The sequence below is a fragment of the Fischerella sp. JS2 genome, assembly GCF_032393985.1.
In the GTDB taxonomy this organism is placed as follows: Bacteria; Cyanobacteriota; Cyanobacteriia; order Cyanobacteriales; family Nostocaceae; genus Fischerella.
Genome location: NZ_CP135918.1, coordinates 980,416 through 1,441,788, shown reverse-complemented (window position 1 = coordinate 1,441,788; position 461,373 = coordinate 980,416). Strand labels below are relative to the sequence as shown.

General features: G+C 40.5%; 384 protein-coding genes, 2 tRNA genes and 13 pseudogenes (1 of these 399 only partly in view). 218 read left to right on the top strand and 181 right to left on the bottom strand.

The genetic code is table 11. The annotated features are described in order from the left end of the window. A protein-coding gene (locus RS893_RS06075) for a DUF3120 domain-containing protein (RefSeq protein ID WP_315791884.1) crosses the window boundary here: on the top strand, nucleotides 1-49 show its 3' portion. It extends 599 nt beyond the left edge of the window; the window shows 49 of its 648 coding nt (coding positions 600-648); the start codon falls outside the window, past its left edge; the stop codon is at nucleotides 47-49. Nucleotides 50-112: 63 nt separating this feature from the next. Here RS893_RS06075 and RS893_RS06070 read toward each other — a convergent pair whose 3' ends face one another. After that, a complete protein-coding gene (locus RS893_RS06070) occupies nucleotides 113-958 on the bottom strand; it encodes a prephenate/arogenate dehydrogenase (protein ID WP_315790329.1) in 846 nt (281 codons plus the stop codon). 84 nt (nucleotides 959-1,042) lie between these two features. Here RS893_RS06070 and RS893_RS06065 point away from each other — a divergent pair, with 84 nt between their 5' ends. The 3 genes from RS893_RS06065 (at nucleotide 1,043) to RS893_RS06055 (ending at nucleotide 4,276) form a co-directional block, all read left to right on the top strand. Continuing rightward, nucleotides 1,043-2,605, top strand: a complete 1,563-nt coding sequence (locus tag RS893_RS06065) for a pentapeptide repeat-containing protein (protein ID WP_315790328.1) — start codon at nucleotides 1,043-1,045, stop codon at nucleotides 2,603-2,605. A gap of 105 nt (nucleotides 2,606-2,710) precedes the next feature. Beyond that, nucleotides 2,711-3,304 (top strand): DUF1517 domain-containing protein, encoded by a 594-nt coding sequence (locus tag RS893_RS06060; RefSeq protein WP_315790327.1) that lies wholly within the window; start codon nucleotides 2,711-2,713, stop codon nucleotides 3,302-3,304. A gap of 99 nt (nucleotides 3,305-3,403) precedes the next feature. Beyond that, a complete protein-coding gene (locus RS893_RS06055; protein ID WP_315790326.1) occupies nucleotides 3,404-4,276 on the top strand; it encodes a hypothetical protein in 873 nt (290 codons plus the stop codon). A gap of 123 nt (nucleotides 4,277-4,399) precedes the next feature. Here the strand turns inward: RS893_RS06055 and aroF are convergent, their stop codons facing one another. The 3 genes from aroF to rpsO form a co-directional block, all read right to left on the bottom strand. Continuing rightward, a complete protein-coding gene (gene aroF / locus RS893_RS06050; RefSeq protein WP_315790325.1) occupies nucleotides 4,400-5,458 on the bottom strand; it encodes a 3-deoxy-7-phosphoheptulonate synthase in 1,059 nt (352 codons plus the stop codon). Between the two features lie 514 nt (nucleotides 5,459-5,972). Next, a complete protein-coding gene (locus RS893_RS06045) occupies nucleotides 5,973-6,437 on the bottom strand; it encodes a PAM68 family protein (protein WP_315790324.1) in 465 nt (154 codons plus the stop codon). Nucleotides 6,438-6,448: 11 nt separating this feature from the next. Then, the gene (rpsO, locus tag RS893_RS06040; protein ID WP_016865286.1) at nucleotides 6,449-6,718 is read right to left on the bottom strand and encodes a 30S ribosomal protein S15; all 270 of its coding nucleotides are present in this window, start codon (nucleotides 6,716-6,718) and stop codon (nucleotides 6,449-6,451) included. 283 nt (nucleotides 6,719-7,001) lie between these two features. Here rpsO and RS893_RS06035 point away from each other — a divergent pair, with 283 nt between their 5' ends. Then, the gene (locus RS893_RS06035; RefSeq protein ID WP_315790323.1) at nucleotides 7,002-7,544 is read left to right on the top strand and encodes a phosphate-starvation-inducible PsiE family protein; all 543 of its coding nucleotides are present in this window, start codon (nucleotides 7,002-7,004) and stop codon (nucleotides 7,542-7,544) included. 256 nt (nucleotides 7,545-7,800) lie between these two features. Next, complete coding sequence (locus tag RS893_RS06030) at nucleotides 7,801-8,043, top strand: hypothetical protein (protein ID WP_315790322.1); 243 nt, start codon at nucleotides 7,801-7,803, stop codon at nucleotides 8,041-8,043. 557 nt (nucleotides 8,044-8,600) lie between these two features. Here the strand turns inward: RS893_RS06030 and RS893_RS06025 are convergent. Further along, on the bottom strand, nucleotides 8,601-9,143 hold the full coding sequence (locus RS893_RS06025) for an IS630 family transposase (protein WP_315791883.1): 543 nt from the start codon (nucleotides 9,141-9,143) through the stop codon (nucleotides 8,601-8,603). Nucleotides 9,144-9,162: 19 nt separating this feature from the next. Between RS893_RS06025 and RS893_RS06020 the strand changes: the two genes are divergently transcribed. Continuing rightward, a protein-coding gene (locus RS893_RS06020) for an IS1 family transposase (protein ID WP_315784082.1) occupies nucleotides 9,163-9,854 on the top strand; the annotation gives its coding sequence in 2 pieces (ribosomal slippage) (nucleotides 9,163-9,487 and nucleotides 9,487-9,854; 693 coding nt in all). Nucleotides 9,855-9,930: 76 nt separating this feature from the next. Here the strand turns inward: RS893_RS06020 and RS893_RS06015 are convergent. The 4 genes from RS893_RS06015 to ndhC all read right to left on the bottom strand — a co-directional run bounded on the left by RS893_RS06015 (nucleotide 9,931) and on the right by ndhC (nucleotide 12,318). Beyond that, a complete protein-coding gene (locus RS893_RS06015) occupies nucleotides 9,931-10,437 on the bottom strand; it encodes a helix-turn-helix domain-containing protein (protein WP_315785251.1) in 507 nt (168 codons plus the stop codon). Between the two features lie 261 nt (nucleotides 10,438-10,698). Continuing rightward, entirely contained in the window at nucleotides 10,699-11,226 is a 528-nt protein-coding gene (locus RS893_RS06010; RefSeq protein WP_315790321.1) for an NAD(P)H-quinone oxidoreductase subunit J, read from the bottom strand. Further along, nucleotides 11,219-11,965: an NADH dehydrogenase subunit K gene (locus RS893_RS06005; RefSeq protein ID WP_315790320.1), complete on the bottom strand. Its 747-nt coding sequence runs from the start codon at nucleotides 11,963-11,965 to the stop codon at nucleotides 11,219-11,221. Before RS893_RS06005 ends, RS893_RS06010 begins: the two co-directional genes overlap by 8 nt. Beyond that, nucleotides 11,956-12,318 (bottom strand): photosynthetic/respiratory NAD(P)H-quinone oxidoreductase subunit C, encoded by a 363-nt coding sequence (ndhC, locus tag RS893_RS06000; protein WP_009460047.1) that lies wholly within the window; start codon nucleotides 12,316-12,318, stop codon nucleotides 11,956-11,958. Before ndhC ends, RS893_RS06005 begins: the two co-directional genes overlap by 10 nt. Nucleotides 12,319-12,511: 193 nt before the next feature. Here ndhC and RS893_RS05995 point away from each other — a divergent pair, with 193 nt between their 5' ends. From RS893_RS05995 to RS893_RS05960, 7 genes are all read left to right on the top strand, one after another. Continuing rightward, nucleotides 12,512-12,847 carry a rubredoxin gene (locus RS893_RS05995; RefSeq protein ID WP_016867051.1) on the top strand — a complete coding sequence of 112 codons (336 nt, stop codon included), beginning with the start codon at nucleotides 12,512-12,514 and terminating at the stop codon, nucleotides 12,845-12,847. 136 nt (nucleotides 12,848-12,983) lie between these two features. After that, nucleotides 12,984-13,994: a photosynthesis system II assembly factor Ycf48 gene (locus tag RS893_RS05990; RefSeq protein WP_315790319.1), complete on the top strand. Its 1,011-nt coding sequence runs from the start codon at nucleotides 12,984-12,986 to the stop codon at nucleotides 13,992-13,994. Between the two features lie 242 nt (nucleotides 13,995-14,236). Beyond that, entirely contained in the window at nucleotides 14,237-14,485 is a 249-nt protein-coding gene (psbE, locus tag RS893_RS05985) for a cytochrome b559 subunit alpha (protein WP_016867049.1), read from the top strand. A gap of 9 nt (nucleotides 14,486-14,494) precedes the next feature. Beyond that, nucleotides 14,495-14,626, top strand: a complete 132-nt coding sequence (gene psbF / locus RS893_RS05980) for a cytochrome b559 subunit beta (protein ID WP_009460051.1) — start codon at nucleotides 14,495-14,497, stop codon at nucleotides 14,624-14,626. Between the two features lie 9 nt (nucleotides 14,627-14,635). Beyond that, on the top strand, nucleotides 14,636-14,755 hold the full coding sequence (locus RS893_RS05975; RefSeq protein ID WP_015209609.1) for a photosystem II reaction center protein L: 120 nt from the start codon (nucleotides 14,636-14,638) through the stop codon (nucleotides 14,753-14,755). A 114-nt stretch (nucleotides 14,756-14,869) separates the two neighbouring features. After that, nucleotides 14,870-14,989, top strand: coding sequence for a photosystem II reaction center protein J (locus RS893_RS05970; protein WP_016861092.1), 120 nt, complete (start codon nucleotides 14,870-14,872; stop codon nucleotides 14,987-14,989). A 532-nt stretch (nucleotides 14,990-15,521) separates the two neighbouring features. Beyond that, complete coding sequence (locus RS893_RS05960) at nucleotides 15,522-16,265, top strand: DUF561 domain-containing protein (protein ID WP_315790317.1); 744 nt, start codon at nucleotides 15,522-15,524, stop codon at nucleotides 16,263-16,265. A 90-nt stretch (nucleotides 16,266-16,355) separates the two neighbouring features. On the opposite strand, the gene RS893_RS05955 is transcribed toward RS893_RS05960, so the two are convergent. After that, nucleotides 16,356-17,480 carry a DegT/DnrJ/EryC1/StrS family aminotransferase gene (locus RS893_RS05955; RefSeq protein WP_315790316.1) on the bottom strand — a complete coding sequence of 375 codons (1,125 nt, stop codon included), beginning with the start codon at nucleotides 17,478-17,480 and terminating at the stop codon, nucleotides 16,356-16,358. Nucleotides 17,481-17,891: 411 nt separating this feature from the next. Here RS893_RS05955 and RS893_RS05950 point away from each other — a divergent pair, with 411 nt between their 5' ends. The 5 genes from RS893_RS05950 to RS893_RS30225 all read left to right on the top strand — a co-directional run bounded on the left by RS893_RS05950 (nucleotide 17,892) and on the right by RS893_RS30225 (nucleotide 20,729). After that, entirely contained in the window at nucleotides 17,892-18,668 is a 777-nt protein-coding gene (locus tag RS893_RS05950) for an ABC transporter permease (protein WP_315790315.1), read from the top strand. 136 nt (nucleotides 18,669-18,804) lie between these two features. Next, nucleotides 18,805-19,929 (top strand): HEAT repeat domain-containing protein, encoded by a 1,125-nt coding sequence (locus RS893_RS05945; RefSeq protein WP_315790314.1) that lies wholly within the window; start codon nucleotides 18,805-18,807, stop codon nucleotides 19,927-19,929. Between the two features lie 21 nt (nucleotides 19,930-19,950). After that, nucleotides 19,951-20,142, top strand: coding sequence for a hypothetical protein (locus tag RS893_RS05940; protein WP_315790313.1), 192 nt, complete (start codon nucleotides 19,951-19,953; stop codon nucleotides 20,140-20,142). Beyond that, nucleotides 20,143-20,565: a hypothetical protein gene (locus RS893_RS05935; protein ID WP_315790312.1), complete on the top strand. Its 423-nt coding sequence runs from the start codon at nucleotides 20,143-20,145 to the stop codon at nucleotides 20,563-20,565. After that, nucleotides 20,565-20,729 (top strand): hypothetical protein, encoded by a 165-nt coding sequence (locus RS893_RS30225; RefSeq protein WP_425475840.1) that lies wholly within the window; start codon nucleotides 20,565-20,567, stop codon nucleotides 20,727-20,729. The genes RS893_RS05935 and RS893_RS30225 overlap by 1 nt, the downstream gene beginning before the upstream one ends. 46 nt (nucleotides 20,730-20,775) lie before the next feature. Here the strand turns inward: RS893_RS30225 and RS893_RS05930 are convergent, their stop codons facing one another. Further along, complete coding sequence (locus RS893_RS05930; RefSeq protein WP_315791882.1) at nucleotides 20,776-22,557, bottom strand: hypothetical protein; 1,782 nt, start codon at nucleotides 22,555-22,557, stop codon at nucleotides 20,776-20,778. A gap of 895 nt (nucleotides 22,558-23,452) precedes the next feature. On the opposite strand from RS893_RS05930, the gene RS893_RS05925 reads away from it, so the two are divergent. The 3 genes from RS893_RS05925 to RS893_RS05915 all read left to right on the top strand — a co-directional run bounded on the left by RS893_RS05925 (nucleotide 23,453) and on the right by RS893_RS05915 (nucleotide 26,975). Continuing rightward, entirely contained in the window at nucleotides 23,453-24,685 is a 1,233-nt protein-coding gene (locus RS893_RS05925) for a succinate--CoA ligase subunit beta (RefSeq protein ID WP_315790311.1), read from the top strand. A gap of 282 nt (nucleotides 24,686-24,967) precedes the next feature. Next, nucleotides 24,968-25,849, top strand: a complete 882-nt coding sequence (locus RS893_RS05920) for a CoA-binding protein (protein WP_315790310.1) — start codon at nucleotides 24,968-24,970, stop codon at nucleotides 25,847-25,849. Between the two features lie 490 nt (nucleotides 25,850-26,339). Further along, nucleotides 26,340-26,975, top strand: coding sequence for a hypothetical protein (locus tag RS893_RS05915; protein ID WP_315790309.1), 636 nt, complete (start codon nucleotides 26,340-26,342; stop codon nucleotides 26,973-26,975). 125 nt (nucleotides 26,976-27,100) lie between these two features. On the opposite strand, the pseudogene RS893_RS05910 reads toward RS893_RS05915, so the two are convergent. After that, nucleotides 27,101-28,398 (bottom strand): annotated as a pseudogene (locus RS893_RS05910) (RNA-guided endonuclease InsQ/TnpB family protein). A gap of 571 nt (nucleotides 28,399-28,969) precedes the next feature. Between RS893_RS05910 and RS893_RS05905 the strand changes: the two are divergent. Next, the gene (locus RS893_RS05905; RefSeq protein ID WP_315790308.1) at nucleotides 28,970-29,512 is read left to right on the top strand and encodes a hypothetical protein; all 543 of its coding nucleotides are present in this window, start codon (nucleotides 28,970-28,972) and stop codon (nucleotides 29,510-29,512) included. A 183-nt stretch (nucleotides 29,513-29,695) separates the two neighbouring features. Here RS893_RS05905 and RS893_RS05900 read toward each other — a convergent pair whose 3' ends face one another. Beyond that, entirely contained in the window at nucleotides 29,696-30,190 is a 495-nt protein-coding gene (locus RS893_RS05900) for a nuclear transport factor 2 family protein (protein ID WP_315790307.1), read from the bottom strand. A gap of 141 nt (nucleotides 30,191-30,331) precedes the next feature. Between RS893_RS05900 and psb34 (RS893_RS05895) the strand changes: the two genes are divergently transcribed. Next, nucleotides 30,332-30,502 carry a photosystem II assembly protein Psb34 gene (gene psb34, locus RS893_RS05895; RefSeq protein ID WP_315788288.1) on the top strand — a complete coding sequence of 57 codons (171 nt, stop codon included), beginning with the start codon at nucleotides 30,332-30,334 and terminating at the stop codon, nucleotides 30,500-30,502. A 12-nt stretch (nucleotides 30,503-30,514) separates the two neighbouring features. On the opposite strand, the gene RS893_RS05890 is transcribed toward psb34 (RS893_RS05895), so the two are convergent. From RS893_RS05890 to tnpA, 5 genes are all read right to left on the bottom strand, one after another. Next, nucleotides 30,515-30,766, bottom strand: a complete 252-nt coding sequence (locus RS893_RS05890) for a hypothetical protein (RefSeq protein WP_315790306.1) — start codon at nucleotides 30,764-30,766, stop codon at nucleotides 30,515-30,517. A gap of 254 nt (nucleotides 30,767-31,020) precedes the next feature. Then, on the bottom strand, nucleotides 31,021-32,145 hold the full coding sequence (locus RS893_RS05885; RefSeq protein ID WP_315790305.1) for a hypothetical protein: 1,125 nt from the start codon (nucleotides 32,143-32,145) through the stop codon (nucleotides 31,021-31,023). A 282-nt stretch (nucleotides 32,146-32,427) separates the two neighbouring features. Further along, complete coding sequence (locus RS893_RS05880; protein ID WP_315790304.1) at nucleotides 32,428-32,868, bottom strand: Rho termination factor N-terminal domain-containing protein; 441 nt, start codon at nucleotides 32,866-32,868, stop codon at nucleotides 32,428-32,430. Between the two features lie 613 nt (nucleotides 32,869-33,481). Next, nucleotides 33,482-34,156 carry an MFS transporter gene (locus RS893_RS05875; RefSeq protein WP_315791881.1) on the bottom strand — a complete coding sequence of 225 codons (675 nt, stop codon included), beginning with the start codon at nucleotides 34,154-34,156 and terminating at the stop codon, nucleotides 33,482-33,484. Nucleotides 34,157-34,231: 75 nt separating this feature from the next. Continuing rightward, nucleotides 34,232-34,657 carry an IS200/IS605 family transposase gene (gene tnpA / locus RS893_RS05870; RefSeq protein ID WP_315791880.1) on the bottom strand — a complete coding sequence of 142 codons (426 nt, stop codon included), beginning with the start codon at nucleotides 34,655-34,657 and terminating at the stop codon, nucleotides 34,232-34,234. A gap of 136 nt (nucleotides 34,658-34,793) precedes the next feature. On the opposite strand from tnpA, the gene RS893_RS05865 reads away from it, so the two are divergent. Next, entirely contained in the window at nucleotides 34,794-36,227 is a 1,434-nt protein-coding gene (locus RS893_RS05865) for an IS200/IS605 family accessory protein TnpB-related protein (RefSeq protein ID WP_315790303.1), read from the top strand. Here RS893_RS05865 and RS893_RS05860 read toward each other — a convergent pair. The 6 genes from RS893_RS05860 to RS893_RS05835 all read right to left on the bottom strand — a co-directional run bounded on the left by RS893_RS05860 (nucleotide 36,224) and on the right by RS893_RS05835 (nucleotide 43,798). Beyond that, nucleotides 36,224-37,204 (bottom strand): MFS transporter, encoded by a 981-nt coding sequence (locus RS893_RS05860; protein WP_315790302.1) that lies wholly within the window; start codon nucleotides 37,202-37,204, stop codon nucleotides 36,224-36,226. The two genes, RS893_RS05865 and RS893_RS05860, sit on opposite strands and share 4 nt — an antisense overlap. Nucleotides 37,205-37,247: 43 nt before the next feature. Continuing rightward, complete coding sequence (locus RS893_RS05855) at nucleotides 37,248-37,427, bottom strand: hypothetical protein (protein WP_315790301.1); 180 nt, start codon at nucleotides 37,425-37,427, stop codon at nucleotides 37,248-37,250. A 197-nt stretch (nucleotides 37,428-37,624) separates the two neighbouring features. After that, nucleotides 37,625-39,319 (bottom strand): hypothetical protein, encoded by a 1,695-nt coding sequence (locus RS893_RS05850; RefSeq protein WP_315790300.1) that lies wholly within the window; start codon nucleotides 39,317-39,319, stop codon nucleotides 37,625-37,627. A 91-nt stretch (nucleotides 39,320-39,410) separates the two neighbouring features. Beyond that, a complete protein-coding gene (locus RS893_RS05845; protein ID WP_315790299.1) occupies nucleotides 39,411-41,327 on the bottom strand; it encodes an ABC transporter permease subunit in 1,917 nt (638 codons plus the stop codon). A gap of 128 nt (nucleotides 41,328-41,455) precedes the next feature. After that, a complete protein-coding gene (locus RS893_RS05840) occupies nucleotides 41,456-42,406 on the bottom strand; it encodes an ABC transporter ATP-binding protein (RefSeq protein ID WP_315790298.1) in 951 nt (316 codons plus the stop codon). 267 nt (nucleotides 42,407-42,673) lie between these two features. Then, nucleotides 42,674-43,798: a helix-turn-helix transcriptional regulator gene (locus tag RS893_RS05835; RefSeq protein ID WP_315790297.1), complete on the bottom strand. Its 1,125-nt coding sequence runs from the start codon at nucleotides 43,796-43,798 to the stop codon at nucleotides 42,674-42,676. Nucleotides 43,799-44,056: 258 nt separating this feature from the next. Here RS893_RS05835 and RS893_RS05830 point away from each other — a divergent pair, with 258 nt between their 5' ends. The 3 genes from RS893_RS05830 to RS893_RS05820 all read left to right on the top strand — a co-directional run bounded on the left by RS893_RS05830 (nucleotide 44,057) and on the right by RS893_RS05820 (nucleotide 45,686). Next, complete coding sequence (locus RS893_RS05830) at nucleotides 44,057-44,485, top strand: hypothetical protein (protein ID WP_315790296.1); 429 nt, start codon at nucleotides 44,057-44,059, stop codon at nucleotides 44,483-44,485. A 316-nt stretch (nucleotides 44,486-44,801) separates the two neighbouring features. Then, entirely contained in the window at nucleotides 44,802-45,137 is a 336-nt protein-coding gene (locus RS893_RS05825) for a hypothetical protein (RefSeq protein WP_315790295.1), read from the top strand. A gap of 180 nt (nucleotides 45,138-45,317) precedes the next feature. Next, nucleotides 45,318-45,686 (top strand): hypothetical protein, encoded by a 369-nt coding sequence (locus RS893_RS05820; protein WP_315790294.1) that lies wholly within the window; start codon nucleotides 45,318-45,320, stop codon nucleotides 45,684-45,686. 142 nt (nucleotides 45,687-45,828) lie between these two features. On the opposite strand, the gene RS893_RS05815 is transcribed toward RS893_RS05820, so the two are convergent. Beyond that, entirely contained in the window at nucleotides 45,829-46,374 is a 546-nt protein-coding gene (locus RS893_RS05815) for a GNAT family N-acetyltransferase (protein ID WP_315790293.1), read from the bottom strand. 60 nt (nucleotides 46,375-46,434) lie between these two features. On the opposite strand from RS893_RS05815, the gene RS893_RS05810 reads away from it, so the two are divergent. The 6 genes from RS893_RS05810 (at nucleotide 46,435) to accD (ending at nucleotide 52,322) form a co-directional block, all read left to right on the top strand. Next, a complete protein-coding gene (locus tag RS893_RS05810) occupies nucleotides 46,435-47,631 on the top strand; it encodes a sigma-70 family RNA polymerase sigma factor (RefSeq protein WP_315790292.1) in 1,197 nt (398 codons plus the stop codon). Next, complete coding sequence (locus RS893_RS05805) at nucleotides 47,571-48,269, top strand: ankyrin repeat domain-containing protein (RefSeq protein ID WP_315790291.1); 699 nt, start codon at nucleotides 47,571-47,573, stop codon at nucleotides 48,267-48,269. The genes RS893_RS05810 and RS893_RS05805 overlap by 61 nt, the downstream gene beginning before the upstream one ends. A 99-nt stretch (nucleotides 48,270-48,368) precedes the next feature. After that, the gene (gene leuB / locus RS893_RS05800; RefSeq protein WP_315790290.1) at nucleotides 48,369-49,454 is read left to right on the top strand and encodes a 3-isopropylmalate dehydrogenase; all 1,086 of its coding nucleotides are present in this window, start codon (nucleotides 48,369-48,371) and stop codon (nucleotides 49,452-49,454) included. A 93-nt stretch (nucleotides 49,455-49,547) separates the two neighbouring features. Beyond that, complete coding sequence (locus RS893_RS05795) at nucleotides 49,548-49,808, top strand: hypothetical protein (protein WP_102152085.1); 261 nt, start codon at nucleotides 49,548-49,550, stop codon at nucleotides 49,806-49,808. Between the two features lie 70 nt (nucleotides 49,809-49,878). Beyond that, complete coding sequence (locus tag RS893_RS05790; RefSeq protein WP_315790289.1) at nucleotides 49,879-50,700, top strand: A24 family peptidase; 822 nt, start codon at nucleotides 49,879-49,881, stop codon at nucleotides 50,698-50,700. Nucleotides 50,701-51,362: 662 nt separating this feature from the next. Then, nucleotides 51,363-52,322 (top strand): acetyl-CoA carboxylase, carboxyltransferase subunit beta, encoded by a 960-nt coding sequence (accD, locus tag RS893_RS05785; protein ID WP_315790288.1) that lies wholly within the window; start codon nucleotides 51,363-51,365, stop codon nucleotides 52,320-52,322. Nucleotides 52,323-52,449: 127 nt separating this feature from the next. Here the strand turns inward: accD and RS893_RS05780 are convergent, their stop codons facing one another. Continuing rightward, complete coding sequence (locus RS893_RS05780) at nucleotides 52,450-53,925, bottom strand: MFS transporter (protein ID WP_315790287.1); 1,476 nt, start codon at nucleotides 53,923-53,925, stop codon at nucleotides 52,450-52,452. Nucleotides 53,926-54,236: 311 nt separating this feature from the next. Here RS893_RS05780 and RS893_RS05775 point away from each other — a divergent pair, with 311 nt between their 5' ends. Next, on the top strand, nucleotides 54,237-55,478 hold the full coding sequence (locus tag RS893_RS05775; RefSeq protein ID WP_315791879.1) for an ABC transporter substrate-binding protein: 1,242 nt from the start codon (nucleotides 54,237-54,239) through the stop codon (nucleotides 55,476-55,478). Between the two features lie 126 nt (nucleotides 55,479-55,604). On the opposite strand, the gene RS893_RS05770 is transcribed toward RS893_RS05775, so the two are convergent. Next, nucleotides 55,605-56,048 carry an alpha/beta hydrolase family protein gene (locus RS893_RS05770; protein ID WP_315791878.1) on the bottom strand — a complete coding sequence of 148 codons (444 nt, stop codon included), beginning with the start codon at nucleotides 56,046-56,048 and terminating at the stop codon, nucleotides 55,605-55,607. Further along, nucleotides 55,969-57,999: a S9 family peptidase gene (locus tag RS893_RS05765; protein WP_315790286.1), complete on the bottom strand. Its 2,031-nt coding sequence runs from the start codon at nucleotides 57,997-57,999 to the stop codon at nucleotides 55,969-55,971. The genes RS893_RS05770 and RS893_RS05765 overlap by 80 nt, the downstream gene beginning before the upstream one ends. Nucleotides 58,000-58,048: 49 nt before the next feature. On the opposite strand from RS893_RS05765, the gene RS893_RS05760 reads away from it, so the two are divergent. The 4 genes from RS893_RS05760 (at nucleotide 58,049) to RS893_RS05745 (ending at nucleotide 61,134) form a co-directional block, all read left to right on the top strand. Continuing rightward, nucleotides 58,049-58,465 (top strand): DUF952 domain-containing protein, encoded by a 417-nt coding sequence (locus RS893_RS05760; RefSeq protein WP_315790285.1) that lies wholly within the window; start codon nucleotides 58,049-58,051, stop codon nucleotides 58,463-58,465. Then, nucleotides 58,437-58,625: a DUF4089 domain-containing protein gene (locus tag RS893_RS05755; protein WP_315790284.1), complete on the top strand. Its 189-nt coding sequence runs from the start codon at nucleotides 58,437-58,439 to the stop codon at nucleotides 58,623-58,625. Before RS893_RS05760 ends, RS893_RS05755 begins: the two co-directional genes overlap by 29 nt. Continuing rightward, nucleotides 58,622-60,010 (top strand): AtzE family amidohydrolase, encoded by a 1,389-nt coding sequence (locus RS893_RS05750; protein ID WP_315790283.1) that lies wholly within the window; start codon nucleotides 58,622-58,624, stop codon nucleotides 60,008-60,010. The genes RS893_RS05755 and RS893_RS05750 overlap by 4 nt, the downstream gene beginning before the upstream one ends. A 380-nt stretch (nucleotides 60,011-60,390) precedes the next feature. Next, nucleotides 60,391-61,134 carry a PEP-CTERM sorting domain-containing protein gene (locus RS893_RS05745; protein ID WP_315790282.1) on the top strand — a complete coding sequence of 248 codons (744 nt, stop codon included), beginning with the start codon at nucleotides 60,391-60,393 and terminating at the stop codon, nucleotides 61,132-61,134. Nucleotides 61,135-61,362: 228 nt separating this feature from the next. On the opposite strand, the gene RS893_RS05740 is transcribed toward RS893_RS05745, so the two are convergent. Next, a complete protein-coding gene (locus RS893_RS05740) occupies nucleotides 61,363-62,673 on the bottom strand; it encodes a HEAT repeat domain-containing protein (protein WP_315790281.1) in 1,311 nt (436 codons plus the stop codon). A gap of 420 nt (nucleotides 62,674-63,093) precedes the next feature. Then, nucleotides 63,094-64,164 carry a galactokinase gene (gene galK, locus RS893_RS05735; RefSeq protein WP_315791877.1) on the bottom strand — a complete coding sequence of 357 codons (1,071 nt, stop codon included), beginning with the start codon at nucleotides 64,162-64,164 and terminating at the stop codon, nucleotides 63,094-63,096. A 173-nt stretch (nucleotides 64,165-64,337) separates the two neighbouring features. On the opposite strand from galK, the gene RS893_RS05730 reads away from it, so the two are divergent. The 19 genes from RS893_RS05730 to RS893_RS05640 all read left to right on the top strand — a co-directional run bounded on the left by RS893_RS05730 (nucleotide 64,338) and on the right by RS893_RS05640 (nucleotide 85,641). After that, nucleotides 64,338-64,577: a hypothetical protein gene (locus RS893_RS05730; RefSeq protein ID WP_315790280.1), complete on the top strand. Its 240-nt coding sequence runs from the start codon at nucleotides 64,338-64,340 to the stop codon at nucleotides 64,575-64,577. A gap of 106 nt (nucleotides 64,578-64,683) precedes the next feature. After that, nucleotides 64,684-65,358, top strand: a complete 675-nt coding sequence (locus tag RS893_RS05725) for an HAD family hydrolase (protein ID WP_315790279.1) — start codon at nucleotides 64,684-64,686, stop codon at nucleotides 65,356-65,358. Between the two features lie 228 nt (nucleotides 65,359-65,586). Then, nucleotides 65,587-65,766, top strand: a complete 180-nt coding sequence (locus RS893_RS05720; RefSeq protein ID WP_315790278.1) for a hypothetical protein — start codon at nucleotides 65,587-65,589, stop codon at nucleotides 65,764-65,766. Between the two features lie 481 nt (nucleotides 65,767-66,247). Continuing rightward, nucleotides 66,248-66,511 (top strand): hypothetical protein, encoded by a 264-nt coding sequence (locus RS893_RS05715; RefSeq protein WP_315790277.1) that lies wholly within the window; start codon nucleotides 66,248-66,250, stop codon nucleotides 66,509-66,511. Nucleotides 66,512-66,897: 386 nt separating this feature from the next. Then, nucleotides 66,898-67,335: a DUF6918 family protein gene (locus RS893_RS05710; RefSeq protein ID WP_315790276.1), complete on the top strand. Its 438-nt coding sequence runs from the start codon at nucleotides 66,898-66,900 to the stop codon at nucleotides 67,333-67,335. Nucleotides 67,336-67,457: 122 nt separating this feature from the next. Next, nucleotides 67,458-69,221 (top strand): Rieske (2Fe-2S) protein, encoded by a 1,764-nt coding sequence (locus tag RS893_RS05705; RefSeq protein WP_315790275.1) that lies wholly within the window; start codon nucleotides 67,458-67,460, stop codon nucleotides 69,219-69,221. A gap of 175 nt (nucleotides 69,222-69,396) precedes the next feature. Continuing rightward, nucleotides 69,397-70,728: a Rieske 2Fe-2S domain-containing protein gene (locus RS893_RS05700; RefSeq protein ID WP_315790274.1), complete on the top strand. Its 1,332-nt coding sequence runs from the start codon at nucleotides 69,397-69,399 to the stop codon at nucleotides 70,726-70,728. Nucleotides 70,729-70,743: 15 nt separating this feature from the next. Next, the gene (locus RS893_RS05695) at nucleotides 70,744-70,989 is read left to right on the top strand and encodes a hypothetical protein (protein WP_315790273.1); all 246 of its coding nucleotides are present in this window, start codon (nucleotides 70,744-70,746) and stop codon (nucleotides 70,987-70,989) included. Nucleotides 70,990-70,993: 4 nt separating this feature from the next. Further along, nucleotides 70,994-72,397, top strand: a complete 1,404-nt coding sequence (locus RS893_RS05690) for a tyrosine phenol-lyase (protein ID WP_315790272.1) — start codon at nucleotides 70,994-70,996, stop codon at nucleotides 72,395-72,397. Between the two features lie 207 nt (nucleotides 72,398-72,604). Next, nucleotides 72,605-73,447 carry a hypothetical protein gene (locus tag RS893_RS05685; protein WP_315790271.1) on the top strand — a complete coding sequence of 281 codons (843 nt, stop codon included), beginning with the start codon at nucleotides 72,605-72,607 and terminating at the stop codon, nucleotides 73,445-73,447. 207 nt (nucleotides 73,448-73,654) lie between these two features. Continuing rightward, nucleotides 73,655-74,293 carry a hypothetical protein gene (locus RS893_RS05680; protein WP_315790270.1) on the top strand — a complete coding sequence of 213 codons (639 nt, stop codon included), beginning with the start codon at nucleotides 73,655-73,657 and terminating at the stop codon, nucleotides 74,291-74,293. A 718-nt stretch (nucleotides 74,294-75,011) separates the two neighbouring features. Further along, nucleotides 75,012-76,328: an efflux RND transporter periplasmic adaptor subunit gene (locus RS893_RS05675; RefSeq protein WP_315790269.1), complete on the top strand. Its 1,317-nt coding sequence runs from the start codon at nucleotides 75,012-75,014 to the stop codon at nucleotides 76,326-76,328. A 168-nt stretch (nucleotides 76,329-76,496) separates the two neighbouring features. Then, entirely contained in the window at nucleotides 76,497-79,670 is a 3,174-nt protein-coding gene (locus RS893_RS05670; protein WP_315790268.1) for an efflux RND transporter permease subunit, read from the top strand. A gap of 164 nt (nucleotides 79,671-79,834) precedes the next feature. After that, complete coding sequence (locus RS893_RS05665; RefSeq protein WP_315790267.1) at nucleotides 79,835-81,208, top strand: cation:proton antiporter; 1,374 nt, start codon at nucleotides 79,835-79,837, stop codon at nucleotides 81,206-81,208. Between the two features lie 120 nt (nucleotides 81,209-81,328). Continuing rightward, complete coding sequence (locus RS893_RS05660) at nucleotides 81,329-81,970, top strand: antibiotic biosynthesis monooxygenase (RefSeq protein WP_315790266.1); 642 nt, start codon at nucleotides 81,329-81,331, stop codon at nucleotides 81,968-81,970. 329 nt (nucleotides 81,971-82,299) lie between these two features. Beyond that, complete coding sequence (locus RS893_RS05655; protein WP_315790265.1) at nucleotides 82,300-82,533, top strand: Nif11-like leader peptide family natural product precursor; 234 nt, start codon at nucleotides 82,300-82,302, stop codon at nucleotides 82,531-82,533. Nucleotides 82,534-83,049: 516 nt separating this feature from the next. Beyond that, the gene (locus tag RS893_RS05650; RefSeq protein ID WP_315790264.1) at nucleotides 83,050-83,445 is read left to right on the top strand and encodes a VOC family protein; all 396 of its coding nucleotides are present in this window, start codon (nucleotides 83,050-83,052) and stop codon (nucleotides 83,443-83,445) included. Nucleotides 83,446-83,675: 230 nt separating this feature from the next. Further along, nucleotides 83,676-85,340 carry an FAD-dependent oxidoreductase gene (locus tag RS893_RS05645; RefSeq protein WP_315790263.1) on the top strand — a complete coding sequence of 555 codons (1,665 nt, stop codon included), beginning with the start codon at nucleotides 83,676-83,678 and terminating at the stop codon, nucleotides 85,338-85,340. Between the two features lie 43 nt (nucleotides 85,341-85,383). Further along, on the top strand, nucleotides 85,384-85,641 hold the full coding sequence (locus RS893_RS05640; RefSeq protein WP_315790262.1) for a hypothetical protein: 258 nt from the start codon (nucleotides 85,384-85,386) through the stop codon (nucleotides 85,639-85,641). Nucleotides 85,642-85,784: 143 nt separating this feature from the next. Here the strand turns inward: RS893_RS05640 and RS893_RS05635 are convergent, their stop codons facing one another. Both RS893_RS05635 and cysC read right to left on the bottom strand, forming a co-directional pair. Further along, the gene (locus RS893_RS05635) at nucleotides 85,785-86,564 is read right to left on the bottom strand and encodes a tetratricopeptide repeat protein (RefSeq protein ID WP_315790261.1); all 780 of its coding nucleotides are present in this window, start codon (nucleotides 86,562-86,564) and stop codon (nucleotides 85,785-85,787) included. Then, nucleotides 86,521-87,126 carry an adenylyl-sulfate kinase gene (cysC, locus tag RS893_RS05630; RefSeq protein ID WP_315790260.1) on the bottom strand — a complete coding sequence of 202 codons (606 nt, stop codon included), beginning with the start codon at nucleotides 87,124-87,126 and terminating at the stop codon, nucleotides 86,521-86,523. The genes RS893_RS05635 and cysC overlap by 44 nt, the downstream gene beginning before the upstream one ends. A gap of 797 nt (nucleotides 87,127-87,923) precedes the next feature. Between cysC and RS893_RS05625 the strand changes: the two genes are divergently transcribed. The 8 genes and pseudogenes from RS893_RS05625 to RS893_RS05585 all read left to right on the top strand — a co-directional run bounded on the left by RS893_RS05625 (nucleotide 87,924) and on the right by RS893_RS05585 (nucleotide 108,497). Continuing rightward, nucleotides 87,924-94,184 (top strand): polyketide synthase, encoded by a 6,261-nt coding sequence (locus RS893_RS05625; RefSeq protein WP_315790259.1) that lies wholly within the window; start codon nucleotides 87,924-87,926, stop codon nucleotides 94,182-94,184. Continuing rightward, nucleotides 94,184-96,634 (top strand): SDR family NAD(P)-dependent oxidoreductase, encoded by a 2,451-nt coding sequence (locus RS893_RS05620; protein ID WP_315790258.1) that lies wholly within the window; start codon nucleotides 94,184-94,186, stop codon nucleotides 96,632-96,634. The genes RS893_RS05625 and RS893_RS05620 overlap by 1 nt, the downstream gene beginning before the upstream one ends. Beyond that, nucleotides 96,631-101,681, top strand: a pseudogene (locus RS893_RS05615) (beta-ketoacyl synthase N-terminal-like domain-containing protein). Before RS893_RS05620 ends, RS893_RS05615 begins: the two are co-directional and overlap by 4 nt. A 97-nt stretch (nucleotides 101,682-101,778) precedes the next feature. After that, nucleotides 101,779-102,066 carry an acyl carrier protein gene (locus tag RS893_RS05605; RefSeq protein ID WP_315790255.1) on the top strand — a complete coding sequence of 96 codons (288 nt, stop codon included), beginning with the start codon at nucleotides 101,779-101,781 and terminating at the stop codon, nucleotides 102,064-102,066. Next, nucleotides 102,066-103,664 carry an alkaline phosphatase family protein gene (locus tag RS893_RS05600; RefSeq protein ID WP_315790254.1) on the top strand — a complete coding sequence of 533 codons (1,599 nt, stop codon included), beginning with the start codon at nucleotides 102,066-102,068 and terminating at the stop codon, nucleotides 103,662-103,664. The genes RS893_RS05605 and RS893_RS05600 overlap by 1 nt, the downstream gene beginning before the upstream one ends. A 231-nt stretch (nucleotides 103,665-103,895) precedes the next feature. Beyond that, complete coding sequence (locus RS893_RS05595) at nucleotides 103,896-106,541, top strand: HlyD family secretion protein (RefSeq protein WP_315790253.1); 2,646 nt, start codon at nucleotides 103,896-103,898, stop codon at nucleotides 106,539-106,541. A 59-nt stretch (nucleotides 106,542-106,600) separates the two neighbouring features. Beyond that, nucleotides 106,601-107,131, top strand: a complete 531-nt coding sequence (locus RS893_RS05590) for a hypothetical protein (RefSeq protein WP_315790252.1) — start codon at nucleotides 106,601-106,603, stop codon at nucleotides 107,129-107,131. 211 nt (nucleotides 107,132-107,342) lie between these two features. Beyond that, nucleotides 107,343-108,497 carry a hypothetical protein gene (locus RS893_RS05585; protein WP_315790251.1) on the top strand — a complete coding sequence of 385 codons (1,155 nt, stop codon included), beginning with the start codon at nucleotides 107,343-107,345 and terminating at the stop codon, nucleotides 108,495-108,497. Nucleotides 108,498-108,652: 155 nt separating this feature from the next. On the opposite strand, the gene RS893_RS05580 is transcribed toward RS893_RS05585, so the two are convergent. The 7 genes from RS893_RS05580 to RS893_RS05550 form a co-directional block, all read right to left on the bottom strand. After that, complete coding sequence (locus RS893_RS05580) at nucleotides 108,653-109,228, bottom strand: IS630 family transposase (protein ID WP_315785248.1); 576 nt, start codon at nucleotides 109,226-109,228, stop codon at nucleotides 108,653-108,655. Between the two features lie 4 nt (nucleotides 109,229-109,232). Further along, on the bottom strand, nucleotides 109,233-109,724 hold the full coding sequence (locus RS893_RS05575; RefSeq protein WP_315790250.1) for a helix-turn-helix domain-containing protein: 492 nt from the start codon (nucleotides 109,722-109,724) through the stop codon (nucleotides 109,233-109,235). Between the two features lie 118 nt (nucleotides 109,725-109,842). Then, nucleotides 109,843-110,748 (bottom strand): sulfotransferase, encoded by a 906-nt coding sequence (locus tag RS893_RS05570; protein WP_315790249.1) that lies wholly within the window; start codon nucleotides 110,746-110,748, stop codon nucleotides 109,843-109,845. A 199-nt stretch (nucleotides 110,749-110,947) separates the two neighbouring features. Then, nucleotides 110,948-111,638, bottom strand: a protein-coding gene (locus tag RS893_RS05565; protein ID WP_315790248.1) for an IS1 family transposase whose coding sequence is annotated in 2 segments (ribosomal slippage) — nucleotides 110,948-111,308 and nucleotides 111,307-111,638 — 693 coding nt in all. Because the reading frame shifts where the segments join, the coding sequence is not laid out codon by codon here. A gap of 12 nt (nucleotides 111,639-111,650) precedes the next feature. Beyond that, nucleotides 111,651-112,739 (bottom strand): hypothetical protein, encoded by a 1,089-nt coding sequence (locus RS893_RS05560; RefSeq protein WP_315790247.1) that lies wholly within the window; start codon nucleotides 112,737-112,739, stop codon nucleotides 111,651-111,653. After that, entirely contained in the window at nucleotides 112,696-113,145 is a 450-nt protein-coding gene (locus tag RS893_RS05555) for a hypothetical protein (protein ID WP_315790246.1), read from the bottom strand. Before RS893_RS05555 ends, RS893_RS05560 begins: the two co-directional genes overlap by 44 nt. Nucleotides 113,146-113,814: 669 nt before the next feature. Next, nucleotides 113,815-113,958 carry a hypothetical protein gene (locus RS893_RS05550; protein ID WP_315790245.1) on the bottom strand — a complete coding sequence of 48 codons (144 nt, stop codon included), beginning with the start codon at nucleotides 113,956-113,958 and terminating at the stop codon, nucleotides 113,815-113,817. An 88-nt stretch (nucleotides 113,959-114,046) separates the two neighbouring features. Between RS893_RS05550 and RS893_RS05545 the strand changes: the two genes are divergently transcribed. Next, the gene (locus RS893_RS05545) at nucleotides 114,047-114,535 is read left to right on the top strand and encodes a TIGR00725 family protein (protein WP_315791876.1); all 489 of its coding nucleotides are present in this window, start codon (nucleotides 114,047-114,049) and stop codon (nucleotides 114,533-114,535) included. Between the two features lie 35 nt (nucleotides 114,536-114,570). On the opposite strand, the gene RS893_RS05540 is transcribed toward RS893_RS05545, so the two are convergent. The 5 genes from RS893_RS05540 to RS893_RS30455 form a co-directional block, all read right to left on the bottom strand. Beyond that, nucleotides 114,571-115,398, bottom strand: coding sequence for a hypothetical protein (locus tag RS893_RS05540; protein ID WP_315790244.1), 828 nt, complete (start codon nucleotides 115,396-115,398; stop codon nucleotides 114,571-114,573). A gap of 125 nt (nucleotides 115,399-115,523) precedes the next feature. After that, the gene (gene nuoB / locus RS893_RS05535; protein ID WP_315790243.1) at nucleotides 115,524-116,216 is read right to left on the bottom strand and encodes an NADH-quinone oxidoreductase subunit NuoB; all 693 of its coding nucleotides are present in this window, start codon (nucleotides 116,214-116,216) and stop codon (nucleotides 115,524-115,526) included. Between the two features lie 404 nt (nucleotides 116,217-116,620). Then, nucleotides 116,621-117,913, bottom strand: coding sequence for a protein kinase domain-containing protein (locus RS893_RS05530; protein WP_425475835.1), 1,293 nt, complete (start codon nucleotides 117,911-117,913; stop codon nucleotides 116,621-116,623). Nucleotides 117,914-118,032: 119 nt separating this feature from the next. Further along, the gene (locus RS893_RS30460; protein ID WP_425475834.1) at nucleotides 118,033-118,161 is read right to left on the bottom strand and encodes a hypothetical protein; all 129 of its coding nucleotides are present in this window, start codon (nucleotides 118,159-118,161) and stop codon (nucleotides 118,033-118,035) included. 35 nt (nucleotides 118,162-118,196) lie between these two features. Next, nucleotides 118,197-118,310 (bottom strand): 4-Cys prefix domain-containing protein, encoded by a 114-nt coding sequence (locus RS893_RS30455; RefSeq protein ID WP_425475833.1) that lies wholly within the window; start codon nucleotides 118,308-118,310, stop codon nucleotides 118,197-118,199. Between the two features lie 258 nt (nucleotides 118,311-118,568). Here RS893_RS30455 and RS893_RS05525 point away from each other — a divergent pair, with 258 nt between their 5' ends. After that, nucleotides 118,569-118,823, top strand: a complete 255-nt coding sequence (locus RS893_RS05525; RefSeq protein ID WP_315790242.1) for a hypothetical protein — start codon at nucleotides 118,569-118,571, stop codon at nucleotides 118,821-118,823. Between the two features lie 9 nt (nucleotides 118,824-118,832). Further along, on the top strand, nucleotides 118,833-119,189 hold the full coding sequence (locus tag RS893_RS05520) for an HNH endonuclease (protein WP_396336432.1): 357 nt from the start codon (nucleotides 118,833-118,835) through the stop codon (nucleotides 119,187-119,189). Between the two features lie 102 nt (nucleotides 119,190-119,291). Here RS893_RS05520 and RS893_RS05515 read toward each other — a convergent pair whose 3' ends face one another. The 3 genes from RS893_RS05515 to RS893_RS05505 form a co-directional block, all read right to left on the bottom strand. Beyond that, on the bottom strand, nucleotides 119,292-122,081 hold the full coding sequence (locus RS893_RS05515) for a zinc-dependent metalloprotease (RefSeq protein WP_315790241.1): 2,790 nt from the start codon (nucleotides 122,079-122,081) through the stop codon (nucleotides 119,292-119,294). A 465-nt stretch (nucleotides 122,082-122,546) separates the two neighbouring features. Next, nucleotides 122,547-122,744, bottom strand: a complete 198-nt coding sequence (gene pgr5 / locus RS893_RS05510) for a cyclic electron transport protein PGR5 (protein WP_102151319.1) — start codon at nucleotides 122,742-122,744, stop codon at nucleotides 122,547-122,549. A 153-nt stretch (nucleotides 122,745-122,897) separates the two neighbouring features. After that, complete coding sequence (locus RS893_RS05505; RefSeq protein ID WP_102151318.1) at nucleotides 122,898-123,464, bottom strand: TetR/AcrR family transcriptional regulator; 567 nt, start codon at nucleotides 123,462-123,464, stop codon at nucleotides 122,898-122,900. A 163-nt stretch (nucleotides 123,465-123,627) separates the two neighbouring features. On the opposite strand from RS893_RS05505, the gene RS893_RS05500 reads away from it, so the two are divergent. Further along, on the top strand, nucleotides 123,628-124,167 hold the full coding sequence (locus RS893_RS05500) for a carboxymuconolactone decarboxylase family protein (RefSeq protein ID WP_315790240.1): 540 nt from the start codon (nucleotides 123,628-123,630) through the stop codon (nucleotides 124,165-124,167). A 237-nt stretch (nucleotides 124,168-124,404) separates the two neighbouring features. Here RS893_RS05500 and RS893_RS05495 read toward each other — a convergent pair whose 3' ends face one another. After that, a complete protein-coding gene (locus tag RS893_RS05495; RefSeq protein WP_315790239.1) occupies nucleotides 124,405-124,917 on the bottom strand; it encodes an Hsp20/alpha crystallin family protein in 513 nt (170 codons plus the stop codon). 558 nt (nucleotides 124,918-125,475) lie between these two features. Between RS893_RS05495 and ftsH the strand changes: the two genes are divergently transcribed. The 5 genes from ftsH to RS893_RS05470 all read left to right on the top strand — a co-directional run bounded on the left by ftsH (nucleotide 125,476) and on the right by RS893_RS05470 (nucleotide 134,905). After that, nucleotides 125,476-127,464 (top strand): ATP-dependent zinc metalloprotease FtsH, encoded by a 1,989-nt coding sequence (gene ftsH / locus RS893_RS05490; protein ID WP_315790238.1) that lies wholly within the window; start codon nucleotides 125,476-125,478, stop codon nucleotides 127,462-127,464. Nucleotides 127,465-127,568: 104 nt separating this feature from the next. Then, on the top strand, nucleotides 127,569-127,814 hold the full coding sequence (locus tag RS893_RS05485; protein ID WP_102151315.1) for a hypothetical protein: 246 nt from the start codon (nucleotides 127,569-127,571) through the stop codon (nucleotides 127,812-127,814). Nucleotides 127,815-127,952: 138 nt separating this feature from the next. After that, the gene (locus RS893_RS05480; protein WP_102151314.1) at nucleotides 127,953-128,390 is read left to right on the top strand and encodes an Hsp20/alpha crystallin family protein; all 438 of its coding nucleotides are present in this window, start codon (nucleotides 127,953-127,955) and stop codon (nucleotides 128,388-128,390) included. Nucleotides 128,391-128,807: 417 nt separating this feature from the next. Then, nucleotides 128,808-130,682, top strand: coding sequence for a molecular chaperone DnaK (gene dnaK / locus RS893_RS05475; protein WP_102151313.1), 1,875 nt, complete (start codon nucleotides 128,808-128,810; stop codon nucleotides 130,680-130,682). 425 nt (nucleotides 130,683-131,107) lie between these two features. Continuing rightward, on the top strand, nucleotides 131,108-134,905 hold the full coding sequence (locus tag RS893_RS05470; protein WP_315790237.1) for an NB-ARC domain-containing protein: 3,798 nt from the start codon (nucleotides 131,108-131,110) through the stop codon (nucleotides 134,903-134,905). Nucleotides 134,906-135,345: 440 nt separating this feature from the next. Here RS893_RS05470 and RS893_RS05465 read toward each other — a convergent pair whose 3' ends face one another. After that, nucleotides 135,346-136,962 (bottom strand): hypothetical protein, encoded by a 1,617-nt coding sequence (locus RS893_RS05465; RefSeq protein ID WP_315790236.1) that lies wholly within the window; start codon nucleotides 136,960-136,962, stop codon nucleotides 135,346-135,348. A gap of 468 nt (nucleotides 136,963-137,430) precedes the next feature. On the opposite strand from RS893_RS05465, the gene RS893_RS05460 reads away from it, so the two are divergent. Beyond that, nucleotides 137,431-138,372, top strand: coding sequence for an N-acetylmuramoyl-L-alanine amidase (locus tag RS893_RS05460; protein ID WP_315790235.1), 942 nt, complete (start codon nucleotides 137,431-137,433; stop codon nucleotides 138,370-138,372). Between the two features lie 115 nt (nucleotides 138,373-138,487). Then, nucleotides 138,488-139,567 (top strand): peptidoglycan-binding protein, encoded by a 1,080-nt coding sequence (locus RS893_RS05455; protein ID WP_315790234.1) that lies wholly within the window; start codon nucleotides 138,488-138,490, stop codon nucleotides 139,565-139,567. Between the two features lie 311 nt (nucleotides 139,568-139,878). Here RS893_RS05455 and RS893_RS05450 read toward each other — a convergent pair whose 3' ends face one another. Further along, complete coding sequence (locus RS893_RS05450) at nucleotides 139,879-140,721, bottom strand: cyanophycinase (RefSeq protein WP_315790233.1); 843 nt, start codon at nucleotides 140,719-140,721, stop codon at nucleotides 139,879-139,881. A 206-nt stretch (nucleotides 140,722-140,927) separates the two neighbouring features. Further along, the gene (locus RS893_RS05445; RefSeq protein ID WP_315790232.1) at nucleotides 140,928-141,131 is read right to left on the bottom strand and encodes a hypothetical protein; all 204 of its coding nucleotides are present in this window, start codon (nucleotides 141,129-141,131) and stop codon (nucleotides 140,928-140,930) included. Between the two features lie 510 nt (nucleotides 141,132-141,641). Between RS893_RS05445 and RS893_RS05440 the strand changes: the two genes are divergently transcribed. The 3 genes from RS893_RS05440 to RS893_RS05430 all read left to right on the top strand — a co-directional run bounded on the left by RS893_RS05440 (nucleotide 141,642) and on the right by RS893_RS05430 (nucleotide 145,179). Then, nucleotides 141,642-143,552 carry an acetate--CoA ligase family protein gene (locus RS893_RS05440; RefSeq protein ID WP_315790231.1) on the top strand — a complete coding sequence of 637 codons (1,911 nt, stop codon included), beginning with the start codon at nucleotides 141,642-141,644 and terminating at the stop codon, nucleotides 143,550-143,552. 335 nt (nucleotides 143,553-143,887) lie between these two features. Then, nucleotides 143,888-144,382, top strand: a complete 495-nt coding sequence (locus RS893_RS05435; protein ID WP_315790230.1) for a PepSY domain-containing protein — start codon at nucleotides 143,888-143,890, stop codon at nucleotides 144,380-144,382. Nucleotides 144,383-144,420: 38 nt separating this feature from the next. After that, nucleotides 144,421-145,179, top strand: a complete 759-nt coding sequence (locus RS893_RS05430; RefSeq protein ID WP_315790229.1) for a hypothetical protein — start codon at nucleotides 144,421-144,423, stop codon at nucleotides 145,177-145,179. Here the strand turns inward: RS893_RS05430 and RS893_RS05425 are convergent, their stop codons facing one another. Continuing rightward, nucleotides 145,180-145,314, bottom strand: coding sequence for a hypothetical protein (locus RS893_RS05425; protein ID WP_315790228.1), 135 nt, complete (start codon nucleotides 145,312-145,314; stop codon nucleotides 145,180-145,182). A gap of 36 nt (nucleotides 145,315-145,350) precedes the next feature. Between RS893_RS05425 and RS893_RS30220 the strand changes: the two genes are divergently transcribed. From RS893_RS30220 to RS893_RS30215, 3 genes and pseudogenes are all read left to right on the top strand, one after another. Continuing rightward, nucleotides 145,351-145,512, top strand: a complete 162-nt coding sequence (locus tag RS893_RS30220; RefSeq protein WP_396336453.1) for a hypothetical protein — start codon at nucleotides 145,351-145,353, stop codon at nucleotides 145,510-145,512. Nucleotides 145,513-145,518: 6 nt separating this feature from the next. Beyond that, nucleotides 145,519-145,893 (top strand): hypothetical protein, encoded by a 375-nt coding sequence (locus RS893_RS05420; RefSeq protein ID WP_315791875.1) that lies wholly within the window; start codon nucleotides 145,519-145,521, stop codon nucleotides 145,891-145,893. Nucleotides 145,894-145,905: 12 nt separating this feature from the next. Continuing rightward, nucleotides 145,906-146,049, top strand: a pseudogene (locus tag RS893_RS30215) (hypothetical protein); the annotation flags it as partial. Between the two features lie 144 nt (nucleotides 146,050-146,193). Here RS893_RS30215 and RS893_RS05415 read toward each other — a convergent pair. Then, nucleotides 146,194-147,441: a sensor histidine kinase gene (locus RS893_RS05415; protein ID WP_315790227.1), complete on the bottom strand. Its 1,248-nt coding sequence runs from the start codon at nucleotides 147,439-147,441 to the stop codon at nucleotides 146,194-146,196. Nucleotides 147,442-147,456: 15 nt separating this feature from the next. Further along, on the bottom strand, nucleotides 147,457-148,131 hold the full coding sequence (locus RS893_RS05410; protein ID WP_315790226.1) for a response regulator transcription factor: 675 nt from the start codon (nucleotides 148,129-148,131) through the stop codon (nucleotides 147,457-147,459). A 265-nt stretch (nucleotides 148,132-148,396) separates the two neighbouring features. On the opposite strand from RS893_RS05410, the gene RS893_RS05405 reads away from it, so the two are divergent. Further along, on the top strand, nucleotides 148,397-150,499 hold the full coding sequence (locus RS893_RS05405) for a CHAT domain-containing protein (RefSeq protein WP_315790225.1): 2,103 nt from the start codon (nucleotides 148,397-148,399) through the stop codon (nucleotides 150,497-150,499). Between the two features lie 570 nt (nucleotides 150,500-151,069). Beyond that, complete coding sequence (locus RS893_RS05400) at nucleotides 151,070-152,539, top strand: amidohydrolase (RefSeq protein ID WP_315790224.1); 1,470 nt, start codon at nucleotides 151,070-151,072, stop codon at nucleotides 152,537-152,539. Nucleotides 152,540-152,628: 89 nt separating this feature from the next. Here RS893_RS05400 and RS893_RS30450 read toward each other — a convergent pair. Continuing rightward, a pseudogene (locus RS893_RS30450) lies at nucleotides 152,629-152,746 on the bottom strand (IS982 family transposase); the annotation flags it as partial. A 180-nt stretch (nucleotides 152,747-152,926) separates the two neighbouring features. Here RS893_RS30450 and pstS point away from each other — a divergent pair. From pstS to RS893_RS05370, 6 genes are all read left to right on the top strand, one after another. Continuing rightward, on the top strand, nucleotides 152,927-153,967 hold the full coding sequence (pstS, locus tag RS893_RS05395; RefSeq protein ID WP_315790223.1) for a phosphate ABC transporter substrate-binding protein PstS: 1,041 nt from the start codon (nucleotides 152,927-152,929) through the stop codon (nucleotides 153,965-153,967). Nucleotides 153,968-154,181: 214 nt separating this feature from the next. Then, the gene (pstC, locus tag RS893_RS05390) at nucleotides 154,182-155,183 is read left to right on the top strand and encodes a phosphate ABC transporter permease subunit PstC (protein ID WP_315790222.1); all 1,002 of its coding nucleotides are present in this window, start codon (nucleotides 154,182-154,184) and stop codon (nucleotides 155,181-155,183) included. 210 nt (nucleotides 155,184-155,393) lie between these two features. Further along, nucleotides 155,394-156,266, top strand: coding sequence for a phosphate ABC transporter permease PstA (gene pstA, locus RS893_RS05385; RefSeq protein ID WP_315790221.1), 873 nt, complete (start codon nucleotides 155,394-155,396; stop codon nucleotides 156,264-156,266). Nucleotides 156,267-156,322: 56 nt separating this feature from the next. Then, nucleotides 156,323-157,102, top strand: a complete 780-nt coding sequence (gene pstB, locus RS893_RS05380) for a phosphate ABC transporter ATP-binding protein PstB (RefSeq protein WP_315790220.1) — start codon at nucleotides 156,323-156,325, stop codon at nucleotides 157,100-157,102. Nucleotides 157,103-157,173: 71 nt separating this feature from the next. Further along, complete coding sequence (locus RS893_RS05375; RefSeq protein ID WP_315790219.1) at nucleotides 157,174-157,779, top strand: YdcF family protein; 606 nt, start codon at nucleotides 157,174-157,176, stop codon at nucleotides 157,777-157,779. Nucleotides 157,780-158,122: 343 nt separating this feature from the next. Beyond that, nucleotides 158,123-159,553: a hypothetical protein gene (locus RS893_RS05370; protein ID WP_315790218.1), complete on the top strand. Its 1,431-nt coding sequence runs from the start codon at nucleotides 158,123-158,125 to the stop codon at nucleotides 159,551-159,553. A gap of 219 nt (nucleotides 159,554-159,772) precedes the next feature. On the opposite strand, the gene RS893_RS05365 is transcribed toward RS893_RS05370, so the two are convergent. Continuing rightward, nucleotides 159,773-160,615 (bottom strand): tetratricopeptide repeat protein, encoded by an 843-nt coding sequence (locus RS893_RS05365; RefSeq protein ID WP_315790217.1) that lies wholly within the window; start codon nucleotides 160,613-160,615, stop codon nucleotides 159,773-159,775. Between the two features lie 207 nt (nucleotides 160,616-160,822). On the opposite strand from RS893_RS05365, the gene RS893_RS05360 reads away from it, so the two are divergent. Further along, complete coding sequence (locus tag RS893_RS05360; RefSeq protein ID WP_315790216.1) at nucleotides 160,823-161,839, top strand: HEAT repeat domain-containing protein; 1,017 nt, start codon at nucleotides 160,823-160,825, stop codon at nucleotides 161,837-161,839. 144 nt (nucleotides 161,840-161,983) lie between these two features. On the opposite strand, the gene RS893_RS05355 is transcribed toward RS893_RS05360, so the two are convergent. After that, a complete protein-coding gene (locus tag RS893_RS05355) occupies nucleotides 161,984-162,829 on the bottom strand; it encodes a lysophospholipid acyltransferase family protein (protein ID WP_315790215.1) in 846 nt (281 codons plus the stop codon). 939 nt (nucleotides 162,830-163,768) lie between these two features. Between RS893_RS05355 and RS893_RS05350 the strand changes: the two genes are divergently transcribed. Further along, nucleotides 163,769-164,662, top strand: coding sequence for a TauD/TfdA family dioxygenase (locus tag RS893_RS05350; RefSeq protein WP_315790214.1), 894 nt, complete (start codon nucleotides 163,769-163,771; stop codon nucleotides 164,660-164,662). A gap of 126 nt (nucleotides 164,663-164,788) precedes the next feature. Continuing rightward, nucleotides 164,789-165,571: a sulfite exporter TauE/SafE family protein gene (locus RS893_RS05345; RefSeq protein WP_315790213.1), complete on the top strand. Its 783-nt coding sequence runs from the start codon at nucleotides 164,789-164,791 to the stop codon at nucleotides 165,569-165,571. A 96-nt stretch (nucleotides 165,572-165,667) separates the two neighbouring features. Here the strand turns inward: RS893_RS05345 and RS893_RS05340 are convergent, their stop codons facing one another. Together RS893_RS05340 and RS893_RS05335 are read right to left on the bottom strand one after the other, a co-directional pair. Next, a complete protein-coding gene (locus tag RS893_RS05340) occupies nucleotides 165,668-167,284 on the bottom strand; it encodes an iron uptake porin (protein ID WP_315790212.1) in 1,617 nt (538 codons plus the stop codon). Nucleotides 167,285-167,429: 145 nt separating this feature from the next. Further along, nucleotides 167,430-168,356, bottom strand: a complete 927-nt coding sequence (locus RS893_RS05335) for a PstS family phosphate ABC transporter substrate-binding protein (protein WP_315790211.1) — start codon at nucleotides 168,354-168,356, stop codon at nucleotides 167,430-167,432. Between the two features lie 664 nt (nucleotides 168,357-169,020). Here RS893_RS05335 and RS893_RS05330 point away from each other — a divergent pair. The 11 genes from RS893_RS05330 (at nucleotide 169,021) to metK (ending at nucleotide 187,601) form a co-directional block, all read left to right on the top strand. Continuing rightward, nucleotides 169,021-170,487 carry a methyl-accepting chemotaxis protein gene (locus RS893_RS05330; protein ID WP_315790210.1) on the top strand — a complete coding sequence of 489 codons (1,467 nt, stop codon included), beginning with the start codon at nucleotides 169,021-169,023 and terminating at the stop codon, nucleotides 170,485-170,487. Nucleotides 170,488-171,281: 794 nt separating this feature from the next. After that, nucleotides 171,282-173,192, top strand: a complete 1,911-nt coding sequence (locus RS893_RS05325; protein ID WP_315790209.1) for a methyl-accepting chemotaxis protein — start codon at nucleotides 171,282-171,284, stop codon at nucleotides 173,190-173,192. A gap of 188 nt (nucleotides 173,193-173,380) precedes the next feature. Further along, nucleotides 173,381-176,158, top strand: coding sequence for a hybrid sensor histidine kinase/response regulator (locus tag RS893_RS05320; RefSeq protein WP_315790208.1), 2,778 nt, complete (start codon nucleotides 173,381-173,383; stop codon nucleotides 176,156-176,158). A 215-nt stretch (nucleotides 176,159-176,373) separates the two neighbouring features. After that, on the top strand, nucleotides 176,374-177,441 hold the full coding sequence (cheB, locus tag RS893_RS05315; protein ID WP_315790207.1) for a chemotaxis-specific protein-glutamate methyltransferase CheB: 1,068 nt from the start codon (nucleotides 176,374-176,376) through the stop codon (nucleotides 177,439-177,441). Between the two features lie 21 nt (nucleotides 177,442-177,462). Next, complete coding sequence (locus tag RS893_RS05310) at nucleotides 177,463-178,314, top strand: protein-glutamate O-methyltransferase CheR (protein WP_315790206.1); 852 nt, start codon at nucleotides 177,463-177,465, stop codon at nucleotides 178,312-178,314. 4 nt (nucleotides 178,315-178,318) lie between these two features. Then, complete coding sequence (locus tag RS893_RS05305; protein ID WP_315790205.1) at nucleotides 178,319-179,413, top strand: chemotaxis protein CheW; 1,095 nt, start codon at nucleotides 178,319-178,321, stop codon at nucleotides 179,411-179,413. Nucleotides 179,414-179,835: 422 nt separating this feature from the next. Next, on the top strand, nucleotides 179,836-181,239 hold the full coding sequence (locus RS893_RS05300) for a hypothetical protein (protein WP_315790204.1): 1,404 nt from the start codon (nucleotides 179,836-179,838) through the stop codon (nucleotides 181,237-181,239). A 307-nt stretch (nucleotides 181,240-181,546) separates the two neighbouring features. Then, complete coding sequence (locus RS893_RS05295) at nucleotides 181,547-181,951, top strand: hypothetical protein (protein WP_315791874.1); 405 nt, start codon at nucleotides 181,547-181,549, stop codon at nucleotides 181,949-181,951. A 562-nt stretch (nucleotides 181,952-182,513) separates the two neighbouring features. Next, complete coding sequence (locus tag RS893_RS05290) at nucleotides 182,514-183,047, top strand: DUF5132 domain-containing protein (protein ID WP_315790203.1); 534 nt, start codon at nucleotides 182,514-182,516, stop codon at nucleotides 183,045-183,047. Between the two features lie 196 nt (nucleotides 183,048-183,243). After that, nucleotides 183,244-186,285: an HAD-IC family P-type ATPase gene (locus RS893_RS05285; RefSeq protein ID WP_315790202.1), complete on the top strand. Its 3,042-nt coding sequence runs from the start codon at nucleotides 183,244-183,246 to the stop codon at nucleotides 186,283-186,285. Between the two features lie 131 nt (nucleotides 186,286-186,416). After that, nucleotides 186,417-187,601, top strand: coding sequence for a methionine adenosyltransferase (metK, locus tag RS893_RS05280; RefSeq protein ID WP_315790201.1), 1,185 nt, complete (start codon nucleotides 186,417-186,419; stop codon nucleotides 187,599-187,601). Between the two features lie 79 nt (nucleotides 187,602-187,680). Here metK and RS893_RS05275 read toward each other — a convergent pair whose 3' ends face one another. Both RS893_RS05275 and moaA read right to left on the bottom strand, forming a co-directional pair. Continuing rightward, nucleotides 187,681-188,106 (bottom strand): hypothetical protein, encoded by a 426-nt coding sequence (locus tag RS893_RS05275; protein WP_315790200.1) that lies wholly within the window; start codon nucleotides 188,104-188,106, stop codon nucleotides 187,681-187,683. A 548-nt stretch (nucleotides 188,107-188,654) separates the two neighbouring features. Continuing rightward, entirely contained in the window at nucleotides 188,655-189,641 is a 987-nt protein-coding gene (gene moaA / locus RS893_RS05270; RefSeq protein WP_315790199.1) for a GTP 3',8-cyclase MoaA, read from the bottom strand. 342 nt (nucleotides 189,642-189,983) lie between these two features. On the opposite strand from moaA, the gene RS893_RS05265 reads away from it, so the two are divergent. Then, the gene (locus RS893_RS05265) at nucleotides 189,984-191,162 is read left to right on the top strand and encodes a phosphoserine transaminase (RefSeq protein ID WP_315790198.1); all 1,179 of its coding nucleotides are present in this window, start codon (nucleotides 189,984-189,986) and stop codon (nucleotides 191,160-191,162) included. Between the two features lie 188 nt (nucleotides 191,163-191,350). After that, a complete protein-coding gene (locus RS893_RS05260) occupies nucleotides 191,351-192,382 on the top strand; it encodes a hypothetical protein (RefSeq protein ID WP_315791873.1) in 1,032 nt (343 codons plus the stop codon). A gap of 329 nt (nucleotides 192,383-192,711) precedes the next feature. Here the strand turns inward: RS893_RS05260 and RS893_RS05255 are convergent, their stop codons facing one another. The 7 genes from RS893_RS05255 to RS893_RS05225 all read right to left on the bottom strand — a co-directional run bounded on the left by RS893_RS05255 (nucleotide 192,712) and on the right by RS893_RS05225 (nucleotide 202,204). Then, entirely contained in the window at nucleotides 192,712-193,074 is a 363-nt protein-coding gene (locus RS893_RS05255; RefSeq protein WP_026086021.1) for a DUF2237 family protein, read from the bottom strand. Nucleotides 193,075-193,250: 176 nt separating this feature from the next. Next, nucleotides 193,251-194,114 (bottom strand): tetratricopeptide repeat protein, encoded by an 864-nt coding sequence (locus RS893_RS05250; RefSeq protein WP_315790197.1) that lies wholly within the window; start codon nucleotides 194,112-194,114, stop codon nucleotides 193,251-193,253. A 179-nt stretch (nucleotides 194,115-194,293) separates the two neighbouring features. Beyond that, entirely contained in the window at nucleotides 194,294-195,058 is a 765-nt protein-coding gene (locus RS893_RS05245; RefSeq protein WP_315790196.1) for a PRC-barrel domain-containing protein, read from the bottom strand. A 133-nt stretch (nucleotides 195,059-195,191) separates the two neighbouring features. Continuing rightward, nucleotides 195,192-195,716 carry a phosphate-starvation-inducible PsiE family protein gene (locus RS893_RS05240; protein WP_315790195.1) on the bottom strand — a complete coding sequence of 175 codons (525 nt, stop codon included), beginning with the start codon at nucleotides 195,714-195,716 and terminating at the stop codon, nucleotides 195,192-195,194. Between the two features lie 85 nt (nucleotides 195,717-195,801). Beyond that, nucleotides 195,802-196,107, bottom strand: coding sequence for a hypothetical protein (locus tag RS893_RS05235; RefSeq protein ID WP_315790194.1), 306 nt, complete (start codon nucleotides 196,105-196,107; stop codon nucleotides 195,802-195,804). Between the two features lie 541 nt (nucleotides 196,108-196,648). Continuing rightward, nucleotides 196,649-199,618, bottom strand: a complete 2,970-nt coding sequence (gene pgmB / locus RS893_RS05230) for a beta-phosphoglucomutase (RefSeq protein WP_315790193.1) — start codon at nucleotides 199,616-199,618, stop codon at nucleotides 196,649-196,651. Between the two features lie 171 nt (nucleotides 199,619-199,789). Next, on the bottom strand, nucleotides 199,790-202,204 hold the full coding sequence (locus RS893_RS05225) for a sucrose synthase (RefSeq protein WP_315790192.1): 2,415 nt from the start codon (nucleotides 202,202-202,204) through the stop codon (nucleotides 199,790-199,792). Nucleotides 202,205-202,733: 529 nt separating this feature from the next. On the opposite strand from RS893_RS05225, the gene RS893_RS05220 reads away from it, so the two are divergent. Further along, nucleotides 202,734-203,108 (top strand): hypothetical protein, encoded by a 375-nt coding sequence (locus RS893_RS05220; RefSeq protein ID WP_315790191.1) that lies wholly within the window; start codon nucleotides 202,734-202,736, stop codon nucleotides 203,106-203,108. Between the two features lie 871 nt (nucleotides 203,109-203,979). Here the strand turns inward: RS893_RS05220 and RS893_RS05215 are convergent. From RS893_RS05215 to RS893_RS05155, 13 genes are all read right to left on the bottom strand, one after another. Continuing rightward, nucleotides 203,980-205,167 carry a glycosyltransferase family 61 protein gene (locus RS893_RS05215; protein ID WP_315790190.1) on the bottom strand — a complete coding sequence of 396 codons (1,188 nt, stop codon included), beginning with the start codon at nucleotides 205,165-205,167 and terminating at the stop codon, nucleotides 203,980-203,982. A gap of 548 nt (nucleotides 205,168-205,715) precedes the next feature. Further along, entirely contained in the window at nucleotides 205,716-207,143 is a 1,428-nt protein-coding gene (locus RS893_RS05210) for a sugar transferase (RefSeq protein WP_315790189.1), read from the bottom strand. 226 nt (nucleotides 207,144-207,369) lie between these two features. Next, nucleotides 207,370-208,623, bottom strand: a complete 1,254-nt coding sequence (locus tag RS893_RS05205; protein WP_315790188.1) for a glycosyltransferase family 4 protein — start codon at nucleotides 208,621-208,623, stop codon at nucleotides 207,370-207,372. 232 nt (nucleotides 208,624-208,855) lie between these two features. Then, entirely contained in the window at nucleotides 208,856-209,770 is a 915-nt protein-coding gene (locus RS893_RS05200; protein WP_315790187.1) for a glycosyltransferase family 2 protein, read from the bottom strand. An 86-nt stretch (nucleotides 209,771-209,856) separates the two neighbouring features. Further along, nucleotides 209,857-211,035 carry an endo-1,4-beta-xylanase gene (locus RS893_RS05195; RefSeq protein ID WP_315790186.1) on the bottom strand — a complete coding sequence of 393 codons (1,179 nt, stop codon included), beginning with the start codon at nucleotides 211,033-211,035 and terminating at the stop codon, nucleotides 209,857-209,859. Nucleotides 211,036-211,041: 6 nt separating this feature from the next. Continuing rightward, on the bottom strand, nucleotides 211,042-211,848 hold the full coding sequence (locus tag RS893_RS05190) for a WecB/TagA/CpsF family glycosyltransferase (RefSeq protein WP_315790185.1): 807 nt from the start codon (nucleotides 211,846-211,848) through the stop codon (nucleotides 211,042-211,044). A 3-nt stretch (nucleotides 211,849-211,851) separates the two neighbouring features. After that, nucleotides 211,852-212,913, bottom strand: coding sequence for an NAD-dependent epimerase/dehydratase family protein (locus tag RS893_RS05185; protein ID WP_315790184.1), 1,062 nt, complete (start codon nucleotides 212,911-212,913; stop codon nucleotides 211,852-211,854). A 151-nt stretch (nucleotides 212,914-213,064) separates the two neighbouring features. Further along, complete coding sequence (locus RS893_RS05180; RefSeq protein WP_315790183.1) at nucleotides 213,065-214,246, bottom strand: glycosyltransferase family 4 protein; 1,182 nt, start codon at nucleotides 214,244-214,246, stop codon at nucleotides 213,065-213,067. Between the two features lie 245 nt (nucleotides 214,247-214,491). Beyond that, a complete protein-coding gene (locus tag RS893_RS05175) occupies nucleotides 214,492-215,412 on the bottom strand; it encodes a glycosyltransferase family 2 protein (RefSeq protein ID WP_315790182.1) in 921 nt (306 codons plus the stop codon). Between the two features lie 66 nt (nucleotides 215,413-215,478). Continuing rightward, a complete protein-coding gene (locus RS893_RS05170) occupies nucleotides 215,479-216,723 on the bottom strand; it encodes an O-antigen ligase family protein (RefSeq protein ID WP_315790181.1) in 1,245 nt (414 codons plus the stop codon). 46 nt (nucleotides 216,724-216,769) lie between these two features. After that, on the bottom strand, nucleotides 216,770-218,119 hold the full coding sequence (locus tag RS893_RS05165; RefSeq protein WP_315790180.1) for a flippase: 1,350 nt from the start codon (nucleotides 218,117-218,119) through the stop codon (nucleotides 216,770-216,772). A 76-nt stretch (nucleotides 218,120-218,195) separates the two neighbouring features. Further along, nucleotides 218,196-220,394: a polysaccharide biosynthesis tyrosine autokinase gene (locus RS893_RS05160; RefSeq protein WP_315790179.1), complete on the bottom strand. Its 2,199-nt coding sequence runs from the start codon at nucleotides 220,392-220,394 to the stop codon at nucleotides 218,196-218,198. Between the two features lie 136 nt (nucleotides 220,395-220,530). After that, a complete protein-coding gene (locus RS893_RS05155) occupies nucleotides 220,531-220,956 on the bottom strand; it encodes a hypothetical protein (RefSeq protein ID WP_315790178.1) in 426 nt (141 codons plus the stop codon). A 2,051-nt stretch (nucleotides 220,957-223,007) separates the two neighbouring features. Between RS893_RS05155 and RS893_RS05150 the strand changes: the two genes are divergently transcribed. Then, nucleotides 223,008-224,909, top strand: a complete 1,902-nt coding sequence (locus tag RS893_RS05150; RefSeq protein ID WP_315790177.1) for a right-handed parallel beta-helix repeat-containing protein — start codon at nucleotides 223,008-223,010, stop codon at nucleotides 224,907-224,909. 478 nt (nucleotides 224,910-225,387) lie between these two features. Here the strand turns inward: RS893_RS05150 and aspS are convergent, their stop codons facing one another. The 3 genes from aspS to RS893_RS05135 all read right to left on the bottom strand — a co-directional run bounded on the left by aspS (nucleotide 225,388) and on the right by RS893_RS05135 (nucleotide 228,823). Next, entirely contained in the window at nucleotides 225,388-227,175 is a 1,788-nt protein-coding gene (gene aspS, locus RS893_RS05145) for an aspartate--tRNA ligase (RefSeq protein WP_315790176.1), read from the bottom strand. 271 nt (nucleotides 227,176-227,446) lie between these two features. Further along, nucleotides 227,447-227,845 carry a hypothetical protein gene (locus tag RS893_RS05140; RefSeq protein ID WP_315790175.1) on the bottom strand — a complete coding sequence of 133 codons (399 nt, stop codon included), beginning with the start codon at nucleotides 227,843-227,845 and terminating at the stop codon, nucleotides 227,447-227,449. Between the two features lie 102 nt (nucleotides 227,846-227,947). Beyond that, entirely contained in the window at nucleotides 227,948-228,823 is an 876-nt protein-coding gene (locus RS893_RS05135; RefSeq protein WP_315790174.1) for a zinc metalloprotease HtpX, read from the bottom strand. A gap of 589 nt (nucleotides 228,824-229,412) precedes the next feature. Between RS893_RS05135 and RS893_RS05130 the strand changes: the two genes are divergently transcribed. After that, nucleotides 229,413-230,267: a hypothetical protein gene (locus RS893_RS05130; protein ID WP_315790173.1), complete on the top strand. Its 855-nt coding sequence runs from the start codon at nucleotides 229,413-229,415 to the stop codon at nucleotides 230,265-230,267. Here RS893_RS05130 and RS893_RS05125 read toward each other — a convergent pair. Together RS893_RS05125 and psb34 (RS893_RS05120) are read right to left on the bottom strand one after the other, a co-directional pair. Beyond that, nucleotides 230,259-230,477 (bottom strand): hypothetical protein, encoded by a 219-nt coding sequence (locus tag RS893_RS05125; RefSeq protein WP_315790172.1) that lies wholly within the window; start codon nucleotides 230,475-230,477, stop codon nucleotides 230,259-230,261. The two genes, RS893_RS05130 and RS893_RS05125, sit on opposite strands and share 9 nt — an antisense overlap. A 297-nt stretch (nucleotides 230,478-230,774) precedes the next feature. Beyond that, a pseudogene (psb34, locus tag RS893_RS05120) lies at nucleotides 230,775-230,945 on the bottom strand (photosystem II assembly protein Psb34). Between the two features lie 281 nt (nucleotides 230,946-231,226). Between psb34 (RS893_RS05120) and bchH the strand changes: the two are divergent. From bchH to RS893_RS05095, 5 genes and pseudogenes are all read left to right on the top strand, one after another. Next, the gene (gene bchH, locus RS893_RS05115; protein WP_315790171.1) at nucleotides 231,227-234,952 is read left to right on the top strand and encodes a magnesium chelatase subunit H; all 3,726 of its coding nucleotides are present in this window, start codon (nucleotides 231,227-231,229) and stop codon (nucleotides 234,950-234,952) included. 333 nt (nucleotides 234,953-235,285) lie between these two features. Then, entirely contained in the window at nucleotides 235,286-236,116 is an 831-nt protein-coding gene (locus RS893_RS05110) for an RNA methyltransferase (protein ID WP_315790170.1), read from the top strand. Between the two features lie 467 nt (nucleotides 236,117-236,583). Continuing rightward, the gene (locus tag RS893_RS05105) at nucleotides 236,584-238,185 is read left to right on the top strand and encodes a serine hydrolase (protein WP_315790169.1); all 1,602 of its coding nucleotides are present in this window, start codon (nucleotides 236,584-236,586) and stop codon (nucleotides 238,183-238,185) included. Between the two features lie 6 nt (nucleotides 238,186-238,191). Beyond that, the gene (gene psb28, locus RS893_RS05100) at nucleotides 238,192-238,557 is read left to right on the top strand and encodes a photosystem II reaction center protein Psb28 (protein ID WP_315790168.1); all 366 of its coding nucleotides are present in this window, start codon (nucleotides 238,192-238,194) and stop codon (nucleotides 238,555-238,557) included. An 82-nt stretch (nucleotides 238,558-238,639) separates the two neighbouring features. Further along, a pseudogene (locus RS893_RS05095) lies at nucleotides 238,640-239,423 on the top strand (Uma2 family endonuclease). Nucleotides 239,424-239,433: 10 nt separating this feature from the next. Here RS893_RS05095 and RS893_RS05090 read toward each other — a convergent pair. After that, nucleotides 239,434-240,333 (bottom strand): alpha/beta hydrolase, encoded by a 900-nt coding sequence (locus RS893_RS05090; protein ID WP_315791872.1) that lies wholly within the window; start codon nucleotides 240,331-240,333, stop codon nucleotides 239,434-239,436. A 176-nt stretch (nucleotides 240,334-240,509) separates the two neighbouring features. Between RS893_RS05090 and RS893_RS05085 the strand changes: the two genes are divergently transcribed. The 3 genes from RS893_RS05085 (at nucleotide 240,510) to RS893_RS05075 (ending at nucleotide 243,849) form a co-directional block, all read left to right on the top strand. Further along, complete coding sequence (locus tag RS893_RS05085) at nucleotides 240,510-241,817, top strand: protein kinase domain-containing protein (protein ID WP_315790167.1); 1,308 nt, start codon at nucleotides 240,510-240,512, stop codon at nucleotides 241,815-241,817. Nucleotides 241,818-242,066: 249 nt separating this feature from the next. Next, complete coding sequence (locus RS893_RS05080) at nucleotides 242,067-242,336, top strand: Ycf66 family protein (RefSeq protein WP_315790166.1); 270 nt, start codon at nucleotides 242,067-242,069, stop codon at nucleotides 242,334-242,336. A gap of 10 nt (nucleotides 242,337-242,346) precedes the next feature. Then, the gene (locus RS893_RS05075) at nucleotides 242,347-243,849 is read left to right on the top strand and encodes a CIA30 family protein (RefSeq protein ID WP_315790165.1); all 1,503 of its coding nucleotides are present in this window, start codon (nucleotides 242,347-242,349) and stop codon (nucleotides 243,847-243,849) included. A gap of 54 nt (nucleotides 243,850-243,903) precedes the next feature. Here RS893_RS05075 and pyrR read toward each other — a convergent pair whose 3' ends face one another. The 3 genes from pyrR to RS893_RS05060 all read right to left on the bottom strand — a co-directional run bounded on the left by pyrR (nucleotide 243,904) and on the right by RS893_RS05060 (nucleotide 246,157). Next, nucleotides 243,904-244,461: a bifunctional pyr operon transcriptional regulator/uracil phosphoribosyltransferase PyrR gene (gene pyrR, locus RS893_RS05070; RefSeq protein ID WP_315790164.1), complete on the bottom strand. Its 558-nt coding sequence runs from the start codon at nucleotides 244,459-244,461 to the stop codon at nucleotides 243,904-243,906. A gap of 189 nt (nucleotides 244,462-244,650) precedes the next feature. Then, the gene (cbiB, locus tag RS893_RS05065) at nucleotides 244,651-245,607 is read right to left on the bottom strand and encodes an adenosylcobinamide-phosphate synthase CbiB (RefSeq protein WP_396336452.1); all 957 of its coding nucleotides are present in this window, start codon (nucleotides 245,605-245,607) and stop codon (nucleotides 244,651-244,653) included. Between the two features lie 106 nt (nucleotides 245,608-245,713). After that, entirely contained in the window at nucleotides 245,714-246,157 is a 444-nt protein-coding gene (locus RS893_RS05060) for an Rrf2 family transcriptional regulator (protein WP_315790163.1), read from the bottom strand. 423 nt (nucleotides 246,158-246,580) lie between these two features. On the opposite strand from RS893_RS05060, the gene RS893_RS05055 reads away from it, so the two are divergent. After that, nucleotides 246,581-246,994, top strand: a complete 414-nt coding sequence (locus RS893_RS05055; protein ID WP_009457795.1) for an AbrB family transcriptional regulator — start codon at nucleotides 246,581-246,583, stop codon at nucleotides 246,992-246,994. Between the two features lie 96 nt (nucleotides 246,995-247,090). Here the strand turns inward: RS893_RS05055 and RS893_RS05050 are convergent, their stop codons facing one another. After that, complete coding sequence (locus RS893_RS05050) at nucleotides 247,091-248,995, bottom strand: chloride channel protein (RefSeq protein WP_315790162.1); 1,905 nt, start codon at nucleotides 248,993-248,995, stop codon at nucleotides 247,091-247,093. Between the two features lie 378 nt (nucleotides 248,996-249,373). Here RS893_RS05050 and RS893_RS05045 point away from each other — a divergent pair, with 378 nt between their 5' ends. After that, a complete protein-coding gene (locus RS893_RS05045; RefSeq protein ID WP_315790161.1) occupies nucleotides 249,374-249,748 on the top strand; it encodes a hypothetical protein in 375 nt (124 codons plus the stop codon). Between the two features lie 164 nt (nucleotides 249,749-249,912). On the opposite strand, the gene RS893_RS05040 is transcribed toward RS893_RS05045, so the two are convergent. Beyond that, nucleotides 249,913-251,535, bottom strand: a complete 1,623-nt coding sequence (locus RS893_RS05040) for a glycosyltransferase family 39 protein (RefSeq protein ID WP_315791870.1) — start codon at nucleotides 251,533-251,535, stop codon at nucleotides 249,913-249,915. Between the two features lie 264 nt (nucleotides 251,536-251,799). On the opposite strand from RS893_RS05040, the gene RS893_RS05035 reads away from it, so the two are divergent. Both RS893_RS05035 and RS893_RS05030 read left to right on the top strand, forming a co-directional pair. Next, nucleotides 251,800-253,365, top strand: coding sequence for a hypothetical protein (locus RS893_RS05035; RefSeq protein WP_315790160.1), 1,566 nt, complete (start codon nucleotides 251,800-251,802; stop codon nucleotides 253,363-253,365). Between the two features lie 227 nt (nucleotides 253,366-253,592). Then, nucleotides 253,593-255,086 carry an ArnT family glycosyltransferase gene (locus RS893_RS05030; protein WP_315790159.1) on the top strand — a complete coding sequence of 498 codons (1,494 nt, stop codon included), beginning with the start codon at nucleotides 253,593-253,595 and terminating at the stop codon, nucleotides 255,084-255,086. Between the two features lie 116 nt (nucleotides 255,087-255,202). On the opposite strand, the gene RS893_RS05025 is transcribed toward RS893_RS05030, so the two are convergent. Next, nucleotides 255,203-257,209, bottom strand: a complete 2,007-nt coding sequence (locus RS893_RS05025) for a glycosyltransferase family 39 protein (RefSeq protein ID WP_315790158.1) — start codon at nucleotides 257,207-257,209, stop codon at nucleotides 255,203-255,205. Nucleotides 257,210-257,469: 260 nt separating this feature from the next. On the opposite strand from RS893_RS05025, the gene RS893_RS05020 reads away from it, so the two are divergent. Continuing rightward, nucleotides 257,470-257,997 carry a hypothetical protein gene (locus tag RS893_RS05020; RefSeq protein WP_315790157.1) on the top strand — a complete coding sequence of 176 codons (528 nt, stop codon included), beginning with the start codon at nucleotides 257,470-257,472 and terminating at the stop codon, nucleotides 257,995-257,997. Between the two features lie 365 nt (nucleotides 257,998-258,362). Here the strand turns inward: RS893_RS05020 and gloA2 are convergent, their stop codons facing one another. Both gloA2 and RS893_RS05010 read right to left on the bottom strand, forming a co-directional pair. Next, entirely contained in the window at nucleotides 258,363-258,749 is a 387-nt protein-coding gene (gene gloA2, locus RS893_RS05015; protein WP_315790156.1) for an SMU1112c/YaeR family gloxylase I-like metalloprotein, read from the bottom strand. Nucleotides 258,750-258,831: 82 nt separating this feature from the next. Beyond that, a complete protein-coding gene (locus RS893_RS05010) occupies nucleotides 258,832-260,076 on the bottom strand; it encodes a VWA domain-containing protein (protein WP_315790155.1) in 1,245 nt (414 codons plus the stop codon). A gap of 258 nt (nucleotides 260,077-260,334) precedes the next feature. Here RS893_RS05010 and RS893_RS05005 point away from each other — a divergent pair, with 258 nt between their 5' ends. The 3 genes from RS893_RS05005 to RS893_RS04995 all read left to right on the top strand — a co-directional run bounded on the left by RS893_RS05005 (nucleotide 260,335) and on the right by RS893_RS04995 (nucleotide 263,023). Then, nucleotides 260,335-261,012 (top strand): ATP-dependent Clp protease proteolytic subunit, encoded by a 678-nt coding sequence (locus RS893_RS05005; protein ID WP_315790154.1) that lies wholly within the window; start codon nucleotides 260,335-260,337, stop codon nucleotides 261,010-261,012. A gap of 95 nt (nucleotides 261,013-261,107) precedes the next feature. Beyond that, on the top strand, nucleotides 261,108-261,710 hold the full coding sequence (locus RS893_RS05000) for an ATP-dependent Clp protease proteolytic subunit (protein ID WP_315790153.1): 603 nt from the start codon (nucleotides 261,108-261,110) through the stop codon (nucleotides 261,708-261,710). A gap of 440 nt (nucleotides 261,711-262,150) precedes the next feature. After that, nucleotides 262,151-263,023: a 6-carboxytetrahydropterin synthase gene (locus RS893_RS04995; RefSeq protein ID WP_315790152.1), complete on the top strand. Its 873-nt coding sequence runs from the start codon at nucleotides 262,151-262,153 to the stop codon at nucleotides 263,021-263,023. Nucleotides 263,024-263,049: 26 nt separating this feature from the next. On the opposite strand, the gene RS893_RS04990 is transcribed toward RS893_RS04995, so the two are convergent. The 9 genes from RS893_RS04990 to RS893_RS04950 all read right to left on the bottom strand — a co-directional run bounded on the left by RS893_RS04990 (nucleotide 263,050) and on the right by RS893_RS04950 (nucleotide 272,464). Then, complete coding sequence (locus RS893_RS04990; protein WP_315790151.1) at nucleotides 263,050-264,021, bottom strand: PrsW family intramembrane metalloprotease; 972 nt, start codon at nucleotides 264,019-264,021, stop codon at nucleotides 263,050-263,052. A 50-nt stretch (nucleotides 264,022-264,071) separates the two neighbouring features. Continuing rightward, complete coding sequence (locus RS893_RS04985; protein WP_315790150.1) at nucleotides 264,072-264,698, bottom strand: Uma2 family endonuclease; 627 nt, start codon at nucleotides 264,696-264,698, stop codon at nucleotides 264,072-264,074. A 192-nt stretch (nucleotides 264,699-264,890) separates the two neighbouring features. After that, entirely contained in the window at nucleotides 264,891-265,814 is a 924-nt protein-coding gene (locus RS893_RS04980; RefSeq protein ID WP_315790149.1) for a class I SAM-dependent methyltransferase, read from the bottom strand. A gap of 400 nt (nucleotides 265,815-266,214) precedes the next feature. Beyond that, on the bottom strand, nucleotides 266,215-266,715 hold the full coding sequence (locus RS893_RS04975; RefSeq protein WP_315790148.1) for a hypothetical protein: 501 nt from the start codon (nucleotides 266,713-266,715) through the stop codon (nucleotides 266,215-266,217). A gap of 210 nt (nucleotides 266,716-266,925) precedes the next feature. Next, complete coding sequence (locus RS893_RS04970; protein WP_315790147.1) at nucleotides 266,926-267,894, bottom strand: serine/threonine-protein kinase; 969 nt, start codon at nucleotides 267,892-267,894, stop codon at nucleotides 266,926-266,928. Next, nucleotides 267,866-268,258, bottom strand: coding sequence for a serine/threonine protein kinase (locus RS893_RS04965; RefSeq protein ID WP_315790146.1), 393 nt, complete (start codon nucleotides 268,256-268,258; stop codon nucleotides 267,866-267,868). Before RS893_RS04965 ends, RS893_RS04970 begins: the two co-directional genes overlap by 29 nt. Nucleotides 268,259-268,774: 516 nt before the next feature. Then, nucleotides 268,775-269,821: an RNA 3'-terminal phosphate cyclase gene (rtcA, locus tag RS893_RS04960; protein ID WP_315790145.1), complete on the bottom strand. Its 1,047-nt coding sequence runs from the start codon at nucleotides 269,819-269,821 to the stop codon at nucleotides 268,775-268,777. A gap of 197 nt (nucleotides 269,822-270,018) precedes the next feature. Beyond that, nucleotides 270,019-271,368, bottom strand: coding sequence for an FAD-binding oxidoreductase (locus RS893_RS04955; RefSeq protein WP_315790144.1), 1,350 nt, complete (start codon nucleotides 271,366-271,368; stop codon nucleotides 270,019-270,021). A gap of 625 nt (nucleotides 271,369-271,993) precedes the next feature. Beyond that, complete coding sequence (locus tag RS893_RS04950) at nucleotides 271,994-272,464, bottom strand: tetratricopeptide repeat protein (protein WP_315790143.1); 471 nt, start codon at nucleotides 272,462-272,464, stop codon at nucleotides 271,994-271,996. A gap of 265 nt (nucleotides 272,465-272,729) precedes the next feature. Between RS893_RS04950 and RS893_RS04945 the strand changes: the two genes are divergently transcribed. The 4 genes from RS893_RS04945 to RS893_RS04930 all read left to right on the top strand — a co-directional run bounded on the left by RS893_RS04945 (nucleotide 272,730) and on the right by RS893_RS04930 (nucleotide 277,478). After that, nucleotides 272,730-273,989 carry a GTP cyclohydrolase II gene (locus tag RS893_RS04945; RefSeq protein ID WP_315791869.1) on the top strand — a complete coding sequence of 420 codons (1,260 nt, stop codon included), beginning with the start codon at nucleotides 272,730-272,732 and terminating at the stop codon, nucleotides 273,987-273,989. Between the two features lie 114 nt (nucleotides 273,990-274,103). Further along, complete coding sequence (locus RS893_RS04940) at nucleotides 274,104-275,354, top strand: URC4/urg3 family protein (RefSeq protein ID WP_315790142.1); 1,251 nt, start codon at nucleotides 274,104-274,106, stop codon at nucleotides 275,352-275,354. A 304-nt stretch (nucleotides 275,355-275,658) separates the two neighbouring features. Beyond that, nucleotides 275,659-276,294, top strand: coding sequence for a uracil phosphoribosyltransferase (gene upp, locus RS893_RS04935; RefSeq protein ID WP_315791868.1), 636 nt, complete (start codon nucleotides 275,659-275,661; stop codon nucleotides 276,292-276,294). Nucleotides 276,295-277,067: 773 nt separating this feature from the next. Further along, nucleotides 277,068-277,478, top strand: a complete 411-nt coding sequence (locus tag RS893_RS04930) for a DUF2294 domain-containing protein (RefSeq protein WP_315790141.1) — start codon at nucleotides 277,068-277,070, stop codon at nucleotides 277,476-277,478. 333 nt (nucleotides 277,479-277,811) lie between these two features. On the opposite strand, the gene RS893_RS04925 is transcribed toward RS893_RS04930, so the two are convergent. From RS893_RS04925 to RS893_RS04910, 4 genes are all read right to left on the bottom strand, one after another. After that, on the bottom strand, nucleotides 277,812-278,201 hold the full coding sequence (locus RS893_RS04925) for a response regulator (RefSeq protein ID WP_315790140.1): 390 nt from the start codon (nucleotides 278,199-278,201) through the stop codon (nucleotides 277,812-277,814). 267 nt (nucleotides 278,202-278,468) lie between these two features. Then, on the bottom strand, nucleotides 278,469-278,687 hold the full coding sequence (locus RS893_RS04920; RefSeq protein ID WP_315790139.1) for a hypothetical protein: 219 nt from the start codon (nucleotides 278,685-278,687) through the stop codon (nucleotides 278,469-278,471). A gap of 21 nt (nucleotides 278,688-278,708) precedes the next feature. Next, nucleotides 278,709-278,915 carry a hypothetical protein gene (locus tag RS893_RS04915; RefSeq protein ID WP_315790138.1) on the bottom strand — a complete coding sequence of 69 codons (207 nt, stop codon included), beginning with the start codon at nucleotides 278,913-278,915 and terminating at the stop codon, nucleotides 278,709-278,711. A gap of 178 nt (nucleotides 278,916-279,093) precedes the next feature. Next, a complete protein-coding gene (locus tag RS893_RS04910) occupies nucleotides 279,094-279,696 on the bottom strand; it encodes a superoxide dismutase (protein ID WP_315790137.1) in 603 nt (200 codons plus the stop codon). 892 nt (nucleotides 279,697-280,588) lie between these two features. Here RS893_RS04910 and RS893_RS04905 point away from each other — a divergent pair. The 8 genes and pseudogenes from RS893_RS04905 (at nucleotide 280,589) to RS893_RS04870 (ending at nucleotide 287,942) form a co-directional block, all read left to right on the top strand. Then, nucleotides 280,589-281,083 (top strand): ureidoglycolate lyase, encoded by a 495-nt coding sequence (locus RS893_RS04905; RefSeq protein ID WP_315790136.1) that lies wholly within the window; start codon nucleotides 280,589-280,591, stop codon nucleotides 281,081-281,083. Between the two features lie 738 nt (nucleotides 281,084-281,821). Then, nucleotides 281,822-284,851 (top strand): SMC family ATPase, encoded by a 3,030-nt coding sequence (locus RS893_RS04900; protein WP_315790135.1) that lies wholly within the window; start codon nucleotides 281,822-281,824, stop codon nucleotides 284,849-284,851. 57 nt (nucleotides 284,852-284,908) lie between these two features. Further along, entirely contained in the window at nucleotides 284,909-285,127 is a 219-nt protein-coding gene (locus RS893_RS04895; protein WP_315790134.1) for a hypothetical protein, read from the top strand. Beyond that, a complete protein-coding gene (locus RS893_RS04890) occupies nucleotides 285,124-285,396 on the top strand; it encodes a hypothetical protein (RefSeq protein ID WP_315790133.1) in 273 nt (90 codons plus the stop codon). Before RS893_RS04895 ends, RS893_RS04890 begins: the two co-directional genes overlap by 4 nt. 117 nt (nucleotides 285,397-285,513) lie before the next feature. Then, nucleotides 285,514-285,739: pseudogene (locus RS893_RS04885) on the top strand (type II toxin-antitoxin system HicA family toxin). Next, nucleotides 285,732-285,950, top strand: a complete 219-nt coding sequence (locus RS893_RS04880) for a type II toxin-antitoxin system HicB family antitoxin (protein WP_315790132.1) — start codon at nucleotides 285,732-285,734, stop codon at nucleotides 285,948-285,950. The pseudogene RS893_RS04885 and the gene RS893_RS04880 overlap by 8 nt, the downstream one beginning before the upstream one ends. A 302-nt stretch (nucleotides 285,951-286,252) precedes the next feature. Continuing rightward, entirely contained in the window at nucleotides 286,253-287,629 is a 1,377-nt protein-coding gene (locus RS893_RS04875; RefSeq protein WP_315790131.1) for an FAD-dependent oxidoreductase, read from the top strand. A 163-nt stretch (nucleotides 287,630-287,792) separates the two neighbouring features. Then, nucleotides 287,793-287,942, top strand: a complete 150-nt coding sequence (locus tag RS893_RS04870) for a hypothetical protein (protein ID WP_315790130.1) — start codon at nucleotides 287,793-287,795, stop codon at nucleotides 287,940-287,942. 26 nt (nucleotides 287,943-287,968) lie between these two features. On the opposite strand, the gene RS893_RS04865 is transcribed toward RS893_RS04870, so the two are convergent. Beyond that, entirely contained in the window at nucleotides 287,969-288,400 is a 432-nt protein-coding gene (locus RS893_RS04865; protein WP_315790129.1) for a hypothetical protein, read from the bottom strand. A 316-nt stretch (nucleotides 288,401-288,716) separates the two neighbouring features. Between RS893_RS04865 and psbQ the strand changes: the two genes are divergently transcribed. From psbQ to RS893_RS04830, 7 genes are all read left to right on the top strand, one after another. Then, complete coding sequence (gene psbQ / locus RS893_RS04860; protein WP_315790128.1) at nucleotides 288,717-289,184, top strand: photosystem II protein PsbQ; 468 nt, start codon at nucleotides 288,717-288,719, stop codon at nucleotides 289,182-289,184. Between the two features lie 98 nt (nucleotides 289,185-289,282). After that, a complete protein-coding gene (locus RS893_RS04855; protein WP_315790127.1) occupies nucleotides 289,283-290,404 on the top strand; it encodes an FAD-dependent oxidoreductase in 1,122 nt (373 codons plus the stop codon). Between the two features lie 106 nt (nucleotides 290,405-290,510). Further along, the gene (locus RS893_RS04850) at nucleotides 290,511-291,362 is read left to right on the top strand and encodes an alpha/beta fold hydrolase (protein WP_315790126.1); all 852 of its coding nucleotides are present in this window, start codon (nucleotides 290,511-290,513) and stop codon (nucleotides 291,360-291,362) included. A gap of 1,131 nt (nucleotides 291,363-292,493) precedes the next feature. Next, nucleotides 292,494-293,594 (top strand): GAF domain-containing protein, encoded by a 1,101-nt coding sequence (locus RS893_RS04845; protein WP_315790125.1) that lies wholly within the window; start codon nucleotides 292,494-292,496, stop codon nucleotides 293,592-293,594. Between the two features lie 356 nt (nucleotides 293,595-293,950). Beyond that, the gene (gene hemJ / locus RS893_RS04840; protein ID WP_315790124.1) at nucleotides 293,951-294,535 is read left to right on the top strand and encodes a protoporphyrinogen oxidase HemJ; all 585 of its coding nucleotides are present in this window, start codon (nucleotides 293,951-293,953) and stop codon (nucleotides 294,533-294,535) included. 69 nt (nucleotides 294,536-294,604) lie between these two features. Then, entirely contained in the window at nucleotides 294,605-295,087 is a 483-nt protein-coding gene (locus RS893_RS04835) for a hypothetical protein (protein WP_315790123.1), read from the top strand. A gap of 206 nt (nucleotides 295,088-295,293) precedes the next feature. Beyond that, nucleotides 295,294-296,157 (top strand): DUF6671 family protein, encoded by an 864-nt coding sequence (locus tag RS893_RS04830; protein WP_315790122.1) that lies wholly within the window; start codon nucleotides 295,294-295,296, stop codon nucleotides 296,155-296,157. 595 nt (nucleotides 296,158-296,752) lie between these two features. On the opposite strand, the gene RS893_RS04825 is transcribed toward RS893_RS04830, so the two are convergent. Next, nucleotides 296,753-296,917, bottom strand: coding sequence for a hypothetical protein (locus RS893_RS04825; RefSeq protein WP_315790121.1), 165 nt, complete (start codon nucleotides 296,915-296,917; stop codon nucleotides 296,753-296,755). Between the two features lie 26 nt (nucleotides 296,918-296,943). Between RS893_RS04825 and RS893_RS04820 the strand changes: the two genes are divergently transcribed. Then, a complete protein-coding gene (locus RS893_RS04820; protein ID WP_315790120.1) occupies nucleotides 296,944-297,597 on the top strand; it encodes a transposase in 654 nt (217 codons plus the stop codon). A gap of 134 nt (nucleotides 297,598-297,731) precedes the next feature. Here RS893_RS04820 and RS893_RS04815 read toward each other — a convergent pair whose 3' ends face one another. Further along, a complete protein-coding gene (locus RS893_RS04815; RefSeq protein WP_315790119.1) occupies nucleotides 297,732-298,343 on the bottom strand; it encodes a nitroreductase family protein in 612 nt (203 codons plus the stop codon). A gap of 115 nt (nucleotides 298,344-298,458) precedes the next feature. On the opposite strand from RS893_RS04815, the gene RS893_RS04810 reads away from it, so the two are divergent. After that, nucleotides 298,459-301,200 (top strand): S-layer family protein, encoded by a 2,742-nt coding sequence (locus RS893_RS04810; protein WP_315790118.1) that lies wholly within the window; start codon nucleotides 298,459-298,461, stop codon nucleotides 301,198-301,200. Between the two features lie 225 nt (nucleotides 301,201-301,425). Then, entirely contained in the window at nucleotides 301,426-302,232 is an 807-nt protein-coding gene (locus tag RS893_RS04805) for an aldo/keto reductase (protein WP_315790117.1), read from the top strand. A 4-nt stretch (nucleotides 302,233-302,236) separates the two neighbouring features. Here the strand turns inward: RS893_RS04805 and RS893_RS04800 are convergent, their stop codons facing one another. After that, nucleotides 302,237-302,653, bottom strand: coding sequence for a hypothetical protein (locus RS893_RS04800; protein ID WP_315790116.1), 417 nt, complete (start codon nucleotides 302,651-302,653; stop codon nucleotides 302,237-302,239). Nucleotides 302,654-302,796: 143 nt separating this feature from the next. On the opposite strand from RS893_RS04800, the gene RS893_RS04795 reads away from it, so the two are divergent. Next, on the top strand, nucleotides 302,797-303,288 hold the full coding sequence (locus RS893_RS04795) for a hypothetical protein (protein WP_315790115.1): 492 nt from the start codon (nucleotides 302,797-302,799) through the stop codon (nucleotides 303,286-303,288). A gap of 198 nt (nucleotides 303,289-303,486) precedes the next feature. Here RS893_RS04795 and RS893_RS04790 read toward each other — a convergent pair whose 3' ends face one another. Further along, nucleotides 303,487-303,756, bottom strand: a complete 270-nt coding sequence (locus tag RS893_RS04790; RefSeq protein ID WP_315790114.1) for a hypothetical protein — start codon at nucleotides 303,754-303,756, stop codon at nucleotides 303,487-303,489. Between the two features lie 746 nt (nucleotides 303,757-304,502). Between RS893_RS04790 and RS893_RS04785 the strand changes: the two genes are divergently transcribed. The 5 genes from RS893_RS04785 (at nucleotide 304,503) to RS893_RS04765 (ending at nucleotide 310,315) form a co-directional block, all read left to right on the top strand. Further along, complete coding sequence (locus tag RS893_RS04785) at nucleotides 304,503-304,775, top strand: GlsB/YeaQ/YmgE family stress response membrane protein (RefSeq protein WP_315790113.1); 273 nt, start codon at nucleotides 304,503-304,505, stop codon at nucleotides 304,773-304,775. Between the two features lie 416 nt (nucleotides 304,776-305,191). Then, a complete protein-coding gene (locus RS893_RS04780) occupies nucleotides 305,192-306,835 on the top strand; it encodes an AarF/ABC1/UbiB kinase family protein (RefSeq protein ID WP_315790112.1) in 1,644 nt (547 codons plus the stop codon). A gap of 178 nt (nucleotides 306,836-307,013) precedes the next feature. Further along, nucleotides 307,014-308,000, top strand: coding sequence for an ATP-binding cassette domain-containing protein (locus RS893_RS04775; protein WP_315790111.1), 987 nt, complete (start codon nucleotides 307,014-307,016; stop codon nucleotides 307,998-308,000). A 75-nt stretch (nucleotides 308,001-308,075) separates the two neighbouring features. Continuing rightward, nucleotides 308,076-308,864: an ABC transporter permease gene (locus tag RS893_RS04770; protein WP_315790110.1), complete on the top strand. Its 789-nt coding sequence runs from the start codon at nucleotides 308,076-308,078 to the stop codon at nucleotides 308,862-308,864. Nucleotides 308,865-309,274: 410 nt separating this feature from the next. Continuing rightward, a complete protein-coding gene (locus RS893_RS04765) occupies nucleotides 309,275-310,315 on the top strand; it encodes an HlyD family secretion protein (RefSeq protein ID WP_315790109.1) in 1,041 nt (346 codons plus the stop codon). 177 nt (nucleotides 310,316-310,492) lie between these two features. Here the strand turns inward: RS893_RS04765 and RS893_RS04760 are convergent, their stop codons facing one another. Together RS893_RS04760 and RS893_RS04755 are read right to left on the bottom strand one after the other, a co-directional pair. Further along, nucleotides 310,493-312,646, bottom strand: a complete 2,154-nt coding sequence (locus tag RS893_RS04760) for a polyribonucleotide nucleotidyltransferase (protein ID WP_315790108.1) — start codon at nucleotides 312,644-312,646, stop codon at nucleotides 310,493-310,495. Nucleotides 312,647-312,860: 214 nt separating this feature from the next. Then, complete coding sequence (locus tag RS893_RS04755) at nucleotides 312,861-313,454, bottom strand: N-acetyltransferase (protein ID WP_315790107.1); 594 nt, start codon at nucleotides 313,452-313,454, stop codon at nucleotides 312,861-312,863. Nucleotides 313,455-313,609: 155 nt separating this feature from the next. Between RS893_RS04755 and RS893_RS04750 the strand changes: the two genes are divergently transcribed. Further along, the gene (locus RS893_RS04750; protein ID WP_315790106.1) at nucleotides 313,610-316,873 is read left to right on the top strand and encodes a DEAD/DEAH box helicase; all 3,264 of its coding nucleotides are present in this window, start codon (nucleotides 313,610-313,612) and stop codon (nucleotides 316,871-316,873) included. A 141-nt stretch (nucleotides 316,874-317,014) separates the two neighbouring features. Continuing rightward, the gene (locus RS893_RS04745; protein WP_315790105.1) at nucleotides 317,015-317,851 is read left to right on the top strand and encodes an SWIM zinc finger family protein; all 837 of its coding nucleotides are present in this window, start codon (nucleotides 317,015-317,017) and stop codon (nucleotides 317,849-317,851) included. 97 nt (nucleotides 317,852-317,948) lie between these two features. Here the strand turns inward: RS893_RS04745 and RS893_RS04740 are convergent, their stop codons facing one another. Together RS893_RS04740 and RS893_RS04735 are read right to left on the bottom strand one after the other, a co-directional pair. Continuing rightward, nucleotides 317,949-318,713, bottom strand: a complete 765-nt coding sequence (locus tag RS893_RS04740; protein ID WP_315790104.1) for a sporulation protein — start codon at nucleotides 318,711-318,713, stop codon at nucleotides 317,949-317,951. Between the two features lie 139 nt (nucleotides 318,714-318,852). After that, entirely contained in the window at nucleotides 318,853-319,443 is a 591-nt protein-coding gene (locus RS893_RS04735; RefSeq protein ID WP_315790103.1) for a glyoxalase-like domain protein, read from the bottom strand. Nucleotides 319,444-319,643: 200 nt separating this feature from the next. Between RS893_RS04735 and RS893_RS04730 the strand changes: the two genes are divergently transcribed. Beyond that, nucleotides 319,644-320,282 carry a sigma-70 family RNA polymerase sigma factor gene (locus RS893_RS04730; protein WP_315790102.1) on the top strand — a complete coding sequence of 213 codons (639 nt, stop codon included), beginning with the start codon at nucleotides 319,644-319,646 and terminating at the stop codon, nucleotides 320,280-320,282. 87 nt (nucleotides 320,283-320,369) lie between these two features. After that, nucleotides 320,370-321,518 (top strand): tetratricopeptide repeat protein, encoded by a 1,149-nt coding sequence (locus tag RS893_RS04725; RefSeq protein WP_315790101.1) that lies wholly within the window; start codon nucleotides 320,370-320,372, stop codon nucleotides 321,516-321,518. Between the two features lie 435 nt (nucleotides 321,519-321,953). Here the strand turns inward: RS893_RS04725 and RS893_RS04720 are convergent, their stop codons facing one another. Then, nucleotides 321,954-322,985: a PleD family two-component system response regulator gene (locus tag RS893_RS04720; RefSeq protein ID WP_315790100.1), complete on the bottom strand. Its 1,032-nt coding sequence runs from the start codon at nucleotides 322,983-322,985 to the stop codon at nucleotides 321,954-321,956. Between the two features lie 701 nt (nucleotides 322,986-323,686). Between RS893_RS04720 and RS893_RS04715 the strand changes: the two genes are divergently transcribed. Continuing rightward, on the top strand, nucleotides 323,687-323,947 hold the full coding sequence (locus tag RS893_RS04715) for a chlororespiratory reduction protein 7 (protein ID WP_315790099.1): 261 nt from the start codon (nucleotides 323,687-323,689) through the stop codon (nucleotides 323,945-323,947). 54 nt (nucleotides 323,948-324,001) lie between these two features. Here RS893_RS04715 and RS893_RS04710 read toward each other — a convergent pair whose 3' ends face one another. Then, nucleotides 324,002-324,550 carry a DUF2854 domain-containing protein gene (locus RS893_RS04710; protein WP_315790098.1) on the bottom strand — a complete coding sequence of 183 codons (549 nt, stop codon included), beginning with the start codon at nucleotides 324,548-324,550 and terminating at the stop codon, nucleotides 324,002-324,004. Between the two features lie 118 nt (nucleotides 324,551-324,668). On the opposite strand from RS893_RS04710, the pseudogene RS893_RS04705 reads away from it, so the two are divergent. Beyond that, nucleotides 324,669-324,878, top strand: a pseudogene (locus RS893_RS04705) (hypothetical protein); the annotation flags it as partial. Nucleotides 324,879-324,996: 118 nt separating this feature from the next. Here RS893_RS04705 and RS893_RS04700 read toward each other — a convergent pair. The 9 genes from RS893_RS04700 to rpsT all read right to left on the bottom strand — a co-directional run bounded on the left by RS893_RS04700 (nucleotide 324,997) and on the right by rpsT (nucleotide 342,811). Then, nucleotides 324,997-325,413 (bottom strand): response regulator transcription factor, encoded by a 417-nt coding sequence (locus tag RS893_RS04700; protein WP_315790096.1) that lies wholly within the window; start codon nucleotides 325,411-325,413, stop codon nucleotides 324,997-324,999. Nucleotides 325,414-325,569: 156 nt separating this feature from the next. Beyond that, nucleotides 325,570-327,786 (bottom strand): polyphosphate kinase 1, encoded by a 2,217-nt coding sequence (ppk1, locus tag RS893_RS04695; protein ID WP_315790095.1) that lies wholly within the window; start codon nucleotides 327,784-327,786, stop codon nucleotides 325,570-325,572. Between the two features lie 602 nt (nucleotides 327,787-328,388). Next, a complete protein-coding gene (locus RS893_RS04690; RefSeq protein ID WP_315790094.1) occupies nucleotides 328,389-328,814 on the bottom strand; it encodes a universal stress protein in 426 nt (141 codons plus the stop codon). Between the two features lie 212 nt (nucleotides 328,815-329,026). Further along, nucleotides 329,027-330,331: a histidinol dehydrogenase gene (gene hisD, locus RS893_RS04685; protein WP_315790093.1), complete on the bottom strand. Its 1,305-nt coding sequence runs from the start codon at nucleotides 330,329-330,331 to the stop codon at nucleotides 329,027-329,029. 1,123 nt (nucleotides 330,332-331,454) lie between these two features. Continuing rightward, complete coding sequence (locus tag RS893_RS04680) at nucleotides 331,455-335,504, bottom strand: DNA-directed RNA polymerase subunit beta'' (RefSeq protein ID WP_315790092.1); 4,050 nt, start codon at nucleotides 335,502-335,504, stop codon at nucleotides 331,455-331,457. A gap of 120 nt (nucleotides 335,505-335,624) precedes the next feature. Beyond that, complete coding sequence (locus RS893_RS04675) at nucleotides 335,625-337,502, bottom strand: DNA-directed RNA polymerase subunit gamma (protein ID WP_315790091.1); 1,878 nt, start codon at nucleotides 337,500-337,502, stop codon at nucleotides 335,625-335,627. A 154-nt stretch (nucleotides 337,503-337,656) separates the two neighbouring features. Continuing rightward, nucleotides 337,657-340,980 carry a DNA-directed RNA polymerase subunit beta gene (gene rpoB / locus RS893_RS04670; RefSeq protein WP_315790090.1) on the bottom strand — a complete coding sequence of 1,108 codons (3,324 nt, stop codon included), beginning with the start codon at nucleotides 340,978-340,980 and terminating at the stop codon, nucleotides 337,657-337,659. 665 nt (nucleotides 340,981-341,645) lie between these two features. Continuing rightward, a complete protein-coding gene (locus RS893_RS04665; protein WP_315791867.1) occupies nucleotides 341,646-342,431 on the bottom strand; it encodes a TatD family hydrolase in 786 nt (261 codons plus the stop codon). Between the two features lie 77 nt (nucleotides 342,432-342,508). Further along, nucleotides 342,509-342,811 carry a 30S ribosomal protein S20 gene (gene rpsT, locus RS893_RS04660; protein ID WP_315790089.1) on the bottom strand — a complete coding sequence of 101 codons (303 nt, stop codon included), beginning with the start codon at nucleotides 342,809-342,811 and terminating at the stop codon, nucleotides 342,509-342,511. A 321-nt stretch (nucleotides 342,812-343,132) separates the two neighbouring features. On the opposite strand from rpsT, the gene RS893_RS04655 reads away from it, so the two are divergent. The 7 genes from RS893_RS04655 to RS893_RS04625 all read left to right on the top strand — a co-directional run bounded on the left by RS893_RS04655 (nucleotide 343,133) and on the right by RS893_RS04625 (nucleotide 357,362). Beyond that, a complete protein-coding gene (locus RS893_RS04655) occupies nucleotides 343,133-343,465 on the top strand; it encodes a hypothetical protein (RefSeq protein WP_315790088.1) in 333 nt (110 codons plus the stop codon). A 173-nt stretch (nucleotides 343,466-343,638) separates the two neighbouring features. Then, on the top strand, nucleotides 343,639-344,181 hold the full coding sequence (locus RS893_RS04650; RefSeq protein WP_315790087.1) for a GIY-YIG nuclease family protein: 543 nt from the start codon (nucleotides 343,639-343,641) through the stop codon (nucleotides 344,179-344,181). Nucleotides 344,182-344,308: 127 nt separating this feature from the next. After that, a complete protein-coding gene (locus tag RS893_RS04645; protein ID WP_315790086.1) occupies nucleotides 344,309-346,726 on the top strand; it encodes a GH116 family glycosyl hydrolase in 2,418 nt (805 codons plus the stop codon). 1,082 nt (nucleotides 346,727-347,808) lie between these two features. Continuing rightward, a complete protein-coding gene (locus RS893_RS04640; protein ID WP_315790085.1) occupies nucleotides 347,809-350,979 on the top strand; it encodes a cysteine peptidase family C39 domain-containing protein in 3,171 nt (1,056 codons plus the stop codon). A 964-nt stretch (nucleotides 350,980-351,943) separates the two neighbouring features. Next, nucleotides 351,944-353,185: an HlyD family secretion protein gene (locus RS893_RS04635; RefSeq protein ID WP_315790084.1), complete on the top strand. Its 1,242-nt coding sequence runs from the start codon at nucleotides 351,944-351,946 to the stop codon at nucleotides 353,183-353,185. A gap of 69 nt (nucleotides 353,186-353,254) precedes the next feature. Next, nucleotides 353,255-353,725 carry a HetP family heterocyst commitment protein gene (locus tag RS893_RS04630; RefSeq protein WP_315790083.1) on the top strand — a complete coding sequence of 157 codons (471 nt, stop codon included), beginning with the start codon at nucleotides 353,255-353,257 and terminating at the stop codon, nucleotides 353,723-353,725. A 1,858-nt stretch (nucleotides 353,726-355,583) separates the two neighbouring features. Continuing rightward, on the top strand, nucleotides 355,584-357,362 hold the full coding sequence (locus RS893_RS04625; RefSeq protein WP_315790082.1) for a DUF1565 domain-containing protein: 1,779 nt from the start codon (nucleotides 355,584-355,586) through the stop codon (nucleotides 357,360-357,362). Between the two features lie 126 nt (nucleotides 357,363-357,488). On the opposite strand, the gene RS893_RS04620 is transcribed toward RS893_RS04625, so the two are convergent. Further along, nucleotides 357,489-357,767: a DUF3493 domain-containing protein gene (locus RS893_RS04620; protein ID WP_315790081.1), complete on the bottom strand. Its 279-nt coding sequence runs from the start codon at nucleotides 357,765-357,767 to the stop codon at nucleotides 357,489-357,491. Between the two features lie 34 nt (nucleotides 357,768-357,801). Here RS893_RS04620 and RS893_RS04615 point away from each other — a divergent pair. Next, nucleotides 357,802-357,873: transfer RNA gene (locus RS893_RS04615), tRNA-Thr, on the top strand. A gap of 33 nt (nucleotides 357,874-357,906) precedes the next feature. On the opposite strand, the gene csaB is transcribed toward RS893_RS04615, so the two are convergent. Beyond that, the gene (gene csaB, locus RS893_RS04610; RefSeq protein WP_315790080.1) at nucleotides 357,907-358,947 is read right to left on the bottom strand and encodes a polysaccharide pyruvyl transferase CsaB; all 1,041 of its coding nucleotides are present in this window, start codon (nucleotides 358,945-358,947) and stop codon (nucleotides 357,907-357,909) included. Between the two features lie 100 nt (nucleotides 358,948-359,047). Continuing rightward, a complete protein-coding gene (locus tag RS893_RS04605) occupies nucleotides 359,048-359,824 on the bottom strand; it encodes an HAD family hydrolase (protein ID WP_315790079.1) in 777 nt (258 codons plus the stop codon). Between the two features lie 167 nt (nucleotides 359,825-359,991). Between RS893_RS04605 and RS893_RS04600 the strand changes: the two genes are divergently transcribed. Then, on the top strand, nucleotides 359,992-360,777 hold the full coding sequence (locus RS893_RS04600) for a hypothetical protein (protein WP_315790078.1): 786 nt from the start codon (nucleotides 359,992-359,994) through the stop codon (nucleotides 360,775-360,777). Nucleotides 360,778-360,932: 155 nt separating this feature from the next. Next, nucleotides 360,933-361,949, top strand: coding sequence for an NAD(P)-dependent alcohol dehydrogenase (locus RS893_RS04595; protein WP_315790077.1), 1,017 nt, complete (start codon nucleotides 360,933-360,935; stop codon nucleotides 361,947-361,949). A 77-nt stretch (nucleotides 361,950-362,026) separates the two neighbouring features. Here RS893_RS04595 and RS893_RS04590 read toward each other — a convergent pair whose 3' ends face one another. Further along, nucleotides 362,027-362,416 carry a hypothetical protein gene (locus RS893_RS04590; protein ID WP_315790076.1) on the bottom strand — a complete coding sequence of 130 codons (390 nt, stop codon included), beginning with the start codon at nucleotides 362,414-362,416 and terminating at the stop codon, nucleotides 362,027-362,029. A gap of 76 nt (nucleotides 362,417-362,492) precedes the next feature. Next, on the bottom strand, nucleotides 362,493-362,678 hold the full coding sequence (locus RS893_RS04585) for a competence protein ComE (RefSeq protein ID WP_315790075.1): 186 nt from the start codon (nucleotides 362,676-362,678) through the stop codon (nucleotides 362,493-362,495). Nucleotides 362,679-362,971: 293 nt separating this feature from the next. Here RS893_RS04585 and RS893_RS04580 point away from each other — a divergent pair, with 293 nt between their 5' ends. Beyond that, the gene (locus RS893_RS04580; protein WP_315790074.1) at nucleotides 362,972-363,145 is read left to right on the top strand and encodes a hypothetical protein; all 174 of its coding nucleotides are present in this window, start codon (nucleotides 362,972-362,974) and stop codon (nucleotides 363,143-363,145) included. Between the two features lie 121 nt (nucleotides 363,146-363,266). On the opposite strand, the gene RS893_RS04575 is transcribed toward RS893_RS04580, so the two are convergent. From RS893_RS04575 to RS893_RS04565, 3 genes are all read right to left on the bottom strand, one after another. Beyond that, nucleotides 363,267-363,551, bottom strand: coding sequence for a hypothetical protein (locus RS893_RS04575; protein WP_315790073.1), 285 nt, complete (start codon nucleotides 363,549-363,551; stop codon nucleotides 363,267-363,269). A gap of 6 nt (nucleotides 363,552-363,557) precedes the next feature. Then, entirely contained in the window at nucleotides 363,558-363,809 is a 252-nt protein-coding gene (locus RS893_RS04570; RefSeq protein WP_315785074.1) for a hypothetical protein, read from the bottom strand. Nucleotides 363,810-364,012: 203 nt separating this feature from the next. Further along, nucleotides 364,013-364,621, bottom strand: coding sequence for a metal-binding protein (locus RS893_RS04565; RefSeq protein WP_315790072.1), 609 nt, complete (start codon nucleotides 364,619-364,621; stop codon nucleotides 364,013-364,015). A gap of 94 nt (nucleotides 364,622-364,715) precedes the next feature. Between RS893_RS04565 and RS893_RS04560 the strand changes: the two genes are divergently transcribed. Together RS893_RS04560 and RS893_RS30210 are read left to right on the top strand one after the other, a co-directional pair. After that, nucleotides 364,716-364,788, top strand: a tRNA-Val gene (locus RS893_RS04560). 292 nt (nucleotides 364,789-365,080) lie between these two features. Further along, a pseudogene (locus tag RS893_RS30210) lies at nucleotides 365,081-365,207 on the top strand (ISAs1 family transposase); the annotation flags it as partial. Between the two features lie 520 nt (nucleotides 365,208-365,727). Here the strand turns inward: RS893_RS30210 and RS893_RS04550 are convergent. From RS893_RS04550 to RS893_RS04535, 4 genes are all read right to left on the bottom strand, one after another. Further along, nucleotides 365,728-366,795: an ATP-binding protein gene (locus RS893_RS04550; protein WP_315790070.1), complete on the bottom strand. Its 1,068-nt coding sequence runs from the start codon at nucleotides 366,793-366,795 to the stop codon at nucleotides 365,728-365,730. Between the two features lie 245 nt (nucleotides 366,796-367,040). Continuing rightward, entirely contained in the window at nucleotides 367,041-367,616 is a 576-nt protein-coding gene (locus RS893_RS04545) for a nitrate transporter (RefSeq protein WP_315790069.1), read from the bottom strand. Between the two features lie 3 nt (nucleotides 367,617-367,619). Then, on the bottom strand, nucleotides 367,620-368,360 hold the full coding sequence (locus tag RS893_RS04540; protein WP_315790068.1) for a prolipoprotein diacylglyceryl transferase: 741 nt from the start codon (nucleotides 368,358-368,360) through the stop codon (nucleotides 367,620-367,622). A gap of 172 nt (nucleotides 368,361-368,532) precedes the next feature. Beyond that, nucleotides 368,533-369,135, bottom strand: a complete 603-nt coding sequence (locus RS893_RS04535) for a TIGR04376 family protein (protein ID WP_315791866.1) — start codon at nucleotides 369,133-369,135, stop codon at nucleotides 368,533-368,535. A gap of 404 nt (nucleotides 369,136-369,539) precedes the next feature. Here RS893_RS04535 and RS893_RS04530 point away from each other — a divergent pair, with 404 nt between their 5' ends. Further along, nucleotides 369,540-370,052 carry a hypothetical protein gene (locus RS893_RS04530; RefSeq protein ID WP_315790067.1) on the top strand — a complete coding sequence of 171 codons (513 nt, stop codon included), beginning with the start codon at nucleotides 369,540-369,542 and terminating at the stop codon, nucleotides 370,050-370,052. A 300-nt stretch (nucleotides 370,053-370,352) separates the two neighbouring features. Here the strand turns inward: RS893_RS04530 and RS893_RS04525 are convergent, their stop codons facing one another. Next, nucleotides 370,353-371,480 carry a glycosyltransferase family 4 protein gene (locus tag RS893_RS04525; RefSeq protein ID WP_315790066.1) on the bottom strand — a complete coding sequence of 376 codons (1,128 nt, stop codon included), beginning with the start codon at nucleotides 371,478-371,480 and terminating at the stop codon, nucleotides 370,353-370,355. Between the two features lie 1,548 nt (nucleotides 371,481-373,028). Here RS893_RS04525 and RS893_RS04520 point away from each other — a divergent pair. Next, nucleotides 373,029-374,591 (top strand): mercuric reductase, encoded by a 1,563-nt coding sequence (locus RS893_RS04520; RefSeq protein WP_315790065.1) that lies wholly within the window; start codon nucleotides 373,029-373,031, stop codon nucleotides 374,589-374,591. 265 nt (nucleotides 374,592-374,856) lie between these two features. After that, nucleotides 374,857-375,406 (top strand): annotated as a pseudogene (locus tag RS893_RS04515) (DUF2887 domain-containing protein). A gap of 91 nt (nucleotides 375,407-375,497) precedes the next feature. Here the strand turns inward: RS893_RS04515 and RS893_RS04510 are convergent. After that, entirely contained in the window at nucleotides 375,498-375,902 is a 405-nt protein-coding gene (locus RS893_RS04510; RefSeq protein WP_315790064.1) for a biopolymer transporter ExbD, read from the bottom strand. After that, nucleotides 375,886-376,551, bottom strand: a complete 666-nt coding sequence (locus RS893_RS04505) for a MotA/TolQ/ExbB proton channel family protein (RefSeq protein ID WP_315790063.1) — start codon at nucleotides 376,549-376,551, stop codon at nucleotides 375,886-375,888. Before RS893_RS04505 ends, RS893_RS04510 begins: the two co-directional genes overlap by 17 nt. Nucleotides 376,552-376,839: 288 nt before the next feature. Between RS893_RS04505 and RS893_RS04500 the strand changes: the two genes are divergently transcribed. Continuing rightward, nucleotides 376,840-378,459, top strand: coding sequence for a TonB family protein (locus RS893_RS04500; RefSeq protein ID WP_315790062.1), 1,620 nt, complete (start codon nucleotides 376,840-376,842; stop codon nucleotides 378,457-378,459). 397 nt (nucleotides 378,460-378,856) lie between these two features. Here the strand turns inward: RS893_RS04500 and RS893_RS04495 are convergent, their stop codons facing one another. The 5 genes from RS893_RS04495 to RS893_RS04475 form a co-directional block, all read right to left on the bottom strand. Then, nucleotides 378,857-379,309, bottom strand: a complete 453-nt coding sequence (locus RS893_RS04495; RefSeq protein ID WP_315790061.1) for a hypothetical protein — start codon at nucleotides 379,307-379,309, stop codon at nucleotides 378,857-378,859. Between the two features lie 108 nt (nucleotides 379,310-379,417). Then, complete coding sequence (locus RS893_RS04490) at nucleotides 379,418-379,666, bottom strand: hypothetical protein (RefSeq protein ID WP_315790060.1); 249 nt, start codon at nucleotides 379,664-379,666, stop codon at nucleotides 379,418-379,420. Nucleotides 379,667-379,675: 9 nt separating this feature from the next. Next, a complete protein-coding gene (locus RS893_RS04485; protein WP_315790059.1) occupies nucleotides 379,676-380,470 on the bottom strand; it encodes an FHA domain-containing protein in 795 nt (264 codons plus the stop codon). Between the two features lie 153 nt (nucleotides 380,471-380,623). Beyond that, nucleotides 380,624-381,883, bottom strand: coding sequence for a DNA double-strand break repair nuclease NurA (locus tag RS893_RS04480; RefSeq protein ID WP_315790058.1), 1,260 nt, complete (start codon nucleotides 381,881-381,883; stop codon nucleotides 380,624-380,626). A gap of 109 nt (nucleotides 381,884-381,992) precedes the next feature. Next, nucleotides 381,993-383,873, bottom strand: coding sequence for an ABC transporter ATP-binding protein (locus RS893_RS04475; protein ID WP_315790057.1), 1,881 nt, complete (start codon nucleotides 383,871-383,873; stop codon nucleotides 381,993-381,995). 78 nt (nucleotides 383,874-383,951) lie between these two features. Here RS893_RS04475 and RS893_RS04470 point away from each other — a divergent pair, with 78 nt between their 5' ends. From RS893_RS04470 to RS893_RS04440, 7 genes and pseudogenes are all read left to right on the top strand, one after another. Further along, nucleotides 383,952-384,503 (top strand): GNAT family N-acetyltransferase, encoded by a 552-nt coding sequence (locus RS893_RS04470; RefSeq protein WP_315790056.1) that lies wholly within the window; start codon nucleotides 383,952-383,954, stop codon nucleotides 384,501-384,503. Then, nucleotides 384,503-385,018 carry a GNAT family N-acetyltransferase gene (locus tag RS893_RS04465; protein WP_315790055.1) on the top strand — a complete coding sequence of 172 codons (516 nt, stop codon included), beginning with the start codon at nucleotides 384,503-384,505 and terminating at the stop codon, nucleotides 385,016-385,018. Before RS893_RS04470 ends, RS893_RS04465 begins: the two co-directional genes overlap by 1 nt. 116 nt (nucleotides 385,019-385,134) lie before the next feature. Continuing rightward, nucleotides 385,135-385,329 carry a DUF3303 domain-containing protein gene (locus RS893_RS04460; protein WP_315790054.1) on the top strand — a complete coding sequence of 65 codons (195 nt, stop codon included), beginning with the start codon at nucleotides 385,135-385,137 and terminating at the stop codon, nucleotides 385,327-385,329. Nucleotides 385,330-385,565: 236 nt separating this feature from the next. Then, a pseudogene (locus tag RS893_RS04455) lies at nucleotides 385,566-386,138 on the top strand (Uma2 family endonuclease). A 116-nt stretch (nucleotides 386,139-386,254) separates the two neighbouring features. Continuing rightward, on the top strand, nucleotides 386,255-386,986 hold the full coding sequence (locus RS893_RS04450) for a hypothetical protein (RefSeq protein WP_315790053.1): 732 nt from the start codon (nucleotides 386,255-386,257) through the stop codon (nucleotides 386,984-386,986). A gap of 1 nt (nucleotide 386,987) precedes the next feature. Then, nucleotides 386,988-389,882 (top strand): CAAX protease, encoded by a 2,895-nt coding sequence (locus tag RS893_RS04445; protein WP_315790052.1) that lies wholly within the window; start codon nucleotides 386,988-386,990, stop codon nucleotides 389,880-389,882. Nucleotides 389,883-390,035: 153 nt separating this feature from the next. Further along, a complete protein-coding gene (locus tag RS893_RS04440) occupies nucleotides 390,036-390,632 on the top strand; it encodes a DUF3611 family protein (RefSeq protein WP_315790051.1) in 597 nt (198 codons plus the stop codon). 80 nt (nucleotides 390,633-390,712) lie between these two features. Here RS893_RS04440 and RS893_RS04435 read toward each other — a convergent pair whose 3' ends face one another. The 3 genes from RS893_RS04435 to ureE are packed head-to-tail and all read right to left on the bottom strand — an operon-like array spanning nucleotide 390,713 to nucleotide 392,452. Next, nucleotides 390,713-391,324, bottom strand: coding sequence for an HD domain-containing protein (locus RS893_RS04435; RefSeq protein WP_315790050.1), 612 nt, complete (start codon nucleotides 391,322-391,324; stop codon nucleotides 390,713-390,715). 17 nt (nucleotides 391,325-391,341) lie between these two features. Beyond that, nucleotides 391,342-392,031: an urease accessory protein UreF gene (locus RS893_RS04430; protein WP_315790049.1), complete on the bottom strand. Its 690-nt coding sequence runs from the start codon at nucleotides 392,029-392,031 to the stop codon at nucleotides 391,342-391,344. Then, complete coding sequence (gene ureE, locus RS893_RS04425; protein ID WP_315790048.1) at nucleotides 392,009-392,452, bottom strand: urease accessory protein UreE; 444 nt, start codon at nucleotides 392,450-392,452, stop codon at nucleotides 392,009-392,011. The genes RS893_RS04430 and ureE overlap by 23 nt, the downstream gene beginning before the upstream one ends. Before the next feature lie 898 nt (nucleotides 392,453-393,350). On the opposite strand from ureE, the gene RS893_RS04420 reads away from it, so the two are divergent. Beyond that, the gene (locus RS893_RS04420; RefSeq protein WP_315790047.1) at nucleotides 393,351-393,881 is read left to right on the top strand and encodes a hypothetical protein; all 531 of its coding nucleotides are present in this window, start codon (nucleotides 393,351-393,353) and stop codon (nucleotides 393,879-393,881) included. A gap of 80 nt (nucleotides 393,882-393,961) precedes the next feature. On the opposite strand, the gene RS893_RS04415 is transcribed toward RS893_RS04420, so the two are convergent. Together RS893_RS04415 and RS893_RS04410 are read right to left on the bottom strand one after the other, a co-directional pair. Beyond that, complete coding sequence (locus RS893_RS04415; RefSeq protein WP_315790046.1) at nucleotides 393,962-394,594, bottom strand: Vat family streptogramin A O-acetyltransferase; 633 nt, start codon at nucleotides 394,592-394,594, stop codon at nucleotides 393,962-393,964. A gap of 150 nt (nucleotides 394,595-394,744) precedes the next feature. Beyond that, nucleotides 394,745-395,131, bottom strand: a complete 387-nt coding sequence (locus tag RS893_RS04410) for a DUF4440 domain-containing protein (protein WP_315790045.1) — start codon at nucleotides 395,129-395,131, stop codon at nucleotides 394,745-394,747. A gap of 358 nt (nucleotides 395,132-395,489) precedes the next feature. Here RS893_RS04410 and RS893_RS04405 point away from each other — a divergent pair, with 358 nt between their 5' ends. Next, nucleotides 395,490-398,615 carry a plasmid replication protein, CyRepA1 family gene (locus RS893_RS04405; protein ID WP_315790044.1) on the top strand — a complete coding sequence of 1,042 codons (3,126 nt, stop codon included), beginning with the start codon at nucleotides 395,490-395,492 and terminating at the stop codon, nucleotides 398,613-398,615. 416 nt (nucleotides 398,616-399,031) lie between these two features. Beyond that, complete coding sequence (locus RS893_RS04400; protein WP_315790043.1) at nucleotides 399,032-399,790, top strand: metallophosphoesterase family protein; 759 nt, start codon at nucleotides 399,032-399,034, stop codon at nucleotides 399,788-399,790. A 109-nt stretch (nucleotides 399,791-399,899) separates the two neighbouring features. Here RS893_RS04400 and RS893_RS04395 read toward each other — a convergent pair whose 3' ends face one another. Next, nucleotides 399,900-400,760, bottom strand: a complete 861-nt coding sequence (locus tag RS893_RS04395) for a M48 family metallopeptidase (protein ID WP_315790042.1) — start codon at nucleotides 400,758-400,760, stop codon at nucleotides 399,900-399,902. Nucleotides 400,761-401,184: 424 nt separating this feature from the next. Here RS893_RS04395 and RS893_RS04390 point away from each other — a divergent pair, with 424 nt between their 5' ends. Further along, nucleotides 401,185-401,721, top strand: a complete 537-nt coding sequence (locus RS893_RS04390; protein WP_315790041.1) for a DUF4330 domain-containing protein — start codon at nucleotides 401,185-401,187, stop codon at nucleotides 401,719-401,721. Nucleotides 401,722-401,859: 138 nt separating this feature from the next. On the opposite strand, the gene RS893_RS04385 is transcribed toward RS893_RS04390, so the two are convergent. Continuing rightward, a complete protein-coding gene (locus RS893_RS04385; RefSeq protein ID WP_315790040.1) occupies nucleotides 401,860-402,780 on the bottom strand; it encodes an alpha/beta hydrolase in 921 nt (306 codons plus the stop codon). Nucleotides 402,781-403,504: 724 nt separating this feature from the next. Between RS893_RS04385 and RS893_RS04380 the strand changes: the two genes are divergently transcribed. Both RS893_RS04380 and RS893_RS04375 read left to right on the top strand, forming a co-directional pair. Further along, nucleotides 403,505-404,122 (top strand): hypothetical protein, encoded by a 618-nt coding sequence (locus RS893_RS04380; RefSeq protein ID WP_315790039.1) that lies wholly within the window; start codon nucleotides 403,505-403,507, stop codon nucleotides 404,120-404,122. Nucleotides 404,123-404,302: 180 nt separating this feature from the next. Further along, a complete protein-coding gene (locus RS893_RS04375; RefSeq protein ID WP_315790038.1) occupies nucleotides 404,303-405,070 on the top strand; it encodes an armadillo-type fold-containing protein in 768 nt (255 codons plus the stop codon). A 63-nt stretch (nucleotides 405,071-405,133) separates the two neighbouring features. On the opposite strand, the gene ftsE is transcribed toward RS893_RS04375, so the two are convergent. Beyond that, complete coding sequence (gene ftsE / locus RS893_RS04370; protein ID WP_315790037.1) at nucleotides 405,134-405,883, bottom strand: cell division ATP-binding protein FtsE; 750 nt, start codon at nucleotides 405,881-405,883, stop codon at nucleotides 405,134-405,136. 382 nt (nucleotides 405,884-406,265) lie between these two features. Continuing rightward, nucleotides 406,266-407,024 (bottom strand): WecB/TagA/CpsF family glycosyltransferase, encoded by a 759-nt coding sequence (locus RS893_RS04365; protein ID WP_315790036.1) that lies wholly within the window; start codon nucleotides 407,022-407,024, stop codon nucleotides 406,266-406,268. A gap of 499 nt (nucleotides 407,025-407,523) precedes the next feature. On the opposite strand from RS893_RS04365, the gene RS893_RS04360 reads away from it, so the two are divergent. The 4 genes from RS893_RS04360 to RS893_RS04345 all read left to right on the top strand — a co-directional run bounded on the left by RS893_RS04360 (nucleotide 407,524) and on the right by RS893_RS04345 (nucleotide 411,371). Beyond that, the gene (locus RS893_RS04360; RefSeq protein ID WP_315790035.1) at nucleotides 407,524-408,243 is read left to right on the top strand and encodes a response regulator transcription factor; all 720 of its coding nucleotides are present in this window, start codon (nucleotides 407,524-407,526) and stop codon (nucleotides 408,241-408,243) included. A gap of 201 nt (nucleotides 408,244-408,444) precedes the next feature. Continuing rightward, nucleotides 408,445-410,115: a SpoIIE family protein phosphatase gene (locus tag RS893_RS04355; protein WP_315790034.1), complete on the top strand. Its 1,671-nt coding sequence runs from the start codon at nucleotides 408,445-408,447 to the stop codon at nucleotides 410,113-410,115. 3 nt (nucleotides 410,116-410,118) lie between these two features. Next, nucleotides 410,119-410,541 (top strand): ATP-binding protein, encoded by a 423-nt coding sequence (locus tag RS893_RS04350; RefSeq protein WP_016865833.1) that lies wholly within the window; start codon nucleotides 410,119-410,121, stop codon nucleotides 410,539-410,541. 389 nt (nucleotides 410,542-410,930) lie between these two features. Further along, a complete protein-coding gene (locus RS893_RS04345; RefSeq protein WP_315791865.1) occupies nucleotides 410,931-411,371 on the top strand; it encodes a hypothetical protein in 441 nt (146 codons plus the stop codon). Between the two features lie 41 nt (nucleotides 411,372-411,412). On the opposite strand, the gene RS893_RS04340 is transcribed toward RS893_RS04345, so the two are convergent. Together RS893_RS04340 and RS893_RS04335 are read right to left on the bottom strand one after the other, a co-directional pair. Continuing rightward, nucleotides 411,413-411,832: a nuclear transport factor 2 family protein gene (locus RS893_RS04340; RefSeq protein WP_315790033.1), complete on the bottom strand. Its 420-nt coding sequence runs from the start codon at nucleotides 411,830-411,832 to the stop codon at nucleotides 411,413-411,415. Between the two features lie 352 nt (nucleotides 411,833-412,184). Then, nucleotides 412,185-412,706 (bottom strand): orange carotenoid protein N-terminal domain-containing protein, encoded by a 522-nt coding sequence (locus RS893_RS04335; protein WP_315791864.1) that lies wholly within the window; start codon nucleotides 412,704-412,706, stop codon nucleotides 412,185-412,187. A gap of 201 nt (nucleotides 412,707-412,907) precedes the next feature. Here RS893_RS04335 and queG point away from each other — a divergent pair, with 201 nt between their 5' ends. Then, the gene (gene queG / locus RS893_RS04330; RefSeq protein WP_315790032.1) at nucleotides 412,908-413,861 is read left to right on the top strand and encodes a tRNA epoxyqueuosine(34) reductase QueG; all 954 of its coding nucleotides are present in this window, start codon (nucleotides 412,908-412,910) and stop codon (nucleotides 413,859-413,861) included. After that, complete coding sequence (locus tag RS893_RS04325) at nucleotides 413,858-414,493, top strand: HAD-IA family hydrolase (protein ID WP_315790031.1); 636 nt, start codon at nucleotides 413,858-413,860, stop codon at nucleotides 414,491-414,493. The genes queG and RS893_RS04325 overlap by 4 nt, the downstream gene beginning before the upstream one ends. Nucleotides 414,494-414,635: 142 nt before the next feature. Here RS893_RS04325 and RS893_RS04320 read toward each other — a convergent pair whose 3' ends face one another. Beyond that, nucleotides 414,636-415,004: a hypothetical protein gene (locus tag RS893_RS04320; protein ID WP_315790030.1), complete on the bottom strand. Its 369-nt coding sequence runs from the start codon at nucleotides 415,002-415,004 to the stop codon at nucleotides 414,636-414,638. 216 nt (nucleotides 415,005-415,220) lie between these two features. Here RS893_RS04320 and RS893_RS04315 point away from each other — a divergent pair, with 216 nt between their 5' ends. After that, nucleotides 415,221-415,751 (top strand): orange carotenoid protein N-terminal domain-containing protein, encoded by a 531-nt coding sequence (locus tag RS893_RS04315; RefSeq protein ID WP_315790029.1) that lies wholly within the window; start codon nucleotides 415,221-415,223, stop codon nucleotides 415,749-415,751. Between the two features lie 167 nt (nucleotides 415,752-415,918). On the opposite strand, the gene RS893_RS04310 is transcribed toward RS893_RS04315, so the two are convergent. Next, a complete protein-coding gene (locus RS893_RS04310) occupies nucleotides 415,919-416,320 on the bottom strand; it encodes a GNAT family N-acetyltransferase (protein ID WP_315790028.1) in 402 nt (133 codons plus the stop codon). A gap of 57 nt (nucleotides 416,321-416,377) precedes the next feature. Beyond that, nucleotides 416,378-417,103: an ABC transporter ATP-binding protein gene (locus RS893_RS04305; protein ID WP_315790027.1), complete on the bottom strand. Its 726-nt coding sequence runs from the start codon at nucleotides 417,101-417,103 to the stop codon at nucleotides 416,378-416,380. 272 nt (nucleotides 417,104-417,375) lie between these two features. Here RS893_RS04305 and RS893_RS04300 point away from each other — a divergent pair, with 272 nt between their 5' ends. The 5 genes from RS893_RS04300 to RS893_RS04280 all read left to right on the top strand — a co-directional run bounded on the left by RS893_RS04300 (nucleotide 417,376) and on the right by RS893_RS04280 (nucleotide 418,441). Further along, nucleotides 417,376-417,603, top strand: coding sequence for a hypothetical protein (locus RS893_RS04300; protein ID WP_315790026.1), 228 nt, complete (start codon nucleotides 417,376-417,378; stop codon nucleotides 417,601-417,603). Then, entirely contained in the window at nucleotides 417,593-417,826 is a 234-nt protein-coding gene (locus RS893_RS04295) for a hypothetical protein (protein WP_315790025.1), read from the top strand. The genes RS893_RS04300 and RS893_RS04295 overlap by 11 nt, the downstream gene beginning before the upstream one ends. 33 nt (nucleotides 417,827-417,859) lie before the next feature. Then, nucleotides 417,860-418,036, top strand: a complete 177-nt coding sequence (locus RS893_RS04290) for a hypothetical protein (protein ID WP_315790024.1) — start codon at nucleotides 417,860-417,862, stop codon at nucleotides 418,034-418,036. 5 nt (nucleotides 418,037-418,041) lie between these two features. Beyond that, nucleotides 418,042-418,185: a hypothetical protein gene (locus tag RS893_RS04285; RefSeq protein ID WP_315790023.1), complete on the top strand. Its 144-nt coding sequence runs from the start codon at nucleotides 418,042-418,044 to the stop codon at nucleotides 418,183-418,185. Nucleotides 418,186-418,267: 82 nt separating this feature from the next. Continuing rightward, complete coding sequence (locus tag RS893_RS04280) at nucleotides 418,268-418,441, top strand: hypothetical protein (RefSeq protein ID WP_315790022.1); 174 nt, start codon at nucleotides 418,268-418,270, stop codon at nucleotides 418,439-418,441. 432 nt (nucleotides 418,442-418,873) lie between these two features. On the opposite strand, the gene RS893_RS04275 is transcribed toward RS893_RS04280, so the two are convergent. The 4 genes from RS893_RS04275 to RS893_RS04260 all read right to left on the bottom strand — a co-directional run bounded on the left by RS893_RS04275 (nucleotide 418,874) and on the right by RS893_RS04260 (nucleotide 423,506). Beyond that, nucleotides 418,874-419,683: an Rpn family recombination-promoting nuclease/putative transposase gene (locus RS893_RS04275; RefSeq protein ID WP_315790021.1), complete on the bottom strand. Its 810-nt coding sequence runs from the start codon at nucleotides 419,681-419,683 to the stop codon at nucleotides 418,874-418,876. 144 nt (nucleotides 419,684-419,827) lie between these two features. Further along, nucleotides 419,828-421,045, bottom strand: a complete 1,218-nt coding sequence (locus RS893_RS04270) for an ABC transporter permease (RefSeq protein ID WP_315790020.1) — start codon at nucleotides 421,043-421,045, stop codon at nucleotides 419,828-419,830. Next, the gene (locus RS893_RS04265) at nucleotides 421,042-422,511 is read right to left on the bottom strand and encodes an efflux RND transporter periplasmic adaptor subunit (protein ID WP_315790019.1); all 1,470 of its coding nucleotides are present in this window, start codon (nucleotides 422,509-422,511) and stop codon (nucleotides 421,042-421,044) included. The genes RS893_RS04270 and RS893_RS04265 overlap by 4 nt, the downstream gene beginning before the upstream one ends. A 332-nt stretch (nucleotides 422,512-422,843) precedes the next feature. Next, on the bottom strand, nucleotides 422,844-423,506 hold the full coding sequence (locus tag RS893_RS04260) for an ABC transporter ATP-binding protein (RefSeq protein WP_102204762.1): 663 nt from the start codon (nucleotides 423,504-423,506) through the stop codon (nucleotides 422,844-422,846). A gap of 212 nt (nucleotides 423,507-423,718) precedes the next feature. Between RS893_RS04260 and RS893_RS04255 the strand changes: the two genes are divergently transcribed. The 6 genes and pseudogenes from RS893_RS04255 (at nucleotide 423,719) to RS893_RS04230 (ending at nucleotide 430,199) form a co-directional block, all read left to right on the top strand. Beyond that, nucleotides 423,719-424,003, top strand: coding sequence for a hypothetical protein (locus tag RS893_RS04255; RefSeq protein ID WP_315790018.1), 285 nt, complete (start codon nucleotides 423,719-423,721; stop codon nucleotides 424,001-424,003). A gap of 184 nt (nucleotides 424,004-424,187) precedes the next feature. Further along, nucleotides 424,188-425,564, top strand: coding sequence for an HlyD family secretion protein (locus tag RS893_RS04250; RefSeq protein ID WP_315790017.1), 1,377 nt, complete (start codon nucleotides 424,188-424,190; stop codon nucleotides 425,562-425,564). Between the two features lie 3 nt (nucleotides 425,565-425,567). After that, nucleotides 425,568-427,580 carry an ATP-binding cassette domain-containing protein gene (locus RS893_RS04245; protein ID WP_315790016.1) on the top strand — a complete coding sequence of 671 codons (2,013 nt, stop codon included), beginning with the start codon at nucleotides 425,568-425,570 and terminating at the stop codon, nucleotides 427,578-427,580. A gap of 73 nt (nucleotides 427,581-427,653) precedes the next feature. Next, the gene (locus RS893_RS04240; RefSeq protein ID WP_315791863.1) at nucleotides 427,654-428,760 is read left to right on the top strand and encodes an ABC transporter permease; all 1,107 of its coding nucleotides are present in this window, start codon (nucleotides 427,654-427,656) and stop codon (nucleotides 428,758-428,760) included. 35 nt (nucleotides 428,761-428,795) lie between these two features. Next, nucleotides 428,796-428,918, top strand: a pseudogene (locus RS893_RS04235) (Uma2 family endonuclease); the annotation flags it as partial. A gap of 159 nt (nucleotides 428,919-429,077) precedes the next feature. After that, the gene (locus RS893_RS04230) at nucleotides 429,078-430,199 is read left to right on the top strand and encodes an ABC transporter permease (RefSeq protein WP_315790015.1); all 1,122 of its coding nucleotides are present in this window, start codon (nucleotides 429,078-429,080) and stop codon (nucleotides 430,197-430,199) included. 198 nt (nucleotides 430,200-430,397) lie between these two features. Here RS893_RS04230 and RS893_RS04225 read toward each other — a convergent pair whose 3' ends face one another. Both RS893_RS04225 and RS893_RS04220 read right to left on the bottom strand, forming a co-directional pair. After that, nucleotides 430,398-431,606 carry an ABC transporter permease gene (locus RS893_RS04225; RefSeq protein WP_396336425.1) on the bottom strand — a complete coding sequence of 403 codons (1,209 nt, stop codon included), beginning with the start codon at nucleotides 431,604-431,606 and terminating at the stop codon, nucleotides 430,398-430,400. A gap of 287 nt (nucleotides 431,607-431,893) precedes the next feature. Next, nucleotides 431,894-433,429, bottom strand: a complete 1,536-nt coding sequence (locus RS893_RS04220; protein WP_315790013.1) for an efflux RND transporter periplasmic adaptor subunit — start codon at nucleotides 433,427-433,429, stop codon at nucleotides 431,894-431,896. Nucleotides 433,430-433,957: 528 nt separating this feature from the next. Between RS893_RS04220 and RS893_RS04215 the strand changes: the two genes are divergently transcribed. Then, on the top strand, nucleotides 433,958-434,845 hold the full coding sequence (locus RS893_RS04215; protein WP_315790012.1) for a tetratricopeptide repeat protein: 888 nt from the start codon (nucleotides 433,958-433,960) through the stop codon (nucleotides 434,843-434,845). 209 nt (nucleotides 434,846-435,054) lie between these two features. Here RS893_RS04215 and RS893_RS04210 read toward each other — a convergent pair whose 3' ends face one another. Both RS893_RS04210 and RS893_RS04205 read right to left on the bottom strand, forming a co-directional pair. Next, nucleotides 435,055-435,456: a response regulator gene (locus tag RS893_RS04210; protein WP_315790011.1), complete on the bottom strand. Its 402-nt coding sequence runs from the start codon at nucleotides 435,454-435,456 to the stop codon at nucleotides 435,055-435,057. Nucleotides 435,457-435,495: 39 nt separating this feature from the next. Continuing rightward, nucleotides 435,496-435,621 carry a hypothetical protein gene (locus RS893_RS04205; RefSeq protein WP_315790010.1) on the bottom strand — a complete coding sequence of 42 codons (126 nt, stop codon included), beginning with the start codon at nucleotides 435,619-435,621 and terminating at the stop codon, nucleotides 435,496-435,498. A 427-nt stretch (nucleotides 435,622-436,048) separates the two neighbouring features. On the opposite strand from RS893_RS04205, the gene gyrA reads away from it, so the two are divergent. After that, nucleotides 436,049-438,568, top strand: a complete 2,520-nt coding sequence (gyrA, locus tag RS893_RS04200; RefSeq protein WP_315790009.1) for a DNA gyrase subunit A — start codon at nucleotides 436,049-436,051, stop codon at nucleotides 438,566-438,568. Nucleotides 438,569-438,578: 10 nt separating this feature from the next. Here the strand turns inward: gyrA and RS893_RS04195 are convergent, their stop codons facing one another. Continuing rightward, nucleotides 438,579-438,719, bottom strand: a complete 141-nt coding sequence (locus RS893_RS04195) for a hypothetical protein (RefSeq protein ID WP_315790008.1) — start codon at nucleotides 438,717-438,719, stop codon at nucleotides 438,579-438,581. A 123-nt stretch (nucleotides 438,720-438,842) separates the two neighbouring features. Next, complete coding sequence (locus tag RS893_RS04190) at nucleotides 438,843-439,544, bottom strand: hypothetical protein (protein ID WP_315790007.1); 702 nt, start codon at nucleotides 439,542-439,544, stop codon at nucleotides 438,843-438,845. A 757-nt stretch (nucleotides 439,545-440,301) separates the two neighbouring features. Here RS893_RS04190 and RS893_RS04185 point away from each other — a divergent pair. After that, nucleotides 440,302-440,481 (top strand): chlorophyll a/b-binding protein, encoded by a 180-nt coding sequence (locus RS893_RS04185; RefSeq protein ID WP_315790006.1) that lies wholly within the window; start codon nucleotides 440,302-440,304, stop codon nucleotides 440,479-440,481. Nucleotides 440,482-440,649: 168 nt separating this feature from the next. Here the strand turns inward: RS893_RS04185 and rpoD are convergent, their stop codons facing one another. Together rpoD and gyrB are read right to left on the bottom strand one after the other, a co-directional pair. After that, nucleotides 440,650-441,831, bottom strand: a complete 1,182-nt coding sequence (gene rpoD, locus RS893_RS04180) for an RNA polymerase sigma factor RpoD (RefSeq protein ID WP_102151437.1) — start codon at nucleotides 441,829-441,831, stop codon at nucleotides 440,650-440,652. Between the two features lie 1,861 nt (nucleotides 441,832-443,692). Next, nucleotides 443,693-445,630: a DNA topoisomerase (ATP-hydrolyzing) subunit B gene (gyrB, locus tag RS893_RS04175; RefSeq protein WP_315790005.1), complete on the bottom strand. Its 1,938-nt coding sequence runs from the start codon at nucleotides 445,628-445,630 to the stop codon at nucleotides 443,693-443,695. 364 nt (nucleotides 445,631-445,994) lie between these two features. Here gyrB and miaA point away from each other — a divergent pair, with 364 nt between their 5' ends. Continuing rightward, a complete protein-coding gene (gene miaA, locus RS893_RS04170; RefSeq protein WP_315790004.1) occupies nucleotides 445,995-447,173 on the top strand; it encodes a tRNA (adenosine(37)-N6)-dimethylallyltransferase MiaA in 1,179 nt (392 codons plus the stop codon). A gap of 86 nt (nucleotides 447,174-447,259) precedes the next feature. After that, nucleotides 447,260-447,997, top strand: coding sequence for a GDSL-type esterase/lipase family protein (locus RS893_RS04165; protein ID WP_315790003.1), 738 nt, complete (start codon nucleotides 447,260-447,262; stop codon nucleotides 447,995-447,997). A gap of 67 nt (nucleotides 447,998-448,064) precedes the next feature. Here RS893_RS04165 and RS893_RS04160 read toward each other — a convergent pair whose 3' ends face one another. The 7 genes and pseudogenes from RS893_RS04160 to RS893_RS04130 form a co-directional block, all read right to left on the bottom strand. Beyond that, entirely contained in the window at nucleotides 448,065-448,775 is a 711-nt protein-coding gene (locus tag RS893_RS04160; protein ID WP_315791862.1) for a DevA family ABC transporter ATP-binding protein, read from the bottom strand. Between the two features lie 64 nt (nucleotides 448,776-448,839). After that, entirely contained in the window at nucleotides 448,840-450,003 is a 1,164-nt protein-coding gene (gene devC, locus RS893_RS04155; protein WP_315790002.1) for an ABC transporter permease DevC, read from the bottom strand. 286 nt (nucleotides 450,004-450,289) lie between these two features. Then, entirely contained in the window at nucleotides 450,290-450,892 is a 603-nt protein-coding gene (locus RS893_RS04150) for a DUF6463 family protein (protein ID WP_315790001.1), read from the bottom strand. A 34-nt stretch (nucleotides 450,893-450,926) separates the two neighbouring features. Continuing rightward, nucleotides 450,927-451,274 (bottom strand): annotated as a pseudogene (locus RS893_RS04145) (DUF2834 domain-containing protein). Between the two features lie 68 nt (nucleotides 451,275-451,342). Continuing rightward, nucleotides 451,343-452,626 carry an ABC exporter membrane fusion protein gene (locus RS893_RS04140; protein WP_315790000.1) on the bottom strand — a complete coding sequence of 428 codons (1,284 nt, stop codon included), beginning with the start codon at nucleotides 452,624-452,626 and terminating at the stop codon, nucleotides 451,343-451,345. A 2-nt stretch (nucleotides 452,627-452,628) separates the two neighbouring features. Then, on the bottom strand, nucleotides 452,629-453,231 hold the full coding sequence (locus RS893_RS04135; protein WP_315789999.1) for a TetR/AcrR family transcriptional regulator: 603 nt from the start codon (nucleotides 453,229-453,231) through the stop codon (nucleotides 452,629-452,631). 123 nt (nucleotides 453,232-453,354) lie between these two features. Beyond that, nucleotides 453,355-454,011: a Uma2 family endonuclease gene (locus RS893_RS04130; RefSeq protein ID WP_315789998.1), complete on the bottom strand. Its 657-nt coding sequence runs from the start codon at nucleotides 454,009-454,011 to the stop codon at nucleotides 453,355-453,357. Nucleotides 454,012-454,125: 114 nt separating this feature from the next. On the opposite strand from RS893_RS04130, the gene glcD reads away from it, so the two are divergent. From glcD to RS893_RS04105, 5 genes are all read left to right on the top strand, one after another. After that, complete coding sequence (gene glcD, locus RS893_RS04125; RefSeq protein ID WP_315789997.1) at nucleotides 454,126-455,613, top strand: glycolate oxidase subunit GlcD; 1,488 nt, start codon at nucleotides 454,126-454,128, stop codon at nucleotides 455,611-455,613. Nucleotides 455,614-456,127: 514 nt separating this feature from the next. Beyond that, on the top strand, nucleotides 456,128-457,954 hold the full coding sequence (locus tag RS893_RS04120; protein WP_315789996.1) for a GAF domain-containing sensor histidine kinase: 1,827 nt from the start codon (nucleotides 456,128-456,130) through the stop codon (nucleotides 457,952-457,954). Between the two features lie 277 nt (nucleotides 457,955-458,231). Then, the gene (locus RS893_RS04115; RefSeq protein ID WP_315789995.1) at nucleotides 458,232-459,500 is read left to right on the top strand and encodes a peptidoglycan-binding protein; all 1,269 of its coding nucleotides are present in this window, start codon (nucleotides 458,232-458,234) and stop codon (nucleotides 459,498-459,500) included. A 154-nt stretch (nucleotides 459,501-459,654) separates the two neighbouring features. Continuing rightward, nucleotides 459,655-460,194: a DUF1349 domain-containing protein gene (locus tag RS893_RS04110; RefSeq protein ID WP_315789994.1), complete on the top strand. Its 540-nt coding sequence runs from the start codon at nucleotides 459,655-459,657 to the stop codon at nucleotides 460,192-460,194. 235 nt (nucleotides 460,195-460,429) lie between these two features. Next, complete coding sequence (locus RS893_RS04105; RefSeq protein WP_315789993.1) at nucleotides 460,430-461,302, top strand: S-methyl-5'-thioadenosine phosphorylase; 873 nt, start codon at nucleotides 460,430-460,432, stop codon at nucleotides 461,300-461,302. Nucleotides 461,303-461,373 lie beyond the last annotated feature (71 nt).

Genomic DNA, 461,373 nt, shown 5'->3' with positions numbered 1-461,373 from the left:
TACAATTTTGGTAGATAGTTTATTTTTGCTAGCTGCCGTTTTAGCATGAGAAGATAGAAGCCTTCTACTTAGTTGTTTGTGTTTTGAACGACTATCTACTATCCACGCACCATTAACAATCTTCAATAAATTTAGGACGATTTGATTGAGCCAATTTGAAAAGTTCTTCTAACTCTGTCCACTTTTGTTGCTCAATCAGGTGAATTAATTCATCGAGATTATGGCGATATTGTCGGAGCGATCGCAATAATTCTTGTTGGTTATATTGTGCCATCATCATCCCTAATTCTGGATTGCCGCCGCCGATGCGACTAGTGTCTCGAAAGCCAGAACTAGCGAGATTTTGTGCTAATTGCAATACCTGGGCATCGCTTTCACTCAAGCAAGCAGCAATTAAAGCAGCGCTAACCATGACTGGCAAATGAGAAATCCAACTTACTGCCCGGTCATGATTTTCTGGAGGACAATGGTAAACTCTACACCCCAGTTGATTGACTATTTTCTCTACACAAGATAATGCATCTGTTGGTGTTGTCGCTGTTGGTGTTAACACATAAGGTCGACCAATAAATAAATGCTTTTGTGCAGCCTCAATACCACTTTCGGCTGTACCCGCCATTGGGTGTCCCCCGATAAAATTTGTCCACAGGGGAGAAATTGCTGTGACTATCGGTGTTTTAACTGAACCGACATCAGTAATCACAACATTAGCAGGTAGATGAGCGATTAACTGCTCGATTGTGGGAATAATAAGTCCAATCGGTGTACAAATAAATACAACCTCTGCGGCAGTGAGCAAGCTCATGTTAACAGATGCTTCATCTACACTACCAAGGGCGATCGCCTTGGTACAAGTTAATTCCTTACGACTAACTCCAAACACATAATGTCCATGCGATCGCAAATCTAAACCCAAAGAGCCACCAATTAGTCCGAGTCCTAAAATACCAATTTTCATTGTGATTTTGATCGAAATTCAATTACGAGTTAAGATACACAACTTTACCCACTATTTGAGTTGGCATCCGGTGAGGTAACTCCAATGACTTTAGAGGAATTGCTAGCAAAATACGAAGCAGGAGAGAGAGATTTTAGCGGTGTTGATCTTTCTGAAGCTAACCTCAGTGGTGTCAAGCTCAATGAAGCAAATTTTAGTCATGCTAATTTGAGTATTGTTAATCTCAGTGGTTCCCATCTGTGTGGTACTGATTTCAGTCATGCCCAGATCAATGTAGCGAGATTAAGTGGTGCTTATCTTCACCAAGCCAACCTCAACCACGCTAGTCTCAATGTTGCCAATTTGATTAGAGCGGATTTGAGTCGCGCCCAACTCCAGTCAGCCTCCCTCATCCGTGCAGAGTTAATTCGTGCTGATCTGAGTCGTGCTGATCTGTTTGCAGCCAATCTCAGTTGTGCGGATCTTAGAGAAGCTGCACTTCGCCACGCTATACTGCGCTACGCTAATTTGAGCGAGGCGAATTTGAGGGATAGTTTGTTAACAGAAGCAAATTTAGAGGGCGCTAACTTAAATAACACCGACTTGAGCCGTACCGATTTCAGTGGTGCTAATTGCCGAAATGCAGAAATGAGACAAGCCAATCTTAGCCATAGTAATTTGAGTGGGGCTAATTTGAGTGGAGCTAATTTGCGTTGGGCAGATTTAAATGGGGCAAATCTGAGTTGGGCAGATTTAAGTGAAGCAAAATTGAGTGGTGCGAATCTGATTGGGGCAGATTTAAGCAATGCCAACTTAACCAATGCTAGTTTGGTTCATGCTGATCTAACTCAGGCTAAATTAATAAAAGCCGAATGGGTAGGTGCAGATTTATCAGGGGCAACTTTAACAGGCGCGAAACTTTATTCGACCTCCAGATTTGGTTTAAAAACTGAGGGCATGATTTGTGAGTGGGTTGATCTTAGTCCTAGTGGCGATCGCTCTATCATTCAAAAATTCAACACTGAAGAATCACGGGAATTTTTTAACGAAACTCCACCGACAATTCGGATTGTGATCGATAAACCCTTGGATCATGAAGCGAATTTTGCCATTGCTGGTGCTTATCACCAGATAGCTCAACAATATCGCGAATTCAAACAACCTCCCAGCATGGAAATTGGGCGTCGGCGTACAGTTTTTACATTTTGTGTAGATAGTGATCTGAATTTATTACCCATAGCTTACATGGCAATTCTTCCCTTCCAAGATTCTACAACTACCCAAAACAATATTCGTACACTATTGGCAATCATCAAGAGTGAAAAAGTTTCTCATATTACTTCATTGACTCCTCAGCACTTTCAGCAATTGACTACATTGGTCGAACAAGTTATAGAAAATACTGGTGTAATCAAAAAACTAATAAATATACTTAAAATTACAACAAAAATCAAATTTTTCCAAGCACCAACCCAGACAATTTTAACTAATTCTAGTGCCGAAAGTTTGATTATCCATGACCATCCTCACTTTGGTAGATTTATTGATAATTCTGACATTAATGCATCTACAAATGATGGCAACTCTCTAGGCACTACCAAAGTTATTACACCTTCTGCAAGTATGGTTATTGATTTTATCAAAGGATTTCATTACATAAGCTCATAGATAGTAGTTAGTGGTAAATCAAAAACTATAAACTACTAACTGCTAATGTACAGACGCGATTAATCGCATCTCCACCCACTAACAACTAAAATATGAGGAGGAAAAATGCGCGATTCCTTTAATAGAATGATGGGTAAGACTCGCTATGTAGTTTGTCGTATTATGTTACATTTAGCGGGATCTGAAGTTGCACCAATTTTAGGAGTATTAAATCGTGGTGCGCGGGAAGCAATGGATTCTGAAGGTGATCTCAATGTTTTAGGAGAAGGATTAGTAGAACTTTGCGAAACTCTACTGCAATATGATGAATATTGGCTTTCTGCTGCTAATGAAGGCGAAGTATTTTGGAATGAAGGCGAAGCAGGGGATTATATCAATGAATTATTTACAGACTCTGCCCAACGTTATAAAAGTGAGCCAGATTTCAGTTCTGAGTCTGATTATAATGACTCTTTTTCTATTCCTGTAACCCGCAATGTTGTGGTGATGATTACAGTTGCTTATACAGGAGAAGTACCAGAATTAGAAACTGATCTGGCCAATCTTTACGCTCTCAAAGAAGGCTTAAAAGCCTTAATAAACTTGCATTATAACCATAAACTCCAAGCAATCCAGGTACATTTTTCACCTGCTCAATTAGGTGATGAACTTACTAACGATCAGCTTTTGCAATACTACCCAGAGTTGATACCTTTGTAATTGTTAGAGAATGGGAGTTTTCACCCATTCGTAATTAGTAATTACCAATTACCAGTTTGATGGAGAAATTGTTAAGCTCGAGGATGAGAAAATAATCAAATGCTGATGAAAATTTTGCGTCAATTCACAGTAATTTTTTTAACATTAAGTTTGTGTTTAACCACAGTTGCCTGCGGCGGTGGAGCAAATCAAAATCAGCCGCAAGCCAACAATGCTAGCCAAACAACAAACATAAATAAGTTGGGTGATGGTCAGTATCCAGTACAACAAGCTACTTATGATGATGCTGACGGACTGTATACTCTGTTTTTACTCAACGCTACGCCCCCAACTGTCAGAACCGAAAATTTGCAAATGGCACGGCTGACCGATGACGAAATTAAACAGGGTAAGAAAACTTACCTCAAAGTAGAAAACGGACAGCCAGTGATGTACTTAACAGAAGACTTTAAAATTGAGTACGTCCACAACGTTACCCAAACTCAGACAAATCCTCAAACCGGACAACAGGAGACAGTAGTTGTTCGTCGAGAAAGCGGCTTCTGGTCTCCTTTTGCTGGGGCATTAGCTGGCCAAGCTTTGGGTAGTCTCCTGTTCAGACCCCAATACTATGTACCACCTGTGTATCAGCCAGGAGTGGTGTTAACTGGCTATGGTGGTTATGGCAGAACTTATAATGATGCGGTGACAAGCTATCAGCGTCGTTACAATCAGCCACCAGCAGTAGTTAGAAATCGTACAGCTTTCCGTACTACAGGGAATCTACGGAGAAATCCCAATAGTTCTACTGTACGACGCACAACACCACGTACCACTACTGGTAATCGCCCGACTGGTTCTGGTTATGGTAGCAGTACCCTCAGACCATCTGGTAACTCTAGTTCTACGAGACGTAATACTGGCAGTCGTTTTGGTAGCGGACGTAGTTCTCCAACTCGTCGTACTACTGGCTTTGGTAGCAGAAGACGCTAGTTTGAAAAGACAGAAGATGTAACAGCGTTGTCAATAAGGTAAAAATAGACGCGGTGACTTGGAGAATATATAGAAACTCCTAATATCACCGCGTCTCTTTTTTCCGCGTCTTTCTTGCTGTCTTTAAGCTAAAGCCACAGCTGGTTGTGGCCAACGTCCTACAGCTTTACCAATAACTGCTAGTTCTTGCATTAACTGGTCGAAAGCTTCTGGTGTCAGGGATTGAGGCCCATCTGACAAAGCCTTCTTCGGGTTAGGATGAACTTCAATCATTAAGGAATCACAGCCAGCAGCAATAGATGCCATTGCCATCGAAGGTACATAAGCAGCCCAACCAGTACCGTGACTTGGATCAATCATGATCGGCAGGTGAGTTAAGTTTCGCAAAACAGGTATTGCTGATATATCTAAAGCATTGCGAGTGTATTGGCGATCAAAGGTGCGAATTCCTCGCTCGCATAAAATCACATTTGGATTTCCTGCCGCCAGAATATATTCAGCAGCCATTAACCATTCTTCAATAGTTGCCGACATCCCCCGCTTGAGCAGCACTGGTTTCGGTTGTGCCCCTACTTTCTTAAGTAGAGAGAAATTTTGCATATTTCTTGCCCCTACCTGGACAACATCAGCAATTTCTACGATTTTATCCAGGTCGGCGGCGTCCATAACTTCAGTAATGATACCCAGCCCGCTAGCTTCCCGCGCTGCTGCCAGTAATTCTAAAGCACTTTCACCATGACCTTGGAAAGCATAAGGCGACGTTCGGGGTTTGTATGCACCTCCACGCAGAAATCTAGCTCCCGCAGCTTTCACGCGCCGCGCCGTCTCAACAATCATTTCTTCATTTTCGACGGAGCAGGGCCCAGCCACAACTATTAAGGGATGATGTTCACCAAAGGTAACATGCCCATCAGGTGTGTTTGCTACTACCTCAGACGCTTCGCCGTGGCGGTATTGACGGCTAGCCCGTTTGTAAGGCTGTTCTACCCGCAATACTTGCTCAATCCAAGGACTAACTTCCTGAATTTGCAGGGGATCTAAGTCGGCTGTTTCGCCAACTAGACCAATTACAACCTTATGTTTACCAACAATTTTTTCTGGTGTCAGCCCCCAAGTGGTGAGTTCCTCACTAACGCGGTTGATTTCCGCTTCAGGGGAACCAATTTTCATGACTACAATCATGTTAGTTGCTAATTGCTAGTTGCTATTAATTATTATCTAATATCTAAGTAATTTAGTTAATGTTTGTAGTTGCTAGTTTGTTCTTTACGCTTTAGCACAAGTTATCTCTGAATTGTTACAAATTTATAGTAATACTTTCATAAATCACATATATTTAAAAAATATTAACTTTAGAAAGCGTTATCGAAGTTTGGATTTTGCGAAAACAGGACTTATGTTAAGAATTGACAAAAAGCTTAGTTTATTGAACCGCCAAGACGCCAAGTTTCCTCCGCTAGTGTAAGCTACTCGCGCTAGCGAGTACCCTGTAAAGAAGTTATTAGTCATAAGAAAAATAAAAAATAGAGCGCTCAGTAGTTTTGCTACTGCTGTATTGGGTAAAAAATATAAATTTTTTATTAATTTTTTAATGTTGAAGTTGTTAAACTTCAACACTTTTCTCAAATTTACCCAATAGGCTGGAAAGATACTTATTTCCATACCAGCAATCATTTAAATATCTGAGCGCTAACAATTATGTATTCTTTTTCTGCCGAGATTGGCGCCAAGCTGATACCATCCGTCCCACGTTGACAGTGAAGTCACTCCAACCTAAGAGAGTTCCGGTTCTATCTTCATCCCAAGAAGCAGAAAGAACACCATAAGATATCCCCAATACACCTAAACCAAAAAATCCCATATTCACCAATAAAACGGCAACAGGAGGTAGTTTGATATCGGTGTTGACTAAAAGCAAATAGCTGACAACCAAGGTCATGATGCCTAAAGAAGTTGGCACTCCAGCAAAACCAGCCACTCGACGCATCATTCGTTGGCTGACTACTTGAGGGATTGCAACTTCTTCTTTGTTATAACGTGGCTTTTTCGTTTCCTTTTTTACAGACTCTTGCTTGACAATCGGGGGTTTGCTTTCTGTTTTGCTAGGTTTTTGGCGCTTTTTATTCGGTTCAAACGGCAAGCGGTCAGATTCAGCAGGCATAAAAAGGGTTCCTATCCACGAATACCGAGACGGCCAATCAAAGCTTGATAATGTTCTCGGTTTTCTTTCTGTATATAGGATAAAAGACGTTTACGCTGACCGATCAACTTTAACAACCCTCGACGGGAAGAAAAGTCTTTTTTATTGGCTTGCAGATGTTCACTGAGACGATTAATACGCTCCGTCAGCATGGCAACTTGAACATCGGCTGAGCCTGTGTCGGTTTCGTGTACTTGGTATTGTGAGATGATCTCTTGTTTGCGCTGTTGCGTCAGAGCCATGATTCAGTTAATTTTCTATTTCTAAATTTATGCAGCAGTCTCCCATATTATCACAAAGCTTTATTAATCTTTGAGGGTATAAGGGTGGAGGTGGGGTGATGAGGAGTGTGTAGACGCGCAAGCGACTTCCCGCAGGGTGGAGTGGGGGGAGTGTGAGGAGTGTAATATTTTCCGTGTCTTTTGTACCTCCTTGTCCTCTTAATCTTTAGTTCTGCCAAAATAAAAGTATTGGGTGGACTGGCTGGTGTGTCAACAGTTGTCCCAATACCAAAATAGAAATTTCATGAGAAAGCGCCCCAAAAGTCAATTTTTGTTTTGCGATCGCTGGTTTGATCGACACTGGATAGTCCGTAATATGGAAGCTTTCCAAGATTTGATTGTGGTTATCTTGTGTTTAAGCTTGTTTGGCGTCATGCTGATGCAACTATGGTCGATATTTGTTGCTCTTACACAACAACTCGAATATAGACAAGTGACAGCCAAAATTTTATTCATCTTGATTTTGGTGGAATTATTTCGATTGTTGATGATTTACTTACAGGAACATAGTATTGCTGTAGGCGTGGCAGTTGAAGTCACAATTGTCTCAGTACTCCGAGAAGTAGTTGTACATGGAGCGTTGGAAATTTCTTGGATTCAAGGTGCCTCAATTTGTGCGTTATTGTTAATTCTTGGCGGATTACTAATAGTGTGTGCCAAAACACCACATATGGATTGCATGAGTGCTAACACAAAATCTTGTCCAATTGTCTACTTTGAGGATAATCAACAACTGCAAAAAGAGTGTGAATTTGAGCGACCCGCGTCGATGCAAAAAAGGAGATAAGGACAACGGGGAGACGGGGGACAAGGGAGACAAAAAGGACAAGGGAGACAAGGAAAATATTACACTCCTCACACTCCCCTCACTCCACCCTGCGGGAAGTCGCTTGCGCGTCTACACACTCCTCACATTTCTCCACTTTCCCCCATTTCCCCCATTTCCCCATCTCCCCACCTCCCCTTATACCCTTCTGGACAGATGAACACCTCTTTGAGGGCAAGTAGAAGTGAATATAGAAAGCCTAAAGGAGGGTGAATCAATGACTCAAACTAGAGAAAGACAATCTCAAAATCCTATTAGCGATCTAGAGTACGATTTTTTGACCGTTTTGCACAATAAAGGCGAAGCGATCAAGGCTTACGACACCTATATCCAAGATGCACAACAAGCTGGTTCTCAGCCTTGTGTAGAATTGTTCCAAAAACTACGTCAGTCTGACATCGAACAAGCACAGGAGATTCGCCGCCATCTTCAAGAAATAATGCAAAAAGGTAAGATGTAGGTTTGGTGAGGTGAAGCGATCGCTATCTAATTTGTAGAGAATCTAATTTGTAGAGAAACAAGCGATCGCTTCACTCTTTGTTAGATTGATTACCTGCTGCTAGTCAACTTGAGTGGACTTTCGCTATTAGCCAAGAAATTTATTTCTTGGCGGCATATATACTGAGTGTGAGAATTTCACTTGAATATAAATGTGGGGTGATTTTTAGAAATGGGTGTACACCGTAGTCCAAAGATGAGGAACGAGACTGAAAACAAGAAATTTCTCACTTGAAACAAGAACATTCTCACTCAAAACAAGAATATTTTCACTTAAAACGAGAAACTTCCTACTTGAAACAAGAACATTCTCACCTCAAACAAAAAACTTCCCACTTGAAACGAGAACATCCGAGTTTAAAACTTCATCCTTGAGATTGAGAACTTGAACTTTCCTGTATTAAGACAATCATCAACTAATTGCTCTAACTCTGCAAGCGTCTCCTCACCATAATCAACTTTGCTATTTATCCATTTCCTTCTGTTCCATCAGTGGAAACAGTTCCAAATTATACCAATTCAAAAAATGTTTGCGACAGATAAGGCATTGAGGATGAAGTCATAACCAGTCAAAGAAGCAGCAATTTGAGGAGTGAGGAGAGCTAGGAGTTGAGCAACCTTGGTTTGCAGATGCTCCAGGTGATCAAATAGCTCCCATTTCAAGTCTTGCTTGAGATATTCCCAAACGCGCTCTATGGGATTCAGTTCAGGAGAATGAGCAGGCTGGAACAAAAGAACAATATTCTCTGGAATTTGTAAACGTTTAGCTTTATGAAATAAGCCGTTATCAACTTGGAGAATGTTAAGTGATTTGGGATAACAGGCAGCGAACTCGTTCAAAAATTGTTGGTAGCATTCGGTATCAACATGAGAAAACTGCCAAAATAAACTTTCCCCAGTAAGTGGTTCAACTGCTCCATATAGCCAGAACGCTTTAAATTGCCACTGCCAATCACCAATAGGCTTAACTCCGGGAAGAGTAATTTTACGTCCTTCAATGGTTTTGAGTCCAAATCGACTCTCATCTTGTACAAAATAACGGGCGTTGCATAATAGCGGTATGAATTGAGGTCAATTAATCATGGAATGTCCACGCTGTGGATCTTGTCATAACCGTAAGAATGGAAAGAAAAGAGGTAAACAGAATCACATTTGCTGTGATTGTGGTCGTCAATTCATTGATGTCTATAAACCACCCAGGGGCTACTCGGATGAAATCAAACAAGAATGCCTAAAAATGTACGTCAATGGTATGGGATTTCGTGGAATTGAAAGGGTGAAAAACGTTCATCATACTACCATTATTCATTGGGTTAAACGAGTGGGTACACAATTGGCGGATACACCAAATTCAAAGGAAATTCCGCAGGTGGGAGAACTAGATGAATTAGAAACATTTATTGGTTCAAAAAAAATAAAATCTGGTTGTGGACGGCGGTAAATCACTTTACTCAAGGTATTCTTGCTTGGGTTTTAGGTGATCGTAGTTCGACTACTTTCCAACAGTTATGGAACATTGTCCAGTGTTGGCAGAGTTATTTTTACGTCACAGATGGATACCCTGTTTACCCTTGTTTTGTTCCTGATGGTGACCAAATTGTGAGTAAGACCTACATGACACGAGTCGAAAATGAAAACACAAGGCTTAGACATTATTTGGCTCGTCTTCATCGTAAAACTTTATGTTATTCCAAAACCGAGGAAATGCTGAGATACTCTGTTCGATTGTTATTGCACTACCTCAAATATCGTTCTGTTCCCTTACCTGCCTAAAACATACCTTTATTCAGCAACGCCAAATAACGAATATTTTCGTACTGGGGCAAGATAATGGCACTGTATTGAGCAATTAATTGCAAGTCATCACCGAGTTTTTTTTAAAAGACTCTAGTTTTTCTTCGTCCTGTTTTCGGTTACGCGGACGTGGGACTTTCAGCTTGGCTTTGAGCCTGTAACGTGCCAGATGATGTACAGTTGCGTACTCAGCTTGCACACCCAAGGTTTTTTCTAACCAATGTTGTATTTGTGTGTACCGTTGAAACCCACCTTCTGGTTGTTCGAGTTGTTTTTTCAAACTCGATACAGCCCAATCTGGTATTGCTCTTTTTCGACCTGAACTCGTTCCAAATTCAACAACCGCCTCAATTCCTCCTTCTCGATAATCTGCCAACCATCGATGTACTGTAGCTCGATGTTTTCCCAAGATTTTAGCAATCTCACTTACACTCATTTCTTGCCCTTTAATCAGATATAGGGCTTGTATACGTTCTTTGCTCCGAGACTGTTTTTGATGTCTGAGCAACTTCTCTAGTTCCTCGACACTATCAACTATCTCGATCTGTGTTACCCCTACCATCACATACCCTGAATGCTACTTCTGTCTATTTTTACCATCTGTCGCATTCTTTTTTCAAATTGGTATTACCGTATGCATTCTGAAACAAACTCAATCATTCTTCCGACATTACACCTTAACTAATATTTGAACATTCTCATCATCACGTATCTTACACTCCGCGTACCTCCGCGCTTTCCTCCGCGCCCTTTGCGTTACAAAAAACCACCCCCCTCTCCACGTACGGAGAAGGGGGTCAACAGCATGAGATGCTATTCACTACTAGTAAGCGTCTTGCAACTCGTAAAAATCAGGCGAAACATAATCCTTACGCAAGGGCCAACCTACCCAATCTTCCGGCATTAAAATTCGCTTCAAATTCGGGTGTCCTTCATAAACAATCCCGAACATATCGTAAGACTCGCGCTCTTGCCAGTCAGCTGTCTTCCAAATCCAGTAAACTGAAGGTACTCTCGGATTTTCTCGTGGCAAGAAAACTTTGATACGTACTTCCTCTGGCTTATCAGCATTATCACTTACTTTAATCAAGTGATAGGCGCTGACCAATTCCTGTCCAGGACCTAAATCAATCCCGCCTTGAAACTGGAGATAATTAAACCCGTAGGCATACAAAGCAGTGCAAGTTGGCAGCAGGAAATCTGCCTCTACCTTGATAATTTCTACACCGCTGACATCAGGTTGCAAAGGCTCGTTAGCAAAGCCGTTTTCTGTTAACCACTGGGAAACATTACCTGCTGCTACAACTGGAGATTGTTCCTGCGCTGGTACTGGTTTTGATTCTTCAGCCACGGTTTACCTCCTCCTTCTTCTCTGTTAACAAAGCAGGTGGTACAGGCATACCGATCGCTTCGCTCAATTCCTTCGGTGGTGCAACACGAGTATCAGAGAGCAAATACTCACCAGTGTGGATTTGTGAGACTGATTTCATGCTGTGAGCCGTACTGTAGTAGCGGTGGGTTTGCTTAATTACGCCTCGCTCTTGCATGGAATCATTAGCGATTTTCTTCCGTAACTTAATAATTGCATCGATAATCGCTTCTGGGCGTGGTGGACAACCAGGTAAGTACACATCCACCGGAATCAGTTTATCAACTCCACGTACTGCTGTGGGAGAATCGACGCTGAACATCCCGCCAGTAATTGTACAAGCTCCCATCGCAATCACGTACTTTGGTTCTGGCATTTGTTCATACAGACGCACCAGTTGGGGTGCCATTTTCATCGTGATTGTTCCGGCTGTAATGATCAAATCAGCTTGCCGGGGACTAGAACGAGGGATAAGTCCAAAGCGATCAAAGTCAAAGCGAGAACCAATCAATGCTGCAAATTCAATAAAGCAGCAAGCTGTACCAAACAACAAAGGCCAAAGGCTAGAAAGACGCGCCCAGTTATAGAGGTCATCAACCGTAGTCAAGATCACGTTTTCCGACAGTTCTTGAGTCACTGTCGCACGCCCAATGGGGTTGAGAATACGCTCTTTTTGCTGCTGTTCCAAATCTTTGGCTGTTAAGTTAGCATCTAAGACCATTCCAAGGCTCCTTTACGCCATGCGTAAACTAAAGCAACTACAAGAATTGCAATGAAGATAAGCGCTTCTATAAATGCCAGTAGACCAAGACGGTGGAAAGCAACTGCCCAAGGATATAAGAACACCGTCTCTACGTCAAATACTACAAACACTAGCGCAAACATGTAATAGCGAATATTGAACTGAATCCAGGCTCCACCAATTGGTTCCATGCCGGATTCGTAAGTGGTGCGCCGTTCTGGATTGCGCCCACTGGGTCGCAGTAACTTAGATGCCGCCAGAGCTAATGCAGGCACTAAGCTACAGATAATTAAGAAGCCTAGAAGGTACTCGTAACCGCTGAGGACAAACACAATGAATATCTACCGTTGTACGTGGAAATAACCTGTTACTTTCTTTTACATTATATATTTTTAGTATTTCTGAGTTTTGCAAAACAGACTGAGAGTTTATTTGATTCGTTTTTGCTTGTTATAGAAAAACCTAACAGTTATGTCATAATTTTTAACGTATATTTAAGCTTTGACCCTCACCCATGCCACAGCCATGAGCGAACAAGCTGTTGAAAATCCGCTTTTAGACCGCTATGAGTGTCGTGCCTGCGGTTATGTTTACGAACCTACCAAAGGGGACGAAAAACATGACATTGCCCCAGGCACACCTTTTGCAGAACTGCCGCTAACTTGGCGTTGTCCGGTTTGTAGTGCCAAGAAGAACGCTTTTACCAATGTCGGCCCTGCGGGTAAAGCTTCTGGATTTCAAGAAAATCTCGGTTATGGTTTCGGTGTCAATAACTTGACCCCCACTCAAAAAAGTATTCTGATTTTTGGTGGTTTAGCTCTTGCTGTCTTGTTTTTCCTCAGTCTTTATGGCTTAAAATAGGACGCGTTTTTAAGATGGGGGCAATGCCTAAAGGTAGACCCTCACCTTTTTGTAGGGGAAACACTTGCTGTCTCCCCTCACTCAGTAAACATAAACTAAATTTACAAAAAACTAATAAATACAAATGCGTTCAAGAATGAAAATTTGGCACAAACTAATTGCCCTATTTGCAGTTGTTCTAATATGTGTCGGTTGTAGTAAGGTTCCTTCTACAAGTTACAACCCTTGGGAGGTAATTTCTGTAGACACAGATGCCAAATTGTTGGACATTGCTTTTACTGGGAATCCCCGGCATGGTTTCTTGGTAGGTAGTGACGCTACTCTTTTGGAAACTAAAGATGGTGGTCAAACTTGGCAACCTATCAAACTGCAATTAGATGAGGGCAAATACCGCTTTAACTCTGTCAGTTTTAAAGGGCAAGAAGGCTGGATTGTTGGTGAACCTGCTTTGTTGCTGCATAGTACTGATGAGGGTAAATCGTGGTTGCGAATTCCTTTGAGTGAAAAGTTACCTGGGAACCCGATTAGTATTATTGCCCAAGGAGGAAATTCCGCAGAAATGGCAACCGATGTCGGGGCAATATACAAAACTACAGACGGTGGTCAAAATTGGAAGGCCCAGGTAGAAGAAGCAGTCGGTGTGGTTCGCAATCTGGAACGTTCTGCCGACGGTAAATATGTTGCTGTTTCCGCCAAAGGAAATTTCTACTCGACTTGGCAACCTGGGCAAAATGCATGGGTTCCTCATAACCGCAATAGTTCTCGACGGGTAGAGAATATGGGCTTTGGTGAAAATGGCCAGTTGTGGATGCTAGCGCGAGGAGGTCAGATACAGTTTAGCGAAACTGCTGATGCCGAGAAATGGCTAGAGGCACAAAATCCAGAACTAGCTACTAGTTGGGGCTTGCTTGATTTGGCCTATCGCACACCAGATGAAATTTGGGTTAGTGGTGGTAGCGGTAATTTGTTACGCAGTCCTGATGGTGGTAAAACCTGGGAAAAAGACCGCGATGTAGAAGGAATTCCTGCTAATTTTTATAAGATTGTTTTCTTTTCACCTGAGCAGGGATTTGTAATAGGCGATCGCGGTTATTTACTAAAGTATCAACCAGATATTGCCACTGCTACTAAATCTGATGCTGCTTAGTGTAATAAAACTTTACGAATTCATTGCTTAATTTCTGAGAAAGAAGTTGCAAGATGTAACTCTTTCTTAACTTTATAGGATAATGAATTCATGTAAAAAATCTAAATAGACACGAACCCAATCGGGCGAGTGTGTAGTAGTCCCGTCTGGGGGCAAACATCCAGAATCAGATGTAGTGTACTTAGGTAAGACTAAGAAGTCTACGCGTTAAAACATCTTTGAAAAGACAGGTAGGAATCTAAATGTCAGGAAGTACTGGAGAACGTCCGTTTTCGGATATTATTACCAGCGTTCGCTATTGGGTAATTCATAGTATTACCATTCCAGCATTATTTATTGCAGGTTGGTTATTCGTCAGCACTGGTTTGGCATACGATGTGTTTGGCACACCTCGCCCCAACGAGTATTATCCACAACCACGGCAAGAATTGCCGATTGTGAATAACCGTTATGAAGCAAAACAACAAGTTGAAGAATTTACTGGCAAGTAGTTTGAAATTATGAATACAACTGATAATCAACCGATACAATACCCAATTTTTACCGTCAGATGGCTGGCAGTTCATACCCTAGCTGTGCCTACTGTTTTCTTTTTGGGCGCGATCGCCGCAATGCAGTTTATTCAACGCTAGGAGAAAATCATGGAAAGAAGCCCCAACCCCAACAATCAACCGGTTGAACTGAACCGGACTTCACTTTACCTGGGACTCCTACTGGTTTTTGTTCTAGGGATTCTGTTTTCCAGTTATTTCTTTAACTAACTGGAACAGCTGCTATTTAATCAGTGAATAGTTATCTAAAGATATAAAAGTGATAACTGATAACTGATAACTGAATTAATCTGTGTTGATTTTGTGTTTAGGGAGGAGAAAACAGTGTCTGGAAGTGGGAGAATTCCTCTGTGGATTGTTGCTACAATCGCAGGATTAGGTGTTATTACTGTTGTAGGTATTTTCTTCTATGGAGCCTACGCTGGACTAGGTTCTTCTGTCTAAATTTGACATGAGCCTAGTACTAAAAGCCGGACTTTTCTAGCAATTTGTTTAGGAATCAGCATTCAAAAACCGCCCATCTTCAATAGATAGGCGGTATTAATTTTGTTAGTAGTTAGTGGTTAATTGTTTACTATTAACCAATAACCAATAACCAATAACTAATTTACGCAATATCCTCGCGCTCAATGTAGATCAGCATCAAGGAGAATACGACAATTGGTACAATCCAACCAATACTGTAGACGAGAATAGGAGACAAGAATGAAGCAGGGTATGAAGCCAAAAGTGAAGCCATAGTAAAGATTCCTCTAAAATGCACACTACAATTCAAAATGAGCTTACTGCAATTCTTCGCTTAAACTTGTAAATTCTAAAGATTTTTAACACAGAAAAGCTAATTGTAAATATATATTGACTACCCTACTGGTGAACTTCTAAAAACCTGCCCTTGAAGGCGATCGCTAATCCTAGATTCCTAAAGACACTAAAGAATGTCAAAATATTCCTACTTTGATTATTTGCGAGAGAAACCATGACGATGCATCCAACTCTCCAACGTGCATTTGCTAACCGTTGCGCCCTCAAAGTTATCAGTGGTTTAAATAATTTTGATGCTGACCGTGTGGCGGCGACTGTGAGAGCAGCACACTACGGTGGTGCTACTTTTATTGATATCGCTGCTGATCCTAATTTAGTAAAATTAGCTAAAAGCTTGACTGATTTACCTATTTGTGTATCTGCGGTAGATCCAGAAAAGTTCTTGTTAGCTGTAGCTGCTGGTGCGGATTTAATTGAAATTGGAAATTTTGATGCTTTCTACGCTCAAGGTCGTAGATTTGAGGCTGAGGAAGTTTTGGCACTCACTTGCCAAACCCGCGCCTTGCTACCAGAAATTACGCTTTCTGTAACAGTTCCTCACATTCTGACACTGGACTTACAGGTACAACTGGCTGAGGAATTGGTGAAAGCTGGTGCTAATATCATCCAAACCGAAGGTGGTACTAGCAGCAACCCTACTCATGCTGGTACATTGGGTTTGATTGAAAAAGCCGCTCCTACATTGGCAGCAGCTTACGAAATTGCTCGTGTGGTATCTATACCAGTACTGTGTGCTTCCGGAATTTCTAACGTTACTGTACCCTTAGCGATCGCTGCTGGTGCTGCTGGCGTTGGTGTCGGTTCTGCCATCAACCAACTCAACAGTGAAGTTGCCATGATTGCGGCTATACGTGGTTTAGTTGAGGCTTTGGGAACGAGTGTAGAGGTGAGAGGGTAGGAATTGGGGTGATGGGGGTGTGAGGAGGGTGGGAAGTGGAGATGTTCTCCCTTGTCCCCCTTGTCCCCCTTGTCCCCGATCCCCTATCACCTACCCCAAACAATCCTTAAGGCTATAAATCACCTGATCTTGTTGTTCCTCGGCAAGTTCTGGGAACATGGGTAAGGATAAAACCTCTTGCGATGCTTGTTCGGATACTGGCAACTGCCCTGGTTGATAGTTCAAACTTTCGTAAACTGGTTGTAAATGTAGAGGACGGGGATAGTAAATCATTGTATTTACGCCCCGTTCTTGCAGTTGGTTACGTACCCGGTCTCTTTGTTTGTTAAGTACGCGAATGGTGTATTGGTTCCAAACTCCTTTGCCACCATTTAATTCTTGTGGTGGAATTATACCGGGAACTTGATTGAGAAATTGTTGATAACGAGATGCGATCGCCTGCCTTTTTCGATTCCAAGTATCCAAATAACGCAGCTTGATTTGTAAAATAGCCGCTTGGATGGCATCCAAACGGCTGTTCACACCTATCTCTTCGTGGATGTAGCGATGTTTTTGACCATGCTCTTTTAATACCCTTAATTTAGCAGCAATTTCTGGATCATTTGTCGTTATCGCTCCGCCATCACCGCAACCACCGAGATTTTTGGTAGGGTAGAAGCTAAAACAGCCGATATGTCCTATACTTCCTACTCTTTGGTTATTCCAAGTTGCGCCTGTAGATTGGGCGCAATCTTCAATGACTATAAGATTGTGAGTATTGGCAATACTCATCAATGCAGTCATATCTACAGGTTGTCCAAATAAGTGAACTGGGATAATGGCTTTAGTTTTTGGTGTGATAGCTGCTGCTAGTTGCTCTAAATCTAAATTAAAAGTGGTTGCATCGATATCAACAAACACTGGTTTTGCCCCTACAGCATTGATCACCTCAGATGTGGCAATAAAAGTGAAAGGTGTTGTAATTACCTCATCGTCTGCACCAATATTAAAAGCCCTAAGTGCTAAATAAAGTGCATCTGTACCAGAATTACAGCCTACACATTCATTCACACCATTATAGGCAGCAAACTGTCGCTCGAAGCTTTCAACCACTGGCCCACCAATATAACGACCAGATGTTAAAACCTCTAAAACCGCAGTACTCACTTCTGCTGCAATGGAGGCATATTGCTGTTTGATATCAAATGCAGGGATGGAATTTTGACTTTGAACCATGAGTTTATAATTGATGTCAATATAGATGCCGTCACTAAATTTTTATCCAGAGAACTTATGAATTAATTATTACTATTAATATGTTCTCTATAATACGTTGTATTCAAGAGTTTTTACTGTAATTATTGCCGTGTCGTAGAACTTGCCAATAAAATGTATAACTCTTGAAACATTTGCCGTTACTTGCTCAACCCTGAATTGAGTTTTGCATTTGGAATGTAAAATTGTTGAAGGCATCAATTTGTTAGGGTAAAAGGTAATATACACCAACACAAGAGCCAATACATGTAATGAAAGTTCCCGTGGGTTGTTGGTGGATAGTGGTTAGTGGTTAGTGGTTGATGATTAATAACAATTACCAGTTACCCATTACCTACTAACTACTAACTACTAACTACTAACTACATAACTATGCAAGAACTGGTGAAATTAGATTTGGTTGATTTGGCTAGTGCTACAGCATTGATAGCTGTAGTCATTGGTTTATCTGTTTGGGAAAATCTCGGACTAGAACTCAACTTAGTTCTGGCGACTGGGAGAACCATCCTACAACTAGTGGTATTAGGATACGTTTTAGATTTCATCTTTGCTTTTGACAATGCTTGGGCAGTTGTGGCGTTTTTAGCATTATTGCTGACAATTACGGCGATTGTCGCAAGAAATCGCATCACTCAAAAAATACCGCAAGTTCTGCCTCTGGTGTGGGGTTCTATTTTATTTAGTACAACTGTGGTTATACTTTATACTAATTTTGTAATTATTCAGCCAAATAGATGGTACGAACCACAGTACGTAATTCCTCTGGCGGGAATAATATTGGGTAATGCGATGAATGCAGCTGCGATCGCTGGAGAACGTCTTGTCAATACCATCAATAATAGTCACATCGAAATCGAAACTCATTTAAGTTTAGGTGCAACTCCCCAGCAAGCGATCGCTCAGTATCGCAAAGACGCCATTCGTGCTGGTTTAATTCCTACTGTTAACCAAATGATGATTATTGGTTTAGTGACAATACCAGGATTTGTTGCTGGACAGCTATTGAGCGGTGTCAATGCCCTTGATGCTGCTTCCTACCAAATTGTAATTATGTTTATGACTGTCTTTGCCAACTTGTTGACAATCATTTTGTTAACTAGGGGGTTGAGTCGGCTGTTTTTTAACTCCGCCGCGCAGTTGGTTAGGTGAGGGGATGGAGAGTGTGGGGAACTCGGGGTCCCTGGTGGGGATTAGGGGCAATGGGGGGTGTGAGGAGAACTAACAATCAACAACCAACACTACGAGTAAAATAAGTAAATTTTTCTTAATTGGAGATGTTAATCGGGTGATTTGCACCGATTCACTAACCAAGCAAGCCAGCAAAACACCTTTGGTAGCGCTCAAGCTGGCTGTATTGTGTCTGATGTTACTGTTATTGTGGACTAGTAACAGTTGGGCGCAAATTCCGACTGACATAAAGATTGCTCCCATTATTGAAAAGTTAATCGATAATAATGCCCGCGTCCGTTTAGAGGCACATGATGCCTTGGTAAGTATTGGTTCACTAGCAGTACCAGCACTAATAGAGGTTTTGAAAAATCCCGATTGCAATATTCCCTGGCGTGCAGCTTGGGTGTTGGGTGATATGGCTTCGGAAGCTAATGCTGCGGTGGATGCTTTAGCTGAAGCTTTACAGGATGAAGATGCCCAAGTGCGAATGTATGCGGCTTTGGCTTTAGGTGAAATTGGTAAAGCAGCTAAACCCGCAGTTCCTCCCTTAATGGCAGCTTTGCAAGATCGGGAAGAATATGTCCGAATTTATACGGCTTCGGCGTTGAGACGATTGGGAACAGAAGCAAAAGTTGCTGTTCCTTCCCTAATTAATGCCTTAAAAGATAAAAATCCCAGAGTCCGCAAAAATGCAGCCCTTGCTTTGGGTGTAATAGGGAGTGAAGCGACATCTGCGGTTGGGGATGTAATTTCTCTGTTGCAAGATAATGAATATTACGTCAGATATGGAGCAGTTAAAGGGTTAGCTGGTATAATCGGCGGCTACCAGGATATAGCTGATAATTTGCCCAGCACCAAATTAACCAAAGTTATCTCTGACTTTGAAAAAGTTCTGAAAATTCTCGAAGATAACCAAGATAAATTTACTGAGTTAGATACTGCTAAGATTCGTCGTCCCCTAGAAGCACTAAAAGCAGAAAAAGAAACTCGCTTATTTGATAGGGTCGTGGAATGGTTACTCAAGCATAAACTGCGGTTGGGAATTGCAGCTTATATCAGCTTGCTGCCTTCTCTGTGGCTGATTTTGCTGCGAGTAGCGCCTTTGTGGCTGTTGAAACTCAATAATGCCCTCAAACCTTACACAGATTTTTCTCTACCTTTTATTAGCATTAATGTACCTTTGCGCTATGTGCTATTTGTCGGGTGGTTTCATTATCATCCCAGAGTCTTGGATGCCTGAGTGGGGAAGTACATTAATTCAGTGCGAGAGCAATTTCCGAAAAAAGATACTGTCAATTCTCGTGCTACCTATGTGCCAATTCCTGTAATTTTGGATGGAAATACGGTTCCTCAACTTACTGGGGAGAACCTACACCCAACTTTTGCAAAAAAGCGTAGTTGCTTAGTCATTTGTGGCGAAGGGGGTGTTGGCAAAACTAGTTTAGCTTGTTAGATGGCGCGGTGGGCGATCGCAGAAACTAAAGATCAACGTCTATGTGAACATTTGATGTTACCCGTGTTGCTAGAAGAAGAGTTTCGGGTAGTAGAAGGTAAATCTTCGCTATTGGAAGCAATTCAGGGACAGTTGCAAGCTTTTATTGATGAGCAAGAAGCCGTTTGTGTAGAATTACTGTCACGACTGTTAAGAAAACAACGCATACTCGTTATTGTTGATCGCTTCTGTGAGTTAAATACTACTACTCGTGAAGCCATTGTGCCAGATTCACCAGAGTTTCCTGTCAATGCTTTAGTGATTACTTCCCGAATTGAGGAAAAATTAGGACGGGTCAATAAAACAATAATCAAACCCCTCCGCATTGAAGCCAATAAACTTAGAAATGGCGATCGCAATTCTTCCGCAAAGCTGACGATTTAATTAAAACAGGCAAACAAGATGCGATCAAAGGTTTTCTGTTGGCAGTATATGAATGTTACTTAACTCAGATTGAAAACGCCAAAAACTCGGATTTTGTTCCGCAGAGGTTAAGCAAACTCACAGGTGTTAATACTACCGTAAATTCACTAAAATTTTTAGTATAATTATTTTCCTCATACTCCTCACACTTCCTTAGTCTCTTCCTAATTTTTAATTGTTTTCATCCCCCGGCACATGTCCATGAATTTGACTACCCTGGGCATCAAACACAATCACAGCCAAGTTAGCATTATCACTAATGATATCTAGGGCTTGCTGTAAACTTTGTAAATGATTAGTAATATTAGCTACACTACTCTGATTGCCCTGATTCAAGTTACTGTTGAGTACTTGTTCATATTCAAGAGTAATCCGAACGATTATTTCTCGATCAGTAATGGTAAAATTACAAACCCGAATTGTTCCAGAACAAGTGTTTTCTAGGTCAGCGTGGGTTTGTTGTAAAGAGTTAGCAATTTGGAGTTTTGCTTCTGCTTGTTTGAGGGATGTCGAATAAGGTTGGATCAAAGTTTGAGCCTGGGTGTAGTACAAGCTATCTTGTTTGACCTGCTTGGCGGTGCTTAAAGCTTGGTTCCAGTATGTTACCGCAGCTTGCCATTGGTTTTGTTTTTCGTAACGTTTAGCTTGTTCTGCGTTTTCAATGGCTTGTTTGTAGGTTTTGGCTGCTAGTAGTTGTTGAGTAACGCGATCGCGTGCAGCTACGAGTTTAGGTTTATAGTCTATCAGGAGATTTTGTGCTTCTGGATACACAGAGCTAGTTTTGGGAATAATACTTAAGGCATTAATTGCTACTTGCCAAGTAGATTGGACTTTTTGTAATTCTGATAAGGTTTTAGCTATAGTTTCTTGTTTAGTGGCGGCATTTGCCACATTTTTAGCTGCTGTTATTTTTTTCAACCATTTGTCTTCTAGTTGCAATTGCTGATTTACAGTCCGCAAATTGGCACGATATATTCCTAATCTTGGCTGTACCAATCCATAAAGTTCACTATTGGCACTGATGGTTTCTAATGGTGCGATCGCTTGTCGCCACAATTGTTGCCTAGCTTTTAGTTCTTCTAAGCTATTTGCCAGAGTTTGACTTTTTTGTGTCGCTAATGAAGCTGCACCAAAGGCTTTGACGACTTTGTTAATAGCTTCTGAACGCCCAGATAGATTAGTCGCCAGTGTTTCAGCTTCTTGGTGACGTGGTGAATAACCAGGAATAGCTTTTAGCGCCACGGTTGCTTCTACAAGTTGCTGTTGCACTTTGGTTAATTCTGATTCAGACTTGGCAGTCTGTATGAGTCGTTGCCATGATTTTTGTAAATCCTCAGCTGTTTGGATTGCTTTACATTCAAACATCACACAAGGACGAGTTAACAAGTAAGCAGTAGCGCCTAAAACTAACATTGCTGTTACAACTACACCCAATACAATTGGTTTTATAGGATGCCTTGACTTGATTGTTGTATAAAAAGACAAATCCGGCGCATCTGCCATTGGGTCAAATAGCTGATCCTCTGGTTGATTTGGGGTATTTGTAGAGGACTGGTCATCGGTAAACGTATCGGAAGCGGTAAAGGGGGAAGAATGATCTATCTTCTCCTCTTCCCCTACTCCTGTTGCTGCTTGGCTTACCTTCGCTTCCGAAGCTTGCAAAATTAGAGAATATTTAGCATAAGGCAATTTCACCCCTGCGATTCTGAGAAAGATTTCCACTTGCTGTCCGTGGTGGTTAAGTAGCAATTGTAGTGCTTCCTCAAGCACTGCAAAAATGTTGTCAGTATCAGCACTCACACCTTGTGGATGTTGAGTTAAAATCATCAACTGATCATTTTTAACAGCACACTTTACCTGGAAGAATTCACCCGAGGGAATTTCGGCCCGTAACTGTTCTTGCAAAATTTGCGCTATAAACTGTAAATCTTCTTCTATGACTGCTACTTGCATAGAGCCATCCTGCTGCTTTATATAGTCTGAATTATTTTCAAGCATGTTAAAAGAACTTATTTTATTTTTGGAACGTAGATACACAGTTTCATGACCCCCAGCTTTGCAATGTGAGAGACCATTTTTTTAGCACAAATTTTCTGCTTTCATCAAAAGTTAAGGTTTAGGTGAAAATATCAACTAGGGATTAGAGACTAAGTACAAGAAAGTAGATATTTTCACGAGGAATTATTTCTGCTCACCAATAATTCCGAGCGGGTATGAGCCATCAAACTGCTCTATGGAATAAATCGAAAATCTAACATTGTTTGACGGCTATAAAAATCAACACTAGTATTAATTAAGAGTCAAAGTTATGCAAAATAAAAACTTAGATTTTTTCGTTTTTTTATCTATTATGATGTACTAAAGTTATAATTTTTCTGAATTTTAATTATTGTTTATACACATACTTGTATTCAGTAATAATTAAGATTAATAACTACTATGAAATTGACAAATAAAAACGATGCGTCATCTCTCTATAGAGTCTGTTGCTTATTCGTATTTTCTCTGATATATATTCAAAAGCTAAAGCTTATTAATTCCTAAAATTAAAATTTTCTCTAATATGAAAAATATATTTGTACTAATGTATCAAAATTCGGTGACAAAAATGCTGGTTCGCTTAAATATAAGAAAAATTACTGATACAGTTAATTACTTATTATTAAAATTGTAAGAGCTAGTAATAAAAGCTATAAATTTACCTGATTTACTGAATTGGTTAGAATTAATGACAGAAAAATAATTATTAATAGACGAGTGAAGTTTGTTTGTGCAAACTAGGTGCAGCTTTATATCTTAATATAAAGCGTTGCAACTAACCAAAAATGGCTAGAGACAAGGTGTGTTAATGGAATTGCTAGAGTATCAAGTCAAAGAGTGGTTTCGGACAATAGGCATTCCTGTATTGCCTTCTCAAAAAATAGACCATCCCACGGATTTAAAAAGATTAAAAATTCGCTACCCAATTGTACTGAAATCTCAAGTACATGCAGGAGAACGAGCAAAAGCAGGCGGAGTCCGATTTGCTGAAACAACTATAGATGCTATTGCTGCTGCACAAAATATTTTTAATCTACCAATTTTGGGTGAATTACCAGAAGTGTTGTTGGCAGAAGCTAAGTATAATGCCGAACAAGAATTTTTTCTAGCGGTAGTTTTAGATACTGCTGTTTGTCGACCGATACTTTTAGGTTGTAAAGAAGCAGATATTGATTGGGAATCTGCTGGCAAAAAAATGCAACACGTGGTGGTGGAACAGGAATTTTCCCCGTTTTATGCACGCCGCCTAGCTTTGAAAATGGGGTTACAAGGTGCGTTAATGCAGACGGTAAGCAAAATAGTTGAGAAAATGTACCAGTTATTTATAGAAAAAGATTTAGATTTGGTAGAAATTAATCCTTTAGGGGTGGATGCTTCTGGTCAAGTGATGGCTCTCAATGGTAATGTTAGCGTCAACGAAAGAGCGATCGCTCGTCACCCGGATATTGCTGAGATGGCGAGAAAAATGGTTAATCGTCATAGCAGTGCAGAATTTAACAAGAGATTAAGCGAATGGGATGCAGTAGAACTACATGGTAAAATCGGCATTTTAGGCAATGGAACTGGTTCGGTATTGGCTACTTTAGATTTAGTAGTAAATGCGGGTGGTAAACCAGGTATTTGTTTGAATCTGCGTCACGCTTTCCCGACAGATACTTTACCAAGTACTTTTCGCGATCGCTTAGATAGAACTCTAGATATTTTAGCTGTTGATAAAAGTATTCAAGTTATACTGATCAACTTTTTAGGTAGTGTTCCTCAAGGTGCAGAAGTAGCCGAAGTAATTGCTAATTTTGTGCAGCATAATAAAAATGAATCCAAAACACAAACTTTACGTTCTAACGGAAACAAAAGCCGTCGCGAAACCTACTTACCACGCTTAGTTGTTCGTCTTGCTGGTTCTGAATTTGATGCAGCCAGAAAATATTTAACAACATTAAAAGTTTCTAGCGATGCATCTATAGTAGTAGTAGAAAATTTAGATGAAGCAGTAACACAAGCAGTTAATCTTGCCAAAGCTACTGCTCATAAAAGGTTTTGATCATCTTTACACCAAATTTAGGTAGCATGTGAGGCAAAATAGATTCAGTCTAATCACTAAAGATATGCTCTGACTCGGAGAAAAAAATACGGAGAGATTTTGACCGTAGGTGATCAGCCAGACTTGATATTACACCCCTAAATTGATTCATGGTGTTTGCTTTTACTTTGAAAGAGGGTGTAGGGGTATCACAGTGAAACTAGTTTCTTTAGGACTGCCTTCTGCCTTCTGCCTTCTGCCTTCTGCCTTCTGCCTTCTGCCTTCTCCATGAACGTGCTTTTTATGAACTTAACGCCAGACAGCAAAGTTATAATCCAAGGCTTTAGTGAATTTATTTCAGCTACTCATGTTGACCAAATGATAGCTTATGGTACGAATTTAGTAGCAGGGGTAAATCCTGGATGTGGTGGTCAAAAAATCTATGGTCTACCAGTATTTGATCTAGTGGAAGAAGTGATAGATAGATATGGATTAATTGATACTACAATTATCTGTGTACACCCTTACGAAGTTTTAGATGCGGCATTAGAAGCGATCGCATCTGGTATTCGCCAAATAATGATCATTTCTCCTGGTGTACCACCATTAGACATGGTAAACCTACTACGTAAAGCCGAAGCCACAGAAACATTGGTAGTAGGACCCAATAGCCCCGGCATTATTGTACCTGGTCGAATTCTTTTAGGTACTCAACCAAGTGAATTTTATACACCTGGTCATATAGGAATCCTCAGTCGTAGCACTACCCTTACCTATGAAGTAGCCAGAGAACTAACCACAGCTGGTTTAGGACAATCAATCAGTGTCAGTATTGGTAGTGATGCGATCGTTGGTTCATCATTTATCCAATGGCTGCAAATTTTTGACGAAGATGATTCCACAGAGGCAATTGTACTAGTTGGTCAACCGGGTGGTGGTCGAGAAGAAGCAGCAGCACGTTACATTGCTGAAGCCATTGATAAACCAGTAGTTGCCTATATTGCAGGTACACAAGCACCACCAGCCAGACACTGGCGTCAGACAGGAACACTAGCAGCAGTAATTGGACGTCATCCAGACTTTGGGACAGCAAAAAGCAAATTAGCTGCATTTTCAGAAGTCAAAGTCCCAGTAGCGGAACGTCCTTCTATGATTCCAGAATTAGTCAAGAAGGTAATCAAATAGTCAATGGTCAATTGTCAATTATCAATACCCTAAGCAAGATCGCTTAGGGTAGTGTTAGGCAGGTGGAGTTATCTGCTCTTAAACATTTTTTGAATAGACATCTCCGAAAACTATCAAAGCTTATGTGTGACTAGCTTACAAACCGCAAATGCAAGCGTTGCGAACTAGCTAGTCCATAGTTGAGTGTTTTATATTGAATTAACGTTACTCTACTTAGATTATGCTGGATAGCGAATAATTGCTATAAAGTTGCCTTTTGAGTGTTAATATGCATTGGTCACACTTATTCAATCTGTCTCAAATTTGACTATTCCAGATTTGGGTCTTTATCGCCCAAGCAACTCCATCTCCCACACCCAGCCCAAAGCCATCTCCTTCCGGTAGTGCTGATGTCGAGTTACTCAAAAGCCAAATCCAGTTTTTACAAGATGCTAACACACGCCTGAATAATAGTTTTGGCAGTTTTGTTGGTGCGATTAATCTATCATTTGTGGTATTTGGAATCATTTTAGGAGTAGTTGGAGCTATCAGCGTTTACCTGTTTAATCAAAGTCTTAAGGAAGCACGCCAGTTGATACGCTCCGAAGTTGAACAACGGCTACAATTATCTGTGAGTGAGGTTGTTGGTCAACAAGTTGGCAATCTCAAACAAATTTTAGACAGGGAAAGAGTGCTTGGTGATGTATCTGTTGATTACCTTCTTCCTCAAGACCAGCCAATACTTGCTGATGATTATCCAGAAGAGTATCAGTTGCTTGCTGAGCGAGGATTTAAAGCAACACAAATTCTAGATGCTTCCAAACGCATCAAGATTTCTGGCGATGTTGTAGTTCTAGATTTGGTGAATTACAAGTTAATCACCGATACAGAAAAAAACAGTTTACCAGAAACAGAAATTGCTCAATTAATAGAAAAGCGAGTAGCTGAACAACTCAAAAGGATTGTTAACGCGCTCCCCAATAAAGCAGTTTTAGTGGTTTATATTCGACCAGGCAAGCAACGCATCAATGCTATTGACGAACTGTCACCAAAAGTTAAATATTACGCTTCAGCGAACACACCTGTAAATTTAATGGGTACTGTGGTTGATTCTGCTTATGTTGCTGATGCTTGGAATAAATTTTGAATCAGTGGCAAGCCCTTTTTTAGATAGTTCCAATGCTTGGGAATAATTTTCTTCAGCTTGGGAGTAAAGCTTTTAACTTTTAACTTCTTTTTTTAATGAGTGCAACAGATCATACTTAGAATTGATCACGAGCTTTTCTCCTGGGATAAATCTATCGAAAATTTAGTTTTGTCATATTCAGAAGGACTCTTGTGAACTACCCCACTAAGCACAGAGCTAGAGGATGGGGCTTCTGTACTCACAGGCGAGTGCCTCAGATGAGACTTTCGCCCCATCTTTGGTCTTACCTCCCCTCCTACAGCAGAGACGGCTGAACCTTCCGCCTTTAGCATTCTGATTCCCTCTGCTCTAATATTTATTGCTGCATTTCCATCCCTGTCATGATGAGTACCGCAGTGAGGACAAGTCCATTCCCTTACGTCCAATGGCATTTCGCTGACCTGATAGAAACAATTAGAACAAAGTTTGGAACTAGGGAACCATCTATCAATCTCAACTAACTTCCCACCCTTGCGTTCTAGTTTATAGGCTAAAAAGTTAGTGAATGTTCCCCAACCACAATCAGATATTGCTTTCGCCAAATTGTGATTACGAACCATGCCCTTGACATAAAGATTCTCTACTATGACAGCTTGGCTATCGCTGACCAATTTATAACTAAGTTTATGCAGAAAATCTTGCCGTGAGTTAGTCACCCGTTCGTATACTTTGGCAACTACTTTTCTATATTTATTTCGAGAGTTACTTCCCTTTTCTTGGCGTGCTAATTTTTGTTGCTTGCGTTTGAGATTTTTTTCATGCTTGGCAATATATTTAGGGTTGTCGTATTTAGAAACCTTTTCACCGTCAGTGACGACAGCAAAATGTTTCAACCCTAAATCAACACCATAAATCTTGCCTTCTTTAGTAGATGGGTTGTTTCCTTCTACTTCAGTCAGAATAGATCAAAGTATTTACCTGATGGAGTTTTGACTACTGTACAAGTCTTTATTTTCCCATCCATTGGTCTATGTATCTTGGCTTTGACCACTCCAATATTGCCTGGAAGTTTGACATTACCATCTACAATCTTGACGTTTTGAGGGTACTGAATAGACTGTTTACCATGCTTAGATTTGAACCGAGGAAAACCAGCACGTTTGTCAAAAAAGTTTTTATAAGCTGTGGTCAGATTGAGTGTTGTAGCTTGTAAAACTTGGCTATAACACTCAGCCAGCCAACAGGTATCTTCCTCTTTCTTGAGCTTAGGTAACAGTGCATTGAGTGCTACCTGTCCAAGTCCTTTACCTGTTTCTTTATAAGTTTCAATCGACTTATTTAAAGCATAATTCCACCACCAACGCGCACATCCGAACGTCTGAGCTAGTTTTATTTGTTGTTGTTCAGATGGATATAAACGGACTTGTACGGCTTTATGTCGCACTCTAGATCACCTCTTTGGTTTTTATATCTTACTACAATATATAGTTATCAGTAAAGGTAATCCAGAAAATATTTGGCGACTCCTCAGACATCTTCTCCCTGTCTTTCCTGCGGAAAGATTTGTTCAAAGATGCAATCGTCGCTGCCCCCACAATCTAAGATAATTCCCAACTGCTTGAAGTAGTTGATGATGTATTTGCCAAGCGCAAGTCGTGCCGCTTGGTTACTGCCTAGTAGCGAGGGCGTCGTAATTGATTAATTTCGTCATTCAGGTTTTTAGCTTCAGCAACCACCGCTCCGAAAGGATGAAACGCACGCTACAAACCCATTATTGGGACAGAAACCCATCTAAATAATTGTGCGGAAAACCTAATTGCCCTATGTAGTGCGTGTCACTTTTTTTACCACCAAAGCGGGAAGTCTAATGTTTCGATAGGACAGTTATCTTTGTGGTAGGTATGATATGAAGTGCGATCGCTACCTCAGAATAGCGCTCTCGCATTACGATGGAGTACGAAATCGTAGCAGGCAAAATTGAAGATATTAATTGCTGCAATTTTTATAGAGTGTAAATGACCTCTCAAAAATACGAACAAACCCGTTCATGTGCAAAATGCGGTTATGAAGAAACGCGATTTCTCGATGAATTAACCGCAGCATTTGAAGAAACACGTGTATGGCCTGAACCTTGTTCCAAATGCGGTTCCACAGATTTTAGTGGAGGAAGTCATGCGCTTCCCCCCCTCTCCAGCAAACAATTAGAAATTTGGGCCATTAATGACGATCTTCATTTCTCACAACAAGACGAAGATTTGATTCTTGCGACTCCAAGTAATTTAAAATTGCTGCTAGAATTTTTAGACTCTCCTAGCACCCATATCTGGCAAAGAAGAACTTTAGCCTCCACGCTCTACATACTTTGGTACGATGCTTATCCCCAAACAGGTAAAAGCTATCTACACAATGCCGAATTTGCCGAAAAAGTTGCAGAAGAAATTAACAAACGCACCTTACTGTTTGTTGAATTAGGAGCCTCAAAATCCGAAGAATTTGGCGAACCGCTTTGGTATTTAAGCAGCTATGTTAGAGAAGAATTTGAAAAACACAAACCCTAAGCATAATACCTATCTCACCCAAGAAAAAGTAATAGAGTGCAAACACCCGTAGCGAAGTTGGGTTGAAGATGCTCTCGCCTCCACTCAAACTCAAAAACCCAGTCTTGTAACTGGGCTGGAGTTGGGGTATATCCCCGTGCTTTGTTTATAGAGATTAGTTATAAGTTGCTTGTCTAATAGTGACTACAGTGCAGCGTTGGGCGATTTCGGAAAATTGAGAATGATGTTGTCGATTTTTTGAGGAAGTGCGATCGCACTCTTAGCGAGGGATTCGGTAGTGGCTGCAAACAGGGGTGTTGTATCTGTGTAAAACCTGATAGAAATCACGCTTTCTGCTTCGTTTCGGTCAGTGATGGCTACCGCCCCAACTGTTACGAACCTTCCATCGTTACGTTTGTAATGATTTAAGGCTTCAAGGACAAAAGACGAATCACTACCATAAATGTTCAGTAAGTCGTGTTCCAAGCTATCAAAGGTAGTCCAGTAATCAGAAAGACCCTGCAAAATAGCAGATTTACCCCGAACAGGAGAATTATTGTTAGATTGCATGACACAATCATCTGCCAGGAAAGCGCCGTATACTTCAACATTTTTGGTGTCAATAGCCTGCAAGCAGGCAAGATACCACTCATAGGTCTTGGGTGAAAGCTGATTGATTCTAAGCTTGTCGGTTTTCACTAATTACTTCTCCTTACCACCCAAGTATTTTATAAGCACCTCTTATTAACTTTATCAGCTTTTTTTGTCAAGTCACATTGACCTTTTGTAACAATATTGTTATATTTATTTACATAGGATAAAAAATAAAGGAAAAAAGCTATGTATACCACTGTTAATGAAGACGGCGTTCTCAACAACTATGCAACTGAACCCAAGATGTACTATGCCCAGTACCCTGCGATTTGGGAACAACGCAAATACGTTATCCAAGCTGTTTTTGCTTCTTTAATTGTCACTACTCTAGTTCTGGTTGCTTTTAGTGTTAGCTAAGATTTTCAACTTTTAGCTGTATCTCCCATCACATTTCGACTTCTCTCTTACCTCGGTACTTAACACCGGGGTTTTTTGTTGGCTGCGCCGAAGCGATCGCTTCAGGAAAACGACTAGGTGTGTGGGCTGGGAATTACCAACCCCCTTGGGATTACACAAAAGCATATCGATGAATAAGATAAGTGCGATCGCACCTCGAAATTCACCACTTGCCTTGAGGCAGCATTGGGGAAAGTAATTTAGTTGGTTTTGGGGCGATCGCATCTAAGGCTAGGGAGTAGTCAAATCCTAAGCTTTACTATATACACCTATGGATACTGATTTTTGAGTTTAGTAATCAGCGAATTAAGATTGAGTTGAGTGGCCCAGCCTAAGCATTTAGAAGGTGTAGATATAGCGAAGACGCTCTTGGCGAAACATTACTTAATATTTAAAAGTTCGGGAAATCAGTGTATTAGAAACTTAGGCTTTCACTGCATTCTATTGTTAACCCTACATGAGGCAGGTGGTTTTTGATTTTACGGAGCCGGAACCGCTACTCGATTGCTAGGAACAATCTGTGGCTGATATGAAAACACCTCTCGGCTACGGGGATTGACACTTACCTTGATCCACTGTACATCGTTGGTGCCGTTCCCCTGATTGTTGCCAAATGTCTCAACACGAGTGAAGTTTTCAAGTCGTCTGCCTTGAGCATCTAGAAATGGCTTGTCGATGCGGAAGTAGTGCGAATCGCCATGCACGTAGGCAACGGGTTTACCGAAAGCAATCACCTCATCGCGCAACGCTAATAAAAAGTCCTTGAAGCCATCAGGCTGCCCATCAGTTTGCACAAGGGTCTTCGCATCGCGCAAAGGCGCTCTGGTTGGGTCGGTCTGATCCCACCCTGGATTAGCTTGGGAGATCAACATGACTGCCGCCGAGTTGCGTTCCTTTGCCAGTTTAAAGGTCTCTTTCATCCATGCAATATTGGCTGCGTTTCGCGCCGCGTACTCCTCTGGGTCAGGCGCAGTGTCGCATAGATTATTGCATGAACCCTGAATGTTGAGTGTCGCATAGGTAACTCTGCCAAATGTCCAACGACGATTCTCGACACAAGACACCGCACCATTGACACCAAGACACAGTGGTGCTGTCTGCACTTCCTGGGCTAGCTGACGTCGTCCAAGAGAGAAATTCGTGCTGAAGAATACCTGACGCTCGTAGTCAAGGCGTTCGAGTGAGTTGAATCCACCATTTGAAGGGCGATCGCAGTCTGTCCAATCATTATCACCTGGCGTGAAGGCTGCTGGTGCCTCTAGGGTGTTGAAGTAGCCGAGCGCTTTAGCGTACAGCGCGTTGTCGCAAAGGCTGTTAGAACCGGCTTTGAGATCACCATCATGGACAGTAAAAGAAAGTTTCTGCGAATTCATATCGTCGATTAGTCTTGTTACGCCAACCTCCTGCGCCTCCGAGTAGGGTAAATCGCCCCAAAGTCCGATCTTGTACGGTGCGGGTACGTTCGCGTTCTCCTTGTCTGTTGCAACTACCAGATTTGTGGCAGACACAAGGAACGGTAAAGTCACGGATAATAAACACATTTTACGCAGCAAATGTGCAGTAGTGACGCGTCGAAGCACCGAGTAGCCAAGCTTTTTCATCATATCCTCGATTATTTTTCAAACCGTGAGTGCATTTTGGACAAGTAGCTTTTGCTCACGCTATTGGAGTTAGTAATTTAGACTACCGGATGTCGATGAAAGACTAGTTATGAACAGGTTATGAATGGATAGGTCTATCAAGGTGTTTTGATGAGAGATTTTTAGATAAGGCTCATACTTGAGCCTGCTGTCTTTGAGCGTAAGTTGCCGAATTAACGCAGATATGAGGATGTGCGATCGCACTTGGGAAAATGTCTGGGCGTATAGTCAAATCAAAACTTTTTATTAGGCGATAGTAAAAAGTAGCTGGGCTAGTTTTAGTTGTCGCGCTTCTTTCTCTTGAATAAATGCAATCAGTGTATTTTTACGTAAACCGTTGACATTACTAAATCCTAATTGACTAGCACGTTTACGTAATTGAGATACTGGTAAGGCTTCAAGATAGCTCCTAGATTGGACTAATTTTTTGTTTTCCTTTGCCGGAGGTAAGAGGTAGATTACTTTTTGTTGAATTGGTTGAGATAGTTCTTTTATATCTTCCTTTTCCAGTGGTTGCTCCCAAGGCGATGGAATCACATAGGGCTTGTATTCTGCTTGAGATTTAGGCTCTATATTGTTTTGACTAGTTAGAAAAAGTTTAGTTAGCCCTTGAATGAAATCAGTGATTGCAATAATTGCAAAGACAATTACAACTGTTTCTAGTGCTGTTGTTAAAATGGCTTGCATTTACTTATCTCCTTTAAAATTTGCAAGCTTAACTTTGTCAGGTATATTTATTGTGTAAATTTACCTGATTCACTTCTGTGCAATTAGGAAATAATTAATGTGTTGAATTACTTAAATAATTTAATAATATCGTCATAACAATACTGCTATAAAGTACTTTTTTAGTTAATTTCTCTTGTTAGACGAGATTGTATTCTTCACTTTTTTAATTAAAAACAGGTTATCAAATACATCGGATTCTACTTAGAACGATTATTTTTGAGGCATTTAGTAGTAGTAACTGCAAGGATAAAGAAACCTGTTTTTATCTCCTTGATTTGATTGAATCTATTAATTAACTCCTTTGATGAAAATTTTTATTAATGTAGCAATCCGGTTTAGTGACTGAAAGATTTTTAAGAAAAAACCTTGCTGGATAAAGCTTTTAGTATCATTAAGGTTTGAAATTACAAGTTGAATTCCTATAATACCTAACCAATTCTTAACTTAGGTAACTTTCTCAACTCAAAAAAAATGTATATGTACGTACTATCTTTATTTAAACTTCTTTTTGAAATAAGGAAGCGATCGCTCACGTACAGCCGTTGTACTGTAACGTATACAAACCATGGGTTTAAACCGTTTGAGCCTCGCCTATCTGCTTTTTGTTTTTTCCAATCATCACCAAAGCAACGATTGCACTTGCTAGTGCCAACCCAACAGCAATAAACATAATCAAGCGAAAGCTATCTACAAATGCTAAAGCAATCGCATCTTTTAGCTTTGTGCTTATTTCAGCACTCACACCCGTAGGTATTTGGGCACCCGCTAGCTTGATGCGTTGGTTATCTAGTAGTTTTTGCAGTTCGGGCGATATACCCAAAGCCGTCATCCGATGATTAAGACTGCGATTGAAAGCATTGAAGACAAAGATATTAAACAGTGCGATCGTAAGCAACCCAGCCGTACGCGCAACAGCATTGTTAATTCCTGAAGCAATGCCAGCTTGGCGTTGTTTGACTGCACTCATCACCGTTGTTGTCAAGGGGGCAACGCTAATTGCCATACCCAAACCTAACACGACAATGGCAGGGAAAAAGGTTGTCCAGTAATTAGCGTTAATTTCTGGCACAGCAAAGGCGGCAAATCCAAACGCAGCAATAACAGGACCAATTGTCAATGGTAGTTTTGCGCCAAAGCGACTTACTAATCCTCCAGACCAGCGTGAAAGCAGGAACATGATCAAAATAAACGGCAGGAAGACTGCGCCAGCTGCTGTCGCTGAGTAGCCTTGCACTTGAACAAAAATGTTGAGCGCAGTCCCTACCTAAACTTCGTTATAGGTAGGGTTAGCGAAACCAGTATAGAAATGCGTAGCAACGATTTATTCTGGTTTCTCTTGGTTCTGCACATATTCTATAAGTTTATCCAGTGGTGCTTGTGCGCCAACACTAATTAACGCATAAGAGCCTGACCAAAACAGAGGTTTTTCTGCCCAATAAAACTTTTTTAGATGCTGAGAAAATTCAGACCGTAATTTCCTAGAAGTTACGGTTTTTATATTATTTACTAATTTAGATAAGTCAACACTGGGATGAGTCTCAATCAACAAATGCACATGATCTGATTCTCCACCAAACTCAATTAACTCACATTCCCACTTAAACAATAGTTCACCAATGATTGATTTCATCCTAGTAAGGATTTCTCCTGTTAGGGATTTGCGACGGAATTTAGTTACCAGAACTAAATGATAAATGAGTCTAAAAGCACTGTTGGAACGGGTTTTTAACCTGATACTATTTTCCATAACTAATTTAATAACTGTATTGACAACTAAAACAGTAGCTTGGTAGTATATCTCTGTCAAGGTCGAGACAAAACCAATGAGTAAAGCAGTAACTAAAAGAAAACCCACACAAGAAGTTAGAACTGATGTCTGGGAATTGTCAGCAGACAAAGAGCAAAAACGCCAAATGGTTTTGACAGTAGAGACATATCGTAAATTCTTGATTACTTTAGTGATTGTTGTTAATGCTCAATGGTTTACTCTTGGCGAATTGACCTCGAAAAAGAGGGTAAATGCAGTTGAGAAGATGATTCACCAAACCGCAGATAACCCTAATCCAAAACATAGATACTTTCAGAAAACAATTGATAGATATCCGTTCTTTAGAAAGTTCCCCAGTTATTTAAGACGTGCAGCAATAGCTGATGCTATTGGCATAGTTTCTAGTTTTCAAAGTAGATATTATGAATGGCAGTCAGGAATAAGAAAACATAGAGCAGATAGACCACCAACACTAACTGCTTTATGTAAAACTTACCCTGCTTTGTATAAAGGTCAACAGGTGAAGTATGGTTTAAATTATCAAACTATAGACATTAAAGTATGGAGTGGAACTGATTGGGTATGGCTTAATAATATTAAAATTAAAAGACATGGTTTATCTCGTCATTTGATTGATGGTAATCAGATACAATCACCGTCTTTAGTTGCTAATAAAAACAAATGTCAACTTTCTATGCCCATTGAAATTCAAAAGGTTGATAGAGAGGATTCAGATTTTGTATGCAGTGTTGATATGGGCATTAACAATGCTGCTACAGTCTCAATTGTTGGTAAAAACGGTACTGTAAAAGCAAGGAAGTTCATCAACCCTGCCAGAGACATAGACCGCAGAAATCAACGAAGAATGATGATTAAGAAGAAATCATCACAAACAGCTAATCTGACCCTCCGGGTTCGGCAGTTCGCAACCGACGGAAAGCGGAGCCACTCCGGTCTTGGGGTCTCCCCAAGTAGAGGAAGTGGCGTCCAGGACTGCGACTGCCTCACAAAACAAAAACTACCCAATGGATTTTGTCAAGGACTTTACCGCAAATCAGCTAATATCAATTTAGAAATCTCTCGTAAGGTTATGAGAGGTATTGTGGAGTTGGCAAAAACTCACAATGTTAAAGTAATTGTGTTTGAGAATTTATCTGGATGGAAAGCAAAAGCAGGTAAAAAAGGTTCCCTACAAAAGCAAAAATTCCATCTGTGGTGTCACTGTAAAATAGTTGAGTTGACACAACAAAGATGGAGAGAGTTGGGAGGTAAAGTAGTTTTTGTTAACCCCAAATACACCAGTGCTTACGCTTTTGATGGGAGCGGCAAGGTTAGAAGCAGTAAAATTAATTACTCTTTAGCCGTATTTAAAAATGGCAAGCAGTACAACGCTGATCTCTCGGCCGCGTACAATATTGGTGCTAGATATTGGTACTCATTAATCATGGGAGATAAGCACTTTTCTAGAGTGTTCGTCGGCAAAAGTTCCAACGACACACTGAGAACGCCAGTAACTCTGGATACGCTAAGAAATCTTAGGGTTTCTTAGCGAAAGAATCCCCAACTATATTGCTTGCAATTAGTTGGGGTGCGTTCAATTAAATTAAAGGGAACAAAGTAAAATACTCCACCCAAAGCTGAGTAAAGTAGCAGTGTGAGTAAATTTGCACCGCTAAAAGTACGCGATTTAAATAAAGATAATGGCATCATCGGGGTGCGGCTGTTAGCCTCGACAAAAATAAACGCACTCAGAATCAGTACGCCAACTACCAAGCAGCTTAGAACCAGGGGATGGAGCAATCCTAAGTGAGACGATTCAATCAGTCCGTATACTATCGTTCCCAAACCAAAAGTAGCTAAAGCTGCTCCCCACCAATCAAGCCTTGCTGAATCTTGATCACGGCTTTCTGGCACGCGCCAAAACAAAATACCCAATACAATCCCAGCTAGTGGCACATTCAGAAAAAATATCCAGCGCCAAGAGACATTTTCAACTAACCACCCACCCAAAACTGGGCCAAGTGCTGAGGTAATGGCTGTAAAACCCGACCAAGTACCAATTGCTTGCCCACGTTGTGCTTCGTCAAATGAGGCGCTGATGATTGCTAAGCTTCCCGGAACTAACAAAGCACCGCCAATTCCCTGAATTGCCCTAACAATAATTAGCTGATTCACATTGGGCGACAACCCACACCAAATCGAAGCTAAGGCAAACAGGCTAATACCGCAAGCAAAAATAAGTCGTCGTCCAAAGCGATCGCCTAGTGACCCACCCACTAATATCAAAGCAGCAAGAAACAAGGCATAAGACTCAACAATCCATTGCACATCAGTAGTGGTTGCATTTAACTGTGATTGCAATACCGGAAGTGCCACATTGACAACAGTGCCATCAATCATTGCCATGCTTGAACCGAGAATTGTTGCCGCTAGTACCCACTTGACGACATTTCTAGAGCAAGGGGCAGTGCATGGTGCTGAACGAACCACTCCTTCATCGCATGGCTGTTTAATGATGTTAGCCATTTTTAAGTTAGGGAAAAACGCTATTCCCAAATTTTACCGACACTCATGAGATATAACCGGTAAAGTTGTTGCTCAGTCGAGGTTGGCGATCACATCCAACAGGTGATGACAAACCTAACTCATCAATAAGGCGACCTGGGGAGCGATCGCTTTCTTGATTGCACAGAACCCCCACTTTTTCTGTTTCTGGTTCCCAGATGGCGATCGCTGAATTAGTGGTCAATCATCAGGAGGATGCCAACCACTAATGGTTCCAGGTTTGGGATTCTGGATCATTACTGTGACCAACAACAGACTTGAGCATCGTTAATTTTATTAATAACAAGAGTTTCTAACCTTTCATGATTAGAATTCCCATGTTTCAGTTGAAATTAACAACAATCAAAAACTAGTTTGAGTTAATCAAATACACATTGATTATCAATTAAATAATATCTTGGTTACAGATTCTCCTGCTTTTTTTAATTGTCGCCGCAACTGCAAAATTAGTAGTGCTAATATGATTCCCTGAACAGGAATTACAAAAAACATGCCGATGGAATATAGTAAATCTCCGTTGGGTGTATACAAAGCAAGAAGCGGCGCAGCTACTGAAAACAGTCCAATGAAATTACTATTGCCAGGATAATTAGACCAAAACATAAGCATAATGACTACTGGCAAAATAATTACAGCACCAAGGCTACCAACAGCCCAAATTACCCGATGTCGATTTTTATTAAATAACATCAGTTGGGCTAATGCTGCATAAAGCATAGCTAAACTACCACCTAAAATTAAGGCATAAACAGCATTAATTTTGTTTTCAAAATTCTTTGCCAGAATAATTAATGAACTGAGAAATGTTATTGCAATAATTGCATTTAAAGCGATCGCCACAAGAGATGGACTTTTTTCTCCCCACATTAAATCTTTGATTACATACCTATTTCTTAAACATTTATCAACAGAAAGATGAAGGTAGCGCGCCCAGTCTTGTAAAGTTGGGCGATGAGGAGTAATCGCCGCAATTAAAAACAAAAATAGCCATAAATGCAAAAATAATAAACAAGCAAGTTCATCTTTCATCACTGATGTATATGAATTTTTACTCCAGATAATTGATTGCCAATTTGCACAGCCTAAAGAAGCAATAGTGAAGTAAAAAGTGAGTAAATAACTCTGCTGTTTACTTAGCATAGTAGCGTTAGAATTACGAAAACAACGCTGTAAAGCTTGCCAAGTAAAATACGCTAGACAAAAGAAATTTACAAGTGCTAAGCCAGTAATTACAATATGACTAGCTCCCATTGGTATACCAAACCAGTAAAAATCATTCCATAAAGCAGTTGAGCTAAAATTAGGAATTGCTAGTAGTTTGGGAATAAAGTAAAACGGATTTAAAAATCTTAAGAAAGTAAACGGAGAATTAATTGCTCCATAAACTAGTGATTGCTTAGTTATTAGTAAAAAACCGAGAATAACTCCACTACCCAACCAAGCTTGGAAGCCACCCAACCAAGAACCAACTAAGCCAAATAGCAGTGCAGCACTGTAATAGAAAAAACAAGCAGCTACGACAACAGCATCAAAGCCCAAAATATTTGCTAATGAAAGATTTGCTGCCAATCCTGATAATAAATGTAGAGGAATAGCCAAAGCGATCGCCAGATAAGGCAAAATTGGCACGCCTAACATTTTTCCAACTAAAATGCTTTGGGATTCCTGGGGACTCAGACGAATAAAATTGAGGGTTCCACGACGTTCTTCATTAGCTAAATCGCTGATGAGGAGATAAGTTCCGATCACCAAAAGACTAAAACAGGCAATAATATTAAGCCATGTAAAGACATCTTGCCACCATAACTGCCAATTGATGATTTTATCGTCAAATTCATTTAATAAACATTTAGGTAATCCATATAAAAGTTTTCCAGTGCAATACCGATTAGAATTATCGAGAAATCTATCCTGAGAAATTGGTAACTGAGATTGAAAAGCTAGAAATAGCAAACATTGACTACTTAAGGAAATGATAGTTGTCAGGATAACGTTGCGTAGTTGCAGACGTCCTTTGATTTCACGCAATAATTGCGGATTCCAGTCTCCTAGTCGATCTAGAAAATTGTGTATCATAGCGACACTCTTTAATAAAAGTGTATTTTGTTAAGTCAAGTTTTACCAGTTCGTAGTAAGGACTTTAGTGCTTACTACGAACTTCTGCAAATTAGTTTGTTGCTAGTAAAGCTTTTATAGCAGATTCTCCTGCTATTTTGATTTGACGTTTCAATTGCAAGTTTAACAATACCAAAACACTCAACTCACCTAAAAGAGCTACAAAAACTGTCGTAGTCGTCGCATATTCTAGACCTGCCCAAGGAAAACTAGAAAGTAACCATAATGTAGAATGTGTTTCTGGATTAAGATTCAGCATTCCTAAAAACATCGGCGGTAAAAACATAGCTGCGGCGACAGTTCCAATTGCCCAAACAGAAGGTTTGGAAGTTTTCATCATTAGCATGATTTGTGTGATAGTGGCATAAATCATCATCACACAAATAAACAACACCACACCTAAAATTGCTTTGAAGCGTCCAACTTCGTTCACTAGCCAGTCTAAGCTATGGTTATTATTTGCCTTCAAAGAAAGTGCAACTAAAATCCAAATCACTAACGGGATAGTAACAATTACAAGATTAATTGCTAATGTGATGAGAGCGGGACTTTTTTCACCCCAGATTAAATCTTGTAATAAATAATTCTGCCAAAATCTTTTACGTTGAGAAACATTCTGGTGTCGATACCTAGCCCAATCTTGTACTGCTTGCCGATGGGGTGAGAGAATGGCAATTAAACCGAACAGTAACAGTAAGTTAAAAAACACTATTACAGCAAAGTTTTGTGTTACTTGATAGTTGAAATCAGAATAAGCAGGAGCAGATGTACTACGGGGGTAGAAAGGATAAGTATTTCTGAAATATTGGAGAGTAAATCCCCAAAGAAGAAGTTGCAAATAAGCAACAAGCAAATAACTTTGCCCTTTACTCAACATCGCAGAATTTGGGTTACGAAAGCGACGCTTTAATCCATGCCAAACCAAGTAACTCCACAAGCCATAATTGACTAAATTCAAAAGCAGTAAACCAATAAGGTTTTTCCCAACAGGCAGGTAGAAAAATTGTATTTGTTCTAGCAATTCCCAATTATATCTGTGAAATAATAAATTGGGGAACAAATAAGCAGTCATATCAAAAGGACTGAACAACCTTAACCAAGCAGCTGCATTATCTAGATATGGGCCAGAAGATGCAAATTGCATTGTCATGAATAAGAAAATTAAAACTGCACCACTGCCTAACCACGGTTGAAATCCACTAAAGAAACGGCTCAAAAATCCAAATAATAGTGCAGTGCTATAGAAAAAGAAGCAACTAGCCGCCAAAACAATGTAAAAACTTAAAATATGACTAGAAGCAATGTTGGCAGCACGACCTGCTAACAAATGAAAAGGAATAGCAACTGCAACTGCAAAATAAATTAAAATTGGAACTCCTAACATTTTGCCAGTCAAAATAGTTGTTTCTGACTGGGGACTCAGATGCAGAAAATTTAATGTACCCCGATTTTCTTCTTGAGCTAAGTTATTAATCAGTAGATATGTGCCCGCGACTAACAGTGTGAAAATAAAAATCACAGTCAGTGATAGGAATATATATTCCCAATGATCCCGCCACCACCCCTGCATATCGATTTGGTTAAGTGGGCAGTACTGATTGTACAGAATGTTATTGATATTCTTTTCTTGGGTCTTGAGTTGATCTATTTGTTGTGTTACTGATTGAACTGGTGATGCATCATAGTTTTTAGATTTGCCCAATATAGATAATTGTTGTTGCAGTTTGTTAATCTGCGGGTAAATCTCATTTAATTGTTGTTTATAAGCTTCTCCTAAGAGGCAATAACTTCCAGACATTTGATATTTTGTGCCTGGTACTTCCCGTAATTGATACAAGAACAATATCAACTGACCAACTAAAGATGAAATACAGGCGATCGCAACAGGGAAAAGTTTTAGACGACCTTTAATTTCCCGCAGTAATTGCGGATTCCAGTCGCCTATTTTGTCCATAAATTTGAGCATCATAGGTGAAAACTCCAAAGTTGGGGATTGGGGAAAGAGGGGACAAGGGGGACAAGGAAGACAAGGAGGAAAAGGAGGAAAAGGGGAAATGCTAAACAAGCAACAACTAACTACTAACTACTCACTTTTAACTAAGATGCTTGTTTGTGACCAAGCTTGAGGAAAATGGTTTCTAAGTCTTCTTGAGTGCAATGAAATTCGCTAACAGGAATGTTTGCTTGGATAAGCGATCGTAATAAATCAGCACAATCTTCCTGCTTACCAGAAAAATTCACCCGCACACTGTTTTTAACACTCATGATTTCCCACTCTTGTACAAAAGAATTATTCTTTAGTTCTGCTAATAATTCCTCTTGCTTTCCTAAAGTTGAGATGACAATTTGCTGGCGGGCAAGACGTTGATAAAGTTGTTGTAGCGATGCACTTTCCACTAAATAACCAAGTTCCATGATTCCCACCGAAGTGCATAATTCTGCTAAATCGCTGAGAACATGGGAGGAAATTAAGATAGTCATTCCCGCTTCTTGCAAGACTTTGATGATTTCTCGAAACTGCATCCTCGCAATTGGATCGAGTCCCGAAACAGGTTCATCCAACAGCAGCAAAATCGGTTCATGAATGATTGTTCGCGCCAAACTGAGGCGCTGCTTCATCCCCCGTGACAAAGTGGAAATTAAACTATTGCGCTTATTCCCCAACTGTATGAGTTCTAAAACCTCATGTAGACGTTTTGTCCGGCGTGGTTCTCGCAAACGATACAGACGGGCGAAATAATCTAAGTAATCCCAGACTGTTAGTTCCTCATACAGAGGATAGTCATCAGGCAAGTAACCAAGGCGACGCTTCAAAGTAGGGTTACTTTGGTCACGTAACAAGCGATCGCCATTAATATAAATCTCACCCGTAGTTGGTTCTTCTGCTGCTGCCAACATCCGGATGAGAGTGGTTTTGCCTGCACCATTAGGGCCAATTAAACCATATACTTCACCTGCATAAATTTCTAAATCAACGTTATTAACGGCAACGTGCCTGTCAAATTGCTTCGTCAGTCCATTGGTGCGAATTGCTAATTCTTTTACCATAGCTGCTGAGTGCCGCTTGCGATTATCAAATAAGCTAGCCTTTTCCTACAGCTTTTGTCAGCTTCGTTTCGGAAATTGAAACTGTCTTTAATGAAACTTGATATTTACTGCTATCTATTGCCGATTATTACTAGAAATTAAATATAAATTTATACCTATTTTTGAAATTGAAGGAAGAAGTAACCCACGAGTAGTTAAAAAAACTAGAGCTAAATCGATGCTTACAAGTACATTTCTCAAGTTGATATCATCTCAAATAATAGATGGTCACTTAATCATTCCCAGCATTTCTAAAGCTTTCATAATCGCTGCAACACGAGTTCCTACACCGAGTTTTTCATATATATGCTCGAAATGTTTTGCCACAGTTTTATCACTACAGTTAAGATGAGAGGCAATCTCCTTTGTGCTTTTGTTTTTAGCACTCCAAAACAAGACTTCTGCTTCACGGCTAGTTAATCCCAGCATTGTCAATAATTCTGGAGAAAAAGAACTAAGTGGATGTTCTTCTAGTATGAGTATGTATTGTTCCTGTTGGTGATCATAAATTAACCGCACAATCAAATACTGATTTGCTTGTTCAATTCGCAAAGTTGGGTAGATTTGAGTGACATTATCACCCTTAGACATGAGAAAGATTTGATAATTTACCCAGTTTTGTAACAGTTCTGGTAAGTGAAAAGCTTGTGGTAAAGAATCTTGAAAATACTGCCTCAGCAACTCCCAGGATTTTCTAGTCATCGTCTGGACTTGTCCAGTGGCTGACAAGCTAATCATCCCCAACTGTTCTATGGTTTGATGCAATTGGGCTAACTCTTGCTGCATTTGAGTAACAGCTTGGGCATTTTTATAAGCTTGGATGAGATGAGGACGTAGTAAATTCAAAATCAGGCGATCGCGTTCAGAAAAATTCCGTTTTGATCGATGCAGGGCAATCACAATATCTGTGGCTAAATTCCGTAAAGGAAAGTTTGCAGAAGAGATTGGTAGTACCACAATCATTTGCTCTTCTGCATTGAACAAACGCAAACATCTATGATAAAAGCCCTCTAAGCGGTGAAGTTCTTGTTCACACAAGAAATCTGATATTTTGTAAGCCCTACCATCATTAGTTTCGAGATAGTGTCTGACCAGTGGATTTTCATAGAAATGACCAGAAGCAGTTTGTTCAATTGCTTCTAGCAAAGGAGAGTCAAAATTCTTTGATGAGATTAAAGGTAATATTCTGTGTTGAGGGAAATTTACTGGCGACCAAGCTGTCACATCCGAACTAACTACCTGCGACAAAGCTGAGATTGCTTTTGTAGAAAGCATTTCCAAGTTAGAGAGTGTATACAGTTCATGAAGAAAATGCTGCATTTGCTGAACGTCTCTTTGCTTCAGAGTGGCCATTTTTCCTCCTCTTGTGCTATGAGACTAATTTGACAATAAATCTACTTTAATTATGCACATTGTGTCAATTTCTTAATATTTGAGTACGGAATTTTTCGTATTGAATGCGATAAATTAACTCGCTATATATATTTATATATGTGAATTTACCAAGAAAATCTAGCTGTTCTGTAACCCTTGTACCGCAAAAATATATAGAGTTTTCTTGCTTAAAAAAAGGGACTGAACTAGCTAATTTTTACTACAGGAGGCAATGTAATGAACAAATATTTTATGCTCTCTGTGACTACACTCACCTTTACAAGTCAGCTACTCATGGGAATGCCTAATGCGTTAGCACAAAGACCTAGTATTTTAGTATCTAGCGTCAGATCAGAAGGACGACCACGTATAGGACAAAAGCATCGTTCCAGTGGAAATTTCACTACTTCTTCAGTACCCAATGGCTACAGGTATTTTTGTTGGCGTGTTACATCACCAGGTGTTGCTAATATTAACAACATTCGCTTCAAGATTAAAAGAGATAAATCAGTTTGGACAGATCCAACGGAATTTAGAAATATTGGGCATGGCAGTAAGACTGCTATGAAAAGAAAACGTTCCTTATATATTGCCGATCCGACAGGTGCTTACGATAGGTATGGAAATCCCGAAAGCTTTGTAGTTTATGTATATGCTTGTAACTGAGTAAATAGACTTTGAAAAAAAAGACTTTATTTAATGCCCAAAAAGGACAAGATATGGTGTAAGTCACACATATAAACCAATCAATAAAAAATTTGAAAGGAGTGTTGTGAAAAAGTTAAGATCTTGGATGTTTTGTACAACCCTGGCTTTATTATTAACGCCATCAACAGTTTTTGCTCAAAAAGTAAGGGCTGTTTATTAGCAATCCAACGGTGGTGGCTGTATTCCTACTGATCAAACCATTTACAGCCAACAATATTGGACTGTAACGGGAGCAGGCCGTGTCAAATATAAGGGTAATGGCACGGAACCTCTGGTGTTCTCTTGTCCAGTTAGCAGTATCAATCCCAACGTCTATGGTGGAGACGGAACCATTCTCCGACTGTTTTACCAAGACCCAGATGGAGCGAATAATGCTTTTAAAGTTGAAGCGAGCCTTAAGTCCTTTGCAAAATCAAACGGGGCATATAACACCCAAGTCTGTAAGGTAACTTCTAACAAAAGAGGCTCATGGCAAGTCAGTAGTGATGTCTGTGATTCTATAGATATGGATGCCAATATTTATTGGGTTGAGGTTGTAATTAAGCGCGCTCAACCTAGTAATTCAGTCGTTGAGTTTAACGGTGTATCACTAGAAAGTGCAATTTTCTAAATTACTGCATTTTTCGTTTTAAATTAAATACCGAGAATCTTTTTGCATCATTAGTAGTTCCTAGTTAAAGCCGAAATACAACAATGGTCTACTGAATTTAACTATTAATAATTGTTCCTTCCGTCGAAATTATAGTTTCAAACTGAGGTTATAAAGATGTTTATCAGATCATTCTCTTTCATGTTTCTAATATCTGCATTGCTATTACCTTCAGCAGGTCTAGCTGAAACACGTGTGCATCCCCCAGCTTCAAAAGATACAGTTAAAAGAAATTGCAATAAACAAGGGGGAAGATATCTTGAAGGTGGAAATGTTTATGGTTGTGTTCTCCCTTCCGGAACCCGTGTTGCCTGTCAAGAGGGAGAAAACGAATGTATTTCTTGGAAAAATAAGCAGCAAACTTTAAGCCGCACAACAAAGCTTATAATTCAGAATCAATTTGGTGTCTCGACAATTCTGACAGAGGATGCTGCTAAAAGTAGCTACTCTAAACTAGTGAATACAGTCCAGAATATTACTCACAACCGACGGCATTATTCACATCAATAACTTGGGAGGAAATCAATCAAGTGATTGATTTCCTTAGACATCTAAATATATTTTCCATTCCATGAGTGTAATTGCTGAATACTATAGTTTTCTACAAGCTTAAACTCTAAGTATTACTAAGTATAGTATTTAAAGTTTGACGCTAATCATTAGCACCTGACCAAGCACCCATTGGTTTGTCAGGAATTTCTAGAGTGTGTTCTGCTTGCTTGTAAATTTGGAAACCTCGTGCTTGATAATTTGCTAAAGCATAAGGCCCATCTAAACTACAAGTATGTACCCACACTCTTTTTGCACCAATTGCCCATGCTCTTTCTACCCCAAAGCTAAGCAGGTGTCCCCCCAATCTCTGTCCGATGAATTGACGTAAAATACCAAAATACGTAATCTCCACATTGTTATCTGCTTGAACTCCAAGTTCGACATATCCTGCGGGTGTACCAGAAACGTAAGCAACCCAGGTTTCTAATTCTGGACGACTCAGATAAGATAACCAACGCTGGTAATTCCAACTGAGGCGATCAATCCAATACCAATCACCTCCCACACTGGTATAGAGAAAACGACTGAATTCAGGTGAAGGAATTTTTGCCTGCTCAATTCTCAGTTCATAATTCCCTGAAGAAACTGAATGCAGTTGCTTGGGATTAAGCATTTCTAAATACCAAGTGGTAACTTCAACAAGCATGAACTTTAAACTTTACTTTTACAAGTTGGGTCTTATGAAATAGGGAACCATAAGTCCAACATGAAGAAAAAGCTGAAACTGGAAGAGTTAACACAACTAGTCATTCAGTCTCAAGCTGGAGATTTAAACGCCTACAGCAAGATAGTCCGTAATTTTCAGGATATGGCTGTTGGTTACAGTTACTCTATTCTGGGGAGTTTTCAACTGGCAGAAGATGCAGCACAGGAAGCTTTTATAGAAGCTTACCTCAATTTATCCAAGCTGCGATCGCCTGTAGGATTTCCCGGCTGGTTGAAAAAAATTATCTTCAAGCATTGCGACAGATTCACACGGGGTAAACGCCTCACCATCGTTGCTTTGGAAGATACCGATGAATTGGCATCAAATCATCCTGAACCAATCCAAATCGCCCTTGAAAACGAACTGAAAGATATTGTTCATCGCTCTATCCAAACGCTACCAGAAAGCGATCGCACTGTTGTCACACTCTTCTATATCAGTGGCTACTCGCAAAAGGAAATCAGCGATTTTCTTGGTCTCCCTATCTCAACTATTAAAAATCGCTTGCATTCTGCACGTCACCGACTCAAAACAAAGATGATTCATATGGTTTCAAACAATCTACATTCCCAGCGTCCATCCAGAAACGATGATTTTGCCGCTAAGGTACTGAAAATTCTCGAAGCTTCTGTTAGCGGTGACAGCATTTTAGTTAAATCTCTGTTGCAACAAGAGCCAAGTTTAGTAAATATTAAAAGTCAAGAAATCAAAAGTACTCCCCTACATTTTGCTGCCCATCGCGGACACTTAGAAGTTGTCCATTCTCTAATTACCGCAGGTGCAAATGTTAATGCAGGCCAAGACAATGGTAGCAACAGTATACCCCTGCACTGGGCGGCGACAGGCGGTCATTTAGAAGTATCGCAGGTTTTGGTAGAAAATGGTGCTGATGTGAATGCAATTGACGGCTGGTACAATCTCACTCCTCTAGGTTGGGCGACAGTTATCAAACGTTACACTAATGATCATTCTGTTCCTGGCGAACGCTACTTGGAAGTTTGTGAATATCTTCTGGCGAAAGGGGCTAAACTGGATATCTTCAGTGCTATGGCTCTTGGTAGATTTGATGATGTCGGTTTGCTAGTTGCCAATAATCCTAGTGTCTTGCAACAATGTCTGGGTTTTGCTCTCGAAGCATGGCAACCTTTGCACTACGCAGTGATTCAAAATCTGCCAGATATGGTGAATACGCAGTGATTCAAAATCTGCCAGATATGGTGAATTTGTTTCTTGACAGAGGCGCTGATATCAATGCTCTCACAGCTTGGGGGATAAGTCCTCTGTGCTTGGCAATTGACCAAAAAAATGAAACTATGGTGCAATTACTTGAAGAACAAGGTGTGAACATTGATTTATCAGTTGCGATCGCACAACAAAATTGGCAATTAGCCGAAACTTTGCTCTTATCCGAACCATCCAAAATTCAGCCTGGAAGTGAGTATCAATTTTTGCTGCATCATACTGCTAAACAAGGTTTAGCTGAAGCAACAAAAATGCTTCTCAAATATGGTGCAGATGCCAGCATCAAAACCACATATTTATTCTTCGGCGACTATCAAACTCTTTTTACTCCGTTACATGTAGCAGCGCTTTACAGTCAGCATCAAGTAGCTGTCATCCTGCTGGATAATAGTATCAAAGTTAACGCTATATCTAGTGGAAATATAGAACTTACTCCACTGCATCTTGCTGCAATCAAAGGCGATGTAGAAATGATTAAACTTTTACTAGCGCAGGGTGCTGACCTAAGTTTAAAAGATAGCGTTCATCAGGGTACACCCTTTGATTGGGCAGAAAACTTTAAACAGGAAGCAGCGATGAATTTGTTGAAATAACCAAATTAAGATCCCCGACTTTTCACCAGAAGTCGGGGATCTGTGTTTTGATATGATATTTTTCTGCAAGCTTAAACACTTACCCAAGCAAACTTAACTATGGCACAGCAATACCGCATTACCTTACTTCCTGGCGATGGCATTGGCCCCGAAATCATGGCTGTAGCGGTAGACGTGCTTAAAGTCGTGGAAAAAAAATTTGATCTTCAGTTTGAATTCCAAGAAGCGCTGATTGGTGGTGCAGCAATTGATGCTACAGGTGAACCCCTACCAGCAGCGACTTTAGATGTGTGCCGTAACAGTGATGCGGTATTATTAGCGGCGATTGGTGGTTACAAATGGGATTGTCTGCCATCACATTTACGTCCAGAAGCTGGTTTACTTGGACTACGTGCGGGTTTGGAATTATTTGCTAATTTGCGCCCAGCGAAAATTATACCCCAGTTAATTGAGGCTTCTACTTTGAAACGGGAAGTTGTCGAAGGTGTTGATATTATGGTGGTGCGCGAACTTACTGGCGGGATTTACTTTGGCAAACCCAGGGGAATTTTTGCAACGGAAACTGGCCAAAAGCGTGGTGTCAACACAATGGCGTACACCGAATCGGAAATTGATCGCATTGGTAGAGTAGCATTTGAAACAGCTCGCAAACGCCAAAGCAAACTATGTTCAGTAGATAAATCCAATGTTTTGGAAGTATCACAACTGTGGCGCGATCGCATCACAAAACTAGCGGCTGAATATCCGGATGTGGAACTTACTCATCTGTATGTAGATAATGCTGCTATGCAGTTACTACGTGCCCCTAAACAGTTCGATACTATTGTCACAGGAAATCTGTTTGGCGATATTCTTTCAGATGCTGCTGCCATGCTTACTGGTAGCATCGGCATGTTGCCTTCTGCTAGTTTAGGAGCTTCCGGTCCTGGAATGTTTGAACCTGTTCATGGTTCTGCCCCTGATATTGCCGGACAAGATAAAGCTAATCCCCTAGCCCAGGTTTTGAGCGCAGCAATGATGCTCCGCTATGGTTTAAACCAAGGCGCAGCAGCAGACTTTCTGGAAAAAGGTGTGTTGCAAGTGTTACAAAATGGCGCTCGGACGGGAGACATTATGTCTTCAGGGATGCAACTATTAGGTTGCCGTGCTATGGGTGAGGCTTTAATTCAAGTTCTGAAAGAATAATCTTCCCCAATAGAACCGAAAATTTTGGCAATCATTGCTAAAACTTTCGTATAAACTAATAAGACAAAACCTAACAACAATACTCGATAAGTCGTGTACGCTTTACGACAAGAACAAGCAAACTATACTAACCCCAAGAACCAGCCCCCTCTGATTGATCCTGCCGTCATCAGAGCAGCTGGTAAGATTTACTACACCTACTGCGAAGTACATCCTGAAATGGCTGGCCAAGCTTCTGGTGTAGCAATTAATCGCGATACACACCGGGGCAAGGTGATTTTTACTGGTCAACCAGTTCTCTTGCCAGCAGAATGTTTTGTGCCTTTAAATCAAATTGAATCACATATGTATTAGTCATTAGTTATTGGTCATTAGTCATTGATGTTGTACAAATGACAAAGGACAAATGACAAAAGACTGAATTATGGATATTTTGCTAATCATCCTGGCAAATTTCATCGTATTTGCCTTGGGTGTTTCTATTGGCAGTTTTATTAATGTTGTAGTTTATCGGCTTCCTAATGGCTTATCCCTGCTTTTTCCTCCTTCTCGCTGTCCCCATTGTTTAACCCAACTCAAGCCCTACGATAATGTGCCAGTAGTAGGTTGGCTATGGTTAAGAGGTTGTTGTCGCTATTGCCAAGGTAAAATTTCTCTGCGTTATCCACTGGTAGAAGCAGTAATGGGAGTAGTATTTTTACTACTTTTTTGGAGTTTTGATGTCTCTGTTTTCACTTTAGGTTACTGGGTATTTTGTAGTTGGTTAGTAGCATTGTCGTTGATTGATTTAGATACAATGACTTTGCCAAACCAGCTTACTCAGTCAGGATTAGTGATCGGGATAGTATTTCAAGGAGTAGTTGGTTTTTTGCCAGATTTTAACTGGAGAGGATTAGCTAGTCACCTGATGACAGCCATTTTGGGGGCAGCACTAGGATTATGGCTGTTTGATGTGATCGCTACAGTTGGTTCAATTATTTTTGGTAAAACTGTAATGGGTGGAGGTGATGCCAAATTAGCAGCCATGATGGGAGCCTGGTTAGGTTGGAAGTACTTACTCTTGGCTGCTTTTGTTGCTTGCTTGTTGGGAGTATCCGTAGGCGGCGGTATGATTATCATATCGCAACGAAGATGGGGATACAAAATGCCTTTCGGTCCGTTTCTTGCTCTTGGATCAGTAGTGACTCTGTTTGGTGGTGAGATAATCTTGTCCAGCTACTTACGGTTGTTTGTCAATGGAACGTAAAAGGAAACAGGGGATCGGGGAAAAGGGAACAGGCAAGGAATACAGCGATTACCGTTGGCTTGAAAAATGGCTAAATATTTTGCGTAGATACTTATATGCTTTTCCTAAAGCTAAAAGATGATCGTATAAATGCTATATCTTCCAAGCGAGACACACCTGTAACTCACCCCGACTTCTGAGCCTGCAACTGTAAACTTCATTACCCTTAATGGTCTTTAACTTCTGTTAAGATTAATCTTGTGATCGATAATTTCGAGCAACGTACAAGCCACGAGATAAATCTCGTGGAACTAATCCAAAGTCACGCCACGTCCTACAAAGGAGTAAACCTCCAAGGGCGGGCTCCAAAATTTTAAATCGCAAATTGTTTGACACCACTCTCAAATCTGCCATGTCAAATAACCAACTGTATATTCTTCATACTTGAAAAGTTATAAACTTCTTGGCATCCAGAACAACATACTTGAACTGGTTTACGTATTTTCGTTAAGCTGACAAGCAAAGATGCAAAACTAAATCTCAATATTACTTAGAAGACAAAGTTTGTTGTGTAGTCATAAGCCATAAATCATTAGTACAAACTCAATACCAATGACAAAGGACAATGACTCCACCAAAAGGATTAACCTGTTTTTGACATACTCTACTGGCATAAGAAACAAATGGCAAACAACGAAGAGTCACGTGGTTTAAAATCTCTGTTTGATTGGTTTGCAAACCGACGAAAATCTGGACCTATCAGTTTAGAACGCCAAGAACGTGAAATCGCAGACGGACTGTGGAACAAGTGTCCAAAGTGTGGTGTATTAAGTTATGCCAAAGACCTAAGGGCTAATTTAATGGTATGCACTGAATGTGGACATCATAATCGTGTAGATAGTGATGAGCGCATCCGCCAGTTGATAGATCCTAATACTTGGAGACCGATAGATGAGCAGTTGCGTCCTGCTGATCCCTTAGGATTTCGCGATCGCAAAGCCTATAGCGATCGCCTGCGGGAAACACAAGAAAAACTCGGCTTAGTAGATGCTGTCAAAACAGGTTTGGGCGAGATCAATGGCTTACCAATTGCTCTTGGAGTCATGGATTTTCGCTTCATGGGTGGAAGCATGGGTTCGGTTGTCGGCGAGAAACTCACCCGTTTGATTGAACAAGCTACTCAAAGGCGTTATGCTGTAGTCATCGTCTGTACATCTGGTGGAGCAAGGATGCAAGAAGGAATGCTCTCACTGATGCAGATGGCGAAAATTTCCGCAGCTTTAGAACGTCATAAAGAAGCACGCTTATTGTACGTGCCAGTATTAACTAATCCTACTACAGGCGGTGTGACTGCGAGTTTTGCGATGTTAGGTGATATCATCCTAGCAGAACCCAAAGCAACGATTGGTTTTGCAGGTCGGCGAGTGATTGAGCAAACTCTACGAGAAAAACTGCCTGATGACTTCCAAACTGCCGAAGATTTACTTAAACACGGCTTTGTTGATGAAATTGTACCGCGTACCCAGCTCAAAAGCACAGTAAGCCAGTTAATAGCATTACACCAGCCCCCCGCTACAACCAGCACTCATAATGTAGTGTTGTGGGAGAAAACTATGACTTTAAGTTCGACAATTGCAGAATAATATTGGGGAGTGGGGATCGGGCATAAATCAGTGTAGACGCGTAGCGGCTTGCCGCAGGCTACAGTTAACAGTAAGTAATAATTTGATAACTGATAACTGATAACTGATTATTTGACCCCCTTGTCCCCTACTCTGAGGCTAGCTTGTTGCGAAACGGCCAAAAAGCTTGGAGGGTTTGTACAAAAGATTGTCCCCGTGACTCTTGGACAAAAATGATCGGCAAAAGTGCAACCAGCCTCAATATTGTTGAGAAAACGAACAATCCTAGTAAACCTCCACAAAAGTTAATTTGTACTATAAAACCACCAAGGATTGTACCAAACGCACCACATAAGCCAGCGATCGCAGCTACCGTTGCAAAATATATGGATTGATTTCTGATTGGTGCAACTTCTAGCTGCATATTATTGCCGCACAAATCAATAGCTGCACCTGTTCCTCCCAAGAAAATATGTAACATAGGCAACCATAGCCACATGTCTAGGGAAGTGTAACCAATACCTAACCATAACAAAGGTGCGATCGCTACCAAAATTCCAATGAAAAAGAGAACTGGACGGTTGCCGATTTTGTCTGCTAGCCTTCCCCAGAGAATCAACATTAACATATTAGCCCCTGCTTGCAGGCTACTGTAGAATGTCACCCAGCTAACATCTAAGTCCAGGGTATGTAGCATGTAAAGGTTGAAGAAGGGGTTACAGAGGTTAACAGCAAACATCCATACACTAAAGTAGAGCAAAAATATTAAAAAATTAGTATCATTGCGGAGACTTTGCCAAAATTTTGGTTGAGACGCGGAGTTAACATCTGCAATTTGCTCATCAACAGAGTCATTAAAATTATTTACATATGTGGCGATCGCATTTTGTGCTTGGGGATTGATATCCAGCTTAAAGTACTGACACACCAAACTTATCATTCCAAATAGGATACCTACAAACAGTAGTAACCCATAGCCTTGGATAGTACCACCATACCAATGAGATACAACTAGTCCTGCTAATGGCACACAAATCAAATTAGTCAAGCTAGCAATACTACTGCGTATACCAAAATATCGCCCCCGCAAACGTCGGTGGACTAAGGTCGCCATCCACGACAACCAAGATGCATTACCCAGTCCACCCCAGAGATGGCTCATGAACACAATCAAGAGTGTTAGTATGACTAACTGCTGAGAATTAATTAATTGTTGGCTAAAAGCTGCTATACAAATTACTAAAATCAGCCAAATCAAGCGAGAAGGTGCATAAATCAAAAGAGAATATTGATAGCGACTGGGAAAACGTTCTGAGATATAAGCACCCAATGGCTGAATGAAATTCACTAGCATGGGAATAGAAGCAAGCATTCCAAAAGCCACTGGTGTAGCGTCCAATTCTACCAAGAAATTACTTAATAAAATACCACCACTTGTAATCCCAAAAATGCCTGCAAATATACCATCTATAGTTGAAGCGCGCAGGCTAGTACGAATAGCATCTTTGGAAAACGTGCGGTTATATATTGGTAGAAATGAAGGAGCAATAGTTGTTTCTATAACTTCAATTTCAGAAATTTCTGAGATCAAAGAGGAAGCAGATTCAACCTGAATAGGATTCATGAATTGAGAAATTGTTAATGGTTAGTTGTTAATTGTTAATTGCCATTAGCTATTGCTCATTTCCACACGAAAAAATTACTTTTTGTTTTGATTTGCGATCTTATGCATATAAAATAAAAGTAAGTAAAACTTTTTTTAGACATTCTCTTTTACTTAGTAGTAATGACTATTTTTAGTTATTTTACCGTGCATTTCTAAATAAAATTTTAATTTCCCCTAAATTCATTCTACAGCAAGAAAAGCTATAAAAAATATAGAAGAATCTTGATTATGCGGTGATCAAAAGAAATTTTTGGCGCTTTTTGGTATTAATGGTGGTGATCGCGTTTTTGGTGATTGGCTGCCAGAACTTGCCCTTACCCCATGCCACCACAGCCACGACTCCAGTTATCATTAAACTTAGCGGTTGGGGTGCAGATCCGACTGAGCAAAAACTATTGAAACAAGTACTCAAAGACTTTGAGACCCAGCATCCAGGTATCAGGGTGAAGTATGAGGTCATAGCCGACCAATACATGGATGTTATAAAAACACGCTTGATTGGCGAAGCAGCGCCTGATGTCTTCTATTTAGATGCTTTTGAAGCTCCTTTTTTGATGAGTCAGAACGTTCTAGAGCCATTAGATGCTTACATTAACCCGGAATTTAACCTGGCTGATTTCGAGGAGACAATACTTAACAGCTTCAACTACGACAATCATATTTATGGTTTACCCAAAGACTTTTCAACGCTGACTCTTTTTTACAACAAACAAGCTTTTACCGCCGCAGGTTTGACTAGTCCTCCCGCCACTTGGGATGAATTGCGTGCCTACTCCAAACAATTGACAGTAGATAAAAATCAAGATGGTAGGATTGACCAATACGGCTATGGTGTCATCCCAGAGTTAGCGCGTCAAGCTTATAAAATTAAAGCTTTTGGTGGACAACTTGTAGATGCAAATGATTATGCTGCCTTTGCTTCGGAAGCTGGCATCAAAGGTTTACAGTTAGTAGTAGACCAGTATCAAAAAGACCGTACCGCCGCGCAAAAATCTGATGTGGGGACGAACTCAGGTAGTGAAATGTTTGGTCAGGGGAAAGTAGCAATGGTAATTGAAGGCAACTGGGCAATTCCCTACCTGAAAGATACTTTTCCTCAGCTTGATTTTGCTACCGCAGAAGTACCAACAATTAACGACAAAAAAGGCACAATGGTATTTACTGTTGCCTATGTGATGAACAAACAAACACAGCATAAAGCCGAAGCCTGGGAGTTGATTTCCTACCTCACAGGTAAACAAGGTATGCAAAAGTGGACAGCAACAGGCTTTGCTTTACCCACACGTAAATCAGTAGCCGAGAAATTGGGTTATGACAAAGATCCATTGCGATCGCCATTTTTAGCAGGAGTGAGTTATGCTATGCCTTGGCAAGCAGGTAAATACCCCGCCGCCATTATGAACAACTTTGACAATCAATTTATCAGTGCTTTGCTAGGACAACAACCGTTACAACAGGCGATGCAACGGGCGCAAACACAAGCAAATAAATTAATTAAGGCGATGGAGTAATACCATTTTGGATTTTGGATTGTGAAACATTTATTGGATAAGTGTTTCAAGTTTCCATCTGTCGCAATCATCATGAATTTAAGTGCTGTTAGTAGTTAGTCATTAGCCTTCACCCTACACCCTACTCTACGAGAAGCCACTTACGCGTCTACATCCTTCACCCTTCAAATAGCGATCGCACCAATTGACCATTTCCCAAAGAACATGGCCAACTCCTTCACGCGAATAATAACCATGACCCTCTAGTGGAAGTGAGACATAACGGACAATAGCCCCTAATCCTTTGAGGGCTTCATACAGTCGTTCTGTTTGTAATGGATAGGTGCCAGAGTTGCTATCATTTTCGCCATGAATTAAAAGTAATGGGGTTTTGATTTTGGCTGCATGAGTGAAGGGAGACATGTGAATATAGGTAGCTTGTGCTTCCCAAAAAGTGCGCTGTTCTCCCTGAAAGGCAAAGGGCGTGAGAGTACGGTTGTAAGCCCCACTTTTAGCAATTCCTAGTTGAAATAAATTTGTATGTACTAGTAAATTTACTGTTGTAAATGCACCATAAGAGTGACCACCAATACCTATTTTTTTGAGGAGTTGCGACCCCGCGTTCTACCACATAGTCCACTGCTGCTTGCGCTCCGGCAATTAATTGCTCTACGTAGGTATCATTGGGTTCAGTATCCCCTTCACCGATAATAGGTAGTTTGGGATTAGCAAGAACTGCATATCCTTGGCTCAGCAGAAATAAAATTGAGTCCCGACTAGGGCGAATAAAGGCATTTTCGGCTGTAGTCACCTGTCCTGCAAATTCTCGGTCTTTAAATTCCTGTGGATATACCCAAAACAGCATTGGCAAAGGGCCATCACGACTGATGTCGTAGTTTGGAGGTAGATACAGTGTAGCTGATAGCTGCACGCCATCTGAGCGCTTATACTGCACCACCTCTTTTTGCATTCCCATGAATTGAGGGGCAGGATCTGGATAATGGGTAAGTGTAATAGGCTCTTCGTTTGTATGACTCCACAAAAAATAGTTAGGCGGCTCAATTTGCGACTGACGACATGTGATCAAGTTTCTTGCTTCATTATCGAGTACACAGTAAATTTCTTCAAAATATGGGTCTTGACACTGCCATAGCCGTTGTGTTTCCCCGGTTTCTAACTCCAAGCGATCCAAAAAGGGGTGTACACCATCGGGAGATACACCTCGACCGCTTAAGTAAATGGCGTTACCTGCTGGTGCAAACCGGAGAACCTTGTATCTATAGGTTCCCAAAGTCATTATTGGTGAACCTGGGTCGCTATATCTATCTTCGTAACTGCGGTTAAATAACAACTGTGGCGAGATTTCCGGTGTATCAGGATAAATACGCCAAATTCGCTCTTGACGGGTATCGTACCAACGTTCCCAAACAAGGGCTACGTCACTTCTCCCCCAAGTGATTCCGCGAAAGCGATACTGAGATTGCCAAAGTTGCTTGGGTATATCGGTAAAAGGGGCATCAAGTTCAAATAAAGCATCTCGGTAAGGGACATCACGGGTGGGATCGCCCTCATCCAAAGCTTCTAGCCAAGATAATGTTGCTGGACGATCGCAACGCCAAAAAATCCTCCGCCTACCTGGACGGACTTGATCGAACTTAGTTGAATGAGGCTGATAAAGGGGGACATCTGCCACCTGATAAATTAATGTGCCTGTATCATCAATTACTTGAATTTTTTTCGGAAAGTAACCAACAGGAACTTGGTAAGAAAAGGGTCGACGCAGTGTAATTATTAAAATAAACTTGCTGTCAGGAGAGGGAATCGCTTCATAAATTAGACTTGGCGGTACTAAAACAGTACGATGACCATCCAATGTCACTTTCTCTAATATTGAAGTTAAGTGGTATTCAAATAATACTTCGTCGTAAGGATTTTTCAGGAGATTGGTGAAAGTGCGAACCGGATTTTTTTCACCCAAGTTTTGCTGAATTAAAGGCCCGGGAGGAACAGTCGGTGCAACTGGGGCTGCTGTGTGATCGCTACTTATAAACTTACAAATGAGCGTATCATCTGACAACCAATGGTAAGGTTCTCCATAGGCTGCATTGAGAATTGTCTCAGTTAAGCGGCGCAACACTCCTGTTGTGAGTTCTAAAATCCATAGTTCTAGTCCCGTTGGTTGCGTAAGGGTAAATGCTAGTTTTTGGCTATCGAGTGACCATTTGAGAAAACCAATTTGGGCATTTTCAGGTAGTGTGACGAATTTGACAGTATCAAAATTAGTAATATTCCAGTATTTCATCCTCCGAAAAGGATGGCGATGGGCAGGGGCATTTGTTCTAGGATTGATCAGTAATCCTGCTAAAGGTACTTTCGGCTGTGCTAATTCAGCAATAGGTAGTAACGATGGTCGCTCTAACTCTACCATCCATTCCCGATTGGGAGAGATTCTAATCGTTGGTAGAGGTGAAGCATTCAGAATTTGGTTGATTGGTTCTGGGGGAGATTGCCAGATTTGATCAGTATTAAAAGAATCAGCCATTGAGATTTAATGAAACTGAGTACAATGTTTCTTAGCAGAAAAATAGTATATGAATATTATTCTTCACATCACTCAATATAAAAAATGGGAAGAAGCAAAATTAGTGGGAATGTATTGTGCTGATAGTCTTGAGTCGGAAGGTTTTATTCACTGTTCTACACCACAGCAAATTACTCAAGTAGCTGAGAGATTTTTTGCTAGTCAAAAAGGATTAGTACTTTTATTAATTGATACTGGTAAAGTTAAACCGGAAATTCGTGATGAAGCTGCTGAGGAAAATGAGTTATTTCCTCATATTTATGGGGCTTTGAATGTTGATGCTGTTTTGCAAGTGGTGGATTTTGAATTTGGAGAGGATGGTAAATTTAAATTGCCGCAGGAGGTGAGAAGTTTAATGAACCACAGAGGCACAGAGGACGCAGAGAATGAGGGGAGAGATGAAGAATCAAGGCTTGGATGTGGGTGAGTATGTGGATCAGATGGCTTTGTTGGTGGATTTACGGTTGAAGGATGAGTATAGAGATGGGGTGGTGGCAAATTTTGAGAGAATTGAAGCGATCGCTCAATTAGTAAATTCTTTTCCTTTACCGGACAATATTGAAGTCGCCCCAGTGTTTGAACCATGAATTTTAATTCTGCGGATGCTGTATCTATTGCTGTAGCAGTGTGTGAAGGTAAAGTTAAGGCGGTGGAGGTTACGCAAGCTGCTTTGCAAAGAATTGCAGCACGAGATCATGAACTTAATTGTTTTACCAATGTGACTGCTGATGCTGCTTTGGCGGATGCAGAGAGAATAGATCATGAAGTTGCGCAGGGTAAGAATCCTGGTTTACTTGCTGGTGTACCTTTTGCTGTCAAAAATCTTTTTGATATTGCTGGGAACACGACTCTTGCAGGTGCAAAAATTAATACTGAAAATTCACCAGCGACACAAGATGCAACGGCGGTGGCGCGATTGAAGCAAGCAGGTGGAATACTTGTAGGCGCGTTAAATATGGATGAGTACGCCTACGGGTTTGTGACAGAAAACTTCCATTACGGTGCTACTCATAATCCCCATGATTTAAATCGGGTTGCAGGTGGTTCTTCGGGTGGATCAGCAGCAGCAGTTGCAGGTGGGTTGGTTCCGCTAACATTGGGTTCTGATACTAATGGTTCAATTCGTGTACCTGCTGCTTTATGTGGTGTGTTTGGTTTCAAACCAACTTATGGTAGGTTGTCACGAGCTGGTGTAGCTTTGTTTTCTAGCAGTTTTGATCATATTGGCCCGTTTGCACGTTCAGTAAGGGATATCGCCACAGTTTTTGATGTGTTGCAAGGGGAAGATGAACGCGATCCGATTTGCACAAAACGTCTGCCTGTTGAGACAAGAGATTTTTTGTTACAAGATGTAGAAGGTATGAGAATTGCGATCGCAGCTGATTATTTCCGCAAAGGCGCTAATCCAGAGGCTTTAGCAGCAGTGCAAAAAGTAGCCGATGCTTTGCATGTAACTGAGTACGTAACTATACCCGAAGCCCATCGTGCCCGCGCCGCAGCGTTTGTAATTACTGCTTGCGAGGGAGCAAATTTACATTTAGAGAAATTGCGTCAACGTCCCCAGGATTTTGACCCAGCCACACGCGATCGCTTTCTTGCTGGTGCATTAATTCCTAGTCATTGGTATCTGCAAGCGCAGCGCTTTAGAAGTTGGTTTCGCGATCGAGTACGGGAAATATTTCAAATGGTAGATGTAATTATTGCTCCTACTACGCCAATTTCTGCACCGTTAATTGGGCAAGAAACGATGATTTTAGATGGAGCAGAAATTCTTGTTCGTCCCCATTTAGGATTATTTACTCAACCATTATCATTTATTGGTTTACCTGTTTTATCAGTACCAATTCAACGTACAAATGCTTTACCTTTGGGAGTGCAATTAATAGCTGCACCTTATCATGAAGCGTTAATTTTACAAGTCGCCTCAGTTTTAGAGACTAAGGGTATAATCTCTGCATCCGTTGTTTCATGAACCAGTATTTAACAGGTAAGTAATGTGATACTATTACCTGAGTATTAGGGTGTAAGATGCCATCGTTATAATTAATCTCCAACAATTCTAACTTTCTCTGTGAAGTTAGCTGCATCTAACCAATAGCATCAATACCAGATTTGAGCAAAATACAGCAATAAGATTTTTCCGAGTAAACCTTCTGTTGGCACTTTATTAAAAATGCCTCCTCAGAGGCTGAAGGTATGTAATTAGCGTTGGGTGTATTAACCGAGAATTTTCTGAAAAAGTATTCATAACTTTTTCAGAAAAGAGTTTTCGTCTGTTCCCCGTATTATTTCCCACTCCAAGCACAAGCCAAAATCCCACATCAATAACCTATTAAATAGGAAGATAGTTTTATGATGATTTTCAACAAGTTATCACTGATGACTGCTGGAGCGATATTAACTACCTTGGGAACAATTGCTACATCATCATCTACTCATGCTGCTACAACTTTTTTTGGTCCTAGTCCTTACCAAAGCTTTGATGATAGTCCTTTAAAAGGAGGCGACTATTCTTACTTTTATTTGGAGGATTTTGAAGATGGTGCTTTGAACACCCCAGGGGTTACGGCTTCTACTGGACAAGTAAAAGGGCCTGAACCATTGAGAGATTCTGTTGATGCTGATGATGGCTTTGTTGATGGCAAAGGCATAAATGGATACAGCTATTACTTAGCTAACAATAACTTAATTTTCAACTTTGATCAGAATATTCTTGGTTCACTTCCAACCGATGCTGGTATCACTTGGACAGATAGTTTTCCTGTTGCTGATGTTGTGTTTGAAGCCTTTGATGCTGGAAAGAATTCATTAGGAACAATTGTAGCCTCTAATCTTGGCGATGGTTCACTTGATGGAGGGACAACAGAAGATCGCTTTTTTGGGGTCTTTAATACAGATGGTATTTCTGCGATTAAAATCAGTATGCCCAACAGCAATGACTGGGAAGTAGATCACTTGCAGTATGGTTTAAAGAAATCTCAACCTGTACCTGAACCTCTGACCATATTAGGTTCACTGGCTGCTGGTGCGATTGGTGTAGGTTTACGACAAAAACGCCAACAAAAATTAGCTAAGAAACACAAAAGCATTGTTTAGAGTGCTATTAGGCTAGCATATATCGCACTAACCCTAAGCGCTTGCTCTTAGGGTTAGGGAGAGGTATAAAAAATCATGGCGATCGCATCCCCAAAATTCTGGTTTTATAACAACATGCACATGAATTTACTCAATAAATTTAAGGTTCTTCTCCTAGATATGAATAGTACTTTCATGTTTGGTGGCGATCGCTTTTCGGAAAATGAGGATGCTGTTCCCTTTAAAATATTACCGTTTCTTTTTTTTATTAGTTTTAGCTTTACTTGGTGAAGTTGCAAAACCACCAAAACCTTTACTTGTTTGCTGCTTAACAGATGCAGTAACTTTTTGATTGTCAACTTTAGATTTTAACTGATTTATTTCTATAGCGCGATTATTGATCTCACTGGGTTGCTTCTGTTCATCAGTTTTATTTTCTACTTTGTCTAGTTGTTCTACATCAGTTGTCATATCTTCAATTAATTGAATATGTTCTGAAGTTATAGCCGAAATTTTTTCTACTTCTTCAGTGGTAATTTGTTCAGATTGTTTTTTCTCAACATAAATCGCTTGTATTTGAGAAACATCTTCTACTTGCGGCACATCATCAGGAATGACATTCTCAAGTTGTGTTTCTTCGCTATCAGCAATTTCTTGTGCTTGAGAAATATCTTCTGTTTGTGTCAGGTCATTAGGAATGACATTCTCAAGTTGTGTTTCTTCACTATCAGCAATTTCTTGTGTTTGTGTCAGATCATCAGCAGAAATATCCTGAAGTTGTGATTCTTGGTTAGCAGCAATCTCTTCTGTTTTAGAAACATCTTTTGTTTGTGTTACATCATCAGTATAAATATCCTCAACTTGAGACACTTCATCTAAATTGATATCTGTAAACAGCGCTATTTTATCAGAATGAACGCCCAAACTTTCACATACATCATCCCAAGTACCTGTTATTTCATCAGGCACACTTTGCGCTGCAAAAGCACTTTTAATCACTGCTGCTGATTCTACTGCTTGCAACTCAATCAGTGAAGCAACAATAAAACCATTAAGTTCGTGAGGATTTTGAGCAAATGACTTTAATTGTTGAGTAAGTACAGCAATACATTTTTGACGAGTATCTGGATGCTGTTTGCAGATTTCTTCTAAGCTATGAATAGCAGTAATGCGTGGAAAAATTCCGTGGGATGCATCAGCTAAATAAGCTTGTAATCTGGGGATAGCAACTTCACCAAACATGCCATAAACTTTAGGCATTTCTTCGTTTACCCATTCACTATCTTCCAGTTCATGAAATAGCTGCATTAATGGTTCTATTGCTGCTTCTGCGCGTAATTGTCCTAATGCACGACACGCATGGATTGATCCCCAAGCCTCTAAACTTGTAGAATCTGCACCATTCAAATTTTGATCGACTGCCATGCTGATTAAACCAGGGATATGTTTTGTATCCAGACCTAATTGTGCAATATAGTTATACTCGTTTGTGATTGTATGGCAATTACCCAAAGTCAGTAGTTCATCTATAGGCGCTTGATAAATGGTGTGATTCTTCATCTGGAACAGTCTTACTCAACAATCAAATTACTGACTATAGCAGAATTTTTTGCCTTTATATCAGATAAGTTTACAAAGTATTAGGTTATAGGTTGACAAATCCGTATGAGATTTTTTCAAAAGTCTGATGATATTGTTTACTATATTTGACAGTACTTCTCCTTTAGATCAAGTACACTTTATCGGTGTGCATCTGTGTTCATCTGTGTTAATTTTTCCCTGTAATGTACCCAAATGCAAACCTCTATATTCAGGTTTTTACTTACCTGTAAAAAATTTTAAATCTCTCAATTTTCTGATTTGATATATTGTCTAAATTACTGCAATACTTAGAGAGCAAAAAATCAGCGATCGCTTAGTTGCTCATGGCTATTGATACTACACCGCTTTGCGGTGTAGCGGGAATGAAATTTGCGCTATTTAAGTATTGGTCGCAGGAACCAAAACTCGTCCTTGATGACCATTATCATTGTATTGTTCAAGAACTTGTGTTGCGATCGCTCTTCCCTCATCCTTAGCAACTAAAGCCACGCAAGCCCCACCAAAACCTGCACCCGTGAGTCTTGCACCAAATACTCCTGGAGTTTTCTGCAATATCTCTACTAGCATATCCAGCGCTGGTACAGAAACTTCGTAATCGTCTCGCAAACTGGCGTGAGATGCATTCATTAACTCTCCAAAGCGCTGAGATGATACTCCTGGCAAAACCTCCAAAACACGATTGTTCTCCGTAATCACATGACGGGCGCGACGCCGCAACGGTTCGGGTAAGTCTTCTGTTACTTCTGGCTGGGTAATATCTCGTAACGCCTTCACCCCCAATAAGTGTACTGCTTGTTCACACTCAGCCCGTCGCTGATTATATCCACTCGTTGCCAGCGTGCGAGGTATACCGCTATCTATCACCACAATCTCTGTTCCTGATGGGAAAGATATCAAGTGACGTTCTAAAGTACGGGTATCTAAAAACAACATGTGTTCAGTGTCAGCAAGGCTGGAAGCCATTTGATCCATAATGCCGCACTGCACGCCAGCATAGTGAATTTCCGCTTGCTGTGCAAGTTGGGCAATTTCGACATCATTGATCGGGAGGTTGAGTAGCTGGCGTACAGCCCTTAATGTCGCCACTTCCAAAGCAGCACTGCTAGACAAACCTGCACCTATAGGAACTGAAGATTTAACGTATAAATTTAGTGATGGTACAGTATGTCCTTCTTTTTCCAAAACTTGAATACAGCCAAAGATATAACTTGCAAAGCCAGATGGCGTATGACTACTTTCTAGAATGCTGACTTGCTCATTTAAATCTTCAGAGTAAAAGTGGTGTTGTCTATCAGTACTATACCCAATTTGTACTGTGAGTTTTTGGGGAATTGCTGTCGGGAGAACGAAGCCATCATTATAATCTGTATGTTCACCAAGTAGGTTGACTCTACCAGGAGCTATGGCTTCAGTTTCAGGTTGTTTTCCAAATATTTTTTCAAATTTCATCATATAAGTACCATTACAAAATTAATTACGCATTTTCCATACTGTTGGTCTATTACCGTATTTACAATCACAATTTAAATTCACGCCAGCTAGTTCTCAAGAACGATGTAGTAATTTATAAATGTTTGAAAATATGACAGGAGAACAGACAAAAACATAGGAGTAAAAAATCTATGGAATTACAAGAAACCCAAACTCAAAAAACAGGAAACAATGTTTCTCTGGCAGAGAATATAACTAATTATAGGAATTCCGAGCAAACAAAGGAATCTGAATCTGTGACATCGCTACAAACAGAGAATGTAACCATTAATCAAGACTTACCTGACCCCCGATTGATTATTGGTTTTACTTTAATTGTGGCAAGTTTATTATTTGTTGCTGCTATTTACTATGGAATCATCAATCCGTAGGCAGTTAAACGAAGCTAAGAAGTTGCCTCTCTGGCGCGATGATTTCAGAACGTTGCAATATCATAATTAGATCAACTTATATCAATTATCAATTGGGAATCTGGCAATGGTATTGCAAGCAGTGCTTTTGGATATCGATGGAACCCTGGTTTTGAGCAATGATGCCCACGCTCAAACTTGGGTTGATACATTTAGAAAATTTGGTTATGATGTGTCGTTCGAGCAAGTGCGATCGCTCATTGGTATGGGCGGGGATCAAATAATACCACGAGTAGTACCAGGACTTACGGATGAGGAAGGCGATGGCAAAGCGATCGCTCAACAACGTAGAAAACTGTTTCTCAATGAGTATGCACCGAAATTAGTACCAGCCAATGGTGCAAGGCAATTAGTACAGCACATGCTGCAATCTGGGTTACGACTTATTGTTGCTAGTTCAGCTTCAAGTCAAGAAATGGAGGTTTTACTCAAAGCTGCCCAAGTTGATGACTTGCTTGAAGAAACAACAACATCCAGCGATGCCGAAGTTTCCAAACCAGCACCAGATATTGTGGAAGCAGCGCTTGGCAAGCTGAATTGTCCGCCTCAGGAAGTTTTGATGCTTGGTGATACGCCCTACGATATCAAATCTGCGAATCAGGCTGGAGTCGGTGTGATTGCACTGCGCTGTGGTGGCTTTGACGATACAGCTTTGGCTGGGGCGAAAGCAATCTACAATGATCCTGCTGATTTATTAGCACAGTATGCTGATTCACCCTTGGGACAAATAGCTAAGGTTTAACGGAAGATTTTTAAATTTTGCTGTCGTTCTTTTCTGTTTGCCCCAAATTTTCAGAAAGCACCAGATCAGTGCGACGAGCATAAAGGATACTATACCTTGTTATACTTTTCCTATTTTTGAAATTCAAGACTTCAGATATTTTTAAATTTCTCTCACTAGCTAATTAACACCTTTGATGGAAGAAATCATGAATAAAATTAGTAATTATTGAAGAAAGACAACATCGTAATGAAAGGCTCAAAAGACATAGAGTTTCTGGCGAATTTCAATGCTGGAAGCTCTTTTTATAGAGTTGTCAATGAATTCGATTTAACAGGCGATCGCACCTTTACTCTTCATCATCATAATCAAAACACACACAGGGGTTTTCAACTTCCTGTGCGCTTTGGAATGAATTGCAAAACATAACCATAGAACAATTAATTTCCGATTCGTCAGGATGAATACACTCTATCACTCCTTCGACCTCGACATGAAAAGCACAGTCGCTGCAGATAGTCTGATGTGGTGATGGTTGCCAATACTTCTGACTCAACTTATGTTGCTAGTCACTTACGTCCGACATCGGTCAAAATCCTTAAATAGTTACTATATAAGCTTGAATATTCAAAACACGAATTTCGTCTGAGTTTTTGTGTGAAGAAGGCAGAAGTACTCTCATCAAATGGCACAATGACATTTTCACAAAGAAATTCTCAAGAAAAACTCGTATTCTTTAGGAATTTATTGTATCCTAGTTTGACTGATGAAAATTTTTCAATATCAGACTATATATAAAGCTTTCTGCCGTTTCTGTTGAAGATTCAAAAAAAGCCCATATTAGTCTGGTTGTGAAGTTAATGTTCAGATTCTTGTTCTTTTATTAACGTATAAACCTCAAAAAACTCAAATGGATATACAACTAATCAAAGTAATCGGAAAGCCTATTCTCAAAGAAGTAGAGAAAACAGAGGAACCAGAACACAAAAATTTTTCCAGCGATCCTCTTGATATTGCAGAAGAAACTCTGGAAACCAAGGAGGTACTGCATCTAGGGTATCAAGAACCTAGTTATATTCCAGTACGTGATTATCCTATAGTCCGATCTGTTGGTAATTCAGGATGGCAAGCTTCTGATATTTGGCGGGATATCAGAATAGATAATTTCTGTTAATAATCTCAGAGGGCAGAAGGTAGAGGAGGCGTGGGTTGCAAAGCTGCGGGCGAACAAAGAATGCCGTGGCAGAAGAATAATCCCTATAAATAAATTTAGGGGATTTAGCTTTTGACGTTGTAGTTTTTGTGCTGTGCGTCTCAAAATACATCTTTTCTTGTTTTTTATGAATAAATTGAGGGACACCAGACCCGTTTTGGCAGAGAGAAAACCAATTCTTCCCTTCTGTCCTCTACTTTTTTTTGGTAAAAGTTTGTCTGCCAAGACATAGATAACTAAAATCTATGAAAATCCTGCATTTCAGATATCATTTTTTATAGCTTCCTGCTGGATAGGGAAATGAGTGGAATGGAAATCAAGTAGTTTGACATTAAGTGAGGAGTACAATGAAACTTAGCGAGGGACTGTCGAATCCGGACAAAAAGGCTATGGTTGTAGATGATTGCTGCAACGTCATAGAAGCACAGCTTGCTTCCAAGTCAGGTATAGGTGGTATGGCCTTGAAAACAGCCTTCGCCGCCTTAAAGGGAGTCAAGCCAGGGTACATTCCTTATGTCGTCGAAATGCTTCTGCCAGAGTGCTTTGAAGCGCTTGATCCCATTTGGAGCGAAGGTATAGACAAAGGCGATCCAGTAGAATACCTAGTTACAAGCCGCTCTCGTACAGCAGACGCACTACTGAGTGTTACTGATGCTAAAGCCAAAAACGTCAAGCGTCAAATTGTGCGAGGAACTTATGAAAAGCTTCGTGGTTCAGCCAAGCAACACGTGGAGGAGGCAGTACCAGATTTAGCCAAGGTAATCGATAAATACAGTAAAGCATAGCAATGCTTCTCGGTAGCTCTACTAGGCGATCGCCCCACAATAAAAAACTACTCCCACATTTAGGCAAGAGAATAGCTACAGTAAAAGAAAGAACTTGCCATCTTCCTGGGAGGAGGTGCAACATGACTCAAGCTTTGGAAGCAACTAGAAATATTGAACATTATGTATGCGTTGCTCAAGTTGCTGATGTCAAAGCTACTGGCTGTCTGGTAGTTTATGCCCAAGGACAAGCGATCGCACTCTGGAATCACGGTAACAAAATTTACGCCATAGATAACCGTTGTCCCCACATGGGCTTTCCCTTACACCAAGGTACAGTCAAAGACTGTATTTTGACTTGTCACTGGCATCATGCCCGTTTTGATCTGGCTAGCGGTGGTACATTTGACGCTTGGGCTGATGATGTACGTGCTTTTCCTGTAGAGATTCGTGATGATCAGGTGTGGGTAGATTTAGCACCCCATGCAGACCCCCAAACTCACCAGCGCCAGCGTCTCCAAGATGGTTTAGAACAGGGTATCTCTTTGGTAATTGCCAAATCGGTGATTGCCTTACTGAATGCAGGTATCGAACCGGCAGAACCATTTCGCATTGGACTTGACTTTGGGGTACGTTACCGTAATGCAGGTTGGGGAGCAGGTTTAACGATGCACACCTGTCTGATGAACCTGTTACCGTACCTTGACCCAGAAGACCGACCCCGCGCCCTTTATCATGGTTTAGCTGCTGTGGCGCGTGACTGTGCAGGTCAACCACCCCACTTTGGAGTTCACCCCTTACCTACATCTACACCAGACATAGATACATTAAAAAGATGGTTCCGCCAGTTTATTGAAGTACGCGATGCAGAAGGTGCAGAACGATGTTTAGTGTCGGCGGTGCATGGAGGTGCAGACAAACAGCAAATCGCTGAAATGTTATTTACTGCTGCCACTGATCACCGCTATATCGACGTCGGTCATGTGGTTGATTTTACCAATAAAGCCCTAGAAGCTCTTGATGCTACAGATTGGCAAAATGCAGAATCAGTTCTGACTAGCTTAGTTGCTGAGTGTGCCAGTGCCGAACGTATGGAGGAGTCAAATTCCTGGCGCTACCCAGTGGATTTAGTTGCAATTTTAGATCGTGCTTTTGCAGAAATCCCAGCAGCATTGGAGTTAGGACAGGGTAAACGGGGAACTTGGTCGAATCGGGAAGAATTAGTCACAATACTTTTAGGTGAAAATGCCCAAGCGCTCGCAGATTCTCTTTTAGAAGCACTGCGAACAGGTTGTACCGAAGCAGAATTAGCGGGTGCAGTTGCCTATGCGGCGGCGTTGCGAATTGCCCACTTCCACACCAATAATGACTTCGGTGATTGGGATACAGCCCATCATACATTTACCTTTGCCAATGCAGTGCATCAAGGCTTGCGGCGAGTAGCTTCCCCATCCTTGCTGCGGGGTGTATTCGACGCAGCCATGAGTGTCTATCTCAACCGTTTTTTGAATGTACCACCAGCACGTCTGCCAGAACCAAAGGAAACTGTAGACAACCCAGAAAAATTGCTGGATGAACTACCAAAATTACTGGATCGGCAGCAACAGGTAAATGCAGCAGGTACATTAGTTGCCCGTTACTTATACAGTGGTGGTAATCCTGAGCGACTGTTAGCCGTACTCGGTAAAATGCTATTGCGCGAAGACCGCAGTTTCCATGTTATTCAAGAAATAGAAGCGGCTTTTCGTCAGTATAGTTTGCTACGCGACACCAAGGCAGGAATTCACGTCTTAATTGCCGCAACACGATATTTAGCAGCCCATGCACCAACGATGCGATCGCAAGGACAAACTTATCAGATGGCAGATAGGTTGCATAAAGGCGATCATTTATTTGAAGAGTCCTAAGGTAGAGTGATGGGGAGTGTGTAGACACGCAAGTGGCTTCCTGTAAGGGTGGGGTGTAGTTCAGTTATCAGTTATCAGTTATCAAATTTTATTAGTCACTGTTAACTGTAGCCTGCGGCAAGCCGCTACGCGTCTACACTGATTCCTAACCACTAACTAAAAATCACACAAAATTATGTTTACTCATGACGAATTACTGACTTCAGCTTTAGCTGATGACAACCAAAAGTTTAATTGGAGAAACTTTTGGTATCCTGTAGCATTTGTACAAGATATACCAGTAAATCATCCTTACGGTTTTTCTCTCTACGACGAACCACTGGTATTATTCAAAGACCAACAGGGAAATTTCTCCTGTTTGCAAGACTGCTGCGCTCATCGGGCTGCCAAACTTTCTGATGGTAGAGTCACTGACGGTAAGATTGAATGTTTGTACCACGGTTGGCAGTATGGCGGAGATGGCAAATGCCTTTTTATCCCTCAGTTACCAGCAGATGCCAAGATACCAACCAAAGCTTGCGTCCAATCATTTGTGACTGTAGAACGACAAGGCATAATCTGGCTTTGGCCTGGTAAACCCGAAGCTGCGGAGATTGAACATATCCCTATCGTTCCAGTCTTAGATAAACCAGGATACATCCATACAGATTATATGGTGGATTTACCTCATGACCAAACTTATTTAATAGAGAATGTTTTAGATCCGGCTCATGTTTCTATCATCCATCATGGTAGCCAGGGTAATCGTAAAGATGCCCAACCGTTGGAAATAGAAATCATCGAAAATTCCCTTAGAGGAATTCGTGCTAAGTGGCGAGGAACACAAAAACCTAATCAGGTTTGGCACGATGTTGAATTTGTTGCTCCTAACCTAGTTCATAACATCATTAATTTGGGAAAACGGGGTTGGTGTGTAGGACTAGTTTCTTATGGAGTGCCTCTAGGTCAGGGTCGATGCCGTCTATTGTTTAGAGGTTATCGTAATTTTTTGCCTTTCACACTCCAATTCCAGCCGCGTTGGTTCCAACACTTTAAATGGAACAAAATATTGGAACAGGATTTTTATGTGATTGCTAGACAACAACAACTAATTGAGCAGTTAGGAAAAAGCCTCAAAGAAATTTACTTACCTCTGAAAACAACTGATCCACTTGTGATTGCATATCGCAAATGGCTGGATCAAATTGGTGATGGCTTACCTTTTTATCAAGGTTATGCTACTAGTAAATATCCAGAACAAACAAGATATACAAATGATTTCCGGCTGCAAGATAGATTTTTCAGACATACTCAAATTTGTAGTTCTTGCCATCAAGCTTATCAGATTACAACTCGGTTAAGACAGGCTGCAATTAGTTGTGCTGTTGGTATTGCTACCCTTGCAATAGCCATAGATGGATATGGATCTCACAAAATAATAGCCTTGATAGCTTTTTTGTTATCTCTTGGTTTGGCAGGGATATTTGATCAATTTAAAATTCGTTTTGAGCATTCCTATCAAGATTAATAAAAGAGGTAAGCAATGGTACAGGAAATTAGAGCCAATGAACCGCAATATGTTTGTGTTGTTGCTATTGAGAAAATAACAGGTAATCAAGATGAAGAAATTATGACATTGGGTGTCTCTGCTGATGATGCCAAAACTCAAGCAATGCAATTATTAGCAAATAATTATCAATGTCAGGAAGCACAAATTTTAGAGTTAATGCAACAGGCAAAAATTGAACCTATCGGTCAATGGTGCGCGCCAAAAATTCAGGAGGAATAAATATATGGCAGATGTTACACAGCCACGCCCCCGTCGTCATTCTTGGGCAGAGCCATATAAAATTAAAGTAGTTGAACCACTAAAAATTACTACTCGCGCCGAACGCGAACAAGCGATCGCTCAAGCTGGTTATAATACTTTTTTGCTACGTTCCAACGATGTTTACATTGACTTGCTCACTGATAGTGGCACTTCTGCCATGAGTGACTATCAGTGGGCTGGTATGATGCTAGGAGACGAAGCCTACGCAGGTAGCAAAAATTTCTATAATTTAGAAGCAGCAGTTCAAAAGTATTATGGCTATCGCTATATCCTACCTACACACCAAGGACGTGGTGCAGAACACATTCTATCCCAAATGCTGATTAAAGCAGGTGATTACATACCCGGTAATATGTATTTCACCACTACTCGATTGCATCAAGAATTAGCAGGCGGTACGTTTGTAGATGTGATCATTGATGAAGCCCACGACGCCACATCTTTACATCCTTTTAAAGGCAATGTAGATTTGCAAAAGCTGATAGATTTAATTCAGCGAGTCGGTGCAGAACATATCCCGTACATCAGCATCGCCGGAACTGTGAATATGGCAGGTGGACAGCCAATTTCAATGGCAAACTTGCGCAGTATCCGGGAAATAACGCAAGGACATGGTATCAGAATTATCCTTGACGCTACCCGTGCAGTGGAAAACGCCTACTTTATTCAACAACGGGAAGCAGGCTATCAACACAAGTCTATTGCTTCTATCCTACGAGAATTCTGCTCCTACACTGATGGTTGCACAATGAGTGGCAAGAAAGATGCCCTCGTTAACATTGGTGGTTGGCTGGCTCTCAACGACTTTGACCTCTACGAAGAAGCACGTAATATAGTAGTAATTTATGAAGGTCTGCATACCTATGGTGGGATGGCAGGGCGGGATATGGAAGCTATGGCACGGGGTATCGAAGAGTCAGTCCGAGATGATCATATTCATGCGCGGGTGGGACAGGTTGAGTATCTTGGTCAAAAGTTACTAAACTGGAATATTCCCATCGTTGTACCCATTGGTGGTCATGCAGTCTATTTGGATGCCAAACGCTTCTTACCGCACATTCCCCAAGAACAATTTCCTGCCCAACGTTTAGCAGCAGAGTTATATGTTGAAGCAGGTATCCGAGCAATGGAACGTGGTATAGTCTCGGCTGGGCGTGACAAACAAACTGGTGAAAATTATTATCCAGAATTAGAATTAGTGCGCCTAACTATTCCACGGCGTGTCTACACCCAAGCACACATGGATCTAACCGCAGAAACTGTTGAAGAAGTTTATTACAATCGCGATCGCCTTAGTGGACTCAAAATGGTTTATGAACCAAAATATCTACGTTTCTTCCAAGCTAGATTTGAACTTTGTCAATAGTCAATTGTTAGTAGTTAGTGGTTAGCGGGTAGAGACGCGATGTTCCTCGCGTCTGTACATTAGAAGTTAGTAGTTGTTTAATACTTACCCCTCATACCCCACCTGCGGGAAGCCTATGAGCGCGTCTACACACTCCCCACTGCCACTAATCCCCACCAGAGGCCGGTGAGTTCCCCACCTCCCCATCCCCCTTCCTTCTCCTAAAATATGACCAACATCCGCAAGCTAATTAACCAACTCGCAGCCGAGGAAAACAACTTACCTGCCACCCAGTTTATTGCGCCATGTGTACGTGGTGGCAAGGTACGAACTAGAGTAGTAGGAATAATTTATACATTCACCCCTAAACCCCGTAATTTTGAAGGTTGGGGCATTTTTCAGCCAGTAGATGAGAAAATCGCGGCGGTAGTCGAAGAACCTAACTTACCCCAAATTGCTCAATATCTGCAACTTCTCAAACCACTGCGTTTACGACTCGCCCACCCGTTGCGATCGCAAACTTGGTTAGCATACCCAGTCAATGAAGCAGATATGCGCCAACGCTGCGGATATTGTCAACCAGTAGCAGTAAATTTAGTAACAGAAGGAGCCAAATTTGAAACAATTATCGCCCGCACTGATGGCGCTGCTTGGTGGTTTGATGAATGCGATCGTCGTGCCGATCCGTTAATTACTGAAAAACTGCGAGAACACCTCAAACAAGTCACACCACCAGAAAATCTCCACTTCCCTGGCATTACCCCAGAAATGCGGACAGTATACGAGATTGTTGCCCAACAAGCCAAAGAATTTACTGCTTTACAGCAACAAAGACGGGATGAAAAGGTTTTACAGCAAGCTTTGCAAATGGGTGGGGGAGAACTACACGAGTTTCTGGATCGTCAAGACCATTGGGTTGTCGAGTGGACAACTGCTGACGGCGAACGTCACACTAGCGCCATATCCAAAACAGATTTAACTGTAATGAGTGCGGGAATTTGCTTGAGTGGTGAAGACGAAAAATTTGATTTACAGTCCCTAGTTGGTATTGTTGAGCAAAGATATGAATAATTAGTGTCGAAGAAAGGCAGAGGGCAGCTATGTGTAAAAGAAACTTTCCTAACTTTATTATGAACTTTGCTCATGGAAGTCTTGCACCTACCCCATTGATCGCCACACACAACCAAGCATAAACAAATTTAAATTTATGGAACTGGCATTGCAAATTTTCAATCTATTTAAGCAATATATTCATACATTTTAGTTGAAATGTTCAAGATGATTGCTCACTATCAGCGCCTGAAAAAATGGGTTTTGCATCCAGTGGTGTTGGGTTTGATAATAACAACAACGATTGCCTGTCAATCTCAATCTCTACCAAAAGTCACTTCCTCAGAAACTCCTCTTCCTGCTACCAAAATTGTCTCTCAACAAGCTATCTACCAGAGCGATCGCTATGGTTTTCAATTTAGCTACTCTCCTAAAGATTTTGTGGTGGATGAGAAAACAAATAAACCCTCTAGTAAGGATAATCTCTTAACTACAATTGATATTTGGACTCAGCAACACGCCAAAAAAATTCGCTCTGGTGCATACGAAGGTGGAACAGAATACCCAACTAATGTCAGTGTGAGAGTATATAGAAATCCTCAAAAATTACCATTACACAAATGGGTACAACAAAGCAATCAGTTTGGCATAACTCGCGATTTTAAAAATACAAAAATTGCAGGAAAAAATGCCATTGCTTTCCAATCGAGTGGTTTATACGAAAATGAAAACATTGTTTTTCCCAGCCCAAGAAGTACTGATATTATCGTCATTCAATTCGCTAAAATTAACTACGGGAATAATGACGCTATCTATAAAAAGGTATTTGAGCAAGTGGTAAATACCTTTACATTTGTTGGGAAATAAGTAATATCAATTTTTTGACCGCTTGTATCAAAGCGATCGCATTCACAAAACCATTGGAAATTTACAGGCTATTTTGAATAGCAATTAACTAGGACAAACTTTTTTGGATTTTAGATTTTGCGAAAAATTTGTAAACGCAAAGCGGATTTTTTATCTAATATATCCGGTAATTATACAGTTAGCTTTTATAAAAAATCAGAATGCTTGCTTTTTTATTCTTTCGATAGATGACAAAATAAATAATCTACAATATCTAAAATATAAAACCTACCTCTTCCTTAATTTCCTTCCCAGTAGACAAGGGATGTAATTTAGCAGGCAAAGGCTTTACAGTTTGTTTGGTGTAATTGTTTAATTCCACACCATAAAAAAATAAATAAATTGAGATAAGTAGTCATCATACATTACCCATCTTGTCAAAGACTAAAAACTGACTTATTCCTAATAAGTTAGAGCTTTTACTTTTAATTACTAAGTAAAAGCCATTTACACAATAGCAAGATTAGAACATTTTTCGCAAGAATAGGAAAGACAAGTAGATCATTTTATTTTTAAAATAAGTATGTTTATTTACCTTTTGGTAGATTAAATTTCAAGTATAAAACATATATATTGATGGATTGATACATTATTCATCCAAAAAAACCAGTAATTTCAATATCACTTAAGTATATTCCTGTTTTACACATCGTTAATTTGTTTATAGTCTCTGCTAATTATGACACCTCCGCAGCCTCATACCGAAATTGAAAATAATCCTCCACAGATAGAAAAGCAGCCACCTCGCAAACAACGCCGGTGGCTTTGGTTATTGTTGACCCTGCTAGCATTGACAGGAGGAGGCATTGCTGTTTGGCGTGTGTTTACTTCCCAAAATAAAACACCTGCAAATATGAATGCTCAGCCCCCAGCAGTAGCGGTGAAAGTATCTACCGTCAAATCAGGCACAATAGAAGACAGTGCAGAATATATTGCCAATATTGAATCGCGCCGCTCAGTGGCTTTGCAACCAAGAATTCAAGGTCAAGTTACTCAAATATTTGTGAGAGCCGGAGATCCAGTAAAAAATGGAGACCCCATTATTCAAGTAGACGCAAGAGAGCAACAAGCAGCAGTTAGCAGTGTCAACGCTGCTGCACAAGCGGCGCGATCGCAAGTGGAAAATGCTAAAGCTACCCTGAGATCCTTAGAAGCAGACAGGCAATCTTTTCTTGCGGATGTCCAATTAAGACAGCAGGAGTACAATCGTTACGCTGCTCTTGCAAGTGAAGGAGCAGTATCTCAACTAACCAAAGAACAGTATGCAAATCAACTTGCTGTAGCAAAAGCCGCCTTCAACGCCAACGAATCCAAAATTAAAGCGCAACAAGCCGCAGTAGCCGAAGCCGAAAAATCTTTACAGCAAGCTTTAGCTAATACCAACCAACAAAAAGTCCAACTCCAGTACTACAGAGTCACAGCCCCCTTCGCTGGTACAGTCGGTAATATCCCTGTAAAAGTAGGTGATTTTGTCAATACGTCCACACAATTAGCTACTGTTACTCAAAATCGACCATTAGAAATTAACATATCTGTACCAGTTGAACGTGCATCTCAATTGCGTAATGGAACGCCAGTAGAACTTATTGATGCACAAGGTCGGACTATTGGTACTAGTCGTGTATTTTTTATCTCTCCTAAAGCGAATGAAAATCGGATGATCCAAATTAAAGCACTATATGACAATGAAAAAAATCTACTTAGAGCCGATGAATATGTTCGAGCCAGAGTCATATTTAGCCAACGTTCAGGAGTAGTTATCCCTACCACAGCAGTGGCTCGTATAGCTGGGCAAAACTTTGTCTTTGTAGAGCAAACACAAAAATCACCCGAAGGTAAAACCCAACTAGTAGCTAAACAAAAGCGTGTTGAATTAGGCAATATCAAGGGTAATAACTATCAAGTATTGGAAGGATTAGAACCAGGAGAAAGAATTATTGTTTCAGGATTACTCAACCTTAAAGATGGAGTCCCCATAACACCAGAATCTCAATAAGAATTGGTTATTTGTTGGTTGTTGGTTGTTAGTAGTTAGTGGTTATAAATCAGTGTAGACGCGTAGCGGCTTGCCGCAGGCTACAGTATCAGCAGCAGTGATCAATGGAATTTGATCGCTGATAACTGATAACTGAAACATACTCCCCGATCCCCAATCCCTGAACCTATGTTTGTTGACTTCTTTATCAGGCGACCTGTTTTTACCAGTGTCTGCGCTATCATCATTTTGATAGTAGGGGCTATTAGCATTCCTACTTTACCGACAGAGCAGTATCCAGAAATTAGTCCTACTCAAATCCAAGTTACTGCTAACTATGTTGGTGCTAGTGCGGAAGTAGTAGAAAACACCGTTACGACAATCTTAGAACGGCAGATTAACGGTGTTGAAGGCATGAAATACATGACTTCTAGTAGCAGTAACAATGGTACTAGTACGATTACAGTCACATTTGATGCATCGCGGGATGCAGATATTGCTGCCGTTGATGTGCAGAATCGTGTATCTTTAGCTGAACCACAACTGCCCGAACCAGTTACGCAAACAGGAGTCACTGTTAGTAAGCAATCTAATAACATTGTGTTAGCGATGGGCTTATACAGTGAGAAAGGAGAGTACGACACTGTATTTTTAAGCAATTACGCCGACCTTTACATATCAGATGCCCTAAAAAGAGTCAAGGGTGTAAGCGAGGCAAGAATTTTTGGTGAACGCCGCTATGCAATGCGTCTTTGGCTTGATCCCAATCGCCTTGCAAGCCGCAACCTCACTGCTCAAGATGTAATTGATGCCCTGAATGAACAAAACCTGCAAGTGGGTGCCGGACAAATTGGTCAGCAACCATCTCCTCCGGGACAAATGTATCAAATAGATTTACGTGCTATCAGTAGACTAACGGATGCATCTGAATTTGAGGACATAGTAATTAAAACGAGTCAAGATGGATCTCTCATTAAGCTCAAAGACGTAGGACGGGCAGAACTAGGAGCAGAAAATTACAGTACTTTCTTGCGATTTCGAGGTCAAGAGGGTGTGGGAATTGGTATATTTACCACTCCAGGGAGTAATGTGCTGGACGTTGCCAAAGCAGTCAAAGCCGAGATGGCAGTACTAGCTGAAAAATTTCCACCAGGAATGGAGTATCAAGTTGCCTTTGATACAACCAGTTTTGTGGAAGCCTCACTCTCAGAAGTGTTGTTCACTTTGTTGCTGGCGATCGCTCTCGTCATCCTGGTAATCTTTATTTTCTTGCAGGATTGGCGCACCACCTTAATTCCCATTATCACCATTCCCTTGGCTTTAATTGGTACATTTGCCTTTGTTAAAGCCTTCAATTTTTCCATCAACACTTTAACTTTGTTTGGTCTAACCCTAGCAACAGGGATGGTCGTCGATGATGCGATCGTTGTCGTCGAAGATATTTCGCGTTTGATTCAGCAAGAAGGCATGACGCCGCGTCAGGCAGCTTCTGCGGCTATGCATGAACTATTTGGGGCTGTCATTGCGACCTCATTGGTGCTGATGGCTGTATTCGTCCCTGTTGCTTTTTTCCCAGGAGCCACCGGACAGATATATAAACAATTTGCTTTAACCATCGCCTTTTCGATCGCCATCTCTACTTTTCTTGCCGTTACCCTCACACCTTCTCTATCTGGCTTGCTACTGCGCCGCAGACCTAGACAGCGCGGTTTTTTAGGCTGGGTGTTTGGTAAATTTAACTCGTTCCAAAACTCGATGCGAAGAGGATACGAGTGGTCACTTAATCGCCTAGTAAGGATCAAAGCAATTGTAATTGGGCTGTTTATCCTCTCCTTGGGATTAACTGCTTGGTTGTATACCTCAGTGCCAACATCATTTCTTCCTGACGAAGACCAAGGTTACTTTATTACAATTGTGCAAGGGCCAGAAGGAGTTTCTCTTAACTACACCAGCAAAGTGATGCAACAAGCAGAAGAAGAAATTCTGAAATTGCCGGAAGTCACAGGTACTTTTGCTGTTGGTGGATTTAGTTTTAGCGGTAGCACTGCTAATAATGGTGTAATTTTTACAACCCTCAAACCTTGGCATGAACGTAGTCAGTCAGCGCAGCAAATCATTGGTAGTTTAATGGGTAAGCTCTCAGGAATCACTGAAGCCAGAGTCTTACCTGTGAATCCTCCCACCATTCGGGGTTTAGGTAGTTTTAGCGGTTTCCAATTTCAGCTACAAGACAGAGCAGGTAACAATGACTTAGCAACCATGCTGCAAGTTATGGGTCAGTTACTGGAGCGGGCAAATCAGGAACCAGACTTGCAAAAGCCTGTATACACTACTTTTGCTGCGAATACACCACAAATATTAATTGAAGTAGACCGTAGTCGTGCTAAAGCCCTACAAGTAGACGTTGATGAAGTATTTAATACTCTCCAGAATTACCTGGGTTCGCGCTACGTCAACGACTTTAATTTTGAACGACGGACTTACCGAGTATACGTGCAAGCAGATGCTCAGTTTCGCTCCAATCCGGAGGATATCGGGAAATTATACGTCCGCTCTGCCAACGATCAAATGATTCCCTTAAGTGATCTGGTCAAACTCACCCCTACTACTGGAGCGCAAACCATCAATCATTACAACTTATTCCGCTCAATTGAAATCAACGGTTCAGCAGCTCCTGGTAAAAGCTCTGGTCAAGCAATCCAAGCAATGGAGAACGTCGCCCAACAAGTTTTACCAACGAGTTTTGGTTACGAATGGTCGGGGATAGCCCTGGAGGAAAAAACATCCGGTGGTCAAGCACCAATCATTTTTGGTTTGGGACTCGTCTTTGTTTTCTTGGTATTAGCTGCTCAATACGAAAACTATGTTGACCCGTTAATTATTCTGCTATCGGTTCCCCTTGCTATCTTTGGAGCGCTGTCAGCACAATCACTGCGGGGTCTAGACAACGACATCTTTTGCCAAGTTGGTTTGGTGATGTTGATTGGTTTGGCAAGTAAGAACGCCATTTTAATTGTGGAGTTTGCTAACCAACTGCACGAGCAAGGTATGCCAATTACCAAAGCCGCAGTGCAAGCCGCACAGGAACGTTTGCGACCGATTTTGATGACAGCACTCTCCACACTATTGGGGATTTTCCCCTTAGCAATTGCCACAGGCGCAGGTGCTGGTAGCCGTCAATCTCTCGGGACTGCGGTGTTTGGTGGGATGCTTGTTGCTACGTTCCTGAGTTTGTTTATAGTGCCAATATTATATATAGTGATTGGAAATCTTCGCGATCGCTTTCTCAAACGTCGTCCACCTCAACAACCACCCCATCACCTGGAGGAAGATGGTCGGGTGACTACCGAAATTTATCGATAGCAGATACGGAGGAGACAAGAGAAAATCGGGAGACGCTTCGCTTAATTAAAAATGAAGATTGAATTTTTAATTTTTCATTTTTAATTTTTCATTCCGAAGGTGTCTCCCTTTTCTTCTATGTCCCCAGTCTTTTTTTGCTCAAAATAGTTGAAACATAGTTACATATGACACTAGTAAATGCAATTTCTAATCTTACTATGCCTTTGTTAGCAACCGCGACAGCATCAGACAGCACCTCAATTATGGCAGCAGTGCTGATTAGTTTAGTGGTTATATACCTTGCTAGTATAGTTGGTAGTGAAATTTGCGATCGCTTGAACATGCCACCAGTTTTAGGGCAGCTCTTAGGTGGTTTAGTTGTAGGCATATCAGCTTTGCACCTACTGGTATTTACTGATGGCGGTGGTGATACTGGCAACTCTGTTTTAATCAAATTCTTGATAGCTACCACAGGTTTAAGTATAGACGGAGTATCAACAATATTTCAAATCAATAGCGAAGTCATTTCTGTATTAGCAGAACTAGGTGTAGTCATTCTCTTGTTTGAAATTGGCTTGGAATCAGATTTAAAAGAATTACTTAAAGTCGGACCACACTCAGCAATAGTGGCAACAGTGGGAGTTGCAGCGCCATTCGCTGCTGGTACTTTTGGGTTAATGTACTTGTTTGGAGTGCCTGCCATACCTGCAATTTTTGCTGGTGCAGCCTTAACTGCAACTAGTATCGGCATTACTGCCAAAGTTCTATCAGAATTACAATATCTCAATCGCAAAGAAGGTCAAATTATCATCGGTGCGGCTGTTTTAGATGATGTGCTTGGCATCATCATCTTGGCCGTGGTTGCGAGTCTAGCCAAAACTGGAGAAGTAGAAGTTACAAATGTACTGTACTTAATTGTTAGTGCCGTAGCTTTCTTGGTAGGAGCAATTTTGCTGGGTCGTCTTTTCAATCCCTATTTTGTCAAGATAGTGGATGAGTTAAAAACTCGTGGTCAACTGTTGATTCCTGCCCTAATTTTTGCGTTCGTTTTATCATATATTGCTACAGCTATAAGATTAGAAGCAATTCTCGGAGCTTTTACTGCTGGATTAGTTTTAGCGGAAACACAGAAGTGTCGAGCGCTAAAAAATCAAGTTCTTCCAATTGCAGATTTACTCGTACCAATTTTCTTTGTGGCTGTAAGTGCTAAAACTAACATTGCTGTTTTAAATCCATTTGTGCCTGAAAATCGTGAAGGTCTGATCATCGCTAGCTTCTTGATTCTGGTAGCAATTCTGGGTAAAGTCGTCAGTGGCTTTACAGTATTTGATCAAGGAAAAACTAATCGCCTAGCAATTGGTGTTGGTATGATTCCACGCGGCGAAGTAGGACTAGTGTTTGCAGGTATCGGCTCAACCAGCGGCGTTTTGTCTGGTTCGTTGAATGCTGCCATCATCGTGATGGTGATTTTGACAACATTTTTAGCGCCACCTTTATTATCATTTGTATTTCAAAAACCAACTATTGCGGAAGGAGAAGCCGAAGGGGAAAGAGTATAATTTTTTCTTCTTACCCTTCGTTTCTTACGAGCATCCCACAGGTGATCGCCACCCGTACGTACAAATGAAACAACAAGTCAAATCCTTTCCCTTCTGCCTTATTTCTTAAGAGATACCAAAATGCCAACTATTGCTAAAAACAACAATGTCATTACGGTAATAATTATCTTTGCCGTCGAACCAGATCGTCAGCAGGAACTGATAGACACAATTATTGAATTCCTAGAAACAACGGTAAAGTATCAGCCTGGTTTTGTCTCATCTAGCATCCACAAAAGTATAGATGGGGTGCGGGTAATGAATTATGCTCAATGGCAAACTTTGGAAGACTACAAAGCTTTTATCAACAATTCCCAGGTGCAAGCCAATGCAGTCAAACTCGGAAACTTTTCTAAACCAGAGTCACACGTTTACGAAGTCGTTGTTTCCAAACCCGATGATGCCACACTTAAAATTACCAAAGGCGGTTTAATTCACCTTGCACAATTCCGAGTCCAGCCAGAAAACCAGATGCGCCTAGTGGAATTGGAGAGGGAATACGTAGGGGTTGGGTTGCAAAATCCCGGACTTATTTCTGCTAATTTCCACCGTTCACTCGATGGCGTTAATAATGTAAATTATGGGCAATGGCGCAGTTTTAATGATTTTGAAGAACTGCTTAAAGACCCAAAATACAAACCCTTAAATGAGTATTGGCAGGGTTTGGCAGAAAACGAGTTTCATCTATATGAGGTTGTATATACACAACCTGTTGATTCATAAACTTTGTTTCTTTGTCACGTTTTCCACTACAGTTGAGTTGTAAATCTGCCTGTAAGGAGAAGTTCTTGCAGCTCGAAAGCCACTATTTTATATAATGATTAAGGCGTAAGGTACTCTCGTTTAGAGCGTGGGAGCTTTTGGTTATTGCAATCATACCAAGACCAGTAGTGCTAAATAATATTGTGGATGTCTACTGGAAAATCTCAAATAATACCAAACTTACGCATACAAATTTATAGAACTGGGTTTCTGAGCTATAAGAGTCACAATTAACTCAGTTTATGCGTGAATCCTACAACAAAAACTGAATTTAAAGGAGATTTGCATTTATGTCTCAAACAAGTGTCACTGAATTTTTAGCAGCTGCTAAAAAAGACCAAGCATTAAGACAAAAACTCAAAGCCGCAATGGACACCCACGGTTGTGTCAAAATTGGCAAAGACAGTGGCTACGAATTCACTGCTGAAGAACTGCAAACACAACTTAACAGTATGTCCGAAGAAGAAGTTGCAGAAATCGTCAATCCTGGTGTTGCTCCGCGTCGGCACATCGATCCTCAATGAGCTTTTGCTTTTAAAACTATTAATTGAAACCAGGTTTCATGCTAACACGTTACTTTCAAAGCTAGCTGCGTAAATTTTAATCTACTGAAAACATCAAGAAAGAATATGGGCAAATTAGAGGGGAAAACTGCCCTGATCGCTAAAGGAACGGACGGTGTCGGTTAAGGCATCGTCCGCACTTTTGTGCATAAGGGACAGATGCAGTCGTAGCACCGCGAATAAAGGAGAAACTCAAACAACAGTTACGTGGTTATTTATAAAGACTTGATAAATTATCATTCAGGTAGATTCTAAAGTAGCACGTGGTGTTCCCTTGCAGCGACTGCGTTTGCGTAGACGCGATCGCAACTTATCTTAGAGTAGAGGGACGCAAAGATACGGAGATGCTGAAATTGATGTGTAGCAGAATTTTAGAGAATTGGTATTAGCCTTAGGCATTGCTGATTAAGGTACTAGAACCATGCTTCGGTTGTACCAACATTCCATAAACAAAGGGTAGCAAGAGGTAAAAAATCAATGAAAGTAGGTTCAGCATACACAAGATTACTGGTAAATGACTGGAAAGCTTGCTTTTTGTTCTATAAAGATTTATTGGAATTTGAAGTGGCTGTAGAAAATGAAGCAGACGGATACGCTGAATTTAAAGCTGGAGATATGAGGTTATCTCTATTTAGACGCCAGGAAATGGCCCAACTCATCCATAATGCTGACAAGCCACCCCATGCGGAATGCCAGGACACCGTAGCATTAATTTTTACAGTTCATGATTTGGAAGAGGAATATCAGCAATTAAGACACAAAGGTGTAAAATTCACCGCAGCACCAATGAATAATCCTTACTATGGCATCAAAACGGCTTATCTACGCGATCCAGACGGAAATCTGATCGGTCTATACGAGTTTTTAGCCTAATATTTGATAGTACAAGCTCCCAGAAAAATCTGTAGAGTTAATCCAAAATCCAAAATCCAAAATCTAAAATCCAAAATCTAAAATCCAAAATCTAAAATCCAAAATCTAAAATCCAAAATCCAAAATCCAAAATCTAAAATCTAAAATCTAAAATCCAAAATCCAAAATCCAAAATCTAAAATCCAAAATCTAAAATCTAAAATCGAATGACAAGGAGGTCGCATCATACAATGGCTAAACCTGTAATTCTGACGGTTGACGATGACCCTGAAGTCTTACAAGCCGTGGCGCGGGATCTGCGTCAGGAATATGGAGAAAACTACCGCATATTGCGCGCTGACTCTGGTGCTACCGCTTTGGAAACATTAGAACAAATCAAACTCCGCAACCATCCTGTTGCATTGTTTTTAGTAGATCAAAGAATGCCGCAAATGTCTGGGGTTGAGTTCTTACAACAAGCAATAACAATCTTTCCAGATGCAAAACGGGCTTTACTCACCGCCTACGCAGACACCGATGCAGCTATCGACGCCATCAACACTACACAAATCGATTACTATTTAATGAAGCCGTGGAATCCACCAGAAGAGCGGCTGTATCCGGTACTAAATGATTTGCTTGATGACTGGCAAGCAACATTTCACCCACCCTTTGAAGGTATTCGTGTCATTGGTAATCGCTGGTCGCCCTATTCCCATCAAGTCAAAGATTTTTTGGCACGAAATCAAGTGCCTTACGAGTGGATGGATATCGAATTCTCCAAAGAAGCTGAACAGTTAACAGAGTATGCAAACTGTAATAAAACACGCTTGCCTTTAGTAATTTTCCCTGATGGCGAACAATTGAGACAACCAACAAATTTAGAGATTGCCCAGAAAATTGGACTGCGAACTCAAGCAGAAAAGCCATTTTATGACTTAGCGATCATTGGTAGTGGCCCTGCTGGGTTAGCGGCTGCGGTGTATGGTGCATCAGAAGGGCTACGTACAGTGATGATTGAACGAGAAGCCCCAGGTGGACAGGCGGGAACAAGTTCCCGTATTGAAAATTACTTAGGTTTTCCCGTAGGTTTAAGTGGTAGCGATTTAGCACGTCGTGCCGTCACTCAAGCTAGGCGCTTTGGTGTGGAAATTCTCACACCCCAAGAAGCTACGGGTATTCGCGTAGCTCATCCATATCGATTTTTACAACTATCTGACGGTAGCGAAATTAGTTGTCATGCCCTGATTTTGGCGTTAGGTGTGGCGTGGCGACGATTGGATGTACCAGGAATTGAACGCTTGACTGGTGCGGGTGTTTATTATGGTGCAGCTCAAACTGAAGCAATGAGTTGTAAAGATGAAGATGTTTATATCGTAGGAGGGGCAAACTCAGCCGGACAAGCAGCTATGTATTTTTCCAAATACGCCCGTCGTGTGACGATGTTGGTTCGTGGCGAATCCTTGAGTATCAGTATGTCCCAGTACTTGATAGACCAAATCGCTGAAACACCAAACATCACAGTAAAAACATATACTAGTGTGATTGAAGTCAAAGGTGAAAGTTGTTTAGAAGCAATTACTATTAAAAATAATCGCACTGGCGAAATCCAAACACTTTCCGCGACTTCACTATTTATCTTTATTGGGGCAGCACCACGAACTGAATGGTTAGATGGCATGGTGCAACGAGACGATCGCGGTTTTATTTTAACCGGGCCAGATTTACAACGCGATGGACAACGCATCCCAGGCTGGAATTTAGAACGTGACCCTTATTTGTTGGAAACAAATATTCCTGGTATCTTTGCCGTCGGTGATGTGCGTCATGGTTCAGTCAAACGTGTTGCATCGGGAGTAGGTGAAGGTGCAATCTGCGTTCAGTTTATCCATCAGTATTTAGCTAAGGTGTTGTAAAGAAGGCGGGAGGAAACTATGTATTTTGGTGGTGAAATCAAAGATGTCGAGATATATAAAAAATCAGGAAAGACCTGGTTTTGATGAGTATTATCACAAAGTCAGATTTATTCTGCAATCAAACGGAATAGAACCAGTTAAGGTGGATATATGGGTGCATCCGAGTTACCCAGAAGACAGCCTAGTAAAAGTTGCTAAAACATTTTTACACAGGCGTTTACTTGATCTTGTGGAACTGGTAAGTGAAGATATTTATCAACCAGAAGAAGTAGACGCCCTTTGGCAAACTGTAAAACCTTGATAACTCTCCCCCTTGTCTCCCTTATCATCCTTGTCCCCACCTTCCCATCTCCCCACTGCCTCTATATTAATTGGACGATCGCGTACTTGTCCCCTTTGCTTTGGCCCCTCTCCGAATCGGAGAGGGATTAGGGCGTTGGTTTATTAACCATTTCGCCGTTGAAGTTTGGGAAGATTACTGATCACTTCACCTGCTTCTTTTAATTTATTTTCTTGAATCAAAGTCTCTGCTAACCCCAACCGAGCAGCAGGTATACCTGGGTTGAGTTTAATGGCTGCTTCAAATGCATCTCTAGCGGCTTTGTATTCCTCTTGTTCTAAGTAAATACGGCCCAACTTAATATAAGCAAGCACAAATTTAGAGTTCAAGCTCAGGGCAGTCTTGAGTTCCATGACAGCTTCTGATATCTTCCCTTTATTTTTATATGCTTCTGCCATCAGCAAGTGAGCCAAGGACATTTCAGGATCTAAGCTCAAAGCAAATTTCAATCTCTCTACAGCAGCATCATATTGCTTTTGTTCTATACATACTTGAGCAATACCCACCTGAGCTGGTGCAGACTGAGGATCTAAATTGAGAACATTCTCAAACTGTTCCAAAGCATGACTCAGTTTACCCTGTTTGAGATAAACACGTCCGGCATTCAGTGGAGCCTCAGGCATCAGAGGATCTAACAACATCACTGCCAAAAAATGATGCAAAGCCTCTTGGTAATGCTTTTGTGTGAGATAGATATTTCCTACAGCTAAATGAGCATGAACTGAGTTGGAATTAGTTTGTAGAACTTTTGTGAGTTCAGACAAAGCTTCATCATAACGTCCTTCTTTTGCCAAAGCAGCACTAAGCTGCAATCGCTCTTGTTCAGTTGTAATTGTTAGTTCATCTTGCTTCAACCGTTTGAAGCTGGGAGTAAACTTGTACATAACCACTCTGTTCTAGCTTCGTCAAAACTTTAGATACACTTTCTTCTAAGCTTTCCAAGTCAGTTCTACACTCTATATCTGCATTTAATGGTGGTTCATAGGGATCATCAATCCCGGTAAAGTTTTTAATTTGCCCAGAACGAGCTTTTTGGTAAAGCCCTTTGACATCTCTACGCTCACATACATCTAGTGGCGCATTTACATAAACTTCAATGAAGTTGTCAATACGCTGCCGCATTTCTTCCCGAATATTTCGATAGGGCGAAATAGCTGAAACCAGAACAATTACACCATTACGAGCCAGTAGACTAGCAACAAAACCCACGCGGCGAACATTTTCATCCCGATCTTCCTTACTGAAACCCAAACCCTTAGTTAAGTTTTGGCGCACAACGTCTCCATCTAAAACTTCCACCTTATAGCCTTGGGAACGCAACACTTTCTCCAAAGCACTGCTAATTGTGGTCTTACCTGCACCACTCAAACCGGTAAACCATAAAGTTACGCCGAGGTGCTGACGCTTACTTCTTTCCATACCATTGTTGGTAACTGCCTGATTCATTGCCTAATCCTTGGAGTTATTTCAGCAGGTTTAATATTTCTGTAGCTTGCAATACTTTTGCTGTAGATTTACTAACTACCTAAGCTTTTAAAGATATTTTGACAAAAAGATCACACATACTTTAAAAACTAGATTTCAGTAATAGCATATACTATACCCTTAAACCGTTGTTTAATTTTTTTAGTTTTAGTAAAGTTTTCTTTAAGTATTTACACGAAATAAAAAAATTACTTTTAAAAGGAGAGTTTTTTATATATAAAAGTATTTATACGGTATTATTTACCTAAATTCTTAAATTAGTGTGATTTTACTTCCTAAAAAACAGTAATTACTTGGTATGTATTTTTACAAATATTTATAATTAAATATTTGAGTTAAAGTAAAAATTTATATAGACTAATTTTGTATAAAGCTTTTATAAAATTTATTGACAATGTAATAAAAAAATCCTATAAATTAGACTATTGCCGAAGTAATAAAAAAGACTTAATTTATGTATTTTTAAGTAAAAACCGTATTTATTTTAATATTTTGATATACAGGATAAGTGCTTCTGCCTCAGTCTGTTGTATGTATTCAAGATCATGCTTTAGTAGCATTAATCAGGTTGCAACCAAAAATTTTAGGCTGAAATAGCTACTTCACTTTGAATTAAGACACATGGTTGAGTAACTGTTGATAGTAATGCTACGAAATTCACATTTTACTCAACGGTGTAAGTATGTAATACCTATGAAGCAACTTATCTATATTCCCTGTAATTTCTACCGGTACTTGCTCATCCTGAAATATATATTATGAGTCAATTTATCTGTTTCTCTGTAAGTCCTATTAACCTTGCTCATCCTGGTATAGCTGTTGCTACTACCCGTGCAGGTGGTATTGGTATTCTAGATAGAGAATTTTGTCATGACCTAAGACAAGCAAATCAAAATTTAGACCAATTATTGGCTCTAATTAATCCTAGTCAACCTGTAGGACTACGTTTATCATCTGCTCAGGTTGCTTCTAGTCATGGACTCTTGAAACGTTTGAGTAATCAACCTCATTGGTTAATCCTGTGTGGGTGGAATCCTAAGACGCTAGTAGAGGTTTTAGCATCACTGCCAATGGGGCGATCGCGTAAACTCCTACTAGAAATTACAGAGGTTGAACAAGCTCAAACTCTAAATACTCAACTAGAGAATCTCAATATTGATGGCTTAATTGCTCGTGGAAATGAAAGCGGAGGTTGGGTAGGCGAAGACTCCGCTTTTATTTTATTGCAGAAACTCTTGAGCGTTCAGTCACGTCCAGTCTATGTCCAAGGTGGAATTGGAATTCACACAGCAGCAGCCTGTCGTGCAGCCGGAGCAGCTGGTGTCGTATTGGATGACCAATTATGGCTAATGCCAGAATCACCCCTGCCACAGGAATGGCAGCGCCATCTCAGCAACCTCAACGGTCAAGAAGCAATGGTACTGGGCGAAAGGCTGAATGCTGGTTGTCGTGTCCTGTCCCGTCCAGGATTTCAAGTAATTACTAACTTGCAACAACTTGCCGACCAAATAGAAGTTGAAAACAACGGTTCAGCAGATAGTGTTCAAAAATGGCAACAACAAGCACAACCATTCATAGGTTGGGGTGAACCAGGAAAACTAGCTTGGCCAATGGGGCAAGCTGTAGGATTAGCAGCAACATTTCGCGATCACTACCCCACAATTGGCAAACTGATTCAAGCATTACTCAAACAAAGTCAAGAACAACTCAAAATAGCTCAACAACTACGTCCTTTAGATGCCAATGCACCTTTAGCAGCTTCCCACGGCACTCAATATCCGATTGTGCAAGGGCCAATGACACGGGTGAGCGATACCGCAGAGTTTGCTAATGCAGTTTCCCAAGCCGGAGGACTGCCATTGTTAGCTTTAGCATTAATGCGCGGTTCGCAAGTACGCAGCTTACTGCAAAAAACCCAACAACTATTGGGCAATCGAGCTTGGGGTATCGGGATGCTGGGTTTTGTGTCTCATGCGTTGCGTGAAGAACAAATCCAAGCCGTGAAAGAATTCAAACCTGCCTTTGCCTTAATTGCAGGTGGACGTCCCGATCAAGCAGCCCATTTTGAAGCCGAAGGAATTGCTACATACATCCATGTTCCAGCCCCACGCCTACTAAAAATGTTTCTGGAACAAGGGGCAAGACGGTTTGTATTTGAAGGTCGCGAGTGTGGTGGTCATGTTGGCCCCTTGAGTAGTTTTGTTCTCTGGGAAAGCATGATCGCCACCTTATTAGCAGATGTGCCAGCAGGTAAAGAATCTGATATACATGTGCTATTTGCTGGCGGTATTCACGATGCCCGTTCCGCAGCAATGATCGCTGCAATGGCTGCACCTCTTGTCGAGCGAGGCATGCGGATAGGTGTCCTCATGGGTACAGCATATTTATTTACCCAAGAAGCTGTTGCCTGTGGTGCGATCGTCCAGAAATTTCAAGAACAAGCCCTAGCATGTAGCCGCACCATTAACTTAGAAACCGGACCGGGACATGCTAGTCGTTGCGTTGTCACTCCCTTTGCCCAAGAATTCTACGCTACACGACGACAAATGATGGCAGCAGGCAGTCCTCCTGAGGAAATCAAAGACACCTTAGAGGATTTAACTTTAGGACGCTTACGCATCGCTTCCAAAGGATTGCAACGTACACCAGATGGTCAGGTGCAAACAGTAGATGAAGCACAACAACTGACTGATGGCATGTACATGATCGGGCAAGTCGCCACTCTCCGCGATCAAGTTTGTACTGTACGAGAATTACACCAAAATGTATCGGAAAATGGTACTAAGCTGTTAATATCTGCGTTCATTGAACAAGATAGAGAACAAGAAGTCACAACTCGTCCCTCAGATATCGCCATTATTGGTATAGGAACATTATTACCTCAAGCTCAGTATCCTGAAACCTTCTGGAACAACATTCTCCGCAAAGTCGATGCGATTACAGAGATTCCTGCTCAGCGTTGGGATTGGCGGCTCTACTACGATCCTGATCGTAACGCCAGAGATAAAGTTTATTCTAAGTGGGGTGGATTCTTAGAAGATGTACCCTTTGACCCACTGCGTTTTGGTATTCCACCCAAATCATTAAAATCCATTGAACCAGTGCAGCTGCTGGCATTAGAGACAGTGCGACGAGCCTTAGAAGATGCTGGCTATGAGTCTGGTAACTTTGATCGCGAGCATACCTCCGTAATTTTCGGGGCAGGTGGCGGCATTGCAGATTTAGGTCAGCAATATGCTACCCGTTGTGAAATTCCCCGGATGGTTGGTAAAACTGCACCAGAAGTTTGGGAGCGTTTACCAGAATGGACAGAAGAATCATTCCCTGGTTTGTTGTTGAATGTGATTGCAGGTCGAGTCGCCAATCGTTTTGACTTCGGTGGTCACAACTTCACAGTCGATGCTGCCTGTGCTTCTTCTTTAGCAGCATTGGATTTAGCAGTTAAAGAACTCGAAAGTGGACGTAGTAATGTGGCGATCGCTGGTGGAGTTGACACCGTTCAAAGTCCCTTTGCCTATTTCTGCTTTAGTAAAACTCAAGCTCTTTCACCACGCGGTAGATCGCGCACCTTCGACAAAACAGCAGATGGCATTGCTATTAGTGAAGGTATTGCCGTCGTTGTACTCAAACGCCTAGCTGATGCCGAACGAGATGGCGATCGCATTTACGGAGTCATCAAAGCCGTCGCCAGTTCCAGTGATGGTAAAGCTTTGGGGATGACAGCTCCCTTACCTGCTGGGCAAATGCGGGCTTTGAGACGTGCCTACAATAAAGCTGGCTTTTCACCCAATACCTTGGGACTATACGAGGCTCACGGTACAGGTACACCAGCCGGTGATAAAGCAGAGTTAGAAACTGTAATTAGTGTCCTGAAAGAATATCAAGCTAATCCCAAATCCTGTGCAATCGGCTCGGTAAAAACTTCCATCGGTCACACCAAGAGTACGGCGGGAATTGCTGGTGTCATTAAAGCCGTCTTGGCACTGCATCACAAAGTCAAACCCCCCCACATGAATGTTGATACACCCCTCGACCCCATCATAGAAGGTGAAAGCCCGGTGTATTTACCTAAAGAAGCCCAACCCTGGTTAACCCATCCCGATTATCCTCGTCGTGCTGGTGTAAGTGCCTTTGGTTTTGGTGGCACAAATTTCCACGCTGTTCTAGAAGAATATCGAGGTAACTGGCAAGCTGTCGCCCCAGGTGCTGATGCTTGGCCCTACGAGTTATTTGTATTCCGTGCTGAAAACCGTGCGGCTTTAGCTCAAGAAGCCAAATCATTGCTGACAGCCCTAAGTAACGATGCAGAGCCACGTTTGCAGGATATTGCCCACAGTTTTGCTCAACGCGCCCAAGCACGTCAGCATCAGAGTGCTTGTTTGGCGATTGTGGCTGAGAGTTTGTCACAGTTACGAGCAGATCTGGAAATTGCGATCGCCCACCTAGAGAATTGTCGGTCCCAAACCTTACCACCTCATATCCAGTTTGGTATGGCAGATCCTCAAGCCAATCAACAGGTCGCCTTTTTGTTTCCAGGACAAGGGTCGCAATATTCTGGTATGGCTCGGGAAACAGGGCTATATTTTAACGAAATACGTGGGACTTTCGAGTTTGTAGATCGTCAGTTACGCCAGTGTTTTCCCAAGTTGCTTAGCCAATATGTCTATCCACCCAGTTCTTACAACGAAGACGAAGAGAAGCAAAACTACAAACAGCTGATGGATACCCGGATTGCCCAGCCAGCAATTGGGGCAGTGGAAACAGGTTTGATAGATTTGGCAGCCAGGCTAGAATTGAAGCCCGTCATGGTTGGTGGACACAGCTTTGGCGAGTACACAGCCCTGCACGCTGCGGGAGTTTTATCCAGAGAAGACTTTTTTAACTTGGCTGCAACTAGAGGACGGGTGATGGCAGAAGCCTGTGCGACTTCCGTAGGAGCCATGGCCGCAGTCCAGACTAGCCGCGAAGATTTGCTCTTACGCCTCCAGAATTTTGAGGGAGTAGTGATTGCTAACCAAAATGCTCCCCGTCAATCGGTGATTTCTGGAGATAAGCAGGTTGTGCAACAGGTGGTAGATAGTTTAAACGCTGCTGGAATTACAGCCCGGATGTTGCCAGTTTCTGGTGCTTTTCACTCCGCTTTGGTAGCATCCGCTCAGGCCGCTCTCGCAGCGCCAATTTCCACCGTCACCATGCATTCTCCCCGCATCCCTGTTTATGCTAACTCCACAGCTCGCCCCTACGGCTCGAATATTAATGACATCCGTAGCCAGTTATCCAAGCAATTACTCAACCCAGTAGAGTTTTTGGGGCAAATTAATGCGATGTATGCCGATGGAGCGCGGATTTTCGTAGAACTCGGACCAAAGCATGTCCTAACTAATCTGGTTGGTCAAATCCTCGCCCAAAAAGAACACACTGCTGTGTCTTTAGATGGGCAAGGTGGGGGATTGCGTGGTTTATTGATGGCTTTGGGTACATTGTTCGTTCGTGGTGTCCACATCAAGTTAACAGCATTATTTGATGGTCGTGATGTACAAAACCTCAACCTATCTAAATTGGTCGAGTTAACACGTAAACCTGCTTTACCTCCAACAGCTTGGTTAATTAACGGCGGTAGTGCCAGACCACAAAACCAACGAGTTGGTCACACAGGTAAACTACCACCCTTAAATCAAGAAACTGCTGCTGCGATCGCACCATTACCGGAATTAAGCCCCAGGCTTAAGCCCCAGACAACCCCAACCCAGTCAGCACCTGTACAAGAACAATCAATACCAAAACCAGCTGTCCCTAAACCAGTCAGCACAGCACAAAAACCACAGCCTAACACTCACCTTGGATCAAAAAAGTCAGAAATCCTCATGAATCAACCAGCTATACCATCCACCCCAGCTAATGGCAAGAGCTTAAATGGCAATTCCTCGCCTTTGCCTGCACCTGCGAACCCACCTCAGCAAACAATAGGAGCAGGTATCTTACAAGCCTATCAGGCCTACCAAGAGACTATGCGTAAATTCTTAGCAGTCCAAGAACAGGTGATGAGCCAATTACTAGCTACACCATTAACAAACGTATCTGTACCTACACCTACGCCTGCTACTACTCCCTTACCGTCCCATAGACAACCAGAAAATCATTTGCCAGCTGCTCCACAACCTGTCACTGATCAACCACAAAATCATCTGCCAGTTCCTCTGCAACCTGTCACTGTTCAGCCAAAAAACGGTTCTGCACCAACCTTAACACCCAACAATAAACAAGAGCAGCTACCAGTTGCACCCCAGCCTATAATTCCTCAACCAGTGTCAGCGCCACCTGTACAGGAGATAGTAGTTAAACAAGTACCAGCACCCCCAGCTACTGCTCTGTCCTTACCAGATCGTGGCAGTTTAACTCAGACTTTATTAGGACTGGTGAGTGAACGTACGGGTTATCCAGCAGATATGTTGGGACTTGACCAAGATATGGAAGCAGAACTAGGTATTGATTCAATTAAGCGAGTCGAAATTTTGGGCGCACTTAACCAAGCTTTACCAGCCAGCTTTGCAGATAGTGTGCGTCAGCAAATGGAGCAGTTGACCAGGGTCAAATCTCTCAACGGCATTGTAGATAAAATCTTAGAAAATCTCCAACCTACGGCTGCGACAACGGTTAATACTGTCACAACTGCAAATCTCTCGGCTGCATCTGTCGGTGAATCGCTCAATCAAACCGAACTCACTCAAACTCTGTTGCAACTAGTGAGCGATCGCACTGGTTATCCTACAGATATGTTGGGATTAGACCAAGATTTAGAAGCAGAACTGGGTATTGATTCAATTAAGCGAGTCGAAATCTTGGGCGCGCTGCAAAAAAGTTTGCCTCAGTCCCTAGCAACTAGTGTACAGGCACGCATGGAAAGTTTGACCCGTGTGAAAACTCTCAATAGTATTGTTGAGCAAGTTCTGGCAATCTCAGCACAGGAGAATGGCCTGGGAAAGTCTCCAGCCCAGTTGCAAGTATCCCACGCTACGTAATGCAAGCACAGCTAGAAGCTTTGCCGCCACAGCAGCTTGCTTCGCTGACAGGCTTTTTCTTGATTACAGAAGATGGGCTATCCGTAGCCTCCCATGTTGCCGCCGCATTGCAACAAAAAGGAGCTACTACGGCTATTATCAACACCTCTACCTTAGCTGAACCAGAAAAACTAGAACAGGCGATCGCACTGGTTAGGCAACTTCACGGTTCTGTCACCGGAATTGTACATCTAGCTCCCCTCGCTGCCATTGATCTACCGGAAACACTGTCTGGATGGCGGCAAATCACCCAGATTCACTCCAAGAGTCTATTTCAATTACTGCACCTGTGTGCTGCTGATTTGCAACAAGCAGGGCAAAAACAAATGGGTTGCGTAGTAGCGGCCTCTTTACTAGGGGGATATTTCGGTCGCCAAGGTCAAGGTAGTTCTGGTTTACCTAGTGGCGGTAGTAACACTGGTTTCCTCAAAACCTTGGTAACAGAGTGGGCTGGAGTTCGAGCCAAAGCTATTGATTTTGACAACAGCTTATCCCCTGTTAGCATTGCTGAATATATTGTTAATGAGTTACTAAGTAGTGGTCGTTTGGAAGTTGGCTATCCCCAGGGTCAACGGACGATTTTCCAAACCGTTACAGCTACTTTGGCGAGGGAAAATCAACCTGCACAATTAACACCAATTAGTGATTGGGTAGTATTAGTTACAGGTGGTGCTAGGGGAATTACTGCTGAGATTGCTAATGATTTGGCACAATCCGGGTTAAAGCTGGTGATCACAGGACGAGCCGCAGAACCAGCAGCAGAAACAGCTGATACAGCTGGTATTGAAGATATTGCCTTACTGCGACGAGTCTTACTGCAAAGAGCCCAGACACAAAGCTTGACCCCAACCCCAATGCAGATAGAGCGACAACTGCAAGACTTGTTACGCGATCGCGCCATTGCTAAAAATCTCCAGCAATTTCGCCAAGCTGGCGCTCAGGTAGAGTATCTAGCAGTGGATGTGAGAAATGCTGAAGAGTTTGGTTCTGCGATTAACAGTATATATACTCGTTACGGTCGCTTAGATGCGGTTATTCATGGTGCTGGTATCATCGAAGACAAGCTCATTGCTGACAAAAACTTTGCTTCTTTGGAGCGTGTTTTTGACACCAAAGCAGATAGTACCTTTTTGTTGTACCGTTATCTCAGACCAGAATCCCTAAAGTTGCTCGTCTTGTTTAGCTCTGTTGCCGGACGCTATGGCAATCGCGGTCAATCTGATTATGCTGCTGCCAATGAAGTGATGAATCGCTTTGCTTGGCAAATGGATCGCTCTTGGTCAAATACGCGGGTCGTAGCCATCAACTGGGGCCCTTGGGATACCACTGGTATGGCTTCAGAAGAAGTCAAACGTCAATTCCGACAACGTGGTATAATCCCTATCCCATTATCAGCAGGTCGTCAGTTCTTTATTGACGAATTGCATTACGGACGCAAGGGTGAAACTGAAGTAGTTGCCGGAGAAGGCCCCTGGGAAGCCTACGAAGCTAATTTACAGGTGTCGCCTGAAAATCCCATATCAGTTAATCGCAAATCTCCGTACCTTTTATTACCCACACCCCCGCAACTGCAACCCAACGGCACTGTTACCCTAGAACACACCTTTTCTCTGTCCACTGATCCTTATCTAGAAGATCATCGCTTAGATGGTAAACCTGTTCTCCCTGCTGCTGGTGCTCTAGAGTGGTTTGGTGAATTTGTCCAGTCAGCTTGGCCAGAATGGCAAGTCACAGAAGTTTGCCAACTCAGAGTTTTACGAGGTTTAGTACTAGACACAGATGCTGGTAAAAAAGTTTTATTTAAGGCTCGTGCTTCTAGCCATGCTGACTCTGAATCCTTACAGGTAGCAGCAGAAATAGTTGACCCAGAGCGAAATATCCCCTTTTATCGAGCTTCTGTGATTCTTTGTCCCCAATGGTCAGAACTACCAACAAGCGAAATTTTACCATTATCTTCCGGAGAGAGGCTAGAACCTACTGTAGCTTATGATACGTATCTCTTTCATGGTCAACGTTTCCAGTTAATTACAGCCATTGAGCGATTAAATGATGCGGGTATTGATGCCCAAGTCATGCCTAGCCGACCTACGGCGTGGTTGAATACTCAACCAATAGCTAATTGGTTATTTGACCCCGGCTTGATTGATGTGGCTCCTCAGTTAGCGATCATCTGGGCGCGAGTACAACGAGGAACTACAGCTTTACCCGCGCGATTTGGCAGTGTCAAACGTTATGGGCAATCAATGCCTCATGGACAGTTGCGAATTGCCTTCCGAGTCAATCGCTTTGATGACCACAGCCTAAATTACGATGCTGTTTTTATTGATGAAAACGGCTATGTACGCTTCCATCTCAAGGACATTGAGAGTACTTGCAACACTGCTCTAAATCGTTTAGCCAGCCACCTATGATTGTGCCAAATTCATCTCACGACATTGCCATTGTTGGTATGTCTGCCTTATTTCCTGGAGCTAAGGATCTGCGTACATACTGGCAAAACATTTTAAATCAGGTTAATGCTGTTGGGGATGCACCCGAGAAATGGGCAAAGCCTTATTTTGACCCCGATTCCACAGCAAATGACCGCATCTACACTCGTAAAGGTGGTTTTTTAGGAGACTTGGCGGAATTTAATCCCCTGGAATTTGGGATCATGCCCAGTTCAGTGGATGGTGGTGAACCAGATCACTTTCTTGCTCTCAAACTTTCCTGGGAAGCGCTGCAAGATGCCGGCTACATTGATCGCCCCTTCAACCGAGAAAAAACAGGTATTATTCTCGGTCGTGGTACTTACATCAACCGGGGCTATAACACACTGTTGCAACATGGTCAAATTGTAGATCAGACCTTGGATTTGCTGAGGCAATTGCATCCAGACCTAGATGAAAACACCTTAAATGAAATTCGCAAACAGCTAAAAGCGAGCTTGCCACCTTTTACAGCTGAGATGGCGCCAGGACTAGTGCCAAATGTGATTACAGGCCGCATTGCTAATCGCCTCAACTTGATGGGGCCTAATTACATTATTGATGCAGCTTGCGCTTCTTCCTTAATTGCTGTGGAACTGGCGATGAAAGAGCTATTAAGCGATCGCTGCGACATGGTTTTAGCGGGAGGTGTTCATGCTTCTACCCCACCGCAAATTAACATGATTTTTTGTCAGTTGGGTGCTTTGTCTCGCAGCGAGATTAAACCTTTTGACAGCAAAGCTAGTGGTACTCTACTAGGGGAAGGTTTGGGAATTTTAGTTTTGAAACGGTTACGCGACGCCGAAAAAGATGGCGATCGCATCTATGCTGTTCTCAAAGGTGTTGGTAGTTCCAGTGATGGCAAGGCTTTGGGACTTTTAGCACCACGTCTGGAAGGGGAAGTGCTGGCACTACAACGTGCCTACCAAGACAGTAGTATTGATCCTACGACTGTCGGCATGATTGAAGCGCATGGTACAGGCATCGCCTTGGGAGATCAAACAGAGGTACGCTCTTTAACCCAAATTTTTGGTCAGCGTCAGGAGCAATTACCCAAGTGTGCTTTGGGTTCTGTGAAATCAATGATTGGTCACTGTATTCCCGCAGCCGGCGCAGCAGGAATTATCAAAACAGCACTGGCACTTTACCACAAAATCTTGCCACCAACGCTGTGCGATGAGGTGAATCCTGGGCTAGAAATCGAAAAGACTCCCTTTTATATCAATACACAGGCACGACCCTGGATTCATGGCGATCGCTCTATACCAAGACGCGCAGGTGTCAACTCTTTTGGCTTTGGTGGTATTAATGCCCATGCTGTCTTAGAAGAGTACCCAACCCAACCTGTACAATCAACTAAGTTACTACACCAGCAATGGCCTACAGAACTGCTGTTGTTCTCAGGTGATAGTCGTTCAGTGCTGCTTGAGCGCATTCAGCAAGTCCAACAAGTACTGCAAAATAATCCCCAAGTAACTCTCGCTGAAATTGCCTACACCTTATCAACTCACCCCCTCGGTTCTCATCGTCTGGCTGTAGTCGCTAAGGATATCTCAGAATTACAGAAAAAACTCAGCCAAGCAGTTGAAAAATTACAAAATTCTCCCAGAAGCCGATTACAAACTCGTAACGGCATTTATTACGCAGAAGTTGATGCTAATGACAATCCTGGCAAGACAGCCTTTATATTTCCTGGTGAAGGGTCGCAATATCCCCAAATGTTGGCTGATCTGTGCCTTTATTTCCCGCAAGTACGCGAGTGGTTTGACTTTTTAGACGCTACTTTTAGTGAGAGACGGGCTTATTTACCCAGCCAACTGATTTTTCCGCCACTGACCAGCTTAACGGAAACAGAACGTCAAAATACCCAGCAGCGACTATTTGATATGGATGTCGCTTCCGAAACTGTGTTTACTGCCAGCATGGCATTATACGAATTGCTGTGTAACTTAGGCGTTAACTGCGATGTCATGGTGGGACACAGTACAGGCGAGAATGCAGCACTGATTGCTTCTGGCACTGTCCGTTTATCTAATCGGATAGAATTGATGTCCAAAATGCGCCTCCTCAATCAGATTTACCTAGATTTAGAGGTGGCAAACAACATTCCTAAGGGCGCATTGTTAACTGTTGGGGCGATCGCACCTGAGATTTTGCAACAAGTCTTGACTGAGTTTGATGGACGCTTACATGTGGCAATGGATAATTGTCCAAATCAAGTGGTTCTGTTTGGCAGTGTTAATGACATCGATGTAGCCACCAGTAAGTTGCAAGCAGTAGGTGGGATCTGTACCCGTCTACCTTTTGATCGTGCTTATCACACATCTTTGTTTGCACCCGTCGGGACTGCTTTCCTGGCATTCTACAACGATTTGGATGTAGGTTCGGGTCACACACCTCTTTACAGCTGTGCGACTGCGGCACCATTTCCCCAGGAACCACAAGCGATTCGGGCGTTAGCAGCACAACAATGGTCTAGTCGAGTGCGCTTCCAGGAAACAGTTCAAGAACTGTATGAGAGTGGAGTTAAAAATTTTATTGAGGTCGGGCCTAGTAGTAATCTTACTGCCTTTGTCAGTGATATCCTCCACGGTCGAGAACACCAAGCCATAGCCAGCAACAGCCAACGGCAATCCGGCTTGGAACAGATTCAGCATTTGTTAGCACGGTTGTTTGTCAACGGTAATCGTGTGGATACAACCGCGTTGTACTTGCATCGACAAATTACCCCTGTTAGCCTAGATACCACAACGCAGGTTGGCGAAATTCAAAAGTCCAGCCCTGTGTTAGAACTGACAATGCCAGTTCTGCGTTTGCAACCAGACTTTGTCACCACTGTCCGGGAAAAATTGCAAATAAACAAAGTGGCTGCGATCGCGCCAACGCCACTTAATCCACCTGCAATTGTTCCGTCTGCTACATCTGTAGTTCAACAATCAGAACCAGCAACAAACGACTCATCTAGCACGATTCCAGTTGTGACCACCGTTGTATCAGAAAAGGTGAATGACACAGTTGGGATTACCACTTCTGTGAAACATGGTGTAGTAGAAGACAGTATTTATGCTACTGATGTAGTTACTCTTAGCACATATAAAGTTTTTGCAAATCCAAGAGAAGACCAATTTTATACTGATGAAGAGCAGCGCTTGTCAATTATCTTTGACCACTTTAACTTGATGCAAGAATTTCTTGATAGTCAAGCACGGGTGATGACAGCGCTGCACTCTCACCTGGCTGGTGTAGATAATGGGGTGATTGATCCTGTTGTCAATATGTCTTTAGTACTGCCAGAGGTCAACGACTGGCAACCATCCACCTTTGATGAAACTTTTCCGCTCTTAGGTGAGATTCTGAAACACGATACCCAGCATCTTGACTGCCAACGTCGCTTTGATATGGAGCGAGATATTTTTCTCTACGATCATACTATTGGCGGCCAAGTATCTCAAAGGCATTTAGACTTGTTTCCACTACCTGTAATTCCATTCACTGTTAGCATGGAAACCCTTGCAGAAGCAGCAGTTTACCTGGTGGGTCAAGATAAGGTAGTGGTGGGACTTTATGATCTACGCGGTTATCGTTGGCTGGCTTTAGATCGTGGCGAACTCACTCTCAAGATCAAAGCACGGTTGCAACCCCAACCAGATGCCCAAACTTGGGAAGTAAAGGTACAACTGTTCCAAGTGGGACAAGGCAGCACTATCGATCACTTGGTATTTGAGGGTAATGTACGTCTGGCAAATCAGTTTCCAGCATCGCCTTCACCAATGCTTTTTCACATCGAGACACCTGCACCTTCCCGTTGGTCTGATGCCGATTTGTACCGCACCGGGATGTTCCATGGCCCACGTTTCCAAGGTGTGAAGCACATTCGCCAATGGGGTTTACAGGGAATCGAAGCTGATTTGGAAGCGATCGCTATTGAAGATTTCTTCAGTAATACCCAACAGCCAATTTTTCAAATAGATGCAGGTTTGCTTGATGCTGCTGGACAATTAGTCGGGTACTGGGTTTCGGAACAGTTTGGCACAGATTTTAATGTTTTCCCTTCCAAGTACGGGCATTTCATCAGTACGTATTACCCCTACCGCCCAACAGTGCAGTGTTGTGTCGGGGCTTAATGCGTTTTACTAGTGAGTGGCAAACTGAGGCTAGCTTTGATTTTCTGGATGTCACAGGTCGGGTAATCGCTCGTCTAGAAGGATGGCAAGACCGTTATTTTAGCGTGCCACATAGATATTACCAATGTCGCTTGCATCCCCAAACAGCTTATTTATCAGATGCTTGGCTACAAGCAGAAACTCAAATGGTGGTGCGACGGATTGAACCCTTCCCAGAACATTTTCTAGATGATTCTTGGAGTATTTGGAAACGTGTTCTAGCACATCTCATGCTGAATGAATCAGAACGCCTTTTCTGGTACAATCTACCAGAAAAAGGGACAGAACGTACGGATTGGTTAATTGGTTGCATTGCTGCTAAAGATGCCGTCCGTCAGTGGGCAAAGCAAAACTTTAATTTGGAACTTGCCCCGATTGATATCGAAGTTATTAGCACTATCACAGGTAAGCCTGTTGTCCGTTGTCCAGAGTTGGAGGCGATGGCAGGAGTTTTACCAGAGGTTGCCATCAGTCACAGTCAAGGTTTTGTAGTCGCAGCGATCGCACACTCAGGAAAATCTATCGGTATTGATATTAAGCATTTTGACTCTTTGCGTATTGAAGACTTAATGGCTACTGCCTTCAGTAAATCCGAACTGCAACGACTGCCACAACGACACCAGAGTAGCATCACCGGGCTGTGGTCTGCTAAGGAAGCTGTCGCCCAAGCACTAGGTACAGGACTGCAAGGCAATCCGACGCAGTGGTTAATTACCCACGTTTCCAGTGATGGACAGTGGACCACTGTCAACTACGGTGGTGAATCATTTGTCGTCCAGCTTTGTTACGGCGATCGCGAAGTATTGGCTATCTGTCAGCACACCTAAGTGTGAAGTAATAACAAATGACAAATGACGGTCCCAACTAATTAACTTTATTTTGTGCCAACCTACTTACTCACAAATTTCTTTCACAACAACCTTTATGCAAGCCATAGACTCTCCGATTCAATCAACAATTATTGATATCCTCAAAGACATCATCCAAGACTGGGATTTGGAATCTGATGAGATCAGTCTTGATACCCAGCTAGTAACAGACCTCAGCTTTGCCTCTATCGATATCATCCATTTTGTTGTTGCTATAGAAGACCATTTCAAGCAGAAATTTGGCTTTGCTCGATTGTTAATGCAGGATGGTCGTTACGTTGATGACTTAAGCGTAGGACAGCTAGTGAATTTTGTTTCAAGCCAATTAAACGGAGGGGTGTGATGACAAAAACATTATTTATAGGATTAGATGGTGCGACTTTCACCGTTATCAATGAGATGATCCGTGACCTACCGGATGTAGGTGTGACAATGCCCTTTTTGAAACAGTTTATTGAAAACGGTGCGCGGGCTAAATTGCTTTCTACTCCTAATCCTCTGACTCCTCCAGCTTGGGTTTCTATCATGACTGGTCGAACTCCCGGAAATCACGGTGTCTACGACTTTATTCGTGCTGAAGAAAAAGCAGGGGATGTCTTTTTTACCCTTTACGATGCCAGAGATATTCGTACAGAAACTATTTGGTCGATCGCCAGTCGCCAAAATGCTACAGTTGTAGCTTTAAACTTTCCCTTCACTGCTCCACCCTTACCAATTAATGGAGCTTTAATACCAGGTTTTGTTCCTTGGAAACACTTGCGCCGCAACACAACTCCAGCCAATTTATATGATCGTCTCAAGGAAATTCCAGATTTTGATCCTAAGGAATTAGCTTGGGACTTTGACCGTGAAAAACAAACCTTGGAGGTTATGACCGATGAAGATTTAGAAAACTGGGTTCGCTATCATATCCCTCGCGATGAACAGTGGTTCCGAATTGCCGAGAAACTTCTCAAAGAAGATAACCCCGACTTGATGGCAGTATTATTTGATGGTGTAGACAAACTCCAGCACCAAATCTGGATGTTTCTCGATCCTGCCTTGATACCAGCTAATCCTTCTCCTTGGCAAAAACGGATGCGGGAACTGTGTCTAGAGTATTTCCGCAAGTTAGATACTTATATTCAGCGCCTAGTAGAACTTGCTGGCCCTGAAGCTCAAGTATTTATGGCCTCCGACCACGGCTTCACAGCCACAACAGAAGTGGTTCGCATCAATACCTTTTTGCATGAAAAAGGTTACTTAGTATGGAAAGAAACAGACGGTTCTGAAGCAAGCAATAGACGTGAATCTAGTTGGTTTGCCAATCTAGATTGGGATAAAACTCTAGCTTACTGCCGTACTCCCTCCAGTAACGGCATCACAATCCGTGTAGCCGAAAAACCAGGAGATCCCGGTGTTCAGCCTTCAGAATACGAAGCCTTCCGGGAAAAACTAATTTGTGATTTGGAGAATTTCCGAGATCAGAATACAGGCGAAAGGATTATCCAAGCAATTCATAAACGGGAAGATGTTTATTCTGGAGCTGCTATGCATGAAGCTCCTGACTTAACTTTAGTGCTGCGCGACTATGGTTTTGTCTCGATCAAAAATTACCAACCTGCGGTTGAACCGCGTGAGACACCAGGAGGAACTCATCATCCTGACGGTATTTTCCTAGCAGGAGGATACGGAATAAAATCCAATTATGAAGGGAAGCGCCAAAATGTTGTAGATGTTCCAGCTGCTCTGCTGTATAGTCTTGGTCTACCAGTCCCCGCAGATTTTGAAGGTTATGTACCTGAAGAGTTTTTCACTGAAACCCAATTAGATTTAAAACCAATCAAAATTGGTGCTTCTACTGTTACTGGCGAAGAAGCAAATACAGGAACTGGCGATATTAGTGAGGACGAAAAACAACAAATCATTGCTCAGCTACAAATGCTCGGTTACATGGAGTAAAAAGTATTTTTAAATTAACTTGCTAGGAAATACAACAAATACTCCAATCCTGTTAAAAACTGGGATGAGTAAGAAAAAAAAGAGGAGAGAAATTTATGAGTTTCTCTCCCTTATCTGATCCACAAAAATCTCAAAAGCTAAAAATTTTCTGCTTTTAGTAACATTTTTTCCAGCAAAGTCCCATTATACAAATAAGTAATATTTTGAGCCAAAACTTCCTGTTATTTTCTCATGTATAAACCATTAAAGAACCGTTGGCGTAGAGATTTAGAAATTAAAAGAATTCCACAAGTAGGGAAAAAGCCTGAATGTTACCAAGTTAAAATTCCCAACTCTGAGCAAATATTTGAATTCGGATTGGAAGAATATTTTCTTTGCCAATCGATGAATGGAATAGCTACTCCATCCGTAATCATTGATAAATTTATATCTCGTTTTAATACCCTACTAGCAGAAGAAGATTTCTACCAATTTTCTCGTCAAATTGCAGAGTGTAATCTTCTCGAACCATTTACATCTGAAGCAGATATAGAAAATGCAATACAGGAACCATTATTAGAAATTAAACAAAATGAATATACCAGAATATCTTCTGGTATGAATTTTTCTAAAAAAGAAAAAATTAAATCTCAAGTCTACATATGGTCTGCTGGCAATCCTGGTAAAACATTTGCTGTTATAAAAAATATTTTTGCACCATTTAGTCTGTTATTTCAATTATCAGTTTGGGGATTGATACCTGGTATACCCATAGCTTTTTTAACTTTATTTAATAATCAATTTCTCTTGTGGTCTGATTATACTTCTGGAATTCATTCTTTACCTTATCTACAAATTTATGCATTTAATCTTATTTTTGCATCTCTAACAGCTAAACTAGCTCAGGGTGTAGTGCTTACTTATTATGGTGGCACAGTTACGAAGTTTGGCTTGGTTCTTGCTGCTGGATTTTTACCACGCTTTTATATTGATCGAGAGCCTATGTGGCAGCTTCAGCGTCACAGACAATTATGGACACTAGCAATTCCTGTGATTGTAAGACCAATTTTATTTGTTTTGGGTGTTTTAGTTTGGTACTTACATCGTGAAACAGGAACACAATTGAGCAATTATGCTCTTTTACTAGCTCATGCCAGCTTTATAGATTTTTTACTAGATGCAAGTCCTCTATGGCCTTCTGATGGCTATGTATGGACAACTGCTTATTTTCGTCTACCACCTAATTTGTTTCAACGGTCTTTTTTGGTTTGGGATATGTTACTTAATCGCCGTCCCCTACCAAAATCATTACCTAAAAAACAAAAATTAGGACTGCAACTGTTTTTGCTGGGTGCAGGATTTTTTTCAATATCGATGATTTTGACAATCATTTATTTTGCTGCTGGGGGTTTAGCAGAAAACTTACCCGGAATTTTAGGTAATGGTACTACCTATATATTTTTATTTGCACTGTTAGCACTCGTTTTACGCCAACCAATATCTAGATGGTTGAACTCCCATAAATTTAATAATTTAGTGACAAGAGATATGATTACATCAGCAAAAGAATCAGAATACGCAAATCAGAAAGTTAATAAATCTTGGTTAGGTACATTTTTAAAAGCATGTACAATGCTTGGAGGCTTGGCTCTTTTTTTACCATATCCATACCGTTCTGGTGGTCAAATTAAATTAATAACTTCTAAGCAACAGCAAATACAAGCTGAAGTTGAAGGAAAAATTACACGAGTTTTACTCAAAGGTGGTGATGGTACTTGGGTAAAAGCCGGAACTGTAGTAGCAACTATGGAAGCTCCAGAAATTAGCAACGAATTTTCTAAAACAGAGGAGCAAATAAACAGTAAACAAGCTGATATGAGAAAGCAGGAAGCTGAACTAGCTAAGCTACTAGCTACTCCTAAAAAAGAAGATATAGAAGTTGCTAAACAACAAGTAGGAGTTGCTAGCCAACAAGTAGAAGTTGCTAAGCAAAAAGTAAAAGTCGTACAACAAGAAGTAGAAGTAGCTAAAGGAGCGCTTCAGACTGCTATTAGTAAAGCTGAATTTAGTCTTCGTGAAGCTGAAAGATTTAAGTATTTGTCAGAACAAGGTGCTTATTCTCGCCAACAATATGAAGATGCTGATAAGCGTGCCACAACAGATCGTAACACCGTCGAGGAAATGAAGCAAAATGTTGAAAAAGCTCAACAAAGTCTACAGGAAGCAAAAGGAGATGTCGCAGTTAAATATCAAAAAGTAGAAGAAGCAAAAGCTAATCTCAGTTTAGTAAAGAGTGGACCTTATCCGGAAGAACTAGACGCCGTGCGTCAGGAGATAGCTGCTACTAGAGCAGAAATCCAGCGTCTTCGCCAACAACTGTCATATCTGAATAGTCAGCTTAAACGTACTAAGTTAGTCATGCCATTTGATGGATATATAGTTACTTCTGAATTGCAGCAAAAAGTAGGTAATTATTTAGATAAGGGCGATACCTTTGCTACTGTAGAAAACTCCCGCAATATTTATGGAGAAATTCAAATTCCTGAATATGAAGTAGGTGAAATTATTTCTGGAGGAAAGGCTGAAGTTAAGCTGGCTGCATATCCCAATGATCCTTTGATTGGACATGTAGTTTCAATTGAACCTATTACCAGCACTGATGATTCATCAAGTAAGGTTTCTGTTAATCAAACCTCAGGTACAACGCTAGAATCTACAAATGCAACATCCGGTCGAGTAGTGAAGGTAGTAGTAGAGTTTCCCAGAACTAGCAGAATTTTAAAATCTGGTATGTCTGGTTATGCAAAAATTGAGGGTAAAAGTATGCCTGTAATCATAGCGTTTACCCGTCCTATTGTTCGATTTATTCAAATTGAATTGTGGTCTTGGATTCCTTGAATTTTATTAATTGACAAATTTTTCTAGAAATTACATAGCAAAAAGTTGCAAGACAGATTATGGATATAGAAAGAGTTTATGGATCTAGTAGTATAGAAGAAATTAAACAGCGCCAAGCCCAGATGGAATATCGCCAGCTTTGGTTAAAAGCACTACGTGACGAAAATCAGCTAGAACTTGAGTCGCTTTCCCAAATCAAAGAAGATGTAGTTACAGAAACGAAACAAGTTAATTCTCTGGCTAAGATTATAGGATTTTTCAAGGGGAATAAATCTCAGAATAAACTAGAAGAAAGCTCAGAGGAAAATCACCAAAAGCCTAAGCTTACTCAAGGAAGTATGCTGGAATTTATTGACGATATGTCTCATTTTGCTTTGGAACTGAATCTTAGTTTCACAACACCAGATGAGATTAAACAACGTCAAGAAACACTAAATAACCGTCAAGCTTGGCTACAAAAATTGTTGAAGACAACAGAAAAAGAACTCAATTTAATTACTACAGTAGAGGAACAAAAAGCGAATGAGGATGTCAAAGAAATCAGTGAAACCTCACAAACTGTCTTGAAAATGATGGATTCTAAAACTTGAGTATAAAAAAGAGACTTTCACTATAGACAATTGTGATCTCTGTTCATGTGTATCTAGAATATTGGCAAGCAATTATTTTGTGTAGAGTCAGCAATAGATTCTTTAGACTAATCAACTGACTTTCTAGTAGTTTATCTGTTGTATTGAGGAAGTTGGTGTGAAAAATAAAAATTTTCTAAAGGTACGAATAGCTAGATGTTTTGCCTTACTTATGCCAATAACTTTATTGATATCTCCTACTGTGACGGCTTGTTCTTCTAAGTGGAATGATAATCACGTGTTTGCTCAGTCTTCACCAACCTCAGTAAGCGATCGCTCATCAGTTGCATCTACATACACATCTAATCAACAAGTTTATGATGTTGGGATTGTGGACAACATAATACTCAATGATGCCCAACGCAACCGTCAGATACCAATTAAGGTTTCTTACCCGGAAGGACAACAAGGGTCGTTTCCTGTGATTATCTTTTCTCATGGGGCTGGTGCTTCCAAGGATGATTACGCTCCTCTGACTCGCTTTTGGGCTAGTCAAGGATATATCTGCATCCAGCCTACCCATGCAGATTCAATAGCCTTAAACAGGCAACAAGGTAACTCTGAAAACTTGCGTGAAAGCGTCCGACAAATGCTGGGCGATGCCAAAGGTTGGAAAGACCGTGCAACCGATATATCTTTTATTATTAGTTCTTTGAGTGAACTAGAACGCCAAGCACCACAGTTAAAAGGCAAAATGAATACTCAACGTATTGGTGTTGGCGGTCATTCCTATGGTGCTTATACTGCTCAGTTGGTCGGCGGAGCAACCATTGATATACCAGGAGGAGCTAAAGCACAAAGTTTCGCGGATCGTCGCGTGCGTGCGGTCTTGTTGTTGTCTCCTCAGGGAGCTGGTCAACAGGGACTGACTCGTAACTCTTGGGCAAAAATAAATCTGCCGATGATGACGATGACAGGTTCCAAAGATAGAGGCGCTCAAGGGCAAGGACCAGATTGGAAAGAGGAGCCTTTTAAGTATTCTCCTGCAGGCGAAAAGTATCTTGTTTTTATAGAGGGGGCTTCCCACTTTTCATTCAGTGGTAGATTTGCTGACGGTGGACAAGCTAGGGGTGAAATAGGACGACAACGTGGTTGGAGGTTACGAGAACGCTTTGGTGGTCGCCAAGGTGGTGGTTTTGGGGGTGGCGATCGCAGATTTTTTGGTGGTGGTCAACAGCAAGAAGGAACCATCTTTAGTTATGTAAAAACTGCTAGCCTCTCTTTTTGGGATGCCTATTTGAAACAGGATAGCAAAGCTAAGGAATTCCTCAAGTCTGATGCACTCAATTCTGAAAGCAATGGAGATGTGTCAATTTCTTTCAAATAAAATTATATTCTGGTAATTTGCTTGTAAGAATATTTTTTCACTAAGGACTGTTTAGTCCTTAATTTTTTTATGTATAAAGGAGGGCTGAAGTCCTCGTTAGGAGTAAATTCAGATGAAGAACTACAAATTCAGGAAGACAGCTATCTTATACCAATTCAAAAAATGTTTGCGACAGATAAGGCATTGAGGATGAAGTCATAACCAGTCAAAGAAGCAGCAATTTGAGGAGTGAGGAGAGCTAGGAGTTGAGCAACCTTGGTTTGCAGATGCTCCAGGTGATCAAATAGCTCCCATTTCAAGTCTTGCTTGAGATATTCCCAAACGCGCTCTATGGGATTCAGTTCAGGAGAATGAGCAGGCTGGAACAAAAGAACAATATTCTCTGGAATTTGTAAACGTTTAGCTTTATGAAATAAGCCGTTATCAACTTGGAGAATGTTAAGTGATTTGGGATAACAGGCAGCGAACTCGTTCAAAAATTGTTGGTAGCATTCGGTATCAACATGAGAAAACTGCCAAAATAAACTTTCCCCAGTAAGTGGTTCAACTGCTCCATATAGCCAGAACGCTTTAAATTGCCACTGCCAATCACCAATAGGCTTAACTCCGGGAAGAGTAATTTTACGTCCTTCAATGGTTTTGAGTCCAAATCGACTCTCATCTTGTACAAAATAACGAATATTTTCGTACTGGGGCAAGATAATGGCACTGTATTGAGCAATTAATTGCAAGTCATCACCGAGTTTTTTTAAAAGACTCTAGTTTTTCTTCGTCCTGTTTTCGGTTACGCGGACGTGGGACTTTCAGCTTGGCTTTGAGCCTGTAACGTGCCAGATGATGTACAGTTGCGTACTCAGCTTGCACACCCAAGGTTTTTTCTAACCAATGTTGTATTTGTGTGTACCGTTGAAACCCACCTTCTGGTTGTTCGAGTTGTTTTTTCAAACTCGATACAGCCCAATCTGGTATTGCTCTTTTTCGACCTGAACTCGTTCCAAATTCAACAACCGCCTCAATTCCTCCTTCTCGATAATCTGCCAACCATCGATGTACTGTAGCTCGATGTTTTCCCAAGATTTTAGCAATCTCACTTACACTCATTTCTTGCCCTTTAATCAGATATAGGGCTTGTATACGTTCTTTGCTCCGAGACTGTTTTTGATGTCTGAGCAACTTCTCTAGTTCCTCGACACTATCAACTATCTCGATCTGTGTTACCCCTACCATCACATACCCTGAATGCTACTTCTGTCTATTTTTACCATCTGTCGCATTCTTTTTTCAAATTGGTATTAGTTGGAATTGCGTGCATAGCGATCGCAATTCCATCCTTTCTCATATAGGTTTACTCATACCCAAATTCTCTAGCCATCTTAATCACTTCAGGCATAAAACCTTTGTTGTCTGGACGCCAGGGTAAAGGTCCCTCTAAATGGCTAGGTTTAATGGTTGAGGCGCGATAACCAGGTGACTTGAGAAAATTGGGGTCGTTACCCAATTGAGCGCCATAGGGGCCTAAACAAGCATATGGAGAGTTTTCAGGATGCAACATGATTTCATAGATTGAATCATCCCAAGAAAGATTTAACCAGTTACATATTTTTTCAAAATATAAGCGAGGATTACTTAACATCTCTTCGCCACGTAAGCACATTTGTTGCTCAGGAGGAATAGTACTTAAAAATTCCAATATATTACATTGCATTTTATACCACGAAAGCTGAGGATCAACTGTAGGTGGGTCTGTTGAATAATCAATAGAATTGGCGAGTATAGCCATTAAACCATCAGCAATATTCATGATGGATTTTCCTTGGGTTCTAGGATGGCGAATTAGATGCAGATAATAAGCATTGGGAAAATTTTCATGCATCCGGTTAAGAATTTCGAGTTTGGTAGAGTAGGCAGGACTTTTGTCTACAATGCGTAGTGGTGCTACTTTACGACACAGTTCGACATATACTTCACCATTAGTCTTATTCATCCGGGTTAGAACCCAACGACGTGCCATTTCCACTGATGCAATTGTTTGTTCACCTGCGTAGAGTTGGGCAACTGTACGCAACAAACCATGCATTTGAAACTGACGCATTCCCTTCATGCGTTCTGATAGTTGTTCTAAAGTATCGGTAATAAACAAATTTAGTTCTGGCATCCCGTAAGCTTCAGGATGCTGACCTAGCATGGCGCAAATTAAGGATGTAAAAGAACGCGGAGAACCCAGGATAAATAGAGGTGGAGGAACTGACATATGTGACTGCAAGAAGATATTCAAAAGCCTGTTTTAAAAAGTTTGTAAAAAATTTACTGGATAAAGGGAAAAATACTTACTTTTTCCCTTTATCTTTTCCTTTTTTCCTACAGTCTCTGGTTTTTTCCGGCAAATTTAGCGTGACACAGTACTAGTTGTTTTTAGTAAACCAAAGGGCGTTGCTGAATAAAGGTATGTTTTAGGCAGGTAAGGGAACAGAACGATATTTGAGGTAGTGCAATAACAATCGAACAGAGTATCTCAGCATTTCCTCGGTTTTGGAATAACATAAAGTTTTACGATGAAGACGAGCCAAATAATGTCTAAGCCTTGTGTTTTCATTTTCGACTCGTGTCATGTAGGTCTTACTCACAATTTGGTCACCATCAGGAACAAAACAAGGGTAAACAGGGTATCCATCTGTGACGTAAAAATAACTCTGCCAACACTGGACAATGTTCCATAACTGTTGGAAAGTAGTCGAACTACGATCACCTAAAACCCAAGCAAGAATACCTTGAGTAAAGTGATTTACCGCCGTCCACAACCAGATTTTATTTTTTTGAACCAATAAATGTTTCTAATTCATCTAGTTCTCCCACCTGCGGAATTTCCTTTGAATTTGGTGTATCCGCCAATTGTGTACCCACTCGTTTAACCCAATGAATAATGGTAGTATGATGAACGTTTTTCACCCTTTCAATTCCACGAAATCCCATACCATTGACGTACATTTTTAGGCATTCTTGTTTGATTTCATCCGAGTAGCCCCTGGGTGGTTTATAGACATCAATGAATTGACGACCACAATCACAGCAAATGTGATTCTGTTTACCTCTTTTCTTTCCATTCTTACGGTTATGACAAGATCCACAGCGTGGACATTCCATGATTAATTGACCTCAATTCATACCGCTATTATGCAACGCCAACCAAAGTATACGAGCAGGAATGAGATTAGCAGGATTAGGACCAGTAGCAGTGACTTCATCGAGATAGACACGACCTAACAGGAAAAAGGAATTTTCACCTTCAGGTGAACCTTTGGAGTAGGGAATGACACAGTAGGGGTCATCACCACAGGAGTAGGGACTAATCCGAATAGCGAAGAGATTGGAACCATCACCTGAGGGAAAGAAGCGATTAGCTGAACCTTGAGTGTAAAGTCCGACAAAAGAAAATGATTCTCCTTTGGCTCCTTTGCTCTCATAAGAAAAATAAGTTGCAAGCCCTTTGTTAGGGTCTGCGACAACACTAGAGTGGTCTACCCCAATCAGCATCAAAAAATCTCCTTGTTTTGGAGAGATTGCACAGCCCAAAACTGTAACTTGAGCAAAGTCGCAGACGTAGGAAGTGTAGATTGCATTTGGCGAATCATACGCACAAAAATTATAGTTTGTATTGCAACCAACTGGATCTGAGTGTTTCAATGTCTCAGTGATAGTGTGTTTAAGGGTATAGCCCTGCTGTTGGTAGTAGTTAACTACATTGGCTTGTAATGAATCGAGTTTCTTATCTAGCTGTTGTTGGTACTCTGTGGTGTCAGTTCTCAAATTATCTTCCCAATGCTTTAATTGAGCATCGGTGACATCACCAGTAGTACCAGGAGCTTTCACAAAAACTACTTTTGTATTTGGTGCTGTTTGTTGTGCAAAAGTATCGACTCGTTGTCTTTCCTGTGTTGTTTGAGTCGTCATACGTAACAAAAACGACAACTGTTCAGGGGTGGTACTGGTGGCAGCATTAGCATACTTGGCTGGAAAGATATAGTTATTGATAGCCTTAGCAGGAATCCCAGACTTAATCAAAGCATTTCTGACGACGTTGAGCGTGCTTGTGTTGGATGTGACGATAATTGCGTAATTACTGTTGAATGGTGAGGAATTCGCAGTCTGTAGATTTCTGTTGTTCAGGTCGAGATTGATGCTTGCCATGGTCAGAGCATAATCACCAGCAGATTGGTTGTATGCCAAAGAGTTGTATAGGGTCATGCTGTAGTAGGTAATCTGGTCTGGTGTTTTGCCATAAATCACCAGCATCGTCACCATCGAGTTGAAAACAAGGCCCAATAGTTAGACCTTCTTGCTGTTTTTCGACACATTCTTCACCCTTGATGCCAGTAACATCAGTGTAAGCCCAAGCATAACGAGTATTGGAACTGCCAAAACAAATGTCATCAGTAGTCTCAGGACATGGAGGTGCTTTTGGCGCTCCTGGTAAGCCAAAATCTGCACAGGAGCATGATTGACCAACCACAAGCGCCCCTGAATAAAGTTGATAGCCAGGAGGTAAGTTTTCTTTGAATGTAGAATTAGCGGCAGCTTTACCTGACAAACATCCAACTACAGCCGCAGTCCCTGCTAGCAATGACACTAGCTTGCTTAAATTTATACGCATCTTCTATCTAGTTCCTAAGTTTTACACGAATTCTTGACGATCTAGCCATACCCTACTTATCAGGCTAGATTTAAATTTTGGTAGATAATTTTACTTAGAGGATCTAAGTGTTAAGTTAACAAAAAATTATACAAATTTAGTAAATTTCTGATGAAAAACTGATAAAAATACGTAGCAAATTTAAGTTATAAAGCTGCTAGAAGATATACATGTAATTGAAAGAATAGAGAAGCACAACATTCAGGCAAACTAAAAGCTTGCTCCAAGAACGACCTCTAGGTTAAATAGCGTGAGGAAATTAGGCTAAGTGGACTTTGTTGAACCAACAGAGGGTCTCACGAATTAAATTTGTCCGCTCCGAAGGAGCATCACAGTCGGAATATGAAGTCGTTATCCAGACACGATATTATTTCTTGGAGATAACTTAAATCTTTACCCAAATAGTATTTATTTTTCAGGGTCTGCTCAGCCTATCCTAAAACACACAATATAAATATTAAAAATCTGAGCCAGTCAAATTAGCTCAGATTTTCAACTTCAAGATATACAATCTATATCTTCTTCAACCAACTAAAATTTCTATAGTGTCCTATTGGGCGCTTTTAGTAAACCAAAGTAAACGAGCTGGAATTAAATTGACAGGATTAGGGCCTGGTCTATCGCGGACAGCTAGACGACAGCCAGCCATCCTAATAACGGTATACCTGTAACTGGAGGTGATTTATGGACTACTATTGAAGATGTGTTGAGCGATCGCTCTGCGACAACAACACTATAAACCTCTGTGACAACTAGTGTAGAGACGCATGGCACGTCTCTACAAGTACTTTGGGTGACGCATAATTAGCTTCTGAGATGTTTTAAATTATACCGTAATAAAACTCAGGTTACACAGCTAATGATGAGGAAAAAAATTGTTGGAGTAATGGGGCCTGGAGAAAAAGCAACAGAAGCCGATGTCCAAAATGCTTATAGATTGGGGGAATTAATCGCTCAACAAGGATGGATCTTACTGACAGGCGGTAGAAAATCTGGAGTAATGGATGCAGTAAATAGGGGTGCAAAGTCTGCCAATGGCTTAACAATTGGTATCTTACCTAGTGAGCAGCAAAAAGATATTTCTGAAGCGGTAGATATTGCTATTTTTACCGATATGGGCAATGCTCGCAATAATATTAACGTTCTTTCCTCTGATGTAGTGATTGCCTGTGGAATGGGTGCGGGAACAGCTTCCGAAGTGGCGCTAGCTTTGAAAGCAAATAAGCAAATAATTCTATTGAATGACGATGCAGAAAGCAAAATTTTTTTCAAAAAACTATCGCCAGTCAATATTCATGTGGTTGAGAGCGTAAATGAGGCGATCGCAATTCTACAGAAAATATTAATGTAGTAGTTCATTTAAACTAAACTAAAACGAATATATACCTACAACAGCCTTGCAGCCGCCTCACGCAATCTCTCAGAGCAATCAACTGTTATCGGTTCACCGTGTGCTACACAAATCACTTGCAAATCTTGGATATTATCAGCTAAAGCTTCCAACCAATGACGATAGGCATTTTTATCTGTCATAAAAAACCGTTTGCCTAAAGCTGTAATACCAAAATAGCCACTTGCCCCCAACCAACGAAGAATCCACCTGTTATTCGGTGGGTACTGCTGTAAATATGACTCAGTTAAGTTGAAAAGAATATCTGTAAATACCAACGCTTTTCCTGTTGGTAATGGCAATTCATAGGCTAATTCCTGGGGACGGAGACCAAGTGGTTGATGACAAATGATACCGTATTTCGGTAGAATTTCCTCAGCAATGCCATTGACAGGAACTACTTCTTCCACATACTCTTTTGCCGCAGCCGGACAAACTACTAATAACTCAGGATAACGCTGTTTGTACAGGCTAGCATCAAACCGATGAATGCGGTTTGGTACAATCATGATTCTTGGTGTACCTAAAGATTCTAGTTGTGCCATAGCCTGTTGATTTAATGCGATCGCACTGTGGATGAGAAGCGTGGAATCTGGTAATTTATACAGCACCATTTCACGAGGCACTACGGCAGCAGGAAAAATACCAGTAACATGCCAAAGGTTTTGTGCCAGTTCTTCAATGGAACCATGAGGTAACACATGAGATTGCCATTGATCAATGATAGAGGCAGACTCTTTGGGAGTTTTAATTGGGCGGGGTTTTATTAAAGAGAAGAAAGCATAAAAAAGTTCAGACGCATCCCTTTTTTCTTTTTGCACCATAGTTTGACTATTCAATTAAGTAGACAACAGAACATATGAAAAATCTTTGTGTCTTTGTATCTTAGTGGTTCAAGATTTTTTACCACTAAGGCACAAAGTCACCAAGTATTTTCAAACTTTAAGCTTCATAACTTATTAGCTGTAGCTTCTGGTAGTGTCAAAGGCAATGGCAAGCCTGTTACTTCAGCAATTTCACTGAGTATAGTTTGTCGTTCTGGACTTCTGAGATATTGTCCATCCAGGATAGGAGATACTACTTTCATTTGGTGGGAAATGCTGTAGTAGCGGTGAGTTTGTTGGGTAATCTGCCGTTCTTGAATGCTTTCGTCAGCGATTTTCTTCCGCAATTTAATAATTGCATCTATGACTGCTTCTGGTCTAGGCGGACATCCTGGTATATAAACATCAACTGGAATTAATTTATCTACACCGCGAACTGCACTGGGAGAATCTGCACTAAACATACCTCCTGTAATTGTACAAGCTCCCATAGCAATCACATATTTTGGTTCTGCCATTTGCTCGTAGAGTCGTACTAAGTTTGGAGCATACTTCATAGTAATTGTACCTGCGGTAATTAACAGGTCTGCCTGTCGGGGAGTTGCACGGGGAATCATGCCATATCTCTCCATATCAAAGCGAGAAGCATAAGCAGCCATGAATTCCATGAAGCAGCAAGCTGTACCAAACATCATGGGATACAGACTGGACATTTTTGCCCAGTTGTAAAGATCATCTACGGTTGTGAGAATGACATTTTCTGAAAGTTGTTGCGTCACTTGAGGACGCTCAATAGGATTAATAATAGTGTCAGTCATGGGCTGAGTCCCCAATTATTGGGAATAATTTCTTAAAAAATTGCACTTTTCAGGCGGGGAATTTGAGAAACTAAAGTTTACTTTCAAACCAACAGATAAATACACTGTTGATAACTTCAGTTTCTAATCAGCCTCTGAAATGTTCCAGTAAAGATAAAGGTTTTAAGGTACTAACTTAAGGTTGGTTTTTGCTTGTTAGTGGTTAGTAAATCTTATAAGACAGTCGCTACGCTAGTTTTAGTTTTTTGGCCGTACTCCCGACTCAGAAGCAATTATATATCCGTCGATGTTTACTGGAGATGGTAAACCGATACAAGAGAATCATCGGATAATTGAAAAAGCGATCGCTCAAAGAATTCAGCAAGAAAAGAAGAATTAGAGTTAAAGGCTAGTGTTAAAACTCACTACTTTAGCCGCCAAATTTTGATGGTTTTGTCAATACTACTACTGGCAAGAGTTTTGCCATCTGGGCTGATAGCGACGGAATAAACCGAGTCAGAATGCCCAGTCAGAGTGCGGATTTGCTTTCCGGTTGCCACATTCCACAGTTTGATGGTTCTGTCAGTACTACCACTGGCAAGGTATTTTTCGTCGTCAAGTTCTATTGATGACCAGTCATAACTACCACTGGCAAGGGTTTTGCCATCTGGGCTAAAGGCGACGGCGACGAAACCAGTCCTGGTCAAACTATTTCTGTTAGACTGCTGCTCAGTGAAGGTGTGGATTTGCTCTCCTGCTGCCAGATTCCACAGTTTGATGGTGTTGTCAGAACTACCATTGGCAAGGGTTTTGCCATCTGGGCTGATAGCAACGGAAATAACCCAACTAGAATGCCCAGTGAGGGTGCGGATTTGCTCTCCTGTTGCCAGATTCCACAGTTTGATGGTTTTGTCATTACTACCACTGGCAAGGGTTTTTCCATCTGGGCTGATAGCAACGGAAATAACTGAGCCAGAATGCCCAGTAAGGGTTCTTTTTAAGAAAACATCGCTATCTTTGCTAGCAATTACAGATATGGGATTAGTTGGAAATAAGCCATAGCGAACATAACTAATGAATTGGGTTGACACTAATCCCCCCAAAGTAATAGCCACACCTGCGAGTAATCTTTGTGGCCATGCTACTGGCGTTGATATTGGAGGTTGAGAAGGTACTGTAACAGGTAGTGAAGCTGGCGCTGGAATTACTGGCTGAGTTGGGGGTATTAAAGGTGGCGGCGGATTTAAATCTTGTAAAACTTCTGTTGCTGATTGATAACGCTGCTGGTGTTCTTCATGCAACAATTTATCGAGCATTTGCCATAATTCATGACTGACTGGTTGCTGTAAATGTTGTCGCCAACTCGCAACCCAACCATAACCTTGTCGTTGCCAAAGTTGCCAAGGGTGAATTCCACTCAACAGGTGAAAGCAAGTTGTACCGAGACTATATAGATCGCTAGCTGGGTAAGCTTCACCTCCCTGCATTTGTTCGGGTGGCGCATAACCAAAGGAACCGATCGCAGTTCCTGGGTTAGTCATCACTGTGGCTGTCAGTTGCTTGGATGCACCAAAGTCAATGAGTACTAATTTCCCATCACTGTGACGAATGATATTTTCTGGCTTGATATCGCGTTGAATGACTTTCTGTTGATGAACCGTCTTCAGAATATCTAACAAATCGAGCAATAATTCTTTGACTTTCTGCTCGTTGAACATTCCTGCTGTTGTAATTCTTTGAATAAATTCTGTCCATTAATAAACTGTTGCACCAAATACAGGCGATTATCTTGCTCAAAATAAGCTAATAGCGTAGGAATTTGCGGATGCTCCCCTAACTATTGCAGTCTTCTAGCTTCTTGCTCAAATAGTTCCGTCGCCTTTTGCAGTCCTGGTACTCCCTGGACTTGCGGTGTAAATTGCTTTTTGATGCACTTTTCGTTTAATTTGTCAATATCTTCTGCCAAATAAGTTTTACCAAATCCGCCGCCACCTAATGATTTTATGGGGCGATAACGGTTCTCAGCACTACTAGTCCTGTCCGGCAGCTAGAGCAAAACTTTGTAATATCAGGATTTGGCGGGTTGTGGCAAGCTAGATTAAGGCAGCAGGTCATAACTGTGCTTTTATGGGCAGATAAGCTTATTATCGCTTAATTACTCTCAGTAGAATCAATGAGAAGTGCAAGTATTCCAGATTAGCGGTCAAATGAAAGCATTATAAATAGAGGCAGTAGGGCTTGAGAATTAAGCTGAGTATCTGCCCAAGTAAATCAGAGAATATTTTGTTATTTACCAGAGGACTTTTCAAACATCCTCCTACACCCCTAAACCCCTAAACCCTTACACCCCTAAACCCCTATTCAGGTAAACTTATGACCACATCTGTAAATACAACCAAAGTCTACGACGAAATTATAGATTTCATCGCTGCTGGTACTACTCCCCAAAGTGTTATTGATTTTAAACTCTCAAATACAGCACAGGAGCGTTTAGAAGATTTAGTTTACAAACACAAAATGGGAAAACTGACACCACAAGAAAAAAAAGAATTAGACAATTTCCTCACGTTGGAACATATAATTAGGCTGGCAAAAGCGCGAGCCTATAAATATATAGATGCAGAGTAATTACTGAGAATGCCCCGATCTTACATTAGTTTAGAATTACGGCGTTTAGTTGCCGGTCGCGCTGATTGCTTGTGTGAATATTGCCTAATTCCAGAAACAAACGGCGTTAGTTTTCAAGTTGACCATATTATCAGTGTCAAACATGGGGGTTCCACGACAACCGATAATCTTTGTTACGCCTGCATTTACTGCAATCTGCAAAAAGGGACAGATTTAGGCTCAATTAATTGGCAAACTGGAGAACTAGTGCGGTTTTTCAATCCACGTCGAGACTTTTGGGGTGAGCATTTTCGATTAGATGAAGCTGTGATTCAACCACTTACAGATAGATATTGCAGAGGTGACAGCACGCATCTTGGATTTTAACAATGAAGAACGAATTCTAGAACGACAAGCATTGATGGAAGTTGGTAGATATCCATCAGCATCGGCGCTAAAACGTGTAACCAAGCAGACAGAAGTATAAAATTATCTTGAAAGCAATCGGGCGTTTAAGGCTTTGGTGATGCGATCGCTTGTTTCTTCAAGATGAGCTAGTGTGTAAATATCAAGGTTTTCATTTTGATATTTCAGACTATCATCAATGACTTGGCGTAGTTGGCGCAATTCAAACCAAGCTAGTGTGCGTCCATCTTCTGGTACATCTGTGGTACGCAATACCATATCGAGCAAAATGTTTAGGTGTTCTCGTTGCAAAGAACGACGCAGGCTAGAAATTAATTTTGGTTTCCTGGTGTCTACAATTTCTGTCCAAATGTTTTTTTGTAGAGTATTGAATAATTCTGGCATGGAAAGTGCTTGTCCAGGTGTTGTTTTAAATTCTATATCCCGGAGACGATTGAGGCGATCGCTATCTAGGAGTGATCTTAGTATTAAAGCTTGGAAATGTTGAATACGTTCGTGAATTGGATAATCAAGGCGGGATACAGGTATAAAGTTACCCCAATGTTGCCAACGCGAAGGTGCTAGCTGATTCAACAATTGCGGTGGGAAATTGAAAGCATCCTCAGCAAATACATATTCTTGCAACTTTGCTAATACCTGACGTTGTTGTTCTACAGAAACTGGTACAAAGCTAGGACGCAGATTTTCATCAGCATGGTGACGCCCAAATGATTGCCCACCTATGTATTGAGTCAACAAAGAAGCGTTACGAAAATAATATTTGAGAATGCTGTTAAACAACACCCGCAAGTTACTATAACTTTCTCCTCTCAACGGGTAATGCTGGTCAAGACGTTGCCACATAGCACGGGCATTATCCATTTGCCATTGGGAATAAACAAGCACGTCACTACTCATATCCCAGACATTTGCCAGAGGATTGATATCCCAGATATCTTCATCAGTAGCGTAAGATAATTCTGGTTGAGGAGAAGCCAAAGCAATCTGCTCTAAAAAATCTTTTTCAGCTTCGGGAATTACTGCTTCTGCTGGTAAGTCTGGGTGATGTTTGTAACCGTACTCAATTGCCCATTCGTCGTAAGGACCAATAACTGTAGGAAAATAGTCGCCTTGCTGTGTTCCCTGAGGTGCTATATTTACAGGTAAATAATCCATCACTGAACCTACTAAACCCTTGGTGTGAGTAATTTCAGTGTTGTTTAATTCCTGGGGCGCTAACATCGTGCTACCGTGAAAATTGTGGCGCAAACCTAGTGTATGTCCGACTTCGTGAGCAATGAGGGAACGTATATATTGATGCACATATTCTTTCATCTCATCACTACTTGGTGTAGCATTTTGCAACAGTGACAGCGCCAGCGCCCCCATCGCTACTTGATTGGAAAATTCCGCACCATAGCAGAAGTCAGAATCTTGTTGAGAAATCAATAATCCAGTGTTTAGAGTCTGGGATAAATTATTATCAATGCATTTAGTAAATGGATTTATCTTGCTGTTTTGATATTCCTGATTTGTAATTTTGATCTCGTGACTCTTGATAATTGACCCTTGACGATTGACACTTGACTCCATCAAAGCGCGGTATTCTTGCTGAATTGATCGCACCATGTTGGCGTCAACAATGATATCTGCATCCAATATTTCTCCAGTTACGGGATTAACGCGGGCTGGGCCTCTAGCAAAACCTGCATCTAAAGAATTGAACCAGCGAATCGTGTTGTAACGCACATCTGCTGGATGCCAATCAGCATCATCTGGCATTTGTCGGACTTCAATGGCATTTTGGAATCCTGCTTTGGCAAATGCTTGATTCCACATCAAGATGCCTTCATGAATGGCGTCGCGATACTCCAGTGGTACAGCATTTTCAATCCAAAATATTATTGGTTTTTTTGGTGGAGATAAAGGTGCATTGGGGTTCGATGGTTCAAGATGCCAGCGATTAATGTAACGTACAAATGGCTCTTTGCCATTATTTTTAGAAAAATCTTGGAAGGCAGTAATAAAATATCCGACTCTGTCATCAGCAAGTCTAGGAATATAACCATTGTTTTCAGGTAGCTGAGAAAAACTATAGTGTACTTTCAAAGTCAAGGCTCTGCTATCTGGTAAGGTGACTAAATATGCTCCCTCTGGTGATGAAAAGCTGTAAATAGATTCAATCTCTAAGTTGAAAGGAAAGCTGTCAATATCACCAAAATATGACCTATTTTCTTCCAGGCGATAATCAGCCCGCAAATAATATTTCAATAAAGAAGTTAATCCTGGGAAATCCTGCATCAGCAGGTTATTAAGATTAATAAGAATGTTTTTACTATATGGGTCGATACTGCTAATTTCGAGGGCATAAAGAACTGAGTCACTAAATGAACGAGCAAGCGATCGCAATTCTGGTTCATCTTGTTCTGTACGAAACTTGACATTACGAACAACAAAATGCAAGTTATTATTCACTCGTCGAAAGTAAAAGAGAAAATCTTGCAGAGGTAGTCCACTATAAATCCCGCTTTCTCCAATGCCAGATTCCAATGTTACTGTACAAAGATAATTTTTATTGAGTTGTTCTGGTTTCAGTTCCAAGTAAATTTTGTCATCTTCTTGATCGCGATAAATTGTAAAAAGTCCCTCTAATTTGTCTGTTCCTTTTATCGCCTCACGATATCGCCAAAAATCTTCTTTTCTATTCTCTTTAAAACTATATTCAGCAGTTGCTAATTGTTCAATTCCTGGTAGATTATTAGACTGCGCTACATAAGTATTTGTAGCTTGGTTGGCAAAAGCATAATTAGTTCCAAGTAACAAGTAATAAAATAATAATATATATACTGTTAGCTTTGTGATCCACTTGTTCATTCTTTGACTACCTTATGAAGCGGTTTTCCTTTTTATCAGCCGCTAGAATAATAAAATAGCCGTTTTTTTATCTTTCATACATAGCCCTAATTTTACTGAATTAATGGAGAATTCTGTAGTTAATTATTAATTTGTTCTTATATTCAATCAATTATTTCATCTAGCATTAATTTCTTAGGTAAATCTCAACACAGTAAATATGTATAAGCGCAGACATCCTTGGCATGTCTACGCTCAGTTGATAATAAAAAGCAATAAGTCATTAGTCAAATTAATATATAATTCGACAAACCAAAAAGATAATTAGTGAACAGTAGATATGCATGAGGTTATTAATCCTAAATTCTACGTTAACCCTACTAAATGTCTGTGGCTAATGTTACAGCGCAATTTTCCATTTCAGGATATGGTCACTTTTTCGATGTCGGCTTCGATGTCGGCAGAAAAACATTTTGGCAACTCTTTCTAAGAAAGTAAACCCAATCGCTTGCCATTAGCATGAGCCAAACGGATGAGATTTTGGCGAGTCATACGGTCAATTCCAAAGCGATCGCAAAAGTAAGTAATCGCCTGAGTGTGTAATACAATTAATTTTCCACGTACTTGATTGAATTTTGCCTGACCAAGATAATTACGAGTTAAAACAACAAATACTGCAAACATAATTAGTTCGACTCCTTTTGAAATTTTTAAGTTTTATGAACTGCTTATGTTTTCAGTGTGTCTGTTTCACTCACTCTACACCAGTAAAGATCAAGGCGTTAGGTACTAAGTTAAGTAATGTTAAGACATAAGTTCAAATCTGGAAACTAGACATTAACTTCCATCAATGAGAATAGATAAAGCTTGACGAGCATATTTTGCTCCTGCTGAAGTTCCTTCAATCGTTGCCATTAAACTAGCACCACCAATTAACAGCAAGTACTGTTGAGAGAATGCTTCTGGATTGCGAATTTCTGCTTCTATTGCTAGTTTGACAATATGAGTGCGGATCGCTTCACGTAAAGAGACAGAAACTTTATGAACTGGATGATTTGCATCGGCAATTTCTAGGACTGCATTAATAAAGGGACACCCGCGAAAATCTGGTTGAGCATACCACTCCCCCAGCACATCAAAAGTTGCGAGTAGTTTTTCTTTAGCTGTGTTTCCTCGCTCTTCAACAGATTTTTGAAACCACTGCAACCACTGCTTTTCGCGATCGCGCATCACCTCCAAAATGAGTTGGTCTTTTGAAGGAAAATACTTATAGAAAGTCCGTTTGGCAACGTCTGAAGCAGCTATCACCTCGTTAATTCCAACGTGCTGAATCCCTTTTTGGTAGAAAAGCTCGGAAGCGGTTTCCAGAATGCGATTGTAAATTTGGTTAGTCTCTTGTGCCATTGATTTCTCATTATGTAGACAAAATTGTCTACTTAAGATATTCTACTAAACAGTAGACAATTTTGTCTACTCAGTGACAAGTGTGTGATCAGCGTTGTCGAGCGGGTTTTTCCCTTCCGACATCCAATGTTGATAATACCAATACTTTAAAAAATACAGCACAATGGAATTCACTATTCATACTCTAGAAACAGTACCCGCAGCATCTCGAGCAGCTCTGTGCCATGTCAAGGAAACATTTGGTTTCATTCCCAATCTAGAGGGTATCTGTGCCGAAGCGCCTGCACTTTTGCAGGGTGGTATGGCTCTGTGGGATCTTTTCAGCACAACTAGCTTTAGTCCAGTGGAACAGCAGATAGTCTACTTGGCAGCCAATTATGAAAACGAGTGTCACTACTGCATGGCAGCACACTCAGGCTTGGCGAAAATGATTGGTATGTCCACCAAAGATATAGATGCGATGCGAAATGGTGAACTCCTGCAAGATCCAAAACTACAGGCACTTCGTCACTTTACTCAGCTCTTGGTGCAAGCTCGTGGTTGGGTAACTGACGAAGAAATCGAGACATTTATGAATGCTGGTTACACAAAGCAACAAGTTCTAGAGGTAATTTTAGGTATTGCTGTGAAAGTTATCCATAACTACACTAATCACATTGCTCAAACGCCGCTGGATAAAGAGTTTAAGCCCTACGCTTGGTAATGGGTAATTGGGAGTTTTGAGCGTGGTGCTTGATAGCACTCGTTTATTTTGATTGAAAAGAGCCAGGCAGTGAGTAGTAAACTACCTGGCTCATGGAGTCTCATTTTAGCTACGTCAACAATATCTCTACGTCCGGTGCATCAGCCTTAATAATAAGTCTTCAAGTAGACATGATAATTAAATCAGTTAAGGGGTGAAAAGGCCCCTCAGGGTTAGGGAGGAGCCTTCACGATTCATTTAACTGCCGTGATTGTTTCCGTTTGGTACAGTTTCGCTAGCGGCTTCTAGGGTGGCAGTGGAGGTTGAACCTGACAACTCGCCTAAGTTCACCTTCACAACCCGACGACGTTCTTGTTCAGTTTTAAGTAGAGTGAGGGTCAAAATACCATCCTGAAACTCGGCGTGTACGCGATCAGGTTCGATCGCAACAGGTAAGGCGATCAGCCGACGGAATTTACCATAGGCAAACTCCGAGCGGAACCACTGACTGTTTTCAGATTGCTGTGGATAAGGATACTCGCCCTCAATCAGTACAGCATCTCGCGTCGCTTGAATATTAAGGTGGTTGCGATCAATACCAGGAAGTTGAACACGCAACACCAGATTATCAGAGGTATCGATTAACTCAATGGCAGGATACCAAGCAGCTTCACGCTCTGTAGATGTACCCGTAAACTCGTCAAAAATTTGATCAAGCTGACGACGTAACGATTCCATTCGCTCAAAAGGTTGCCAACGCATTATTCTCATACGGTTAGCCTCCTTTGCAATCAATTTTTATCGTTTGTAGAGTTTGTATACACCAATATAGATTGAGCAGCACAAGCATCTAACTTCAATTTTGAAATGCAGGTTAGATTTTCGTTGTAGCTGCTCTACTCAATATAGATAGCAAACTATTTTGAGATTCTGAGTTTGCTTGAAGTAGTGTTTCCCGAACGGAGATTATGACGGTTCTCCCAACCGATTGCTTGGGGGAGTTTTGTAATTAATTAAAGTGTAATAGTCAAGACCTAACTAATTATAATAACAACACCAAATTTGACCAATCATTACCAATCATTACCGAGCATCTCACGAATAGAGTTCACAACAAAGAAAAGGGGGTGTAGGGGTGTAAGGGTATGAGGGTATAGGGGAAAATATCTGTTTCATCATTTGACTGTGAATATTGTTTCATTGGGACTGCCCCCAGCTACCACTGCCTTATTTTCAAGATAGCTATTCATGAACGTTGGTACACTAACCTTGCCATGAAAGTTCTTACCCCTTCTGCCTTCTTTTCAAACTAGATTGAGGTAGGTGTCTATGCCTGTTGAAACTGAGACTCAACGTTCGCAAAAGAATCCAAAACCAAGACAGTTTGGCAACAGCCTGATCATTTTCGTGACTGCACTGTTGCTATTGAATTTCCTTCTCTTACCAGCGTTGCGCCCCCGTCTGCCAGAGGTTCCCTACAGCACTTTCATTGAACAAGTGGAGAATGGGCAGGTGGCGCGAGCGATCGTCAGTCCTAACCGGATTCAGTATATGCTGAAATCCAAACCAGGCGCACAAAAGCAGGCTCCGATTATCTTAGAAACTACACCTGTTGCCCTGGATCTCGACTTACCCAAGATTTTGCGGGAACACAATGTGGAATTTGCTGCTCCACCACCAAACAATACGGGCTGGATTGGAACGATACTCAGTTGGGTAGTGCCGCCGCTAATTTTCTTTGGTATTTGGGCTTGGTTGTTCAGCCGCGCTCAAGGGGCGGGGCCTGCTGCCCTCACTGTGGGTAAGAGCAAAGCGCGAATTTATTCAGAAGGCGTTACAGGCGTGAAGTTTGATGATGTTGCGGGGGTGGATGAAGCTAAAGCAGAACTTCAAGAAATTGTAGACTTTCTCAAGCACGCTGATCGCTATATTCGTTTAGGAGCTAAGATTCCCAAAGGTGTTTTACTGGTGGGACCGCCTGGCACAGGAAAAACCCTCCTCGCCAAAGCGGTTGCGGGAGAAGCAGGCGTTCCATTCTTCAGTATTTCTGGTTCAGAGTTCATTGAACTTTTTGTTGGGGTTGGTGCAGCACGGGTGCGTGATTTGTTCGAGCAAGCCAAGCAACAAGCGCCCTGCATTGTGTTTATTGATGAACTAGATGCTCTGGGTAAATCTCGCGGTGGCAATGGCCCGTTTATTGGTGGCAATGACGAACGCGAGCAGACCCTCAACCAATTATTAACTGAAATGGATGGGTTTGATGCCAATACGGGCGTAATTATCTTAGCTGCGACGAACCGTCCGGAGATCCTAGATCCGGCTCTACGGCGTCCTGGTCGGTTTGACCGACAAGTTGTGGTTGATCGCCCCGATAAAATCGGGCGAGAAGCCATTCTGAAAGTTCATGCCCGCAATGTCAAATTAGCAGAGGACGTTGATCTGGAGAAAATCGCGATCCGCACCCCCGGATTTGCTGGTGCAGACCTGGCAAATTTGGTCAACGAGGCGGCACTGCTGGCTGCGCGTCAAAATCGCAACGCTGTAACAATGGCAGATTTCAATGAAGCGATTGAACGCGTAGTGGCTGGTTTAGAGAAAAAATCTCGTGTTTTAAATGAAATTGAGAAGAAGACCGTTGCCTATCACGAAGTCGGACATGCGATTGTCGGTGCATTAATGCCTGGTGCTGGTAAAGTGGAAAAAATCTCGATCGTACCTCGTGGTGTCGGTGCATTGGGCTATACAGTTCAGTTGCCAGAGGAAGACCGCTTTTTAATGATTGAAAGTGAACTTCGCGGTCGCATTGCTACCCTGTTGGGTGGACGTTCAGCGGAGGAACTGGTCTTTGGTGAGGTGTCTACTGGAGCCAGCGATGATATTCAAAAGGCAACAGATCTGGCAGAACGTGCCGTTACCCTTTATGGCATGAGCAATGAACTGGGTCCAATCGCTTTTGAGAAAGTCCAGCAACAGTTTTTAGAAGGTTACAGCAATCCCCGTCGTTCCGTGAGTCCCAAGGTAGCGGAGGAGATTGATCGTCAGGTGAAGAAGATCATCGACGGCGCTCACCAGATGGCCTTGCAGATTCTGCAACACAATCAAGACTTGTTGGAAGAAACAGCACAAACCCTGTTGCAGAAAGAGATTTTGGAAGGTGAGGAGTTGCGATCGCGCCTCGATCAAGCACACTCACCTTCAAACCTGCACCACTGGTTACGAACGGGTAAGCTTCCAGAAGCACAGCCTCCACTTCAGACATCCTGGAGTGAAATGGAACAACTTGATGAAAACCTAGACAGTAAATTACCTCTTAAGTAGGTAAGTAGTGCGGTTTTTCTGACTGACATGTAAAAGTAACACTTTGGGTAATGGGGTGATATTGTTATCCCCCCACTCCCACCTCTGTTATCAAGGAGTAGACCATGAAAAAGCAAACAACTCAGTCTTTCAAGTGGCTTCCCTTAGCCGCTGTAGGGATGCTTTTTCCCAGCGCTTATATCTGGATCTTTTTGTGGTGTCTCAAGCTGAATGTCAATTTTTGGGTGATTTACATTGTGCTTTACGGTGGAGCGATCGCGTCCTCTTTCTTGCCGACATCACGCAAGGCTCAAAGTAAACGCGCTCCTCTTGTTAAAGAATTCACTCGCTCACGACCACAGCCGTCTTAAACGGTTTTGTTCGGAAGGATGAATCAGGTTTTTCGAGAGAACCGAACCCACAATTTTTTGCTCACTTATTAATGTGAAATTAGATAGTTCAAATTAAATAAATTACATAATTGAACAGCAAAATCGGAGGTAAATGCTATGTCTCTAATTCGTTGGCAACCATTCCAAGAAATTGAAAATTTACAACAAGATATGAACCGTTTATTTGATCGTTTAATGACAAGAGACGGTGAAAGAATCGGTACAAACTTTATTCCCGCAGCAGAAATGCAAGAATCATCAGATGCCATTCATTTAAAACTGGAAATTCCAGGAATGGACGCAAAAGACATTGATGTACAAGTTTCTGCCGAAGCGGTTTCAATTAGCGGAGAACGAAAAGAAGAAACTAAAACTGAAGAAAAAGGAATGACTCGTACCGAATTTCGTTATGGTAAATTCCAGCGAGTGATTCCTCTTCCTGCACGAGTTGAGAATACCAGTGTGAAAGCAGAGTATAAGAATGGTATTCTGCAACTAACACTTCCAAAAGCAGAAGACGAGAAAAATAAAATTGTCAAAGTTAATATTGTCTAACCCTTGCTATAGGGGTAGATAGAATACGGTTCGGTTAAAAGGGAAATGGTTAAAGGGAGTGAAAAATGCTTTTCCCTTTACCCTTTCCCCAACTTTTGCAAAATAGTTCACAATGAAGGAGCAAAATTTCTTTTCCCCTACATTCTTACACCCATTTTCAAGAGCTAATCACGGAAAAATTCCACGAACCTTACCATAAAAATATTTTTTTCCTGTTAAGACTTCCTTGTTCCCTATTTTTAAGACAGACTCCACGGGCGATCAAACTCACAACGAGGGGATGAAAATTTGAACGTAGACGTGCGCAAGCGGTTTCCGTAAGGTACACCGATGGACACCGATTAACATAGATGGGTCATGGGTTTGCTATTAAGTTAATCCCCGATCCCTGTTCCCTATTTTCAAAGGAGGAGTTCAATGGCAAAAGTTGTTGGAATCGATTTAGGAACTACAAATTCCTGCGTTGCTGTGATGGAAGGCGGACAACCCGTCGTCATTGCCAACGCAGAAGGCAGCCGCACCACTCCATCAGTGGTTGCCTACACTAAAACTGGTGACAAATTGGTTGGACAAATTGCCAAACGCCAAGCAGTGATGAATCCTGAAAATACTTTTTATTCAGTGAAGCGATTCATCGGACGCAAATACGACGAAATTACAGGCGAAGCTAAACAAGTTTCCTACAAGGTTTTGCGTGATAGCAATGGCAATGTCAAGCTAGATTGTCCCATCCAAAACAAACAATTCGCACCAGAAGAAATTTCAGCTCAGGTATTACGTAAACTGGTAGATGATGCCAGTACCTATTTGGGAGAACCCGTCAAACAGGCGGTGATTACAGTTCCAGCTTACTTTAATGACTCTCAGCGGCAAGCTACTAAAGATGCCGGACGCATTGCAGGGATTGAAGTATTGCGGATTATCAACGAACCTACTGCCGCAGCCCTCGCCTACGGGTTGGACAAGAAAACAAACGAAACCATCCTAGTGTTTGACTTAGGTGGCGGTACGTTTGATGTCTCGATTCTGGAAGTAGGTGATGGTGTGTTTGAGGTAAAATCCACTAGTGGTGATACTCACTTAGGTGGGGATGACTTCGACAAGAAAATTGTTGATTGGCTAGCAACGGAGTTTCAACGCAACGAAGGTGTGGATCTGCGCAAAGATAAACAAGCCTTGCAGCGCCTCACCGAAGCCGCCGAAAAAGCCAAAATCGAACTTTCAGGAGCAACACAAACAAACATTAACCTGCCCTTTATTACGGCAACCCAAGAAGGCCCCAAACACCTAGACATGACCCTCACACGGGCGCAGTTTGAGCAAATGTGCAGTGATCTACTTGATCGTTGCCGGGTTCCTGTCAATCAGGCTCTGCGCGATGCTAAACTGACGGCTGCTGACATTGATGAAGTCGTATTAGTCGGTGGTTCGACGCGCATTCCTGCCGTACAGCAATTGGTACGGCAAATGACAGGTAAAGATCCGTGTCAAGGTGTGAACCCAGATGAAGTGGTTGCTGTCGGTGCAGCGATTCAAGCTGGAGTATTGGTAGGGGATGTAAAAGACATCTTGTTGTTGGATGTGACTCCTTTGTCACTGGGTGTGGAAACCTTAGGTGGTGTGATGACCAAAATTATTCCCCGCAACACCACGATTCCCGTCAAAAAATCAGAAATCTTCTCCACCGCAGCCGATGGACAAACCAATGTGGAAATCCACATCCTGCAAGGAGAACGGGAAATGGCAGCCGACAACAAAAGTCTAGGTAACTTCCGGCTTGATGGCATTCCGCCCGCACCACGTGGTATGCCGCAAATTGAGGTGACATTTGATATTGATGCCAATGGTATTTTGTCGGTGTCGGCAAAAGAAAAAGCTACTGGTAAGCAACAATCCATCACTATTAGCGGCGCGTCCACACTGGATAAATCTGAAGTCGAATGGATGGTGAAGGAAGCCGAACGCAATGCCGAAGAAGACCGCAGACGACGCGATCGCGTGGATACTAAAAACACCGCAGATTCTGTTGCCTACCAAGCTGAAAAACAACTCAAGGACTTGGGCGACAAAGTGCCTCCTGCCGACAAAACTCGTTTGGAAGGCTTGATTAAAGACCTGCGTGAAGCAATTGATCGTGAAAACTATGATCGCATGAAGTCTCTCACAAACGATATTCAACAAGCCTTGATGCAAATAGGTAGTGCTGTTTACTCCCAAGCAGGTAGTACTTCCACCAATGACAAAGGTGGTGGTGAGGATGTGATTGATGCCGACTTTGTAGAAAACAAATAAATTAGCTCACCACAAAGACACAAAGCTTAGTGTCCTTTGTGTCTTTGTGGTTTGTTTTGTTGCTGCCATAATTAAATTATGCTTGATGCGATCGCGTTTGCATCCCTATGCGTGTATCTCAATTTTTTTGGTTGTTTCAATTCACATTATGAGAAATGGTTGTGCCGGAGTTAAAATTGTGATCAAAGCGATCGCATAAGCTATTTTGAGTATTTTCTTTGTTTGCATAGTAGTCAGTTTCTTTGCTAATTCAATCTCCTGTATTTATCTAAATACAAGTTTGTGTCAAAGAGTAGCAATTTAAACGCAAAGGCTCACGGAGTCAGCACAGGTGCGGAGTCTTGGTGAAAAGTTTCGCTATGATCCATATGCTCCTTAAAAACCAGTAAAATAAATCTCAAAATAGGCGTTAGCCTTGTAAACCAATGGAACTACACAAGCAAAGACGCAGACGTGGTGTAATCCTCAGCCCGCAAGGATGGCAAAAACTGCAAAAGGCTAGGCATGAAGCAGAGATTCTGGAAAATGATGGAGCCAGATTTACTCTGGAAGAATTGAGCGATCGCACCCAACTTTCTCCCTTTACTGTTTCCAAAGTTTTGGCACGAGAAGAAGGAGTTGATAAGCAAACCCTTGACTACTTCTTTAGAGGCTTTGGGTTAGAGTTGGCGAAAAGTGATTATGTGAGAATGGGACAGGGAGGACAAGCAGGACAAGGAGGACAAGGAAGCTATTTTTCTCCCTTGTCTCCCCCCTCTGTCTTGTCTTCCCCTTCTCTCCTCAGAGACTGGGGTGAGGCTGTTGATGTTTCGATTTTTTTCGGTCGTACAGAGGAACTGAGTAAGTTAGAGTATTGGATTGTTAATGATCATTGTCGGCTGATTGCTGTGTTAGGGATGGGTGGAATAGGCAAAACCACACTCGGGATTAAACTAGCACAGCAGATTCAAGCAGAATTTGAGTTTGTGGTGTGGCGTAGTCTCCGCAACAGTCCACCATTGGGTGAATTGCTGAGTAACTTGCTTCATTTTTTTGCTAACGGTCAACCACTGAATCTGTCAGAAAATCTGGGCAATGTAACTAGAGTTGCTACGCCTGTGTTAGTTTCTCAATTCATGGCACATTTGCGATCGCATCGTTGTTTAATTGTGCTAGACAACGCCGAATCGATTCTGGCAAGTGGGGAACAATGCGGACATTACCAAGCTGGATATGAAGAATATGGACAATTATTGCAGCAAGTGGGAGAAACAGCCCATCAAAGCTGCATAGTATTGACAAGTCGAGAAAAGCCTCAACAGATCGTAGCTATTGAAGGTGAAACTCTACCAGTCCGATCAATACAATTATCAGGGTTAAATGCGATCGCGGCGTTGGAATTAGTAAAAACTAAAAATTTTTTCTACGGTTCGGATACTCAATGGCAAGACTTGATTCAATATTACGCAGGTAATCCCCTAGCATTAAAAATCATTGCTACTACAATTGGCGAGTTATTTGCTGGTAATATTACTGAATTCCTCGCTCAAGGTAGTACAGTTTTTGGTAGTATTTCAGACTTGTTGTCTCAGCAATTTCAAAGACTATCTAAACTCGAAAAAGACTTGATGTACTGGTTAGCAATCAATCGAGAACCAGTGACGATGGCAGAATTACGTAGTGACTTAGTATTGCCTGTAGCACCAATGAAACTGCTAGAAGCATTGGAGTCACTAGCGAGACGTAATTTAATTGAAAAAAAATCAGTCCCCTCATCTGGAGTGCGATTCACCCTCCAACCTGTAGTCATGGAGTATGTCACAGATGATTTGATTCAGGGGGTGGCGACGGAGATTGGGAGATGGAGAGATAGGGAGATGGGGAGAAACTCTCACCCCACCACCACATCACCCCACCACCTCATCATAGAAAGCCATGCTTTGATCAAAGCGATCGCTAAAGATTATATCCGGCTTGCCCAAACCAAACTCATTCTCGAACCAGTAATTGAGCAATTATTACTGTCACTGCGAAGCAAACAAGCCATAGAAACTAGGCTGGTTGAGATTCTCAATGATCTACGAACTCAATCCCAAATCCCAAATCTCACATCTCAAATTGAGCCAGAACCAGGTTACGCAGCAGGTAACATTATTAATCTGTTGTCTCATCTGCAAACAGACTTAACAGGTTATGACTTCTCGCATCTGACAATCTGGCAAGCATATCTCCAAGATACCCCCCTCAAGCAAGTTAACTTTGCTGGTGCTGACTTATCCCAATCAGTGTTTGCCAAAACCTTTGCAACCGCTATGTGTGCGGCGTTTAGTCCTGATGGTAAAACTTTGGCAACTACTCACACAGATGGTTATCTTCTGCTTTGGGATGTTGCTAGTACTCATCTGGTGATGAGTTATCAGGGTCATTCAGGTATTGTTTGGGGAGTTGCTTTTAGTCCAGATGGTTGTAGACTTGCCACTGCTGGAGAAGACTGTACAATTAAACTTTGGGATGTGACCACTGGGCAGTGCTTGCGAACTATCCAAGGACATACAGGCGGAGTTCGTACTGTTGTGTTTACACCCGACGGTAAGACTTTAATTAGCTGTAGTATAGACTCAACTATTAGAATTTGGGATATTAACGCAGGGGAATGTAGCCAAATTCTCCAAGGACACACTAGCGGAGTTTGGTCTGTAGCTTTTGTATCGATGTCCCCAACTGAAATTAACAAACAATTTAATCATCAAAATAATCCAAAATCTCAAATCCCAAATCCAAAATTCCTAGCGGGAGGTATCATCGCTAGTGGCAGCGACGATCATACTGTAAAACTCTGGGATTTTACTACTGGTCAGTATATTAAAACATTGGAAGGACATACTGATTGGATCAGGTGTGTGACCTTTAGTAGTTTAGGGGTGAACAACTGTTCGCCCTTACTTGCTAGTAGCAGTTTAGACCAAACAATCAGACTTTGGGATATAAATGAGGGTACATGTGTTGGTGTTCTCAAAGGACACACCAATGGAGTATTTGCAATCTCTTTTATTGGTGACGGAAAAATTCTGGCTAGTTCTAGTATTGAACGGACGGTGCGACTATGGGATGTAAGTACTCAGCAATGTGTGAGAATATTGCAAGGGCATACGAATGCAGTGTATGTCAACGCCGTCAACCCCCAGGGAACCTTGCTGGCTACTGGCGGTGATGACTTTTCGCTAAAGTTATGGGATACAGCTAGTGGAGAGTGTGTCCGAACATTCCAAGGTAGGCAAAACTGGTTTTCATCAGTTGTTTTTAGTCCTGAGGGAATTATTGCCAGTGGAGGCGAAGACCGGATTGTGAGGTTATGGACACTGGAGGGGGAATGTCGCTGTTTGCGCGGTCATACAGATTTTATCTTTGCAGTTAGCTTTAGTCGTGATGGTTGTACTTTGGCTAGTGGTAGCGCTGACCAAACAATCAGATTATGGGATGTGGTAACGGGTGAGTGTACAAAAGTTTTACACGGACATGCAGGTTTGGTAACAGGGGTCACTTTCAGTCCTGACGGTTGTATGTTGGCAAGCAGTAGTTATGACCATACTGTTAAACTTTGGGATGTGGCTAGTGGTCAACTGCTGTATACCTTCCCAGAACACATTACGATGTCAACTGCTTTTAGTCCAGATCGTCAAAAATTGGCTGTGGGGAGTTTTGATGACACAGTCAGAATCTGGGATTTAGCAACCAAGCAATGCTGTCAAACCTTTACAGGACATGATAGTTGGGTTTGGTGGGTGAGTTATAGTCCGGATGGTTTATTGTTTGCTACTGCTAGTAGTGCCGACCGCACAGTGAGAATATGGGATATCCACACAGGAGATTGTATACACATACTGCGGGGACATCAAGAATGGATTTGGGCGATCGCTTTTAGTCCAGATGGTAGTATTGTTGCTAGTTGTAGCAGTGACGGTACAATCAAACTCTGGGATGTCGCCACCGGTGACTGTATTGCTACATTAGCAGGACATAATACCTGGGTGATGTCCGTTGACTTTAGTTATGACGGAAAAATGCTGGTGAGTGGCGATGGTAATGCTACTATCAAGTTATGGGATGTACAAACAAAAGAATGCATCAAGACTTTAAGAGCAGAACGCTTGTATGAGGGTATGAATATTTATGGTGTGACAGGTATAACACAAGCACAAAAATCAACATTGTTAGAACTGGGTGCAATCGTTGAACACAGATGATTTAGGATAGCGATCGCATTATCTCCAGAGTTTTACCAGAACTAGGGCTAATACCAAGCAAGTGTTAAAAGCTAAGTACAACATTTCATTTCATTCGTAGCGAATTCTCTATAAAAAGACTCTGCGTGACTCTGCGCTTACTCCGCGTGACTCTGCGTTTAAAAATGCTACGATTTTACAAAAGCTGTACTTAGTCAAAAAATAAAACTATTAAATTCTTTCCTAACACCAATTTCAAAAAAGAATACAACAGATAGATTTACAAAACTCTTATTTAGAAAGAGTTTCCCAATCCGTCTTGAAAAGCTTTGAGGTTCCCTCCGGGACGCTGCTTTGTAGATGCCCCAAGCCCTAGCACCCTTAAGGGAAGCCACTTCGTGCCTACAAACTTTTCGCAAAATCTAAAATCCAAAATAGTATAACCTCTAGTCCTGATTTTTCTAGTAATTTCTCTTCAACAGCTGACTCACAATATTAAATCTCTTATCCAGTTCGCCAATTATCTTGAGGATATCTGCAACGTTTCGTGGTGGCTGATAAATTAATGTATCTTCACTAACTAATCGCTGAAAATCAACTTTCACTTCTCCCGTACGTTCGGTTTGACCATCACTCTCATAAAACTTTACACCTGCTAATTGCATAATCTTGATCACTTCCTGAGCAAGAATGCCGTAACCAATGGTGGTAGGATGAATTCCATCTAAAGAGAACAAACCGCCTTGAGTACGACCATTTGACCCAGAGATGAAAAAGCGAGAGTCGGGAACAGGTGAAAGTGCTTGCAATTCTGGTGGTAGTTCGTAGGCTCCACCAACTTCTTCCCACCAAGAAGGTCTAGCAGTATTATCTTCTAAATAACGGCGGAATGCCAGCCTATCAAGTAATCCACAAGTATCTAGTAAATACCAATCTCTACCTTCGGTTCTCGCTTGCCGCACTGCATCAGTAATATATTCATTGTACTGATCAATAGCACTGTCGATCACTCTCACTTCTGCTTCGGTAAGATGTGGATGTTTCTTGGGATTAAAATCTGCATCTGCAATCCAAGGTAAAGTGTAGTAAGGAAAGTAACGTGAACCCTGTGTAACTTTACTACTTACTCCCTTAGCAAAGGGTACAATAGTAATGTGAGGTACTGTGCCAAAAAGCACATGCCGAGCGCGAATTTTCTTGACTTCAGCCACAACCTGGTCTAGTTCTGCTTTGAAATGAATTGGACGCCAGACAGTATATTGATCGTTGACTGTCATGTTATCATAGCCAGTATCAGTCCATACAATATTAAATGTGAGAATACTGCCGAGAGCATTATTTGCACCAATAAAGACAATCAAAGTTTCAATTCCTTCTGTTTCTGTTGTTCCTTCAGCACCAAGTGCTGCGGCTGCTTGCAAAGGTGTGAGTGCTTTGCCATTTGCATCTCTGGCTGAGTTCAAAACCCGGATAGTGGCGCGTTCATTATGATTATCAACAATCTGTTGCCAAAAATCATCTTGAGTTTTGTAATTATTAATAATATCAATGCAAATATCTGCATTGCGTGAGAGGATATTTCGCAAATCCCAACCGTAAACAGCTAAGTTGTGATTAATCTCACGTTGATTTAGTAGTAGTGAACCTTCGCCACGTTCCCAGTAATCTTCAGTTTTATCTAAGAAGTTACGTAAAAATAGCAAAGCTGGCAAAAATTCTAAAAAGTTGACATTGTCACCAAACTTTTGCTGGAGATTACGAGCTAGAGATTCTAAGTTTAATGGCAATCCATCACCTGGTGAATCATAGTTAGGATAACGCAACTGTTTCCAACCCATTTCCCTAGCGATAATTGCAGGATAGGATAGGCGTGTATTAAAAATTGCCCCACTTTGAAAACCATGTGTAATTGAATCACCAATAGTCACCAGCCGATGCTGAGGTGTTCCTTGCTTATTGACATTCACAGAAATACCCAAAGTTGGGTCTGTGATTGGTTTTCGTGCTTCAAACCGCACTTGTACATCCGGAGGTATTTGAATATCGCTCTGTAGTTGTGCAGAAGTAAGATTAGCCATAACGTGCTTTTTTTAACCCTGTATTGAACATCCTCTCATAAAAATTCTAGTATGGTGCTGAGAAAATCTTATTTTTTGAGAGTAGTAAAAGTCATGTCTTACACCTAATTTCTTAATTCTCAATAAATAAGTTTCAAAGCTTTTAACTCAACTCTACTAAAATCGATTTCTCAAATTGTGATCCTTGTCACTGCTTTAATTCATATTAGCCATAATTAACAGCGCGGCTGAAACTCACATGTCCAACAACGTTTGTTGCGAATTTTTGAGCAACCATCTTTAAGAATTTTCTTTGTTACAATGAATTGCTGGTAGGCAGTATCATTATATATAGTTGCCTAGCGCATTATACTAGCTAAAATACTTAAGTTTTGTTTGCTATATCGGCAATTAGTAATGAATCTATTCAAAATTAAACAAAATTAAATATTAGCAGAATTATTAAACAATTTATTCAAGGAGAAGCAAATGAAATTTGGAATAGACATTGGGCATAATTGCCCACCCGATACTGGTGCAAGAGGAATTAAAATTGAGGATAATTTGACTTTAGATGTAGGCAACAGAGTTATATCTAAGTTAAGAGCTTTAGGGCATCAAGTTGTAAATTGTAAACCAGACAGAGCCTCAACAGTAGGGGAATCGTTGAGGAAAAGATGCGCTACAGCAAATGCTAATAAAGTAGATATTTATGTATCCATTCATTTTAATAAATTTAATGGTCAAGCGAATGGTACAGAAGTATATGCAACTAGCGATACTGGCAGGAAAATAGCTAAACCTGTGTTGGATGAAATTGTGAAATTAGGCTTTTTTAATCGTGGCGTCAAAAATGGCAGTCACCTATTTGTCCTCAAAAATACCAATATGCCTGCAATTTTGGTAGAAGGGTGTTTTGTGGACTCGCAAAAAGACATGAATCTGTATAATCCAGAGGCAATGGCGAATGCGATCGTCAAAGGATTAACTGGTCAATTACCTACTACTCCTGTACCTCCTGTAGCAGATGAAGAAGAAAATCCAGATACAACTGTCCAGAGATTGCAAAAAGCTTTAAATCGGCTCAAAATTACCGATAAAAATGGTAGGTCTCTGTTAGAGGATGGCGTTAATGGTGCTGCAACTAAATCGGCAATAGAAAAATTTCAAAGTATTGTTGGCATTCAACAGACGGGAATTGCTGGAGACACTACCTGGAATGCAATTAATCAAATTTTAGCGAAACGAGTTATTAGAGTTAATCATGCAGGTGGTATAGTTGTCAGATACTTGCAATTCCGCTTGGGTGTGGAAATTGATGGTATTTATGGACCACAAACAGAAGCAGCAATGAAGAGATTTCAGCAACAAAATGGTTTGACTGCTGATGGAATTGTCGGGCCTATTACTTGGCAAAAATTAATTGGTTAGTCAATGTTAGTGGTTAATGGTTAGTAGTTAGTGGCAAGAAAACTCTATAGGTTAGCGAAGCTTTGCGTCTTTTTTATCTACTAACTACTAACTAATAACTATATTGGAGAAATCTATGGCTTTTAACATTACTGTACTGAAATTACCAGTTCTCAGAATTGGTTCTAATGGAATTTATGTAAGTGCGTGGCAAAGCTTTTTAAAAGAAGCTGAATATCCAATTCAAACTGTCGATGGTGACTTTGGTAAAGTCACTGAAGAAGCTACTCATATTTATCAACAAAGAAATGGCTTAGAAGCTGATGGAATTGTTGGTAATAACACATATAGTAAAGCTGCTACTCAAGGTTTTATTGCTAAAATCCCTAACCTTTCTGCTAGTACATTGCTGAATTATCTCGGCTTTGGCGAGACAGAAGTTAAGGATTTACAAAAGTGTTTGAATCAGGTAGCACAACTCAATCCCCCATTAACAGTAGATGGTGATTTTGGTAATATAAGTACCAAAGGATTAGCTGAAGCATATAAAAAAAGAGATGTACGTCTACGTGGTGAATTAGAACAAGCTTTGAGCAATGCCACTAAGCAAAAACTAGGGTCAAATTTTATTCAAGCAATAGATATATTTAATACTTATGCGAAAACACAAAGATTTCGTCTGAGTGGTTCCCATTGGATTGAATATTTTCCTACAAGTAAGCTAATTGCTGATTTAGCTTCTCCGTTTCGTCAAAAAGTAGAAGCCTTTCAAAAAGCTTTGATTGATGCTGGCTGTCAGGTGATTGTTACTGCTACCCATCGTCCTAAAGAACGTGCTTATCTAATGCATTATTCGGCTAGAATTAATCGCCAAGAAATATCCCCCCAATATGTACCAGCTATGAATGGAGTTGATATTAATTGGGTGCATTATACCAATGCAGGTTCAGTACAAGCTGCTAAAGATATGGTAGTAGCTTATGGTGTAGGTGGTAATCCTGTATCTTTAAATTCTCGCCATATTCAAAGATTAGCAATTGACTGGAATGTAACCTGGGATGGCAAGATTAATATTAGGGATAAAAACGGTAGAATGATTAGCGTTGGTGAACCTTGTAATGCTGCTTTGAATAAAACTTTATGGAAAGTAGGTGAATCTTATGGTGTATACAAACTGACTAATGACCCTCCCCATTGGTCAGTGGATGGTTATTAAAAGTTGGGGGAAAGGTTAAAGGGGTAGGGAGCAAGGAAAATAAAAACACTTTAACCTTTAACATGCACCCCTTTACCAAAATTTTGCAAAAGTCACTTTTGCAAGAGACTCCATGAACAAAGTTAATAATGAAGGAGTAAAATTTCTCTTTCCCTACAACGCCAGGTGACGCCTCTTTCTTTATGCTGGGAAAGGAGTCCACCGCAGTGGCTTCCCACACCTTCACTAAACAAAGCAAAAGTAAAAAGTAAAAAGAAAAATACTTTCTTTTTACTTATTAATCCCTTATACCCATTTTCAAGATAGGTCTATTATTGCGTACTTGCTGGCTGTAACGATACTGATTGACCATTCAAAATTGGTTTATGGGTTTTCAAATCAAATTTATATCCATGTGGCAAAATATGTAGCCTTGCTCCACAAATTGCTAAAGCCTCATCTTTCAAAATCTCGTCAACGTTATTATGTATGACTTCTGATTCATCTACAATTGTTACAGAGCCTTCTCCAATCACTTCAATCTGATTATCAATAACAATCATCGCTGTATTTTCATCAATACCAAATCCTAAGACCGCAGGTTGTTGTGCTAGAGCTGAGATTAACCGTCCTAAACGTCCTCTTTGGGAGAAATGCTGATCAATTACTACCCCAGGTAAAAAACCTAAACCGGGACCCATATCCACAATTTCAATGCGAGGATTTGTCTCAGAATCGCCCTCTACAATCATGACATCTGGCATTACAGCTGCTCCTGCACTTGTGCCTCCTACTACCATACCTTCAGAAAAGCGTTTGTGAATAGCTGCATCTATTTCTGTATCTTTAAGAATACTAGTAATCCTAGCTTGATCTCCGCCAGTAAAAAATATTCCTGTTGCCTTATTAATTGCTTCCAAAGCAGTTAATGAAGAACCATCTTCACGAGTTTCTGTATCAACTATGCGGACATCTTCTGCTCCTAGCCGCTCGAAGACTCTAATATAGTTTTCTCCTACTTCTCTGGGTAGTTCTGTCGCTGCTGTCATAATCACAATTCGCGCTTTAGTACCCCCAGCACGACGGACAAACTCTCGTAAGATTTGGCAGTCTCCCTCCTTATCTTCTGCCCCCCCAATAATCACCAACTGCCGTTTAATTGGGCTTTCTGACATAGCGCCTCCGAGTATGATGAGTATGAATGAATAACAAAAAACATGAGCGAATAATTACTAATTTTGCTTGAGAATTAATAATTATTTATATTTCACCTCTGTTGACAATACTCCCGCACTGTTCAATACGGGAGTACAATACCTTAAAAACTGAGTAACTTGATGATTTAACAAAAACGTTCTCAGTGGAAATTTGAACAAAAAATCTAATTCTCTTGGTTGTTAAACAGCAGATTTACTAAAAAAGAATGAGCTTCTTCCAAAGGTAAATGTCTAGGTTTTCCTTGACAGACTATTTGATATTCATTAACATCTGGTCCATCTCCGAAGCCAGAAATTAACTTGCGGTGAAAAGCCTCCTCAGCTAGATAGCGAACTTCATTTCTGAGAGCATCTTTAGTGACATTCATGCTCTGCTGTCTCCTAAGTTTTTTGATTTTACTTGTTCATTTATTATTTATATGTTTTTGGGGATCAAATCGCACCTTTCAAAGGTTATAAGTAATTGGGTATATAAAATAATGTTATTTGTTAATAGTTAGTGCTTGATTGTTAGTAGTTTGTGGTTAGTGGTTAGCGGGTACAGACGCGAGGAACATCGCGTCTGTACATTAGTGGTTAGTGGTTAGTGGTTGTTCACTACTCCCCATTGCCCTTAATCCCCAACGCCTCTTTCTTTATGCCGGGGGACCCTTACTTTACAGAAGCCGAGTAAAGCGCGTCTACGGCAATCGCTCATGGGGGACTCACCGGTCCCCACTTCCCCCCTTTATACCCTGGGATAGCTCAAAAATTTTCTCAATAGCGTTACACTGATGCCTAGCTACACAGCAAATTTGACCAATTGATTCAGCAATAAATCTTGGTAAACGTCAGTTAGCATCAGGACACCAGAGTGTTTCGCTAAAGGTATATAGTAAATGGTTCAAGATAAAAATACCGATGCAGTCCGCATTAATGCCAGAAAAACAGATGCCTTCGATCTTTTCAACTTTCAGCACTACATCGGGCCGAACCCTTATTTAAATACGGGGGCGCTAGTATTTGATTTTGCTCGCACTGAGCCTTGGCGATCGCTAGCTTTAGAAGATTACATAGAAGTGATTGGCGATCGCTACCCGCGACTAAGCGATGAAAGCTATGATTCCCATGCCCAGCTGTTTGCCCGTACTGTGTCGGAAGTAAATAAGCTGGATATGGATTTGCATCTTGACCACTGGAGTATTCAACCTAATGGTAGATATACAAGAATTGCTGTGCAATCCCTACACGCTGATACAACACGGTCTGTAGTTTATTTTATTTGGGATTGGTTTGAAGCAATTACTAGAGACGATGATATTGAGTTTGAGGAACAATTACGCGGACTGCAAAGAAAATTCCGCCAATCTGCTTACGGTGGTCCCACAATTTATGCCTTATTGCGAACAGCTTATAAAAAAGGAATTCCTACTTTTCATATATGGGAAGAAAGACTTACCCAGTACGGATACGGGAAAAAACAAATTCGCGGTGTCGCGACAACATTTGATCGTGATAGCCACTTAGATTCAGACTTTACTACCCGTAAAGATGACTGCAAAGAATTCTTAAAAATCTTGGGTTTTCCAGTACCCAAGGGTGATATAGTTTTCTCTGCAAAAGAAGCCTTGAAGTTAGCAAAAGAAATTGGTTATCCAGTAGCAATTAAGCCTGTAGTTGGTCATAAAGGCATTGGTGTAACAGCAGATATACGAGATGAAGATGATTTAGAAGCTGCTTATTGGAGAGCAGTCAAAGCCATTCCTGGAAATGAACCGATCCGTATCATTGTAGAAAAAAGTATTCGTGGCAAAGACTACCGATTACTATGTGTCAATGGTAAATTTGTTGCTGCTACCGAACGCCGCCCTGCATTAGTTGTTGGTGATGGATATTCGACAATTGATGAATTAATTGAAAAAGAAAATCGTAAACCCGCTCGTTTAGATACACCCACTTCGCCAATGAGTAAAATTCAGCGCGATGAGGCGATGGAAAGATATCTAGAAGAACAGGGTTTGTCATTAGATAGCGTGATTGACAGAGATCAGACTATTTATCTTCGTAAAGTTGCTAATCTTTCTGCTGGTGGTGTAAGCATTAATGCCACACACAATGTTCACCCGGATAATATTATCTTGGCACAGGATGTCGCTCAGCACTTCCGATTAGTTTGCCTGGGCATTGATGTCATTTCCGAAAATCTTGCTCAATCATGGAAGGAAAGTGAATTTGCGATTTTAGAAATCAATGCTGCTCCTGGGATTTTAATGCATCTTAATCCGGCAGTGGGTGAAAGTGTAGATGTACCTGCGTATATTTTGGAAACCTTTTTTAGTACGAATGATGATGCCAGAATCCCAATTATCACTTTTAATCAAATATCTGTGAAGGAACTACAAGAAACTATTGACCATATTCTTTTACAAAATCCCAATTGGACAATAGGAGCTGTTTGTCGTGGAGGTGTTTTTGTTAATCGCTCTGAGAAATTTTTGCATCAAAATTACAATAGCAACGTTTATACGTTGTTGCGTAATCCTAAGCTTGATTTGTTAATTGCTGAATATCAACATGACATTTTAGAACAAGAGGGAATGTTTTATGAACGCAGCAATTTAGTAGTATTGAATAATCCTACAGAAACTGAGATGATATTGATGCGTGATGTTTTTGAAAACTCAACAGTCGTGATTAGAAAAGGAGATAATATTTCAATTCATCGTCAGGGTTTAATTGAAGAGTATAAATTAGGAGAAGATGAACCACTAACTAGGGTTTACTTGAAAGAAATTAGCACTATTTTATGATTTGATAATTGACTATTAGGACTACTATTTGATTTTTGAAAAGATACATAGGGTGCGTTAGCTCTTGGCGTAACGCACCATTCTATGTTTTTGGTGCGTTACGCTCCGCGAGAACACACTTAAATTTTTTCAATAATCAAACCGGATTCCTATATAGATCAAATTGGGGGTTTGTTCTTCTCAAATCTTCCATTTGTCTTGTCTGTAGCCAGAGAATTTATTCTCTGGCTAATAGCTTAGTTTGGTCAAAGCATTGATTACCTAATCTTGACTATTTCTGGACTTTTATTACCTATTGTGGAAATACCAATCCAGAATGAAAGGGATTTAAAAGTATGAAAACTTCAACAAAAATCATTTTGACCGCAGCTTTTGTTGGGAGTTTGGGAGTTGCTGGAGTAGCACGAGTTGTGGGAGCAAAACAACCACTATCTTCAGTAGGAATTGTGCGTCAAGATCACAGCAAAACCCAAGTTGCTGAAGCTAGTGATGGCGACGGTGAAACAAACGATGATGTACAAGAACAGCAAGAAGCAAATAAACTGCAAACTCTAGCTAAAATTACACCACAACAAGCACAGCAGGCGGCTGAAGCATTCGTAGGAGCTAAGGCTAACAGCATTAAACTGGAAAATGAAAATGGTAACTTAGTTTATGCTGTAAAAATTGGTCAGCAAGAAGTTAGTGTTGATGTTGGTAACAGCAAGGTTCTCTACACTGAGAATGCTAATCAACAAGACGAAAAAAATGAAGCCATGCGTCCTCAGAGTAGCATTCAAGTTCAGGAAGTTGGTGATGGCGATCGCGAAACTAATGATGATGAAAAGTAGAGGAACCATTACCTACAACTAAGTATTGGAGAAAACAGATGTTGAATAGGGTTCCAGAGGTGACAATTTACTTCTGGATGATTAAGATTCTGGCAACTACAGTAGGTGAAACTGCGGCAGACTTTCTCTCCATAACGCTGAATCTGGGTTTAAGCGTTACATCTTATATTATGAGCGGCTTGTTGCTGATTGCGCTTTTAAACCAGTTTAGGCTTAAGCGGTATGTTCCACTGAGTTACTGGCTTGTGGTTGTTTTGATCAGTATCGTTGGTACATTAATTACTGATAGATTGGTAGACGATTTTGGAGTTAGTTTGTTAACAACTACCATAGTTTTTAGTTGTGTCTTATTGGCAGTGTTTGTGTTTTGGTATTTAAGCGAAAAGACATTAGCCATGCACTCGATCAACACAGCTAAAAGAGAGCTTTTCTACTGGGTGGCTATTTTACTGACGTTTGCTTTGGGTACTTCAACAGGAGACCTCTTAGGGGAAGCTTCGGGGTTGGGTTATGCACAATCAGCATTAGTATTTGGCGCTGCTATTGCGATAATAACAATTAGTTATTATTACTTCCGAATCAATGGAGTTTTAGCATTCTGGTTAGCTTACATCTTGACTCGTCCGTTTGGAGCATCAATAGGTGATTTACTATCCCAACCAACTAAAAATGGAGGCTTTGGCTATGGTACGGTTGGAACCAGTATGCTTTTTCTGTCTATAATCGCCAGCCTAGTTATTTACTTAAGTCTTAAGTCCAAGAAACCAGCCTTACAGCCAATTGACCGACAAGACTAATTAGTAAGCGATCGCCCCAAGTTCACTTTGATTGCTGCAATTTTGACCAATCCAAGTTCTTGGCTTCTTCTTGCTACAGTGAAGCCGCAAGTTCCAATAAATTATCATAGCCCGACGGTAAATAGGAGTAATCATGAGCAAACTTCCACAAATCACTGCATCTTCTGGATCATGAAGATATGTGCAACTACTCTGGGGGAGACAGCAGGTGATCTTTTATCGATGACGCTAAATGTTGGCTATGCAGTTAGTTCTACGATATTGATTGGAGTGTTTTTAGCTACTCTTGTAACTCAATTGGTCTCAAAAAGCTATAACCCATTACTTTATTAGACTGTCATCCTTTCAACCTTTACGGCTGGTACAACGATGTCAGATTACATGGATCGCACTTTAGGGCTTGGCTACGCTAAGAGAACTATGATTTTAGTTACCATTGTTCTAGCTATTCTTGCTTTCTGGCGATTTAGTATTGGGTTTTTATCTGTTACTCACGTTAAAACACCTAAAGTTGAGCTGCTTTATTGGACTGCAATTCTATTTTCAAATACTTTGGGTACTGCCTTGGGTGATTTTCTCGCCGATAGCCCCGGACTCGGATTTGCAGGAGGAGCATTCCTAATTGCTAGTTTACTTGCCTTGGTGTTAGTAGCACATTATTTTACCCAACTTTTCTCAGTCATGTTGTTTTGGATTGCGTTTGTCCTCACTTGACCATTTGGTGCAACACTGGGAGATGTTCTGATAAAACCACATGCCAAAGGTGGTCTTGGTTACGGTACTATCGGCTCATCTATAGTTCTTGTGTCTATACTTGGAGTTTGTATCTTGTTGACAACTCTAAAGCATAGAAGACTAACGGTTGTCTGAGGATGAATGATGTAGAAGCACAGACGTGATATTACGTCTTTACTTTTAGACATCGACCGAATTTAATTATGCGTTACCCAAAATCCTTATATAGACGTGTCATGGTACGTTTATACACTATTTGTCACAGAGGTCTTTTTACTTCTACTTTATAATCTCGGAACTAATGGACAGTTGAACTGTAAAACAACTACCAACTCCTAATTGACTCGTGACACTAATCAATCCATTATGATTTTGAGCGATTGCTTGGGCAATAGCTAACCCTAATCCAGAACCACCCTCCCAATAAGATCGAGACTGATCCGCCCGCCAAAAACGTTCAAAAACTTTGTCAATATGATCTGGTGCAATTCCTACACCTGTATCTTGCACTTTCACATAAAGTTGGGAACCAACACGACTAGTCTTGATTTCAACGACGCCGGATGATGGTGTGTAATAAAGAGCGTTTTCAATTAAATTAGTAAATAGCCGCGTCAGTTGAACTGAATCACCCTTCAGGTAAAGATTTTCTGTCAACTGAGATCGCAACTGAATTCGCTTGGCTTCAGCTTGAGGTTTATAAAGTAGCACTAAGTTCTCTAGAATAAACCTTAAATTCAGAGTATCCCAATTGTGATTCGGAAGTTGATCGCTACGTGCCAAGAATAGTAAATCTTCAGTAAGGCGAGTCATTTGGTTAGTAGCGCTAGCGATCGCCTGAAATTTTTCTACGTCTTTTGGACCTATTTCTTCTGGATATTCTAATGCCAAATCAGCGTTAATTTTGATTGCCATTAATGGACTGCGTAATTCATGGGAAGCATCAGCAGTAAACTGTTTGAGCCTTTGAAAACTCTCCTCAATGGGCTGCATTGCTTGACGTGTGAGTAAAATTCCTCCGATGCCACTCAAAACCAAAGTCATAATAATTCCACCCCCTAACCCCCAGTCGAGTTTTTGGAGGGTTTGATCAAATTCTTCTAGGGATTGACTGACTCTGACATAGCCAACTAGTTGACCATGATCGCTAGAAATGATCGGTACAGTCACACCTTGGATAGGAACTTTACCTGTTTGAATTTGTACTATTTTGCTTGGCAATAAGGGTAAAGTTAAGACAGTTTGTCCTTGTTGAGCAATTAAATGTCCTTGAGTATCAAACCACTGTAATGCTTGCTGACGAACAATCAAGTCTTGCGGACGAAAGTCACTTTCAATTGTCAGGCGACCTGATTCAAACTCTACATTTGTCGCTGCACCTTGTCCTATAGCTATGAGTTTATCTGTCGTTTGTTTAGTCAGACTGCGAGTGAAAACGACTCGGACTGCGATCGCAAATATTCCTAGTAGTGATGCGAATACAAGTAAGTAAGACAACAACAACCGATACCGAATTTTTATAAACACATTTTTCTTATTAAGTCAACCGTGACCTAGACGATAACCAACACCATAAATATTTTCAATAAAGTCTTCTGAACTTCCAGCGACTCTGAGCTTATTTCGTAAATTTGTAATGTGAGTTTTGACACTTCCTTCTCCACAGGACTTATCAAATTCCCACAGTTTATCAAGGATTGCTGAACGAGTAATCACTTGATTTGGATTTCTCAAAAAATATTCCATAATCATGTACTCTTTAGGAGTTAAAGACAGAATATTTCCTGCATAAGTAACCTGTTGAGTAGCCGGGTCTAACTGCAAATCACCTTGGGTTAAAATCGGTGGACGAATTTCTTGACTTCTGCGAGCTAAAGCCCGAATACGTGCTGCTAACTCTTTGATGTCAAACGGTTTGACCAAATAATCATCAGCACCAGCATCGAGTCCAATAATTTTATCATCTGTTGTATCTCGTGCTGTGAGCATTAAGATGAGAGTTTTGTATGAAGCAGCACGTAACCGCTTGCATAAAGCGACGCCATCTAATTTAGGAAGCATTAAATCTAATAAAATTAGCTCGTACACTCCTGATTGAGACCATTCCCAACCCTCAATTCCATCACCTGTTATATCTACGATATGGTGTTGGCGTTTTAAATAGTCGGCTAATGGTTTGGCAATGCGATCATCATCTTCAACTATCAAAATTCTCATAATCACATGCTTATCAGTTATCAGTTAGAGACGCGATGTTCCTCGCGTCTGTACAGTTACCAGTTATCAGTATCATATTCATTATTTATATCAGCACCCCTATTTCTCAATGTTATTGATGGAGAGATTTGCTTGTAAAATCCCCTAAGTTTATTTATGGGGATGAACTGATAGCTGTTCACTGTGATCCTGGTTCAAAATTCGCCAAATAAGGGTATATAACTAAAGAAATCATTAGCACTCCTGTTTCTTGGAGAGCTTAACAATGCTTTACCTTCTCCAACGTCTTGTCCTGATCATACTTTGTCTAACTTTCCTGGTTGCGTGTGATTTTTCGACTTCGCAATCTTCGACAACAGAGACACCAACAACACAACGCCGTCCAAAAGAGGCTTTGCAGTTACAGCAACAGGGACTGCAACAGCTAAACCGAGGTAAGTATGACGAAGCTTTAGCAAATTTTACACAGGCTTTAGCTATTTTTAAAGAAACTGGGCAGCGTCAACACGAAACCACCACTCTTAAATATATCGGGCAGACTTACGAGAAATTGCGCGATTATCCCAAAGCCCTAGATTATGATCAACAAGCTTTAGCTATTGCCAAAGAAACTGATAACAAGACTGAGGAAATGGAAATTCTTGGTCACATAGGTGTAATTTACTATAAAACTGGTGTTTATACCAAAGCCCAGGAACTTTATCAACAAGCTTTGGTGATGGGTAAAGAAACTGATAATATACAAGCCCAAGTCGAAATTCTTCACGAAATAGCTTCTCTTTTGGAAGCACAACAAAAGCCAGAGTTAGCGATCGCTTTTTACAAGCAAGCGATTAATGCTTTGGAAGAAATGGAACTTGATTCTAAACCATCCCCACAAAAACCAATTCAGCAGTTTGATACAAACAGATTCACAAACATTTATCGCCATCTCGCTGATTTGTTACTCAAGCAAAACCGTGTAGTCGAAGCACAAGCAGCAGTGGACTCGCTCAAAGTCCAAGAATTAGATGGTTATCTCAATAATGTGCGAGATAAAGCCAAAACACCACAACGCATGGAATATCTGCAACCAGAACAGCAGATTGTAGATAAATTTAATCAGGAAATTTCTGTTGTAGTCAAACAGGGTAAAGAACTAAGCGAATTACAAAAGATTCCTGAAAAAGATCGCACCCCCCAACAAGAGACACGCAGACAAGAACTCGAAGCTGCGCAAAGAGAAACTTTAAAAGAATTCTTGGCATTTAGTGATAGTCCAGAAGTCATGGCTCATGTCCAAGAACTCAATCGGACTACTGGTGGTGAAAATCTTAATCCTAAAATACTTAGACGTCTACAAGACTTTATTAAGCAACTAGATACCAATGCAGTTTTACTTTATCCTCTCATTCTAGAAGACCGCTTGGAGCTAGTGTTAGTTACTCCTTATACACCCCCAATCCATCGTTCTGTGGCTGTAAAACGCCAAGAACTAAACCGGACAATTAAGGAATTCCGCAACGCCTTAGAGAATCCACCGAAAGATGCGAAAAAACCAGGACAAAAACTTTACAACTGGTTAATTCGACCGATTGAACCTGCTCTGAAAGAAGCGAATACAAAAACCATCATTTATGCACCGGATGGAGAATTACGTTACATACCTCTAGTAGCGCTTTATGATGGTGAAGAGTGGTTAGTGCAAAATTATCGGGTAAATAATATTACTGCTCTTAGTCTTACCGATCTACAAGAACGTCCTCAGAATTTAAAGATATTAGCAGGTGCTTTTACGCGGGGAAATTACGATATTAAAGTTGGTAAGCGTACTTTTAAGTTGGGTGGATTACCTTTTGCAGGGAAGGAAGTCGAAAATGTGACGTCAGCGTTTCCTGGTTCGGAAAAGTTAATTAACTCAGAATTCACCGAACAAGAAACCTTAAAGCTGATGAGCAATTTCCCCATTCTCCATTTTGCTACTCATGCTGCTTTTGTACCAGGTGCGCCAAATGAATCTTTTATTTTGTTTGGTGATGGTAAAGCAGCGAATTTGCGAGATTTACGATTTTGGAATCTTTCTAACGCTGATTTAGTGGTATTAAGCGCTTGCGAAACGGGTTTGGGAGGAGAGTTAGGCGACGGTATAGAGATTTTGGGATTTGGCTATGTGATGCAAGAAGCAGGTGCAAAAGCTGCGATCGCTTCACTATGGCAAGTTTCCGATGATGGTACACAAGCACTGATGAATGCTTTCTACGCCGCACTCAAACAAGATAAACTCAGCAAAGTTGCAGCTCTCCAAAAAGCCCAATTATCATTACTTGATGGTATCTACGATCATCCCTACTACTGGGCAGGATTTATTTTAATTGGGAATGGGATGTGATAGGGAATAGAGAACGAGTAATAGTTTATTGTTCTCTGAATTACAAATAGGGAATAGGAAATAGGGAACAGGTTAAGAGGATTTTTTATGCGTTGTTAGTGTACTCAGTTCATGATGGCTGTTCCCTTTATAGTATTAGCTTTTTGAAATTTGAACTCAGGTATTTTGACAATAGTTAAAGTTATTCTGCTTATACCAATTCTCTATAAATTTACATTGAATGAGTATACCTCTATTCCTTTGCATTCTACCCTGCGGGTAGACATGAAGTGGCTTCTGTTCACTGAAAGGGTTCCTGAAGGGTAAGTAGCCTATGAGCGCGTCTAATGCGTTCTTTGTAGTTCGTTTTCTTACTATAAGTGCATCTTCACGATGAATTGATATTTATCTTTAATGAGAAGAAGCTCCAACTGAAAAATCTGCCTAAAATAATCCTGTATTGTTAAGTATGATTGAAATTTGCAGTTCAAAATCTCTTAAAAGGTACTATCAGGTAAAAATCTGTCTAGTTGCAGGTTAGCAATGAGACAGATGATAGAACCACAAATTAAAAAAGATAAGGAGAATAGTGTGATACGCCAATCTCCAAAATACTATAAGCTATTAGTTCTTTTCGTTTGTACAGCATTTTTTATCTTTTTTGGTCAAATAGTCATCGCCCAGAGCAATCATAACTTCAACAATCGAGGCAGGCAGAATGTAGAACTGATTGTGGGTGGGGATTTTGTCGTTACTATGAATGAGGCACAACCAGTCATCCAGAATGGCGCGATCGCGATCATGGATGGCAAAATTGTTGCAGTAGACACAAAAGACAAGATCATGGCATCTTACAAAGCTGCCACGACATTACCAGGTGAGGATATGGTGTTAATGCCGGGTCTTGTCAACGGTCACTCTCATTCAGCAATGGTGCTTTTTCGCGGTCTTGCGGACGACTTAGCATTGGAGGATTGGCTTCAGAATTACATCTTCCCAGCAGAAGCGAAGTTTGTTGACGAAAATTTTGTCCGCGTCGGTGAGCAGCTTGCTTGCTGGGAGATGATACGCAGTGGAACAACGACTTTTGTTGATATGTATTTTGAGCCAGATGTGGCCGCTGAAGTAGTTAATGAATGTGGCTTGCGCGCAGTGATTGCACCCTCATCCATAGATTTTCCCAGTCCTGGTTTCCAAGGATGGGATGATGCGTTTGCTGCGGCGGTGGATTTTGTCAAACGCTGGAAGGGGAAGAACTCACGTATCACACCAGCTATTGCCGCACATGCTCCCTATACCGTCTCACCAGAACATCTCACACAGGCGATTGAGGCTGCGCGTCAATACGATGTCCCGCTTACAATTCATGTGGCGGAGACACAATCAGAAGTCAAAGATGTCCAACAACGATATAACGCAACCCCAGTCCAACACCTGGAAAATCTTGGCTTTTTAGAGCCGCGCGTATTTGCTGCACATATGGTATGGCCTAATGAAAGTGAAATTGCCTTACTGGCGAAACGCGGTGTTGGTGTTATCCATAACCCTGACTCGAATTTAAAGCTAGCTTCTGGCTTTGCGCCGATTCCGGCGATGCTAAAAGCAGGAGTTAAGGTTGGTTTAGGTACGGATGGAGCCGCATCAAACAACGATCTTGATATGTGGGAAACAATCCGCCTTACTGCCCTTATCCATAAAGGAACAACCCTCGATCCTACTGTTGTTCCAGCCAAGACAGTTTTGCGTATGGCAACACTCGGCAGTGCAGAAGCACTCAGCTTGGCAGATAAAATAGGCGTGATTAAGCCCGGACTCCGAGCAGACGTGATTCAAGTCCGACTCACAGAACCACACTTGATCCCACTTTACGATGTCATGTCACATCTAGTTTACGCGGCGGATGCTCAGGATGTTGATACCGTGATTGTAGATGGGCAAGTTTTAATGCATAAGCGCAAAATGTTCACGGTTGATCCTGATAAGATTCGCTTGGAAGCTAACTCTATTGCTGAGAACATCAAAGCTGAGTTACGCCCCTCTAATTCAACTACTCAAAATTAGGTTGGGTTTTTCCACCTCTACCCCCAAAACAACAAGGGGAGGTTTTGTACCTCCCTTTTGTTGTTAGTTTTAACGTGAGTTCGACGGAATTAAAAAATAGCAGGAGGCAATGCAGGTAACTGTTTTGGGTAAATGTCAATAGAGGGTTTTTTAGACAAATAGGTGTAAGCAGCTAAACCAGACATCAAAATTGACCAAAAAGTTAAATTGTTTATTTATAGCTACATATTAACTTGTTTATTTCTTGAAAAAAGATTTAAAAAATAAAATTTTAACTATTTTTTATCAATTAATTAAATCAATCATAAACTGTTCTTAACTGCAAAGAATGTAGCTTTATTTCAGATTGAAATTTCAGCAGAAATTGGTCATTAAATCTGAGGAGATATGAATTTTTCTATCACCGTTTTTAATCGTGTAGTTACTACTTCTGTAGTGACGGCAGCTGTTGCATTTGGGCCATTTTTTGCAGCGATCGCCCAAGCCTTAACTCTCAATGGCGCAGGTGCAACTTTTCCTGCTCCGCTATATGAGAGATATGCTCGTGAAATAAAAAAAGACATGCCAGACATGACAATTAACTACCAAGCGATTGGTAGTGGTGGTGGCGTGAATCAAACAATTGCTGGGACTGTTGACTTTGGTGCTAGTGATGCTGCTATGACCGATGCTGAAATAGCTAAAGTTAAGCAGGGAGTAATTTTAGTACCTACAGCAGGCGGTGCAGTTTCTGTTGTTTATAATGTTCCTGGTGTTAACAACCTGAAATTATCTCGTACTACATTACCAGGTATTTTCTCTGGTCAAATTACTAAATGGAACGACCCCAAAATTAAGGCAGATAACCCTGGTGTTAATCTCCCAAATCTACCAATTAAAGCTGTTGTTCGTGCTGATGGTAGTGGTACAACTTTCATTTTTACTAATCACTTAAGCAACATCAGCCCATATTTCAAAGGCAGAATTGGTACTAGTAAATCTCCAAGTTGGACTCTATCAAATGCCCTTAAAGGTAAAGGAAACCCTGGTGTCGCTGCTTTAGTCAAGCGTACTCCAGGCTCTATTGGTTATGTAGAGTATGAATATGCTAATAAAAACAACCTCAAATCAGCACAGGTACAAAATAAAAGAGGAGAATTTGTCGCTCCTTCTTTGCAGTCTGCAAACGCTGCTCTATCTTCTGTAAGTTTCCCCAGCAACTATCGTGTTTTTATTGGTGATCCAGGTCAAGGTTATCCTATTGTTGGTTTGACTTGGATTATGGTCTATAAAAACTACAAAGATCCTGCTAAAGCCCAAGCTGTCAAAAATTTAGTTAAGTGGATTCTAACTAAAGGTCAACAGTTCAATGATGACCTCAACTACACTTCTATTCCTTCTAACGTAGCCAATGATGTCATCAATACAGTCAATAGCAATGTCAAGTAATTGATCATTTGCTGCTAATTTAACAGCCACACAATGGCGATCGCAAATTTCTCCTTGCAAAAGTAGGATTAGCGATCGCCCTTCGACATTCATTAGTGAAAAATTTTGACAAATGACATCAATTAAAAATAAAGATTGCAACAATTAATTGACAGAATCTGCATGTACAACAATCCCCAATTCAAAATCTAAAATCCAAAATCTAATTTAGGGTATGACAAATTCGTCGGGCTCAGCCTATCAAAATGAACCAAGCCAACCAAAGGTGCTTGATCCAAGTCTTGACATTACAATTATTGAAGGAAAACATTACCGAATAGACCAAAGTTTCACTTGGCTAGTTTATAGTTTTGCTGCCTTAACGGTGCTTGTATTATTTTGGATGAGTTGGGTAATTTATAATCAGGCTCATCCGGCAATTGCTAAATTTGGATTAGGATTTTTATGGAGTCAAGATTGGGATGTACCTAATCAACTATTTGGTGCTTTACCTTATATTTATGGAACTCTTGTTAGTAGTGCGATCGCAATTTTGTTAGCGATACCAGTAGGGCTTGCAGTATCTTTGGTAACTAGTGAAGATTTTCTACCAGAATGGGTGCGCTCAACTCTAGCATTTGTTGTTGAATTAATTGCAGCAATCCCTAGTGTCATTATTGGTTTATGGGGTATTTTTGTTTTTATTCCATTTATTGAACCCTTCCAAAAATGGCTAGCAGCTAATTTAAATTGGATACCACTTTTTAACAGCATAGAGCCTTCTGGACTAAATATGTTAACTGCTGGTATCATTCTTGCCATCATGATTTTACCCACATTGGCAGCAATTTCTCGTGAAGTATTGCTAGTAATACCAAAAGAATTACGCAGCGCATCTATGGCATTAGGTGGTACACGTTGGGAAACTATTTTTAGAGTATTATTACCAGCTGGTTTTTCTGGAATTGTGGGTGCAACAATGTTGGCATTAGGGAGAGCCTTGGGTGAAACAATGGCTGTAACAATGGTAATCGGTAACTCTTCTATTATTAGTACTTCTTTACTTGAGCCAGCTTATTCAATTCCTGCATTATTAGCCAACGAATTTGCTGAAGCCGAAAGTGGATTACACGTTGGTTCTCTCACATATCTAGCTTTAATTTTATTTGCTTTAACTTTAGCTGTAAATATTGCTGCTGTGTTATTAGTACAGGTAGTTGGTAGTAAAAAAAAGTAATGATTTCGTTAGTAGTTAGTGGTTAGTGGTTGTTCACTACTCCCCATCTCCCCATCTCCCCATTGCCCCTAATCCCCAACGCCTCTTTCTTTATGCCGGGGGACCCGTCCACCGCACTGGCTCCTCCCTTGGGGGAGTGGGGGCCGGTGAGTTCCCCACCTCCCCACACTCCCCTCATACCTCTTATACTCCTTGATCCTCTATCTCCACATGAAAAAAAATGAATTTTTAGCGCCAGATCTGTTAGCTTCTTTACCATTTAAGCGGTTATTATTTAATAATGGTATGACTGCGATCGCCTTTATTTTTACAGGTTTAGCATTACTACCTTTGCTATCAGTTTTATGGGAAATAATAGTGCGGGGTATCTCTGGATTGAAACCAGAAATGTTTGTCAAATCAGTGATTGATAATGGATTTGCCAATGCAATTGTTGGTACTTTCACAATGGTAGCCATTGCCGCGCTGCTCAGTATTCCTATTGGTGTAGTTACAGGTATATTTTTAGCAGAATTTAGTCAAGGAACAAAGATCGCAAATTTTGTGCGTTTTATCACTACGATTTTGACTGGTGTTCCCTCTATTGTTGTGGGTGTATTTGCCTATAGTGTGATAGTTTTATTAACAAAATCATTTAGTGCGATCGCTGGTGGTTTTGCTCTTGCAGTAATCATGCTACCCGTTGTCATCTTAACAACCGAAGAAGCATTAAAACTCATTCCTGTTTCTCAGCGTCTAGCATCAGCTGCTTTAGGAGGAACTCGCTTTCAAACAACTTTTCGGATTGTAGTTGCTGCCGCTATACCTGGTATTACTACAGGTATATTATTAGCCATAGCCCGTGCCGCAGGTGAAACAGCGCCCTTGCTTTTTACTGCTTTATTTAGTCTAGATTGGTCACAGGATTTATTCAGTCCAACAGCATCACTGTCAGTATTAATTTTTAATCTTTATAATGATCCATCACCAGAGAAAAATCAATTAATTTGGACTGCATGTATAGTATTACTAGCTTTGGTATTATTCACTAGTATTGTTTCAAGATTATTCATTAATAATAAAAGAAAAAATAGAGTATCTTAAAAATTATAATTAACCAAAAAATAGCGACAATTTTCTTTAACTAAATTAATTAATATATGAGTAAATTAGTTCCAGCAATCACAGTCAAAAATCTTAGTTTTTACTATGGTAATACCAAAGCTCTAGAAGGAGTATCAATAAATATTTACCAAAACCAAATTACAGCTATTATTGGCCCAAGCGGTTGTGGAAAATCTACTTTTATTAAATCTTTAAATCGAATTGCAGAATTAGAAGGGGAAGTTCGGGTAGAAGGAAAGCTAGAATTTTTTGGTCAAAATATATATGATCGTCGTGTGAATATTAATCGATTACGTCGTCAAATTGGGATGGTATTTCAAAAACCAAATTTATTTCCTATGAGCATCTATGAAAATGTTGCTTACGGTGTTAAAATTGCCCGATGGTGTCCCAAAACAGAATTAGATGAAATAGTTGAATCAGCCATCAAAGCTGCTGCTTTATGGGATGAAGTTAAAGATAAGTTGCATAAATCAGCTTTAGGACTTTCAGGTGGTCAACAACAACGGCTCTGCATAGCTCGCGCTTTAGCAGTAAAACCAAAAGTTTTACTCATGGATGAACCCTGTTCCGCCCTTGATCCAATTGCAACTATGAAAATAGAAGAATTAATTCATAGTTTGCGTGGAGAATTAACAATTGCTATTGTTACCCATAACATGCAGCAAGCAGCTCGTGTCTCAGATTTTACAGCTTTCTTCAGCACGGATGAAAGTCGTATTGGTCAAATGATTGAATTTGGAGCAACATCTCAAATTTTTACTACAGCACTTGATGAACGCACCCGTGATTATGTGTCTGGGCGTTTTGGTTAAAGTTAAATGAGAGTTAATAAATAGTTTTGACTGTCTTGTGTCTATCTACAGAAGCTCCCTTTTACTTTGGCATGCCTTATTATAAAATCAAACGAAAATGGCTATCTCTGGTTTTACTTGCTCTGCTATCTGCATTCCTGTTGGGAATCACATCTACAGCATTGAGTATCTATCTGTATGGTAGTAGGAGCGATAACATCAAAGCAGATGCAGCAATAGTGTTAGGAGCAGCTGTTTGGGGAGAAGAACCTTCGCCTGTTTTTCGAGAACGAATTAACCACGCCATTGATCTCTATAAAAACAGAGATGTTCATACCATCATTTTTACGGGTGGAGTTGGCGAAAGCAATGAACCAGCTGAAGGCATTGTTGGTAAAAATTACGCTGTAGCGCAGGGTGTAAAAGCGTCTGACATTCTCGTTGAAACTCAATCTCGCACAACTTACCAGAATCTCAAAAATGCTCAGTCGGTAGCTGCTGCTTATCCATTGACCAAGTTTCTCATTGTCAGTGACCCGCTACACATGAAGCGTTCTGTGTTGATGGCGAAAGATTTAGGAATGGATGCGTATTCATCCCCTACACCTACTACTCGCTATCAAAGTTTCAACGCTCAGGTAACGTTTCTGATGCGAGAAACTTATTTTTATTTAGTTTACTTGGCGTTAAAAATTTAATTAAGTAAAAAAGGTTTTCACCGCGCAGATACTGAGAGCGTAGAGAAAATAGCAGGCGTTGCTACCCCACAAATGATTTGGCTGTGGTACAATTGTACTATAGGAATTCAAAATTAAGTGTGTAATGTGAATGTATAGGGCTACATTTAACATTTTTAGTAAATGAACAAACACTGCAAATTTGGTGTTACATATTTGCAGGATAACTAGTACTTTGTCACACAAACTTTGCCAAGTAAACCAATTCTCAACACATCCTCTTTTTCTACTTCTCTACGCTCTGTGTGGTTTATTAACATATCTTATTAAAATTCCTATTTAAGTAAACCAGGGTAGGTTAGTTATGGCAAAAAAATCTGCCAAAAATTATCAGATATCTTCTCAACAAAACAACATAATTTCTCTGTTGGAACTGCTGAAAATTTTGGAAGCGCATCGCAATAACATTATTATCAACCTCAAGCATCTACAAGCAAACTATCAAAGAATAGGTGTTAAAAGGGTTCCAGGTTATAGAGATGAAAATAGTAATCTTATTAAACCTTGGCTGACAACACAATACCTAGACAATGGTGAATATGTTGGTATGGGTACATTTGAACTTAACCATAACACAGCCAATATCAACATGCTGATTACCCGCAAAGTCAGACTGATCAAAACAGAAGATAAAACTCCTATTTTTGAAGTTGCGGGTTTATTGGTAAATAACTTAAATAGCTTTAATAATTACACGATTGTTAGTGAAGGCAAAGCCAATGTCAAATCACTACAAGTTAAGATTAGCAGCAAAAAAACTTTTGACTTGCTACGAGCAAAAGGTGTAGTAGAAAACGAAGAGTATGATTTTCGTCGTGAGTATACCATTAGATTAGACCATCTGCCCCTTATACCCATTGAGCAACATTACAGTAGTATTGAGGGTTTATTTGATCAACTTGCAGAAGCTAAAGTACTTGCAAGTATTCTTTCTGCACTTTTGAAAAAAGAGTCAGATATCTTTTTACCAGAACAGTTAGAAGAGTTGAGAAAGTATTATATTTCCAAAAATGTGAACCTCAACTTTCCCACAACTAACGAATATACTAATATTAAAAAAGCTTTAGCTAAACATCATCTTGATGCACGCATTAGCTACAAAATTGATATTGGCAGCAAAGACATTCTCAATCTAGGTAAACTACATTCTGCTAACAAATTTCTTGACAGAATGTATGAAGTGTATCACACAGCAACTGGAGAAATTATCTCCAAGCCTAGCTTTGATATGATTTTTCATGAAAATATCGCTTGCAGACACAAGCAATTATCATCTCGGATAAAAATTACTCCGGTGGATGAGTTCATGAAACAGATTTTTGATGATTTTCTGGGACTAGATAACAATGGTATTGTTGCTGGTATTCTTAACAAAATCGGTGCTGAGAACTTGGCACAAATTTTGCAACAGCAGCGCGATCGCAAAAGTATCAACAAAGATGAACTGCTAGCAGCCCTCTTTACTGCTAATGCGAAGTTAGAGGAATTTACCTCAAAAATTTACCGTGACAAAATTAGCCCCTTAGTACTATATATTGGTTCCACCGGAGTGTTGCCAGATGGAATGAATGCAAAGGCTATAACTGCGGAAAAGCTTACTCAAAAATATCCGCATTTGCAGTTTTCTAAAGACGAGCAAGAAGGCACATTTTTTATAATTGGAGACAGTATCATTAGCGTATACCCAATAAGGGAGTATTACACTGAAAAAGACAGGGTTGCAATAGAAAAATAATATCGTGTCCGGTTGAACACTGATATTATCCGTTGAGGTCGGTAATTGATAATGGGTAATGGAAAAAACTTCTTCTCCAATGACTTTGCTTCATATCATAAGCAATTAGCCGGACTTAGTATAAGAGAGTTATAGAGTTCACAAATTCGTGGCAAAAAAACTCAGAAAAACTCTGCGTATCTCCGCGTTTCCTTTGCGATCCTCTGCGTTATTTATCTATCAAATAGAAACCAAGTTTTCCCCTGTCTGCTGCTCAATTTTAGTAATCAATTCTAAAACTTGTTGATACTGTGTAGTATTTCCTTGTTGTAAAAATAGATCTGCGGCCTTTTCAAAGTCTTTTATTGCCCCAAAGGAGTCTGCTTGGTTATAACGAGTTACACCCCGGTTGTAATAAGCAAAAGCTTCGTTGGGATTAAGGCGCAGTGCTTGGTTATAGTCTTCTATTGCTCCCTTGTGATCTCCTTGTTCATCACGGACATTCCCTCGACCCACATAGGCAAGGGCATCATTTGGGTTAAGACGAATTGCTATGTTATGGTCTTCTATTGCTCCTTTTTTGTCTCCTAAATCATTGCGGGCAAGACCTCGGTTGTAGTAGGCAAGAGCATAATTAGGATCAAGATTAATAGCTCTGTTATAGTCCTGTATGGCACTTTGGCTGTCTCCCAAGTCATAACGGCTATATCCGCGATTGACGTAAGCAACAGGATCACGAGGGTTGAGGCGAATTGCTGCGGTAAAGTCCTTGATTGCTCCTTGTTTGTCTCCTAAATCATAACGGGTATAGCCCCGGTTCACATAAGCGATCGCATCATTGGGATCAAGTCCAATGGCTGCGGAAAAAGCTGCGATCGCACCTTCTAAATCTCCTTGATTATACTTATTGACTCCCTGATTGTAGAAGTCATCGGCTTTAGTGGTTGTAGTTCGCTCTATTGTGGAAAGGCTGGTTATCTGTTTAGCATTAGCGGGTACTACAGATGCGGTCAAAGTCAATATAGCAATTCCACAGAACCCTACAACCCCTGTCAATACTTGACCTGATAATCTTAGTCTCATTTTTATAGCATTATTTATAGTTGCTTCTTTAATATTGCTACATTTGTGCGAGATTCTTTTACGCAATAATTTTGTAAAACTGTGTAAAGTTAAGTGGAAGATTCGCAAGAATTTATTTTTTTAGATAAACGAACACAGATGCACACCGATGCACACGGATGATCTATCTGTGTTTATCGTCTTGCACTAAATATTTTTGCTTATATCTTGGGTGATTTTCGTAATCGCGATCGTCACTGGTGTATTCATCTTGCAAATGCACCTACTTACCTACCTACACCCATGATTAAATCTCTTCATTCAAAATTCCCGATACGAGTTCGTTGGAATGCGATGATCTCCCAAGCAACAGTTGGCTTATTGTGCTTGTCTTCACCGTTATTGATCACCACCGCTAGCTGGGCGCAGCAGGCGAATGGACAAGATATTAGAGTAACTGTACCCCTCAACGGTAATTCTCAACCTAGTGCTAATCTTGGTGCTGGGGCTGTACCAGTTCTAATTCAGGTGTTACAAGGTAAACAAGCACCAGCAGGTTTTGATGCAAGTTCTGCAATACCTGTTTTAATTCAAGGATTACAGGGCAATAATCCACAAATACGCTCAGATGCTGCTGCTGCGGTTCCCGGTATAATTCAGACCTTACAAAATCAAAATCCACAATTACAACAGCAGGTGCAACAACTAGCTCAACCAAATGCCCAACCACAGGTTCAACCACAGGCTCAAGTGAATGCTCAACCTAAAATCCAATCAAATACAGGTAGATGTTTTGTGTCAAATCCAACATCTGTTGTACCTGCACTGATTGGAGGTTTGCAAGATAAAGACGAACTGGTTCGCTTTTTTGCTGGTGCAACTCTTGGCTGTCTTGGGGATCAAGCTAAAGGTGCAGCTCCTGCCCTACTTACCAGTTTGACAGATCCCAATCAAGCTGTGCGCTTAGTTGCTGCCTTCGCTTTGGATAGAATCGGTGTTGGTATTCAGCAAGCAGCTAAAAATTTATCTGCTGGACAATTAAATCAATTGGTATCTTCCTTTAGCTCTAGCCTTGGTTTTTTAGCTGACCCATTAGTTAAGTTACCCCAGAATGTGGTTAACTCTTTATTCAATCCTTTACAAACTTCTCAACCAGTTCAGCAATCAGTTCAGCAACCAGTTCAGCAATCAGTTCAGCAACCCGTTCAGCAACCCGTCCAACAGCCAGTTCAACAGCCCAGATAAAATCCCCAAATTACTAGATAGCCAAGCTCAAGATAAATTTTGCGATCGCCCAATTATGAATGTCAGCACAGGCGATCGCTCTCAATATGGAGAGATTTGCAGGGGCATTACCCATACGTATTTTTGAATTGTCCTTCTTAAAAACTACGTCTTTAACAAATTATCCAACTCTTGCTGCATTTGACTGCGGACAAGTTTGTAGCAAGCATGGACATAATCGCGATCGCACGTTGCTTCTCTACCATAACGTTCAAAAACAATTGGTGGACAAACTCGCGTGCGGATGGGTACTGGTAAAGGAATATTAGGTAAAGGTCCAAACGACAATCCCCAAGGTAAACCTAAATAGATCGGAAAGACAACTGGGTCGATTCCAAATAGCCAAGGCATTCCCCATTGATGCAATTGCTGTGCTAAGTCGTAACGTTCAGCGAGAATAATTAGTGTCTCATGAGCGCCAGTAGAAATGAGTGGCACTATGGGTACTTTTTCTCGTAGTGCTAGCTTAATAAAGCCGTGGCGTTCAGCAAAGTAGATTTGATTACGCAAAGAATAAGGTCGAAACAGATCTTCTGCACCACCAGGATAGACGAGTACGCTGGCTCCGGAACGCAAAGCTGCGATCGCCATTTTAGGATGGGCGATGATGGCTCCAACTTTAGCAGCTGCTTGTGCTACAACAGGAAACTCTTTCCAAACCGTGGGATGCATCAAACCGTAGATTGGTTTTTCCACACCAAAGCGTCTAAACCAGTCGTAGACCATCATATGCGTATCAGGAGCAGCAAGTCCGCCATTGTGGGAACCTACGAATAAGGCTTTTTCTTTGTCGGGAATATTTTCCCAGCCACTAGTCTGGACACGAAAATAGTATTTATACAGCCACTCCCAAAAAGGCATCAAAAATTTGATAAATTCTGGATCTCGCTGATCCAAAGACCAGCCGAGTTCGGTTTGTAGAGATAGTTGTTTTGAAGTCTGTGTTGGCATTTCGCCTCAATTAATCTCCCTTTTGGTGGTAGTAAATTTGAGAGTGATGTGCAGGCAATGGTGAATTCTCATTGTACTCAACAGATGATAAATAAAATAAATATTTAAAAATTTCAGTATTATGTAATTTATCTAAATAACTCTTTTAGATATTAATGTGTTGCTTTATTTGCTTGATCGGTATATAGTTTTATAGGAAGAAAAATTAAGATTCTGAATTTTTACACTCACGCCCAAACCTATGTGTAAGGTTTTGAAGATGCACAGTTTGTTTTATTAGGTCGTGGGTTGAATAAGGAAATTTTTCTAAATTTATTCAGGGAATACAAGACAGCAGGAGGATGTAACGATGCTCACGACTGTTGTGAAAGGTATGCTTGCATGGCAATCAATTGCCAAATCAGGAAATACAAAGCATTCAATGCACCTATATCACTGTAACCCTTTCTCCAATATATTGGTTATCCTCACTTTTGGTTATCCCTGATCTAATTGTATTTGAGATATTGGCATCTGCTTCTTTTCGACACGACTTTATGACACCATCACAGGATGACTTCCTAAGTCTGTAAAAGAACATATTGCAGATAGCACAACTGTGTTCCAGAAGAATAAAAAAGTTATTTTATTAGTTCTATAAAAGTAGAGCTTAATTTCTCATGCTTGAAAATATGTAAATCTTATCAAAATGGCTAATTTAAAAAATATTTGAATCTACTTGACAAACTTTTTCAAAGAATTTGTTAATTCATTTTCACTGCTACCAAATTGGGTGCAAGAAAAGCAAAAACCACTAGTTGATAGAGAAAATCAACTATCTTTAGTCCTTATTTTTAATAAGCATTCTCATTTGCAAATATACCGCTAAGACTTGTCCATTTGTGAAAGTAATTTCATTCTGAAATCTGAGCAAGTGCATCTAAACAAGGAGATTGAACGATGCTAAAAAATAATATTCAAGCAGAACAATACAAATTGGACGTAAATTTACACAACAAAGAAGTTCTTGATGCCACTAAACTCGAGCTTAATCAGTTAACAATAAAAATTAGTAAAGTTGCAGAAATTTCCAATTCCGATTTACAAAGGCTATTTGAGATATTTAATAAATTTAAATTTGTCATTTTAGAATGTGAACCAATACCGAATCTTCAAGAAAACTTGTTAGCTTTAAAAAATTATTTTGGTTCAATCAAGAAACATAAGCTTTCTGCGCCTAATGGTATTAGTACAATTGAAAACTTACGTGACTCCTCTCTTGCTAAAACTTACGTAGCCACAAGTAATATAACCCATTTCATGCATACAGATGGTTCTTTTGAAATGGAACCCCCTAAAATTGTTGCTATGCAATGTGAAGTTCCCTCTAAAACAGGAGGATTATCTCAAATTATTTATGCTGAAACTGTCTATGAGTATTTAAGAAAAAATTATCCTGAAGAATTACAGAACTTGTTCAATTATCCATTGACTATAACCAGAGGAGATCAAACAGGTAAACGAGCAATCTTTACAGAGTACGAAGACAGAATGTTCATGTGTTTTAGGGCAGATGCAATCATCTCAGTTGCAATTCCACCACAAATAGAAAGAGCTTATAATCTGATAAAGAACTATGTCAACGATACTAAGAATCAATTAATTTTTCAACTTCAACCTCATCAAATTATTATACTTGATAACGCGAGTGTTCTACACGGGAGAACATCTTTCCCTGAAAATGAATTTCGCAAACTAAATAGATTACACTTTAATGGAATTTCCGAATATTCTCATCATTTTCAGCTTGGTTTTGTACCTAAATTTCAGCAGCTAATTAGTAAAACTAATTAAAAATAGGTTAGTAATAGTGCTTGAGTATTCAAGTACTATTACTATCTGTGATTCTTTAATCTCTGGATATTTAAAACTTCATAAAGTCTACTAACAATCTTCGAGTAAATCAGGTGCATAATCATAATGTTTAATGTTAATAATTATTCAATTATAATTATCCTTGGAATTGTCTCCTTTGTTTTAAGCTTTTTTGGCGCTTCTGTAGGCTTGATGTTAGGTCAGATTCGGCTACCTTTAATTGTATATACCTTACAATCAACTGCAAATGGAGTAGGTATTGCAACAGGTACAAATTTAGCTACTGCTGCAATGGGAGCATTTGCTGGTACTTATTATCATATTAAGGAGGGCCGTGTTAATTTTCGGGTAGTCTGTGCAATAGGTATCCCCTCAGCCCTTGGTGCGATTATAAGTGTGCTTGCTTTTGCTCGGATACAAGCAGATTGGATAAAAATTGTTATCGGACTTGTACTTATTTACTCAAGCTTTCAGATAGCTAATCCTAAAAAACACAATCAAGGTGAAGATAAACTTTCAACTCACCAACGTTTCTTGATTGAGATCGGAATTGGAGTAGGCTTAGGGTTACTAGCAGGTATAGTGGGTTTAGGATTGGCTAGTATCAGATTACCTGCCATGATTAAAGTTTTAGGTATGGAGCCAAAGGAAGCAGTAGGAACAAACTTAGCTATTAACTTTCTGACTCTAGCTACTGGTGGAACAGCTAGTATGTTGACGTTGGGAGTTCACTGGCCACTTCTTTTGTCACTCGTGCCAACAACGTTACTAGGTAGTTATATTGGAGCAAAAACTCTCAAAAAGATTGAATCTTCCAATCTCCGCAAACTCATTGCTTGGGTGTTAGGTGGTACAGGAGCATTCATGATTGCTGAAAGTATGCATTAATTAATCGGGTAATAGGTAATTGGTTTTTTCCATTACCTTTTACCCACCTTTAAAGATATAGTAAGTCCTCAAACGGACATGATATCAGAAGTAGATTTAAAACTTGAAGGTAGTCCGAATCGTTCCTACAAAAATGCTGTCGTTATTGTCATTATGTTCTGGATTGGTAATCACAAATAAGCCAGGAGTAATGGCAATATTATCTGTAACCTGCAACCGATAAAAACCTTCTATGTGCAAAGAAGTATCTTGATCTTCTACCAGACTACTTTCTATAACTTTTGGTGGCATTCCTATGACGATCCCGGCTAAATTACCTTTTCCTCCTAAGTCTGGAAATGCCAAAGTTACAGCGTAGTTCAAGATATCTGCGCTATCATCGCTGACTTCCGATCGTGCCAATGAATAAGCTAACCAACCAGAAAGAGTAAATTGAGGACTGATGCGCCAGCTGGTTTCTAATCCGAGAGAATCTGCTGAGGTAGAAACATTACCAAAAGGTCTGACAGCATTGGTACTACCCGTACTACCTGTGAGGTTGACGCCACTATTACTACCTCCAGCATTATAGGAGTGGACATAAGTCAAGCCTAGATTTAAATTTTTGATTGGCTCAAAGATGAATTGTGCCAAAGCACCATAGTTACCGTTGAACAGTCCGTTTTCACCACTAGGATCTTCAGGATCGCGCACCATATAGGCTAAATCGAGACTGGCGCGATCGCTAAACTGATAATTGACTACTAATCCGGTACTACCAGCTGTGCGGTAGATCGGATTAAATCTTCCAAAACGCGAAATACTACCACTACCAGAACTTTCAAATGGACTTAGGGTTTCCACAATGCTATTTAATTCTGTATTTGCAGCAGAAACTGTGACTCTCACCTTATCGCCCAAGGGAAAGTAATAGTACAAGTCATCTAATACAACATCGTTGTCGTCCTCACCATCAAATCCTAAACGGGTCATCCTCGTACCTGTGACATTACCCTGAAATTCGGTGATATTTCTGGCTTGCAAGCGGACTCGCAGACGGTCTTTGCCCATAAAGCTGGTATCAAAATTCAGACGCACTCGGTCTGCGAGGATGGTATTATCTTGCAAATCTGGGTTGTTATCAGAATCGTTATCTTGATCAGCTGCATTGTCACCAACAACACCAGCTAGGGCAAAAATAGCTTCTGCATTGAGTTTTGTAGTGGTAGAAAATTGATTTGCTTCTAGTTCAGCTGTGCGTGCTTCTAGCGTATCGATACGACCACGTAGTGTCGCTAATTCTGCGGAAAATTCCTCTTGCAGCCTTTGCAATGTAGCTAAATCCTCTTTCGTCACCAAATCACTCGTAGCGCTAGCAATAAGTTCATTTACTCGGTCTAAACAAGCATTCAAACCAGCAGCAAATTCGTATCGTGTCATGGGTCGATTGCCCCGGTACGTACCATTTGGGTAGCCAGCAATACAACCATATCGTTCTACCAGGGATTGTAGTGCTTGGAATGCCCAATCTGTAGGCTGTACATCAGATAACTGAGAAACAGAACTGACTTGTGCTTGATTATTTGGAGAAAGTTCAGCTATAGCTGTAAATTCTGGCTGAACTTGTTCATTTATAGATACTTCAGCTAAAACTGTCGAGGGTAAAACAGCAAAGCTTGCCACCACAACAGCAGGGCTAAGCAGCAAAAAATTTGACCAAACTCTAGATATCACTTCATTTACACCTAAATCTATCTAAATCTATTTATTTCTAGGGAATTTCTTTTGAAGTCAAGCAACACACTATGATTATTAAATGGTGGTTTGCGAGTCGTTTGTCTTTGCAAATTTATAGTTAACAAAGTACTCCAAAGGTGTTTCAGCGCAAGGGAACTAACCCGGCCTTTTCAACAATCTGCTGACCTTCTTTGGTTAGTAACATATTGACGTAGGCTTCTCCAGCTAGTTGATCGATAGTGTCATCAAGGCGATACACAACAAACATGCGTCGGGTCATGGGGTAAGAGCCATCCCGCAGTGCAGTAGTATTAACCTGCTTGTTATCATCTATAAAGGGTTGCACATAATCTTTGGTATTAGCTTGAGCGATAGCGAGAGGGCGGATTGTTTTTTGACCAAGAATTGGCCCACTTCCTCCAAAGGAAATTCCCCCAGGTGTTGCGGCAACCTTACGAATTATCTCAGTGTAATCACGGGCTAACTGTACCTTAGAACTGAGTTGATCTACTTCTTTTCCGAGAAGCTCATTCAATAAATTAGTAGATTTTGGGTCTCTAGCGAAAGGTGCGATCGCTAAATCCGGCCCTCCTACTTCCTTCCAGTTACTTATTTTGCCTTTGTATATGTCTTGCAGTTGATCAATTGAAAGCCCAGGAATAGAGATATTTTTATGGGTAAAGAAGACAAACATATCTAAAGCCACTGGCACTTGCTTGATCTGAAAGCCTCTTTGTAGAGCTTTGTTATAGTGTTCATCCTCAAGAGATGCTCCGTATAGAGTAAAGCTCAGTTGGCTATCAAGCACCATAACCACACCCTTTTTGCCACCAGATTTACCGTCTCTAGGTTCAGTGAAGCGGAGGCGAAAATTTGGGTGAGATCTAGTGATAGCTTCGTGAAAGCCTTGAGCAGTCAAAGCTGCAAAAGTATTACCACCACCATAGTTAAATGTGCCGGAAGGTACATTCGGTACATCTTTTATAGAATTATAGAGTTTGACATCGGAGGAAATATTCTGGTTGCTAACATCAGAATTGACAACTCTGACACTATCGGGTTTGTTCACACTGCTGAAATTGCCGAAAAAAGAGTATATTAACCAACTAAGTAGCAGAAATAACAGGCCAAAACCAAGCCAAATTGCCCAAGGTGTGAACAGCAATTCTCTTAAAGATTTTGACTGTGATTTTATGAATTTGTTACCCTTTTTTGTTGGAAAAACGTCTAGGGCTTGACCGCACTTTAAACAGTGTGTAGCCGTAGCAGGATTGGTATCATAGCCACATTGGTTACACACTGTCATCCCTCGATTGTGATCGCTCATCTTACTCTCCAAGGTAGATGTTCATACTAACGGTATTGCACCCAGGAGATTTCTGTTATATGGTAAAAAACTATCGGTAGATACTTAAGTACATTTATCAGAGCATAGGCTTTTTGGCAACACAACTTTAGGAATTAGGTAAAGAGCGATCGCATTACCACAACAAAAAGTCTGTTACTTGCAGTTGACCATTTGTTATTGAGAATTATTAAAACTGGTAAATTTTTATAGTAATGTTTTTTTAAATCTGTCAATTGAATCAATTTATTATTGGTTGTGAGCCAACTTTTTTGGTCTGAATCTATTAAAGACTGACTTTAAAGAAGTTAAAAGTAAATGAAAACAATTAACCAGGGTGTTCACTTTCTAAAAAGTCATGTTTGCCTAGTTTCGAGGAATAAAAATCATGCAAAAGCAAGTGCAACGCCCTTTGAAAATTAATCAAATTGTACCTATAGGTTTTGGTATTGTTCTCATATTAACAGGTATCGTAACGACATTTTCTGAGATTTCCAAAGCTAAATTAAAACAAATGTATGATGTAGAGAAGCATACATTTGAAGTTAAGTTACTGCTAAAGCAGTTGGAGAAAGATATAGTAGATGCCGAGACAGGACAACGTGGATTTTTGCTCACTGGTAAAGAAAACTATCTGCAACACTATGCAACTTTACAAAACAATTTTCAAGCGCGTAGTGAGGATTTGAAAAAGCTAGTTAATGGCGATCCATCTCAGAGCAAAAAAACTGACCAAGTTATACAATTAGCTCAGACAAAATTCTCCCAATTAGAAGAAACTATTGCTCTCAAAAAAGCAGGAAAAGATCAAGAAATTTCTGCTGTGCTAGCTTCCAACAAAGGAGAGCAAATTATGAATGAAATCAAAGCTACACTAGCTGAAATGGAGCAACAAGAACAAAGGCTTTTTCAGCAAACAGAAGAAGCATCAGATCAATTTCAGGGGTTGTCAAGTCTAGTCAATTGGGGTGGATGGCTTGTTAGTGTTGGGGCTGGGATTTATATCTCCTTTTACGTTATCCGCCGGATTATGCAGCCAATTAATGAAGCCGCTTATGCAGTCGCGACCTCTTCCGGCGATATTGCTACCAGTGTATTTGAGCAGGAACGCATCATTTTGCAACAATCTGCTTCAGTGAATCAAACTACCACTACCATTGATGAAGTTGGTACTTCTGCACTCCAGTCAGCCGAACAAGCCGAAACCTCAGCAAATGGAGCCAAGCAAGCATTAACTCTCGCGGAAGAAGGAACTACAACAGTTAGTCTGACGATTGCAGGAATCTCACAGTTAAGAGATCAGGTGATGGCGATCACCAATCAAACCACACATTTGAGTGAACAGACTACTCAAATCTCGACAATTTCTGATCTAGTGGCGGAGTTAGCAAACCAAACAAATATGTTGGCTTTGAATGCTGAAGTCGAAGCAGCGCGTGCAGGTGAGCAGGGTAAAGGCTTTGCAGTGGTAGCTAGTGAAATTCGCAAACTCGCTGACCAAAGTCGCAAATCAGCTGATCAGATCAGTGTGTTAGTTAATCAAGTACAAGCGGCTATTAACTCTGCGGTGATGGTAACTGATGAAGGTACTAAGAAAGCAACGCAAGGGATCAAACTGGCTCAAGAAACCGGAGATGCATTCACAAGTATCACAGATGCTGTCAATCAGGTATTTTTGAACAGTCAACAGATTGTCCTCAATGCTAGACAGCAAGCTATTGCAGTACAGCAGATCGTATCAGCGATGAATGCGATCAATCTGGGAGCAAAAGAAACCGCTACTGGGATTTCTTTAGTCAAAAATGCCACTATCAACCTCAACGAAACCGTTCAAAAGCTGAAGAATTTGGTGTAGCAATTTTATATTGTTTGTACCTGAGCGATCGCATCTACAGGATTTGCTTGAGGCTGATCAATTCTAAATTTCGTAGGTCATAGCTCATACCATCAGATATTCACAATTAATACTGTTGCACAAATGCTGACTTTTCTTCAGGTTGAGGTATAATCTGCGAAATCTACCAAACAGCCACAGGTGTTGAGAGTTACTTTAGCACTTGCCTCTGTGGATTGCAGACCAAGGCTATTGGGACAATTGACGCAAAACGCCGATGTTATCCTTATAATCTGGCACGGGTGCTAAAAGTATTAAAGTATTTGTCAAAGTTGTTCGCTAGCTTATGCTGGCTAAACGGAAAAATTTAGATGTGTGCTGGCATCTAAAATACTAATTTTGCGTCAGCAATTATCAAGGCAACTAAAAAAATTCCAGGGTGCTTTTTGGTTTTCGTAGCAACCTAGTAAAACTTTGTGATCGTAGAGGTTGTACAGCAAATTCTTATCTTGATACAGATAAGGGTCAATTATGCTGAATTTTGTTTATATATTTACCGAGTATGTAATATCAAGTTCACATGACTACTTATAATTCCCGTTTAACCTCACCCCGCCTTCGGCACCCCTCTGGTGAACTCGCAACAGAGGGGCTGGGGTGAGGTTTTTTATTATTAAGTGATTAACCGAACTCGATATAAAACTATGAATTCACTCTACATCAGTAATGAGTAATAGGAAATAAAACTACCAATTACCAATTACTAAATCTATTCGTATCCACCAAAACTCTCTAGTTATTATACCTAATCAGCCATGTTGAAGAAACTTTTCAAAATATTACCTAGTCAATTCAAACTTCAGGATCAATTTATCATTCTATTAATTTTTAGTACTATTATTCCTGTCTCTATTGTCGGCTTGTATGGTATTTATTCCTCCTCCAACAACCTATCAGAAGTTGCAAAGGAAAAAATGGAGGCGGAGTCAACAAAAGAAGCTAACAAAATTAATACATTTCTGAATGGTGTGAGTGATGATGTTTTATTTTTAAGCAAAACATTACCAATTCAAGGTATTATCCAAGCTAAAGACAATGGCGGAGTAGATGGTCAAACTAATTTATCCTACAATGCTTGGGTTGAGCAGTTACAAAATCTCTTTACTGCCATGATGGAACGCAAGTCCCATTATATGCAACTTCGATACATAGACGAAAAAGGCAAAGAAATAGTACGAGTTGATTCGGATGGCATCAATATCAAAGTTATCCCTGAAACAGAATTACAAAACAAGGGAGATAGACCATACTTTACAGAATCAATAAAGCTTGCACCTGGTAGCATGTATGTCTCACGTTTGGATCTAAATCAGGAACGTGGTCAAATCGAAAGACCTTTTAAACCAGTAATTCGATACGCTACACCCATAGTTGATTCTAGTGGGAAAAAAAGAGGAATTGTCATCGCCAATGTATTTGCCAAAAAATTTATAGACGCTTTTAAAGAGGTTAATCAACAGGAAGAAGCAGAAAATCTATATAAAGATCAACAGAAGTTTATTGTCAATCAAAATGGCTACTACATCTCCCATCCTATGCCGGAAAAAGAGTGGGGATTTGAATTCAAAAAAGATGACAAATTAGACAAAGATTTTTCCACAGAAGTTACTCGAGAAGTATTAAGTAGGGAAAAAGGATTTATTGATGACGGGGAGTATTTATTTACATTCCATAGAGTTGACCCTAGCCCAAACCAGCCAGAATTTTTAGTAGTTTTGAATAAAGTTCCCAACAAAAGTGTATTTGCTGCTATTAACTCATTTAAGATAGTCGCCTTCTTGATTATTATTATTTCTTTAGCTGTGGTGTTACCGTTGGGATTTATTCGGGCACGCCAAATTGTCAATCTGATTAAGCAATTGGTTAATATAATATCCGCCTCTATTCAACAAACTTTCTCTGGCTTGGATCAACAAGCACGCATAGCCGGTCAGCAAGCTGCCTCAGTGCATGAAACCACAACCACAATGGACGAACTGGAAGCTTCCTGTAGACAGTCAACTCAACAAGCAAAATCTGCCACTACCGCCGCACAGCAGGTTCTGACACTTGCAGAAGGTGGCAGCCAAGCAGTGAAGGAAACCCTAGAAGGTATGTTCATCTTAGAAAAAAAAGTATCAGCGATCGCTGCACAAATTGTGCATCTGAGTGAGCAAGCCAATCAAATTGCTGGCATTTCCCAGATTGTTTCTGACTTGGCAAACCAAACTAATATGTTGGCGCTCAATTCCTCGGTGGAAGCAGTACGCGCTGGAGAATATGGAAAAGGCTTTGCTGTAGTTGCGAATGAAATTCGCAGACTATCCGACCAAAGTCAAAAATCTGCTGAAAAAATTAATGTCTTAGTTTCTAATATTCAAAAAGCAATTAATTCAACAGTGATGGTGACAGAAGAAGGCACTAAGACAGTAAAAACAGGAGTAGAAAATGCCCAAAAAACAGATCAAGCCTTTGCTGGAATGGCGGATGCCATTAATTATATGGTTGTGAACAATCAGCAAATTTCACTCAATCTCAAGCAGCAATTGGACGCAATCCAACAAGTTGTCCAAGCAATGGACATTATCAATAAGGGGGCGCAAGAAACTGCTGCTGGTATCAATCAAACCAAGTTGGGTACAGAACAACTAAGCGATGTGGCTTTGACTTTGAAACGGATGGTGTAGCTAGGGAGGTGGGGTGATGGAGTGTGGGGAGTGTGGGGATTGTGTAGACGCGCAAGCGGCTTCCCGTAAGGGTGGAGTGGTAAACCACTAACTAATAACTACTAATGTACAGACGCGAGGAACATCGCGTCTCTACCCACTAACTACTAACTACTAACTACCATTGACAATTGACCAATGACTAAATCATGTTTATAGAAGATGAAGAACTCCGGAATCTGTATAAGATATCAAGCGAAGAAAACTTACAGAAACTGACAAATGGTTTACTGCATCTACAACAGCAGCCAAAGGATGAAGCGGAAGCTACTTTAGAAAAGTTGGTGAGGGTAGTCCACAGCCTTAAAGGCGACTCCAGAATAATCGGTGTAGAAGATGTGGTAACTCTGGGCGATCAGGTTGAAAAGATTCTTTTGAGCTTGAAATGCCAAGAAATGGTCTTAACCCCAGAGTTGAGCGATCGCCTTTATCAAGGATTGGATGCAATTGGTTTTTTAGTACACGAAGCTGTAACTGGTGAAGCAACTGGGGTGGATACCGCCGATATACTCGAACAATTGATGGTAACAGTTGCACACTCAAAACCACAGAAGCCGGAAATAGTTCCACAAGCACAACTAGTTCTTGCCTCACAAGCATCAGTTGAACAGAATCATCGCTCTACCACAAGCACTAATGAGTTGCAAGACGCGTCCTGTCACGTCTCCACAACAACCGCAAGCAACGCTCCTCAATCAAGATTCACCTTGATAGAAGACGAAGAACTGCGAAACATTTATCAAACGACTAGCGAAGAACGGTTGCAGAAACTCGCAGCTGGTTTACTACAACTGCAAAACCAGCCAGAAGATGAAGCCACTTTACAACAGTTGCTACGAGAAGCCCATAGTTTGAAGGGAGACTCCCGCAGCTTAGGAGTAGACAATGTAGTTACTCTCACCCATCAACTTGAAGAAATTCTGTTGGGAATCAAACGCCAAGAAATGACCTTAACCCCAGAGTTGAGCGATCGCCTTTATCAAGGATTGGATGCGATCGGTTTTTTGGTATACGAAGCCGTGACTGGTGAAGCAACAGGGGTGGATACCGCCGAGATACTTGACAATTTAGTGGGAGTTGTGACTCCATCCACAGCCCCAGAATCCTTACCAGTTCTACCTGAACTCTCTCCACTCTCCACCCAAATTTCTATCAAGCCAGTCATCCAAGATTTACCCGCTCCCTCCTTAGGAATTAGTCAACCCTATCACATCGACACAATTCGCGTTCAAACTCACCATTTGGACATCTTAATTACACAAACAGAGGAACTAACTCTCACTAAAAATGCTATAGCTCATACCGCCACTGCTATTGAGGAAATAACAACCTTCTGGGAAGAGTGGAAAGCTGTTTATAGCCAAGCCAAACTTGTTGAGTCGTCATCACTAAACACTGATTCCTACACAGAACGCTTAGAAAAAAGAATCTATTCTTTAAGAAATTCAATTCAAGAACACAGTATTAAATTAGACTTTATTGCTGGAGAATTAAGAGACAAAATTCGCACCCTCCGGCTTCTACCTCTTTCCACCGTGTTTGATTTGCTGAAGCGCACAGTGCGAGATTTAGCCAAACAACAATCCAAACAAGTGGAATTAATCATATCAGGAGAAGAAATCACCACAGATAAACGTATCCTCGAAGAAATCAAAGATCCCCTGATGCATATGGTTCGCAATGCCATAGATCATGGTATTGAGACTCCCGCAGAGCGAGAAAAACTGGGCAAATCCCCTGTCGCCACTATTTGCTTGAGGGGCTACCAAACCGCCAACAACATTGTCATAGAAGTAGCAGATGATGGGCGAGGGCTAGAAATTGAAAAAATCAAACAAACTGCCGTCAAACGTGGAATTTACAGTCCTCAAGAACTGAAAACTATGACTCCTAGCCAAATTCATGCCTTGATTTTGGCTCCTGGCTTCTCAACCCAAACTTTTATTACAGAAATTTCTGGTAGAGGCATCGGTTTAGATGTGGTACGCACAAGCATCGAACGCCTCAAAGGCAATATTGAAATCGAATCAGCCCCAACTCAAGGATGTACCTTCCGCATCCAGCTAAGTACAACCTTGGCAATTAACAATGTACTGCTGTTAGAAGTTCAAGGTATAGTTCATGCTCTACCAGTTGAGTTTGTGCAAAGGACTTTATTTATCTCCCCAAAACAAATCTTGACTAATGAAGACTGCAAAACTATTAACTTAGACGGTCGGTCGGTTTTGGTTGCGAATCTGGCTGATTTGCTGGAACTGTCAAACTCTCCTGCTTATCCCCAAATTGCCAAAATTGAGCCACAAAACCAGACTCAACAACCTTGTATCTTAATCAAGGTGGGAGAAGAAGTTTTTGGATTGTTTGTTGATCGCCTCCTGCAAACTCAAGAAGTTGTAATTAAACCTCAAAGTCAGTTATTAAAGCGGGTGCGTAATGTCAGTGGAGCAACAATTCTCGGTTCTGGAGAAGTTTGTATGGTTCTCAACCCCTTAGATTTGCTCAAATCCTTACGGCAACAAACAACATCTGTAGTTTCTGCCAAACCAAGGAAAACAGTCAAAACAAAACCGCTCATTCTCTTAGTAGAAGATTCTATCCCCGTTCGCACCCAAGAAAAACGGCTCCTAGAAAAAGCTGGATATGAAGTAGTAGTAGCAGAAGATGGACTAGATGGCTATAACAAACTCCAAACTCGTGCTTTTGATGCGGTCATCTCTGATGTGGAAATGCCCAATCTTGATGGATTATCACTTACTCAGAAAATACGTCAGCATCCAGACTATCAGACATTGCCAATAATTTTAGTGACAACGCTGGCTTCCGATGCAGATAAAACCAGGGGAGCTGATGTCGGGGCAAATGCGTATATTATCAAAAGCAATTTTAATCAGGATGTCCTCTTAGAAATATTAGGAAGGCTAATTTAAAGGATGAAGGCTGTAGACGCTTAAGCAGCTTCAAGGTAGAGAAGGCTGAAGGCTGAAGTATGAAGGATGAAAGAGGAAAAAATCTCATTATAGAGACATTTAAAATTTTTCGTCATCAAATATAGAAGCTAAAATATCTCAACTGGATTTGGATAATTCACTTTTAAATTCATCCTTTAGCCTTCATACTTCATATTTCATACTTTATTTGACCAATGAATATTCGAGTTTTGTTAGTTGAAGATTCACAGATTGCTCTTGTACTTTTAAAAAGAATTTTGAACTCATCATCAGAAATTGAAGTTGTAGGAGAAGCCTATACTGGTTTAGAAGCTTTGAAACTGATTCCCAAACTTGAACCAGATGTAATTTGTACAGATCTCCATATGCCCCAAATGAATGGTTTAGAGTTGACAACTGAAGTGATGGAACTCTATCCGCGACCAATTTTGGTAATTAGTGTTTCTGTACAAACAGATGATTCCAGAAATATTTTTCAGCTTTTAGATGCAGGAGCAGTGGATATTTTTCCTAAGCCAACTTTAGGACTAATAGTAGATGATGAAGTATTCAAAAATGAGTTAATTAACAAGATTAAAATTTTATCTGGAGTCAAAGTATTTAGAAAAAAGCGGAAACTACCTACACAAACACAAGATTTCCCAGTAGAAAATCTTGCTGTTTTTTCTTCTCAATCTTTCGCTAGACCCAAAGTCGTGGTTATTGGTGCATCTACAGGTGGACCCCAAGCCCTGAAAGAGTTGTTAACTAAATTACCATTAGATTTTCCCTTGCCAGTGATTTGCATACAACATATTTATGTCGGTTTTTTGCAGGGATTACTTGATTGGTTAGCTGTTGGTTGTCGATTACCAATTCAAATTGCCCAAACAGGGGATATGCCAAAACCAGGGAGGATTTATTTTCCCCCAGAACAACAGCATTTAGAACTTGATGAAAGGGGTAGATTTGTTTACTCTAACTCACAGCCAGTAGCAGGACATCGCCCTTCGGTAACAGTCACATTTACATCTGTTGCTAAATTTTATGGTCAAGCATGTGTGGGAATCTTGTTAACTGGTATGGGAAGAGATGGAGCAGAGGGAATGCAGGCGATCGCTCAAGCTGGTGGTTTCACCATCGCTCAAGATGAAGCTTCTTCTGTTGTGTTTGGAATGCCCAAAGCAGCAGTAGAGTTAGGGGCCGCACAACAGGTTTTACCAATTCATGCGATCGCACCAAGGTTACTGTCTTTGTTACAAAACAATTTTCTGGATTTGTGAAGAGAATAATTAGGAGTCAAAGTGTCAGAAGCAGAGACTTTAAGTGCGGAGCTAACAGAGGCTTTTATTCGGTTAATTACCAAACATACCGGATTAAAAATTAGAGAGCGCGAGCGAGAAATTTTGAGTCAAAAAATATTTTTACGCATGAAAGCTCTAAAAATATTGTATCCAGAAATTTATTATAAAGTGTTAGCTTCTTCTACTATATATAGCTATGTAGAATGGCAAAAATTTATTGCAATATTAACAAATACTGAGAGTTACTTTTTTAGAGACAAAGAACAGTTTAATTTATTACGTAATCATATTATTCCAGAAATAATTAAACGCCAATACCATAGTAAAACTATCCGTATCTGTAGTGCAGGGTGTTCAACAGGAGAAGAACCTTATTCTCTTGCTATTCTTTTGAAAGAACTGATTCCTAACTTAGAGGAATGGAATCTGATGATTTTAGGCTTAGATATTAACAAAGAAGCATTGAAAAAAGCTAAGCAAGGAATTTACACATCTTGGTCACTAAGAAGCCTTGATTTGAGAACAATACAACAATATTTTCTAAAATTAAATAATAGATATTATCTAGATGAACAAATTAAGCAAATGGTAAAATTTCAATACACAAATTTAGTCACAGATTTATTCATTCATCCATACTCAGATTTTCGAGATATTGATTTGATTCTTTGTCGTAATGTATTTATTTATTTGGAGCCAACAGTAATTGCAAAAATTGTAGAGAAATTTTATTATAGTCTCCAACCATTAGGGTTTTTAATCACAGGACATACAGAACTTTGTGGTCAAAAACTAATTAATTTTCAAACGAAATTATTTCCAGAATCCCTTGTCTATATTAAAAATAGGTAAAAAAATGAAAGAAAATTTATATCTTACCTTTAGCTTAAATAACTATCTCTACGGTATTAATACAGTTGATGTGGAAGAAATTTTCACTTTACCAGAATTAACAATAGTTCCAGAAGTTCCTCATGGAATTATTGGTTTTGTAAATGTTCGGGGAGAAATTTTGCCAGTTATAGATTTGAATATAAAATTAGGCTATCTATCCCCAGACTATCGCTTGACAGATAGTGTAGTAGTTCTAAAATGTGAAGAATTACAACTAGGCATAATAGTTAATCAGATCCATGAAATTAGAGAAATATCTTTAGAGGAAATTACTAACGAACTTAATCAGCAACGAGAGTCGGTAGTAGTTGAACAAACAAATATTATTGCTGGTGTCGTCAAATTTCCAGATGATATTTTTATCTTGAACAATCCCAGAAAATGGCTAGAAGATGGTGAAATCCAACAACTTATCTCTTCGCAAATCTACCTAAAAGAGGAGATTTTTGCTAATTATAATATAGACGAACTTCAAGCGAATGATACTGAATTATTACTACTACAAAAGTCTATATTTTGCCCTAATGCAACTTTAGAAGAAAAAAAAGTTTTTAAACAACGAGCAGATAATCTCAAAATCTCCACAAAGTCTCATAATTTCAAGAATTTTAAAACTTTAGCAGTAATTACTTTAAATAATCATCTTTTTGGTATTGATTTAGAAATGGTACGGGAGTTTGTTGATATCCGTCAAGTGACTCCTATTCCTTGCTGTCCAACACATATTATCGGTAATATTAATCTTCGAGGTGAGATACTTACTCTTGTTGATCTACGGGGATTATTGTTAAATTTACCACCGCAAGGTGTGGTTGTTGGTTCTAAAGCAATGGTTATAGAGGTTGAGGGTATAGTTGCTGGTGTAATAGTTGAAGAAATTTATGATGTGATGTTTTCCCTCAACTTACAAAAGATAACAGCAATACCAAATTCTATTCATGCAATTAATGAGCAATATTGTCAAGGGGCTGCTCCTTATCATGAAAAAATAATGAGTATTTTGGATATGCCAAAAATTTTCCTTCAGGGAGGATTAATCGTTGACGAGGCAATTTGAAGTGATTTTAAATATGTAAACTAATTAGAAAATGTATTAAGATTTGTATGATTTAATAGGTGCTTAATTTTAGGAGCATTTTTAAAAATCAGTATTCCCTAAGTATGAACCTATACTGTTTATATAAAAAAAATTAATTGTCTTATACAGTCTATCTCTCTTTGAGTAGATAGAGAGAAATTAATTGATGAAAACGTATCTTTGATCAGGCTTTTAACATATTTGTCAATTGAAATTCTCATATAACCAGAATTTAGACTCAAACCCTTGAAAAACAATAAATAATTGCCGATAGTACAATTTTAAGTCATTAAAGTTTGAAATGAAGAGGTGACATAAATTTTTCATAACACACAACTAGAAAAACAAGCAGCCTCATAAGGTATGCTCTTATGCATAATTCTAGTTTGGAGAAATTCCAAATGAGTGAAAGATCTGTGGTGCCTATCATCAATAGTAGTTTCTTAGTCGGCAAATCTAATTTCAGAGTAACTAAGAAACAAGTTTTATTCGCTACACTCATTCTATTTCTTGGTTTAATAGGTGTAGGAGGTTTCTGGTTTACTTCCAGGTATAAGTTTTCTAATCAAATGCCGATCAAACTCACAGAACTATCTAATGCTGAATATCCAGAAAACCCCGCTGCATTAAGTAAAAATTTTCAAAGATATTCAAAAAGAAAATTAACAATTATTAAGAAAGATGATACACATTTTGATTTTGTGTTGGAACCGACAAGTCAAAAAACAGCAAAGATAGTTATTAAAAATGTTGAGTTGAACTTATTAGTACCAAAAGTACCTGCATGGACTAAAAAAGATCCAGGTTTAGAAGTAATTGCCCTTACAGATAGAGAATGGAATAGACAACAGGTAAGTTTTCCAGCTAATTCAGCAAATATAGAAATCACCGGAGGAGATGGTTTTGAAAAGCAAAATCTTGTAGAGATTGCATTAGCTAATAATTGTTTAAATGCAGGATATTGGGAAGTTTTGCTTTTTACTAAAGAAAGTAACAATAAATCTCTTTACTACCAAGGTTGGTTCACTTTCCCAATGGGACATTACAAAAATGTCTTTGAAAAAAATAATAATATTTCCTATTGGAAACATTGGTGGAGATTAGAACATTGGCAAGATCCAAGTGGTACAGTAGTCAATACCGATTTGCTGAGAACAGTAGTTAACGAAAAAGAAGTTAAGACTAAATTTTCGCCAGATGAAAAAGTAATAGCAGCAGGTGAACAAAGTCGAAAAGTTAGAACTACCCTTACCAAAAACCTTGCTACTTGGGGAGATTTTTATAACAATCAAAATGAAGTTAAGTTTGCAAGTTTTAGACCACCCGGATTTTATGATAGTGAGAAACCTTGGGGGAACGAATACTGGAGAGTAGGTAAGTTTGAAAAAGCAATTTTAAGAAACATTAAATCTGTTGGTAGTCAAAGAGAGTTACAGGAAATTGAACTACTCTTTAGCGATACAAAGACAGGTGAAAAAAACAGATTTTTTATTAGTGGTGTCAATCTCAAACAGCTTCCTAAATTGCCAGTATCAGAATATCCTAAAGGCTTATATATGCCTATGGGAATTGGGGTTCCTCCTTTCTATCAAAGCTATGAAGAACTACAAAAAAATCATCCTGATCAAAGTCCCTACTTTAGTGTTTTACTAGATTCAAATAATAAATGGATAGATCATCACCACTTAGCAATTGATGGTCCTGTGATGCATCTGGATAAAGACAATCCTAATCTCTTGCATCTTTACTTACTATCCTATGAAAGAAATACTTTGGTGACTCATTTGTTAATTAATTTAGAATGAGTTCTTTATAGTATTTCCTACCAAGTTGTGATCAAATAGACCTCTTGGATAACTCCTCAAAACCTCACCCCAACCCTCCCCTTAGTAAGTTTTGCGGATTCACGCAAGAGGTCTAATCTAGGGACTTGTACCATTAAGAGGTGATTGCTCAAAAATTGAGACCATTAAATTTATTAGAAAGAGAAAATTATTATAACTGGTGGTATGACTTCAGATTCAGTCTGTAGTCTGGTATATCCTACAGGAAGAGTAGTATAAATTCTTGATTTTACCTAAAATTTTGTTTTCAGCAGTTATACGGCAAAAAATGCGGCTAACAATCATTATCATTGTACTATTGGTACTGACTGCATGTAGTACCAGCGTACTTGCACCACCGAATCAGTTAGTGGAAAAAGCGATCGCACTTCAGCTAGAGAAAACTCAACAGCAACTTAACCAACAGTTGGATCTTGATTTTCAGGGGTTTAAAATTAATCACCTGTCAATTACCCAAGAAAAACCCTTGGCTGTTCAAAATCTGATTACCTACCAGGTTCGGGGAACCTACGATCTCACCTTCAAGCTACCGAAACGAAAATTAACACAACTAAATAAACCGTTTGAAGTTTATCTGCAACTGCAAAAAGAGGGTAAAACGTGGCGGTTACTGCTTCCAGAACAAAGTCGTAAAAATACTGAACCTGTTTGGCACAGTTATCTAATTCAGTAGTGTTTTGGTAGCGTAGTTTTTATCTGTTTTTTAACGCAAAGGAACGCAAAGGCTGTCGCAAAGGAACGCAGAGTTCAGATATGTTTCGGAATAAAAGTTTTTCCTTAATCTTTATAGGAAGGGGAGCAAAAGCGCAGCTTTGGTGGGGTGGGGTTTCAATTATACTTCACACAACTGAGAACTGCTATAAATTTTAGGTTATTAAAAGGTTAATAAAAGGTTATTGATTAGTAATTTGATTTGGATTTAGTACCTGATAAATTTCATCATATATTCTTGATTTTCTTGTTTTCTTACTTCTATCTATAACTTTAATTTTTCCTAATCTCAAGTTCGGCTAATTGCTTACGATATTATGCTTAATTGTTTGTCATTGGTTTTTTCTATTACCCATCGCTTATTACCAGCCTACGCAACAGTATAAGTATTCAAGTGAACATGATATCACTACTTGGTGTGAGATTTTATTAAATCTGAAGTTAAACCTAAAGGCTGATGGATTGAGTATGAAACCTGATTAATCTTTTATATGATTGCTGCTTGTTTCGGAGTAAGTTTTTAGATGGCATCTACATTTGATTGGGAAGAAATTAATGTACCTGAAGTTGTGGAGAGTATCACGGGGTTAATTTTTGCATCGGTAATTCTTCCTCTGGCCGCAGCAGTACATCAGCCTATAGTCCAAACAGCTATCAAAGGTGGAATTGCTCTTTCTGAAAGGTGTAAAGAAGCACTGGCAGAAACAAAAGAGGTGATCGAAAATTTGGCAGCCGAGGTTAATGCTGAACTCATCAATAATGAATTGACAAAAGCTGAGTTTGGATCTACGAAAATTAATTCTATTGATGGCAAATCTGAGGTAGCTAAAGATTTAATCAATGTTATGTCAGATTTCAATACAGATGTTGCACAGTTGACTGATGGTGTAGTTGATTTGCGGCTGTTAGTACCTCTGGGATTTAGTGCGATCGCTTTACGGCAATTGTTAGTTAAAGGGCTACAAATCGATGAAATACCTTGGTATGCCTTGGCTTGGTATGCTTTTGATTCTTTTGTCAAGTTAAATTCCACAAATGAATCACAAAGTAAAAATTAAAAATAAATCTTCAAGATTTAAGAAACTTTTTCCTTATAAAAAATTTTTACTAGTAGCTAATTTATCTTTCTTCTATAGGGGTTGAAAATCCCATGCCAAACCTCTGTTTTCTTTTCCATTTTAATGGCTATAAAAATAAAAATAATACTGTTTAAAATTCTCTTTTTATTGTGAAGTAGTAGGAGTAAGTTTTTCCGTGATTAAAATTATTCACAATCAAGTTAAGGGTAGAGCTAGATATAAAGTTAAAGAACTTTACCGCTCGGAATCTCTCAAAGAGTATCTTGAGCGATCGCTATCAGATATATCAGGAATTAAATATGTATCTGCTAATCCATTGACTAGCAATATTCTTGTTATTTTTGAAAAGGAATATAGTGCGGACAAGATAGCATTATTAATTGATAAAAATATTTTACAATATCAAAAGTCAAGTAATAAATCATTAGTAAAAAAAACTCAAAAATATAAAAAAGAATTAACAAAAGCCACACAAAAGCCAATCATTAATGCCCAAGCACAAAGAATAGATAACTGGCATCTAATGGAAACAGATGCTGTGATTACTGCACTTAATACTTCAAAACAATCAGGATTATCTAGTAAGTCTGCTACTGAAAATTTAAATAAATATGGTCAGAATGTTTTAGCAACAGCAAAGACTCGTTCTGATTTGAGTATTTTGATTGACCAATTCAAATCTTTGCCAGTTGCTTTGTTAGGGGTTGCTGCGGGTGTTTCTGTTTTCACTGGGGGACTGATCGATGCTTTAGTGATTTTGGGTGTTGTTGGTTTGAATGCCGCAATTGGCTATACAACAGAAAGCCAGTCAGAAAGAATTATTCATTCTCTCGGTAGCCATCAGGAAACATCAACTTGGATAATCAGAGATGGCAAACAATTAGAAATTCCTCCAGAAGATGTTGTCATCGGTGATATTTTAGTTCTGAAAACTGGCAGTTACATAGCAGCAGATGCTAGGTTGCTTGAGGCAGAAAATCTCAGTGTTGATGAATCGGCTTTGACTGGGGAAAGCATACCTGTGACTAAATCAACGACACCTCTGAGGGGAGAAGATATTCCTTTAGGCGATCGCACTAATATGGTCTACAAGGGGACTTTGGTTACTGGTGGTCAAGGTTTGGCTGTGGTGATAGCAACGGCCAAATTTACGGAAATGGGCAAGATTCAACAATTGGTAGGCGAAGCAACTACAACCGAAACTCCCCTAACTAGACAACTCGATAAAGTAGGTAGCCAACTAGTAGCAATTGGTATGGGAATTTGCGGTTTGGTTTTTGGCATTGGGGTATTGCGGGGATACGGTTTGCTGCAAATGCTACAATCATCCATATCTCTAGCGGTTGCTGCTGTACCGGAGGGCTTACCTACTATTGCCACTACAACCTTGGCTTTGGGTATCCAAGATATGCGTCAGCGTAATGTCCTTGTCCGCAGTCTCAGCGCTGTAGAAGCTTTGGGTTCGGTACAAACGATTTGCCTAGATAAAACTGGAACGATTACAGAGAACCGGATGTCTGTTGTTGAAGTGCATATAAACAGCCAACAGATTAATGTGTCTGACGGAGAATTTATTGCCAAAGGTGAGAATATCAACCCTTATGCTTGTGATGAATTGCTAAAGCTGATTCATGTATCGGTTCTGTGCAATGAAAGTGAAGTAAACCAAGACCAAGATGGCGAGTATAACATCAAAGGTTCGGCAACAGAAAATGCCTTGATTCACATGGCGATCGCTGCTGGGGTAAATGTCACCCAACTTAGACAAAAGTATAGTTTGCTGCAAACCAATCTGCGTTCAGAGAACCGGAATATTATGAGTACGGTTCATACAACTGAGAATAACCAAAAGTTTGTAGCTGTCAAAGGCAGTCCAACTGAAGTTGCCCAGATCTGCAAATTTTGGTCAAAAGACGGAGAAATCATAAATTTAACAGAAGAATACAGGCGATCGCTAGAAATTGAAAATGATCGCATGGCAGGGAAAGCACTGAGGGTATTGGGTGTAGCTTATACACATATTCATGCAACCCACGATGAGAATAATTACGAGCAAGACCTGACATGGCTTGGCCTTGTGGGTATGGCTGACCCAATTAGAAAGGGAGTCAAAGAGTTAATGGCTGACTTCCACGAGGCGGGTATTGATACGGTGATGATTACCGGAGATCAAAGCCCTACAGCCTATGCGATCGCAAAGGAGTTAGAATTAAGCAGAGAATCACAACTAGAAATTCTTGATTCTACTGACCTTAATAATCTTACCCCAGAAGCACTGACAGCTCTGGCTGATAAGGTAAATGTCTTTGCCCGCATTAGTCCCAGTAATAAACTGCAAATCGTCCAAGCATTACAAAGTGCTGGACAAGTTGTGGCAATGACAGGCGATGGTATTAATGATGCCCCAGCCTTGAAAGCTGCTCAAGTCGGTGTGGCAATGGGCAAAGGTGGAACGGATGTAGCACGTGAAGTTGCAGATATCGTCCTGGAAGATGACAGACTCGAAACAATGATTGTTGCCGTTAGTCGGGGTAGGACAATTTACAATAACATCAGAAAATCGGTACATTTCCTGCTTGCTACCAACATCAGCGAAATCATAGTCATGACAACCGCCACCGCCGTCGGTATCGGCGAACCCTTAAACGCCATACAACTGCTTTGGCTAAATTTAGTCACCGATATTTTCCCTGGTCTTTCTTTAGCTTTGGAAGCGCCAGAACCAGATGTTCTGAGTCAGCCTCCCCGCAATCCAGAAAAACCAATCATTCAGAATTCTGATTTTGGCAGAATCGCTTTTGAGGCTGGAATTATATCCCTGTGCACTTTAGCAGCTTACGGATACGGCATCCGCAAATATGGCATTAGTCCCCAAGCCAGAACTATTGCCTTTATGAGTCTGACATCAGCCCAACTATTACATACCATTAGCTGTCGTTCGCAAAAGCACAACATCTTTCATGCAGAAAAACTCCCCAATAATCCCTATTTAAATGCTGCTATTGTCGGTTCTTTTGCTATCCAACTTCTGGCAATTGCCCTTCCACCACTGCGGAGTCTTTTGAAGATTACGCCTATTAATATTGTGGATAGTCTTGTAATTGGTGGTAGTGCTTTGTTGCCCCTGTTGGTAAATGAAAGTACAAAGAATACGAAATTAGGTGATTATAAGTCTGGACAACACGCTGCCTTACCAACACAAACACAACTTGCCTAAACAGGCTTGTATACTCTTAGTCCGCACAGGCGGTGAGACAGCAACTCTTACGCAGGGGGTTCTCTCCCCCAACTCCCCTTTTCCTCCCAAGTCTAAAGACGCTGGGTTTCCAAGTTCCCGCGAGGTTTTTTATGAAAAAAGACTTCATGTTTACATCAGAATCTGTAACAGAGGGACATCCTGATAAACTTTGTGATCAAATCAGCGATGCGATCGTAGACCGTTTTCTTCAACAAGATCCTTATGCTCGCATCATAACAGAATGTGCTGTATCTACAGGTATTGTGTTTATTGCAGGTAGATTTGAACCTAGTGCCAACGTAGATTTTACTAATGTCGCCAGAAAAGTAATTGATCGGGTAGGCTATGAGCATACAGAATTTAATGGCAGAACTTGTAGCATTTTGACTAGTCTTTCAGAATTACCTGTAGATCAAACTTATTCTTTTCGTGAAAAAGAACTTTCTGACGAAGAAATAGAGCAAATTCCTGTGAAAAATCAAGCTACAGTTTTTGGTTTTGCCTGCAATCAAACTTCTGCTTTCATGCCTTTACCAATTTGGTTAGCTCATAAACTAGCAAAGCAAATCAGTGAAGTCAGACGTGAAAATATACTCTCTTATCTTACTCCCGATGGTAAAACTCAAGTAGGAGTTGAATATCGAAATCGCCGCCCTTATAGAATTCATAGTCTCACAGTTATTGCCAGCCAAAATAAAGCTAAATATCCTGATCTACACCAACTTCGTGAGGATATTTACGAAACAGTAATTAAACCAGTATTTGATACTGAAGAAATTAAACCTGATGAAAAAACAAGGATATTTATCAATCCTGATGGGCAATTTATTAGAGGTGGGCCTGCTGCTCATTCTGGGTTAACAGGTAGAAAAAATGCCATAGATACTTATGGAGAATATGCACAGCATAGTGGTTCGGCTCTCAGTGGCAAAGATCCAATTAGGATAGATAGAGTCGGGGCTTATGCTGCCCGTTATGCAGCTAAAAATGTTGTAGCAGCAGGTCTTGCTGATGAATGTGAGGTGCAGTTAAGTTACTCAATCGGAATTTCTCGACCAGTTAGCATTCAGGTCGAAACTTTTGGCACAGGCAAAATTGCAGATGAAGAAATTACACAATTGCTAGAAAAACATTTTGATTTCCGTTTAGCAGGAATTGTTAAAGAATTTAATTTGAGATTTTTACCTTCAATTCATCAAGGTGGTTTTTACAGAAAATTAGCTGTTTATGGTCATGTAGGTAGAAATGATTTAGAACTACCTTGGGAAAAAGTAGATAAAGTTGGTGTGTTTTAAAAGTTAGCAACAGTCATTGGTCATTAGTCATTTGTGCTTTATATGACGAATAACAAATAACTAATGACAAATGACAAAATTATACAGGTTGTTGCTCTTTTTGACGGTAAATATAATCACAATATACTGCCCAAGTAGCGCCAAATAAACCTGTTAAAGAACCTGCGATCGCTGCTGCAATACCCCAACCTACTGGCCCAAGCCAGTCTGTAATTTCACATAAAATTGCTGTGGTTGCTTTGGAAACAATATAAGCTGTTCCTACTGCTGCTACTGTTACTAAGCCTATCTCTACCAGCATTTCTATCACTTGTTTGCTAGATAAATCTTCTTCAAAATAGATTTTCCAGATTGAAGTGTACATGGCAATATCAGAGGCAGTTAAAACAACTTGCTTCGGAACTTCTACGCCAGGAGTCGGCGCAGCTGAAATACCACCACCACCAATGGCACATGCAGCGATCGCGATCGCTACATCTAATCTTTTTTTGCCCAGACTACTCACCGCATAATCTCCTGTAACTTTTGTAGAGGCAATTTTTGTTTACGAGGACTTCAAAATATTAACCCCGTACTATCTTTACCCGACTACTTCCTTTCTAAAAGACCGAGAAAATTTTGTCTAGTTTCTAGAGTAGATAAAAACAAGTTTGAGTTGTAAACAATCACATTGCCCAGATCCCCAACTTTTCCAAAATCTCGGGGATCTTGAATAGATGAGAATTTGAATATATTAGATCTCTTGCACGAATATTTGAAAGACCCCCCTTAGTCCCCCCTTGCCAAAGGGGGAAACAATACATTAACTCCCTCCCCTTAGTAAGGCTACCGTGTACACACAAATAATCAAATCACTTCAAACCCCGAAAAACCTCACAAGAACAGCCCCTCTCCTTACTAAGGAGAGGGGTGCCGGAGGCGGGGTGAGGTTGTGATTTTGGGTTTTTCGAGTCAATTTGAATCAGGTTTTTCCGACTTCTGTGTACACCTAAGCTTAGTAAGGGGAGGGTTGGGGTGGGGTTTTGAGGATTTATGTAAGAGGTCTATTAACGACTATCCACCTATTTGTGACATGGTACGAGTATACGCACCTGTTGTACCTGAATCACGCAACTTAAAGTTGATTTCTGGCTTAATAGCTAACAACTCTCTCACCTGTTGCCGAAGTTCGGTAGTACTAACTCCAGTTCGTAAGGCTGTTTTTAAATCTATTTGCCCAGTTTCATTTAATAAACACGGACGTAACCAACCATCAGCAGAAAGACGCATTCGATTACAGCGATCGCAAAAACACTCGGACATCTGACTGATAAAACCCAACGTCCCCTTTGCCCCCGGAATTTGAAATACATCAGCTGGACCATTACCACAAACCTGTGATTCTGTCAAGCCCCACTGTGCGCGGATGCGTTGCCTGAGTTCCGCAGAAGATATCCAACCGCGATCGCCAAATAATGACATGTTACCAATCGGCATAAATTCGATAAAACGGACATGCCATTGTTTGTCAATGGTCAATGCTGCCAGATCCAAAACTTCCTGATCGTTAACATCAGGGATAACCACTACATTTAGTTTCAACGGGTCAAATCCTACACAATAAGCAGATTGAATTCCATTCCACACATCTTGCCAACGAGAACGACCGCGATTGCCAATAATTTGGTCAAAAACTTCAGGGTCGAGAGAATCTAAACTAATATTAATCCGCCGTAAACCAGCATTGTAGAGACTTTGCGCCATTGGAGCGAGTAAAAAGCCATTGGTTGTCATTGAGAGGTCTTGCGTTTCCCGTAGAGAAGCGATCGCCCTCACCAAATCCACCACACGTGGACGTAACAAAGGTTCTCCACCTGTCAAACGAAACCGGGTAAATCCTACGGGTATAAAAACTTCTTGAATGAGGGTGAGCAATTCCTCATCAGTCAATAAATTTTGCTTGAGGATATAGTCTAGTTCTGCCCCCTCTGGCATACAGTATTGACAGCGGAAATTACAGCGATCAATTAAACTAATCCGGAGGTAATCTACCTGGTTCATGATTTAATAGAGTTATCTAAATTGTCTTTATGAATAAAGACATGACTTTGTCAAGATAAAATTTCTAGTTATTTTGTAAATTTTACTGACTTTCTTTTAAGCTAGCTTGAATTTGACTAGTTTGCTAATTGAGCTTTGCTCAATAAAAATACTAATTATGCGAACACCGCATCCTTGTGAAGGTTCAACTCAAATTTTGCTTATATTCTTCTAAACAAACGTGTATTTAATCTGGCATGATCGTTCCATTAGTTTCTAATTTTTTATTGAATATGTAGAGACCCGGTTTCTTATAGGAACCGGGTTTCTTGTCCTCCATTTGTGATTTTGCAACTTCAACTTATGTCAGCACCTCTTACTCCTCCAACCACCAAGCCTCGCCGCCCGCATTTTTCTTCTGGCCCGTGTGCCAAACGTCCTGGCTGGTCTGTTTCTGTTCTGCAAGATGCTTTTGTAGGGCGTTCTCACCGTTCTGAGGGTGGGAAAGCAAAGCTTAAAGAAGCCATTGAGCTATCTAAGAAAATTTTGGCTGTACCCGCAGATTATCGCCTGGGTATCGTCCCTGCTTCCGATACAGGTGCAGTGGAAATGGCTCTGTGGTCAATGCTGGGAAAACTGCCCCTGGATATTTTGGCATGGGAGAGTTTTGGTCAGGAATGGGTAAAAGATGTAGTCGATGAACTCCAGTTAGCCGATACTCGCATTCTCAAAGCACCTTACGGAACTTTACCGGATTTATCGCAAGTAGATTTTAGCCACGATGTAGTATTTTTATGGAATGGAACAACTTCCGGTGTTCGTGTCCCAAATGGTGATTGGATTGCCAGCGATCGTACTGGGTTAACCATCTGCGATGCTACATCAGCAGTTTTCGCGATGGATATACCTTGGGATAAGCTAGATGTAGTCACTTATTCTTGGCAAAAAGTTTTGGGTGGAGAAGCACAGCATGGCGTCATCGTCCTCTCACCCCGTGCTGTGGAACGTTTGGAAACCTACAAACCGCCACGTCCCTTACCAAAGCTATTTCGCCTGACGCAAAAAGGCAAATTGATTGAAGGTATTTTTCAGGGAGATACCATTAACACACCATCAATGTTATGTGTAGAAGATGCATTAGATGGGCTAAAGTGGGCAGAAAGCATCGGCGGACTTTCTGGTTTGATTCGCCGCAGCCAAGCTAACCTCGCAGCCATTGCTCAATGGGTAGACCAAAGTAACTGGGCAGAATTTTTAGCCCAAAAGCCGGAAACTCGCTCTTGTACATCTATTTGTCTCAAGATTGTTGATCCTTGGTTTACTGCCTTAAGTCTAGAAGCACAAGGACAATGTGCAAAAAAATTGGCTAAAATCCTGGAAAAACAAGAAGTAGCTTACGATATTGCTGCCTATCGATCTGCACCTCCTGGGATTAGAATCTGGGGTGGTGCAACAGTCGAAACCACAGATATTGAAGCTTTGCTACCGTGGTTAGATTGGGCGTATGCAAGTGTAAAAGCAGAAATGAAAGAAGTCGCTTAGTTAAGTTCATCTCCCGATAAAAGTTTAGGGGGGGTCGGGGACAAGGAGGACAAGGAGGACAAAGAAGAATTTCTCCTGTGTCTCCCGTGTCCCCCAGAGGTTTAGATGGAGAGCCATCATAAGCAACACTTAGTGTTCGCAGATTGTGTAATAATAAACCGATCGCATACACTATTACCTTCCCAACCGTGCAAGCAACCGATAATTTTGATGACTTAGCGGCAGCTTTACAACAGCCGACAGACCTGGATTTTGAGATACCTGATCCAGAAGATGAAGGAATTCCAGAGCAGGAATTTCAACAGCAGGTAGATATAGCTTGGCAAGTGTGCGATCGCTTTGACTTGCAAACAGAAATTTGGCGGGGGCGAATTTTAAGAGCAGTCCGAGATCGAGAGAAAAAGGGCGGAGACGGAAGGGGTGCAGGATTTCTCAAATGGCTCAAAGAACGGGAAATCAGTAAAAGCCAGGCTTACGCTTGGATTCAGCTTGCCAATAGTGCTGATACGCTTTTAGAAGAAGGTAAGCTAAAGCCAAGTGCTATTAAGAATTTCAGCAAACGCGCCTTTGTAGAAACCGCCAAATCAGCACCAGAAGTGCAAATCATGGTGAGTGAAGCAGCACAAAAAGGCGATCGCATCACCAGAAGAGAAGTACGTCAACTCACTGATGAATGGACAGCAATGTCGTCAGAATTGTTACCGGAACCAGTCAAACAGAAAGCAGCAGAAAACGTTCTTCCTCCCCGTTATATTGCGCCTCTGGTCAAAGAAATGGAAAAACTACCAGAATCGCATCAACAAAGCTTACAGAAGGAAATCGCTCAAAACCCCGACCTCGATACTCTCAAACAGGTAACTTCAGAAGCCCGGAGTCTGGCAAAATATCTTAAAGCAGCAGCTCAAGTCCAAGCCTTGAACGAACAAGAAGTTGACATCGAAACCGCACTTATAGAAGCACAAAGAGTCGGTTGTTTAAGCATTGCTGCTGATCTAGTAAATCAAGCATCCCAGTTAGAACAAACTATCGGCAAATTGTACATGACTTGGAAACGCATTGGTAATTTAGCTGATAGATTATACGTAGATACTGGTGCAAGTACACCAGAATTGCGATCGCTCTTGGATTGCTTAGAACCCCTTGGTAGTGAAGTGATGGAATTACAACTTGGTGGTGCAGGGGAACGTACTATTCGCCTGCAAATTCAAGAAACAAGTTAGTGGTTAGAAATCAGTGTAGACGCGTAGCGGCTTGCCGCAGGCTACAGTGAATAGTGAACAGTGTAGACGCTCATAGGCTTCCCGTAGGGTACAGTGAGTAATAGAATTTGATAACTGATCACTGATAACTGAACGACACCCCACCCTTACCTTAAGCCTATGAGCGTGTCTACACACTCCTCACACTCCTCACACTCCTCACACTCCTCACACCCCCCACACCCCTCATTGCCCCTAATCCCCAACGCCTCTTTCTTTATGCCGGGGGACCCGTCCACCGCACTGGCTCCTCCCTTGGGGGAGTGGGCCCGGTGAGTTCCCCACCTCCCTCAAAGCGCGTGTTGCTTCAATTCATTCAAGGAAACATATTCTACAGCCGCAGCATGGGTTGCTGACAAAACTACGGGTGGTGCAACTCCAGCGTCTAGGGCTTCTTTCCAGCGAGAGGCACACAAACACCAGCGATCACCTGGTTTTAAACCCGGAAAATCAAACGCAGGAACGGGTGTACTTAAATCATTGCCTCTGGACTTAGTAAATGCCAAGAATTCTTCAGTCACTTGCGCGCAAACTACATGGACGCCCACATCACCTGCACCTGTGCTGCATAGTCCATCACGATAAAAGCCTGTCATGGGTGAAGTACAACAAACCTCTAAGGGTTTTCCAAGGACGTTTTTAGCCTGTGTCATGGCAATAACTTGTTACTGAAACACCTTCAGATAATAATTATGAAGGATGAAGGGTGTGGATGTGTAAGCGGCTTTAAGGTAGAGTAGGGTGAAAGATGAAGGGTGAAATTAACTTTCTTATTGTTGATGATTCAGTATTCCCTGTTCCCTGTTAAGAGTTTCCTATTGCCTCTTGATCAATTTAAACAGTTAATTTCGCGTAACAAATCTCCTAGCAGTCCGCGATTGCGAATTACAACTAAATCAGGGTCATGCTTTAATAATTCCTGAAACTTAGGATTGATCAGTAGGGCTGACTCTAGGTATACCATTGCTAGGGAAACATCCCCAATTCTAACTGCACAACAGGCGCTATTATACCAGGCATACTCATCATTGGGTTTAATTGCGATAGCTTTTTGATAATTCTTCAAGGCTGCTGCAAAGTTTTCTGTATATCTGAAAGTATCTGCTAACTTGTAATAAGACCAAAAATCTTGCGGATTCATTGCTTGGGCTTGTTCATAACTGTTGATTGCATCCTCGTAGCGTTTTAAATGCCTGCAAGCATCTCCACGACGTAACCACGCCCAGTAATCATTTGGACGGATTGATAGAGCCTGGTCATAGTCAGAAATTGCATCTTCGTAGCGTTTTAAGTGCCTGCAAGCATCTCCACGCCGAAAATAAGCCCAGTAGTCATTTGGGCGAATTGCTAAAGCTTGATTGAGAGTTGCGATCGCTTCTTCAAATTGATCTAAATCTTCTATTAATATGCAAGCTTGATTGTAATAAGCCCAGTAATCATTTGGGCGCAGTGCTGATGCCTCTTTAAAACTGGCTACTGCGGTTGCATACTCACCTAATTCGCGTAAGGCACAACCTCTATCATACCAAATCCAGTATGCATTCGGATTCTTGACTAAAGCTCTGTCATAACATCCAACTGCTTCTGCGTAACACTCTTGGTTATCAAGTCGTTTACCCTGTCGATACCAGTATCTGCTGTCTTCTGTAATGAGCAGTGGAATATCTGCTTTAGCCCCTGTTACTTGACTCATAATTTTTGCCCCAACCAAACAGTTACTACTGCTACAGACACACGCACTCTTTTATATTAAAGCGTTGAGGCATTCTTGGGTAGCGGGGGATGGGGATTGGTGATCTGGCGATCGCTTTAGTTTACTATGGTTGCAGCCAACAAGCTTACGCGATCTTCGTGCCATTGAGCTAATAGCTTTTATGATTTTTTGCCAGTGAGATGTTTCCAAGCAGAATCAAAGGCTCTCCTTACACGCTCACCTGCTCGGTTCAGACTTTGCTGAAAGCTTTCCCACTCCAAAAGCAGGAACTCTGTTGCTTGTTGCAAGGCGTTTTTGTCGTGCTGTCCAGACGCTTCGAGTTCGTCACGCACTTCCTTTATCTTTACCCGCACGACTTCTGGCTGATCATGAGGTGAAACCAAAGATTTCAGGCGCGAGCCCATCCGGTTCACCAAATTCTTCACCTGATGGGACTTCTCGCTCAAAAAGCCTTTGAGTCCTTCTGATTCACTCTTGAGATGTTTAGTAGCCCCTTCTTTGATGACAATGACTTCCGCTTCGATTGATTGCACATCGTCAGGGAGTAATACCGCTCGTCCGCCGAAGGGCGCGGCAATGTCACCTGCCAAAATATAAGCAGCAATCTCCCCAGTTTCCCAATCAAAGAGAAAATCATCGACCCAACCGAGGGCATCTGTCATGGGAGAGCGAACGCTCAAGCGGTGTAAACGACGAAGATTCGTCAGTGGTGGCTCTTCGAGCATAGCATTATAGGTTAGAACGGCATCCCGTCCGACAACAGATACCTGCTCTAGTGGTGTATATCCTTGAGTTCCTGCAAAGTAAGCCACCCGTCCTGTGTCATCAATCCAAACTTCTTCAACGGTATTGAAATTGGTGGCAGTAGAACTATCCATCGCTCTCAAACCTACTATTTGACTACGACGAACGACATTAATCATAGTTTTCCTCCTCTAAGGTTTTAGGTGAAGGAAATTAATGTACTAAGGTCAAAAGCAAAGGCAGTAAACCATAAAGAGCAAGGAACCCGAAGAAAGAGCGATCGCTACTCAAGAATCGAAAATGACTTAAGTTTTAAAAGGAGTAATGCTCTCCCGAAAAGGCTTGATAATGAGACGATTCAGCATTGCCGTTAGCTGGAGCAAGATTATTCAGACTCACACCTCCTGTGAAATTGCGGAACATCCAGACTCGTACCAACAAAAGTCCACCCAAAACACTCAGAAAAACACAAACTCCCAAAAGGCGGTCAATGGAAATATTTAACACTCCTTGTAGGATAACTTCGCGCAGTGCAGAAACCAAGGAGACTTCTACGGCGGCTCCTATGGAAATACGCTGCTGTTGCAGGTAGATAATCAAGAGTCGAAATAGCTCGACTAAGATAAGAATGAATAGGATATCAGAGGTGATGATCTGAAAATTTAAAGGCTTGAGTAGGGAGACATACATCTGTGCTAATCGAATTAACATCACACAAAATAAGCCAATGCACAAGGAAATGACTATGAAGTTCTGGAATACCTCTAAATTGTGGACGATGGTATTTCGCCTGAACCAGGATTTCCGTAGCGTCTCCAGGAAAGATTCAATTCTCATAGCTACAGTAGTATGTTCAAGTTAAAAGTTCTAACTTAACAGGCGAGCAATTTTTTTATCCACAATAAAGTGCTTAATCTAGGGCTTAAGAGTATACCTGTTGTGAAGATTCATTTTGCTGTTTTAACCCTGCAAGATACTCTTGTCCTTTAGCTGTGATTTTGCCTCGAACAAAATGAATTGGTTGAGGCAAAATCGCGAAGGCAGCATAAGCCCCTGGAGTAAATTCTCCCTCTATGAAACCTTTTTCTGCCAGATAGTCGAGGTGAAAGACAAGGTCGTACTCTTCGTTATCGAATAAATGAGCAACGTCTTTCTCTTCAAATCCTGCTTCTGCTTTATTAGCAGCAATTTCTAAGACTTGTTGTAGAGTTTGTTGATATAATTTCATAGTTTCCTCCTTTGCTCCCGTAGCGATTGTTGTAGAAACATTCGGTAGCGGGGGGTACGCTTTATTTGCTTTGCTAAACCTTTCCCCATTTGTAGTCGTTAAGCAGTCAAACAGACGATTAATTTATTGCTGTAAGCTTTCAGTTTTTTGGAAAGGTTGCTAAATAATTAAAGTCGTAATTTTTACCTTGTTGTTCTATCAATTTGTATTAATGATCTTAAGAGCTTTGAGAGGATAACTTTGCAAACCTGTTCTAATATTTTATTTACGATAATTGACTCTCAGATGAGGTTCGGTTTTGCCCCTTCTAAAAGTTGGGATTCCTCTCATTAGCGTAAGCTACACGGTGGAGCAGATAAAAGAGGATGATTTATATTTTGCACCACGCCCGAAGCTAAAGTTTTTGGGCATGGTGCAGCCAAGGAGTTAAAACTTTTTACAACGATTGTCCAAGTTAGCTAAAAGCTAACTTGAGCTTTGAGCCCCAAATTTATTTGAGGGCGCTATATTAAGCAGGTGCAAGATCTAAGCCTCCGAGTCCCTAATCCCTTGTTGCTAGTTCATTCAACTTGGCATGTAAATCACTCCAATGAACGCCTGCTAAACTTGGTAGGACGATGTGAGCAGCACCAACTCGTGAAGCGGGGCCGAGTCCGATTGTCCACATTCCACCAGCTAAAGCTGCCTCAATGCCTGCTTCTGCGTCTTCCACAACTACAGACTGGACTGGTTCAATTCCTAATTGGTTGGCAGCATACAAAAATAGGTCAGGGGCTGGTTTGGGGCGTTGTACACTATAACCATCGGCGATCGCATCTATGCGGTTGGCAATACCCAGTTTCTCGATCACAGTACGAGCATTTTTACTGGCTGAGCCCAGGGCAATTTTAATTCCTGCTTGCTTTAATTCATCAAGTAAAGTGACTACACCAGGCAGTAGATCATGGGGCGAGATGTTTTGAATAGATTCTACATAATAACGATTTTTACGATCCATCATCTCTTGTAGTTGTGCTTCTGAATACTTCTTGTCACCGATAATACGCAGAAGTGATTCCCGACGAGATACACCCCGCAAAGCTTCATTAGCCTCACGGTTAAAGGGTAATCCTTCTTCATCTGCCAGTTTTTGCCAAGCAAGATAATGGTATTCGGCTGTATCGGTTAATACGCCATCTAGATCAAAGATAAAGCCTCGGATATCTGGTGACATGGTAGTTGGTGGTTGGTTGTTGCTTGTTGGTAGTTGCTGGTTAGTTGTTGACCATCCCCCTTGTCTGGTTTGTCCTCCTTGTCCCCTTGTCTCCTCGTCCTCAATCCCCAAATCAAACTCATGCCATTTACCATGCCACATCAACTTGAATTTCAGGCGTGTCCATCCAGGAGGTAGGTGAGGATTAGCTATAGGTTCGCTATTTCCCATTTGAATACCACCAAAACCTAAAACCACTGCTTGCCAAATGCCACCAGCACTCGCCCCATGAATTCCGTCTGAGGCATTACCCCGGACATCTTCTAAATCGACTAATGCTGCTTGCATAAATCTTTCGTAGGCTTGTGCTGTTTTGCCCAAGTCTGAGGCTAGAATGGCATGAATTGCTGGACCGAGAGAGGAACCATAACTAATATCGGTACGAGGTGCGTAGTAATCCCAGTTGGCTTGCAAAGTGCGGGCATTGTAGGGAGATTCCTGTGATTGTCGCATCAGGTACAACAGCATTAAGACATCTGGTTGCTTGAGTATCTGTCGTTTGTTGCCTTCCTCGATACCTAAGATCGCTTGGATAGATTTGGTGCGTGGTTCGTAGTCTTCCAGATTAATATCTTGCAATTGGAAAAATCCCTCAAATTGCTCGATGAGTCCGGTTGACTCATCGTAGGGAATCCAGATGTTGGTAATGATATCACTCCAACGCGATCGCCTGCCTGCACTTAGTTGCAGTTTATTTTCTATTTCTGTGGCTTTGTCGGGGAAATTTTTGTGTAGCCAGTCATATATATAAAGTGCTTTTTCTAGATGCCATTGTACCAGTCGGTTGGTAAAGGTGTTGTTATGGACGAATTCATGATATTCGTCAGCACCAATTACGTCCCGAATTTCGTACCGTTCGTGTTTGGTGTTGTACTCTACCCGACTACCCCAGAATACAGCTGTATCGAGAATAATTTCAGCGCCGTAGTCCCGCATCCATTCGTCGTCGTTGGTAGCTTGCCAGTAGTACCATATGGCATAAGCCACATCGGCACTAATATGAATTTCGCGATCGCGACACCAAATCCGAATATCTTCACCATAAGGATCGTTAGGGGGCAGCCACCGAGGCGTTACTTCATCACCACTATCAGCGCTTTCCCAGGCATACATTGCTCCTTTATACCCATAATGTACTGCCTTGCGCCGCGCTCCAGGCAAGGTGTGATAGCGATAAGTTAATAAGTTACGTGCTAGTTCTGGTTGAGTGTAGATAAAGAAAGGAAGTATAAAAATTTCTGTATCCCAAAAAATATGACCGCGATAACCAAACCCCGAAAGTGTTTTAGCTGGGATACTGACTTTATCATTATTGCGTGGGGCAGCGATCAGTAACTGAAAGAGGTTATAACGTACAGCTAACTGGGCTGTAACATCCCCCTCAATCACTATGTCACTTTTTTGCCAAACTTCTTCCCAAGCTTGGATGTGGGCAGTTAATAATAATGAGTAGTCTGGCAATTGAGCGAGTTTATCACAAGCAGCTGTGACTGGGTTTTCCTGGTGTTGAGAGGTAAAAACTGTTATAAACTTATCTACCGTTACAGTTTGTCCTGGGGAAGCGAGGAAAGATGCACTGAGTGTAGGATAACCAGGGGGACTAGTGACTTGCAGCGAAGCTTCTACTCCGGAGATTTTTATACCAGTAGCCATACCCAGTTGAATCCGGGAGGAACGGGTACGGAGGTTTAACCATACTCCTGCTTCTGTCTTTCCTTGATCCAACCATTCCCAGTGGTTAAAACCCTGGTTTTCTGGGTAGCCATTAATACTAGCTTGTATCTCGATCGCACCTGCAAAATCAACTGGGGTAAGTTGACAACGCAGGACAAGAACGTGTTCGTCTGCAAGGCTGGCAAACCTTTCAAAGTGAATGTCTATTGTCTTGCTATTGGGACTGCGCCAACGCACGCTGCGGTTGAGAATTCCCCGACGCAAGTCTAACTTGCGCTCATAACTTAATATCTCGCCTTTTTCCAGACGGAAGCGATCGCCATCAATCATAATGGCAAATGGCAACCAGTCTGGACAGTTGGCTAGTTCGGTATAGACAATCGGAACTTCATCGTAAACACCGTGGATAAAGGTAGCTGGTAAGGCATGAGAATAGCCTTCTTCAAAGCTACCCCGTGTTCCTAAATAACCATTACCGATGGTAAAAACTGTTTCTCGGTAGCGAAACTGATCGGGTTCAAGCTGGGTTTCCCTGACAGTCCAATCTGTATAGGTGAGATGCTGGTAACGTCCTGTTGTATCCATCGTCGCTGCTGTTACTTAGGAGACTGAGGGGTGGTTAGAGGATCGGGGATCGGGGACAAGGAAGACAAACCAGACAAGGGAGAATTTCTTCCGTGTTTTATACTCCCCTACTCTCTTCCTAATACATGAATTTGGAATTTTGAATTGATATGTCCTCCTTCTGCCCGATCCCTATCTTTGCATATGCTCTTCTAAGATTTTTTCGGCTCTGGGTTTAAAGACCAGATGGTATAAGGTATCCACGTAGCGTAGTAATGCTTCGCGGTTTTCTTTATTCAAAAAATCCCAGAATCTATAAATTTTAGCGAGTAATAACAATTGTTTGGTATGCATTTGCCAATTATATTTGTTACGGACTCGCTGGATGACCCTTTCTGAAATTTCGTGCCAGTGTTCAGGGTGAGTATTGCACTGGTCTAGAAATTGCAGAATTTTTTTAGCTGTACCTTCTAAGTCTGTAGGGTTGATATGAAATTTACACTCTCCATCATCAATTAATTCTGCTGCACCACCAAATTCAGTAGCAAATGTTGGTAAACCAGTACTCATTGCTTCCAGGATTGGTCTGCCAAAGGCTTCAAAGCGGGCAAAATGGACAAAAATACCCTGACGATCTGCTATCACTCGATAAACTTCCCCAAGTTCAGGTTTAGGAAGACGCATTCCCACCCAGCGAATTTGACCCTGGAGATTGTACTGATTAATTAAATTGTGGATTTTTTCTAGTTCTGTTGTTTCTTCTGAGTTACTCGCTTCAGATAAATGCAACTTATTGGTCACAAGAATCAGGTTGCATTGCTTCTGCAAAGCCTGACTTTTACCAAAGCATTCTATCAAACCAGAAAGATTTTTCACTGGAGTGATATGAGCGATCGCACAAATTGGCCGTTTGTTGGGGTCATTTAAATGACCAAATATTAGTGAATCTGAACTACTAAAAAGTAGCTCGTTAACCTTTTTACGTAGACTCTCGTCTCGTTTTTCTATTTGGTTATAAGGGAAAAAGATATTTTCGTCTACTCCCGGTGGTACCAAATTGAATTTGGGACTAAATAAATTAATGCCATCAACTACGTGATATAGCTGTGGCATGGAAAATATTTTATACGATTCGTATTGACCAAGAGTGTCTGGTGTGCCAACAATCTCTTGGTAAGACGAGGTAATAATAAAGTCTGCGGCATTCATGCTGATCACATCAGCAGTAAATTGGGCCGAAAAGTGATATTGTTGCTCTAGCTCTTGCCAGTAGAGATTGCTGAATAAATGTTTAGGTTTTTCTAAAGAATGAGCGATATTGCATTGCGTCACGTTTAAGCTACGTGCCAACAAAAAGGCTACTAAATTACCATCACTGTAGTTACCAATAATTAAATCAGGACGTTCTCCTAACTGAGTCAAGAGGTCTTTTTCAGCATCAATAGCAAATGTTTCTAGGTATGGCCAAATTTCATATTTAGAAATCCAGTTTTGTGTGACTTGCGGATTGAATTCTCGGAAAGGAACACGCAAGATCCAGGCGTTTTCGGTTCCCTCTATTTTTTCTAAGCGGAGGTTACATTGGGTTCCTTCACAGTTGGGGATGAGGCGAGTGAGAATAATTACTTGCGGTTGAATACTTAGTGAATCGAGTCCTGCTAATTTAATTTCTTCACGAATTTGATGTTCTAAACTCCGCGCTTGTTCTAGCACGTAGACGACTTGACCCAAGGTCTCAGGTCTACCTACAGAATCATCTTGTCCGATCCAGCCGTGGATGGAAACGAGGACGACGCGAAAAACTGCGGGAATACGAGCCACAAAGGCTTCGAGGATGGCTGGTTCTGGAGTCTCAATCAGCCGATCAAATAGTTCTAGAGTTTCACGTACTCGGGAGGCGGTGTTACCCCAACCTGGTTCTAAGCCAAGGGCTTGTAGCTGTTCGTGAAACTTTTCGTAGGGTTCTTCAGGTGGTCTTTCGCTGACGATTTTAATGGCTTGTTTAATTTCTTTGTATAGTTGTATACCAGACTTGATGCGATCGCCAATCAGCAACTGTTTGTGATCATATTCCAATCGGTGCAATGTATCATATAATACATCTAACCAGTAGGCGCGATCACACAATACCTGACTGCAAAGATAACGGTTGAGGAAGGCTAGACCTTGACCGATGTTTCTGGGGTCATCAATAGATGGAATACCTCTATCAAAAGGATGAAAGTTGATTTCCAGAATTGGAGACTGGTAGCGGTTGACAAAGCGATCGCGTACATCAAGCAGTGCCTGTGGTGTTTGCAGTTCAAAGTTACTCGTGTCTGCTGATAACAACCGCCAAACTTCTTGACTACCTATCCTGGGTCGCAACAGTAACCAAATATCATCTCCTTCCAAAATAATTTCATGAGTATAGTGAATAAGTGTTCCTAAGGAAGAAGAGTGAAAAAAGTAGGCAGGCTTTTGGAATTGGTGGCAGTAGTCAGCAAAAGCGTGCAAAATTTCATTTCTCAGGAAATAACGTTTGCCTGAGGCGCTCAAATTGGAGATTAATTGACGTAGAATTTTTTTTTCGTCACTACTTAAAACAGTTTGAATCAGTTCATACATGGCAAATACCTGCACTCGAGCTTGCCTACAACCTCATTATTTCTTCTCGACAAATTTCAAGGGGCAGGCTTGAAAAGCTTGATCTACTTTCTAACGTTAGCGCATTATTTGTCTGTATTCCTGTAAATAGGCAAAAATTGAGCCACCAGCAGTATATCTGAAGTATCAATCAATCTAGATACAGAAGAATTTATTTATTGAGTAAATAAAAAATCCGTATGAATAGAGAAAAGTATCCTATGTGACGTTCTGATTGATAGAACTTCTTATTTTTACTTTTCAGTTTTTATTATTTTGACTAATTCACACTTTTTCTTCAACTAATTTAAAGTTTTAATTTTTACCATTTGCTGACTAGACTGTTTGATATTAAATTTATTTAAAAACAATCAATACTTAATAAAATAAGTATGTAGAAATACAGTTTTATATTGATGTTATATTACAATTGAGCTAAAAATCATCTACAAGTTCAAGCACTATCTAAAACGATTGCATTACAAATATATATAGAGTTTGGATAAACACAATGAATAAAAGAATTCTTGCTGTTTTGGTGATTGCAGCAACAGTGGCTGGCTTATCTACCGAGGTTCAAGCTCAATCATCCAGTTCTCACCAACAGGGATATACCTTATCTGGTGATTCCCTGACTGGAATCACTGATCGAACAGCTGAGAATGACTTTGCAATATTTTTTGACCAAGGACAAAATTTAGCGGGTCAAATTAACAACAATACTAATACTAGTCAGACTACTCAACAAATAAACAATCCTGTGCAGTTACAGAGAATCCTCAAACCACAATCGCAGACAAGTGGTTCAGAACTAATCCTACAACCCGCTCAGTCTAATACTAACGGTAATGACGGATTGCAATTACAGGTGGATGTACGGGAATAGATAAGTTGTTGTCAGACAATTTTGGATGTTGGAATATGAATTGATTCCACGGATAAATCCGCTTTCTTGTAGCTTCAAGGAATGATTAGTGAAAACAGAATGAATGATTCAGATTGACTTCCCATTACCCACAACTAGCAATAGTAAATTTACAATCTTACGTGTTTAAATTCTTTTTGCCAGCAAATAATTCACTCTTATTAATCTTTTAAGAAAATATTAACAGAAGGTAAAGGTGATAAAAATGACAGTAATTTTTGGCTTTTCTATTTTGTGCTTTCTTGGGATTATCGGCTTGACACTTTTGGCAGAGTTTTTCTTCTACGAAGAAGAACAACAGTTCTAGTGGTGTTCAATGTTAGTGTTCGCTACAAGTAGTGTCACAAGAGGTATTTTTAACACGGATGTACTGATTTAGTATCTGTTTATCCCTATAACCGTGCTACCTGTGTCGCGCTGTGAGGAGAGAAAGCTTCCCTCATTTATTGTCGGGAGCAGCAGTAGTAAAAAGAGATTTCCCCTCCCCTCCTTTTTTTGCTCTGTATCTCTCCTCACCTACCCAGCTTTAAAATTTACAAACACGGGTTCATACTATGTTTGAAAAGCACTTGCTGATATACTAAGCCACATACTGTCATATTAGGAATTTAGCCATTCAAATACTTGAAATTTTACTGGTAGTCAACGATGGCTAGTTTGGTCTTAGGATTTTTTTGTGCAAGTTTGAATCCTTCAAATAATAGCAGTCCACCTTTATCTTCAAATCCACTAGAAGCAATTTGTGTAGCCTTGAGCAAGCGTTTGGGTCTGTTGGATTACTCTCATGAGTTACAATGACATCTACTACAGTCTTAACATCTTCTAGGATTAATTACTGTATAGGACATATATTTGCTAATTTACATATTTTTTCTAACTTTTTAATATTAACTTTTACATTTGATAAATGCGGTATTGTGGGGTTATTCGGAATCTTTTCACCTATCATATAGAAATAATTGGCTTTAGAATAATTTGCTATAGCATAAAAATGACCATCTAAATAACCGAAAGGAAAAATTTCTATAACTGTTATGCCTTCTTTAATAAAGAGAAGATTTGTTAAGGCAGAACCACAGACTGAAATTATTACATCTGCGTTGTAAAAGATTTCAGCCTCTTCTCGTATTGTTCTACCATCCATTGTTAATGCTTCAAAGCCTATACTTTCTAAGTATTCTATGACTTCATGATCATTGATTACTGCCCGATGATCTACCTGACCGCGTTTTACATATAAACGTTTTGGATATTTACTATTTGAATGATTTTCTTTAGGTAAGAAAAGATTTCTTGCTAATTTGTAGCCAAAACTGGTTGGATATTGATAACCACCGTTTTGCACTTTTCTGTTAATTACACAAGTTATTGATCTATCAGCTTTACAGGGAAAATCAACTATCTTTTCTTTTTTTATACCAAGCGCTGCTAAAGTTTCTATTTTGAAATCTGTTATTTCCCCTACATAGTAATAATCAATCTCTTGTTGATTAATAAACTTCCAATACACCTCAAGCATAGGTAAAGTGTATATAAACCAGTGTCCATAATTTTGAGGAGTTGCGTTTGATAAATAGGCAACTGTTCCCTGTAGTTTGGTAAAATTAACAGATAATTCGCGTCCGTATATCGGTAGTTCATTAAATTTAACATCTTTTTCATAGATCACATTTAAATTTGCATCAAGTATGTGATTATTACAAAAACAAAATCTATCTTTGGTAGCGTCTATTACTACTGCTTCAATTTCATCTTTAAAAGGAGTAATAACTCTTAAAAAATCACCTTCTAGAAATTTAGCTTCTGAAATAGGAATCTTTTCCTGATTAATTAATTTATAAATTTTTATCTCTTTGTCATTACCAAAATATTTATCAGCATTATTAATGCACAGTTGTATAATTCCTCTCGCTAGAGGTTTTGAGAAAAGATAAATTTTCAATAGATATTTAAGGTGGGAACGTAGGTTGGAAACCATATCTATAATATAGTTCCTTTGAAAATTATTACGATTTTTCATTAGTTGTTGTCTTTTCTAGTTATGTTAAGCCTCTTAATAAAACAACAGAATACTTTACTTTGATCTCATAATGGATGAAAGATCGTGAATAGTCTTTGTTATCTGCTTACAATCCTCATTGTCAACAAGAAAATTGAAATAACAGTTCAAGGTAGAAAAAACAGTATTTTTTTCTTGGTAGTAATAACAGACGATTAAAATATGTGACCAGCGTCTCCTGAGCGATCTTAGACCAGACAAGATTTAGAAGTTTTCTAGTTTGGAATTACACTATTTTTGTTTTGTTCAAGGTTAGGACATAAAGTACTACATTTTTGGAGATCACAGAACAATATTACTGCCTTAGTTACTTAATTGAGTGTATAACAATACTGCATCATTTTATATCATCCAGAATTCTTTTCCCAGAAAATAATGGCTGACAATATCAACACGATTTGCAATCCAAGCGATCGCATGATTGTCAGAGAATGCTAGTTTAACCTCAGAATGCTATCTTGGGATATTTTTGGTTGAGAACAGGGCAAAATATAGGTTGATGTGTAGCTTTAGTAAGCACCAGTCTTGTGCAATACAACATTAACAGTTTGCAGTAAAATCTTTAAATCCAGCAACAGTGACCAATTTTCAATGTAAGTTAAGTCTAATTTTACGGCATCTTCAAATTTCTCTACATTGGAACGCCCAGAAACTTGCCATAATCCAGTTATACCAGGAAGAACTTCTTGTCGGATAAAGTGTTTGGTTTTGAACTTTTCTACATCTCTGATGGGTAGAGGACGAGGTCCAACAAGACTCATTTCTCCAAGAAAAACATTAAACAGTTGTGGTAACTCATCTAAACTATAACGGCGCAAGAATTTACCAACCCGGGTGATACGGGGATCATCCTTCATTTTGAAAAGAACACCATCTTTAATTTCATTCTTTGCTTCTAAAGTTGCTTGTAACTTTTCTGCATTAGTAACCATTGTCCGGAATTTCCAAATCTTAAACTTCCGGCTACGTAAGCCAATGCGCTCTTGTCTAAAAAAGACTGGACCAGGAGAATCCAACTTAATTAATATGGCAATTAACAAGTAAATTGGAAAGAGCAGCAACAGCAAAATTACAGAACAACAAAGATCAAAACACCGTTTTACCCAAAAATCACTACCTGTAATAATGGGTGCTGGAATTGTCATACAGGGAACTTCACCAATCATCCAAAAAATAGATTTAGGATGACGAACTTCGCTGTCGGTTGGTAGGATTCGCAAGGTAAGACCAGCTGTATGGAAATTCCAGCAAACGTATAGACGATTTTTAATCGCATTCCAAGAAACAAAAGCCTCTACTATTCCCTGCTGACGCAGGTATTCAAAGGTTGACTCTCGGTTACACAAATCTAAGCATCTAGAGTCAGCAATACCTTGGATTGTATAACAGTTTTCCTTTTGTATAATCCTGATATGATTTTCTTGATCTTCTCTTTCTGTAATTAAGAATATGGGATGACGAATTGCTCCTTTTGTACGTAATAATTTAGTAGCTATATCAAATAAATAGCGACCAATACAAATAAATAGCAAAGATGATAACCAAAAAATCAAAAAAGTTGAGCGAGAAACATAGTGATTTGGTTCGTAAAGAAAAGCAATGAATAAAAGTAATACGTGTGATAGAGTTACGGCTTTAATAATCCCGGGATAATTGCGACGTTGAATCCCAGCTTTATATAGACCTTTTGTGGCAATAATACCTATTTCTAAAGCCAGAGTTAGGATTACAAAGGGAGCTTTTTGTGTCCAAGGAGAATCTAATGGGGTTCCATAAAGTATGGATAAACTCCATGCTAAAATTAGAGCAAACCCATCTAGAGATAAAAGTATTAGTACTCGGAAAAATCGAATAGCTAATCCTCTTTGTATCCTCGTGCCTTTTGCAGAACGTAAATCTTGTTTAAAGCTAACTATTGGTAGATATTTTGTAGTCATAACTGCTATTCATCCTCACTATGAATTATTCTTTGCCAGATATGTAAGAACTACTAGAGTGTCAGTCTGTCAAGAAATTAAATAACGATTGACAATATAGACACAATTTACATCCAAGGCGATCGCAGTTTCACTCGCCCAAATTACAGCTTTTCTAATCTGTCCGATTCTCTAAAAATAATTATCACAAATGATGCATTACGTCAATAGCGATTGTGTAAGTATTTTATGTATTTTTTACTAAGATATCTTTATAAAGTTTTAAATAATTGTCAACTTGCTTTTTAAGTGTAAAACTATTTACTACTTTTTCTCTTGCTTTTTTCGATAGTTCTAGCCATCTCCATTCATCTTGTAATATCCAAGCAATTCCATTGGCTAAATCATCAGAACTAAAACATTTAGCAAGATAACCATTTTTTTTGTGGTCAACAATGTCTTTTAACCCTGTCGAGTCAAAAGATACTACTGGTGTTCCACAAGCCAAAGATTCCATCGCAGTTTTGCCAAATGCTTCCTGAATTGATGGTGTAACAGTTACATCGGCAGAGGCATAAGTTAATGCTAAGGTTGCATCATCGTACAATCTACCTAAATAATTTATTTTTATACCTAAATTTAGTGGTTCTTTCGGCTTGCTTGAACCAAATATAACTATTTCTGTAATTTCGCCAAAACCATTATTAGCAAGTTTTTCTAAAGCTGGTATTAAATATTGATATCCTTTTCTCTCATCTTTTACTGCATTAAGAGCTCCAAAGAGAATAATTTTTTTATCTAAAGGTAAATTAAGTATTTGTCTGGCAGTTGTTTTTGCAATAGGTTTGAATTTAGATTCATCTAAGGCATTAGGAATAATTTCAATTCTTTTATTCTTTAAAAGACTACTTTCTCTAGCACATTCTGCCAACCAGTAACTGAGCGCAACAATTGTAATATTGAGATTTTGCCAAGCTTTTTGCTTGCGTTGCCAAAGTTTTCTGGAAATATCATTTTCTATATTGGAACCTAGTTGTGGACAAGCTCCACAACTAATTCTATACTTTTCACAACTACCAGAATAGTGACATCCTCCTGTAAAAGTCCACATATCACGTAGTGTCCATACAATAGGTTTGTCAAAATGATTCAAGCTTTCTGGTTTTATAAACCCATGACAAATCCAATGTAAATTAATGATATCTGGATTGATGTTTTTAATATGCTTATCACTTACGCTAGAAACCCAAGATGGAGAAAATGTTGTGTGAAGTCTTTTTTTGAAAAAAACTCGGGGAATACCATCTAGAGTAGGTTGAATCTTATTCCAAGCTTTCTGAATTTTTGATTCTGGACCAATCACAGTAAAGTCATCGCTCTTTTTTTGTGCAACAAGCATAGTTGAATCAACTCCTGCTTGAATCAGGGCTTGATGAAGCCAGTATGCTCCACGAGCAGCACCGCCATCAATATCGTCAGTGCTAAGATGTAAAATTTTCATAAGTATTTATAGTTTTAATAACAATACCCGTGATTGAAATTCTCAAGCTGCTTTTGAAGGAAGAATTTCTAAAATTTTTTCAAGTCTTTATAAAAAAGGCAAAGTGCAATCCCAATGAAACAAGTTTCACCGCATAGCATGAAAGTGGAATTTTTCCTGTTCTCAGTTAAGAGTTCCAGACTTTCAAGGCAGAAGGCAGAATAAAATCTGCAAGTCTCCATTTCTACTGATACTATTTAAAAGAATTGAATAATTTTTTAAACACTGACAATAATCTATTCAATGACCCTGTATTATACATCTGTTGAAAATATCGTTTTTCTGCATCACTATCCCACAACATAAACTTTGGATGTTTCAATGGAAACTGCATTGCTTCAGTTTGAAGATGTGCGAAATGAGTTCGTGTAGATTTTGTATGTGTAGCTTCTGAACCAAATCCTATATTGCTGACAAGATTATGATTGGGCTTAATCGCAAGTCCTCCTTGGCAAATACAGGTTAAATGCCATGAATAATCCCAAGTATCTATTTTCCCGAGGTGTACACCTTCCCAATTTTTGAATCTCACTTTTAATTCCTTCTCTGAAATAAAAATACTTTGAAGAAGTTTTCCTTGTTTGAGAAAATCAGACCAAAAAGTAATATCAACATCGTACCATTTCCATGCTCTTCTCCAGCTTGCCCAACCCCATATGCCTGTGACTTTTGAAAAATAATAGCTTTGGTCGGGAAACGAACCTAAAACCCCATAATTGCACCCACTAATATGCATGACACGAGTATCATATCTATAGTATTCGAGAAGCTCCTGACAAAATTGGAAGAAAGTCGGATGTGGCAAACAATCATCTTCAAGTATTATTGCTTCTTCAACATTTTCAAATACCCAATTTAATCCACTTGCAATTCTTTTTTTACAGCCTAAATTCACATCTGAGTAGTTAGTTAATACTTCACAGTCCCAATCAACAAGCTTAATGATTTTACGGGTAGCTTCGCACTTTTCAGCTTCACCTGGACGATCAGCACGCGGTCCGTCTGCAACCACTAATAATTTCTGTGGTTTAGCCTGACGGATTGCATCGAAAACTTTTTTAGTTGTGTCAGGTCGATTAAAAATTAAGAATGCAACTGGAGTTTTCATTATTAATTTATGCTTGAAAATAAATATAAAAATTCTTTTTTTGGGTTTTTTACTTTATTGTTTACAAGACTGAGTTTATCTCTCATTTAACGTTTTGGAGCATTGTCAAATGCTCTTGCTATAGCATTCCATGCCAACTTGCGTTGAAAATTTGAGTCCAGTGGCAAAGGACGCACTGGTAATTTATCCTGACGAGGAGCAAAATATGAAAGCCAGGTATAGTGATCACTCAATCCCCAATTGATGACTGCAATCACAGCTTTTTCATCTAGTACCACTGAAAGATAGTCTTCATAGGCAGCAGCAATCATGCGATCGCGAATCTTTAAGTCTTTTGGTAAATCTTTATCTGTTACATCTAGTTCAGTAACTAGAATTTTTAAACCGAGACTAGCAACATCAGCTAAAAACTTCCGTAGTTTTTTAGGATTGAAACGAGCTCCCTGACCCCATAGATGTGATTGAATACCAAAAGCATGAATTGGCGTTCCTCTAGACTTCAACCGCTCAAGAAGTTTCAGAATAGCACTTCTTCTTGCCTCATGTCTGGGAATGTCATATTCTAGTCCACCATCGTTATAAACAAGCAAGGCTTTTGGATCTTTTTCGGCAGCAATCCTAAAAGCAAGCTCTATGTAATCTGGACCGAGAAACTTTAGCCAAGGAGAGTTTCGCAAGCCGTCAGAGCGTTTGTCGTCTGGTGTTGTTGCCTCATTTACCACATCCCACGAATGGATTCGTCCAGCATAGCGTTTAACAGTCGTTGATACATGGTTGATTAAAATGTTCTGAATTTCTTTAGAGGTAGTTCTAGGATCTTTGAACTTACTAGTTAACCAATTAGGTATTACCTCATGCCAAACTAAAGGATGACCCCGGAAAAGCATCCCATGCTCAGACGCAAATTGAGCAAAAGAGTCAGTTTCAGTAAAATTGAAATTACTGGCACTAGGGCGATTCAAACCCCAATAGAACCCTCCTACTATCAGACCGCACTCTTGAATCAAAGCAGATCGCAGTTTTGGAGTTTGCAACAATTTTTTGTAACCACCTTCCGAAAACGCCCCATAGATTAATCCTTTAGCTGCGGCGCGATCGCGTAAGGAAGCTTTACCTATTACAGAGAAACTTCTCCTGGGATAAAATCGAGCTTGAAGTTGATTGTAGTCCCTAAATCTGTGATCGGCTAAGTAGAAAGTGGTTGCCGAAGCTCCCAAACCTAACAGAAAATTGCGACGTCTAAATAGTTTGCAGTTTTTGCTCATACAAGGTCATCCGTATGATTCTATTTTTTCACTACCATCTGGTCTAACTGGGATAAACTTTCTCAAGCCTACATACTGTAGAAATACATTCCACACATATAAAGGATTGAGCAAAACATAGCGCCGCCATAAACGTTTAGGTTCTTGAACCAAGCGATATAACCACTCCAAACCCAAATTTTGTAAAACTTGTGGCGCTTGCGGTAAGGTACCTGCATGAAAATCAAAAGCCGCACCAACTGCTAGGATTGGGATATTTAAAAGATTGCGGTATTCATAAGCCCAAACTTCTTGTCTTGGACAACCTAAACCTAAAAAAACAGCGTTTGCGCCAGAAGCCTGAATACGATCTGCAAGTTCTATACGTTCACCTTCAGTAAGTCTACGGAATTTGGAAGGTTCCATACCAGCAATGATAAGACCAGGAAAGGATTGCTTCAGATTTTGTGCAAACCTGCTCAATGTTTCTGGCTTACTTCCGTAGAGATAAATAGATAATCCCCTTTCGGCAAAAGCTTGAGCAACACGTAATGTGAGATTAGGCCCATAGACTCGATCAGGCAATTTCTTTTGATGTAACCACCACAAAGCCCAGCGCACAGGTTGACCATCTGGCACAATTAGATCCATTCCATTCAAACGTCTCGCATGTACTGGATCTAAAAAACCAGTCATCACTCCATGTACCGCTAAAGCGCTCACAGAACAAGGGTGCTTTTTTTTGGCTGCTGACACAATTTTTGCAACCGCAAATTCATAGTCTACAGCGTGTACATTCACACCTAAAATGGGATATTTACCCTCGTTAATCATTACTTATATCCACCTTTCAACGTTATATTCGTAAATTTCACGCAGAATTTGCGTCACATCATATTTAATTGACCAATCTGGGTAATGTGCTTTAAATTTTGATAGATCGCTGATATACCACATATGATCTCCAATCCGATTGTTGTCGGAGTATGAATAGTTCATCTTCTTACTGGTTATTTCTTGACAAATATCGATCGCCTCTAGCATTGAACAATTGCTTTCACGACCACCCCCAATGTTGTAGACCGCACCTACAGTAGGATTTTTATAAAATTCATAGAATGCAGAAATCAAATCAGATGAATGAATATTGTCACGTACCTGCTTACCTTTGTAACCAAAAATGGTATATGGCTTGCCAGTAACTGCACATTTCATCAGATAAGCCAAAAATCCGTGTAGTTGGGTTCCCGAATGATTTGGCCCAGTCAGACATCCGCCTCGAAAAGACACAGTTTTCATATCAAAGTAGCGACCATATTCTTGGACAAGAACATCTGCTGCAACTTTAGAAGCTCCAAATAAAGAATGCTTACTTTGATCAATGCTCATATCTTCGGAAATACCCGAATAGTATTTATGAGATGCTTCAATTTCCCACCGCTTTTCTTCCTCCACTAAGGGTAAGGAATTCGGTAAATCTCCATAGACTTTATTTGTAGATGTAAAAACAAATACAGCTTCAGGGCAGTATTCACGAGTTGCTTGCAACATGTTAAGTGTGCCATTAGCATTTACGGAAAAATCCGAGAATGGATCGCTCGCTGCCCAGTCGTGAGAAGGTTGGGCAGCCGTATGAATAATCAATGATATGTTCTTACCAAAATGTTGAAAAATCTCAGTAATTTTAGAGTAATCTCGTATATCTACGTTGTGGTGTTCATATTCCTTCAGATCTGCTTCTAAACGCTTGCGATTCCACTCAGTTGAAGCATCTTCTCCAAAAAAGAATTTACGCATGTCATTGTCAATACCGACAATATGTAGTCCAAGATGAGCAAAGTATCTGACTGCTTCTGAACCAATTAAGCCAGCTGAACCTGTAATAATCGCAACGCTCATTTTTACCTCAATATTAGGTTTATCCTGTGAAAGATTTTAATTATCAATCAAGAGCTAGTCAGTAGATCGGCACAAATAAAGCTAACTCGTTAAGGTTGTGAGTGATTTTTCCCATTACCCATTACCGATCTTAACGAAGTAATACAAGTGTTCAAGCGGAATGAAAACAGCTATTTTTCAAAACATCAGCAGCTGTCTGTGCAAAAAAATTGGCTGCTGCTACAGGAGTATGCTGAGATATTAATTTTTGTGAATTTTGTCCCATTAAAGAAATAAGATGTGGCTTATCTATCAAGCCCTTCATTACTTCAGCAAGTGTCTCTGGATGATACGGGTCAAAAACATAACCGTTTTCTCCGTTAATAACCATTTCAGAAGCTCCTGCCCATTTTGAACATAGGATAGGCTTACCAAAAGCCATTGCTTCTAACACAACCATTCCCCAAATGTCTTCTAAAGAAGGAAAAATGAAAATGTCAGCATTCTGAAAATATACTCCTAGATTGCTATAGTCAACCCAGCCTACCCAATTTACGCAATCTTGTATATTCTCAGTACGACAAAAACTCTCCAGTTCTTCCTGCTGTGGTCCTCTACCTACGATTTGTAAGGTGTAGTTACAATAATTTTGCTGCTTGAGAATGGCACATGCTTTCAGCAATTGATGAAGTCCTTTTCTCTGCTCTATCCGCCCTACATATAAAAAAACTGGATGTTGCTGCTGTGGAACAATATTTTTAGCATCAAAATTTTGAGGTATTTGTAATAAAGTTTTTACATCTGGCACCAGGTAAGGTCTTCTGAGGACTTTATCTTTGTGGACTCCTAAAAACTCGCTCAGATACTCCTGTCCACCATAACTGTTAGTCATCAACCCATCTGCCAACCAACACATCATCCTTCTGAGGAATGAACGAACCTTTGAATGTCGAAAGTCTACATTTGGTGAACTACCATCCCAAACAATAATAAGCCGCCATTTACCAAAAGGCTTGAAAAGTAATGCTAGTATAGTCCAAGCAGAGAAACCACTGGCAAATACTACATGAGGTTTAAATTGAAATAAATAACGGATAATACCTGGAGATAAGAACATAAAACCACCGCTATAGTCGGTTTTTTCCTTATTTGCTGTTACTCGCACAGTATTTCCGACTACCTTAACGACAGAATTATTCCCAGCCTCTAAATCAAAACCAGGCCAAGGACGACCTGTGTAGAGAATAGTTTGATCAGATAAGTTTGTCAGTTCCTCCAAAACTGGTTGCCAGTAAGCACCTAGCTCTACAGTTGGAAGAAGCAAAGCTATACGGGGTTTATCTATTTTATTCATTATTTGTTGCTTTTCTGATGCTAAAACTGGAACTTTGCTTGTCGAGTTTTCATTCTACATATTGCACCTACCCTACATCCCGCCTGAGAATAAATTTCTTGGCGGGATGCAAATTTATTGCAATATATAAGCGTCCGACTAGCAGCGATCGCCACCCTCTACGAATGAAATAAACAAGACAAATCCGTCAAATCCTCTTTTTTTCTACCTTCTGCTTGGTTTCTAGAGAGTATTAGAACTAGAATTCAAGCTAGTAGCTTGTGAGATGACACTGACTTTAAAACCAACCTTGCATAAGGAAGTAGCCAGTAGAATATCCAGAAAGGACCAGCATGTCTACGAGCAAATACTTTCCATTCTCTAATTGGTAGTCCTCTAGGTTGGTTTATTTTCTCCCATCGTTGACGCAAAGTCAGATTTGGTTCATCCCAAGCTTGATGTCTTAAAGGATTATATTCACAGGTTCCTGCATATCCTGGTGCTAGCCAAACTGAACCACCCTGTTTGTGAACTCGTAGCCCATAATCAAAATCTCCTGTGCTATGACGAAACTCTGGGTCAAGATTTCCTACTGCTTGAACTACTTCTCTGGATAAGAGGACACAGTTACCATTAATGGTTGAACAAGGTTTTACTTCATGATTATCTGGTTTGATTAAATTAAATTTCAGAGGATGCCACCAACTACTGGCAATCATACCTCCATAGGAGAGTAAACCAGTTTTTGCATCTTGAGTTGCTCCTACCACAACTGTTTTCACGTAACCTTGCTGAGTTAAAGCATAGGAAGATGTCAGCAAATTACTTATAGCTTCCGGGTAAAGAATAGTATCATCATTCAGCCAGAGATAGTAGTCATAATCGTATTTGATAGCCTCAGCAAAGGCTAATCTCATTCCTCCATTCCAAAACAGGTCTCCACTTCCCAACAGAACATTGACCTCAGGGTAATTACTACGTACTACTTCTCCTGTACCATCAGTACTACCATCATCTACTAAGTAAACTTGTATCTCAAGATTTGATGGCAATTCCTGCTTGTACAAAGCCTCTAAACAGCCTAAAGTCTTCGCTAGACGATTGTAACAAGTTATAATTACAGCGAGACGCAAGGTTTTGCTTACAGATATAGGACTATGATTGGTGACTGTTTTTTTAACCTGCATAAATATTGATGAAACTACAAAAACTCCAAGTAACAACTTCTGTGTTCCCTATTCTCTATTTTCAAGCTAGGTAGTTAAGCTATGGGTAGATGAAAATTTTCTTTTAAACTCAATGGCAGATGAAAGTGAGATGGATACATATACGACCCAAAACGTATTTACTAATAAAATACAACTGTCACTGAAATTTAGAAGACAAAATAGTGCAATAAATTGCAACATCCAAGCATATTCTATGGCTCTAGTGTAAATAAATAAGATTATTACTCTTTTTAGAGTCATGAATAAATTAACCAAAAATATTAGTAAACCAATTAAACCTAGTTGCAGAAAAAGATCTATATAACCATTGTGAGCATGGAATGAGGTAGCGCTACGGTAGAAGTCCTCATGTGAACCTGCCCAGGTATTTTTTATGACATAATCACCAACTGATGAACCCCAAAAACCTGCATAACCATAGCCCAGCCAAGGTTGCTCTAATCCTCTTTCAATAGAGAGGATCCAAAGAGGAGTGCGCCCGTTAAATTCAAGATTTTTTCCTAATAAATCAACTACTATAAACTTTAAATTAGCAGTCAATAAAGATACGGTGATAATAGCTAATAATGAAAAAAACAAAAACATTAATAGCCTAATTTTACGTTGCTTATTTATTTTATAAAGTAAAACAATAAACAACGAAAAAATAATCATTAACCATGCAGTTTTGCTGTTAGATTTGAATGCTAGAAACGAAACTAATATAAAGCCAAGAATTGCGGATAGATTATTACTATTTTTATCTAAATATCTTACTACAAATATTAATGCAAAAAGTCCCAATTGACGACCAAAAATCTGTTTGTGTGAGTAGATACCGATCCAGGATAATTTATCCTCAAATAGGCCAGTACCAATAGATGGAAACAAAAAAACACTAACTAAAGATAGAATCATCGAGATACCAGCAGTCCAAGACAGTAAGGTTATCTGTTCTCTAGGACGATATTGCATAGCTAAATACACTCCAAATAGACTTGATCGGAGTATAAATCTCAATTGATATGCAGTACTTTCTGGATTGTTAGACCAAAAAAGTGAGGCAATCGCTAAACTTAACAAGAAGAGTAAAGATATATCTCGTGTTGCAACATAAAAAAATCTTTTTCCCCGTCCCAAAATTACAAAAAATAAAAATAAATAGATTAATATACTAACGAGATTTACGATTAAGGGTGGAAAAGGGAAAAACTCAGTAAGCAAAAGTAAAGTTATTGTAGTTCCAATCTCTAACTTTTTTATTAAAGCTACAAAGGATATTTTGGTCATTACTCATTTATTATTAAAAACCTAAAAGCATTTATCAATAATATTATTATCTGATAACAGTTTTGACGTATTGGAATAATCTGTTCAATAAACTTGGTAATAAAATTGCTTTAGTTTGCATAGTAAAAATCTTTCTAGTTTTTGGTAACAATATATAAGATATATATGAAGCAACACATTGAGCAATTAGTGAAGAGATTGCTGCCCCTGTACCTCCATATCTCTTAATTAAAAAGTAGTTCAAAATTATATTTATGACTGCACCATTGGCAGTTGCTATAAATGTAAACTGCATTAAATTCTCTGCTGTTGTCCAAAGACCACATACCAAGCCCAAGGAGACGAATAATCCAGTCCAAATATGGATGATAAGTATAGTGCCTGCTTCTACATATTCTTGACCATACATTAAATTGACAATTTGATATGATAATAATGAAAATGTTATACCAACTATAAAAGACACAGTTGCAAGCAAGTCTAAGACTTTCTGGATTTGTTGATGGTACAAGTGTTGACTTTCTTGTTTTGCTTTCAAAATTGATGGAAATACTGAACTTGTTATGGCCGTGGGTATGAAATACCAAAGTTCTGAGATCTTTATTGCTGCTGAGTAGATTCCGACTGCTTTGTCACCAATCATCTGACCTAGCATTAACTGATCAGTTCGCATGTAAATCATGATCACAAAACTCGTAAGAATGAGTGTCCAACTATCTTTAAGTAACTCTATTGCACACTTCGAGCTAAAGTTCCATGCTTGTATAAAATAACCTTTAATCCGGTACGCCACTACAAGCCCCAAAGCACTCAGAGCAGTTTCCGCTGAATAGACCCAAGCGAAAAAAAGTAACGGAGCTTGTATTTGGATCAATACAACCCGTAGACAACTAGCTAGCACCAAACCTATATTCTTAAACCAAACTGTATATTTTGACTGAACTTGGGATTGGAACCAAAAATCAATTACATAATAAGATTCAAAAAACATTCCTACAGTTATGATTCCAACCAGCTGGTGGATGAGATTCTCACGGGGACGGATAATGATAATTGCCGTAACTGAGACAACTATGATTACAATTTGGGCTAAGACCTTCATAAAGAAGGCTGTACCTAAAATTTCATCTTTGTTATTGGGTTGGCGTACAATATTACGAATAACAATCCTATCAAGTCCGAGGTTGGCAACTGTGTTGAAGATCGTAGTAAAAGCGATCGCATAGTTGAAAATACCATAATTTTTTGGCCCGAGGTAGCGAGCTACCCATACCCCCACTAATAGTCCTGTACCCATTCGCAGGACTCTATCAGCTAACAGCCAACCTGTATTACCAATAATCTTTTGTAGGTTAGGGCTGAGTTTATGGGTAATTCTTTCTATTTTTTTGAGCATTTTTATGCTTTTCTCATACTGTAAGCAACTACCTCAAAAGCGATCGCACCTCTAATTAAGTATTACAAAAAGAATTTTATCGATGATTTCTCACCAGAATAGATTTTTTAGACACACCAGTTGACTCTACTGAATCTTTTGCATAGTAAAAATAGCTATCTGGTTCGCGCTTCACACTTACGCCGTTCATCACCATACCTAGTACTGTTTGGCCTGACTGAGTTAAAAACTCTTTAGCTGCACTAGCACTTGCATAGTCAACCACTTCTGGACGCACCACCAGCAAAATACCGTCAGCTAATTTACCTAGAACTGCTGCATCTGCTGTTCCTGCTAGAGGTGGAGCATCAAAAATTACGCAATCATATTTTTTGGTAAAGCTCGCAACTAAGGTAGCCATACGATCAGAGTCTAACAAAGCAACTGGATTGGGAGGCATCACCCCAGAGGTCAGAACGTGTAAATTGGGCATTACTTCGTGAACAATTGTCTCCAAAGGCACTTGGTCAACAATGATATTGCTTAAGCCTTGATTATTACTGAGTTGCCAAATATGATGCTGGATAGGATGACGCATATCAGCATCTACTAACAGTACCCGACGTTCCACTTGTGCCATTGCGACAGCTAAGTTAGCAGAAACTTCTGATTTTCCTTCTTTAGGAATAGAACTAGTAACTGTAATTGCTTTTAGCTGCTTATATGAAAGAAATTTCAAGTTTGCTTGCAGCATTTGATACGCGTCACCAACCGGGAAATGGGGAATGTCTCTACCAACTACTCTGGGGATTGGTCTATCTAACCCTTGTACTGAATAGCTGTTTTTAGCAGTCTTGCTTACACTAGGAATAACCCCTAGTAATGTGTACTGAAACAGTTCTCTAGCTTCTTTAACAGTCTTGATAGAGCGGTCTATCAAATCAGCAGCAAGGGCAGCAATTATTCCTAGCATTATACCTAAAACTCCTCCACCCGCAATAATCAAAGCTTTTCTAGTACCACTTGGCTCATCTGGTACTAATGCAGGAGAGATGATCCGGGCATTACTAACATTCTGGTTTTCTGCTACGTTAATCTCTTGTATTCTTGTCAAGAGTGTTTCATACGTTGTTTGAGCCGCTTTCAGTTTTCGCTCTAGCTCCCTTTGGGTTTGTTCTAACTTCGGCAGAATGTTGGCGCGTTGTTTGTAAACAGACCATGTATTAGTCAGTTCTGCAATTCGTCTTTCCAAACCAACACGTTCTTTATCTGTGTTTGCTAAATCTTCAATCAGCTTTTGTCGCACTTCTCCCATTTGTAAATTTGCTGTAGAGATTTGCTGATTATTACCACCTACCTGCTCTATTCGCTGTTGTAGTAAGCTTCTAAGAGCAGAAACTTTTTCCTCTAAATTGGCAACTGTGGGATGTCCAGGTTGATAACGGGTTCGTGCAACTGTCAATTCCGACTGTGCTTCCTGAAGTTCAGTCAGTACTTTTTGAGTTCCAGGTACTTGGCTCAAGTCTACTGCCGATACAGCTTCTTGTGAATTGACCCTAGCCTGAGTTTGTAATTTCTCCAAACGAGCATTAACATCAACCAGTTGGGCTTGTGATTGGGCAATTTCGTCTTCCAACTTGGAAATTGTATTTACCGCTGCGGTTGCTTCTTCTTGCAGGACAATAATTTTGTTTCTCTCTTTGAATCTACGTAAGGCTAATTCTGCTTTCTGAACGGCTTCCTCGGTTTTGGGTAATTGCTGCAACATAAATTTGCCAGCAGAGATTGCTTCTTCTCTGTTGGCTTGGATATTTTGCTTAGTATATTCTTCAACTATTTTATTGATGACTTTTGCAGCTAATTGGGGATCTTCATGTGTGTAGGAAACTTCCAAAACGTCTGTGCCTTTGACACCCTCTACCTTTAATTTTTTCTGAAGATCCTCGACTTTTAGAGGTTCACCTTCATCATTTTTGAGACTAAGGGATGTAATGGTTTCTTGAAGGACAGGAACAGACGTAACGATCTTTGCCTGCGTGTCTACAGGGCTGTTATCCTGGACTAAAGATTCCAGTCGTCCTAAATCTTCTCCCAATCCTGTGAGTGAGGAGGTGCGACTTGTCTTAATTAACAGACTTGCTTGTGCTGTATATGTAGGTTTAGTTGATAATGCATACAGCAATGCAAGGGTGACGACTACTCCAAAAACACCTACTGCTGTCATCCAACGCCGTTGCAGGACAAGCAAGTATTTTTGAAAATCTATCTCTTCAACATGAAATTCTGATTCCTTCATGGCAGATATTGACCTTAACTAATCACACATTCATTAGATCTGCAAATCACTTATATCAAATTTCTATAAAACTGCATCATAGTTATGCTAGTTTAGGTTCTGTGCAGGTTCAAAAATAAATTTTATTAAAATTTTATTAACTGATAAATCCGAAATCTTTGCTGGTTTTACAACCAACCATTCTTGCATGTCTGCGAGTAAATTCTCCTACAGAAGGATTCCCTTCAGGGTAAATTACACCCATTGCTTGCTGCCAAAGTTCTGGCGATGCTATAGATACCTCATAAATGCGATCGCGCTTTTTCAGGTGATACCACTTTGTCTGTTGACACTGATCACACCAAAATGCTTCTAACCATTCTCCTTCTAAAGGTACTGCGGTTTTGTTCGCAACTAAAAATAGTGCTGTTTGCCGCCCTATTCCTCGCTGCTGGAGTTGCCCTGGACGATCAGCAAATAAAGGATACTTTTGACTTACACTATCGAGATAGCATCCATGAATTGGACAATAAATGGCTCGCCGCTTTGAACGCTTGCGATTTCGATCACATCTTCTTTGCACTTTGACCTCCCTTGTTGGGTAAATGCATAGCAGAGCAAGAAGTTGGTGCTGGAGGAACTGAGATCAAGTTAGACCATCTAAGTTCATCTCCACTTTGCATTTAAGTATTTAGTTTAAATTTACTTTAGTTAATCAATTATTTAATCATTTTTTTATAAAGATTCTGCAAAGTATTATTTTGAGAAATACAAATCAAACACATAATAATAATCATCTCTTTTCTCCACAAATTTAAAACGAAATGTGGCGATGAGCGATCACTAAATCCCCCTAAATATTGAAAAGCTGGGGTGACTTATTTGATTTTAGTTATAATTTTTCTGCCAATTCAGCCATCTTTCTAAGGTTTACAAATACATCATTCAGAAAGATGGTTTAGTTGGAGGGACTGAGATCAAAATCGACCATCTAAGCCCGACTCCATAAAATCAAAATTATTTATTCAATTTTTTGATTATCCCTTCACGAGATTAAAGTAGCACTGTTTTTAGCATGGGATGCAAATCATGCCATTTCCGGTGGTCTTTCAACTTAAAACTGTGTCATTCCAACTCTAAGATGCAAAAATTCTAATATCTACAATCAAGTAGCTGCTTTGATAATTTCATAAGCTGTTGTGTCTGAATATGCTTTACTCCTATAAGTTCTACAAGTAAAATTTTTTACACTGCTTTATCTTTGTATAAATCAAATCTTGCAGTGGTCGCAAATTTAGGCATGACTATCAAAATGTTGGTCAAGTAATAGAATTTTTGTATAGCTACCTCAACTTTTGAGAACTTCTTGATTAGAGGTAATTAATATTACTTTTAAGTATACTGTGATTCAAATTTTTCATAACATCTACGTTTGTGTTTTACATCTTGGAGTATACAGCATATATCTACAAAAAAGTTTAAGACATTATGCAGAATTATTTAAAACCAGTACAATTTCTGCCTCTAGGTATATTTATGATTACGATTTTACCAACTGCAATTATAACAATTCATTGTAATTCAGTATAATTTGTATTTTTCAATGTATTTATAACCAGGATTCGATCACGTCAATTACAACGATATTATTGAAAACCAGTATTATTTCTGTCTCTAAGTATATTTGTAGCTCTGATTTTACCAATATCAATTATTGGGAGCTTTGTTGAAGATAACAAATGAAATTAATGGCATATATTATGCTCATTTCACAAAAGATGACACTTCAGTAAACTTGAAAGAGAGTATGTTTTGACACGAACAAATGAAATTAAATGATGTGTAAAATGAAATAGACATAGCCGATATCAACATTAATTTGAAAAATTTATTGGACTAAATTGTTACCTTAAACTGAAATATTTTAAGTAACTTAAAATTTTTATACATTTAAACTAGTATAAAAGTTTATACCCCCAGAAATATTATTGATATATCTATACTTCTATCCTAAGTTAGATAAAAGATTCTAATCATTGAACCAATCAAAACCTCATAGCTGAGGAATAAACATCTACAGATCTTCATGAATGAGCGGTATAGCTTAAGCAAGGAACAAATAATTTGAAAATAAGTGAAATATCTGTATAATGTTCAAGAATATTCAAATATGTGAACTTCATTTGGGATTGAAGACGAAATTTAGGCATCTATCATTAATTCAGTTACTCTTGATTGATGTAACTGTAAACGTAACTTTGAATGCTCAATTACGTAAAGGGTTTGAATTACCTCAACCGAAACTTTGAATCTTTAGTTACTTGAAGTTAAGGTGTAAAGTCTACCAAGTTTCATCAAAAATTCATTTCGACGACCACAGTAGATAGTGGTCTAGGTTTGAAAGTTGCGATCGCTACTGCTATATGTGCAAGTGCGATTGGTTTACCAGTGAACCTAGCGAAATGAAGAGTTTTCGCATGGAAAAATGTAATCGTTTTGTTCAGTAAAAGTAAGCACAAGGGTTTACACGGTGCCGTGACGTAATTCGTAGATGTGACGGGTCTAATGCAACTTAAAAGTCTTTGCTAATAGGGACACTACTATCTTCCTCTTACACACCTTGGGAGTTAAATAATGCCTAAAACTTACTATGTTTCCGCTAATACAGGTAATGACAGTAACGATGGTTTAAGTGAAAATGCTGCGTTTAAAAGCCTACAAACAGGAGCAGATCGGCTAGAACCCGGCGATACCCTCTACGTCATGAATGGGACTTATACTCAAAGTGATCCCAGCAAGGACTTACTGTCTGTTTGGAAGAAGAATGGCTCAGAAGACAAGTGGACAAGCATCAAAGCTTATCCAGGACACACACCCAAGTTAAAAGTAAAAGGGGCTTTTGGGATTAACATCGCCGGTTCATCTTACTTACTGATTGAAGGACTCGAAATAGAAGGCAGCAAGAATGAAGTTACATTAGACTACGCCCAGCAAGAGCAATACAATCCAAAAAACCCAATCACTAATAGCATTGGGATTGTAATTCACGGTCGCTCTGATATGGGGGATTCTGACCATATCGTCATTAGAGATAACAAAGTCCGTGATTTCACAGCTGGGGGGATTACAGCTGACCATGCGGACTACATCACAATTGAGAAAAATGTCGTCTCCGGAAATGCTTGGTATACACCCAAAGGTATGAGTGGCATTGGTGTTATTTGGAACAGGAACTCAGATAATAACACTAGCGATTATAAGATGGTTATTAAAGACAACATCGTCTACGATAACCAAAGCCTGATTCCGTGGAGTGGGTCTGGAAAAATAACTGAAGGGCATGGTGTCATGCTCGACACAGGAGACGGGAAAGACCAGGCTCAGGGTCATGGTGAAGCCTATCAAGGAAAAACATTAGTTGCTAATAACACAGTCTACAACAACGGTGGTTTCGGTATTCAAGCCTACCACTACTTAAATGCAGATATTATAAATAACACTACCTACCAGAATTCTCGCCATCCTGACTTAAGTGGAGAGATTGCGGTAATACATTCAAAAAATGTGCGCGGCTACAACAATATCATGTACGCGAGGTCTGATCGTCGTGCCAATCACATCTATGATTCCAAAAATGTGACATTTGATGACAATCTCGCTTATAACTCTTCTGAATTCGTCGCTTCAGATAATCCAAATGCTGAGGGATTAGAAAATATCTTGGGTTACGATCCAGAATTTGTAGACCCTTCCGGGCGTGATTTTACACTCAAATCCACAAGTCCGGCGATTGATGCTGGTTCTGGTGCTTTCAATAGCGTCACAGCTTTGAATAAGGATCAACAAGGTAAGGACCGTCCCCAAGATGGTGATGGTAATGGTAGTGCGATCGCTGATATTGGTGCTTTAGAAGTAGCAGCGTCAAACTCCAGCGACAATAGTGAAGTCAAGGGTGTCAGTAAGACTTCTCCCGTCCCTGGAGAAACAAATAATGACAAGCTTGTGACTACTCCAGAAACAGATAAGATCTTAACTCAACAAGCAAAGAATCCCCTGAAGCGCGATGTGGATGCTGATATTCTTATAGGTGGATCTGATGCAGATAAATTTCTCTATGCTGGTAGAAATCAACAAGAGACATTTGCTCAATCAACAGTGGATGCACCTGATCAAATTACCAACTTTAACCCTATTGAAGGCGATCGCATCCAGTTGGATAAAGACGGCAAATTATCCACCAAAGAAGGACTTAAAGGAGCAAACTTATACAATGCAGGTTTGGTGAAAGGGAATAATCTGTCTGCTGCGATTCAAGCAGCCTATAACGATAAAGATCAGCAAACCCAAGGTGATCAAGTATTGAATCAGGACGAATCTGTTTTATTCAAATGGCGAGATGGGACTTATTTAGCAATGAATGATCAGAATAAATCCTTTGACCCGAATACTGATTTTGTTTTGAATGTGACCGGTATACAAATACCAGGCAAGGATATAGTAGCAGGAGTTCTCCAGGCAAAGAATTATTTTTGCTAGAAAGTTTTCCAGACTCTGCTGAGAAATATCAGGTTCTGGGGTTGGTAATGGGTAACCGATAATGGGAAAACCAATTACCTATTACAGCAGTACCCCTGCTGTGCGATCGCACACCCTCTCCTCAAAGACTATAGGGTACACAAGTTATATTTACCCCCCTTAATCCCCCTGAAGATCGGGCTACGGTGTACACAAAAGTCGGAAAAACTTGATTCAAATTGACTCGAAAAGCCCAAAATCACAACCTTACCCCGCCCTATCGGGTACCCATCTCCGCGGATTCGGAGAGGGCTGTTCTTGTGAGATTTTTCGGGGTTTAGGATGATTCGATCATTTGTGTGTACACCGTAGGAAGATCGGGGGAAACAGGAAATCCAGTCCCCTCCCCTTGATAAGGGGAGGGTTAGGGTGGGGTAAAACCCTTTATAGGGGAGGATTAGGGTAGGGTGTACTCTATTCAAGTACAAACTGCTATATGTCACGTTTTTGGCTTATAAGTCGAAGTCACATGCAACTCCTTGAGTTGCTTAGCGTCTACACCCGAAGGCGCATCTGTCATTAAGCAGCGTGCTTGCTGTGTCTTCGGAAACGCCATGACATCTCGAATTGATTCTTCTGCTGCTAACAACATCACCAATCGATCTAAACCGTAAGCAATACCACCATGAGGTGGCGTACCGTACTCAAATGCTTCTAAGAGAAAACCAAACTTATTTTGTGCTTCCTCACTAGAAAGTCCGATCGCATCAAAAACTTGTTGTTGAATTTCCCGTTGGTAAATCCGCAAGCTACCACCACCAACTTCAAAGCCGTTGAATACTAAATCATAAGCTTGGGCGCGTGCTGTCTTCAAGTCATCCAAGTCATCAGGATGGGGTGCAGTGAATGGGTGATGAAGTGCTTCCAGACGCTTTTCCTCTGCATTCCACTCAAACATCGGGAATTCTGTAATCCAGAGTAAGTTGATTTTATCTGGATCGATAAGTCCAAACTCTCTAGCAATGACTTGCCGTAATCTATCTAGAGTTTTATTAACAGTAGCAGCGTCCCCAGCACCAAATAATAATAGATGACCGGGTTTTGCACCTGTGCGACGCAAAATTTCCTGTTTTTGTTCCTCTGTGAGGTTATCTTTAATCGCGCCAATCGTGTCGATTTCGCCGTTATCTCTGACACGGATGTAAGCTAAGCCTTTAGCACCGGCTTCACTAGCTTCTTTGAATAGGTCGCCCCCTGGTTTAATGCGGACATTAGAAATAGCGTCGTTACCATTGGGAATGGGCAGAATTTTGACGATCCCGCCACTAGTGACAGCATCCCGAAAAACTTTGAAACCGCAATCTTTGATAACATCAGAGACATTCACTAATTCCAATCCGTAACGGGTATCAGGCTTATCACTACCGTAGCGTTCCATTGCCTCAGCATAGGTAAGACGCGGAAAAGGACGTTGTAACTCAATGCCTTTAATTGTTTTGAAGACATGACAAACTAAATTTTCGTTGAGTTCGATAATTTCTTCTTGGGACATGAAACTCATTTCCATGTCCAACTGAGTGAATTCCGGTTGTCTATCGGCACGCAAATCTTCATCGCGGAAGCAACGGGCAATTTGATAGTATCTGTCAAAGCCGGATACCATCAACAACTGTTTAAATAATTGCGGAGATTGGGGTAAAGCAAACCACTCACCAGGGTTGACACGACTGGGAACTAAATAATCCCGCGCACCTTCTGGGGTGGAACGGGTAAGTATAGGGGTTTCAACTTCTACAAAACCTTCTATATCTTCCAAATAGCGACGCATCGCTTTCACGACTTGATAGCGCAATTGTAAATTATGCGTCATTTGGGTGCGTCGCAAATCTAAGTAACGATACTTTAAGCGTAAGTCTTCTCGTACTGGATCTGTCTCGCTGCTAGAAACCTGAAAGGGTAATTGCTTACGCACAGCGTTCAGCAATTCTATATTGTCTGCGTAAATTTCAATTTCACCTGTAGGTATGCGGCTATTGAGAGATTCCTCTGGACGTTGGGAGACCCTACCTGTAACTTTAATTACGTACTCATTGCGTAAGGTATTCGCTTGTTCATAGGAATCCGGGGTACGTTGTGGATCGCTGACGATTTGCACAATCCCAGAGCGATCGCGTAAATCTAAAAATATTACGCCCCCATGATCGCGGCGACGGTCTACCCACCCGTATAAGGTGACAATCTCTCCAATATGTTTTGTTCGGAGTTCGCCGCAATAGTAAGTTCGCATAGTTATTAGTTCTTAACAATAAAAATAATAAACGTCAAACTTTTTCATTATCTAGCATCATTTGCGATTGTTGTGATTCCGGTTAAAAAAAGATGAAATTATTTGACAAAACTAGGGGCAGGTTTTCCAACCCGCCCCTCAAGGCTAACAAATGCTTACCAGATATAGGGCGCGATCAACGATCAAATAGACTAACTACAAACTTCCATGTAGTCAAACTCTGCGCCCCTCTGCGTTCTCCTTTGCGATCCTTTGCGTTTAAAAACACACATTAGGAACGCGGGGCATTAAAAGCATCCCAAGCAGCTTTGGCAGCATCTTGACAGCGAGAGCCAAATTCTTCTACTTGTTTGAGCAATAAATGCCAGTTTTTCTCAGCTTCTTGCTGCAATACCAGCCAAGAATGTTCAATGCGATCGCGCTCAATCAGTTTATCACCCTCAATAGCTTGACGCGCCTGACGTACCGCATTCAGATAAGTTTCACGGGTAAGAGTTCCTGCAGATTCAGCCTCCGCTTGGGCGCGTCTTTTGATGGCTTCAATTAACGCTTTGGTTTCGCCCTTAACTTCGTCAGTCTCACCAGCCATTTCACTTTCTACGATTTCTTCGGTTTGAGGACTGACTTGCACAACAACCAAGTTTTCTTCATTGTTAGGATTATAAGTCATTTGCGTTTCTCCTTTATGTATAGATTGGGAGATGGGGAGCGTTGGGAGATGGGCAGTACAGACGCGATTAATCGCGTCTGTACCCACTCACCCTTGAGTGATCTAAAAGACTTTTTGTGGTGAATTTTGTTCTTGTTCTAATCTCAGTAATGCTTCCACTCGTGCTTCTGTGGATGGGTGACTAGAAAACAAGCTACTCATAAACTGCCCTGAGAAGGCGTTTGTAATCAACAGGGGTTCAAAAGCAGGGTTAGCATTAAGAGGTATTTGTCGCGCCGTCGCATCTAAACGTTGCAGCGCCCGGGCTAAAGCGCGGGGATTGCCTGTAATTCTGGCAGAACCTGCATCTGCTGCAAATTCTCGGGTGCGGGAGATAGCCAACTGGATAACTGTTGCGGCAATTGGGGCAAGAATTACTGTTAATAGTAAACCCAAAGGATTAGGCCCGTTGCGATCATCCCGTGAGTAGGGTGAAAACCAAAGCCCGTAACTCAACATTTGAGCTAAGAAAGAAATTGCACCTGCGATCGTTGCAGCAACGGCTTGGGTGAGAGTGTCACGGTTGGCAATGTGAGTGAGTTCGTGAGCAATCACACCTTCGAGTTCGTCTTCTGGTAATATCTGCAAAATACCTTCAGTGACAGCAACGGCAGAATGTTGCGGATCGCGCCCTGTAGCAAAGGCGTTAGGATTTTGGGAGGGAACAATATATATACTAGGCATTGGCAGATTCGCCCGTTGGGACAATCTTTCTATCATTGCATACAGCCCTGGCGCTGCTTGTGGTGACACAGGTTGAGCGCGATAAGCAGCTAACGCAATTTTATCTGATTGGTACCAGGAGAATAAGTTAGTAACTGCTGCTATAACAATACCTACAATTACACCTGTACTACCACCAATTACCCAATAACTAATCGTAATTAAAAGACCGCTCAATAAAGCAAGTAAAGCGGCTGTTTTCACTTGATTTATCATATTTATTTACTACTTTTGGTTACAACTACACAACATTAGCTCGAGCCGCAATTTGATCTTATCGATCTCAACACAGATTTTTCAGGTAGAAATATAGCTCCTGTTATGTACGGTTTTCTCTCCCATCGTTAAGGAATGTTGAGTAATTTATACTACTTTTGATATATAGTAATTTATGTATATATTTCAAAGGGAGTGAAAATATTATTTTTAAATAAAGCGCATCTATCAAAAGCAATAAAATTTATAAATAGCTAATAATAAAGTCACGCTTGGCATAAGTAACTGCATAGCTTTGCGAAATATCATGAGGTGTAATTGCGCTTTACTAATAGTATCGGTAGAATTTCTGGAAAACTAAATATTGGTCATTAACAATACTTCCAAAGACTAGTAATCTATCACACCAGTTTTGCATGATTAGCCGAGAGAATATTAAGAGGTAAAAGTTTGAGAGAAACAGCTGAACCTTCTGCTTTTTCTCTTACCCTTTACCAGTCACTGACTCGAAGTTGATACAAATGTTTTCTAGTATACAAACTTTGAGTAATGTTACTCTATAGCACTCTTGTTCTGTAAGGATAACCCCATGAGGGAAAATACAAAAAACATTGGAGTTTTACACAAAGTTGGAAAAACTTTGCACGAATTGGCAGAGTTCATTTTTAATCCTTGGTTAAATAGCGCATCTGTTCATCCCTTAGAACGAAGATTACAGCTATTAGAACGCCGCGTATATCAGGGAATGCTGGATAAGGAAGAGTCTCAAGACTTAGTGATGCATGACTTGCAGCAACAGATAGATTGTTTGCAAGAAAGTACAAATTCTCGGCTAGAAAACATAATTAAATACGAACTGCGTCACCAAGTACTAGAAGTGCTGAAAGAACAGGCGCATATCATTAACCAAATCATTAAACCAGCTGTTGAAGATGTAATCTCTGAGTTAGAGCATAAAAAGCAGTATTTTCAACCTAGTACTAACACTGCTGAAATTCAAAAAAAACAAGACAAACTTCGTCAGTCTTTGGCATATATTGAAGATTTGAATGCATCTGTTCCCCATATAGAAGCACAAAGAGCAGCCTGTATTGAAGCTGGACGATGGCTATTGTCACGGCGATTAGAATTGGCGCAAGCAGTGACAAGTAAATTCTTGAGTCCACAGCATCCGCAAGCAGAAGAGTTTTGTCGGAATATCTGCAAATACATCAAACTACTTGGCTGTTGCATGGAAAACGAGATTGAACCACGTCTGTTGCATAAAAAAGTTATCACTCATCAACAGCCACCAGTTCAGACGTATGTGAAAGCATTTCAGCTCATTAAAACCAAATATATTAATGATTGGGAATCTTCACAGCAAGTATCAACTCAAGCCGCAGAAGAATTAAGAGGTTACTTTAACTACTTACTTCACTATTTATTGACTGTCTTAGTCTGAATCAAGCGCATTCTTGATTTCAGTCTCAATCACAGCAATAACTCGCTGTTTATAATTCTCTGCTTGCAACAAAATCTTCACTGTATTCTCAATTAACTTGCCTTGTCGCCAGCATTGCTCCTCCTCTAACTGCATTGCGAGATTTTGCAGCACCTGAATCATAGCAGTATTATGTTCTTGAACACGCTGGTTTAAAAATAGATGTTTCATACAGCAAGTGAGATTTAGCACGTTTCATATTTCTCTAGGTTAGGCATCAAACCAGGAAGATAAAGATAAAATTTTCTATTCTCTGCAATATTTATAATGTCGCGTAGGCTGGTAATTAGTAATCGGTAATCGGTAATTTATTTTCTGTTTTCTTCCTTGTCTCCCTTTTCTCCCGTGTCCCCTGGTTTTCTGTTCCCTGTTGCTTGCACATACTCAAAAAAACCTCGGCTATCAACCGAGGAATTTAGGAGAAATTGCAATGTTGATGGGAGATACCGATACCGAGATCAGACAATTTTAGCTAACCGCAAAAGCAAGCAAAACTAAAGCAGTAACAAATATAATTGCAACTGCACCTTGTAAAATGTATCGACGTTGTTGCCAAATTGCAGGGTACTCAGCGTAGTATATCTAGGGTTCAGTCGCGTAGTTATTTAAAATACCTTCTTCATTAACTGTGGTATACATAGCTTGTTTCTCTTAAATTGTTTATTTATGTAAATAAATATAACATTTTTGTTGCATATAAATCAACAGGAGTTGACATTGAAAGGCTGATAGCCATGATAAGACTGACTTATCAATAATTTTCTAGTTGCTTGACAACAAAGGAATATTTTGCAGCTAAGCGTGAGTATTTGGAGTGGTATTACCAAATAAAAGAGTGGTAAAGCTGAAGTCGGTTATTTACTTTATATTGAGCAGCAAGATTAAAATCGAGATGAAGAAACATTTCGTAGCTCAAGGACATGAAACGCATCGTCTTAGTAGCAGGGTTTGAATCTTTCAACGCTGACTTGTATCGCAAAGCGGCGGATATGGCGATCGCTAGTTGTCCAGAGTTGGATATCAGAATTTTTAGCGATCGCGACATTACTAGTAAGCGCCAAGAAGTAGAAGCCGCACTTGCTGGTGCTGACGTATTTTTTGGTAGCTTGCTGTTTGATTACGATCAGGTGTTATGGTTACGCGATCGCATTGCGAATATTCCCATCCGCCTTGTTTTCGAGTCTGCATTGGAACTGATGAGTTTTACCAAGTTGGGTGCGTTTGCCATTGGTGACAAACCCAAAGGTATGCCCAAACCAGTAAAATTCATTCTCGACAAATTTAGCCAAGGACGAGAAGAAGATAGACTCGCTGGTTACATCAGCTTTTTGAAAATCGGGCCAAAACTGTTAAAGTTTGTACCAGTACAGAAAGTCCAAGACTTACGCAACTGGCTAATTATCTATGGTTACTGGAACGCAGGTGGACCGGAAAACGTTGCTGCCTTATTTTGGACACTAGCAGAAAAATACTTGGGGTTAAAAGTTGGTGACATTCCCCCACCCATCGAAACCCCCAACATGGGATTACTCCACCCGGATTATCAGGGATATTTTGCATCTCCCCATGAGTATTTGGAGTGGTATTACAAAAGACAAGGGGAACTTCCCGATGGGGCGGTAGGGAGATTGGGAGATGGGGAGAAATCTTTCTCTCAATCACCGCATCTTCCTATAGTCGGAATTCTCCTCTATCGCAAACATGTCATCACCAAACAACCATACATTAACCAACTAATTCGCCGTTTTGAGGAAGCTGGATTAATCCCATTACCCATATTTATCAACGGTGTAGAAGGACACGTCGCTGTCCGTGACTGGATGACAAGTGATTACGAAACTCAGCAACGCCAACAGGGTAATATCGAAACTCCGTCTTTGTCTGAGGAAGCAGTCAAAGTAGATGTGATCGTCTCGACAATTGGTTTTCCTTTAGTGGGTGGCCCTGCTGGTTCAATGGAAGCTGGACGGCAAGTCGAAGTAGCAAAACGCATCCTGAACGCTAAGAATGTTCCGTATATCGTTGCTGCACCTTTATTAATTCAAGATATTTCTTCCTGGACACGCCAAGGTATCGGTGGATTGCAGAGTGTAGTTTTATACGCACTTCCAGAACTAGATGGAGCGATCGACACTGTTCCCCTTGGTGGTTTGGTGGGAGAAAACATCTATCTGGTTCCCGAAAGAGTACAACGTTTAATTGGCAGAGTCAAAAGCTGGATCAAACTGCGGCAAAAACCCGCATCTGCCAGAAAAATTGCCATTATTCTCTATGGATTCCCACCTGGTTATGGTGCAGTGGGAACTGCTGCCTTATTGAATGTACCTCGTAGTCTGCTGAAATTCCTGCAAGCGCTTAAAGACCAAGGTTACAGCGTCGGAGATTTGCCAGCAGATGGAGAAGAATTGATTCGGCAGGTGAAAGAAGCGGATGAAGCTTTTGATGACGCAGAGAATTCTTCTATTACCCTATCCCGTCCCCATGTCCCTACCTCTGTGAATGCTAAAACCCTAGAAAAATGGTTGGGATATCTCCGCACTTCTCGAATTGAAAAGCAATGGAAATCTCTTACAGGTACTGGAATTAAAACCTATAGCGATGAATTTCACATTGGCGGTGTGCAATTAGGAAATGTCTGGATTGGTGTCCAACCACCGTTGGGAATACAAGGCGACCCGATGCGGTTAATGTTTGAACGAGATTTAACGCCGCATCCTCAGTATGCTGCTTTCTACAAATGGCTGCAAAATGAGTTCCAAGCTGATGCTGTGGTTCACTTTGGTATGCACGGTACGGTGGAATGGTTACCAGGTTCGCCTTTGGGTAATACGGGGTATTCTTGGTCAGATATTTTACTGGGAGATTTGCCTAATTTATATATATATGCAGCAAATAATCCTTCAGAATCGATTTTGGCGAAGCGTCGCGGTTACGGGGTGTTAATTTCTCACAATGTACCACCTTATGGTCGTGCAGGTTTGTATAAGGAATTGGTGATATTGCGGGATTTGATTGCCGAGTATCGCGAAGATCCAAAGAAGAATTATGCCCTCAAGGAAGCGATTTGTAAAAAGGTTGTTGATACTGGTTTAGATGCAGATTGTCCGTTTGAAGATGCGAAACGTTTAGGAATTCCTTTTACGCCAGAGAATGTGCGGATGTTTAGCACCCATGCTTTTAATGATTATTTGGTGAAGTTGTACGAGTATTTACAAGTTTTAGAGAGTAGGTTGTTTTCTTCTGGGTTGCATACCTTGGGAGAAGCGCCGGGTGAGGAGGAGATGGCGGCGTATTTAGAGGCTTATTTTGGGAATGAACCCCCCAGAAACACAGAAGAGGAGAGGCTGGTTCGAGAGTTGTTGATGCAAACTACTGATGAGTTGATGAATTTGTTGCGAGGTTTAAATGGGGAGTATATTCCGCCTGCGCCTGGTGGTGATTTGTTGCGCGATGGCCCTGGTGTGTTGCCTACGGGCAGGAATATTCATGCTTTAGACCCCTACAGGATGCCTTCGCCGGCGGCGTATGAAAGGGGAAGGGAAATTGGTCAACAAATTATTGCCCAGCATTTGCAAGAATACGGTAAGTATCCGGAGACTGTGGCGGTGATGTTGTGGGGTTTGGATGCGATTAAAACTAAGGGTGAATCTCTGGGGGTTTTGTTGGAGTTGGTGGGGGCGGAACCTGTGAAAGAGGGGACGGGGCGGATTGTGCGTTATGAGTTAAAGCCTTTAGCTGAGGTAGGACATCCCCGGATTGATGTGTTAGGGAATTTGTCGGGGATTTTCCGGGATAGTTTTGTGAATGTGATTGAGTTGTTGGATGATTTATTTCAACGGGCAGCCCAGGCGGAGGAATCGGAAGACCAGAATTTTATTAGAAAACATGCTTTAGCTTTGCAGGCGCAGGGTGTGGAGAATGCTTGGGCAAGATTATTTTCTAACCCGGCAGGTGATTTTGGTTCAATGGTGAATGAGCGTGTGACTGATGGTAACTGGGAATCTGGTGAGGAGTTGGCAAATACTTGGCAAAGTCGCAATGTGTTTAGTTACGGTAGGCAAGACCGGGGTCAAGCAAGACCCCAAGTGCTGACGCAGTTGTTAAAAACGAGCGATCGCATTGTGCAAGAAATAGATTCGGTAGAGTATGGTTTAACCGACATTCAGGAATATTACGCCAATACAGGCGGTTTGAAAAAGGCGGCGGAAAAAGTCGGTGGTAAGAAAGTTACAGCTAGTTTTGTAGAAAGTTTCTCAAAAGATACTACACCCCGCAAATTAGATGATTTGTTGCGGATGGAGTATCGTACGAAGTTGCTTAACCCCAAATGGGCAGAAGCAATGGTCAATCAGGGTTCTGGCGGTGCTTTTGAAGTTTCCCAACGAATGACGGCATTGATTGGTTGGGGCGGTACTACTGATTTTACTGATGATTGGGTATATGATCAGGCAGCAGATACTTATGCTTTAGATCCACAAATGGCAGAGAAATTGCGAAAAGCTAACCCGGAAGCTTTTAGAAATATTGTTGGTAGGATGTTGGAGGCCCACGGACGAGGTTTTTGGCAAGCTAGCGAGGACAAGTTACAAAAGTTACGAGAATTGTATGAGTTGACAGATGAAGAGTTAGAAGGAGTAACGGTGTGAACCTCTACAACACTTGAGTAGAGATACCTATTTATTGCATATTAGTTAAACAATCATCTCTTGCACAGATTTAAAGGCGCTAAAAAACACCTAGCGCCTTTCTTAAACTTACCAACCACAACTCAACCACCAACGAAAAATCTATCTGCGTTCATCGGTGTCCATCGGTGTTCGATTTCTCAAAATACTTAGCACTCAACCACCAACGAAAAATCTATCTGCGTCCATCGGTGTCCATCAGTGTTCATCGGTGTTCGATTTCTCAAAATATTTTCGTCGGCACAGTGGTTTCATACAACTAGGAAAATAAGTGAGATTTCCAAAGGGCAACACATGACATTAGCTGGAGTAAAAATTATACTGGTAGAACCAGCTGGTCCCTTGAACGTGGGGTCTGTAGCACGAGTGATGAAAAATTTCGATCTCAATCAACTGGTGTTAGTAAATCCTCAATGTGACCCTTGGGGAACACAAGCAAGGCAGATGGCGGTTCATGCTCAAGATATTTTAGACGCATCTGTATCAGTGGAGACATTGCCCGCAGCTTTGCAGGGATGTAAAAGAGCGATCGCTACAACTGGTATTATTCATGATTGGGATGCACCTCTAGAAAGTCCTCGGATAGCACTACCTTGGTTATTAGAAGAAATTGGACAACCCGCAGCGCTCATTTTTGGCAGAGAAGACCGGGGGTTAACTAATCAAGAATTAAACTATGCCCAGCGCTTTGTTCGTATTTCTACTAGTTCTAGTTATTCCTCATTGAATTTAGCTACAGCTGTGGCAATTTGTTGTTATGAATTGTCACAAATTCAGGACATAGAACACAAGGATAAAAGGGAACTCGGGGCCCCCATTCCCACAAGGGATTGGGGATTAGGAGAAGGGACAAAGGAGAATAGGTCTGATTCTGGGTCTTCTGAAAAAACTTCTGATTCCGAAATTGCATCTATAGAGGTTATGGAAGGATACTATCAGCAATTAGAATCTCTACTATTAAAAATTGGCTATCTTTATCCCCATACAGCAGCTAGTCGCATGGAAAAATTTCGGCAACTTTATAACCGCTCTCAACTACAAAACCGTGAAGTTGCTATGTTAAGAGGTATCTTACGACAAGTAGAATGGGCGCTCTCAAGTCAGAAAAATCATGAAAACTTGTGATTTTTAAGTACTATATACGCAATTACCCCACAATTACTAATTATGGCTTAAACTAAACACAAAAACATGTCTCACAATAGAGGAGGACACAATTAGTTAGTATTTCCTGATATATAAGTGTCCGTATATACTTATTTGACAGTAAATTAAGGGACAAACTTTTGACTTGGAACTCCCAGAATAAGTTTATCTGTCTATCTCTGGTAGGGAATAATGAAACACTCTGCCTAACCTAAGTAAATCGCTGGGAACAAACATAATACGAGTTACGGTTAGTAAATATACCTGTAAGAGTAAAGCATTCGTGTTGTGTATCTTGACATCAAAACATGTACTAGTACAAATGCCTTGCCCCTACCAATGACAAATCACGACCTCAACTAGTTAGCTTTATCTGTACCGACTTACTTAGTTAAACTTTCATTGCTAGTTGCTAGATTATACACTTCCTATCATCATAAAATTTTATGGAAACCAGAACAAATATACCCGGTTTCTCGCGACCTCAACCTATAAGCAAACGCCAAAAACCTCTCCGGAAAGTACACAAGTCGAGCCAGCAACAACGCCCCTCTCCAACTGGGACAAAGCTGACACGTGTCAAATCTACTTCTACTCCTACCACTGCGACTGTGGCGAAAAAACGGCCCAGCATAGTAGTACCAGCAGCGATCAAACCTCTGCCTGCAAAACCGGGACAAATTCCACCTTTTAAGCCAAGCAATGCCAAAGTAAAAACTGTAAAATCTCGGAAACAAGCACTGCCTAAAAAAGTCAGAACATCCCGAAAAACAAGGTTAAAGCCAATGGCTAGAACCATGCTCTATGCCTTACGGTTATTAATAGTAGGAATTGGTATTGGTGCGATCGTGGGAACAGTATTGTCGGTACTAGACCCTGCCAATCAAATGACCACAACAGAGACCTCACCTCAGAATGCCAAATCAGGGCAAGGACAAATCCAGGCTATCCCTACTCCCACACCTGCTGCTGTTTTATCCCTATCACAGGAAATTACTTCCTTAAAAACTAATTTACAAAGCTTAACATCTGCTAACGCCAATCTCACACCAGGAGTTTTCGTGGTGGATTTGGAAAATGGTAGTTATGTAGATATAAATGCCTCTGCCAGTTTTCCCGCAGCCAGTACTATTAAAATCCCCATTCTAGTAGCTTTTTTCCAAGATGTCGATGCAGGTAAAATCAGCTTGGATGAAATGCTGACTATGCAGAAAGAAATGATAGTTGGCGGTTCTGGACAGATGCAGTATAAACCCGTCGGCACTCAATTTAAGGCGCTGGAAGTTGCTACTAAGATGATGAGTGTCAGTGATAATACAGCAACAAATATGCTTATAGCCCGGCTGGGTGGTATTGAAGCTTTAAATCAGCGTTTTCGGAGTTGGGGTTTAAATACTACAGTAATTCGCAATCAACTGCCTGATTTGCAAGGTACAAACACAACTAGTCCCAAAGAATTGGGGAACTTGATGGCGATGGTTAGTCAAGGCAATTTGTTGAACATGGCATCGCGCGATCGCATCCTGGATATTATGCGTAATACTGTCAGAAACCATCTGTTACCAACTGGGTTGGGACAGGGTGCAACCATTGCCCATAAAACTGGTGATATTGGCACCATGCTAGCAGATGCAGGTCTAGTAGACCTCCCCACAGGCAAGCGTTATATAGTCTCAGTCATGGTACAACGCCCCAATAACGACCCCCGTGCTGAAAAACTCATTGGGTCTATATCTAAAGCTACGTACCAACAATTTACTCAAACAACCCCCACTATACAAACTCCTGCACCAACTCCTGCACCAACTCCTGCACCAAGTATTACTCCAAACCCAACCCCGACCAGCTATCAGCCACAGGTAATTACTCCTGCACCCCTACCAACAAGTACTCAACCTACAATTAATTATCAGCAGTATCCTCTGATGAGTCCGCCTCTGCCGAATAGCATCAGCAATCCTTTACCCGCAACTGGTGGCTATCAGTACCAACCACCACTAACCAATCAGCCACAGTATTATTATTCTCCTTACGGCTATCCCAGGTAATTGATCATGGCATCTACAACACCCACAATTGAATTTTTTAATGGTATTCATGAAGAACTAGGTAACGTCAGCTTGCGACGTGGTCGTTCTGGAAAACGTATTATCTTAATGACATTTAACAAGTTGCAAGCCTTAGAAGGATTCAATAGCTTCACAAAACAATCCTTAAATACGATGCTGTTAAGCGACGAAGAAGGCAAAATTAGTATCACACCTGCGTCTGTACAATTTATTTTTGGGGGTGCAGAAGGTGATGAGTTACAGAGGGTAGAGTGCAAATTGGAAATTGAACAGGACGATCATTGGGAAAGAGTTATGAGATTTATGCATCGCTACGCTGAGGTAAATGGTATGGCCTATGGTGAATCTTAATTTTGATAGTGATTGGATACGGATATTTCCTATCAGGTAACATAAAAAGAGTCCGCAATGGCTCCGCAACAGGTGAAAAGCCATGTCTGAAACAGCCCTCACAGCACCTTATGTATCCCTGCCACCAACTCAGGCAGAACTCCCCTATGATGATGGTGAGCCGATGGAGAGTCAGCGCAATTGCAAATGGATTTGTTAATTGACGCCTTAACGCCTTGGTTGGAACAATGAGAGGATGGTTATGTCGGCGGTAACATATTCATCTACTACAGCATGGCTCAAGTGCGGAACAAAGATTTTAAAGGATCAGACTTTTTTGCTGTATTGGGAGTGCCAAAAGGGGAACGTCGCAGTTGGGTAATTTGGGAAGAAGAAAAAGCACCGGATGTAATCATTGAGTTATTGTCTGATAGTACCGCCGCAGTTGATAAAAATCAGAAAAAGTTGATTTATCAAACTCAGATCCGTGTGCCAGAATATTTTTGGTTTGACCCCTTTAATCCTGATGATTGGGCTGGTTTCTTTTTAAGTAGTGGAGTGTACCAACCCTTGGTTACAAATGAACGCGATCAATTAGTCAGTAAGTCATTAAATCTAGGACTGCAACTTTGGCATGGAAATTATAAAGGTGTTGAAACAACTTGGCTACGCTGGGCAACATTAGAAGGAGAACTGCTACCAACATCAGAGGAAATTGCACAACAGGAAAGACAAAAAACACAACAGGAAAGACAAAGAGCACAACAAGCAGAGTCTAGGTTATTACAAAAAGCACGCAATCTCCTGCAAACAGAATGACAGCAGAACAGGTGGCAGATTTAACAGGGCTTTCTACATTTCAAATAGAACAACTCGCTAATTTCTAACTCCGAATTCCTAATTTCTACTGATATACAAATATCGCTGTAATAACCCAATCATCACCTCTGGCTGTTCTAGATGTGGTAGCACTCCCGTATTGGGAATGACATGAAAATCTTGAATTGCTCTGGAATTCAATTTTGCCAACCGTTGCCCTAATTTTACACTTGTAAATTGTGCCTCTTTCCCCCAAAAAATGACTGTGGGAATATTTAGCTGTTGAATATACAAACTTAAATCAAAATAAAGGTCGCCCCGCAAAAATGCCAAAGCTGCAAATTTGGCATTTGGCTGTTGAGCAGAAAATAAATATGCCTCTACTATTTCGGGCGAAACTCGTTCTGGTTTGGCAAACAAAAAACTTCGCAAAAAGTTATTTACTGCAATTTCATTCTCAGCACCCAAAGCATAAATTAAATTATCCAACACTGGAGTGTTAATTATCTGAAGCGGCAGTCTACGCCCTGCACCTTGCCCAAAGTCATCAAAACCAGAAGGGCAGACTAAATACAACTCTTGAAATAAAAAAGGCTGAGCAATAGCCAGTCGAATCATCAAAGCAGCAGTTAGGGAAGACGCCACTACCTTTACAGGTGGACAACAAGTGTGTCTGATAAATTCTGTGATAATTGTTAAATAATCATTAATTTGATAATCTCTTACTGGGTGAGCAGAATCTCCCCAACCAATTAAGTCTGGTGCGAGTATACGGTGAGAAGCGGCAAAAGCAGGATAAACTTTTGACCATTCATAAGCAGAAGACCCACCACCAAAACAGTGAAAAAAAATCAGTGGTGGTAAATCTTCAGTCTCGGTGTAACACCAAGGTGCAGCAGTTTGGGTATAGTAAACCATTGACCCTAAAGAGGTATTAATTGTTTTATGCCCGAAGCCTGGAGGTTGAAACTGAAGCATATTCATCAGTTATTAGTCATTGGTCATTTGTCATTGGTCAATGCTATTGTTTACAATTAACCATTCCTTTTTATTAGCCTTTATCTTTTTCATTCTCGCTTTTTCCTTATTATTTGCGCTAGTAAACATTTTGTCATCGTGTGGCAAGATGAATAAAAACACTCCATCAGCTCACCATGTTAGGAAAGCTACTAGACGGTCGTTACAGAGTAATCCAAGTCCTGAGTGCCGGAGGATTTGGTGAAACTTATATTGCCGAAGATACCCGCCGACCAGGCAACCCTAAATGCGTTCTTAAGTTGCTGAAACCTGCGAGTTCCGAACCCTATTACTTGCAGACTGCCAGGCGCTTATTTAATAGTGAGGCTGAGATACTTGAACAACTGGGAAATCATGACCAAATTCCTCGTCTGTTAGCTTATTTTGAAGAGAGCGAAGAATTTTGCTTAGTGCAAGAGTTGATTGTTGGACATCCACTCAGTGCAGAAATGCGAAGTGGTCAACCTTGGACTGAAAGCCAAGTTATTCAGATGTTACAGAATGTTTTGGGAGTGTTGGAATTTGTTCATGGATACGATGTGATTCATCGTGACATCAAGCCTGATAATTTAATTAGACGTGACTCGGATGGCAAATTAGTTTTAATTGACTTTGGTGCTGTGAAACAAATGCGATCGCAACTGGCTGCATCTCCTAGTCAAATGGCTGCGACTGTTGCAATTGGCACTCCTGGTTATATGCCGGCTGAACAGGCCCAAGGCAGACCACGCCCAAATAGTGATATTTATGCTGTTGGGATCATTGCCATCCAAGCACTCACGGGATTGTTGCCAACTCAGTTGCAGGACAATCCTGAAACTGGGGAAATAATTTGGCCTAACCAAGCCCAGGCTTCCCCCAGACTCATAGCGATTCTACAGAAAATGGTACGCTACCACTACCGCGATCGCTATCAATCTGCAACAGAAATCTTGCGGGATCTTCAGCAGTTACAACATCCGTTTCCACCGACACAACCACAAATTTCATCTGCTAACGCTCAATCAACTATGCCGCAGCTGATGAATATGTACCCGCAAACATCAGTACCCCCTTCTGGTGTCACGGACTACTCCACACCCTCTTCTCAAGTTACACCGCCACCCGCTTGGATCAACAAAACTCTTTCTGTAGCTAGATTCTTACCTTTTGTCGGTGCGGCAGGATTATTTTTATTTAAAGCACCCACCTGGATTATTTTGTTAGGTATTGGTTTAGCAACTTTTGGAGTTGGTTTATTTTTCCTGCGTTCTTCATTTCCCAGATTAGCAAAAGATTACGACGCAGTTTTTGCTGTAGTCTTCTGTTTGTGTGGCATACTGCTGCTATTTCAAGAATATCAATCCTATGGCAATCAAGAAATACCAATCACCCAGTTTTTACTAGCAGGAGCAGGTATATATTCTGCTGCGGAGTGTATTCGTTTACGTGGCATGAATAAATAATCAGTAGTTATTAGTTAGCAGGTAGAGACGCGATTAATCACGTCTGTACATTAGTAATTAGTAGTTAGTAGTTGATAGTTAATTTTTGTTGAATTCTCAGCTTGTTTTTTATAGACAGACCAAAAACTCGACTACCTGCTAATAACCTACATTAAAACAATGAATAAACATCCACTTAAACCCTACTAACCACTAACTATTGACCATTAACTATTAACCACTAACCAAGAACTATTAACTTCTAGATAAATGTTTAATAACCCACTTAATCTGATTGGCACTATTTTAATTATTGCAGCTGTTGCTTTATCGGTTTTGCCTTTTGTGCGTCCAAAGTTGTTCCGTCGTCAAGATATAGTATTAATAATAGTATATTTTATTACTGGTTTTATTCTGTTTTTTACAGACAGATGGTATGGCAAAGAATTAATTCAATTTACTTTAATCCTTTTGACCATATCCGCTCTTTTTTACACTTTTGAAAGTATCCGATTGCGAAGTAAAAATCTACAACAGTAAGGATACGATTATGACTGATAAAAATCGCTCTCAATGGAACTTAGGGAGATTTATCGAAACCCTTACTTATTTTGAAGTTGTACCTTTGGTTAACTGGATACAAGATTTCTTCCAAGGTCGTACCAAGAATAATCAAAATCAACCAGATGGAGCAAAGCAAGTGGGTGTAGTACTAGTAGCAGGTGCAACGGGTGGTGTTGGAAAGCGAGTGGTACGGCGACTAGTTGAACGAGGTTATCGAGTGCGATCGCTTGTACGTGAGATTGAGAAAGCGCGCTCACTTATTGGTGTTAATACTGAGTTAATAGTTGCAGATATTACTAAACCAGAAACATTAACACCCCTAGTAATGGCTAACATCCAAGCCATCATTTGTTGTACAGCAGTGCGGGTACAGCCAAAAGAAGGAGATACACCAGAACGAGAAAAATACTATCAAGGTGTTAAATTTTATCAGCCAGAAATAGTCGGCGACACTCCAGAAAATGTGGAGTATCAAGGCGTAAAAAACTTAGTAGAAGCAGCTGTGAAATATCTGCCTGCTTCAGGAGAAAAAATATTATTTGATTTCACCAACCCATCCACAGAAATAAAAAATATCTGGGGTGCAGTAGATGATGTAGTTATGGGTGGAGTCAGTGAAAGTAATCTTCAATTAGTAGAAGGTACAGCTTTATTTGCTGGTAATGTTTCCACTGCTAACTCTGGTGGCTTTGCTTCTGTCAGAACTAAAAATTTTTCTCCTGCTTTTAATTTATCTGGCTACGAAGGTATAAATTTACGTGTGAGAGGCGATGGCAAGCGTTATAAATTCTTTCTCCGTACAGACACAAAATGGGACGGAGTTGGTTATAGTTATTCTTTTGACACCATAGCAAATACTTGGATAGATGTTCGCATTCCGTTTGCGGATTTAATTCCTGTATTTAGGGCTCAAACTTTGCAAGATTGTCCGTCAATTGCCACCAATCAAATTTCCTCATTTCAGTTAATGTTGAGTAAGTTTGAATATGATAGTGAATTAAATCCCCACTTTTGGCCTGGTGGTTTTGCCTTGCAGGTAGAATCAATCAAAGCTTACGGAGGGGAAACTTTACCACAATTTATTCTTGTTAGTTCCGCAGGGGTGACTCGTCCAGGACGTCCAGGAATCAATTTGGAGGAAGAACCACCAGCAGTCAGATTAAACGACCAATTGGGAGGTATTCTGACTTGGAAATTAAAGGGCGAAGACAGTTTACGAACAAGTGGAATTCCCTATACAATTATTAGACCTTGTGCACTGACAGAAGAAGCAGGCGGCAAATCACTAATATTTGAGCAAGGCGATAATATTAGGGGAAAAATTAGTCGCGAAGATGTGGCAGAAATTTGTTTACAAGCGCTACAACAACCGCAGGCGTGTAACGTCACTTTTGAAGTCAAAGAGGGAGAAGATCGCACTAGTTCTATAGAGTGGCAAAAATTATTTGCACAACTACAACCTGATTCAGCAAGTCAAAGGCAGCTATAGCAAAGCTACAGATCCCCGACTTTTCTAAAAACTCGGGGATCTTAGTTTGATCAACTAATCTGCAATCAGTTCAACTGCATCTCTTCCATCTATATCTTGTAAATAAACCTTGACAATCTCTTCTTTAGCGGTGGGTAGCTGCTTACCGACAAAATCTGGATGTATTGGAACCTCACGATGGCCTCTATCTACCAGTACAGCTAGACGAATTACCTCTGGTCTACCATACTCGTTTACAGCATTTAAAGCAGCACGAACTGTTCGTCCTTTAAAGATCACATCATCCACAAGTACAACAATTTTATCTGTCAAATCAAAAGATATCTCGGTCTTTGCTGGAGTCCGCAGGCCTATTTGGTCGAGGTCGTCGCGATAAAATGTAATATCTAATGCTCCTACTGGCACAGATACACCTTCTAGTGCTTCAATTTGACGTGCCAGTATTTGTGCTAAGGGTACTCCTCTGGTATAAATACCAAGCAGTACTAACTGGGATAAATCGCGCGTCTTTTCCACAATTTGAGAAGCGAGACGATTTACGGTACGACGGAGTTCCTCAGATGAGAGAATCTCAACCACTTTAGCTTTGGTAGAAACGGTAGAAATAGTCATATACCAGTATCCCCCTGAGCAAATTTTATACTAAAAAACCGAGTCAAACAATTTTGGATTTTGGATTTTGGATTGACCTCATGGATCAACCCGCTTTCTGATAGCATCAGGGAATGATCAGTCATGGAGCATCAATACATAGATGACAAGCAGTTAAAGATAACGATTATTAATTCCCTATTTTCATGATTACCTTTTTATGGCAAATAGCAACAGAGTCATTACTCCTAACCATAACAAAAAGCAATATCGAGTTATTTGCAATGCTTGCTCAATACTAGCTGGGGTGATTGGATGAGTAGCATCTCCTAACAAAGGTTTATGTTTAGCCACGCCGTGATACCAGTTAGTTCCTCCTAGCTGTACACCTAAGGTAGCAGCATAAGCACACTCACTCCAACCAGAGTTGGGACTAGGATCATTAGGTGCATCGCGCTGACAAATGCAGATGACATGCAAAGGTTTACCCGATAGTAATGCTATGGTGATCACTGTTAATCGGCAAGGAATCCAAGTTAAGCCATCTTCTAAGCGCGCACTAAACCAGCCTAAATAGGTATAGGGTGCTTGTCGATAACCCACCATTGAATCCAGTGTACTGCTGGCTTTATATGCCAAAGCCAAGGGAACTGGCCCAATAAATAGCAAAAACGCACCAACTATTGCATAAAAAAGAGGAGCTGTGACTCCATCAATTGCATTTTCTGTGACTGTTTCTAGAACTGCTCGTAAAATTTCTGATTCTGTAAGATTTTCTGTATCTCGACCAACATAGTTACTTAGAGTACAACGAGCAACCTGGATTTTTCCTAATGTTAAAGGCTGCAAAACTGTTTGGGCTGCGACTCGCAAACTTTTAGCAGCAAAACAACTAGCTAGAAGAATGATTTCTACGGCAATTCCCAATAACGGATGTAGGGATTTAGTAGTTTGTATTATTAAATAGCCAACAATTCCACTACCAATGACCAAGAAAATACCTAACAATATTCCTGCTAAACGTTGTGTGAGAGGATTGTGACAATATGTTAGAGCAAATTTGCTGAAGCGAGAAATTATCCACCCCATTACTCGTATAGGATGAGGCCATCCCCAAGGATCGCCAATCATATAGTCTAAATAAGCTGCAAGGATTAAAACAATCATTAAGAAGTCATTTGTCATTTGTCCTTTGTCATTTGCTGGTTGCTTGTTAGTCGTTAATTGTTGGTTGTCCACAACTAACTACTAACCACTAACTAATGACCAATGACTAAATAATAAAACTGGCTTCTTCACCAAGGGAAGCTTGCCAACTGCGAGCATCGTAATAAAGGTCAGCCAAAGTAATACTGTATAATGCTTCTTTCAATTTTTGGTGCAGCCTTTGCCAAAGAGTAAATGTTACCCAATCTTCTGCTTGTCCTGGGGAAGCTTGATGATGAGGTAAAGGTTCTATTGTTTCACCAACTGCTTCTAATATTTCGCCTAAAAAGATTTGTGCTGGTTTCCTTGCTAGTTGGTATCCGCCGATGCTACCCCGAATAGATTTTACTAACCCAGCACGACGCATTTCTATTAGCAGTTTTTCTAGGTAAGGAGCTGGGATATCTTGACGAGAGGCGATCGCTTTAGTGGAAACAGGCCCATAATTCGGTTGTAAGCTCAAATCTAGCAAAGCTTTGACACTGTAATGTCCTTTGGTAGTTAGTTTCATTTATTTGTCCTTTGTCTTTTGTCCTTTGTCATTAGGATTAGTCTTTACCAATGACCAATAACTAATGACTAATGACTAATGACTAATGACTAAGGATCAGTTTTACTTATCGTTCTGTGTGCCAATTATCAAACAAGTGTAAGTAGACTACTTTTTTAGCTATGCTTTAGGAAACTTAAACAAATATTGATTACAGTGTAGCAGTCTTTCATAAACTAGAGATAGTTATCAGCTTCAGCCATATTATTTAAATTAGATTGCATAGTAAATATTAATAGACCTGCAAAAATTTGCTGATTTGTGTAATATACTTTGCGGTAGCTGATATAAAAATAAAAGGATTGTGTTATCACTTCCTCAAGGTCAGCTAAAATAAAATCGATTCAACTCACTCAATCGTTCGTTCATTTTCGCTCTAAGTTGATGGCTAAACAGAAAAAAATTGAACCCCTAACCGGCGAAGAGTTGCTCAAGAAAGTCAAAGAACTAGAAAATCTGAGCAAAGAAGAAAAAGCTAAACAGTGTGGCTACTATACTGTGACTAAAAATGGTATAGAGCGCGTCAACATGATGAAATTTTTGAATGCTCTAATTGATGCTGAAGGCATTCAGTTAGATAGCGCACCTAGCGCAAATGGCCGTGGGGGACGCAGTGCTAGCTACAGAATTAGTGTGCAGTCTAACGGTAACTTACTAATAGGTTCTGCTTACACAAAACAGATGAATCTCAAACCCGGAGATGAGTTTATCATTACTTTGGGTAAAAAGCACATTCGTTTGAGACAAATAGACTCAGATGAAAGAGAAGAGGTCGAAGTTCTAGAAGCAACAGCATAATATGGTCATTTGTCATTTGTCATTTGTCCTTTGTCCTTTGTCCTTGGTACAAAGCTAATAAATCATGACTAGTGACAAATGACCATTGACTAAGAACTAATGACTAGTGACTACATCTGTTGTTGTTACCAATGGTAGATAGTGGCAGAGAGCTTTACGGGTGACTGCGACGGTACAGGTTAAAGCAATTTGTTCTCTTTCTAGTAATCCTAAAATTTGTTCAGGGTTATCTGACGCTACTACTGGTAACTGATGCAAGCCGCGAAGAGACATGCGATCTAAGGCTTCAGATAAGGGTTCATCTTGATGAGCATAGAGAATATCAGTGGTGCAAATATCAATTAGGGTTTGATTGGATAGATCACCTTGATTTGCAGTTGATGAATCTGGGTAATTTTGCCAAGCAGAAAGGGTACGGTTGATATCTTCTAAAGAGAGGATACCAACTAATTGCCCTAATTCATTTACTACTAAAGCACTGCGGATGCGATCGCGTGTCATTTCTAAAGCTGCCTCGATCACTGTCATGGTTGCTGGCAGTTTTTTTGGACAAGGATGCATCGCTTCTTTAACAAGAATTTGCTGTAAAATTTCTGCTTGTTCGTCTTTCAATTCTGAAAGACCTATTTGTTGAAGATTGGAGTTGGAGTTTGAATTGGGCTTTATCCGCTCCACTAACCAAACACTTAAACCGACAGCCGCCATTAACGGTAACACAATGCGGTAGTCCTGCGTTAATTCAAATAATAATAAAATTGCTGTTAATGGCGCTCTTACACTAGCAGCAAGTACAGCAGCCATTCCTACCGTTGCATAAGCAGGAGGGGCTGCCATAAAACCACTGATTGCAGGCGCTACATTTGCCAAAATTTTTGCATAGGCGGAACCTAAAGAAGCACCCAAAAACATTGCTGGTGCGAATACACCACCAACAAAACCACTGCCAACACTAATTGCTGTGATAGCCAGCTTTACTACCAATAGCAAAATTAACAGCTGCAATGAAAACTCCACATCTTGCAGCATCGCTTCTACTGTTTCATAACCAATACCTAGAATTTGTGGTAAATATAAAGCGCTCATACCAACAATAAGTCCACCAATAATAGGATGAATAGGTAATGGTATTTTTCCTAATATAGAAAAACCAGGAACTTTACCTGCAAAGCAAGCTTTTGCTAGGCGAATTAATTGCGTATAAGTCAAAGACACTAAACTTGCCCATAAACCCAAGCCAAGATAGAGTGGTAACTCTAATGGACTACGGACTTGGTAAACAGGTAAGGCAAAAGCCGGTTGTCCTCCCAAACCAATATGAGCAATTAACGCTGCGAGTACTGCTGCTAGTAGCACTACACTTACCGCAGAAGTAGCGAATGATGTTGCTCCTAATACTACTTCTAATGCAAAAAAAACACCTGCGATCGGGGCATTAAATCCAGCTGCTAAACCAGCCGCCGCACCAGCACCTAATAATAGACGCTGACGTTCTTGTGATACTTGTAACACCACAGACAGTAGCATCCCAAAATTGGCGCCGATTTCTACACTAGGCCCTTCTGGTCCCAAAGAAGCACCACTTCCCAAGGAGACAGCTGCTGCTAACATTTTGGTGACTGGTCGCAGCTGTCGTTTGATTTCTCCCTTTTGAGACGCAGCAATCAATGATGAAAGTCCAGGACCAAAGTCTTGGGTTCGCCAACGCATTAAACCAACAATTAGTCCACCTAAAATAGGAACGCAAGCTAAAGTCCAAGCACCCCAAACACCGATCACACTCATTAAATTTTCCAGCATCAAATGATGGATCAGCTGGATTAAATAATGAAACGTTACCACACCCATACCACTACCACTACCAATGAGCAAGGCTAAAAGTAAAACAACTGTTTCTGGGGATGGTTGAAAACGATTAACTAAATAGGTTAAACGGAAGGAAGGGAAACCAAAGGTAGGTTGTTGAGTCACCTTCCTGAATTCTGTGGGAGGCAGGGGAGTCATTGAGTGAGGAGTAAATCTAATAAAAAATTTAAATTTTTATGTCTTACTTTTCATTGTGAGTGATCATTTAGCAACCAGACAAGTCACGAAGTGGGGTAAAAGAAAAAGGTTAAAGGTTAAATGCACAAAGATTCACTTTTACCATTCCCTCTTTACTTTTACCCTACTACTGAAAAAAGTCAATTTGGGCAAAGTATCTACATATGTTTGGGAAATTTACAAAGCTTTGATTAAAAATTTTCTGGTGTGCAACATTTATGTGGCGATAATGCTTAAATGAGAGAGAATTATGGTCGGGGAAATCTACACGCATTTTCAGCAGGAATTCAATATAGCTATTGTTATGAAGCAAGTAAGTGGACTAAGCAGACGAGGTAGATGAATACACACACTTTTGATAATCATTATTTAACTTGCCCCATTTGCCAGAATTCTACGCCTACCCCAGTTAAAAGTTATGTTGGATTGTATAGCTGTCCGTATTGTCACCAAAGGCTAGTTGTTTGCAAAAGCGGCCACTATGTCCGTGATCCGTTCACCTTAAGACAGATAATGATTTCTTCAACACTACGCCGCCAAAGCCGACCTCTAGCCAGGCTCATCCGGGATTTTTTTGTCTTCAAAAGTCCTTTGTTAGCTGTGGTTATAGGAAGCATTATTGTTTTTGGTATGATTTCTATGTATCAGCAAAATCGTAACAGCGACACCTCATCACCAAAAATAGAAATAGAGGAGGGAAGAAAATCCCAGTGAGTGATGCTCCTGGGATATATATCCTCTTCCACAGTTTTCAGTATTAGTATATCAAAAAATATACTTGATAGTTGTTGGTAGTTGTTTGTTGATTGTTGTTTGTCACTTGTCATTTGTTGGTTGTTCTAATCAATTATCAACTACTAACTACCAACCACTAACCACTAACTCTTAACATCTTTTGTCACTAGTTTCCAGCCTTCTGCTTGGTCAATAACCTTGAGTGAATCAAGTTGAAGGGCATGAAAAGCGGATTTGTCAAGTAATAAATAAGGTTGTTTTTGAGTGTGCCAATAATCTTGCAGTTGTTTAAAAGAAGCAGGAACAATATTGCGATCGCTATAAAAATTCAATGAAGGACGGTGTTCGGGATTGGATGTGTAAATTTTTGTACCTGATGGTGTTTCTTTGCGGATCATGTTGGCCACTGGTTGCACTGGATAACGTTCTGCCAATTCCCAAACCCAGTAATTAGATTTCATAAATAAGAATAGCGAAACATAAGACCCCCAAAACAAAACTTTGAGAAATTGGCGATCGCCTCGTTCTGCCAAAATTGCTGCTAGGGCCATTGTCATGGCTGCTGCTGCAAAAATCAGCTGTAACTGTAATTCGGATTTTGCTGTTGGTACGAAACTGAAATAAATACTACCAGCAGTTGCTACCAAAGCCAGCAACGTTAAAGTTACTACCCAAAACCGTGGGTAAGATGATAGTAGAGGTAAATCTTCAAGTTCCCCGAATTTCGCTCCAGTTACCAAGGCAAGGCTAGGATAAATAGGAAATATATACCAGGGAAGTTTGGTTTCCATCAGAGAAATAGTAACTAAATAAACTCCCAGCCATACCAACACAAGTTTTGCCCAGCTGAGGTTACGGTTTTCTCTAGCTAAATGCAAGCTGGATGGTAAAAAAATTAACCACGGCCAAGTATATTTTAGAATCTCCAATAGATAATACCAGGGTGGACCGGAATGGCCTTCAACAGATGACCAAATGCGATTGAGAGATTGACTCATCATACCAACATTGGTAAAGGTGCGACCGTACTCCCACCATTGAGCTACATACCAAAAAGCCACAGGTACAATACCTATGAGCATTCCTACCCACATATAACCACTAGTCAGTAGTCGTGGAGTATCCCAAAATAGAAATGCGACTGCGACAGCAGCTAACAGCAGGCCTAACATACCCTTGGTGAGGCAGATTAAGCCGAAAGCGATGCCGACACCAAGGCAATAACGTAAATTGCGCCGCGATCGCAACACGCACAACATCATCAATATAAAAAAACATACCACTGCCCCATCCAACATGGCTAAGCGCCCGTGACGCACCACTGGCAGCATTGTTAAGTAAACTAGAGCGCTGTAAACAGCACAAGAACGTTGACGAAATATTTCTCTACCTACACAATACAGCAATGGTACTGATATTGCTGTTAAAATTGATCCTGGTAATCGTGCTGTCCACTCGTTGATACCACCCAAGGAGTAAGCCCCAGCAATCAGCAAATGCATTAACGGTGGTTTGTTGTGGTATGGTTCGCCTCCTAAGGTTGGGTAAAGCCAACTCATTGAACTAGCAGGGGCGTGGAAAATCTCTTTGGCAACCTGTGCCACGGTTCCTTCATCCCAATCTCGTAGCGGTAATCCACCTAAATTTATAGTAAAAAGTAATACAGCTGCTACCAGCAGCACTATTATCCATGTCCAATCAATCCATTTGTTTAGCGATCGATATTGCTTTTCCAGACGACCCCAAGTAAAGCTTCCTTCTTGCATATTGTAGGATAATAATTTGTCTTGCTGGTTCGATGACAAAAAGACGTTTGTGCATCTTCGTGTGTTGCCATTTTGCAACAAATAGAGTCTGAAGTTACTCCTAGTTTTTAAATTAACTCAATTTTTGCGAATTAATCATAATATTTTTTGACAATTTTTCTGACGTTACTCTTAAATTAATTTCAAGAGCATTGATGAAAAATTTTGACTTAACACGAAAAATACTAACTATAAATCTTGATTTAGTTATCACGGAGAAAATAAATGAATCTACCTTTTATTTTAGATGTAGCAATTGGTTTAATCTTTATTTACTTAATGTTGAGTTTATTAGCTTCAGAAATACAAGAATTAATTGCTACTGTGTTTCAATGGCGTGCTGAACACTTAAAAAAATCAATAGAAATTTTATTAGCTGGCGATGTTGATAGTGCAGAAGAAGCTCACGTCATCCAACTCGCAAATAGAATTTATGATAACCCCTTAGTTAAAAATATTAATCAAGAAGCAAAAGGATTATTTGTCACCATACCTCGTAAGATTACTTGGGCAGTTGGTTCACTTTATCGGATGGTGAAAAAACCTAGACCAGGGACAGATAAAAGCACAAGTATTTTTGGAGATAAAAAACATACTGGTCCTTCTTATATCCCTGCTGACGTTTTTGCGACAACTCTTGTGGAAACATTACAAATACCAGCATTAGTGCAAAAATTAACAGAATCTAGACTGAAAAAATTTAAAGAAGAAAGATTAGCTGAAATCGAAGAAATTATTATTAAATTACAAGAACAAACAAGTGGTGATGAAAGCCTTGCTAATTTTTTTAGTAATATTTATAAGGAATTTGCGGAACTCCGATCAGAATTTGAAAAAACTTGTTGGAACTTTCACCAAAAAAAAGCTAGCTTGCAAACAAGCCTAAATCGGATGGCGGAAAGTTGTGATAGATATATAGAATCTTTTCAAGCAGAGATGCCTGAGAATGAATTATGTGGTAAAGCTTTACGAAGACTAAAGTTTTGGAAAAAAGATATTTTTGATGATATCGAACAAGCAATATTACTCGGAGGATTACAACCTAATATCAATGAAGTTGTCCAAACAATTGATCAAAGTAGCGATATATATAAAGAAATCAAAGCAGCAATCCAAGATCAAGACAGCGAAACTCACCAAGGCATGAAGAAAGCATTCCAAACAATTGAAACTACAGCTATTGAAAGTTTACCACCATCTGTTGTTCAAAATCTTGCCGTTTTAGCAAAACGCGCTCAAGCAAGAGTGAAAAATACAGAAGAAGGAATGAATGCATTGCGTTTAGAAATTGAAAATACATTTGATAGTTCAATGGAAAGAGCTTCTGGAGTATATAAACGCAATGCTAAAGGAGCAGCTATTTTAATAGGTTTAGTGATCGCTATCACTGCAAATGCAGATGCAATCCACATGATTAGCAGATTATCAAAAGATTCTGCCCTCCGGGATACTATTACCAATAGTGCTGGAGAATTAGCACTACGGAATAGTACAGTTGATTTAGATCAACTTAGGCAAGAAGCAGACCAGGTTTTAACAAATATTTCTTTACCAATTGGTTGGGGTGACGCTAATTTAGAGCAGCAAATTAGATGGACACGCCAATCAAAATCTACTTTCCCCTATCTCAAAGTTTTAGCTTTGATTCCTGGCTGGTTACTTAGTGGTATTGCTATTGCAATGGGTGCGCCATTTTGGTTCGATTTACTAAGTAAAATAGTGAATGTGCGTAATGCAGGTAAACGTCCTGATAGTTATGCAAGATATGTGGATGAGAGGGAAGAAGAGTAGGGAAGTTAAGTAGTGTTTTTTAACGCAGAGGTTCGCGGAGTAGGCGCAGAGTTACGCAGAGTTTGTTTGTAGAGTGTTTGCTAGGAGTTTAGTTAAATTATTTATACTACCCCGGTTTAAAAGCTGGGTTTTTTTGTCATACCAAAAGTATTGCAACGGCTTGTAAGATGGTTATCTTGTCCGCCATAATAATGCAAGTTAAGTTTTCAAGTTTTTGGCTTAGCAAAATGAAAAAAGTAAGTAATATTCTTCCTGTGATATGTTTAATATTTGTGAGTTTATGGTTGAGGTTAATTAATTTAGGTTACTCGAATTACCAAGGTGATGAAATTAAAGCACTATATAGACCCCAAGTAGGGCAAAATATGATTGATTTTTTGCTTAATCAAAGAAAGGGACCAATTCAATTTTTGATTACATATATTATGAGTATATTTAATCCTGAGTATGATAATGAGTTTCTACTTAGGCTACCTTTTGCTATAGCGGGTACATTGGCTATTTATTTCTTTTACAAGTTTGTCAAACTAGAATTTGGTAAGAAAGTAGCTCTTTATTCATCTTTATTGATTGCAATTAATGGATTATTTGTAGCTTTGACAAGAATAGTTCAGTATCAATCATTGGTAATCTTATTTTCTGTTTTGGCTTTATATCTAATCAGTTTATCTACAAAGTTTGCAAAATGGAGGATTTATGGGTTGTATTTAGGCATGTTTTGCTGGGGAATTTCTATTCTTGCACATTACGATGGCATATTTATTATGCCATTTGTAATTTACTTAATTTACAGATGGTATATTGATTTTGAGCCTACCCAGAGAAATCAACAACTCCTACATTTATATTTAGTAGGGATTATTTTATTAGTATTAGTATCTATATTTTATCTACCCTTCTTTTTCTCGATCTCAGAATCAACTAAGACTTATTGGCTAGAAAGAATAAGTAAGCAGAAGGTTAGTTCTACTCGAACATTTATGACTTATAATCCCTTATTTATTATATATTTATATGCTGTTTTGGGTTTATTAGGTCTGTGGAAAATTAAAGAAAATTTTTCAGTAGTCTTGTGGTTTTTGTTTCCTCTTTTAGCTTTGGAAACTCTAGTTAGTAATCCTGGTACACACATCTATACCTATATTTTGCCTTTTTCTGTTTTAATGGCTTTTGGGCTGGAAGTTTTTCAAGCTTTCATCTTTAATAAATTTCCTGCTAAATCTCAATATATTAATAACTTATGCTTGAGTGTGATATATGTGTCGTTATTTTTCTTGTCTCATGTATTATTTATAGATAACAAGAAAGAATATCCTTGGGAAAATAAAAGGTTCTTGTTTTTAGAACTAAAAAGACAAAGTAGACAAAGTTTATTTGGATTTCCCTATTACAGACATTGGGAAAAAGTAGGCTTGTTTTTGGAAAACACAAGCAGAAATGGTTACTTTATTACTAATGAGAAGAAAAGTATTACACGATATTATATTCCGACAAATTATAAAAATATAGAATTATATTCATATGATGACAAAGTTCCGGGTGATATCTATATAATATTTATACAAAATCCTCAAAATGGTAACAAAAAAATATTAAATAAAGACCAAAGTTTTTGGGAGGAACGATATCGACCTGTAAAATCTTTTTCTAATTATGGAAGAGTTGTCACGACAATTTATCGCTTATCATCTGCTGATTGGGAAAAAATAGTCAATCAGTAGTTGGTTATTAGTAGGTAGAGACGCGAGGAACATCGCGTCTGTACAATAGTGGTTAGTGGTTGGTTGTAAACTATCCCCCTTGTCTTTCTTGTCCCCCTTCCAATCCCCGAACTGCATCACTTCACGACTTCAACTTCACCAATAACTTGTCCCTTTTTGAAGGAGAATCCCTCTACCTCTAACTGATAGCGTTGTGGTGATGTACTGGGAGAAATTTTCAGCTTGTGGACATCTCGTAGTACTGTACCTGGGGTGATATTTTCTGGAAATACGTACCCATCTATTAGGGGTGTGCTGGAAAAGTTGGAAATATGATTTTGGCGATCGCGCAAACTGATTTTAATAGAAATATCTCCTGGCAATGGTGCAAGAAATTCCCAATAGAATGTGACTATCAATTCATCATTGGCAGATATCTTAGTTTGATTTAAGTCGTAACCTAGCAAGCGCACTTTTTCGCCAAAAGACAAAGACAAGGGAAATTGGATGCGCTTTAAATCTTCAACTAAAGCTAATGGTCCAGGATAAACCCATGCGTAGTCAATATTTTGCAGCCGTACAGTATATAAAGGTTGCTGCTTGGCAAAGTAAGCTAGCATCTTGGGTTCTGGCAATTGACGTTGTAATTGATTCTTGTAGAATACTACTCGATTAGCCTGTGTCCAAGGTTGAACACCAGATGGAATCCGCTTATCTACTGGTAAAACTTGACCGTAGAAGTAACTAGAAAAATAGCGACTATACCAACTTGCTACTTTGATTTCCTTTACATTGGGAGACTGGTTTAACCATTGGGCAGCTTGTTCTAAACCCTCTCCTTGACCAATCATAAATATATTTTGGGCTGCCACTGCACCCCCAAACAAAGGATTGTAGTAAGTCAAGTAGTAGGGATGATAGGGGAAAAGTAAGACAAGTTGCAACGCAAAGATGATCAGATAACCCCACTGCAAACTCTTCTCCCTTAAGGGAAAGAGTTTGTTTAACCAACGTGTCACCCCAGCAATTATTTCCAACCAACCAATCGCCGCAAGTATCGCCAACATTGGCAAACAAAGATTGATGTAACGGTCGATTTTATTGTCACTTGCTGACAATATCAGTATCACCCAGATGGCCATTAAAGCGATCGCAGCGATCGCAGGCATATTTTTTTGCCGACGCCGTAGCTTGGGTATCAGCAATACTATAGCTGTAGCAATCAAACCGACTTGCAATATTGGTGAGAGACGATATACCAGCACTAGCGGATAAAATAAAATTCCTGGGGAGTGGGTAAGTTGCCCTAAGAAAAACAGAAATCCCCGATCTGACTCTTGCAAAACACCATCGCGTATCCTGTCAAGAACATATCCAGGTGAAACCCACATTGCTGGAAAAATCAGGATAAATGTAACTAAAATTGTCGCCAGCCAAAGTCGAAAACCTCGCAACTGCTGTTTCCAGCCTCTGGGAGGAAAAGTTTCTTGCCAAACTCCTAACTCAATCAATCCGATAATAATTGCAATCGCAGGTAATAAAAACAATGCCGTGATTTTTGCTGCTGTTGCTAGTCCCAGAAATATCCCCGAAGCTAAAAGAAGTTTGCGTTTCCCACCTTTTCGCACATAAAGTAGAAATAACAGCACAGCCAAAATAGCAAAATCAGCCTGTAACGCATCAGTAGTAATAAAACGCTGATATGCCAAAAAGAATGGTTCTAATAACAAAAGAATAATTGTGCACAAAGCGATCGCTTGCCCTAATAACCGCCTTGTAAGTAAATATATACATACCATACAAGCAGAAGTAACCACTGCCTGCACTAAACGGGGAATAATATATAAATTAATCGGAAATTGTTCTAAATTCAGACAAGCCCCAATATCTGGTGGTAAATCTACACCCAGAAAACCACCGAAAAATTTGTTTAGCCAACAATTCGCCAACATCCCACTACCAGTTAGCCACATATTGGGAACTCCTGGATGGTGCTTGAGAATTGTATGAGTTAAATCTCCCTCAAACAAACGTTTAATAAACTGACTACCACGATAAATCCATAACCCCTCATCAGTATTCAGAGAAGCGGTAATTGCTAAAGTACGTGACACCAGTGAGATCAGGAAGATGACAAGCAACATTAGTTAGTGGTTAGTAGTTAGTTGTTAGTGGTTGGAAATCAGTTAACAGTGGACATTGTAGACGTGCAAGCGGCTTCAAGGGAGAGTACCCGCAGGGCTTTCCGTAGGGTACAGTTATCACCTTGGAAATTACCTGATAACTGAATAACTGAAAACTGGTTAGTAGTTATTTACCACTAACCGCCATCTACGTTAAATTAACTGCTTTAGTAATTTAAAGCTATAGTAGAAATCATAAAAGATATCCATTGGATAGCCAAATGAAAAGAGTAAAGCAATATAGAATTAGACTCACAGAAGAAGAAGATGAATTATTAAAACAAGTAGCCAGAGAAACAGGACTGAGTGTAGCTGATGTCATTCGGCTGGGGATTAAATACCAAATTAGAGATTTAGAGTATAAAAGACTTACAAAACTCCGAGAAGACTCAGGCTTTCTCAAAAACTGGGAACAGTACTTTGGTCAATCCATTATTCAGGAATTTGGCAACAGATGGCAAGCAGCTTTGCAAACAGCTTATCTGCAAACTTTGATGGAATACAAAGACTCTGTTTGTTATGTAGATGGAAAATTTGAGATTATTTCTAGTATTACCGAATTTGAAAAAAGTAGCGATACTACTGCCATCGTTGAAGAAACATCCCCTGAAAGTATATCCGAACAGAAAGTAAAAGAAGATATTTGTCAGTCTTTAGCAAAATATTTAGGAGGTGAGTGGAATGGTGATGAGGGAATAGTGCAGATATTTCTGAATGGTCTAAAAACTGACCTGTTATATAGAGAATAAAATGGCGCGATCGCATCGAACTAAACTATGTTCCCAATGTAAGCAACCCGCATCAGTTCTTTATCGTGTTAAACACGATAAAGAGGGTGGATGGGTGTTTGTTTGCCCTCAATGTTGGTCTTCTGTGAGTGAAAATAACCCATTTTATATTTATGGTGGGACGTGGAAGGCTAATAAAAAGCGGTAGTGGAGGTCGGTAATTTAGTCCAACAGAAGAGAAAAAACGTAGACGCGCTTTGCGCGGCTTCAAGGTAGAGTACCCGAAGGGCTTCCCGGAGGGTAAATAGAAGGACACAGATGAACACAGATGAATACCGATAAAGCTGAACTTCATGCAAACGAAAGCGCTATATTTCTAAATATTTCTAAAGTTCATATATTTCTAAAGGTAAAGCATCCGGGTCTTGAAAAAAAGTAAATTTCTTCCCTGTAATCTCATCAATTCTAATCTCTTCAACTTCAACATCTTTAGCTTTTAACTCACTGACAACTTCCTCAATATTATCCACTTGAAAAGCTAAATGTCTTAAACCACAAGCTTCCGGCTGACTAACTCTTTGCGGAGGATTCGGAAAAGAAAATAACTCAATTTGATCATTCTCCCCCACCCGTAAATTTAACTTATAAGAATTCCTCTCCTTCCTAAAACTCTCATTAACAATAGAAAAACCTAAAACTTCCGTATAAAACCTCTTAGAACATTCATAATCAGAACAAATAATCGCCACATGATGAATCCCTGTACTCTTCATCCTCTTCTCTGGTGCGTCCTCTGCGTCTGTGCGGTTTATTTTTAATCATAATAGGGTAGGCAAAAAGCCCACCCGTAAACAACTAATCCTGCAAAACCGTCTTTGAGACAATCCTGGTTTTCTTGCGATCGCTTTCCGATAACTCTTCTCCAGATTGCAACCTCGTCGCAGAAGTTTGTAACACCGTTGCTGCACCCACATCTCCCATTTGCAAAGCCGTTTTGGCAGCAGTTTGTAACATTGTTGCAGCCCCAGCGCGATCGCCTTGTTGTAATTTTGCCTCAGCCAACTGTGTTTGCCGATACTTAGCTAACGCCAAAATATGCTGTTGTACCTCTGGATTCGCCTCACCTTGATAAGCTGGAACCACATTTACCTCCACAGGCATATTTTCTGAAAGTAACCCAGTCTGATTTTGTGCTGGATCATCATAACGTACTTGCACACGAGCAATTACATGTTTACCAGCAGGGAACTGTCCCAAATACATGTTAGCTAAAACTACTCTTTCTGTGTCCTTCATCAAATCTCCTAGACGCACAGAAAAACGCCCATCAGCTTCTTGTTGCACTGGTAATTCAATCGTATCTGGAGACACTTGGGCCACAGGTTTGAGTTCTGCTAGCCGCACTTTTGGCATGAAAGAAAACAGCAAATAAGCATTAGTTAATGCCACAGCTTGCACGCGATTAAAAAGGCGGGCAAACTCATCTACAGCCTGTTCAGGTCGTTGAATATAAGATAAAGTTCCACCACCAGCATCGGCAATTTTTTCGAGAATATCTTGGTTCCAATTGTCACCAAATCCCAAAGTATTCAAAGTTAAATTGTAGCCTGCGGCTAACTGGGCAAATTTCAAACAACGTTTGTTGTCTCCATGTTCATTTTCACCATCAGTTAATAAAAAGGCTTGAGAAACAGTTTCTTTTTTGCCCTTTGCTAGTTCCTCAATACCCAAACGTAATCCTTCATCAATCGCAGTACCACCATCAGCAGCAAGGCGATTTATTTTCTGTTTAATAGCTTCTCGATCACTAACAATTTGATTCGGTACTAAAACTTTAGCGCGGTGATCAAAAACAACCACACTCAAGCGATCGCCTTCCTTAAGCCGATCAACAATTTGGTTAGCCGCTTTCTTGACAGTTTCTAGCGGTCGCCCACTCATCGAACCACTATGATCAAGGATTAGGCATAAATTCAGTGGTACATTACGATCACTAACTTCTGCGATCGCAGATAGCGAAATTGCCAACTGACGTTGGCTGTTCATTTGATTGGCATCCAAATTGCCATCATTTAGCGTTGGCAGCAAACTAACCTTCATAACCTCAGGTTTCCATCCAGGATATACATATTTATAAATAACTTCAGGGGACAATATCCCCTCTACGGAAAAGATATTTAGCAAAATAGTTATTTGTCATTGGTCATGATTGTATTAGCTTTGCACAAAGGACAAATGACGAATGACAATTGACAATTGACCATTAACTAACTTAGCGAGAAATCCACACCTCCAACAACACTAGCATCGCGTTAGGATGTATTACAGTTAACGGCATTATTTCAAGCAACAGTTCCTATGGACGTTTCTCCCATCAAGGCTGTGCAAGCCCCCTACTACGGCGATAACTTCTACCGCACGCCGCCACCAGATTTGCCCTCTTTATTATTAAAGGAGCGAATTGTCTATCTGGGAACTCCCCTATTTGCAGAGGTTACAAAACTCATCATTGCTGAACTGCTGTATTTGCAGTCCGATGATCCAGAAAAACCAATCAAAGTTTACATTAACTCTACGGGTACTTCTGATGGGAGTTCCGGTCAAATGGGGCGGCTATTTGGTTTTGAAACCGAAGCTTTCGCCATCTATGACACGATGAAGTACATTAAGCCTCCTATCCATACTATCTGTATCGGTAAAGCAGTTGGTATGGCTGCGGTACTTCTGAGTGCTGGTACTAAAGGTTGTCGTGCTAGTTTGTCCCATTCCAGCATTGTCTTACACCAGCCCAGAAGCTTTGCCCAAGGACAAGCAACGGATATTCAGATCCAAGCTAAAGAGGTAATCACAAATAAAACGGCGATGGTAGACATCCTTTCACGTAACACAGGACAACCCAAAGAAAAAATCGTGAAGGATATGGATCGTCACTTTTACATGACTCCCCAGCAAGCTGTGGAATACGGTTTGATAGACCGAGTTTTTGAAAAAGCCGAAGTCGCCAACACCCCAGCAACCACTGCTGGAATTCTCTAAATAGTCATTTGTCCTTTGTCATTTGTCATTTGTTTTGACCATTGACTATTGACCATTGACCATTGACCATTGACCATTGACAAACGGAGTAAAATATGCCAATTGGCTATCCAAGCGTCCCCTACAGATTGCCGGGCGAACAATTCACCCAGTGGATTCACATTTACAGTCGTCTTGCCCGCGATCGCATCATTTTTCTCGGGGAAGAAATTGATGATAAACTCGCCAACGAGATTATCGCCATCATGTTATATCTGGATTCTGAAGATCCAGGCAAAGATATTTATTTATATATAAATTCTCCTGGTGGTGCGATCGACTCTGGCTTGGCAGTTTACGACACTATGCAACACATCAAATCTGATGTGGTGACAATTTGCGTAGGTTTAGCCGCTTCAATGGGTTCTTTTCTTCTGGCGGGTGGTACAAAAGGCAAACGCCTGGCTTTACCCCACTCCCGGATCATGATTCACCAACCCTTGCTTCCTGGCGGTATGCGTGGACAAGCAAGTGATATTGAAATTGAAGCTAGAGAAATTCTGCGTATCCGCCAGCAGATGAACGAAATTTATGCCCAAAATACTGGTCAATCACTAGAGAGAATTGAAAAAGACTCCGAAAGAGACTTTTTTATGTCTGCTGCGGAAGCAAAAGAATATGGCTTGATTGACAAAGTGATTGAGGAACGCCCGAATTAGGGAAGGGATCAGGGACTAAACAATTAAAAATTAAAAATTAAAAATTGGGAAGAGGGACAAGGAGGACAAGGGGGAGGTGGGAGAACATCTCTATTCCTCCCACCTCCCCACCTTCCCCACTCCACCCTTACCTTAAGCCGCTTGCGTGCGTCTACACACCCCACCCTGCCTGAAGCCGCGCAGGTCTCCCGGCATAAAGAAAGAAAGAGGCGTTGGGGATTGGGGGAGGAACCCCCTGCGTAAGAGTCGTTGCCTCACCACCGCACCGCCTCGTCTACACACTCCCCACCTCCCTACGGTGTACACACAAGTCAACCTAGAGCAAGCTTCCAGCCAAGGTGAGGTTACTTTTAAGTCATGTATATTCTGTAATGCCAAAATTATTGAGACTGGAAGCGTTAAAATATTAAGAAATATTAAATAATGCTCCCAGTACACTCATGCAATGCGTTGTGAATCGCCGCGCTCAATTTTCGGCCAGCCATCGCTATTGGTTGCCAGAATTGAGTGAAGCTGAGAATTTAGAGAAATTTGGTGCTTGCTCTCGCTTTCCGGGACATGGACACAACTATGTTTTATTTGTCTCCCTCATTGGCGAACTAGATAAATATGGCATGGTGTTGAATTTGTCTGATGTCAAACACGTGATTAAGCAAGAAGTAACTAGCCAACTAGACTTTTCCTATCTCAACGATGTCTGGGCAGAATTTCAACAAACTCTGCCTACCACAGAAAATATTGTAAGGGTGATTTGGCAACGGCTAGCACCCCATTTACCTCTAGTCCGTGTGCAGCTATTTGAAAATCCTGAACTTTGGGCAGACTATATGGGAAACGGAATGGAAGCTTATCTCAGCGTTAGTACTCACTTTAGCGCCGCTCACAGGCTAGCGCATCCAGATCTGAGCGATCAAGATAACTTGGAGATTTATGGTAAGTGTGCTCGTTCTAACGGTCACGGACACAACTATCATTTAGAAGTGACAGTAAAAGGGGAAATAGATCCACGTACTGGGATGATTGTGGATTTAGGTGCATTAAATCAAGTGATCGAAGATTATGTGGTTGAGCCATTTGATCACACTTTCTTGAACAAAGATATCTCCTATTTTTCAGAAGTTGTGCCTACTGCTGAAAACATCGCACTTCATATTAGTAATTTATTGCGATCGCCTATTCAAAAGTTGGGAGCAAATCTTTATAAAGTCAAATTAATTGAAAGTCCGAATAATTCTTGTGAAATTTACTGTACTGAGACAGAATCCAATTCTGTTAATGTCGCAGCAACTCAGCCAGTTTTAGCGCGTATTTAGCTTAATCTAGGTTCGTAGTCAGGAGTTCACTTCTTTATGCAAGCGCTAAAGCGCTGACTACGAACTTGATTTCGTAAGTAGCGATAAATTTTCCAGGCTATTAGTCCAAAACTTAAATTTAGCAAGAGGCGGCTAAATATAAACCAGAGGATATTAGGCTCAACAAGCTGTGCTGGAGTGATAGAATTCAAACTTCTTAGCAACAGAAATAATCCAAAAATTGCATTACCACCCAATATAAGTGCAAACATCACTAAACCCCTCTGCCAAAAGCGGTGCTGTGGTGTGTAACCACTAATTAAAGTAATGGGTGGTATTCTTTTTACTTTTCGCAGCAACTGTTCTAGTCGCCAAAACATCCACAACAAAAAGGGAAATAAACCATAGCTGAGGAAAGACAACGGTTGTGGATAACGCCAAGCGCTAGATAAAACATTAACTAGGGCATGACAAATAACAGAATTGAACCAAGCTTTGGTAATTCTTGGGTGATAGCGAGGTAAAGATAATGCTAAGGCATAACCCCAAGGTGCAGAGAACATAGCGTGGACTGGGGTGGTGATCGCCCTTTCTAAAATTGATGCTGTATCATGAACAAAATAAATCCAGTTTTCTTCGGCGGTGAATCCCAAAGCAACGGCTATGGTGAAGAGGAAGACTGTAGTGGGGCGTAAGCCATATTGACGATGCTGAAAATACCAGCCCAAAGCAACTACTACTATTAACTTACAAGCTTCTTCTATCGGTCCTACCTCTAGCAACTGGCGCCAAGCAACACCCACAAGAGTAGTACGAATTTGTCGCCAGAGTGCAAACGAGTTGAGTTGTGTTTCCACAAGCCATTCTAAACTAAGGGCAACAAAACCAGATATTGCCCCAGCTACAAAAAATAACAGCAGTCGCAGCAGGGATGGGCTATTGGCGAAGCGCCAATAATAGTAAACCAGAAGCAACAGGGGAGGTACGACTGCCCACAGAAATAAAGATATATCAAGCACTTGTTAACATATATCGATATTACATTGAGGGTAGTTGAATCATGGTGATTTTACCTACCAGCCCTCAACACCTGTTCAGCCGTTAGCTTTAAATCTGGGAAGGTTAGAGAGACGATAGTTTGATTGCCCCGAAACTGCTGAATTTCATACTCTCCATTCACTAGCGTGCAGATAGAGAGGGTGGGTTGTTTGGGCTTCCCAATGTGTCGAGTACCACCATTACCTGCGTAGTCTGCAATCCAGTATTCGGGAATGCCTAAAACCGCGTAGTCCTCAACCTTACGGGCATAATCATTTTGCCAGTTGCTACTAATAACTTCCGCCACAAATTTCATCGAACTGCCCAATGTCAGGATCGACTGGTCAGACCAAAGCGGTTCTTTGGTAAGTTCATCTCGATCAACAACTGCAACATCAGGTCGAAATGCTGTCATACCAATATTAGAAGGACGTAATAGTCCGCGCTGAAGGACAAACCAAGGTAAGCCTGTTCTGTCGATCTGAACGCACAGCCTTGCTGTAATGAAGGCTGCAACTTCTTCATGTAGGCCTATTGGTTCCAAGTCGAACACCTCTCCATCGATCAACTCATAGCGGTTATCGCCACCATAACGGGTGAGAAATTCCTCAAAGCTGAGTGGCTTTTGTTGTATTGGTTGGTTGATCGCAATACTCATAGGTCAACTTAGCCCAATCTAATGACTTCAGTCTACCAGACAGAACACGATTGGAATTTTAAGAACTGGCAGAATGGTAGTCCGTCTAGCATTGCTATTTGCAGACCTTGGACATCAGGTTGTCTTGTGTTCATGCGATCGCGATCAAGCCATCCAAATTCTCCAGAAGCTGATGATGGAACTGTAATGCACTTACTCCCTAATGAATTGAGCAATAATAGTGCGATGACGAGGACTGTTGCGAGTGATGGTAGGAGTTTGAAAACCCGCCTCTACTATTGCTTGCTCAATATCCAAACTAAAGTATTCATCTAAATACGGCTCAGTACTTTTAAGCAGGGTCAGAATATAGGGAGGCATTTTTTGATAAGCTTCCGCTTTGGGATTCATATCCATGATTGTCAAATGTCCACCGGGACGCAGCAAACGTCTTGCTTCAGCAAAAATCTGCCGAGTTGCTGACTGGGGTAATTCGTGACACACCAAAAAAATAGAGACTAAATCAAAACAAGCGTCTGGTAAGCCAGTTGATTCAGCAGCTGCGTGAACCCAGTTGATGTGGCGTTGTTGCTGTTGGGAACGGTAGTTAGCAACAGCTAAAAAGTAGGGAGATAAGTCTACGCCAGTAACTTGCGCTTGGGGGTAAAGTTCTTGTAGGGCAAAAGTACTCATACCCACACTACACCCTAAGTCGAGGATATCTTGTGGTGGGGTGGTAATTTGTTGCTTGAGGAGATCGTGGTAACTCTGACGCAGTTGAGCATCACCTTTGGCTCCTGCACCAGCCCAGATAGTAGCGTGGACGGCGTAAGCAGCAACTTCTACTTCTAGGGCTGCATCCCAGCTGAGATTACCTTTGTCGTAGGCGTGAAATGAAGTGACGTAATAGTCTGGGTATTGGAGTTGGGGATTTTGTACTTTTGCTAGTTCGCTTTCCCAATTATGCGATCGCAGTGCCTGTACTTGTTTTCTCCAAGGCACTCCAATTTTCTCTGCCCGTTTAATCATCATTTGCCGGGCTTGATGTTTGGCAAAGTTGTACAGTGGCTTGATCGCCAGTACCCCATTTACCAAGCGGGTAGCAAGTCCTGGAGTATTATTTACAGCCGTATTCATCAGTAATGTTGCTTAAGTTATCTGCTTTTTGTTGCAATCAGGAAGGAGCCTGTTTATTTGAAATGATAAACCTCAAGGTGAGTCAAACTGTCAATTGCAATGAATTTTCTTATTCATGAAGCACTACAAGAAATATAAATCAGCCTTTATTTATAGCGATTTTAAATCGGATGCAATACATACCTCACCCCCAGCCCCTCTCCTTGCTAAGGAGAGGGGTGCCCGATAGGGCGGGGTGAGGTTCTGTAGTTGACGCAACTGAGAAGCACTACAGGCGTTGCACAATGTAGGGATGAAGTAATGTAGACGCAAAGCGGCTTGCCGCAGGCTACCGCAAAGACGCAAAGTACGCGAAGAAATAAACTGAGAAAGAAAATCATCCTGTAAATATGTGAAGCCTTTATTTAAATATTGGAAATATCTGATATGACAACCACCCTAACCCCAAACCAAACAAAGAAGTAGCAGCCAAAATGAGAAATGTGTGAAACCTGCTGAAGGATTCGAGTAAGTTTTCTGAAGCCACAGACAAAGCTACAGCTCCAGCCAAATCTAAAACCACAGCTAAAACTGAAACCCCAACCACAGCCCCAGTTCCAGCCAAACCTACAGATCCAGCTCCAGCTGAAGGTGCTATAAGGAAGCCTAAAACTGAGTAGCTTAACAAAACACCTGTTAACCATCCCCAAGGGATAGTTTTTGAGCTTTGCTGTGCTTGAGAAGATATTTGAGTTAAAGCATTATTTTGAGTTTGTCTAGACTTCCCTGACTTTCCAGATTGAGACGAAGAATTATTAACAACTTGCCTAACAGGTTTCTTCAACAATTCCAACCACTGCTGCATTGATTGCGGACGATTTTGTGCATCTACTTCCATCCCTTCAAGAATCGCCCGATTCACCCAATCACTAATACTGGGATTAATTCCCTGTGGTGGCTGTAATGTTTCTGTACCATCAGCTCTAAGTGGAGCAGGTGGAGGAAGTGTTTTGGTTAACAGAAAATACAGAGTTGCAGCTAAAGCATAAACATCTGTATAAGCACCTCGTTTGGCTACTGTGACATACTGCTCAATGGGTGCAAAGCAATGAGTGAGATTTGCTGTGTGAGATTATGTTAAATCAGGGGTAAATTCTCGCGCAATGCCAAAATCAATTAATACTGCTTCTTGTTTACCTGCACGCACAATTATATTTGCTGGCTTTATGTCCCGATGCAACAAGCCATTGTTATGAACTACTGTTAGCGCTTCGCTAATCTGGCGAATGTAGCCTAATGCCTCAGCTTGTGACAAAATACCACGGTTGACAACTCTATCTGTAAGATTTTCTCCCTGAATGTATTCCATCACCATGCACCATAGTTGCCCTTCTTGGAATACATCGTCAACCCGGACAATATGCGGATGATTACATTTGGCTAACCGTAGCGCTTCTCTGACAAAATCTTCTTGTAATTTGGCAAAGTCAGGGCGACGTTGTACGGTTTCATTCAGGGTTTTGATGACAACCCATTCTCCTCTATCATTCCTAGCTAGATAAGTGATCCCAAAGCCACCTTGAGCGAGAGTTCTTTCGATGGTGTATTTTCCACCCCGTAACTGATACCCAGGTGAACCAATGCTTACAACTTGTTTGGGAGCTAGCATTTCTAACCATTCTTGCATGGTCTGGGGGCGGTCTTGGGGTTCCAATTCCATGCCTTTGAGAATTGCTTGATTTAAGTCATCGCTGATACTAGGAATGTGTTGCTGTGGCAAAATTAAGGGAACGCTATAAAGCTTACGGTCTAGTAATGGTGAGGGTAATTGACCTGTGACAGCGTAGTAGAGAGAAGCAGCTAAAGAGTAAACATCGATATATGGCTCTCGTCCACTCCGTATTTGTTCGTAAGGTGCAAAAGCTGGATTGACGAAAACTTTTGAACTAACGGTGGTGGGTATAGTCTCGCCAGCAATACCAAAGTCAATCAAAACAGCTTTACCATCTTGCTGCACAATGATATTACCTGGGTGAGCGTCACGATGAACTAATCCTGCTTGGTGTACTACTTTAAAGCTTCCCCAATTTGATGTATACACTTGATTGCTGCTTCACTGGGTAACGCTCTCCGTTGTTGCACAAGTTGAAATAAACCTCCCCTTGCACAAAATCCATGACTAGGCAGTATATACCACCTTCATGAAACAAATCCCTGATCCGAACAATATTTGGATGTTGAGTTTCCGAAAGCTTTTCCAGTCGCCGCCCTTCTTCAATAAATCGCTTGACGTATTTAGGGTACTCTGGGTCATAGCGTAGGGTTTCATTGGGCGTTTTGATTACAACTAGGTTATTCAGGAAAGTGTGTCGTGCTTTATAGGTAATCCCAAATCCCCCTTGTCCCAGGACTTGTTCGATAATGTACTTATCACCCTGCAATTTTTGCCCAGGTACCCAAACCATTTTTGTCTGATTTTGAGACTATGAAGCTTATTATGGCACAGTGTAATTTTGTAATCTAGCGATCGCACTGAGCTTGTTTACACTAAAAAATATTTGTGCAAGAGGTTTAATTCATTAGCTGAGATTTAAACTTCATGGCCGAGTATTTTAATTTCGTTAGAGAGTCTTACAACCTCGTCGTTGAGTATTTAAAACTTGTCAACGAGTGTTTCCAATTGCGTCTTTGAGTATTTGAGCTTCGTAAACGAGGATGAGAAATTCATTAACGAGTTTTTAATTCTCGTGAGTGAATTTCCAAACTTCGTCGTCGAGTGTGAAAGCTTCATTCGTCAGTATCAAAACTTGTTCAACGAGTATTTAATCTCAAAAACACCTAATCTGGAACTAGTGCTTCGTCAAGTTGTTTTGCAGGATAAAGGAACGAACGACAAAAGAAGAGAATTAAAAATTGGTTTATCTCTCAATTCAAACTTGACACAGTACTAGGGATAAAGAATAAAAGTGTAACCCATCTCATTATTCACTCAAAGGCTTCACTGTCACCAGCTTCTCGCCTTCATCCACTATCACCCTTGCCAACCCAAACTGCTCAATTACCCAAGCATTTGTTGTCAAGTGGGTACTAACTTCTGCTACCTGATACTCACTTTGATCCGACGCTAAAGCAGCTGGTAATAATAATTGATCTGCTAAGTGTTCATCCACTGCTGCACCAGTTTGATGAAATTTCAGTAGTTCCTCACAAGCCATGTGAGCAACTTTTTCTGCTGGTAAACCCAAACGCCCTAAAGCACTAAACCCAGCTAAGCTATTTTCATACTCCGCAGTCAAAAATAAACCAGTTCCTGGTGCAACGCCTTTTTCTCGTACAGGCTTGATTGCATGTTTCAATCCTGCTTCAGTTAATAAATTTTCGGCACGGCTAGCCATACGTTGAGGAATGTGAGAAGGTAATTCTGTGGCGATCGCTAACCCCCTTACCTGCTGCAAATCACCACGTTTTCCCAAATTTACCCCAGCAAGTTTTCTACCACCACTCACCAGTAACTCCACCACACCTCCGCCTTGGGGATACCAACCCCAAGAGTTTAACTTTACTTCTACTTCCACACCCATCTGTTTGAGTGTAGGCAGATACACTTGTTCAATGTACGTTATAGGTGGACTAAAGGGGACGTGTGTACCTCCTTTTAGGGTGACTCGCGAATCACCAGTTGCTAAAGCCAGAGGTAACAAAATAGTCTGCAAAACCAAAGTTATGGCACCTGCGGAACCACCTTGACGCGCTTCGCTGACATCAAAGCTGTAATTTTCTGCTTTCACTCCTCTACCAGGAATAAATTCCAGCATCATCGAACCCAAAGCATCACCCCGTACTTGTGCATCACAAATTGTTGCAGTCGCACGCACTCCTGTTAAATGTTGCGCGGCTAACCCTGGATTTTTGCGTCCAGCGCGGATATTGTAAATGCTAATTGGATTACCTGTAATAGCAGCTAAACTCAGGGAGGTGCGAAGAACTTGTCCCCCGCCTTCGCCGTAGGAACCATCTATGTGAATCATAATCAGGTGGTTGGTTGTTGGTGGTTAGTAGTTAGTGGGTACAGACGCGATGTTCCTCGCGTCTGTACATTAGTGGTTAGTAGTTAGTAGTAGTGGTTAGTGGTAATTCCTCCACCCCACCCTATGGGAAGCCGCGCAAAGCGCGTCTACACACTCCCCACACTCCTCACACCCCACCTCCCCACCTCCCCATCTCCTCACACTCCCCCAATTTCTCTACTCTTACCAGGATTCATTAATCCATAGGGATCTACCATTTTCTTAAACTTCAACTGTTCTGGATCGATAACTTTTCTGCCACCATCTTCAATAATATAAGTGTGGGGATTGGCGATAAATATACCCTGTTCTTCGTGATAGCGGATGATTTCGTTCAGGCGTTCTTCGGTGGTGTAGCGTACAAGTTGTAAGGCGGCGGGAATTGCTGCGCCGTTGACACGAATGAACTCTAAATGCATCATGACTTCATCCCCATAGTAATGATACATCTGCTCTACGAGTTCCAGGTTTTTGTTGGCGGGGAAGATACTTTGCAAATAGGTGATGGAAGTATCAACGCTGCGGGCGTGGAGAGTGGTGTGGTTCCAGGTGAATTCTAATAAATTCACACCTTTTCCGGCTTCTTGTACTTTTTGATAAGTTATCTTGCCACCATGTTGCTGCACTAACCCAGGCAATAACTCTAAACTTGGTTCCGCAATTAATAATAAAGCGGCGTGAGTACCATCAGGGATGTATTGCCGCAACGGCGTAAAGTATTGGGGTATAGGGGATGCAAACACAGCAATTTCTTTTTTAATCATGCCATCAGCATCAGCGATCGCTTGCCCAAATCTGGCTGCTGCCATAAATTGTGGGAAGATAATAATTACTTCTGCCCAAGGATAAGCCGGACCGAGGGGGATTTCAACTTCAGTGATAATACCGTTAATGCCCCAGGCGTGATTGACTTTTTGTACATCGTCGCCCCGGAGTTCAATCACATGTGGTTCATCTTCTAAAGTGACGACTTTTAATGCTAAAAGATTACCGCGATCGCCTAACAGTCCATATTGGATGGAACCAATTCCCCCACTACCACCAGCCACAAAGCCGGCAATCGTTGCTGTGCGGTAGGTAGAGGGTGCCATCCGCATTTCCCAACGGATTTCTCGTGCTTTTTTATCCAGTGCTGCTAATTTTACCCCTGCTTCGACGCGCGCTATTCCTGGTTTTACCCAACAGATTTCCTGCATCCGCGTCATATCAAGGATGACGCCACCGTGTAAAGGTACACATTGTCCATAATTTCCTGTTCCTGCACCCCTTACAGTTATCGGAACTCGATATTTTACACAAGTAGCTGCAATTTTTAATACTTCTTGTTCGTTGGCTGGCCGTAAGACTATATCCCCAACTTTTCCTGCTAATTTGGGAACAAGAACCGGGCTGAAGGTATGATAATCCTGGGATAATTTTGCCACTTGAGAGGAATCTGTAATCACTTCGATTCCTGGTAGAGAATTAATTAGGGCTTCTAAATCGTAGGGTTTTATATATGTTGTCATGGTTGCAATAAGGATACCAATGGCATAAAGTCAAGAGAATTATTTATAAATTTTATATATAGCAATGCTATCTGCAAAAGTGAACATTGAGAAAGCCACATCCCCGACTTGTTTAAAAAGTCGGGGATCTTGTTGTTTACGAATGATTTAGGAATGTTAGATATATTTATGTGTTTGCTAAAATTCTACTTATCTAAAACACTACAGCACAAGAAAACAAGATATTAGTATCTAAATTAATTAGCTTTTTATAAAGGTAGTAAAAATTTTTTACAGTAATTTCAAAGGGAACAAGGCACACCCCATTGATAAACTGGCTTTAAAAATTTTTTCATGGCTACTGATTGTTATTGACACAAGTGAAGTTCCCACAGGTATCAATAACAAATAAGCCATACTAGATATTATTTGCACCAATTAAGACTTTATATCAAGTCCGGTTAATTGCTTACGAGATCGTGTTTTATTGTTTGCAATTGGTTGGGAAGATTGTTTCAAACCCATTACCAATTACCAATTACCGACCCCGACGCATAACACAAGTGTTTAAGCGGACACGATATTAAATATTATTCCTTAGTCTTTGGTTGCATTTAATACAAAATATTATTTTATTCTTTGTGTTTTAACTTAATCGAAATGTACATTCGAGAATTAATTTTTGATTTACCAGAGAGTAGGGTTGAATTTCTAAGGCACGATTAAAAGCTGCGATCGCTTTGGCATACTCACCTAAAGCTGCGTAGCTTAAGCCCATGCCATGCAATGCCCCAAAGTGAACTGGGTTAATCTGAATAGCCATGAGACAATCAGTCAAAGATTTTTCATACTGGCTAGTAGTGTAGTAAAGAAAAGCACGACGATTCCAAGCTTCAGCAAAATCTGGTTGTTCATTAATTAACTCAGTCAAGACTGCTTCTGCTTGGGAAATTTGTCCTGAATCTAGTAACTTTTGACTGCGTTCAATCATTTCTAGCCCATAAATTCCCTTTTGCTGATACCAGATGCGCCAAAGCTTTTTTGTCGCTTGTTCGCGGACTGTTTCATCAGAATTTTTCAAGTCTTCAAGTAAGGAATTGACAAATAAAGAATCCATGAATTTGACGTGAGAGATAGTATCTTTGGATCAAATTTCGCACAAAATGTTCTCAAAATAAACTTCTTAATCGACTTTTAAAATTCACCTGATAAATTGCAAGTTACAGCAATAAATGTTTTGTTTGTTGTAGCTTGTAATACGATCTAGTGTTTCATTGCGTATCAATGGATAACTATTTTACAGAACATGTGGTCATCAACTATTGACGTTTGCCTGTTAACTGGTGACTAATAAGAAATATCCCAAGACAAAATAAATGACTATGCCAAAACAAAACAGCGTTTCCAGGCATATAGTTCTAACTTCTCATCCCAGCCGCTTTGGTCCCAAACCAATTCCTATCAAATGGGGAGCAAGCGATCCGATGGAACGGGGTCCTGTGATTGCCACTTTGACAAAGCAAGCACATCGTAATGTGATTGGCACTCATTCTGGCAGTTATGCGGTTTATCGTGCCTTAGCGGTGGCAAGTGGTGCATTACAGTCAGATCACAGGGCAGATCTCACTAATACTTCCCCAGTTGAGCATATCGGGCCGCATTCGAGTTGGTTTGACCCTGACAAAATTGTTTCTCTTGATCCTTTTGGGGCAATTGTAGGTGAAGTGTTTGCGCCTTACTACGAGCAAGGATATGATATTCGCCCTACTATTGCCATCACCAAAGCTCACATCAACATGCCCGAATTGTTAGAGGCAGTGACAAAAGGGCGCTTGGCGATCGATGGCAAGATCATGAAACCAGGTGGTGATTTGGTTGTCACCAAAGCTGCAATTGAACCTGTCTGGTATTTACCAGGAATAGCTAAACGCTTTCAAATCTCCGAGGGTGAATTACGGCGTGCTTTATTTGAACAAACTGGAGGCATGTTCCCAGAACTAGTTACACGGACTGATTTGGAGGTATTTTTACCACCAATTGGCGGTGTGACAGTTTATATTGTTGGGGATGTCGCAGCAATTACCGACCCCAATAAACCTTTAGCAGTACGGGTACATGATGAATGTAACGGTTCTGATGTCTTCGGCTCAGATATTTGCACCTGTCGCCCCTATCTAGTACATGGCATAGAAGTTTGTGTACAAACCGCCCAAGAAGGCGGTGTTGGGATCATAGTTTACTGTCGCAAAGAAGGACGTGCCTTGGGAGAAGTAACAAAATTCTTGGTTTACAACGCCCGCAAACGGCAAGAAGGTGGCGATCGCGCTGATGCCTACTTTGCTCGTACCGAATGTGTCGCGGGTGTTCAGGATATGCGCTTTCAAGAATTAATGCCAGATGTTTTGCATTGGTTGGGAGTTACCCGCATTGATCGCATGGTGTCGATGAGCAACATGAAATACAACGCCATCACCGCAGCTGGGATCGAAATTGTGGAACGCATACCTCTTCCTGAAGAGTTGGTTCCCGAAGATGCCCGTGTCGAAATTGAAGCGAAAAAAGCTGCTGGTTATTACACTACAGGCAAGGTGTTGGAGGTAGATGATTTAGCGGAGGTTAAGGGTCGTTCTTTGACAGATTAAGTTTATTGAAGGCTGAAGTATGAAGGCTGAAGTGTAAAGTAATTTCTCATTTCATCCTTCATCCTTTACACTTCAGACTTCTTTGAGAGGGTGTATCGGCTAGAGGAAGTTGGAATGGAAACAACCGCTAAGGCGCAGAGAATGCCAACAAAAGAAACTGAGGTGGTTGCTTATTTGCGATCGCCAATTGCCATCCGGGACCGTTGCGAACAAATATTTACAATGGTTGTTGCAGGCAAGTCCCATCATTTTGCTTGCGATTTAGATCAATTAGGACGGGTGGCAGATTATGTGATTGCAGTGATGCGGGATCAGTATCCCGATTTACAAATCCCGTTTCATAGTCGTTGGCGACATTTTGAAGCTGGAGGCGTACCACGTTTGGCTCTCTTGGATGAGAAGTTAGCTAACATGACACCTATCCAGAAAGCTGCTGCTAAGTTTGATTTAGCAATCATTAGTGTGTTACTGGATGCTGGTGCTGGCGATCGCTGGCATTTTTATGAAAAAGAAACTCAATTAGGCTTTAAGCGTTCTGAAGGCTTGGCAGTAGCTAGTTACCATATGTTTTGTCAAGGGCTTTTCGCCAGCGATCCCCATCAACCTTTACAAGTAAATGCCCAAAAATTACAACAGTTAACAGAACAAGAACTGGCCGATGGATTGGGTGCAACCGCAGAAAATCCCTTGGTGGGAATTGCAGGGCGATCGCAATTATTGCAAAAATTAGGTCACCTCCTGCTAGCTTTGCCCCAGATATTTGGGGAACAAAATCCCCGTCCTGGTAATCTGGTAGATTATCTTTTGGCGAAAGAAAAAAATAATCAGCTAGCAGCTGCAACTGTGTTAATTGCTGTTTTGGAAGGACTAAGTGACATTTGGCCTGGACGCTTGGAAATAGCCGGGTCAAATCTGGGAGATGTCTGGTTTCACTCAGCCGTCAGTGATGATGGTTTAGTTCCATTTCACAAACTATCTCAGTGGCTGAGTTATTCTCTGCTTGAACCTCTCCAAGAATTGGGCATAGAAATAACAAACTTAGATGCCCTGACTGGATTACCAGAATATCGTAATGGCGGCTTATGCCTAGACTTGGGATTGATTAAGGCCAAACATCCAGATATTTTTTCTCAGCCTCAGTCAGTAGCATCCGAAGTTATTGTTGAATGGCGTGCCTTGACTGTAATTCTTCTAGATCAAATCGCCGCTACAGTACGAACAAAGTTAGGCATGAGTAAGCAGGAATTACCACTAGTGAAAATTTTGCAGGGAGGAACCTGGACAGCTGGCCGAAGAATAGCTGCCCAACTGCGGACAGGTGGTATCCCTCCCATACAGATAAAAAGTGATGGCACAGTATTTTAGCAGCGACTCTTACGCAGGGGGTCCCTCCCCCAATCCCCACTCCCTTGGGGGAGTAGGGGCCGGTGAGTCCCCCATGAGCGACTGACGAACCCGTAGACGCGCAAGCGTCTTCTCACAAGAGTAGGGTTAGTAGTTAGTGGTTAGTGGTTAATGGTTAGTAGTTACTTGTTCTTTAAACTACTTACTTCTCACACTCCACCCTTACGGGAAGCCTATGAGCGCGTCTACACACTCCCCCCACCTCCCCACTGCCCCTAATCCCCACCTCCCCACTGCCCCCTATCCCCAATCCCCGATCACTAACATGGGAAATCAAGTAATACTAATTAAGCATCCATTAATTCAGCACAAACTAACGCTCATGCGTAAAGCTGAAACTAGTACGGCAAAGTTTCGCTTTCTCCTCAAAGAAATTAGTATGTTGTTGGCATATGAGGTAACGCGAGACTTACAGATCAAATGTGAACTAATTCAAACACCCTTAGCACCGATGAGTGCCCCTGTCCTCGCCTCAGACAAAAAGTTGGTTATAATTTCTATTCAACGGGCAGGACAGGGAATTTTGGACGGAATGCTAGAGTTGATACCATCAGCACGAGTGGGACATATTGGTTTATACCGCGATCCCAAAACCTTGATTCCCGTAGAGTATTATTTTAAAGTTCCTCACGACATAAACAAGCGAGATGTGGTGATAGTCGATCCCATGCTGGCAACTGGTAATTCTGCTGTCGCAGCAGTAGAAAGACTTAAATCCACTAATCCGCAATCAATCAAGTTTGTTTGCTTACTTGCTGCACCAGAAGGAATCGAACATTTCACCCAGGTACACTCTGATGTACCTATATACACTACGGCTATAGATGAAAAGTTGGATGAGCATGGCTATATCATTCCCGGATTAGGAGATGCTGGGGATAGATTATTTGGAACTAAATGAACTAGTCACTATCAATCAATTTTGACCGTTTACTATATTTTATTAAGGCAGAAGGAAAAAATTTAAGCATTCATCCTTCTTGCCTTATAATACCTACTTCGACAAGTTAATACGCATTTATAAACATAATCATGTATTCACTCTGTTTCTAGATATACGGGAAATTACTGCTTAAATATATTTATTTTTATACAAATAAACTGTATATCTGCTTGTTTTATGGTTCTTATGATGAATATTTGGATACCATCGCCATCTATTTATCACAAATGCTACGGTATTAAATGTTGTGCAATGTAAAACCACAGTGTGTCCACATTTACCAAAATTATTAATACTTCTTATGTATTTAAATATGAAAATCTTCTGAATGTTTTCCTAATTACAATTTCAGGGAAATTATTGACACTATAAAATTTCTTGTCAAACTCATACCATTTTGGATTTTGCGAAAAGTTTGTAGACGCGCTTTGCGCGTCTACAAAGCAGCGTCCCAGAGGAAATCTCAAAGCTTTGTAAGACAGATTTTGGATTGTGAAATATTTATTTAAATAAGCGTTTCAGGTTTCCATCTGTCATGATTATTTTTCAAATTGGTATCACTTTTACGAGAGATTGATAAAAGTAAAAATTTCAAGGGCAAATTATCTGCCCTTTTGTTCCAGACTTCTTTCGTAAGTCTGGAGCGAAAGAAATATTATCTATGCAAAATCTGGACAAAGATTTTGATAATTATGTTTGGTGTTTGGGCTTTTCTAATATAGGAAATTGATATGACAGCACCTACTATTGGACAATTAGAGAGAGAAATTTCCAATCGTATCCGTTCTCTTTATAATGTTGAACTTGGTTTGCGTCCTACGAAAATTAATTGCCATTTTTTTCATGGAGAATTAGCAATTACTCTCGAAAATTCTGTGACTAAAGTTGAGCAAATTTTGATGAAATCTGGTTCTGATATTCTGGCTGAGCAAGTAAGAATCGATGTAGACAGAATCATGGTTCCACAGATTCAAGATTTGATTGAGGAAGTTATCGGCAAACCAGTATTAGACTTAATTAGCCATACAAATTTAACAACGGGTCGTACGGGTATAATTGTTTTTATCGAAAATTTGCCTGAGGTTCGCAATCCTCAAGCTATTCCTAAAGCTCGTAAAAAAAATGTTGCAGTTAAAAGTTAGCGGTTGGTGGTGTAAAAGTCAAAATTCACAAAGATTTTTAATTTACATCTGTCTTGAAAATGGGTGTGGGGGTTTAAGGGTGTAGGGGTGTAGGAGGAGTTAAATTTTCATTCTTTCGTTGTGGGCATATTTGCCTGTGGGAGTCTTGCAAGAGTTGCAACAGGTAGGAGGAGGCTGAGCCTCCAAATCCTTGTTACCAGGTTCAACTGGTAACAAGAATTAGAGCCTCTGGCTCTTGTTGATCTTGGTGCAAGTTATCAGTTTTAACGGACTTAGGGTATTACTTGGAAATAAATTTCCAAGCGGATTGTAGCAACAATGAAATAGCCCTGCTTAGTTAAAAGAGTGTAATAAGCTAAGATGGCGACGAAGACAAAATTGTATTTGATGGAAATTAAAAGGTTTGGCGATGCAATCAACAGCCCCCGTCTGGAGAGCAGGATTGAAATCTTCTGCACTGCTTCCAGATGTTAGCCCAATAATTGGTATTTGATTGGTTTCTGGATTACGCTTGAGATAATAGATAACTTGGATACTACTTAAGTCAGGCAGAACCATATCTAAAAAAATTAAATCTGGTTTATGAGTTTGTGCCAGGATTAAAGCTCTTACCCCTTGTTTGGCATACATGCATGAAAATTCTAGTTTCTTAAGATAACTATTGAGAATTTCTATTTCATGTAGATTTGGTTCTACAACCAAAATTAATGGCTTCCCATGCATAAACATTAAGAATCCTCACACATCAAGTCACTATTTGGGAAAAATCTTCGGTAATGAGTGATTTTTCTCAACAGATGTACGAGGTTTCCTCCAGGCGGCTGATGCTACTATGTGCGGTCTGAAACGGATGAACTCGTGTGTGACTGACTAGGTTGGGTATCTGCGCTGCTATTCAGGATAGAACAACCACAAGCTAGTAGCAACACCAAGCTGATATGTTGCTAGTAAATGTACGCATAGTCAAGAGATAGTTGACAAATCTTTATCTTAGTTAAGTTGTTGTGCGCCATAGCGATCGCTTGCGTTCTTCAAGGGAAATGGGTATTGGGCATTGGGAATAGCTAAAAACGCCGTTCCAGACGAGAACGCATACGTTTGAGCAGATGCTTTTTTTGGGGCTGCCAATCGATAGTTGACACGCAAGTCTTGATAAGGCTGAGGTGTTAATAACATATGATAGACAGCAGTCAAAATCCGATGAGCCACAGCGACAATAGCTCTGCTTATTTAAAATACCTCATCTTCCCTACCGCACCACCATTCACCTAAGTTCATTAAATCTTGGTGAATATCAGCCAAAGTATCAGCGTATTCATTTTCTGAAAGTGCTTCGCGCAGTTCTTGCAGTTTCTTCAATCGCAGTTGTACCATCAGCCAGGGTTTGGCAATGCTGTCGGTTGCTTCCATGTACTGGGCTAAGTCTTTGCTATCCATGTCTTTTATTTCTCAATTGTTGAATATATAAGTTGCTTTAATACAATGATGAATCAAAACAGTCACGATTCCGGTCGTGACTGTCTTAAGTTTTAGTGAATCAATTGATATTTCAGCTAATAAACAGTTATCAGTTATCAGTTTTTGATCACTGTTTACTGATAACTGTTCACTGAATTTAAGCCGTAGCGTATTGTTCAGCTACAAAGTCCCAGTTCACCAATTGATCCAAAAAGTTCTTGATAAATGCTGGACGAGCATTGCGGAAATCGATGTAGTAGGCGTGTTCCCAAACATCTAGGGTTAAAAGTGCCTTCTTACCGTGAGCAAGAGGATTCTCAGCATTAGGTGTCTTCATTACCTTTAAGGTGTCACCATCATCGATTAACCAAGCCCAACCGCTACCAAACTGAGTCGCTGCGGCATTAGAAAACTCTTCTTTAAATTTATCAAAGCTACCAAAATCTTTTTCAATTTTGGTAGCTAAATCACCTGTAGGTGTACCACCACCTGCCGGCTTCAGACAGTTCCAGAAGAAAGTATGGTTCCAAACTTGGGCAGCATTATTAAAAACACCTGTTTTGGAGGAATCTTTAAAAGAAAGTTGGATTACTTCTTCCAAGGACTTATCAGCAAGCTCTGTACCTTCAGTGAGTTTGTTGAGGTTATCTACATAAGCTTTGTGATGCTTACCATAATGGTACTCGAAAGTTTCAGCTTTCATACCGTATGGCTCTAAAGCATCAAATGCAAAAGGAAGGGGGGGCTGTGTAAATGCCATTTTGTGAAATCCTCTCTTTACCGTTATCCAGTTTAGAGCTTCTGCTGAAGCTTCGGAAAATAAATAACTCAGTGTTCAGCTGCTTTTAACAGTTATCAGTTATCAGTTATCAGTAAAGGGCGCATCTTCGCTTAGGTTTAAGTCCCTGACCAATTGATCAAAAGTGTTGATAGCGCTTATCTGAGCGTCACGATAGGCCTCACTGATAACTGTTCACTGTTCACTGAATTTAGGTTGCTGAAAACAGGCAATAAAACTTAATAACTTGATTCTACTAGCAAACGTGGTAATGGAAGCGTCAATCTTAAGTTACATGCTGACGAAAATGCTACCAAAAAACTTGTATTTGAGTATTAATACTAAAACATCTATCGTAGGTTTGATTTTAAACTCAGAGCAAATATTAGCTAGCAAACTCAGCAGATGTAAATCTCACTAGCAGGGAGCTTAACTATAAAATTTATTAGTTATTTTTATGACTTTATCGTAAATAGTCAGCCAAAAAAATCCAAAGGCTTAATGTAGTTATTTTTATAATCATACTTTAAGTACAAAATAGAATTGAAGCAGCAAAAATCTTGACATTTAAATTAATATATGCATTCAAAACTCAGTAAAAGTAGCTTGTTTTAACATCAAAAAAAGAGCAGATTTATAGATAGCGATCGCCATCAAGAGAAAAAACTAGAAATAAATATACTTGTTGATGGTAAGTATATTGAATCAATGACTAGTCGCATTTTCCCGAATTTACCGATTACTGAAGTACTTCCCGAGTGTTTAAACAGAAGTAAAAATTTTGCTATGAATGCTACTATGAAAGCATTTAGAGCTTTGGTTAGAGAACTCAAATAATCATACTCTTCAATATTTAATATACGCAATAATAAATATGAATACAGCAACAACAGTACAACAATTAGAAGCCCAATTAATAACGCCAGAAAACTTTGCTCGTTACGGACAGGTAATTTTTCCTAGTAAAGACGGTAAAACCTTCGATACAGAAGATGCTCAATTAAAATTAAATCAAGGCATACCCCGGTTTTATATTATGCATTTGGAACGTCGCGGACGGAAATTTCACAAAATCACTCGCCACGTCCAATGTACTCAATGTCTGGGTTCATTAGAAGGCAAGGACTGGTTAATTGCGGTTTGTCCTCCTAATAATGATACGAATGAACCAGATTTAGAAAACATTTCTGCTTTCCGTATTCCTGGGAATTGTTTTATCAAGTTAGAGGTGGGAACTTGGCACGCCGGACCTTATTTTGAGCATGAGAGCGTGGATTTTTACAATTTAGAATTGAGTGATACGAATATGGTGGATCATTTCACTTATGATTTTTTGCAGAATCAGCAGATAGAGTTTGAGATTGTTTAAAGATTTAGGTTACATCAATTATGCATGAAGAATGAACCACAAAGTCACTAAGACACCAAGAATTCGATTTGATATAGTACTCTTTTTCAGTTATCCTACCTAATCCAAAGCGATCGCAACCAACTAAGTCCGTCAGGAACTTAAGTCTTGACTTGCATTATTAATGCATCGGCTTACATTATTTGAGAAACTCAGATCCCCGACTTCTATAAGAAGTCGAGGATCTTTGGGACTTTTCCTACACCCCTATACCCTTACACCCCACACCCATTTTCATATCAGTTGTAACGAAATCAAATTGGGGTGAATGTTACCATATTTAAATTTTTTCTTGGTCAAAGTAAAACTGCGATCGCTCACTTCCACCTAAAAGTCCTAACCAAAAAATTTCCAACTACTCTGTTTGAGGTCTCCTACTCTTTACTTGCCGACCCAACAATTTCTCATTTAACCAATGACTAATAACTCTAATAACTAACAAGCACCACAGCTAGCTCTCTGCTTGCAAAGCAAAAGAAATGACAAAGGGATGAAGGCTAGGTTCTGTTAACCTGGATTTAATTTTTATCTGTTTGTAGCAAAATAATTAACTTAACAGAAAAAAAATTCTCAAACTATTGTTAACAATTGTAAAATTCATATCTTCAAGACTAGAAACATAATTTTTATCTAGTTACACTAACAAAAAGAGTGCGTGTGCTGTTACTAATTAAAAAAAGGCGTGGTTCTCTAGTTTAGATGATCCCTGTTCAACTGACTCTGAAAAATTTCCTCAGTTACCGTGATGCAACTTTAGATTTTCGCGGCTTGCATACGGCTTGTATTTGTGGAGCGAATGGCGCTGGAAAATCTTCTTTGTTGGAAGCTATCACCTGGGCAATTTGGGGCGAAAGCAGAGCCAATTCTGAAGATGATGTTGTTCACACCGGTGAAAAAGAAGTTCGAGTAGATTTCGTTTTTAGAACCAGCCAACAGCAAACTTATCGAGTGATTCGTACGCGCGCTCGTGGTGGTAGTAGTGTTTTGGAATTTCAAATCGAAACCCCAAATGGGTTTCGCTCACTCACTGGCAAAGGAATGAGGGCAACTCAAGATGTGATTTTGCAGCATATTAAACTAGATTACGATACTTTTATTAACTCTGCCTACCTGCGTCAAGGTCGGGCAGACGAATTCATGCTCAAGCGTCCGAGCGAACGCAAAGAAATATTAGCGGAATTATTAAAACTTAATCAATATGATGACTTAGAAGAACGGGCAAAAGATTTATCGCGTCAGTTTAAAGCTAAAGCCGAAGAGTTAGAACGCTCGTTGGAGTCGATGAAAATTCAACTGCAACAACGAGATGCGATCGCAACTCAAAGAGTCACCTTAGAAAACGAACTCAACCAACTCCAACAAGTACAAGCTTTTGAGAATATCAAACTCCAAAGTTTGCAAGTTGTCCAGCACCAACGGCAAAACTGGGAAGAGCAACTGAATTTTGTCAGACAGCAATATCAAAATTTAACTCAAGATTGTGATCGCCTAGAGCAAGAACGGGGAGCAGTTGGCAGTCAGCTAGCCACATTAGAAGAATTATTAGCTCAAGAAGCACAGATCAAAGCCGGATACAGCCACTACCAAAATTTGCAATCTCAAGAAGAAGCCACAAGCGCCAAATTTGCAGAATACACCCGCGCTCAAACCACCCGTCAGCAAAAGCAACAACAGCTTAACAAACAAATTAACGAAATAGAACGACAACTGCAACAAGCACAAGCGCAATTAGAAGCATTACGTCAGCAAGAAGCAGAAATTCAACAAACTCTCAACAAATCAGGTGAAGTAGAAGCAGCTTTGTCTCAATTAGCAGCAGCACGTCAGCGTCTAGCTCAATTAGATGAACTGCAATTACAAGTGTCTCCCTTGCTGCAACAACGAGCAACTTTACAAAATCAAATCCTGCGGGTGCAAGCAGGGTTAGTAGCGCGATTAGAACAACTAGAAGCCACACAAAACCAATTACAATCGCAGCAGCGACGCCAACCGCAACTGCGACAAGCAGTGATGGAAGTAGCAATGCAGATTGAAGAGTTAGAGAAAAAGCGGGTATATCTGCAACGAGTTCAAGAAAAAGGACAGGAACGGCGTAACTTTATTGAACGGCTACAAGCTCATCAACGCGATTATGAAAGATTGCTAGGAGAACTAGAGCAAAAAATCCAAATGCTGCAAACTCCCAATGCCATTTGTCCTTTATGCGAACGGTCTTTGGATGAGCATCACTGGAATCGAGTTGTAGACAAAACTAAATCTGAGTATAAAGATACAGAAGGACAATTGTGGGTAGTCCGAGAACAAATGGCTGTCTCAGACAGAGAAATTCAGGTACTAAGGCAAGAATACCGCGATATATCTCAGCAATTATCTCCCTACGACACATTGCGAGAACAAAGAGGACAACTCGCAGCCAAGTTACAGGCGACAACCGATGTTGAACAACAATTACAAGATATCGCCGCCCAAAAACAACAACTAGAGCGATCGCTGCAACTAGGTGAATACGCACCCGACAAACAAGCCGAACTTCAAGAGTTAGAAAATTATCTGCAACAACTCAACTATCATGAACAAGACCATGCCCTCGCTCGCAGCGAAGTAGAACGCTGGCGTTGGGCAGAAATTAAACAAGGACAAATTAAAGACGCACTCAAGCGACAAACTCAAATAGAAGCAAGAAAACCAGAACTTCAGGCACAAATTGCTCAGTTGCAAACAAAAATTAAACAAGAGGCGATTGATTCTGAATGCGCTAAAGAAATCGCCGCCTTAGATCGCTACGTTGCTGAACTTGGCTACGACACTGAACAGCACAACAACCTCCGCCTAGCTGTACGCAAAGCCCAAGCCTGGCAATTACGCCACCAGCAACTACAGGCTGCACAACAGCAGTATCCGCAATTAAAAACAAGAGCGCAAGAATTAGAGGTAGCTTTACAGGCAAGATGGGCAGAACGGCAAAGACTAAAAGGCCAAATTGAAAGTATTGTCAGTCAACTTGAAGAAACAGCCAATCCTCTAGAGCAAATTCAAGCCTTAGAGCAACAACTCACAACTCGCCGCCGCCAACTCGACGAACAAATTAGCCAGTTGGGGCGCTTGGAACAGATGGCGCATCAACTAGAAATGCTGCAAACTCAATACGAGCAACAGCAGCAACAACAGCAACAAGCCAAAGAACAATACCGTGTTTACCAGGAATTAGCCCTAGCATTTGGTAAAAATGGTATCCAAACCCTGATGATTGAAAACGTCTTGCCGCAACTAGAAGCAGAGACAAATCAACTACTTTCCCGCCTCAGCGCCAATCAGTTACATGTACAATTTATTACACAAAAAGCAGGACGTAACGGTAAAGCAACCAAGAAAAATAGCAAGTTAATTGATACTTTAGATATTTTGATTGCCGATGCTAGAGGAACGAGAGCCTATGAAACTTACTCTGGTGGAGAAGCGTTTAGAATTAACTTCGCGATTCGTTTAGCTTTGGCAAAATTACTTGCACAACGTGCTGGGGCGGCTTTGCAAATGCTGATTGTCGATGAAGGCTTTGGTACACAGGATGCAGAAGGATGCGATCGCCTGATAGCAGCAATTAATGCGATCGCCCCAGATTTTGCTTGTATTCTCACAGTGACACATATGCCTCACCTCAAGGAAGCCTTTCAAGCCCGGATTGAAGTGAATAAAAGTCAGCAAGGTTCGCAGTTGCGTTTGATGGTTTAACAGCTAGAGTCAGTAGGCGATAATAATTAATATTGCTTTGATAAAAGTACGGTAGCTATGACTGAGTTACTTGAACAAGCGATCACCAAGTTAAAAACACTTCCTGCCAGTGAACAGGATGCGATCGCGGCAATGATTTTGGCAGAACTCGAAGACGAAGTGCGATGGGATGCGACCTTTGCCAAGTCTCAAGATGCTCTCGCTAAACTAGCAGCCGAAGCAATGGCTGAGCATCGCGCAGGCAAAACCCAAGAATTAGATCCAGAAACATTGTGAAGTCGCGTACTACTGCTCAGTTCCGCAAAGCGTTTGCGGATCTGCCTGAGCAAGTTCAAGAGCAAACACGCCAAGCGTATCGCCAATTTAAACAAGATCCGGCTCATCCAAGCCTGCGCTTCAAAAAGGTGCATTCAGAATTACCAATTTATTCTGCTCGGATCAGCAAAAGTTATCGTGCAGTTGGACAGTTAGACGGAGATACAGTCATTTGGTTTTGGGTCGGTTCCCATGCGGAGTATGATAAGTTACTCTCTCAGTTTTTGTGACAGTAGCCTAACACAGCATTGTAGATGAAAGATGTGATCGCCTTAACATCGCTTGCATATGTTTCGTGATCGCACACTGAAGTTAATATACTGTGGTTGATAGTCGATCTAAAAATAATGCCTAAGAAGATTAGGGAGTTAAAACAATGGTTACGCCAAGTAGGTTTTACTGAACTCCCAGGAAAAGGAAACCACACTAACTGGATACATTTATATGCTGGAAAGCTAACGGTTTCAGGGAAAGATAGTTCGGATGCTAAACCCTACCAAGAATAAGGATGTCCAACAAGCTATAAAAGAGGTAGAGTCCAAACAACAGCAGGAGAAGCAGGAAGATGAGTAAATTTAAGTATCAAATGTTAATTCAATGGTCTGTTGAAGACAACTGCTTCTTAGTTGGATTTCCTGATTTTCCCGGACAGCGTTGGCGCACTCATGGCGATATTTATGAGGAGGCTGTGACAAACGGTATTGAAGCCTTAGAATCCCTAATTATGGCTTACGAAGCCACAAATGAACCGCTTCCACAGCCAACAGTTTATCAAGTTGCGTAATTGAGCTTATTACTATACGTGTCAGAATTGGTGATGCGATGGGCTATGTTCCGCAGTAGGCGATCGCTATTACTGTATTAGTAGGGATGGGTAGCGTGATCGCACTCCTGTTATAGTTCACTCGCAAATTCTCAGTAAGATAAAAACTGAGACTAAATAATCACAAATAATACCAATTCAAATAATGTTTGCGACAGATAACCCCACCCCAACCCTCCCCTTGCTAAGGGGAGGGTGCCGTTAGGCGGGTGGGGTCTTATATAATCCATGTGTTGTATTCTTTTTTCAAATTGGTATAAATTATGTCTAGGCTCATGGAGGCACAGCAAAAAACTCGCAATGGCAATCATGCTATTGTCATTGGTAGTGGAATGGCCGGACTGTTGAGTGCAAGAATTTTAACTGAACACTTTGAACGTGTCACCGTAGTAGAACGCGATCGCTTACCACAACAGCCAGAAATACGTCAGGGAGTTCCTCAAGCAAATCACGTCCATGCATTACTAACTCAAGGGTATCGCATTCTAGAAGACTTATTTCCTGGGATTGAAGAGAAACTAATTGCAGCAGGTGCGCCTTGTGTAAACTGGGCAATAGAATCATGTTTTTTTCATGCATGGGGTTGTGCAAAGCGTAGTTCTTCAGACTTAATTACTCATACTTGCAGTCGTCCTTTTCTGGAGTGGGTAGTTCGTGGTTATCTGAGTAGCGATCGCCAGGTGGAATTTTTATCAGCAACTCAGGTAAAAGGTTTACTAACTGATGCAACTAATTCTAGGGTGACAGGAATAAAACTACGTTGTCTTGATGATGCACAACCACAGGAACTAACATCAGATTTAGTTGTTGATGCTAGTGGACGTAACTCTCAGTTACCCAAGTGGTTGGAGGAAATTGGCTATCAATCTCCTAGTGAAACCGTAATTAATTCCTTTTTAGGTTACAGTACTTGTTGGTACGAATCACCAGAGAATTTACAAGCAGATTGGAAGGTGCTTTACGTAACTTCCAAACCACCTGATGACAAACGGGGTGGAGCAATATTTCCAGTAGAAGGTAATCGCTGGGGTGTAATTTTGGTTGGTATCAGCCGAGACTATCCACCGACTGATGAAACTGGGTTTATGGAATTTGCGCGCAATCTCCGTACTCCCGAAATTTATGAATTCCTCAAAGACGCTAAACCCGTTTCTTCAATCTATGGTTATCGACGTACAGAAAATTGCTGGCGTCATTACGAAAAGCTTGCTCACATACCAGATGGTTTGGTAGCAATTGGTGATGCTGTGTGTAGTTTTAATCCTGTTTATGGTCAAGGAATGACAACTGCTGCTTTAGGGGCGCTAAGTTTGCAAGACTGCTTACAAAAACAGTATCAAAACCAACACAATCTCACAGGATTAACAAAACGTTTCCAAAAGCAACTTGCAAAAGTTTTAGAAACTCCTTGGTTGATGGCAACAAGTGAAGATTTTCGTTGGGAAACTACCGAAGGTGGAAAACCAGACCGACTTACCCGACTGATGCATCAATATATGGATAGATTATTACAGCTTTCGGTTAGTGACCCTGATATTTACCGGAGTTTTTTGGCAGTGATGCACATGACTAAGCAGCCAGCATCACTGTTTGCACCAAATCTTTTGCTGCGAGTGTTAAAAAATGTTGGCACAAAGTAAAAAAGTTCATCATTGAACTTCAAAACTTTGGCGATGAGTTGTAGAGATTTGTGAATGAGTATTAGAATTTTGTCAACGAGTATTTGAGATTCAGCCACGAGTATCAGAACTTCGTCAACGAGTATTTGAGATTCATTCACGAGTATCAGGACTTGGTGAACGAGTGTTTGAGATTCATTCACGAGTATCAGGACTTGGTGAACGAGTATTTGAGATTCATTCACGAGTATCAGGACTTGGTGAACGAGTTTTTGAGACTCAGCCACGAGTATCAGAAATGATTTTGGCAGAACTCGAACATGAAGTGCGATAGGATGCGACTTTTGCCAAGTTTCAAATTTAGATATCACTTGGTTTGTTAAACAACTCCAAAATTTCCCTACAAAAATGCTTTAGCTTTTCGCTTATATCTTCTGAAGGCTGGGTTGCGCCTACAAAATTCCAATTTTCTATGGTTGAGAGTCGCCATTGTTCACCCAAGTGGCTAAATCCTGCTACTTCCACACCAATTGCACGACGTAAATTACTTACAGGATCTTCGTAAAAACGGATCTGAATCAAGATACTGCGGCTACGCCATGATTTGCTTACCCCAGGAAAGTGAAAGCCGATATCTATGGAATCTGGATCGATTAACTCTCTGGTTTGTGGATCATTTGTCCACGGTTTGAGATCAGATCTAGCGTCAGGGAACTGAAATTTAAATAGATTAACAGCTGTAGCAATCTTGCTGGCGAATTCTAAGTTAGTTCCCATTTCAGCTGCGTTCACGAAAACACTCTCCCCAATTTGTGTTTACTAATGGACGATGCGACGAAATTAAAACCGCCAGAAGGCTCTTGAATATGGAGTTTCAGCCTATTAGGCTATCAACATCTTGATATTTTTGGCAAATTTCCAGTTAGGTTTTCTTAACAATATTTATATTAGAGTTAGATTGTGGTCTAGACTACTTATTTTAAGTAATTATACTCAAAATATCAAGACAAAAAAAGAATTTCGGCAAAATACCTTGCTAATCAGAACAAGATGTTACACGCTCCGATCTAAAATGACACTGTTAATCGGTAATACATAAGCTTAGTTTATGGCGCGTCAACGCTCACTCTTGTCACTAGTTCTAGTTCTTTTAGCAACATTTCTGATCAGCTGTGGTGGTCCTAGTGTAGCTACAGCACCTCCAACTTATACCCCCACACAGATCGAGAAAATTCAGGGATACCTGCCTAAAATCGAAGCTGTGCGCGATCGCTCTGATGAACTCAAAGAGCTGATCCAAGATAACAATTGGGTAAATGTTGGTAATTTTATCCACGGTCCTATGACAGAAGCAAGGCTAAACATGACTTACATCATTCCTAACCTTCTGCCTCAAGATCAACCAAAAGCGCGTCAAGTGGCGCGAGAAATGTTTAACCATCTGGTTCAAATCGATCAAGCCACTGAATCTGCCAATTCTCTCAAAGCTTTGAGTAATACCAAGGCTGCATTTGCAGATATTGACAATTTCCTGAATTTGCTTCCAGAAGCTAGCACTTCAGCAGAAGCTGGTTAGGCGTAATTAGTTACCAGTGATCAGTTATCAGTTATCAAACTAAATTGCTCACTGATAACTGTTAACTGATAACACTCCCTTGTCTATTCTCAAAAACTATGAATGTTGTTATTATCGGCTGTGGTGCAGTTGGAGCTGCGATCGCCTATGAACTTAGTCTAGTCAAAGGGCTAAATATTACAGTTTTCGATAAACAACCACCCGCACAAGCTGCTACAGGGTCAGCGTTGGGCGTTTTAATGGGTATTATCAGTCATAAGATCAAAGGCAAAGCTTGGCAACTGCGTCAAATTAGCATTCAACGCTACGAAAGCCTAATTCCAGAACTAGAGGAACTCACAAATAGCAAGATTCCTTTTAACCGTCAAGGAATTGTCATGCTATTGATGAAGAACGCAGATGCTTCTGTATCAGATGAAGAAATCTCACGCTGGGAAAAACTAACCAAAATTCGCCACACTCAAGGATACCAGCTAGAGATTTGGGATACTGCTAAACTACAAAATTTCTGTCCCCAGGTAGAAGATAAAAATATTATTACTGCTGTCTATTCTCCTCAAGATCGCCAACTAGACCCGACAGCACTGACATTGGCTTTAGTTACAGCCGCCCAAAAGAACGGTGTAACTTTTAAATTTGGCGTGAATGTTTTGGGGATAACCCCATCCGTAAGCAGGCAGGAGGGACACTTTTGCCAGCAATTAGAAACAACAGAGGGGAAAATAGCAGCAGATTGGTTTGTAATTGCTGCTGGACTTGGTTCATCACCATTAGCAGCACAATTAAACTATTCGGTTGATATTCGTCCTGTACTAGGACAAGCTTTACAACTACGATTAGGATACTCTTTGGGTAATCCCGATTTTCAGCCAGTCATCACTGGTAATGATGTGCATATAGTTCCTGTGGGTAATGGAAATTACTGGGTAGGTGCAACGGTTGAGTTTCCCACAAATGGCAATCATGAGATAACACCCGACCTAGAATTGCTTGAGTCTGTAAAACAACAAGCGATCGCCTTATGTCCTGATTTAGCAAAAGCCACCACTATCCGCACTTGGTCTGGTTTGCGTCCCCGCCCTCAAGCACGTCCCGCCCCTATCATAGAGAAATTATCAGGCTTTAGTAACGTCCTGCTTGCTACCGGACACTATCGTAATGGCATTTTACTTGCACCCGCCACTGCTGACGCAATTCGTGAGATGATTATCTCTAATTAGAAAAAAAGCAGGTTTGTAGTAAGGACTTTAGTCCTTAAACATTTAAGCGCTGAAGCGCTTACTACAAACCTATTTATTTTATTGACGCCCTTGCATTTTTAATAAAATGTCCATAACAGAACATAAAATTACCGTAGATTCACAAGAATGGTTTTACAGATTAGCAGAACCAATTGGTAGAACTGATTTATTACCAGTTTTGTTAGTACATGGTTTAGTCTCGCAGAGTTACAGTTGGCGTAAAATTTTACCTGCATTAGCACAACAAGGAACAAAAGCGATCGCACCAGATTGGATTGGTTTTGGATTTTCCTCTAAACCTGAAAAAAGAAATTTTGCTTATACTCCCGATGCATTTATTACAGCTTTAGAAGGATTAGTTAAAGCGTTAGAATTAGAACGTTTTTCTTTAGTTGTACAAGGTTTTTTAGGTTCTGTAGGGTTGCAATATGCCTTACGTCATCCAGAACAAATTGCCAATATTGCTATCATCAATACACCAATTTCTGGCACTGCTCAATTACCTTGGAAAATTCAACAAATGGGTCTACCTTTAGCAGGTGAAATGATGACCCAAGACCCCTTATTAGTAGACCGAACTTTAGAAGGTGGTAGCCGTTATGTCATCCCTGACAAAGATTTAGACGTTTACCGTCAACCATTTTTGAAAACATCTGCTGCTGGACGCGCCCTTCTGTCAACAATTCGCAATTTACAACTAGCAAAAGCCATGACAGAAATCGAAACTGGTTTCAAAGATTGGCAACAACCAATATTAATTCAATGGGGAGTGATTGATCCTTGGTTGAATGTAGATATGGCAGAAAATTTTGCTAAAGCTGTACCAAATGCAGAATTAGTCAAATTAAATAATGTTGGGCATTATCCACAGGAGCATTACCACGAAACTATTTTGCAAGATTTGTTGCCCTTTGTGCGTCGTGCTGAGTCTAGTTGACGTAGAAAATAAAGAAATGGATGTTGCACAAATTGGGATGAAAATTGAAGAAGGCAGAAGTACGGAGGCAGAGGACAGAAGGGAATTAAAGGGGAATACCACCGGACATGCCGCTTTGCGTCTTGTGACCCCCAGGAACATTGCAGACCAGTAAATCGAAGATTTACTGGGGGTCTTAAACCCATTTGGCAGAGGGTACAGATGGCTCAATCACAAACGAAAACTTTAGATCTTAGCCATCTGCCCGAAGCCTTTCTTGATAAACCACTAAGTCATCAAGACACCAAGAATTGAATTTTCTATTTGTAAGAGTCGTTTAGTAGGGTGTGTTATGCCGAAGGCTAACGCACCTTAAATTGTTGGTAGTGCCGTACTCTCGCCGATAACACACCCCTTGTATATTAAAGGTTTTCTTGTTTATATAAGGGCGATCGCACATGGCTTCTAGTTTAATAGTTTACAAATCTCTTCAGCGCATCTATGTAATTGGGTAAATTACGCTACCATACTGTTCTGTCAGTCTATCTATCGCATTCTTTTTTCAAATTGGTATTATACTCCTCATCTGTTGGGAGAACGAGGGGTCAGACCCACCATTCGCCAACAGCATCTTTCAAAAAGTCGGGGATTTGGCTCTCTCAATAGAAGATGTTCTTAAATAACCTGTACAGACGGCTGCATTAACAAAACAGACCGACGGATTAATAAAACAGACCGACGGATTAACAAAACAGACCGACGGATTAACAATGTAGGTCAATAACTAGGTAAGTGAAAATAACTTATCTCCCTTCCCTTGTCCCCCAATTTAGCAGATGTGAGTAATAACAAATAAGCGATCGCTCAACACAAGCCAATTCTTGGTTTAATTTAGGTTTTAGAAAAGGAGAGCATCCTACTAAATGTGTAACTTTAATTTACATATGGGATTGTGACTGACCCAGGAGAATGAAGAAACGAACCACAAAGAACGCAAATTACACAAAGATCAGAGAATTGTCAAGGGTTTTGGTGTCATCCCGTGAATTTTGGAAAAATTGGGATGTAATCTAGAAAAGTAGGTCTGTGCGACTGTTTAAAAAGATAGTTACCATTTAAAATAATCAGCTACAGAATATCTGAGCAGTAAAAGTGCCGTACTTAATCTACGCTCCTGACACACCAAATGAGAGAGTTTATGAGTTGAAACAAGGATTTAATACCCTTGGTCGTAAAATTGATAATACTATTGTCTTGTTGGAAGAAACCGTATCTCGTTACCACGCGCAGATTCATGTCAGCCCCAATGGAGTAATGATTAAAGACTGTGGTAGTCGTAATCATACTTTTGTTAATCAAGTAAAAATTACTGTCTCTCAACTCCGTGATGGCGATGCGATCGCTTGTGGTCAACTCCAGTTAAAGTTTGTTCATTCCTTGAAGAAATCTCAGTCAAAGCCTGTCGGAGACAATAAGGAATTATTAAGCGAACATTTAAAACAAATTCCTCTGCCCCAAAATGAATCTCAACTTCAGAATTTGGTGGCGCACAAGCCTAGCGATGACTCAATTATCAAGTTGAAGTCTCGCAATACTCAGCAACAAACAGTCAACAAACTCAAAATTCTCTTAGAAGTCAGCAAACAACTTTGTTTGCCTGACGAACCCGAACAACTTCTGCACAAGATCCTTGATCTACTATTTCAAATTATGAGCATCGATCACGCGGTGATTCTCTTGGTCGATGAAAAGTCTCAACAACTCGAACCAAAAGCCACTAAGTTCAGGGAGGATCTTGTTGGTTATCAACAGCTTTACAGTCGCAAAATTGTCAATCTCGCTTATGAAAGCGGGGATGCAATTATCACTCAGGATGCTAGACACGATCAGCGATTTAACGATTCTTTCTCGGTTGTCCGAGAAGCAATTCAGAATTGTATGTGTGTACCTCTCAAAACCTATACGCAAGTTATTGGGGTGTTATACGTCGATAATTTATCTCCTTCTGTCACCTATACCGATGAAGATTTAGAGTTTTTAAGTGCTTTGGCTAACCAAGCCGCAGCAGCAATTCACATGTCTGGCGAATTTTACAAACGAGAACAAAAGCTCAAACAAGAAGTATTAGACTTAAAAATTCAAATTGACCAAGCAAAAAAAGAAAGCGATATTGCTGAGATTGTGAACCTCGATTATTTTCAAAGGTTGCAGGAATACGCTGAGCAGTTTAGAAACAAAGATAATCTTACTTGAACATAAAGCAGAAGGCAGACGGCAGACGGCAAACGACAGAAGAGAGAATTTATTTTCCCTCTGCTATGCACTGACTTTTCACGGGATCTAGAAAACCTCTCTCCTACAAGGCTACCGTGTACACACAAGTCGGAAAAACCTTATCCACAAAAAATTTGAGTCTGGTAGGGTGCTTTATGGACGTTAGTCCAACGCACCGCAAATCTTTGGTGGTGCGTTACGCTGGCGCGGTAACACACCCTACGAAACTGGAAAAACTTTACACTTCTTTATCACTCAACTCCATTCCCAGCAATTGCCGTACAAGATTTTGCCGTAACCTGGATATTTGAGAGTAGAAACACAGGTTAAAATTCATGGCTTATTCTTGGTTTAAAGCATTTCATATAATCGGCGTTGTCGTTTGGTTCGCTGGGTTATTTTATTTAGTGCGTCTTTTCATCTATCACATCGAAGCTGAACAAGAACCAGAACCAGCAAAGACGATACTAAAAAATCAGTATCAAATCATGGAAAAGCGCCTCTACAACATTATCACCACTCCGGGAATGCTGGTGACTGTGGCGTGTGCAATTGGGTTACTGGTGACGCAACCAGAGTTTTTAAAACAAACTTGGTTACACTATAAACTCGGATTTGTGGCACTTTTACTTGTTTATCATCATTACTGCGCTCGTTTGATGAAACAGTTGGCAGAAAATAGATGCAAATGGACAAGCAAACAGATGCGTGCCATGAATGAAGCACCAACTGTTTTACTGGTGGTGATTGTGATGTTGGTTGTCTTTAAAAATAGTTTGCCTACAGATTTGACTGCTTGGGTTATTTTTGGCTTGGTTGTGCTGATGGCGGTGACTATTCAGCTTTATGCTAAAAAGCGCAGACTTGATAAAGAGAAGCAATTAGCAGAAATGACACAGATTCCTCAGCAGCAAGCTTAGGTAATTATGCCTGAGATGCAATAAATTAAGAAATGTAAATAAAATTTCTTTGGCATCTCAGGGATCAATATGAACGATAAGTTTTTGGGTAAACCCCGTCCGCTATGGCAAGTGATTCTTTTATCTGTAGTGACTGGAATGCTGTACTACGGCTGGTACAAGTGGATTATCCAAGAAGAATTACGTCGCTATAACGGTTATGGTTTGTCAGGAACGTTGTGTTTAGCACCTTTTGTTTTAGGTGTTACAATTCCCCAAGCTTTGCGAATTTTTGATCCAGATGTACCAGGGTGGTTTGGCTGGTTTTCGTTGTTGGGTATTGTGTGGATTTATATTGTGCAGTTCCGGCTGTATAAAACTGTTAACGAATTATATCGGCAAGCAGGGATGAAGGAACCACTTGTAATTTGGTGGTTATTTGTACCTGGTTTGAATTTAATTGTTGGTTTAAGACAAATTCATTTTTTGAGTCAGTTTTGGGCAAAGAAACAGGGAATTACTGTTGATGATGCTTTGGCTGACAGTATTCCTTTACTTTCTGCAAATACGTAATTTTGGTGTGAGTTAAGGTGATGAGAAAAATATTTTTTATATTGTCGTAGACGCGCTCATAGGCTTAAGGCAGGGTACACAGATGCACACAGATAGATACAGAGAGATTTTTCGTTGGAGTCTGAGTGGTAATTGGTGATTTTTTCATGTTCTAGGGTGCGCTGATGTAGGGTGACGCACCTTGATTTGTTGTCATGAGGTAGACAATGTTAAAGAAGTCATTATTTACGGATAGAATTGCTGTACTTGCTACTAAGCATCAAAAGGAAAGGGTAATTGCTCCAATTTTAGAAGCAGAATTAGGAATTAAGTTAGTAGTGTCGAAGGATTTCGATACTGATATTTTTGGTACGTTTACTAGAGAAGTGAAACGTCCAGGAAATCAAATTGAAGCTGCGAGATTAAAAGCGAAAAAAGCTTTGGAATTAACTGGTGAAAGTTTAGCGATCGCTAGTGAAGGTAGTTTTGGCCCTCACCCTGAAATTCCTTTTATCTCTAGCAATCGCGAAGTTGTTCTTTTATTGGATAAAATACATAATTTAGAAATTATTGGTGAAGAATTATCTGCTAACACTAATCATAATCATTTAGTTGTGGAGAGTGTGGAGCAAGCTTTACAATTTGCTCAAAAAGTAGGTTTTCCTGAACATGGTTTAGTTGTCATGTCTGATGAATCACCAAAGGATGAAACTGAAGTAATTAAAGGAATTATTTCAGAAGAAAAACTCATAGAAGCTGTAAATTTAGTTCTGCAAAATTCACCTACAGGCAAAGCACATCTTGAAACAGATATGCGGGCAATGCATAACCCCACACGCATGAAAAATATTGAAAAAGCCACACGTGACTTATTAAGAAAAATTAATAGCTGCTGCCCACAATGTTCTATCCCTGGTTTTGAAATTACAAAAAGAATTAGGGGGCTGCCCTGCGCTTTGTGCTACATGCCAACTTCCCTAACTCGCGCAGTCATATATCAATGTCAAAAATGTGGTTTTACTCAAGAAGAATTATTTCCACATGGAAATGAATACGCCGAACCAGTGAATTGTAATTACTGCAACCCGTAAATTATTTAGGAATGTTATTAGCAAATTCTTTGTAGAAACGCGTAACAAGATCCCACAAGGTAATTTTGCGTTTCCATATAGTACAAAATTACGCATCACTCACGATGAATGATGCCTACTTGTTACACGTTACGCCGTCTGTGTAGAAGCCGCTTTTGAGTCTGCGATCAATTTTAACCGGGTAATATTGGCTTTACGAATGCGATCGCTTTACAAAAAAAGATGTTTTTTGTAATCAGATTTGCTTGCTAGCTCAGTAATTACACAATGCTAGACAACAAATTGTTGAGAACAAACTTGTGTTGTGAATGAATGGATTTGTGTTGTGAACTAACATATATCTAAAGAGACGCGATAAATCGCCGTCTCTACAAAGCGTTTTTGTCATCTATAATTTTTATCAAAAAATTTTATCTGAACTAGATTGCACGTAATTGAAAAACGCCATATTTATACCAAATACACCATATTGTAGAGACGCGATTCATCGCAGAAAGTAAAAAATCGAGAATAGAAAAGAAAAATACAGACGTAATCCTTGTAGAGACGCGATTCATCGCGTCTTGTACCTATCCATTTTGTGCGTATTGTGAATTTATCCAAATCCAGGAAAGACGATCGCCACTCGTAAAACATATATTCTAAACAGCACGGAAATGCGATCACTTTTTTGATCGCCGCGATGAATTAATTTGTGATGTAAGAATAATTCTGAGTTTTTTGGGTTGGCAATTACATAAATGCAAGGCAATACTTGCATAAGTTTTTGTATCAATCAAAGTAATTATGAATAATTACGAGCCTCAACCAAAAACCAACAAACCTAAACACAAAGGTAAATATCGAATTGATTCAACACGTTTGCCAGCATGGAATTATGCTAGTGATGGTGGATATTTCGTTACCATTTGCACAGATGGTAAGAAATGCTTTTTTGGTGAGGTTGTACAAGGCGAAATGCAACTATCAGCAATTGGAGAAATTGCTCATAAATTGTGGTACGAGATTCCTAATCATTTTTCTAATTGCCAGATAGATTCGTTTTGCGTCATGCCTAATCATATTCATGGAATTCTGATTATTAATCAAACACAACAAGACGCGATGAATCATCAAACACAACAAGACGCGATGAATCATCAAACACAACAAGACGCGATGAATCGCGTCTCTACAAGGATGGATCGGCAACGGGGTGGGGTGACTGGGCTATTTAACCCGATGTTGTCTAAAAATTCCCTTTCTAAAATTATTAGATGGTACAAAGGACGATGTACTTTTGAAATTAATCAAATATATGAAGGTTTTGGATGGCAAAAAAGGTTTTATGACAATATAATTCGTGATGAATTCGCCCTCGCTCAAATTAGACAATATATTATCAATAACCCAATCAATTGGGAACGCGATCACGAACAACCACCCCATCACCCCTTGTAGAGACGCGATTTATCGCGTCTTGTGTTTGATTCGATTTATCGCGTCTTGTGTTTGATTCGATTTATCGCGTCTTGTGTTGGATTCGATTTATCGCGTCTTGTATTTATCCGTTTTGTGCGTTTTATCCGTGTTTGTTACGAGTCCAGCGAAATCACAGGCGAAATCTCTCCCCAACTGCCAGTAAACACAAACTTCTCTAAAGGCTTGCGCTGACGGGTAGCACACTCACGCTGTTGGTACTTTTCGGGCAGTGCTTCCGGTTCGCCTGGATACCCAATTGCGATCGCTGCTACTGGTTCATAACCTTCAGGGATATTGTACAACTCCCGCGCCTTAGATACATCAAATCCTGCCATTTGGTGGATGAATAAACCGAGAGAAGTTGCTTCAATTGCCAGACTACAAGCTGCTGCACCTACATCATGAAATGCATGACGGTTTTCAGTGTGATTTTTCTCAAAGTAAAGTTTTGCTACCGACAGCATCAAGACAGGTGCATGTTGCGCCCAGACTTGATTTCCTTGTGCTAGACAACTAAGCAGACGCTGGAATTCTTCAGGATTGTCTTTAGTCGCCACGATGAAGTGCCAAGGCTGTTCATTGAATGAAGAAGCAGCCCAGCGCGCAGCTTCTAGTAAACTGCAAAGCTTTTCTTTTTCAACTTGCTGTTGAGAAAATGCCAGAGGACTCCAGCGTTGTTGTAGCAACTGATGAATTGGATATTGGGAATTAGCAGGCTTTTCCATATTGAGCTATCCTGAAACATCAATATCTTTGACTCTGATATCCTAGATAGTACTCAATACTGATACTACTGCTATGGAGCTAGGGAGAGAAATGACTGGTTTTGGGAGTAGTTGTTTGAATCAGTTTTTGGGTATAGCGATCGCTATTACCCATATTTTCTCTGCAAATTATGCCCTTGCTCAAATTACTGGCGATCGCACTTTACCAAACAACTCTAACGTTACGAAAGAGGGTAACACTTTTAATATCACAGGTGGAACCCAAGCAGGTAGCAACTTATTCCACAGTTTTCAAGAATTTTCCATTCCCACAGGTAATACGGCTTTTTTTAACAATGCCACAGATATTCAAAATATCCTCACTCGGGTAACAGGTGGATCTGTCTCTAACATTGATGGCTTAATTAAAGCTAACGGTACAGCTAATCTGTTTTTAATGAATCCTAATGGCATTATCTTTGGTGAGAATGCACGGTTAAATATAGGTGGCTCATTTTTGGCAAGTACAGCTAGTAGCTTCAAATTTGCTGACGGGACAAACTTTAGTGCTACTGCAAATAACACTAATACACCTTTGCTAACCGTTAACTTACCAATTGGTTTACAGTACGGCAGCAATACCGGAAATATTCAAGTACAAAGTTCTAATTTAGAAGTATCTCCCGGCAAAACCCTAGCCCTTGCAGGTGGTAACGTGCAGCTTGATGATGGACAATTATTAGCCCCTGGTGGTCGCATTGAGTTAGCAGGTGTGGCAGAAAATAATACTATCGGCTTAAGTTATAACGGTTCTCAACTCGGTTTAATTTTTCCTAGTGAGGGGCAAAGAAAAGACGTAAATTTGAGCAATACCGCACAAATAAGTGTTATCGCTGATGGCGGTGGTAGCATTGTCATCAATGCCCGTAACTTGAATATGTCGGGGTCAAGTACTGTGCAGGCGGGTATAGAGTCAGGGAAAGGTTCTGTTGACTCAAAAGCATTCGATATTGATATAAATGCCACAGAGGCAGTAAATGTGGATGCTGGTAGTGTAATTTCTAATACAGTACAGCTAAATGCTGTCGGTAACAGTGGCAACATCAATATTACTACTGGGTCATTGACCTTAACCAGTAATGGTCAAGTGAGAACCACAACTTCTGGTCAGGGAAACGCAGGTGATATTAATATATTTGCCCGTGATACAGTGGTTTTTGATCGGATGCGTAGCGATGCTTCCACTGGTGCATACACCACCGTAGAACCACGAGCAGTTGGTGATGGTGGTGATATTAATATCACCACTGGCTCACTTTTTGTCAAAAATGCTGCCGCAGTCCTGGCTAGAAGCCAGGGACAGGGAGATGCAGGTGCAATCAATATATCTGCTCGCGATGTCGTTTCCTTTGACGGCGTAAGCTTCAATCTCGCAAATATTAGTGGGGCGGCTAGTTCTGTGGGGTCAACAGAAGTAGCGAATGCTATAGGTAACGGTAGCACCATAACGATCACCACCGGGTCACTTTTTGTAACTAATGGCGCTCGATTAATTGCCAACACTTTTGGACGCGGCAACGCCGGTAATATAAATATTGAGGCTCGCGATCGCGTCGTGTTTGATGGTTTTGGTTTAAATGGCTACTCTAGTGGGGCAGTCAGCAACGTAGAATCAACAGGTATAGGCAAAGGTGGCAATATTAACATCACCACCAGATCGCTAGGTATCAAAAACGGTGCTGTCTTAGGTGCAAGAACTCGTGGTAAAGGAGATGGAGGTAACATCATCCTGAATGTCGAAAATTTAGAAGCTATTAACGGTGGACAAATTTTTACCACCAGCTTTAGTAGTGGTAAGGCAGGTAACATTACCTTGAATGCCACTGACAATATTACCCTAGCTGGTACAGACTCCACCTATTTCGCTCGGCGTGAGCAATATACTCCAGTTATAGTTCCCAATGTAGGCCCTACCAGTGGGCTATTTGCCAATACATCTGATACTTCCACAGGTCAGGGAGGAGAATTAATCATTAATACTGACAAATTAAATGTCCAAGATCAAGCACAGATAACAGTCAGTAGTGCTGGAACAGGAGTTGCAGGTTCCTTAAAGGTGAATGCTAACTCAATTCGTCTTTTGAACCAAGCTAAAATTAGCGCAGATACTAAAGGCGGTGCGGGTAATATTACGCTGCGATCGCGTGACCTCATATTAGGTAACAACAGCAGCATTACCACCAATGCTAAAGGCAGTAATATTATCGGTGGTATCATTAATATTGATACTGATGTGCTTGCTGCTTTTGCCAATAGTGATATCAGTGCTAACTCTGATCAATTTTTTGGTGGTCGAGTCATCATCAACACGCAAGGACTTTTTGGTACACAGTTTAGACAGTCACCCACTCCAGATAGCGACATTACCGCCACAGGGGCAAGTCCAGAGCTAAGTGGTACAGTGCAAATCAATACACCCGATGTTGACCCTAGTCAGGGGTTAGTAGAACTACACGTCAATCTTATTGATGCTTCACAGCAAGTTGCCACTGGTTGCAACGTAAATAAAGAGCAAATGAGAGGGTCATTTATTGCTACAGGACGTGGAGGTATATCACCTAGTCCTACACAACCATTAATGACTGATGAGGTACTTACTAGTTGGATATTACTTTCTGAACCAGTCCAGGAGCAGCAACAAAGTCAAAAAACTGACTCTGTAAATCCTCCCCTGACTCAGATTGTGGAAGCTCAAGGCTGGGAAATCAATACTGATGGCGAAGTGGTTTTAATTGCTACTACTCCTATTGTGACGCCCCATAGTTCTTTGTTCTCTCCTATATCTTGTAGTGGTATGAGTTCAACACTAATCAATTGAATTCGTGTTGTGGCAGAGATTATATTTTTAATATCGAACACCGATGCACACAGATGTAGACGCCCCTAAAGGCGGCTTCCCTTAGGGTACACAGATGGACGTAGATAGATTTTTCGTTAGTGGTTGGGTAATAAAAACTCTGCGAACCTCTGCGCTGACTTTGCGTTCCTCTGCGTTTAAAACACTACGATTTTATGCAAAGCTGTAAGCTACCCAGTAGAAATTATGGAGCTAACAACACAAGCAGGAGAAAAAGCAAGTATTCTCGGTTTAGCAGGACAGCAGCAAATAGATCCTGAGTGTATATCTGTGGCGTTTGAGGCGGGAATTAATTACTTCTTTTTTTACAATCTAGAGTCGGAAAAGTTTTTAGTTGGATTAAAACCTCTTCTAGCAACTAAGCGCGAACAGGTATTAGTGACAACTGGGAGTGAAGACAGAAATATAGATAGGTTACGCCGTTATCTTGATGGTTGTCGCCAGCAACTAAATATTGATAGTGTAGATGTGTTTTTTTTGGAATATGTTTCTCCTAGTGATGACATCAACCAAGTGCAGATAGCGCTGGATGAACTTCGCTCATGGAAGGATAAGGGAATTGTGCGCTACGTGGGAATCACTACTCATAACCGAGCGATCGCCTTAAATATGATTGAGGGGTTTGAGTGTGAAGTGTTAATGCATCGTTATAATATGGCCCATCGCAAAGCCGAAGAGGATGTTTTACCTGCCGCTCACAGAATTAGCATTCCTGTAGTAGCATTCACTTGCACACGCTGGGGAACACTGCTGAAGGGACACCCCAACTGGCAAGGAAAACTACCCACAGCAGCAGATTGTTACCGTTATGTGCTACAAAATCCTGCGGTACATCTAGCACTCACTGCTCCAACAACCAGACAGCAATTAGAGGAAAATCTGACTGCTCTACACACTTCTCCACTCTCTGCACAAGCAGTAGCCTCTTGGCAAGAGTATGGCAACTTAATTTATGGTACAGGACAAGATGCATTCGATACTCAATGGATTTGAAACATCATTTTCTCTGTGCACAACCTTCCAAAACTGTATTACCCAGGATGAGAGTAGCTGAGTAGGGATACTGTTTGTCTGACATGCCATCGCTACAAGCATCTTCTTTTTTGATAATCAGTGTATTGTTAGTTTTGCCCCGCAATCGATATACTCTAAGCAAATCTGCTGGACGTCCTGATGCCTGCAATGGTGTAACATAAGGAAAAGTGAGTTTGCGATTTTCTGGTGTCGAGTAGACAATTCCATTTTTCTTGGATACTGTCACGCTCCAAAATGGTTCCGTACCTCGAGCAATAAACTCTTCTGTATTGATAGGATTTTGAGCCAACAGGTGATTGCTATTCAACTGGAAAGCGACTGCAATCGTGCTACTACAAACTACAAAAGCAATAATAGAGAAGATTAAGATTTTTTTCATTGAACAAGAATTTATAACTACACCCGATTATGTATACACAAGCGATCGCACTACTTTCAGATCATTGACATACTGCTGTCATAGCGATCGCTCAAAATATAAGTATAGGAATAATAATAATTTTTGAGTTTCCTTTGTAGGAGATGTTTCACACTTTTTCTGTTCACAAGTCTGTAGATGCTTTGAAAGTTTTGGCAACTGGAGTTGTATCTAGTCTTTTAGCAGTTCAGTTAGCACCCACGATTGCACAACAAGTTGAGCAACCAGTCGCACAGCTTGCAGATTCTAATTCTACAACTCCCATAGTAGTAACACAACAAGATAACCAACCTACACTCTGGTTAGTAGCAGCAGCTGTCGGTGGTGTGGCAATTGGTGTAGCTTTAAAAGAAAGAGGAAATCGCCAAGAAAGTACTACAGACAGTGGCTCATTTACGGGTCAAAAAGCTGGCATTATTGGTCTTGATCAAGCTAGCCGCAAACTGCAAAGGAGACTTCTGACTCTCTTACATGATGATAGAGAAGCAGCCAAACGGCTTTTTACTCAAGCACAGTTCAAGTTTCCTAACAAAACAGCCGATTGGTATGTTGATAAAGTTATTTACGACCTTGAACGCGATCGCGGCGGCTTATAAAGCGATAGGGTTTAGTTAGAGCCAAAAATCTTAAATTGAGTAGGTTGAGTTTCGTTGTTAAACCCAACCTACAATTATCCTTAACTAAACTAAAGTATTAAATTTGACATTAATTAGGTAGACATAATTAAATGTAAAATGCTTATGCCCATAAACTATATAGGTGCAGTCTTTCTCCATCTGCCATCTGCCTTCTACTTAAAACTTCCACCAAATCACAGCAGATGTAGTTACTGCCAGCAGCGTGAACAGCAAAATTGCTACTGCCCCTTGCAATGCATACCAAACTTGTCTTTCGGGAGAAACATACTCAGCAATAGGTATTTCAGTAGAGTTTTTGCTAAGCAGATTTTGCCTGTCTAGAGTATACATCGTTTCATCTCCGGTGTAATAGCTATGCAAATCAATGTATTGATAATTTGTGAAAACCACAATCAATTTCCTATACAAGTTAGTTTTGCCTGCCATTAGGAAAGCTTAACTATGGAAGGTGTTAATCCAGATGAAAGGGCATGAAGTTACTAACTAACTCATAAACTTCGATTACTTTCTACCTCTTAAGCAACAAAATCTTCATCAAAACCATAGTTTAATTCTTGAAGTAGAGGTATACAGGTCATTAAAAATGCATATACTGCAATTACCAAGCAAGAAATTTTTCAGCCTCTAGTCTCACAACCGCTAGGGGCTTTTCTTATTTTCTACCTCATTCGACAGATTTATAGCAATCCTATCTGATTTATGAAATTTGAGAGAGGTAGCTCTCCGACTTCTTTAAGAAGTCAAGGACTTGTTGTCTACGAATGATTTAAGAATGCTATATCTATCAAAAGGAATGACACAATTTTAATTAATTAGGCAGATCCAAAAGATAGAAATGATGGTCACAAGTAAATGAAAATTGAAATCGCTTTCAATATTTATTACTAAAAATAAACTTTGATTTTATAGTTATACCAATTTAAAAAATATTTCAGGGCAAATAACTCCACCCGTCTAACGGCATGCCTCCTCATTTACAGGGAGGGTTGCGGAGAAGTTTTAATAATTATTCATATGTTGCATTCTTTTTTAAAACTGGTATTAATTTGGTTGGCTTTACAGCAACTATGTCTTGTGGCTATTAATAATTAATTCTACTGACAGATTAACTGATAAGTCCATGATTGTTAATGTATACGTGTTACTGAAAAACGTTTACCGTATTAACAACAATGAACATTCTTGCTTGGATTGTTTTAGGTCTTATCGCTGGTGCTATTGCCAAAGCTATCTACCCCGGTCATCAAGGTGGCGGCATTTTGGGAACACTCATCTTAGGAATAATTGGTGCTTTTGTTGGTGGTAGCTTAGGCATGTTATTAAGCACGGGGACCTTTGCCTTAACGGCTCCTACCCTCAGTATTCCTGGTATTATAGTGGCAGTGATTGGGGCACTTATTGCTGTCTTCGTGTGGAACTTGTTAACTCGCCGCAGTACCATCTAGTTAACAAAGCCGTAATCAATTTATAGTAAACCTCAGGGAGCTAATTCAACTATTTTTATCCCTGATTTATATGAAAAGATTTGGCGCTAGCCTGTAGTGAGGCTGGCGCTATTGTTATCTGGATAATTTGATAGTGGGCAGTATCTTGGTGGGGAGATGTTTTAATGTACTCTCCTCATCGCCTTATTTGAGTGTTAATCTTCCAGTGGGAAGATAGTAGTCTTGGCTTTTGACATGATTAACTGTTGGAACAACTATACTTGCTGACGCAGAAAGCCACTATAACTTTTTTGTTATTTTGATCAATGTATGGCTATATTACTTTTCCACTTCTTGTTACATTTTTTGCACAAGGTGAGTATAAGTAAACGTCAAACAATTTTTTCCTTCTACATTGATAGCGATTTATAAAAATTATGTTTCTTACTCAAACTGTTCCTCGTCAACGAGAAATCATTGAAGTTCTTTTCCGTAATGGCTGGGACTATATGCGGAGATTGCTCACAGGCGGTAAAGCTGACGAGCCTCAGTTACCGACACCAGCAGTTTTGAAAAATATCTTGGTAGATTTGGGACCTGTGTATATTAAGTTGGGTCAACTACTATCTACCCGTCCTGACTTACTAAGTGGGTCTTATATCGAAGAACTATCAACGCTACAAGATGAAGTACCACCAGTTGCTTGGTCAGAAATAGAAGTACTGATTCGTCAACAACTTAAACAGCCTTTAGAGGAAACCTTTACCACAATTAATCCTGTACCAGTAGCAGCCGGTTCTATTGCTCAAACACACCGCGCTATCCTCAAAGATGGTCGAGAAGTTGCTTTGAAAGTGCAACGTCCAGGAATTGATGTTACTGTTGCCAGAGATATTGCTCTGATTCAAGGTATTGCTGATTTAGTAGCGCGTACTGAATTTGGTCAAAGCTACGAAATCAAATCTATCGCCGATGAATTTGTCAAGGCTCTAGAGGCAGAGTTAGATTTTACACGAGAAGCTAGTTATACTGATGAACTACGACAGAATTTATCTATGAGTCGTTGGTTTGATCCTAATCAGATTGTAGTTGCCAAAATTTATTGGGATTTAACCACACAGAAATTACTAGTAATGGAATGGTTAGATGGCGTACCGTTATTGGCAGCAGATTTGAATAACCAAAACGGTAAAACTCCAGCAATTGAACGCCAAGAAATTACTACCTTGTTATTTCGTGCTTTCTTTCAACAGTTGTATATAGATGGATTTTTTCACGCCGATCCGCATCCAGGGAATATTTTCTATCTCAAAGATGGACGCGTAGCTCTCATTGACTGCGGTATGATGGGGCGACTCGACCCGCGTACACAGCAGATTTTGACAGAAATGTTGCTGGCAATAGTCGATTTGGATGCTAGGCGCTGCGCTCAGTTAACTTTACAGCTAGCGGATTCAGAGCAACCAGTGATTTTATCTCGTCTGGAAAATGATTATGACCGAATGCTGCGGAAGTACTATAATCTAAACTTGTCGCAAATGAATTTCAGTCAGATCATTTATGAGCTGCTACAAGTTGCCCGTAATAATAAAATTCGTTTGCCTAGTAATATGGGTTTGTATGCCAAAACCCTAGCTAACTTAGAGGGAGTAGCACGGTCATTCAATCCAGAGCTAAATTTTATAGATGAAATTCAACCATTGATTACAGATTTATTCCGTCGTCATCTGTTTGGAGAAGCACCTGTGCGATCGCTCCTGAGGACAGCTTTGGATCTGAAAACCCTGTCTTTACAATCTCCCCGGCAAATAGAATTTCTGCTAGATAGAGTCACATCAGAGACATTACAGTGGAATTTAAATATACGTGGTCTAGATAGCTTACGACGTACCACCGATGATGCTGCCAATCGGCTGTCTTTCAGTATCCTAGTAGGTTCACTGATTATGGGAGCAGCAATTATTTCTAGTAATGCCAGAACACCAGAGTTTTCTCTTTTAAGCAATGTGTTATTTGCTACTGCTAGCTTGTTAGGTTTGTGGCTGATTATTAGTATTTTGCGATCAGGACGTTTACGTTAAAAATATCGTTAGTAGTTAGTGGTTAGTCGTTAGTAGTAAAAATCAATAAGGGGCTGGTTTAGCTACCTAATTAATAAGCTTTAATCATGATCTATCTATCAAAATCCTCCTCTAACTACTAACTACTATCTACTAACTACTATTTACTAACTACTATCTACTATCTACTAACTACCCTATGCCAATCATTGAAGCTCAAAATTTGAGCAAAGTTTATCCTGTTGCTGTTAAAGAACCAGGTATTGCTGGGACAATTACCCACTTTTTTCGTCGCACCTACCGCCAAATTAAAGCAGTTCAAGATGTTTCCTTTGAAATAGCAGCAGGTGAAGTGGTAGGGTTTTTAGGGCCAAATGGTGCAGGAAAAACTACTACACTGAAAATGCTGACAGGATTAATTCATCCTTCTAACGGCATAGTTAAAGTCGCTGCACATGTTCCTTTTCGCCGCCAAGAGGCATTTTTGCAGAAAATAACCTTAGTAATGGGGCAAAAACAGCAATTAATTTGGGATTTGCCAGCAATAGATTCTCTCAAAATAAATGCTGCTGTTTACAATATTAGCGATCGCGAATTTCGTAAGCGAGTCGGCGAACTCAGCGAAATGCTCTCTTTAGAAGGCAAGCTTAACCAACCAGTACGCAAGCTATCTTTAGGTGAGCGCATGAAAGCAGAAATTTTGGCAGCACTTTTGCACCGTCCCCAAGTGCTGTTTTTAGATGAACCAACTTTAGGACTAGATGTCAATGCTCAGGTGGGAGTGCGCGATTTTTTACGAGAGTATAATCAGCGTTATCAAGCCACAGTGTTGTTGACGAGTCACTACATGGCAGATATTACCGCTCTGTGTCAACGGGTATTATTAATTCACCAAGGTAAGTTGATGTATGACGGTAGTCTAGATGGACTGTTGGAAAAATTTGCACCCTATCGAGAAGTGCATGTAGAGTTAACACAACCTCTATCGAAACAAAGACTCATGTTCTACGGTGATGTCCAAAAGTTAGATGGACGGATGGTGTGTTTTATGGTGCAGCAAGAAGAACTGACACGCACCGTCTCGCGGATTTTAGCAGATTTAGATGTGATTGATTTAAAGGTGACTGAACCACCAGTAGAAGAAGTAATTGGTAGAGTATTTCAAGCAGGAGTGGTTACTAGTTAGTAGATAGTAGTTAGTAGTACTTTTTCAAAACTAACTACTAATTACTAACTAATAACTACTAACAATTAACTAATTATGCAAAGACTAATCAAAACAACATTAACTTTTCTGTCTGTGTACTACGCTTACATGGTGGAGTATCGAGCAGAACTAATTCTATGGGTGTTAGCTGGTTCTTTACCAATTATCTTGATGGGAGTTTGGATACAAGCTGCTCAAGGTGGACAATTTGGTTTAACATCTGTGGATTTTGCTCGTTACTTTTTGGCTGTTTTTCTCGTCAGACAATTCACAGTTGTATGGGTAATTTGGGAAGTAGAAAGGGAAGTCGTAGAAGGTAAACTTTCTAATCGATTGTTACAACCAATTGATCCAGTATGGCATCACATTGCTGCCCATATTAGTGAAAGAGTTGCCCGTATCCCGTTTGCAATTCTATTAGTAGGCTTGTTCTTTATTCTGTATCCCCAAGCATTTTGGATACCTAGTTTCGGAACTTTGTTATTGTTTAGTTTTGTAGTAGTGCTAGCTTTTATTTTGCGCTTTGTTATTCAACACACTTTTTCTATATTTTCCTTTTGGACAGAAAGAGCCAGCGCTATAGAAAATTTCTGGTTTTTGTTTTTTTTATTTCTATCTGGTATGATTGCCCCCTTAGAGGTTTTCCCAGAACCCGTGAGAGCCGTGGTACTCTTGACTCCTTTTCCCTATTTAATTAATTTTCCTGCCAGTATTTTGGTAGGGATACCTGTAAATTGGACACAGGGGTTATTATCAATGATTGGTTGGATTGTGTTGTTTTTGGGTCTGAATCGTTGGTTATGGCGACAGGGATTGAAGCGGTATTCAGGAATGGGAGCTTGAATTAATAACAGGCGATCGCTTAATACCAACTTTGTATTTTTTTGATTTAAAATGCTTTATACCAATTCAATTAATGATTGCAACACATCCTTGGATAAAGACGCGATGAATCATCCTTGGATAAAGACGCGATGAATCGCGTCTCTACAAGATGGCCTATCTGTCGCATTCTTTTGGCGAATTGGTATTACTCTTATAGGTGTTCTAAATAAATCAAAAGTTACACTTATCTGATTTTGGTATAAATTGTTAATTGAGCGCTACAGAAATAAATATCAAAGTAAAAAAACAAGGCAAACGCCTATAATAAAATAAACTTTGCTCCTAGCACTTTGTGCGTAAAAGCACTTGTATATTTTTGTCAGTTTTTAATAAGAAATCTTCAATCATTGCTTAAAAGAGGGTGGCTGATGGAACGTTTAGATTCTGTACAACACACACAACAAGCTACAGGATTGGAGGAGCAAAAAACTCCAGTTGTGGAGCAAGAGGTTAGAGCTATCACTCCTGCTGCATCAAACGGTAATGTCAAAACAAGAGTACCTCTATCTCAAAGTCGGCTGCTGCCTATAATGATAGTAGGAGTAATTTTAGGTGCAGGAGCGATCGCCTCAGGAATTTACGCATACCGTCAATGGCAATATGCTCAAAGATTTCCCCAAACCGATAATGCTTATGTTACCGCAGATATTTATCCTGTTACTTCCCGCATCTCAGGGATAGTTAGCCAAATTCCCGTCAACGAAAACCAAGTGGTAACTCCAGGAACGCTGTTAGTCAAACTTGACCCTCAAGATTATCAAGTATCTCTAGCTCAAGCCAAAGCATCTTTAGAGTTAGCCAAGCAGCAAGCAGCTTTGGCACAGAAAAAAATTAGGAATGTTCCAGTTTCGGTTTCAGCACCGCAGCTATCTCCATTAGACAATAATACGCAAGCTAGACAGAATTTACTCCAAGCACAAGCGACTCAACAAAGAGATATCAACGAGCAACAGTATAAAACCGCATTGGCTACAGTCGCTCAGAAGCAAGCAGAGGTGAAAAAAGCTGAACTTCAGCTATCCTATACTAATGTTAATGCTCTGGTTCCTGGAAAAATTGGTACTAAAAATGTCCAAGTAGGACAACGGGTCGAACCTGGGCAAACTCTTTTCACTGTGGTGCAAGCAAACCCTTGGATTATTGGCAACTTTCCAGAGAGTCAGTTAGAAAAAATACAACCAGGACAAAAGGCAAACATTAAAATAGCTGCTTTTCCCAGTCGCACCTTTGCAGGTAAAGTAGATAGTATTGCCTTGTTACCACAAAACAATGACACAAATAATTTTGCGCTCACCAACAATGTACGCAGAATTCCTGTGAAGATTATGTTTGAGCCGACAAGTATTAAAGGTTATGAATCGCGGATTACTCCCGGTATGTCAGCAGTTGTGACAGTGATTCCGAACTAAATAATACAAAGCGATCGCTTCTTTGTGGCGATCGCTACTGCAATTATGAATTTGAGATTTGCTCTCAATCCATAACCAGTGAATTGAATCAGTAAATTGGCTGTGTTTAGTTTTTAGCCAGGACTTTAGTCTTTAAATAAGGTTCTGAACGCTCACTACGAAACTTCCTACCTTGATTTACTTTGAGGTTGCTTGTTCGCGTGCCGCAGCTGCTTGTTCAGGGTGAATGCCCAAGCGAGTGAGATTGATTCTACCCTTATTGTCAATTTCACGCACTTTGACGATCACTTCATCACCAACTGCAACTTCATCTTCAACCTTGCCGACACGGTAATCAGCTAGTTGAGAAATGTGGATCATACCTTCTTTACCTGGCAAAAACTCCACAAAAGCGCCAATAGGTATAATTCGTGTTACTCTGCCTACGTAAACATCACCCTCATTTAGCTTGCGGGTCATGCCTTGAATAATACCTTTGGCTCTCTTAGCCTTGTTTTCATCCATGGCAGAAATGGTAACAGTACCATCATCTTCAATGTCAATTTTGGCACCTGTTTCCTCAGTAATACCCTTGATCGTCTTACCTCCCGGCCCGATCACTAGACCAATCATGTCTTGATCAATCTTGATCGTTAACAGACGTGGGGCATAGGGTGACATTTCTGTGCGTGGTTTGTCAATAGTCTGGAGCATTTTCTCCAGAATATATAACCGCGCGGCTCTAGCTTGGTGGATAGCTTGAGAAATGATCTCCAAGGACAATCCGCTGATTTTCATATCCATTTGCAAGGCAGTAATTCCGGTATCTGTCCCTGCAACTTTGAAGTCCATATCACCCAAAAAGTCTTCGATACCTTGAATATCTGTCAAGACTCGGACTTCATCGCCTTCTTTGATCAAACCCATAGCTGCACCACTTACAGGCTTGATAATTGGCACACCTGCATCCATTAAAGCCAGAGTGGAACCGCACACCGAACCCATCGAAGTAGAACCATTGGAAGAAAGCACTTCCGATACTACCCGAATCACGTAGGGGAATTGTTCTTTCGGTGGTAGCACTGGTAATATTGATCTTTCCGCCAGCGCCCCATGTCCAATTTCCCGACGTCCCGGCGCGCGCAGGGGTTTGGTTTCCCCAACGGAGAACGGCGGGAAGTTGTAATGGTGCATGTAACGCTTTTGTTGGTCTTGTTGCAAATCATCGTTTAAGAATTGCACATCGCCTGGTGTACCAAGAGTACAGGCAGATAATACTTGGGTTAGCCCCCGGTTGAATAAACCACTGCCATGAACTCGCTTGGGTAACAAACTAATTGCACAGGAAACAGGACGAACTTCATCTAGCTGACGACCATCGACTCGCACATTATCTTCGATGATCTGACGGCGCATCAGCTTTTTAGTAATATCTTTGAAAGTGTTGTCTAATGCCTTGGCATCACCTGTTGCGGCAACTCGAATTGGATCTTCTTCCGGTAGTTCAGCGATCGCAGCTGCTATTGATTCTTTAACGGTATCTAAGGCATTATCTCGCTGGGTTTTATCGAAATCAAATTGCGAGAGGATTTTCTTGATTTCGTCGGTAGCGCGATCGCTGATAAAGTTACTCAATGATTGGTCTGGTTCTGGTCGTGCTTCATGGACTATTTCTAAGCCCAGTTCCGCAATTAAATCTTGCTGCGCTCGAATTAGATCCTGCACAGCTTCATAACCAAATTCGATCGCCTCAATAATATCTCGTTCGGGCAGCTGATTAGCTCCCGCTTCCACCATAATTACACCATCCGGCGAACCTGCTACGATTAAATCCAGGTCTCCAGCTTCGATTTCTGCATAGGTGGGGTTAATAATAAAATCATCACCCACCAGACCGACGCGCACGGCTGCCATAGGCCCATTAAAGGGAATTTTTGCCATTAAAGTGGCAATAGAAGCACCAGTCACAGCTAGCACATCTGGTGGTACTAGCTCATCCATAGAAAGAGTCAGCGCTATAACTTGCAGATCATCCCGTAACCAGGATGGGAACAAAGGACGCAAAGGGCGGTCAATCAGACGACTAGTGAGAATTGCTCTCTCTGGCGGACGACCTTCGCGTCGCAACAATCCTCCAGGGATTCTACCTGCTGCGTATAATCTTTCTTCGTAATCTACGGTGAGGGGCAGAAAATCAACACCTTCTCTGGCTGCTGATCGCGTAGCTGTAACTAGAACTGCCGTATCCCCAGATTGTATCAACACCGATCCACCAGCCTGGGGTGCTAGTAGACCCACCTTCAGTCCAATATCCCGTCCATCGAAGGATATTGACTTCTCAAATTCTCCCATTCAGTTTTTTTTCCTTACTATGCTCGCTATTCTCTCTCTGTGGCAATCCTAACATTTATGATCTAATGCTGGCTTTAGCAGTATACAGAATTAATGATAAACAATTTCGTGACAAAAGGGATCGGGGACAAGGAGAACAAATAATCAGTTATCAGTTATTAAATTAAACTGGTCACTGGTCACTGGTCACTGGTCACTGGTCACTGGTCACTGGTTACTGTTCACTGTTCACTGATTCACGCCCTATGCCCAATCCATAACCCCCGATCCCTAATTTCCGATACATAATCAACGCATCCACCTGCTGTATATCTAGTTTTACCGCCGCCGGAATCTGCCCAATAATCTGAAATCCTAGTGATTTCCATAATTGAATCGAAGCTATATTAGTAGCAAAGACCAAATTGAAAATTACCCCCTCGTAGCCAACACTAGCAGCAATTGAGAGCATCGCTTCTCCCATGAATCGCCCAATTCCTAGACCCCGCTTGCCAGGTTGTACAATAAAACCAGCGTTGCAAATATGGCAACATCGACCTGGAAAGTTTGGTTTAAGATAAAACGCTCCCAATATTTCTTTGAGTTGTTGTGTAGCAGATTCAGCATCTGTCCTGACTACAAAGGCATCCTGATTTAACCAGTAAGCTGCAAACTCTGATGGTGAGAGAGGTTTTTTTTGGGGATAGGTTTGTCCTTCTAAAATCACAACATTCAGTAATTTCCTTACCTCCTCTTGTTCCTCTAGATGCATATAATCTAACTCTACTTTGATGCCATTTTTTAAAATTTTATAAAGGGGTAAGTGCATTTTTTCTAAACCTGATTAAGATTGTTTTCTAGTATTTAATTAATTGTAACTATTATTAATAATATGTATTTTAATTTTAAAAATTAAGGAATTCATAAAGTAGAAAATAAGCAAATTCAAGGTTTTGATGTTGCGAAAATCTAAGTAGTGAGCAAATGGCAATTTTACACGGTAGTTGGTTACTACAAAATCAGGGTAACTGTTTATTTATTTGGGGAGAGACTTGGCGATCGCTAGGGACAAATATCGATCCAAGTATATTGACAGAAATACCACCTTACCCTTATGCGATCGCACCAGCCGAACTAAGCGAGTGGCTGGGTTCTCGTAATCTTACAATTCCCAATTCAGCACTGCATGTCGAAACGCAATCAATCGCATCTCGGCAAACAGGGAAACGCCAAGGAACAACTACTGCGACAAAAACATTGCCAACCTCCTGGCAAATCACTATTGCTTTACCCACTGATTTTGCAGCAGGTGAAATCGAGGGAACAACGTCGATTCATCCAGTACATTCAGCAGCATTGAGTTTAGAAAAACCATCTTCGCAATACCTACAACCTTGGCGAGTAGAGGGTTTTTGTCTCAATACTACAGAAGCAGTCAAGTTTCTGACTTCTTTACCCTTGAGTATTGGTAACAGCGAAGATGATTTTTTAGGAGGAGATTTACGGTTTTGGTCACATATTGCCCGTTGGAGTTTGGATTTAATCTCACGATGTAAATTTTTGCCTACCCTTGAACGCCAAGCAGACGGTTCTTTTACTGCCAAGTGGCAAGCACTTTTAGATAGCGCCTTGGATGGAACTCGCTTAGAAAAATTTTCGCAGCTAATGCCCCTAGCGTGTCGGACATACCAAGAAGGTGGGGAGATTGAGAGATTGGGAGATGGGGAGAAAAATCACCCCATTTCAATAGACTTTCCTGTGGAACCACAAGAATTATTATTGGGATTTCTCAACAGTACAATTGATGCCCAAGTCAGAGAAATGTTTGGTTCCCAAGCTGTGCTAGAAGCAAGAGTAATGGCATCTTTACCAAGCGCGGTGCGGCAGTGGTTACAGTCTCTCACCGGTGCATCAGATGCAGTCAACGCCGAACCAATGGGTTTGGAACGACTAGAAGCGGCACTGAAAGCTTGGACAATGCCGCTACAATACCAACTGGCAGGAAAAAATCTGTTCCGTACCTGTTTTGTCTTGCGTCCGCCAGAGTCAGGCGAAACAGATTGGACTTTGACCTATTTTTTGCAAGCACCAGATGACCCAAAATTTTTAGTGGATGCAGAGACGATATGGCAGCATCCAGTTGAAAGTTTTGTTTATCGTGGTCGTACGATTAAACAACCACAAGAGACATTTTTACGCGGATTGGGATTAGCATCACGCTTATATCCAATGATCGCACCCAGTCTAGATACTAGCTATCCCCAATCTTGCCGCCTTAACCCCATCCAAGCCTATGAATTTATTAAGTCGGTAAAGGCGCGACTTGAGGATAATGGTTTAGGTGTGGTTCTACCTGCGAGTTTGGCAAATCGAGAAGGATGGGCAAATCGTCTGGGTTTGAAAATCACTGCCCAAACACCGAATCAAAAGCAGGGACGCTTGGGTTTACAGAGTTTGTTGAATTTCCAGTGGCAATTAGCGATCGGTGGACAGACTCTTTCCAAAAAAGAATTTGACAAACTCGTGGCGTTAAACAGTCCCCTCGTCGAAATTAACGGTGAGTGGGTAGAATTGCGTTCCCAAGATATCAAAACAGCACAGGCCTTTTTTGCTTCTCGCAAAGAACAAATGGCCCTTTCCTTGGAAGATGCTTTGCGGCTAAGTACGGGGGATACCCAGACAATTGAAAAATTACCAGTGGTTAGCTTTGAAGCGTCAGGGGCGTTACAAGAGTTAATTACTACCCTGACAAATAACAAAGCAGTAGAACCCCTACCCACACCCGCCGATTTTCAGGGACAGCTACGCCCTTACCAACAGCGTGGTGTCGCTTGGTTGACATTTCTGGAACGCTGGGGCTTGGGTGCATGTCTCGCGGACGATATGGGATTAGGAAAAACCGTGCAATTCATTGCCTTTTTACTACATCTCAAAGAACAGGATGCATTAGAAAAACCAACACTTTTAGTTTGCCCAACTTCAGTATTAGGAAACTGGGAAAGAGAAGTTAAAAAATTTGCCCCAACCCTGAAAGTTTTGCAATATCACGGTGACAAACGCCCCAAAGGTAAGGCATTTGTAGAAGTAGCCAATAAGCATAATTTGGTAATTACCAGTTATGCGCTGATTCACCGGGATTTAAAGTCATTACAGGGCGTTTCTTGGCAAGGAATTGTTTTAGATGAAGCCCAAAATATCAAAAATGCAGAGGCAAAACAATCTCAAGCAGTGCGTCAGTTAGAAGCAACTTATCGGATTGCTTTGACAGGGACACCCGTAGAAAATAGACTGCAAGAACTCTGGTCAATTTTGGATTTTCTCAATCCAGGGTACTTAGGAAATAAGCAGTTCTTCCAACGACGCTTTGCTATGCCAATTGAAAAATATGGCGATACTTCTTCATTGAACCAATTGCGTTCATTAGTGCAACCGTTTATTTTACGTCGTTTAAAAACTGACCGCGAAATTATTCAAGACTTGCCAGAAAAGCAGGAAATGAATGTATTTTGTGGTCTGAGTCTGGAACAAGCTGAACTTTATCAGAAAGTCGTAGAAGAGTCTTTAGCTGAAATTGAAACAGCCGAAGGAATGCAACGCCGGGGTATGATTTTAGCTTTACTCGTCAAGCTAAAACAAGTCTGCAATCATCCAGCGCAATATTTGAAAAAATCTACTCTTTTGGAACCGCAGCTATCGGGTAAATTATTGCGGTTACAGGAAATGTTAGAAGAGGTTTTATCAGAAGGCGATCGCGCTTTGATTTTTACCCAATTTGCCGAGTGGGGTAAACTACTCAAACCCTACTTAGAACAACAGCTAGGACGAGAGATATTCTTTTTGTATGGTAGTACCAGCAAAAAACAACGTGAGGAAATGATCGACCGCTTCCAACACGATCCCCAAGGGCCACCAATTATGATTTTGTCACTCAAAGCTGGTGGTGTAGGATTAAATTTAACCCGTGCCAATCACGTCTTCCACTTCGACCGTTGGTGGAACCCAGCAGTAGAAAATCAAGCCACAGACCGAGTATTTCGTATCGGTCAAACCCGCAATGTCCAAGTGCATAAATTTGTTTGTACTGGTACTTTAGAAGAGAAAATTCATGACATGATTGAAAGTAAAAAGCAACTAGCCGAACAAGTTGTTGGTGCGGGTGAAGAGTGGTTAACTGAACTCGATACAAATCAACTCCGTAATTTACTTTTATTGGATCGTAGTGCAGTCATAGAAGAAGATGAAGAGTGACGGGGATCGGGAAGATGAGGGTGTAAGGGGTGTGAGGAGTGTGTAGACGCGCTTTGCGCGGCTTCCCGTAGGGTGGGGTGTGAGAAGTATAGAATAACCACTAACTACTAACTACTAACAATTGATCATTGACATTGACAAATGACTAATTACACATTACAAGCTAGTAGAGAATGGTGGTCACAAAGGTGGCTAGAATTATTAGATTCTTATCGCTTTAAAAAACGTTTAGAACGCGGTAGAAATTATGCGCGTCAAGGTAATGTTCTCAGCATTGAATTTCAGGGTGCAAAGGTATTAGCAAAGGTACAGGGTAGTGAACCTGAACCTTATAAAGTTTCTCTTTCCCTTGACTCTTTTAGCGATGAAGAGTGGAATTATGTAGTAGAAACAATGTCTCAAAAAGCAATTTTTGCGGCGAAACTTTTGGCAGGAGAAATGCCACAAAATATAGAAGAAGTTTTTACTGCTAATGGTATTTCGCTATTTCCTTTTACTTTATCTGACGTCCACAGTAAATGTTCTTGTCCTGATAAAGCAAATCCGTGTAAACATATTGCAGCAGTTTACTATCAGTTAGGCGATCGCTTTAGTGAAGATCCTTTTGTACTCTTTCAATTGCGGGGACGTACCAAAGAGCAAATTATTAGTAATTTACGTCAGTTACGTAGTACTAATATTGAAGTCACAACTGACCAAACACAAGAAGATAAAGAGTCGATTTCCCAAAATCAATATTTATTAAAGCTAGAATCTTTTTGGCAATATCATGAGCCATTAGAATCTTCTTTAGTAGTGATTGCACCATCTACCAGTGAAACAGTTTTAGATGTCTTGGGGTCAATCCCCCTTGCTAAAGAAGAGGAAAATCTAGCCAGCTTAACTGCTGCTGATCTAGTGATGAAATATTTAGATACTGTTTACAAAGATGTCAGCCAAAAAGCTATGCTAGCAGCGATGAATGTAGGTGGAAATTAATATAACAGTCCTAAATCACGCCTAATGTGCATCTTAAGATGACTTTTACTATCAGCCTAGAGCTAAAGTTCTAGGCGTGCATATGACTAAAACAAAATTAATGAATATGACTGCGAATCATGTCATCAATCATCGTCTCTACATCCACCTCATCTAAATCTGATTCTGTTAGATAAAAGCGTGCATAGCGCTCATCTAAATCAAAAGCTTCGTCTAACCAACCTGCAAAACCACGGGCCCGTTTATCAATCTCCAGCAAAACTTCTAACTCCTCTGGGTGTAAACGGAAAATGACTTCTAACTCGTCTAGATAGTTTCTGTATTCTCCACTGGGTTTGAACTCAAATTCTTGTACAAAGGGATAAGAACCACCAAGAGAATGGGTATATTCACAATCCACTTTATGCAGATGAAAACCTAATCTTTCTACTGCTACAAATACTCGTTGCATTAGTGGATGAGGTTTCACTTCTAAAACATCTCTATCCCTGGGATTGATAGCAGTTTTAATATCCAAGCCTGTACGGATATATACTGGTATTCTACCCATTGTCAAGGGCATTTCATAGGGCAACTCTAAGGCAAACGGTACTACAATTTCTTCTTTAGGCTGAACAGTCAACCGTTCTAGCAGGCGGTAATCGACCATTACACACTCTTCATGAATGGTAGAATCATCGACTTCCCGCTCATATTCAGTAGCAAGTTTTAAATAAATATCACTGATATCCTGAGCTATATCACCACCAGTAATATGAACTTCTCCTTCCAATACATCACCTGGAATCACTGAAGCGTTAAAAATACGTGTATCAACTTTAGCTGCACCAATGCCAACGCTTGCTAACATTTTTTTAAACATTCTTTCTTGCTTACTCCTGTAGATTTGCTCTATTGTAGGCTGGCTAATACTGGGGTGTCACATCTAACACCCTTCTGTAGTTTCTACATAAGCAAGCTATAATTTTATGAAAAAATTGATTGTGAAAAAGTTTTTACCTTTAATTCGCTACTTCTGCCATTTCAATAATTCGCCCTTCGTAGTCCTTAACCAAAAAAATTAAGGGCTTTCTGCTACGAATCTTGAATTTCAATCCCCGCACTTCTACCCGCATTAAAATCATTTCCATACATTCGTGGTCAAAGCAAACGTGGCGTTGTTGATTTTTGCTGCCTAAACTAGCTCCCGTAATTACATGCAACTGAGTATTTTTCTTAAGTTGATACCACAGTCCCTCACTTGCATTCGACATTTTGTTAGAAAAGGAAGGACTACTTCCTAAGTAAAGCGGGTCAACTCCTGTTGCACCGATAGTTTGTTCATAGTTGTAGTAGTAGTGTAGGGGTACTTCTGCTGCTGGTAAATCTAGGAGTCCTTCATATAACTGTCGTGCAATTTCTAAATCCGACACCATAACTGTGTATACCTTTGGCGCACTGGTGAGGAACATCCACATGGCCCCAGCATAGGCTGCTAGTAGCATTACCATTATGCCTTGGGTAGAAAAAAGGCTATCTAATGGTATAGAAGGTAAAAAAGAGGCAAAAGTATAAGGATTAACCAACAATGATGTCACACTTGCTATAAACATGAACAGAATCGGGAATTATATATAAGGGAGCCGCTTTTGTCTTGTAGATTATGACTTAAATGAAGTCTTGATTTCTAGTGTATCAAGTGCTAATCCGTCTTGGTGTTGGGTCGAAATTGACTAACACTAAAAGACTATGTGATTAATTACAGAGATTGCGATCACCAAGTTAATTCTAACAACATAAGCAGAATCGGACTGTGCAAATTCCTCATTTTCCTGAAGCTAATCATCCCTTAGTTAAGTCACTGTTCCATCACACTGACCCAGAACTCGTTAGGTTGTTCCAGCAGCATCCAGAGTCGGGAAGATACTTTACAGCTATTTTTTGCCGCTATAGTCCTATAGTTTTTACAGTAATTCGCCATTCGGCGCGATCGCCTGTGCAAGCAGATTATTTATTTGCCTTGACTTGGCGACATATCTACTACGAATTGGGTGGACTTAATCTCAGTAGCACTCAACCTGGTAGGGAAAGTCTGACGTTACAAAATTGGCTCATTGATCAGACTGCTTACTGTATCAACGAGATTGAACTTCCTCCTACTGAAGCAATTCATTATTCTCTCAAAGCCACCTCTGTACCACTATGGTGTTATGTAGAACAAGCATTAGATCAAATGACACCAATTTTACGCTTGATGGTATTAATGGCTCAAACTTTTCACTGGAGCGAAACCAGAATTGCCGCTTATCTACAAGCTGAAGGAGAAGCGATCGCCCCCAGCGAAGTAGCCAATTTTCTTCAGGAAGGTTATCGTATGCTAGAGGAAAAATTACCAACAGATATTCGTGCTATCTACTTGGGTGAAAATTTACTGCCACCTGCAATTGCGTAGGAATACATAGTAATTATGTGTTTGGTAATGCTAATTAATAAACATACGAAACATTTTGTATAAAGCCGCAATTCCACGTCAAAGTTTATGAAACAATGGTGTTTGATACTAAAAATTAACCAAATTTTTACTTATAGATACAAGCAGGGGAAAAAGAGTTTAAAAAGTAAAGCTAATAAATCTTTTCCCCTTCCCCTTTCCCCCTTACCCTTTTTAGTTACTAGTTTTATATTTCATCCCATAACAGTGAATGCTGCGGATATTACTGAACAACTCCACCATCAGATAGATAAGTCTGTAGTGCGACAATCCACAGACCAAGCAGATACTTTGCTGCGAATCGGTCAGCAGCAACATGCCTCTGGCAAGTCTGATAAAGCCATTGAGTCTTGGTTACAAGCACTAGAAATTTATCACTCGCTTGGTGATCTCAACGCTCAAGGTTTAATTTACGATTACCTTGCTACAGGTTATGTCCAGTTGGGTCGTTATAAAGAAGCAGAAAACGCCATACGCCGACGCCTAGCGATCGCTCGTGATATCCATGACTTTCAAAGTCAAATTTTTGCCCTGAATAATATTGGTACATTATTGCTGCAACAAGGGGAACCCGCCGCTAGTGTACAAACTTTTGCCGAAGCTGTGGAAATTGCCCGCCACGTTAAAAATATCGAAGGTCAAGGACTGTCTTTAAGCAATTTGGGACTGGCAAATGCCAGGCTAGGAAATAACAACAAAGCCATCAAACTTTATGAAAATGCTTTAAGTTTCCGTCGTCAAGTTCGTGATCCCATTGGCGAGGCTAACACTCTCAATAATTTAGGTGATGCTTATCTCGAAGCGGGAGATTATCAAGGTACTATAGGGACTTATGGATCTGCACTGCGAATTGCCAAATATAGTAGTGATCGCGTTAATGAATTACGAGCAATTGATGGTCTAGTTACTGCTCACAGTTCTGTGGGACGCTATGAACGTGCTTTTGACTTGTTACAGCAGCGATTAATCTTAGCTCAAGAATTACAAAATCGGCGAGAAGAATTAAAATCTTTTGAGTCCTATGCTCAGTTATATGAGCAATTAGGTAATTTCCCGACTGCCCGTAATTTTTATGAAAGGGCAATTGCGGTAGCCAAGATACTAGAAGACACTAAGCAAGAAGTGCGATTACTAGATCGACTCACTCAAATGATGCGGAAGGCTAACTTGACTGAAACAAGCAGAAAAAATTATTAAATCATTGTAGGGTAAGTATCAATAACTTCTCGGTTAAAGGGCAATACGGTTCAGTTAAGGTTTTGATCTACCCCTGTAGAAGGTTTGTCTTGGTGTCTTAGTGTCTTTGTAGTGAACAAGATCATCTTGAAACCACTAAGACACTAAGACACAAAGAGTACTAACACCAACCGTATTGGGTTAAAGGGAAAAGGGAAAAGCGCGAGGGATGTTCCTTCCATTCCTTACCCCTTCACCTTTATGACTTACGCATCCTCTACAAATTCTTGGCGTCTACCCTGCGGGAAGCCTATGAGCGCGTCTATGGCGGTTCTATAAAGTAAAGCCTTTTGGCAACTTTTACGTAAGCCCTGACCTTTTACCTTTTCCCGGTCTAGTGTGTATTTACTTAGAAATAATTTATTAAATATATCTAACTTTTAAATTTTATAATTTTTAAATCTGCTTAATAATAATACGGTTGCGTCCCTCTGCTTTTGCTTGGTAAAGCGCCTGATCAGCTGCTTCAATTAAAGCTAATGGCGAAGTTTCAAAATTGGGAACAATAGTAGCGATTCCTAAACTGAGAGTTACAAACTGACTAACAGTAGATCCAGAGTGAACAATTTCTAATTCCCTTACTCCAGCCTGCATTGCTGCTGCGACATGAACTGCACCAGAAGCATGAGTGTGCGGCAAAATCACAGCAAATTCTTCACCACCATAACGTGCAACTAAATCCTGATATTTTTGGGCTGTGTCCTTTAAAACATTAGCCACCTTTTGCAAACAGACATCCCCAGCAGGATGACCATATTTATCGTTGTAAAGTTTAAAAAAATCGATATCGCATAAGATTAATGAGATTGGCGATCGCTGCTGTGCTAACTCCAACCACTGAGAATTGAAATATTGGTCAAAGCGACGGCGATTAGCTAGTCCAGTTAAGCCATCTTCGTTCGCAAGTTGCTGCAAAGCTTGGTTGGCTGCTTCTAACTGTTTATATACCTGCCCTTGTTGTAATAGCTTTCTCACCCTTCGGCGTAATACTGCCCAGTGAATGGGTTTAGTGACAAAATCACTAGCTCCAGCCTCAAAAGCACGGTCTACTGAGTCAGGATCATCTAATCCTGTAATCATCAGTATAGGAGTACGAGCCCACAATGTAGAAATCAAGCTATTACCACAACCAGATACGCTATCAAGGGATGCAAGTGCTAACACTAAATTTTTCTTGGCAATTTGCATCAATTCCTGACAACAGGTAAAGCCATCCATTGTTGGCATGACTGCATCTAACAAAATTAAATCAGGCTTGACAGCAGTATAAGCATCTAAACACTCTTTACCATTACTGACTTCAACTACTCGGTAGCCTTCTTGTTCCATAGCCTCACGCAACAGAAGTCGCATGGTTGTATCATCATCAGCTACGAGAATCAGAGGGGGTTTATTGGAAATAGAATTAAATGAGCTTATCCCTAACATGAGTTGAATTTTATAGGAAATAAAAGCTTAGGTAATAAAAAAGCCAATACATTTCTGCTAATGCTGCTAAATTGTTGGTTTTGATGTTTTTTATTGAAAAAAAGCCTTATTAACACTAATTTGAAAAATGATAGCGACAGATAAATTAACAGAACCTATACCCAGATGGGATTTCTCGATCCAAAATCCAAAATGGTATAGCTGCTGGCTGAACACAGATTGTGTGAACCAGACCAATTATTTTTCGTGGAATTGATTTGTGTAAAAGTAAAGAACATGTAGCGTTATTTGTTTTTTGTATGAATGAGTGTGGACTACCACGCACTTGCAAGGTAGGGAAATGTTACTATTTATATTTCCCAGCTACAAACAAGCAATTACTATTTTTTTGAAAACTTCAAATGTATATTCGCAGTTTAAGGTTACGCAGTGTGCTTAAACACCAACTGCATTAGGACAAAAATGGTTGATTACGTAAGTATGCCGTTAATCTGGAATTTATAATTATGGAGTTAAAACGAATAAATTTAATTTTGTTCCAATAACAGTAATTATTTGGTAAATTTACTTAACTAACATCTAAAAAATATAAATAAATACGGTTATAAATAAAATAAAGATAACACGACAAAAAATTAGGTGAAAAGCTTGCGTTTTTTCTGCTAAACACCCATCCTACTGAAATCTATTGAGTATTTGTTATGCCAGATTCATTAATGTACCAGCAAGATCATTTTGTTGTTTTAGAAACAAATCAAGAGGAACAGTTTCTGACGGCATCAGAACTATTAGAAAAATTGACAGATATTCTCCAAAAACTCAATCCTCAAGATTTACCCCCTGATATACGTTCTTTGGATTCTATCGAAGCAAGAGCGAAATATTTGCTTGACACTAGTTGTGAATTGGATGTTGGTCCCGGGCAATATTTACAATGGTACGCGGTGCGCCTAGAGAAATAAATTTAGTCAATTGTCTACTGTCCATTGTTTTGACAATTGACTATTCATATTGGACTATTTTGTAGTCGCAATCAATGTTAGTTCAATAGTATCTTCTCCTGGCTGTGTGACTTTAACATCGACTCCAGGACCAAAATAACTAACCATTTTCTCTTGTTTTTGCTGCCAGATATCAATTGGTATTGTTGAAGAATCAAATTCTAAAATCAAGGCATAATTTCCGTTGATATCTTCTTCTCGTAACCCTGTGATCAGTGGTAGTTCTCCATCTGAACAAGTTAAACCCAAGTAAGATAAAGCACGATCAAAATGAGCATTTTGCCCGTAGGAATAACGAGTCAGGTCTTTGCGAATTTTATTTTGAGTGGGAGTTGCTTGCTGCTGACGCAGTTCTAAAACTGTAGGCGTAGTAGCTTGACTGAAGGGTATCGGTTTGAGTTCATTAGCTTTAAGTGCCAATCCTCCTAGCACTAGTGGAATCCCGTAAAAAAACCCAACCAGATTAAGAGTAGCATTATCGTTAGCGTAGGCGATGAAGCCAATGATGGTTAAGACACCACCGATGGTTAAACCCAGGGTTCCCAGAGAAACTTGGCGTAACATGAGTTAATTTTTAATAGTTTTTTTTAGCACCAGTTTTATTATCATCGGTGATCGCCTACAGATTAGGGAAGAGGATAGATAAAAGTCTCTATTATTTTGAGTTAACTTTGAATTTGAACATAATGTAAGACGGAAATCCAAAATTATGGACCCACAAACTATCAAAGAACAAATTGCCCAAATTCAAAGTAAACGGGAATACCTACTCAGCTTACTGGAACAACCAAACTTGGGGACTTTAAGAATAGACGTAAATCAAGCTTTGGAAGAAATGGATGAGTTAATAGATGAATATAGACGCACCTTTCCTGAAACAGAATCTAATTAAGCCAAACTAAGCTACAGTAATAAAACTTATGTCGGTAGCAACCTTTGATTCTGGTTCTACCGACAACTTTTCCACTTCTTCCAAATATCCAAACTCCCAACTCAGCATTTTTGTTTGTTTATCCAGCAAAAGTACCATTAATCGTCCTTTGGCCTAGTTGCCTAACCAAGGAAACTAGTTCTGTGGTAGGCACATCTTTTTTACAAACAGCATCTAAACAAGCTCTTGCCTTTCCTTCAATAAGTTTAGAGTCATCTACTGATGAGTAAGCAATAATCTGAGTGCTAGGATCAATAGCTTTAATCTCACCGGACGCAATCCACCCATCCATAACTGGCATTTGCAAGTCTAGAACAATCACATCAGGCTTGTGGCGCTTAACCATTTCTATGGCTTCCTGACCATTACAAGCTAAACCTACAACTTGGATATTTTCTTGACCAGAAAATATTAATTGCAGAGTTAAGCGTGTTAGTTCGTGGTCATCAACCACTAGAACGCGCAAGGTAGAAGACTCACAAGACAACATTAACATCCACGCAAACTATAAGGTTAAAGCATGACAGCCTTTATAGTTTATGGGAATAACTACTGGAACTAACTCTACCCTATGGTTGAATAAATTCTATCTTTTCACAAGATTTGAGATTAATATTTAGTAATATTAATTTTCTTCAGCAAAGGTATGTAATTACTTGTCAGGATACACATAATTCTTTCTTGAATTCATCAAGTTTGAGGCGATCGCTGGTGGGCTTAAAGCCATAGACATGAGAATTTTTTGTGAATTAGCCTCAGGACAATCTTCACCAGGACGACGTTGAATATAACTGCCATCCGCTTGTAACTCCCAAGCTTGGCGATTATCTGCCAACATAATACCTAAAATTTCTTGCAAATCTTTAGCAATATCTGGATCTAAGATTGGGGTAATTACTTCCACTCGCCGATCTAGGTTACGAGGCATCCAGTCGGCACTGCCAATGTAAATTTCTTCTTCACTATTATTGTAGAAATAGAAAATCCGGGAGTGTTCTAAAAATCGACCCACAATACTAATAACGCGAATATTTTCGCTGATATCTTTAAGTCCAGGACGTAAACAGCAAATACCCCTGACAATTAAGTCGATTTGTACACCTGCGCGGGAAGCTTTGTAAAGTTCAGAAATGATTTGTGGGTCGACAAGAGAGTTCATTTTCGCAACGATACGCCCAGAAAAACCTTTTTGAGCATTTTCGACTTCTCTTGTAATCAGTCCAATAAAGCGATCGCGTAAATTCACAGGTGCTACCAATAATTGGCGATAAGACTTTTGCCGTGAGTATCCAGTCAAGAAATTAAATACATCTGTAACATCTGCCCCTAACTCTTCTTGGCAAGTAAATAATCCCAAATCTGTATATAATCGTGCTGTTTTGGGGTTGTAATTGCCAGTGCCAATATGAACATAGCGACGGATACGGTCTTGTTCGCGCCGTACAACCATGACTATTTTAGAGTGGGTTTTCAAACCGACTAGACCGTAAACAACGTGAATTCCCACGCTTTCTAAACGCTTAGCCCAAAATATATTATTCTCTTCATCAAACCGCGCTTTCAGTTCTACTAATACAGATACTTGCTTGCCATTTTCCGCAGCAGCAATTAGCGCATTAATGATTGGTGAATCACCAGAAGTACGGTAGAGAGTCATTTTAATTGCTAGGACATTCGGGTCATGGGCTGCACTAGTAATAAAGCGCACTACTGATGCTGTAAAAGATTGATAAGGATGGTGTACGAGTAAATCTCGTTCCCGAATTACAGCAAAAAAGTCTCTGCCTTCTTCTATTTCTAGGACCTCGGAACTGGGATTAACTTCGCGAATACGTTGCAGACGAGGGGGGACAACAGACTGCCAAGGAGGATCTTTCAGTTCTGCTGGGACGCTCAAAGACATAAAATACATTAAGTCGTGTAGTCCCAAAAGACCATCTACTTCATAGACATCGCTTTCAGTTAATTCCAAATCTTGCAATAGTCGGTTGCGTATGACATCAGGAGTTTGGGATTGAATTTCTAGTCGAACAGGAGTACCACCGACTCGCCGTTTTCGCAGTTCTTGCTCAATTAAAAGTAGTAAATCGTCGGCTTCATCTTCTTCTAGTTCTAGATCAGCATCACGAGTAATCCGGAAGGGATGATATTCTTGAATATTCATCCCTGGAAAAAGCGACTCTAAATTGTGAGCGATCGCCTGTTCCAAGGGTACGCCAGTCCACAAAGCAGGTTTCCCGTGCCGTTGAATTCCCAACTCTGGGGGTAAAGGCAAAAATCGCGGTAGAACTTTCGGGACTTTAACTCTCGCAAAAAATTCTTCTTCTGTTTCTGGGTTTTTAACTACAACTGCTAAATTTAAACTGAGATTAGAAATGTAGGGAAAAGGATGGCTAGGGTCAACAGCAAGAGGAGTGATAACGGGAAAGATTTGTTCTTCAAAATAATTGTCTAAATATTTACGCTGTTTTTCAGTCAAATCTATGTAATCCAAAATATGGATGTTGTGATTGGCTAAAAGAGGTCTTAATACTTGCTCAAAATGTTGATGCTGTTGGGCTACTAAAGGACGTAAAACAAAACTGATATCATCCAGTTGTTGTTGTGGTGTCCTACCGTCAAAACTTAATTGGCTAACTTTTGCTTCTACTTGTTGCTTTAAAACTGCAACGCGCACCATGAAGAACTCATCTAAGTTAGAACTGAAGATAGCCAAAAACTTGAGGCGTTCTAAAAGGGGTGTGCGTGAATCTAGAGCTTCATGCAATACTCTGCTATTGAATTCTAGCCAGCTTAACTCACGATTTAAGTAATATTGTGTATCGTTAAGATTAATTTGTTGATTGGTGGTCTTTTTAGATTTCGCCATGATCACCTAAACACAGGCAAGCCTAGCCCATACAACTGAACTCAGTACCAACCCATCAGTATTTTAATTAGAGCCACTAGTGTGCAAATTTTTTACTTTAATGAGCGGATAAGTCAATCATAAATCATATTTAAGTGAAATCAAGAGTCAGCTAATCGCTTTTACAGGGGAGCTTGACTAAGACCCTTTTATATTTAATGTTTTAGATTTTGGAGCTAGTTAACTAAGGGTTTTCCCTCAATTTATCTCTTGTAGTGATACCAAAGTGAAGCGTTGTTACACCTACTATAATTTTTGCAAAAGCAATAAGATCTTGGATACTTTAATACTTAATTAATCACATTTATTTGTAAGTAAATTATCAAGAAATTCTTCTTTTATAAGCTATATTTTTAGTAATTATTGAGTTCATAGTTTTAACTGACAACTTGTACCAGTCTCAAGAATTTCCAACATCTCGCCCTCAAATAAATTTGGGGCTAATAGCTGAAGTCAACTTAAAGTAAACTCATGTTTTATTGAGTCATCTTTTAGATGACTTTTGCTATCAGCCAAGGATTTTAATCCTTCTGCCATCTGCCCTCAGCATAGCTGCCTGATCTTCAATTAAGCTTGACTACAAACACAGAGCAATTGGCTTCTTCTACTACTTGACTACTAACTGAACCCTGAACTATTCGGTTCATACCAGTCAATCCACGACTACCAATCACAATTAAATCAGCTTTGTAAATATTGGCAAGGCGGATTATTTCTTCTGCTGGATCACCGGTAACTAATTCTATTTCACTTGGCACAGGTAACTGTGCTTGATAAGATTGCAGTTGTTTTTCGATCTGTAGATAAGAAAGGGCTGGGGAATCTGAGTGAGGTCTATCGGCAGGCAATTCCATTTCTAACTCAGGGGGAGGGAAAACATGACAAAGGACAACTTTGCTGTCTTTTGGTAGTACTAAATCGTTTAAAGTTTCAATGACTCGCTCTGCAATACCTGAAGAGTCTAGAGCTACCAAAATAGTCTTTAGCACGGCTTGTATCTCCAAAAGTGCAAACCCCTGTAATTAAAAGTAATAGTTTTCAAGATTACACTAAGGTGAATGTAGGCTTAAAGTTTAAGTTTGACGCCACAATTTGGTTTTTGTCAAAAGTCTGGAGAAAATTTAATAATTCTTGTTTGTTGTTTGTTATTTGTTAGGCTATCAACGACCTACTAGCAACTATCAACCATCAACAATATGATTTATTCTTCTTTTTGAACTCGCCGTCTTACGGAATCAGCATGAGAGGCTAAGCCTTCGGCTGCTGCTAGTGCATCAATTGCGCCTGCTACTTTTTCCAAGGCAGTTTGTGAGTACTGAATAATACTTGAGTATTTGAGGAAAGTTTCGACTCCCAATGGCGAAGCATAGCGGGCTGCACCAGAGGTAGGTAAGGTATGGTTGGGCCCAGCAATATAGTCTCCTACTGCTTCCGGTGTGGAGTGACCTAAGAAAATTGCCCCAGCATGGCGAATGAATGGTAGGACTTTCTCCCAAGGATCTTCCACTTCTAGTTCTAGGTATTCGGGAGCAAACTCATTTGAGAGTTCGGCTGCTGCCTGTAGGGATTCTACAATTACAATCAAGCCGTAGTGAGCGAGGGCTTTTTCTGTAAGGGTGCGTCTCGGGTGATCTACTAATTGTCTTTCGACAGCAACTTGCACGTTCTTAGCTAAAGCCGGATCTGTGGTCAATAAAATTGCCGCCGCCATTTGATCGTGTTCTGCTTGTGCTAGCATATCTGCTGCTACATGAACGGGATTCGCGGTTTCATCGGCAATAATCAGCACTTCGCTCGGGCCCGCTAAAGAATCAATACCAACTGTTCCATAAACCAGTTTTTTTGCCAAAGTCACATAAATGTTACCTGGTCCGGTGATGACATCGACTTTAGGAATTGTTTTTGTACCATAGGCTAAAGCAGCGATCGCTTGCGCTCCACCAACGCGATAAATTTCTTGCAACCCAACTTCTTGGGCAGCTACCAAAACTGCTGGGTAAATCGTTTTACCTGCTCCTGGAGGTGTCACCATAATTATACGGCGTACTCCTGCTATCTGGGCAGGAATTGCATTCATTAAGACTGTACTTGGGTATGCAGCGCGACCACCAGGTACGTATATTCCTGCTCGATCTACAGGAGTATAGCGTTTGCCGAGAACCACTTCATCATCATCAAAGTGTACCCAACTTTTCGGAACTCGTTGGCGGTGAAACGCTTCAATTTGGCGACAAGCCAGTCTAATTGCTTCCACTAGTTCTTTTGAGACCTGTTGATAGGCAGCATCTATTTCTGAGCCTGTAACCCGTAGTTCTTCTGGTCTGAGAATTTGATGATCAAATTCTGCTGTGTAATGTAATACAGCTTTATCACCTTGGCGCTTCACCGCTTGCAACACTTCCCGCACTGTTGCTTCTTTATGAAGCACCTGTTCGTCATTGGTGCGATCGCAGATCCTTTGTAATTCTGATCTGACGTCTGCCTGCTGAGTAATGATTCGCAGCATGGAGTAAGGACAATGCCAACTTTAAAATATTCCCGCTTGAGAATGAGTTTTGCTTCTTGCCCTCAGGGGGAAGGGTAGCTAACACCAACTCTCTTTTCTAGCTTAACCTGGATTTTTTTGATACTCTCAAGGTTTGTAGCATATGACTTTTTTACAAAGGCCACCAAATTGTGATCATTCTAGTCGGTTTCCGGCTAATTTAGTAGTATTTAAAAAAGTCTTACTAGTTACTCTCAACGATAAGCACTTTTTTCATGTTTATCATATCCCCAAATTAGGGAGATGGATTGTTTTCACATTTAGTCGGTTTTTGATTGCATAGGTAGGCTCTAAGTATACTTTCTGCCTATCTTTCTAATTTAGTAGCTAACATTATTGTATGGATACAGATGAGCGGATGTCTAAATTTCGGCTTCTGAACTTTAGCTGTTTACACTTTATTACCTCTATCAATACATATCATTTGAAGATGGATTAAATTTTAAGCAATCACTACCACTTGGTAACAGGTGGTGAATGAGATAACTGATTTATCGAGTACTTAATTTTAACGTATTTCTAGTGGTGAAAACAAAATATAAAGAGGCTTTCATAAATACTGTCAAACAAAAATGAATTTTTTCCTCAAGATGAGATCAATTGTCAACGAGGATTTTCAAATTGCCTAAGCCAAAAATCAACAGAGTAAATATACTTGTTTATTTTCCTACAAATTCTCAAAATATATCTGTCATTGACATAACAGATATATTTTTCTGTCTTAAAAATGAGTGTGGGGTGTAAGGGTGTAGGGGTGTAGGAGGAGTCAAATTTTCATGCCCTCATTGTGTGATTTATCACATGGCTGTCTAGCGTGAAACTAATCTTCTGCCTAATGAGTTGAAAGTAACCTCACCCCGGCTGCGCCACCCCTCTCCTTACCAAGGAGAGGGGTTGGAGGTGAGAGTTTTTCATGCTTGGTGGTGGAACTTGTTTAATAGGGACTATCGCCTTTCTTCGGTAAAAAAACTATAAAAGCTTTATAGGTCTTCTTAGTTCTTTCTTCATATACACCCAGACTAACAAAAAGCGGGGATATAGTTAGTTTTGCTATATCCCCGCAAGAATTTGTGACTACGCTAGTTTATTCGTCGTCTTCGTCCTCAAAATCATCTTCATCGTAATCATCTTCGTCGTCTTCTGTCAGATCGTTGATTTCACCCGGAATCAAATCATCATCATCATCTAGAATTGACTTTGGTCTGCTGCCATAAGTCATTTCTCCTACTCCTAGAGTTGGAGAATCTAAGTTGTAGGTACGGGCTGTGCGATCATCCAGCACCATATCTAATGGATCTTCAACTTCATCCAAGACGCTACTGCTGAAGGAATCAGTGTAGTCTTCGACTATACCGGATTCTTCGTAGGTATTAAAGCCTGTGCCAGCAGGAATCAATCGTCCGATAATCACGTTTTCTTTCAAACCACGTAACCAATCAGATTTACCTTCTATTGCTGCTTCGGTTAATACCCGAGTAGTTTCTTGGAAGGACGCGGCAGAAATGAAGCTATCAGTATTTAAAGATGCTTTGGTAATACCCAACAATACAGGAGTGTATTGCGCCCTCGCACCGCCGGTAATTGCCATCGCTTCGTTTACCTGTTCGATTTGACGCAGTTCTACCAATTCACCAGGCAGCATAGTGGTGTCACCACCATCATCAACCCGTACTTTAGAAGTCATCTGACGAACAATCACTTCAATGTGTTTATCAGCAATATCAATTCCTTGAGACTGATACACCATTTGTACTTCATTCACCAGGAAGGTTTGCACCTTCTGCAAGGCATGACTAGCACAGGCGTAGACTCCATCTTCAGAACCAAGGTTAAAGAAGACGTCCAAGATTTCGTGGGGGTTGGCTGGGCCGTCTGTGAGTGGCTGTCCAGCACTGACTGTTTGCCCGTCTGTAACTACTAAGTTTTGTCCAGGGCCAATCGTATAGTCTGTAACTACAGCGTTTGGTTCGATCACTTTTATAGCGATCGCTTCGTCACCATCACCATAGATAACCTTAACTTCTCCTGCTCTCTTAGCTAAGATACATGCCTCTTTTGGCTTACGAGCTTCGAGGAGTTCTTCAATTCTCGGCAAACCTTGGATGATGTCTCCTGTCTTGGCGCGTTCAAATACTAACAACACCAAGTTATCACCACGCTGCACCAAATCGCCGTCTTCTACTTGTAAAATCGCACCACCACTGACGCGGTAGGGACGACCAACACGGATGGTAACAGAGTAGTTTTGAGTAGCCAGTGCTGATTCATCAGCCGTAGTTTCTCCTGCACTTTCTGCTTTTTTCACTGCTACAACTTGCCCAGATTCTTCAGCAATGACTCCTGAAGCAATTTCTGTACCTTCTACCACCAAATCACCCGGCTTTATTTTGGGTTGGACAGCGCAATTCATCTTGATCATGTCGTGTTGTTGACGCAACACCAAGCAACGACGAACAGCTTCTGTACCTTTTTTGACGCCCCGTACAATACCGCCTTCTTTACATAAGATTTGGGTACGTGCTACTACTGCACCAGGAGCAATAGTTTGTCCGTCTTCAACTTCAAGGGTTGTATTTGTACTACCTTGAGTAGCATCAGCGGTAATATCTCGACGAACCGTTAAAGATTCCAAAATAACTAGCTGCAAACGTTGAATTTCTGGATCATTAGTATCAGCTACCAATTCAATATCTGCTGCCAAGGGGGAAGCTGTGTGGTCTTGCTCGTCTTCTTGCTCAATTTCCAAGACTAGTTGGGTTCGTAGCAGTTCTACACCTTCAACACATTTAACACGTTCAGAATCTTTGTAAGGCAGCCTTTGTACAGCCCGCAATTGAATTGAACGGGCAGTTTGCTGACTCACAGATGTAGTAGAAGGCACATCAGGATAGTTGGGTACTGCATACTCAACCACCAAACGACTTAATAAGGCAGGACCTTCTGGTGTTTCCACGTACTGAATGTAGCGCAGTTCATTAAAGGTTTGTCCCAGTAGTTCTTCACCAGGTTGGATAAAGGTGTTATCTTTACTCATCACTGCTTCTGGGTCATCTACCATCAGCAGGTCTCCTGGTTTAATTACAACTTCTCGCAGAATGTCATTTTTCTGGGTGACTTCAATCACACCATTGTTTTGGCAGAAGATATCCTTAACTACTTCAGTACCAGCTTCAACATACTGACCGTCTTCCACTAACAGCAAGGAGATGTCTTTATTCACTTCGTGGGTTTCTTCAGGAATCCACAGTAAAGTTCCGCCTTGCACCACTTCGTAACCTTGCTTGGCTTTACCTTTTTTCTGGACTTCTACACCAGCGTATTTGAGCATTCCACCAGTAGTGGTACGATAACGGTCGTCAATCAACTCGGCGACTACCTGACCGTTTTGGACTTTTGTACCAGGTGTTGCCCTCAAGTTAAAGACTTGATTATTACCAGTGCTAACTAAGTAGTTATTTTTACCTTGCGAACTTTGGACAGTGACTGTAGCTTGGTCTAAAATTACAGAAGCTGTAATGATTTCAATTTCCCGTGTAGATTTGCCTGGGGTAGCTTCGGGCAAACGTACCACACCACCGTGCTGGGTGGTGAGCTTGGTTTCTGCGAGGACACCATTAGTCGCGACGGTATCATTTTCTTTGACTACCAATTCTGCACCAGGTGGTAAGTTATACACTTCCCCTGACAAAATCCAGATTAAACCACCCCGTGCTGCTGTGGTGGTGGTGTTACCTTGACGGTCAGTTTTTTGTTCTGCAACAACATCGGCGAACTTAACTTCCCCGGCTAAGTCAGACGCTACGTCTTTCACAGCTTTTTCTGTATTAGCGCGAGTTGTACGTCCGCCAAGGGCTACTTCTGCGATTAATTGACCTTGCTTGACTTGTTGTCCATCTACAACGTAGAGTGTTGAACCTTGAGTAACAGCAATTTCCCTGGTTGTTGAGTCACCCGCATCCAAAGTTAGTGTGCCGTTCGTTTCCACATACAAAGCATCTTCACCGTGACGGGTACGATATGGTCTTGTGCGCAGGCGACGGGGGAAACGAATTGTACCAGCCATTACAGCGCGTTCTTGTTTAGCCACTTCCCCAGTGAATACACCGCCTGTGTGGAAAGTACGCATCGTCAGCTGGGTACCCGGTTCACCGATACTTTGGGCAGCAATAATACCTACAGCTTCACCTAAATCTACCATTTTGGCGTGGGCTAAACTCCAGCCATAGCAATGTTGGCAAACTGATCGTGCTGCTTCACAAGTCAAGGGCGATCGCACTACTACTTCAGTAACACCTGATTTTTCAATGATTTTTGCCAAGTCGTCAGAAATGGGTGTATTTCGAGGTGCGATGACTTCACCGGTGGTGGGATGTACCACATCTTCCGCCACAACTCGCCCCATGAGGCGGGTTTCTAGCCTAATCATAGTCTTACCACCTTCGGTCATTGCCCGGATGGGAATTCCTCTGGTAGTTCCACAGTCAAACTCCCGGATAATCACATCCTGGGAAACGTCCACCAGACGACGGGTGAGATAACCAGAGTCTGCTGTGCGGAGGGCGGTATCTACCAAACCTTTGCGCGCACCGTAAGAGGAAATAATGTACTCAGTAACGGTGAGTCCTTCCCGGAAGTTGGTTTTGATCGGTAAGTCAATAATTTCCCCTTGCGGATCTGCCATCAGTCCCCGCATTCCTACCAATTGCCGTACTTGGGAGATATTACCCCTAGCTCCAGAAAATGCCATCATATACACGGAGTTAAGGGGGTTTGTCTTTTTGAAGTGGGTGACAACTTCGTCTTTAAGGGCTTCAGAAGTACCGTTCCAGGTATCAATTACTTTTTGGAAACGTTCTACTTCCGTAATTTCCCCCCGTTGGTAACGTTCTTCTGTAGCGCGAATTTCTGCTTCTGCGGCTTCTAGGAGCGATCGCTTGGAAGGAGGCACCATCAAATCTTCTACGCTGATTGAAACCCCAGCTTTAGTAGCATAGCGGAAACCCAAATCTTTTAATTTGTCCGCCATCACAGCCGTCCGCGCTGTACCATAGTGCGTAAACGCCCAAGAAATCAAATTACGCAGTTGACCTTTGTCAACGACGCGATTGCGGAAAATCATTTTGTCGTTAGTCATTTGTCAATAGTCCAGAGTCAATAGTCCAGAGTCAATAGTCCAGAGTCAATAGTCCAGAGTCAATAGTCCAGAGTCAATAGTGATGCTAATGACAATTGACTATTGACAATTGACGATTAACTAACTTGCTAGCGCTTCCTGAATTGCCTTGTTGTAAATTACACGACCCGGCGTTGTGTATATATACTGAGAAATGAGATTTCCCTGAGCGTCTTCTCTCACTCGACGGTATTTATACAACTTAGTCACACTACCATCATCATTTTTCACCACTTCCCGTGGCTCATGATCCGCTTGGTCGGACTCAACTTCGCCGTCGTAGCGGACATAGATGTAGGCGTGCAGGTCTACCTGTTCCTGATCAAAAGCCATAATTACGTCGTCTAAAGAAGCAAAATACCGTCCTGCACCTTTGGTGGCATGGGGGTTTTCTGCGGTTAAGTAATACGAACCTAACACCATGTCTTGGCTAGGTGTAATAATGGGCTTTCCTGTAGCAGGAGACAAAATGTTGTTAGAAGCCAGCATCAATAACCGTGCTTCAGCTTGTGATTCCAGAGATAACGGTACATGTACCGCCATTTGATCGCCGTCAAAGTCAGCGTTAAAAGCTGGACATACCAATGGATGTAACTGGATCGCTCTTCCTTCTACCAAGATTGGCTCAAAAGACTGAATACCCAAGCGGTGCAGGGTAGGAGCGCGGTTTAGTAAAACTGGATGTCCTTCAATTACTTCTTCCAAGACATCCCAAACACTGGGGTCAGACCGGGAAATTAGCTTTTTCGCAGCTTTAATGTTGTTTACCATGCCGCTACGAATGAGGCGGTGGATCACAAACGGCTGGAATAGCTCAATTGCCATTTCCCGTGGCAAACCGCATTGGTGAATATTTAACTTTGGCCCCACCACAATAACAGAACGTCCAGAGTAGTCAACCCGTTTCCCCAGCAAGTTTTGCCGGAAACGCCCTTGTTTCCCTTCAATAATGTCTGATAAAGATTTTAAGGGTCGGTTATTTGCCCCTACTACAGTCCGTCCACGTCGACCATTATCAATTAATGCGTCTACCGCTTCTTGTAGCATCCGCTTCTCGTTGCGAACGATAATCTCCGGAGCCAAAATTTCCTGCAAACGTGCCAGACGGTTGTTACGGTTAATTACTCGACGATACAAATCGTTCAAGTCGCTGGTTGCAAAGCGTCCACCATCAAGCTGTACCATTGGGCGCAAATCTGGTGGAATGACAGGAATTACTGCCATTACCATCCACTCAGGTTTTGAGCCAGTGGCGATAAAGTTATCAATTACCCGCAGGCGTTTAATTAGCTTTGCTCGTTTTTGACCTTTGGCAGTGGTAATTTCTTCCCGTAGAGTTTCAGCTTCTTGTTCGAGGTTAATATCAGCAAGTAGTCGCAGTAATGCCTCTGCACCAATGCCTACCTCTACACCTTGTAAAGTTGAATCTTCGCTATAAATCTGGTCTTCAATTTCTAGCCACTGATCCTCACTAAGTAATTGTTTATAGCTGAGGGTTTCAGCATTACCAGGGCTAAGAACAACATAGGAATTGAAATAAACAATTTGCTCTACATCCCGCAGTGGCATATCCAACAGGATGGAGATATAACTAGGAATACCTTTGAGATACCAAACGTGAGCTACAGGTGCGGCAAGTTTAATGTAACCCATGCGGTGACGACGTACTCGTGATTCGGTAACTTCCACACCACAGCGTTCGCAAACAATCCCCCGATGGCGTACTCTCTTATATTTACCGCAATGGCATTCCCAATCTTTTGCCGGGCCAAAGATGCGCTCACAGAACAAACCATCCATCTCTGGTTTGAGAGTCCGATAGTTGATTGTTTCCGGCTTAGTAACTTCACCAACAACCTGACCATTGGGTAGTGTTCTTTCACCCCACTGACGAATACGTTCGGGCGATGCCAAGCCGATTTTAACGTAGTCAAACTGATTAGTTTGGGCGTTTCTCATCTGTTTAATGCTGCGTTTAAGTTATGACTTTATAAACAGCACGGGCATAATTTCGCCGTGCTAGTGGGAGTATTTAGTTTTTAGTTGATGGTTGTTTGTTGTTGGTTGTTTGGATTTTCCAACCAACCACCAACTATCAACAAACAACCAGTATTTATTCTTCCTCTTCCATCGACTCGCGGCTTAAGGATTCGTAGGTTGGACGTGGAGGTGTACGACGGGCACTATTGTCTGCCATCAAATCAACTTCTACGTCCACGGTACTGCCATCTGTTTGAGTTTCCACCTTGTGGACAGCAATATCCAATCCTAGAGATTGCAATTCTCGCATTAAAACCTTGAAAGACTCTGGTGTTCCTGGTCGAGGAATGGCCTTACCTTTAACGATCGCATTTAGTGCTTCATTGCGACCTTGCATATCGTCAGATTTGACTGTCAGCAATTCCTGCAATGTGTAAGCAGCACCAAAGGCTTCCAATGCCCACACTTCCATTTCTCCAAAGCGCTGACCACCTTGCTGGGCTTTACCACCCAAAGGCTGTTGGGTAACTAAGGAGTATGGGCCAGTAGAACGGGCGTGGATTTTATCGTCTACTAGGTGTACCAGTTTCAGCATGTAAGCAACACCTACTGTCACTGGTCGATCAAAGGGTTCACCAGTGCGACCGTCATATACTAGAATTTTGCCTGGGTCATCTGGGTTAAATACCCAGTTTCTGCCAGTTTCATCCCGCGCTTCTTGCAATTTGCCATGCACAATTGAACGGGATGCTTCTTCACCATACATTTCGTCAAAGGGCGTAATCTTAAACCGCACTCCCATGACGTGACCAGCCCAACCCAACAGACACTCAAATACCTGTCCAACGTTCATTCGACTAGGCACACCCAAGGGGTTGAGGACGATATCTACTGGTGAACCATCAGGCAAATAGGGCATGTCTTCCATTGGAAGTATCTTGGAAATAATCCCTTTGTTGCCGTGACGTCCTGCCATTTTGTCACCAACTTGGATTTTCCGCTTCTGGGCTACATATACCCGCACCACCATGTTGGCTCCTGGTGGTAGTTCATCACCTTGTTCCCGGGTAAAGATCCGCACGTCTACGACGCGTCCTTTTTCACCATTAGGTACGCGTAAGGAATTATCTCGCACATCCCGCGCTTTTTCACCAAAGATTGCCCGCAGTAGTTTTTCTTCTGGTGGTTGGTCAGATTCACCTTTGGGAGTGACTTTACCGACGAGAATATCTCCCGCTTCTACCCACGCACCGATGCGAATGATTCCCTGTTCATCTAAATTCCGTAGGGCATCTTCACCAACGTTGGGAATTTCTCTTGTGATTTCTTCGGGTCCCAGTTTTGTCTGTCTGGCCTCAATTTCATATTTTTCAATGTGAATTGAGGTATAAACATCATCCTGTACTAATCTTTCGGAAATCAAAATTGCGTCTTCGTAGTTATAGCCTTCCCAAGGCATATAGGCGACGATGATATTTTGTCCCAGTGCCAATTCTCCACCTTCGGTAGAGGAACCGTCTGCTAGCACCTGACCAGCAACAACTCGTTCTCCGATGCGGACGAGGGGTTTTTGGTTCAAGCAAGTGTCTTGGTTGGAACGCTGGTACTTGGACAGGATGTACTCGATTTCAGCAGGGGGTTTGGCGTTTTCCTCACCTGGACGTACCCGTGGACGTACCCGGATCTTAGTCGCATCTACGTAGGTGACATCACCGTCGGTACGTGAGACAATTACCATCCCCGAGTCTCTAGCTCCCTGAGCTTCCAAGCCTGTTCCTACCAATGGACGCTCTGGCTTGAGCAGGGGTACGGCCTGCCGTTGCATGTTCGATCCCATGAGAGCGCGGTTAGCGTCGTCATGCTCCAAGAAGGGAATCATGCTCGTAGCTACCGACACAATTTGTACGGGAGAGACTGCGATATAGTCTACTTGTTCTGGGGTTGTGGTGGAGAATTCCTGACGATAGCGTACAGGTACTTCTGGACCCATGAGATGACCATTTTCATCTATTGGGGCATCTCCAGCCGCTACCCGGAAGTCGTCTTCTTCGTCGGCAGTCATGTAAACTGGTGGCAAGTCATACCTAACACGCCCATTTTCCACTGGACGGAAGGGCGTTTCTAAGAAGCCGTATTGGTTTACCCGGGCATGGGTGGCTAAGGAACCAATCAAACCAGCGTTGGGTCCTTCTGGTGTTTCAATGGGACAAATACGTCCATAGTGGGATGGGTGAATATCGCGAACCGCAAAGCCAGCACGTTCACGAGTCAGACCACCAGGCCCAAGGGCAGAAAGACGACGTTTGTGTGTCAGTTCTGCCAAGGGGTTGGTTTGATCCATGAACTGCGACAATTGGCTGGAGCCAAAGAATTCTTTAATTGCTGCTACCAGAGGCTTGGGGTTAACCAAGGAAGCAGGGGTGAGGACTTCAGCATCGGATACAGTCATCCTTTCCCGAATAATCCGTTCCAAACGGTTTAAACCGACTCTGACTTGGTTTTGCAGTAATTCACCAACGCTTCTAACTCGGCGATTTCCGAGGTGATCAATGTCGTCTATGCTACCAATATCATATTCTAGGTTAATTAGGTAATCCACCGCCGCCAAGATATCTTGGGGGGTGAGTACCCGCATTGTTTCTGGTACTTGCAGACGCAGTTTTTTGTTGAGTTTGTAGCGTCCTACACGCCCTAAGTCATAGCGCTTGGGATCAAAAAAGCGAGAGTCAAGGAGTTGTTGTCCACCTAAGACAGTGGGTGGCTCACCAGGACGCAGTTTGCGGTATAGTTCCATTAGGGCTTCTTCTTCAGAGAATTGCCCCTCTTTTTCGATGGTTTTCTGAAAATATTCGGGGTGACGCAAAGCGTCAAAGATTTCGTTATCTGATAGCCCCAATGCTTTCAATAGTACTTGGGCAGACAGTTTGCGGGTTTTATCAATGCGTACCCACACTAAGTCGTTACGGTCTGTTTCAAATTTCAGCCAAGCACCCCGGTTAGGAATTAAACTAGCTGAATAAGTACGCCTACCGTTTTTGTCAATTTCTGATTTATAGTACACTCCTGGCGATCGCACGATCTGGTTGACAATCACTCGCTCAGCACCGTTAATAATAAACGTGCCGCGCTCTGTCATCAGAGGCAAATCTCCAATAAATACTTCTTGCTCCTTAATTTCCCCCGTTTCTTTGTTAATCAAACGTGTAGGTACGTACATTTGCACGGCGTAAGTGCTATCGCGCCGCTTAGCTTCGTCAACGTCGTACTTTGGTTCCTTCAGTTTGTAATTCTGACCTAAAAAGTGCAGCTCAAGTTTGCCGGTGTAGTCAGTAATGGGACTAAAGGAGTTAAGTTCTTCAATCAGCCCTTCCTCTAAAAACCAGCGAAAACTAGAACGCTGGATTTCAATTAAGTCGGGCAACAAAAAGGCGGGTTCCATTATTGTGTCGTTAGTCATGCCTCTACCTTTGTCAACCTGGTTAAAATTGTCGGTGTGTGGGAACTTCTCCTTACACCACCTGCTAATTGCAGGTGCAGGCAAACGGAGCAATTAAACCTGGAAAGAGTCATTTTGGCAAGAGGGAATTTGCCCCTTTTGCTGGATTTCTAAAAACAGAAGATGGTTCAGCTTTGCCCGAATGTATTTTGCTCTCTTCACTTCCCCTCCAAAAACCGCGCTATTCATCTTACGCAGTTCTTTTTACTGTTGCCTTGATAAACTGTGGTGTTTTTCAACCCAGAGCGATGATATCCTAGAACTGAGCAAATAATTTTCTCAGCCTAGTGCTTGTCTGTTGTAGCTTGAGGTTGGCGGATAATTCTCACAAAAAATTTCGTTTATAAATTTCTATAACTTTAATGCTTAAGCTGAAATCTAGCTCCACCTAAACTGTAAAGTAGGTAGTCATAGCTTTTTAGCTTCATTGTATGGAGCTTAAGAGGATGGTCAAGTGAATAGTAGTACAACAAAAGCCGAGAAGTTGATAATTTGCCTCCTTAAACATTATGGCGCAAGTAAAGATTTTTTGGAGGGTACAATAATATCATAATTTTTGTCCCCTCAAATTTTCTTTTCCAGAAGATAGTTCCAGAAAATACACATAATACGTGCTTATATATGCTTTATAGTGTCAAACCGAATAGATCACAGGCATTCTGAGTAGTAATAGCTGCGATCGCTTCAGTTGTTTCTCCTCGTAGACGCGCTATTTGTTCAGCTACATAGCGAACATAAGCGGGTTCATTACGCTTTTCACCCCGCTTTGGCACTGGTGCGAGAAAAGGACAGTCTGTTTCAACTAGTAGGCGATCGCTTTTCACCATCGTAGCGGATGCTTGAATTTGTTTAGCGTTTTTAAAGGTAACAGTACCGCTAAAGCTGATGTAAAAGCCTAAGTCTAGAAACCATTGAGTTTCCTCTGGCGTTCCACCCCAGCAGTGCATCACACCTCGTACACTCTCACCCTTGAGATTTTTCCATTTTTGCAGTACATCCCTGACTTCTGCTGTAGCCTTACGGCAGTGGATAATCACTGGTAAGTTGAGTTCAGTTGCTATCCTCAACTGCGCTTCAAATACCATGCATTGCTGTTCGTAGTTATTAGCTTTATAAAAATCCAGCCCCATTTCCCCAATTGCTACTACTTTAGGACCAGATTGAGCTAAAGATTTAATCTCATCTAGTGTTTGATGATTCCATTTGTCTGCATCTAAAGGATGCAACCCCACAGAAATACTAATTTCGGGAAACTGATGAGCTAGAGCCGCAATACTAGAAAATTCCGCTGGCTCAACACAGGAGTGTACTAGACGCACTACGCCTGCTTCTTGCCATCGCGATCGTACTGTTTCTAAATCTGACTGGAAAACGTCAAAGTTGATATGAACGTGGGTATCGATTAGCTGCATTGTTATTTTTTGTCTTTTGTCCTTTGTCATTTGTCCTTTGTCTTTACAAATGACAAATGACCAATGACCAATGACTATTATGCAGTTGCCGCTGGCTGTGTGTGAGCTTTTAACCTTTGAGCTAGTCTAGATTTTTTCCTAGCCCCATTGTTAGGATGGAGGACGCCTCGCTTCACAGCTTTATCAATTTTGCTATAAGCTTCTGACATCCGAGCTTGGACTTCTTGCTTGGATTCAGGGGTTGGATTTGCTGCATAGGTTTCTACCGCAGCAAAGTATTTTTTCATCAGCGTCTTCACAGCTGATTTATAAGCTTTATTCCGTAAACGATTGCGCTCTGCGATTTTGGCGCGCTTGAGAGCAGACTTTGTATTCGCCACAGTCAGTTCCAGAAAGATTATAAATATGTACACACACTACTAGACTTACTAATATAGCATCCAAAACGCCAATGTTATGATTCCTGAGAAAAAAGTTAGGTTTTGGTATTGGAGTCTACATAATTTGGGGACAAGGGATCGGGAATCGGGGTTTGGGTGTTACTTATTTTTCCCATGTCTTCCATTTCCCCTATATGTCCCATGTCTACCTTGTCCCCGATCACCTATTTCCTATCCCTATCTTCATAAATTTTCATGATCAAAAGGTATCTTTCTCTGCTAACAGTACTCACTCAGTAGGTCAAAATTATCTATAAAAACATGGCTTTGAAAATTATCGAAAATTTCGATAGCAATTTCACTCTTGAACCACAAGCGAAAGAGAATCTATTTAAATTATTGAGAAGTGAAGCATTTTTAAATCAGATTTGCCAAAACTTGCAGTGTGAACAAGTAGAATTTACAGAATTGATTTTTCAGCCAGTACCTTACAGTATAGCCACTCCTAAAGGAATGCCAGCTGAATTTGAAAAATACCATAAATCGGAGGAGTACATCATTATCAACGTTCCCCCTAATTTCATGTTCACAGCCAAAATTTTCAAACCTAGTCGCCTTTGTGCTGTTTATAAGAAATTAGGGATTGGGAGGTAGAGAGTGGGGAGGTGGGGAGTAGTAAACAACCAACCACTAACCCTACTCTTGTGAGAAGACGCTTGCGCGTCTACGGGTTCGTCAGTCGCTCATGGGGGAGACACCCTGCGTTCCCGTCGCTGACTCACCACCAACAACCAACAACCAACTACTAATCACTCACCAGAATTTTTATGACTACAGATACAAATATTCCTGCTTTAGCAAATTTAGAGTATATCCCTTACATTGACGAAAACGGGCAATTACCTGAATATTTACAAGGTAAAATCGGAGTATATGCAATTTTTGATCAACAACAAACGCTGCAATTTGTCGGATATTCTCGTGATGTTTATCTTAGCCTCAAGCAACACATTGTGCGTCAGCCACAACAATGTTATTGGGTAAAAGTCCAAACCATTGAACGTCCTAGTCGTGCGTTATTAGAAAATATTGAAAAGGCTTGGATAGAAGAAAATGGTTGTGTTCCTGTGGGTAACGGCAATGAAAAGGGAAAGTGGACACAGCCAATAGATGCTAAAGCAATAATGACTACTGAAGAACAGGCCAATTATGAAAATTCTATTGATGAAATTGCGAAAATCAAAATTATTAAAAATGTGGCGCGGCGAGTCGAGGCAGAGATTTTAAAAGTTTTAGAAGGGCGGGGTTTGCAAACGCAGGTGCGGTTTAATCCTAAGTTGAAGGAAGAGGGGTTGTTAGATTTGAAATAAATCTACTTTTATCAAATACTATGATGTGGAACTTCATAGCAGGATACCTATTTGCAAGACAACTTGAGAAAATTTACACATCGCGCTAGTCTTCTTTAATTGTGACTGCACACTGTCAACTCAGGCGATGACAAATCAATCTTTCCCGCAAATCCCTTCTTGCACCTGGAGTCGTCCCATTGGTTTAGGTTGGGACAAACCTTATACTGTTCGCTACGCTAGCAATATTGATGATGGGCCTTGGCACGGAATGCCTTTAGGTGGTTTTGGTGCAGGTTGTATTGGTCGTTCTTCGCGGGGAGATTTTAATCTGTGGCATATTGATGGTGGCGAACACATCTTTAAAAATATCCCTGCTTGTCAATTTAGTATATTTGAACGTACTGAAGCACAAACTCAGGCATACGCCTTATCTACACAACCTCCTGAAGATGGAAGTTTGGCAGCTTGGCAGTGGTATCCAACAATTAAAAATGAAGAAGGGATCACTGGTACTTATCATGCCCTTTATCCACGCAGTTGGTTTGTTTATGAAAGAGTATATGAAACCCAGTTAACCTGTGAACAATTTTCTCCAATCTGGGCAAATAATTACCAAGAAACTAGCTACCCTGTAGCGGTATTTGTGTGGAAAGCACACAATCCTACCAACGCACCTATTACTTTGAGTATTATGCTCACTTGGGAAAATATGGTTGGTTGGTTTACTAATGCCTTAAATTCCCCAGAGATACGCATGCGGGATGATGGTAGTCCAGTTTACGAGTATCAGCCACGTATAGGTGAAAGTAAAGATAATTTTAATCAACTAGTTGAAAATACTGAACATATTGGTTATGTTCTGGGTCGGGTTGACATTGACCAACCTATCCAAGAGGGAGAAGGACAGTGGTGCATTGCTACCCGCAAACATCCCAAACTAGAAATTTTTTATCATAGCCGTTGGCAGCCTACAGGTAATGGTGAGGATGTGTGGCAAAGTTTTGCTCAAGATGGATCGTTACTAAACTATCTAGATCATTCCTCAGCAGTTGAGGGTGAACAAATTGCAGCTGCTCTTGCTGTGCGTTTCACTCTGCAACCAAAGGAAACACTAAAGATTCCTTTTGTTCTGACTTGGGATTTTCCGGTCACAGAATTTGCAGCTGGCATTAATTACTACCGCAGATATACAGACTTTTTTGGTAATGATGGCAAGAATGCGTGGGCGATCGCATTAATAGCACTACAACAATACCAGGCTTGGCAAGCACAAATTCAAGCATGGCAACAACCCATTCTTGACCGTGCAGATTTACCAAACTGGTTTAAGATGGCTTTATTTAATGAGCTTTACGACCTTACTGCTGGTGGTACTCTCTGGAGTGCAGCAACTGAGCGTGATCCGATTGGTCAGTTTGCGGTGTTGGAGTGCCTAGACTACCGTTGGTATGAAAGTTTAGATGTCCGGCTTTATGGCTCCTTTGCTCTATTGATGCTATTTCCAGAACTAGAGAAGGCCGTAATGCGTGCGTTTGCCCGAGCAATTCCAGTAAGTGATGCTAACACTCGTGTGATTGGCTACTACTATACTATTGGTGCAGAGAGTCCCTTTGCTGTCCGAAAGGTTGCAGGAGCAACACCTCATGATTTAGGTGCACCTAATGAACATGTTTGGGAAAAGACAAATTATACCAGCTACCAAGATTGCAATTTGTGGAAAGATTTAGGATGTGATTTTGTTTTGCAGGTATATCGCGATTTTCTTTTTACTGGTGCTGACGATATAACATTTCTAGCAGACTGCTGGAATGCCATTGTAGAAACCCTCAAATATCTAAAAACTTTTGACATAGATAATGATGGAATTCCGGAAAATTCTGGTGCGCCTGATCAAACTTTTGATGACTGGCGACTACAGGGAGTGAGTGCTTATTGTGGTGGATTATGGTTGGCAACATTAGAAGCTGTGATCGCAATTTGTGATGTTTTGATAACAAACCGCAGAGATACAGAGAACATAGAGGAGATAGAAGCACAAAAATCGATCTACGAATCTTGGTTAGAACAATCTCGCCCTATTTATGAAGCAAAACTCTGGAATGGTCAGTATTATCGACTAGATAGCGAAAGTGGTTCGGATGTAGTAATGGCAGACCAATTGTGTGGTCAGTTCTATGCTCGGTTGTTGGGATTGCCTGATATTGTAAAGTGCGATCGCGCGTTGTCAGCATTGAAAACCGTTTACAATTCTTGTTTCCTAAAGTTTCATCATGGTCAGTTTGGTGCTGCTAATGGTCTGCGTCCTGATGGCTTGCCAGAAAATCCCCAAGCGACCCATCCTTTAGAAGTATGGACGGGGATCAATTTTGGTCTAGCGGCCTTTATGGTGCAGATGGATATGAAAGACGAAGCGATGAAATTGACAGAAGCTGTTGTTCGGCAAGTTTACGAAAATGGATTGCAATTCCGCACACCAGAAGCAATCACTGCTGTTGGCACTTTCCGCGCTAGTACCTATCTGCGGGCAATGGCAATTTGGGCAATTTATTTAGTTATTGGTTAGTGGTTAGTTGTCAATTGTCATTGGTCATTGGTCAAAAGTTACTATTTATTCTCTCCACACTCCACCCTTACCTTAAGCCTATAAGCGCGTCTACACACTTCTCACACTCCCCATTGCCCCTAATCCCCAACGCCTCTTTCTTTATGCCGGGGGACCCTTACTTTACAGAAGCCGAGTAAAGCGCGTCTACGGCAATCGCTCATGGGGGACCGGTGAGTCCCTATCCCCCCACTTCCCCATCTTTTTTGATCATGAAGACAAAAAATCCGGTTTTGATTGTAATTGGTTGTAATTGACTAATATGAATTCTCCAAAAAAATGCAACTAACCTATGGATGCATGGCTACTTGCTACGACAACTATGTATTGCATTCTCCTGGAGCAATGGTAATATAATAGTTTTTCGGTCTGTTGTTACAGATACAAGACATAAAGCCCTAAAAACAAAGTGATGGGCTATTGACGCCAATAACTCAGATTTTTGTGAATTTTCTTAATTCAGAGTCAAAGTTTGTTTTTTGGAGCGTCCAATATAGGGTTGTAGCTTTAGAGACAATAAAGGCCGCTATGAGCAAATTGCAGTTGGTTACTAAAAAAACTAGAAGACAAAAATGTCTTTAGTCTGAATTTTTTGGTAATTACATGGTTAATTTTGATTTTCTTAGCCATAAACTCATCCTTTTAAAGAATGATTTGCAAGAATTTTAATACTATATACAAGTGCTGAAAGGCACAAATAAAGGAGAAATAAGATGGAAAGTACGGATTAAAAGCTTAGTAAAACTTTGGTAAATTGCCAAAAAAATCTTGACTAAAGTTATCAAAATTTTATAAAAATGCATCAAAGAGGTGGTTAATAGCCTAGTGAAAAACTAAATAAGGTTTAGTAAATAACCTGTTATTTGACAAACTTTGGAACTTTGGTTCTAAAAAAGCTACTCAAACAAACGAACAGAGTGATTAATAACACAAAAAAACGGGCTTTACAAAAGCTCAGGCTACCGTTATGAAGTCAAGTTCACTGAGATCGCTTGCCTTAACGGGAATTGTATCAGCTTACCCAGGCATTTAGAGATTAAGACATGAACTCGTATTCGTCGTTAGGGGGTAATAGAGAGCCTGTTTATACAAAAAACCAGAGATTTTCCATTCCAAAACAGACTATCCTTAAGCTTTTCAGGATAGCCACAGAAGATACGACCTTCGCATCCAACTTTCATCAAGTTTGGGTTTTGCGTGAGTTTCAATTAGGAGATGATTTGACGGAGTTAGCGATCGCTAGACAAACAGAAAATAAAAATGATTTTCTTTTCTTAATTTGTCAAGGTCGAGTGCGCCTACTGGGATTGGATACAAAATTGCAACGGGAGGTATCTACTCAGTTGCTCATAGCGGAGCAAACCTTTGGAGTAGACCATTTATTCCACAATCAGCCTCTACCGTATCGAGCAGTTGCAGCTAGCGCTGGTTTAGTGGCATCAATACATGTAGATGACCTGAAACAGTGGTTGCAACGACTACCTAATTTGCAACGCTATTTGCAAAAAATAACCTGTGAGCGACAAACTTTGATTTTTTTTAAAACCGCCACAGAATTACGTTTACATACTAGCCATTCTTTACGCCAGCTTTTACCTTACTTGGAACAAACCAAGGTCAGCGCTGGCTCAAACCTTGTAGAAGCGACTCCTCCGTCAAAGGGACGCTTTTGGCTGCGGTGTGGAAAAATTTTGAGTGCCACGCCAGAAAGTCAGCCACCACAAGTAGGAGAAGGCTGGGGATACCCCAATACCGCAATCCCAAATTGGGTTGCCAAAACGGATCTGTTAGTATACCACCTACCTCAACAATATGAAGAATTAACTAGCACAATTGCACCAGAAATTTTTCTCCACAAGCAACAGAAAGAAGATGTGGAGACACAGGGACGACAAGGGGGAACTCGGGGCGCCTGGTGGGGACAAGGAGGACACGGGGACAAGGAAGACAAAGGGAACACAAAGACGCGGGGACATGAGGACGCGGCTGTGTCTTCTGAAAATACCCATGCAGAGATGAATTTGCTAGCGCCGAGAAAACAGCACAGGTCGGTAAGCAAACTCTGGCGTCGCTATCCTTTTATCCAACAGCAGAGTTCATCTGATTGTGGTGCTGCGTGTTTGGCGATGATTAGCCTCTACTGGGGTAAACGTTTCAGTCTGAACAAGTTACGAAACCTAGCGCAGACAGATCGGATGGGTGCTTCGCTTTCGTCTTTAGCGGATGCGGCAGAAACATTAGGATATGATGCTTTACCTGTGAGGGCTTCTTTGAGCAAATTAGAGTTACAGCCTAACCCTTGGATTGCTCATTGGCAAGGGATTCACTACGTGGTTGTTTGGCGAGTCAAAGGCGATCGCGTATTGATTTGTGACCCCGCAATCGGCAAGCGATCGCTTTTGCGCTCAGAATTTGAAGCTAACTGGACAGGATATGCTTTATTGTTATTTCCAACCAAACACTTAAACGCTCAACAGAACGAAAAAGTTTCCTTACGAGAATTTTGGCATGCTTTTTGGCATCACCGCGAATTACTTGGACAAATCATTCTAGCTTCAGTGCTGCTAAAAGTGTTCGGTTTAGCAGCACCTTTAATTACTCAGGTTGTACTTGACCAAGTTCTGCCCTATAAAAGTTCTCTGACTCTGAATATCTTCGCCTTCGGTTTTCTATTTTTTGGGATTTGGCGGATTATCGTCCAAGCAGTACGTCAATACCTGCTGGACTATTTTTCCAACCGCATGGATTTGACGTTACTGGGCGGTTTTATCAGCCGTACTTTGCGCTTACCATTGCAGTTTTTTGCATCCCGTCAACCGGGAGACATTATTACTCGTATCCAAGAAAACCGCAAAATTCAACTATTTTTCACCAAGCAAGCACTTAGTACTACCCTAGATGCGGTCATGGTGATTGTTTACTTGGGATTGATGGCGTATTACAACTTACGCTTGACTTTCATCGTCTTGCTGTTAATTCTACCGATTGTGATTGTGACTGCTGCAACTAGCCCACTTCTCAAAAATGCCTCACGAGAACTTTACCAAAAATCGGCGGTGCAATATTCCACAATGCTAGAAATTGTCACTGGTGTAGCCACAGTTAAAACAGCTGCTGCTGAACGTCCAATGCGCTGGCGTTGGGAGGAAAGTTTAACCAACACCGTCCAAACAAGATTTCGGGGTCAGAAGCTGGCTAATAATTTACAGCTAGCAACTAGTTTGATTAATCATCTGGGGATCACTTTTTTACTATGGTACGGGGCAACGCTAGTAATGAACAACCAGATGTCAATTGGTCAATTTGTTGCTTTTAATATGCTGATTGGCAGTACAATCAACCCTGTTTTAGCACTGGTGAAGTTGTGGGATGAGTTACAAGAGATATTGATTTGTGCTGAACGTTTAGATGACATCCTCACTACCCAACTAGAAGAAAATAGCCAAAAACCACAAATGGTGTTACCTCCGGTTCGAGGTGATATCCAGTTTGAACAGGTTTGTTTTCGTTACAATGCCAATGCAGAACGTAATACCTTGGACAATATTTCCTTTCAAATCAAAGCAGGACAGACTGTAGGAATTGTTGGTACTAATGGTTCTGGTAAAAGTACTTTAGTTAATTTACTAGCAGGTTTATATCGTCCCCATAGCGGACGTATTTTAATTGATGGGCATAATATTGCTGAGGTTTCTCCTCAGTCATTACGTAGTCAATTAGGGGTAGTACCACAGGATATTTTTCTATTTGCTGGCAGCATTTTGGAAAATATCACACTGTTTAATTCAGAGATTTCCCTAGAAGAAGCGATCGCCGCCGCTAAAGTAGCAGAAGCACACATTTTTATCCAAGCCTTACCTCTGGGTTACAACACCCGTGTGGGTGAGGGAGGAATGATGCTTTCTGATGAACAGCGCCAAAAAATTGCGATCACCCGCGCCCTAGTTAGAAATCCACCTATCCTAATTCTGGATGAAGCTACTAGTTGTCTGGATAACGCCTCAAATCTAGCTCGCTTGCGTCTCTCTAGCAATACTTCTACTCATGAGGCATGTACTATCATCTTCGTTGCCCATCGTCTTTCCAGTATTCGCCATACTGACCACATTTTGGTTTTAGACCGAGGTATCCTTATTGAGCAAGGCAATCATCAAGAATTAATGACAATTAAGGGTCTTTATTACCACTTAATTCAACAACAATTATATCTGTAATCGCACCTATATTAATGAGTTATAGTGCAGAAAGGATGCAAATCATTTTTTAAAATACTTAGGGTTATCAATTGCGACTAATTTTCTTTGTAGTCGCTGTATTGCATAAGTTCGTACAGGCGTTAACCGCTACTTTTGTCCTGCGGAAAAATTATTGTAGTGATTTTTTAGCTCGCTAATTTATTGCTTATATTGGTTGATAAATAATACCATAAATCGGTAAAAAACACAACTATTTATTCACAACAACGTATTTATTTTCAAGTAAGATTAACACTAGTTTTACTACAAATTTGCAATAGAATGTTAATCTGAAAATCATTCCAGGTAAGCTTTTTGTCAAAAGCATAAACAAGATTATCTTGCAATAACAGTAAAACTTATTATCATTTTTTCTGCCACCTAAACATCAACAACATCACACATGCGTATTTCTATTCATTGGCAACTCGTCAATAAATTTCATGGTAAATTTCACAATCTTTGAAAAAAATACAAAGCAAAAATAAATAGTAGGTGAGGGGCGAAACCCCTAATGTATTTAACACTGATGGACAAAATCTGAGTTGTATAATAATTAGTTAGATAGGGAAGAATATTAACTACACCGAACGGAAAGAAATGAAAAATCAGCAGATGACATTCATGGGAAAAAATAGTATAAGTACGAATGTTGCCCTTGAACATCAAGAATGAATCTTTTTTCTTTGTTTTTGTAGAAAAATAGCAGTTTTACATAAAGATATCCTAATTTTTGGTGTAAGTCACTACATAAAATAACCAGGGGAAAGTAATTAAATTAGGAGTGAGCCAATATTCAAGAGGGCAAAACTGCATCTACTAAGAACCAAACGGAGACTTTTTCCTACCATTCAACAAAGATGACTCAAGGTAAATTTTTGCCTCAGTCACTGCCTTATCAAACCTAAAACTCATAGTCAGGTTTCCGATTTTAGGTCAGCTCATGGACAGAATCATCAGGTCAAATGCAGTCGACACCTCAAGCCAATCAGGGAGTTTAGAAATTAACTTACAGGATGTGCATCCCTGCTACGGTCTAACTCCTGAAATGGCATCGATTTACGGAGGTAGTGTTGCTTCACCAGGAGCAGTTTTATCAGAACTACCTACAATTCACACCGCAGCAACCAAAACTTTCCAGACAGGAATTACGAGTACAAGTAATTACTCTACATCTTTGCAAAAAGTATTAGAACAACGGCCTTCTATTGTTCCTCATCTGATTTTGTTAGGCGGTCTAGTTTTTTTTGCAACTGTATTAGTTTGGGTCTGTACTGGAAAGATACAACAAGTCAGCCAAGTTCAAGGAAAATTTGCACCATCACAACAGCTTTATCAACTTCAACCACAAGAGTTTGGTAAAGTAGTAAAAATTGCGGTTAAACAAGGTCAACAAGTAAAAGCTGGTCAGGTGGTAGCCCAATTAGACACCAAACCCCTGTCTGATGACCTACAAGTAAAAAAGCAACAACTCCAACGGATTAAAGCTTTATTAGATCAAACTCGCCAGACACCTGCACAAACTGCGGTTATGGTAATGGCATCTGCAAAAGAAAAAACAACCGCCAGAAATATTGTTACTCCTCAAACTCCCTTAGTTGACAAACAACAGTTACTAACTCAATTACAAGCACAAGTAACTCAGTTGCAGGTCAATATTACTGAAACTCAAAATTTGCTCAACAAAAGCAAAGTACAGTTAAAGCCAAAATTTCTGTACGCACCTATAGATGGAGTTGTGTCCTCTTTAAATATCCGTAGTACTGGCGAGGAAGTTAAACCTAAGCAAATTATTGCTGAAATTTCTCCAATTCATGCGTCTGGGATTTTATCACTCATACTACCCTCCCAAAAGGCAGCCTTTGTTGATAAAGGAGATTTGGTAGAAATCAAGCTCAATTTTGATTCCCAGCGTTTTAATGTTGCTAAAACGCAAAAGCAGAGTGTTCCTAGCTATGGGAATAACAACATTCTCTCAGGAAGAGTTGTTTCAGTCTCTAGGGATGCTCAAACAGAGAAAAGATTAGGTTGGGTGCGTCGGGTAGAAATAGCTTTGGATACCAATCAAGCTGTCAACTTTACAGCCGGACAAGTAGTCACAGCCGAAATCATTCACCATCGCCGTGTTGCTGATATGTTCCTCAGACCTATGAAGGAATTGCAAAACAGCGAAAGCGATTTATAAATCTTGCTTGGGTTATTCTTCACCACAACAACTAACAAACTTATTTACTTTATCCAGGACAACAGCACCATGAACCAAAATATATCTAGCGCTACTAGCAACTTCGAGAAGACTCTTAACCCAGAACAATTTGATCAGTTAGTTGAAGCCATTCTTGCAGGTAAGTATTCCTGGGCTTGTGTCTTAATACTGCGGTTTGCTGGCTATAATCCTTTACATTACATTCCTTACCGCACCTACAACAGATTAATCAAAGAAAACTCGCAACTTAAAAGAGTTAATCAACAGCGCAACGAAAATCTCAAAATCGCCAAACTTCCCTCTGAGAAAAAATCTGATAGCAATCCCTCACAAAGCTGCTTAAGTAAAATTAAGGATCTGGCTTATCTGGAAGTCGTGGGTAAGCAAAAAAGAGAAATTCGTGGTGGTCATCAAAACCAGTGGCTAGGAACACAAATTCGCGAATACCAATCAATGCAAGCGGAACCCAAACCAGAAAGTACTCAAGATTTGTCATTCAAATTTTGTGAAATCAACTAAGATATCTTTTGGGTTAATAAAGCCAGAAATATACTTGGTTGAGTTTCATATCACCCTGCCATGCTAGTTAGTAATTAATGGTATGGCAGGCTAATTAAATTAGTGGACAGTAATCATTCACATCCTACAAAACAAGATTTGGGGTAATTAAATTACTTGTATGTACATAATAATTGTATGTTTCAATACATATCTATTTGTAAGCAAAATATAAAAATAATATAAAATTTAATATTTCCAAGCCGTTCTGAGAAAATAATATGCCAAAGTGGCATAACAACAAGGATTTAATTTTATACATTATAAATAAGAAAATTAGATATCTAGTTTACCTAAAAATTCCATGTTTAGGAGCAAGTAAATGAATTATTATTGATTAACATAAAGATAAAAACATTAAACTTGAACAAAAGAGACGAGCAAAAAATACAATTCAGTTACAGTTAGCAAGGTTAAATATTTGAACACCCTAACAACCCTTTTTTAGCAAGGCTAAGGATAATCGAAAATTTAACCAAACCTGAATTATCAAGAATGTTTCTAAGCTGAAGCTATTACTACTGGTGGTTCTTTTTCTGCTCAAGTCTAAATATGGCTTATAGGAATACAACATTGTGGTGGATGTTGCTTTCTCTCAAATAAGCTAGTACTTAGTACAACTAAAATCAGAAAAAGTAAAAGTAATAGTTGAATCGTTTTTGTGGTTGGTAGGATTTACGGCTTTTTCGCTTCTCTTGCAAAAATCCTAATCCTCCCTATTGGGATTATACCTACTGTTAAATTTGCTATTTAAATAGCAAACAATAACTGGAAGCCTACAGAAATTGTATAGCTTCCAGTTTTTTTATATCGTAAATCTTTTAGATGAATAGCTAATACTAATTTGAAAAAAGAATGCGACAGATGGATTTACAGAACTCTTATGCATCAAAGAGTTTCCCAATCCGTCTTGAAAAGCTTTGAAGTTCCCTCCGGAACACTGCTTTGTAGACGCACCCATCGGCTTTAAGGTAGAGTGGAGGTTTCCTCTGCACCCTTACCTTAAGACACTTTGCGTCTACAAACTTTTCGCAAAATCTAAAATCCAAAATGGTATGAGGTAGTGCGATTCTGAGGCAGTGCTGTGAGGTCAGTCCCCTAAAAAGGCGATTTCTCACGGGGCTAGTTTAGACGCTGGGAGGACAGCCTCTGTTACCTATATAACTTGGCAAATTAAAAGCGCCAAGAAATACAAAGCTGTTGCTTGGCGCTTAAAACATTGTGAGTTTTAGTGTATGGGGAGTCTTTAAATAGTTTTGACTCCTTTTAAATATGATGGTTTATATTCAGGGTCTTTATATCAGCTGACCCCGTTTAAACAATTACTAGTTTTGCAGAAATTTTTGATTTTTTTGATTTCCTAATATTTTTTTTATTTTTTGTCTATTTGTATTTCTAGTTATGTACTAATGTTGAGATTTTCAATAAAAATACTGATATATTCATATACATAATTTTACTTAAGAATACACGGTACTACGCGTGTTTACGGCAGCCTAATACAGTACAAAAGTATAGAGATTCTCTATAAAGGTGCGATCGCTAACTAAATTATGAAAAGCGATCGCTTAATTTTAACTGTGACTAAATTGGGCAAGCAAAACAGCCAGAACACTTACCACTAGACAGCTTTAGTCTTTGACTTTCTTGTAAATTTTTCTGAGTTTACAAAACAGAAATTAAATTTTGCCTGGGAACCCAGCTGCAAAGGTACATGTCTTCCGCTATAGTTTTGCATGTGTTTAGCAAATGAGTGGCTGCAATTGACACATTTCTAAACATGCGGTAAATCAGCACATCACAGACGTAATAAATAAATATGAAACATCAGGGTTTTCCCATTCAACAAAAGAATATTCGCTTGCTTGTTGGTAAAAATTTTGGCAATACTTTCCGAGTACCTGTAGCACTCACCACTTTATTCTTGCTTTCTAGTGGTTATCTGCTGTTGCCTGTTGGAGTAAACGCTGATACTACTCAAACAATCAATCAGAACACTACTCAGACAGGAAATCAAAACACCACTCAAGTAGAAATTCAAAACACCACTCAAACAGGAAATCAGAATACTAATCAAACAATAATTCAAAACACTACTCAAGGAACAACAGTTCCTGTAACTGGAAACGTTGTCTACGTTAATCCTGCAACTGGTTCAGATACCACTGGTGCTGGCACATCAGCCGCACAACCTTATAAAACAATTACCTATGCTCTTAGTCAAGCCCAACCAAGTACAACCATTCAACTAGCACCGGGTACTTATAACAAAGAAAGTGGGGAAGTCTTCCCACTGACAGTTAAGCAGGGCGTAATTTTACGAGGAAATGAAGCTACCAAAGGTCAAGGGGTACTGATTGTCGGTAGCGGTAAATATATTAGTCCTACCTTTGCCAGTCAAAATGTTACCATCAAGGCTGAAAAGGATAGCTTCATTACAGGGGTGACGGTTACTAATCAAGACTCTCGTGGCACTGCTGTATGGGTAGAATCAACTAACCCCACGATCACGAATAGTACATTTACTAACAGTGTCAGAGATGGCGTTTTTGTCACAGGTAAAGGTAATCCCACGATAGAAAACAACATCTTTGTACAAAATAAAGGTAACGGGGTTTCAGTAGCTAAATCTGCTGCTGGAGTAATTCGGAATAACGTATTTGAGGATACTGGTTTTGGTTTGGCGATTGGCGGCACTTCCACACCTCTAGTAGAGGGAAATCAGATTATCGGCAACCAAGATGGTATTTATATCAACGATACAGCTAAGCCTATCCTGCGTAAGAACGTTATTCAGGGTAATAAACGAGATGGTGTAGTGGCAACTATCAATGCTGCGCCTGATCTTGGTACAACCGAAAGTCCTGGCGGTAATCTGATTCGCAGTAACACTCGCTATGACCTCAACAACGCTACTAAAACTATTAAGATTTTGGCTGTTGGCAACGATATTGATACTAAGAAAATAGCTGGTTCAGTTGAATTTGTTGCTTCTACAGTTGTACCAGCTGGTGGTTTTAGAGATGTAACAGCTGGTTATTGGGCTAAAACCTATATCGAAGCTTTAGCATCTAAGAATATTATTGCTGGTTTCCCGGATGGTACTTTTAAACCCAATGATCCTGTAACACGGGCGCAATTTGCAGCTATTGTTACTAAAGCCTTTGCCCAAACTCAACCGAAACGCGAAGCTACTAACTTTAGCGATGTGACTAGTAAGTTCTGGGCTTATGATGCCATCAGAACTGCGTATAGGCTGGGTTTTGTCTCTGGTTATCCTGACCGTACCTTTAAACCACAACAGCAAATCCCGCGAGTACAGGCGCTTGTCTCATTATCTAGTGGTTTGAATTTAACTGCGACTAACCAGAATGTGCTTTCCTTCTACTCAGATGCTGCCCAAATTCCTAGTTATGCTACTAGTCAAGTAGCAGCAGCAACTGTAAAAGGGTTGGTAGTAAATTATCCAAACGCTAAACAACTAAATCCCAATCGTGAAGCAACTAGGGCAGAAGTAGCTGCTTTTGTGTACCAAGCACTAGTTAACGCTGGGCAAGTTCAAGCTATTTCCTCACCCTATTTAGTGAGAGTGCAGTAGAGATATTGGGGATCGGGAATTGGGGATTAAGGATCGAGTATTAAGTATCAAGTATCAATGTTTATTCTCCCTATCTCCCCACTGCCCCTAATCCCCACCAGGGGCCGGTGAGTTCCCCATCTCCCGCTAACTTTTCCGCTTACTTTCCCAACGCCACAGATAGATGGCTACAGCAACTACTCCTACCTGTAGTGCAAAATTGGGTAAGGCAGTATCAAGATTGCGTCTAGCCAACACTTGAAAAAAGAAGATAAATGCACCAATAAAACCCGAAGCACCAGCACCGATGTAAATAAATTTGCGTATGTTGCGATAGGGGGCTGCGATTTCTGCTTTCAGACGAGCATACTGTTCTGGATGCATTTGGCGTTGGGAGCGGCGGTTTTCAGGGTTTGGTTGTGCCATGATATTAAAGATGCTATAATTACAGACTGTTTATGCCGATGTGGCTCAGTGGTAGAGCACCCGATTCGTAATCGGGCGGTCGCGGGTTCAAATCCCGCCATCGGCTTAGTTCAGTTAACAGTTATCATTTATTCAGTGTTCAATGATTTAGAGCTTGGTGCAATACCTCGCGATGAATTAAGGCCCTATCTATTAAAAACTGGATTTTTTCTGATGACAGTGGCTCACCATTGGCGTAATGTTCAATCCAGGTTTTACTAATAACATTGGGGTCATCTGGTAAATTGACCAAATCCCACCCCAGCATATCTAAATCTTCCATCAAACGGTTAACTTTAGGGTCATAACTTAAAGCAAAGCAGCGACAACCTTCGCTTGCTGCCATAATTAAACTGTGTAAGCGCATTCCAATCGCCATTTCAATTCCGCGAAATACACCCTTTAACAATTGTGGTTCTTCCAAACAAAGAATTTGACTCATATCCTTGAGTGCAGTTTGCATTGCTTGGGCAATACTCAAATCTTGTGCCTTTTGGAAGGGTAACAGCACAATAAAAGTCTGTGTAGCTTTTTGAAAATCTACCAAGGCGCGAGTTAGATGACTCAGGCGAGTTGGGGTGAGTTGGGGATGCGATCGCAATGTGACAGCAACCCTGGGTGCAGGTAAATCCCAGAGTCCGGGAACTGGTTTGGATTGTAACGCCCAAACCGGATCGGGTGCGAGGATGTGGGGAATTTGCCAATCAGACAGTAAACTTGCCGAAGCGCGATCGCGTACACTTACTCTCGTACAACCTGCAAAAGTTTGTCTTGCTAACCAGCGCGTTACACGACGATTTAAAGGGCCGATACCTTGAGCCCAAGCAACAGTTTTTAAGCCCATTTTTTGAGCTACACTCATCATGCCTCCATAGTAAAATGGGCTCATCGCACTGGTGGCATCTTGGATTAAACTACCACCACCCCAAACTAAAGCATCACAAGAACGTAAACCTTTGATTAAGCTGGGAAAAGCCATACGTTCATAAGCTTCTACACCATAGCGATTGTGTGATTCCTCTGGATTGCCAGAAAGAACCACTGGTGTGACATCAGATGGTAACATTTGCAGTAGCGTCGCCAACAAAGCCTCATCGCCACCATTTCCTTTCCCGTAATACCCAGACAATAGCGCCCGCATCTTAGCCTTTTGAGATTATGAATTTTCAGACTATTGTATTGGTTGGTGGCAAAATTAAGACGATGAACCATTAGAGCGATCGCATTAACAAAAAAAGAACTTAAGACAAAATCAAATATCGTATCAATTCACAAAATCCTTCGCCTTCCGCAGCAGTGGTGACATAAACAGGCTGATACTGCATCTGTTGTGCATATTCCAATACATTGGCGACACCCACAGAAATAGGAAAACAACGGTCATCAAATAAACTTTCATCATTGGGACTATCACCAACAGTCATAATTTCTTGGGGTGCAAATTGGGGAAGGTATTTTTGCAACACTTGCAACAACCCAACTGCTTTATCTTGTCCCCAAGGTTTGATGTGACACTGCACGCTGCTGTAAGTAAATCCCCAACCCATTTGCTGACAAAGATTGCTTAAAGTTCGGATTTCGTCTGTACTTAATCCAGCTACATCAAAAGTCCAGTCAGTAAGACGGAAACGATTATCTGATGATTCTTGCAGGTGGGGAAATTCGGTTTGTAATTTTTCAAAAGCCGTAGCTAATTGCTGACGATGAGTCACAAAATCAGCAATGGATGTCAGGAATATAGGTTTTTCGCGATCACATGGGTAGAACAAACCACCATTCTCGGCTATAGCGCCGACAATGGGTAAATAAGCTGCTAGTCCACTTACCCAGCCACCACTACGTCCGGTAACAATTAGCACTTTTATTCCAGCCGTTGCTAAATCCTCAAAAGCTTGCAAAAGTTGGCTAGTAAACTTACCTGCCACAGTCAACGTCCCATCCATATCTGTAGCAACTAGACGAATATTACTGAAGCGATCGCCTGATGAAATTTGAGATAAGGGCAGGAGTTTGGACATAGGGAATTGGGGAGTGTGGGGAGTGTGGGGAGTGGGGGAGTAGAGAAATAATTATCCACTACTAGCCAGTAACCACTTCCAATAAAAAATACCATCAATACCGCAAAATGACATCCAAGATTTGGGCATCCTATACATCAGGAGTCCAGTATTAATGTTTGCTTACCATGTCAACTTCTATGTTTATTGCCCAATCCTCTGGGACAAAAACTAAAAAGGTATCTCAATCTCAACAAGCCGCCGCTAGCGATCCACAAACACCGCCGTTATTAGTGGCTACTTGTGGAGGATTAGCCCTAGTTGTGATTGCTTTAGTTATCTATGGCAAAGTCCAAATGAATCAGCTACACAAAAAGCTCAAGTTTGAAAAATTCCGCACGCGAGAACTAGACAAAAAGTTTAAACTCGCTTTGGACACGATTCGCAAAATGGAAACTAACCCTGACTTGATTAACTCACGGGAATTTAATTTAGATTATCTACGAATGCGGATGTCAGAAGAGGTTTTTCATTTTGCAATCCTCAATCAAATTAAAATCAAAGTTAAAGATAAAATTTCTCAAGCACTACGACCCAATCAAGCCCAACAAGGAGTAGTGGGAATTGCCAGCAATACAGGACGTCAAGTCGATGAAATCTTTGATGTTGAGTATGAGACTGGTACTCCACCGAATATTACTAAGCGAGTCCTATTTCGCATTCAAATTCGCCTCATGAAGTTACCGACACAAGCAACTTCAGCTACGATTAGCCAGATTATAGACTGTATTGAAACTTATCTTGGTCCCGCAGACGAGGAGGATAACTGGCAACCTACCATTCAAGGTCGAGTTGCTTACATGCATTGGGATCAGAAGGCTAAACCGACACCTTTACTGGTTTTAGAACAGTCCAATGAAGGTGTGAATGTGACTTTCCGCACTAGCCGTCAGCCGAACACTCCCAAAAAGTAAAAATCAGGCTTTGATAGGAAATCCTCATGCCTTCAGGATGCATCTATCCAAGTCATTCGATTTTGAATTTATTCCCCAGTCAAAATTTAAAATCAACAACTACCGAAGAGTTCCTAAAGTTATTTTATTTATGGGGATGATCAAGGAGTTTATTTATGAAAGTTTACGAACTGCAAAGCAATGCTGGTATTGATGCTTTAAAACTAGTTGAAAGACCCGAACCACAACCCGAAGCGGGTCAAGTCCTGATTCGTGTTCGAGCTACATCCTTAAATTACCGTGATTTAATTGTCGCAGGAGGAACTTATGGTTCTGGGCAGAAATATCCTCTCATTCCCATGTCCGATGGCGCAGGTGAAGTCGTGGCGGTAGGAGAAGGTGTGACACGAGTTAAAGTAGGCGATCGCGTCGCTGGTATTTTCTTTCAAGACTGGATTTACGGTCAACTTACCCGCCAGAAAATGAAATCTGATTTGGGGGGTAGTATTGATGGGATGTTGGCTGAGTATGTCGTTTTATACCAATATGGATTAGTTATATTACCTGATCATCTCTCCTACGAAGAGGGTGCAACTTTACCCTGTGCGGCAGTAACAGCATGGCACGCAGTAGTAACTAAAGGCAACGTTGGTGCAGGCGAAACTGTATTATTACTCGGTACAGGTGGAGTATCTATATTTGCTCTTCAGTTTACCAAAATACACGGCGCAAGAGTAATGATTACCTCTAGTAGTAACGAGAAATTAGCACGCGCCAAAGAATTAGGTGCTGACGAGACAATTAACTACAAGATCACTCCTGATTGGGAAAAGCAAGTTTATGAATTGAGCGATCGCACTGGTGTAGATCATGTGGTAGAAGTCGGTGGCGCTGGCACTTTACCAAAATCTTTGCAAGCAGTCAGAATTGGTGGAAGCATTAGCTTGATTGGAGTGCTATCGGGTAGAGGAGAACAGGTAGACCCATTACCAATTCTTTTTAAAAGTCTAACAGTCCAAGGAATTTATGTAGGTAGCAGAGAAATTTTTGAGGATATGAATCAAGCTATTACTCAACATCAAACTAAACCTATCATAGATAGAGTATTTGGGTTTGATGAAGCACAACAGGCTTATGCATACTTGCAAAGTGCAACTCACTTTGGAAAAGTGGTGATTCAAGTTAATTCGTGACAACTTTTGGTAGTTTGCTTATTGCTCATTACTCATTACCAAAACATTGCCAATGTAGAAAGTAAATTCACATTATGCTAGTAATCAACAGGTTTACAGCCTAATTCTTCCAGCTTTACTATCATATCTTCATAGTTTTTACAGTAGAAGTACTGGCGATTTTTTAAATCAACAATATAGTAACCTTGTTGTCCGCCATACAGCTCCAATAGTATACTGAAAACCTCTTTTCTTGTTAATCCAAAATGTTTTTCAACAGAATCATGTATCAATTTTGCTGCTTCAATTTCTGATTGCTTCAGAGATTTTCCTAAAGTTAATGTAGTTTTTTCAATTAAAAAATCATTATCTTTTCTCCAGTATGTCACTATATGAAGTGGCCTAGTATAGGATTTTCTAGTAGGTATTTTTTTCAATTCCTCTGATGAATTGATGATTTGATACCTTTGAGTGAATTCTTCTTCCATACTTGCCTCTCCAGCAGCCTTTTAGTATTACCCCCACAAGGTCTAAAATTAGACGTGGGGATAAATATTCAGTTAGTTAGGATTTACTTTGACCAGAGCCATTACCCTTTTCGTCTTTATCTTCTTTCACGATTTCTTCCCTCTCTACCGGATTACCTGAACTTTCCTCCATATATTCTCCGCCTCCTAAAGGAGTAAATTTTTCACCAATATTCCTTTCATGGGCTTTTCCGTTACTTTCACTTTCTTTTCTATTGCTCATATCTCAAATTCCGCACGTTGCAATTGGATAACAAGAAAGTGGTAGTAAGTAACTTACTACCACAAAGTTTTGTGTACAAAAACTTACACTGAGTCTTAGCCAAACTCAGAACATTCACGGTTAAGCAAGCTGATCGCCTGCTTTGCCTTTGCAAAAATTATTTTGGCTATTCTTCCAGAGGCTCTACATTCACCATTCACCCGCTTTTCAATCCACTGCTTCTGGAACGAATCTGATGCTGTTAATTGAACATAACATTATATTTTATATCTGAGCTTCTGTACAGCTACAGGTTGAAAAATTTTTTCTGGACATTGCTTGTTGTTGATAAGGCGGCTTTAGAATTGCGCGAGTGCGATCGCTGTTTGCTAGTAAGTACTCAGACAGAATTAATTACACAAATTGTTTTTCTGTTTTCTGTTTCCGATTCCCTATCTCCACGAATTAATTTAATTTTGTCCAGCTAATACCTCAATTTTGAGCGCAAGTTAGGGGTAATCTGAATTGATTGCGATCGCCTCCGAAAACGGTATAGCTGTTGACGAGCCAGATCAACTATATAAGTTCATGAATTACGCCTAATGCGAATTAAAGAGGTTGAGATTGGAAAGTGAAAACATTAATGCCAAAACGTCGGCGAAGCAAAAAACGTAGTGTGTCAGATGCAATCTTGGCAGCAATATGTACACAAAAACCATCAACGGTTTTGTTAAGTAGGCGTTCGGGATTACGGGCAGCGTTTCCAGCAAAGTCACTATATCGCTTGTCACGCTTGAGTCCTAATACTGGTAATGGTTTAGTGTCAACAATGAAATATTTTTTACTTTCCCCAAGCAATTGCTTTACCCAACTGCGACGTAATTTTTCTAACATTCCATCTCATTTGCGTAACCGACGATGAAATTGAGTTTGGTCAAGTAAATTTGGAAACCATTCTTTGTAATTACCTCGGATAAAACCCAGAAACTGTGTTTCTCCTGGAAATGGTAGATAATCCATGACTAGTGCCAGTATCATGATTTCACTTTCGCTCATACTTGCTTTCACTCCTGGCTTTAGGAGAGTTGTATTTTTTACTTGCTTTTCATAGCAATCATCTACTACAAAGATTGTCGTTATATAGTGTTCCAAAGTCTATGCTAGTCATGGGGGGAGTCTGAAGTGAAAAGCTGGTAACTTTCATCTTCTTACTTCTCCCACCTTTTTTTTCTAATTCACATTAGGCGTAATTGGTAATTGGAGTCATGATTTTTGTCTATTCCCAATGCCTCATGCCCAATTCCCAATGCCAGCGAAATCAAAAGTTTAGATTCCAAGGGATGAGATGAGCTTCATTAACGCTTTTTGATTTTGCTTACTCTTTTTGTTCTGTTTCTATTCGACCGAGTGGTTGTACGTTTACGTTTCTTAATTTTCGCACGTGGTAAGAAACCGCGAACACCTTGCTTTTGGAAACGCTTGTATGCAGAACCACCCCAATCGCTGAGAGAATGGCTCATCGCACCGAGTTCTAGCCCAAAAAACAGTGCCAGCAATTCTGGAATGTGATCAAGCGATCGCCCTACGGTTTTATTCAAAAATTGCCTACTCCAGTCACCGTTGCCTAGTATCTGGGCTACTACTGTACTCAATATTATCAGTATTCCCACTACACCACTCAAATAAATCACTCGTAGCGTTGTACCGATGATTGGTCCGTGAGATAAGAATGAGCGATGACGCAAGCTTTTTTGATAAGGAATCCAAATCCAACGTAACAGACCCCAGCGTTGGTACTGGCGAGAATAGATATCTAAGTCTGGGCCAAACATCAGCCCCCCGAACATAAATCCACTTGCCACCAATAAAGTTAAGTTGCCACTCTTGGTTTGGACAAAAGTGGCACCAGCAACGAACGGCAAAGACCACAAAGTTATGCGATCGTGCGTTTGACCAGAGGGCATAGGAATTGTATGGATTAGGCAAGCAAAATTTTCTCAAAAATAGTATCGCGTTTTTCAAGTTAGTGTGCTAACATTAATTCTTGTGAGCAAAAACGGGTGGTTAGCTCAGTTGGTAGAGCGCCTGCCTTACAAGCAGGATGTCACTGGTTCGAGTCCAGTACTACCCATATTTCCAACAAAGCCCGTCATTATGGCGGGTTTTGTTTTTTAAAACCGTAATATAATCTGCTGGTAATTTAGCTATTTTTGATGTTCAAATTTTGATAATTACAGACCTCTTGCATGAATCCTAAAAACCCCCTCAATCCCCCCCTTGAACGACAGGGCTGTTTCATTCCCTCAAACAGGTAAAATAGCAAGTATTGAGGGAAGAAATAATCATTTTGGCAAATCTGATTGAACAATTGATTCCTTACATTGCCGAAAAAACTTGCAAAATCATTATAGATTGTTGTCTGTTATATTAGCAGTTTGATTTGCACCGCCAAGGAATTTGCTCTCGCTGTTCGCAGTCATTGGAGTATCGAAAATAGCCTCCATTGGGTTAAAGATGTAGTTTTCAAGGAAGATGATTCCAAAATACGTATGGGTCACGCTCGTGCCAATCTCTCCATCTTGAGAGCGAGCGCAATTAATATACTCCGCCGAAATGGTTATACTTCCATCACAACTGCCCAAAGATTTCTCTCTAATGATATTCATAAACTTCTTGCTCTTGTGGAATGAAACAGCCTTGCCCTAGAGGGGGGCTGGACTCACAAAGGACACAAAGAACACGAAGAAAGAGGCTTTCAGAGAGATTTTGCGTAAGTCCTATAGTTGTCTTCAGACAAGTTCAGCTATAAGCGGGATGTAAATTCCAGGCGGTCTTGTGCTTGAGAACGAGAGTAAAGACTCACTGAGTGAGTTGAAATACTCGTTGACGGAGTTCAAATACTCGCTAACCAAGTTCAGATACTCGGCGATGGGGTTCAAATAACTCGATGACGAAGCTTAAATACTCGATGACGAAGCTTAAATACTCGTTGACGAAGTTCAAATAACTCATTGACGAAGTTCAAATACTCAACGATGAGGTTCTGATACTCGCGCCCGAGTTTTCATACCTATCTCCCCAGTGATTTTTGCAGCAAATCCTTTACCTGTTCCCAATTCACTAAACCCACCACTACGAAAATGAGTAAAATCAGAATCACAAATCCGATAATCCAGTTCGTCGTATCATCTACATTTGCGCCAATGAACTTAGCGACTCTACCCAAGCGAACTGGAAAATCCCAAACTATCCACCGTAACCATTGCCACTGTAACCAGTGATGATTGGAGGAAGACTGAGACTGATTAATCTCTTGCAAAAATTGTTCTTTTGCCCATTTGATATCTTTGTCTTGGTAACGCGCTTCCCACAAGCACTTGCAAGCCAGTTGTAGTTCATAAGGATGGCGCTTACCCCACTGTTGAGCGTAGTTTTGCTCATCTATACTTAAAGCTGGTGCGCCAGTATTGTCAGGTAAACGTGTGAGTTGAATCGCCTCATCTGTAGTTAATTCTCTTAAAACTAAAGTTTGACCGACATTAAAAAAAGGAGAAGTCAAACCTTTCTCAGCAGCATAAGTTCCCAGTTTTTTGCGGGAAGCGATCGCCAACATCAAAGCGCTGTCATCCATGAGCGATCGCAAACTGTTATAGAAATTGTGATCGAATTGTTGGGGACGTTGCAAAAGTACTTCAAAATCATCTAAACAGAGAACAGGTAGCACCTGCTGCTGTTGCCATTTTTTGATCGCGTCTGAGAAGGCTTGACGATTCAGTGGTTGAAGCTGTAAAGGATTTCTCAGTTGCAGTTTCCACAAAGCCAGGCGATTTAATAAAGCTTCCGCCACTACCTCATAAAAATCCATCTCTGTTTTACAGTTTGCATCCCGTAACGACAGGTAAATCACCACATAGCGGCTGGGGTCTGTGACTCGCTGTTCCCATGTTAGAAAAAAGTGATACAGCAACGAAGATTTACCAATATACTTTTTACCAACAATATTGACACTTGTTGGCTGTACACCGCTCATCCGGGATGCGATCGCCTGTAATTCTTCTTTACGACCCACAAATAACCTGGGGTCTTTAATCATTCCCGGAGCTACAAAAGGATTAGCAGATAGCGCTCCTGAGTTCATGCCAAACTTTATGCTAATTTTAGCAAAATAAATGTAATTATTTTAAAAGATACCACTAGCTCTATCATACTTTTGGCAACTGATACATAATTTATCTGGCTATTTTTTTTAGTGTCTTTGTACCTTGGTGGTGAAAAAATGTAGCTTTCCATAGTGGCGGAATGAATTAGACCACTAGGAGTACAAATTCATAATGGAGGTAGTGCAGTAACAATCGAAACAACCACGGTATGACTCCATGCACATTAGCCATTAGATTTTTGCCCTTCTGAGACAATTTTTGCGAGGAGATTGCCTGTAATATCTAATAGTTGATCTAAGAGAAAACCGATAGTGCCAATATAAATGAGACCCTCGATAATCTTATTATAGTTTCCTCCTCTGTAACCATTCCAAATCAAAAAACCTAAGCCTCTTCCTATTGTCAACATTTCAATTGCAATTACTGTAAACCAAGCTATCCACAGACCAGTTCTTAAAGCATCAAATATATAATTTATTGCCACACGAAAATTGTTGTCTTGGAGTCGACTTTTTCGCATACCTGTAGCCGTATTAATTATCACTGCCCAGATAGCGCTAAAAAAAACAACAATACTTGCTGCTACTTCTACTTCTTTAAAAAAGATAAAAGCGAGTGGCACAAATGCTATGGGAGGAATACTGTAGGGAATTTGTAGCAATCGCTTACATAATTGATAAAGTAAGGGATTTATACCAATTGCACTTCCCAGTAAAATCCCCAAAACAGCAGCAGGGATAAAACCTACAAATAACAATTGTAGGCTAGATAAAAAGTCTAACAATATACTATGCTCCATGCCTCACGATTTCAATTGGAACATCCGAGAAATAGAGCGACTGTAAGAAATTATGGTACACAAACAAGCAATTTGAATCGCACTCATTCCTAAGAAAATATGAAAGTCGGGCTTTATAAAATCTATCAAAAATCTAAAACTTAGATAACAAACTAAATAAAATTTAAATAAATCACCTTCTTGGTATTGATAGCGACTACGAAGGCGTATAAATATTAATAAGATGATTAAAAATATAATTTCATAGAGTTGAGTAGGATGACGGGGAATACCATCACCAAAATCTACACCCCAAGGTAATGTTGTGGCAATTCCGTAAGTGCGATCGCTCAACCCAGTTAAAAAGCAACCAATCCTACCAATAGCGGTTCCAATAATTAATGGATAGACAAATACATCACCAGTGGAGCGGCTAATACCAATAAGTTTTTTGGTAATTTCTACTCCAATTATCGCCCCTAATATAGCTCCGACAACTGTTTTACCTTGCAGTAATAGTAATAAAAATAGTTGGAAATTTTGCTCTAATATATTAATATGTTGCAGTAAAACTAACACCTTTGCACCAACAATAGCACCCAGCATTCCACCCACTATAATAGAAGTGCGCTGTGGTGGTGTAATAATATCCTTACGGGCATTACGCAAGACTAAACGTAATGCCACTGTATAAGCTATGGATTCAAATAAAATATGTGGGTGAATCCGCAGTGAACCCAAGTAAAAATAAATGGGGAATGTCATTAAGTAAATCGGCACAAATAAAGCTAACTAGTTGGGGTCGTCATTTGTCCAAAGTCATTCGTCATTAGTAAGGGCTTCAGGTATGTTTACTTTTCATAACATGTTATGCTTAATCCCACCGAATACTTAGTCAACAGTCAGTAGTCAATAGTTATTTACAAAAGACCAATGACTATCTTCCCATCTTCCGCTTCATCTCTTCCAACTCAGCCTCAGTTTCCCAACGGCGAAATGTTTCCTCTAGAGGATCATTTCCACTGGAGTAACTACGACTTTGATTAGACCAGCCAGCTGTTTCGATACGCTGCTGTGCTTGCGCTTTAGCACGTGCTGTTTGTGCTTCCGCAGCTTTTGTTTGCACTTCCTGTCGCCGTTGTTGAACTTTCTTGAGTAAATCCTGGGCTTGGGTAATGCGTTCTTTCAATCCTTGCATTTGTCCCCACTGCTGATTTCCTTGACGCAAGAGTGCTGCTTCTCTTTCTTGCGCTTTGACTGCTAAATCCTCTCTCCCAGCATTTTTCGCCTTTTGGACACGGATATGCCACCTTTGGATTTCTTGAGCTGTGGACAGAATTTCTTCTTGCGATCGCTTCTCTTGTAATTGTAAATCTGCAATCAACTTTAAAGTATCTTCTTCCTGCTCCCGCAGCTGCTCTAACAACGCTTCTAATTCCAGATGCGGATTACTTCGCAAGAATTCCTCTAAACGATTTTCCAAAAACCGACTCAAATCATCAAATAAGCCCACAGCCAGAACTCCACAGGTGAGGTACATCATTTTATTGTAGCCATTATTATCAGCAGCAAAAAGCTACTGAGAAAATAAAAAGGCAAGTATGCAGATAAAATCATATTTTTATAGATTTTCAATCTTAAGATATCTTTAGTTTTTAGTCTTTAGACTTAGTCTCATGATTCAATCTTCCCTCTCAAGATTGAAGTTTTTTATAGTTATCTTGCTTAGTTTGTATAGATAGGCAGCAAAAATTTTTATCTACATCAAAGATTTTTAACGACTGTTATTAGCCAGTAATTAGTAGTAAAAAAATCAACTACTGTATGAGTAGTTAGTACACTCTCTATTTCAGGAGATAAAATTAGTATGCTTATTTTTAAATTTAATAAAAAGATAAGCGTTTACATGCTTAACCATTAGTAGCTTCCATGTTGGAGAAAATCATGAATTATCTTATTGCAGTTTTATCAGATAGAATGCAGGCAGAAGAAGCTTACTCTGCTCTCGAAAAAGAAGGCTTACCTGTAAATCAAATTGATATTTTAGGTCAAGGTTACAAAACAGCTGATGAATACGGGTTAATAAACCCAAATGTGCAAGCTAAAAAAGGAGCAAATCGCCTCGCTCTTTGGCTAATTCCCTTTGGTTTTGTAGCTGGTTATGCTTTTAATGTTTTGACAGGCATTGAGATATTTCCCATTGGTAGCCTTGGCAATCATATCATCGGTGGACTTTTAGGAACTGCCGCCGGTGCTTTGGGTGCATATTTAGTTGGTGGCGGAGTTGGTTTAACTGTAGGTAGTGGAGATGCTCTACCTTACCGCAATCGTTTAAATGAAGGTAAATATCTAATTGTAGTCAAAGGTACTGAAGAATTGACCCGTCAGGCAACTCGTATTTTACGGCAGTTTGAACCAGAGAATTTACAAGGCTATATCGAGCCAACAGGAGCATAAAAAGAAACGGGGAACAGAGAATAGAGGAGACAAGGGAGAAGATTTTTACTCCCCACACCCCACCCTACGGGAAGCCGCGCAAAGCGCGTCTACATACTCCTCACACTCCACCCTACGGGAAGCCACTTGCGTGTCTACACACTCCTCCTGCTGCCCCTAATCCCCACTCCCTTGGGGGAGTGGGGGCCGGTGAGTTCCCCATCACCCCTACCCTACGGGTACTCTACGGGAAGCCGCTAAGTCGCAAAGCGACACACTGCGCGAACGCGTCTACACCCCAGTCTCTCCACCCCTACTTCTTTACATATTTGAACGCAACTGAGTAACACGACTGAATGCACTTAATTGCGGCTTATTTTTGAAGTTATCTAAGTGCATAAGTTTGCCACTTTGAGCAAGCCGTTTTTCCACAATTTCTTGATAAACAGCCTCATAACCATCTACCATTTTTCGCACGCTGAAATTATTCTCGACATGTTCACGACAGGCATAGCGGTCAAGATTTTCCACTTTGCTAACAGCATCAACACATTCTGCAATATTGTTACAGATAAAACCAGTTTTACCATGAGCAATTACTTCTGGAACTGACCCCATATTCATAGCAACAACAGGTGTTCCAGCCGCCATTGATTCTACCATTACTAACCCAAATGGTTCGCGCCAAGTAATGGTAAATAAAGTTGCTACTGCACCACCCATCAGAGCATTTTTCTGAACATGATTTGCTTCACCTAAATACTCTATCTGCTTTCCATCAATGAGAGGTTTAACTTCCTTTTCAAAATATTCTCTATCAACTACATCTACTTTGCCTGCCATTTTTAAACGCCAACCAGCTTGTTTAGCAATTTGTATTGCTATGTGCGTTCCTTTTTCTGGTGATATCCTACCTAAAAACGCCAAGTAAGGTGGTTCTTCTGGTTGGGGATGGAACTGATGACTGCTGACATCAATACCGTTATAAACTGTTGCTACATAATTTAATCCTAATCTTGGTTCACGTTGTGAATTAGAAATACTTACATATGGTTGATTTTTAGCATGTACAAACAACTTTTCGTTGTCGGGCGTAAAAATACCGTGTAACGTATGTACAGTAGGTGTGTTAACTAAATTGACATAGGGTAAAGCATTATAACCCATATGAGAATGAATAATATCAAACTCATTTGCGGCTTCGTACACCCGACTCAATTCCAACATCTCATAGACACCATACTCTTTTATAGTTGGATCAAGTCGTAAAGCACGAGGATAAACTGATACTAACTTGGCCAAAGTGAGAGAATCTCCCGATGCAAATAGCGTAACTTCATGTCCACGCCGGACTAACTCATCGGTTAACAACCCAACTATTAACTCAGTACCACCATAACCCGGAGGTGGAACTCTTTCCCAGAGTGGGGCAACCTGAGCAATTCGCATAAAAGACTCCTGAAGAAAATTAGAATTAAAAAGTGGCAAATGGCTACGTTTTTTCTAAAATGTGTTTTCAAGCAACTTATTTAATGTAAGAGCTTATTTTAAACACTTAGCGAGCCAGGGAACAATACAAACTTTATATTTCTATGATGGTGATTTTTGTCTATCCAAAGTGGGGATATCGTCGTTTTCAGGTATGAGAAAGTAATTAGGAAGTAGCTTTATAAATAATAATTTTCTGTGTCTTCTTTCCTAAGAGGGAAGACAAAGAGAATAAAATTAGCTAAGAGAGTTTAGTTATTTACCGTTTGAAACTACTGAGCAACAAGAAGCGTCTTTGGTCAGAGTAGAGAAAAAGTGAATCAAGTTCTATCCACAGTATGTCTACAAACTTTTCGCTGTGTCCTCTGTGGTTTGTTTTTCCATTACCTGTACGTAAGTCCTGATAATTTTTCTTTATACCAGCCCTGCAAAATTTTATTGATGTAGCTAGAATAAAACTAATATCAAATCCAAATTTAAAATTCGTTTAGATTCAGAATTGTTGAAGTTGGAAACTTACAGCTTCAACGCTTCTATCTGAATTGCAAACTCATGATTTTTTGTCTGAAGTAGATTTGATGAAACCTATCTACCCAGAATTGAAAAAGTGAGCAAACAGAATTTGGATTTGGTAAAACTAGCGTCTTATCAAGTAGAGAAAAAAAGCCAATTATTTATAAAGGCTAAACGAATGCACTTGTTGGCGCTAGTAGTTAAAACTTCATGATAAATCACTAATAGGAATAGATTTTAGTTAATTCCAAACAAAAGACTCAGAAATGGGTCAACTATGCCTTATAGACGTTTGGTTCAGAAAAACTCAAAATGCCTACTTCCTTTAGGAGTGGAGATTAGGAGGAATAGGTAAAGGGAAGGAAAATTTAGAACAGTACTTTCTTCCTTTTACCTTTGACCAAAATGTGTTGAGGTGTATTCCATATCTTTGTCTTGATTAATCTATTCCTACTCACACATTAAGAATCGATTCTCAATATCACCGCTTATGAACCGTCTAACAAATCTATTTCAAAACAGAGCATTTTTGTGGATTGGTGTTTTTGCCGTGCTTGTTGTTTACTGGGCGTTAGTAAATCTCGCTATGTAAACAAATTCAATTAGTCATGCAATTTATAGGGTAGGCAGTATTGTCTACCCTATGCCGTAAATACAAGCAGTCTCATTAAGAAAAAGGGTGCATTAGAGAGTAGAATACTGACTAAGATATTTACATTACTTAAGAAGTAGAAATAAGCATGATTTTTGCAGGTAAACGACCATTAAACTCAGGCGTGAGCGATCGCAAATTAGCACCTTATCCAAATAGCCCCAACTGTGCTTGTAGCCAGAGTCCAGACGCGGTCAAAGCGATTTAGGTGGTAATTGTAACCGCGTAGAGACAATTAGAACAAAGTTAAACGAGATACAGCAAAACCGTCGTTAGCAAGAGGACAAGCGATCGCTTGAGTTCTAGGATAAACAGTTATAGTTGTACTCATAAAGTGGCTAGTCATGAGCCAAGCAGTATTTCCATCTACAGACCAACCCATAAGTGTTCCACCGATGGATCGCTATAACCAGGAGTTGATCGAAAACCTCCATCCCCCAGATTGGAGTAACCCTGAACCTGCACCTTGTTACAACTTGGTGGTGATTGGTGCTGGTAGTGCTGGATTAGTGACGGCGGCGGGTGCAGCTTTGTTAGGTGCAAAGGTGGCTTTAGTGGAAAAGTACCTAATGGGTGGAGACTGTACCAACGTTGGTTGTGTACCGTCGAAAACCATGATTCGTTCGGCGCGCGTAGTTGCAGACATCAAATATGCCGAAAAATTTGGTGTTGGTACTTCTCACTACATTGATATTGATTTTCCGGCTGTGATGGAACGATTGCGGCGGATACGGACAGCAATTAGTCCCAATGATTCTGCTAAGCGATTTCAGCAGGAATTTGGAGTAGATATATTTTTTGGTAATGCATATTTTTCTGGTCGCAATATTGTAGAAGTAGCACACAAAACTTTGCGATTTAAAAAAGCAGTGATTGCGACTGGTTCTAGTCCGAAAAAACTATCAATTCCAGGCTTAGAAGAAGTTCAATATTTAACAAACGAGAACGTATTTTCTCTGACACGCCGACCAAATCGTTTGGCTGTCATTGGTGGCGGGTATATCGGTTGTGAATTAGCCCAGACTTTCCGTCGCTTAGGTTCAGAGGTGATTTTGCTGCAAAAAGGTTCCCACTTGTTAGGGCGTGAAGATGCAGATGCAGCAGCAATTATCCAAAAAACCTTTGTCAGAGAAGGCATTCAGTTAATTCTAGGGGCAAACATTCACCAGGTTGAACGCCAGGATGTAGACAAGGTAATTTACTATGAAGCCAACGGGAAACAAAATCAGCAGCTACATGTAGATGAAATTCTCGTAGGCGTGGGGCGATCGCCTAACGTGGAAGATTTAAACTTGGAATCTGTAGGTGTGAAATACGACAAACAAAAGGGAGTCGTTGTCAACGATTACCTACAAACAACTAACCCCCGTATCTATGCGGTGGGAGATGTTTGCATGGCGTGGAAATTTACCCACGCTGCTGATGCAGCAGCGCGAATAGTCGTTCAAAATGCCCTATTTTCAGTTTTGGGATTAGGACAGAAAAAACTAAGTTCGTTGACGATGCCTTGGTGTACCTATACTGATCCAGAAGTTGCCCATGTCGGGATGTATCCTGAACAAGCTCAAACTCAAGGTATAGAAATTGACAATTATTATATTCCCTTAAACGAGGTAGATCGGGCAATTATCGACGGTGAAGCCGAAGGATTTGTCAAAGTTCATGTTAAAAAAGGTACTGACAAAATTATAGGTGCAACCATTGTGGCACGTCATGCTGGAGAGATAATTAACGAGATCACCTTAGCAATGGCTAATAACTTAGGAATGAAAGCGATCGCCAAAACAATACATCCCTATCCTACCCAAGCAGAAGCGATTCGCAAAGCAGCCGATGCTTACAGTCGCACTCGTTTAACTCCTTTAGTTAAGAAAATCACCTCTACTTGGTTATCATGGCAGCGTTAGCTAGAGTGCGATCGCACTCATACCAATTTGAGATTTTGGATTTTGGATTGGGAGTATTTGCCAAAAGGCTATATCAGGAATCTCAAAATAATACTAATCAATCCCAATTTGGTATCATTTGTTCTGACTGACCAATACACACCAAATAATAAAGACTGTAAATCCTACATAGAAAAATACAGTCAGCCATTCTTGGGCGTGACTAAATGTATCATTCATAAGTTTTTGAAATTTACTAAAATATTTGAAATAAGCATAATGCTTCATGCGCCGAGACTCGATTTTTTACAAACTGTTTCAACAATTTCCTACTCTATTTATTTGAACTCTTGACAAATCCGCCAATAAACGCTAATTTTTATCGTTTTGATTCCGTAGCTGTCAAAGAACCTAAATTGAAATAGACGGAGTTTTTCTCCCACCGGAAAATGAAAGTGCTGGAGTTGTCTATACAAGAAGCTAGATATTTACTAAAGCGATCGCGCCAAGAACCACCTCAACCATCAAGTCGCATCATAATGGAGTTAGTGACGACGATCATGGTGTATAGGTTTGAACAATTAAGCAGAATGGAGGTAGAGTCTATGATAGGAATCACGCTTAAGGAAACCAGGGTTTACCGCGAAATTAAGGAAGAAGGAAGAGAAGCAGGACGACGAGAAGAGGCTGCTAACCTGATTATCCGACAGCTAACTAAGCGGCTTGGAGAACTATCTGAATAAATGCGCTCCTCAATTTTTGACTTACCTTTGCCTGTTTTGGAAGATTTGAGTGAAGCGCTGTCAGATTTTATTACCAGTTTAGCTGATTTGTAATCGTGGTTAGAAGCGCTTCAAAGTTGAGATGAGCAAGAGGAATGCGCAAGCCTTTACAATTCTTTGACTATTGCTAATTTATGAACATCAACTATGGTTTCTGAGTCGCAATAGCCAGCTTTGCCCCTTTAACTTGTCGCACCTTATCCATCACCGCCACAACCTGACCGTGACTTACTTTTTCATCAGCATTAATAATTACTATGACCTCTGGATTAGCACCCACTAAAGTACGTACTTGCCCTTCTAATGCATCAACGGTAGTTGGTTTGCGGTTAACACTAACTTGCCCATCTTGAGCTACCGTCACAGTAATTTTAGTCGGTACTTGCTGCTGCTTGGCTGTTGCTGCTTTGGGTAAACTAACCGGCAAGCCTTCTGAACGAGTTAAAAACAATGTTGACATAATGAAAAATGTCAAAATCGCAAAAATCACATCTATCATTGGTACGATGTTGATCTGCGGTGGTAAATCTGGCTCATCTTGTAGACGCATAAGCTCTGTCTCCTCGTTCATAACGACGACGGTATAGTAATTCTAACTGTCCACCGTATTCTTGAATCGAAGCTATTTGGCGTTGGTATAGTCCCCGAAAAGTATTGGCAAAAAGTAATGTAAAGATAGCTACGACCAATCCTAATGCTGTAGACACAAGTGCTTGACTAATACCTGCGGTAACGCCTGCGGTTTTTGTCCCTCCCACATCACCAATATCTAGGGATGCAAACGAGACAATCAATCCTAATACAGTCCCCAGCAAACCTAAAAGTGGCGCCAGACTGATGATAGTCTCAAAAATGTTTTGGAAGCGCTTAAGCACAGGAATTTCTGCTTGAGCTTCACTTTCTAAAGCGAGGCGAAACTCTTCTGGTGTAGGTTCTTCTAGTTGCAATGCTGAGAGAAAAATACGCGCGATGGGCAAGTCGGTATTTTTTTGCAATTTATCCATTGCACCAACGATGTTATCTAGGCGGTAAAGATTTAATACCTCTCGTACTACTTTGTTTTGACGAGTATTGATGCGATACCAGAAACGCACCCGTTCAATAATCAATGCGATCGCCACCACACTAAATGCCAGCAGGGGCCACATAACCAGCCACGTAACCACGCCACCTGCTTGAAAAAACTGATTGATTAGCATGTAATACTTTTTTGGAAATTAACAGTTTAACAGTTAGACTAGCAGTAAATGATATAACTTATCAATAGTAAGGCAAGTAAATAAAAACTTTATGTCAAGCATAATTAACTTTTGTCACATAAAATTTACTAAAAATTTCAAATTGAAAGCCAAACTTATTGATAAACCAAGCATTTCCAGAGTACAATCCTCCATAAAAGTTAACTAAATTTTTTATAGTTTTATTGCTTGACTTTTGCTTCTAAGCATTTTAATCTGACTGATTAGGTAATAATAAGTTGCAATATTATGAGCTTTTCTAGCGTCGCAGTCGAGCAGCGAGAAAAAGAAGCCAAAGCTCTAAAGTCTTTTCTGGCTTTTAGTCTAATTGGCTCACTAGCGCTGCATATTGGGGTATTAGCTTCCGGCATCAGCAATCTTTTAATTAGAGTGCCTTCTGAAGAAGAACCAATAGAATTGACAATTGTTGAACCTACGACGCTAGAAACACCAGAACCACTAGAAGAAACCAAAAAAGAGACTTCAAAACCAGAACCCACAGATCGTAAGATTGTTAGCGCGAAAGCAACTACTGATAGAAATAATACCGAAGTTCTACCCGTACCAAAACCTGTCGAGAAACAACCGATCCCGCAACCTACTGCTTCAGTGCAGAAATTCAAACCTGAACCTGTCAAAGAACCGCCAAAACCTGTTGCTACACAACCGACTGTTACCACACAACCGCAAAAGCAAATTGTGCAGCAACCAGAGAACACACCAAATTCACGCCCGAATCCTACCATTGCAACAAACACTTCCCCCGCGCCTGCACCAGTACAGAATAATGCAAACCAAAGCAGTGAAAATTTAAGACAGCTCTTAAACGAAGCTAGAGATTCAAGAAATCAAGGAAGTACAGGTTCAAGTGGTGGAGGTGGTGGGAACTCCACCCTTACTACTACCACAGGTTCTGGTACAGGTACAGTAGTTACTGGCGGTAGTGGAACAGGCTCTGGTACTGGTAGTGGTAGCGGTAATGGTTCTGGGAGTGGTAGTGGTACTGGTAGTGGTACTGGTAGTGGAACAGGCTCTGGAAATGGAACTGGGCGAAGACAACGCCAAAATATAGCTACAGCACCAACACCTCCTAAGTTGCCAACAGGTTCAGGAGATGGTAAGGCAGCTTGCCTTAAGTGTAATATTAAATATTCTGAGGATGCCAGACGTAGAGGTGTAGAAGGCAGGGTAGAAGTAGCGGTTGAAACTGACTCCAACGGTAATGTTACGAATGTGCGAATCATCAAATCCAGTGGCGATCGCAAACTAGATGAAGATCACCTCAACCAGGCTCGGAATTGGAAATTAAAACCCTCACAGCGTGGTAGACAAGAAGTAATCGCTACAGAATATGCCATACGAGGTTCGCGTCGTTACCGCGATGTCAAAAAACGTCAAAGACAAAGAGAAGAACAACAAAGAAATCAACAAGCAACTTCTAATTCTTCTACTAACTCTACCAACGTCACACAACCAACCACAAGACGTAGACGGCGGTTAACCCCAGGAACTATCGTCGATGTTCCCCCGGAAGCTAGAAATAGACAGCGACAGAATCCATCTTCTTCACAGCAAACTACTTCTCAACCGACCACACCTGTTCGTCAGCTAAGGCGTCAGCGTGGGCAAACTCCTTCGCCTACCACAAACCAAACTACTCCAATACCCAGACAACGACCACAGCAAGTCACACCTAATAATCCAACTCCAACAACCCAATCTCCACGTCGTCGACGCAGACAGCAAAACCCCACACCAGCCTCATCAGGTAGTCAAAGCCAATTGAGACAATCACTGCGTCGTTTCAAACAGCAATCGGCCCCTGCGCCTGTTCCTGCACCTCCTCCAGCTTCTAGTGGTCAGCAATAGACTTCTTGCAGAAGCCGGGAGAAAGCCCAATTGATTTTGATTAACGAACACAGATGCACACCAATAAACACAGATAGATTATCAGTGTGCATCTGCGAAAATTTTGAACTAGGGTTTCCGGCGTTCGCGCAGCGTCCCGGAGGGAACCTCAAAGCTTTTCAAGACAGTGTTCCATGAGTGTACCCTACCCTTTGGTAACGCCTTACGGCTTCCTGTAAGCCGCCCTTGGGGACGTCTACGATTTTAAAAACATGATTGTTGCCATAGTTTTAATTCACATTAGGCGTCATTACCAGTTACCGACCCTAACGGAGAATATAAGTGTTCAAGCGGACATAATATGAGATTTCAGTTTTGCGAGAATATCCCAAGACCTCGTCCAGAGAATTGATCCGCCTTATTCTGGGTCGATGGTATAGGAAGCGATCGCTAGGTGCAAAGCCAAAGTAGTCCCAAAATCTGGGGAGTGAACTGAACTCGTATCCAAACCGCCATACCAGAGATCCACAGGAATAGTGATTTCTTCTAACTTCACAGGCCATGAACTGAACGTATTGACGAGGCCTCGCACGTATCCTTGTGTACCCTGGGAGAAACCCTCCTGCAATGCTCGTTGATATGCTTGGCTGAAGGTGTCACTTTCATACAACACGCGATCGCACTGGGCACTCATCCAAATAATTAACCGCCATAACCCGTCTGGCGTAGCCATCTGCGAAAACTGCTTCTCGAAGCCTACAGCATCCTCTTGGACAGCAGCAACCATGCTTTCTATATCTGGATGCAAAAGCGGTCTCACACGCGGATGGGTAAATTCATCCTGTCCCGACACAATTGCTATAGCCTTCACCAAATTCTGTCCCGCGAGAGCAAATGCAAACGGTGTGCCTTAAGAAAAACCAACGGCAAGAACATTATGGAGATCATTGACCTGAATAAACTCCCGCATGTCATCCACCTAAGAAGACAACGTTTTGTGAGGGTGAACTTCGGACAAACCCAAGCCCGGTCGATCAATAGCAATTAGTTTCAAGCCAAGACGAGGAAGATCACTCGCACCAAAACCAAGCCACCCACTCATTCCAGCCCCAGTACAAAACAAAACTGGAAGCCCGTCAACAGGCCCCCATTCGTACCACGCAAGTATACGGTCATCATGCAGTTGCATCCTTGCCCGTCTCTCAGGTGGTGTCTCAAGCTCACTCATGCTATTTTTTTACTTACGTTTTTGTTTGATAAACTCTTTGATAGTTTGTAAATCGTACTTCCCAACTTTTCCAGTACTAAAAAGTAAATATCCCACTGCTAACAAGGCAGATGATATGAGAAAAGCCAAGAAATTTACTGAAGCAAACACACCACCAGTGAAAACAATGACTCCAATTCCACCCAAGATCAAAAGCAATCCAAAAATTGGATTAATTCGCCCCCAAATCAGTATGGCAACTCCAACAACGCAGAGTAACACACCTGGAAGCCGGACAAAAATGCCAATTTGAGTACTAGAAGCAAAAATGATAATTCCGGCAATGATTAAGGCTGAACCTAACAGCTTGCTAGTTCGATCAACCTTGGGTTTTTGATTGACATTAGTGTTCTGTGGCTGAAATACTGTCGGATTGGAAATATAAATATTATTTGTTTGATTTTGTTGCTTATTTTGCAATATAAAAGTTACTTTTTCTTCTTGAGCGAGGTTAATTTTATCTCCTAAATTCAGAGCATAGCGAGTTCCTGGCTCTAGCTTTGTATTATTAAGATATGTACCGTTAGAACTGCCTAAATCCTCAATATAGTAGTTATTACCTTCTATTTGAATTTCTGCGTGCAGGCGAGATACTACATCAGCGTCTGGTAAAGCAGAAACATCTATATCCGGATTAATTTTTTCGTTCGGTTTACCAATACGAATTACAGCCGAATATGTTGGTATTGCAAATGATGTACTAGTTTGAACATGAAATAGTTCTAAGTTTAGTCCTGTGAGTTGTGATGTCTCTAGATTTTGCATGGCTCATACCATTTTGGATTTTGGATTTCCCTTACTAAGAATAGTTTTGCGTAAAAGCGTAGCGAATTAAAACGCAGAGGGACGCAAAGGTAAACGCTGAGGGGCGCGGAGTCTTGATGCCAAAATTTCGCCATGAATTTATGCAATTTTGGACTAAGCAATACTTCCCCGCTTTCTTGCTTCTTTATAAGAAGTTCCCACATTTCTCAAGCCTGCTTTGATCATTTGTCGTTCTAAAAGAGCAAAGAAACGCGCTTTATCCCCACCACGTACTACTGCTTGATTGTGTGCTTCAGCTATGGCTACGGGGTAGCCATATCCTTTTTGCACTTGTGCCAACATCAATCCTAGTGATTCATCAAACAAAGATGTATTTTCTGCTACCCACGCAGGTATTTCTATCCGGGCAATTTCGGCTCCTACGTGGACATAACAAAAGTAAATCTGTAAGTCTTCGTATAAGTCTAGGATATGGGCATTACTGCGCCACAGGGGACCACGTTGTCCTGGTTGAAGTTGTGTTGTCCAAAGCGTTGTATCGCGTAGCGGTTCAAACACCTTACAAGGGACTTTTTCCAGTTGATTGGGGCAAAAACTCATACAATCAGGCACAGGATGGGGACAAGCCAAAAGACGCAAAAAGTTCATTGCTTCGATGTTACGAGATGCGCTGAGATAACCCATCAGGGGAATTTGGGCATCCCGCATTTGCCGCCAAGCTTGTAGGATCGGGGGTAAGATGCGATCGCGTGCATCAAAGGGTAATTGTTCTAAAAACCAGTATATTAACGAACCATCGACCATTGCGAGGGTGGGGATTTTGGGAGTGGGGGAAGTGTAGGGAGTAATGTAGAGACGCGATTCATCGCGTCTGGAAGTGTGGGGAGAAGATATTTCTTTATCTTTTGAGACAACACTACACGCTAGTTCTGCTAAGACTGTGGCTTCGCTGGCGGTACGGCAATAACTCATCCATTCTTCGGTTTTGATTCCCCACTGACGGGAAATATATAAATCCTCTGGACGATAAAATATCTCCGGTAAACTATCTAGAAGCGGGTGTTTATTTTGACCATAGTACAAAACGACTCTGCCAATATTGAGTAGATAGCAGTAGGCTATTTCATGATGGTTAGGGGCTATTTGGGAACCATCGGTAGCGATCACAGTATGAACTTTGGGGGGAACAGGGATTTCAATAGAAGTGTTGAGTGGTTCAATGGGAGTCGCACTAGCAAACAAAATGCGATCGCGCCATTTTTCCTGCTTCTGTACAAATTCTTCTTGGCGATCGCAAGCGTTAAGAAAATGTTGTTGAGCTAATTCTAAACGTTGGCGACTAGCAGCAGCTTCTTGTGTAAGATGCTGACTCAAACCTTGCATTTGTCGTGTTAGTTTGGTCAGGTCAAGCATAGGAGAATTTTGGGATTTTAAATTACATGATAGATGGGGAGGTGGGGAGTGTGGGGAGTGTGGAAATAACCACTAACCACTAACCACTAACCACTAACTCTTAACAAATTTAACTTCCCAACATCTGTAGGTTGTGTAAGGTAGCGTAAAGTCCCCCTAGTTGCAATAATTGTTCATGACTTCCCTGTTCTATTAATTCTCCGCGCTTGAGTACAAAAATCCGGTCTACGTTGCGAATTGTAGATAGGCGGTGAGCAATAATAATTGCAGTCCGTCCGATCAATAGCTTGTTTAAAGCTTCTTGAATTAATGCTTCTGTTCCTACATCTAGGCTAGCTGTAGCTTCATCTAAGACTAGAATTTGGGGGTTGCGAATCGCTGCACGAGCAAAAGCCAAGAGTTGCTTTTGACCGCTAGAAAGATTTGTACCCCTCTCCCGCAGTTGGGTATTATATCCTTGAGGCAGTTGTTCAATAAATTGGGCAATGTTAGTTTTCTCTGCTGCTTGTTGCACTTCCTCAAAAGAGTAGCCATCTGCTAAGGTAATATTGCTTTTCACATCGCCAGCAAATAAAAAACCTTCTTGCAAAATTACCGCCATGTAGCGCCTGAGTTCGGCTTGGGGTAATTCTCGGATATCTATACCATCAACTAAAATGCGTCCTTGGCTGGGTTCGTAGAGACGACATAAAAGCCGGATGATAGTAGTTTTACCAGCACCGGTGGGGCCAACTAGTGCTACTTTTTCTCCGGGGTGAATTGTGAAATCTAAATCTTTAATGACGTAATCATCTTCTTTATAACCAAACCAAACGTGTTCAAATTTGATTTCTCCTAATTGTGGTTTGGAATGTTCAGCTTCAGATTCAAGATGTTCCACTATTTCATCAATATAGCCGAATTGAACATCAAAAACTGATACCCTGGGGTTGGCGCGATCGCGTATTTCGATGGGTTCATCTAAAACATCAGAAACACGTTCGATGGCGGTGAAACCTGATTGAATCACCGTAAACTTTTCCGCAAATTGCTGTAATGGCTGGAATAGCCTTTCAGCATACAATACAAATGAAGATAAGGTTCCAAAAGTCAAGTTATTTTGCAAAAGTAAATAACCACCAATCCACAAAACAGCTGCGATCGCTACCAAGGAAACCCATTCTAATGTTGCAGATACCGCCGTGTCATGAAAAATCGTTTTATCTACCTCTTTGACATAACGTGTATTGGTTTTGCGAAACAACTCAGCATTAAATTTTTCCCGGCGGAAGAGTTGCACAACATTAATACCAACAATATTTTCTTGCAGTTGGGAATTTAATATTGAAAGTTCTTCTCTGGCTTTGTAATTAGCTTTACGGTATTGCTGTTGAAAATAAATAATTAAAGCCGATACAGGTATAAGCATCACCAGCAACAGCAAAGCGAGTTGCCACTGGATCGAAAACATAAAACCGACTATCATCAGCATGGAGAATAAATCAGAGACAATGCCAATTGCGCCAGTGGCAAAGACATCTCCTAACACTTCCACATCGCTGGTGAGTCTAGTAATTAATTTACCTACGGGTGTGCGGTCAAAAAAGCGCACTGCCAAAGATGTAACGTGATGAAATAAATCTTGGCGAATGTCAGCAGTGATTTGTTGTCCTACCTTCTGTACCAAATAACCCTGAAAGCCAGTGAATATCAGGCGGATAATCACCGTAATTACCAACAACACTTCTAAAAATTGTAAAGCTTGCCAGAAGGGGAGATTACGTAGGAATTCGTAGGTACTGGGTTCTTTGCGAATCAGGGAAATAACCTGTCCAATCAATAATGGTTGGACAGCATTAGCTACAGCTACTGGAACAAGTAATATTATTGATAACGTCAGCGATCGCACATGGCGACGAGCATAGGGTATCAAGCGCAAAAATAACCGCCAGTCATTTTCACGCCGACGGTATTGTGAGTGAGATTTTTTTCCAAGTATAGAGATGCTCATAATAGGAAAATTATATTAATTTTTACAATACTATAAGCAAATTTTTTTAATATAGTGTTTGCATTCCTACTCGTCACCATGCCAGAGATTGAAACTGCGCGATTGCGACTCAGACCATACACCCTTGATGATGTGGATGAAACAGCAGTAATTTTAAGTAATCCAGAAGTAATGAAATACTCACCCAGAGGGCCTATTCCCCAAGACCAAGTCAAAGAAGTAACACAACAGATTTTAGAATTTTTTATTCAGCATTGGAAACAGCACAGTTTTGGTGTTTGGGCTGTAGTAGACAAAGCTACAAATAAATTACTCGGTCATTGCGGTTTAAATTTCTTACCAAATAGTCCAGAAGTAGAAGTTCTTTATCGTTTGGATCAAGCTTATTGGAATCAAGGTATCGCCACAGAAGCGACAAAAGCCAGTTTGAGGTATGGTTTTGAGGAGGTCAACTTAGATAAAATTGTTGCCATCACTTTACCAGAGCATACTGCTTCCCGTCGTGTGATGGAAAAAGCCGGGTTAAAGTATGAAAAAGACGCTCATTTTTATAACTTAGATGTAGTTTATTATGCTTTGACACGAGCAGCTTGGCAACCGGACGAATCTAGTTATACTCTGCTATTGTAATGAATTTACTGCACACCGACCGTCTGCATCTACGTCCATGCCAACTTGAGAACCTTGACTCTTTACACGAGTTATGGTGTGATGCAGATATACGGCGATTTCTCTTCGATGATCGCCAAATCTCCAGTGAAGAAGCCCAATCTTTCATTGAAGCTAGTATCGCTAGCTTCCGCAATCACGGTTACGGAATTTGGTTATTTTTTGACAATCACAACGACCAAATAGCCGGGTTTGTAGGTTTACTCCAGTTTACCGAAGCAGCACCAAGTTTAATTTTTGGTGTCCGATCCCAGTTTTGGGGACGTGGTTATGCAACTGAAGCGACCTTGGCTGTACTTGATCATGCATTTACAGACCTGGGTATTAAGTATATAGTTGCAGACGTAGATGAGCCGAACGATCGCTCAATCCGCGTGTTGGATAAAATAGGTATGTCTCAGACAAAAAGAGCGATAGTAAACGAAAGACCTTTGCTTTACTACGAGATTTATGCTGCGAACCTGACAAATCCTTGAAGCAGACGGAATAAAGATTGTGTGGGCGAGGAGACAAAATGTTATTTATGGTAATCGAGCGATTTAAGGATGGTAAGGCTAAAGAAATATACCGCCGATTTTAAGAGAAAGGGCGGATGATGCCTGAAGGTTTAAAGTATGTAGATAGCTGGGTTGAGATCAACTTTGATCTTTGCTTTCAACTTATGGAATGTGACGATCCACGTTTGTTTCAAGAGTGGATATTGCAATGGCAGGATCTTGGTGAATTCGAGGTAATTCCTGTCGTGTCCTCAAAACAGACAGCAGAAGTAGTTAACAAAATGCTTTAGCAGCAGTACAGATCAACAGCATTTAAAATAGAAGAAGCGATTCCTCTTATTTGATAAAGCTTTAGGTCACTCTTGCAGTTTAAAATAACCACTTAGTCACCAACGCAATATATATCTGTGTCCATCTGTGTTTATCGCCTTACACGGTGGTCGATTTTTCATCCCCTCATTTTAGGCGAAAAGCCCTCAAAGAAAGCATGGCATGGTATTATTCCACCACTATTCAGACTCACTATATGGTTACAACTCCTTTGACATTAAACTTGGATACCGTTCACCTGACAGACGAGTTATATCAGCTATGTCAAAATAACCAGGAGTTAAAATTTGAACAAACGCCCAAGGGAGAATTAATCATCATCCCACCGGTTGGAGGAGAAAGTGGCAATCGAGAAGCTGACCTAATTGCCGATTTGGTTATCTGAAATCGCTAAACTCAACTCGGTTACACTTTTAGTTCCTCCACTATATTTAAGTTGCCTAATGGTGCTGATCGTTCCCCAGATGTTACTTGGATTCGCCGGGAACGTTGGGAAGCACTTACACCCGAACAAAAACGCAAATTTCCCCCCATTGCACCAGATTTTGTGATCGAGTTAAGGTCAGCAACCGATGATTTAGAAATGCTGCGCTTTAAGATGCAAGAATATATGGATGCAGGGATGCAATTAGCATGGTTAATTAACCGCCAATAGCAGCAAGTAGAAATTTATCGTCCAAGACAAGACGTGGAAGTACGAACTGTGCCCACTGAATTATCTGGTGAAAATATATTACTAGGATTTAGCTTGAATCTATGTGGTTATTAACTGATAACTGATAATTGTACAGACGCGATTTATCGCGTCTTTAGCTAACTGTTAACTGGCTTATCTGCTATTGCAATTTGACTTCTAAAATGTAAAGGTGATTGAACAAATAGGAAATGCCCTGCATTGGCTTTTTCAACCCATCTGCCATGACACAGACTGCCTTCGACCGATTTTGGGAACTTATATTTGGAGCGATCGCTCTTAACCCTCAAGCCTTTGAATCTATCCAAATTCTCCCCCAAGGTTTTAGTGTTGCACTTTATACCGCGTTACTGGCAGGCTTTTCGCAAGCTTTCGGCCAAGGCATTGTGCTATTTGTGAACCGAGTCAAGCCAATTCGCTTTCTTCTCAGTTTAGCGATCGCCTCAGTGTTATTTGTATTTAGTGTGTTGTTTTGGGGTCTGAGTACATGGTTTGTGAGTTGGCTATTCTTTGATGCTAGTACCCCATATGAAGTTATATGGTCTCTTCTGGGACTGGCCTATGCACCGATGATATTTAGTTTTTTAGTGGCATTGCCTTATTTAGGTGTACCCATTAACGTCATACTCTCTATCTGGACTTTATTGGCATTTGAGGTAGGTTTGCATGCTGTCCTGCATGTCAGTGTATGGCGGGCGTTTTGGTGCGCGGCTTTAGGGTGGGTGGTACTCCAAATTTTACAGCGTACCATCGGTAGACCCATCGCAGCGATCGGTATATGGCTTTCAAACACGGTGGCTGGTACAAAATTAGTCACGGATATGCGAGGAATAGAAAGTCTTCTGCAAGCAGGGCCGCAACAAATCTTCTCCAATATTTATCGAACTGGCAACACCCTTAACAACAGAGACGACGGAGAGTGAGATGATGTTAAAGCGAGTCGTCAAAATTTTGGGTGTTTTTTTGATAGCCTTGCTTTTAACTGTATTATTTCCACAACTGCGTCAGATGTGGGTAGTTGCCTACGATACTCTTACTGATGCGTTAAGCTTGACTATAAGTTTAGCGCAGATTGCTTTAATTGCTATCCTTTTTGCCGGACTGCTAGTTCCTCTAGAAGCTTTGGGCTGGTGGGCAGGTTGGTATGGGGATCAAATTGATACAACAATCGATCCAGGTACCTTAGAAGAACCAATCCCACCGCAAACAAATGTTGTACGTTATGTAATTTATTTAGATGGTATTGGCCAAGCTTCTTCGCGGTACTTTCCTGATGGTGAAGAGTTTCTCAGTCAGTTAGCAGCCATATTACCAGATAACATCGCTATTATTAGAGGACTAATTCCTTACTCTGTCCTCAATCGACCTTTAACCGATGATAGACTACTATCATTTTTTTGGCGGACAGCCGAGCGATTGAGTATGTCGCCAAATCCAGGTATACTAGGTCTCTTGCTTGCTGTAGCAATTAATATCCGTAATACTTATGTAGTCATGGTTTCTGCTGACCAACGCTACGGTCCAATTTATAACCAGGGAATGGCTCAAGTAATGTACAACAGCCTGATTAACTATGGTTACACACCTGGTAGCGGTATACCAATCACCCTAATTGGTTTTAGTGGCGGTGGACAAATAGCAATGGGGACACTCTCGTATCTCAAGAAGGCATTAGTAGCACCTATTGAGGTAATTTCTTTAGCAGGTGTTATCAGTGGCAATACTAATGCTCTAATGGTAGAGCATCTTTATCATTTTGTTGGCGACAAAGACCCTGTTGAACGCTTAGGTCCGATTTTTTTTCCCAAACGCTGGAAAATCTTCTTCCTATCCTACTGGAATCGTGCCAAACGCATGGGTAAAATTTCTTTTGCTTCTCTCGGTCCAGTCGGTCATAGTGGTGCTGGAGGTGTCTTAGATCCTCATAAATTATTGCCTGATGGTCGCACTCATCTGCAACAAACACTAGATGTAGTGACAAAAATCTTACTAGAGGAGTATGACACCGAGCAAGAAACCGAACCGCGTCAACTCAGTAATTACGATCGCTATCAACAAGCAGATTTTAACCGACCAGACTACTATCCTTTACTTCAAACAACCAGATCATTAACTGGGACTGTACCAACAAACCTCTATCAACCCATTGCTGCTTGGATGGGCAGGCTGATTTTGCCACCAAAGGTACAACGACAGTTTGGTGTGTTGCTGGAACTATATCATGCCCCTGGTGAATATCAACATCTCATCGGAGAAATTGTAAATCTGAAATGGTTTGAAAGTTCCACAGCCAGAAACTTAGTGCAAACTGTTATTAAAGATGTTCATTTTAGCCAACAAGCAATTTATAGTTCCCAACAAGGGTTAGTGCAACCAACCCGTTTAAATCATTGGCGACAGGTGACACCCTTAGAGTCATTAGCAGGTGCTAGACCTAATGATGATGTTGTTGTCATGTTGCCTGAGCCTGTAGTGATTGAAGAAAATGGGGGAAACCAAACTGTTACTTTGCACATCACTAGCGAACCTGTGCAAATTTCAGGGCGATTTTACGCCTTAGTCAAGTTTTTACAACCAGCCACACCAGACAGGGAACAGTTCTGCGTTGTTCACTATAATCCTACCTCTGGGCAATTTGATGGAGTTGAAGAAGTCGTAAGAATGCCTCAAGTACTTCCTTATGAAAAGGAAATTTATCCTTCCACCAACCATAATATTGAGAAGTCTCCTTTAAATCCTACAGGCTGGTATATTTACGGTGCTAGAGATCCTGGCGGTATGTTTGTAGTCCAGTCACTTATTCCCCGCTCTTTGGTGCAAGTCAAGCCACAAAGAGTAATCAATGGCATAAAACCAGCCCTGAACTACTTGAAAAAAGAATCCTGGCAGGAAATCATTGCTCATAAAGGACAAATTCAATCTGTGCTTTTAAATACACAAGACCGAGAGATTGAGCAAGCAGTCTCAGAGTGGCGTGAAGGCGATCGGGCTTTGGTTATCCATACCTACGGCGGTATCGGAGGCAAGAAAAAAGAAGCCGCAGCTAGTGGTCCTGTATACTTTGGGCATTTTGCCTATGGAGTGGCCCAGGTTGTGCGGGAACCCCTGACAGATGAATTATGCTTCGACATCGCGTATCACCAGGTTTACACTCATAACATCGATGGGTTAATTGCTGGGACTTTGCATATATCGCGTTATTTAGGCGATCGCCAGTTTGGTTGGATAGGGATTCGTCCTACTACCAACATTGTGATCAAATATGATCCTTTTACCGAAGACTACGATATTAATGGCATCAGGCGATCAGCATTACAAACACTGATCCGGGAATTGGAAATTATGACAGCCCGTTACCGCATTGGTGATGGTACTGGTGGCACTTATGTCAGCCCTGCCAATAACTGCTCCCAAGATTCTAATCAATCATTATATGCTGCCATCAAAGCAATTGAGAAGGCAATTAAATCTAATCATCCAGAGTATCAAAACTGGCTAGAGGGCAATCCCGAAGACGCCACCCGTCTGCAAAGATTGGTCAAGTTAGGAAAATCTCTCCGGTGGGAACTCTTACCTTTCGGTGTTGCCCGCGCTGACTGGCAAAACTATACTGAAAGCCTCGGCAGTTCTCTAGAAGACAGCCCCTTAAAACAACTATTCACAGGTTTAATCAGTTGGCGGGCAATGTTTCCTCGTAAAGCCAGTGATACTGTAACTGAAATATTTCTCAAGCAGGGAGCTTCTGTATGGGTACTTACTACCAGTCAAGTAGGGGGTTGTGATCCTGATATTGCCGCAGTTGCCCCGATGACATTTTAGCATCAGCCTTTCAAGGTGGGTAAAAATCCAAAAATTTCCCGAATTTTGGTCTTTTCACCTTTGTGTCTTAGTGGCTTGGTGGTTCAAAAGTTAATTTTTTCACAACAAAGACACCAAGAAATTTTAGCATCTACCGTATCACTCATATTATGTATGCATACATCACACTCACCATCAACTAACGTTCATAAAATTGCCAGCGAATTTCGCATACTGGGTTGGATTGGTTTCTGGCTACAGTTAGTGTTGGGAAGTATCCCCCTATTCATAGCTATACCTACCCTGTTGTTTAGGGGCAATTCTGGCCGAGTCGGCACTCAAAACAGTATTGGTGTTTTGAGTGCTTATGCTTGTTTGCTAGTTTTAATCTTCACAATTTACTGGTGTTTTCGCTACACACGCTTGTCAAGAAAGCTAGATGATCCTGATCTGCGCCCCTCTAGAAAAGAGGTGACGAGAGGTTTGTGGATCGGCATCATTGCCAATATTAGCGGCATGGTATTTGCAGTCATTGTCTTACTTACTCAGGTCGGCTTGCTGTTGAATAAAGTCCTATCAATTCCCCAAGGCGCATCTACTATTTATAGACCCCTACCTGGTGCGGCGGTAGCAACTCCAGGTTTACCAATTACTCCTCTACAAATTATCTCCATACAGGCAGTCAGCTGTGCGATCGCTGCGGAATTAGTGGGAGTAATTGTTGCGCTGTGGCTGTTATATAGGCTTATACCACAGCCTGTTTATGAATAAACAGCGCTTCAGGGTGGTCAATTGTGGATCTTCTGCATATTAATTAAAATATGATCTCTAAAACATAATCTTTCTGGCTACTAACCAACTTCCACACCAGAATTTGCTTGCAAATAACCTGCTGCAACACAATCATCTATTAATTGTTGAACAAAAGACCATAATTCTGGCGCACCTACTTCTACAGGAGCAACACGTCGCATGACTTGCTCGCGGAAAATACCATGAATGCGCCAAGTTCCACCTTGAGTTTGTTGGTTATGCAGTAGAGGTTGGATACGGTCTAAAGCTGCGGCAAAATGAGCAGTGGGTGTTTGCTGTAATTCAAACTCTTCCCACAGAGAATGTAACTCTGTTTGTTGATCTACAGGTAAAAGTCCAAATAGTCTTTTTGCTGCTTCAGCTTCTTTTTCTGCTTTGCTCAAATTGCCTTGCAAATCATAACAGAAGGTATCACCTGCATCAATTTCCACTAAATCGTGAATTAGCAACATTTTGATAGCACGGAGAATGTCAGTTCCTGCTGGAGCATACTCCGCTAAAACTATCGCCATGACTGTGATATGCCAAGAGTGTTCAGCACTATTTTCTTGACGTGAGCTATCTGTAAGCAGAGTTTGACGCAAAATTTGCTTGAGTTTGTCAATTTCTATAATGAATTGAATTTGTTGAGTCAGTCGATTAATTTGCATACTAAATCCAAAATTAACTAGCTTCTAAACAATCTTGTATACAGTGTTTCATGCCTCATACTTGCTAAAGATAAACCCCAAGTACAGCAACTGAGTTCATCACCTTCTAAATTTAGAATCTGTACTGTGACGTAGCTCAGTAATGGCTGGAGTTCTAGTAGTATTTTTTGCCCTGAAGTTTGACCTAGAGGAACGAGTTTCACCCCAGCAGTAATCAAGTTATTTGCCCAAGAATATAAATATCCTAATAAGGCTGTTTGTATATTTATTTGCCAATAGGCAGCAGCAATGCCAAAAGCGATCGCATAATTACAGGAATTACCCACAGAATCAGTAATAGGTTTAATTTGTGGTTCTAATTCAATTAACAGACGGATTAGTGATCGCCCCATCCCCAAACTAGAAGCGCGTAATTCTTCGGTTTCTCTGGCCGCCGATAACCAATTATTCCAACTAGATAACCTCTGGAAATCTCCCACTTGTACTGATTGATAGCCTCGAATCATCACTGCTGCTTCCATGCGAATTGCCCCATAACGCAATTCCATTTCTAACCAATGCTTAAGATGTGCTGGATGAGCGATCGCACCATCTTCTACCAAAGTTTCTAATCCTTCAGAATAACTATATCCGCCCACAGGTAAAGCTGGGCTAGCTAGTTGCAACAGACACAACAGATTAGCATCAGTGAGAGTGATGGTGTCCATACGCACCTGTTTCTGGTTGAAAGGGTGATATTTCTGCTTTAATTTCCACTCCTAGTTGTTGCAGCATTGCCTGTAAAACTGAATCAGGAGATAAGCGTAAATAAGTGGATGTAATTTCTACTGCCACATGACGGTTGCCTAAATGATAGGCCGCCTTTAGCAAATCTATAGTGTTTTTAGCAACTACTGTTAAAACAGGTTCTGGCTTGGCAATAATCCTCACTAGACTACCAGTAGTTTCATCTACAAGAATATCCCCATCTCGCAGTACCGTACCTCTAGGTAAACGCAAAAAAACCACTTGTCCATCTTCCATTTGCAAGCGATGACGACTGCGCTTACGTTCTTCCGCAGTGAGAAACAAAGTAGAAACTACTGCTGCATTCGGATTTGGTGGTTTTTTTTGGGTAAAAGTTAGCATTAGCAAAAGGGAGCGTAAATTAACTTAGCAGCAAAATCATAATCCATCTGTGTCTATCGATGTGTATCATTATCGCACTCACATAATCAATAAATGCGACTGTCAAAATAGCAATGGCGATCGCACTGTGGAAAAGATGAGTGATCGCACTTTCCATAAATTGTGTGTAGCTGACTGAGTTTGGAAGAACTCCACGTCAACCTGGTAGTACCGATAGCGTGTAAAACTCCTTAAATGTTCCCTAGCCACTGCCGTGAAAAGCGTTCGCTTTTTTTAATTTAGGCGTTTCCCTTTCAAAAAAATTAGGTGAATTAGCAGTATTATCTAGCTCAGATTAGGTAGTGTTGAGGCGATCGCTCAAACAGTGTTCAAAAAATTCACCTGTGCCACTGCTAACATTTTCTACCAATAGACGATATATATATTCTTTGGAGCAAATCTGACCTTTGAGAGCAGTGGCAACAGTTTCTGCAATTAAATTTTGGTAGTGTTCAGCTGTGATGAGTTCTGCAACTGGGTAATGATATTGACACTCTAGAACATCAACTAACTCTAGAACTTCTTTGATTGCAGTTTATGGGAAATTATGTAGTTTTTTGATAATCTCTTGTATTAAAGAATCCATTTCAACTTTTATGCGAAGGATTTTTTCATTTTGCCAAGTAAGTCTAAAGCATATCTACCTTATTATTACTGAGATGTAGTTATCAATCAAATATAATCATTTATTGATTGTTTTCTTGCAAATATATTAAGTATTTCTACTTGTTGAAAATAAAATTTTGATATTATCAAGGCATCATAATATTAAAATGAATCAGATAGGAAAAACAAAACTATAATTAAATTTAACTATAAAGAATAATAGTTTCTCAAGACACTTTTGGGAGAGTTAAGTATGACTCAAGACTATACCACAAAATGGTGGGCTGCTTTTTCATGCCTTGCTTTTATAGAAGGCGTTTTACTGGTAATGTTATTCTCTGGACGTAGTTCTGTATTAACTATAGCAGCATTGCTTTTCATTGCAATCTTAATGGTTTTTATCCCACGAGCAGATGATGTTGTTGCGCTGACATTCGACAGAGATAAAATTGACAACAAAATCAATTCTCTTAATAAAAAACTGAGTACTACGAAAAACAGAGTAGATAAGATATTTCACTTAACAATACCAGAATCAATGTATAAGTCATTGCAAAAAATTAACTCTGGTAACTATGGTATTTACGATTTGACAGCTAAATTAGAAAGAGAACTGTACCACTTACGAGATATAGGTTACATAGAGGATACAAAGGAAATTCGTGATATTCCTTATGAAGGAAATAATTTATCTAATTATGTTAAAATCACGGCTTTAGGTAAGCAGTATATTGAACTTCGCAAGAGTATTGAGGAAGAAAATAACAAGGGGAAAGATAAGTAAATTGGTGTAAATAAAGTTAAATCGTGAGGGTTTTCATTTGTCCTTAATAATTGCTATCATTACAGCAATAATTACGGAAATCACACACAATTTTTTAACGCTTCAATATCTGCACCCACAATGTTTTCTAAATTTCTCGTAATTTTTTCTATATCCCAGTTCCACCAGGCAATTTTTAGTAAAGCATCAATGATTTCGTCTGGAAAGCGTAGGCGTAATAAACTAGCTGGATTACCTCCGACAATTGCGTAAGGTGGTACATCTTTGACAACTACAGATTTTGCAGCAACGACCGCACCATCACCGATTTTAACTCCAGGCATAATCACTGCTTCGTATCCAATCCACACATCGTTACCAATCACAGTGTCACCTTTGAAAGGTAATTCTTCGGGTTTTGGTGTGAGGCGTTCCCAACCACTACCAAAAATGTTAAATGGATAGGTTGAAAAGCCAGACATCTGATGATTTGCACCATTCATGATGAATTTTACGCCTGTGGCTAAAGCACAAAACTTGCCAATGATCAGCTTGTCGCCAATAAATGGGTAGTGGTAAAGCACATTACGCTCAAAGTTTTCCGAGTCTTGTAGGTCATCGTAATATGTATAATCCCCAATGATGATGTTAGGGTTGGTGACAGTGTTTTTAATAAAACATACCTGGGGAAAACCCTGCATGGGATGTGGGTTTTTTGCATCTGGACATTGCATCGCAGCACCTCGGAATTACTTATCTTTTTACCAAGTTCAGTGATTATGTAATGATAGTTTCAGTTGCGATCGCATCTTACAGACGGCTATATCAATAGCAGTGATTACCCTCATTCAACACTAGCGGCTTGCGTCCGTCTACTGCAGCTATTATGCCTCCTTTGTCAAAGTACCTTGATGGAAGACTATTTTCCATTGATTATTAATTAATTTCCATACAGAACTTCGTAGTGAATAAACATGCTCTTCGCTAGCTGTACTGTATCTAACTACACGATAAGTTACTAAAACAACTCCTGCTGCCAAAACCGAGGTGTTGAATTCTGTTATTGATCTTTGAGTTAGGGGTTCAATGGGTTCATTCTGCAAATGCTCGATAGTTTGCTGCTTATCAAAGACACGTCCTGAACTTCCGAATTCAATAAATTCGTCAGCCAGCAAGTCTGCAACTTCTAGCGCTGATCTTCGTACATCGGGTTGCAGCAAACGCTCTTCAAGCTTACGGAGAAGTATTTCTTGTGAATACTCTGCTGCCATAATGTGTTCTAAAAATTAAATCGCATGATCACAGACAGTCTCAAACAAGGCATTTAAAGCTTCTGTTCAGGTAACAAACATAGCACAGTTTTGTATGTGTACTAGAGTTTGTAAGTAACTACTGAGATTAACTATGTAATATTACTTATAATTAATATGTAAATTATAATAAATATTACAATACATACTTATTAGTCAGGCAATAAAAAAGACTCTATAACCTACGGAATATTTCACCGATGTGTCTCCCGTAACTTGGTAAAAAAAGACAACTGTAAATCGTTAAAATTACTTCTATTAAATCTAGTAGGAGCGTGGTAAGGTTTTAAATCCATTGTCTCCCATTTTGCGCTGACTAATGCATTTGCACTATCTACAACCCCAACACCTAGAAGAATTAGTCAAGAGTAGTGGTATTGATTTACACTTAGCTACTTTGAATTTTCAATCTTTGCAAGGTGAAACCGTCTATAACTATCTGTTAATTTCTGAACACATACCACGCACGAACATTGGGATGGTAAAGAGTAGCTGGTTACAACGCTATGCTCATGTAAGTGCTGGTGGCTGGTGGTGTGCTGGACTTGATCCTCTCAATAACTGGGAAGCAATGGAGTGGGGATGCTTCAAGCCAAATCAACCTCGACTCAATAAAAAAGGCAAATCTATTAAGTACGAACATCCTCCCTGCACACCGACGCGGGTGTTTTGTTTACGAGTTAGTCTCCATGTGTGGCAGCAAGTCGCTCAACGTTATAATCAAGCCATGCCTGAAGATATTAGCATTGCCGAAAATGGTGAAGCTGTGGGTTTTTGGCCATGGGTGATGGCAAGAAATATACCAGTAATTATTTGTGAAGGCGTCAAAAAAGCTGCTGCACTGTTAACGCAAGGATATGCGGCTATCGGTGTCCCCGGAATTACTAGTGGTTATCGCGTTACTAAAGATGAATTTGGCAAAGTTATTAGTCGTCAAATGATACCAGACTTAGATGCGATCGCGATCGCTAAACGCACATTTTATATTTGCTTTGATTTTGAAACTCAACCCAACAAAATCGCCGCAGTCAATAATGCTATTTCTCAACTTGGTTTTCTATTCCAAACCAATGATTGTCCTGTAAAAGTGATAGAACTAACAGGGAAAGAAAAAGGAGTTGATGAGTTTATTGTTGCTAAAGGTGCAAGTGCCTTTGAGAAAATATATCGTCAAAGCGTTGATTTAGAAATTTATCTTGCTCAAACAAAGCCTCATACCGAATTAACTATACCTCCAGCACTTACTCTTAACAGTCGCTATTTAGGGGAAATCCCTTTTCCGACTTCTGGGTTAGTAGGTATAAGATCAGCTAAAGGTACAGGCAAAACCACAGCGCTTCAGACAATTGTGCAACAAGCAAAAAGTAGAAATCAACCAGTTTTATTAATTACTCATAGAATTCAACTTGGTCGATTTTTATGTGAAAAAATCGGTATTAATTGGGGCATTAATAATGATAGCTTAGTGCGTAGCGATCGCTTTCATGCTCGCTATCAATCCACCCCATCTCTAGGATTATGTATAGATTCTTTATGGAAGCTGAATCCTGAAGATTGGCAAGGAGCTATCTTAGTTTTAGATGAAGTAGAACAATCGTTATGGCATCTGCTCAACAGTAACACTTGTCAAGAAAAACGAGTCAAATTATTAAAATCATTTCAGCAACTAATTGCTAATATACTAACCACAGGTGGATTAGTTATTGCTCAAGATGCCGATTTATCTGATATTTCTTTAGAATATTTACAAGCATTAGCAGGAATTAAATTAACCCCGTGGGTAGTAGTTAATCAATGGAAACCGCAACGAGGTTGGGATGTGACTTTTTATGATTCTCCTAACCCAACTCCACTAATTCACCAGCTAGAATTAGATTTAATGGCAGGACGTAAATGTTATGTTACTACTGATAGTCGTTCCGGACGTTACAGTTGTGAAACAATCGCTGGCTACTTGAAAGAACGACTGCAAAGACTGCAAAAGCAATTTTCTAAAACCTTAGTAGTCAGTAGTTTGACAACAAATACTCCTGGTCATGAAGCTGTTGACTTTATCACATGTATTAACCAAAAAGTGCCAGAATACGATACTGTTTTTGTCACTCCCAGCTTAGGGACTGGAATTAGTATTGATGTCCAACATTTCGATTGTGTATATGGCATTTTTCAAGGAGTAATTCCTGATTCAGAAGCACGACAAGCATTAGCCAGGGTACGAGATGATGTCCCACGAGTTATTTGGTGTGCTAAGCGAGGTGTTGGTTTAATTGGTAGTGGTAGTACAAATTATCGTTTGCTCTCTTCTTGGTATCAAGAAAATCAAAAAGAAAACTTAGCCTTACTTAGTCCTATACATAAAATTGATGTAGATTTACCATTAGTGTATGATCCAATTCATTTACGAACTTGGTCTAAATTAGCAGCAAGAGTAAATGCTTCGATTAACCTCTATCGTCAATCAATGAAAGATGGTTTAATTGCTGATGGTCATCAAATTCATCTACGGAGTAATGCTGTCCAAAATAATATTGTTCGTGATTTACGTCTTGCTTTTTTAGCTACTGACCCTAATGATTTAGCGACTCGCAGAAGATTGATTCTAGAAATTGTGAGAGTTCAAAAAGACTGGTCAAAAAGTCGTCAAAAAGCAAAAGAAATTAAACGCAAAATCAAGGAAATTAAGCAACAAAATCAATTATTAGCAGCAACGGCTGTAGCTAATGCCAAAAATATTGACTATGTGGAATATGAGCAGCTAATAGCTAAACATTCGCTAACAGATAAGGAACGCAATCAAATTCATAAATATATTCTTAGGCAGAAATACGGCATAGCAGTTACTCCCCAACTTAAATTGCTAGATGACCAGGGATATTATGGACAATTGTTAATTCACTATTATCTCACTCATGAAAGTGAATATTTTTGGCGACGAGATCAGCAAGAATGGCAACAGCAACTATCCTGGGGTGAAGGTAAGGTTTTTCTACCAGATTTAAAAATATATACCCTCAAAGTTGAAGCAATGAGAGCTTTAGGAATGCTACAGTTTTTAGAGCCAGAACGAGTATTTACTGAACACGATGCTGATTTAATGTTGTTGCAAAATACTGCTGTGCAGTGTAGTAGACACATTAAAAGAACACTTGGTATCAATTTAGTGAAGGGTAAAGAACACGTTTCAGCAATCAAAATCCTGAGTAGATTATTGAATTTACTAGGTTTGAAATTACAGCGAGTTGATCAATCTTACAGAATAAATCCCGTAACTCTCGATGATGGTAGAGAGAGAATATTTGCAGTTTGGCATCAACGAGACCAGCTAATATCAACTAATCTTAAGAGCATTGGATGCGATATTACTGATTGTTACTCTGATTTGAGAAGCACAGCACAGCACATATATACAGGAAATAAATATAAAAATCCTGTGTATGTCAGATAAACAAAAATCAATTAGTTGATTTTTACCGTATTTGTTGACCCATTGCCATTTTCAACGGTTATTATTATCTTTTGCAGATATAAAAAAACTTGACTTGTGTGTATTTATTGCTACAATTATTCACTGGGGCTAAAGTCGCTGAAGGGGTTTTACCTCCCTGCCAACTATTAAATTGAAGCGATTATCATATACATTTATTTAAAATTTAAATTGCTTAGCAGAATCTGCACATAAGATGAGGTTATTTGTGCAAAGTCTCAAAGGAAAATTCTGACATCAAATTTAAATATAGCCAGTGCAACTGGGAATAATGGAATAAATGACAGATTTGTAAGTTTTTTACTAAATTTACGAAATTTATGCAGTTTATACTGTAGCAGCAAAACAAAAGGCAAAATTAGTCAAACAATAAGCCGATGAGCGTAACTAGTTACCGAAGGATAGTAATTGGGGATGTGCATGGTCACTACGAAGGTTTAATGAGATTGTTGGATGCGATCGCCCCCGCATCAGACGATCAAGTCTACTTTTTAGGAGACTTAATAGATCGTGGTCCACAAAGCGCCCAAGTAGTTAATTTTGTCAAAGACAGTCCCTATCAATGTTTGTTAGGGAATCACGAGCAAATGCTATTAAATATTCTCACTAAACGTATCCCCACTCCTACAGTACAAGCATGGCTATATAGTGGTGGTCAGGCAACAGTAGCTAGTTATGAAGAAGCTACAATTCCCCACGATCATCTAGAATGGTTTGATAATTTGCCTACATATATTGATTTAGGGGATATTTGGTTAGTTCATGCTGGTGTTAACCCTTTCATTCCCCTGACAGAACAAACTGCCAATCAATTTTGTTGGGTGCGAGATGAATTCCATAGTATTGAAGAACCATACTTCTCCGATAAATTGATGATTATCGGTCATACTATTACTTTTACTCTACCAGGCGTTTCCCCTGGACAATTAGCCCAAGGACAAGGGTGGTTAGATATAGATACTGGGGCTTATCATCCCCGTAGTGGTTGGTTAACGGGATTGGATATTACAAATAATTTGGTTTATCAAGCAAATGTTCTTAAAAATTGCATCCGGATCTCACCTTTAGAAGAAATAGTGACCATCGTCAACCCGAAACAATTTCATGTTAATCACCGCAACAAGTGTTTCGCCTAATGTTGAGTGAAAGCTATGGTTTTAATCCAAAATCTAAAATCCAAAATTGATATTAAGATTTGGATGAGGTAGAAAACCCCAATCCACAATCCACAAAAATAAAATCGCTTCAAGACCTAAGCAATGCTTGGATATTGGTCTTGTATGTAGAATTGTCTAAACCATAGTTACTATTGCTTGATTGAGTATTGATTGTCTTTTTAATCGCATCAATGCGATCACCTGTTGCTGGGTGAGTACTCAAAAATGTAGGCACAGAACCCTTTTTGACTAGTTTCTGCATAAAGGAAACCATCGCCTCTTGACTGTAACCAGTACGTGTCAAAGTTGCTAATCCTCTTTTATCAGCATCAAATTCGTTTTTACGACTACCAGGTAGATTGCGGGCTAACTGATAACCAATTTGTACTACTTTACTGCGGTCTAAACCTGCTGCTGTTAACAAACCTTCGTCAATCGCCTTTTGGCGCATCTGTTTGATTAGATGTCTACCGCCAACATGACCAATTTCATGGGCCATGACACTTGCTAGTTCCGCTTCATTTTCGGCAGTTTCTATTAAGCCTGTATTTATATATACAAATCCACCAAGAGTGGCAAAAGCATTTATACTATCATCGTCAATTACTTGGAAAGTAAAAGGAAGCTTGGGGCGATCGCTATTTGCTACCAATCGCTGACCAATTTGTTGCACATAACGATTAATATTGGCATCACGATATAATCGAACGTCACTGTCTAGCAGTTGTTGATTAATTTGTTTACCAACTTCAACTTCCTGGCGATCAGACATATTAGAAAGCTGAAGTGCTTGGACTCCTTGAAAAATTAGAGGAACCCAATCAAAAGCTTGGGATGGTAAGGCGCTACTCAAACAAATACTCAGCGCCACTAGCACCGAAATCAACGGATAAAACAAACGATGCCGAAAAAAACTGTAATAGATAGATAAGCTTTTCCTATTATTCATAATTTGATCTGAAAAGACTTTAGGAAGAACGTAAAACTAACAGACGCAAGCAGGATACAACAAGTTGCATCACAAATTTCTCATGCAGATGTCACTACAGAGTTGACTATAATGCAGTTTTAACCGATGTTTTTTGGCAGCAGCAACTAAAAACAGCGGTCATGATAAACTGTCGCATGTCAACTGAAGGCTGAAGTATGAAGTGTGAAGTATCAAGACTTACGCAAAATCATCAAAAAACGAACCGCGTAGATACGAAGTGCCTTCCCGTAAGGGTAGGACACGTAGATGTGCAAGCAGCTTCCCGCAGGGTAGGAATAAGAGTTTGGGATATCTCTTGCGTACGTCCTAAGAATGACAAAATTACATCCTTCATCCTTCATCCTTTCTTCTGTCAAAAACTAGATTTAGGAAAATTGCAGTTATGGCTATTTTAGATTCCAAAGGTCGTTTATTTGGTAAATTTAATGTCCTTGATATATGTGCTGGACTGGTAATTTTGCTAGTTATATTTGGCATCTTTTTCTTCCCTGGCAGTACTGGTTCTGTTGCCCAAGTGGGTACTAAAACAGTACCTATTGAAGTAGATTTAATTGTTCGAGGATTAAATGTACGTGACCCCGAACAGTTATATAGCCAAGGATTTAAAAAAGGCGGTAAGACAAATGTTATTATTCGTAATCAACCTCACGGTAAAATAGATATCAAATCTCTTCAACCTTTACCTAGAACTGTACTTGTTCCCCAGCCGGATGGTACTGTGAAAGAATTGCCAGATCCTAAATCAAACAGTTTTAGTACAGATATGTTATTGACTTTGGAAGGCAAAGCACAAGTAACAGAAAATGGTCCAGTTTTAGGTAATAGCAAAGTCAAAATTGGAATGCCATTTGAATTAGAAGGCTTTAATTACAACTTCAATGCCAGCGTGATTGATGTGCGGATTAAAGATAAATCTTAGTTCCGCACCACAACACTTGGTTTTTGGCACTTTTATAGCTAGTAGTCTGTTTCATTAGTTCTTAGGAGTTGCAAGGAGTCAGATCCCCGACTTTTTTAAAAAGTCGGGGATCTCGCATTTGACTCTAAAGTATTGTTCTTAATAAGTTACCGCTGTTGGTGATTCCATTAAAAGAGGTAAGAATTTTCTAATTAAACCAATTGTTACTGCTGGCAGTTCTAATTGTGGTGTCAATCCTACATCTTCTAATTCTTGGAAAAATTTAATCGCTTGCGTATTCATTTGAGCAAGACGATACCCAATTTCCGGACTAGTAAATTGTGATTTTTGTCCCCAAATAATTGCGGTCGGAATAGTTAATTGTTGAATGTAAAGTGATAAATCAAAACTCAAGTCACCGCGTACGAAAGATAAGGCAGCGTATTCAGCGTTGGGTTGCTTGGCTGATTCTAGATAAGCTTGGACAATTTCTTCATATATCCGGTTGGGGCGAGCAAATTGTCTTTGCTCTAGAAAGCTACGAATACCATTTTCTGTTGCTACTCCAGTAGAGTAAAGTATTCTATCAACAACAGGAATACTGATGAGTTGAGCAAAAAAAGTGCGAGAGTAATCTTGTCCAAAGTCAGAAATTCCAGAAGGTATGGTAAGAATTAAAGACTTGAATAATTCTGGATGAGCGATCGCAACTCGAATAGTAAACGCTGCTGTCAAAGATGAAGCAATTACTCTCACAGGGAAAGTGCAAGTCTGCTGCAAAAACTCTCGAATCGTCGTCAAGTAGTCTTCAATTGTGAAATTGCGTGCGGGATGCTCAGATCGACCCCAACCGATTAAGTCTGGGGCCAAAATGCGATACTCACTGGCAAATGCTGGATAAACTTTTGACCACTCATATGCAGAAGAACCTCCACCAAATCCATGCAAGAACACTAGAGTCTCTAATTCCTCGCTAGCAACTTTATTCTTCTGCCAAGGTAAGCCAGTGGCAGTATAGTAAACCATCCTGCCTAAGGAGGTAATCACAGAGCGTTGTTCAAATCCTACTGGTATAAACATAGATTTTTATTCAGGAGCCAATGGTCATTTTTGATTGGTTAGTGGTTGGTTGTTGTTTGTTAGTAGTTAGTAGAGACGCGAGGAACATCGCGTCTGTACATTAGTAGTTAGTAGTTAGTGGTAATTCCTCTACTCCTCACACTCCACCCTGCCTTAAGCCGCGCAAAGCGCGTCTACACACTTCCCCCACTTCACCCCTACGGGAAGCCACTTGCGTGTCTACACACTCCCCATTGCCCCTAATCCCCACTCCCTTGGGGGAGTGGGGGCCCCAAATTCCCTACCTCCCACTCTCCCACTCTCTCACTCTCTCTACCTACCTCCAAAGACAGATTCAATCATTATTTTCTTGATCAACGCTTCTGGTGAAGTAGATGTAAAAATACTGTCTCACTTGTGAAGATTCAGTAATTTTTTTTCTGGTTTTTCTGGTTGTGTTGCTTGAAAATCGCATAATCACGATGCTTATACTAGTAATAGGTATTACTGAGGGGTGAGACCCTTAACCCTTATTTATGGTAATCTATCAGAAACAATACTGATAATTTTGAGTGTCAGTTAAACTTGTAAACAAAATCGCAAATAACTATTAACTTTAATTTCTGCTTGACTGTCCAATCAATGAGTTCTTAAAGTAAGACTTTGTGGAGTCTAGTAAGGGTAATTTTTGTCTTTATAGTTTAGTAATTTGATGATTTTATAGAAAATCGTTAGGTGGGGTGTCATGTTAAAGCAAGCTTGTCTTCAATCTGATCAAAAACCAAAGCTTGAAGACCACAAATTGATGCTTGATAACTTTGATATCCAAAATATTCACAATCAAATGGTAGATTCATCTTTCCACTGTCAAATGCATACAGTACTTGACACAGAAAAGGTGGCTATACCTAACTGTATTTATTTAAATTTACAAGATTTAAAATGCTTTGAAGCTATCAAGCATCAGTATCAAAAATGGGGTATAGTTTTTGACAATTGTATCGCCATCCAGCCTTCAAATCCTGCATTTCCCACTGACTCTAGTTTGATGGTAATGATGGGAGCGCCAAAAGGTGGATATTTAGAAGCGACTTTTTTGCGGCCAGTCCAATTTGTGAGTGCTTTTGTTACGAGTTCACAGCGTTTAGTGCTTTGTGCATATAATCGCGATCGCCAACTGTTAACTCAAACAGTACTACCAGGGGCCAATTTAGCAAATTCCGATTCTGCCGTTCCCCCCAATACCTTACTGTCTGTAACGGCTAATGATATTTACAGCGTTACTTTTTGCGCTTTTGATGGTCAATTCACCATTGATAACTTCTGTTTCTGTTTTCAGAGCGAATTTATAAAAACTCGGTGATCAAATCTGTGCCAAGACCTCTAATTCGAGTATTCTGTATAGATATTATACCCTAAGTTGGATTTTAGATTGTGAAACATTTACCGGGTAAGCTTTTTAGCTATCCATCTGTCGCAATCATATTTCCATTTGGTATTATTACTTATTTATTAAACTTTCACAATCAAGTAGGTAGATACCGTGGCACAGGCTTCGTCTTCTTGGCAGCAATTGATTGACCAGATCCTCGATTGGATGCTTCCAGAGTTCAAGTCAGGAGCCACAAAAAAGTTAGCTCTAGAACGTTTTCGAGGTCCAGGAGGCGTTCTTGGGTTCCTGACTGTAGTAGTTGCAATGCTGTTGTGGAACTGGAAACTGCTGTTAGCCAGCAGTGCGGGTGTTGGAACAATGATGTTTGTTTATTCCGTGCAAGCATGGCGTTGGCAGTTGCAATGGTCTGAAATTAAAAAATTTTTAAACAGTCCTAACCGTCGATTAGCTCTAGCTGTAATGAGCGGTGGTATAGCTTGCTTCAGTACGTACATGGCAGTTGTGATTTGGTTAGACTCTAACAGTCATTGGCTTGCTGCTGCTGTTATTTTGCAAGGTTTAGCCACATTATTGACTTTATTTTTACTAACATGGCAAATAGTCAACTCTTACGGAAATCGAGATGAAAATCAGTTAGACAACTTGTTAAGTAATCTCACTGAAAAAGAGCCCCTCAAGCGATTAATTGCTATACGTCTCCTCACCAAATTAATCACCAACAATCGGGTCAATACTTCCGAGTTACAAAGTATTGGCGAATGTTTGAGACTCCTGCTTTGTCATGAGGAAAAACCAGTAATCCGAGAAGCAGCTTTTGATAGCTTGCAAGCATTAGAACGAATGCAAACACTTTCATCAAATCCTATGGCAATTAAAATACCTACCAAAGCAAAAGTCAAAAATCGGATTAGTTGTTAGTCAATGGTCAATTGTCAATCGTCAATGGTGAAAAACTATTAACTCTGGACTCTTTACACTGGACTATTGACTAATTTGATGTAATCTGCCGTTACGGACTTGTACCACACGATGACCACATCGTCGGACTAGCTGCTCATCATGAGTAGTCACAATTACTGTTGCTCCAAAGGAATTTAACTTCTGAAAAATCTGCATTATTTGCCAGGAGTTATCAGGATCAAGATTACCAGTTGGTTCATCAGCTAAAAGCAATGGTGGGGTTGCGATAATTGCTCGAGCAATACTTACCCGTTGTTGTTCTCCTCCAGATAGTTTTTCTGGAAAACAGTCAGTTTTATTCAACAAACCTACTAACTTTAATGTCGGTTCTAAACGCCGTTGAATTTCCTTACGAGTATATCCTTGTGCTTGCAGCACGACAGTTACATTTTCTGCCACCGTTCTTTGAGGGATGAGTTTGTAGTCTTGAAACACAATACCAATCCGCCGCCGAAACAATGATAAGCGATCGCCTCTTAAACAAGCCAAATCACACCCATCAACTATTACCTCTCCTTGTGTTGATGACTCTTCGCCATACAGCAGTTTCAATAGCGTAGACTTACCAGAACCACTAGGACCTGTAATAAACAAAAATTCACCCTGTTTTACTGCCAAATTCACATCTAACAAAGCATTATGACCATTGAGATATGTTTTTGTAGTTGAGCGCAATTGCACCATCAGCCTATTATTAGGCTGTTGAGTATCGCTGTCTTGAGCATAAGTAGATTTATCAGACACTACTTTCGGTGATACTGCTGTTGGCATTGCTATTTCTTCACACCTACTAAATAAACATTCATAAAATAAGGATTCCCAGATATTACCCAGGAATCTCATTATCCATACTGAAATTTTTTAGTTAGTTGTTGGTTGTTGGTTGTTGTTAGTTAGTGGGTAGAGACGCGAGGAACATCGCGTCTGTACATTAGTGATTATTTGTTAGTAGTTAGTGGTTAGTTGTTGGTTGTTGGTTGTTGGTTGTTGTTAGTAAGTGGTTAGTGGTTAGTAGTTAGTGGTTAATGGCTACTACTCCTCATACCCCTCACACTCCACCCTACGGGAAGCCACTTGCGTGTCTACACACTCCTCACACTCCCCCCATCTCCCCACTGCCCCCTCTCCCCACCTCCCCATCTCCCCAAAGAATCTACTGACTTATAGCTTCTCTGACTGTCAAACCATAAATCAAAGATTTCAGGGCAAATTTAGGTAAAGCCAACATACGTCGCCAACGCCAAGGTTCTTTGTATAGGCGATACAGCCACTCTAAATGGTTGTTCCCCAACCAAGCGGGAGCGCGAGTTTTTGTCCCAGACCAAATATCAAAACTGCCACCGACGCCGATCCAAATTGCTTGGGGACACAAATGGCGATTTTGGGCAATCCATAACTCTTGACGTGGCACACCTAAACCAACAAAAATAACTTGTGGCTGAACTTGAGCAAGAGTTTGTCGTAATTGTTCCTCTTCTGCTGGGGAATGGAAGCCAGAATGTGTACCTGCTATAGTCAAACTCGGAATTTGCCTCTGCCAAAAGTCTGCGGCTTCGGCAGCAACTCCAGTAGCACCGCCATAGAAAAATACTTTTGCTTCCGTTTGTTTTTCTCCAAGTTCTCGCAACAGGGTCTCTGCTAGCTCGATTCCTGGTATTCGCTGCACTTTTTGCCGTCGCAACCACCGCAAAAACAGAACTACTCCCGCTCCATCTGGAATAACTAGCTCAGCAGTTTTGATTACCTCAGCTAGAGATTTGTTTTGTTCTGCCTGCATAGTCATTTCGGCATTGAGAGTGATTACATGCGCTCCCATGCCTTGCTTCAGGCTTTCCAGCAACCAGCTTGGATAATCAGTCATGATATGAACTGGTAGCCCCAACACCGAAAATACTTTAGGCGGTTTAAACATAGCCTACTTTTGAGTAGCCTCACACCAATGTTTATCGAACGATAGTCTAACAAATTTTTGCAAATAGAGAATTCCCTAAAAATGCGTATTTTATATCACAAATTTTAATTAGATAATTTTCGCTACATTCCTTCTAAAAGTAGATTGCCATACCGATCAAGATACTTTAGGTCTAATTGTATTATATTGTGTTATTAAATACAAAGTGTTTTACAATACACTGCTATTAAATTTCAAAACACAAGATGAGGGTAGAAAGCATTAGGCATAAAAGTAAAAATAGAAAGGGCTTTATCTTCATCCCCCAACATCAAAGTATTGTCCAAACTCATGATTTAAGTCAGTTTATTTTTAGTGCAGGATCAAGTAGCTAAACTCAAACTAATTCAGGATTCGCTATTCGCAATTCTCAATTCGCAAATAGTTCACACTCCATCTTCTAAAACTTTTTAGTAAACTCAATCATACACAGTTAAGAGTGCAACAGGCAGAATTGACTATGAATAAAATTCGTGTGGTATTGATAGAAGATCATGATCTCACCCGTGTAGGTATCAAAATAGCACTACAGCAAAAAGAAGAAATAGAAGTGGTGGGAGAAGCTGCTAATGCTGCTGATGGTATAAAATTGTTAAAAACTATACAACCAGATATTGCAATTATAGATATCGGTTTACCAGATAAAGATGGTATTGAACTTACACGAGAGGTAAAAGCATCTGCCAACGGAGAAGATTCAGGAGTAAAAGTATTAATTTTGACTCTGCGTGATAACAAAGAAGCCGTTCTTGCAGCTTTTGCCGCTGGGGCTGACTCCTATTGTATGAAGGATATCAAGTTCGATAACTTACCAGAAGCTGTACGTGTTACTTACAATGGCAATGCTTGGATTGATCCAGCGATCGCTCGTATTGTATTACAACAAGCACAACAAAATCCATTGAAATTAGAGGGGACAGCAGAGACTAAAATTTCAGTGCCAAGTTTAGAAAATAATGGTACTGAAGAAGATATAATTGACCCCTACATCCTCACAGAAAGAGAATTAGAAGTATTGCAACTGATTGTAGAAGGTTGTAGTAATGCTGTAATTGCGGAAAGGTTATACATTACGGTTGGTACTGTCAAAACACATGTTCGTAACATTTTAAACAAACTATGTGCCGACGACCGTACCCAGGCAGCAGTTAGGGCTTTGCGTTCTGGATTAGTCGGATAGGCTAGATAAATTACTAGAAAAATAATTTTAGTTCACTATTCGCTAATCAGTAGAATTACTACTTTTTTATCATAAATATGTGTTAAAAATGAGTGGATTACCCTGAATGCAGTCTTTCTTAATGTTCAAATGACGATTTAGGTGTAACAGATATGATTACGCCATTTCGCCATTGAAATATCTGGAATAGTGAAGTCGAATATGACTGAGACAGATGTGGAAAAACTCAAATTGATGGTGGTAGATGATGAGCCGGATAACCTAGAACTACTCTACCGTACTTTTCGGCGAGACTTTCAAGTGTACAAAGCAAATCATGCAATGAAAGCACTTGAAATTTTGGATAAAGAAGGTGAAATGGCTGTGATTATCTCTGACCAAAGAATGCCAGAGATGAATGGCACAGAATTTTTGAGTTTGACAGTAGAGCGCTTTCCTGATACAATACGCATCTTACTGACTGGTTTTACTGATGTTGAAGATTTAGTTGATGCCATTAACTCTGGTCAGGTCTTCAAATACATTACTAAACCTTGGAAACCGGATCGACTCAAAGAAATTGTTGAGCAAGCAGCAGACACCTATCAGCTAGTCAAAAAGCGTACTCAAGAACTACGCCGTGCCCTACGACGAGAATCATTATTTAATGCCGTCACTACTGCAATACGTGAATCGTTAGACTACTCCAGCATGTTGGAGAAAATTGTTGCCACAATTGGTCAGTCTTTTGAAACTAGTTATTGCTTGCTTAGACCAGTAGAAAGCAATTGTTTGACAGAGGATGAATTCTCCTACTTAGATCCAAAAATTCCTTGTTCATGTGAGTCTTTCGATGCCAGATTGTTGATTGAACAAGTTCTCAAAACTCAGCATTATCAGCATAGTCTATATACTATAAATGAGAATCTTTGTTACCAATTGGCATTGCCACTGATTTATCAGCAACATCTCCTTGCTGTTCTTGCTCTCCATCAAACAGAACGGGAGCAACCTTGGCAAGACGAAGATATTCAGCTGATTACAGGTGTTGCGGAACAAGCAGCTTTAGCCCTTTCCCAAGCAAAACTCTACCAACGTCTTCAGGAAAAACAACAACAGATTCGGGCTGAATTGGAGATTGCTCGTCAAATTCAAAACAACTTGCTACGTCAAAGCTTACCTGATATCAAAGGTGCAAAAGTACAAGCTCGTTGTTACCCCGCCCGTGAAGTCGGGGGAGATTTTTTTGAAGTGTTTGTCCATCCCAAAGGAGATTTATGGTTAGCAGTGGGTGATGTTTCCGGTAAGGGTGTCCCTGCTGCATTGTTTATGGCTAGTGCAATCTCGGTGTTACGCCGCGAATTATCTCAAGAAACACCAGCCATGCCAAACATGGTGATTCAAAATCTCAATAAAGCTTTAGGTGATGACTTAATTAGTAGCAATTGCTTTATTACTCTCATCTTAGCCCGATATACCCCCAGCACCAGAGAACTTGTTTATGCCAATGCAGGTCACATATATCCCCTGCTGTGGTCTCGTGAAACTGATACAGAAAATCCCCAGTACCTAAAAATACGCAGTATTCCTTTGGGTATTTTACCTAAATGGCAAGCAGACTTTGGGCAATTGTTTCTTGCTCCCAAGGATATCCTATTGTTTACCAGTGATGGGATTACTGAGGCGATGGTGACAAAAAAGAGTTATGCAGTAGAAAACTCAGTGAATGGTTTGAAGCCAAATCATCGTTCTATGCTACATCTTGATGGTCTTTGGCAACTCTTGCAACAAGAAACTCAACCACTATCTCTCAATCATTTGTTAGCCCGTATTCAGGCTGACAATAATATTCAAGAAGATGACCAGACCATACTCTCACTGGAGGTTTTTTAAATGATGAAAAGTGAACTTCATGTACCAAGCGACTTGAAGTTTTTAAGCATCGTCGAAAACTGGTTGTTGGGATGCTTGGAAATCCAGTTCAAAGAATCGATAGATTGGTCACGGCAATCAAGTCGTCTACGACTTGCTTTGGTAGAAGCTTATTCTAACGTCGTGCGTCATGCCCATAGAGACCAGCCCTCTTTACCAGTTTTAATCCGTTTAGAATTTAAAGACCGAGATATAGCCTTGGAAATTTGGGATCGTGGTGATGGCTTCGACTTATCCAACTATTTACCTCCTAGCCCTACGGATAAACAAGAAGGTGGTTATGGTTGGCTAATTATGAATCGTCTTATGGATAAAGTTGAGTACAAGTTACAGGTTGATGGTTATAACTGTCTCAAGCTAGAAGTGACTTTGCCAGATTCTGCTTAATTAGTACATTATTAGCGAGTTTAAACGCAGAGTCTCGCAAAGATGAGCGCACAGGGACGCAAAGTGTTTACTTATAGAGAATTTGCTTATACTAAGTGCATTTTTGAGCAGCCTTTATATTAAGAAGTGTTAATTAGTTTAATAACTTTTGCTAAATTTATTTGATTTATAGGTGACATTTATCAAAAAATAAAAATATCGCTAAGATGACCTTGCCGTCCATTTTTCACAAGTGCCGACTTCTAAAGTATTTTTGGGGAGTGTGCTTGAGTCGGTAGGGTATTAATTATGGGTATGACGGGTGCGATCGCAAGTTCAACAATCGACTTTGCACGTGTCCGGTGATCAATCTCACTCAAATATTGCACAACAAAGTCACTGTTTTACCTATGGAAGCCTTGTTTTGTTTGTCACCACGCTATCGTCTTGATGATGAATTACCTTGGTTAGAAGGAATCGACCCCAGTCGTCACTACTGGATTATGGTAAATGGAGACAAAAATTTCACAATAGCGCTTCCTGGACTGATTGTGTCTGCCAAAAGCGAACTCAAGCAAGTCATGCAGCAATTTCGTTCGCTACAACCAGGAGAAAAAATGACCTTGGCAAGAATTGCTGATACTTGTAAAATTCACTGTGTTAGTTCTAATTGCTATGCCATAGAAACAGAAATCAATGGCGCTCCTGTGTGGCATTTATTTGATCAAGAAACTTTGGATAGTTTGCTGATGACAGCACATCCTGATTGGCAATGTGCGCCCAAAGATATAGAGTTGGGACGAAGACTATTACTGCGCTCTTTTGAACAAATGGCGGCAATAAAAAATTAGAATTTGTTAGTAGTTGGTGGTTAGTGGTGAACAACTGACTACTATTTTTGCATTTTCAGCAATTCTTGAGGAGAAGCTAACAGTTTAATTTTGGTGTAAAGAATCTCTCCTTGCTGATTCAGGACAAACTGCCACAAAACGTTGACTCCACACCAAGAAGTTTGTGCTTTTCCTGTCACCTGAAATTGGATTACACCTTCTTCCAAAGTCTCAGATATTCCTTCGCGAGGATAAACTTTAATATCCACAGCTTCTTTTTTTAAATAATTAGCGATCGCCTCTGGCCCTACCATTCCAGATTCAAATGGCGGATGCATGATACCATCATTTGCAAATAAATTAGCAGTAGCATCAAAATCTCCTGCATTCAAGGATTGAAAGTAACGCAAGATAGTTGGTTCTGTAATTCCCTCAATAATTAATTCTTGTGTAGTATTTGCAGATGATTGTGATAAAACCATAAAATTAACTCCAGATTATATTTACATTAATTTACAAATAACAATCAATTTAATCCTGTTGCTGGAGATGTATTTTTTATATTGGTTAGTAGTTAGTGGTTAGTGGTTAGTAGGTAATAGTTTCAAAAAATTACAACTTTGTACTTCCCAAGCCAAAAAAATACTCTTTATATTACCCAGATGGGAATATAAAGAGCAAATTTGTAGTTGGAAATAAGGGGAGATAGGAAAAGATGTTTACAGAATCTAGGCAGGATGTCAGAATACCTTGAGTGATTGCAGTGAAGTGTATACATAAGAAAGCGTGCAAAAAATCTGACTTGCTTTTTCCTGACTCCTGCCTTCATAATACTTAGTCAGCGAGAGGGTCAACACCCATTTCAGTTACGACCTTACGGAGAACGGTAATTTGTTGACCAAAATCGAGTTCTTTTAGTGTTTCCAATACCTGCACACCATCACGAGACAGTTGATAATTAGATGGCATGGGAACAACAAAACCTTTAACCATCAATTCAGATAGTTCGTACCAAAAAGCTAGCTTGGTGTTAGCGCTCAGGATACCATAGGAACGGCAGAATAGGGTATTTTTCTTGGCAGCTAGATCGCGCATTACCTCTAACTGATCTGCATGAGTCATCTGCTTAATTTGATTCAGCAGACCTTCGGCTAATTGCAAACGAGCAGCACCTGTAGCAGCTGGCGTAATCGAACGTCCCATTTCAGTATAAGCATACCAAAGTACTGCCAGCTGATCGTCTACACTCAAGCTTGTAAATACAGCTACAGTGGATGCAACCGCATCAACCGTTTGGGTGCTGTAGTTAAAAGTGTTGGAAAAGCGGTTTTGTGCTGAATCAGTAGTAAATGTCATGAGCGCACCAAAAGTTGATAGTTTTATACGCTGGGAATTACTGAAAGCATGGTTTTGCTCTCGATATACATATTGCATTATTTATTTACAAATTGCAAATAAAATTTACAAATACCACATCTAAAAAATAGCAAATGTATGCATTGACTGGCTAGTGTAGAATAGTAACGCCGTAGTTGCGGCAAATTTCAGATAAGATAAATGAATCATTTGTCGGGAACAAGCAGTGCTGAAGTTAAACAAAAAGCCCTAGAGTTAGGATTTCATAAAGTTGGGATAGCTGCTGTAGATGGGGACAATACAGAGGTGCAGCAGTTGCAAGCATGGATCAAGCTTGGTTATCACGCCGACATGGAATGGATGACTTCTCCGAAGCGTCAAGATCTTCGGTTAGTGATGAGTGATGTGCGATCGCTAATTTGTGTAGCCCTCAACTACTATACGCCACATCAACGACCTGAAGGCGAAGAATACGGCAAAATCTCTCGTTATGCTTGGGGACGGGATTATCACAAAGTCATGCACAAAAAATTGAAAGCACTCTCAGTTTGGTTGCAAGGATTAAGTGAAAACATTCAAGCACGCTATTATGCAGATACAGGCCCAGTGCAAGATAAAGCTTGGGCACAAAAAGCCGGAATCGGTTGGATTGCCAAAAATGGTAATGTGATTACCCGGGAATATGGTTCTTGGGTATTCTTGGGAGAAGTGCTAACAAACTTAGATTTAACTCCAGATAAACCTCACACACAACATTGTGGTAATTGTACTCGCTGCCTAGAGGCTTGTCCTACAGATGCAATAACTAGTCCATTTGTAGTAGACGCTAATCGCTGCATTGCCTATCACACAATTGAAAATCGCCAGGAAAAACTACCAGAGACAATTGCATCCAATTTACAAGGTTGGATTGCAGGTTGTGATATTTGCCAAGATGTTTGTCCTTGGAATCAGCGTTTTGCTAATCCAACTGATGTGGAAGAATTTCAGCCATATTCTGGGAATATTGCCCCCAAACTGATAGAATTAGCCCAAATCTCAGATCAGGATTGGGATAAACAATTTCCGGCATCGGCGTTGCGGCGAATTAAGCCAGAAATGTTACGACGGAATGCCCGTGCTAACCTAGACGCATTCCAGCAGGCACAAGAATGACCCAGAAAATAATTATTTTTGATTTTGATGGCACAATCGCTGATACAGTAGACGCACTTGTAAGTATTGCCAACAGTTTAGCCAAAGAGTTTGGTTATGTACAAATTACCTCGGAAGAACTAGCTTTATTGAGAAATTTAACTTCTAGAGAAATTATTAATTATTCAGGAATTTCTGTATTTAGAATACCCTTTTTAGTAAAAAAAGTTAAAGGAGAATTAAAAAGTAAAATTCCAGAGCTAAAACCGATTCCAGGTATGAAAGAAGCTTTAACAGACTTGAAAAATGCAGGTCATCGTCTAGGAATTATCACCTCTAATTCTAAAGACAATGTTACAGAATTCTTAAGAATTAATGAGTTAGATAATCTATTTGAATTTATTTATTCAGGTATCACCATTTTTGGGAAAACAACAATTATTAATAATGTGCTTAGACAAAAGCAATTCAAACCAGAAGAAGTAATTTATGTGGGAGATGAAACTAGAGATATTGAAGCTTCTAAAAAAGCTAATATCAAAGTGGTAGGAGTCACTTGGGGGTTTAATTCTTTAGAAGTTTTAGCTAAACAAAATCCAAATTATTTAATCCACCATCCAAGTGAACTGTTAAATGTGGTGAATAATAGTTAAATGTCAAAAGTCAAAAGTCATGCAATTTTGGATTTTAGATTGAATTCATGGATAAATCCGCTTTCTTATATTCGGCTCGAAATTATCGATCAATATTATTTCCACAATTGACAATTGACAATTGACTAATGACATTTAATTATTATTTTGCTTGACCTTTTTTCAAAGCTTCTTGCACTAAATCATCACTGACGTTAGTTACACCTTGGTTGCTAGAGCCAATTTCGTCTGCCATTGCTTTATATTCAGCAGGGTCGCCTGTAGGTTGTGCTTCTGTTTTCTTCTCTTGTGCTTCAGGCATTTGATATTCTGGCGCAGTTGCATTTTGGGCTGCTTTTGTACCTTCGCCAGTGCGATCGACTTCACTTACACTCATTTGCTGTGCTGCTTGATAATCTGCTTCCATATCAACGCTGGGCGCTTTTGCTTCCCCACTGGCAATTTCTTCAGCAGCTAGTTTTGCATCTTCGGTAGAAGCTTCCGTAACATTTGGTTTAATTTCTTCAGGCATAACAATCCCCTGTGATATTTTTTTTGTTTATGCCGAGATTCTATCAAAGTGAACTAATCAAACTTTGATATCTGTAGATAGATATTTCTCCTCTATTGAAAGGTAGATAAATGTATGTATTTTTCCATTAAAAAACTATTTCTAGAGGAAGGCGATTCAGATTATGAAATTTTGTAACTGTTAGTTTGTAGGTAAAAATTCTCTTTGAGATAAATTATGACTAGCAGTTACAATAAATCTACGCCTCAAGCTCTTAGTGCAGAGACTCAAAAGCATGTAGAAGCTTTTAATAATCTGGATACTGATGCTAAGCTAGCTTGGCTGTATTTAGTGTATGAAAAAATGGGAGATTCTATTACTCCCGCAGCACCTATGGCAGCAGAACCAGAATTAGCGCCAAAGTTGCTAGGAGACTATTACAAATTATCCGATGAACAGCAACTGGCAATTATGCGGGAAATTGTTAATTGTGAAGATACAGAATACTCGCGTGCCTATGGTTCGATCAAAGAAAACAACCAATTGCTAGTTTGGTATGCTTGGGCAGAAGCAATGGGTGATCAAGTTGTTGACATGCCAAGTGACTACCAAGCTTCTAATGACATTAATAATTTGCTCTCAGAAGTAGAAAAATTGGAATTTGAAGAACAAATGTCCATTTTACGGACAATTGCTGGTGCAATGGGTTACAGCGATGTGCGGCCGATTGAAACACAGGCAGAAACAGGGAAAACACCAAGTCTTTAGTTAACGTAACTTCGATAAGCCCAACATCCCGCCCTCAAATAAATTTGGGGCTAATAACGAAAACCCACTCCAAGTGGGTTGAAGGGCTTATTCAATAGTAAGGATTTTAAGCTTGTTTACTTTCCTTAACATAGTTAGGTTTATTACCCTCGACCTACTTACTATACTTAATTACTCAACCATTTACCGACTACAAGTTCTAAGCAGGTTTCTTTTTTGGTAAAGCCAAGTTTTTTGTAAAAGTCAATAGCGTCATCTGTAAATAAACAGACGTGTTGTCCTTGTAATTCTGCCAACAGAGTTCGCATTATCGTACTAGCAATACCTTGATGACGATAAGGACTAAATGTCCAAACATCGACAATGTCAGCATTACAAACACCATCAGATAAAACACGGGCAGTTCCAATAATGCGATCGCCTGCATAAGCAATACAAGTTGCATAGCTATTAGCAAACGATGCTCTTAGTTGTTCAGGACTTCTACCATTGTCAAATTTATCTTGAGTGAGTGTTGCTTTCATTTCCTCCCAGTCAACATTTTCCAAATCGCGTTTGTAGCTTATCATGCCTGTAGAAATTCACAACAACTTTTATATGCTACATGATACTACAAAAATATAAAATCAAGATACTGCCATATGAATCAAATCAGCTGGTGTAAGTTGCGAGTGTACTACTTCTCCATCACGAAACCAGACGATACGTTGAGTTTGGCGGGCAACTTCTGGTTCGTGAGTTACCATGACGACTGTAATCCCAGTGGTATTTAGTTCGGTGAAAATATCCAATACTTCTTGGGTGGTACGGGAATCAAGCGCACCAGTGGGTTCGTCTGCTAACAGTAACACCGGACGATTGACAATCGCACGAGCGATCGCTACCCTTTGTTGTTGTCCCCCAGATAATTGATTCGGTTTGTTGTTGATCCGTTTTTCCAAACCAACGCGCTTGAGTGCTTCGGCGGCGCGATCACGTCTTTCGCTAGGGTCTACATTAGCATACACCATTGGTAACATCACGTTTTCAAGTGCTGTTAACTGAGACAAAAGATGGAACTGCTGAAAGACAAAACCGATTTTTTTATTACGAATGTGGGCAAGTTCAGCATCATCCATTTGTGCCACATCAAGGTTATCTAAGTAATAATGCCCTGATGTGGGACGATCTAAACAGCCAATAATATTCATAGCTGTGGATTTACCAGAACCAGATGGCCCCATAATTGCACAGTATTCGCCCTCGTGGATCACCAAATTCACATCGTTAAGTGCTTTGACTTCAGTTTCACCACTTCCATAGATTTTAAAGATATTTTCTAGTTGAATAATTGATGATTTGTGATTTGTCATTTGTGATTTGTCCTCCTATATTTATTATCTCTACTCATCTCCTGATCGGACTACTTCTTCTTTCCATAACCAGGGGTATAGGGGTGTAAGGGATTTGTTAAGAGAGAATTTGGATAAAGTGGGGGTAAAGTTCAATGTTCCGCAAGTATTGTTTGGTTGAAAGATAAATTGTTGCCGAAGTCGGTGTTAGCTTTGATGAAGTAAGTCATTTTTCAGTAGGATTTAGTTCAGACAAATAAGTCTTTGAGATGGTTAAAAATGGGAAGATTAAAATGAAAACAATTACAACAATTGCCACAGTTACGGCAGATGGTAAACTTACTGTTCAGTTACCACTAGATATTCCAGTTAGTGAGCATCAAGTAGTGGTAGTAATTGATGAAAAGCCAGTAACTAAAGAAAAGCAATCGCCTTTAGATTTCCCTGTGATTAACGTTGGCTCTTGGCCTGAGAATCTTTCTCTCAGACACGAGGATATGTATAGTGAAGATGGAAGATAACTTTGTATTTCTAGACACTAATATTCTCGTCTATGCCAGTATTGCTGAGTCCCCTTTGCATTTAGTAGCTCTAAACGCGATTCAGAGTCTTGAACAGGCTGAGCGTGAATTGTGGATTAGTAGACAAATGTTGCGAGAATATCTAGCAACCCTTTCTCGTCCGCAAGCATTTACTGTTCCTATACCGATTGCAACACTTACTGCTGAAATTCGCTTTTTTTAAAACCGCTTTCGAATAGTTGAAGAAAGTTCTCAAGTGACACAAAGGCTACTAATACTAATGGAGGAAGTTGCCATTGGTGGTAAGCAGGTGCATGATGCGAATATTGTCGCCACGATACTAGTTTACGGTATTCCTCAACTACTGACTCACAACACAGATGATTTTGCTAGATTTTCTGAGTTGATTTGTGTTTTGCCATTACAACAATAGATTTTTTGCACAAGCGGACAAACGTCTCTATGTTAGGCGATCGCTCTTTCAAAACTCTTTCGCGATCACCTGAAATTTTGCTAGCATCTGAACAGTTAGAAGTTGAATATCTTAATTTAATTGCTAAATTATTGAACCTGCAACACTAACAGCAGCTGCGATCACCTCCTTAGCGTTTACAAAATCATTTGAAAAAACCATAGAGAAACTTACACAAGTATACTTGCTAAATTGGAAAAGCTACGCCAGAAAATTTGGCAGAAGCTCAGAAGTATACCGAAAGCAGAGGAAGCGCTTACTAGAACTAAGGAAGGCTCAAAGTCAGATTTAGACGTTATTGCTGCCTACTTGCAACTGCACAAAAAAGTATTGGAACTAGGGCGGATATTTGTGAGCGTCGGTTAGAAGAGAATCATCCCCATACTGTCACTACTCGTGAAAATCTGGCAAGAGTTCGCGCTGAATTGGATTCAGAGCAGTGATATTGTGTCAGATGGAAGATTTATGACTAAAACTGACGTTTAGCTATTCTTTGAGTAGGACAGGAGTAAACAAATTTAATATAAGTTTCTAGTTCTCAGCTTGATCATTGAAGCTCTAAACTTGGATGTTGAAGCTTTGAACTCAAAATTTCTCGTTTCAAGTGAGAAGTTTCTTGTTTCAAGTAAGAAAATTCTCGTTCCAAGTAAGAAAATTTTCGTTCCAAGTGAGAAATTTCATGTTCTGAACTCGGATCATAAAGCTCAAAACTTGAAAAGTGAACCTCTGAGGTTGGATACTCATGTTACAGAGATGATCGCACGACTCAAACTCAACATACAATGCGATCGCTTGCACTCAAGACTGCTGTTGTGCTATTTTCCTAACTTCTTCAATCTCAACTTCTAATTGTTGAGCTATTTCTTCGACACTCACTCCCGCTTTTAGCAACAGGGGAACAGCAGCTAACTTACCTTGTTGTAGTCCTTGTTGTAGTCCTTGTTGTAGTCCTTCTTCCAATGCTTCTTGGTAAACTCTAGTTTGTTTTAGTTCGCTCAATTTCAGCATATCTTCCACCTCTTGGCGGCTTAATTGGGGAAATTTGTAGACTATGATTGTCTCGATTAAATCTATTATCGCTCTTACAGATAAACGATCTGCTCTTTGTTGCCTTGCTTGTGCAATGAGTTCTCTAGCATAGTTAGCGGCATTTTCTTCTGGTTCTACTACTAACTTCACAACGCCAATACCTAAAGACCTGTTAGCTGAGGTTTCGAGTTCATCAAGATAGACACACTGCACTTTTGAACTTTCTAGCAAAACCTGATAAAGTCTGTTTTCATCTGGTTCCAGGTTGCGTTTGGGGTAAATAATCACAGCGTACCAGTCATAGGTAGCTGGATTTTGGTCTAAATACAGAAATAGTTCCGCAAATACCCGATGATAGAGAAATTGATCTTTTTGAAACTGTACCTCACACAAATATACTGTTTGATCAGTGTTGTCTTCTGGTGGTAGAAATATGCCATCAATACGAAAAGCGGTTTGTTTAATTTCTACCGACCGAAACTGATAATCTTGACTATTGCTGGGAGAGTGTCCAATCAACTCAAAGAAAATACTGGGAAATTCTGCGAATAGGTGGTAAAAAATACTGTCTGTTTTCACTTTTGCTGTTGCTGCAAAAATTACATCTTTGCATACTATGCTCTCAATCTACAATGCGATCGCACTACTCAAACTCAACACGTAATGCGATCGCTTGAGTAATGCTTCAGCCAACACAGGGCTAACAACAAACCTTTCACAAAACTAAGCGCTTCTTAAAGCTACAATTGGGTCGAGTTTCGCAGCACGCCGCGCAGGAACAACGCCAAAGAATAAACCTATACCACCGGAAACACCCACTGAAAGGGTAATTGCAATCACAGAAATTCCTGCATCTAAGGGTGTTAAGGCTCCCACCAACAGAATACCACTCACACCGATCGCAGTCCCGATTAAACCACCTGCGGCAGAGAGAATCACAGCTTCAATTATGAACTGTGATAGGATGTCTTGCTGAGTTGCACCAATTGCTTTGCGTAGTCCAATTTCTTGAGTGCGTTCGGTGACGGAGACAAGCATGATATTCATGATGCCAATACCACCGACAATTAGAGAAATTGCCGCGATTGCTGCTAGCATAACTGTCAATGCACCTGTGATCTGACCGATAGTCTGCATTGCATCTTTTTGCGTGCGGATCGTAAAGTCGTCTTCACCTGTAATTTTATGTCGCTGACGCAGCAAATTTGTAATTTGAAACTCTGCTCCATCAACACTATTCGCATTACGAGCCGAGACGACAATATAATCTAAACCAATACCATAGGGAGAATTTCGTCCCACTAATCGGTTTGCAGATGTGGTGATTGGTATTAGTGCTGCTTCATCATAATCTGCACCCAAGCTTGAGCCTTTGGCTTCTAACACACCAATAACTTGAAAGCTGGAATCTTTAATTCGTAGTTGTGCGCCAACAGGATTACTACTACCAAATAGTTTTTCTGCCAATTTCGCACCCAGCACCGTAACTTGATTATTGCGCTTGATATCTACTTCGGTGAAAAATCGTCCTTGAGAAGTTTCAAAATCCCGCACTTCTGGGAAAGTAGGAGTTGTACCAATAATGTTGACGTTGGTGTTGCGGTTGCGGTAAGTTACTACTTGTCTTCTGTTTAACTCTGGGGCAACTCCTGCTACTGTTGGTACTTGAGTAGCGATCGCATCTGCATCAGCCAATACCAGATTTTTCGGTACTTCAAAAGAAATGCGCTGAGTTTCCTGATTCCCAGGAAGGACAAACAGCACATTTGGTCCCAAAGATTCTAACTGCTTATTTACATACTTTTGTCCAGCTTCACCAATCCCAATCATGGCAATTACCGAAGCATTGCCGATGACGATACCTAACATTGTGAGAGTGCTACGTAATTTATTAGACAGCAGGGTTTTCCCTGCCATTTTGATACTTTCTACTAAGTTCATTTTCGTTGTTCTTTCTCTTGCTGTTCCCGTTTATAGTCTTTGGGCGGGTTGATAAATACGCGATCGCCTTCTTTTACACCAGACACAATCTGAGTCTGATCTTTTACCTGCGCTCCCACTGTCACTGGACGGAACAGAGGTTTATTTTCAGCATCTGGGACAAGTACTCCAGTTTCGCCCTTTTCGGTAACAATTGCCACAGTTGGTACTAGAAGCGCATCGTCTACTTGATCGCCTAAAAACGTTAAATCAACATTTAACCCAGAACGTAATTTTTCTTGACCCGTATTAATAGTTACTCGCACTTGAAATAATGTCACACCTTCTTCCTTCACGGCTTCAGGAGCAATCAGGCGTACACGACCTTTAAATACTTGATCTGGATAAGCATCAGTAACAATTTCTACCTGTTGTCCTTCTTTAATTCTGCCAATATCGGCTTCAGGGACTTGTGCTAATACCTCTAAACCCTTAGCTAAGGCAACGATAGAACTGGAAGTAGCCGAGGCACTCGAAGAAGCAGAAGTAGTCGGCGCTACATAAGCACCATCGTTAGCATATTTCTGAGTGACAATTCCTGCAAAAGGAGCGCGGATAACTGTGTCTTGTAACTTCACTTGAGCTGCCTTTAACTGTGCCTGTGCAACAGCTACGGCTGCTTTACGTTGGGCAATTACCTCTGGGCGTGTACCATTTTGGAGCAATTTTAACGCAGCTTTGGCTTCCGCAACAGCAGCTTCTTGGCGGGCGATTTCTTCGGAACGAGAGCCACTTTCTAATAGTGACAATCGGCGTTGAGCTTGTTCCAATGCGGCTTTTGCCCTTCTATCTTCACTCACGTACTGATCTAATTGGTCTTGAGAAATTGCTCCTTGTTCTGCCAATCCTCGATACCGCCTGACTCGTGCCTGCGTCAAGTTCACCTGTGCTTTAGCATCATCTACTTGAGCTTGGGCTTCTTGGATCTCCTGGGAACGATTACCAGCGCGGGCTTGATCTAGTTGTGCTTGGGCTTGTGCTAAACGCGCTCTAGCTTGGGCAATCTCTTGGGGGCGGCTCCCAGCTTGGGCTTCAGCTAGCTGTGCTTTGGCTTGATCTAGGCTGGCTTGGTATTGCAGAATTTGGGCGTTTACATCTGCACTATCCATCACAGCAATAACTTGTCCTTTTTGGACGCGATCGCCTTGTTCAACTTTTAGCTCTGCTACAATTCCTGGTTGTTTCGGGCTAATATTCACGCTTTGATCTGGTACTACCTTCCCACTGGCAGTAATCCGTAATGTGACATCTTTTGCTTCTACAGGAATAGTGAGCGCCGCTATATCTTCTTTACTTGCCCCCCGATTTACCAGAGTATAAGTTGTAGTGCCACCAACAACCAAAATACCAGCTGTGACTAGCCCAATTAGCCAGCGTTGGGGGTATTTCACTTTGCCTATAACGGGAATTTCTATATGGGTATTCATCACAGCAGCCTTGGAAAACAACTTGGATTTCAGGATGGTAAAGCGGAAAGTAAAGCAGAAAATATAGATGAAAAATTTTCTATCCGTAGCCAAGATCATTAGTTTCCTATTGAACTTAAGTTCTGTTAGGATTCATCTTGCATAGGAGAGAGTGAGAGTATAAATAATTAACTTATAGTTTCTTAACTTGATTTGATGGTATCCTTTGCCAAGTATTCTTCACTTCACCTGAATGGGTGACTTTAGGTAAAAGGGATCGAGGATTAGGAATCGGGAATTGAACATTAGTTAATTGTCTCCCTTGTCCTCCTTGTCTCCCCTGTCTCCCCAAATCAACCTACAACCAACCCATCCTGAACTCGAATAATTCTTTTTGTTTGTGCTGCAATATCTGGCTCATGGGTGACAATCACAATCGTGATTCCTTGGTTGTTTAATTCTGTCAGTAATTCCATTACTTCTTCAGAAGTCTTTGTGTCTAAAGCGCCTGTTGGCTCATCAGCTAAAACCAAAGCCGGTCGATTTACTAAAGCGCGAGCGATCGCTACCCGTTGCTGTTGTCCTCCAGAAAGTTGACTTGGACGGTTGAAGATGCGGTCTTGTAAACCGACTCTAGTTAAAGCTGCGATCGCTTTTTGACGGCGTTTTGATTTCGGTATGTTAGCGTAAACCATTGGCAGCATGACATTTTCTAAAGCTGTCGCCCTTGGCAATAAATTAAATTGTTGAAAGACAAAGCCAATGCGTTGATTGCGAATATACGCCAACTCGTCATCACCAAAGGTTGTCAAATTTCTGCCTTCCAAAACATATTGTCCGCTTGTCGGGCGATCCAGACAGCCGATAATATTCATCAGTGTCGATTTCCCAGAACCAGACATACCCATAATGGCAACATATTCCCCCTCCTCAATTGCCAGATTAATTCCTTTTAGTACTGGCACATGCACATCCCCAAGCTGGTAAGTTTTGGTAATATATTCCATCCAAATCATTGTTTTTTGGTTAGTGGTTAGTGGTTAGTGGTTGGTGGGTAGAGACGCGATGTTCCTCACGTCTGTACATTAGTGGTTAGTGGTTAGTGGTTGGTGGTTAGTGGTTAGTGGGTAGAGACGCGATGTTCCTCGCGTCTGTACATTAGTGGTTAGTGGTTAGTAGTTAGTGGTTTAAACTAGAAAGTTTAGGTTTAAAACTTGAAACTTCAAGCTTGGAACTAGAAAGTTTAGGTTTAAAACTTGAAACTTCAAGCTTGGAACTAGAAAGTTTAGGTTTAAAACTTGAAACTTCAAGCTTGAAATTAGAACATTTCGGTTTAAAACCTAAAGCTTTAGGCTTGGAACTAGAACATTTTGAAATGGCTAATACCTTTTCACAAAAATACTTTGCTATCTGGTGCGCTAACTTTTGTTTCTCTGCGTTTAAATTTAGCCTTAAACATAGCAGACAACCTGGATGTGCTGCTGCCACTGAGGGCTTAGGGCATAAAATTTAATATTAAATTTTTTAGCTACTTATTACGATATCATACTATACCGTCTAGTATAGTGACCATCTCCGCTAATAATTTGCGACATTCAATGTTGTAAGGTAAACCGATGAGGACACTATTTGAGAAATTCTCCTTATCTTTCCTGTCCTCCTTGTCTCCCTTCGCTTGTCCTCCTTGAGGTACTACCATGACTCAGACTGCCCCCCAACCGACAGAAGATATTAAAGATATTCCCTTACCACCTGCGAAAGAAAAGCGTCGCAAAAAGCTAATACCTCTAGTGATTGGGCTACTGCTGTTGGTAAGTGGGATTGGCTATGGAATCTGGAGGTGGCTGCAACCGCCAACAGCAGGGGACGTACTCAAATTTAGTGGCAGAATAGAAGGTTACGAAACCGAAATAGGGGTGAAAAGATCAGGTAGGGTTGAATCTATTTTTGTCCGAGAAGGTGTAGCAGTCAAAAAAGGACAGCAGTTAATTCAGCTAGATGATAGTATTGTCCAAGAACTGCAAGACCAACTAAAAGGCGCACAGGCGCAGGTATTATCAGCCCAGTCGGATGAACAGCAGGCACTTGCAGATGTAGAGAGAGTTCAAGGGGAAATTAAACAAATTGATAGTCAAATTGAAGAAGCAAAATTGAATTTATTGCAGTCCCAAGGTAATACTCAAGGTCGAGTCAAGCAGGCACAAGCGAATGTCGCCGCCGCTAAAGCACAACTTGTACAGGCACAAGCACAAGTCAAGCAAGCAGAGGCGGAAGTCAAATTAGCGAAAGTGAATCGCGATCGCTATGCCAAACTTGTAAATGATGGGGCAATTAATCAACAACAATTTGACCAAGCCCAAACAACATACGACACCGCGATCGCAACTTTAGAAGCCAAAAAAGCAGCAGTCAATGCGGCACGGGAACAGTTAAGCGCTGCTGAAGGTGAACTAACACAAGCCAAAACCACAGGCTTGAATCCTGAGATCCGTACAGCTCAAATAGAAGCACTCAAAAGACAACGACAGCAGAGTCTTGCTCAGTTAAAATCTGCTCAAGCCAAAGTCAAATCTGCTCAAGCCAAGGTTAAAGATACCCAAGCTGCTAAACAGCAAATCCTCACCCAAATTCAAGATGCCAAGAAAGACCTAAATGTTATCAGTCCTTTGGATGGGGTAGTAACTGCCCGGAGTGTAGAACCAGGAGCCGTTGTCAGCAATCAGACCAATATTCTCACCATTGTTGACCCTAAAACAGTATATCTGCGTGGTTTTATTCCTGAAGGCGAGATCGGCAATGTGCGTTTGGGACAAATCACCAAAATTTACTTAGATTCTGCACCTAAAAAACCCCTGACAGGCAAAGTAATTTCTATTGATCCACAGGCTTCGTTTACCCCAGAGAATATTTACTTCCAAAAAGATCGAGTTAGGCAAGTGGTGGGTGTTCGCATTAGTGTGGAAAATCCTAGTGGTTGTTTTAATCCAGAGCAACCGTATAATAACGGAAATTTACCTTGTGCCAAAATTGGGATGCCTGCGGATGGGGAAATAAGGATAAAGGATGAAGTATGAAGGATGAAACAAGTAGTAAAAAAAATAAGTGATATATATTACTCTGAAGGTAGTGAATCTACTAAAGCAGTATGCGTTCGTGGTCTGCATAAGCATTATGGGCAACTTGCTGCGGTGCAGGGCATTGATTTTACTGTCTACAAAGGTGAGATGTTTGGGCTAATTGGTCCTGACGGTGCGGGGAAGACAACCACCTTTCATATTTTGGCAGGTGTGATGGAAGCAACAGCAGGAGAAGTGCAAGTTTTTGGTCAACCTGCACGGGATGCACGCTTAAAGACTGGTTATCTGACACAGCAGTTTTCGCTATATCTTGATTTGAGTATTGATGAGAATTTGCGCTACATTGCAGGTTTGCGGCAAGTACCGGATAATTTGTTGTGGGAACGTCGCCAGAAATATCTGCAATTGATGAGCTTGGAAAAATTTGGCGATCGCTTAGCCGGACAACTTTCTGGAGGGATGAAACAAAAGCTGGCGTTATGTGGTGCGCTACTTTCTCAACCGGAAGTTTTGTTACTTGATGAACCTACCACAGGTGTAGATCCAGTCTCGCGTCGGGAATTTTGGGATGTACTAGCTGAATTGTCAGCAGAAGGGATGACAATTGTTGTCGCGACACCCTACTTAGATGAGGCTGAACGTTGCGATCGCGTCGCTTTAATGTACAGTGGGCAAATTCACGAAATTGGTACACCAGCGGAATTACGTGCCAACTTGGACTTACATCGCTTAGAAGTCCGCACTTCAAATTTAGAACTAGCTGAACAAGTTTTATCGCAGAATCCACCTACAAATATAGTAGATGTACAAACATTTGGCGATCGCTTGGATGTCCTCGTTCAAAATGTAGCAGTGGGAGAAACCCAAGTTAGGGAATTATTACAACAACAGCATTTACCTGTTCCCGCAATAGAACATAATGAACCCACTCTCGAAAACGTCTTTGTTACCCGTCTACGTCAACAAGGTTCTGCACCACAGTTTTTTGCTTTTCCACGTTCCCGGGGGGGGAATAGAAAACATGGGGGACAAGGAGGACAAGGAAGAATTTCTGCTTTGTCTTCCCCCTCTCCCTTGTCTTCTGCCTCTCCTCTTGCGATTTCAGCCCGCAACCTCAGTCGCGTCTTTGGTAAATTCCAAGCAGTCAAAAGTGTCAATGTAGAAGTGCGTTATGGCGAAATCTTTGGACTTTTGGGGGCGAATGGTGCAGGAAAAACTACAACTATCAAAATGCTGTGTGGCTTGCTAGAACCTAGTGGAGGTGAAATTTCCCTTGGTGGCGAAACCGGAAACCTGCGGAGTGCACAACTGCGGCGACGCATTGGTTACATGAGTCAGAAATTCACTCTTTATGATGACCTGACGATTCTAGAAAACCTAGAATTTTACAGTGGTGTTTATGGTGTTCCTCGCAAATTGCGTCGGGAAAAAATAGATTGGGTAATTGCTACTTGTGGGCTAAAGGGACAAGAGAACATGCTGACTGGCCAGTTACCCGGTGGTTGGAAACAACGAGTTGCTTTTGGTGCGTCGGTGATGCACGAACCTGATATTTTATTTTTAGATGAGCCGACATCCGGAGTAGATCCACTCGCCCGTCGTCAGTTCTGGAAACTAATAAACGACTTTGCCCACAATGGCACAGCTATATTAGTCACAACCCATTATTTAGAAGAAGCTGAACAGTGTAACCGCATGAGTTTTATGGTTGCAGGTGAAACTGTAGCGGAAGGTTCTCCGAGTTCGATTAAAGCTTCTCAACCTGGACAACTGATAGAAATTATTATTAATAACAATCAAGCCGCTTCTAAATTGCTAAAACAACACTTAGATTCTTGGCGCGTTTCCATTTTTGCCAATTGCTTACATGTAGTTCTTGATCACGCAAATACAGAAGTACCACAAATACGTAGACTTCTAAGCTCTGCTAACTTGAGTATAGAGTCTATTCGCCCTATCCCTTTTTCTTTAGAAGATGCCTTTATTGGTATTGTGCAACGGGCGCAGAACTAGTTTCGGTGCTTTCTTCAGCAGATTTAACAATTTCCTAGCTGTTGCAGATGGTGCAAAAGTTTTTGCCATTCATATGAAAAGAATTTTCGCTCAATGTATTAAAGAATTAGCTCAATTTCGTCGCGATCGCCTGACTTTGGCATTAGCATTTTTACTCCCATTCCTGACGCTGTTGATTTTTGGGTTTGCAATTCGCTTGGAAAGTAAGGATATTCCCTTAATTGTGCAAGATTTTGACCATACAAATCTCAGCAGAAGCTATATTGAACGATTGTATGCCACAAATCAGTTTATACCCCATAAATGGTCTGGTACAGACCCAGTGCGGGATGCGATTGATCGTGGTATTGCCAAAGCCGCTGTAATCATTCCTCCCGAATTTAGTCGCGACCTTCAAGGTGGTAAAAGTACTCAAGTACAAGTATTCATTGATGCTACAGATGTTAACAATGCCCGTGTGATAAAAAATAGTATTCAACAAGTGACAAATTTTTTTATGCGCGATCAGGGATTATTAGCTGCTACTAGTAGTATTACTCCCAATATGCGCCTCTGGTTTAATCCTGGTCGATTGGAATCATTATATATTGTGCCAGGAACTTATGCAGTTGTATTGTGGATTTTTCCCTCCTTACTAAGTGCGATCGCAATGGTAAGAGAAAAGGAAAAAGGCACAATCATGCAAGTCTATGCTTCCAGCATCACTGCTACTGAATTAATTCTTGGGAAAGGACTGGCATACTTACTAATTGCTCTTGCTGAAGCATTAATAGCCATGATACTTGGTTCGGTAATTTTCCGAGTTGGTTTAGCAGGTAATCCCTTAACTTTAATCATTGGCTCTCTATTATTTATTGCCGATAGTGTATTATTTGGTTTGTTATTAGGAGTACGTAGCAGTAATCAAAATGCAGCTGTTCAAGGTGTTTCTTTGATTGGTTTCATTACAGCTTTGTTACTCTCTGGTTTTATTTATCCACTCAATAATATTCCTTTTCCACTTTCGCTAGTTCCTAATGTTGTTCCGGCACGCTATTACATTGATATCACTCGTGATGCTTTTGTTCGCGGGACAGGATGGGCTGGTGTTTGGTTTGATTTAGTGATGCTGGCTATATTAGGATTGATCTTTTTTAATGTTTCGCGTCGAGTTTTAAGTAAGATGCAATTACCAGATTAAAAAATAAACAGAATTATGGAAAGGAATTAATTGTCATGACTATTATCACTGCTAAATGGACAATTGACGAATACCATCGCATGATTGCTGCTGGAATTTTAAGCGAACGCAAAGTTGAATTGTTGAAAGGAGAAATAGTAGAAATATCCCCAGAAGGATAACTCCATGCTTATTGTAGCCATAAAGCGGATATTTGATAAATCGAACACGGATGAACACAGATGCACACAGATAGGTTATTGGTGTTCATCTGTGTGTATCTGTGTTCGTTATTTTTATCTTATTTATCACCACTCAAAAAATTTATCTTATTAATTATGAAAATTTTTCACCGATTATTTAACAGTTCTTTTTGGGCATTAGTACGTAAAGAATTTCGCCAAATTCTGCGTAATAAACAGCTAATCATACTGTTAACTGTACCACCAACAGTGCAACTATTGCTCTATGGCACAGCCCTTAATCCTGATGTGCATAACTTGCGATTAGGTGTGATTGATTATGCCAATGTTGGGTCAAGTCGAGAACTAATCACGGCAATGACTTCTAATCGTGTTTTTACTCTAGATTCGGTTCCGACTAGTGAAAAAGAATTAAGTCGCCAGGTAGAAGAAGGAAAATTAGATGTAGGTGTAATTATTCCACCAGAATTTCCACGCCAGCTAGCAAAAAAATCAGCAAATATTCAAGTTTTTATTGATGGAGTGAATGCAAATACAGCAGGCATTGCTGGCAACTATATAAATCAAATTATTCAACAATATAATCGCCATTTAGCAAATGCTCAAGCCAATCCGCCAGTGTCACCTCAAGTCGTGTTTCTCTATAATCCTGGATTAACAAGTAGCTGGTTTTTTGTCCCTGGAGTGATGGGTTTAGTGTTGACATTAATTGGTACGTTAGTGTCAGCAGCAACAGTCATCAGGGAAAAAGATACAGGAACTCTAGAACAACTGCTGATGACTCCTGCGGCAAACTGGGAGATTTTACTAGCAAAAATTGTGCCTTTGGTATTTCTAATGATGGCAGATGTATTGCTAGCTTTAACTTTAGGATTGGTAGTCTTCCATTTGCCGTTTCGGGGTAATCTTTTGCTGTTTTTTACCTTATCGGCTGTGTATGTATTTGTAGGAATTAGCTTGGGAATGATGTTAGCAACGATCGCGCGATCGCAACAACAAGTTTTACTTACATCCTTTTTCATCAATATGCCATTAGTACAAACTTCTGGCGCGATCGCTCCTATCGAAGCAATGCCACCTTTTTTCCAATATTTATCTCTCCTCAATCCCTTACGTCATTACATCACCATTGTCCGGGGTATTCTACTCAAAGGCGTAGGTTTTGATGTCCTCTGGATGCACGTTCTCGCCTTAGTTGGTTTTGCTGTAGCGTTAATGACAATTAGTGTGAAGAGATTTCGTAGCCAGTTGAGTTAAGGTTATACGTATTTCTAGTTTGTAAACTCTATAAATTTACATCTAGCTTGAAAATAGGAAACAGGGAACTCTTAACAAAGATCGGAGATTAACTTAACAGCAAACCCATGATCCATCGGTGTTCGTGTAATTCATCCCTCGTTGTGGGCAATTGCTCCTGGGGGTATTGCACCTGTTGTAAAGCCTCCAATCCCCTGACTAATCGCTCCTCAAAGCAGCAATCGGATCTAACTTGGCGGCGTTGCGTGCTGGGATAACTCCAGCTAATAATCCAACTGTAAACGAGAGTCCAAAACCAGCGATAATTGATAAAGGAGAGACGACAAAAGGAAATTTAAAAATAGCCGCCGCCGCCGCTGCAATAATCACACCTCCTACGATTCCAATACTTCCTCCCAAAGCAGATATGACGATCGCTTCTGTCAAAAATTGGTTGAGGATAGCAGAATTAGTTGCTCCTAGTGCTTTGCGAATCCCAATTTCCCGTGTCCGTTCAACCACTGAAACGAGCATGATATTTGCAATCCCAATCCCTCCAACTAACAAAGAAATTCCAGCGATCGCTACGACCATGACAGTGAATAAACCCACAACATTAGTAAAAGTATTGGCAATATCAGCTTGATTGGTAATCCTAAAATCATCTACTTGTGGTGGAAAAATATTGTGTCGCAGACGCAAAATATTAGTAACTTGAAACTGAGCTGCTTCTAGTTGTTCTTCATTTCTGGCTTTCAGCAAAATTCCATTCACAGACACACCATTTAAAGCATTATTGCCAACAAGCCTTGCTGACATACTAGTAAGAGGAATAAAAATTTGGTCATCCCGGTCTATTGGCCCTTGGGAACCTTTTGGTTCCATCACTCCAATCACTTCATAAGCTTCTCCCTGAATGCGGATTCTTTCACCGATGGGATTGGCAGCTTCACCAAAAAGTGTCCTCTGGATTGTAGGACCTAAAACAGCAACTTGCTTGGCAGTATCTAATTCCTCTTGGTTAAAAAATCTTCCTGATTGCGGGTAAGTATTCCTCACTTCTGGATAATTCAAATCTGTGCCATAAATTGTTGTTGATGTATTCTGTCCTCCGTAGACAACTTGTGCATTTCGTTGTAAGTAGGCAGAGACAATTTGAGCAGATGGCGCTTGTTGAGCGATCGCTTTTGCATCTTCCCAAGTTAAAGTGCTGCTAGAACCAAGCCCCTGACGGACATATCCACTTCTGGCAGAACCAGCAAACACTTGCAGAATATCCGTACCTAATGCCTGAATTTGTTGTTCAGTTGCCTTTTGTACACCTTGACCGACAGAAGTAATAGCAATTACCGAGGAAATCCCGATTATCACACCTAGCATAGTTAAGCTGGTGCGTAATTTATTACTCCACAGGGCTTCCGTGGCCATTGACAATATTTCCGATATTGGCAACTTGTAATCATTTTGGCGTTGCATATTCGCGGGATGATTTTCTTTTCTCTATTCATCAAAAAAATTTCTTCTTCGCGTACTTCGCCTCTACCCTGCGGGTAGACACGAAGTGGCTTCTGTTCCCTGAAAGGGTTCCCGAAGGGTAAGTAGCCTATGAGCGCGTCTAATGCTGTTCATTACTTTATCCGTTTATCGTGCAACACCAGAATTTTTATCCAAAGAAAAAACTTACTCAATTTGTAAAAATACGAACTTTTGCTTCTCTACATAGAGCGACGACCACCGCCACCACCTCCAGGCATACCCGGAAACATACCTCTAGGTGTTGATTGGGGTCGTGAACCTGGTGGAAAACTCAGCAACACCCTTTCATTACCCTGCAAACCAAACTTAACCTCTGTAAAGTTATTAACAGTGACGCCAGTTTGAATGGGAGTAAACTTAGGTTGCTCATCTACCCCAGCCACAAACACACCTGTAGCATTTTGTTGGCGCACCACGGCAGCAGTAGGTACAACGATCGCATCTTTTAATTGACCAACTTGAAACTCTGTTTCTACATTCATCCCAGACCGCAAGAGATTTTGCGAGTCAGAAGTAATGGTTATTTTGACTTCAAAACTAGTAACATTTTGCTCTACTGTGGCTTGAGCAGCAATTTGGCTGACTCGACCCTCAAAGGTCTTGCCTGGATATGCATCTGCTGTAATTGTGACTTTCTGACCAAGGCGGATTCTAGCAATATTAGTCTCAGCTATATTTGCCACAACCTGATTTGCAGAAGCCAAAGACAAAATTGAAGAAGATACTGCCGAAGAAACAGAACTAGCTGAGGTTGTAGGAGTGACAAACGCACCAGGGTCAGCATACTTTTTAGTCACAACACCATCGAAAGGTGCTTTGATAATCGTGTCATTAATTTGGGCTTGGATATTTTGCAGCGAACCACGAGCAGAAGTAACTTCGGCACGGGCGGCGTTAATATCTTCTTGGCGTGACCCTGCTTTTAGGAGTGCTAAAGCCTGTTGTCTTTGCTTTACCACAGCTTCTAATTGCTGAATGTCTTCTGGTCGCGATCCTGCTTTTTGCAGTGCTAGTGCTTGCTGGGCTTCAGTAACTTGGGCTTGGGCGCTATCAAGATCTGCCCGTTTTTGGTTTACAGTTTGCAAAGAAATAGCCCCAGCGTTGTAGAGTTCCTGGTTGCGGCGTAGGTCATCGTCTGCTTTACTCAAACTAGCTTGAGCCTGTTTTAAGCGTGCCTGTGCTTGGGCAATATCCTGAGTGCGATTGCCTGCTTGAGCTTTACGTAGATTTGCTAATGCTTCATCTAGCTGTGCCTGTGATTGGGCAATATCCTGAGGACGATTACCTACTTGTGCCTTTTGTAAATTTGCCTGAGCCTGTGCCAGTTGTCCTTGGGCTTGGATGAGTTGCCCTTGCAGATTGGAATCATCCATGTAAGCCAGTACTTGTCCTTGTTTAACTGTATCTCCTTCCTTGACTAAAAGTTTTTTTAGTATGCCTGAATTTTTAGGACTGATATTGATTGACCGTTCCGGTTTCACGGCTCCATTGGCAGAAATCCTTATCAGTAAGGTTTTTCTTTCTACAGGAAGTGTTAAAATTTTGCGTCTTGCTTCTTGAGTAGGAACAACAACTAATTGGCGATAAACTACAAAACTAACTCCACCTATCAGTAAAAGAATGAGTAGCCAAGGAAACCAAGTAATTTTGACTTTTTTTTTGATATTTGGCAGCGAAGGTAAGGAATCTACAGCGTTCTCTGTATTAGAAGCCATTTCTATAATTTTTTTGTGTAAAAATAACTGTTACCAACGGATACTTCTGTTTCTACCAGGATTAGCGATCGCTTAATAAGGTACTGTCATTCACTATGGGTTGGGAAAAGGTTCAAGGGTAAATCAAGAAGAGAAAAGGTTAACTTTCCTCCTTGTTTTCCCTTGATCCGATTTCTGCAAGAAGGATTATAAACTTATCGTAGAAATTGCGCTGAGCAATTACATGATGCAAAGGTCACAAACTAGTACATGACTAAAGTCATGGATGCTGATTGGGGTGGTGGGGAGTGTAGGGAGTGTGAGGGGTGTGGGGAGTGTGTAGACGCGCTTTGCGCGGCTTCCCGTAGGGTGGGGTGTGAGGAGAATAAATATTAACAAATGACAAATGACAAATGACCACCAGCCACCAACAACCAACAAACAACAAACAACAACCAACCACTAACCACTGTTTTTTCTTTCACACACGAGCGGAGATCGTTTAAGCTATCTGAAAGATTCCTTCATTAGTGGCAGAGAGGCGGTAGTGTGCCTAAACGAATTGGTTTAATTTCTCTGATTGTTGTCTGTAGTTTGTGGAGTCTCCCTAAAACTGCTCATGCACAAGCATTAGTACCCCATACATTACAACTTGATGCTGCCAAATTAGAGCAGCAGGGTTTGAGCCTGGCACAAGAAGCAGCACAACTAGCACAGTTTCAACAGTACGAAATGGCTATGCCTAGAGCTAGGCTAGCATCTCAATTAGCTCCAAAAAGTGATAAAGTTTGGTTTCTCTTAGGCGGTTTGTATTTGCAAACCAAAGAATTAGATTCTGCGATCGCTGCTTTAAAAAAAGCCCAATCTCTGAATCCCAAAAATGGTGATGTTCTTTTCGCTTTGGGTTCAGCCAGCTTTCAGCAACAAAAGTATGATGTTGCTATTAACTATTTCCAACAGGGTCTAAAGTTAAAACCCAATGATCCAGAAGGGTTATTTGATTTGGGCAATGCCTACTATATGCAGCGTCGATATCCTGATGCGATCGCTCATTACAATCAAGCAGTCTCCCAAGATAAAAAATTCTGGCCCGCAATTAACAACATTGGTTTAATTAAGTACGAACAAGGTGATGTTGCAGGAGCTATCCAACAATGGCAATCTGCTGTCACAATTGAAAAGCAAGCCGCAGAACCTTTATTGGCTCTAGCTGTGGCACTATACAATAAAGGCGAACGGCAAAAAGGTCTAGCGATGGGTGAAACAGCACTCCGCATTGATGACCGTTATGCTGATATAGATTTTCTCAAAGAAAATCTCTGGGGCGATCGCTTACTGGCGGATACCAAAAAATTCCTAGAATTGCCCCGCATTCAAGCAGCTTTACAGCAAAGAGGGGAGAATACAGCAACTCCCACACCACAGCAGACGCAGTAAGTAATGGGGAGGGTGGGGAGTGTGGGGAGTAGTAAATAATCAACTACTAACCACTAACTACTAACCCCTAACTACTAATAATTCCTGTTACTACTTGCTCAAAAGTTCTATCGGTGCTATTTAATAGTACATATATATTAATCAGGAAAAGAAACGGTAGCCCAATAGAGTGAATGGGCAACCGTCTTAGTTTAGGGGGTGTATCATCACTAATCATCTTTAGGCAGCAGTGCCATGATCTGGTCAACAAAAAGTTGATGATCAACAACAGGCTTAGAGATGTATCCATCAGCACCACTTTGCTTGAGAAAATTCTCGCGATCGCCTTCCATTGCATGTGCTGTCACGAGAATAATCGGTAAAGCAGCAGTTTGTGGATCGGATTTGAGCAGTTGTGTAATCTTGATACCATCAACGGACTTACCTTGGTAAACACTTCTCGAGAGAGAAACATCCATTAAAATAATGTCTGCCTCTCCCGTTTGGGCAATTTTTATTACCTCTTCTACATTTTCAGTATGTTTTACTTGCAGTCCACCGCGTTTGGTCAAAATTTTAGAAAAAACGCGAGCATTAATCAGATCGTCTTCGACAATCAAAACGGTTTTCATGAGAATTTGACTTTTAGGGGTGAGGGGATAACAAGAATTTTAGATTTTGCGAAAAGTTTGTAGACGTTTTGCGGCTTCCCGTAGGGTGCTAGGGCTTCCGGCGTACTCTACCTTGAAGCCGAGAAAGCGGGCATCTACAAAGCAGCGTCCCGGAGGGAACTTCAAAGCTTTTCAAGACGGATTTTGGATTTTGGATGATTAAATTGGATTAGTAGTTTTTCCACATTTACGGTGAATTCCTTTTCACCAATCTAAAATCTCCAAGCCTCTTTGACGGGAGGAGCTAAGTAATTTTGAATTCTGGACTTTGATTTTGGATTCAGTTTCACGCTGCTTGTATGCAAGGCATGACCCGAAAATCTAAAATCTAAAATCGCAAATCACATAGTTAATCCAAAATCTAAAATCGAAAATCGTATGTGTCTCCTTCTGAGTAATCAATGTGTATCCCCGACATCAAGGATAATACTACTGCTTTTTATCGTGTAACTATCAAGATTTTGTAATGATGAGCATTACATCCGCTATGCTGTGGTTGCTGTAATGTTCAGTAACGGCATATTTTGTGTAGTGAAAACTTAGGGACAAACTCATGGCAAAACAGTTAAACCTTCTCTCTACGGGACAGGTCATCACCACAGCCTTGCATACCGAAATGCAACGGTCTTACCTTGAATATGCCATGAGTGTGATAGTTGGACGGGCATTACCAGACGTGCGTGATGGTTTAAAGCCAGTGCATCGACGAATCTTATACGCCATGCACGAACTTGGTTTGACACCTGATCGCCCTTATCGGAAATGCGCTCGTGTTGTAGGAGACGTGCTAGGTAAATACCACCCTCACGGGGATCAAGCTGTTTACGATGCTTTGGTGAGGTTGGTACAGGAATTTACTTGCCGCTATCCCTTACTGGCAGGACATGGTAACTTCGGCAGTGTAGATAATGACCCAGCAGCAGCGATGCGCTACACAGAAACGCGTCTCGCACCGATTAGCCACGAGGGAATGCTAGCCGAAATTGGCGAAGAAACAGTAGAATTTGTCGGTAACTTCGACAATTCACAACAAGAACCGACTGTATTACCAGCACAGTTACCGTTTTTATTGCTCAATGGTTGTACTGGTATTGCTGTGGGTATGGCGACAAATATCCCACCGCACAATTTAGGGGAAATAGTAGATGGGTTAATTGCTTTAATTGATAACCCTGATTTACCGGATGATAAATTATTTGAGTTAATTCCTGGGCCTGATTTTCCTACAAGTGGAGAGATTGTTGGTAATACAGGAATCCGGGAAGCTTACACTACAGGCAAAGGTGGTATTGTGCTGCGGGGTGTTGCCCAAATCGAGGAAGTGGTCGGTGGGCGCACAAGCAAACGGCGGACAGCAATTGTGGTGACAGAATTACCTTTTCAGGTCAATAAGGCAGGTTGGATTGAAAAAGTTGCGGAACTGGTAAATCAAGGTCGCTTGCAGGGAATAGCTGATATCCGAGATGAAAGCGATCGCCAGGGAATGCGTGTAGTCATAGAACTCAAACGCGATACCAATCCCCAAGATATTCTCCAGCAACTCTACCACCAAACTGCTTTACAAACGAATTTTGGGGCGATTTTATTAGCTTTGGTAGATGGACAACCGCGTCAGCTATCTTTACGCCAATTATTGCAGGAGTTTTTACATTTCCGGGAACAGACGCTTTCCAGCCGCTACACCTACGAGTTAAGTAAAGCGGAAAATCGTTTGCATTTGCTAGAGGGCTTGTTGAAAGCCCTATCTCGTCTAGATGAGGTGATTGAAATTTTGCGACGGGCTGCTGATGGCAGTACTGCAAAAATCGGCTTGCAAAGTCGCTTGCAATTAAGTGATGTACAAGCAGATGCAATTTTGGCAATGCCACTCAGACGGTTGACAAGTTTGGAACAACAGAATTTACAGAAAGAATACGAACAGTTACAAGAGGAAATAACAACGTTACGAAAATTACTGGGTGATCGTCGGGAATTACTTAAAAGCTTGAAAAAAGACCTACGTACTCTCAAGCGCAAATATGGTGACGAACGTCGTACCAAAATAGTGACTGTGAGTGAAGAAAAACAGCGCAAAGAGTCTCTCACGCGAGGAGGTACAGAGGAAAATTCCAAATCTTTATCTGCAAGTTTTAAACCAGAGTCCCCTCCAGAAGAAGTGGCTTTAGAATTGACACAACGAGGATATGTGCGTCGCCTGCAACTGAATGGCAAAAAGCCGAAGGTTGATAACGGTATGGCTGATAATGACTTTGTCATGCAAACAGCCTTGACTGATACAGATAAAGATTTGCTGGTACTAACTAGCAGTGGCAAAGTTTATCCGGTAAAAGTGGGCGATATTCCTCCAACTACTGGGCGATCACCACGGGGAACACCATTAATCACCTTGCTGACTAATACTGCTCAAGAAGCTTCTGAAGCTTTTGTCAGCCGCTTTTTGCTTCCAGAAAAGCCAGAAGATGGTGAGATGATTTTGTTGACTAAGCAGGGAAGAATCAAGCGCCTGTCCTTAACAGAATTTACTAATTTAACGCGTCGCGGCATTACTATTTTGAAACTCAAAGACGATGACGAATTATTATTAACTCAGTTCGCTACCACTAACCAACAAATCATTCTCGCTAGTTCTGGTGGGCGATTGTTGCGGTTTAAAGTTAACGACGAACAACTGCCTATTATGGGTCGTACTGCGATGGGTCTACAGGCTATGCGCCTGCGTCAACAAGAAACTATGGTTGGTGGCGCGACCTTTAATACTGAAGAAAACATTTTGCTAGTAACTCAACTAGGATATGCCAAACGTCTGCCTACTAGTGCTGTGCGATTAGCTAATCGAGGTGATATTGGTACTCAAACTTTCAAATTTGCTAGTAAAACTGATTACTTAGCAGGTATGGTATTAGTTAAGCCAGGATCTGAAGTGGCTTTGGTGACTAATCATCAACGAGTGGCACGTCTCCAAGTAGATACAGTAACGAACTTGGCTAAAGATACCACCGGTGAGAGCATCGTTCAACTTAGCCGAGATGAAAAAATTATCGCTGTTGCTGAGGTCGCAACAGAAAACAGCTAATGTTGAAACTTCAGATGAGCCACGGTACATAATTTAGAGGCGCTAGTCCGACTGCGCCTCGATTGACTAAAGTTTTTTGAATCAAGTATTTGCTCTTGTTAAGATAAGCGATCGCAGCATCTAATACAATTCCACAAAATTCTTGATACAAATCTTCCCCCTTGTCTTCCTTGTCCTCCGTATCCCCACACTCTCGCATCTCTGTGTATATTTTAAGTCAGAAGCCTTTTTCCCTGCTGCTATCTGCCTTCTACTTATAACTACGGTATCTTCTCTATTTATTGAGTCTACTATTTTCTAGTAGAAGTACTCGTTGAATTTGTTCTGCACAAGTTCTTCCGAAGTAAGCAAGCCAACTAATCATTCCCAGCAGTTTTGCACCATCTTCTAGTAAGTATTCATTTTCATTCCCAAGCCAATCTGTGACTGGAAGTAAGTCAAGAAATACTGATAATCCAAAAAAGCCAAAAGCGAGAACAAGGAAAATAAATTCTGTCTTTAATATGGTTTTCCTAAACCTAACTAAATAAAATGAGATCAGGATTCCATACCCAAGGAAAACGAGTTTTTCAGAAATATTTAGATAATAGGGAAAAACTTCTTCATGAAGAAGAAAAAGATCATCTAGTAGCAGAATAGATGTTATTACTCCAGAAAAAAGAAAAAAATGAGAAAATTCACTACAAATTTTTACATTTTGGAGTATTTTAAAGCTGAACAAAGAAATAACTACAGCACCACACCAAATTAATATACCAAAGTTGGAAATTGCTCCCCAATAAAATGGTGCTTTGGCAACTGCTAATGGATCTCGTGTCAGGTACTCTACAGGTACTTTATTTTGCAACTTTAGAATTACAAAAAGAATCACTACTGGTGTGTATATCAATAAAATAATTGGTAGTAATACTCTGAATCGAGCAAAACTGAAGAGTCTGACTTGAGTATTGCTTTGCTGCTCACTTTTTTTTAACATACTCTACCCTTGTACAAGCAGTTGCTGTCCAAAGACAGTAACTAAAGATGTATTGATTTGTATATTGAAAATTTTGTGGCTGTAGTTGTTTGGTTATCTCCTAACTACATTTCAAAACTTGTAATTGTTGGTATTGATTAGGAAGTTATCTTAAGAAGAGATTAACGCAAAATTATGCAGCAATTAACCTTTGTTATTTAAAATTATCATGAAGAATAGTTGAATATCGTGTTTTTACTCAAACCTCATATCACGAGTCAGTCAGGAACAGTAGGATTATGCTGTGTATGGGCAATATTTCTCTTTAACTCTTTATTAAGCCCTACTACACCCAATGAAAATTATACGTACAGAGTATAAATTATGCAGCAAAATATACCTAAATATCAAAATTTTCTCAAACTAATTGCTAATAATTCTCAAAAAGTAGATATACTATAAGTGAGGCGTATTGAGCTTCACAACAATACAGGTATTAAGCTCGCTGAAACCATAACCCTTGGAAATGGGACTTCCAGTTTTTATTTATCAGGAAAGGCACAGAGAGGGCAGAAGGGATTTATTAATCTCATATCGGCAAATATTGCCACAATGCTTTACTGGAGATTGAATGTTTTAGATAAGTTATTACAACTATGTGTACTATAAGTCAATGTAATAGGATAGATTTTCATAAACGTTGCATTTCTTATAATAGTTGTTATATTAGTTAACAAAGGCTAATAAACTTTAATAAATTCAGTTTGGAGTGCTAATCATGCAAGATACAACAAAAATCACAGCTTCTGTAATAGAAGATCGCAACTCTTGGCGTTGGGGCTTTACTCCTCAGGCAGAAATTTGGAACGGTCGCTTGGCGATGATCGGATTTTTAGCTGCTGGTCTGATTGAATTATTTTCTGGTCAAGGCTTCTTACACTTCTGGGGCATTATGTAAATATTAGAACCAGAAGTTTTTATAGGACATCACTAATGCAGATAAATGAAAACCTGGGGTGAATTAACACTCCCAGGTTCTTTATTTTTTGTCATTGGTCATTTGTGATTTGTTATTGTTTTTGCACAAATGACTAATAATAAAGGACTAATAAAGGACGAATGACAATTACCGAATATATTCTTTAAGAACGCTGTTACGGTTGGGGTGGCGTAACTTCCGAAGTGCTTTCGCCTCTATTTGCCGAATACGTTCGCGAGTGACATTGAAAATTTGACCAATTTCTTCCAAAGTCTTCATCCGACCGTCGTCTAAACCATAGCGGAGTCGCAGAACATCGCGTTCACGAGGACTGAGACTGTCGAGGACTTTTTCTAAGTCTTCGCGCAGGAGGTTCTTAGAAACTTGATCTTCTGGAGTTTCGCCATCAGATTCAATAAAATCACCTAATCGGGAATCTTCTTCTTTCCCGATGGGGGTTTCCAAAGAGATTGGCAACTGGGCAGACTTGGCAATAAACCTCAGCTTCTCTATAGTCATCTCCATTCTTGTGGCAATTTCTTCCTCAGTGGGTTTACGGCCCATTTCTTGAGAAAGCAACTTGGTAGTCTTTTTGATGCGAGAGATAGTTTCGTAGAGGTGGACAGGTAAACGAATTGTCCGGGATTGATCAGCGATCGCTCTGGTGATCGCCTGACGAATCCACCATGTAGCATATGTAGAAAACTTGTAACCTTTTTCGTGGTCAAACTTTTCAGCAGCGCGAATCAAACCAAGACTACCTTCCTGAATCAAGTCCTGGAAAGACAAACCACGATTCATGTACTTTTTGGCAATTGAAACTACAAGACGCAGGTTAGATTGCACCATTTTGTCTTTTGCCCGACGACCAACATGTAGCCGATGACGGAATTGTGGCAAGGGCAATTGTACTGCTTCTGCCCATTCACTGTATTGAGGTTCACGTTCTAACTGCTGTTGCAGTCTATCACGCACTCGCTCTAATTCCAGCAAATCTGCAATCTTACGTGCTAGTTCAATTTCTTCGTCAGCCCGAAGCAAACGAATTCGACCTATTTCTTGCAAGTAAAGGCGAATTGAATCCTCGGTGTAGTGCTTTTTCTTGCTTTGTGACCGACGACGCGATTTTGCGGCTTTCCCAGACTTTGCGTCGTCCTCATCAGACTGAGGTTCTAAAAATTCTTCATCGAGTTCGCCTTCTTCACCGATCAGCAAGTCCTCTTCATCTTCCAACAAGAGTTCTTCTAACTCAAGCTCAGGCTGATTTATCTCAATTTCTAGGTCAGGCTGATAATCAATGGTATCGAGTACGTTGTTAGCCTGGTTCATGCCGCGTTCCTCATGCTCCTTGCAGAATCAATTACTCAAGATCTTTTTACCACTCTTAATTTAATAAGCTATATTGCCTTGTGATTAAGAGGGTTGTTAGCTAATTTGGCTGAAAGATAATTTCGGAAGTTTTACCTTCTGTTGAGAGGACACTATTATAGATCCCCGGCTCAAGTTGGAAGTTCTAAACTCTGTATTTATTTCTACCACAGCAGTACTCCCAAAGGTAAATTTCCTCATTCTTAGTAAACTTTAGATATGTGTCGCCGGGCAACACAAGTGTCTACTGACTGGTCTAAAAAAGACTCATGTTGCTAAAAAAATTTACCACTCCATACAAAATAATTATGACTCTTGGAAGATTTTTTTTGTAAAGACTGTTCCGATTGTAGCCTGTTTCACAGAAATTGCACTCTCTTTGTGTGGCATCCATGAACTAATTAAGTAAGGTAAAGCGAGGTAATGTAAAGCCTGTTGTACCAAAAAGACGTTGAAAATGACACCCATACACTTGAATTTTCTCAAAACTTTTTGGAATTTTTGTAGCATCATCATTACCTTAAAAATTAGGTAAACCTACTTGTATCAGATCCTATGTGTGATTGACAACATTAACAGGAACAGTAGCTTTGAGCTTAACTTTATTGAAACGCTAAAGCGCATTCATTTTTACACTTCCTTAATAAATTACTGATTTGGGATTTACATTTGTCTTTTGGTAACAGCCACTCTCATATTTGTTAGAGTTAGTGTGAGACTACAGATTTAGTTCCCCTATTTTAGGTCGTTGCGCTTTGATAAAAGCACTCGACCTGTAAAATAGCCAATCACCCTAACTGAGGAGTTGAGGCTTTGGCAGAATCAGCCGAAAGACCGAAAGTTTTGAGATATGACTAATTCAATCTTAATCACAGGTTAGCGCATTAGTAAAAATTCAACCCTTTGCAACTTGACAAACTCTTATTATTGTACACACCGATATTTTAATCAATTCAGAAAAGATTTGACAGCTAAGTCTACTGATGTTAGCTTACTGAGAACAAAATTGCATAGTATGAATGCGTACTATATACTTATAGACTCTCTAGTTATGAGTATAAAGAGATTAACTGTCTGTTAGTCACCATGATGATACGTCATCTGTCAGGAAAATAAAGTTCAGTTAGTTGCTTAAAGCAAAAACCATATTGTTTGAGTTCAGGTATCAAAATCACGTAGCACTCCATATCCTTGAGTTTACGCAAGACTGCTAAAGCTTGGACAGTGTAACTTACCAGCACCCGTTCTGATAAGCGCCTACGTTGTTACTCTACCCAAAGTTGTAGCTTAGAAGATGACTTTTGACTATCCGAATTTTGGAAAATTTTAAAAATTTTTTGATATTTTGTGCGATCGCCTTAATGATTTCTCATACAGTTACGTAGCTTGTGTAAACTAAAAGCTTGTATAAATTCTGTGTTTACAATCTGGGTGAATGTTGATTAACTAGTGAGCAAGCTAAAAATTTGTAACAAGACAGCGTGATGCATGATTTAAAAATTTGATATTATAACTACTTTTCAACAAATAATGTTTATTCTTTATTGGATACAATTGTTAAACAATGTTGAATTTTTCTAATATATAGCAAATCCGAGGGAACAGGGAAGAAGAAATAAACATGTACCGAGTTTTGAAGTGCAAAGCGCAGGCTATGCCCACAAAAATCAAATAGGATCGCTATACACCTGAGAAAGTAAGGATAATAAAGAGGCGGGAATCGAAAGATAAAACGGACTCACCAGATGTAAAGACAAGGGAGAATCTATCCAGAATATTCTTCCTTGTCCCGCTTATCTCACTTCCCGTGTCCCCTTCCCATCTAGATATCTAAATCGGTGAAGTTAAGCTTAGAACCATAGGTTTCAATAAATTCACGACGAGGTGCAACACGATCACCCATTAAAATTGTGAAAATGCGATCAGCTTCAGCTGCATCTTCTATTTCCACTTGCTTGAGGGTGCGAGTTTCTGGGTTCATGGTAGTTGCCCAAAGTTGTTCAGGCATCATTTCACCCAATCCTTTGAAGCGTTGGATGGTGTAGTTGGCGTTTTCTGGAAGTTGACTGATGTATTGGTCTTTTTCCCGATCGCTGTAGCAATACTTGTAATTTTTTCCCCGCTCTATTTTATATAGTGGAGGACAAGCAATGTAGACATAACCCTGTTCAATTAATGCCCGTTGATAACGATAGAAGAAAGTTAATAACAGCGTCCGGATATGTGCGCCATCGACGTCAGCGTCAGTCATAATCACAATGCGATGATACCGCAGCTGGGAAGCATCGAATTCCTCACCTTTGACACCTAAACCCAGGGCAGTAATTAACGACTGAATTTCATTATTTTTATAGATTTTAGCGTCGTCGGTTTTTTCAATGTTGAGGATTTTACCACGTAAAGGCAAGATCGCTTGGAAGCGGCGATCGCGTCCTTGTTTGGCTGAACCACCTGCTGAGTCTCCTTCTACCAAGTAGATTTCCGATTCTCTAGGATCACGAGAAGAACAGTCTGCTAGTTTACCAGGTAGAGGCGAAGATTCCAACACCGACTTGCGGCGTACCAACTCGCGGGCGTGACGGGCTGCTTCGGCAGCTTTAAAGGCTTGGATCGCTTTATCTAAAATTGCATCAGCGACGCTGGGGTGAAATTCTAAGTATTCGGTGAGAGTTTCCCCCACTAAAGAATCAACAATTCCTCGAACTTCTGTGTTCCCAAGTTTGGTTTTTGTTTGTCCTTCAAATTCTGGATCGGGAACTTTGACAGAAATTATGCCTGTCAAACCTTCACGGACGTGTTCACCACTGAGGTTGGGTTCGCTGTCTTTGATTTTGTTACGCTTGCGGGCGATCGCATTCAGTGTCCTGGTGAGAACTGCCTTTAAGCCTTCTAAATGTGTACCGCCATCAACAGTACGAATATTGTTAGCAAAGCCCAAGACATTATCAGTATAGGCATCAGTACACCACTGCAATGCTACCTCTACTTGAACATTATTTCGTTCTCCCTGTACATAGATTACCTCTTCGTGTAGTGGCTGCTTATCAGCATTTATGTAGGTAATATATTCACGAATACCGCCCTTATACTCATAAGTTTCTACCTTAGGCTGGTCACTTTTAAGTAATTGCAGACGGTGGTCGGTAAAAGTAATTTTGACACCCGCATTGAGATAGGCTAACTCCCGCAGACGACTTGCTAAAGTAGTATAGTCAAACTCTGTACCAGTGGTGAAGATTTGCGAATCTGGCTGAAAGCTGACGGAAGTGCCGGTGCGATTATCTTTGTAAGGCTTGACAATCAGTTCAGTGACGGGGATACCCCGTTCATAACGCTGGGTATGAACCTTCTTATCTCGCCAAACCGTCACTTCCACCCATTCAGATAAGGCATTAACAACAGAAATACCAACTCCGTGCAATCCTCCAGAAACTTTGTAACCGCCGCCGCCAAATTTTCCCCCGGCGTGCAGTACCGTTAACACAGTTTCCAAACCTGATTTTCCTGTTTTGGCAACAATTCCAGTCGGAATACCGCGACCATCATCTGTTACAGTAACAGAACCATCAGCGTTGAGATCCACCTCCACATGGGTGCAGTAGCCTGCTAAAGCCTCATCAATTGAGTTGTCCACCACCTCATAAACTAAATGGTGAAGTCCTCGTGGACCAGTGGAACCGATGTACATCCCCGGTCGCTTGCGGACGGCTTCCAGACCTTCCAGAACTTGAATCTGTTCGGCACTGTAACTGCTCGTCATGAAAGTTCTCCTGATATGTGGGGGTGAAATCGCCAAAAGGCGAAAAATTAAAAAACACTCCAAAATTCTAACACAAAAGCCTTATAGGCGACTGTAGGGCTATTTGCTGATAAATTCAAGTAGGGGTTCCAACCCCATGCTAAGAAAGGGATTATGAGGAGTATGTGGAGTATGAGGAGTTGGGGGAGTGTGGGGAAGGGAGACAAAACAATTAAAAATTAAAAATTAAAAATTAAAAATTGAGGAAGAGGGTCAGGGGACAAATCAGATAAGGGGAACGACTTGGAGGAGTAGTAAACCACTAACAACTAACAACTAACAACTAACTTTTGACAATTGACAATTGACCATTGACAAATGACAAATGACTAAATTAATTGTGATTTGTGGCGCGACGGCAACAGGTAAGTCAGGTTTAGCATTAGCTTTAGCTATGCGATTAGATACTGTAATTCTGAGTGCAGACTCCCGTCAAGTATACCGAGAATTTGATATTGGTACAGCAAAACCAACTGTGGATGAACAGAAATTAGTACCACACTATTTGATAGATATATGCAATCCTACAGAAGTCATGACTGTAGCAGATTACCAGGCGCAAGCGCAAGCCCTAATCTTGGGAGGGGAGAAGGGAGACAGGGGGGACAAGGGGGACACGGAGGACAAGGGAGAACATCTTCACTCCCCACACTCCACCCTACGGGAAGCCGCGCAAAGCGCACGGCAGGTGACGCCACGTGACGCCTCTTTCTTTATGCCGGGAAAGGAGTCCACCGCAGTGGCTCCTTTATGCCGGGAGAAGAGTCCACCGCAGTGGCTCCTTTATGCCGGGAAAGGAGTCCACTGCACTGCCTCGTCTACACACTCCCCATCACCCCATCCCCCCACCTCCCCACCTCCCCATCCCCTCCTGGTGGGTGGTACTGGCTTGTACATTCGTGCGATTACTCAGGGGATGAAGATTCCGAGAGTAGCACCACAACAGGAGTTGCGATCGCAGCTGGCATCTGTTGGTCAAATGCAACTCTACGCTATGCTACAACAAGTTGATCCCGTTGCCGCAGCAAAGATTCACCCCAATGATTCTGTCAGGACTTTAAGAGGATTAGAGGTATTTTACGTTACTGGTCGTCCGATTTCTGAACAACAGGGAGAAAATCCGCCAAGTTATCCGATTTTGCAAATCGGTTTAGATTGTGATGTTGCTCATTTGGGCGATCGCATTGCACGACGTACTGAGAAAATGATTGCAGATGGTTTGGTCGCTGAAGTGGAGAATCTTTGCCAGAAATATGGTGTGGATTTACCTTTGTTAAATACTTTAGGCTATCAGGAGATTAAGCAATATTTGGCTGGGGATATTTCTTTAAATAAGGCAAAAGAATTAATTATTTTACACACTCGACAGTTTGCAAAACGTCAACGCACTTGGTTTCGTGCTTATCCTCAAATTGAGTGGTTTGATGTTGAATCTCCAGATTTGCTGGAAAAAGCATGGCAGCGAGTCGAGAGTTTTATAGGTAATTCTGAATATAGCAATTAAATATAAAGTAGGTCGACACAAATAAAGTTAAATGCGAGGATCGTCATTTATCATTTGTCATTCGTTGTTGGTGTTAAGTAATGGCTATGATAGAGCAAGTTTCACTAACGTTATTAAGTTCTGTTATTAACATTTTTCTTTTGGTAATTTTAAGTTTTTTGATTAGTGAGCAAACTAGATTATTTAATATAGTGACCAAAGTAAAGAATATTTTGAATATAAATAAACCTAGTGTTCTAAATAGTTATCCTCCTTATTATTGGCATAAGTTAAATCAATTTACAAAACTACCGCAATCGGAATCTGATATTATCATGCTGGGTGATAGTATTACTGATGAAGGAGAATGGATAGAATTATTGTCAAATATCAATGTGAAAAATCGAGGTATCTCTGGAGACACAACAGAGAGAGTATTGCATCGTTTAGAGCCAATATTGGCAGGAAAGCCAAAACAAATTTTTTTAATGATCGGTATAAATGATTTAATCAATACTCCCAAATCAGTCTCTCAAATTTTAGAAATATATGAAACTATTTTGTATAAGTTTCATGAGAAAACACCAAATACAGAAATTTTTATTCAAAGTGTTTTACCTGTTAATAATCAGGTTGATACTTACTGGCAAGATAATAACAGAATTTTAAATTTAAACACAGGGCTGAGAGAACTAGCAACAAAATTTAATTATCTGTATATAGATTTGTTCTCTCTTTTGTTAGATTCAGAAAACCAATTGGATACTAGGTATACAAAAGATGGTTTACATTTGAATGGTGAAGCATATCTAGTTTGGAAATCAGTGATGGAAAAATATCTTTGACTCTTGAGAGTTAAGATAAAAAATTAGTCATTTATCATTTGTTATTGGTCATTGATCATTTTATAGATTAGTCGACTTGATTGGAAACAAGTGTACCTGTACTCTCATTTTTGAGATAGCCATCTTCCATATAAATGATGCGATCGCCTATATCTAAAATCCGGTTATCATGGGTAACAAGTAAAATTGTACAACCTTTTTCTTTGGCTAATTTGTGCATTAATTCTACTACATCTCGACCGGATTTTTTATCAAGGGCGGCGGTGGGTTCATCTGCCAAAACTATTTTAGGATGACTGACTAATGCCCGAGCGATCGCTACTCTTTGTCGTTGTCCACCTGATAATTTTTCGGCATAATAATTAACACGATTTCCTAAACCAACTTGTTCTAAAATCGTAGTTGCTTTGGCGTCTAAAGCCTGATTTAGCATCTCTTCATGTAATTCTAGAGACATGCGGACATTTTGTTTTGCTGTTAAAAATGTCAACAGGTTATGGGCTTGAAAAATATAACCAATTTGACGACGAATTTGTGTTAGCTGTTTTTTACTAGTTCCGCACATTTCTTGATCGAATATTTTTAAGCTTCCTTCTTGTGCATAACGTAAGCCACCCATCAAGGTTAATAATGTAGTTTTACCTGAACCAGATGGTCCAGTCATAATCACGATTTCTCCTGCATATATATTTAAGTTAATGTCAAATAATACTTGTTTGCAGAGATTACCTTGCCCAAAGTAATGATTGAGATTTTTAATTGAAATTACAGGTTGCATCATTTATATTTAGCGATGAGTTCTTATTATAAACAACAAACAACTATCAACAAACAACAATTATTTAAAACATATCTGCGGGATCGGCGGCGCGGAGTTTTCGCATAGCAATTGCACCGGAAACACTGCACATAATTATTGTTAGGGACAGCACAAATATGGCGCGGTTGAGTTTCATGGCAATGGGAAGTAAAGTTGCAGCGTAGGTGATCTGATAGAGTCCTATCGAAAGTGCTAATCCGGGTATAAATCCTAATGCTGCTAATAATAAAGCTTCTTGCATTAACATGGTCATGAGATAGCGATCGCTATATCCCATTGCTTTCAGGGTGGCATACTCTGGCAGGTGATCGGAAACATCAGAGTAGAGAATTTGGTAAACAATTACAATCCCGACGATGAACCCTACTGCTACTCCCATACCAAAAATAAATCCGATTCCCTGATTTCCCCAATAATTAATTTCTATCTGGGCAAATTCTTGGGTAGTCACTACTTTGACATCGTTTGGTAAACTTGCTTGGAGTTGCGATCGCACTTTTTCTACATTTGCACCAGATTCAAGGTTAATTAGTCCAACTGCTATTTGATTGGGCTGGTAGTTAGGAAAAAGTTTGAGAAACGTAGAATCACTGACCACTATATTACCGTCAGCACCAAAGGAAGCGCCTAGCTGAAATAAACCTACTGTTTGTACTGTTTGCTGATTCACCTCTACTTCTACGCTACTATGCTGTTTTACTAAATCTGGGATGGGACCGTATTCTGGGCGAGAAGCATGATCAAATAATACCCGATCTAGTAGTTTCAGTTGATCTAGATACTGGTCTACCTCAGGTAGATCAAAGGGTGGGTTGGCTGGATCAATTCCCCATACCAAAATCCCCCGACTCAACCGATTTTCTGGGTTGCGCCATTGGGCAATATCAGCATATAAGGGGCGAATAGATTTTACTCCTTCATAAGCTAAGGTTTGCTGTAATCTTTCTCTTGGAAAGCTTTTGACGTAGAACAATGTTTGAAACTGGGGATTTATTAAAACTAAGTCTGCCTGTAAATTTTGGTGAGGCTTTGTGGCACTATCAAAGAGGGCATCTAAAAGTCCCAGTTGTACAAACATCAGCATATCGGCAAAGGCTATGCCTGCAAGGGCTACTGCTAAGCGTGTTTTTTCTTTTTTTAATTGCAGCCATGCCAAGGGAATGCGGCGAAGGAATTTAGGAAGCATGGTGATAGTTTAAGTTTTTGTTTGAGGTGAGTTAAGGGTGTGACAAATTTTTTTAAGAAACGAACACCGATGCACACAGATGCACACAGATGGGTGATTCGATTTTCGTTATCTTTGAAGGTATGCTATTTTGCATAATGTTTTTAGGATGTTGATTCTTGAGCGATCGCTTTTAGAAATGAAGTAATCAAAAATAGGATCGTCGTTAAATGTATTTGCTAAAATTGCGCTTGCTTCGTCAATTTATGATACTTGCAGTAGGTTAAACTCGGTAGTCATCATGGTTTCACCAGAGTAGATCATTTAAAAGTTGATAAACACCTACGAAGTCGATTTTTGTTATTGCTAGCAAGAAGCTGACTTTCTCTTGATCCTGTTTAATTCCACAGGAGTAAATGATTTTGCAACCAACTGTAACTAAAGTGAACCAAGGATGAATTTTTCTGCGGAACAGTCGAAACCAAACTCGGAAAGTTCTACAAGACTGAATCTTCATATTCTGTAGATTTAGGAGTTTGGTGGTAGTTCTTTGTGATGCTATGAGTATAAGAAAAGCTGGTAATATCAACAGCCATAAACCTGATATAGGCTCAATAAATACACCAACTAGAGAAATTGCCAGAAGATTCCAACCGAGAAAAGCTGGTAGGGTGATTCTCTGAGTTTCCGCCCAGCAACATAGTTGTCCTAAAGTCAAAAGTAGTGGGGCAGCTATCATAAACCAGAAGGCATCTTCTCGATCAAAGTAAGGAGCAAATGGATTAGGAGCAACTGTATTAAATATTCCATTCTGAATTATGTCTGTAAGCGGATCAGCAAAAATCCAGACGCCAACTACAACATGAATGATGCTAATAGCAATCAAAATATATCCGGTAACTCGAAACATACTAAGTCTCCTTTGTTGGAAATAACAAATCATTTTATGACTGGATAATTGAATTAGAAAAATCTTTTCGTTTTTCTAACTGGTGTTGTCGCATGAGTAAAAATAAGGGAAGGGCAAATGAAACACCAATCGTCAGAATACTGAGAACATAAAACTAGAGAAAACGCATTTTTAAGCGTGTTCCTTCCCAAAAGATAAAGACTAAAAGAACTACTGCTGAGACAATTACATCCATGCCAAATAAAGCAGAAATATGGCTAGCAAAAAGCTGTTCCAAAAGTAACTGGATGTTAAAACCGTGTTTTAACAGAAATGCAATGAAATGAGAGTAAGGTAAAGCTAAGCCAAGAATACAAAGTAACAAGTAAGTTGCTTGCAGCATATTCACAAATCTCCTAAGTTTGTTGATTGCATCTATATCAAACATTCGTTATAAATTAGGACAAAACTCTACAACTCAATTGCTGTCTGCACTTGTAAGTTAGTCAAACTACCTACTCGTGTACTATCTTCTGGGTTGAGGTGAATTTTGACTTCAACTACGCGGCGATCTAAATTTTCTCCTGGTTGGTTGCTAAAGACGTTTTGTTTGTTCACTTGCAAGCCGATGTGTGAAACTTTTCCTCGCAACTCTCCAGAAAAAGCCTGTCCGGTAATTACTGCTTGCTGCCCAAGTTGAATTTTGCCAATATCAGTTTGATATACTTCTGCTACTACTAGCATTTGGTTAGTTTGTCCGAGTTCAGCAATCCCAGCATCAGCAATTTTTTCGCCGGCGTGGGTGTGAATCTTGAGAATTTGTCCTGGGAATGGGGCGCGGATATAAGCTTGTTCTAGGTTTGTTTGTGCTTGTTTGAGTGTGGCGATCGCATTGTCTACTTCTGCTTGTGCTGTTTGTACATCAACAGCACGAACTTCGGCGATTTGGTTAAGAGTTGCTTTCGCTGATTTTAATTCTTCTTGTCGAGATGTTTGAATACGTTTGAGGTTGGCTTGGGCTTCGGCTAGTTCTTGTTGTCGGGATGTTTGGATGCGTTGAAGGTTGGCTTGGGCTTCGGCTAGTTCTTGTTGTGCGCTTTGGAATGCTAAGCGTTTGCTATCTAGTAAAGATGCAGAGATTGCCCCGTGTTGATATAGTGTTTGATGGCGTTGGAATTCCAATTTGGCATTCGCCAATTCTGCTGTTAAACGCCCGATATTGGCTTTCTGGGCTTGGGTTTGTGTTTGTTGTTCTGCCCTTAAACGGGCTATGGTTGCTGTTTGTGCCTGAATTTCTGTAGCTTGTTCTGTCTGAATTCGATTAATATTTGCTTGCTGTGCTTGAATTTCTCCGGTTTTTGCCCCTGCTTTTACTTGTGCTAGTTTAGCTTGGGCGATTTTCACTTGTTCTTTGGCTTGGGTGACGGCATCTTGCAAGGGTTTTTGAGAATCTAAAATTGCCAGAACTTGTCCTGTTTTGACGCGATCGCTTTCTTTGACAAGCCATTTATCTAAGCGATCGCCATCTAGCGCTAAAGGTGCAGATAAGCTAATGACTTCTCCTTCTGGTTGCAGGCGTCCGAGGGCTGTGACTTTTTTGACAGGAGGAGTTTCTACAGGTGGAGGTTCAGATTTGCTGAGTAAGCCAGCTTGGGAGATGCCATAGAATGCGATCGCACTAGTCAAGGCAGTGGCTGTTATTACTAATCCGATCAGTTTTTGAGTAGAAGGGTTTGAGAGAAATTGTTGAGTCATGTTTATTTCCTGATTTTTTCAGATAAAGTTTCCTTTTGTCTATTTTCTAGATAGGCAGTTAACATGTTTACCAGCAACTCGCTTTGTTCTGTGTAAGAAATGGTATCGCTTTCAAACATTCGTGCTGAAATTAAGCCGTTAACAAAACAATATATAAACTCAGCGATCGCTCGATCTTCAATTTCTAAATAGCTGGCAAGTGCTTGTATGGCATCATCCCAAACTCTTCTAAGAGTTTGATTATGTAACACCTCAGTTCGTTCTTGCTGCTGATAAAAATCAAGCATTAGTAAATTTTGTTTAAAAAAATAGTCTTCGTTTTTCGCAATAAAATTCATCAAAGTTTTGATGCGTTCTGCTAAAGTTTGGGCATCTCCTGCTTCAGCCAGAAAATTGAGAATATCCTGCTTTGTTAATTCTTCAATCAACTGCAAAAATAAGGCTTCTTTACTAGGAAAGTAATGATAAAGTGTTCCGGTAGAAACCCCTAAACCTTTAGCGATCTCGCGCATCGTGATTGACGCATAGCCTTTTTCAGCAAATAAATCAAAGGATTTCATCAACAATTCTTGGCGATACTGTTCATGATCAACAATCTTCGGCATTGATACAGAAAAATTTTATATCGAACGTTAGTTATATAATAAGCTTACAAGCAAGACTTGGCAAGATATTTGATTTAAATTTTATACAAGTCTCTAGAGATTTTCTGGATCTATGCCAAGCGATCACAGTTTTTCAGCTAATTGCGTAGCCCGTTGTTCAGCAACTTTTGCACGTTCATCTCCAGTTGCTAGCAGCGTACCATCTTGGTAGCACCACCGTAACCACATATCTTGCCTACCTTCAAATTCACCTTGCCAGAGGGTTAAGCCTAAACCGACTTGTTCTAACCAAGTTTCAGAAGTTTCGGAGTAGCGTCTTCCCCTAATTTCATAAACACGCAATTGTTGTTCTCCTAATTGCTGGGTGGGGTCATATACTACGTAATAACTTACCCGCATTTGTTCATAAATTCGTAGTTTATTTCCCAGTTCATCATCTTCTTTATTAGAAACTATTTCAATCGCTACTTCTGGAGGTTTGCCAAATTCCCAAAGCATGTAGCAACGATTTTGCTTTTCCCACCAGTTTTGTGGCACTTGCACATCAAGGCTGAGAAAAACATTGGGTACAATGGCGGGTTGTCTGTAGGTATGGTAAATGCCTACGTTAGACTCAGCTAGAAAAGTTTGGTTTTGTAACGAACTGTAAAGAGAGCTAACTAACAAGCGTTGTTGTTTAGCAGAAGCAAAATTATCCACAGGTGTATCATCTTCGGTAACTAGCTGGCTAGCGTCTGGTATGTAGTAATCATCATTATTGATTAAAAGTTGCTCAACCATGAGTTTACCCACCACTTGAGAGCGATATTTCTAAGTTAGTTGATTCAATAAAACACCTGTAACAATATTAATTAGACCAACTCACACAAGCGATCGCATCTTTCCACAAAACCTATGCTCACCCAAGACAAACAACAACGCAACTGGCAACCCATCATCAAAGAATTTGAAGCAGCAGTTGGTAAAAATGGTGTAGTCCAACGCCGCGAAGAACTGATCACCTATGAATGCGATGGACTGACTAGCTATCGCCAACGCCCGGCGGTGGCGGTGCTACCGAGAACTACTCAACAGGTGGCGGCGGTAGTAAAGATATGCAATAAATATGCTGTTCCCTTTATTGCCCGTGGTTCTGGTACTGGTTTATCAGGTGGGGCTTTGCCCATTGAAAATAGTGTTTTGATTGTCACGTCTTTGATGCGGCAAATACTTGATGTAGATTTAGAGAATCAGCTTGTTGTTGTCCAACCAGGGGTGATTAATAACTGGGTAACACAAACAGTAAGTGGTGCTGGTTTTTACTATGCTCCTGATCCCTCTAGTCAAATTATCTGCTCGATTGGTGGTAACGTTGCGGAAAACTCTGGGGGTGTGCATTGTCTCAAGTATGGTGTGACAACCAACCACGTTTTGGGGTTAAAAATAGTCACTCCTGAAGGCGAAATTTTAGATTTAGGTGGAGAAATCCCCGAAATGCCTGGTTATGATTTAACGGGTATATTTGTTGGTTCGGAAGGAACCTTAGGTATCGCTACAGAAATTACGCTGCGAATCCTCAAAAGTGCAGAATCAATCTGTGTTTTACTAGCAGATTTTACGAGTATTGAAGCGGCGGGGGCGAGTGTTTCTGACATCATCAGTGCGGGGATTATTCCTGGTGGGATGGAAATTATGGATAACCTCAGCATCAATGCGGTGGAAGATGTGACAGCATTAAATGTTTATCCTCGTGATGCAACAGCAATTTTGTTAGTAGAAATCGATGGTTTGGCAGTAGAAGTGGCAGCAAATAAACAAAAAGTTGCGGAAATTTGTAAACAAAATGGTGCGCGTCATGTTACTTCTGCTAATGATCCAGAACAGCGCCTCAAGTTATGGAAAGGACGTAAAGCCGCGTTTGCTGCTGCTGGACATTTGAGTCCAGATTATTATGTGCAGGATGGGGTAATTCCCCGGACTCAATTAGCTTATGTGTTACAAGAAATTGAGGCATTGAGTCAAAAATATGGTTATAAAATAGCGAATGTATTTCACGCTGGGGATGGCAATCTTCATCCACTGATTCTTTTTGATAATTCTGTTCCTGGTGCATTAGAAATAGTGGAAGAAGTGGGAGGAGAAATTCTGAAGTTATGTGTGAGAGTTGGCGGTAGTATTTCTGGTGAACATGGCATTGGTGCAGATAAAAAATGTTATATGCCACAGATGTTTACGGAAGCTGATTTAGAAACTATGCAATGGATACGGCAAGTTTTTAATCCTCAAGGTTTAGCGAATCCAGAGAAGATTTTCCCAACGCCGCGCACCTGTGGAGAAGCTGCAAAGGCTATGGATGAGAGTGGTAAGAAGTTTAAGGCAATAGAAGGGATGGAACGTTTTTAACAGTTATCAGTTATCAGTTATTAGTTAACATGATCTACCTGGGAATGAATTCCCAGGCTAATAGTTGAAGTCTACTAAAGTAAACTATTATTTTATATTCTGACTGCAAGCACAACTATTAGGCAATAATCCAATTACCAGCCTACGCGACAATATAGGTTTCAAGCGGACATAATATCAGTATATAAATATTAAGATTTATAAATTTTAGTTAAATGGAAAATTTTAGTGCAGCGAATGTATGCAAAAATACTAAAAAAGATTAAGTAAATAACTTAAATAATTTTGCCATTTACCTGCAAATAGATTTTGGATTTTAACAAGCAGGACTTATCTAGGTTGATCAAGTATAAGCTTTATTAACTTTTTCATCAGCAGTGCATACGATAAAATTTCGGTCAACACAGACTGAAAATGCTTTGTCTAAAGCAGTTTAAGGCATCTATCACAATTACATATTATGTTACGGAGATGAGGCCTAGTAGAGTCAGTAAACACAATAAAGGACTCTCACATGAATATTAATCCATCGGAATCCACCGCAGAGTTTACACAAGCAGCGTGTCATAAATTCCAAATAGGTAAAGATTTAGAAGATGGGAGTAATCCTAATCAAATATTGAGTGCGATCGCTCAACGAATTTGCCAATCTTTTGATTTAAATACGATTCTGAATTTCACAGTTACAGAATCACGCAGGTTCTTATTGAGCGATCGCGTACTGATTTACCGTCTTAATTCTCATGGTAGCGGGACTATAGTTGCAGAATCTACTATTGTTCCGGGTAAGCCATTGTTGGGAATGAAGATCACAGACACTTGCTTTAGCGCCAAGCACGCAGAACGCTACAAGCGGGGTTGTATCCAGATTATAGAAGATATTTATGCTGCCGGGCTGCATCCTTGTCAGATAGATTTCTTATCCTCTTTGCAGATCAGAGCTAATCTGGTAGTACCAATTTTATGCCAGCAGGATCTTTGGGGATTGCTAATTGCCCAGCATTGTTGTGAATCACGGCAATGGCAACAAGTAGAAATTGATTTACTCAAACAATTAGCAACCCAACTTAGTATTGCCATCCAACAGGCACAACTACATCAACGGGTGCAGTATCTGCAAACCGAAATGAAGTTGCAGCATAAATGCTTGGTGCAAAATATCACTGAGCAAATCCGTGATTATATAGATACAGAAAAGATTTTAGCAACTGCTATTGCTGAATTAGCAAAGGTGTTGCAGGTCGAGCGTTGTCACATTGAATTATATGATAATAGTCAGACTTTCACTACTGTTGCCCACGAGTACACTATCATCCCTCCTGTGTACCAAGGAATGAAACGATGGGTTAGAGATTTTCCCGAACTGTATCACTCACTATTACAAAAACAGTCACTGCAATTTAGTGAAGTTTTACGAGATTGGAATCCAAATTTAGTTGTAGTGACACAGCTAGCTTGTCCCATTTTTGATGCCGAAATAGTGATGGGAAATATTTGGCTGACTAAAGTCACTCAAGAACTGTTTGCAGAATGGGAAATTAAACTAGTACAGCAAGTAGCGAATCAATGTGCGATCGCGATTCGTCAAGCCAGACTTTATCAGCTAGCCCAGACACAAGTAAACCAACTCGAAAAACTTGAAAACCTCAAACACGAATTTCTCAGATCCCTTTCTCATGAATTGCGAACACCAATCACCAGTATTAGCCTAGCTGTACAAACTCTAGAAGCAATTATCAAGCAAGAAACAGTATTTAATACAGACATAGTGTCACAACTATTACAGATTTTACAGAACGAGTGTCAGCGAGAAAGCAAACTGATTAACGATTTACTCTCACTTACATATTTAGAAGCGGAAGCTGATATTTTAACTGTAATCACGATTGATCTCAACAGTTGGCTTCCTCCGATTGTGGAATCTTTTCGAGAAGTGACTATTTGTCAGCAACAACAGTTATTTTTGCATCTGGCTGCGGAACTGCCGCTTTTGGAAACAGATATTACTCATCTAGAACATATAGTTACAGAATTACTCAGCAATGCCTGTAAATATACTCCTGCGGGCGAATCAATTACCGTTACTGCATCTGCAACAGAGCAAACTGTAGAGATTAGCATTAGCAATTCTGGTGTTGAAATTGCAACCAATGAACTGGTACGTATTTTCGACCCATTTTACCGCCTTCCTCAACATAATCCTTGGCAATATGGTGGCACTGGACTCGGATTAGCACTAGTGCAGAAGCTGGTCAAACATTTAAAAGGCTCAATCCGTGTCGAAAGTACAGCAGCCTCTACTACCTTTATCTTAGTTTTACCCAGAGTGATCGCTATGTGAAGAAGGATGAAGGATAAAGGGTGAAGTATGTATTTATACGTAAAAATCGGAACACTGTAACTGTATGAATCTTGTATAAAAAAATTTAAATATTTGTACCAAGCTGACTAAATTAATTTTTCATGGAAACTCCATAGAAGATGGTATATTTTTTCGTAAATACAACTTAAAATATGTCAGTGCTAATACTACTGTAAGCTAATTAAAAATATTTGGGTAATAAATATACACGGAGACATCCGGGACGAAAACTCTAATATCTGCTATTTAAATAATTATGAGTGACTGGAATAAGCAGAAGTTATCTAATAGTGCGACAATGCGGCTTTTATCTGTAGCATTGACTTTGGCATTTCTCAATATAGCAGGGCAAGCATTAGCACTAGGAAGAGGAAATAGCGGTCCCCAAGTCACAAGTATTCAGAGATGTTTGCAAAGGTTAGGGTACTACAATGGCCCAATCAATGGCAATTTTGGTCCCTTGACAGAAAATGCTGTTAAAAAATTCCAGCAAGCAAAGAAGATTCCTACAATTGGCCAAGTGGGGCCACAAACTCAACGTGCATTGCAAGCTGCATGTCAACCTCGGCAATCTAACAGTAGCAGTAGTAATGTTCTCAAGGTAGGTAGTAGGGGAGCAGCAGTCACACAACTACAACAATCTTTGCGAACATTGGGTTACTATAAAGGCCTGGTAACAGGTTATTTTGGTCAAGAAACAGAGCAAGCTGTGATTCGATTCCAGCAATCTAAAAGATTGCAAGCTGATGGTGTGGCTGGTGCAAACACTTTGCAAATAATACGTACCAGTTTGGCATCAAGACCAAGTAATAGTGTTGGTGGAATTGATAAATATCCCAATGCCTTGAATGAAGGTGATGCAGGTCCGCAAGTATTACAATTACAAAAGAATTTAGCACAGTTGGGTTATTTTCAAGCGAATCCTACAGGTAATTTTGGCTCTGTCACCAAAGATGCTGTAGTACGTTTTCAGCGTGATTACGGACTCACAGCTAATGGTATTGTCGATGGACAAACTTGGACAGCAATATCCACCAATGCAAACTATGCCAATAACAAAACTTCTGGTTGTTCATCAACAAGCGGTTTTATCTGTTTGGGTGAAAACAGTCCGCGCGTTGTCGCCGTGCAACAAAGTTTACGTCAACAGGGGCTCTTTAATCGCGAGATTACAGGTTACTACGGTACAGAAACTAGAGATGGTGTTGCCCAATTTCAGCAAACTGCTGGACTCAATCCCACTGGATTTGTAGATTTTCAAACCTGGCAAGCATTGGGATTAACTAATAACAACTCTACAGGAGGAGAAAACCCCAATATTGAAAACCGCTATGTGGTAATTGTACCAATTCGCGATGTCAATACTCTTGAGCAAGTTCGTCAATTTGTGCCCCAAGCATTTGCAGTCAAATCAAAACTGGGAGATTATGTCAATGCTGGCGCATTTCGCGATCGCCCCGAAGCCGAAAGACGTTCTAGTCAGTTACGCGATCGCGGTTTTGATGCACGGGTAGAATATTTTTAAAGCTTGAGTTGATAAATCATAGCTTAATAAACATACACTTCTATGTATGGATGTTAACAAAATCATCCACATGGATGAAGTTTAATCACTGCTACTCTTAATAAAACAATAGTATTAAAACCTACACAATATTACTCAAGCTCTGCTTATGCTTATGAAATGGTATAATGAACCACCAGTGTGGGAGCAACAAGAGGGCATTATTACTGTTACTGCTGGTGCAAAAACAGATTTTTGGCGTAGAACTCAGTATTGTATCCGTGACAACGGCAATTTTTATTATCAAGAAGTTACAGGGGACTTTACTGCTCAAGTCAAAATTATCGGCAATTATCAAAACTCATGCGATCACGCAGGATTGATGATTCGCATAGATGAAAAAACTTGGCTTAAATCCAGCATTGAATTTGTCAGCGATTTACATTACGTCAGCGCTATTGTCACTCACAACGACTCCAACTGGTCAATTTTACCATTAGCACAGAATCCTGATTGCTTATGGTTGCGATTGCAGCGCCGAGGCGACACCGTAGAAATACTATATTCACTTAATAGCACAGATTACATTAAACTAGAGGTGGCATACTTAACTCAGCAACCAACAGTGCAAGTAGGATTAGTATGTGCCTGTCCCCAAAGCGATGGTTTTCAGGTAACATTTGAGGATTTTCAAATTCAAACTCATAGTCATTAATCCAACTCGAAAGTCGAATTCCCAAATTAAGCAAAGGAAATTATCTTTAACTACTTTTGTTGTCACCAACGAAAAATCTATCTGTGTCCATCGGTGTACCCTGCGGGAAGCCGAAGAAGGCGCGTCTACGATTTATAAAAAATATTTTACTAAGCTCATAAATCAAACCGGATTCCAATAGACACATTTGCCATTAAAATAACTTGGCACAGCAAAAAGCTAGAGGCTAAAAATAATGACAGAAGCTCGGATTGGAATTATAGGTGGCAGTGGTTTATACAAAATGGATGCCCTCAAAGACGTAGAAGAAGTGAAGGTTGATACGCCCTTTGGCTCGCCTTCTGATGCAATAATCTTAGGAACTTTAGATGGTACGCGCGTAGCTTTTTTAGCTCGTCATGGTCGTAATCATACGTTTCTACCTTCAGAGTTGCCATTCCGCGCTAACATCTATGCGATGAAGCAATTGGGTGTGGAGTATTTAATTTCGGCAAGTGCGGTGGGTTCTTTGAAGGAAGAAGCGAAGCCATTGGATATGGTAGTTCCTGATCAATTTATTGATAGAACTAAAAATCGGATTTCTACGTTTTTTGGAGAAGGAATAGTTGCTCACATTGCCTTTGGTGATCCAGTTTGTCATAATTTAGCTGGAGTTTTAGCAGATGCGATCGCTTCTCTCAATTTCCCAGATGTTACCCTGCATCGTAGCGGTACTTACGTATGTATGGAAGGGCCAGCATTTTCTACCAAAGCAGAATCAAATCTTTACCGCAGTTGGGGTGCAACAGTAATTGGAATGACAAACTTACCAGAGGCAAAGTTAGCACGAGAAGCTGAAATTGCCTATGCAACTTTAGCACTAGTAACTGATTATGATTGTTGGCATCCAGACCATGATAGCGTCACAGTAGAAATGGTAGTAAATAATTTACAACGCAATGCTGTCAATGCCCAAAAAGTAATTCAAGAAACAGTGCGGCGATTGAGTGATAATCCACCACCTAGCGTTGCTCATTCAGCATTAAAATATGCAATTTTGACATCATTGGATAAAGTGCCAACAGCAACAAAAGAAAAATTAGGATTGTTGTTGAAAAAATATATTTAATTCCTAAGAGGCGAAGCTTTTGGTGAGTAATTTTTTCTATTAAATAAAAAAATACTATTTCCATGCTTCGC

What these genes read in the sequence shown, in the direction of transcription:
- RS893_RS05190 (WP_315790185.1), bottom strand. Translation starts at nt 211,848, where the DNA reads ATGATTAACGAGGGTAAATATCCCATTTTAGGTGTGAATGTACACGCT.
- RS893_RS05050 (WP_315790162.1), bottom strand. Translation starts at nt 248,995, where the DNA reads ATGACTCCCCTGCCTCCCACAGAATTCAGGAAGGTGACTCAACAACCT.
- RS893_RS04385 (WP_315790040.1), bottom strand. Translation starts at nt 402,780, where the DNA reads ATGTTTATACCAGTAGGATTTGAACAACGCTCTGTGATTACCTCCTTA.
- RS893_RS05995 (WP_016867051.1), top strand. Translation starts at nt 12,512, where the DNA reads ATGAGCGAACAAGCTGTTGAAAATCCGCTTTTAGACCGCTATGAGTGT.
- RS893_RS04270 (WP_315790020.1), bottom strand. Translation starts at nt 421,045, where the DNA reads ATGAACTTAGTAGAAAGTATCAAAATGGCAGGGAAAACCCTGCTGTCT.
- bchH (WP_315790171.1), top strand. Translation starts at nt 231,227, where the DNA reads ATGAAACGCATCGTCTTAGTAGCAGGGTTTGAATCTTTCAACGCTGAC.
- RS893_RS05690 (WP_315790272.1), top strand. Translation starts at nt 70,994, where the DNA reads ATGGCAGATGTTACACAGCCACGCCCCCGTCGTCATTCTTGGGCAGAG.
- cysC (WP_315790260.1), bottom strand. Translation starts at nt 87,126, where the DNA reads ATGAATCAGGCAGTTACCAACAATGGTATGGAAAGAAGTAAGCGTCAG.
- RS893_RS04390 (WP_315790041.1), top strand. Translation starts at nt 401,185, where the DNA reads ATGGCTATTTTAGATTCCAAAGGTCGTTTATTTGGTAAATTTAATGTC.
- RS893_RS04855 (WP_315790127.1), top strand. Translation starts at nt 289,283, where the DNA reads ATGAATGTTGTTATTATCGGCTGTGGTGCAGTTGGAGCTGCGATCGCC.
- RS893_RS04225 (WP_396336425.1), bottom strand. Translation starts at nt 431,606, where the DNA reads ATGGCCACGGAAGCCCTGTGGAGTAATAAATTACGCACCAGCTTAACT.
- RS893_RS05675 (WP_315790269.1), top strand. Translation starts at nt 75,012, where the DNA reads ATGACACCTCCGCAGCCTCATACCGAAATTGAAAATAATCCTCCACAG.
- RS893_RS05175 (WP_315790182.1), bottom strand. Translation starts at nt 215,412, where the DNA reads ATGCAGGTTAAAAAAACAGTCACCAATCATAGTCCTATATCTGTAAGC.
- RS893_RS04230 (WP_315790015.1), top strand. Translation starts at nt 429,078, where the DNA reads ATGAAAATTTTTCACCGATTATTTAACAGTTCTTTTTGGGCATTAGTA.
- RS893_RS04305 (WP_315790027.1), bottom strand. Translation starts at nt 417,103, where the DNA reads ATGACAAATCACAAATCATCAATTATTCAACTAGAAAATATCTTTAAA.
- RS893_RS04485 (WP_315790059.1), bottom strand. Translation starts at nt 380,470, where the DNA reads ATGCAAAATCTAGAGACATCACAACTCACAGGACTAAACTTAGAACTA.
- RS893_RS04345 (WP_315791865.1), top strand. Translation starts at nt 410,931, where the DNA reads ATGGAAGCCTTGTTTTGTTTGTCACCACGCTATCGTCTTGATGATGAA.
- RS893_RS04585 (WP_315790075.1), bottom strand. Translation starts at nt 362,678, where the DNA reads ATGAGCAATAGAAAAGAAAGTGAAAGTAACGGAAAAGCCCATGAAAGG.
- RS893_RS05960 (WP_315790317.1), top strand. Translation starts at nt 15,522, where the DNA reads ATGACGATGCATCCAACTCTCCAACGTGCATTTGCTAACCGTTGCGCC.
- RS893_RS05185 (WP_315790184.1), bottom strand. Translation starts at nt 212,913, where the DNA reads ATGAGCGTTGCGATTATTACAGGTTCAGCTGGCTTAATTGGTTCAGAA.
- RS893_RS04995 (WP_315790152.1), top strand. Translation starts at nt 262,151, where the DNA reads ATGCAATGCGTTGTGAATCGCCGCGCTCAATTTTCGGCCAGCCATCGC.
- RS893_RS05105 (WP_315790169.1), top strand. Translation starts at nt 236,584, where the DNA reads ATGGAAACCAGAACAAATATACCCGGTTTCTCGCGACCTCAACCTATA.
- RS893_RS06065 (WP_315790328.1), top strand. Translation starts at nt 1,043, where the DNA reads ATGACTTTAGAGGAATTGCTAGCAAAATACGAAGCAGGAGAGAGAGAT.
- RS893_RS04630 (WP_315790083.1), top strand. Translation starts at nt 353,255, where the DNA reads ATGAACCAAAATATATCTAGCGCTACTAGCAACTTCGAGAAGACTCTT.
- RS893_RS04850 (WP_315790126.1), top strand. Translation starts at nt 290,511, where the DNA reads ATGTCCATAACAGAACATAAAATTACCGTAGATTCACAAGAATGGTTT.
- RS893_RS05755 (WP_315790284.1), top strand. Translation starts at nt 58,437, where the DNA reads ATGAAGAATCAAGGCTTGGATGTGGGTGAGTATGTGGATCAGATGGCT.
- RS893_RS04945 (WP_315791869.1), top strand. Translation starts at nt 272,730, where the DNA reads ATGCCAAAACAAAACAGCGTTTCCAGGCATATAGTTCTAACTTCTCAT.
- RS893_RS04745 (WP_315790105.1), top strand. Translation starts at nt 317,015, where the DNA reads ATGACTAATTACACATTACAAGCTAGTAGAGAATGGTGGTCACAAAGG.
- RS893_RS05885 (WP_315790305.1), bottom strand. Translation starts at nt 32,145, where the DNA reads ATGATGAAAAAGCTTGGCTACTCGGTGCTTCGACGCGTCACTACTGCA.
- RS893_RS04110 (WP_315789994.1), top strand. Translation starts at nt 459,655, where the DNA reads ATGAAATGGTATAATGAACCACCAGTGTGGGAGCAACAAGAGGGCATT.
- RS893_RS04405 (WP_315790044.1), top strand. Translation starts at nt 395,490, where the DNA reads ATGCATTTGCACTATCTACAACCCCAACACCTAGAAGAATTAGTCAAG.
- RS893_RS05320 (WP_315790208.1), top strand. Translation starts at nt 173,381, where the DNA reads ATGTTTATAGAAGATGAAGAACTCCGGAATCTGTATAAGATATCAAGC.
- RS893_RS04470 (WP_315790056.1), top strand. Translation starts at nt 383,952, where the DNA reads ATGCCAGAGATTGAAACTGCGCGATTGCGACTCAGACCATACACCCTT.
- RS893_RS05930 (WP_315791882.1), bottom strand. Translation starts at nt 22,557, where the DNA reads ATGCAAGTAGCAGTCATAGAAGAAGATTTACAGTTTATAGCGCAAATT.
- RS893_RS04415 (WP_315790046.1), bottom strand. Translation starts at nt 394,594, where the DNA reads ATGCAATGTCCAGATGCAAAAAACCCACATCCCATGCAGGGTTTTCCC.
- RS893_RS04140 (WP_315790000.1), bottom strand. Translation starts at nt 452,626, where the DNA reads ATGACTCAACAATTTCTCTCAAACCCTTCTACTCAAAAACTGATCGGA.
- RS893_RS05375 (WP_315790219.1), top strand. Translation starts at nt 157,174, where the DNA reads ATGCCTTATTATAAAATCAAACGAAAATGGCTATCTCTGGTTTTACTT.
- RS893_RS05620 (WP_315790258.1), top strand. Translation starts at nt 94,184, where the DNA reads ATGCAAGCACAGCTAGAAGCTTTGCCGCCACAGCAGCTTGCTTCGCTG.
- rpoB (WP_315790090.1), bottom strand. Translation starts at nt 340,980, where the DNA reads ATGACTAACGACACAATAATGGAACCCGCCTTTTTGTTGCCCGACTTA.
- RS893_RS05225 (WP_315790192.1), bottom strand. Translation starts at nt 202,204, where the DNA reads ATGTATGAACTGATTCAAACTGTTTTAAGTAGTGACGAAAAAAAAATT.
- tnpA (WP_315791880.1), bottom strand. Translation starts at nt 34,657, where the DNA reads ATGGAAAATAGTATCAGGTTAAAAACCCGTTCCAACAGTGCTTTTAGA.
- RS893_RS04780 (WP_315790112.1), top strand. Translation starts at nt 305,192, where the DNA reads ATGTTTCTTACTCAAACTGTTCCTCGTCAACGAGAAATCATTGAAGTT.
- RS893_RS05305 (WP_315790205.1), top strand. Translation starts at nt 178,319, where the DNA reads ATGAAAGAAAATTTATATCTTACCTTTAGCTTAAATAACTATCTCTAC.
- cheB (WP_315790207.1), top strand. Translation starts at nt 176,374, where the DNA reads ATGAATATTCGAGTTTTGTTAGTTGAAGATTCACAGATTGCTCTTGTA.
- RS893_RS05730 (WP_315790280.1), top strand. Translation starts at nt 64,338, where the DNA reads ATGGAATTACAAGAAACCCAAACTCAAAAAACAGGAAACAATGTTTCT.
- RS893_RS04510 (WP_315790064.1), bottom strand. Translation starts at nt 375,902, where the DNA reads ATGCGTCTACAAGATGAGCCAGATTTACCACCGCAGATCAACATCGTA.
- RS893_RS04675 (WP_315790091.1), bottom strand. Translation starts at nt 337,502, where the DNA reads ATGAGAAACGCCCAAACTAATCAGTTTGACTACGTTAAAATCGGCTTG.
- RS893_RS04460 (WP_315790054.1), top strand. Translation starts at nt 385,135, where the DNA reads ATGATGCCTGAAGGTTTAAAGTATGTAGATAGCTGGGTTGAGATCAAC.
- RS893_RS04655 (WP_315790088.1), top strand. Translation starts at nt 343,133, where the DNA reads ATGGCTTTGAAAATTATCGAAAATTTCGATAGCAATTTCACTCTTGAA.
- RS893_RS05815 (WP_315790293.1), bottom strand. Translation starts at nt 46,374, where the DNA reads ATGCTTGTTGAAGTTACCACTTGGTATTTAGAAATGCTTAATCCCAAG.
- RS893_RS04165 (WP_315790003.1), top strand. Translation starts at nt 447,260, where the DNA reads ATGATAGAGCAAGTTTCACTAACGTTATTAAGTTCTGTTATTAACATT.
- RS893_RS04350 (WP_016865833.1), top strand. Translation starts at nt 410,119, where the DNA reads ATGAAAAGTGAACTTCATGTACCAAGCGACTTGAAGTTTTTAAGCATC.
- RS893_RS05890 (WP_315790306.1), bottom strand. Translation starts at nt 30,766, where the DNA reads ATGCGATCGCCCCAAAACCAACTAAATTACTTTCCCCAATGCTGCCTC.
- RS893_RS04395 (WP_315790042.1), bottom strand. Translation starts at nt 400,760, where the DNA reads ATGAATAATAGGAAAAGCTTATCTATCTATTACAGTTTTTTTCGGCAT.
- RS893_RS05585 (WP_315790251.1), top strand. Translation starts at nt 107,343, where the DNA reads ATGCCAATAACTTTATTGATATCTCCTACTGTGACGGCTTGTTCTTCT.
- RS893_RS04955 (WP_315790144.1), bottom strand. Translation starts at nt 271,368, where the DNA reads ATGACAACATATATAAAACCCTACGATTTAGAAGCCCTAATTAATTCT.
- RS893_RS05090 (WP_315791872.1), bottom strand. Translation starts at nt 240,333, where the DNA reads ATGCTTCAGTTTCAACCTCCAGGCTTCGGGCATAAAACAATTAATACC.
- RS893_RS05470 (WP_315790237.1), top strand. Translation starts at nt 131,108, where the DNA reads ATGGAACTACACAAGCAAAGACGCAGACGTGGTGTAATCCTCAGCCCG.
- pyrR (WP_315790164.1), bottom strand. Translation starts at nt 244,461, where the DNA reads ATGACTATTTCTACCGTTTCTACCAAAGCTAAAGTGGTTGAGATTCTC.
- RS893_RS04790 (WP_315790114.1), bottom strand. Translation starts at nt 303,756, where the DNA reads ATGGCAGGCAAAACTAACTTGTATAGGAAATTGATTGTGGTTTTCACA.
- aspS (WP_315790176.1), bottom strand. Translation starts at nt 227,175, where the DNA reads ATGCGAACTTACTATTGCGGCGAACTCCGAACAAAACATATTGGAGAG.
- RS893_RS04760 (WP_315790108.1), bottom strand. Translation starts at nt 312,646, where the DNA reads ATGGGAGAATTTGAGAAGTCAATATCCTTCGATGGACGGGATATTGGA.
- RS893_RS05135 (WP_315790174.1), bottom strand. Translation starts at nt 228,823, where the DNA reads ATGATAAATCAAGTGAAAACAGCCGCTTTACTTGCTTTATTGAGCGGT.
- RS893_RS04575 (WP_315790073.1), bottom strand. Translation starts at nt 363,551, where the DNA reads ATGTTAGAAAAATTACGTCGCAGTTGGGTAAAGCAATTGCTTGGGGAA.
- RS893_RS04640 (WP_315790085.1), top strand. Translation starts at nt 347,809, where the DNA reads ATGAACTCGTATTCGTCGTTAGGGGGTAATAGAGAGCCTGTTTATACA.
- gyrA (WP_315790009.1), top strand. Translation starts at nt 436,049, where the DNA reads ATGGCAAAACAGTTAAACCTTCTCTCTACGGGACAGGTCATCACCACA.
- RS893_RS04940 (WP_315790142.1), top strand. Translation starts at nt 274,104, where the DNA reads ATGGAAACAACCGCTAAGGCGCAGAGAATGCCAACAAAAGAAACTGAG.
- RS893_RS06035 (WP_315790323.1), top strand. Translation starts at nt 7,002, where the DNA reads ATGAGAAAGCGCCCCAAAAGTCAATTTTTGTTTTGCGATCGCTGGTTT.
- RS893_RS05085 (WP_315790167.1), top strand. Translation starts at nt 240,510, where the DNA reads ATGTTAGGAAAGCTACTAGACGGTCGTTACAGAGTAATCCAAGTCCTG.
- RS893_RS05140 (WP_315790175.1), bottom strand. Translation starts at nt 227,845, where the DNA reads ATGACTTATAATCCTAACAATGAAGAAAACTTGGTTGTTGTGCAAGTC.
- RS893_RS05365 (WP_315790217.1), bottom strand. Translation starts at nt 160,615, where the DNA reads ATGAGACTAAGATTATCAGGTCAAGTATTGACAGGGGTTGTAGGGTTC.
- RS893_RS05575 (WP_315790250.1), bottom strand. Translation starts at nt 109,724, where the DNA reads ATGGTAGGGGTAACACAGATCGAGATAGTTGATAGTGTCGAGGAACTA.
- RS893_RS05525 (WP_315790242.1), top strand. Translation starts at nt 118,569, where the DNA reads ATGACCACATCTGTAAATACAACCAAAGTCTACGACGAAATTATAGAT.
- gloA2 (WP_315790156.1), bottom strand. Translation starts at nt 258,749, where the DNA reads ATGAAGAGTACAGGGATTCATCATGTGGCGATTATTTGTTCTGATTAT.
- moaA (WP_315790199.1), bottom strand. Translation starts at nt 189,641, where the DNA reads ATGAACCAGGTAGATTACCTCCGGATTAGTTTAATTGATCGCTGTAAT.
- RS893_RS05745 (WP_315790282.1), top strand. Translation starts at nt 60,391, where the DNA reads ATGATGATTTTCAACAAGTTATCACTGATGACTGCTGGAGCGATATTA.
- RS893_RS04650 (WP_315790087.1), top strand. Translation starts at nt 343,639, where the DNA reads ATGACTACAGATACAAATATTCCTGCTTTAGCAAATTTAGAGTATATC.
- RS893_RS04805 (WP_315790117.1), top strand. Translation starts at nt 301,426, where the DNA reads ATGGAGCTAACAACACAAGCAGGAGAAAAAGCAAGTATTCTCGGTTTA.
- RS893_RS04895 (WP_315790134.1), top strand. Translation starts at nt 284,909, where the DNA reads ATGACTGAGTTACTTGAACAAGCGATCACCAAGTTAAAAACACTTCCT.
- RS893_RS04835 (WP_315790123.1), top strand. Translation starts at nt 294,605, where the DNA reads ATGAACGATAAGTTTTTGGGTAAACCCCGTCCGCTATGGCAAGTGATT.
- rpoD (WP_102151437.1), bottom strand. Translation starts at nt 441,831, where the DNA reads ATGAACCAGGCTAACAACGTACTCGATACCATTGATTATCAGCCTGAC.
- ppk1 (WP_315790095.1), bottom strand. Translation starts at nt 327,786, where the DNA reads ATGGCGAAATCTAAAAAGACCACCAATCAACAAATTAATCTTAACGAT.
- RS893_RS04965 (WP_315790146.1), bottom strand. Translation starts at nt 268,258, where the DNA reads ATGGTTTGGGTACCTGGGCAAAAATTGCAGGGTGATAAGTACATTATC.
- RS893_RS04875 (WP_315790131.1), top strand. Translation starts at nt 286,253, where the DNA reads ATGTCTAGGCTCATGGAGGCACAGCAAAAAACTCGCAATGGCAATCAT.
- RS893_RS04595 (WP_315790077.1), top strand. Translation starts at nt 360,933, where the DNA reads ATGAAAGTTTACGAACTGCAAAGCAATGCTGGTATTGATGCTTTAAAA.
- metK (WP_315790201.1), top strand. Translation starts at nt 186,417, where the DNA reads ATGAAAAAAGACTTCATGTTTACATCAGAATCTGTAACAGAGGGACAT.
- RS893_RS04400 (WP_315790043.1), top strand. Translation starts at nt 399,032, where the DNA reads ATGAGCGTAACTAGTTACCGAAGGATAGTAATTGGGGATGTGCATGGT.
- RS893_RS05810 (WP_315790292.1), top strand. Translation starts at nt 46,435, where the DNA reads ATGAAGAAAAAGCTGAAACTGGAAGAGTTAACACAACTAGTCATTCAG.
- RS893_RS04380 (WP_315790039.1), top strand. Translation starts at nt 403,505, where the DNA reads ATGTTAAAGCAAGCTTGTCTTCAATCTGATCAAAAACCAAAGCTTGAA.
- RS893_RS05030 (WP_315790159.1), top strand. Translation starts at nt 253,593, where the DNA reads ATGAAAAAAGTAAGTAATATTCTTCCTGTGATATGTTTAATATTTGTG.
- RS893_RS04435 (WP_315790050.1), bottom strand. Translation starts at nt 391,324, where the DNA reads ATGCAAATTAATCGACTGACTCAACAAATTCAATTCATTATAGAAATT.
- RS893_RS05200 (WP_315790187.1), bottom strand. Translation starts at nt 209,770, where the DNA reads ATGAAAACTCCAGTTGCATTCTTAATTTTTAATCGACCTGACACAACT.
- RS893_RS05255 (WP_026086021.1), bottom strand. Translation starts at nt 193,074, where the DNA reads ATGACACAGGCTAAAAACGTCCTTGGAAAACCCTTAGAGGTTTGTTGT.
- RS893_RS04260 (WP_102204762.1), bottom strand. Translation starts at nt 423,506, where the DNA reads ATGATTTGGATGGAATATATTACCAAAACTTACCAGCTTGGGGATGTG.
- RS893_RS06045 (WP_315790324.1), bottom strand. Translation starts at nt 6,437, where the DNA reads ATGCCTGCTGAATCTGACCGCTTGCCGTTTGAACCGAATAAAAAGCGC.
- psbQ (WP_315790128.1), top strand. Translation starts at nt 288,717, where the DNA reads ATGGCGCGTCAACGCTCACTCTTGTCACTAGTTCTAGTTCTTTTAGCA.
- rpsO (WP_016865286.1), bottom strand. Translation starts at nt 6,718, where the DNA reads ATGGCTCTGACGCAACAGCGCAAACAAGAGATCATCTCACAATACCAA.
- RS893_RS05650 (WP_315790264.1), top strand. Translation starts at nt 83,050, where the DNA reads ATGAAAGTAGGTTCAGCATACACAAGATTACTGGTAAATGACTGGAAA.
- csaB (WP_315790080.1), bottom strand. Translation starts at nt 358,947, where the DNA reads ATGCGGGCGCTATTGTCTGGGTATTACGGGAAAGGAAATGGTGGCGAT.
- RS893_RS05170 (WP_315790181.1), bottom strand. Translation starts at nt 216,723, where the DNA reads ATGACCAAAATATCCTTTGTAGCTTTAATAAAAAAGTTAGAGATTGGA.
- RS893_RS05330 (WP_315790210.1), top strand. Translation starts at nt 169,021, where the DNA reads ATGCAAAAGCAAGTGCAACGCCCTTTGAAAATTAATCAAATTGTACCT.
- RS893_RS05430 (WP_315790229.1), top strand. Translation starts at nt 144,421, where the DNA reads ATGTTGAATAGGGTTCCAGAGGTGACAATTTACTTCTGGATGATTAAG.
- RS893_RS05760 (WP_315790285.1), top strand. Translation starts at nt 58,049, where the DNA reads ATGAATATTATTCTTCACATCACTCAATATAAAAAATGGGAAGAAGCA.
- RS893_RS05805 (WP_315790291.1), top strand. Translation starts at nt 47,571, where the DNA reads ATGGCAACCTTTGCACTACGCAGTGATTCAAAATCTGCCAGATATGGT.
- RS893_RS05035 (WP_315790160.1), top strand. Translation starts at nt 251,800, where the DNA reads ATGAATCTACCTTTTATTTTAGATGTAGCAATTGGTTTAATCTTTATT.
- RS893_RS05205 (WP_315790188.1), bottom strand. Translation starts at nt 208,623, where the DNA reads ATGAAAATTTTACATCTTAGCACTGACGATATTGATGGCGGTGCTGCT.
- RS893_RS05925 (WP_315790311.1), top strand. Translation starts at nt 23,453, where the DNA reads ATGGAATTGCTAGAGTATCAAGTCAAAGAGTGGTTTCGGACAATAGGC.
- RS893_RS06070 (WP_315790329.1), bottom strand. Translation starts at nt 958, where the DNA reads ATGAAAATTGGTATTTTAGGACTCGGACTAATTGGTGGCTCTTTGGGT.
- RS893_RS04335 (WP_315791864.1), bottom strand. Translation starts at nt 412,706, where the DNA reads ATGACATTTACTACTGATTCAGCACAAAACCGCTTTTCCAACACTTTT.
- RS893_RS04185 (WP_315790006.1), top strand. Translation starts at nt 440,302, where the DNA reads ATGCAAGATACAACAAAAATCACAGCTTCTGTAATAGAAGATCGCAAC.
- RS893_RS04830 (WP_315790122.1), top strand. Translation starts at nt 295,294, where the DNA reads ATGTTAAAGAAGTCATTATTTACGGATAGAATTGCTGTACTTGCTACT.
- leuB (WP_315790290.1), top strand. Translation starts at nt 48,369, where the DNA reads ATGGCACAGCAATACCGCATTACCTTACTTCCTGGCGATGGCATTGGC.
- RS893_RS05265 (WP_315790198.1), top strand. Translation starts at nt 189,984, where the DNA reads ATGTCAGCACCTCTTACTCCTCCAACCACCAAGCCTCGCCGCCCGCAT.
- RS893_RS05075 (WP_315790165.1), top strand. Translation starts at nt 242,347, where the DNA reads ATGACTGATAAAAATCGCTCTCAATGGAACTTAGGGAGATTTATCGAA.
- RS893_RS05590 (WP_315790252.1), top strand. Translation starts at nt 106,601, where the DNA reads ATGGATATAGAAAGAGTTTATGGATCTAGTAGTATAGAAGAAATTAAA.
- rtcA (WP_315790145.1), bottom strand. Translation starts at nt 269,821, where the DNA reads ATGATTCACATAGATGGTTCCTACGGCGAAGGCGGGGGACAAGTTCTT.
- RS893_RS04245 (WP_315790016.1), top strand. Translation starts at nt 425,568, where the DNA reads ATGAAACAAGTAGTAAAAAAAATAAGTGATATATATTACTCTGAAGGT.
- RS893_RS05130 (WP_315790173.1), top strand. Translation starts at nt 229,413, where the DNA reads ATGAGGGAAAATACAAAAAACATTGGAGTTTTACACAAAGTTGGAAAA.
- RS893_RS04770 (WP_315790110.1), top strand. Translation starts at nt 308,076, where the DNA reads ATGCAAAGACTAATCAAAACAACATTAACTTTTCTGTCTGTGTACTAC.
- RS893_RS05740 (WP_315790281.1), bottom strand. Translation starts at nt 62,673, where the DNA reads ATGAAGAATCACACCATTTATCAAGCGCCTATAGATGAACTACTGACT.
- pgr5 (WP_102151319.1), bottom strand. Translation starts at nt 122,744, where the DNA reads ATGTTTGCAGTATTTGTTGTTTTAACTCGTAATTATCTTGGTCAGGCA.
- RS893_RS05250 (WP_315790197.1), bottom strand. Translation starts at nt 194,114, where the DNA reads ATGAGTCAAGTAACAGGGGCTAAAGCAGATATTCCACTGCTCATTACA.
- pstS (WP_315790223.1), top strand. Translation starts at nt 152,927, where the DNA reads ATGAATTTTTCTATCACCGTTTTTAATCGTGTAGTTACTACTTCTGTA.
- RS893_RS04520 (WP_315790065.1), top strand. Translation starts at nt 373,029, where the DNA reads ATGAGCCAAGCAGTATTTCCATCTACAGACCAACCCATAAGTGTTCCA.
- RS893_RS05125 (WP_315790172.1), bottom strand. Translation starts at nt 230,477, where the DNA reads ATGAAACATCTATTTTTAAACCAGCGTGTTCAAGAACATAATACTGCT.
- RS893_RS06030 (WP_315790322.1), top strand. Translation starts at nt 7,801, where the DNA reads ATGACTCAAACTAGAGAAAGACAATCTCAAAATCCTATTAGCGATCTA.
- RS893_RS04130 (WP_315789998.1), bottom strand. Translation starts at nt 454,011, where the DNA reads ATGGTTGAGCAACTTTTAATCAATAATGATGATTACTACATACCAGAC.
- gyrB (WP_315790005.1), bottom strand. Translation starts at nt 445,630, where the DNA reads ATGACGAGCAGTTACAGTGCCGAACAGATTCAAGTTCTGGAAGGTCTG.
- RS893_RS05355 (WP_315790215.1), bottom strand. Translation starts at nt 162,829, where the DNA reads ATGCCAACACAGACTTCAAAACAACTATCTCTACAAACCGAACTCGGC.
- RS893_RS04220 (WP_315790013.1), bottom strand. Translation starts at nt 433,429, where the DNA reads ATGGCTTCTAATACAGAGAACGCTGTAGATTCCTTACCTTCGCTGCCA.
- RS893_RS04540 (WP_315790068.1), bottom strand. Translation starts at nt 368,360, where the DNA reads ATGACATTCCCCATTTATTTTTACTTGGGTTCACTGCGGATTCACCCA.
- hemJ (WP_315790124.1), top strand. Translation starts at nt 293,951, where the DNA reads ATGGCTTATTCTTGGTTTAAAGCATTTCATATAATCGGCGTTGTCGTT.
- RS893_RS05110 (WP_315790170.1), top strand. Translation starts at nt 235,286, where the DNA reads ATGACATTAGCTGGAGTAAAAATTATACTGGTAGAACCAGCTGGTCCC.
- RS893_RS04620 (WP_315790081.1), bottom strand. Translation starts at nt 357,767, where the DNA reads ATGGCACAACCAAACCCTGAAAACCGCCGCTCCCAACGCCAAATGCAT.
- RS893_RS05920 (WP_315790310.1), top strand. Translation starts at nt 24,968, where the DNA reads ATGAACTTAACGCCAGACAGCAAAGTTATAATCCAAGGCTTTAGTGAA.
- RS893_RS05560 (WP_315790247.1), bottom strand. Translation starts at nt 112,739, where the DNA reads ATGACCCTATACAACTCTTTGGCATACAACCAATCTGCTGGTGATTAT.
- RS893_RS04720 (WP_315790100.1), bottom strand. Translation starts at nt 322,985, where the DNA reads ATGTTAGGGATAAGCTCATTTAATTCTATTTCCAATAAACCCCCTCTG.
- nuoB (WP_315790243.1), bottom strand. Translation starts at nt 116,216, where the DNA reads ATGACTGACACTATTATTAATCCTATTGAGCGTCCTCAAGTGACGCAA.
- RS893_RS04300 (WP_315790026.1), top strand. Translation starts at nt 417,376, where the DNA reads ATGAAAACAATTACAACAATTGCCACAGTTACGGCAGATGGTAAACTT.
- ftsE (WP_315790037.1), bottom strand. Translation starts at nt 405,883, where the DNA reads ATGCCAACAGCAGTATCACCGAAAGTAGTGTCTGATAAATCTACTTAT.
- upp (WP_315791868.1), top strand. Translation starts at nt 275,659, where the DNA reads ATGGGAAATCAAGTAATACTAATTAAGCATCCATTAATTCAGCACAAA.
- RS893_RS05010 (WP_315790155.1), bottom strand. Translation starts at nt 260,076, where the DNA reads ATGAAGGTTAGTTTGCTGCCAACGCTAAATGATGGCAATTTGGATGCC.
- RS893_RS05005 (WP_315790154.1), top strand. Translation starts at nt 260,335, where the DNA reads ATGGACGTTTCTCCCATCAAGGCTGTGCAAGCCCCCTACTACGGCGAT.
- RS893_RS05845 (WP_315790299.1), bottom strand. Translation starts at nt 41,327, where the DNA reads ATGATGCTCAAATTTATGGACAAAATAGGCGACTGGAATCCGCAATTA.
- RS893_RS04250 (WP_315790017.1), top strand. Translation starts at nt 424,188, where the DNA reads ATGACTCAGACTGCCCCCCAACCGACAGAAGATATTAAAGATATTCCC.
- RS893_RS05595 (WP_315790253.1), top strand. Translation starts at nt 103,896, where the DNA reads ATGTATAAACCATTAAAGAACCGTTGGCGTAGAGATTTAGAAATTAAA.
- RS893_RS04490 (WP_315790060.1), bottom strand. Translation starts at nt 379,666, where the DNA reads ATGAGTGAGCTTGAGACACCACCTGAGAGACGGGCAAGGATGCAACTG.
- RS893_RS05435 (WP_315790230.1), top strand. Translation starts at nt 143,888, where the DNA reads ATGAAAACTTCAACAAAAATCATTTTGACCGCAGCTTTTGTTGGGAGT.
- RS893_RS05505 (WP_102151318.1), bottom strand. Translation starts at nt 123,464, where the DNA reads ATGGCACAAGAGACTAACCAAATTTACAATCGCATTCTGGAAACCGCT.
- RS893_RS05445 (WP_315790232.1), bottom strand. Translation starts at nt 141,131, where the DNA reads ATGAATGTCACTAAAGATGCTCTCAGAAATGAAGTTCGCTATCTAGCT.
- RS893_RS04240 (WP_315791863.1), top strand. Translation starts at nt 427,654, where the DNA reads ATGAAAAGAATTTTCGCTCAATGTATTAAAGAATTAGCTCAATTTCGT.
- RS893_RS05345 (WP_315790213.1), top strand. Translation starts at nt 164,789, where the DNA reads ATGTTTAATGTTAATAATTATTCAATTATAATTATCCTTGGAATTGTC.
- RS893_RS04775 (WP_315790111.1), top strand. Translation starts at nt 307,014, where the DNA reads ATGCCAATCATTGAAGCTCAAAATTTGAGCAAAGTTTATCCTGTTGCT.
- RS893_RS05465 (WP_315790236.1), bottom strand. Translation starts at nt 136,962, where the DNA reads ATGGCTAATCTTACTTCTGCACAACTACAGAGCGATATTCAAATACCT.
- psb28 (WP_315790168.1), top strand. Translation starts at nt 238,192, where the DNA reads ATGGCATCTACAACACCCACAATTGAATTTTTTAATGGTATTCATGAA.
- RS893_RS04725 (WP_315790101.1), top strand. Translation starts at nt 320,370, where the DNA reads ATGAAACAATGGTGTTTGATACTAAAAATTAACCAAATTTTTACTTAT.
- RS893_RS05975 (WP_015209609.1), top strand. Translation starts at nt 14,636, where the DNA reads ATGGAAAGAAGCCCCAACCCCAACAATCAACCGGTTGAACTGAACCGG.
- RS893_RS04475 (WP_315790057.1), bottom strand. Translation starts at nt 383,873, where the DNA reads ATGAGCATCTCTATACTTGGAAAAAAATCTCACTCACAATACCGTCGG.
- RS893_RS04440 (WP_315790051.1), top strand. Translation starts at nt 390,036, where the DNA reads ATGCATACATCACACTCACCATCAACTAACGTTCATAAAATTGCCAGC.
- RS893_RS04905 (WP_315790136.1), top strand. Translation starts at nt 280,589, where the DNA reads ATGAATACAGCAACAACAGTACAACAATTAGAAGCCCAATTAATAACG.
- RS893_RS04735 (WP_315790103.1), bottom strand. Translation starts at nt 319,443, where the DNA reads ATGTTTATAGCAAGTGTGACATCATTGTTGGTTAATCCTTATACTTTT.
- RS893_RS05235 (WP_315790194.1), bottom strand. Translation starts at nt 196,107, where the DNA reads ATGAAATTATATCAACAAACTCTACAACAAGTCTTAGAAATTGCTGCT.
- RS893_RS04765 (WP_315790109.1), top strand. Translation starts at nt 309,275, where the DNA reads ATGGAACGTTTAGATTCTGTACAACACACACAACAAGCTACAGGATTG.
- RS893_RS04325 (WP_315790031.1), top strand. Translation starts at nt 413,858, where the DNA reads ATGACCCAGAAAATAATTATTTTTGATTTTGATGGCACAATCGCTGAT.
- RS893_RS05840 (WP_315790298.1), bottom strand. Translation starts at nt 42,406, where the DNA reads ATGGTAAAAGAATTAGCAATTCGCACCAATGGACTGACGAAGCAATTT.
- RS893_RS04985 (WP_315790150.1), bottom strand. Translation starts at nt 264,698, where the DNA reads ATGAGTATTGCGATCAACCAACCAATACAACAAAAGCCACTCAGCTTT.
- psb34 (WP_315788288.1), top strand. Translation starts at nt 30,332, where the DNA reads ATGTATACCACTGTTAATGAAGACGGCGTTCTCAACAACTATGCAACT.
- RS893_RS05830 (WP_315790296.1), top strand. Translation starts at nt 44,057, where the DNA reads ATGAACAAATATTTTATGCTCTCTGTGACTACACTCACCTTTACAAGT.
- RS893_RS05220 (WP_315790191.1), top strand. Translation starts at nt 202,734, where the DNA reads ATGAATAAAAGAATTCTTGCTGTTTTGGTGATTGCAGCAACAGTGGCT.
- RS893_RS04910 (WP_315790137.1), bottom strand. Translation starts at nt 279,696, where the DNA reads ATGGCATTTACACAGCCCCCCCTTCCTTTTGCATTTGATGCTTTAGAG.
- RS893_RS05425 (WP_315790228.1), bottom strand. Translation starts at nt 145,314, where the DNA reads ATGATTACTCCTATTTACCGTCGGGCTATGATAATTTATTGGAACTTG.
- RS893_RS04950 (WP_315790143.1), bottom strand. Translation starts at nt 272,464, where the DNA reads ATGGATTCTTTATTTGTCAATTCCTTACTTGAAGACTTGAAAAATTCT.
- RS893_RS05410 (WP_315790226.1), bottom strand. Translation starts at nt 148,131, where the DNA reads ATGAGAATTTTGATAGTTGAAGATGATGATCGCATTGCCAAACCATTA.
- RS893_RS04190 (WP_315790007.1), bottom strand. Translation starts at nt 439,544, where the DNA reads ATGTTAAAAAAAAGTGAGCAGCAAAGCAATACTCAAGTCAGACTCTTC.
- RS893_RS04115 (WP_315789995.1), top strand. Translation starts at nt 458,232, where the DNA reads ATGAGTGACTGGAATAAGCAGAAGTTATCTAATAGTGCGACAATGCGG.
- RS893_RS04265 (WP_315790019.1), bottom strand. Translation starts at nt 422,511, where the DNA reads ATGAATACCCATATAGAAATTCCCGTTATAGGCAAAGTGAAATACCCC.
- RS893_RS04430 (WP_315790049.1), bottom strand. Translation starts at nt 392,031, where the DNA reads ATGGACACCATCACTCTCACTGATGCTAATCTGTTGTGTCTGTTGCAA.
- RS893_RS05545 (WP_315791876.1), top strand. Translation starts at nt 114,047, where the DNA reads ATGAGGAAAAAAATTGTTGGAGTAATGGGGCCTGGAGAAAAAGCAACA.
- RS893_RS04500 (WP_315790062.1), top strand. Translation starts at nt 376,840, where the DNA reads ATGAGCTTTTCTAGCGTCGCAGTCGAGCAGCGAGAAAAAGAAGCCAAA.
- RS893_RS05480 (WP_102151314.1), top strand. Translation starts at nt 127,953, where the DNA reads ATGTCTCTAATTCGTTGGCAACCATTCCAAGAAATTGAAAATTTACAA.
- miaA (WP_315790004.1), top strand. Translation starts at nt 445,995, where the DNA reads ATGACTAAATTAATTGTGATTTGTGGCGCGACGGCAACAGGTAAGTCA.
- RS893_RS05605 (WP_315790255.1), top strand. Translation starts at nt 101,779, where the DNA reads ATGCAAGCCATAGACTCTCCGATTCAATCAACAATTATTGATATCCTC.
- RS893_RS05750 (WP_315790283.1), top strand. Translation starts at nt 58,622, where the DNA reads ATGAATTTTAATTCTGCGGATGCTGTATCTATTGCTGTAGCAGTGTGT.
- RS893_RS04900 (WP_315790135.1), top strand. Translation starts at nt 281,822, where the DNA reads ATGATCCCTGTTCAACTGACTCTGAAAAATTTCCTCAGTTACCGTGAT.
- psbF (WP_009460051.1), top strand. Translation starts at nt 14,495, where the DNA reads ATGAATACAACTGATAATCAACCGATACAATACCCAATTTTTACCGTC.
- RS893_RS04465 (WP_315790055.1), top strand. Translation starts at nt 384,503, where the DNA reads ATGAATTTACTGCACACCGACCGTCTGCATCTACGTCCATGCCAACTT.
- RS893_RS05060 (WP_315790163.1), bottom strand. Translation starts at nt 246,157, where the DNA reads ATGAAACTAACTACCAAAGGACATTACAGTGTCAAAGCTTTGCTAGAT.
- RS893_RS05695 (WP_315790273.1), top strand. Translation starts at nt 70,744, where the DNA reads ATGGTACAGGAAATTAGAGCCAATGAACCGCAATATGTTTGTGTTGTT.
- RS893_RS04815 (WP_315790119.1), bottom strand. Translation starts at nt 298,343, where the DNA reads ATGGAAAAGCCTGCTAATTCCCAATATCCAATTCATCAGTTGCTACAA.
- RS893_RS04420 (WP_315790047.1), top strand. Translation starts at nt 393,351, where the DNA reads ATGACTCAAGACTATACCACAAAATGGTGGGCTGCTTTTTCATGCCTT.
- RS893_RS05485 (WP_102151315.1), top strand. Translation starts at nt 127,569, where the DNA reads ATGAAAAAGCAAACAACTCAGTCTTTCAAGTGGCTTCCCTTAGCCGCT.
- RS893_RS05720 (WP_315790278.1), top strand. Translation starts at nt 65,587, where the DNA reads ATGAAAGGCTCAAAAGACATAGAGTTTCTGGCGAATTTCAATGCTGGA.
- RS893_RS05665 (WP_315790267.1), top strand. Translation starts at nt 79,835, where the DNA reads ATGACACTAGTAAATGCAATTTCTAATCTTACTATGCCTTTGTTAGCA.
- RS893_RS05520 (WP_396336432.1), top strand. Translation starts at nt 118,833, where the DNA reads ATGCCCCGATCTTACATTAGTTTAGAATTACGGCGTTTAGTTGCCGGT.
- RS893_RS04160 (WP_315791862.1), bottom strand. Translation starts at nt 448,775, where the DNA reads ATGCAACCTGTAATTTCAATTAAAAATCTCAATCATTACTTTGGGCAA.
- RS893_RS05455 (WP_315790234.1), top strand. Translation starts at nt 138,488, where the DNA reads ATGGCTTTTAACATTACTGTACTGAAATTACCAGTTCTCAGAATTGGT.
- RS893_RS05055 (WP_009457795.1), top strand. Translation starts at nt 246,581, where the DNA reads ATGGCTAAACAGAAAAAAATTGAACCCCTAACCGGCGAAGAGTTGCTC.
- RS893_RS05715 (WP_315790277.1), top strand. Translation starts at nt 66,248, where the DNA reads ATGGATATACAACTAATCAAAGTAATCGGAAAGCCTATTCTCAAAGAA.
- RS893_RS05860 (WP_315790302.1), bottom strand. Translation starts at nt 37,204, where the DNA reads ATGGCTAACATCATTAAACAGCCATGCGATGAAGGAGTGGTTCGTTCA.
- RS893_RS30220 (WP_396336453.1), top strand. Translation starts at nt 145,351, where the DNA reads ATGAAGATATGTGCAACTACTCTGGGGGAGACAGCAGGTGATCTTTTA.
- RS893_RS04320 (WP_315790030.1), bottom strand. Translation starts at nt 415,004, where the DNA reads ATGCCTGAAGAAATTAAACCAAATGTTACGGAAGCTTCTACCGAAGAT.
- RS893_RS05245 (WP_315790196.1), bottom strand. Translation starts at nt 195,058, where the DNA reads ATGATTAATGTCGTTCGTCGTAGTCAAATAGTAGGTTTGAGAGCGATG.
- RS893_RS05440 (WP_315790231.1), top strand. Translation starts at nt 141,642, where the DNA reads ATGGTTCAAGATAAAAATACCGATGCAGTCCGCATTAATGCCAGAAAA.
- pgmB (WP_315790193.1), bottom strand. Translation starts at nt 199,618, where the DNA reads ATGGATACAACAGGACGTTACCAGCATCTCACCTATACAGATTGGACT.
- RS893_RS05710 (WP_315790276.1), top strand. Translation starts at nt 66,898, where the DNA reads ATGAAACTTAGCGAGGGACTGTCGAATCCGGACAAAAAGGCTATGGTT.
- RS893_RS30455 (WP_425475833.1), bottom strand. Translation starts at nt 118,310, where the DNA reads ATGACCTGCTGCCTTAATCTAGCTTGCCACAACCCGCCAAATCCTGAT.
- RS893_RS06005 (WP_315790320.1), bottom strand. Translation starts at nt 11,965, where the DNA reads ATGGTCTTAGATGCTAACTTAACAGCCAAAGATTTGGAACAGCAGCAA.
- RS893_RS04605 (WP_315790079.1), bottom strand. Translation starts at nt 359,824, where the DNA reads ATGTCCAAACTCCTGCCCTTATCTCAAATTTCATCAGGCGATCGCTTC.
- RS893_RS05880 (WP_315790304.1), bottom strand. Translation starts at nt 32,868, where the DNA reads ATGCAAGCCATTTTAACAACAGCACTAGAAACAGTTGTAATTGTCTTT.
- RS893_RS04755 (WP_315790107.1), bottom strand. Translation starts at nt 313,454, where the DNA reads ATGCACTTACCCCTTTATAAAATTTTAAAAAATGGCATCAAAGTAGAG.
- RS893_RS04545 (WP_315790069.1), bottom strand. Translation starts at nt 367,616, where the DNA reads ATGGAGCATAGTATATTGTTAGACTTTTTATCTAGCCTACAATTGTTA.
- RS893_RS05790 (WP_315790289.1), top strand. Translation starts at nt 49,879, where the DNA reads ATGGATATTTTGCTAATCATCCTGGCAAATTTCATCGTATTTGCCTTG.
- RS893_RS04715 (WP_315790099.1), top strand. Translation starts at nt 323,687, where the DNA reads ATGCCAGATTCATTAATGTACCAGCAAGATCATTTTGTTGTTTTAGAA.
- RS893_RS04930 (WP_315790141.1), top strand. Translation starts at nt 277,068, where the DNA reads ATGACAGCACCTACTATTGGACAATTAGAGAGAGAAATTTCCAATCGT.
- galK (WP_315791877.1), bottom strand. Translation starts at nt 64,164, where the DNA reads ATGAAATTTGAAAAAATATTTGGAAAACAACCTGAAACTGAAGCCATA.
- RS893_RS05670 (WP_315790268.1), top strand. Translation starts at nt 76,497, where the DNA reads ATGTTTGTTGACTTCTTTATCAGGCGACCTGTTTTTACCAGTGTCTGC.
- RS893_RS05820 (WP_315790294.1), top strand. Translation starts at nt 45,318, where the DNA reads ATGTTTCTAATATCTGCATTGCTATTACCTTCAGCAGGTCTAGCTGAA.
- RS893_RS04310 (WP_315790028.1), bottom strand. Translation starts at nt 416,320, where the DNA reads ATGATAAGCTACAAACGCGATTTGGAAAATGTTGACTGGGAGGAAATG.
- RS893_RS04635 (WP_315790084.1), top strand. Translation starts at nt 351,944, where the DNA reads ATGGACAGAATCATCAGGTCAAATGCAGTCGACACCTCAAGCCAATCA.
- RS893_RS05780 (WP_315790287.1), bottom strand. Translation starts at nt 53,925, where the DNA reads ATGAATCCTATTCAGGTTGAATCTGCTTCCTCTTTGATCTCAGAAATT.
- RS893_RS05700 (WP_315790274.1), top strand. Translation starts at nt 69,397, where the DNA reads ATGTTTACTCATGACGAATTACTGACTTCAGCTTTAGCTGATGACAAC.
- RS893_RS05835 (WP_315790297.1), bottom strand. Translation starts at nt 43,798, where the DNA reads ATGGCCACTCTGAAGCAAAGAGACGTTCAGCAAATGCAGCATTTTCTT.
- RS893_RS05195 (WP_315790186.1), bottom strand. Translation starts at nt 211,035, where the DNA reads ATGAGCAAAAACTGCAAACTATTTAGACGTCGCAATTTTCTGTTAGGT.
- RS893_RS05655 (WP_315790265.1), top strand. Translation starts at nt 82,300, where the DNA reads ATGTCTCAAACAAGTGTCACTGAATTTTTAGCAGCTGCTAAAAAAGAC.
- RS893_RS05555 (WP_315790246.1), bottom strand. Translation starts at nt 113,145, where the DNA reads ATGCGTATAAATTTAAGCAAGCTAGTGTCATTGCTAGCAGGGACTGCG.
- RS893_RS04625 (WP_315790082.1), top strand. Translation starts at nt 355,584, where the DNA reads ATGAAACATCAGGGTTTTCCCATTCAACAAAAGAATATTCGCTTGCTT.
- hisD (WP_315790093.1), bottom strand. Translation starts at nt 330,331, where the DNA reads ATGCTGCGAATCATTACTCAGCAGGCAGACGTCAGATCAGAATTACAA.
- RS893_RS05500 (WP_315790240.1), top strand. Translation starts at nt 123,628, where the DNA reads ATGGAATTCACTATTCATACTCTAGAAACAGTACCCGCAGCATCTCGA.
- RS893_RS04410 (WP_315790045.1), bottom strand. Translation starts at nt 395,131, where the DNA reads ATGGCAGCAGAGTATTCACAAGAAATACTTCTCCGTAAGCTTGAAGAG.
- pstC (WP_315790222.1), top strand. Translation starts at nt 154,182, where the DNA reads ATGACAAATTCGTCGGGCTCAGCCTATCAAAATGAACCAAGCCAACCA.
- RS893_RS06055 (WP_315790326.1), top strand. Translation starts at nt 3,404, where the DNA reads ATGCTGATGAAAATTTTGCGTCAATTCACAGTAATTTTTTTAACATTA.
- RS893_RS04740 (WP_315790104.1), bottom strand. Translation starts at nt 318,713, where the DNA reads ATGTTTAAAAAAATGTTAGCAAGCGTTGGCATTGGTGCAGCTAAAGTT.
- RS893_RS05765 (WP_315790286.1), bottom strand. Translation starts at nt 57,999, where the DNA reads ATGGCTGATTCTTTTAATACTGATCAAATCTGGCAATCTCCCCCAGAA.
- dnaK (WP_102151313.1), top strand. Translation starts at nt 128,808, where the DNA reads ATGGCAAAAGTTGTTGGAATCGATTTAGGAACTACAAATTCCTGCGTT.
- RS893_RS05725 (WP_315790279.1), top strand. Translation starts at nt 64,684, where the DNA reads ATGGTATTGCAAGCAGTGCTTTTGGATATCGATGGAACCCTGGTTTTG.
- RS893_RS05080 (WP_315790166.1), top strand. Translation starts at nt 242,067, where the DNA reads ATGTTTAATAACCCACTTAATCTGATTGGCACTATTTTAATTATTGCA.
- RS893_RS04665 (WP_315791867.1), bottom strand. Translation starts at nt 342,431, where the DNA reads ATGCAGCTAATCGATACCCACGTTCATATCAACTTTGACGTTTTCCAG.
- RS893_RS05020 (WP_315790157.1), top strand. Translation starts at nt 257,470, where the DNA reads ATGAAAAGAGTAAAGCAATATAGAATTAGACTCACAGAAGAAGAAGAT.
- psbE (WP_016867049.1), top strand. Translation starts at nt 14,237, where the DNA reads ATGTCAGGAAGTACTGGAGAACGTCCGTTTTCGGATATTATTACCAGC.
- RS893_RS05300 (WP_315790204.1), top strand. Translation starts at nt 179,836, where the DNA reads ATGAGTGAAAGATCTGTGGTGCCTATCATCAATAGTAGTTTCTTAGTC.
- RS893_RS05350 (WP_315790214.1), top strand. Translation starts at nt 163,769, where the DNA reads ATGCTAAAAAATAATATTCAAGCAGAACAATACAAATTGGACGTAAAT.
- RS893_RS04710 (WP_315790098.1), bottom strand. Translation starts at nt 324,550, where the DNA reads ATGTTACGCCAAGTTTCTCTGGGAACCCTGGGTTTAACCATCGGTGGT.
- RS893_RS05210 (WP_315790189.1), bottom strand. Translation starts at nt 207,143, where the DNA reads ATGACTACAAAATATCTACCAATAGTTAGCTTTAAACAAGATTTACGT.
- RS893_RS05405 (WP_315790225.1), top strand. Translation starts at nt 148,397, where the DNA reads ATGCTTTACCTTCTCCAACGTCTTGTCCTGATCATACTTTGTCTAACT.
- RS893_RS04450 (WP_315790053.1), top strand. Translation starts at nt 386,255, where the DNA reads ATGCCCTGCATTGGCTTTTTCAACCCATCTGCCATGACACAGACTGCC.
- RS893_RS05640 (WP_315790262.1), top strand. Translation starts at nt 85,384, where the DNA reads ATGTCGAGATATATAAAAAATCAGGAAAGACCTGGTTTTGATGAGTAT.
- RS893_RS04295 (WP_315790025.1), top strand. Translation starts at nt 417,593, where the DNA reads ATGGAAGATAACTTTGTATTTCTAGACACTAATATTCTCGTCTATGCC.
- RS893_RS05495 (WP_315790239.1), bottom strand. Translation starts at nt 124,917, where the DNA reads ATGAGAATAATGCGTTGGCAACCTTTTGAGCGAATGGAATCGTTACGT.
- RS893_RS04565 (WP_315790072.1), bottom strand. Translation starts at nt 364,621, where the DNA reads ATGCCCTCTGGTCAAACGCACGATCGCATAACTTTGTGGTCTTTGCCG.
- RS893_RS05515 (WP_315790241.1), bottom strand. Translation starts at nt 122,081, where the DNA reads ATGAACAAGTGGATCACAAAGCTAACAGTATATATATTATTATTTTAT.
- ftsH (WP_315790238.1), top strand. Translation starts at nt 125,476, where the DNA reads ATGCCTGTTGAAACTGAGACTCAACGTTCGCAAAAGAATCCAAAACCA.
- RS893_RS04340 (WP_315790033.1), bottom strand. Translation starts at nt 411,832, where the DNA reads ATGGTTTTATCACAATCATCTGCAAATACTACACAAGAATTAATTATT.
- RS893_RS05905 (WP_315790308.1), top strand. Translation starts at nt 28,970, where the DNA reads ATGACCTCTCAAAAATACGAACAAACCCGTTCATGTGCAAAATGCGGT.
- RS893_RS05325 (WP_315790209.1), top strand. Translation starts at nt 171,282, where the DNA reads ATGTTGAAGAAACTTTTCAAAATATTACCTAGTCAATTCAAACTTCAG.
- RS893_RS05850 (WP_315790300.1), bottom strand. Translation starts at nt 39,319, where the DNA reads ATGATACACAATTTTCTAGATCGACTAGGAGACTGGAATCCGCAATTA.
- RS893_RS05635 (WP_315790261.1), bottom strand. Translation starts at nt 86,564, where the DNA reads ATGTACAAGTTTACTCCCAGCTTCAAACGGTTGAAGCAAGATGAACTA.
- aroF (WP_315790325.1), bottom strand. Translation starts at nt 5,458, where the DNA reads ATGATTGTAGTCATGAAAATTGGTTCCCCTGAAGCGGAAATCAACCGC.
- RS893_RS05370 (WP_315790218.1), top strand. Translation starts at nt 158,123, where the DNA reads ATGGCAAAAAAATCTGCCAAAAATTATCAGATATCTTCTCAACAAAAC.
- RS893_RS06060 (WP_315790327.1), top strand. Translation starts at nt 2,711, where the DNA reads ATGCGCGATTCCTTTAATAGAATGATGGGTAAGACTCGCTATGTAGTT.
- RS893_RS04785 (WP_315790113.1), top strand. Translation starts at nt 304,503, where the DNA reads ATGAACATTCTTGCTTGGATTGTTTTAGGTCTTATCGCTGGTGCTATT.
- RS893_RS05025 (WP_315790158.1), bottom strand. Translation starts at nt 257,209, where the DNA reads ATGTTGCTTGTCATCTTCCTGATCTCACTGGTGTCACGTACTTTAGCA.
- RS893_RS04825 (WP_315790121.1), bottom strand. Translation starts at nt 296,917, where the DNA reads ATGCAAGTATTGCCTTGCATTTATGTAATTGCCAACCCAAAAAACTCA.
- RS893_RS04360 (WP_315790035.1), top strand. Translation starts at nt 407,524, where the DNA reads ATGAATAAAATTCGTGTGGTATTGATAGAAGATCATGATCTCACCCGT.
- RS893_RS04480 (WP_315790058.1), bottom strand. Translation starts at nt 381,883, where the DNA reads ATGCTTGACCTGACCAAACTAACACGACAAATGCAAGGTTTGAGTCAG.
- RS893_RS04210 (WP_315790011.1), bottom strand. Translation starts at nt 435,456, where the DNA reads ATGAAAACCGTTTTGATTGTCGAAGACGATCTGATTAATGCTCGCGTT.
- RS893_RS04880 (WP_315790132.1), top strand. Translation starts at nt 285,732, where the DNA reads ATGAGTAAATTTAAGTATCAAATGTTAATTCAATGGTCTGTTGAAGAC.
- RS893_RS05660 (WP_315790266.1), top strand. Translation starts at nt 81,329, where the DNA reads ATGCCAACTATTGCTAAAAACAACAATGTCATTACGGTAATAATTATC.
- RS893_RS04365 (WP_315790036.1), bottom strand. Translation starts at nt 407,024, where the DNA reads ATGTTTAAACCGCCTAAAGTATTTTCGGTGTTGGGGCTACCAGTTCAT.
- glcD (WP_315789997.1), top strand. Translation starts at nt 454,126, where the DNA reads ATGCTCACCCAAGACAAACAACAACGCAACTGGCAACCCATCATCAAA.
- RS893_RS04700 (WP_315790096.1), bottom strand. Translation starts at nt 325,413, where the DNA reads ATGTTAATGTTGTCTTGTGAGTCTTCTACCTTGCGCGTTCTAGTGGTT.
- RS893_RS05450 (WP_315790233.1), bottom strand. Translation starts at nt 140,721, where the DNA reads ATGTCAGAAAGCCCAATTAAACGGCAGTTGGTGATTATTGGGGGGGCA.
- RS893_RS05570 (WP_315790249.1), bottom strand. Translation starts at nt 110,748, where the DNA reads ATGTCAGTTCCTCCACCTCTATTTATCCTGGGTTCTCCGCGTTCTTTT.
- RS893_RS05215 (WP_315790190.1), bottom strand. Translation starts at nt 205,167, where the DNA reads ATGAAAAATCGTAATAATTTTCAAAGGAACTATATTATAGATATGGTT.
- RS893_RS05990 (WP_315790319.1), top strand. Translation starts at nt 12,984, where the DNA reads ATGAAAATTTGGCACAAACTAATTGCCCTATTTGCAGTTGTTCTAATA.
- RS893_RS04680 (WP_315790092.1), bottom strand. Translation starts at nt 335,504, where the DNA reads ATGACTAACGACAAAATGATTTTCCGCAATCGCGTCGTTGACAAAGGT.
- accD (WP_315790288.1), top strand. Translation starts at nt 51,363, where the DNA reads ATGGCAAACAACGAAGAGTCACGTGGTTTAAAATCTCTGTTTGATTGG.
- RS893_RS05645 (WP_315790263.1), top strand. Translation starts at nt 83,676, where the DNA reads ATGGCTAAACCTGTAATTCTGACGGTTGACGATGACCCTGAAGTCTTA.
- RS893_RS04800 (WP_315790116.1), bottom strand. Translation starts at nt 302,653, where the DNA reads ATGAAAAAAATCTTAATCTTCTCTATTATTGCTTTTGTAGTTTGTAGT.
- RS893_RS06015 (WP_315785251.1), bottom strand. Translation starts at nt 10,437, where the DNA reads ATGGTAGGGGTAACACAGATCGAGATAGTTGATAGTGTCGAGGAACTA.
- RS893_RS05165 (WP_315790180.1), bottom strand. Translation starts at nt 218,119, where the DNA reads ATGCTCAAAAAAATAGAAAGAATTACCCATAAACTCAGCCCTAACCTA.
- RS893_RS04980 (WP_315790149.1), bottom strand. Translation starts at nt 265,814, where the DNA reads ATGAATACGGCTGTAAATAATACTCCAGGACTTGCTACCCGCTTGGTA.
- RS893_RS04820 (WP_315790120.1), top strand. Translation starts at nt 296,944, where the DNA reads ATGAATAATTACGAGCCTCAACCAAAAACCAACAAACCTAAACACAAA.
- queG (WP_315790032.1), top strand. Translation starts at nt 412,908, where the DNA reads ATGAATCATTTGTCGGGAACAAGCAGTGCTGAAGTTAAACAAAAAGCC.
- RS893_RS05530 (WP_425475835.1), bottom strand. Translation starts at nt 117,913, where the DNA reads ATGTTCAACGAGCAGAAAGTCAAAGAATTATTGCTCGATTTGTTAGAT.
- cbiB (WP_396336452.1), bottom strand. Translation starts at nt 245,607, where the DNA reads ATGATTGTTTTAATCCTTGCAGCTTATTTAGACTATATGATTGGCGAT.
- RS893_RS04750 (WP_315790106.1), top strand. Translation starts at nt 313,610, where the DNA reads ATGGCAATTTTACACGGTAGTTGGTTACTACAAAATCAGGGTAACTGT.
- RS893_RS04590 (WP_315790076.1), bottom strand. Translation starts at nt 362,416, where the DNA reads ATGGAAGAAGAATTCACTCAAAGGTATCAAATCATCAATTCATCAGAG.
- RS893_RS05150 (WP_315790177.1), top strand. Translation starts at nt 223,008, where the DNA reads ATGCCTAAAACTTACTATGTTTCCGCTAATACAGGTAATGACAGTAAC.
- RS893_RS05935 (WP_315790312.1), top strand. Translation starts at nt 20,143, where the DNA reads ATGGCGCGGTGGGCGATCGCAGAAACTAAAGATCAACGTCTATGTGAA.
- RS893_RS05295 (WP_315791874.1), top strand. Translation starts at nt 181,547, where the DNA reads ATGCGGCTAACAATCATTATCATTGTACTATTGGTACTGACTGCATGT.
- RS893_RS05775 (WP_315791879.1), top strand. Translation starts at nt 54,237, where the DNA reads ATGGTGGTGATCGCGTTTTTGGTGATTGGCTGCCAGAACTTGCCCTTA.
- RS893_RS05240 (WP_315790195.1), bottom strand. Translation starts at nt 195,716, where the DNA reads ATGAGAATTGAATCTTTCCTGGAGACGCTACGGAAATCCTGGTTCAGG.
- RS893_RS05625 (WP_315790259.1), top strand. Translation starts at nt 87,924, where the DNA reads ATGAGTCAATTTATCTGTTTCTCTGTAAGTCCTATTAACCTTGCTCAT.
- RS893_RS05705 (WP_315790275.1), top strand. Translation starts at nt 67,458, where the DNA reads ATGACTCAAGCTTTGGAAGCAACTAGAAATATTGAACATTATGTATGC.
- RS893_RS05460 (WP_315790235.1), top strand. Translation starts at nt 137,431, where the DNA reads ATGAAATTTGGAATAGACATTGGGCATAATTGCCCACCCGATACTGGT.
- RS893_RS04120 (WP_315789996.1), top strand. Translation starts at nt 456,128, where the DNA reads ATGAATATTAATCCATCGGAATCCACCGCAGAGTTTACACAAGCAGCG.
- pstA (WP_315790221.1), top strand. Translation starts at nt 155,394, where the DNA reads ATGAAAAAAAATGAATTTTTAGCGCCAGATCTGTTAGCTTCTTTACCA.
- RS893_RS05045 (WP_315790161.1), top strand. Translation starts at nt 249,374, where the DNA reads ATGAATACACACACTTTTGATAATCATTATTTAACTTGCCCCATTTGC.
- RS893_RS05290 (WP_315790203.1), top strand. Translation starts at nt 182,514, where the DNA reads ATGGCATCTACATTTGATTGGGAAGAAATTAATGTACCTGAAGTTGTG.
- RS893_RS04355 (WP_315790034.1), top strand. Translation starts at nt 408,445, where the DNA reads ATGACTGAGACAGATGTGGAAAAACTCAAATTGATGGTGGTAGATGAT.
- RS893_RS04550 (WP_315790070.1), bottom strand. Translation starts at nt 366,795, where the DNA reads ATGAACTCAGGAGCGCTATCTGCTAATCCTTTTGTAGCTCCGGGAATG.
- pstB (WP_315790220.1), top strand. Translation starts at nt 156,323, where the DNA reads ATGAGTAAATTAGTTCCAGCAATCACAGTCAAAAATCTTAGTTTTTAC.
- RS893_RS04315 (WP_315790029.1), top strand. Translation starts at nt 415,221, where the DNA reads ATGACTAGCAGTTACAATAAATCTACGCCTCAAGCTCTTAGTGCAGAG.
- RS893_RS04105 (WP_315789993.1), top strand. Translation starts at nt 460,430, where the DNA reads ATGACAGAAGCTCGGATTGGAATTATAGGTGGCAGTGGTTTATACAAA.
- RS893_RS04445 (WP_315790052.1), top strand. Translation starts at nt 386,988, where the DNA reads ATGATGTTAAAGCGAGTCGTCAAAATTTTGGGTGTTTTTTTGATAGCC.
- ureE (WP_315790048.1), bottom strand. Translation starts at nt 392,452, where the DNA reads ATGCTAACTTTTACCCAAAAAAAACCACCAAATCCGAATGCAGCAGTA.
- RS893_RS04530 (WP_315790067.1), top strand. Translation starts at nt 369,540, where the DNA reads ATGAATTATCTTATTGCAGTTTTATCAGATAGAATGCAGGCAGAAGAA.
- RS893_RS04525 (WP_315790066.1), bottom strand. Translation starts at nt 371,480, where the DNA reads ATGCGAATTGCTCAGGTTGCCCCACTCTGGGAAAGAGTTCCACCTCCG.
- RS893_RS04135 (WP_315789999.1), bottom strand. Translation starts at nt 453,231, where the DNA reads ATGCCGAAGATTGTTGATCATGAACAGTATCGCCAAGAATTGTTGATG.
- RS893_RS05540 (WP_315790244.1), bottom strand. Translation starts at nt 115,398, where the DNA reads ATGGTGCAAAAAGAAAAAAGGGATGCGTCTGAACTTTTTTATGCTTTC.
- RS893_RS04600 (WP_315790078.1), top strand. Translation starts at nt 359,992, where the DNA reads ATGTCAACTTCTATGTTTATTGCCCAATCCTCTGGGACAAAAACTAAA.
- RS893_RS04795 (WP_315790115.1), top strand. Translation starts at nt 302,797, where the DNA reads ATGTTTCACACTTTTTCTGTTCACAAGTCTGTAGATGCTTTGAAAGTT.
- RS893_RS05685 (WP_315790271.1), top strand. Translation starts at nt 72,605, where the DNA reads ATGACCAACATCCGCAAGCTAATTAACCAACTCGCAGCCGAGGAAAAC.
- RS893_RS04505 (WP_315790063.1), bottom strand. Translation starts at nt 376,551, where the DNA reads ATGCTAATCAATCAGTTTTTTCAAGCAGGTGGCGTGGTTACGTGGCTG.
- RS893_RS05160 (WP_315790179.1), bottom strand. Translation starts at nt 220,394, where the DNA reads ATGAAGGAATCAGAATTTCATGTTGAAGAGATAGATTTTCAAAAATAC.
- RS893_RS04535 (WP_315791866.1), bottom strand. Translation starts at nt 369,135, where the DNA reads ATGTACCTCACCTGTGGAGTTCTGGCTGTGGGCTTATTTGATGATTTG.
- RS893_RS05950 (WP_315790315.1), top strand. Translation starts at nt 17,892, where the DNA reads ATGCAAGAACTGGTGAAATTAGATTTGGTTGATTTGGCTAGTGCTACA.
- RS893_RS05000 (WP_315790153.1), top strand. Translation starts at nt 261,108, where the DNA reads ATGCCAATTGGCTATCCAAGCGTCCCCTACAGATTGCCGGGCGAACAA.
- RS893_RS05680 (WP_315790270.1), top strand. Translation starts at nt 73,655, where the DNA reads ATGATTGCTCACTATCAGCGCCTGAAAAAATGGGTTTTGCATCCAGTG.
- devC (WP_315790002.1), bottom strand. Translation starts at nt 450,003, where the DNA reads ATGCTTCCTAAATTCCTTCGCCGCATTCCCTTGGCATGGCTGCAATTA.
- RS893_RS04645 (WP_315790086.1), top strand. Translation starts at nt 344,309, where the DNA reads ATGACAAATCAATCTTTCCCGCAAATCCCTTCTTGCACCTGGAGTCGT.
- RS893_RS04925 (WP_315790140.1), bottom strand. Translation starts at nt 278,201, where the DNA reads ATGCATGGGAAGCCATTAATTTTGGTTGTAGAACCAAATCTACATGAA.
- RS893_RS04150 (WP_315790001.1), bottom strand. Translation starts at nt 450,892, where the DNA reads ATGTTTCGAGTTACCGGATATATTTTGATTGCTATTAGCATCATTCAT.
- RS893_RS05955 (WP_315790316.1), bottom strand. Translation starts at nt 17,480, where the DNA reads ATGGTTCAAAGTCAAAATTCCATCCCTGCATTTGATATCAAACAGCAA.
- RS893_RS05600 (WP_315790254.1), top strand. Translation starts at nt 102,066, where the DNA reads ATGACAAAAACATTATTTATAGGATTAGATGGTGCGACTTTCACCGTT.
- RS893_RS05180 (WP_315790183.1), bottom strand. Translation starts at nt 214,246, where the DNA reads ATGAATAAAATAGATAAACCCCGTATAGCTTTGCTTCTTCCAACTGTA.
- RS893_RS05040 (WP_315791870.1), bottom strand. Translation starts at nt 251,535, where the DNA reads ATGCAAGAAGGAAGCTTTACTTGGGGTCGTCTGGAAAAGCAATATCGA.
- RS893_RS04915 (WP_315790138.1), bottom strand. Translation starts at nt 278,915, where the DNA reads ATGGATAGCAAAGACTTAGCCCAGTACATGGAAGCAACCGACAGCATT.